Below are 461,373 nucleotides of genomic sequence, written 5' to 3'. Positions count from 1 at the left end.
CTCGTCGTAAGATATTGCGAGGAATTGTCAGCGGCGAAAGGTGTGCTATGTCCATGGAGGGGCAAGAAGAGCCTCGTGTCTCGGATGTCGACCAGGCCGTAACTGTGACGGTGCCGCCGACGAACGGCAACGTGCCTGATCCTGTGGACCTGTTTGCCGACGGACAAGCGGATCGGGCCTTCGGCGCAGGTGCTGCCCATAAGGCTTCTTCGAGAGGTCATCGGGGACGCATCATTCTGGCTCTGCTTCTCCTGATCGTGCTGATTCTGGTGGGTTGCTGGTTTGGCGCCCGGGCCTTCTTCCGTGACCGGGTGGCCCCTGGCGTCACCCTGGGTGGGCAGGCCATGATGGGCCGGACCAAGGATCAAGTCAAGCAGATCGTGGATCGGCAGGTTCGTGACTCCCGGGTGGAACTCAAGGGCGAAGGCACCTCAGTCAAGGCTGGTCTGAAGGATCTGGGCGTAAGCGTGGATTCGGATGCCACGGTCGCCCGGATTATGAATGCCAAGGGCTCTGCAGACATGTCCCGGCTGAACCCCTTTCTTAGGGAGACGGTGCCGCTGGTGGCCAATCGGGATCAGCTCGCCATGAACAAGTACCTGACAGAGCACTTCATCGACCGCCAAGACCGTTCCGTTCCCTCCACTATCGTCTTTGATCCAGGCGCACACGCCTTCCGGGCCCAGGAGGGTCGCGGAGGCAAGGCGCCTGAGCTGGGCCGCGTGCAGGATGCCGTTTCCTCCTTGATCGACAAGCCCGGCAGGCACCTGGCCGTAGAGGTGGTTTATAAGGACGTGAACATGCCGATCAGTCTGGACACTGCCAATCAGGTGGCGTCTCAGGCCAACCAGCGGCTGGCCAAGGACCTGGTCATCAAGGGTGCAGATGATGACCTCATGACTGTGCCGGCCGTCACCGTTGCTACCTGGGTCAAGCCGGTCACCGATCTGAACAAGGGGACCATGGAGTTGGCCTTTGACCGGCAGGCCGTCAAGCAATATCTGAACCAGGAGCTGGCCCGGCAGCTGGACCGGAATATGGTCACCGCTGTCAATGTCAAGAACACCAAGGGTGACGTGGTGGCTGAGATCACCAAGGGTGTGGACGGAGTCCGGGTCACGGATGCGTCCGCTACGGCCGACCTGGTCGTCCAAGCCCTCGAACAGGGCGACACGAATCCGGTCCAGGCGCGCGCCGACATCACTCCCCACAAGGAGCAGACACGGGTGGCCCGCTACGATGTGCCCGACGGCGACACCTGGATTCAGGTCAACCTCAGCGACCAGACCGCCACCGCCTACCACGGCACCACCCAGGTCAAGACCTTCCCCGTATGCTCAGGCGCGCCCAATGACGGGAATTGGTCCGACACTGGCACTTTCTTCATCAATGTGCGCTACGCGGTCCAGACCATGCGCGGCCCCGGCTACGTGTCGCCCAATGTCAGATGGGTCTCCTACTACAACGGCAGCGAGGGTTTCCATACGGCCGACTGGAACTACGGAGGCATTGCCAAGGGCGACCCCACCCACTACGGATCCCACGGCTGCATCAATATGTATGAGCAGGACGCCAAATGGATCTACGACAACGCTCCGGCCGGGACCATGGTCAAGGTGGAGGGACAGGTTCCGCCAGGTCCGGCCCGATAGGTGCACCTGTCGTGGTAGACGGCCGAGTAGGCTGGAACCATGAGCGATGAACACAGTGATGGAACTTCCCGACTGGATGTGCCCGAACACCTGCGGTACTCCCAGGATCATGTCTGGATCGATCCCAGTCAATCCCCGGCCCCCATGGGTGTGACCGAGTATGCGGCGGACCAGCTGGGAGACCTGGTTTTTCTGGACTTGCCCGAGACCGGCACCCACGTCGATGCCGGCGATGAGGTCATCGAGCTGGAGTCCTCCAAGGCTGTTGAGCCGGTGGTCTGCCCAGTTGCTGGCACCATTGCCTACGTCAACAGGGCAGCCTCGGACGATCCTGAGGTCATCAACTCCGATCCTTATGGGGAAGGCTGGATAGCCAAGATCGACCTGGAGGATGACGAGCCCGATCTGATGAGCGCCGAGGAGTATGGTCAGCTGTTGAAGAACCTGAACTGACGGTCAGGTCATGACCAGGCGATCCGGCCGTGATGAAGGCCCCCTGCGAGTCCGATCGGTCAGCACCACCTTCGATTCAGCCGTGCCCGGGGAGGGTATCGAGAGCAGGCCAGCTCCGGTGCGTCTGCTGCGGCGCCTGGTTACTGGCGCCTTCGATCTGTGGGTAGGGCTGTCCATCAATATGACCGGACGCATGGGCTGGTCAGCCGACGTCCAACCCTATGTGGGATACGGTACCGAGTCCTACTCCCGGCTGATATGCCGCACCATTCTGACGGACGGCCGCAGACGCGAGGATCCTGCCATTCGTGGCATTCGCGGCCTGTTAACCGTACCTGCGCCAAGGACCAGGGTCAGGCTGGCCATCGACAGCACGGCCATCGGGAGGGTCCAGGTGGGCGACTCCTCGGTCTACGATGCTGTCGATCCAAGCCGCAGTCTGAGTGCGGATGCGGTCTTCTCCGACCGCTCGGGCTACCTGGATCTGGTGGCGGAGCATCGGCTGACCCCAGGCGTGCACCGGGTTTCCTATCAGGTGCGGGGGCGCCCGTCCGTCGACGCCCCCTTGTACATCGTGCCCAGCCAAACTCCTGTTGGTGTCATATCCGACGTGGACGACACCATCATGATCAGCCAGGTGCCCAATCATTGGAAGGCTGCCTGGAACCTGCTCCTTTCAAATCCACACCGCCGGTCCTCGGTGCCGGGCATGGCCGTGCTCTACAACCGTATCCGCGATCTGGACCCTCGGATGCCCTTCTTCTATCTGTCGGCCTCGCCTTGGAATGTGGAGGGATCCATACGCGGCTTCATCCGTGACCATGGCTTTCCAGCTGGACCCCTGCTGCTGCGGGATCTGGATCCCAGGCCCAAGACCTTCGTGCCCTCCATCGTGCAGCATAAGATGGAGTTCATCCGCCAGCTCATGGCCGACTTTCCCAAGATGCGCTTCTTGCTCATAGGCGACGACGGGCAGAGCGACCCCTCCACCTTCGCCCAGGTGGTGAGGCAATATCCGGGTCGGGTCCTGGCCATCGGCATTCGCCAGCTGAGTCCACAAGAGACGGGTCTGGGATCCCTGTCCAAGCGCACTGCCACACAGCCGATGCCGGTGACGGATGTACCGGTCTTCTACGGGACCACGGGCGCCAATCTGATGCGGACTTTGCTGCCATATCTGCGTCGTCGCGCCCGAATATAATCGCCTCATGAGTTTTTCGGCCGTCAACTCCACTCCTCCTTGCGCACAGCGCCGTCCCGCCGATCGATGCTTCCATGGGGATCACTTTGAAGATCCCTATGAGTGGATGCGCAACCGGGAGGATCCTGCTACCAAGGCCTACGTGTGTGACCAAAACCGCTACTGCCAAGAACGGCTTGCCGGTCAGGAGGGTTTGCGGGCCACCCTTTTCAAAGAGTTCACCGACCGAGTACAGCAGACCGATATGTCGGTGCCCACCAGGATGCACGGCTACTGGTACTTTTCCCGAACACTCAAGGGCCAGGAGTATGGGGTACAGTGCCGTCTGCCGGTGCGCGACCGGGATGACTGGGACCCTCCCGCTGTCCAGGCTGATGCAGCGCCCGGATCCATGCCGGGCGAGGAAGTCATCTTCGATGCCAACGCCGAGGCCAAGGGACATGACTTTTTCTCCTTGGGTTGCCTGGATCTGAGCGCCGACGGCCGCTGGATGCTCTATGGCCTGGACACCAGGGGCAACGAACGCTACGACCTGTGCATCCGGGATCTGTCGGACGGCCGAGACCTGCCTGATCGGATCGACCAGGTCTCCTCTGGGGCGGTACTGACCCCCGACGGCCGCTGGGTCTTCTACACCGGCCTGGACAAGGCTTGGCGTCCGGACACGGTTTGGCGGCATAAGGTGGGCACTTCGGCCGACCAGGATGTCATGGTCTACCAGGAGGACGATGAGCGCTTCTGGGTAGGGCTGGGGCTGAGCTACGACGAATCCGCCATGCTGATTGCCACCTGCTCCAAGACCACCAGCGAGGTGCTCATGCTGGACCTGAAGGAGCCTCAGGGGGAGTTTGTGCCCTTGATCCCCCGCAAGGAGGGGGTGGAGTACGACATCAGCCTGGCCCGGTTTGAAGATGCCGGTCGCTCTGGTGAAGACCTGCCGGTGGCTGTGGTCTACCACAATGTAAACAACCCCAACTTCGAGGTGGATCTGATCGATCTGCGCAGCCACCGTCCCCCCTTCCGTCTGGGCGAGGGGGTGCGGCTGGCCCAGGGCAGTCCCTATGGCTGCGAGCGCTCCGGAGACCTGTCCTCCCTGCCGCCCGAAAAGCCCTATCAGGATCCGAGCAATCCCGCCATCCTGCAAGGCGCTCGCGGGCTGGGCATCGAGGGGCTGGGCATCCACCGCAGCTTTGTGGTTCTGACCTACCGGGCCGACAGTCTGCCCCACATGGCCGTTATAGCCAAGGACCAGGCGCTGGAGGATCTGCGGGCGGGCCGGCCGTGGCGCTTCCGCGAGGTCCTGCCTGATGATCAGGGAAGGGCCGGCCTTGACCGTCTCTACAGCATCGGCCCCACGGACAATCCCTCCTATCAGGCCCCCGGGCTGCGGTATATCAGGGGCAGCTATGGGACTCCGGCTGAGCTGCGGGAGCTGGATCCGGTGCGGGGTGTGGACCGATTGCTCAAGCGGGCCCAGGTGCTGGGTGACTTTGCACCCGAGCGATATGCTGAGCGTCGAATTCTGGTCCGCGTAAGGGATGGGGCTTTAGTGCCGGTCTCCCTAGTCTGGCGGCGGGGGATGCATCCGGAGCTTGATGCCTGCGGTAGGACCGGGCCTGATGACACGGTCATCCAGGCGCCCGACCATCCTGAGCGCCGTCCCTGGCCGGATCGTGATCCAGACAGGTCCGCACCCATGTTCATCACCGGATACGGAGCCTATGAGATCAGCCAGGACCCGGGTTTCGCCACTGGCCGTCTCAGCCTGCTGGACCGGGGCGTGCTCTACGCGGTCCCCCATGTACGCGGCGGCGGGGAGATGGGCCGCGCTTGGTACGAGCAGGGCCGTCGGTTGCACAAGGTCAACACTTTCCTGGACTTCATCGACGTGACCGCCGCTCTGCAGGCTCAGGGCTGGGCGGATCCCCGTCATACAGTGGCCAATGGCGGGTCGGCTGGCGGGCTGCTGATGGGCGCGGTGGCCAATATGGCCCCCCAGCTCTATGCCGGTATCGAGGCGGATGTGCCCTTCGTGGATGCGCTAACCACTATCCTGGACCCTGACCTGCCGCTGACCGTAACCGAATGGGACGAGTGGGGAGACCCCTTGCATGATCAGCAGGTCTACCGGTACATGCGTTCCTACTCGCCTTATGAGAACGTTCCTGACGCTGATCGGCGGCATCGGATCTTCGGCGGAGACCACTTCCCTGCCATCCTGGTGACTACATCCATGAACGACACCCGAGTGCTCTATGTAGAGCCGCTCAAGTGGGTGGCCAGGCTCCAGGAGCCACAGGTGGGAGCCGATGCACTGATCAGGATCGAGGTCCAGGCAGGCCATGGAGGCATCAGCGGACGCTACCGGCAGTGGGAGGAGCTGGCCTTCGAGAACGCCTGGTGCCTGTCCATCATGGTCCCCGAACGCCGCTGAACCGGGCTTGTCCGGGATTCGGTCAGGGTCAGGAAACAGCCTCAGCGGGCTCGTTATGCTCAGGGTATGACAAATAGCAAGCAGAAAACATATCACATTGCGGTCATTGCCGGTGACGGCATCGGCAAGGAGATTGTTCCCCAGGCTCAGGCCGTCCTGGAAAAGGTTACCCGGGGCAAGGCTGATATCCGCTATGAGGACTTCGACCTGGGCGCTGAACGCTACCTGCGTGATGGAGCCGTTCTGCCCGACGAGGATCTGGACCGGCTCAAGCAGCAGGACGCCATCCTCCTAGGGGCCATTGGTGACCCTCGCATCAAGGCCGGCATCCTGGAGCGGGGACTGCTGCTCAAAATGCGTTTCGAGCTGGACCAGTATGTCAATCTGCGCCCCTCCAAGCTCTACAAGGGTGTGGTGTCGCCTCTGGCAGATCCGGGTGACATCGACTTCGTGGTCGTGCGGGAGGGCACTGAGGGGCTCTACGCCGGGGCTGGCGGTTCCATTCGCCGGGGCACCCCCCAGGAGGTGGCCACCGAGGTATCCATCAATACGGCCTACGGAGCGGAACGGGTCATCCGCTACGCCTTCCAGCTGGCTATGAAGCGTCGCCGTCGCCTGACCCTGGTCCATAAGAAGAATGTGCTGACCAACGCGGGAGACATGTGGCAGCGGCTGGTCGATCAGGTGGGCCAGGAGTATCCCGATGTGGAGCGCGAGTATCTGCACATCGATGCCTCCACCATATTCATGGTGACCGATCCCAGCCGTTTCGACGTGATCGTGACCGACAACCTCTTCGGCGATATCCTCACTGATGAAGCGGGAGCTGTGGTGGGAGGCGTGGGCTATTCGGCTTCCGGCTGCATCAACGCCTCGGGCACCTACCCATCCATGTTCGAGCCCATCCACGGGTCTGCTCCTGACATTGCAGGCAAGGGGATCGCCAACCCTACGGCAGCCATTCTCTCGGCGGGAATGCTGCTGGATCATCTGGGCTTCGAGGGCGAAGCGGCCAGTATTGAACGGGCCGTGGAGGACGACATCGAACGCTCCGGTTCCATTCAGCGGAGCACAGAGCAGATCGGCAGGGATATTCTGGCTCGTCTGTGACTGGGCCGGATGGCAGCTAGACTGGAGGGCATGACTATGGATGATGCCCCCCAACCGGACGACCGGCAGTCAAGCGATACGCCGATAGGAAATCCTGGCTTCGGCACACCCCCATCCCCACAGGTGCCGACAGAGCATCGGGAACCTGACGGAGGGGATGCTGTTGCGGGAGCATCCTTGCCGTACCAGTCCGGGCCGGACGCAGCTGACGGGCAGCGACAGGCCCCAGGCCATCCGGCTGGCCATGATTTTGGCAGAGGGGACCGGAATCCGTATCAGACGGGTCAGCGCCCCTCTGGCCAGTACCCTTACGGCGGGTATCCGACTGGTCAGGGCACGAACGCTCAGGGCATAAACGGGCAGGGGGCCGGTGCCGGATATTCCTTGCCCCCTCAGAACGTCGGTCAATACCCGGGGGCGTATCAGTCAGGACCCCATCGGCCCGGTCCGTATTCGACCGCTGGGTATCCTGCCGGTCAGCCGTATCCTGCCGGTCAGCCGTATCCAGCTGGGCAGTATTCTGGCGGACAGTATCCCGGTGGCCAGAATTTGCAAAGGCCCTATCAGCAGGGACCGGGCTATCCCGGCCAGTACCAGGCTGGCTGGTATCCTCAGGGAGGATACCCGGGCAATCAGTACCCGGCTGGCCAGTATCCCGGAGGTCAGTATCCACCTCAATCCTCCATGCCCTGGCGCTACCCGGTCACGCCCCAAGACGGATACCCCGGGGCCATGCCCAACGGCAGAGGCCCCTATCCGATATCGCCCACCCCGCATAGCAAACTGTTAGCCGGGCTTCTCAGCATCTTTCTGGGCTGTTTTGGCGTGGGCAATTTCTACCTGGGCAGGACCGGCCGGGGCGTGGCTCAGCTCATGCTTACCCTGATCGGCTTCCTCTTCTTCTTCCTGGGGCCGACTATCGCCATAATTTGGGGGCTGGTCGAAGGCATCCTGATTCTGACATCCTCACCCGGCTCTTTCTGGCATCGTGACGCTCGCGGATGGGAGCTGACGGATTGAATTCGACCTGGCTGCGTGGCGTTGGCAAGCAGGCGGGCGGCAAACTAGCGGCTGTGACCTTGGCCTTGGGCGAAGGTCCAGCCTCCCGTCCGGCCATCGCCTCCTGCAGGATTGACGGCGACTTTTTCACGGAGCCATCTGCGACAATCTCCCAGGAATCCGAAGAGGGCTATGGGCCAGTATCACGACTGGAATCTGCAATTTGCGATATGCCGCTGCCTCTGGATCCTGGTATGGCTCTGGAGAGGCTGGGCAGGGTCATGGCAGAGGGGGACGGCCAAAGAATTGTCGGCGTTTCCGCATGGACTCTGGTAGCCGCACTGGAGCATGCGCTGCCGGCTGGGCTGGTCATCCGCAGACAAGGGGAGGTTCAGCTGCCGTCATCGTCGGATCAGGCGTCTTCCCGGCAGTCACAGCCGGACGAGTCCGAATGCCGTCGCCGCTGGTCTGGGCTGAAGCTGAACCTGATCAGAGACCGTCCGCGGGAGCCGGTCATGCAGATGGCCATGGATCAGGCCCTCAATGATGCCGTGGCCCTGGGCCAGCTGCCGCCCACCCTTCGCATCTGGAACTGGTCGGCGCCAGCCGTGATCCTGGGACGTTTCCAGTCCTTGAGCCGGGAGGTCCACGTCGAGCGGGCGCGCAGTCTCGGCTTTGCACTGGTACGCCGCTGCACCGGCGGTGGCACCATGGTCATCCAGCCTGACCGGGCCATTACGTATTCCCTCTATCTGCCTCTGGATTTCGTGAAGGGGGCGGACCTGATCGATTCCTACCGGATCTGCGACTATTGGCTGGTTCGAGGTCTGCGTATGCAGGGTGTTCAGGTTGGCTGGCAGGGCATGAATGATATCGCCTCCCCGCAGGGCAAGATGGGGGGCGCCGCCCAACGCAGGCTGCCAGCAGGCTCCCTGGGGCCGGGCGGGCTGCTCCACCACACCACGCTTTCTTATTCGGTGGACGCTGACCTGATGGCCCAGGTGCTCAATGTGGACCCTGAGAAGTTTCATGACAAGGCCGTGACCTCGGTCAGAAGCCGGGTGGATCCCATCGACAGGCAGACCAGTGTATCCCGCCGATCCCTGATAGATGCCCTTCTGGACACCCTGCCCTCCTTGGTGGAGGATCTGCGCATGTCTAGGCCTGCGCCTGAGGTTGAGCAGCGGGCTTGTACCCTGGCCCGGCAGCGCTACAGCCGTGAGGAATGGACCGCTCAGATCGCCTGACCAGGCGAGGGGGTTGATGTGTGTGGGTATAATCGTGCTCAGTCGCGTCGAACCCGGCGTGAGGTCATCAACCATGCGTGAGTCGATGCAGACCCGCCAGACATGGCGAAAAGGAGTGAGAGGTATGGCGGTTCACAAGCCCAATGAGATTCCCGATGATGGGAACGCACTCAGGCAGACCGCCCTATTCAAACAGGTGCCCAGACAGGACGCCGACCAGCTTTTGGACACCATGCGCGAGTTCACCTATGCCAAGGGGTCCACGGTCTTCCGACAGGGGGACACCGACCACCGCATGTATTTGCTGGAGGAGGGCCGGGTCAAGCTGGTCCGTCAGTCGCCTGACCGTCGCATCCAACTGCTCAGCATCCACGGGCGCGGTGAGATTCTGGGCGAGATTCCCGTCTTTGATCCTTCTGGCGGACCGCGTACAGCCTCGGCAGTGGTCATGGTCAACAAGACCAAGGTGGCGGCTCTGGACCACGACACCCTCTTCGACTGGCTCAACCAGCATCCCAAGGTGGCTGTGGACATGCTTCAGGTGCTGGCCCACCGCCTGCGAACCGACAACGAGCGCATCTCCGACCTGGTCTTCCTGGATGTGCCGGCCCGCCTGGCCAAGACCCTGCTGGATTTGGCTACACGCTTCGGCGAACCCTTCGAGCAGGGGCTGATGGTTCCTTATGACCTGACTCAGGAAGAGCTGGCACAACTGGTCGGTGCCTCGCGGGAGACTGTCAACAAGGCCCTGATGGACTTCTCCAACCGGGGATGGATATCTCGCAAGGGCCGCACCATCATCATTTTCCAGCCTGGTCCTTTGATTCGACGCTCTCGAATGTGAACGCTGCCGCTCGGTAGAGCCGACGGCCTAGGATGGAGACCATGCCCGAACAAAAGAAATCCATGTCGGTCAGGCGCTTCTTCACGCTGTTGCTGGCTTACCTCATCTTCTGCGTCGCAGGTGGCGTGGTCGTCTCTGGTTTCCTGTTTCCCGCTGTCTTCGGCATCAACGCCGCCTCCAAGAATCTGATGCCCGCCCTGAAGACGGAGAACATCGACTTCAATGTCAACGATCTGCCTCAGCAGTCCCGCCTCTACGCCTCCGACGGGCATACGGTCATCGCCACCTTCTATGCGCAGAACAGGATCGTGGTGCCCATCAAGGATGTTTCCGACTATATGCAGAAGGCCGTAGTGGCCCGCGAGGACCGTCGTTTCTTCGAGCATGCCGGTGTAGACACCCAGGGCGTGCTCAGGGCTTTCATCCAGACCTACATCAAGCAGGGCGACACCCAGGGTGGTTCCTCCCTGACCCAGCAGTATGTCAAGAACGTGCTCATGAGCCAGGCTGAGGAAAACAACGACCCCATCGCCGAGTACCACGCCCAGGAGGAGACCATAGCCCGCAAGATGCGGGAGATGCTGATTGCGGTGCAGATGGAGAAGAAGTACTCCAAGGCTGAAATCCTTCAAGGATATTTGAATATTGCCCAGTTCGGCACCAACGTCTATGGTGTCGAGTCGGCAGCCAGGCGCTATTTTAGCAAGTCAGCCAAGGACCTGAACCCGGGCGAGGCCGCTACCATCGCCGCCGTGACCAAGAATCCCGCACGCTTCGACCCTACCGTCAATGTCAAGGCCTCCCAGGAGCAACGGGACATTGTTTTGGATCTGATGCGGCAGGAGAACTACATCAACCAGCGTCAGTATGACGAGAACAAGGCCAAGCCGCTGGATCAGATGCTGCACGTGCAGTCTGTGGACGCCGGCTGCCAGGCGGCCGGAGACGCGGCTTTCTTCTGTGATTATGTAACCAAGCAGATCCTCAACTCCAAAGAGTTCGGCAAGAGCCAGGAGGAGCGCAACAAGCTCCTCAAAGAGGGCGGTCTGGATATCTACACCACCATGGACGTCAACGCCAATGCCGCAGCCATGAAAGCGGCCCGGGACACCATTCCCGTGGACGATCCAAGCGGCTTCGAAGTCACTATTGCGTCCATCCGCCCGGGAACCGGCGAAGTCCTGGGCTTTGGCATCAACCGCATCTACGATGCCACCCAGAACTCGGGCGGCGGCACCCGCACAGCCATCAACTATGCCGTTGATCAGGTCGATGGCGGCGGCTGGGGCTTCCCTGTGGGATCCACCTGGAAGCCCATCAATCTGGTCTCTTGGATGAAAGCCGGCAAATCCATCAACCAGCCCTTGCGCACCTCCACCAGCTACCCGCAGGCCTCCTTCGCCTGCAAGATGGCGGACGGCACCCCTTACGGGTTCGGCAACGGCAGCTGGCATGTGGAGAACTCGGGCGGCGGCACGGTCTCGCCTGAGTCCCCCCTGCAGGGCCTGATACGCTCGCACAACACCACCCAGGCTTCCATGGCCCAGCAGATCGGTCTGTGCGCCATAGCCGACACGGCCAAGGATATGGGCTACCACAATTCACCCAAGGACCAGATGGATATCCACTCGTCCAATACCTTCCAGCCGCCCATGACAATCGGCGCGGTTCAGGCATCTCCGCTGACCATGGCCAACGTTTACGCCACCATCGCCGCCAAGGGAGTGGCGTGCAGCCCCATAGCCATGACCAAGGTGGTCGACAAGAACGGGCAGAACATCAAGGTGCCCAAGGCCAACTGCCATCAAGCCATCGAGCCGGGCATTGCCGAGACCGCTGCCTATGCGCTCAATCAGGGTGTTGTCCAGCCTGGAGGCGAGGCAGCAGTGACTCAGCTGGACGGAGGGCGCAAGACTTTCGCCAAGACCGGCACCCACGAGGACAAGTACATGCTGACCGGCGGCTTCGTGCCACAGGTTGCCGCCTACGTCAGCGTAGGCAATGCGGAGGGTCAGGTCTCTTTCAACGGCAGGACCATCAACGGACGATCCATGCAAACCTGGTACGGCATGTATATCGCCACACCTGCCTGGAAGGAGTTCATGAACACCTACCTGGCCGCTGCCAACATCCAGCCGGACAACTCCTACGGCAATCCCGATCCCCGGTTCACCGGCGGGATTCAGCAGCCTCAGCAATCCCAGCAGTTCCAGCAACGGTCCACGGGCGGACAGCAACAGACGAACCGCCGTGGCCAGGAAGAGCAGCCAAGGACCCAGGGGACCGGTCCCAACCAATCGCAAACGGTGGAGTCGCCTGAGGGCTAGGGCCTGGCTGGAGGATCTTCCAAGAGGTCCGGCAAGGTCCAGTGAAGAGCTGTGTCTACAATGAGACCATCAGGGATTCGTCGACGGGCGGACCACGAGGGGTGCGGCCGCCCGCCGGGAGAGGCAGGAACAGATGGTCCAGGAATATTCGGAGCTGGATGACAAGGCCCCTCGGGCTGACGGCCCGATCAATGAGGATCAGGCAATATCAGGGCCTGTGAAGGGCTCTGGCAGGTTGGATGTGTCCAAGCCGAGCTGGTCGTTTAAACCGGGTCCCGATGACGGAACGAACAAGGCCGGCAAGGTTGCCAGGGGGATCAAGTCGTCAAAGACGGGCAAGAAGGCCAAGGGACCCAAAAAGAACAGGAAATCAAGATCCGACAAAAGGGGGGAGCTGTCTCTGCCTGCGCTTTTCCAGCCCATGGACTTGCGCGACCAGCATATCCGCAACAGAATCTGGATGCCGCCCATGGACACCTATTCGGCCCTGCGGCACGATGGGGTTCCTACCAACTTCCACTATCAGCACTATGTGTCCCGGGCTCTGGGCGGTTTCGGCGTCGTCATCGGAGAAGCCACGGCTGTCAACCCTCAGGGGCGGATTTCCCCCTGCGACGTAGGGCTGTGGAACGACGAGCAGGCCAGGGCTTGGCAGGGCATCGTCCGGGATGTCAAGGCAGCTGGAGCCGTACCCATCGTTCAACTCAACCATTCGGGGCGCAAGGGTTCCTCCGGGTGTTCCTCCATGGGCTATATCAATGCCACTGTGCCTGTGGCTGAGGGCGGCTGGCAACCCGTGGGTCCCAGTCCTATTGCCTATGGCAGGATGGCTGTCCCAGTCCAGCTTTCGCGGGCTCAGATAGCCTCCATCGTGGCTGACTTCCGCTCTGCTGCTGTACGAGCCGTTCAGGTTGGCTTCCTGGGGGTGGAGCTGCATGCCGCCCACGGCTACCTGCTCTCTCAATTCCTTGACCCGTTGGTCAACCGCCGCAACGACGAATACGGGGGCGATCTGTCCGGCAGAATGCACCTGCTGATCCAGGTGACCGATGCCGTGCGTGAGGTCATTCCTTCGGGCATGCCCTTGCTGGTGCGCATGTCTGCAACTGACTGGGCCACTGGCGGATGGGGCTTGGACGAGACCATCCGCACTGCCAAGGTGCTCAAGCTGCACGGGGTGGATCTGATTGATGTTTCCACTGGGGGCCTGGTGCCTGGTGTGAAGATTCCGGCTGCCCCCAACTACCAGGTGCCGTTCTCCTACCAGGTACGAAGCCAGGTGCTGATTCCCACTACAGCGGTGGGGCTGATCACCAAGCCTAGGCAGGCCGATCGGATCGTGCGCAAGGGCCTGGCAGATGCGGTCGAGATCGGTCGAGCCAGTCTGCGCGACCCTTATTGGCCGCTCAGGGCTGCCTACAAACTGGGGATGTCCGCTCAGCAGACTCCTTACCCTGAGCCTTACCGGCGCGGGGCCTACGGCACCACACGCTGACAGTGGCCATGGATGCTGTTTGCGGCGGAGCAGGGACCATTGTGGTCATGCCCACTTATCAGGAGGCCGACAATATTGGGGTGACTCTTCCTCAGCTGTTGGCATGTTGTCCCGAGGTCGATGTTCTGGTCGTCGACGACAGCTCGCCGGACGGCACCGGTGCCATGGCCGAGGATATGGCCAGGCACAATCCTCATGTCCATGTCATTCATCGGCATGCCCGCCGTGGGCTGGGCCCAGCCTATGTGCAGGGCTTCCGCTGGTCTCTGGAGCGCGGCTATGACCTGATCTGCGAGATGGACATGGATGGCTCCCATCGGCCCCAGGATCTGGCGAGGATGTTGACGGTGGCCCGGGGCCATGCACATCCGGGGCTGGTCATCGGCTCGCGCCGGGTTCGCGGAGGCCGAACTCAACACTGGCCCTGGTATCGCGACCTGATTTCGCGCGCGGGATCCTGGTATGCCCGCATCGCCCTGGGATCCTCCGTACGAGACATGACCGCCGGTCTGCGGGTCTATCGAGCTGACGTGTTGAGGAGGATCGATCTGGGAGGGGTTCGCTCCAGCGGCTACGTCTTCCAAGTGGATATGCTGCGCCGTGTCCAGGCCATGGGCGTTAGCGTGGCGGAGGTGCCTATAATCTTTGTGGAGCGGGTCCGAGGAAGTTCGAAGATGGATGCCGGAATCGTTCTGGAAGCCATGGTCCAGGTGACCCTGTGGGGACTTGAACGACTGATTCGTCGAAATTGACATTCGATCCTCTTTGTGTTCGCTTTATGAGCGACACAGCAGGGTCTTATTGGAGCCTTGCAGACAGATTAGGCTGATGATGGACAGATTCCTGCAAGAGCTCCGGCAGGCCTCTGGCGAACGGAAGAGCGGGCTGGGTGTTACAGGAATATCGATTTTTTGCAGTTGTTTTGGGACTGCGACCGTAGTCTGATGGCCGGCTTGCCAGTTTGGGCGAATGTGTGCGATAATGTTCGAATGATATCGTCACAACGCCAACACCTGATATTGAACCGGTTGCGTACTCGTGGCGCAGTCCGTATCACCGCCCTCTCCAAGGAGCTGGGCGTCTCCGCCATGACCATCCGCCGGGACATTGCCGACCTGGCGGACAAGGGTCTGCTCAAGAGGGTCCATGGAGGGGCCGTCACCACCAGCTCGCTTCTGGCTGAGCCGCTCTTCTCGGTCAAGTCACAGATGGACATGGGTCTCAAGGACACCATCGCCCGTCGCGCTATAGAGTATGTCTCGCCGGGCGATGTCATCGCCATCGGGGGAGGGACCACGGCCTATGTCTTCGCCCAGCATCTCCTGGAGAGTCGTCAGTGCGCCGGCGTGACCCTTCTTACCAATTCCATCCCTGTGGCCGAGCTGGTCCAGGCCATGGAGAGCAAGGACGTCGAGGTCATCGTCACTGGCGGAGTCATCACCCGATCCAACTCCCTGGTCGGCCCCATCGCGGACAAGGTCATTGCCTCGCTGCGGGTCAACACGGTCTTTCTGGGCACTCACTCGGTCTCCATACCCCGAGGATTCCTGATGCCCAACTCTTTGGAGGCGGCCACGGATATGGCGCTGATGGACATCGCCGACCGGACCATTATTTTGACCGACCACACCAAGTGGAGCTGCACCTCCCTGTCGCTGTTCGCATCCTTCGACCAGGTGGACACTGTCATCACCGATGACCAGCTGGATCAGGAGTCAGCCGAGTCCACAAGGTCTCTGGTCAAGCGGCTGGTACTGGTGCCGGTCAACCCCGAGGAAGGCCAGGCTCATGACGGCGCCTCCACTGGGCCCGAGGCCGAGGCCGGTGCCGAAGAAGCGGCCCATGCCCGATGAGCGAGCAATCACCCGAGGATGCGTGGGTTGCCGTGGCGGGTTGCCATTGATTGTCAATCATCACGGACGATGAAGGAGCAGCATGAAGTCAGAGCAGTATGTCCCCCAACGGTATGTTCCCGGCGACTACGCCAGGGAGCATATCCGCATCACCCCCACCAGGCTGGCCGACGGGCGCCGGTTCTTCTACCTGGATGATGATCCTGAGTACGTCTCGGGTCGCAAAACCAGGCGTCTGGATGACCCTCGTCCCCTGGCCGACCGATTCGCCCCCCATCAGGATCAGGAAGGCAGGACGGTGCCCTTCCAGCCGCCGCAGATGCGCCGGGATCCTTTGACCGGGGACTGGATCCCCATGGCTACAGCAAGGATGAACCGGCCCATCACCGCCGGTCCACAGGCCACCGCCAAGGGCAACCCCTTGGCTGCCAGAAAGCCTGGAGACCCCTACCAGGATGGGGAGATCCCCGATGTGGACTACAACGTCGCCATCTTCGAGAACCGCTTCCCGTCCATGATGCAGGTGCCCGATGCGCAGACGGCCGACAAGCCCTCCCTGGTGGACGGCAATCCCCTCTGGCCGGTGCGTGAGGCCAACGGGCGCTGCGAGGTGGTCTGCTTCGACCCGGACGAGCACGCACTCCCCGCTGATCTGCCGGTCTCCCGTCTGCGGACGGTGGTGGAGGCCTGGGCCTTCCGGACTGCAGAAATCTCGACCATGGAGGGCATCGAACAGATCTTCCCCTTCGAGAACCACGGCCAGGAAATCGGCGTCTCGCTGGCCCATCCCCACGGACAGATCTACTGCTATCCCTTCATCGCCCCCCGGCTGGAGCAGGAGTTGAGGCAGTGCGCCGACTACCGGGAGCGTACCGGCGGCAACCTCTTGGCGGACATCCTCAAGGCTGAGCTGGATTCCGGTCGACGCGTCGTCTTCCGCAACGCTACTTGGGTGGCCTATGTGCCTGCCGCCGCCCGCTGGCCCCTGGAAGTTCACGTGGCCCCCGTCCGCGACGGGATCCTGAGCCTGGATCAGCTCAATGACCAGGAGCGCTGGGATCTGGCCGTCATGTATTCCACCCTGCTCAAGCGAGGCAACGCCTTCTTCGACAAGGGCGACGGCAAGGGGATGGATCTGCCCTACATCGCCGCCTGGCATCAGGCTCCGCTTCACGATCCGCGGCGGGAGGACTACAGGCTCAACCTGCAGTTCTTCTCCTTCCGCCGTGCCGTGGACAAAATCAAGTATCTTGCCGGGTCCGAGTCAGGCATGGCTGCCTGGGTCTCGGACACCACCCCAGAGCGGATCGCTGACCGCTTCCGTCAACTGGGGCCTCTGGACCTGGAGAATGGAGAGAATCGATGACGACGAGAGCGGAATTCATACAGGCCTGGACCCAGGGTGCGGACGGCCAAGGTGCTACCAAGGCCCGAGAGCTCTTCCAAAAGGTTTATGGAGGGGACCCTCAGGGCGTCTGGAGCGCACCCGGGCGGGTTAACCTGATCGGCGAGCATACGGATTACAACGCCGGGCTCAGTCTGCCCATCGCCCTGCCTACTCGTACCTATGTGGCCGTCAGCACCAGGAAGGACAGCCGGGTGCGCCTGGTCTCCACCATGGATCCGGAGAATCCGGTCCAAGCAGATCTGGATGGGCTTCAGGCCCGGGGAGTCAGCGGATGGGCGGCCTATCCGGTCGGTGTGGCCTGGGCCCTGCAGCGGGATGGCTTCCCGCAGGTTCAAGGGTTCGACCTGGCATTGGCCTCCTGCGTTCCCGTGGGGTCCGGGTTGAGTTCCTCGGCGGCCATGACCTGCGCAGTGGCCCTGGCCCTGGATGACCTGTTCGGTCTGGGGCTGGGAGGCAACGAAGCTGGTCGGGTCAGGCTGGTCCAGGCCGCCATCACGGCTGAGAATGATATGGCCGGTGCCTCTACCGGCGGCATGGATCAGAGCGCCTCCATGCGCTGTCGATCCGGCTGCGCCCTGCGGTTGGACTGCAGGCCGGAACTGGATGCCATGAGCAACGTGCGTCAGGTCCCCTTCGACTTGAAGGCTGCAGGCCTGGAGCTGCTGGTTGTCAACACCAGGGCTCAGCACCAGCTCAACGATGGCCAATACGATCAGCGCCGAGCCACCTGCGAGCAGGCTGCGCATCTGCTGGGGGTGGCCAACCTGCGCCAGTCGGCAGACCAGGTCAACGGCGCTGCTGATCCTGCATCCGCCATGGCTGCGCTGCTGGGGCAGCTGTCCGATGAGACCATGCGTCGGCGGGTCCGTCACGTGGTCAGCGAGATAGGACGGGTGGACCGCTTCATCGAGGCCTTCGGCAAGGGCGATTACGCCTTGGCGGGCCGCCTTATGAACGCTTCCCATGACTCCCTGCGGGACGACTACGAGGTCACCTGCCCGGAATTGGATGAGGCCGTGGACGCGGCACGCCAGGGCGGGGCCTACGGAGCACGCATGACCGGCGGCGGGTTCGGCGGGTCCATCATTGCCTTGGCTGATGCCGGCAAGGGCTCCGATCTTGCCCGTGACATCACCGAACGATTCGCATCCAAAGGGTTCAAGGCCCCCGAAGCCCTGATCGCCCTGCCCTCCTCGGCGGCCGCACGCGAATCCTGAGCTGCAGACCTCTACGACCCCGCTTCTCCCGGCGCTCCTCTAAGCTGGGGGAGCGGGGTCCCGGTTTTCAAGGGGCCGGCCAAGGGCGAGGTGGATGAGGAGGACGGTCATGGACAAGGCAATCATCACGGTGGTGGGCAAGGATGCCATTGGCATCATCGGCAAGGTCTGTACGGATCTTTCCCAGCAGAGCATCAATGTGCTGGATATTTCGCAGACCATTCTGGATGGCTTCTTCACCATGATGATGATCGTGGACTGTACTGCCTGCCGGGATGATTTCGATGCGCTGAGCAAGCGGATGGAATCTTTGGGAGAGGACATCGGAGTCTCCATACGTTGCCAGCGCGAGGAGATCTTCACCAGGATGCACCGGGTCTGAGGAGGCGGCCATGATCACACGAGACGAGGTCCTGGAGACCAACAACATGATCGACCGGGAGCGCCTGGACGTGCGCACCATCACCATGGGCATCAGCCTGCTGGACTGCGCCAGCCAGGATGTGGACATGCTCTGCCGGAACATTCATCGCCGGATCGTCTCGCTGGCCGGCGACCTGGTGTCCACAGGGGACTCCATCGCCCGCGAGTACGGCATTCCCATCGTCAACAAGCGCATCACCGTCACCCCCATCTCCCTGGTCGCGGCCGGCGCCTGCCACACCGTGGAAGACTATGTGGCTGTGGCCAAGACCCTGGACCGCTCGGCTCAGGAGGTCGGGGTCAACCTGATCGGCGGCTATTCGGCCCTGGTCGGCAAGGGCATGACTCCGGCGGAGCGGCTGCTGATCAAGTCCCTGCCCAGAGCGCTGAGCCAGACGGAACGTGTCTGCGCCAGCGTCAACGTGGGCTCCACCAGAACGGGCATTGATATGGATGCTGTAGCCCTGATGGGCCGGGTCGTCAAGGCCACTGCCGAGAGCACCGCCGACTCGGACAGCTCTGGTTGTACCAAGCTGGTGGTTTTCTGCAACGCTCCGGACGACAACCCCTTCATGGCCGGCGGCTTCCATGGAGTCAGCCAAGGGTCGGCCGTCGTCAATGTGGGAGTCTCCGGGCCCGGCGTGGTCAAGACTGCCTTGGAGTCGGCCAAGGGAGCGGACTTCGGGCAACTCTGCGAGACCATCAAGCGGACGGCCTTCAAGATCACCCGCGTGGGGCAGCTGGTGGCCCAGGAGGCCAGCCGCCGCCTGGATGTGCCTTTCGGGATCATCGACCTGTCCCTGGCTCCCACCCCAGCGGTCGGAGACTCAGTGGGGGAGGTCCTGCAGACCATGGGTCTGGAGCAGGTGGGCGCTCCGGGAACTACCGCTGCTCTTGCCATCCTCAACGATCAGGTCAAGAAGGGCGGCATCATGGCTTCCAGCTCGGTGGGCGGGCTGTCCGGGGCCTTCATCCCTGTGTCCGAGGATGCCGCCATGATCCAGGCTGCGCAAGAGGGGAGCCTGACTCTGGAGAAGCTTGAGGCCATGACCTGCGTCTGCTCGGTAGGCCTGGATATGATCCCCATCCCTGGGGATACTTCTGCTGAGTCCATCTCCGGCCTCATCGCCGACGAGGCGGCCATCGGCATGATCAATCAGAAGACCACCGCAGTCAGAGTCATCCCCGTCATCGGCAAGCAGGTGGGCGAGTCGGCCGAGTTCGGCGGACTCATGGGCGGTGGCCCGGTCGTGCCCGTCAATACCCGATCCTGTGCTGCATTCGTCAATCGTGGCGGACACATCCCAGCACCCATCCACAGCTTCAAGAACTGAGCGCGCTCGCGGGGTTCAGCGGCCGCCTTGGAACCCCAATTGCCGCCAGGCCTCGTAGATGGCAATGGATGCGCAGTTGGTCAGGTTCAGGCTGCGCAGGCTGGGCCGCATGGGCAGCCTGACCTGTTCGGCCACATGAGGGCCAGCCATGATCTCCATGGGGTCGGGGATGTCGCCCGGCTCGGGGCCGAACAGGAGGATGTCGTCCGGCCGGTAGCTGATATCGGTGTAGAGCTTGTCGGCGTGGGCGGTGAAGGCGATGATCCGGCTGTCGGGCATGGAGCGGACCAGGTCGTCGAAGTCCGGGTGCAGAACCACGTGGGCCATGTCATGATAGTCAAGGCCAGCCCGGCGCAGCTTGGTGTCCTTGAGGTTGAAGCCCAATGGCTCTATCAGATGCAGGATGGTGCCGGTCACGGCGCACAGGCGGATGGCCGAGCCGGTGTTGCCGGGGATTCGCGGCGAGTAGTAGCACAGGTGGGGTGTGGAGGTCTTCACCCGGCTGGCCTGATCGGCCTTCATCATGGCATCCACTACGGAGATGGGGTTGCCATGGGCATCGGTGACCAACTCGTCGGGACCATAGTTCGATTTGCGGTATCCGTACTCGTACATGCTTTCGACGGCCTTCGACGGGTCGCCGGGCTGCTCCTGCTCCTGCCTGTTCATGAGGCCAACCTATCGTCGCCAACCGACAGGAGAGGCAGTGCCGGTCGGCACCGTCGGGCAGAATACGGCGGTTGAATGAGGCAGTTTAGGATGGCGAAGGGCGGTGTGATCATGGAGAGTGCGGAAACGGCCTTGGCACAGATGGAGCCCATCCGCCTGCGGCTGTTCGATTGGTGGAGCCGCTACGCTCGCGACCTGCCTTGGCGCTTTGGACGAACCACGCCCTGGGGGGTTCTGGTTTCCGAGGTCATGAGCCAGCAGACCCAGATGAGCCGGGTGGTGCCCTACTGGACGGCCTGGATGAAGGCATGGCCGGATGCGGCCTCCCTGGCCGCCGCCCCTAAGGCTGAAGTCATTACGGCCTGGGGCAGGCTGGGCTACCCGCGCCGAGCCCTGCGCCTGCAGGAATGTGCAGGACGGGTGGCCGGCCAGTACGCAGACCGTCTGCCCCGGGATTACGACCAGCTGGTGGCCCTGCCTGGCATCGGCGATTACACGGCCAGCGCTGTCATGAGCTTTGCCTACGGCCAGAGGATCGCCGTCATCGACACCAACGTACGCAGGGTGCTCTCCAGAGTCTTTCTGGGGCATGAATCCACCGGTGGCGCTGCCAGCCAAGAGGAGCGCCAGCTGGCCTGGCAGGTCCTGCCCAAGGACGAGGGGCCGGAGGATGTCGGTGCCGAGGACAGCAGTGCCCAGGTGAATAGTGGCCGCCTGGAATCGACTGATCCGCAGGTCCGGTCGGAAGCTTGGCGGGAGCCGCCCTCGGCACGATGGAACCAGGCTGTCATGGAGCTGGGCGCCACAGTCTGCGTCGCCCGCAAACCGGCCTGCGATATCTGCCCGCTGGCTGGCCACTGCCGCTTTCTCAAGGCTGGGCTGCCCGGTCTGGGTGCAAGCAGGACCAGACCCCGGCAGCGCTTCGCGGGAACCGATCGGCAAATCCGCGGATCCATCCTCCAGGCGTTGCGGCAGGCTTCGGGCGCACCCCTGCCAAGGAAGGAACTGAAACCCCTGTGTGCGGACGAAATCCGTCTTGATCGGTGCATCGCCTCCCTGGATGACGACGGTCTTCTGGAAATTGGTAAGGATGGCCTTCTGCGTCTGCCGAAGTGAAGGCCTCCCTGGCGACTAGACTGGATAAGTATGGCCAAGCGACGCATGAGCGAGAAGAAGCGGCGGATGTACCGCCGCCGAAGGATTGCGGCTGCCCTGCTGGCGGTGCTTTTTTTGCTGGTCTGCGTTGGCCTTGTCTGGGGCGTGGGGGCCGGCATCAGAGCCCTTCGTGGAGGCGACGGGCGCCAGGGAGCCTCGACCAGCGTCCAGCAGACCGCAAAGACTAAATCTCAGGACAAAGACAAGGACAGGCAGAGCAAGGATCGGAAGAAGGATGCCGGCAAGAAGCGTTCCTCTGGGGCCCCTGACTGCGGCAAAGAAGATCTGGCTCTGGAACTGTCTGCACCTAATCCCAGCACTGGGGTCGGCGGGTCCATCGACTTTACGGCGACCATCCGCCACAAGGGAACAGGGTCCTGTCTGGTGGACGGCTCCGACGGCGGCCGGGTGCTGGTCATCACCAGCGGCGAGGATACCATCTGGCGCTCTGATGCCTGCCCGGTGGGGGCCCGCACCCTGCTCATGGCCACTGGAGACAAGGACATACAGACCATTACCTGGAATGCTGACAGCAGCCAGGACAGCTGTCAGCCCGACCAGAACCTGCCTCGGGTCAATGCAGGCTCCTACCAGGCCAAGTTGGTGCTCAAGGCTGATTCGCATGTGGTCTCACAGCCAGTGCCGGTCATGGTTCAATAGCAGCTTTTCAGGGGCGACACGCCGATTGCATGCAGGGCTTTTGTCTGCTATCGTTTTGTCTTTGCATGAGGTGTGTCATATAGCGGGCATGCATCATCGAGGAGGTGCCCGCGAATAGGCATATGGCGGCCATTCGGCATCTCCCTGGGGTAACAGGAATGATCGAGTACGGCGAGCGATAAGGAACGTCCATTTTGGCTGCCAATAAAGCTGTAAGAAGTACCACCACCACGCAGGCACGCGCTGACGAACACGACATCAAACTGCACAAGGCCACCGATCGTGTCAATTTCGGATCCATCCGCGAACCCATCGAGGTGCCCTACCTCCTGGGTGTGCAGACCGACAGCTTCGACTGGCTGGTCGGCAACGACCGGTGGAAGAAGCGGGTCGAGGAGGACCAGGTCAACGGGACTCATACCGTGGCCCCCGTCTCCGGCCTGGATGAGGTCTTCCAGGAGATCTCTCCCATTGAAAACTTTGCCCAGACGATGAGCCTGACCTTCTCGGATCCCTATTTCGAGGAGCCCCGGCACACGGTCCAGGAATGCAAGGAGAAGGACTACACCTACTCCGCCCCCCTGTACGTGAACGCCGAGTTCGAGAACGGGGACACCGGCGAGATCAAGTCGCAGACCGTCTTCATGGGCGACTTCCCGCTGCAGACCCCCCACGGCACCTTCATCATCGGCGGCTCGGAGCGCGTCATCGTCTCCCAGCTGGTCCGCTCTCCAGGCGTCTACTTCGACCGCACCCAGGACCGCAACTCCGACAAGGAGATCTTCGGAGCCAAGATCATCCCCAGCCGGGGCGCCTGGCTGGAGTTCGAGATCGACAAGCGCGATGTGCTGGGCGTGCGTGTGGACCGCAAGCGCAAGCAGTCCGCCATCGTCTTCCTCATGGCCATCGGCATGACCAAGCCGCAGATCCGCAAGGCCTTCAAGGGCTATCCGCTGGTTCTGGACGCCCTGGAGAAGGAGACCATCGAGACCCAGGACGAGGCCCTGACCGACCTCTACCGCAAGATCCGGCCTGCGGACACCGCCTCGCCCGAGGCTGGCCGCAACCTGCTGGACTCCTTCTACTTCAACACCAAGCGCTATGACCTAGCCCGGGTCGGCCGTTACAAGATCAACCGCAAGCTGGGACTTGAGGCCGATTTCAACGACCGCAGCCTGCATCCCGAGGACATCATCGCCACACTCAAGTACCTGGTGACCCTGCATGCCGGCGGGCAGACCTTCCCCGGCCGCCGCGACGGCCAGGATATCGAGCTGCGGGTAGACGTGGACGACATCGACCACTTCGGCAACCGCCGCATCCGCCAGGTAGGCGAGCTGATCCAGAACCAGCTGCGCACCGGCCTGAGCCGTATGGAGCGCGTGGTCCGCGAGAGGATGACCACCCAGGACGCGGAAGCCATCACCCCGCAGTCCCTGATCAACATCCGCCCGGTCAACGCCACCATCAAGGAGTTCTTCGGAACCTCCCAGCTGAGCCAGTTCATGGATCAGAACAACCCGCTGGCCGGCGTGACCAACAAGCGTCGTCTTTCGGCCTTGGGCCCCGGCGGCCTGTCCCGCGACCGTGCATCCATGGAGGTGCGCGATGTGCACCCGTCCCACTACGGACGCATGTGCCCCATCGAGTCCCCTGAAGGCCCCAACATCGGTCTGATCGGCTCCCTGGCTACCTTCGCCCGGGTCAACCCCTTCGGCTTCATCGAGACCCCCTACCGCAAGGTCGTGGACGGCCAGGTGACTGACGACGTGGTCTACATGACCGCCGACCAGGAGTCCGAGCACACCATCGCCCAGGCCAACCAGGAGATTGACGAAACCGGACACTTCGTCGAGGACGAAGCCCTGGTGCGTGACGCCGAGGCCGAGGCCAAGGATGTGCCCGTCTCCCAGGTGGACCTGATGGATGTCTCCCCCCGGCAGATGGTTTCGGTGGGCGCCTCCCTTATTCCATTCCTGGAGCACGACGAGGGCCACCGAGCGCTGATGGGCACCAACATGCAGCGTCAGGCCGTCCCCCTGGTCAAGTCCGAGCGTCCCTTGGTGGGCACTGGCTCCGAGTGGCGTTCCGCCATCGACTCGGGCGATGTCATCCTGGCTGAGAAGCCGGGCGTGGTCACCTACGTCTCCGCCGACATCATCCGCGTCATGAATGACGACGGCACCCAGTCCTCCTACAAGCTGGCCAAGTTTCAGCGGTCCAACCAGACCACCTGCTACAACCAGGTCCCCCTGATCAAGGACGGGGAGCGGGTCGAGGCCGGTACGGTCCTGGCTGACGGCCCCGCCACCGAGAAGGGCGAGATGGCCCTGGGCAAGAATGTCCTGGTGGCCTTCATGCCTTGGAACGGATACAACTACGAGGACGCCGTCATCATCTCCCAGCGGCTGGTCCAGGACGACACCCTGAGCTCCATCCACATCGAGGAGTATGAGACCGACGCCCGCGAGACCAAGCTGGGCGCCGAGGAGATCACCCGGGACCTGCCCAACGTGGGCGAGGATGCGGTGGCCAACTTGGACGAGCGCGGCATCATCCGCATCGGCGCCGAGGTCGAGGCTGGAGACATTCTGGTCGGCAAGGTCACCCCCAAGGGCGAGACCGAGCTGACCCCCGAGGAGCGGCTCCTGCGGGCCATCTTCGGCGAGAAGAGCCGTGAGGTTCGCGACACCAGCCTCAGGGTTCCCCACGGCGAGACCGGCACGGTCATCGAGGTCAAGGAGGTCACCCGCGAGGATGCCGAGGAGGACGGCGACGAGCTGCCCAACGGCGTCAACCGGATGATCCGGGTCTACATCGCCCAGCACCGCAAGATCACCCAGGGCGACAAGCTCTCCGGCCGTCACGGCAACAAGGGCGTCATCTCGAGGATCCTGCCCGAGGAGGATATGCCCTTCATGGCCGATGGCACCCCCGTCGACATCATGCTCAATCCACTGGGCGTGCCCTCCCGTATGAATCTGGGCCAGGTCTTGGAACTCCATCTGGGGTGGATCGCCCACTCCGGCTGGGACATCAGCCTGGACCCCGACCTGGAGGCCGAGTGGAAGAAGCACATTCCGGCAGGAGCCGAGAAGGCTGAACCCGGCACCGCCGTGGCCACCCCGGTCTTCGACGGCGTGCGGCAGGATGCCTTGAACGGCCTGCTCAAGACCACCCTGCCCAACCGTGACGGCGAGCGCCTGGTGGGCGACGACGGCAAGGCTGTGCTTTACGACGGCCGAACCGGCGAACCCTTCACCAAGCCGATCTCCGTGGGCTACATGTACATGCTCAAGCTCCACCACCTGGTGGACGACAAGATCCACGCCCGTTCCACCGGCCCCTACTCGATGATCACCCAGCAGCCCCTGGGCGGCAAGGCCCAGTTCGGCGGCCAGCGCTTTGGCGAGATGGAGGTCTGGGCCCTGGAGGCCTACGGTGCCGCCTACACCCTGCACGAGATGATGACCACCAAGTCCGACGACGTGGACGGCCGTGTGCGGGCCTATGGAGCCATCGTGCGCGGGGAGAACCTGCCGGCGGCCGGCATTCCCGAATCCTTCAAGGTGCTGCTCAAGGAGATGCAGTCGCTCTCCTTGAACGTGGAGGTGCTCAACGCCGAAGGCAACGTGATCGAGATGAAGGACGAGGACGACGACCCCAACGCCGCCTCCGACGATCTGGGCTTCAACATCGGCGCCCGCCCGGACGCCGCCGCCAAGGCCGACCAGTCAGCTCCCGAGCCGGAGTACCGCTGAACCACCAGTCACAGGGATGCCCGCACTGCGGGCATCCCGCTAAAAGGCAAACTTCAGAGCAGTTACAAGATCAGAGACAGGACATAGAGTGCTGGACGTCAATGCATTTGACAAACTGAGAATCGGACTGGCCACGGCCGACGACATCCGCGGCTGGAGCTATGGCGAGGTCAAGAAGCCCGAGACCATCAACTACCGTACCTTGAAGCCCGAGAAGGACGGCCTGTTCGGCGAGCAGATCTTCGGACCCACCCGCGACTGGGAGTGCGCCTGCGGCAAGTACAAGCGCGTGCGCTTCAAGGGGATCGTCTGCGAGCGCTGCGGCGTGGAGGTCACCCGCTCCCGCGTCCGCCGCGAGCGTATGGGCCACATCGAGCTGGCCGCCCCCGTCACCCACATCTGGTTCTTCAAGGGCGTGCCCTCCCGGCTGGGCTACCTGCTGGACATCGCGCCCAAGGACCTGGAGAAGGTCATCTACTTCGCGGCCTACATGGTCACCAAGGTGGATGAGGACAAGCGCCACAAGGATCTGCCCGACCTGCAGGACGAGTTCGACAACGAGATCACCCAGCTGGGGAAGAAGCGCGACCTGGAGATCGACAAGCGCGCCAAGAAGCTGGAGGAGGACCTGGCCGAGCTGGAGAAGACCGACGAGGTCAAGGGTTCCATGAAGGCCCGTCTGCGCAACGGGGCTGAGCGGGACATGACCGCCATCCGCAAGCGCTACGACGACCAGATCCAGAGGGTCACCGCCGTCTTCGACCGCTTCAAGACCCTGAAGCCCGGCGACATGGAGGGCGACGTGGATCTGTGGCGGGAGATGCAGGACCGCTACGGTGACTACTTCGAGGGCTGCATGGGCGCCGAGGCCATCAAGAAGCGCCTGCAGGACTTCGACCTGGAGGGTGCCGCCAAGGAGCTCCGCCACGAGATCGACACCGGCTCCGGCCAGCGCAAGGCCCGTGCCCTGAAGCGGCTCAAGGTGGTCTCCGCCTTCCTGAACACCGGCAACAAGCCCGAGGCCATGGTCCTGGACGTCGTCCCGGTCATTCCGCCCGACCTGCGCCCCATGGTGCAGCTGGACGGCGGCCGCTTCGCCACCTCCGACCTCAACGACCTCTACCGGCGCGTCATCAACCGCAACAACAGGCTCAAGCGCCTGATCGAGCTGGGCGCCCCTGAGATCATGCTCAACAACGAGAAGCGCATGCTCCAGGAGGCTGTGGACTCCCTCTTCGACAACGGCCGCCGTGGCCGTCCCGTCACCGGAGCCTCCAACCGTCCCCTGAAGTCCCTGGCAGACATGCTCAAGGGCAAGCAGGGCCGCTTCCGTCAGAACCTGCTGGGCAAGCGTGTGGACTACTCGGGCCGTTCCGTGATCGTGGTCGGGCCCTCCCTGCGCATGCACCAGTGCGGCCTGCCCAAGCCCATGGCCCTGGAGCTCTTCAAGCCCTTCGTCATCAAGCGTCTGGTGGACCTCAACTACGCACAGAACATGAAGAGCGCCAAGCGTCTGGTCGACCGCGGCGATCCCGAGGTCTGGGGCGTGCTGGAGGAGGTCATCTCCGAGCATCCCGTCCTGCTCAACCGTGCGCCTACGCTGCACCGTCTGGGCATCCAGGCCTTTGAGCCCATCCTGGTCGAGGGCAAGGCCATCCACTTGCCCCCGCTGGCCTGCGCGGCCTTCAACGCCGACTTCGACGGCGACCAGATGGCAGTCCACCTGCCCCTGTCGGCAGAGGCCCAGGCTGAGGCCCGTTCGCTCATGCTGGCCTCTGACAACATCCTCAAGCCCGCCGATGGCCACACGGTCACCATGCCCTCCCAGGACATGATTCTGGGTCTGTACTACCTGACCAGCGTGGTGCCCGGCGCCAAGGGCCAGGGCAGGATCTTCTCCAGCCTGGCTGAGGCCCGCATGGCTCTGGACCTGGGCGAGATCGACATGCAGGCCAAGATCCTGCTGCGGGTCCCCGCCGACTTCGTCATGCCCAAGGATTGGGAGCCCGGCGACCTCGAGGTCGTCGACCCCGAGCCAGGCAGCCCTGACGTGGTCAAGGAGGAGGTCTTCAAGGACGGATCCAGGCTCTTCGCCACCAACTACGGGCGGGTCCTGTTCAACCGGACGCTGCCTGTGGACTACCCCTTCATCAACGAGCAGGTGCCCAAGGGCAAGTTGTCCGGCATCGTGGACGACATCGCCACTCGGTACTCGACCGCCCAGGTGGCGGCCACCCTGGATGCCCTGAAGGATCTGGGCTTCACCCGGGCCCAGTGGTCCGGCGTGACCATGGCCTTCTCCGACATCGTGGTGCCGCCCGAGCGCAGCGAGATCGTCAACGAGTACCAGGGGCAGGCCGCCAAGGTCAACTCCCAGTACGACATGGGTCTGCTGACCGACGAGGAGCGCCGTCAGGAGCTGATCAACCTGTGGACCGAGTGCACCGACAAGGTAGCTGATGCCATGCAGGAGCATTTCACTCCGGACAACAACGTGAACATCATGGTCCAGTCCGGGGCGCGAGGCAACTGGATGCAGATTCGCCAGATCGCCGGTATGCGAGGCCTGGTGGCCAATCCCAAGGGCGAGATCATCCCTCGACCGGTCAAGTCCAACTATCACGACGGCCTGTCGGTGCTGGAGTACTTCATCTCCCAGCACGGCGCCCGCAAGGGTCTGGCCGACACCGCACTGCGCACCGCCGAGTCGGGCTACCTGACCCGTCGTCTGGTCGACGTCTCCCAGGATGTGATTGTGCGCGAGGAGGACTGCGGCACCATGCGCGGTCTGACCATGAAGGTGGCCGAACGCGACGAGCAGGGCAACCTGGTCCTGGTCAAGGCCGCCGACGGCGGACCCTACTCCAGGCTCCTGGCCGCGGACGTCATCGACCCCAAGGACGGCAAGACCGTGCTCTACAAGCGCGGTGACGCCCTGTCCATGGACGTGCTTCGCGACATGGTCGCCCACGGCGTGGAGGAGGTCAAGGCCCGTTCGGTCCTGACCTGCGAGTCCACCCGCGGGGTGTGCGCCAAGTGCTACGGCTGGTCCCTGGCCACCAACAAGCTGGTGGATGTCGGCGAGGCCGTGGGCATTGTGGCCGCCCAGTCCATCGGCGAGCCCGGCACCCAGCTGACGCTGCGTTCCTTCCACTCCGGCGGCGTGGCTTCGGCCTCCGACATCACCCAGGGTCTTCCCCGTGTCACCGAGCTCTTCGAGGCCCGTACCCCCAAGGGCGAGGCTCCCATCGCGGAGTTCCCTGGCACCGTCAAGGTGGAGGACACCGACCGCGGTCGCCAGGTGACCCTGACCCCCGACGACACCTCTGTGGAGGCGCTGACCTACCCGGTCACCCGCCGTGCGCCCATGATGGTCAAGGACGGACAGCACGTCGAGGCCGGCACCCAGCTGATCGAGGGCTCCGTGGATCCCAAGAAGATCCTGCGCATCCTCGGCCCGCGCGCCGCCCAGGTGAACATCGTCAACGAGGTGCACACGGTCTACCGCTCCCAGGGCGTGGACATCCACGACAAGCACATCGAGGTCATCGTCCACCAGATGCTCCGCCGCGTCACGGTCATCGACTCGGGCGACACCGACCTGCTGCCCGGCGAGCTGGTCGACCAGGCCAAGTTCAAGGCCGCCAACATGAAGGCCGTCAAGGCCGGTGGCAAGCCGGCCGCGGGACGTCCTGAGCTCATGGGCATCACCAAGGCCTCCCTGGCCACCGACTCCTGGCTGTCGGCCGCCTCCTTCCAGGAGACGACCCGCGTGCTCACCGAGGCCGCCCTGAACCAGAAGGTCGACGACCTGAAGGGCCTCAAGGAGAACGTGATCATCGGCAAGCTGATCCCGGCCGGCACCGGCCTGGCCCGGTACCGCAACGCCACCGTGGAGCCCGACAAGGCCATCCGCGACACCATCTACCCCAACTTCGGCCTGGGTGGCGGCGATGTGGATCTGAGCGACGCCGACCTGAACGATGTGGACTTCTCCAACATCGACTTCGGGGACCTGAAGCTGGGCGACGACTTCAACCCTGACGACTTTCTCAACGACCAGGGCGGCCAAAGCCATCTGGATACCCCCAACGTGCAGGACCCGTCAGCTGATGCCGACAATCAGACGGCTGCCACGGGCGCGGGATCTTCGGATGCCACCGATGGCAGCGACTCAGCCCAGCAGCCGCCGCAGCAGTCCGGCGACGCAACCTTCTCCTCCTCGCAGGACCAGCACTCCAACCAGTGAGCGTCTGAACAACTGATAGCCGCAGATCCGCTTGGGCCGGATGACCCGGCCTTGCGGATTTGGTTGCCGGATATGTGATAAAAGATGAGGGCCTGTACGATCCCAGCAATCGTACAGGCCCTTGTTTTGTTTGTCCCGTGGCCCAGATTGTCAATGGACGGTGGTCAGGTGATCGTGTCTATATTCTTGGTCCATGGCGCCGTCAGTCGGCCATATCGTCGCGTATGGGCCCTGCTGAAGCTGGTTGGCTATATCTTTTGTGTGTGAGCCTTGCCTTAGTCATTTGGTAACCTCTTGATTCTCAGAGCTCGACCGCAGAACACGCTTGCTTCGCTGTGATGCCACTATGCTGTGATGTCACTATCAGCGCGAGAAAGGAAACGCCATGGTGGGTTCATCCATGTAGGTCCAGCCCGTGGGGTAGGTCAGCGCAGGTGTCTGGGGGAGAGCAGGGCACGCCAGCGTCGTGTTCGTGGCAGGGATGCCAGGATGGCGGATCGAAGCTTGTCTACCAGCTGCCAGCAGGCTTCGGCCTCCTGCTCATCTGAAGGGTTTCGGTCGAAAGAGGCCTGATCAGCCATGTCGCGCAGCCGATCCAGTTCCCGGCGCAGTCCGGCCGACGAGGACCCTGGTGGGTCGGTCAGAAGGGTCCGTGCGATCAGAGCCGCCTGCTCGCTTCGGGTGCCCTCCAGGGGCAGGCCGGTCTGTCTGCCTAAGTTGCCGATCTGCCGCCAGCCGGCACGGATGCGTGTCTTTGCGTCGCCGGTCGACCGGGCCTGTCTGCGCAGCCAGGCCTTGACGGCAAGCAGGAGCAGAATCATGAGAGCCGGCAGCCAGAACGGCATGGTCCAGAGCGTCGCTTTGGCTATCACGGGTCCGTACCGTTGCCAGAAAGAGGGTGAAGACTGCCGGGATGCTTCCTGCCCGCCGACGCTAGTCCTGCCCTGGGTGGTCCTGTCGTCGCGTGGAGGATCGACCAGCGGGGGTGGTGGCTGGCGGACCAGGGTGCGTGGATCGGGTGGTGTGGAGTCCAGGGACTTGTCCGGGGTCTTGGTCTCTGGCGGCGTGGGGTAGAAGGGGACCCATCCCATCCCCTTCAGATTGACTTCCACCCAGGCCTGAGCATCACGTCCGGTGAAGTCGATTCGGGTACTCCCATCAGACTCGGTCCTGGTTCGTGACCGACTGATGGAGCCGTCACGGTTCTTGGGCAGGAATCCCAAGACCACTCGGGATGGCAGACCCATCTGCCTGGCCAAGAGGGCCATGGCCGAGGCGTATTGCTCGCTGTCGCCCACCATGGCCTGGCCCTGCATCAGCTGATTGATTCGATAGTCACCATGGCCAGAGGGCGAGGGGTAGTCTCCGGCCAAACCGTGGGAGAACCATCCCTCACGATGCAGCCGTTCTTCGATGGCCAGTGCCCTGGCGCCGCCGCGCACCTGCATGGAGGTCATGGAGGCAGCGGCCTTGGGCAGGCTCTCCGGGGCATCCGCCAAGGGAGGCACCTGGGCTTGCCCCGGATCACTGTTGGCGATGCGGCGGGTTTCGGGTCTGTCTTCGGTCAGACCGTGCACTGTATAGCTGGATCCTGCCTGCAGGATCTGATCGGTTAAGGCAGTGTCCGTAGCTTTGTTGAAGTAGAGATCCTCCCGCTGCAGGCCCTGGACCGGATCGATGCCTTCGACCTGTCCGGCGGAAGGCAGCCAGGCGTGGTTGAATCCCTCTCGAATCTGGAATGTCGCTGTAAAAGGCTTTCCGGCTGATTTGGCGTCTTTGGCCTTTTCCTGCTGTGCTTCTGTGCGGATTTGGGCGCCGATGCGCCGGTAGTCGGCGGCTCCTGCCCCCGAGGAGTCTGACAGATTCCAGACCTTGCCGTCATAACGGTCCATGACGGCCATGCGGACCGGTGTACCGGCGGGAAGGTTATGGACCGTGACCAGGGTATCGTCACGGTGGCGTTTGACATAGGCACGGTAATCACTCAAGGGGCTGGTGAACTGGTAAGGGTCCATGGGCGGTTGATAGTGGTCGCGAATGACCAGCCGCGTTGGGGCTGGCAGGAGTCCAACGGAGCAGATCACCCCGGCTGCCAATGCCAGGGTCAGGAGGGCGGATGCGGCTCCTTGCAGGCGCAGCAGCCCAAGTCCGATAGCAGACCAGATCAGCAGGAGCAGCCAGAGGATGCCGCCCGTCAATGCCGGGTAGATGCCTCTGCTGGTGCCCAGGGCCGCCGACACAGCCATGGTAGCCAGAATGGGCAGGGCGGACGCCACGACGGCAAGGGGATGCGTTGGCCGTCCCAAGTTGCGGCCCAGGCCATAGCGGGCCAGCAGCACGGCCAAATAACAGGTCCAGAGCATCAGTGTCCACAGGGCCATCAGCCCGCCGGCTTCCTGGCCCAGGGGCGGGTCGATGGCTGCCAGGGTCTTGAAAGCGCTGAATGTTGCTGACCACCCTTGTGTCAGGGTTGCCCAGGTTGGCAGGATATGGGCTAGCGTGGTTCCATTCAGGGCAAAGATGGGGCCCAGCAGGAACTGAGCTGCGATTAGCAGCAGAGGCTGAAGAAGGGCTGTGGCAATCCCACGGCGGGGAAGCATGGCTATCAGCAGTCCGGTCAGGCAGGCTGCGGTCCCCACTGTCAGCCAGAAGGGCAAGCTGCCATACACCGGCAGCAGCTGCAGTCCGGCCAGCAGATCGAGCGGTGCCAGTGCAATGACCAGAACGATGGGGGAGCGATGCTTGGTCGGGTCGATGTTGGACTGCAGGCCAGCCCGGTTGATCAGGCGGATAGGTTCCGCCTGAGCTTGGTCCATCCATGATGCGGATGTGCTCATGGCTGGTTCTCCAAGAGGAGGGGAAGGTCTCGCAGGTTGCCCAGAACAGCGCTGACCAGGCCCGGTTGAGTCTGTACGCTTGGATGGGCATCCAGATCGGCTGCCAGCAGCATGACCGGTGATGTGCTCTGGGCTGATCTGCATATTAGTGCCGAGGTTTGACGGTCGCCCTGCGAGCCGCTCACCATGATGGCCAGACTGGTCCGCTTGGAAGCGTCACCCAGGTCGGGCTTGCTATAGCTGTCCTGGCGAGGGCTGATGGCGCTGCAGGCATCCAGGAAGCTTCGGGGATCCTCCGAGGGAAAGGCGGTCCCATATGCATGGGGATCGTCCGGTTCCGGTGCAATTGCTTGCAAACGACGGCCGTCAAGCAGGCATCGGCAGCCCAGGGATGCGAAGATTTCAACTGCCAGCTCGAACTCATCCGCATTTCGGTAGGAGTCGGCCTGCCCGTCCAGGATCAGTTCGGTTCTGGTGCGCAGGGTGGGCTCGTACTGGCGAACCATCAGGGTGCCGGCCCGGGCAGTGGACAGCCAGTGGACCCGCTTTATGTCGTCGCCCGGGGCATAAGGACGCAGGGCGTGAAATTCCAGATCGTCGTCGACGATGCCAGGGCCAGGATCCCCCTCCAGATCGCGTTCCAGTCCAGCCTGAAGGGGCGGCAGGGCCACTGTGCGAGGATGGATATAGAGTTTTCGGGCATCGGTCAGGATCCGGCGACGGCGGATGAGTCCCAGCGGATCCCCAGCCTCCATGGTTACCGGGCCCAGGTCAATCACGCCACGGGACCTTGCTTCAAGTTTGAGGCGGATCTGGTGGCTCTGGCCGGGAGCCAGAGCAGGCAAAGGTGCCACAGCAGTTCCCCGACCGATTGTCAGGCCTATTCGACCGCGACGGGTTGAACGGCTGCCTGGGTTGGTCAGAGCCAGGACCAGCTCGGCTTGACCGCCTACCTCCAGACGGCCTTGGTCGAGATTCGTTTTAGCGCTACAGGACAAGTTGCCCAAGCTCATCAGCAACCCCAGCAGCAGCATACCCAAGCCCAGCAGGGAGCCCGCCAGCAGTTCACGCCAGCCTGTTGGGGCAAAAGCCAGAGCGCACAGGACCGCAGCCAGAGCCATGGACCGGCCTAGAGCAGTGACCGACTGCCATAGATCAGCGGCCATGGCTCGCAAGCTGTGTCTGGAGCCTGCCGAGGCTGCAGGTCCTGCTTCCGGGGCAGGTCGGCGAGAGAAGGCGGTCATGCTCATTGCTCTCCAGAGGGGACGGGGACCTTGGCCAGGGCTTCGGCCAGCGCCTGATGCTCGTCCATGTCTGCCAGCCTGCTCTGGGCGGTCAGAATAAGCCGGTGGGCCAAAATGGGGTCGACCAGATCCTTGACATCGTCGGGAATCACATAGCTGCGACCCTGAGAGCAGGCCCGGATTCTGGCGCAACGGACAAGGGCCAGTCCGCCTCTGATGGAGGAGCCGACTTGGATTGCGGAGCTGTGCCGCGTGGCTTCGATGATGTGAATGACATACTCCATGATGGAGGGATCGCAGAAGACCTTGGACGCGCAGGCGGCCATGGCTTCCACATGGCCGGCATCGACCACCGGGTCGACCAGTCCGGCCCTGTCTCGGATGTCAGCCTCCTCAAGAATGCGCATGCTCGCATCATGGCCTGGTGCCCCCAGCGAGGTGCGGATCAGAAAGCGGTCCATCTGCGCCTCGGGGAGGGCATAGGTGCCCAGTTGCTCGATTGGATTCTGTGTGGCTATAACCATGAATGGCCGCGGGAGGCGGTAGGTGCGGCCATCCACGGTCACCTGGCCTTCCTCCATGACCTCCAGCAGAGCCGACTGGGTCTTGGGAGAGGCCCGGTTGATTTCGTCGGCTAGGACCAAGGAGGCGAAGACTGGACCGGGTCGGAAGGAGAATCGTCCTTGAGACTGGTCGTAGAAGGTCACGCCGAGCAGGTCGGAGGGCAACAGGTCAGGGGTGAATTGGATCCGCTTGCAGTCTACGGCGATGGAGGCTGCCAGAGCGCGTGACAGCTGGGTCTTGCCGGTGCCCGGATTGTCCTCCAGGAGCACATGGCCTCCTGCGATCAGGGCGGTGACGCACAGGGTAATGGTCTCTTCCTTGCCCAGCACCGCCTGGCTCACGTTGTCGACGATAGAGCGGAAAAGGCTGGCGAAAGCCGACACATCCACGGCGGGCTGGCTGCTGCCTCCGGCCTGATCTGATCGTCTCTGCTTTCTGGCCCCTGATGTCTGATCCACTGGTTTGGCGGCAGGCCGTTGATCCTGTCCGGTTTTTTCTGTATCACGACGTTCGTTGGTCCTGACTTCGTGAGCGGGAGCCGGGGTCCGCTCCAACTGGACGTATCGAGTCTGATCGGTGGCATCGACGTTGTCGGGACTTGCAGGAGCTGATGAGGATCGGGCGAATAGGTCACGGGCCGGCTGGCGGCCGGGGATGGTTCCGTCTTCCACCATGGTGCTGTCCGACGGAGCGGATTCCGCCCTAGGCATCTGAGCGGTTTTGTGTCTGGCAGCAGAGGCAATGCGGCCAGGCCGTGTCCGGTCGTCGCTCACAGCCGAAAGAGATTCCTTCTGGCCCAGACCGGCCATGAGGGCCTGGCGCTGTCGCTTGAGTAGATCCAGCCGGTCAGCAGGGATCCTACGGCCTTCACTGTTCGCCTCGCGCGCGGTCATGGGGATATTCCGTCTGGTCGCGTCATCAGGGATGGTGCCGTCCTGCCGGATGGGTTCCTGTGCGTTTGGTTCATCCATGGTCATTCATCCTTGTCTGCGGAGGGGACCCCCCGACGGGGAGAGGGTCTTATTGCTTGGCTTGTCGGTCTCTACGGGCAGGGTCAGCTCCTTGGCAGCAGCGGGCGAATGGCCTTCGGGCCCCACGCCATGGATGCGAGCAACCGCCCGGAAGTTCAGTGTTGCACCCGGCTTGGCTGACCCGGCGGGCAGTGTGATTACTCCACTCACCTCCGGTTGGTTGCAGGGCAGGGTCCAGGAGGCCTTGTCGGGATCAAGACCTTCGATGTCCACCTGGATGTCTGCGCAGGGTCGGCCATGTTCGGCCCCGGGGTTCAGCGTCAGCTTGACCTTGCCGTTGCCCAGATACTCCAGAGTCTGGAATGCAGGTGGATCTGGATGCGACCAGGTGGATCCAGAGGCTGAGGCCACAGGGCCTGATCCCGCCATATTGGCTGGGGCCACGCTCACTGTGCAGGTGCCTCCTGCTTCGTCATGACCCACGTCGAAGACTGCCTTGGTAGCGGTGGCCGCGCGCCATCGTGGCGAACCGCAGCCGGAACCCTCGCCGTGGACCGTATAGCCCTGTATGGGTGATCCATGATTCTCTGGCGGGCGCCAGGTGACGGTCAGGGTTTCCTTGCTGCCGCCGTCCACAGTCAGCGCCTGCACGCCTCCGGGAAGCGCGTCCGGTCTGGCTGCGGCCGGTGAGGAAGCGGGGGACCAGCCCACTTGGTTGTGCGCTTGGACAGTAAAGGAGTAATCCTGGCCGTTGGCCAGCCCGTCAATCCGGCAGGTGACGGCATTGCCGCAGGAGCGTTGTCCTGAGCCTGCAGTTGAGGTGTAGGTGACCCGGTACTCGTCCACTGGACTGCCGTTGACTGCACCCGGCTCCCAGGCCAGGAGGACCGTTCCGTCACCTGCCTGAGCGGAGCCAGCCAGCATTCTGGGGGGCTGCGGGCGGTCGATGATGCCCACGGTGATGGTGGCGGTGACTCGGCGTCCCGGATCCCGGCTGCCATCTTCGACTGTGGCCAGGATGGTGTTGGTTGAGGCGCCGATGTCGCGATCAGCTTTGATGGCGATCCGCCCGTTGCCCAGGTTGGTGGCTGTCAGCCGAGAGGTGTCGTCGCTGACCAGACCGAGCAGGCGAAGCGGAGTGTCGGGGAAGGGATTGAGGGCACCGTCGAACAGGTTCAGTTCCATGCTCTGTCCGGCCTTGAGCCCCACCTGACGCGAGGGCACTGAAGCCAGAGGTCGGGTGGTGGCGACAATGCGGAAGGCCAGGACCGTATGCACATTGCCTGATGAACTGGTGATGGTCACCGGCAGGGTGGCCTTGGTGCCGGATGTTGCGGTCTTGTCGGCGGCCACGTTCAGCTGGCCCCGGGAGCTCAGCCTGGCCTGGATCGGCCCTTGGGGGTCGCCAGCGGAAAAAGTGCTTTCGGCCGGATCGCTTCCTTGTGGCCAGCGGGTCATGGCGGTCAGGGAGATGGTCTGCGCTGGTTCCCCTGCCACCAGATCGATTACCGGTGCCGAGAGGACTGGCGGTGATGCTTTGCCGCCTACCACGGTGATGGGCAGAGTCAGCACCGACTCGTTGACGATGGTCTGGCCGCCCGGATCCCCGTCACGGACGGCAAAGGTCAGTGAGGCTGGACCGGCATAATCCCTTGCAGCGGTGAATCTCAGGGTGTGCTCGTCCACGTAGGGGTCGGATCCGTCGGACTTGGTGGCCGAGACGGACTGGCGGGAGGCGATCCGTGCGGTCTTGCCTGCACCCACCCTGACCTGATCGGCGATGTCAATGGTGATGCTTTGCCCAGCCCGCACTTTGAGGGCCGGAGCACGGGGTCTCAGTACTGGGGGGAATACCCCATAGGCGGGGACTTTCACAAAGGCCATTGAAGTGATCTTGTATCGAGTATTGGTCACGGTGTAGGGCACTGCTCTGGCCTGGTCGGTCAGATCGATGACCAGCTTTGTGGAGCCAGCTTCGCCTGCGGTCCTGGCGTGGGTCTTGGCCCCAGGATGAATTCCAAGGCGCAGATCATCAAGGGTGCCGGAAGGATTGCTTATAGAATCAGCCAGATTGACTTCCACGCTGCGCTTGTCCACCGTATCCTCGGGGGCCACCTGGTAATCCTGCGCTATGGGTGGCTGGATGGGGGCTTGGGGATCCGAGACTACGGTCAGGGTCGCCTGGTCGCTCAGTCCTGCCTGGTTGCGTGCCTTGTAGACCAGATAGGAGGTGCCTGGCTGTGAGGGGGCGGTCAGCCGGATCATGTTCTCCTCTACGCTGGCCTGGTCAAGGCCCTGGCGCTCCAGGTGGGGGTCCAGGCTCAGGGGGTCGTCGTCCCCCGCGATATCGTTGAGCAGCACCGGCACGTCGGCCACGGTTCCAGGCCGCAGCCTGACCTTGTCATCCCGGACGAAGACCCCGGTTACTGATGAGCCAGGGAAGACACCGATGCGGATGCGCGCCTGGGCGCGCTGCCCTACCCAGTCCTCCACGGCGTAGGTGAACTCGTCGGTGCCATGCGAGTCAGGATAAGCCTCATAGATCAGGTAGTCGGCTCCGGCTTTGACGATCCTGCCCAGCTTGGGCACTTGGTTGCCTAAGCCGGACAAGGTGTCGCAGTCTCCGTCCGGGTCGATGCCGGTCAGCGGGACGGGGATGCGCACCTTGGCCCCGGCAGCCACCTGGGCATGCAGATCCTTGGGGGTGGGTGCGGGCTTGTTCGAGGCGTCAGAGGCATGCACCCGGAAGGTGATGATGCCAGAGGCCGCGTTGCCCAGATCGTCCCTGACCGTGTATGTGGCCGGGAAGTCCCCGGTGCTTTCGCTGGCCTGATATCTGACCGTGTCCCCGGATACGAAGGCCAGTCCCGCAAAGGTGCGCTGATCTGTAGTCAGCTGCTGGTCCAGGCTGACGCTGGTCCCGTCAGCGTGTGTGACCTTGTCCATTACCGAAACCGTGACCAGGCCCGACGTGCGGACTCCAACCGTCAGATTCGGGGCCTTGGGCGCCGAGGCCGCCCTGCCCAAGGAGGGAGGCTGCAGGATGATGGTTCCCTGAGCGCTGCCATCGGCGTTGGCGACCGTGTAGGCAATGCTCAGTGGTCTTGCGGGGATTTTTCTGGCAGACAGGTAGACCCGGCGGTGGTCCACGATGCCCACTTTGATGCCGGAATTCGGATCCACGCGCACATCGGTCAGGGCCAGTACTCCGCCCATGGGATCCAAGTCGTTGTCGAGCGGATCGACGATGGCTGTCTGGTCGGCACCCAGCAGGGCCACGTCGTTGACGGGAACCGGCGGGGCGGATCCGCTTCGGCTTCGTTCTGCTTCCAGCCTGACTAGTCCTTGGGCCTCTTGGTCGCCTTGGGCCGCCCGGTAGGGCACATAATAGGTGCCTGGGTTGGCAGCGGTGGCTGTGAAGGAAAGGCTCTCATCGTTGGTCTTCACCTGTATTCCATCGGGCTTGTCGACCTGGACCAGGCGAAGGGGGCGAGCGGCATTGGCATGTACGCTCCTGCTCAGATCCACGGTAACCTCTCTGCCGGGAATGGCTTGGCGAATGACCGGATCGACCAGTGGGGCCAGCGTGTTGACGGGTCTGATGGTGAAATAGATGAGTCCCTGACCGCTCATGAGTCCATCTGAAACAGTGACTTTGACGGTCAGCCGACCGGAGGTGGCCGACCCGGCGCTCATGGTCAGCTGTCCGTCAGCCCTGGTGGACAGGGATATGCGATCGGAGTTCACTGATTCGGCGCCGACCAGTGTCAACGGATCCCCCTCGGGATCCTCGAAGCCGGCCAGGGCGTTGACGGTGGTCGTGGCGCCCTGTTCCACCTCGTATTCGGGAGGGGTATCGTTCTGGGCCGGTGCCTGGTCGCCTCGGTCCATGTCAGCTGGGGCGATGTTGAGGTCGATGCCAGCCGAGGAGACCTGTCCGCGTCCGTCGGTGATGGAGTAGTTGATTCGGGCACGGCCGTCAGGCGCGTCGCTGGCATCCACTTGCAGATAGCGGCCGTTCATAACCGGAGTCAGGCGCAGATTACCCTGCGAGCTGCGCGCGTCCTCGATTCGTAGAACCGAGCAATCGGTCTGGCGATCGTTGCGCAAGGGGTCCAGCAGGGCCCTGGATCCGGCCCGAATGCCAAGGCTGTCGTCCTCGGCCTGGATGGGCTGGGATCCTGATCGACAGGTGGCCGCGAAACGCTGGCGATTGTCGGCTGAATCCTGGCGCTGATCGTTGCTGTCCGCGTGCTTGATCTCCATGGTCTGCCACTGCGGTCGGATCACCTTGGTGGAGGATCGCGGGTTCCAGACGTCGCCAGTCAGCACGTCGTTGAGGATGACCCTCCGGTGGTTGGCCCGGAAGACCAGGTCCGAGGTGGGGCTGATGGCCTCCAGAGTGGTGGGATGCGGCCGCTGTGACCGGACCTGTGGCACAGCTTTCCCTGTTGCGCACAGTCGCATGAAGTTCCGTCCTGATGAGGCCCAAGCCGTCCAGAGGCATCCGCCCGAGGAGACCGGCTGTGCGGGTTGGCCGCTGCCGCCGGTGCGTACGGTCTGAATCGGATTCTTGGGGTGATCCAGTTCAACCAGGTGGACGCTTTCCTGATCGGTCAGGCCCACCCAGGGTCCCTGGTGGTCCATATCCACTGGAGTGGACTGGAGTTGCAGGTCTCCCCGGTGCGGTATCCGAATGGATCCCTGGGGCCAGTAAAGCCGATCGCCTGCCAGGAGGATGGGTCTTCCGTCGATGACGCTGAGCGCAGTAGCCCGGACGGGGGCATGATCCGTCAGGGAGCCCAGCTCACGATGGGCCCGGGAGTCAGGTCCATCGATCCTGAGTACGACCCCGTCCGAGGGTCGGTAGGCATAGACGGCTCCGGAGGCATCCACAGCGACGGCGGCTCCGGCGCCTAAGGTCAGCGCAGGGTCTCGGCGCTGCGTGTCCAGATCTCCTGGCGATGCGGCCTGACCCACCCAGATCCTGCCAGTCCGAGCCTGGAAGAGGGCTAAAGTGGGTCCGTTGACCATCCGTTGGATTCTGGCATCCGACCGGGTGGTGTCCCCCAGGGTAGCAGTGGAGGCCGCTATGGGAGCCATGCCTCCCTCACGGCCCAGGATGACCGCGTATCCGCTCTGGGCCAGGTCGAAGTGGTCGGTGCCCGTCGACAGTGCCACGTCCGCCTCACCGATGTCGGGCTTGAACCGGGCGATCTTGCGTTCGTTCCGGGAGGTGATCCAGATGCTGCCGTCGTCCACCTGAACGGCACGGCGGTCCACTCCATGAATGAACAGGGCGCCCAGAACAAGCAGGACCAGCGCCATCAGCGTGATAGCCAGGATGGCGGCAGGGTTCTTGGCGCGGACGGCCAGCGCATGCCGCAGACGCAGCCCGGCGCGACGCATCCGCAGGAATCGTCCCTGCAAGTTCATAATCCCTTGGGTTCCTTTCCTGATCCTGCCGCGCACGCCAGGAGGCCTGACGTATGCATTTGTCTCTCCACTGGTCCCGAACCGCCGTCAATGCCCTCTCTGACGTCTGATTTTAGCTGGTTTACAAGGTCTTGGCGGTCTGTGAAAGTCGGGGTGGTCGAATGTGGATTACGCCTACCGCGGCTCATTGAACGGCGCAGATGATGGTCGGTTCCTGTGACATGCTCCGGTCGGCCCGCACCAGGGTTACGCTAATGCAGGTCTGGCCACCCTGTGGATCGTCGATGCGAGCAGTCGGCTGTTGGGTCTGAACGCTTTGGCCACGGTCTCCGGTCCCGTCCTGGTCCAGGGGATGCCAAACATAGGTGTCTCCCGGTTTAGGGTCGGGATTGGCCCAGGTGAAAACTGCTGTGGCGCCCTGGTAGCGGCCCTGACCCTGTGTGGGTGAGGGAACAGGGCCCTCCTGCATTTCCTTGGAGTCGCTCGAACCCGTCGGGTCCGGAGAGGACTTAGCCTGTTGGGATTGAGTCTGGGAGGAACCTGAAATCGGCTGTGAGCCTCCTTTGGAAGCGTTCGGCAGGCCGACAGTCAGGACCCAGACCAGGACTAGGACCAGGACTGCGGCAAGAGTCAGAACCGGAAGAATCAGATGGCGGCGACCGATACGAAGCCGTCTGGCCTGACTGTGTTTAGGGTCATCTATCGTTCTCCTGCCTGATCGCAGATGTGATTCGGAACCGGCCTGCGCCCCGGTCCAGGGGTGGCCGGACTTCTTATTTTCCGTCCAGCCTGCAGTAGTTCCGCTCTGGGTATGCGAGCGTGCATCGGCCTTCGGATAGGGGTCGATTCCCTCGCCGATGAAGGGCGTCGCATGACCGTAGAGTCGTTGCTGGACCTCCTGAAGCGCGCGGCCGAACTCCAGCGCTGAATAGTAGCGGTCGTCCCGGTCGTGAGCCATGGCCTTCTCCAGAACTGCGGCCAGCATAGGAGAGGCCTCGCCCATGTGCAGAACTGGAGTTTCCGCTGTCATGATCAGCTGGGCCAGGTGATTCTCATCCCGGGCCCGGTAGGCGTACTCGTAGGGAGAGCGGCCAGCCAGCATGCCGAAGAGCGAGGCGCCTAGGGAGTAGATATCGCTGGCCTCCGAACCTCCCGAGCGGTTTGCCAGGACCTCCGGGGCTGCCCAGGGTATGGATAGCCCGCCGGTCCGTTCGCCTCCATAGATGCTCGAAGAGATGCCGAAGTCAGCAAGGACAGACAGGCCCTGGTCGGTGATCAGAAAGTTGCTGGGTTTGACGTCCCGGTGCAGGATTCCCCGTTCGTGGGCGCAGCAGAGGGCCGAGGCCATGCGCACCCCCAGATCCAGCACTCCTTCCTGGTCCATGCCCCCTCTGAGCATGATGGACTTGCAGCTGCCGCCCGGAGCGTATTCGAGCACCAGGCAATCACGCCCGTCATCACTGACAAGGGCCTGGTGGATGCTCAGGATGCAGGGGTGGGTCGAGAGCCTGGCCAGGGTCTTGGCCTCCCGCAGAAAGAGCTGATGGGTCTGCCGATCCATGTTGCCTTGGATGGCCACCTTGACTGCGACAGGTCGGTTGAGCCCCTCCTGCTCGTACAGATAGACGGCGGCGGTGCCTCCCAGGTCCAGGGGCCGCAGGGGCCGCAGTCCGGGCAGCGCCGGCGCCTGGTCCATGGCTGGAACCGCACTCGGGCGCTGGATCTGGGAACCATTCCGCTGCAAGAGACATCACCTCCCGAGGATTCTGCCTGAGAACTGCTATCCACGATAACAGCACGCCGTTCCCGATCAGACTTCCTTTCAGCCTCCCGCCGACACTGCCGAACCAGTGGTCTTCGGGGCCCGTAGACGGACCATGCCAGACCCTATTCTTGAAGCTATGAGCAAGCAGCCGCCGTTGGATCCGCAAGAGGCCATGGAACAGATAGGCGACCTTATCGGCGATCGGCTCCGGGACGAGAAGGGTCGGTCCACCCGGGCCCTGGTGGTGGCCGGTCCTCCCCGCAGCGGCAAAACCAGTCTGGCCACCCGTGCCCTGCTGATCGGCATGGAACGGTTCGGCGACGGTGCGAGCATGGCTGTATCAGGTCGGACCGCGGCTGATCAGGTCAGCCGCAGGGTCATTCTGGAGCGGGGCAGGTCCGACCGAACCAGACCTGTGGGCACCCTGCAGGCCCTGGCCTTTCGTCTGTTGACACGGTCACGGCTGTCCCAGGGCAGACATGATCCGCTTCTGCCCCGACTGCTCAACGGCGCTGAAGAGGATGCCCTGCTTCGACAGGTCATGGCCGTCCATCTGGAGCATGTGCAGGCTGGTGACGACTGCGCGGTCTGCAGGCTTCTGGAACGATACTTCCGCAACGAGGGAGGCTGGTCGGCCGTCTTGGTCGGCGATAGTCAGGGACGGGTCGTAGGGGTTGCTGACAGATTCATCGCTCAGCTGCGGGATATGTTCGCCCGCATGACGGAATTAGGCCTCGACAGGGGGGATCGGGATCAGCTTCTGGACGCCTTGGCCGTCCAGCCCATCGACCCCGACCGCCGCGACCGGCTGGGTCTGCAGTGGCGGCTGGCTTTCGCCCTGGAGGATGAATACCGCCAGAGCATCGCCAAGAGCTATCCGGACGAATTCCGTCTGGACTCCTCCATGCTTATGATCGAAGCCTCCCGCAACTTGGGTGGCTTGTCTGGCGACGATTTGCCCGACCTGCTGGTCGTGGATGACTGGCAGGACATCACCCTGGCCGGTATGGGCCTGCTGCAGGGCCTGAACCAGGCAGGCTGCAGACTCCTTCTGGTGGGCAACCCCGACCAGTCGGTCCAGTCTTTCCGTGGTTCCTACCCGGAGTTTCTGTCCAACCGCCTGACAGCCCTGTCCAAGCCCATGCCGGGTGCCGCTGCCCCCCTTCTGGCCCCGGACTTCGCCTGTCTGGGCGCTGCCGCCGTGACCCTGAAATCACGGAGGATGGTGGTTCCGGAAGCGGACCAAGACCATGCTGAAAGCGATCAGGGTTCCTATGCCGATCTGGTGGCTGCTAGGGTCAGCCTGGGCATCGCCGGGATTGAGGATAACGACACCCCCTTGCCTGACAGGCCCGGCAAACTGCCTGCCTGGCCCGGCGCCGGGCCGGTAGCGCCTCTGACCGCTGGCGACAGTCTGATTCGGGATGGCAGCGTGCAGACCAGGCTTTTCCACACCCCTGACCAGGAGGATGATGACCTGGTCTGGCAGATCAAGCATGAGTTCCTGGCCAACGAACGCGACTGGAACGACATGGCTGTCATTGCACACGACAACCTGACCCTGCGTACCCTGGGCCGCAAGCTGCGTGTTCAAGGCGTGCCGGTGCGCTTCTCTTCGGTGACCCGTCCGCTCAGCCAGGAGCCTGCCATCCAGGGTCTCTTCGCCTTGGTCGAGCTGGCCCAATCGGTAATTGATCCTGACGTTGCCGGAAGCGATCCTGGCGATCCTGCCCAGGTGGCCGCCTGGATTCGTTCGCGTCTGCGCACGCTGATGGCTGGCCCCCTCTTCCGGGTCCCCGCCGCAGCCGCCCGTGCAGAGCGTCCCGTCAGGATGGAACGCCTGGAGTCCATCATGGAGACCATGGCCGCATTGGCCCCTCTTTCCGGCCAGCGGGGGAGCGAGGCGGACTCATCAGGCTCCTTGGCCGACCTGCCGCTCTTGGGACAGGCCTGGCGGAGCTGGGTGGAGGACCTGGCCCAGCGGCGGGCTCAGCGGGACCGTTCGTCCGGTATCAGCGTCGATGACTCCCTGTTGGCTGGGAACGACTCCTCCGGGCCAGGGGGCGGATCAGCTTCCTTCTTTAATGCCTCAGCCCTCGATCAGCCGGTGGATCTTGGCGACCGGGATGCTCAACGGCCAGCCATTCTCTCCGTTCAGGCTCTGGAGACCCTGCTGGTACTGGATCCGGATGGCCGATCCTCGGGAATTATCTTGGAGGCTATGACGGCTATTGCCGGAGGCCGCCGGGAGGATCCTGATGTCCAGGTCCTGGACAAGGCCTTGCAGGTTCTGCGTCTGACGGCCACACGCATCAGCGCCCTGGAGGACCGTCAGCCCCAATACGTGCTCTGGGAGGCCTGGCGAAGTCTGAACCTGGCCGACGACTGGCAGCGGCGGGCCCTTATGGCCACCCAGGAGGGCGAAGAGGCCAACGATCGTCTGGACGCGCTCATGCGACTCTTTCAGTACGCGGCTGGCTCACGTCGTTTCCCCACAGTCGAGGCTTTCATGGACCAGGTGCGTACCATGCAGATCGAGGCTGACTCTCTGGCGCGGATCGGGCCCATCGAGCATGCCGTCACTCTGACCACGCCTGCCGGCGCTGCTGCCCTGGCCACTGACTGGCCCCTGGTCTGGCTGCCTGCCGTCCAGGACGGGGTATGGCCCAATCTGGTTCCCCGCGACACCATGTTCGGGGCCGAGGAGCTGGCTGACCTGGTCCTGCACGATCGCATCGGCGACCCCCTGGCCGACACGCTCAGCCATGATCCGGCCCTGCGCTCCATTCTCTACGCCGAGAAGAAGGGTTTTCTGGAGGCGCTGACCCGGGCACGGACCCAGGTGCGCATCAGTGCGGTCTGGAACGATGATCTGGTTCCTTCGGATTTTCTCTACGGCTATCTGCCCGAACGCTATCCGCGCACCGCCGACATGAGCCAGGCCGAGTTCAGCATGGTCGGCGCTGGCTTAGGCGACAGTGAGCGCTACGGGGGGCTGGAAGTATCCGCAAGAGGTTTGACAGCGGCCGCCCGGTCCATTCTGGCTGTCCAGGCGCTGCTCCCGGAGGATCAGATCGACCGTGAACGAGTGGACGATGCTGTGCAAACCCTGCGGCTGCTGGCCGACCAGGGCCAGGATTCGGCTGATCCCAGGCATTGGCCCTTCATCTATGACCAGTCGGCAGTGGATCAGGATGTCGCAGACCGACAGTCCACGGTTGGGCCGGCCTCGGACCGGCATGCCTCAGATGAACAGTCCGCAGTCGGGCAAGTCCCGGATGAAGGGGCTTCGGCTGAACAGGCTACCGGGTCAAGGGCCGTAGCCGCCGCCTCAGGTGTCGCATCGGTTGCTGAAAGGGACCATGCCTCCTACTCCGCACCTGCTTGCGTCAATCAAGCCACGCAGGCTGGTCGAACCTACGACCGTGACAACCGCCGTGAGCACCGCCATGAACGACGAACCGACCGCCAGGTGGTCCTACTTTCGCCTTCGGCTGTTGATGCCATCTGGAACTGTCCCCTGGAGTGGGCCCTAGCAGACCAGTTCTCCGGACCCTCTCCCTCCAGGGTGCCCACTGAGTTCGGCTCGCTGATCCACAAGGTGGCCAGCGAGGGCACAGCCCAGGGTCTGGACCGTCCTAGCGAGGGCAACCCAGATGCTCGCCAACAGCAGGTGCGAGATGCGCTCCTGGACATCTACCAGCAGCTGGCTCCCCGGGAACAGCGCCTGCGGGATCCTGACGAACTCTATGACCAGCGCGGCCGCAGCAGCCGGGTGGGATCCATTCTGGACAACCTGGCCTCTTATTTCGTTCGCTCCTCAGAGCCGGAATACGGCCTAGGGGGCAAGAATCCGGTCCCGGTCGGCGACCTGCTGGGCGTGCAGAGCGAACGCTCCTTCGACGTCAGCTTGTCTGTGGAGGATCTGGTCCCTCTTTGGCGGGCCGCTTTCCCGGACAGGCCTCTGGATGCTGATGGGCTCTTTGCCCTGATGTCCGGCCTGGTCGACGGCTTCCCCGCAGCCCTGGATGCCGGGACGACGGTCAGACTGACCGGTCGTATCGACCGTCTGGAGGTCAGGTCCCTGCCCGAGGGCATCCGTCTGCGACTGGTGGACTACAAGACCGGCAGAGTCCCCTATACCCAGGGGCAGCTCTTCAACGATCTGCAGTTGATCTGCTATCAGTTGGGACTGGCCTTCCCGCCCACGCCTGGCAGCAGCCCGGAGGTGGGTGCGGCCTGGAGCCTGCCCCAGGCTCCCGATCTGGACAGGACCGAAGGAATGAAGCTGAGCCAATCCCTGCTCCTGCAGCTGCAGAGCCCGCCCAAGGATGCTCAAACGGGGCTGCGCCGGGAGGAGATGGCCTACCAGCCGCCCCTATTCGAGCGTGACAGGCTGGTCACTATTGCCCAGCCCAGAACCGGCATGCCCTCGCCGCTCAAGTCCAAGGCCGAGCCTGCGGACCTGCCGGATCAGGTTCCGCCCGGGGTGGATGCGGACCTGTGGGCCGTGGTTCGAGCCGACCGGGCCTCCTCTCAGGCTGTATGGGGGCTGACCATGATAGCCAGGGTCTTCTTTGCTGCCGGGGTCAAACTGACGGCTGGCCGGGATGATGCGGTCTTCGACCCTGCCCGTTGCCATCGGGCCGGCAATGGGCAGGAATGCCAGGCATGGCAACTGGTGGCGCCCAATCTACTGGAGGATCAGGAATGAAGCAGACTGCCGAACAGTCCGCCATCGTCGATGCGGATGTCAATGAGGATCTTCTGGTGGTGGCCGGCGCCGGCTCGGGCAAGACCATGACCATGACCAGCCGGATCATCGCCCTGATCCGCCGGGGGGTGCCCTCCGAGCAGATTCTGGGGTTGACCTTCACCCGCAAGGCCGCATCCGAACTCCAATCCAGGGTGGGGGCGGCGGTCATCCGACGCGACCAGGGCAGAGGCGCTTCGGCTGTGGACCCTGAACGTAACTTCCTCAAACCGACCGTGTCCACCTATGACGCCTTCTTCCAGTCCATCGTGCGCCAGTACGGTCTGCTGGTGGGCATGGACCAGGACACCCGTCCACTGAGTTCGGCAGGGGCCTATCAGCTGGCTTCACAGGTGGTCGCCGACCATCTGGATCTGATCTTTCCCGCTGGCTCCTCGGCGCAGGATGGCGAATCCGACGACCTGGGCTCTGCGACCTTCTCGACGACCGTCAACCGGGTCCTGGGGCTGACCGGAGCGGTGACCACCTCCATGATCAGCAGCGACTGCCCTGATTTCGACCAGGCCGTGGAGCGGATCCGTGCCTGGGACCGCGCCTTTGTGGATCGTGCAGACCAGCTCATTGGTGACCAGCCCGTGCCGGACGCAGAGCCCACAGTCAGCTTGTCGCCGCCCAAGCGCAGCAAGAAGGAGACCGACGAGCACTTTCAGGGCAAAATCAAGGCATTTCGAGACAAACGTCAGAGCATCCGCCTCTACCGGGTGGATGCCATGCGACGGGCCGTGCTGACGCGCGAGAAACTGCTGACCCTGGTCCAGGACTACCAGCGGGCCAAGCGCCAGGCCAATATGGCCGAGTTCGGCGACTTCACCCTGGCCGCCTTCCAGCTGGTCGACCGTTTCCCCTCCATCAGTGCCCAGCTGCGACGCCGCTACAGCCACGTCTTTCTGGATGAATACCAGGACACCTCCACCACCCAGGCCCTGCTCCTGGCAGCCATCTTCCATCCGCAGCGCCTTAAGAAGAACCAGGGGAGCGCGGACCAAGCTCCTGGCAGGTCGGCCGTGACCGCCGTAGGCGACCCCTTCCAGTCCATATACGCCTGGCGTGGTGCCAGCCCCGGGGCCTTCCGCACCTTCCAGGCCCAATTCGGCATGCTGGCCGATCGACCCGCATCCGGCAGCGGTCCCCTGTCTGGCGTGACCGCCTTTGGGCGCTCGCAGGACCAGGACCCGCTGACGCTGTCGCGCACCTTCCGCAACTCCAGCTGGGTGCTCAAGGCTGCCAACCAGCTGACCATCCCCTTGCGCCATCGAGGCCAGGAGAGCCGGTCCGAAGCGGAACTGCGCGAGGTGGACGTGGCCAGGCTCCGTCCCCGTGAGGATGCCGACCCGGGCACTGTGGGCCTCTTGGGCTACAGCACCGGCGGCCAGGAGATCGACGGCGTGGTCAGGTTCGCCCTCAGGGCCTGCGAGCTCTATGGCAATCAGGGCGACGCGCCGCACGTAGCCGTCCTCTTCCGTTCCAAGGCCGCCCTTCCCAGGTACCGCGAGGCTCTGGAGGCTGCAGGGCTGAGCTGTCAGGTCGTCGGGTACTCCTCCCTCTTTGACCGGCCCGAGGTCATGGATCTTAGAGCCCTACTCTCCCTGATCTGCGACCATACCGACAGTGATTCCCTGATGCGTCTGCTGGCCTCGGCCCGGTTCGGCATGGACGCGGCCGACCTGAGCGCTCTGGCCTCCCTGGCTGCCAGGGTCAATGAGGACAGCCAGTACCGGGCTCTTGTCCGTGCCGGACTGGTCGAGTCCGACCCTGATCCGCGCCGCCGTCGCGAGAATCTGCACCGTTACCGTGACCAGGTTCCCAATGATGTCTTCCTGGTGGACCTGCTTTTGCGCGACGACCTGCCAGACCTCTTGAAGAGTTCGGGGCTATCTGCCAGGGGACGGGTCCTGGCCGTCGAGGCCGCCAGGGTCATCTGCCAGGTCCAAGCCGAGTCCTCGGCCCCCCTGCGCCAGGTGGTTGTCGCTGCCATCCGTGCTCTGGACCTGGACGTGGACCTGGTGCTGGCCCGGTCCCTGGCTAATCCTGAACGTCCTCTGGAGCCCAGCCAGGCCAAGGCGGGCATCCAGGCCCTGCTGGACCAAGTGGATGTCTACCTGTCTGAGCTGCCCCAAGGCTTGGGGCCCAGCCTGCGCGGGTTCGTCTCCTGGCTGTCATCCCTGGACCAGAGTCCCGAAATGCCTACTGACGGGGACGACCGCCATGCCGATGTGGCCCTGATGACCGTCCACCAGGCCAAGGGACTGGAGTGGGATGCCGTGGCGGTGGTCGGGCTGAAGCGAGGAGCTTTCCCTAGCAGCCAGGGCGATCGGCTCACCGTCAAGCCCGCTGTGGACCAGCCGGTGGTCCAATCCCCGGATGGCCCGGTCTACCAGTACAACTGCACGGCCCGTACCTGGCTGGTCGATCCCCAGTCCGTGCCGGTGCCGGTGCGGGCTGATGCCATGATTCTGCCCCGCTTTCCCCACGACGCCCCCTTGGGCGCTGACCCTGAAGACCTGCTGGGTCGGCTGGACCTGGCGGGCCTGGAGGAGGAGGCCATGGGCCTGTCTCGCGAGAGCGGACTGGACGACCAGGCCCGCCCGGTCCATGCCGATGCCATCGCCCCCTCCCAGCGCGAGCAGTACGGCCGTAGGCTGCTGGACGACGAGCGACGGCTGATCTATGTGGCGGCGACCAGGGCCCGGCATGACCTGCTGCTGACCTTCAGCCAGGATTCCCAGGCGGAGTCTGCGGCCCTGAACACGCCAGCTCCAGACCCGGATAAGGCCTCCAACTTCTGGACCGAGCTGGCGGAGCTTTTCCAGGAAGAGCCCGATGCGGTCAAGCTGGAGCCGGCAGAGGATGCGCAGGAGGGCGAACCAACGCCGCCCTTGGGGCTCTTTGTCGGTGAGCATGCCCAGTCCTATCGCCAGGCCATTGTCGACCGCGTCCTGGAAGAAGTGGATCAGGTCGCCGCCCGTGACGGCGAACGTGACCAGGCGCTTTGGCCTCCAATGCTGAGTGCGCGCACACGCCAGGCCCTGGATCGCTCGGCCGCCTGGGTGCGCGCCGGGGAACCGGGCGACCCCGCAGTTGATGAGGAGGGCGATGACGGGCTCTACGCCAATGCGGTCCGCATCCTGCAGGTCAGCACTGGTCGTCTAGGGGTAGCTGACGACCAGCTGCTCACGGACCTGGATCTGCTGCGGCGCACCGGCCGACGGATCCTGGGGCATGGGGCTAGCAGCGTCACCGCAATCCAGGCTGGTTCGGCAGGTGGCGACCCCAAGATGGAGAGGGATTACTGGCAGGGGCTGGTCAGACCCATACCCCAGGTGGCCTCCCCGCAGGCCGAGGCAGGCACCCGCTTCCACGACTGGGCCAGGCGCTTCATCCTGCCCGAAATTTCCGACCCTCAAGGACTGGTGGACCTGCCCGATCAGGCGGAATCGCCGAATCTGCTCGATGGTCCGCTGGGTCCCGGGGCCATGGCTGAGCGGGCGCGCATGTTGGCCGGGCTTGACCAGGAACGGGAGTCCCTGGATTCCCAGGCCGATCCCGTTCAGGCCCGTCTGCTGACCTGGGAGCAGCGGCTGGCTGATTCTGACTGGGCCCAGCGCACCCCCGTCTGGGTGGAACGGCCCATCGTGGCGGTGCTGGCAGGCCAGATTGTCAAGGGCAAGCTGGATGCCGTCTTCGCAGGCGGACTGGACCCTGATCGCCCGGATCTGCGCTACACCATTGTGGACTGGAAGACCGGATCCCGACCGCACGGAGAGGAGTCGACCAACCGCCGTCTGGTCCAGCTGGACTTCTACCGGCTGCTCCTGTCACGCTTGCAGGGTATCGGCCTGTCGGCCATCGACGCCTGCCTTTATTATGTAAGCGAAGACCGGCCCCAGGATCGACTCATCAGGGCCCGTGCCAGGACCGAAGAAGAAATTCTCGCATCCCTGGCCGAGGGTATACCAGAGCAGTCGGACGAGGACTGAGTCTGCGGCAGACCCCGCCAGACAAGGGCGATGGGTGCCGCCCATCAGCAATCATGAACAGCAGGCGATCGGCGGACGGCCAGTGGGCGTCGTGGGGCCGGGCACGCCCGAATGGAGCAATGAGACAGATGACAACGTCCAGTATTCACAACCAGGCCTCCCGGCGGAGGGGGAGGGTGGAAATACGACCCATGGTCTGGGCGGATATGCCCGACCTGGTGGGGACTTTCGACGCTACTTGGAAGGTGCAGGAGGATCCCGAGGGCACCGTGTCCCGGCTGAGCGCCGCCCACTTCATCCTGCACTACCTGGTGGGTGTCACCAGGGCCCGGATAGCTGTCGATGGGCAGAACTTTCTGGGAGTAACCCTGCTGGCCGATGGACGTGGCGAGCTGTGCTTCCCCCAGGCCCAAGAGGAGCTGGAGCGAGTGGACCAGCAGCTGGATGCCACACCACTGGGCGCACAGACCCTGGACCGGGCCCGCCAGTGGCAGCTGACCGAGGTCAAGCTGGAGAAGCAGTGCGGTCTGGCCGTCCCGCCCCAGGCTGAACTGAGGCTCTTCCTGGTCTCCAGCCGTGCCCGGGGGCGCGGCGTGGGCGGTGCCTTATGGCGTGACAACCTGGAGCATATGGACCAGGTAGGCATTGAGCGCTTCTACCTGCATACGGACTCCTCCTGCGATGTGGGCTTCTACGACCATCAGCGCATGGAGCGGCTGGCCGAGCTCAAAGGGCGGGACCATGCGGCCTTCGCCGGGCGCAATCCTTCCGATGATCCGCAGTTTTTCGAGGGGATCGACGACATCTTCATCTACGGAGGTCGTGTGAGCGACCAGCTGGGCAAGGACGGTGACCGTGGCGGCCGCTAAATCCCCCTTCCTGCGTCTGTTCACCTACCCGGGCGCCGCCGGCTTCTGCCTGTCTGCCGTTCTGGCCCGTCTGCCCCTGGGCATGATGGGTCTGGGCATCGTGCTGGCCTTGAACCACATCTATGACAACTGGACCTCGGCCGGTCTGATGAGTGCCGTCTACACGCTCTGCGCAGCCCTGGTCACCCCCTTCTACGCCCGTCTGTTCGACCGGTTCGGCCAGCGTCGGGTTGGGGTGACTGCCCTGATTGTGCAGGCTCTGGCCATTCTGGGGTTCGCTGTAGGAGCCATGCGCCGGGTTCCTCTGGGAGTGCTTTTCGTCTTGGCGGCCCTGATGGGCCTGACCCAGTTCGCCTTCGGGGCCTTGGTGCGCACCCGCTGGGCCTGGGTGCTGCGCGAGGACAAGACCAATCTGCTCAACACGGCCTACGCCCTGGAGTCAGGTCTGGACGAGTGCGTCTTCATCCTGGGGCCGATTCTTTCCGCCTACTTGGCCACCTCGGTCAGCCCGGTCTCCCAGCTCTACCTGCCCGCCCTGGCCCTGCTGATCGGGGGACTGACCTTCTTTGCCATGCGTTCCACCGAGCCCCCAGCCGTCGTTCGCGTGGAGGCCGTCGACCAGTCTGCGGCGGATCATTCCCCGGTGGATGCCCATGGGGATGTCCTGTCAAGCGATGCTGAAAGCCACCAGGGTTCACGCTCGGCTCTGGTCTATCCGGGCATCCTGCTGCTGGTCGTGATCTTCGTCGTCTTCAACATGAGCTTTTCGGCTGTTGATGTCTCGGTGACCGCTCTGACCAAATCCATGGGCCGTGAGGGTGCTGTGGGCCTGCAGCTGGCTCTGTTCGCCCTAGGGTCCCTGTGCGGGGCGCTGATCTTCGGTTCGGTCAGACTCAAAGGATCCCGTTGGCGCTATCTGACGACCTTCCTGGTGCTGCTGACCCTGGGATATGTGGTCTTCCGCCTGGTCATGGACAACCTGGTCCTGTTGGGTCTGGCCGAGGTGCTGACCGGCCTGTGCGTCTCACCCATCTTCGCTACCGGCAACCTGATTGTGCGCGAAAATGTGGACGCTCGGGCCCTGACCGAGGGGCTCTCCTGGCTGTCCACCGGCGGATCCATCGGCACCTCTCTGGGATCCACTCTGGCCGGGGTCGCCCTGGATCAGTTCGGGCCCCACGGCGGCATGACTATTCCGGCGGTGGTCACCTGCTGCGCTGTCCCTCTGGCCCTGCTGGGCTGGGCCAGGAGTCGCAGGAGGGGTATGGTCGTGAAAAAGACCGAAAATACACAGTGAAATGAACAGTCGAGAAGGAGGCAGCCGATGATCCGCGTATCGGTGCTTGGTGCAGGCGGACGCATGGGAACCGAGGTGGTGCGTGCTCTGAAGGACGCGCAGGATATGCAGACGGCCCTGCTGCTGGGTCCGAATGATGACCCGGCTGCCATCAATCCGAGCAACACGGATGTGGCGGTCGACTTCACCAGCCCCGATGCCGTCCTGGACAATGCCCTGACCCTGATAGAGCAAGGGGTCCACTCCGTCATCGGCACCACCGGGTGGACCAAGGGGCGTCTGGACCAGGTCAGGCAGGCCCTGGACGGGCATCCTGGGCTCAGCGTCTTCATCGCTCCCAACTTCGCCATCTCTGCAGTGCTTGCCGACCGGTTCGCAGCCATGGCGGCCCGCTACTTCGAGTCGGCCGAGGTGGTAGAGATGCACCATCCCGACAAGGTCGACGCGCCTTCCGGCACGGCTCTGGGGACCGCTTCCGCCATCGCCGAAGCCCGTCGTCAGGCTGGCATGGGCCCCATGCCCGACGCGACCCAGCAGCCTGATCCTTCCCGGGGCCGGGTGGTTGACGGTGTCCATGTCCATGCCGTCCGTCTGCGCGGGCTCAACGCCCATGAGGAGATTCTCATGGGCAACCCTGGTGAGCAGCTGACCATCCGAGCGGACAGCTTCGAACGTGTCTCATTCATGCCTGGAGTCCTCCTGGCCGTACGCCGAGCCGGTAGCATTCCCGGGCTGACCGTGGGCCTGGACCACTACCTGTTCTGATATTCGCAAGAGCGTCCCTTTCTGCAAGTAGCGTGAAGATATGACTGAGACTGGTGCCCATCTGCTCCCTCCTGCCCCATTTGGCCGGGTGATCCCCGCCATGGTCACGCCTATGAATAAAGACGGATCCGTGAATTACGGTGCAGCCGCCGACCTGGCCCGCACCTTGGTGGCCGATGGGGCCGACGGCATCCTGGTCAACGGCACAACAGGCGAGTCTCCCGTCACCCACATGGAGGAAAAGGTCAATCTGGTCAGGGCCGTCAAGGATGCTGTCGATGTGCCAGTCATCTCTGGAGCGGGTTCCAACGACACGGCGCACACGGTACGCATGGTGGAGATGATCCAGGAGGCAGGGGCCGATGCCCTGCTGGTGGTCATGCCTTACTATTCGCGGCCCTCCCAGGATGGGGTAGTGGCCCACTTCCGTTCGGTCTGCCGGTCGGCTCAGCGACCGATCATTCTCTACGATGTGCCTGGACGGACCGGTCTGCGCGTGGAGCTGGATACCTACCGGAGGCTGGCCGAGCTGGACGGGGTAACAGCCGTCAAGGATGCCACAGGCGACCTGGCCTCCATGCCTCGCAAACGCCAGGAGACCGGCCTGACCTGGTATTCAGGCGACGACGGTCTCTACCTGCCCTTCCTGGCCCTAGGCGCGGTCGGCATCATTTCGGTTATCGCCCATGTAGCCTCCGGACCTATGAAGCGCCTGGCCGATGAATTCGATGCCGGTGACCTGGATGGCGCAAGGGATTTGGCTGCACGTCTGGACCCGCTGGTCCAGGCTCTGAATGGCCAGGGTCAGCAGGCTGTCATGGCCAAGGCTGCTCTGAAGGCGGCCGGTAGACTGGATCAGACCGCCATGAGGCTGCCCAATCTGGGTCCCGATGAGGATCAGGTGGCTCTTGCCCGAAAGGGCATGAAGGCTGCCAGACTGATCTGAACTACTCAGGCTGAGCAGCGTCTGGTGGGTCCTCCGAAGTATCGCAAGGGTTCCATGCGTATTGTTCCGCTGGGTGGTTTGGGTGAGATCGGCCGTAATATGAATGTGGTCGAGTATGATGGTCATATTCTGCTGATTGACTGCGGGGTGCTGTTTCCGGAGGAGGAGCAGCCGGGGGTGGATTTGATTCTGCCTGGTTTCAGTTATATCAAGGGCAAGCTGGATCAGGTGGATGCTCTGGTGTTGACGCATGGGCATGAGGATCATATCGGGGGTGTGCCTTATTTGCTGAAGCTGCGTCCTGATATTCCTTTGATTGGTTCGAAGCTGACTTTGGGGTTTGTGGATGCCAAGTGCGAGGAGCATCATCTCAGGCCCACCGAGGTGGAGGTCAAGGCTCTTTGTGCTGCATGATGCTGCCTCGATCAGGCAGCACAAAGAGCCCCAGCGCCAGTGCGGCCAAGGCCGCCACCAAGAAGAGCACCACTCCCGCCCAGCAGGGCTGGACACACCCTGCTGTTCACGACGGCCACCGGGCGCAAAGAGCCTCCTGCTCGTACAGGTACGCGGATGATGCGGCCCCTTTGCCCAAAATGCGGGTATAGCGATAGCCCGGCAGATGTGGTGCCGATATCGGCGGGGATCAGGAAGGCTGTCGTGTTATAAAAGCCGATATATTCGCAATTTTTTGGATTCGACAGCTATCTTGAATAGGCGAAATCCGCGGTCCGTGATACGCTTGCTCCTGATTGTTGGTTGAAAAACAGCGATTGTTTTTGGTGGTTTGTATCAACTGATTTATCGTATGGAAGGAAATGTTATGGCAAATGTATCGGTTACTTATGGTGATTTGGACGGCGCTGTCAGCGATCTGAAGAATGGGCACGATACACTCGTTTCCGAATTGAATGCCTTGAAGAACAAGATTGATGCCCTTGTTGCAAGCGGGTTCGTGACGGACCGTGCCTCTGGCGCTTTCCAGCAGTCTTATGAGGAATTCACCAAAGGAGCCACTCAGACTGTCGATGGTCTGGACGGCATGGAGGACTTCCTGAACAAGACCAAGCAGTCACTGAGTGATCTGGATAGCCAGCTGGCCAGTTCTTTGCAATAGGTCTTCTGTCTGCGAGGGAAATATGCGCCTTTGACGCCTGCGAGAGTGTTGACAGGCGGGGCACAGTTGCTCAAGACGTGTATAGGTGCATTTTGGCGATCTTGTCTTTAAGGCACACCATCGCAGGCGATGGAGCTGTTTAGGCTTATTGCGGCTCCTTCTGGCCAGTCACGATCAGGAGGAACCGCAACTGTCTCTCTCCAATGACTCGTAGTTGTGCTACGAGAATCAGCCTGTCGGATGTGTGTTTGCCAGCGGAATAAGCGAGCCTGGATTGCCGGACTGCGATATTCGCGTGCACGCGTCCTCCGCAGAAATCAGAAACCGTGTTGAGGCTTGAGGGGGGCTTGATTCTGCATTGATATCGGGATCGGGACTGTGGCTGATTCTTGAACAATGCGGTTTCTTTTACGAAGTCGATCAATGACTCAAAACACGTGCAATGGCTGGAGAGAGATGTGGTTGCTGAGAATACGGTAATCGGCGGGCGGTATCGTATCTTGACGCAGATAGGCAGGGGCGGAATGTCCACCGTCTATCTTGCACTGGATACATCACTGAACAAGCAATGGGCTGTTAAGGAGATCAGGCAAGTAACCGATCCCGTGAAGCGGGACATGATCATCAAGAGCATCACCGTTGAAGCCAATATGATCAAGCGCTTGGACCATCCATCTATTCCTCGGATTGTTGATCTGATCGATGACCATGGCACGCTGTATGTCGTCATGGACTATGTTGAGGGCCGGACGCTCGCGGATATCCTTAAAAACGAGGGGCCGCAGCCTGAAGACCGTGTAGCTGATTGGGGCATCCAGCTATGCGATGCACTTGACTACCTGCACCGCCGGAACCCCCCGGTCATTTACCGGGACATGAAGCCATCGAACGTGATGGTAACCCCAAGCGGAGCCATCAAACTGATAGATTTTGGCATTGCCATTGAAATGGGAGCGGATGATGACCGGTCCTCACTGATCGGGGACGACAGGCAGCTGGGCACGCAAGGCTACGGTGCTCCCGAGCAATTCAGCGAAACAGGTCGCGTGGATCAGCGCACCGACATTTTTGCTTTGGGCGCGACACTATACAACCTGCTGACAGGCGTACGCCCGCGTTCCGGATCATTCAAACCAATCCGGGACATCGTTCCCTCCTTGTCTGCTGGCCTTGAAGAGATCATATCTGTCGCGACTCAGACAAACCCCGAATCAAGATTCCAGAACTGTGCTCAGATGGCTTATGCATTGAGACATTACAGGGAGGTTGACGAGGTTCATCGTCAAGCGCTCACCAGGAAATGGCATGCGTTCATCGCTGTCATAATCGCTTCAGTGGTCTGTTTTGCGCTTTCGGCATGTTCGCTGGGCATGGCGTATAGAACGCGCAACGGCGACTTCAGTTATTGGATGGACCAAGCCTCCCAGACAACGGTCAGCGCTAGAGCCGAGAACGACTTTGTCCATGCTGCCTCCATCAAACCGGACTCAGTCGACCCGTATATCGGGTTGATCAGTTTGTATAAGGCAGACGGTGCATTCGATCCAAAAGAGGAGCGCACATTCAATGCTGTGATCACAGAGCACAGCAATTCTCTGCGTAAACATTCCGAGGACTGGTCGAGACTGTGTTATGAAACAGGAAAGCTGTATTGGTACTACTTCAAGGTGCCCGAAGAAGCCAAAACAGCCTCAGGCTCATCTATGACGGATCAGGAATCAATGAGGATGGAACGCATCAGGGCGGCCTCTCCCTGGATGCACGAGGCAGCCAAGAGCAAGGACCACAAGAAGGCAGAACTTGCGGATATCTACGCAGGCATAGCGGATTTCAACACGCAAATCGTTCCACTCATCAATGAGGGATCGGATGCCGGCAAATACAAGCCGTATGCAAGGCGCTTGCAACAATTGCTGGATGCTTCCCGCCAGGAAAGCAATGATGTTATTCGATTGGAAACCGCCAATCTGACGATGGACGCCTTGCAGATCTTTCCAAGGAAGTTCAGGGCGGATGGCATCAGCAAGGATCAGATGAACACCTTGGCGGATCGGTCTGTCTCCTTGGCTGCCTCGGTAACCCCTACGACTGCGTTGCTTGATGAGAGAAAAAACGAGGCCAATGAATCCTCAAAACGGGTGCGCGCCGTTATAGACAACGCCTTTGTGGATATCAAGGGGGATAAGCAATGAACACCTGGTCCTGGAGAATGCTGGCACTGGTATTGCTGGCGGTTGCCCTGGTTCTGGCCGTTGCCGCGATTGTGCTCTATAAGGTCCTGCATATACGCCAGGTGCGGGATGCCCTTACTGGCCGTAGCGCGGCTACTGAAATTGAACGGATGCGCACAGCCAGGGCGGGTACATGGGCAATGGCCGGCTCACAACCGCAGGCTGATGATCTGAGTTTCAACCCAGGAATTGGGAATAGTCAGGATTTTGCCTCCCCCAGCCAGCATCCGGTTGAATTCGTGGTGCATTCGACCGATGCCTCATCGGAATCCGGGCAAATGAGCGCTCAATCATCAGGGGTTGAGGATGATGAGCAGCAGACCTCTCTGGTTGGCCATGGGCATGCTGATACCAGCGCTCGCGATGATGAGGCCCAAACCACGCTTGCAGAAAGGTTTTGACACCATGGTGGAGCCTGTAAAAAGCGCTAAGGCGATAAAGGCCTTTTGTTGCATGATGAGTTTTTCGGTTCTGTTCTGTCTCGCCTTGCTCGTATGGCAGCTATTGCTCCCCACCCGTGCCTTTGCGGCGGAGATGACGAGCGCCAAGGACCGCATATCCGTATCGATGACTTATCGGCAGATGAAGCCCGAAGATGACCTTACAGACGGAAAAACATGGATTGCCGCAGGGCCGCGTTCTGTTACGATGACCATCACTCCGCGTTCGGCGGATGGCGTCGATTGGCAATCTTCAAACGATGGCTCGCTGGCAATCGAAGGCATCGGCCTCTCCGGCAGCGGATCATGCCCAGTCCTGCAAAGCGACGATTCCGGACAAGGGCCTTCCCGGACCTATACGCTTAGATACAGCGATGGCGGGGGCAGCTCCCATGATGGTCAGGACTATTCACTGGCCAATTGTCGGCTGAAATTCAGCTATACATTAACCTCGGACAATGAAAACGGGAAGGCCAAAAGCCTCAGCGGAACCTTTTCGGAAACGCTCAGTTCTATAGGTATGGTTGCGGTCGATAGCGAAGGCAAGGATATCGATTTCGCTCAACACCCCAATTCCATAATCGTGGATTCAACATCTGACAGAAGCCTCAGACTATGGGTATCCGGAGCTCCGAAGGCCGACCCGCTTTCTGGCTATTTCAGCAACGTTGACACAGTGTCTCTTTCGTCACGCGACCCCTGGCTGGACCGTATAGTCAACATTGCCCTCAACAATCACAAGAAGGCCAATTCCCAGGCCGATTTTGCCCCAATGACCATAAGTCGGACTCCTCCGCATAACCAGGCCGATGACCCCAATCATCAGCCTCCTGTCAGCTTCTCTTGCGGGCGTCCCGCCTCATATTCGCAAAGAAGTGCTCGAATCGGCCAGGGCCATGGGGATCACTCTGGGGTCTGGAAGGTGCTCAACCAATCATGTAAAGCCGATATGAACAGGCTGCCGTACAATGCCAATGCCCGTTATGAGGCCCGCATACAAGAGGACCTCGCCCGCTACCTGCATTCAGCGGATGCCGGGCAGGATCACAACCACCTTTCATTCATTTATGACACTGAAAAGCCTATGCTGACCTCAGCCAGCTATTTGTCCCACGGTCTTGAAGCACACCCTGGAGATGATGATTTCCCCGTTTCCGACGGAGTCATGGCCTTCAGGGATCGCGTCATCAGGCTGAGGGCCAAGGATGTTCTTCCATCCAGACCAACCCTCGATCCCAGTGGCGGCCAACACTACCCGCCGCGAGTCAGGAATGATGGTCCCAGCGATCCCATTGCCTCCGGCTTGGGAAGGCTTATCTTGAACGGAAGCCGTTATGACGGTGTAGACAGTCGAGGCAATCCCCGAACTCCGGTTCCGTTGAAACAGTGTTCTGCTGATACCGGCGTTCGGGACGATGGCGGCTGTGATTACTCCGTCTCCACAGGTTCTGATGAACAGGGCGAATACTATGACGTGGATTTCCGATCCTCCGGATATTACGATTTCAGCGCCATAAGGGCCAAAGTCGTTGATAAGGCTGGCAATGAAGATGACTTCTTCCTCCTCAAAAGCGGGCAGGCGGATCGCTCCAAGGCTCCCAGCACGGATGCAATGATCGGCAGACTTCTGATTGATGTCAGCTATGAAACGCTCGGGGAGCCCAGGATCGCGGTTTCGAGTCGTTCCCCCGACGCTCCCCGAAAGCCAGGCGCTGTGCCTCCTGCCCCTTCTGGCAGTGGCCTGGACAGGTATTATTTCAATTCAGATGTTCGCTTGGCCGTGCAGACCAAAGACCAGTATTTGGCCTACTACCTCCGTGCGCTGGCCAATGATCCCCGCAGAAATGTCGGCGTATTGAAGTATTGGCGCGATGATCTGCCAAATGGGCCCAACGAGGCCAAGACGGCCTGCAAGGTGGAGGAATCCAACATAACCGAGGATCGCAGCGAAAGCTGGACGTGGAGTCTGACCTGTGCAGACAGTGTCGGACAGGTCAATGGAGCCAGCGGGTCCTATCCGGCCAATGGCAAATACACCTTTATGCTCAATACGGATATTATGCCTGGTTGGTTCACTTCCTCAAGGACTCAGTTCGGTATCGATACCAGTGCTCCTGTGGCAGATGGATTTGAGGGTCCGCGTGGTGACGGATTGAAGATAATCCACAGATTCCCTATCGAGGGTTCCCATAAGACCATTGTGACCAGTCCCGGGGAAAATCAGATCCGGTTCAGGGTTCAGGATCTTCTGCCAAAGGAGCAGAGGGGCGCTGATAAAGTCCCAGGAGCCTCGCAGGAGGGAGCATCAGGTATTGCCGGGGATTGCGCTGCGGGCACTTGCCATGGCACGGTCCGGATTTCCATGCCTGCCCCAACCGATTTGCAGGGCAATGCCATAGGCGATTCTGCCGCAAGGAACATGACTATACCGGTGGATGAATCCGGCTGGTTCACGATTGACCTGAAAGACGAAGGTTTATACGATCTGTCGAAAATCGTGCTGACCGCCACTGATTGGGCAGAGCATCCGGTTAGCAGCGGTGATGGTGACCGGGCGCGGAATGTGCTGAAAGTCAGCCTCGACGAGTTGGTCAACAAGTATCCTGATGCCGCAGGCTTCAATGAAGCCTACGATGCTTTGGTGATCGACAACCCGCAGAACAAGCGGACGGCCGAGATAATACTCAGACAGGCCGAGTCCAATCCCGCTTCTACGGATCCTGCGTACTACTTCAGAGGCGAAGCTCTTGTCGACTTCAAAGTGAAAGACAAGTGGTTCCCTCTGTATCAGGCTGTCGATAACGAGAGCAATCAGAATTTCTTCCATGGCTCCGTCAGCCCGGCCGCTCCGACAGCATTTCCCGCAGTGTCGTTCGAACCTGATGCCTGGGTTTCTGACTCCGCGAGTCCGGACACCTGGGTGCTCCGAGGATATCGGGTTCCCCGCTCTTCCGCCAACCCGAACAGTCCCCATGAGGGGGTTTATGAGTTGGCGGTATCCTATGCTGGCCTGCAGTGCGACAGCAGCCGGTTCGCTGCCGCCCAGCGTAAATTCGTCATTGACTACACAGGCCCCCAGCTGGGCAGTCTTCACTTATCAGCGACCACCCCCCATCATTGGCAATGGATATTCCCTGCATCGCCCCTGCATGTGTCCTTGGACGGTGTCAAAGACCAAGTCTCCGGTGTAGATGCGAAGACCGCGTCCTTCACGGATTACCAGGGGGATGAGGCAACTCCTATGCTTGGGTATGACCCCTGGCTGGCCCGTCAGGATGCGCAGACCCCTGAATCCACCTTGCGATTCGAATCTGATGAGGTCATTGCTTTCGACATGAACGCCGACAGCCAGCGTCTTAGGTTTGATGCCACATCGATAGCCGTCAAGGATTTAGCCGGCAACCCCTCATCGACTCATGCGCTGAATTCATATGGCGACAATCGAAGCGACATAGTCAACGATGCCCAGGGATATGAGGGGGCCGCCCTCGATCTTGCCGGTCCGAAGATCACTGTGTCCTATGACAACAATGATGTCAGAAACGGCAAGTATTACAAGGCCAAGAGGGTGGCCACCATTGTTGTTGATGAGTCGAACTTTGATTTCATAAAGGCGAAGGACGACAGGCGCATCATCGTCGAATCACGTGTTGATGGTCGCAGGGCCCGACTTGCCGCCAAGGATTTTTCCAACCCAAGCGGCGATAAGCACACTTATCTGGCAAAGCTGGCCTGTGAGAGCGATGGAGATTGGACCGTCGATGCCTCGCTGACAGACCCAGGCGAGCACCAAGGGATGGCATTCCATGACGAATTCGTCATCGATACAACCAGGCCGGTGCTCTCGCTGAAATTCGACAACAATGACTCTAGAAACGGCATGTACTATAAGGCCCCCAGGATGGCCACGATCGAGCTGGTGGAGCGTAATTTCAGCAAAGGGGAATCGACGGTAACGACATCGGCCAAGGATGACGCCGGCCATGAGGTTCCGGCACCTGCGGGCGATGGCTGGTCGTATGCAGGAGATTCCAAGAAGCACACCCTGGTCCAGCAGGTATCGTTCAAGGGCGAGTACCATTACACGCTTGAGGCCAACGCCACGGATTTGGCAGGAAACACTGCGGAGGCCGTGAAGGAGCCGGAATTCGTCATCGATATGACCAAGCCCGATCTGCATATCGAAAAGGTGGAGGACAAGACAGCATATGCGGGTACAGTGGCGCCCCGAATACAGGTCAATGACACGAATATGGATCAGAGCCGAACGACCTATGCGCTTGTCGGGGACAGGCGGGGCAAGGTCAAATCCGCGGATATGGACCCGGAAGAGCATGAGGAAGATAACGCCCGAACAGTCGATATCCCTGATTTCAAGCGCAAGGTGGCAACCGACGATGTGTACACGCTGACCGCAACAAGCGAAGACATGGCCGGTAATTCCACATCGGTGAGCAAGACCTTCTCGGTTAACAGGTTCGGCTCGACCTACCTGTTTTCAGCGGGAACGTCCTCGATCAGGGGTGCATATTTGAAGAAGGCTGTGCCTGTCGCAGTCACCGAGCTGAATGTCAGCGGCATTGATTGGGGCAAGTCAGCCATCAGGCTGGCCAAGGACGGAAGCATCCATGCTGTTCCCGGATCCGATTATCGGATTGTCGACGATAGCGACAACGGGTGGAGCAAACGAACCTATGAAATTCCTGCCAGGGTATTTAGGGGCGACGGCTACTACCGCCTGATGCTCACCTCCACTGATCGAGCAGGGAATCTGTCAGAGAATACCATGCAGCACAAGGATGCGAAGCGCAAGGGGGATGCCTCGGTGAACTTCGCAGTGGATTCGCAAGCTCCAACAGCCTCGGCTCTGGGCGTTGCCTCCAACAGAGTGTACTATGGGCAACGGCATAGTGTGGGCATAGATGCCAAGGATAACATGAAAGTGCGCTCCGCTCGGATTGATGTGGATGACAGGACACAGGGACGGTGGTCTGGCGATGAGCTTCTCAGAGGCACGCAGTCCATTGATCTGCCGGCGGATGCTCATGAGCACACGGTGACAGTCAGGACCGAAGATGCGGCGGGCAACATATCCTCGACTACCTATCAGGGTGTGGTCGTCGCTTCAGACTGGTGGCAGTACATACGTGAGAATGGATTGCTTTTTGTGCTGGTCATCTGCCTCGGAATTCTCATGGTGCTGGCGGCTCTCATCCTTGCGGCTCTGATCGTCAGGCACCGTGCGGAAATGGCTTATAGGCGCAATCCATTTGGCAGGCAGGAGCGGTGAGCCTTGAAAGGCCTTGTCAATATTCATGATGCCCGGTCGCAGGCTCGGTTTACGGCCTACTTTGATGTGCCGGGAGACTCGTCATTGGCTGACCTGCTTCCCTCTCTTGCCGGATTCGCAGAGGGGGCCACAGGTGGGACGGTCGATGTCGGTATCGACGGGCGCCGGGTGGATCCGCGTCTGACCATTGACCAGGTGGGTCTGCATGAAGGATCATGGATTTCCTTGCTGTGCGAGGGGGCGACGATTATCGACCCGCGGGTTCGCTCGGCTGATGACCCAGCAGCAGTTCAGCTTCGCTTTCTCAGCGGATTCAATGCAGGTGCCATATATGATGTACTTCCAGGTATCTTGAGGATAAGTTCTCTGATGGATCCTGAAAAAGTGTCGATCAGTGCTGATTTTCTTCTTGACGTTCACCCGGATGGTCGTCTGACGGTGGTGCCTAACATACGCGAGGGCGCTGTGGTGAAAGCCGGCTTCCTGCACAGGCCCAAGCGGCAATTGCACTCCGACGTCTGGCTGGACGGGCATGAGCTGATAGAACCGACCGAGCTGGGCTATGGACAGGAGCTTGTGCTTCCCGAATGCATCATCAGCGTGACCAAGGGGCATCCGGATTCCGTGCCAGTCGACAAAGAAGACAGCCCGGGGCACTGGCTGTATACCCGGCCGCCGAAGATCAGGAATGAAGTACGAACCAGACGATATACGCTTCCCGGCTCCCCGACCCGTCCTGACAAGGCCCCTATACCGATCGTGTCGACCCTGCTGCCATTGGCCATGTCCGTGGGCATGGCGGTCATTCTGAAGAATTATTCATATCTGGCTTTTGGCATCATGTCACCGGTGATGATGGTGGCTTCGTATTTCTCCGGCAATAACGGCATGAGGAAGAGATACAAGGCGCAGGTCAAACGTTACGAGCAGAGCCGGGACCGCATCAAGGAACAGGCCAGGCATGCGCTTGAAGAGGAAATCAGTGATGTTCGGGCCGAATACCCTGATCCCACAGCCTTGCTTGATCTATGTGCCGGCCATACTGCACAGCTATGGAACAGAAGGGCCACTGACGACTCATGGCTTGGATTGCGCATAGGCACGGGGGATGTCAAGTCGCATGTATCCATGGAAATGCCCGATAACCTTGAATTCGAGCGCGTCAAGACATGGCAGCTCCATCATTTCCCGGTCGTTGTGGATTTGCCGAATGCCGGATGCCTGGGGTGCACAGGTGAGCAAGCAGTCATCTTTCCGACAGTGCAGTGGATCGTCGCTCAGATGGCAGCTCTGCACTCAGCCCGGGACTTGTCGATATACCTGCTTTCGCCCAGGTCCAGGAAGCAACCAAAAGGGGGTCGGCCTGCTCCCATACCGGCGCAGATCGATTGGTCCTTCGCCCAATGGCTCCCGCAGCTGGTTCCGCAGCAAGGGCAGAATGCAGTACGCACATTGGCTACCGGCATCGAAGACATAGCGATGAGAATTTCGGAACTCATCGCCATGCTGGACGATCGCAAGGAGCTGATGCATTCCCAGTCCATGCAGAAGTGGGCTGGGCCATCGGTAGTTGTGGTGATGGAGCATGCACATGTGCTCAGATCCATGCCCGGCACTATCAGACTCCTCAAGGAGGGGCCTCTTGTCGGCATGTACATGCTGTGCGTGGAGATCGATGAGAGGCTCCTGCCTGAGGAATGCCAGACTGTGGTGACAGGGGAGGCTGGCGAGCTGAAGGTCCGCAGCAATGTCTCTGACGATGTCAATAACATCATGCCTGACCTGGTCACACAGCAATGGCTGGATGCTCTTTCGCTGTCCCTGGCGCCTCTGGAGGACGGCAGCCCTGATGAGAGCCAGTCCGCCATTCCCTCGCAGAGCAGGCTTCTGGACCTGCTGAAGCTGACGCCGACTCCTGAAGAGATCGAAGCCCGGTGGGCGATGCAACCCCGCTCGACCTTCTGCACGATCGGTGAATCGGTCGACGGCCCCTTCGGCCTTGACATCGCCAAGGACGGGCCACATGGGTTGATAGCCGGTACAACCGGCTCAGGAAAGTCGGAGCTGCTCCAGTCTCTGGTGGCTTCGCTGGCCGTGGCTAACAGGCCGGAATCGCTGAACTTCGTGCTTGTCGATTACAAGGGCGGTGCGGCCTTCAAGGACTGCGTCAAGCTCCCCCATACGGTTGGAATGGTCACGGATCTGGACAACCATTTGGTGACCAGAGCTCTGGTCTCGCTTGGCGCGGAACTGAACTACCGCGAACATCTTCTGGCCCTTGCCGGCGCCAAGGATCTTGACGATTACATGGACTTCCGGGAGCTCCGCCCTGATCTGACGGAGATCCCCCGTCTGCTGATCATTATCGACGAGTTCGCCTCCCTGGCCAGGGAGCTTCCCGACTTTGTCACCGGCCTGGTGAACATTGCACAAAGGGGCAGGTCATTGGGTATCCACCTTCTCCTGGCGACCCAGCGGCCCGGAGGCGTGGTCTCTCCGGAAATCAGGGCGAACACCAACCTTCGTATAGCCCTGCGCATGACGGACGACAGCGAAAGCCAGGATGTGATCGATGCCAAGGATGCATCGCTGATCAGCAAGTCCACGCCGGGCAGGGCCGTGGTGAGGCTCGGGTCGAATTCCTTGGTGCCCTTCCAATCCGCCAGGGTAGGAGGCAGGTATATCGACCCGAACGACAAGGCTGAGACAAAAACAGAGAAGCCCTTTGTCCGCGTGCTCTCCTTCCCCCAGATCGGCCAGCCGGCTCCTGCACGTCCCAAGTCGAAAGAGAACAAGGGGGATGTAAACGTAACCGACCTTATGAAGTTGGTCGGGAGTATCTGCGAGGTGGCCAAGGATGAGGGCATTCCCCAGCAGCGGCAGCCTTGGCTGCCTGCCTTGACCGATGAGATCGGTCTGGATGATCTGCCTGACAGCGAAGATGGCGATGCCCAGGCGAGCCTTCAAGTTCCCTTTGCCATCGGGGATTACCCCAAACTGCAGAAGCAAAGCACGGTTTTCCTCGATATGGCGACCTTCGGTAACCTGTTCATCATCGGCACGTCCCGCAGTGGCAAGACCACGGCCCTTCGGACCATAGCTTTCTCCGCCTGCAAAAGGTATGCACCCACGAAGGTCCAGGTCTACTGCATCGACGGCGGCAATGGCGGCCTCGCTCCTCTCACGGCCTTTCCCAATGTGGGCGTTGTGGCCCTGCGCAGCGAAACGCAGAAGATCGAACGGCTCCTGAACAAGATCGAAAGGGTGCTCAAGGCCAGGTCGGCCACGCTCTCCAAGGGCGGATACAGCAATATTGACGAGTTCAATCGGGGTCTTGACCGGGATCATGAGGAAGGGGCCCTGCCGCATATGCTGGTCATGCTGGATTCATGGGACGGGTACAACTCCACCTTCGAATCCTATGATGGCGGTTCCCTGATCAGCCGCATACAGAATCTGATGCGGGAAGGGCCGTCGGTCGGCGTGCATTTCATCCTCACCGGCGACCGCTCCCTCCTGTCCGGACGGATGACCTTGCTGGCAGACAGCAAGATCATGCTGCGGCTGGTCGACAAGACCGACTATTCGGAAATCGGAATCCCTGCCAAGGAAGTACCCGACAAGATGGCGGATGGGCGAGGTTACCAATCCGTTGACGATGCTGAGATTCAGATAGCGCAGATTCGCCGTGGGGCGGTGGGCCAACAGGAATCCGAGGCCATCCGTGCCGCCGGTGCCGCGCTGGCTGCCGGCAGGGATGCCGGCCTCTCGCGGTCCCGCCTGCCCTTCAACGTCGAACAGCTGCCCGATGAGGTATCCTTCGATCAGGTATACGCCTTGGTTGAGGAATCCAAGTCCCTGGACAAGGGTTTGCTGCCTTTGGGCATCGGCGGCGAGGACAACGATCTTATTGCCTATGATCCGGCGGCGACGCCGATTCTTCCGGTTTTCGGCGGCATGCAGAGCGGCAAGACGACACTGCTGGTCTGGTTGGCCAACATGGCGCTGTCCGCTGGGTACCACCTGGTCATCGCGGCCCCCAAGGACAATGCCCTGAGGCGTTTCGAGGGGATGCCCGGAGTCGTGCGCTTGTTCACGACCCCTGCGGACCTGACACAGGAGAAACTTGAACCATATGCGCGCAATGGCGACGAGAGAGCTCTGGAAAGCAGCACTGAAACGGGGTTCAAAGGCAATCTCCTGGTGTTCGATGACTGTCAGCTGCTCAAGGAGATTCCCGCCAGTGCGTGGATGCAGAGCCTGGTTGGATCATTATCGAAGAGTGACGCCTCATGCATCTTTGCTGGAGATATCATCGACTTCCCCCAGGGCTTCGGGAATTGGGGGTCTTCCATGAAGAAGATCAAGCAGGGAGTCCTGATCCGGCCCGAGGATATGATATATGCGGATCTGATAGGGGCAAGGGTAAAACGGTCTCTTTTCAGATCCGACATGCCTCAGGGACGTGGAATCGCGAAGCTCGGTATGCAAACTGTCTTTGTTCAGTTCCCGAAGTTGGGCGGACAATGGAGTGTCCCCTATAGTTTCAGCAATGCTGGGGGGTTGAACAAATGAACGGGCATAGGAAGAAACCAGGGCTGGTGCAATCCCTGCAGCCGGCAAGGGTCTTTGCGGAGATTCCTGTGCTCCCGCCGATTCTGCAGCCGTCCGTCGTCAACGGTTGGGATTTGCACGATAAGGCCTTGAAACCACGGTCGGTCGGGGATGGTACCGGCCGTCGCGCGGAATCGTATCAGTTGGTTTTTTCCGATGGGCAGCGGGTGCCCTGTCAAGGACGTAGCGTCGTGGGGCGGATGCCGGAACAGCCGGGCGAACACTATGCCGCTTATGTAGTTGTCGAAGATCCTTCGCATCAGACTTCCCGAAGGCACTTTGAATTTGGAGCAACACCCATTGGCCAGGTATGGGTCATGGATCTGGGGTCGGCGAATGGCACTTTCGTCCGTTCCGGGGAGACGTATATGCAATTACAGGCAAAGAAACGGACTGGTTTGTCTGAAAACGATGTGATCAGGTTCGGTAGTCTCAGCGCAAAAGTTGAAAGGAGCAATTGATCATGGCTGACGAGCTCAAAATTTCGTATGATGAACTCAGCAAGGCTTCTAGCGTCCTGAAGAATATTGAAGAGACGATTGGTGATTTTACGGGTGCCGAAGCCGATTCGGATTGCATGGGCCATCCTTCAGTGAGCAAGGCGTATGCTGATTGCATAACCCGTTTGCATACGCTGAGCCGTAAATATTCCAGGAAGGCGGGTGACCTTGGATCGATGCTTGACAATGTGGTCGAGGAGTTCCGCGATGCGGACGACAGGCTAGGGGGCCAGGCTGGTCAGATGCTCAACTCCGGTTCGAATGCTGAGGCGATGCACCGTGGCTGAGCAAGGCATCCACTTCAGCATGGCGATCCCTGATGGCTGGGAGCGGATGGATCTTACCGGAAAGGGGAGGCGGGAATACGCGCGCGTCCAGGCTCAGAGAGCAGTGGAGCAGATACCGGCTTTGGCGGGCAAAAGGAAAGTGATAGAGGACAGGCTCTACCGTGAGCTCACATCCTCTTGGGCGAAAGGCGTGCGGTATGGGGCCGCAATGGCGCAGCCCACTGCCGATGGGATTCTGGATGCTTCGATAACCGTCTCGATTCTTCCCGAGCCTCCTCATCACGACGATGAATCTGTTTTCGAGGCGATATCTGCTACGGTCCACGAGAATGATGAGGATTCGGATGGTGATGACGAGTCGGATGTTTCGATGATCAATCTACCACGGGCGGGAAGGGCGGTGCGGGTTCTGGGGCATCGCACCTTGCATCCGGGCGAGGGCTCCCGGCCTCTCAAGTATTCGGTCCTGCAGACTTTTGTTCCTTTTGGAGGCCGTGTGGTCATGGTGGTGGGGTTCACCTTTTCCTCTGATGTGGAGGATCAGTTATTTGAATTGTTCGATTTGATCACCGGTACATTGTCGGTATGGCTTGAGAGAGGGCGTTGACAGATGAGTTTGAATCTTGACTGGTCCGAGATCGAGCTATACATGGATCCTGTGCCCGGGGATCCGGCCGGGGTCAGGCAGTGTGCCGCCAAGGCAAGGTCGAAGGCTTCAACGGTGGATTCCCTTAGAGACGATGTGAGCCGAATCAGGTCCGGTCACGACAATAGATCGGTGTTCGTTGGCAAGGCGGCGGACAAGTTTATCTCCAAGCTGGACGATTTTCCCAGCAATCTTTCCAGCTTGTCGACTGGATTGAACACGATTTCTCAGACCCTGGATTCGTGGTCCTACTGCATGGAGGATTGCCAGCACAGGGCCGGCAATGCCTATAATCGGGCGGTGGAGGCCAAGAACAGGGCCTCCGATGCGAACTCAAAGCTGGATAGGGCTCTCGGCGACGCGGCCAATGCCGGCATGGCTCTGCAGGTGGTGAAGCGTACGCTGGGTGTGGTTGGCGATGATGCGGATGTGCGACGGGCGCAGCGCCGTGTCGATGCCGCCCAGGGGCAGGTGGATTCCTTCCGCAGTCAGTGGAATGGTGCGCTGGATTCGTATGATAGAGCCCGTCGTGATGTTATCAAGGCTGGCGGCGAGTACAATAACGACGCCGAGATCGCTGCCCGCGGGCTGAATGGGGCCCTGGACGATTTGCCGCCCGTCTCGGTATTCGATCGTGTCTATTACAGCGATACCTGGCGGACGATCGTCAAAGTCGCGGAGATCGCCAACTTGGTTGTTACCGTAGCGATGCTATTTTTGGGGCCTGGTGGCATACTCGGATTGCTTGCTTTTGCGCTGGCCGCCACAGGCTTTCTAAATGATCTTCTCGCTTATAGCCACGGAGATGAAAATCTGTTGCAAGTAGGGCTTGGTCTTCTCTCAATGTTTTTGGCTGGTGCGCCAGGTGTTTTAGGGAAACAGAGCGCTGCTGGTTTGCGGTTTTTCACTGAGTCAAAGGGATTGCCGATGTATCAGCGGGTGATCGGCGGGCTGAATTCGTACGGCCGCAATTCCGGCATGGTCACGGATATTGATGCCGCAATGAGACAGAGCAATTATAAATTGCTTGAGAATAGCGGCTTCGCCAACCAGCCCAAGGAGAAGCTTTTTGAATTCTTTAGGGCCCTTCCTGATGGGCCGGAAAAGGAAGCGACCCGCCTATTCAATGATTATCAGTTATGGGGCTTATTGCCACATGATTGGAAATGGTTGCTGGAGAAAAGCGATCTGTACGGGGTCTTCAATCCGGCGGATGCTGCGACGATAATGCGGTATGGGCTGGATGCAAGCCGTAGGGATTTGCGCGCAGATGCTATGAAGAATGTGGTCAAGGATATGATTGATGCAGAAAGGCGTGTCGAAGACCATAAGGCTGAGGGCAAGACCGGATTCGGGGCCGACCTGACGGAGTGGGCCGGCCTGCTTGCTCCGGTTGCGCCGGTTCTTGGCCTGGTGGGCGAAGCGGCGGATTCGATGCTTTGAGCGGGAGGATGGTGTGTGATGGCTGATGGTGTTTCCGGCTCCTTGCGGCTTCCTGCGGGGAGGTCCTGGCTGCAGAGGGCGTCTTCGATCATGTCGCGGGTGGCGGGGTGCGCGCGTCATGCGCCTGCGGGGGAGCGTGCCTTTTCCCGTGCGGGCGTGGTGCGCAAGCTGGCGGTGTACGGGGCGGCCTTCCTGGCGGGGTTTGTGCCGGGCTGGGCCTTCCTGTACGACCAGGAGGAGCAGTGGGTGCGCGACCGTTGTATACAGTTCGGCCTGGCAGGCCTGTTTTCGGGTTTTGCGATGTGGTGGTTTTTGAGCCGGTTCGAGAGCCGTGGGGGGCGTCCGGGGTTCTGGTGCCTGGCGCTGACGATGCCGCTGATGCCCTGCTGGGGGGTGATGTTCGGCGCGATGACCGGCGCGTATCCGGGGGTGATGCGCTGGGTGCTGGTGTCGGTGGCTGTGCTGGTGGTTGCCGGGGTGACTTGGCTGCGGTTCGTGTCGGATCGGGTGCGCAGCCGTGTGGCGGCGTGGGCGGCTTCGGCTGTGTCGTGCGTGGTGCCGTCGTGGATGCTGTGCCTGCTGTTCGGGGGCTCCCCATGGTCGTGCCTGCCCTGGTGCGTGGCGGTGGGCGCGACGGGCGCCTTGTGGTTTCTGCAGGATTTGTGGGCGATCGATTATTGCGCGGGCGACGACCGTGACGCCTCCTTCGAGTGGCTGGCGGCCTGGGCGCTGATCATCGACCTGATGACCCTGGTGGCCGCCCTGGCACGCGGCAGCACCGCCGGACAGGATCAGCAATGAGCTTGCTCCGGCTGCGCCGGTTCTTGGCTTGGCGGGCGAAGCGGCGGATTCGATGCTTTGAGCGGGAGGGTGGTGTGTGATGGCTGTTGGTGTTTCCGGTTCCTTGCGGCTTCCTGCGGGGAGGTCCTGGCTGCAGAGGGCGTCTTCGGTCATGTCGCGGGTGGCGGGGTGCGCGCGTCATGCGCCTGCGGGTGAGCGTGCCTTTTCGCGTGCGGGCGTGGTGCGCAAGCTGGCGGTGTACGGGGCGGCCTTCCTGGCGGGGTTTGTGCCGGGCTGGGCCTTCCTGTACGACCAGGAGGAGCAGTGGGTGCGCGACCGTTGTGCTCTGTTTCTTCTGGTGGGCCTGTTCTCCATTTTTGCGATGTGGTGGTTTTTGGGCCGGTTCGAGAGCCGTGGGGGGCGTCCGGGGTTCTGGTGCCTGGCGCTGACGATGCCGCTGATGCCCTGCTGGGGGGTGGCGTTCGGCGCGATTACCGGCGAGAGTCCGGGGGTGATGCGCTGGGTGCTGGTGTCGGTGGCTGTGCTGGTGGTTGCCGGGGTGACTTGGCTGCGGTTCGTGTCGGATCGGGTGCGCAGCCGTGTGGCGGCGTGGGCGGCTTCGGCTGTGTCGTGCGTGGTGCCGTCGTGGATGCTGTGCCTGCTGTTCGGGGGCTCCCCATGGTCGTGCCTGCCTTGGTGCGTGGCGGTGGGCGCGACGGGCGCCTTGTGGTTTCTGCAGGATTTGTGGGCGATCGACTATTGCGCGGGCGACGACCGTGATGCCTCCTTCGAGTGGCTGGCGGCCTGGGCGCTGATCTTCGACCTGATGACCCTGGTGGCCGCCCTGGCACGCGGCAGCACCGCCGCACAGGATCAATGAGGGCATTGCTGGTAAGGGAAGGGAAGGTTTTTGGGCTTTTGACGTGCCTGTCGTGCATGTGGTCTGCCTGGCCGCAGTCGGGTTGGATGCCGGCTGTTTCATTTGCTGCTGCGCGGCGGCAAGTGGGGTCCTGTAGTCCTGTAGTATAAGGAATCGTCCGGGCATTTGCTGGGCTTCAGGCCTAACGTGAACGATGTCTACAGCCGTAATGCAATGTACGCTGGTTGTCGACAATGAGGTTGGTTGCGGCGGAATCTGTTCTGGTTGGCCGCTCGAATTGCATGGGAGGAAAGGGACCATGGCTGTTGCCTTGTTTGAAAATAGACCGCCTCGTGTGGCAAAGATGAAGGGTTTCGAACCCATGTATGACGCTACATTTCGAGAATGTCTGCAGCGGCCGTTCTACCTGTTTGCCCGGGGGCGGGGGAGATCGTGCCGCAAGGAGATATGGGTGTTCTTCATCGTTCTATCAATTGCAGAGCAGGGCCTGAGTAAGGTATGCGGCGGGGGGTCCTGGGCTCTCATTCCCCTGGTCTTCGACCTGATCATGGTGGTGCCAGAGTATGCACTGGAGGTGCGGCGTCTGCATGATTTATTGCTGCCGGGATGGCTGACTTTGATTCCGTACGGTCTTATGGTTATAGCTACGATTGGAATGGTGAAATCTCGAATGTTCACCATAGGTGGCGGTCCTTTGCTTTTGGCTGTCATCCCGCTGCTCGTGTCGATGGTGATTCAGCTGGTCATCATGTGCACGCCTTCCCGTTATCGCCGTCCGTCCTTTGACAACGGGGCAATTGACAACGGGGCAATAGTGGCGGGAGTGAACCAGTCGGGTATGCCCCGACCTTGGAATGAGTAGCCTGCACGGGTGGATTTATATAAGGAGATTGGGATGAGTGATACTGCTGCGGATGCGGAAGGACAGGAAACCGCTGGGATGAGTGTGGATGAGCAATTATTGCAAGGCCTTCCAACTCCCGTTGCCCGCATAATACGACTGCTCACTCAGCGGGGGATACCCTCGTACGTCAATGTAAGCGGTGGCCCTGTACTAGTGCCGCTGGTCGATTGCGGCATTATTTTTGTAATGAGCAAAAGTCTGGATTCTATTGGTTTCAGGAGTCTGTGGAGCCGGGGGTTCAGTTCTGCTAGGTATCGGGATGCGGTGAGTGTCTGTGCTGATTGGAACCGATCGGTTGGATATCTCAAGGCTTATGCCACTGAGCCTTCCTTGGAGCAGAACCAGGCCGTCAGGATAGTGGGTGTCGGGCAGATCATGTGCGACGAGCGGGATGAGGTATTGGGACAGCGTCTTGATGATGCCATCTATCTCGTGCAGAATCTTTATGCTTGGGTGAATGAGCAGTGCCCGGATCCGATACGTATACCGAATGCACCGTACGGAAGAGGGGCTTGAGCAAATGGGTCAGCCGATGAGGTCCGTGGTTGATAATGGCCGGATCAAGCGGTGGTTGGATGCCCAGGGTTACCGTGTCGAGTATTATGCGCAGTCCTGGGTGGGTTTGTGGGGGAATGTCCTGCTTGATTTCAGTGTGCGTGGCGAGCATGATGAGTATCTGGTGGTTCGTGGCACTGAGCGGGGCAGTCATCCGGATGGCCAGCATGATTTGCTTGAGGATTGCTGCAATGCCTGGAACCGGGATTATGAGGGGCCGGCTGCCTATTTGCAGAGTTCCGAGGGAGGCCTGGTCTTCTGCACGTTGTTGGTGGTGAACTGCCAGGGCGGCATGGATGATGGCCAGTTCGATCGTCTGATGAAGTATGCTATGGCGGGTTCGGATGGTTTCCTTGGTTTTGCCCAGGGGCAGCTGTCGAGGATAAGGATGGCCTAGGGTGAGGTGCAGGGTCAGGCGTGACCGTGGTTCCGGAGCGTGCACGCTGGCGGTAAGCCCCACCCGGGGCGAGATGCCTGACCTGACGCTGGCGCAGGTTCTGCTCTCAGGAAGATATACGGAGGGCGCCGGTGTCTGAGGGCTTTGGTTATTTGAAGCCTTTCTCGCCGATGGGCGGGTCTTTGGGGTCCGTGCTTGCGCTGGTGTAGGGCGAAGGATGAGTGGTGGTGATGTCTGAGTCGAGCGGCGGGCGTGTTGGTGCCGGCGGGGTGTCGGGTGGCGCTGAGGATCGGGTTGATGCGTCGTATGTCCTGTCGTCGGTCATGTCGCGTGTGGTCGGGAGCGTCCCGCATGCGCGGCCTGGTTCTCGTGAGTTCTCTCTGGGCGGGGTCCTGTGGAAGATGGTGCTGTACGCGTTGACCTATGTGGCCGCGTTCGCCTGCGGATGGTACTTCCTAGCCGACAGCAACCAGGATTGGGTGCGCATGCGCCAAGGGCAAGTGGCGCTACTTTCTATTTTTTCCGCATTTGCGGTGTTTGAGCTGTTGGGGCGGTATGAGGATGGGAAAGGGCGTCCGGGGCTTTGGTTTGTGGTGTTGTCGCTTCCGTTTGCTCCGGGGTTCGGCGTCTTATTCGGGTCCATTGGCCGCAATTCTGGTGGCGTGTTCCGGTGGGTTTTGGTGTCGGTGGCTGTGCTGGTGGTTGTTGGGGTGTCGGTGTTTCCGGTGGTGATGCGGCTGGTGCGCAACGGGTTCGTGTCGTGGGCGGCGATGGTGGTGTTGTGTGTGGTGCCGTCCTGGATGCTGGCCAAGGCGACGGGGTCGGCTGGCGCGTCCTTGTTCTGGTGCTGCGTGGTGGGTATTGTCGGCGCCTTGTGGTTCGTGCTTGACATGTGGGCAATCGGGAAGTGCGCGAGCACGCATCGTGATGCGGCTTTCGAGTGGCTGGCGGCTTGGGCGCTGGTGTTCGATCTGATCATGCTGATCGCCTCCCTCCTGGGGGCCTCCAAAGATGACGACGATGCCAGCCGATGATGCCTGAGTCGAGCGGCGGGGTGTCGGGTGGCGCTGAGGATCGGGTTGATGCGTTTGTCCTGTCGTCGGTCATGTCGCGTGTGGTCGGGAGTGTCCCGCATGCGCGGCCTGGTTCTCGTGAATTCTCCTTGGGCGGGGTCCTGTGGAAGACGGTGCTGTACGCGTTGACCTATGCGGCCGCGTTCGCCTGCGGATGGTTCCTCCTGTTTGACCAGGACCAGGATTGGATCCGCATACGAATAGGTCAAGGGGTGCTGCTTGCTCTGTTATCCATAGCTGCTGTGGCTATCCTGTTGGGGCGGTATGAGGATGGGAAGGGGCGTCCGGGGCCTTGGTTTGTGGTGTTGTCGCTTCCGTTCGCTCCGGGGTTCGGCGTCATACCGGGTTCCGGCGCCCGCTACTCGGGTGGCGTGTTCCGGTGGGTCCTGGTGTCGGTGGCTGTGCTGGTGGTTGTTGGGGGTGTTGGTGTTTCCGGTGGTGATGCGGCTGGTGCGCAACGGGTTCGTGTCGTGGGCGGCGATGGTGGTATTGTGTGTGGTGCCATCCTGGATGCTGGCCAAGGCGACGGGGTCTGCTGGCGCGTCCTTGTTCTGGTGCCGCGTGGTGGGTATTGTCGGCGCCTTGTGGTTTGTGCTGGACATGCGGGCGATCGGGGAATGCGCGAGCACGCATCGTGACGCGGTTTCGAGTGGCTGGCGGCTTGGGCGCTGGTGTTCAATCTGATCATGCTGATCGCCTCCCTCCTGGGAGCCTCCAAAGATGACGATGATGTCGGCCGATGATGTCGCACGGCGGGCTGCACCGTGGGTGTGCTTCCGTTGATGCCGGTATCGGGTATTCCGTCCCGACGGACTGTCGGGACGGGTTTATGAAGAAAGGGAAGGTGAAAATTATGGCTAGTGCCTTGCTCTCGAAGAGGCCGCCTCGTGTGGATGTGATGAAGGGGTACGAGCCCATGTACGATGCGACCATGCAGGAGTGCATGGAACGGCCCTTCTACCTGTATGCGAGGGGGAAGGGGCGTTCCTGCCGCAAGGAGATATGGGTTTTCGCCGCGTTCGTCTGGGTCTTGGATACCTTCCTGACCCACTGGTTCTCTTCGGGTCTCTTGGCCGTCATACCGGGGCTGTTCTCCTTGGCGGTGCTGGTGCCCATGTATGCTCTGACGGTGCGGCGCCTGCATGACCTGGCCCTGTCGGGGTGGCTGGCGCTTGTCCCCTACGCGCTGATGGTGGTGGGCGTGGGTCTGATTGCCGGTTCAATGGTATCGGATACCTTAAAAGGGCTGGATCCGTCTGCCCCTTCGCCCCTGGGGATCATCATCCTCCTTCTGGCCGTGGTCGTCCGGTTGGTCATCATGTGCGCCCCATCGCGTCGCCGCCATCCAGTCGTCGCTAACGGAAGCCTCAGTGCAAGTCAGACTGGCACAGCGCAGTACCCAGGGGACCCGAACGGACAGTGATCCCCTGCTGTAACAGGAAAGAACGAATCCCGACGATGTCAGATGGAAAGAGACCAGCATGGACGGTGCTGGTACAAGACCGGAATCGACGATGCGCGGCTCGCTGACGTTGAATGAGAAACTGCCGGCAGGGTTCCCGTCCCCTCTAGCCCGCCTGGCTAAGATGCTCAGCTAGAAGGGCGTGCCGTTTTCATTGATGTCGGCGGCGAGTCGGTTCTGGCCAACCTGTTTGAGGGCGAGGTGCTGCATACGCTGACGCTGTTCTGGATTCTATTGGTTTCAGGAGTTTGTGGAGCCGGGGGTTCAGTTCTGCTAGGTATCGGGATGCGGTGAGTGTCTGTGCTGATTGGAACCGATCGGTTGGATATCTCAAGGCTTATGCCACTGAGCCTTCCTTGGAGCAGAACCAGGCCGTCAGGATAGTGGGTGTCGGGCAGATCATGTGCGACGAGCGGGATGAGGTATTGGGACAGCGTCTTGATGATTCCGTCTATCTCGTGCAGAATCTTTATGCTTGGGTGAATGAGCAGTGCCCGGATCCGATACGTATACCGAATGCACCATACGGAAGAGGGGCTTGAGCAAATGGGTCAGCCGATGAGGTCCGTGGTTGATAATGGCCGGATCAAGCGGTGGTTGGATGCCCAGGGTTACCGTGTCGAGTATTATGCGCAGTCCTGGGTGGGTTTGTGGGGGAATGTCCTGCTTGATTTCAGTGTGCGTGGCGAGCATGATGAGTATCTGGTGGTTCGTGGCACTGAGCGGGGCAGTCATCCGGATGGCCAGCATGATTTGCTTGAGGATTGCTGCAATGCCTGGAACCGGGATTATGAGGGGCCGGCTGCCTATTTGCAGAGTTCCGAGGGAGGCCTGGTCTTCTGCACGTTGTTGGTGGTGAACTGCCAGGGCGGCATGGATGATGGCCAGTTCGATCGTCTGATGAAATATGCTATGGCGGGTTCGGATGGTTTCCTTGGTTTTGCCCAGGGGCAGCTGTCGAGGATAAGGATGGCCTAGGGTGAGGTGCAGGGTCAGGCGTGACCGTGGTTCCGGAGCGTGCACGCTGGCGGTAAGCCCCACCCGGGGCGAGATGCCTGACCTGACGCTGGCGCAGGTTCTGCTCTCAGGAAGATATACGGATTACCTGCTTCCTTTCGCTTATGAGGGGGAATTGCGAGAAGCCAGGTTCTACTATGATTTGACCGGAGCCACATCCCTGGGCCGTGTTCTGCGGCATGGCATGGCTGCTGACCGGTATGCCGGGGTCTTGCAGGCCATAGAGGATGTGGCGCGGGTGTGCGCAGAGGAGCGCGCGGTCCTGCAGACGGTGCTCTGGCATCAGGATTATCTGTACTTTGCCGGTGATGACACGGTTCCGCGAATGATTCAGGTTCCTATCGTCGATGGGCCCCGCTTCGATGCCAGTCCCCTTTCCTTGCTTTTCAGGCTCAGCAAGGTCGACACTGGCGCTTTTGGGCATCCGGAGTGGTCTCGATCGGTTGAGGCGTTCGTGCAAACTAGCAGGGTGTTCAATGCGGATGCCTACCATGTCATGCTGGCATCGATCCTCCCGACGGGCAGGTCCCGGACCCTGCCAGGGGTTGATGACGCCAGCACCGCCTCCTCGGGCTCTGAATCCCGTAGCAAGGTTGGTGCTGGGGCGGGCCCATCCGTTACGAATCCGACCGGGGATCATGCGGGTGAATCCCATGGAGAGGAGGATGAACGCTACTCGGAAACGATTCTCAAACTACCGGAGGAGGGAGCTGCCGCGGAGGCTTCCTCTGGGGATCGAGTTCTGGAACCTGATGGCAATCCGGGAATTCGACTTTCGTATGAGGGCAATGGTGGGGACACCGTTCTAGGGATATCCCCTCATCCTGACCGGGATATGCGCGGGACGGGTGAGGCCTCCGGTGTTTCCGGCGATGAGGGGCCTACCAGCCTCAACATGAGCGGGAGGCCCCGCTTCCGTGTCACCAGAATCCGGGATGGATGCCGAGTGGATTGCAGCCAGGATACGGCCACCATAGGGAGATCCGCCCAGGCTGACATCCATATGGGCGGCAACATGAACGTCAGCAGGATACATGCCCAAATCAGCCGCCTTCCTGGTGGTGGATTCGAGATAACAGACCGGCATTCCTCCAATGGAACCAGGGTGTCCGGCCGTCTGCTCGCCCCTGGTGAAACTGCGCCTGTCGGCCCCTCGGGCACCTTCTCTCTTGCTGATTCTGACTTCATGATCGAGGAGCTTGACCGCGAAGGGACTACGGGAACGTGGAGCGGTTCCTCTTCCTCTGGTCTGGGAGGTGGTGTGTGATGGCTGGTGGTGTTTCCGGTTCCTTGCGGCTTCCTGCGGGGAGGTCCTGGCTGCAGAGCGCGTCTTCGGTCATGTCGCGGGTGGCGGGGTGTGCGCGTCATGCGCCTGCGGGGGAGCGTGCCTTTTCCCGTGCCGGGGTGGTGCGCAAGCTGGCGGTGTACGGGGCGGCCTTCCTGGCGGGGTTTGTGCCGGGCTGGGCCTTCCTGTACGACCAGGATGAGCAGTGGGTGCGGTACCGTTTTGCTCTGTTTCTTCTGGTGGGCCTGTTCTCCATTTTTGCGATGGCGTGGTTTTTGGGCCGGTTCGAGAGCCGTGGGGGGCGTCCGGGGTTCTGGTGCCTGGCGCTGACGATGCCGCTGATGCCCTGCTGGGGGGTGGCGTTCGGCGCGGTTACCGGCGCGTATCCGGGGGTGATGCGCTGGGTGCTGGTTTCGGTGGCTGTGCTGGTGGCGGCTGCGGTGACCTGGCTGCGGTTCGTGTCGGATCGGGTGCGCGGCCGTGTGGCGGCGTGGGCGGCTTCGGCGGTGTCGTGCGTGGTGCCGTCGTGGATGCTGTGCCTGCTGTTCGGGGGCTCCCCATGGTCGTGCCTGCCTTGGTGCGTGGCGGTGGGCGCGACGGGCGCCTTGTGGTTTCTGCAGGACCTGTGGGCGATCGACTATTGCGCGGGCGACGATCGTGACGCCTCCTTCGAGTGGCTGGCGGCCTGGGCGCTGATCTTCGACCTGATGACCCTGGTGGCCGCCCTGGCGCGCGGCGGCACCGCCGGACAGGATCAGCAATGAGCTTGCCCCGGGATGCTGGTCTCTGCTTGGCTGCGTAGTGCCAGGGGATGGATAGGCACGGATCGAACGCGCAGCGTGGAAGGCGGGCGCTCGTTTTCCAGTTGATTGATTCATAGGCATGCGTATAACGGATGGGGTGGTGACGACTGTCAACCATAGGGACCAGCCTAAAGCTTACCCATGAAGACATGGACGAACACAGACAGGTGGATCCGGATCGGATTCTTGCAGCTGTTCAAGAGTTGACGGCAGCCAGGCTCAAGGGGCCCGATGAAAAGAGCACACCGGTCTTGGTCATCGATGGCTAGCCCGGCATTGCTTTGCCGGTGGCATCCTGGCGGCTGAAGAGCGGCCGGACGGGTTCCGCATTCAAACTGGACTCAGCATACATCAGGGCTGCATTGTGGAACCCCGCTCGGGCAAGAATCAGGGAACCCAGGATTTTTCTGTGCCTGCACCCTTGCCAGGGCCAGCCCATTCAACCATGCCTGGACCGCTCCCATGATGCAGTGCCTTGCGTAGACCACGCTGTCCTCCGGATTCTGGATGCTGGCGGCTGGTTGCCTGCCATTCGGCTTATGCTACTGGGGACCGTCTCTTTCCCCTCTTGTCAATTTGGGCAGGGATCGTGGAGGTCCGGCGCACGTTGCTTGTCCAAGACTGACAGGGGGAAAGGGTGTCGCGAGAGTGATGAGTCCCCGTCTGCAAGTAGCGTTGAAGTATGTCTGAGCTCCAAACCCATCTGTTGGACAAGGCCCCGTTCGGGCGGGTCGTGCCGGCCATGGTCACTCCCATGAACCATGACGGGTCCGTGGATTTTGAGGCCGCTGGCAATCTGGCCCGCAGGCTTGTCGCTGATGGTGCGGATGGGTTGCTGGTCAACGGCACCACCGGCGAATCTCCGGCCACCCACATGGAAGAGAAAGTCGATTTGGTACGAGCCGTAAAGGATTCGGTGGACGTGCCGGTCATCTCGGGTGCGGGCTCCAATGACACAGCCCACACGGTCCGCATGACCGAGATGACCCAGGAAGCCGGGGCGGATGCGCTCCTGGTGGTCATGCCTTACTACTCCAGACCCTCCCAGGATGGGGTTGTAGCGCATTTCAGGTCCGTCTGCCGGTCTGCGGATCGTCCCATCATGCTCTACGATGTGCCTGGCCGCACCGGGTTGCACGTGACTGTGGATACCTACCGTCGTCTTGCTGAATTGCCGCATGTCGAGGCAGTCAAGGATGCCACTGGTGACCTGGCCGCAGTTCCCATCAAGCGCAAGGAGACGGGGCTGATCTGGTACTCCGGCGATGACGGGCTGTACCTGCCCTTCCTGGCCTTGGGTGCCGTCGGTGTCATATCGGTCATGGCCCATGTGGCCAGCGGTCCTATGCAGGACCTGGCGACTCGGTTCGATCAAGGCGACCTGAAAGGGGCGCAAAGGTTGTCGACCACCCTGGCGCCACTAGTGCGGGCGATGAACGGCCAAGGGCAGCAGGCAGTCATGGCCAAGGCCGCTTTGAAAGTGGCCGGCGTCTTGGACAGCACGACGATGAGGCTCCCTAATCTTGGGCCTGGCAAGGACCAGCTGATCCAAGCCGAGAAAGGCATGAAGGCCGCAGGGCTGATGCGCTCCTGACAAGCAACCAAGCGTCGCCCCTGTATCAGACGGGGGTACAGATAATAGAAACACAAGTGACAATGGCAAGAAAACAAGAAGAATCAAACACGACCGGCAAGAGCAGAAATCGGCGGTCCGCCGCCAAGACGAGCTCACGGTCGTCCGCCAGAAATGGCAAGCAGAACACAGGCAGGTCCCGGAGTGAATCCCGAGGACGCCGCAGTGGTGTTATTGCTCGTGGCAAGGGTACTCAGGCTGAGCAGCGTCTGGTGGCTCCTCCGAAGTATCGCAAGGGTTCCATGCGTATTGTTCCGCTGGGTGGTTTGGGTGAGATCGGCCGTAATATGAATGTGGTCGAGTATGATGGTCATATTCTGCTGATTGACTGCGGGGTGCTGTTTCCGGAGGAGGAGCAGCCGGGGGTGGATTTGATTCTGCCTGATTTCAGTTATATCAGGGGCAAGCTGGATCAGGTGGATGCTCTGGTGTTGACGCATGGGCATGAGGATCATATTGGGGGTGTGCCTTATTTGCTGAAGCTGCGTCCTGATATTCCTTTGATTGGTTCGAAGCTGACTTTGGGGTTTGTGGATGCCAAGTGCGAGGAGCATCATCTCAGGCCCACCGAGGTGGAGGTCAAGGGGCGTGACAAGCTTAAGGTGGGCCCCTTCAACCTGGAGTTCGTGGCGGTCACCCACTCCATCCCTGACGCCCTGGCTGTGTCTGTGCGCACCCCGGCGGGTCATATCATCGACACCGGCGACATGAAGATCGATCCGCTGCCTCTGGACCACAGGCTGACTGACCTGCGGGAGTTCGGCAAGCTGGGCGAGTCCGGCGTGGACCTGCTCATGGTCGATTCGACCAACGCCGAGGTCCCTGGCTTCGTCAAGCCCGAGATTTCCATCGCTCCCGCCCTGGACAAGGCCTTTGCCGAGGCCCAGCGCAAGATCATCGTGGCCTCCTTCTCCAGCCACGTCCACCGGGTGCAGCAGGTGGTTGACGCCGCCCACAAGTTCGGCCGCAAGGTGGTCTTCGCCGGCCGGTCCATGGTCCGCAACATGTCGATCGCCTCGGACCTGGGCTACTTGCATCTGCCCGAGGACACCGTGGTCGACCTTAAGGACGCCCATAACATCCCTGACGAGAAGATCGTCTACATGTGCACCGGCTCCCAGGGCGAGCCCATGGCGGCTCTGGGCCGCATAGCCGACGGGACCCACCGTGACATCACCATCAACGAGTTCGATACGGTCATTCTGGCCAGCTCGCTGATCCCCGGCAATGAGCACGAGGTCTACAAGGTCATCAACAAGCTGGTGCGCCTGGGCGCCAAAGTGGTCAACCGCGACAATGCGGCCATCCATGTCTCGGGCCACTCCGATGAGGGCGAACTGCTCCACTTCTACAACATCGTGCAGCCCAAGTGCGCCATGCCCATCCACGGCGAGAACCGGCACCTGGTGGCCAACGGTCTGATTGCCGTCAAGACCGGAGTGGATCCGCAAAACGTGGTCTTGGCCGAGGACGGCGACGTGGTGGACCTCTACCATGGTCAGGCCGCCGTGGTCGGATCCGTGCCCTGCGGATACGTCTATGTGGATGGTGACTCCGTGGGTCAGCTGACCGACGACGAGCTGGAGCAGCGTCGGATCCTGGGCACTGAAGGCTTTGTCTCCGCTTTCGCCGTTGTCGACACCGAAACCAGCAAGGTTGTCTCCGGTCCCAAGGTCTACCTGAACGCTGTGGCCGAGGATGAGAGCGAGTTCAAGTCCATCAGCGCCCAGATAGTCGATCAGCTTGAGGAAGCCATGGCCAAGGGGACCACTGGAACCTATCAGCTTCAGCAGATGATGCGCCGTACCCTGGGCGGCTGGATCTCCCGCAAGCTGCATCGTCGGCCCATGATCGTGCCCGTGGTGGCCGATATCGCCACTGACGTGCAGCCGCAGGGCTGATTGTCGCTGCCTGCATGCAGATACTGAAGGCTCCGGCCGCCCAGACGGACGGCCGGAGCCTTCAGTGTTATCAGTAGACAGTCCCCGTATCGGCAGACAGGAGCGCTTACATGCTCACGATGATCTTGACGTGGTTTTCCGCGTCCTCCCGCAGCTGACGGAAGCCCTTATCCACGATGTCCTCGACCTTGATCCGGTCTGTGATGAAGGTGGACAAGTCGATGTTCCGGTCATGGATGAGCTTGATGGCATCGGCGTGGTCGTTGGCGTATCCCATAGTGCCGCGGATGAACTTCTCTCCGAAGCCCAGCTCCTTGGTCAGGTTCAGCGTGATGGGCTTGCCATGCAGGGCTACGACCATGAGCCCGCCAGTGGCCTTCAAGGCTGCCAAGAGCTGGTGATCGACAGGCTCGGCCCCGGCTGCATCGAAGGCCAGATCAGCCCCGGCTTCGTCGGTCTCGCGACGGACCCTCTCTGCCAGGTCCTCCTTGCTGGGGTCGACCACGATGTCGGCCGAGTGCGACTGCAGGGCCTTCGCCTTGCGAGCCGAGGAGAGCTCGGACATGATCACCCGGACTCCCTTTGCCCGCAGAATGGTGCCGATGAGCAATCCAACAGGCCCGGCGCCGCCGACCACTGCGGTCTGACCTTCGCGGGGATCCATGGCGCGGATGGCGTGGTGGGCCACGGCGAAGGGCTCGATCATGGCAGCCTGGTCCAGCGGGATGTCGCCAACGGGGAAGACGTGCTCTGCTGGAACCACGATATGCTCGCTCAGCCCGCCGCCGCCTCCGTTGATGCCGATGCCGGCCAGCTTGTCGCAGTCATTATAGTTGCCGGCCTTGCAGGCTGGGCATTCGCCGCATGCGATTTCGGCCTCGACGACAACAGCGTCGCCCACCTTCATGTCCGTGTGCACGTCGTCGGCGATGGCCTCTACGGTTCCCGAGATCTCATGGCCGAAGACCACGGGCAGGGTCTCGCCTGTCAGGGGATGAGGATGGTCGGGCGAATTCCCGCCGCCGTTGACTGCTCCGTCGTAGTACAGATGAACGTCGGAACCGCAGATGCCGGTGAAGGCGGGGTGGATCTTGATCGTCCCGGGCTTGAGCTCAGGCTCGGGCACGTCCTCCAGTCGCACGTCTTCCTTGCCGTAGTACATCAATGCTCTCATATCGTATATCCTCTCTGATATGCGTGTAGGCCCTGCATGGACGAAGTCGAATACCTAACATGACTTCCCTGCGGGCGGGTGATGCTCCCTCGTTGGAGACCGCCCGATTTTCATATTACCGCGGATATGATGCCAAGGAAAACGGGTCTTCAGCCAGGACCTCGCCGCCCGGGTCGAAATCGAAATCGCCCAGCCAGTGGCCGAACCTGCTGGGTCCCTTGCCGCACCAGACCACCCGGGCGCTTCGGTCGGCCCGGCCGCTCAGCAGCCGGTTGGCGGTTCCGGTCACCTTGTCGTTGCCCAGACGGTAGTCCAGGAATTTGTCGTCCCCGTAGTGGCGCGCCACCCGCTGACGCTGTTCCTGGTCCAGTACCCGCCAAGGGTCAGCTGCGCAGAAGACTTTGGCAGGCAGGTCATGCTCCGCTGCCTGGATCAGGGCCAGGCCCCCGCCCAGGCTGTGCCCGGTAAAGAGCACCTTGCGGTCGGTTCCTGTCTGGCGCCTGGCCAAGTCAAGCGCCTGCTTTGCCAGGATGTCCGCCTGCTGCGTCTGTCCTGGTTCCCCGTTCAGCGGCGGCAGGAAGCAGGTCAGCGCGGCATGGATGTCGTGGCGTGGGTCGTCGCGCAGGTTGGTGCCTGCATAGACCACGGCCAAATGGGTATAGTCAGGACCGTCCTTAAGGTTCCGGGCGGCGATCATCCCCTCGAAGCCGTTTTCAGGGCAGTAGCGGGAGCGCAGCACCCAGTAGCTGCCGAGGTCTGGATCCTCGAACCAGTGCAGGCCTGGCCTGGTCTTGACATCCCCTCGGCCGATCCCGTAGGAGTACTGGCACAGCATGTTGAGCTGCTGTGTGGTAAATCCGGACCGGACTTGCATGGCGCTCCCTTTCTGCCAGGCTTATGAGGCATGAACTATGACCAACCGCCTGGACGTCTGACTATTCCCGTCCGGACTGCGCCGTGAGAAAAGAGGGGAACCGTCCTTCTGGCCCGTCGGCGGGTGCCCGCATTAGACTTGACATGCCATATCCATACAGGACCTATGCCGATGCCGGTGGGGGCACCGGCATCCATGCGTGAAAGGAAATTCATGCCCGGAGCCAATCTGACTCGTGTGGAAGCCGAAGAGCGAGCCGTCGTCGTATCCAATGTCAGCTACAAGGTCCATCTGGACCTGACCAAGGGGCCTGTCACCTTCCCCTCCACGGCCCTGATTGCCTTTGATGCCCGGCCGGGGGAGTCCACCTTTGTGGATCTGATTGCCGACCAGGTCAGCCTGATCGAGCTCAACGGCCAGCGCCTGGACCCGGCCCTGGCCTTCCGGGACGACCGGATTGAGCTTAACGACCTGGGCGAGCACAACCAGCTGCGGGTGGAGGCCCTCTGCCGTTATTCGCGCACAGGCGAGGGTCTGCATCGCAGCGTGGACCCCTCGGATGGCAACGTTTACCTCTACTCCCAGTTCGAGGTGCCCGACGCTCGCAGGGTTTACGCGGTCTTCGACCAGCCGGACATCAAGGCCGTCTTCGACTTCACCGTGGATGCCCCCGCATCCTGGACGGTCCTGTCCAACATGCCTCCCGCCTCCCATCAGGACCTGGACAGTCGCACTGCCGGGGGAACCCTGGAGGGCGGCCGCACCGAGGGTGTGACCCGCTGGGTCTTCCAGACCACGCCGGTCATGAGCTCCTACCTGACCGCCTTCGCCGCAGGCCCCTATGCCCAATGGACCAGCGAGTACCGGAACGAGGACGGACGGACCATCCCCATGGGCCTGTACTGCCGCCAGGCGCTGAAGGACTCCCTGGACGGGGACGCCGAATACCTCTTCGACGTGACCAAGAAGGGCTTCTCCTTCTACGCCAAGACCTGGGACGTGCCCTTCCCTTGGGCCAAGTATGACCAGATCTTCGTGCCCGAATACAACGCGGGCGCCATGGAGAACATCGGCCTGGTCACCTTCCGCGACTCATACGTCTTCGAGTCCAAGGCCACCGGAGCCCAGATCAACCGCCGCGTGGAGACCGTCCTGCACGAGCTGGCCCACATGTGGTTCGGCGATCTGGTGACCATGAAGTGGTGGAACGACCTGTGGCTGAACGAGTCCTTCGCCGAGTTCATGTCGACCCTGGCCACTGCCGAGGCCACCGAGTGGACCGACGACTGGGCCACCTTCTGCTCCGGCGAGAAGAGCTGGGCCCTGACCGAGGATCAGCTGCCCACCACTCACCCGGTTGTGGCCCCTATCCGCGACCTGCATGACACCGAAGTCAACTTCGACGGCATCACCTACGCCAAGGGCGGTTCCGTCTTGAAGCAGCTGGTCGCCTACGTGGGCCGTGATCGCTTCTTCCAGGGCATCCACAACTATCTGACGGCCCACGCCCATGGCAACGCCACCCTGAAGGATCTGCTGACCGAACTGGAGAAGACCAGCGGCCGCGACCTGGGCAGCTGGTCCCGGCTCTGGCTTGAGGAGGCCGGCATCACCACGCTGACCAGCCAGGTGCAGACCGACGAGCAGGGGATCATCACCGCCATGCGGATCGACCAGACCGCCCCCGAGGAGCATCCTGTCCTGCGTCCTCACCGCTTGGCTGTGGGCTTCTACGACGAGGACCAGTCCGGCAAGGTGGCGCGTACAGACCGATTCGAGCTGGATCTGGACGGCCAGGGAGCCGAGGTGCCCCAGGTCGTTGGCAAGAAGCGTCCGGCCCTGATCCTGATCAACGATGACGACCTGACCTATGCCAAGCTGCGTCTGGACCAGGACTCCCTGGAGTATGCCACGCAGAACCTCTACCGGATCGAGGACCGTCTGGCCCGGGCCGTGGTCTGGCTCAGCCTGTGGGACATGGCCCGGGATGCGCAATTCCCCGCTGAGCGCTTCATCAGCCTGAGCCTGAAGGCACTGGCCACCGAGCACCAGTCCACCACCTTCCGCTACGCCCTGTCTCAGATCTCCACGGCTGCCCACCACTTCACCGCCTCCCGTCGCCGCCAGCCCATGCTGCAGCTGGTGGCCAGCGCGCTCTGGGATCTGGCCATAAAGGCTCAGCCCGGCTCGGATGAGCAGTTCCAGCTGGTCCGCGCCTACCTGGGCTACGGGGACGACGTCGACTTCGAGGATCACGCCCGTGGCCTGCTGAGCGGCGACCTGAAGCTGGAAGGTCTGGCCATCGACAACAACACCCGCTGGCTGATCATCCACGCCCTGTCCGCCCACGACCTGCTGGCTGACGGCGAGATCGACCAGGAGCTGGACGCTCGAGACACCACGGAGAACCGCGAGTTCGCCATGGGCGCCCGGGCCGCCCGTCCGACGGCCGAGGCCAAGGCCTGGGCCTGGGATCAGGCCTTGCATAACGAAGACCTGACCAACTCTCAGATCGAGGCACTCGCAGACGGCTTCTCCGGCTCAGGAGACCAGGAGCTCTTCGAGCCCTACGTGGACCGCTTCTTTGCAGCCGTGGACGAGGTCTGGACTCAGAAGACCTTCCACATCGCGGAGACCCTGCTCAACCCCCTGTCGGCAGGCGGGCTCTACCCGACCAAGGCCGACCCGGCCGCCCTGGTCAAGGCGGGCGACGCCTGGCTGGCCGACCACGCCGAGGCCCCCAAGGCCCTGCGCGGAATGATCATCCAGAACACGGAGTCGTCCCGGCGCATCCTCAAGGTCCGCGAATACAACGAGCGCCTGCGCTGAGCGCCCTACCTGCCCCTAGCCCGAATGGCGACGGGTCAGGGGCGGGTCCATAATGAATCTGTCGCCTGCATGCAGGGATGGTACGTGAGGATCGGCGGGGCCGTCAGCGGCTCGGCAGCCGGGTTCGGAGGAGAGCAATGCCCAGATTATTCGGTACCGATGGTGTACGCGGTTTAGCCAATAGAGACCTGACTGCACAGCTGGCCCTGGATCTGGGCGATGCCGCAGTCCGGGTCCTGGGCCGTGGCGCGGATCGGTCCGCGGGCCGCCGACGTGCCCTGATCGGCCGCGACACCCGGGTCTCCGGTGATTTTCTGGCCTCGGCCCTGGCTGCCGGCATGTCATCGGGCGGCTTCGACGTAATCGATGTGGGCATCATCCCCACTCCGGGCATCGCCTACCTGACCAGCGTGCTGAACGTGGAGATGGGGGCGGTCATCTCCGCCTCCCACAACCCCATGCCCGACAACGGCATCAAGTTCTTCGCCCGGGGCGGGTTCAAGCTCCAGGATTCCAAGGAGGACGACATTGAAGCGGTCCTGGGCCAGGACTGGGAGCGCCCGGTGGGAGAGGGCGTGGGCCGCGTCTCCCATGACACGGTGACTGCCACCAACATGTATATCGACCATCTGGTTGAGGCCGTGGCCCCTGTCGCTCCCGACAAGACCCAGCCCAAGCCCCTGGACGGTCTGCGGATCGTGGCCGACTGCGCCAACGGAGCAACCTCGGTGGTCGCTCCGGAGGCCCTGCGCCGGGCCGGGGCGGACGTGGTGGTCATCAACGCCTCTCCAGACGGGTACAACATCAATAAGCACGCCGGATCCACCCATCCAGAGCAGCTGCAGGCCATGGTCCAGGCTTCGGATGCGGTCATGGGCGTGGCCTTCGACGGGGATGCCGACCGCTGTCTGGCCGTGGATGAAGAAGGGCATATGGTCAACGGCGATCAGATCATGGGCATCCTTGCCCGCGCCAAGCAGCGCGAGGGCAAGCTGGCCAACGACACCCTGGTAGTCACGGTCATGAGCAATCTGGGACTCAAGCTGGCACTGAAGCAGATGGGCATCGTCACCGTTCAGACGGCTGTGGGCGACCGCTACGTCCTTGAGGAGATGCTGCGCGGAGGCTACACTTTGGGCGGCGAGCAGTCCGGACACGTCATCAACCGGGAGTTCGCCACCACCGGTGACGGAACTCTGACGGCCCTGACCCTGGCCAAGGAGGTTGTGCGTTCGGGCAAGAGCCTTAAGGAGCTGGCCGCCGACTTCCCCCAGCTGCCCCAGCAGCTGATCAACGTGTCCGGTGTGGACAAGAACGCTGCCCGCACCAATGCCAAGGTCCAGGATGCGGTCGAGGCGGAGGAGCGGATGCTGGGCGACACTGGCCGGGTCCTGCTGCGGCCCTCGGGCACCGAGCCCCTGGTCAGGGTCATGGTCGAGGCGGCCACCCAGGAGCAGGCTGACCAGGTCTGCCAGCGGCTGGCATCGGTTGTGGCCGATGAGCTGGCCATCTGAACAGACGACCCAGGAAAGGCGGAATCATCCATGTTCGGCAGAAAAGCGGCCTTCGATGCCGATCTCAACCACCGGGTGGAGTCCATGCTGGCCGAGGCTGGCGAAGAAGAGCTCCTGCCTATCGTGCAGATGGGCGAGCCCGTACTTCGCCAGCAGGCCCAGCCCTACAAGGGTCAGCTGGCAGCCAAGACTCTGAGCAGGCTGCTCAAGGCCATGCGGGCCACCATGCTTGAGGCGCCGGGCGTGGGGCTGGCAGCGCCCCAGGTGGGCCTAAGCCTGGCCATCGCCGTCATTGAGGATCATGTTCGCGACGACGAGGATGATCCACGCCAGATCGACGAGCTGCCCTTCAGGGTCATCATCAACCCCTCCTATGAGCCTATCGGGCAGGAGACGGCGGCCTTCTATGAGGGATGCCTGTCATTGGAAGGATTTCAGGCGGTTCGCCGGCGCTGGCTGGACATCACGGCCAGCTGGGAGGACCGTTTTGGCCGCAAGCACCGCCAGCGCATGCACGGCTGGCCTGCCCGCATCTTCCAGCACGAGACCGACCATCTATCGGGCGAGGTCTACATCGACAAGGCCGAGATTCGCAGCCTGTCCTCCGATGACAACCTGAGCGAGTACTGGGCCTACGATCCGGTCCCCACCGAGGCGGCAGAGGAGCTGGGCTTCAGCCTCTGAGCCCTCTTGACCCTCTGATCCAGGGCCATATCTTCAGTCAGCTCCGGTCTGTCCCCCTTCAAGGGCGCCACCGGGTGCATGATCAGTTCTTCAGAAGCATGACGGCCCGGCTCCACAGCCTTGGGCAGGACCACTCGGCCATCCACGCCTGGGTCCAGCCAGGAGTCCAGGTTCTCATCAGGGATCAGCAGGGGCATCCGATCGTGCACTTGGGCAGCCTCCGCCGTGGCTTGGGTCGTCAGGATGGTGGCCGTCAGCAGCCAGGGTTGGCCCGGCTGAGATCGCCACCAGGAGTAGAGGCCGGCGATGTTCAGGGTGTGGCCGTCGGGCGCCTGGAAGTAGTAGGGCTGGTGGTCGGGTGTCCATTCGTAGTAGCCGCTGGCCGGAATGATGGCTCTCCGACTCCGGGCCGAGTCTGCGTAGGTGCGCTTGGTCAGGGCGCTTTCCACTCGGGCGTTGTGGGTGGGGTAGGCCAAGTGATCGCTTTCGGCCCAGGAAGGGACCAGATTCCAGCGTGCCGGATGCAGGTGCCGTTGCCCGTGTCGGTCCTGGGCCACCAAGGCAATGATCGACCCGGGACTGATGTTCCAGGAAGGCTTGGGCAGTCCTGGAGCCTGCCGGGCGCCATAGCCTTGGGCCAGGTTGGCATAGTCCAGGTCAGCCGCGAATCGTCCGCACATGAAGCCCATTCTATGGATGCCTGGAGCCTCCGTCGAGGAAACGCCGTAAGCCTTTTTTCGGGCCAGTCTAAATGCTGATTGACCGCTCTTCCCTGCTAGCATGAAAGCGGTCTGCGGCAGCGGTGCATCCATTGAGGGCCACCGTGGCCACAGCGGAGTGTTCAACATTGTTTTTGCCCTGCCTGGCACGAGGTCGGCGGCGGCATGGTGATTAGGAGATGGCTTATGCCTCAGAAGATCAAGGCGTCGATTGCCTACGGCATCGGCAAGGGATTTGCCCAGCCCGAGGAGATCATTATTGACGACCCCATTGGCGCGGAGGTCCTGGTCGACGTGCAGGCCTCGGGTCTGTGCCATTCGGATCTGCATCTGGTAGAGGATGACGACAAGTTCTTCTCCTTCCCGGCTGTGATCGGCCATGAGATCTCTGGCATCGTCGAGGCCGTGGGCCCCGAGGTGTCCGGCATCAAGGTGGGCGACCACGTGGTGGCCTCCCTGGAGCAGGTCTGCGGGCACTGCGCCAACTGCCTCAAGGGCCAGCCCCAGTCCTGCACCCAGCAGCAGGAGTGCGTGCGCGGGGCGGGCGAGAAGCCTCGCCTGTCCTTCCCTGACGGTCGGCCCATCACTCAGGCCTTCGGCACCGGCGGTTTCGCCGAGAAGGCCCTGATTCACGAGAACCAGCTGGCCGTGGTCAACAACCAGGTCAAGTGGGATGAGGCAGCCTGCATCGGCTGCGCTACCATCACCGGAGCCGGAGCAGCCATCAACACCGCCCATGTGCGTCCCGGGGACACCGTGGCCGTCATCGGCACTGGCGGCATCGGCCTGAACATCATTTCAGGAGCCCGGATCTGCGGTGCCAAGCGGATCATCGCCATTGACCTGCTGGACAACAAGCTGGAGTTCGCCCGCAAGTTCGGCGCCACCGATGTCATCAATTCCAAGAACGAGGACCCTGTGGCCAAGGTGCGCGAGCTGACTGACGGCGGTGTGGACCAGGCCTTCGAGGCCATCGGTCTGCCCGTCACCATGAAGCAGGCCTGGGACATGCTGGGCGTGGGCGGCACAGCCTACCCGATCGGACTGACCAAGCCTGATGCCACGGTCTCGCTGGAGATCAACCCGGCCGACCTGCTGGTCCACCAGCGCGGCTTCAAGGGCGTGTGGATGGGCTCCACCAACATCAAGCACGACATCCCCATGTATGCCGACTTTGCTGTGGATGGAAGGCTGAATATGCATGACATCGTCAGCCAGCACATCAAGCTCAGCCAGATCGACGAGGCCTACAAGCAGCTGGTCAACGGCGAAGTCATTCGTTCCGTCATCACCGAATTCGACTGATCCCCTCCAACTGTTTGGCATGACTGCTGAAGGTCATGCCAAACAGGGGGCTCCGGGTGCGCAAGGCATTCGGGGCCCCTTTGTCGTTCCGGCAATCCCAGAGCCAGGTCAGGACAGGAGCCTGCCCACGTTCTCAGCCACTGCGGCGAGATTGTCAGCGGCCTTGGTCATGGCATCCTCAAGGCTGACGGCCCCAGGGCTGATGCTGAAGATGGCATCGATGCCCACCTTGTAGAGCTCTTCGGTCCCCGCGCCCACGTTGCCTGCCAAGGCGATGACCTTGCAGCCGGGGGAGGACTCCTTGACGGCCTGGGCTGTGCCCATGGGGGTCTTGCCGAAGCCGGTCTGGAAGTCGATGCCGCCCTCGCCGGTGAAGCAGAGGTCGGCGCCGCGGGCCAGCTCCTTAAGGTGGGTGGTCTCTACGACAATATTGACGCCCGAGGCCATGACGGCCGGAGTGAAGGCCAGGAAGCCTGCGCCCAGACCTCCGGCGGCTCCTGCGCCCGGTCTGGTCTCCACCTCTCGATGCAGATCTTTGCGAATGACGGCTGCATAGTGGGCCAGGGCCGCATCCAGGGTGGCCACCATGGATGGGTCCGCCCCCTTTTGCGGTCCGAAGACGCCCGAGGCTCCTTCCGGGCCAGTCAATGGGTTGGTTACGTCCGAGGCCAGACGAATGCGGGTGCTTGCCAGCCTGGAATCCAGACCGGAGGCGTCAATTCGGTCCAGCCGGGCCAGTGCAGCCCCTCCCTGGGTCAGCTCATGTCCGTCAGCGTCCAGGAATCGGGCACCCAGGGCCTGAGCCATGCCGGCGCCGCCGTCGTTGGTGGCCGAGCCTCCAAGGCCGACAATGATCTCCTGTGCGCCCTGGTCCAAGGCCTTGCCGATCAGCTCGCCCGTGCCGTAGGTGGTGGTGACCAGCGGGTCGCGGGTCTGTTCGTTGACGAACTGGATGCCGCTGGCCGCAGCCATTTCGATGGCGGCTGTCCGTCCGTCGCCGAGCATGCCGTAGCTGGCCATGACGCTCTGGCCTAGAGGTCCGGTGACCTGGGCCTGGATCATATGGCCTCCGGTGGCATCGACCAGGGACTGGACCGTGCCCTCGCCGCCGTCGGCCATGGGTACCAGGACCATCTCGGCCTTGAGTGTGCTGCGTCGCAATCCGCGTTCAATGGCTTTTGCGGCCTCCTTGGCGGTCAGGCTGCCTTTGAAGGAGTCGGGTGCGATGATGATTTTCATGGTTGTGACCTTTCCTGACTCGTGGATTCAGAAGACCAGATAGACCAGCATGGCCACCAGGGTCATGGTCAGGCCCACCAGGAACTCAAAAGGGACCACCTTCATCCGCTCGCCCAGGGTCATGTTGATGGACTTGGCGGTGACGTGGAAGTAGTTGCCGTGGGGCAGCTGGTCGATGACCGTGGCGCCTGCCTGCATGGTGACGGCGGCGGCCACCCCCGAGGTGCCAAAGGCCAGGATGGACTTGCCGAAGGAGCTGCTGCCCAGAATAACGCCCGTGGAGGTGGATGCGGTGGCGGCGGCCATGAGGATGCCGGCGATGGGGGCCAGCATGGATCCGGGCACGCCCATGGCGTGGATGAGGTCGACGATCTGCTTGGGCAGGTCGGAGCTGGTGATCAGCCCGCCCAGGGCTCCGGCTCCGATCAGGATGAGGACCACATCCACCATGCGCTGCAGACCGGCGCTGGTGTATGTGAGGATTTTTCCGCCCTGTCCCATGGCCAGCAGCCCCAGGATGGATGCCAGTGGCAGGATGTACATGGCATCCACCTGGAACCGCTCCAGCAGACCGATGTGCAGGATAGAGCCCACGGGGTTGAGCAGGAGCAGGACCACGGCGGTGATCGGGGCCACCAGGGAGCGCCCCAAAGAGGGCAGATCCTTGTCCTTGGAGGCTTTAGCTGCGTCCTCGCCCAGATCTTCCATGGTGACGATCCGCCCGCGATGCTGCATGATGGTGGCCAGCAGAACAGCCATGGCCAGTCCGCATAAGGCTGGAATAAAGCTGCCGATCATGACAGCCGAGGGTTGTATGTGGAATCCCGATGCCACCGCGATGGTGTTGGGGTTGGGCGAGATGATGTTGCCGGCCTTGCCGCCCCCTGACAGGGCGATCAGCAGGGCCAGCTTGGATATCTTGAGTCGGCTGCCGACCTCGATGGCAATGGGCGCCACGATCAGAACGGCCACGGGGATGAAGACTCCAACGGCGCAGATGATCATGGTCGCCAGGGCCAGCGAAAGGATGGCCATGCGCTCGCCCAGGCCGTCCACAATGGTTCGAGCTATCCGGTTGGCGGCTCCGGACTCCATCATGACCCCCGCCAGCACGCCGGCAGCCAGGACCCGAATGACCGTGCCCATGACGCTCTGAGAGCCAGCCACCACGATGTTGACGGTCTGGCCCAGGGAGGCGCCCCCAATCAGGCAGCCTACGATGGCCCCCAGCATGAGCGCATAGGTGGTGTTGAGTTTCCTGAGAATGAGGATGATGGCCAGGGCCAGGCCCAGCAGGGCGGCCCACCATGACAAGGTAATGTCCATGTCAGTTCCTTTGATCCGTATCTTGTGCCAGGGACCATGGTCGGCATCGTCATAGATGCCAGACCAGCAACGATCCTCTAGCTTTGTTCACCATCAGTGTGGCTCTGTTAAGCTCTTTTTACCAGGGCACCCATACTCGAAAAGCAAAGGAGAGTGTGAGCAAAAATGGTTCATGTACCATGTTCATGAGGAGGCGAGCCATGACCATAGACCCTGCGACGGCGCAGACAATCGTCGACAACCTCAAGGATGTAATCGAGTACAATATCAATTTCTTCGACACTGAGGGAACCATGGTGGCCAGCACTGACGCCTCGCGCATAGGCAGCTTCCATGGCGCGGCCCGCCAGGCGGCCGTTGACGGTCAAACCGTTGCCGTGGATCGTCGGCATCCTTATCAGGGAGCCCGGGACGGGGTCAATGTGCCAGTAGTGCTCAATGACGCAGTGGTGGCGGTCATCGGGATCACCGGCCCCGTGAACAGGGTGGGGGCTCTGGGCGGGATCATCGAGCGCATGACCGAGCTCTTGCTCTGCGCCAACATGGAGCAGATCGCTCGGTTCAACCGGCGGATCATGACCAGTAACCTCGTCAACCTGCTGACCCTGAAGCACAAGGACAACGAATTGATGAACGCCCTGGCCCTGGCCCTTGATCTGGACCTGTCAGGTCCACGGCTGGCTCTGGTCGGCAGGGCTCCAGGAGTCCGGTTGGAAAGGCTCAACCAGGATCGTCTCTACGAAAAACTCTGCAAGACGTGCCTGTCTTTCGGGGTTCCCCTCTTCGCCGTAAGCCCCAGGGACTTTCGCATCTATGCACCGCAGATGGGGCAAGCCGAGCTTGATGATTTCGTGGTCGCTTTACGGCAGGCTCTTGCTGGCGCGGTCGGCTCCCAGGTGGTGCTGGGTGCGGGGGCGATCCAGGCGGATCCGGACCAGTACTGGCGCAGCTATCGGCAGGCATGCATCGCAGCACGATGGGCCGGATTCACTGACAATGACCAGCGGTATCGGTACGAACAGATGGGCACGGGGCTGCTGATCACCTCAATGCCCGCCGAGCAGTGCCAGGCCTTTGTGGAGCAGGTCTTTGCAGGCCTGGAGCCGGATCGCATTGAGCAGTTCGACAGGGTCTTCAGCGCTTACACCCGGCACAACGGTAGCATTACGCACGCCGCCCAGGAGCTTTTCATCCACAAGAACACTATGCAGAACCGGCTGGATGCTTTGGCGAGAGAGACGGGCTACAATCCTCGACGCCTGAGCGATTATCCCATCCTGGCTGCAGCCTTTGATCTTCGCAAGTACCTGGCCTACAAGGATATTCCTGACGAAAGCGCGGAGTTGAGCGACTCCCCAGAGACCGCTGACCAGCCTGAAGGAACGAACTAGACCGAACTGGTCCTGGCTGGACTCTGTACCCTAATTCTCTGCCGTCTGACCATCGGCGGAGAGCAGCTTCAGCTCGGCACGGACCTTCTGGAGTTTGGCGAAGGCTGTGTTGCGGTCCTGGGTGGTTCGTGCCCGGCCATGGTCCCCGGTCAGCTTGGTCTCCTGGGCCCTGAGCAGGTCGATGCGCTCGCGGACGGCGAGTCGGTCGTCCAGATCCCTGCCGTCAGTCTGGTCCAGGGTCACCTGGGCGCACAGGCTGTCCCAGACCTGGTCCATATCATCGCCGACCAGGGTCAGATTGGCCTGATCCGCAGGGCGAGGACTGCCTAGGTGGAGCGTATGCCTGGTCTCATGGCCGGCTTTGGTGGGCAGGGCTCGGCGGACGGCCGGAGTGCAGACGAGACCTGCCTCATTCCGGTGAATGGCGATGAAAACCATGCCTGAGGAACGCATAGCGGCGATATGCTCGAGCACGTCCTCCGGCACATCGGGGGTCTTCAAACCGACGGCCATGACCAGTACCTCATGGCAGTGCGCGCCGTCCGCCACAGGGATGGTCCCGGGCCGCAGCAGAGCCAGCATGACGATCTTGTCGACGCTGGTGGAGAAGTGTTGACGCAGCCGTGAGGAGACGGGCGGTCGCGTGGTGAAGGCCCTTATGAGCAGTTCGCCCTTGGCTGCTGGAATGGCGGTGGTGGGCGGCAGGCCCAGGGAGAGCGCGGACACGCCTTCGTAGGTTGCGATTGTCATCCTTGGCCTTTCTGTCGCTGTTTCCGTCATTCTACCGGCAGAAGCGTGTTCTGGGGTATGGGTGTCCGTCTGTCGGCAATGTATATTGGCTGTAAACCCGGAAGGCTGGATGCAAGGAGCTGAACGAACTGTAGGCATGCGCAAGATCCGAGGGTTGAAGTGATGAGGGCTGAATGATGGGCGAAGATTCAGAGATGTCGGAAATGACTGTAGCCGACGAGGAACGCGAGCTTCTAGAGGGATGGACCGAGGTCGACGGGGATCTGGATGGCTGCAGTCCCGATATGGTTCGGGCCATTCTGGGCTCCCGGCTGACCTTTGGGCGCATGGATGCTCCCCGCTCCCGTCACTGGCAGGTGCCCGAAGGAGTGGACTGCATCAACGATATCGCCTATGTGGACGACGGTCTGCGCGCCCACAAGCTGGATCTTTACCTGCCCCATGATGCTCTTCTGCGCAACGGCAGGGTGACCCCGGTATACATCGACATCCACGGCGGCGGGTTCATGTACGGCTACAAGGAGCTCAACCGAAACTTCTGCACCCACCTGGCCGGGCGCGGCTTTGCGGTCTTTTCGGTCAACTACCGGCTGATTCCGAACGCGGACTTTATGGGCCAGCTGGGTGACGTGCTGACGGCTCTGGCTTGGATAAAGAATCACCTGAACGAGTATCCGGTCTCGCCTGATCGGATCTTTCTGACGGGAGACTCGGCCGGGGGCACCCTGGCACTCTATGCGCTGGCAGTGGAGTCCGATGCCCAATTCGCGCGAACGCTGGGGCTGAAGCCCGTCGGGCTGCGGCCTCGGGGCGCTGCATTCGTCTCTGGTCTGTTCGATCTGACTCCTTATTTATCGGTGGATCCGGCTGGTTTTCATCCCACGGGATCGCCCACCGATACCCTGACCATGGTCGCTCCGTCCTTCCTTGGAAGCTTTGTTCGTGCTGGGGGCGACCGTCTGGCCGACTTAACGACCATGGTTGATATGGTCCGCCTGCCGCCGGTCTTCCTGAACACCAGCGCTGACGACTTTCTGCAGGGCGATGCCCTCAAACTGGCCGAAATCCTGTGCAGGAACGGTCGTGACTTCGAGCTGCACGACCTGAGGCCCAACCGTTTGCAGACCCTGGGGCACGTCTATCCGGTGGCCATGACCTGGCTGGAGGAGAGCAGACGGACCCTGGATCAGATCCACGATTTCTCCTACGACCTGATTTGAACCCGTCCGCGTGCCCGGTTCATCCGATCTCTGGCTATGATGGATAGAGCAAGGTGGGCATCGATGGCGCAAGGCCCCCGGTGTCTGCACCGCCGTTTACAGAGGAGTGATTCATGGACGAGAAGACCTTGGTAGAGAAGCTGAGCAACCTGGAGACCATCGACCAGCTGGTAGATCTGGCCAAGCAGATCGGCAAGCCCCTGTCATACAACGACGCGGACCAGCTCTTCGGCAGGATCAACCAGTGCAAGAATGATGTCGCACAGCTGGGCGGCGACACCATCGCCAAGCTGGCCAAGCAGGTCTTCGGCATCTGAGGCGTCATATCTCATCGAGGGCGGACCGATATCCGGTCCCGCCCTCTTTTTATGCCCGGGCCCGAGCCTCCTGCTCGATCTGGGCCAGGCTTTTGCCCCTGGTCTCGGGCACCATGATCCACGCGAAGACCAGGGCGCACACATTGATCAGAGCGAAGAGCAGCCAGGTGACCGGGGCCACCAGACCCTGGACGAAGATTACGCAGATCATCATCATGCCGATCATGATCCAGGCGGCCGTGCGCGACCCGTTGCCCGGAGCGTCGACGAACCGGTAGCAGACCCCGATAGCGGCAAGGAAGACGATAGCGTCTGCAAGTCCCACAGCCAGCACGCCCAGAGCGGTCATCAGCTACAGGCTGTGCCGCCGTCCTTGAATCACGGTCATGGGGTCCCTTCGCCAGCTCATCCGGGCAGAATCAAAGTAATCATACGCACTCAGGGGAGTGGCCCGTCGGTTCGGCTCGCCATTGTGGCCAGGGAATCCGTCAGGAAATCAGCGATTCAATCTGCTATCTGGGCCCTGGCTGCCGACGAGACGAATATTTGATGATATTGTCCATAACTTGCGCCTGTCATGGGCAGCGAAACAGATCGATTTCGCATATGATAAACAAGCATCCACAACAAGGACATCGTGGGTGCTTACGGCCATGGTTCCATACAGCCATGGCGATGAAAGGAAACATTGTATGCGCAAGCTGATTCTCGATCTGGACACTGGTGTCGACGACACTCTGGCTATCTCCTATGCTCTAGGCAGCCCCGAAGTTGAGCTGATCGGTATAACGGGCACCTATGGCAACGTGCTTCTGGAGCAGGGCATCCGCAACGATCTGGCTATCACCGACCTGCTGGGTCATCCCGAGGTCAAAGTCTATCCGGGCCTGTCCCACGCATCCAAAGCGGACTCCTTCGAGGTGCTTCCCGTCTCCGCTTTCATTCACGGAGAGAATGGCATTGGCGACGTGGCTATTCCCGACTCGGACCGCAGGGCTGAGACGCAGTCGGCCGTGGACTTCATCATTGATGCAGTAAACACTTACGGCAAGGATCTGGTATATGTGCCCACTGGTCCCATGACCAACATTGCTGCCGCCCTGGCCAAGGAGCCCGAGATCGCCCAACGCATCGGCTCCATCGTGCTCATGGGCGGAGCCCTGACCGTGCCGGGCAATGTGGACGCCTGGCAGGAGGCCAACATTTCACAGGACCCGGACGCGGCCAACGTGCTCTTCCGCTCCGGCGCGCCCGTGACCATGGTCGGCCTGGACGTGACCCTGCAGACCCTGCTCACCTACAAGGAGACCGCCCGCTGGCGGCAGCTGGGCACTGCGGCAGGCACCTTCCTGGCGGACATGACCGACTTCTACATCAAGGCCTACGAGACCACCTCACCCCACCTGGGCGGTTGCGGCCTGCACGATCCTCTGGCCGTGGGCGTGGCTGTGGATCCGACTCTGGTCACCACCCTGCCCATGAACATGAAGGTGGAGACCGAGGGCGCTACGCGCGGGCGCACCATCGGGGACGAGCAGCGGCTCAACGACCCGCACAAGACCATGCGCGTGGCAGTCGGGGTGGACGTGCCGCGTTTCCTGAACGAGTTCATGACCCGCATCACCATGCTGGCCTCCCAGGCCGGCTGAGGTTTTCCATCCCCGGCAAGTTCACGCAAAAGAAAGAGAATTGAAGACATCATGTCCGAAAAGCAATCCACCGAGGACTCGACAGCTGTACGATCGCTGATCCTGCTGCTGATCACCTTCGTCCTGGGAACCCTGTGCCTGCAGGGCTTCAACCTGGTCTTCCAGCAGGTCGGCAAGGACGCTGGCGCTCCCGACCAGGCCTCGCTCATCACGGCCCTGCCCAGCATCGTCCTGGGCATCGTCTGCTTCATTTACGGGTCCCTGGGAGACTTCGTATCCCTGCGCAAGCTGGTCACCTTCGGCCTGTGCATACTGTTCATCGGGTCCGTGTATGGATACGTGGCCAACACGGTCATGGCTCCCAACATCTGGAATGTGATTGCGGCCCGGCTGCTGCAGACCGCCGGCGAGCAGGTGGCCGGCTCGGCCTACCTGGTCGTGGCCACCAAGTACCTCAAGCCCTCCCTGAAGGTGATCTTCTTCGGCATCTTCACGGCAGGCTACCAAGTGTCTGCAGCCATCGGCATCTTCGCCGCCGGTCTGCTCAGCTCAATAGCCTGGCAGTACCTCTTCCTGATTCCTGCGGTCACCATCGTCTTCCTGCCCATCCTGCTCAAGAGCCTGCCCACAGGCGGCGGCAACGGCGAGAAAGTGGATTGGTTGGGCTTCGTCATCTTCGGACTGGCCACGGCCCTGCTGACCCTCTTCTTCTCTTACACGGCCTGGTGGCTGCTGGCGGCCTCTGCTGTCTGCTACCTGATCTTCGCCCTGTACATCAGCCGGGCCAAGAGCCCCTTCATCACCCCGGACTTCTTCCGCAACAAGCGCTGGCTGATGGGCATCGGGCTGATCCTGATCTTCTACTTCATGAACTACTGCATGTCGCCCATCTTCAACGCCGTCGGGCGTGACGTCTACAAGGTATCGACGTCTACGGTCTCCCTGCATGTGGTCTGGGCCTTCCTGGTGGCTGCTGTGCTGGGCACCACTTCGGGCGCCATCGTGGACAGGATCGGCCGCAAGTCAGCAATCATCATTGCCGCCTGTCTGATGATTCTAGGCTTCGCAGGGTCCGCTCTGGTGGTCAATTCCGGTCTGCTGGCTCTGACGCTGACTGCCTGCGTCTACTATGCCGGGGTCGGACTGATGTATTCGCCCATCGTCTCCACTGTGCTTGACACCTTGCCCCAGGACCAGTCGGGCCGCGGCGTGGGCATGAATGATCTGGTCATGAACGTGACCGGCTCCATCGGCATCGCCGTCATCGGCGGTCTGATGGGCAAGCCCAGTCTGGAAGGCTTCAGCATCATGGGCGCCACCGGCCCGGCTGCCAACTACAGCAACCTGCTCCTGATCGGAGCTGCCGTGTCTCTGCTGGGCCTGGTCGTGTATTTGGTCTGCAAGAGGACCATATACGCCAAGACTGCCGATCAGCAGTAGCCCTGCCGCAGGTTGTGTTTCTCTGGCATAGAACGATAGACCATCCGTTTACGATAAGAGGAGCTGCTTCCTCCGTCGCTGTCGGGTGGTCTATTGATATGTGTGATGGGGCTTAGGGAGGGTATTGGTTCCCTTGCGGAATTGAGCCCTAAGTGATGCTTGCCTATCTGCACGCTGTTCTGCCCGTGGGCAGGGCGGCAGATTGATCCGTGCCTGGCCTGAGCCGTTGTTTCCCAAGGGTAGTCGGTCCGGTCTCTGCACATACCCAATGGGGAATCATTGTTTGCCCCTACATCGGTGATCTGGTTGCATTTGACCGTAGGGGTGGAGCGTTTCCCGGCGTCTCTGCCGGCCGGTTGCAGGGCTGCGCAGATAATGCCGCTATAGTCCTGACGGAAGTATATGGGTGGCCCCATTGCATGGGGGAGTTGGGGCCACCCTGATGGTCCGGGCTTTGTGCCGGGGATAGTGATTGTCCGGACCTGCTTACACGAGGGAAGTCTTTATTCTTGTCGGCTAAGGTTTTCCAGTCGGTGGCGTCTGGCTGCTGCTGCACATGCGAAGGCGAGCAGACCCGCTGCTATCAGGGGTAGCAGGCCGCTTCCGCCAGCCGAGGGCAACCGGCTGATGGATGCGTACCGGTACGTGTTGCTGGCGTCGGGGGTCTGGACTGCTCCGTTCAGCGTCCAGTCGATGGTGACGATTGCCGTGCCGGGCATGTGTGTCGGCGTGGTCGCCTTCCAAGTACCGTCAGGGTTTCTGGTCAGGTCTGAGACTGCCACATTGTCGAACTTGACATCAGTGGGGATGCCGAGGCCTGGGAAAGCTGCCTTTGCTGGGCTGGCATCCTGGGCGTTGCCGGTGTCGCGGCCCAGCTGGCCGTTGGCATTTGATCCCCAGCTATACAAGTAGCCATCCGATCCCAGGGCCAGTCCATGACCTGCTCCTGCACTGGCCCTGGTGAAGGTGATGCCTGCTGGCGTGTTCGCTTTTCCTGGCCTGTCTGCCGGAGTGCCGCTGGTGTCGCGCCCCAGTTCGCCATGGGTGTTGTCTCCCCAGGTGTAGAGATTGCCATCAGAGCTCACGGCGACTGAGTATCCGCCTCCGGCGCTGGCCTGGGCAAAGGTGATGCCTGCAGGAGCGTCGGCCTTGCCTGGCCTGTCTGCCGGAGTGCTGCTGGTGTCCCGGCCCAAGCGCCCGTCGGCAGTATTTCCCCAGGTGTAGAGGTTGCCGTCTGAGTCCACAGCTATGGAGTGGCTTTCGCCGGCGCTGGCCTGGGCAAAGGTGATGCCTGCAGGAGCGTCGGCCTTGCCTGGCCTGTCTGCCGGAGTACCGCTGGTGTCCCGGCCTAGTTCGCCATGGGTGTTGTCTCCCCAGGTGTACGCGTTGCCTTGCCTGTCCAGAGCCACGGTGTGGCCCCTGCCCGTGTTGACCAGAGTGAAAGCTACTCCAGCTGGCGTGTCAGCCTTGCTTGGTTTCCAGTCGGATTCGCCGGTGGTCTCGCGGCCCAGTTGGCCGACGCTGTTATTCCCCCAGGTGTAGAGGCTGCCGTCTGAGCCGACGGCTACAGAATATGAGCCGCCTGCGCTGGCCTGGGTGAACGTGATGCCTGCCGGGGTATCCACCTTGTTGGGTCTATCAGCTGGCTCACTGTTGGTGACTGCGCGGCCCAGCTGGCCGACGCTGTTGTCTCCCCAGCTGTAGAGGCTGCCGTCCGATCCCACAGCTATGGAATGCCCGTATCCTGTGCTGATATGAACGAACTTGACGCCTGCAGGGGCCTCCGCCCTGCCGGGACGGCTGTCCTGTGTGCCCGTGATGTCGCGTCCCAGTTGCCCATGGCTGCTGTTGTCTCCCCAGGTGTAGAGGCTGCCGTCCGATCCCACAGCTCCTGAGTGAAATTCTCCTCCGTCGGCCTGGGTGATCCGGATTCCGCGTGCTGGCGGCGGCGTCAGGGTGACGGTCTGACCGCCGGACTGGGGGCCAGTGTCCTTGTCGAGCTTCCACTTGGTGCCAGCCTGGCTCCAGTGAGCGGTCAGGACCACCTTGTCGGTGACTGGCCTGCTGAAATCGTAGGCTGTATCGCCGGTGAACCAACCGTCGAACAAGTAGCCCCTCCTGATCGGATCCCTGTCGGGGCGTTTCACTTGGTCCCCCTCGGTCACGGACTGAAAGTAGAACCCAATGCCGCCGGCGGTGTCGAAAGTGGGATGGTAAGTTTCCAGGTATCTGTAGGGCAGGTGTGCTTCAGGTCGTTCGCCGTTCATCTTCCAGGTGACGACTGCATCCACTTTGCCATGTTCATGTTTGGGCGTGGTGACGCTCCAAGTGCCGTCCGTGTTGGCGTTCAGGTAAGCGCCGATCGTCCCGCCGAAGCTGACGTTATCGGGCCTGGGATCCTCGGGGAAGGCGACCATGCCGGGATGGCTGTCGTAGTTGCCGCTGGTGGGGCGTCCCAGTTCGCCGTACTTGTTGTATCCCCAGCTGTAGAGGTTGCCGTCCGAGCCGATGGCCATGGAATGGGAATAGCCTGCGCTGACCTGGGTGAATTTTGCAACGCCTGCTGGTGTAGGCACCCTGCCTGGTTTGGTGTCGTATAAAGCCGATCCGGTGTCGCGGCCCAGCTGGCCGTACTTGTTGTATCCCCAGCTATAGAGGTTGCCATCGGATCCCAGGGCCAGGGAATATCTGCGTTCTGTGCTGATCTGGGTGAATCTCGTGACGCCTGCCGGCATGGTCACCTTGCGCGGTCTGCGGTCTTGTGTTGCTGATCCGGTGTCGCGGCCCAGCTGGCCGTATTCGTTGTATCCCCAGCTGTAGAGCTTGCCATCCGATCCCAGGGCCAGGGATGTCCACTCTCCTACCGTGATCCAAGTGAATTTCTTGACGCCTGCGGGGGCGGAGACTTTGCGCGGTGTGCTGTCTTTATAGACAAAGTCGCCGACGTAACGTCCCAGCTCGTCGTAGCTGTTGTCTCCCCAGCTGTAAAGGGCGCCGTCCGAGTCCAGAGCCATGGAGTAGAAGGTCCCTGCGCTGATCTGGGTGATGTTCGCGACTCCTGCAGGCAGGTTCACCTTGCCTGGCTTGGCATCATATGTGGCTGAACCAGTGTCGCGTCCCAGTTCGCCGTAGCTGTTTTCACCCCAGCTGTAGAGATTGCCGTCGGAGCCCAACGCCAAGGAATGCCAGGCTCCTACGCAGGCTTGAGTGAAGCGGACGCCGGCCGGAGGGGTGACCAGCCCCGGCTGATTGTCTATCATGGGATCGCCGTTGGTGTCGCGTCCCAGCTGGCCATATCTGTTGTATCCCCAGCTGTAGAGATTGCCGTCCGATCCAAGGCCCAAGGAATGAGAGGATCCTCCGCTGACTTGGGTGAAGCGGACGCCGGCCGGGGGGGTGACCAGGTTTGGCGTGCGCTTTTCTTCTTCAGGTGTTCCCAATTTGTAATTGTTGTCTCCCCACCTGTAGAGGTTGCCGTCCGAGGCTATGGCCTGGGACCCGTCTTCTTCTGCTGGGATGATGTGGCTGAAGCGTATCTCCGGCGTGGTGGGCGGGGTCAGAGTGATCTTGGCGCCTCCTTTGGCTGGCCCCTGTACGGGGGAGAGGTTCCATGAGCCGGTTCCCTTGGTCCAGTGGGCGGTCAGGGTGAGGTCTTTGGTAACGGGCTTGGTGAAGTCGTAGGCTACCTTGGAGTCGCCATTGGTCTCTTTGGTGAACCAGCCGTCGAACAGGTAGCCGTCCCGGGTCGGGTCCTTGGCGGGGCGGCTGGCTTGGGTGCCTGCGGTAATGGTCTGTGGTCCGACGCTGCTGCCGTCAGCGCTGTCGAAGACGACCGTGTACGAAGTCGACTGTGCCTGCGGATGGCTGTCGATGGCCTTGCCAGGCTCGGATGCCGAGGTCGCAAGCCTCAAGGACGGGGGTGCGTCTGGACGAGTTGGCGTGCTGGCGGAAATGTCTGTTTGCTGGCCTGTTGTGGCCTCTTCCAGACTGACCGGTCGGGGTGGTGCTGCTCTGGCTGTGGTGTCGGCTGCAACGAGGCTACCGATGATCATGCTGGCTGGAAGAATGACGATGGCCTTCAAAAGGCCTACAACAATGGCTGACCGGGAAGACACGTCCGGATGGCACATGATAGGTTCAAACCCCTCTCCCAAAACAAGGCGGTCCGATGATGAAAACCCCAAGTTTTTCATCGGCTGCATGCCGGGCACATTCCCGGCAGCTAGAAAAACGCTAGCATGCAGATTCGGGACAGAATGGGAGCAACACCCGGATAAATCAGGTAAAAAATGTTATGTCAAGTCCGGGATGTGGCAGCTTCCTGCCAAGGGGGGGCAAATAAGAGAGGGTGGCTCCGCTGTGTTGGGGGAGTGCGGAGCCACCCTGTTGGTCCGGATCGTCGTTATTTGGGGTTAGACACAATCCGGACGTACTTACTCGAGTGAAGTCTAACGGTTCAGGCTTCTGGTCTGTCTCAATCGTCGCGCCGCGATGGTTGTCGCGATGACGATCACGCCGATGGCGAGGGGAAGGAATATGCCGGTGCCACCGGCCCGAGGCAGAACGCCGATGGAGGTGTACCGGTAGACGTTGCTGGTGTCAGTGGTTTGTGCAACCCCGTTCACCGTCCAGTCGATGGTGACGGTAACCGGTCCTGGCGAATAAGGCGGCGTGGTCACATTCCAGGTGCCGTCATTGTTGTTCGTCAGATTAATGCCTGCCGCATTGCCAAATTGAACGAGCCTGGGAATGCCTACTCCAGGGAAGTTGACCTTGCCTGGATGCGGATCCAGTTTGTCGCTGGTGGGACGTTCACGTCCCAGCTGGTTGTTTCGGTCGTCTCCCCAACTGTAGGTGTTGCCGTCTGATCCTATGGCTAAGGAGTAGGCGTTTCCTGCCTGAGGCTGGATGAGGGCGATACCGGCTGGAGCGTCCACTTTGGTGGGTAGGTAGTCGGATTTGCCGCTGATGGTGCGTCCAAGTTGTCCATAATCGTTAGATCCCCAGCTGTAGATGTTGCCGTCCGAGCCTGCAGCGAGGCCGAAATACCATCCTGCCGCACACCGGGTGAAGTTAACGCCCGAAGGCATGATGACCTTGGTAGGGGTCTGGGATAGAATTTCCTTGTTCCCCAATTGATCTTTGTTGTTGGATCCCCAGCTGTAGAGATTGTTATCGGAGCCGAGAGCCAGCGAGAAATTGTGGCCCGGGCTGGCTTGCGTAAAAGTGATGCCAGTTGGGGTATAAACTTTGCGTGGCCAAGGGTCACCAAATTTAGTTACCTCACTACGGTCGCGGCCCAGTTGCCACCCATTGTTGTATCCCCAGCTGTAGAGGTTGCTGTCTGAACCCAAGGCGAGAACATGCTTGCTGGACGGCTCAGTGAAAACCTGGGTGAATGTGATGCCTTCGGGTACAGCCACTCTAATAGGGTGGTCACTGGCGGTTCTTAAAGTGCCTTGTCCTAGTGCGCCTCCCGAATCGTCTCCCCAGGCGTAGAGGTTGTCATCAGAGCCTAATGCCAAGGCAAAGCGATCGCCCGCATAAACTCTGGTGAAGCGGATGCCCGTAGCCAGCTCGACTTTGCCAGGGGAATTGTTTGAGATGCTGCTGGTGGAGCGTCCCAGCTGTTTATAAGAGTTATTTCCCCAAGTATACACATACCCGTCTGAGCCCAGGGCCAGGACGAAGTTCTCTCCTGCAGCAGCCTGCATATAGCGGACTCCTGCAGGTGTTTTCACTATGAAAGGTCTATCCACGGGTTCAAGTTCGGAGGGGGTGCGTCCAAGTTGTCCGTAATCGTTAGATCCCCAGCTGTAGAGGTTGCCGTCCGAACCGAAGGCCAAGCTAAAAGTCTGCCCCGATTGAATCCGAGAGAAGCGGATTCCGCGTGTGTCTTGCAGCGGGGTAAGTTTGACGCTTTGGCCGCCAGTTTCCGGCCCCTCCTTCTTGTCGATGCTCCAGTGTGAGACGGGGCTGAAGTGGGCGACTAAGGTGATGTCGCTGGTGACGGGCTGGTTGAAGTCATAGGCTATATTGGAGCCGCCCTTGGAGTCTTTGAGGAACCATCCGTCGAACAGATAGCCGTCCTTGGCTGGATCCTTGTCGGGGCGGACGGCCTGATCGCCATCCATGACCCGCTGGGCATCTGGTGTTGATGTACCGCCTTCGCTGTCGAAGGTGACCGTGTACATGGAACCGTCGTACTTGTAGAGCAGATGTGCATCGGGCTGATGGCCGTTTCTGGTCCAAGCGACCGTCACGTCCACCTGGCCTTTTTTGTGTGCAGGGGTGCGGAAACTCCAGGTGCCGTCCTGGTTCTTGCTCAAGCCGGTAATCTCGGTTCCGTCCAGCTTGGCGCTGCTGAATTTGGATTCTTGGGGGTAGTCTGCCTTACTGGGGGTGGTTACTGGCACACTGCTTGAGGCGCCGGTGCCCAGCTGGCTGCTGCTGTTGTCACCCCAGCCGTAGAGATAGCCGTCTGAGCCTAGAGCAAGGATGTGCCTGTACCCTGCAATGGCTTGGATATAGGTGCCGCCGTCGAGCGTGACCGCTTTGCCTGGCTGGTTTGTGGTTTCACCACCCGTATCTTGTCCCAGCTGGCCGCTGCTGTTGTCTCCCCAGCTATAGATGTTGCCGTCGGATCCGGTTATCAAGGAGTAGTCGTGTCCGGCGCTGACCTGCCTCGTTTTGATGCCGTCAGGCAGGGCTACCTTGCTGGGCTGGGTGGTGCTGCCGTATCCCCAGCTGTATGCATTGCCATCTGAATCAACGGCCAGTATGTGGCGGTATCCTGCACTGATCTTGCTGAAGCTCACGCCGTCCGCCGTATTCATCTTGTATGCCCGATCTGCTGGTTCGCTGGCGCTGGGTGTGCGTCCCAACTGCCCGCTGCTGTTGTCCCCCCAGCTGTACACGCTGCCATCAGCTGCGAGTGCAAGGGAGGTCTTGCCGCCTGCGGTTACCTGTGTGATCGTGACGCCTTTTGGCAGCGACACCACGGTTGGGTCCGCGGTCGAATAATGACTCCCGACTCCGCCGGCAGCACGTCCCAACTGCCCGCTGCTGTTGTCTCCCCAGCTGAACACAAGTCCGTCCGAGGATGTTGCCAGTACATGACTTGGCCCTGCGCTGACTTGAACAAAAGATTTTGCGGCATTCGTATATGGTAGCGCCTGCTGTGGCGGGCGGCTTTCTGTGGAGGAGGTACCTTGCCCTAACTGTCCTTTTTCATTGTTTCCCCAGCTGTATAAATGGTTAGTCATGTCGATTGCCACAGCATAATCGTCTCCTGCGCTAACCTGGAGGAAGCGGACGTCATCTGGCACATTTACTCTTCCCGGCCGATCAGCCGGTTCGCTGGCGCTGGGTGTGCGTCCCAGCTGCCCCTTGCTGTTGTTTCCCCAGCTGTATAGCATTCCGGCCGAGTCGAGGGCTAGCGAAAAGTCTTTTCCTGCGCTGAACTGGCTGAAACGAATACCTCCCACGCTCGGCGGAGTCAGGGTGGCTGTCGTGTTGCCGGCGGTAGGGCCATGGCTAGGGCTAAGGCTCCAGGAATTAAGACCCTGGACCCAGCGGGCCGTCAGTGTGAGGTCTCCGGTGAGGGGCTGGGCAAAGTCATAAGCGACATTCCCGATGAACCAGCCAACAAAGGAATAGCCTTTGCAGTAGGGGTCAGCGGGACGTCTCACCCTATCTCCGGAGAAGAGTAGTTGATTAGGTGTTGTTGAGCCTATCGGGCTTTTGAAGGTTACTGTGTATGCCGTCGATGAGCGTGGCTGGATCGAGTTTTTATCACTATGGTCAGAATCCTTGGGATCGTTTTGAGTCGGGGTGGGCGTAGGAGCAGGATCAGAGGATGGTGCCGGCTGCTCAGAGTTCTGCGGCGTTGGCGTGGTCGACGGAGTCTCTGATGTGCCCGGGGTGGCTGTGGGTGCAGAAGGCGTCGTGGGCTTTGTCGACGGATCCGGCGAGGTTGCATTGCTGGAGGCAATGCCGGAACTTTGCTTGTTTACCCCAGGGTCTGCCGAACCTGTATCCTTGGCGCCTTCTAGCGCGGCCGTAGCGTTCGCGTCGGACCCGCTAGGCTTGCTCGTAGCCGCCTTGGCCGTAGCGACTGTACCGGTAAGGAGGCCGACTGACAAAGTGATAGCGAGCAGTCGGCCAGCAACAGTGGTTGACCGATCCGGCTTGTTCCGACGATGACGCATTATTGGCACATTCCCCTTCCTCATGGCCAGAGGCCCATTATCAAATAATCCCAAGCAAAACGGGCTACCCGCCGGGATCAGTCCCGGTCTGACCTGAAACAACTTTATCACGTATCTAGACGTGTCAGTACTGCCTTGATCACAGGATGACAAATCTCATGAGATCGGTTGTGCGCCGTCCGACCGATGCCTGCTGATGAAGCGGGATGGGCGGCACCAGCTCTGCCGACAATGAGAAGGCGCCTTTGTGGTGCAGCCGAGGCAGACAGGTCCCGGTTGATGCCGCCCAGGAACCAAACCACGATTACGCCAGACTGCCCTGGATTGTAGGCGGGCGTGAAGGACGATGTCGGCCGAACCGGCTTCAGGCGCGAAAGTTTACAGCACAGGCAACCCTGAGGATAAAGCAGATCGCCTGCTTTTGAACGCCATATTTCGTAGCTGCTTATTGCTTAATTGCCGCAGGCATTCGGTGATAGCAATGATGTTCGCACGAGTGGTGCAATGGAAGGGAAGCGTGGGCGTGGGCGAGGCAGAGACGGGATTGCATATCAGCGGGGTGGAACTCAAACAGATGGAAGAGTTCGCGGCGAAGGTCGAGCGGGGGGAGTCTGCGTTTGCCGTCCCTGGCTCAGTGCAGCATATGGATCCCAATCATGAGGTGGATAAGGAGGCGTTCGAGCAGTTGAGCCAGCGCAGGGCCGAGATCGAACAGACATCTCGGAAGACTTGGAAGGGTCAGGGTCCCCATAGTCCCGACAACGAGATGAGGCGGCTGCCTGAGCAGGAGCAAGCCGTATGCGGACGCATACAGGCGTCCTTCAGGTTCCTGAATTGGGCAACGTGCCTCATCTTATTTGCGCCGTCTTCATGAAGTGAATGAGATGTGGTCTGGGCTGCGTCTGAATGTTGAGTGCAGGGTTCGAGGGTAATAGCAGTCATTTGATGTTTCCGCATTCAAGAGGGAAGTGAACAATGAGCCGCAAAGAGGATGAGCGGTATCTGTGGAAGATTCAGAGACCCAAGGCAACTTTAGGGAGCGATGCAGCATCTTTCGCACACAAAAACAGTGGCAGTCCCCACCGAGAGCAGACCAATCCTGGTGACAGGCTGGTTGGCTCCTCTCCCATCAGCTAGGAGATTTCGTACGGCTTAGGGTACGGGAAGCATGCTTGCTGCCACATTCACAGCCGTCTCCGGAACCTCTCACCGCTCTGCGCTTCGGGGCCCCAGCCTTTATAGGTTTCGGATATGCGGGTCCAGCAACGCAATTAATTTGATTCCATTCGGCTGGTTGCATGAGAGCTTGTGCGGGTCGTCTTGCGCGATTTCGATTTGTGCAAAGGGGAAGAAATTCTGGCCGTTGCCTGCCGGGTAATTCATATTAGAAGAGGATCGCTGCATGGCTTTGCCATTTACCTTGCATTGCACGGCTTCTACCCGCTTGAGGTCGGCTCGCCGTGCAAGCACGTACAGGCTTCCCTTTTTGTCGGCAGAAATAGTACTAATGCTGCCGTCGCCAGAAACTTTGTACTTGGTCAAAGAAGAAAAATAACCGGCGGCCTCGTTGACCGAGGGTTCTGACCGGGTCTGCCCTTGGCAACCTGAAAGCAGGCCCACGCCCATCAGCAAGGCCATTGCGGCAACCATTTGTTTTCTCCAAGTGGTTTCAGCTATGCTCGCCTTGTCGCGGAACCATGACTGCAATGCTGTGAGCCGATGCGTGCGCCTGTCGGAACCCGGCTGAGCTATTTGAGAAGAATTAAATTTCATTTGACCGATAGCTTTTGTCTTCTTCATCGGTTCTCCTTAGTGAAGTGCAAGGCTTACGACATTGTTGACCAGATCTGCGTTTGGTGAATCAGAAGAGCAGTTATTGAATTATAAGTGTAACTCTCTGTTTATGGTACATGAATATGTACAGCTTATCTTGTCAGTGGTCGAATACAGACCCCATATATATGGTAAGCCTCTGCTTAGCCTTAGCGCTCGGTGCTCCGCATTATTAACAATGACACTCAGCCCGTCGCTTTCCACACACGGCCACCCTGATTTCCTATTGCGCCTGGTGGAGCAGCTGGCGAAAACGAGATGAGATTTTTTGGGTCTTGACTGACTGCCATTCGGGCATCCGTTTGGTAAATTCTCCCATTCCTCAAGCAAGCTGCGACTTATGAGAGCGACCTAGGGCGGCCAGGATCAGCAGAACTTCTAGGATGCCGACAATCAATAGCAGGATCAGGGCATGCTGTGAGCCATTGATTGTGCCCAGATGCTGGTCTGCGACTGCGGCCTGGCCTGCTGCGACGATGGTGGCCGCCAGGCTGCTGCCGATGGCTGCAGCGAACTGTTGGACGGTGTTGAAGATGGCGTTGCCGTCGGTCTGCTGCTCCTGGCTCAGCCGGTGCAGGCCGTTGGTCATGATGTTGCCGAAGCTCAACCCGATGCCCAGCATGAAAAAAATATAGAGTATCAGGATGGCCATGGATGTCAGCCGACGGGCTGTAAGGGCAAATCCCAGGAGGCCGATCAGGGCAACAAGGCTGCCGCTGATGATGGGGATGCGCGGGCCTAGCTGATCGTAGAGCCTGCCGGAGAGCGGAGCCAGAACGGCTCCGATCGCCGCGCCCGGCAGCACCACTAGTCCGGCCTGCAGCGAGGTGCAGCCATCAACCAGCTGCAGGTGGTTGGGCAGGATGAATGAGAGAGCCAAGGCGCTGATCTCGAAGAGGATGTATGCGCCCGCATGCAGACAGAAGCGCCTATCGGCAAACAAACGCACGTCGATGATCGGTTGGGCCTGATGCCGGGCACGGAGGGCGAACGCTGCCAGTGCGAAAAGTCCCAGGGCCAGCGCTCCGCCGAATCTCCAGGAGAGCCATCCTGCCGAGGCGTTGCTGATGCCGAAGATCAGACCTGCAAAGCCCAGAACCATAAGGAACACGTCAAGCGGGACCAACCCGGCCGCTTCCCTGTCTGCCGAGACCGGAACCGAGGGTATGCAAGCCAGACCGGTCACCAGCGAGACGAGCAGTACGGGAATCAGGATGATGAAGACGAAACGCCACCCGATGGTGGTTGCTACCAGGCCGCCGAAGGTGGGGCCGACAGCTGGTCCGATGGCTGTAATCAGGGTGCCTACGCCCATCATGGTGCCGATGCGCTTTGCCGGGACCTGTTGGAGGATGATGTTGAACATCAATGGCAGAGCGATACTGGTGCCCAGCCCTTGTATGGCCCTGCCCAGCAGCAGGAGCGGGAAGGTCGGAGCCAGCGCGTCGATGACCAGTCCGGCCAGGAAGAGCAGGTTGGCGCACAGAAAGAGGGTCCGGCTGCGGAATCGGCGCTTGAGAGCTGCCGAGAGCGGGGTGATGGAGGCCACGACCAGCAGGTAGAGGGTGGTCATCCATTGCACGCTGGAGGTCCCGATGCCGAAATGGCTCATGAGGGCAGGAAAGGTGATGTTCATGGCTGTTTCCACGATCACGCCGCAGAAGGACATGATGCCAGTGGCTACCACAGCGCCGATTACCTTGCGGGGGATTGCCGTGCTTTGCTCCTGGGCTCGCATGGGCGAGGCTCCTTCCCAGTCTGGGAGGCATCATCGGAATTCAACGCGATGAAATAGGCCAGCACGCGGTCGAAGGCAGCTAGCTCACGCTGATCGAACCGGCGTTCCATGGCCTTTTGCTGGTCTTCTATATAAGCCCGCGCTGCTGTCTGCATGCCCCGGGCCTTGGCCGTGGGGGCGATGATGCGCTGGCGACCGTCCTTGGGATCCCGCCTGGCCGTGAGCAGTCCGCTGGCCTCCATGCGTTGCAGGATTTTCGTCGTTGTAGATGGGCGGATGTCGAATTCGATCTCGATGTCGCGCTGGGTGCGGTTTTGGGATTCGCCCAGGAAGTCGATGATGGACATCTGGGTGCCGGTCAGCCCGTATCGAGCCGCGTAGGCATCCATGGACCGTGACATGAGGTTGGCTGCCCGTTTGATCCGCTTGCCGTAGTCCTCGCTCAAAAGCTCTCCTTGGATAAATAGTTAGCTACCTAAGGAATAATCTCCTGGGTTGGGTATGGACAAGCGTGCGTGCTTGGGCGCTAATGCTGTAATGCTGTCTTTGGATTCTTCTGCATACATGGCTGAAATCTGCCGGATTGTTGCAGAAAACAGCCTGGTGCCAGAGGTTTGACAGCTGCTTGAGCCGAGGCCATGACACCGGTTCTGGCGACGCAGGGGGAGGCCGCCTGTCCGGCTTATTCCTGGCGCTGGCTGATGTCGCTGACCGATCCGCGCTGGACCAGCTTCGCTGGAATAAGCGTCTTGGTATCTGTGGGCACGTATTCTCCCTCGCACTGGAGCTTTACCTTGGCGAAGGCCTCGCGTCCGATGGTTTCGAAATCCATGCGCATGGTGGTCAGGCTCAATCTGGGGACTGTTCCGATCAGAGAATCGTCGACGCCGATTATGCTGACATCCTCAGGTACTCTTTTGCCGGAATCTTTGAGGCCCTCAATGGCCCCATAAGCCATCTGGTCGTTGGCAGCGTAGATGGCTGTGCAATCAGATTCGTGGGCCAAGGCGCGCCCTGCCTCATATCCGCTGTCTGCCTCCCAGTCGCCAATATAGGTCGGCGGTACCGGGATGCCATGAGCGTGAAGCACATCTCTCCAGCCCTTGGCGCGGCTCTCCGCAGCCCGTGAAGTCGAAGGGCCTGAGATGTGGTACACGGTGCGGTGGCCTTTTTTAAGCAGATATTCGACAGCCGAAGTCGAGCATCCGTATTGGTCGGCATCAATGGTAGGACAATGAGCGGAAGGCTTCTCTGTGATGAGCACCACGGGAAGCTCCTTGCTGGGCCTGAAGCGATCGAAATCGATGACCCTTTGTTCTAGCACTACTATGACGCCGTCGACAGGCAATTGCTTCATCTGCTCTACGATGTCCGCCAAGGTGATTTCCGCCGAGTAGTTCACGACATGGACGGTTGCTGCATATCCGCATTCGGACGCGGCTTCTACAGCGCCATCCAGTATGCGTGCATTCCCAAATGTGGTGATATTGAACAGGACAATGCCAATATTGTTGAACCGGCCGTGTTTCAGCGCCCTGGCAGCGTAATTCGGCCGATAGCCCAAGACTTCCATGGCGTTCAGCACTTTTTGCTTGGTCTGGGGGCGCACAGCCGTGCTGTCGTTGACGACTCGCGATACGGTTTGTGGCGATACCTCGGCAAACTGCGCAACGTCCTGTATCGATACCTGTTTCTTCCGTCCCATGCCTACCTGATCCAGCTCATGGGAGCTTGCCGCCATGTGTGCGAACAGCCCCTTGGTGGCAGACAATATGTTTGCGACACCATTTTGATAACCGCTAGTATATCAGAGATTGATCGGATATTTGATTCCCTGATACGTGCTATGATGATAACGAAAACATCTGGTGAACGTCCATTGCAGTTCAGTATGGTCGGAGCTTGATCGTTTATGTTCTTGCAAAGCTTCGAGGGAGAAGGTCAGATATGGCTGCTGTTGCTAGCGGCGATGCTACCAAGTCGAGTGGTGCGCCCCGGGGCCACATGGGTTCTCGTTGGCGTGGTTGGTTGTTTATGGGGCCGTTTGCTGTGGTGTTTGTAGTGGTGTTTGTAGTGCCGGTGTTGTATGCGGTGTGGATTTCCTTGTTCCAGCATCGTATGGTCGGCGGGACGGTGTTTGTTGGGTTGGACAATTATCGTCGTCTGCTGGCTGATGGGCAGTTCTGGTCGTCAGTGCGCCGGGTGGTGGTGTTCACGGTGGTGCAGGTGCCGATCATGCTGTGCTTGTCGGCGTTGATGGCTTTGGCTTTGGATTCGCTGCGTCTGCATGGGATGCGGTTCTTCCGTATTTCGACATTTCTCCCCTATGCGGTGCCGGCGGTGGTGTCGGCGCTGGTGTGGGGATTCATGTACGGGGCGAAGTACGGGCTGGTGGGCTCGCTGAACGCATGGCTGGGCACGCATTTGGACGTGTTGCAGCCGTCGGTGCTTTTGGCGGCGATCGGGAACATCAATACATGGGAGTTCACGGGGTATAACATGCTGATTTTCTATTCGTCGCTGTCGACGGTGCCGCGTTCCTTGTATGAGGCGGCGGCGATCGACGGGGCGAGCGAGTGGCAGGTGGTGCGCCGGGTGAAGCTGCCGGAGCTGCGGGGCTCGCTGGCGATCACCGTGATTTTCAGCATCATCGGCTCTTTCCAGCTGTTCAACGAGCCGAGCGTGATGCAGAACATGGTGCCGGGCAATGCGATCACGACGTATTACACGCCGAACATGTATGCGTATAATCTGAGTTTTTCGGGCAATCAGTCCAATTATGCGGCTGCACTGGCTATTGTGATGGCGGCGTTGACGATGCTGGTGGCGTATGCGGTGCAGCTGCGGAGCATGAGGGAGCAGATGCGATGAGCGTGCTGGATGCTGAGGGCCGCAGGGTGCGTGCGGCCGAGCGTGCGCGGGCTAGGCGCGTGGCGGCGGACGAGCGGGCGGAGCGGCGTCGTGCGGCGGCGAGCGGATTCTCGAACCCGTCGAATCCGCGCCGGTCGGTGTGGCTGACGCTGGCGTGCGGCGTGTTCGCCCTGTACTGCCTGTTCCCCTTCGCCTACCTGCTGGTGAACGCGACGAAGACGCAGGCGGACTTCACGAGTACGTTCGGCCTGGGGCCGGGCCGAACGTTCGCCTTGTGGGACAACATTCGTGAGGTGTTCTCCTACCAGGACGGGATCTTCGCCCGCTGGCTGGCGAACACGCTCCTGTACGTGGTAGTGGGCGCGGGCGGCGCCACGCTGCTGGCGGTGATGGGCGGATATGCGCTGGCCAAGTTCCGGTTCCCCGGCCGCAAGGCGGTGTTCGCTGTGGTGCTGGGCGCGATCAGCGTGCCGGGCATCGCCCTGGCGGTCCCGCAGTTTCTGCTGTTCGCGAAGCTGGGGCTGACGAACACGCCCTGGGCGATGATCATCCCCAGCCTGATCAGCCCCTTCGGCCTGTATCTGATGTGGATCTTCTCGGACCAGGCGGTTCCCGGAGAGCTGCTGGAAGCGGCGCGCGTGGACGGCGCCTCGGAGTGGCGCACCTTCCGCACGATCAGCCTGCCCCTGCTGGCGCCGGGGATTGTGACCTGCGCCCTGTTCACGATCGTGGCGACTTGGAACAACTACTTCCTGCCCCTGATCATGCTCAAGGACGCGGACTGGTACCCGCTGACGATCGGCCTGAACCAGTGGAAGGACCAGGCCAGCACCGCGGGCGGGCAGGCCATCCAGAACCTGGTCATCACCGGCAGCCTGATCACTATCATCCCCTTGGTCATCGCCTTCCTCCTCCTGCAGAAATACTGGCAATCCGGCCTCGCCGCAGGAGCCGTCAAAGAATAGCCAAACAAACCAAAACCGTGCTATAGGCCTTGAGCCGTAGGACAGTGAAAGATATCAGTAGTCATGTGTTGTTGCCAAGGACAACAGAAAAGGAGATAGGGACAATGAGGTTCGAAAAGATGACGAAGGTCATAGCCCTGACAGGTGCTGTGGCCATGGCGTTCGGACTCGCCGGCTGCGGCGGATCCGGCAGCGGTTCCTCTGCGTCGGGCAAGGGCGGGAAGACCGAAATCTTGGTCTGGTCCTGGGATTCGACCCTTCCTCGAACTGTCAAGGGATTCGAAGCCAAGAACCCCGACATCAAGGTGAAGGTCACCAATGTCGGCACCAACAAAAAAGAGTACACGGCCTTGAACAACGCTCTGTCCGCCAACAAGGGCGCCCCTGACCTTGCACAGATCGAGTATTATGCTCTGCCTGAATATGCCACTCAGGACAAGCTGCAGGATCTGTCTGACATGGGCGCCTCCGGATACAAGAGCTTCTATACGCCGGGCACATGGAATTCAGTGAATCTGAATGGGGGCGTCTACGCGCTGCCTATGGATTCGGGCCCTATGGCGCTGTTCTACAACAAGGAGGTGTTCGACAAGGCCGGAGTGACCGAGGTCCCCACTACCTGGGATGAGTATTACGAGGCAGCGAAGAAGATCAAGGCTGTTGGTTCCTACATCACCTCCGACTCAGGCGATGCAGGGTTCTTCGATTCCATGACCTGGCAGGCCGGCGCCAAGCCCTTTGCCACCAGCAAGGACGGCAAGACCGTCACCATCAATCTGACCGGTGACCCCAAGGTCAAAAAGTGGGACGACTACTGGCAGAAAATGATCAATGAGGACTTGATCAACACGAAGATTCCCGGATGGTCGGACGACTGGAACAAGGGCCTCAACGACGGATCAATCGCTTCTTTGCTCACTGGCGCTTGGATGCCCTACAATCTGCTGTCCGGCGCTCCTGATGCCTCTGGCAAGTGGCGTGTGGCCCAGATGCCGACCTGGGAGAAGGGCGGCACAGAGAATTCCGAGAACGGCGGGTCTTCGCTGGCTATGATTAAGACCAAGGACGACTCCAAGAGCAAGGCGGCATATAAGTTCTTGGAATACGCTTGCCACAATGCCGAAGGTATTAAGACCCGTGTCGATGGCGGCGCTTTCCCGGCTGACAACAACACGTTGAAGTCCGACGAGTTCCTCTCTATGACCAGCTTGAAGGATGCCGACGGCAATGACAACGCCTACTTCGGCGGCCAGAAGTTCAATGAGGTGCTGTCGCAGGCCGCCAAGAACGTTCTGCCTGGCTATCAGTTCCTGCCCTTTGAGGTCTATGCTCGCGGAATCTACGGCGACAAGATGACCGCCTTCACTTCCAAGTCGGCCACTCTTGATCAGGGTATAGCGGCTTGGCAGAAGGATCTGCAGAACTACGCCAAGCAGCAGGGCTACACGCTCAAGGAGTAGGGGTGACTCATATCAAACCAGCGCTGTAGCGCGGGTTTCCTTATTGTAGTGCCGGCCAGAGGGGCCCTAGGGTATTTTCCTTTGGTCTTCCTCCGGCCGGTTTTTCATGCACATCGTCGTGTTCTCCCCGTGGCCTTCAGCAAGGCATGAAGCGGGTAAGAGGTTTTGATCACGATCAGTACCGGAATGTTCCATAATTGCAGTGGTCATCTGTTCGATTGTCGTCGCGCAGCGAAGGGGCACCGTCGACAATCCCCTGTCTTCACCGTCTGAAGAAGAATAAAAGGAATACTTATGAAATTCATGCGAACTATGGCGGTTATCGTAGCTGCGGCAGCGACTTCGACAGCCCTGGGCGGTTTTATGCCGGCCTATGCCGAACCTTCCGCACCAGCAACAGTGACGGTGCGGCCAAATCCCTGGTATGCCAATGGCCCATTTCAAGGCTGGGGCACATCATTGGCATGGTTTGCCAATGCCACAGGCCAATACGGTGAACCAGGGTCCATTACCCGCAGCAGCGGAAACCCCGTGACGGATGCCAAAGCACTGGAGTATGGCAAGCAGCTGCGGGAAAAGTTCTACACCAGTATTTTCGGCAAGGAAGGACTGGGGCTGAATAAGGCCCGTTTCAACATTGGCGGAGGCAACGCCTCAGATGTGGCTTATGGATACCCGTTCATGCGTCAGGGAGCGGCTGTTCCCGGCTACTGGGCGGAAGACCAGGATGGAAGCAAGGGGTTGTATGGTGGCGTGACGACCAAACAAGCCGATAAGAATGCCTTGGATCAGGCTTTTGATCCGACATCGGAGGATTCCTACGTGTGGGGTCCCAAGTCTTCCAAGAGCGACGCCGCCAAGTCCGTGCAGGCGCAGGAATGGTGGCTGAAACGCGGAGTCAAAGACGGCGATATCACTCATCTGGAGGCTTTTGCCAACTCAGCCCCCTGGTTCATGACCGAAGACGGATATGCCACCGGCGGTTTTCGATCCGGAGACAACAACCTCAAGGATCCCGAGAAGTTCGCCGGATACATGGCCAAAGTGGTGAGTCATCTGGATCAGTTGAAAGCTGACAACGGCAACAAGGTAAGGATCAATACGGTCGAACCCTTGAATGAGTCGGAGACGGCCTATTGGGGGACGCCGGACGGAAGGGCCTCAGACGATTGGCCCAGTGATCAGCAGGCCCTGATCGCACGCTATTGGAATCGGTACTATGCGGATAAGGACAAGTCCGTCACGCCTTATTCGAAAGCGGTGAAGAAGCCCCAGGAAGGCATGCACGTCGACAACGCCCAGGCTCAGCAAACCATTCTGGCCCTGGACAAGGCGCTCAAATCCGAAGGTTTGAAGGATGTCAAGGTCTCAGCGACAGATGCAACCGACTCCGGACAGTTCGTTGACTCCTACAACCAATATCCGCAGGAGGTTCGTGACGCGATAGGGCAGTACAACACGCATTCATACGGCACCAACCGTCAACGTGTGGCCAGGGACATCGCTCAGGGCGACGGCAAGGTCATGTCCATGAGCGAGGTTGACGGCTCCTGGCAGGGCGGCGGGTTCAACCCCTACGGCTTCAAGAACGGCCTGGGCATGGCAGGGAAGATCAACAACGATGTCTATGCGCTGCAGTCGCAGGATTTCACCTTCTGGCAGGTGGTTGAGGACCTGTATAACATGTCGACCAAAGACCAGGATGTCAACGGGAATCAAGCCAACCCTCAGGGTGAAAACACCAATTGGGGGACTGTCCTGATCGACTTTGACTGCACTGTTGCGGGCAGTGACGGAAAACTGTATTCCGAGCGCGCTGTGGACAACAACGGGGGCAGGACCACGGGCATCAAGCCTTGCTCCGTCGTAGTGAACTCGAAATACAACGCGGTTCGGGCATACACCCAATTCATCCATGAGGGGGATTCGATCCTGGCCAATGATGCCACCAAGGATAATATGACCGCCCGTTCGGCCGATGGCAGGACGCAGACCATCATCCACCGCAACGACAGCGACAGCCAACAGCGCCTGGTCATTGACCTTTCCAAATACGGCAACATCGACAAGAATGCAAGCGGCAAGCTGTTCCTGACCACTGCGCCTGAATCAAAGAGCGATCCCTACGAGGCCACCATGGATTACATGAACGGGTACTCCAATCAGGAGCGTCCCGGAGCGGTCCATATCGATTCAGTCGCCAAGACGGCCACGGTTGAATCGCCTGCTCGTTCGATTGCATCCATTCAGCTGTCGGGCGTGAGCGGCAAGTCCGATCAGGCAGGCGTGCAGGATGGCGAGAGTTACCAGCTTGTAGGGCAACAATCCGGACGAGCACTTCAGGCCCTTGGCGATGGCAGCCTGGCCATTGAAGATTCGGCGCCGGATTCAGGGGCCGGCGCAGCTCAGACCTTCGTCTTCCACCAGGTCAAAGCCCCTCGAGAGCGTCCGGAGCTCAAGCTGTATACCATCACCGATCCCACAGGGAAAAAGATATTGGGGGACCAGGGCACAATGGTCTCTGGCGCCGCTGACAAGGCAAATCCAGATCTGCGGCAGTGCTGGATATTCAACACCGAGGATGGATCCTCGTGGAGTCTGGTCAATGCAGCGAGCAAGAGCGTGCTTGAAGTGAGCGGGCAGGCCACTGCTGCTGGTTCGCCGGTCGGGCTCTACACTTCCAACGGCGGAGACAACCAGGCCTGGACTATGAGATCCACCAAGCCTTCGGGCGTGCAGCAGGTCTATGTCCAGGCTCGAAAAGGCGGACAGCTGAAGATGCCGACGACGGTCACTCCATACTATCCTTGGGGCCTCGGGTCCCCGGTCCCCGTTCAATGGGATACCAGTATGATCGACGTCAGCAAGGAAGGCCGGTATCAGGTCACGGGTCAGACCGTCGATGTGTTTGGCCATGCCGTCGCATGCAAGGCTGAGGTTTATATTGGCGACTTCACCGTCACTGATCCGGTATCCGTCACCCTCATGGTTGGCTCAAGCCGCCAGCAGGTGGAGGATGCAGTCAAAGCAGCCACGGTTTATGCGCACGTCGGAGCCTCCGAGGCTATGGAGGCGGACCGCACGGCTGTGAAGTGGGACTTCTCTCAGCTGGACGGGCAGCTTGCCGGTGCGCGTGCAGGCGACAGACTGACAGTCAAAGGACGCTTGGGATCGGTCGGAGACGCAGGGTTGCCGGTGACGGCCTCTGTCTATCTGATGCAGGCCAAAGAGCAGAACATTGCCGACACCACCAGCAACCTGACGGTCACTGACCAACAGACCGAATACGGCAAGGCTGAACAGTGGAAGAAGCTGACAGACGGGGATACCGCCGCCGAGGCCTGGGTGACATGGAACCCCCAAGGCGATTACTCGCATAGTCCCACCGCCACTCTTGATTTCGGCCAGGAGCGGGAATTGGGCTCGCTGGTCATTACCTATGGTGACCACGCTCCAAGCCGCGCTCAGGCTGAATACAGCTTGGATGGTCTAACCTGGCTCCCTCTGGGATCAGCTGCCAGTCCAAAGCCCGGACAGACCGTGACATTCAAGGGCGATGCCCGGGTCAAGGCCAGGCAGGCTCGAATCGTCAATACGGTGCAGGGCGACTTCATGAACGCCTCCGAAATTCAGGCCTGGGCCATTCCGAAGGCTGATCCAGTGCATAATATCGCCCCCTCCTCCAGCTCTCACTTCAAGGTGAATGTGCAGGAAGGCTCGACGGCTGCGAAGGCCATAGACGGCGACAGCATCCACAAGGGCTGGTCCACCTGGAATCAGGCGGGGATCCCGGTTGCCACCTTCACCTTCGACAATCTTCAATCCATCAGCCAGGTCAAGACCACCTTCTTCCGGGATGGCCGTGCCTCCTGGCCCAAGTCCCAGACCTTGGAGTATCAGGACGACAAGGGCGCCTGGCAGAGGGTCGGCGTGAAGAGCGGCTGGTACGTCCAGCCGGGTTCCGGTGCGGACACCTCTACGGATGCGGACACTCCTGTGGCTGACTTCCGCATGTCTACGCCCATAGTCGCCAAAGCCCTGCGTCTGACCAATACCCTGCAGGATACAGGCGTCTATATCAACGTGGCGGAAATTGAGGTTTTCGGGACGCAGACGCAAGTCAAGGCTGAACCTATGCCGTCCGCAGACAAGGCCCTGGGCGATCTTCGCTTGGATGGCAAGACCATAGACGGGTTCCTTCCTGACAAGACTGATTACACCGTGTCACTCCCTGCCGGTTCGCAAGGCAATCCGAAATTGCAGGCCTTTGCGCGCGACACTGCCGCTACGGTGAAGGTCAGGCATGTGAATGCCGAAGATTCCGTTAAGCGTGACGGGAATATTCTGGGCGGCAAGGATGTGATCACGGTCAATGCGGCTGACGGCAGCGGGAGCTCTGAGTACACCGTCAACTACCTTCCTTCCGTTCTTCAGAAACTGCTGGTCACGCCGCCCAGCAAAACCCGTTATCTGCTCAATGAGCGGCTCGACCTGTCCGGCATGGATGTCAAGGCTGTGTATTCGGTGCCGAATGAGGAACCTGTCAAGGTGGATATCAGCATCAAGGACCCGGAGCTGCTGGTGAGCGGTTTTGATTCAGCACAGCCAGGCAGGAAAAATGTGACCGTGACCTACCGCGGTGTCAGTGCCACCTTCCAGGTGGATGTGGTTGACGGCAATGCAGGAGATGCCGGTTCACAGCCCGGCTCGAGTCATGGTTCAGGAGCCCCCGCTCATGACAAGCAAGAGGGCGGCTCAGACGGTGGCAGCGCCTTGAGCCAGACCGGCGCGAATGTGACGCCAACGATTCTGGCGATCGTGGTCTGCCTGCTATGCGCAGGATCAGCATTGGCTGCGGCTCGTCGTCATCTGAAATGATTCGGAGAAGAGGAAAGCGATGAAGCTCAATCGAAGAAGCATATTGGAATTCGCCGCGGCAGTCGTCGCCTTGGCGCTCCTGTCGCCCGGATCTACGGCTATGGCCGTGCAGGAGAAAGCGGAGCAATCCGGTTCCGCCGGATCCAGTAGGCAGAAAACCGTTCGGGATGATGATCTTAGGGCGATATTGGATACCACGAGGATTGAGGATCTGCGCCCACTGGCCTCAGGTCATCGATCCGATGATCAGAGCACAGCGCCCTATGATCATGCAGAGCCCAACAAGGACGACGTGGATATGTTGAAGCATGCGCGGTCTGCGGCCGAGGGAGTCCTGGCCTCAGGCTCTGCCGATGAAGTCGAGAAGGATCAGGCCGGCAAGAATTTGAAGCAGGCCTTCGCCGCTGTGCGTTTCATCTACCATTACACTGCGGTGACAGGCACCAATGGCGACAGGATTTTTGACAACAAGGGCGATCTGATTCAGGCTCATGGTGCCGGAATCCAACGGGTCAGCGCTGCCCTTCTTCCTGCCGCCGATCGGGGCCTGGACGTGGATGGAGACGGATATGTCTACATCCTGTGCGGCGAGGACAAAACCAGCGGTCTGGTAGCGCATGGCGTGCGGATATACTACTCCGACGATCTGTGCAACTGGGTAGATAAGGGACTGGGCTTTCAGACTTACCAGGGCGACAAGGATCTGGCTGCTAAATTGGCGGGCTCTGACCGCGTCTATCAGCGTTATTACAATGTGGCCAACCTGGAATCCGATCCGGATTACACGAACATCTACGGCCAGGATTTCAAGGCATTCTCCACGGACGCCTCCAATGCCAACATCTCAGGACCTCAGCAGGCCTTGGACTACCTGCTTTGGGATTTGAAGGCGCTGAGAGGCGACGGATCGGATCCGAAGAAGTCCAGCTGTGTCTTCGAGCGTCCCAAGATGGTCTACAACCCGGCGACCAAACGCTGGGTTATCTGGTTCCATGCGGATGGGCCACGATACGGCAACGAGGCCACTGCAACCTATTCCAAGGCTAAGGCCGGGGTCGCCATTTCTGAAGGTTCCGATCCGGCTGGGCCATACAAGTATCTGGGTTCCTTCCGCATGAGTCCCGGCGCCAACCTCGGCAACCCTGGCATGGCGCGTGACATGAACCTGTACGTGGACTCCAGCAAGGATCAGAATCATGACGGCGTTGATGATGCCTATCTGGTGTATTCCAGCAACGAAAACCGCGATCTGACCATCTCGCTTCTGGACAAGACCTACACCAAGCTGGTTGAGCCGAACGCTCGACAGCAGAAGGGCGTCGATGTCTCCGCAGGCGACACCTACAACATCGTGGCCAGCAATAGCAAGGAGTCGCCGGCTCCCTTCAAGTGGAACGGCAGATATTACATCATCTATTCAGGCACTACCGGCTGGGCGCCCAATGAAAACAAGTATGCGGTCAGCCAAGGCGATGATTTTCTGGGGCCTTACTCGGAGGTAGGATCGCCCTTCGTCAAGGGGAATGGCTGGAACCAAAGCCCGGCCAATTCCTTCTCGACCCAATCCAGCTCGGTCATTCCCTATGACCCCGCGCACGGCGTTTTCCTCTATTGGGGCGACCGCTGGTTCAACCCTGACACCGGCAATGACATCAGCCAATCCAGGTATGTGATGACACCGATGCAATTGGTGAACGGGCATGTCCAGGTGCTGCCGGCTGCCGACTGGAAGCTGTCCGGCATGGATAGGTATCAGGCCATCGATGTGGTCAATGCCGATCTGCCGACTGAAAGCAGTTCTGTCAGTCGTATCGTTGCTGCGCTGCCCAAGAGCCTAAGCGTCAGAGTCGGCGGTCAGACAGCCATCCGGCAGGCCACGGTCAACTGGGAGCCCTACTTTGGCGCAGACCGCCCATACGGGCAGGTGACGTTCAAGGGGGAGCTGCCTGATTACCAGAATGCGCCTATCAGCTTCACGGCTTCCATCTATCCGGAAAACTCCCGTCTGTTCATTGACGCAGGTTCGGACCCCTCGAATGAGTCGAGCTACTACCGCAAGCTCAAAACCAAGGCTCCGCAACTGATGAATGCAGACCGCAGCGACCAGGAATACACCGCTCAAGGCAAGTGGGGCCTGGGCAGCCGCAAAGGTGCCGATGTCGAAGCATACGAGACCAGCCAGAACGGCATCTATGAAACAGGCTACTGGGCAAAGTCCGGCAAGGACATACGGTATCAGGCGGATTTGCCAGCCGGTACCTATACAGTTCAGGCGGGCTATCAGGAGTGGTGGAACAACAAGCGCCAAACCGAGTTCTCGGTCGTCTGCCATGACAAGACCATCGGCAAGACGAATATCGTGCCTGTTCAGGCCGGGAATGCCACCGATCCGATCACTTTCACCCTGGAGCATGCCGACAGCGTGACCTTCCTGACAAGATCCACAGGCGGTGGCGATCCTTTGCTGAGCTGGATCGGGGTCTCTGCGCAGGATGACGACCAGGTGGTTTCAGTCCAGCAGGTTCAAGGCATCAGAACATTCAAGCAGGGCAGTCAGCCCGAGCTTCCGGACAAGGTGAGTGTCAGCAAGGCGAATGGAGAAAGCGAGGAGCGGGCCGTGCACTGGCTGACCGATGCGTCGAGCTTGACGCTCTATGCGCCTACCGAGGTGCTGGGCACCGTAGAAGGCACGACACTGCCTGCCAGAGCCAGCGTTCAGGAGGTGGAAGATGGGCTGTCCTACTTCATTGATGTCAATGGAGGGGAGTCCTCGCCCACCTACAATGCGCTGAGTGCCTTGTACGATGGCAAATTGGCCAATGGATCCGCAGACCAGGGCTTTGATGACCTGTGGGGCAATGCCTCTGGCAATTATGGAACGAAGGCTGACGGCAATGCCGACCCCTATGAGTCAGGCGTATTTGCCGGGGCTGATGGCAAGAAGGGGAATCTGTCATACAAGGTTCTGCTGGCACCTGGCGAACATCAGGTCTCCTTCGGTTTCCACGATTGGTGGAGCCAGAGCAGACCGACTGTGATCAGCTATTCCTATGACGGTCTTCCGGCATCCCGTGCAGAGAATCGACTTACGACCGCGACCGTTGACGGCGGACGAACGATTGCCTCAGGAAAGATCAAGATTCCGCAGGGCTGGAACAAGGTAGTCACTTTCACCTTGGATTCCTCTACGGGGACTGGGCCGATACTCAATTGGATCTCCATCAAGGGTCCGCTGCCCCTGGGACCAGTGCCTGTGCAGCAGCAGCCTGTGATCTCGGGGGCCTCCAATGTGAAAATCGATCAGGGTTCCAGCTTCGATCCCAAGGCCGGGGTCACTGCAGCGGATTCCTTGGAAGGTGATCTTACCGGGGCGATTCAAATACAGGGGTCAGTGAACAGCGCCAAGGCCGGGCAATATGCGCTCGACTACACGGTTGCTAATTCAAGGGGCAAACAGGCCTCTGAAAAGCGGATAGTCACGGTCAGCCCCGTTGCAGGCAGCTCTTCCAACAAGCCGAAGGATCCTGGTGACAGCTCCGGCATCAATCCCGGTAAGGGTGCCGGTGTAAAGCACAAGGCCGGAACGCAGAAGCATTCTGAGGGCTCGAGGCTTTCAGAGACGGGATCAAACACGGAATTCTTCCTAGCGATGGCAGCTCTAAGCATGCTGTCGGCCCTGGTTTGCTTCGGGCTGATTCCGCATATCCGTCGGCACAGGATGGAGGACAAACTATAGCGCATCATCCCGGTGCGTTGTGAAATGACGATGCCCCTATCCTCAAGGATAGGGGCATCGGTCAATCTGCTGGACGAGCTGCCTAGCTAAGTCAGACCGTGGTTAAGCCGGACCATGTTCGCACCTGCTCGGTCAGACTTGCTTTCTGGCTACCATCGAGAAGGTCAGGGGGATCTGATGCTGACTGCGAGGCATGACCCATCCCTCAGGGGTGGACTCGAGCATTGGCAGTGACTGCCAGTCGGCCACATCATGCTCGCCAATTGCCTCTATGGTCAGTCCGGCTTCCAGGAGGACGCTGCTTATCTCCTGGAAGTCATGAGCCCAATTGTGATTGGTGGTGTGCGTAATTCGGGGTTTCGTCTCGTCTTCGGCCGAGTCGACTGCCGACGTGTAAGTTTGATCCGTTTCATAGGTCGTTTCTGTTCCGCCGAAATAGTCTTGAACTATCGACAAGCCCTCATTGTCCAGGGCGAAAAGCAGGGGATGGTTGTCGCGGATCATAAATAGTCCACCGTCTGCCAGCAGGGAGGCGATTGAGCGAGCCCAGTCCTCCAGATCAGGAAGCCACGTGATCGTCCCGCTGCTGCTGACGATCACATTGAACGAGCCTTGTTGCTCGGGCATGGCGTTTGCGGCATAACGGGCATCGCCTTGGACATAGGTTATGGATGCGCCGGCCCGTTCAGACAGACTTCTAGCATAATCCAGCGAAGTGGGTGAGAAATCCAGACCATATACGTCTCGAGCTCCCAGACGCCACCATGACAGGGTGTCAACACCTATATGGCATTGCAGATGCAAAAGACGCAACCCTTTGACGCCGTGTTCGGATAGGTGCGGCTTCAAAACCTCCAGATCGCGCAAGGTCACTGCCGACAGGGCCGATGGGTCATCCGCAAAAGCGTCAAGATCTCCATAGCCGCCATTGGCGTGCACAACTGCCCTGTCATTCCAGTTGAGAAGATTATCCTGTACGTCCTCGTTCCGGTGCCTTTCATGAGGCATGGCGCTCCCCTCGAAAAGATGCGTATTGACAGTGGCCGGGCCGGACATTGCTTAAAGCAGGCTGTCAAGTGCAGATTTGCCGATCATGTGCGAACATGCAACTCTGCTATATCCCGAATATCCGCTTCCTTGGCAGATGCAGGGTGCCCCGGATGCGATTCGAACGCACGACACCTTCTTTAGGAGAGAAGTGCTCTATCCCCTGAGCTACCGGGGCAACGGAAACTACTGTACCACGACGTGGGACTTGGGCAGGTCGCCGGTGTGCAGGCTAGCACCGTGCTCTTCCTGGAGAAGTCAGCCTTCTATACCCGCCCGCCATAGGCTTATGGTTTACAATTGCTCAACGGTCGAGCTGACTGCGCATCCCCTGGAAGGGGCCGAGTCGGCGATGATTTACTGGAGGAGACCATGGCGAGATTCAGACAGTCCTTCCTGGTGAGGCATGTCCTTGGGTGGGTGGCTAGGCTGTCGGCGCTGGCAAGCTTGCTGGCTCTGGCGGCGCGAGCCTGTCCGGCATGGCTCTCATCGATGCCTTACCTGCCGGATCTGGCTGCTCTGACGCCTTGGTTCATCTTATTGGGCCTGCTGGCCCTGATCCTGGCTCTGATGGCTTCGCGATGGTTTACGGCTTTGGTGCTTATCGCCGCCTTGGCCCTGAATGTTTACTGGCAGTATCCCTTCTACCAGGAAGGGTCCCAGATCAATGGGCAAGCCGAGCAGTCCATGGCCCTTGAGCATCCTGACCGGTACGACGATGTGGCCCGGGTTATGACGCTGAACGTCTACAAGGGTCAGACCGATGCCGATCAGGTAGTCAAGACCGTCAGCGAAAACCGGGTCGAGGTGATGGCCTTGCAGGAGGTTAGCCAGGATTTTGTGGACCGTCTGCACAAGGCCGGCATCGACCGCTATCTGCCGCACGAGCAGCTTTCCACATCTTCGAAGGAATACGCCAATGGCCTTTGGACGGCCGCGCCGATGCAGTCGCCCTCAAAGGACGACGTGGGTTCTCGTTCCTCCATGATGCCGGCGGCCAGCATCGACTTCGGCAGGGGGAAGACCAGTGTCAGATTCGTTTCGGTCCATACCACCTCGCCGCAACCAGGGAGCTGGAATGCCTGGCGACGCAGCGTGTCCGACCTGGGAAACCTGCGAAAGCATGAGCACACTCGATACGTGCTGATGGGCGACTTCAACGCCACCTATGATCATGCGGTCTTCCGAGACATGCTGGGGGAGCGGTTCAGTGATGGCGCACGTCAGGCCGGGCACGGCATGAGCATGACCTGGCCGGCCAACAGAGCCCCATTGCCCAGGCTGGCGACCATCGATCATGTGGTGGTGGACCGCGGCATCAGGGCCAATCGGCTGCAGACCATACCTATCGTGGGCTCGGATCATGCAGCTTTGCTGGCTACGCTGATGGTGGAGTAGGGGGCTTTTCAGGCATCCAAATTGGACTGGGTGCCAGCCTGGGCTCCGGCGCTGGCCTGCTCCTGCTGGGCGGCATCGAGCTTGGCCCGCACTTGGCCCAGCAGCTCCTGAGCACGTTTGGCCAAGGCTTCGCCGATCTCCCACTGACGCATTGAGGCATCCAGATCCAGGCCACCGGCCTCCAGCGCCTGAACTGCCTGGATCAGCTGATCCCGAGCCTGCTCATAGGGCAGTTTGGCGATGGTCTCGCGTTCCTTCTGGCTCAAGGCCGAGGCCAGTACCGGCTGTTCCTTGCCCTGCTCCTTCTCCTTCTGCTGGGTCTGCTCCTCGTCGGTGTCGCTCATGCCTGCTCCTCTTCTTATACGGTGTGCTAATCAAAAATCCTGATGACGTGGATGATTATATGTGGCTGACCACGTGGGATCGGTCACTGCCCGCTGACGACCTTGGTCTCAATCCGGCCCTCTTTGACAGTCAGGGTCAGATCCTGATCGGTCTGAACCTGCTGTGGGCTGACGACCACCTTCCCGTCCAGGGTCTGCACGACTGCGTATCCGCGGTCCAGCGTGGACTGGGGAGAGAGTGCGGTCAGCGAGGACTGGAGCTTCTCCACGGTCAGGGAGGCATCGTCCACGATCCGTCGAAGGGCGATGTCCAGGCGGACCAGGGACTCGTCGACCAGTCGCTGGGGTTTGTCCAGCATGGTCTGCGGCTTGGTCAGGCTGGGGCGGTTGGCATATCCTTCAATCAGCCGTGTCTCGCCTTCGACCATATTTTCGATCCGTGCATTTATGCGCATTCGGGCTTCCTGGATGATTCCCTCCTGCTCGACCAGGTCGGGCACCACGCGCTTGGCTGCGTCGGTGGGGGTGGAGGCGCGCAGATCCGCTGCTAGGTCGATCAGAGTCCAGTCGTCCTCGTGGCCGATGGCCGAGACGATGGGGGTGACGCAGGCAGCCGTGGCCCGGACCACGGACTCGTCCGAGAAGCCCAGCAGATCCTCGAAGCTGCCGCCGCCCCTGGCCACGATGATCACATCCACAGCAGGATCCGCATCCAGCTTCTGGATGGCCTCGACCACCTCGGGGGGGCACTGAGGGCCCTGAACGTGGGCGTGCACCACGGAGAATTCGATGATAGGCCAGCGCAGGCGAGCGTTGGTGATCACATCCCCCTCGGCTCTGGCCTTGGGTGCGCAGATCAGGCCGATGCGCCGGGGAAACTCGGGCAGGGGAACCTTGTTTTCTGCATCGAAGAGACCCTCGCCCTTGAGCTTGCGCCTGAGCTGGTCGATCTGCTCCTTCAGGTCACCGGTACCAACACGCTTGATCCGGTCGGCCATGAAGCTCAGGCGGGTTTGTTTGATCCACAGGTCGGGCCGCCCGTGCACCACCACTCGGTCGCCCTGGCGGAATTCCCTGGCTTGGGTGGCGAATGCGCGGAAGCCCATGACATTGATGGAGATGTCCTCGAAGTTGTCACGCAAAGTCAAATATGCTGAACCGGTCCGGCGGGTGTTGATCTCCACGATCTGACCCTCCACCCAGGCTCCGGGCCAGCGGGCTACTGCATCATGGTACTTCTGGCTGAGCACGCTGACCGGCCAAGGGTCTTCTTCGGTGGTATCGCGTGCCAGGCGGGGCAGCTGATCCAGGGGTTTGGGTGCCAGTCCTGACGGGGCTGAGCCAGCCGGCGCCCCCATCGACCTTTGCATGTTCGCACCCATGTATGCTCGCACCTGTTGCCTCCTGACCATCTGTTCCGCCAGTCTGACCAACTCATCCGGCATAGCTTGTACAGGATGGCATTCGGGTTGGTCAGCGAAGGAAACGTTCTTTTAGGGTCTCTCAATACGGGGACAATTCCATGTACTCTGGGGGCTCTCTGTCGATTGCTTCTGGGCCGATTTCGCCGAGGGCACAGCGGCATTTCCCCAACTTGCGAGGAGGCTAGGAGTAAGGCGAAAGTGTGGAGGACAAGGGTTGGAACCAATGCCTTGATGTACCTGCCCTAGTCTGTGGCTTGCCTGTACCAGGGGCGGTTTTGCCTGCATCTGTGTCAAAGGCGACGGCCTTGATTCCCTGATATCGCAGAAGTTATTCACGTTCTGGCGGTAGCATGAATACAGTAAGCCGGATATGATGTGGTGTCTGCTTCTTGAACCCATCGTGCGGCGGTCTCACGGATTGAGGTTGTTTCATGTCTGACGGCGTCGACATAGCAGGTCGATATAAGGGCACAGGACCGCGGGATCTCCTGCGTGTGGGATTGGATATCGGTTCCACCACAGTCAAGGCCGTTGTTCTTGGCACGGGTGACGGCCTGGATCAGGCGCTTTTCAGCGACTATCGCCGCCATCACGCCAATGTGCGGCAATGCGTGGCCGAATTGGTTACGGACATCAAGCTATCGTTATCCAGAGTTGGTCTGGCCGGCAATCCCATCAGCCTGGTGATCACCGGCTCGGGCGGGCTGGAACTGGCCAGCCAGCTACAGGCGGAGTTCGCCCAGGAGGTCATCGCCGAGACCGAGGCTATCGACGCCACCTATCCCGAGGGGGATGTGATCATCGAGCTGGGCGGCGAGGATGCCAAGATCACCTATCTGAAGCCCACGCCAGAACAGCGGATGAACGGGTCCTGCGCAGGCGGGACCGGAGCTTTCATCGATCAGATGGCCACCCTGCTCAACACCGATGCTTCAGGCCTGAACGATATGGCCGCCAAGTACAAGACCATTTATCCTATCGCCTCGCGCTGCGGGGTCTTTGCCAAGTCCGACCTCCAGCCCCTGATCAACGACGGAGCCGCCAAGGAGGATCTGGCTGCATCCATATTCAATGCCGTGGCCACACAGACCATTTCTGGACTGGCCTGCGGACGTCCCATTCGTGGCAACGTGATCTTTTTGGGCGGGCCCCTCTTCTTCATGAGCGAGCTCAGGGAAGCCTTCAAGCGGATCCTTCAGGACAGGGTCAGCCGTTACATCATCCCTGAGAACGCGCACCTCTATGTGGCCTACGGCGCTGCCATCATGGCTGGCCGCCACGAGCAGGACGACCAGGACAGCGCTGTGCAGGTCAAGACCGACTATTCGCCAGAGACCGATGTGAACGACCCCTTCGGCCCGGCCTGGGGGCTGGACCAGGCGGAGGTCGACAAAGCACGGTCCGAGAAGGCCTCGAACCTGGACAAGATGGCTCTGCAGGATGCCATGCAGGACGGCCGCACCACCACCTTGGTGGACGGTGAGCATAAGGCTCCCGCGACCGAAACCGCCAAGGATGCCAGCCACACTCAAGACATGAACTTTGACCTGACTTCCTTGGATGGCGTCCTCTCTGCCCTGAAGGGCCTGGAGAACATGCCCTCCACGGCCAGAACGATCCGCCCGCTCTTCCTGAATGAGGAGGAGCGCAGTGAGTTCAACGACCGGCATGGGGCCCAGGTCATCCCCACCGGAGACCTGTCCGGAGCCAAGGGGCCGCACTTCCTGGGCATCGATGCGGGCAGCACCACTATCAAGGCCGTGCTGATCAACGACGACAAGACCATCGTCTGGTCCACTTATGGGGTGCATAAGGACAGCCCGTTGATCGCCGCCGCCAATATCGTCAAGGAAGTCAGGAAGTCCCTGCCGGAGGGGGCCTACATCGCCCGCGCCTGCGCTACCGGCTATGGTGAGGGCCTGGTCAAGGCCGGCCTGCATGTCGACGAGGGCGTGGTCGAGACCATGGCCCACTACCGGGCTGCCGAGGAGATCAGCCCCGGGGTCACCTCGGTCATCGACATCGGCGGACAGGACATGAAGTACATCGCCGTCAACGACGGGGTCATCGATTCGATTTGCGTCAATGAGGCCTGCTCGGCAGGCTGCGGGTCCTTCCTGCAGACCTTCGCGCAGTCCATGGGCATCAGCATCCAAGACTTCACCAAGCAGGCGCTCGCCTCCAAGGCCCCGACCGATCTGGGCTCCCGCTGCACGGTCTTCATGAATTCCTCGGTCAAGCAGGCTCAGAAGGAGGGCGCATCCCCTGAGGACATCGCCGCCGGGCTCTGCTACTCGGTGGTCAGGAACGCCCTCTACAAGGTCATCAAGCTGCGTGATGCCAACGCCCTGGGGCCGGTGGTCGTGGTCCAGGGAGGCACCTTCCTCAACGATGCCGTCCTGCGGGCCTTTGAGCTCCTGACCGGTCGCAAGGTGACCAGGCCCAACATCGCCGGGCTCATGGGAGCCTATGGTGCCGCACTGACGGCCCGCATGCACTGCCCGCAGAATGACGAGGTCGAGGATCTGACCGCTGCCGGCTCTCATATGGCCGACGGGGTGAAGTCCAAGGGCAGCACGCCCACCACCCCCAATAAGGCTCCGACTTCCACCAAGCCAAAGTCGTCACCGGCCGCCGTCAACAAGATTGCCTCCAAGAACGACCAGGGGTTCAAGGCGACCTTGCCTGACCTGAAGGTGCAAGACGGCCATGTGGTCAGCTCCATTCTGGCGGGGGACGATCTGGACAACCTCTCCATGACCACCACCCACGATGTCTGCAAGCTCTGCCAGAACCACTGCAAGCTGACCATCACCGAATTCGAGGACGGCGGCCGCTACGTGACCGGGAATCGCTGCGAGCGTGGCGGCGACAAGAACAGGAAGCGCTCCGACAGGCCCAACCTCTACGACTTCAAGTACAAGCGGGCCTTCGCCTACCGTCGTCTGACCCCGGACAAGGCCACCAGAGGCGACATCGGCATTCCTCGCGTGCTCAACATGTACGAGGACTACCCCTTCTGGTTCACCCTGCTGACCTCCCTGGGCTTCCGGGTCATGATCTCCGGGCGGTCCAACCACGAGCTCTTCGAGAGCGGGATGGAGTCCATCGCCTCCGAGAACATCTGCTACCCGGCCAAGCTGGTCCACGGGCACATCCACTCCCTGGTCGACAAGGGCATCAAGACCATCTTCTATCCCTGCGTCACCTATGAGCAGGAGCTGGTTCCCGATACGGACAACCATTACAACTGCCCCATCGTGGCCAACTACCCGGTGGTGATCGAGGCCAATATGGCCGAGCTCAAGGAGAACGGCGTCCGCTTCATGCGGCCCTACTTCAACCTGTCCAACAAGGAGAAGATGGTTGAGCGGATCGTCAAGGTCTTCGACTGGGCCAAGGTGAGCGAGGAAGAGGCCAGGACGGCCGTCCAGGAGGCCTACCGGGAGGATGCCCGGTTCAAGGAGGATGTCCGGCAGGAGGGACTTCGTGCCCTGGCCTACATGCAGGAGTACGGGGTCAAGGGCGTGGTTCTGTCGGGCCGTCCCTACCATGTGGATCCCGAGGTCAACCACGGCATTCCCGAGACCATCTGCTCCCTGGGCATGGCGGTGCTCTCCGAGGACTCCATCTGCGAGCTGGACGTGCATGACCTGCCCAAGCTGAGCGACTACATCATTCCGGCGGCAGGGGAGCGGGCCCTGGCCTCCAACAACCCCACGGCAGCCAAGTTCCGCAAGACCGTGCCGAGCTTCGGCGATGACCATCAGAAGATGCCCTTGAGGGTGACCGACCAGTGGGCCTACCATTCCAGGCTCTATTCCGCAGCCAAGTTTGTCTCCGAGTATCCCGACCTGCAGCTGGTCCAGCTGGTCAGCTTCGGATGCGGCGTGGATGCCATCACTACTGACCAGGTCCAGGAGATTCTGGCCGACAAGGGCGATGTCTACACACAGCTGAAGATCGATGAGGTTTCCAACCTGGGTGCAGCCAAGATTCGTCTGCGCTCGCTGAAGGCCGCCATGGACGAACGCCATCAGCGGGATCTGGCCCAAAAGGACAGCGAAGACCAGAATGAAGCGTCCGTTATGGAGCAGACGCCTGTGAAAGTTGCAGCCAAGGTTGCTGACGACCCATCGCCTGACCGGGTTCAAGCGGAGGATTCATCCGATTCTCAAGATTCGCAAGACTTTGCCAGCCATATGGAAGCAGTGGATGTGAATGCGTCCGACAAGCCGACATCCGATGGGTTCCGGTCCACTAATGCGCAGAAGATCAGCCTATCCCAGCGCAAGGCCGACATTGTGGCTTTGGCACGGTTCGTGGCTCTGCACGATAAGAGCGACCAGGGTCTGATAGGCCTTCATCCCATGGGCATCAGGCCCATCCGGGAGACCATGGCATCGCGGCAGAAGGAAGCTGGAAGCAAGTCGGCAGAGCGCCCAGCTGAACAGGACAAAGCTGTCCAGCCCAGCGGGGCCGCCGCCAAGCCGACCCTGTCCAAGTACGCCACTGAGCATCGCTTCACCAAGGAAATGGGCCATAAGTATACGGTGGTGGCGCCGCAGATGTCCCCCGTGCACTTCTCCCTCTTGGAGGCGGTCTTCTCCAGCGCCGACTACCACTTCGAGCTCCTGAAGCATGCCACGGCCGAAGACATCAACACCGGGGTCAAGTACGTCAACAACGATGCCTGCTTCCCGGCCATCATCGTGGTGGGGCAGCTGGTCAACGCCTTCCTGTCCGGCAGGTTCGACCCGCACAAGTGCGCGGTCATTGTCACCCAGACCGGCGGCATGTGCAGGGCCACCAACTATTACGGCCTTCTTCGGAAGGCCCTGGCTGATGCAGGCTATGGCTACGTGCCGATCATCACGCTGAGCGTACAGGGGTTCAGGGCGAATCCCGGCCTTCAGGTAACCCCGGCCCTGCTGCACCGCGCCGTCAAAGCCTTCTACCTGGGCGATGCCATGATCGAGTGTCTGCTCAGGGTCCGCCCCTACGAGCAGGAGCCAGGCTCAGCCAACAGGCTTTACAGACTTTGGGACACGATCTGCAAGGAGACCATCGAGCACCACGGGTACTCCAAGACCGCCAAGAAGGTGTATGGCCATGGTTATCTGCCCTATGGCACGCTGATGAAGCGGATGATCCGAGCCTTCGACCAACTGCCGCTGCGCAATATTCCCCGCAAGCCTCGTGTGGGCGTAGTAGGCGAAATCCTGGTCAAGTACCATCCTGATGCCAACAACCATGTAGTCGATCTGATCGAGAGCCAGGGTTGTGAGGCCGTGCTTCCCGGTGTCTGCGACTTCATGGTCAACGGGATCTCCAACGCTGAATGGAACGAGGAGATGCTAGGCACCGGTGGCCAGGTGGGCGTCAAGAAGATCGTCCTCAAGGCGGCGGATGCCTACCGCGCCCCCATGATCGCCGGCTTCAAGGCTTCCAAGGGAAAGTTCGACATTCCGGCCCACATCAGCGATCTGAGGGATAAAGCCGCATCGGTCACCTCCCTGGGTGTTCAGGCCGGAGAGGGTTGGCTCCTGACCGGCGAGATCATCGAACTGATCCAGTCCGGCGCCCCCAACATCGTCTGTGCGCAACCCTTCGCCTGCCTGCCCAACCATGTGACCGGGCGTGGCATGTTCGGCAAGATCCGCAGGACCTACCCTGAGGCTAACATTGTCTCGATCGACTACGACCCTGGCGCTTCAGAGGCCAACCAGCTCAACAGGATCAAGCTGATGATCGCCGCTGCCAAGAAGCCGGGCAACCAGCAAAAGACCAGCCAGAACCACAAGACTGCCGTCGAATCCGAACCTGCGGAATCGACCAGCCCGGTTGCCGGGCAGGTGGAACCTGTTCAGGATGAAGAGAGGGTTCTGGAGAGCCTATAGCCGGGCCGAGCCCGATGTTTGTGGCCAACCCCGCCTGGCCTCAAGTTGTTGAACCACGAAGATCAAGGAGAGAGGGGTTTCTCATGACCAGCCGCGAGGAGATCAAGGCTCTGCTAGACACCGATCAGATATACATTGCCGATACGCCCGAAATGAAGCAGGTCCAGGATGCCCAGCAGGATCTGGTTTTCGCGTTCAATGCCTGTCGCCCCACTCAGGTGGAGAAAAAGCGGGATCTCTGCCAAAAAATGTTCGGCTCATTCGGCCAAGGCAGCTGGATTGAGGGACCGGTGCGGGCCAACTGGGCTTGCAACACCTACTGGGGTAGCAAATGCTATGCCAACTTCAATCTGGTTCTGGTTGATGACGGCCGAATCGACATAGGCGATCACACCATGTTCGGACCCAACGTCACCATCGTCACCACCGGGCATGCGATTCGGCCCGATATACGTGCCTATGGAACGCCCCAGTTCTCGGTCCCGGTCAGCATCGGTAGAAATGTGTGGATCGGAGCAGGTGCCATCGTCATGCCGGGCGTGACCGTCGGAGACAACACGGTCATCGGGGCAGGGTCTCTGGTCACCAAGGACATTCCCTCCGATGTGGTCGCCTACGGCCACCCCTGTAAGGTCGTTCGTCACATCAATGACCACGATTATGAATACTACTGGAGGGATCGCCGGTATCAGGCGCCTTATGATGCCAGGCCCTTCAGGATGGGTCAGGAAGGCTGAGCTGAAATAATAAGTGTTTTTGATCGGCGCTTGCGGATCGGTGACAACTCAGCCAGTAGCCCTGGAAAACTGTGCTTTGATTAGCGGCGCTCTTTGGGTGTGTAGAAGCGGATGTCCGACTTCATGTCGTCAGAAAACGGCCTGAGGAAGTCTATGGGATAATCCGGCCGTGATCGGCCTGGATTGCAATTACTCGCTAACGAGGCCTGTAGCAACTGTTGGCCTAGGAGTCATCAATGAACCTGGATGGATCGGCTCTGCATTCGCTGCATTGCAGGCTTTGAAAAAGTTTGTTGTTCGTTTCGGTTTATCTGCCGTCGGGTCAGGGCATGCGGATGCTGCTTTCTGATGCAGCGGATGCGGCTGGCCTGAACGTTCCTGCACGGGACCTGGCAATCATCGTTCGATAGGCCGGCTTTAGTCTGAGCGGCTGCAAAGAAATCAGTTAATGGGTTATCAGTGAGAAAAGGAAGGTGTCCAGATGGCAGCAAAGAAGTTGACTCAGGATCTGCCCTACCGCAATCCTGACCTAAGTGTGGATGAGCGGGTGGCCGACCTGCTGGGTCGGATGACCCGGGAGGAGAAGGTGGGCCAGATGATGCAGCTGGACGCCCGCCAGGGAGTGGACAAGGAGGTGGTGGACCAGCACGCCGGATCCCTGCTGCATGTCTCTCCGAAGAACATGATCAAGGCTGACAAGGCCGTTCACCGCACTCGTTTGGGCATTCCTCTGCTGATCGGCGACGACTGTATTCACGGCCATTCCTTCTTCCGCGGGGCTACCATCTTTCCCGAACAGCTGGGCATGGCAGCCTCCTTTGACCCTGAACTGGTGCAGCGTATGGGACGGGCCACGGCCCAAGAGGTTGCAGCAACAGGCGTCCACTGGACCTTCTCTCCGGTGCTTTGCATCGCTAGAGATACCCGGTGGGGCCGGGTCGACGAGACCTTCGGCGAGGATCCATTCCTGATTGGTGAAATGGCCTCGGCCATGGTACGCGGCTACCAGGGCGGATCAGCCATGACCGGGACCCTGCCCAAGGATGCTGTTTTGGCCACAGCCAAGCATTTCGCCGGTTATTCCGAGACCCAAGGCGGGCGTGACGCGTCCGAGGCCGACCTCTCGCACCGCAAGCTGCTCTCTTGGTTCCTGCCGCCCTTCGAGCGCCTTGCCAAGGAGGGCGTGGCCACTTTCATGCTGGGCTATGAATCCATTGACGGGGTTCCGGTCACTATCAACAACTGGCTGCTCAACGATGTGTTGCGCGGGGAGTGGGGCTACCAAGGAACCTTGATCACGGACTGGGACAACGTGGGCCGGATGGTCTGGGAGCAGAAAGTCCAGCCTTACTGCACCAGGGCCGCTGCAGCTGCCGTCAAGGCGGGCAACGACCTGATCATGACCACGCCAGGCTTCTACCAGGGAGCCTTGGATGCGCTGGATGCCGGGCTGCTCGACGAAGAGGACCTTGATCGGGCTGTCAGGCACATCCTGGTCCTGAAATTCCGCATGGGACTCTTCGAGGATCCGCGTCTGCCCGACCCTGAGACCCAGAAGGCGGTAATCAACTCGCCGGAGCACCAGGAGCTCAACCTCCAGGTGGCCCAGGAGTCAGCGGTCCTTTTGAAGAATGATGGCATCCTGCCCCTGTTTGGCGGCGTGGATGCCGATGGCCGCTCCGGTGATGGCTCAGCACACAGCATCGCCCTGGTGGGTCCGCTGATCGACGATGCCCAGAACCAGCTAGGGGATTGGGCGGGCGGTTCAGGCCAATGCGACTGGATCAAGGACCAGCCTCGTGAGATGATCTCGACCGTGGCTGACGGCCTGCGCCAGGAGCTTCCTGAAAACTGGCGACTCAACTGCGAGCAGGGCGTCGATGTGGTCCGTCTGGTTGACGACCCGGCGGGTCCGCTCTTCCCTGACGGTCAGCCCAGGCCCAAGGTGGCGGCCCCGGCCAGGATCAATCAGAGCCGCTTCGACAGGGCCATCGAACAGGCTAGACAAAGCGACCTGGTGGTGGCTGTAGTCGGCGATGTGATCCAGCTGGTGGGCGAGGGGCGTTCGACTGCCACCCTGGAACTTTACGGCCCTCAGCGCGATCTTCTGGATGCCTTGGCGCAGACAGGCAAGCCCATGATCATCGTGCTCATGTCTTCCAAGCCGCTGATCCTGCCTGCGTCCGCACAGTCGGCCAAGGCTCTGATCTGGCAGCCCGACCCGGGTATGCAGGGCGGTCGTGCGCTGGCCAGGATTCTCACCGGCAAGGTTGAACCCACAGGCAGACTGCCCATCACCTTCCCCAGGCACGCAGGGCAGTTGCCGGTCTACTACAACCAGATCCGGGGCCAGCACGGTGATCGCTATGCTGATCTGACCCAGGATCCGGCTTTCGCATTCGGCCAGGGGATGGGCTACACCACCTTCGTTTACGGAAAGCCTGAGGTCGATGGACCAGAGACCGTGGGACGCAAGGATACGGTCAGGGTGGCCGTGGACCTGACCAACACCGGCCAGCGGCCAGGCACCGAGGTGGTTCAGGCCTATATCAGCGACCTGGTGACCTCCGTCAGCTGGGCTGACCGCGAGCTCAAAGCCTTCCAAAGGATTCAGCTGGATCCAGGGCAGACTCGGAAGGTGGTTTTCGATTTACCGGTGGCTGAGTGGACCCTGGTTGATGCCGACTGCAACCGCAGGGTCGAGCCCGGTCAGTTCCATGTGTTGGTAGGCCCCTCCTCGCGTAGGGAAGACCTACAGGCTGTAACGGTGACCGTGCGGTGAGCCTGTGATCGACTGAGCTGCAGTTGTTATAGGTTATGGCTGCTTCGGATGGCCGTCGGTTGGTTGACGGCCATCCGATAGCGGAACTCCTCGCGTGTTGGTTGCCCAGAGCCCAAGCCCGCTCCTACGATGACAGCATGAGGCAAAGCGTAGGCGCTGGGTATGCGCACCTGTTGACGGTTCCCAATCCGCGGCATGTGGCCAGCCTGGTCGACTACTTTAAACGCGGGTCAAAGCCGCGGTCCCAGTGGCGGTACGGTATTGAGATCGAGCACCTGCCTGTCCGTAATGATGGGTCTGACGCCCCGGTGCCCTATGAGGGGGAGCGGGGCATCGAGGCTCTGCTGTCGGCCTTGGAGCCCTGCTACGACGGCGATAAGGAATACCGGGAGGATGGCCACCTGGTCGGGCTGAGCAGGCCGGGCTGCGTGGTTTCCCTGGAGCCCGGAAGCCAGGTGGAGTGCTCCCTGGGCGTGGTGCGCGACAGCCGGGAATTCGAGGATCTCTACCGTCGTTTCCGTGCCGAGGCCGACCCCATCGCCGAGCGGCTGGGGTTCCGTCTGGTCGAGTATGGGTACCGTCCGGCTGGGTCCTATGCGGATGTGGGCCTCAATCCCAAGGAACGCTATGCGGTCATGAACACCTACCTGGGCCGCATCGGCCAGTGCGGGCCCATGATGATGCGCAGCACCGCTTCCACCCAGATAAGCATCGATTACCGGGATGAGGACGATGCCATCGCCAAGATACGTCTGGGCACGGCTATCGGGCCCATTTTGGCCTACTTCTTCCGCAATACTCCGATCTTTGAGGGGAAGCCCAACCGCATGCCCCTGCGACGCCAGCGGATCTGGGATTGGCTCGACACCCAGCGCACAGGCCTGATTCCGGGGCTGTTCGAGGACGGCTTCGACTGGGAGGACTACGCCGTGGACATGCTCTCCACCCCGCTCATGGTGGCGGATGTCTCCCACACCCCTGAGGTGGACGGGCCGCAGGGTCGGCAGTTCTTCATTGCCTGGCATGAGAACGCCGGGGAGATCTATCCTGACCGCCGGCTCAACGATGCCGAGATAGCGCATATCCTGACCACGCACTTCAACGACGTCCGTTTGAAGAATTACATCGAGCTCAGGCACTGGGATTCCCTGCCCATGAAACGTGCCAGCCGACTTCTGGAGATCGTCGGCGGTATCTTCTACGACTCGGATCGATTCGCCGGACTTGTCGGGCTTTTGGACGGGGTGAGCGAGGAGGACGTGCTCCAGGCCAAGGCCGACCTGCAGGCCCACGGCGGGCAAGCCAGCCCCTATGGGCACTCTCTGGACTTCTGGCGGCAGGCGCTAGGTGCCGAGAACACTCTGGATGATCTGCCGGGCGATCCGCGCCATCCTGAACGCTTCCAGTCCTGACGACTGTTTCGTTATGCGAACGGGCGGGTTAGGTTTCCTGAGGATGGTATAATCTGTTCACCAATGGGCCTTGATCCGTCATCAGCGGGGAGCCCTCGGAAGAACGGGACTGCTTGCGGCGATCCTCAGTAGAACCGACGGGTGGGCCCGCATAGCCCAGTTCAAGCGGTCCGGCGCGGGTCATTGGCCGGGCAAGCGAGGTGGTACCGCGGTGGGCCCCATGGGCCCCTCGTCCTCGGCATGGCGACATGAACGACCAGCGAGGAGCGTGAACGGTGAATCAGACCACTGATACCTCAGATGCGACAAGTCGGGACGGCGTAGTCTATCCCAAGGCGGTGGTGGACCCGGCTCTGGCCAAGGTGAAGCCCAATCCCTCCTTCCCCCATATGGAGGAGTCCGTTCTGGACTACTGGGACCATGACGATACATTCAACAAGTCAGTGGATCGTCGCCCTTCCGGCGATCATGCCGACAATGAGTTCGTCTTCTTCGATGGCCCGCCCTTCGCCAACGGCCTGCCCCACTATGGACACCTGCTGACCGGTTACGTCAAGGATGTCATTCCCCGCTACCAGACCATGAAAGGACACAAAGTCAAGAGGGTCTTCGGCTGGGACACCCACGGTCTGCCTGCCGAGCTGGAGGCGCAGCGTGAGCTCGGCATCGACAGCGTGGATCAGATCGAGCAGATGGGCATCGAGAAGTTCAATGACGCCTGCCGCGCTTCAGTGCTCAAGTACACCAGCGAGTGGAAGGACTACGTCCACCGTCAGGCCCGCTGGGTGGACTTCGACCACGGATACAAGACTCTGGATGTCTCCTACATGGAGTCGGTCATGTGGGCCTTCAAGACCCTCTACGAGAAGGGCCTAGCCTACGAGGGCTACCGGGTGCTGCCCTACTGCTGGAAGGATCAGACCCCGCTGTCCAACCATGAGCTGCGCATGGATGCTGATGTCTACCAGGACCGGCAGGACACCACTGTCTCCGTGGCCGTCAAGCTCAGGGACGAGGATGCCTATGCGGTCTTCTGGACCACTACTCCCTGGACCGTTCCCACCAACCTGGCCATTGTGGTCGGCGCCGACATCGAGTACTCGGAGGTCAGTCCGGTGTCGGGGCCCTTCGCAGGCAAGCGCTTCTACCTCGCCACGGCCCGTCTGGGCGACTATGCCAAGCAGTTGGGGGAGGACTACCAAGTGGTTCGCACCCTCAAGGGCTCCCAGATGGAAGGCTGGCGGTACTGGCCGGTCTTCCCCTACTTCGCCGGAGAGCAGGCTGAATCCAAGGGCGGCACCCCCGGTCCCAATGCCTATACCATTTACACGGCCGATTACGTCGACACCGTGGAGGGCACCGGCCTGGTCCACCAGGCTCCCTATGGCGAGGACGATATGAACACCCTGAACGCCAAGGGCATCCGCAGCGTGGACGTGCTCGATGCAGGCGCGGTCTTCACCGAGCAGTGCCCCGACTACCAGGGCCTGCAGGCCTTCGAGGCCAACATGCCCATCGTGCGCAACCTGCGCGCAGGCGATGGCCCCCTGGCACAGATCCCAGCCGAGCACCGGGCCCTCCTCTTCCAGGAGAAGAGCTACGTCCACTCCTACCCGCACTGCTGGCGTTGCGGCACCCCGCTGATCTACAAGCCGGTCTCCAGCTGGTTCGTCTCCGTGACCAAGATCAAGGACCGCCTCCTGGAACTCAACCAGCAGATCAACTGGATCCCCGGAAACGTCAAGGACGGCCAGTTCGGCAAGTGGCTGGCCAATGCCCGCGACTGGTCCATCTCCCGCAACAGGTTCTGGGGCTCGCCCATCCCGGTCTGGGTCTCGGACGATCCCAAGTATCCTCGGGTGGACGTCTACGGGTCCTTGGATGAGCTCAAGCAGGACTTCGGACGTTACCCGACTGATGACAAGGGGCAGATCAACATGCATCGGCCCTGGATCGACCAGCTGATCAGGCCCAACCCTGACGACCCCACCGGCAAATCCACCATGCACAGGATCACCGATGTGCTGGACTGCTGGTTCGAGTCGGGCTCCATGCCCTTCGCCCAGTTCCACTACCCCTTCGAAAACAAGCAGTACTTCGAGGACAGGGATCCCTGTGATTTTGTGGTCGAGTACATCGGCCAGACCCGCGGCTGGTTCTACACCATGCACATCATGTCCACAGCCCTCTTCGACCGCCCGGCCTTCAAGAACGTGATCTGCCATGGCATCGTCCTGGGCTCCGACGGCCAGAAGATGAGCAAGCACCTGCGCAACTACCCGGATGTGAACGAGGTCTTCGACAAGTACGGATCCGACGCCATGCGCTGGTTCCTGATGAGCTCTTCCATCCTGCGCGGCGGCAACCTGGTCGTCACCGCCGATGGCATCCGCGACACGGTCCGCCAGGTCATGCTGCCGGTCTGGAGCTCCTACTACTTCTACACGCTCTACGCCAACGCGGCCAACAAGGGCGCCGGGTACCAGGCCCAGGCGCTGACGCCGGACCGTGTGGCCGACCTGCCGGAGATGGATCGCTTCCTGCTGGCACGCACCCGTCGGCTGATCCAGTCGGTGCAGAAGGCCCTGGACGACTTCGCCATCTCGGAGGCCTGCGATGCGGTGACCGACTTCATCGATGTGCTGACCAATTGGTACATCCGCAACAACCGCGACCGCTTCTGGGGCGAGGACCACCAGGCCTTCGACACGCTCTACACGGTCCTGGAGGCTTTCGCCCGAGTTCTGGCCCCGCTGGCACCCATGGAAGCCGAGCAGATCTGGCGGGGGTTGACCGGTGGGGAGTCGGTCCATCTGGCCGACTGGCCCTTCCTGGCCGATGAGGCCAACGGGCAGGAGACCGAACTGGGACAGGTCCTGCGTGACGATCCTGTCCTGGTAGCCGCCATGGAGAAGGTCCGCGAGGTGGTTTCGGCCACCCTGGCCCTGCGCAAGGCCGAGCAGATTCGCGTCCGCCAGCCCCTGTCCCTGCTGACCGTGGTGGTTCGTGACCCCGACGCGGCCCGCTCCTACGTGGACGTGCTCAAGTCCGAGCTCAACATCAAGGACGTGGAGTTCTGCACCCTGGACCAGGCCGGTCAGCATGGTCTGCGGATCATCCACGATCTCAAGGTCAATGCCCGTGCTGCCGGACCCCGGCTGGGCAAGCAGGTCCAGTTCGTCATCAAGGCTTCCAAGGAGGGCGACTGGTCCGAGCAGGACGGCTACGTGGTCGTCACCACCCCCGACGGCCCGGTGGCCCTGGAACCCGGCGAATACGAGCTGGACAACCGGATCGAGCAGGAGGATGGCTCCCAGGCCGACCGGTCGGCCTCCGCGGCCCTGCCCACTGGTGGCTTCGTCATTCTCGACACCCAGCTGGACGACGATCTCCTGGCCGAGGGCTATGCCAGGGATCTGATCCGCCAGGTTCAGGATGCTCGGAAGACCGCTGGCCTGGACATCGCTGACCGGATTCGGCTGACCCTGACCCTCCCCAAGGAGGATGCCTCCAAGGCTCAGCAGTTCAGCGACCTGATCGCCCGCGAGACCCTGGCCACCAGTCTGACCGTCAATGCTGGCGATCTGGACCAGCCGCAGGTCGACCTGGTCAAAGCCTGATCATAGTTGCATGAAAAGGGCTTCCATCTGATAGGAGATGGAAGCCCTTTTTCATACGACCTGCCTGGCTAGGTGCTCGTCTGCGCCACGCTTGGCCGTGCGGCTGGCAATATTGCGATGGAGCGCCGGCTGCTGATCAGCCCTTGACCTTGTCGCTGACCTGGTCCAGGGTCTGCATATCCTGGTCGCTCAGTTCCAGATGGGCAGCGGCCAGAAGGGCCGGCAGCTGCTCGGGGGTGCGTGCAGAGGCGATGGGGGCTGCGATCCCAGGCCTATGGTTGAGCCAGGCCAGGGCTACGGTGGCCAGCTCGACCCCGTGGGCCTTGGCGATGCCGTCCATGGCAGCGACCACGTCCAGTCCCTCCTGGGTGAAGAAGTCCTTGACCATGCCCTCGCGCTGCTTGCCCTTGAGGTCGTCCATGGTCCGGTACTTGCCCGTCAGGAAGCCCGAAGCCAGTGAGAAGTAGGGGAAGACCGCCAGATCCTCGTCCTTGGCAACTGGCATAAGGCCATTCTCATAGTCCTTGCGGCAGACCAGGTTGTACTGGGGCTCCAGGGCCACCGGCAGGGTCAGGCCCTCCTTGCGTGCAATGCTGAACCATTCGCGGATCCGGTCAGGCGTGTAGTTGGACAGGCCGATGGCCCGGACCTTGCCCTCCTTGACCAGCTTGTCGAAGGCTGCAGCAGTCTCCTCCAAGGGGGTGGAGCTGTCGTCGTAGTGGGCGTAGTAGAGATCGATCACATCCAGGCCCAGCCTGAGCAGCGAGGCGTCGGCGGCGGCCTCGATGTTCTTGGCTGACAGGCCTGAGTACTGGGGGTGCTGGCTGACCTTGGTAGCCACCAGGACCTTGTCTCGGTTGCCGTTCTTGGCCAGCCAGCGGCCCAGGACGATCTCGGACTCGCCGCCGGAGTGGCCTGGGGCCCAGGCCGAGTAGACGTCGGCTGTATCGATCAGGTTGCCCCCGGCTTGCGTGTAGGCGTCCAGGACCTGGTCAGACTCGGATTCGTCGCTGGTCCATCCGAAGGTGTTGCCGCCCAGGACCAGGGGGAAGATTTCGGCGTCGATGCCGCGTAGTTTTGCCATATTCATCCTTTCGGGTTGAAGGCTCGTAAAGCCGAGTCTATTACGGCTTATGCGCCCGAACCGATTATTCAGACGAGTCCATCATGTATGGTGATGAGAGGATAGGCCGGAATGGTGCGGTTCTCAGGTCCGGCCCCAAGGGTTTTAAGCTCGAAGGAGAACACTCATGCATCTGGGCATCGCCATTGTGATCGCCGTGCTGGTCCTGGCGCTGATCATCTTCCTTCTGGGGATTTTCGTGGTGCCCCAACAGCAGGCGGACGTCATTGAGCGCTTCGGCAAGTACCACCGGGTGGCGCTGGCGGGCATTCATGCCAAGATCCCCCTGGTGGACCGGATAGCCGCCAAAACCAACCTGCGGGTCAACCAGCTGAACGTCAAGCTGGAGACCAAGACCAAGGACAACGTTTTCGTCACCGTTGAGGTCTCTGCACAGTTCCGCGTGGAGGCGGCCAACGTGGCTACGGCCTATTACGAGCTGGTCGACCCGGCCGGGCAGCTGCGCTCCTACATGGAGGATGCCCTCAGGTCGGCCATTCCGGCCCTGAGCCTGGATGACGCCTTCGCTCGCAAGGACGACATCGCCTCCGATGTGCAGCAGACTGTAGGCCAGGAGATGCAGCGCTTCGGCTTCTCGGTCATCAAGACCCTGGTTACCGCAATCGACCCCTCCACCCAGGTCAAGCAGGCCATGGACTCCATCAATGCGGCCCAGCGTGAGAAGGAGGCCACCAGGGAGCGTGCCGAGGCGCGTCGGATCGAGATAGAGACCCAGGCCAGGGCCGATGCTGAGAAGACCAGGATGCAGGGCGAGGGCCAGGCCAACTACAGGCGGGAGATCGCCAACGGCATTGTGGACCAGATCAACAGTCTGCGAGCTGTGGGCATGGATATCGATGCCGTCAACAATGTGGTGCTCTTCAACCAGTATCTCGATGTGATGCGCTCGCTGGCCGAGTCCGGCAATGCCAAGACCCTGGTTCTGCCTGCGGCGACTCCTGGAGGGTACAACGAGCTCTTCAATCAGATGACCGCTGCGCTGATGACCGCCCAGAGCAGCCAGGAGAGTATGGATCCCCGAGGCGGCCGCAAAGGGGCACAGACAAAGAGCGGGACTGAGGCACCGGTTCTCTAAGGTCTCATAGGGGGAGCTGAAGAGAGGACGCCCTTTACATGGCAGGTCCGGCAGGGCGTGATTCAGCTTTTCAGGAAGTCGGCTATAGCCTCGGCAGCCCGATAGCCCTTGTCATACATGGCGTTGAGTCCTTTGAGTGACTTGCTCAGCGTGGTCAGCCCGCACAGACTGTCCGGGGCCAGGATAAGTACTTGACCCTCTTTCTCTGCCTGTTTTGCTAGGGCCACCTCGTCGTTGTAGGTGCGGTAGCGCTCCATTAGGCGCTCGCCGGCTGCCGGATAGGTCCTCGACAGGATTCGGGCGGGCAGGACATCCTTCTTCTGCTCTCGCAGGATATCCCTCTGGCGTGTCAGGACCAGAACGATGCGTTCATAGCCCTCGTCCATGGCCTTGCGGACCGGGACTGGATCGGCTATGCCACCGTCGAGATAGGGTACGCCATCGATCATATAGGGCTTGTTGGCCACCGGCACTGTGGATGAAGCCTTGAGGACATCGTAGTTGTCCTGGGACAGGTCTGACTTGTCGAAGTAGACGGTGGATCCGTCAGTAGCGTTGCAGGCCACAATGGTGAACAGGGCAGGATTGGCCTTCAATGCAGGGTAATCCAGAGGACACTCCCCGTCATGGGCGGACAGCTTGCCATATACGTAGTCCAGATCGACGAAGGTGTGCTTGGTCAGGAAGTTGCTCACGCTCGCGTACTCCTTGCGGGAGGAGTAGACGGTGTAGAAGCGGTAGCAACGCCTGAGCTGACCGGACAGGAAAGAGGCCAGATTGGCGCTCCCGGCCGAGACCCCATAGCAGTGATCGAAAGTAATGCCCTGCTCCATGCAGCGGTCGAAGACGCCTGCGCCAAAGATGGACCGGTAGCCGCCGCCTACGTCAATGACAGCTGTTCTTTTGCGTGCCATGGGCACCTCGTTTCCTGACAGAAATCTGCGCTTGATGACAGCTTATGCGTGAACGTTGGACAAGCAGTTCAGGGGCGGCAGGAGGCCAGCAGCCGCTTGGACAGATCCAGCATAGCCGGTGATGGATCTGAGTTGGCGATCTGTACCCTGCCGGGACCAGGGTCCTGGTTGAGGGCATCGTCTTGGGCCAGCAGATCCTTGAGGTGGCGGGCCGTTCCAGGGTTGCCGTCGATTAAGGCCAGGCCTGGCGGGCAGATGCGGGCGATGGACTGGCGGAAGAAGACGAAGTGGGTGCAGCCCAAGACCAAGGCATCCAAAGTCTGCAGATCATAGGGATCCAAATAACGGTGCAGGGTGGCATCGACCAGGGTCTGATCATTGAGCTTGTCGGACTCCACAATGGTCACCAGGTCCGGGCAGGGCTGGGTAAAAATGGTGTGTTTGCCGGAGAACCGTGCCATCAGGTGTGAGAACTTGTCCTCCTTCAAGGTCAGCGGGGTGGCCGTGACCAGAACCCGCTGAGGTCGGCCTCCGCCTCGTGTGCAGGCCAGTTTCAGGGCCGGCTCCATGCCGATGACCGGGACCGGGTATCGGCGGCGCATCTCATCCACGCAGACGCTGGTGGCGGTGTTGCAGGCGATGACCATGGCTTTGACGCCCTGATCCATGAATCCGTCGCCGATAATTTGGCAGCGCTGGGCAATCTGGTCCGGCTTCTTGGTGCCATAGGGGGCATAGGCGGAGTCGCCGAAGTAGAGCAGATTTTCCTGGGGCAGAAGGTTCTGGATTGCCGCAGTGACGCTCAGACCGCCGAGCCCGGAGTCGAAGATCCCGATCGGTGCATCTGATGCCATGTGATCCGCTCCTTTCACAGCCGAAGAACCAGCCTAGCCTGTCGCCGAAAGGCCGTACGCTACAAGCATGAGTATTCCCCGGACTGTTTACAAAATGCAAGCCACCGGCAACGATTTCGTGGTCTACGCCGATCCCCGGGGGGATCTGGAACCAACTGCCGATCAAGTGCGTTGGCTGTGCGACCGGCATTTCGGGGTAGGCGCTGACGGGGTCATCCGGCTGACCCACCCGGCCGATGTCAGCGACTTGAACCAGGAGCAGGTGGATGCTTGCGACCGTTTCGGCTGCCAGTGGTTCATGGACTACCGCAACGCGGACGGATCACTGGCCCAGATGTGCGGCAACGGGACGCGTGCAGTCACCCTCTTCGCCCAGAAGCAGGGGCTGACGCCGACCATGGAGGGTTCTTCCTTCCTGCTGGGGACTCGAGCCGGGGTCAAGCGGATCGTCTCGCACAGTCCGATGAAGAGCGAGAGCGAGCATGTGTTCAAGGTCAAGGTCGGCGCCTGGCGGATGGGGCCGGTGGGGGGCCAGCTGGTCGACGGCAGGGCCCTATCAGGCTCGGCTCCTGGAACCATGGTGGATATGGGCAATCCCCACGCCGTCGTTCTGACCTCAGCCGCTGCCGGATTGGAGGCCGGAGGGCTGCCCGGAACCGTGGCCGACCTGCTGGCCAGGACCAATCTGCCGGACCCGGGCGACCTGGACCTGTCGGCTCCGCCACGGGTAAGCCCCGGGCTTGACGAAGGGCAGAATGTGGAGTTCCTGCGTCTGGATGCCCTGGATGCTGAAAATGGCAGCGGTCGGGCCACCATGAGGGTCTATGAGCGTGGTGTCGGGGAGACTCTGTCATGCGGGACTGGTCTGTGCGCCAGCGGCGTACTGCTGCGAGCCTTGACCGGGATCGATCACTGGACCATCCAGGTGAGCGGGGGCCGTCTGAATGTGGACGTGGATTCGCACGATGTGTGGCTGACAGGACCGGCCAGAATGGTGGCCCGTCTGACTCTGGAGAATGTTCCCGGCTGCTGATCAGCCAAAGAGGGCGGTTCCTTCTACAGCCAGGACGATGGTTGCCAGGGCGACCAGCCAGATCAGATCGCCCATAAGATTGAAATGCCGCTGGTAGTAGGTCTGAAGCCATCCTGGCCTCTTGCGCGGCAGACCCTGCTGGATCACTGTGGCGTGGCTGAAGGCCATGAACTGCAGGCTAGTGGCGAAGGTCATGACCAGGCACCAAGGGCAGAGAGCGTGGATGACGAAGAGCGACTGGGTGAATAGCCAGAGTGCATAGGCCAGGGCGGCAAGCGAGGCCAGCCAGGTTCCTGCCGCCAGCAATGCGGGCATCTTGATCCGGCACAGGCCCACTACAGCCAGGGTCAGGAAGACGGATTCGGCTATCAGTCCTAGGAAGGCGTTGGGGACCGGCAGGGTGCCCAGACGAATCAGCTCGGCTTGTGGCGACTGGGCTACGGCTGAGCAGGAGACCACCGAGTTGATGTCGCAGCTGAGCTGACCCTGGGGGTGACGTGCCAGTTGGAGTGTTTCCGCTGACAGAACCAAGCTGGCATAGAGGGCCGCAAGCGAAGCCAAAGCGGCGATCAAATAGCTGGAGAAGGATCTGGCGTCCTGCTGCAGCGGGGCAAAAGAGGTCGGTTTGCTCATGGGGTCCATCACCTCGGTGGTTGGAGGGGTTGCTCTGCGACTGGAACGCGTTCACGAGTTTAGGATGGAGGCATGACGCATGAGGATACTGCCACGGACCCCAGTTCGCATGGAGTCGGCACCGGCTGGGATCTGCACTGCCACACCGTTTTCTCAGACGGCACTGAGACGCCCCGGAGGATGGTCGAGCAGGCTCGGCAGCTCGGACTGGAGGGTCTGGCCATCACCGACCATGACACCAATGCAGGCTGGGATCAGGCTCGTCAGGCTGCTCGGGATTTGGAAATGCCCCTGCTGCCGGGTACCGAGATCACCGCTCAGGATGGCCGTGTCTCGGTCCACATGCTGGCCTATCTCTATGATCCGAAAGATCCGGTCATTGCCGGGCTATTCGCCAAGACCAGGGAAGCCAGACTGACCAGGACCAGAACCATGGTCGAGCGGATATCCCAGGATTATCCCATCACTTGGCAGGATGTGCTGGATCAGGTCAAGGAGGGGTCGAAGACCACAGTGGGCCGTCCGCATATCGCCGATGCCCTGGTCAAGGCCGGTGTCTATGCCGACCGTAGCCAGGCCTTCGCCGGAGTCTGCTCATCCAGAAGCCCTTATTATTTGCCTACACCCTCGCCGACCACTCACCAGGTGCTGGAAGCGGTCAACCATGCAGGCGGCGTCCTGATCATCGCCCACCCTGGTGCCGTCAGCCGCAATGCCGTTCTGCTCTCCGACCGGCAGATCGCGGCCCTGGCCAGGGAGGGGCTTGGCGGCTTGGAGGTCTGGCACCGAGACAATCCGCCAGAGCAGCGTCGACGACTGCTGGCCCTGGCCCAGCGCTGGGGACTGCTGGCGACTGGGGGATCGGATTGGCACGGACAAGGCAAGCCCAACCGCATGGGGGAGAACAGCACCAGTGGCGAGGTGGTGGCCCGGATTGTGGACAGGGCTCAGGGATCTCGTCCTGTGGCTTGGAAGAATTAGCGAATACGGATAGGGTGCGGCCGGACCGCAAGGATCCGGCCGCACCCGTCAGGCGATCACAGTCCTACTCGGCGGAGCCTCCCAGGACGCCGAAACCGACCGGATGAGTGGTGTCTGAACCGACTACTGCGTAGCCCAGGGACTCCTTGGGAACGATGATGTGCCGCCCCTTGTCGTCCACCAGATCGATGGGTCCGCCCTGGCTCAGGGCTTGGTTGATGTGGGCAGCCACCTCGTCCGCTTTGGCGTTGGTGCTGAAGTTGACCGTGCGGGCCACATTCTTGATGCCGAATTCGATATCCATTGCTACCTCCAAGGTTTTTCTCCGTTGCCCAGTCCTGTCGGTCTACGGATCTTCCGGTCTCATTATTCGCTGACCCCGGTGATTACGCTCTAAGCGTCCCGGAGCGGCTTCTCTTGTGAGGAACTGCTTTCCGGCGGCGACGCTGATGCCTGTCTGTCTGTGGTGACCGTAGGGGTCTGCTCGGGCAGGGGCTTTCTGGCAATGACGATGGTCTCGGCCTGATCATCTGCAAGAGCCTTGGCCGGCGAGGCTTCATGCGTTTGCGGAGTGGTTTCTCCCGCCTCAGTGGGATTCGAAAGCCGGTCGTCTCCGGACAGGTTGTTCATTGCAGCCTGGGGCTTTGCTTCGCCATCCTCATCGTCACTGGCGACTGGGTTGCCGATGCCTCGAAAATGGTCGCTCAGACCCGATTCCTTGTTCTGGGGAAGGGGATCAACGGTTGGCGGCTTGGACTGATCGTCGATGCCGACATCGGCGCTCTGGGCCTGCCTCATGGGCGTTTGCCTTGCATCGGAATGACCCATGGCAGTCTGAGTCTGAGCCAGGTCAACCATATCCACCCTGCTGATGGCGATGGTGACTGAGCTTTCATCCGTTGGTTCGGAGGAAGGCTCCTTGGCCGAAGCTGTCGCATCTGCCGAGACGGGGTCTTGTTCTGGCCGCAGATTCTCCTGTATTTTCGCCGCAGAGGGGTCCTCGGCATTGTCACCGTCCAGCAGCGTGCCCACGGTGATGGTAGAGGGTGCGCCCGCTGGCGACGGACTGTGCGCCTGCTGTTCCTGACGGGTGCGCAGGCCCTGCTCGTGATCACCCAGCTGCTGGGCCAGACGCTCCACCTGGGCCTTGAATTGGATGATCCGCTCGTTGTCCGCCCGATCCAAGGCGGTGATGAATTCGCCCACCTGTTCCATCTGCAGCCAGAGATTGGCTCGAAGCATGATCAGGTCATCCAGCTTGGCCCCCATCATCCTGCCGTAGGCCGCTATGACCGCGTTGCGGCGGGACCCGTCCAGCTTGGCGAAGATCCAAGCCAGGTCGCGGGCAGGATCGTTGACCTGTATGTCCTGCCATCCGTAGACCCCGCTCAGTCCGGAGCCTGCATAGAGCAGATCGCCATCGGAGAAGCCTCCATGGACGGTGCAGGTGTCGAAGGACCAGAGTCCGTCGGTCGCCACGATGGAAGACCAGGAATCAGTGATTTCCTTGGGCACATGGCCATCCATGCGCAGCCGCTTGATCCAGCCTCGCAGTTGGGCTGCGATCTGAGCAGTGGAGAAAGCCGGATAACCATGGGTTTTCAAAAAATCAGGGCGAACCCGGTGGATGGCGCCGATGGCGGTGCCTGCTGCGGTGCATTCGTTAAGGGTCAGCAGATGGAGGGGACGGATTCGGCCGGGGCAGTGAGTCATGACGGCAACGGCTGTGGTGCCGGTCGGACTGTCTTCCCTCTCGCCTGGCTGGTAGGCCAGAATATGCTCGACCCGGAAGCCCATGGCCGCTATCTCCTTGGCATCAGCCAAGGCCTGAGCTGCTTTGACCCGAGCACCCAGCCGGCGTTTGCCGACATCCGAGCTGGTCGCCCAGACATCATAGACATTGCCGGTCGCGTCCTGGACTACGGCGCAGTCCACGCCCTGTGCGCGGTCCAGGCTGCTGAGCTGGTCGCAGTCGCGCGCTCCGGTCATGGGAACGTCGGGCATGGCGGCCGATGCCAGGGCGGCCAGGGTCAGCTTCGTTCGTTCACTCACATCCTCAAGGATAATACAAGGACTGTTGTGGATTCGGTTGTCCACTTGACCACATGGGCACGCCGCCGCCGGGTCCGGTACCGGCCTTTGACACAATAGGAGTGTGCATGAGGATGAGGAACGATTGCTGGAGGGGCTTGATCCCGCCCAGCGGCAGGCGGCTACCGTGCTTGACGGACCTGTGCGGATCGTCGCAGGCGCCGGTGCTGGCAAGACCAGGACCATTACCCGGCGTATGGCCTATGCCTGTGCCAGGGGCAGCTGGGAGCCATCCAGAACCTTGGCGGTGACCTTTTCTGTCCGTGCAGCGGCCGAGATGCGTGATCGCCTGAACAAGCTCGGCGTGTCGGCCTCGTTAAAGGCAGCGACCTTTCACTCGGCGGCCCTGCATCAGCTCAGAATGGCCTGGCCTCAGGTCAGTGAGACCTATCCTCCCGATCTGATTGAGGATGTGTCCCCCCTGGTGTCATCCGCCTATCAGCGGGTCTGCGGACAGGAGCCCGATCCAGGCCAGATCAGGGACCTGACTGCCGAGATCAACTGGGCCAAGGTTGGGCTGATCGCTCCTCAGGACTACGTTCGCGTCTGTGCTGCCGGTCACCGTCTGCCTCCGGCCGGTCTGGAAGCTGATCGGATGGCTGACCTGTACACGGTCTTCGAGAGCTCCAAAGCCGCCCACAATCAGATGGACTTCAACGATATTCTCCTGCTGGTCTGCCACATATTGGAAGAGGACGGTCGGGCTGCTGCAGATATTCGAGACCGAATCGGCTGGCTTACCGTGGACGAGTACCAGGATGTCTCGCCCCTGCAACACCGGCTGCTCAAGCTCTGGCTCAACGGGGGGCAGAATCTGTGCGTGGTAGGGGACCCGGCTCAGACCATCTACTCCTTCGCCGGGGCCACCTCCTACTACCTGCTGAACTTTCCCGGGGAATTTCCAAGCATCAAGGCCGATCTGAACCTGTCCACCGATTACAGGTCCACCGGGAAAGTAGTTCATTACGCCAACGGCATTCTGGCGCACTCGCCGGTGCGTGACGACTATCTGAAGCTGACCTCGGCCCGTGAGGAGGGCAGCAGGGTCACGATGACCCGTTACGAGGACGATCGTGAAGAGGCTGGAGCTGTGGCCTCCCGTGTGGCCTCCATGGTCAAAAAGGGGGCTCGGCCCGGTCAGTTTGCAATCCTGACCCGGATCAACGCCCAGCAGATTCTGATATGCCGCGCCCTGCACGAATGTGGAATAGGATACCGAGTTCGTACAGAGTCAGGATGGCAGAACCAGTCGGTCGATCTGAGCAAACAGGAGGTGCTGGAGCAGCTGGAGGGTGGCATGGGCAAGGGTAGGGTCACAGTCTCCACCATTCACGCCGTCAAGGGGTTGGAGTTCGCCCACGTCTTCATTGTGGGATGTGCCGAGGGGCTGGTCCCCTTTGGCTCGCCGCCCGAGGGGGATGCCCTGGAAGAAGAGCGCCGCCTCATGTACGTGGCAGTGACCAGGGCCGAGGACACTCTGCATCTTTCTTACGCAGAGCACAAGGATGGCAGCGCCTTCGTCCGACGCGCCCCTAGTCGGTTCATTCACCGCTGAGGACTGATGTCTCGTCCCTCGGAACGTAGGAGCTGTTCAGGCTTGGTTGCTGTCTGAGTCACCCCTGTCTGAGTCGTCCTTGTCCGGGTGACCGTTACCAGGGTCCTTGGAATCAGTGCCAGCGCTCTTCTGATTGCCGGGAGCCTCGTGGTCTGAATGCTCCTGGTCATTTGAATCGTCGGAGTCCGCAGGAGTGGTCGGATCGTCAGAGGGGGCCTTATCCTCGGCGTTCAGCAGTTTGTCCAACTCGGCATCCCAGTCCACTGAGGTGGAGGAAGTGTGGGCTTTCTGTTCGGATTGCCCCTTTGCAGCGGTCGATGTCCCACTCTGGTCAGCTTCGTCCTTGACGGGCAGGGAAGGCAGCAGATCAGGATGGGACCAGTGGCCGTCCCGGCCTTGGATTCCCTCGTCGGCGGTGATGCGCTCCCAGAGATCGGCGGCCTCACGCAACCGCTTGGGGTGAAGATGCAGACCCAGCAGGGACTCGAAGGTCTGCTCGGCCGGCCCTCCCACGGCGCGCTCGCGTCGAGTCATCTCCCGCAGCTGCTCAAGGTGGGGCAGGTGGGCCATGCCGGCGTTCCAGACCACGCAATCCACCCAGCCGTCCACCAGTGCCAGCAGATCGCCCAGGCTGTGCAGGGCTTCCTTCTGTTCGGGAGTATCCTCAATGCCGACGTTGCTGAGGTTGATGGCGCCAGCGATGGATTCGGGGTTGATCTGTTCAGCATCGCGCAGTTGGTCCTCCACGGCATCCAGGTCGATGGAGACTCCCCGTGCATACTTGCCGATCAGGGCTTCGAAGCGGGGCATCAGCCAGGGGACGGCGGCATAGAGCCGGGCGTGTGCGGCCTCCTTGAGAGCCATGTAACTGGTTACCTCGTCCAGATCCAGTTCCAGGGATTTTGCGTATGACTTGATGTTCTGCGGTATGAGGGCTCCGGCTGGATTCTTCAGCAGCGGAATGCCCTGGTCGAATCCACCGCGGACCTCCTTGGCCAGCTCGCCGGCGGCCTGTCCCAGCTGCATGGCGAAGGATGTGTTTCCCAGTAGCCTCATCAGTGTGGTCGGGTCCTTGAGGTTGTCCGGCAGCGGGATGGGCACGGGCCCGGCGAACATTCCTGAGATCTCGCCCTGATCGAAGCCTTGGAAGCGCTGGCTTATGACGGAGGTCAGGGCCTCGCTGACCGCCTGTGCCACAGGGGAAGCGAACTGGACCCAAGCGTCTATGCTGCCTTCGATCCACCCGGCACGGGTCAGGGCTTCGGTGCGGCCTGGGGCGGGGTCAAAGACGCTGACGGTGTCCAACCAGAGGTTGGCCTCGCTCATGACACGGGCCACCAGATCGCTGTCCTCGGCTGTGACTGTGGTGTCGGACTGGTCGGCTCTGGTGCGCCCTAGGGCGATGTTCTTGGCCAACGCAACGTTGATGGGCCCTTGATCAGCCTGGGCTTTCATGTCGGCAGGCGTGTTCAGCCCTCCGGCCGTGAAAGCCTGGATCAGAGCCTGGACCTCGGCGGGTTTGGGCAGCTGATCGGCTCCCTGGGCCGCCATCTGGGAGCGGATGGACTCAGGCAGCTGTGAGAACTGACTCCAGGCCAGCTCGCCCTGCACCGGGCCGAAGCACTCGATGAGCCATTGGTGGATTGCATTCTCGTCCATTGCTTTGTTTCCAGTCCTCGCCAAGGCAGATTGTCCGTCGTCAAGGCTGACATCTGCCGGGATTATCGTCTTCATCAACCATAATATTGGAGCTATGACACTTCCGCACGGGAAATCGGATCACTGCGCCACAGGCGCACCCGAAAAGCAAGCTGGGACGCTTGGCGGACCCACGCGCAAAATGCTGGTCAGCGGCCTTCTGGTCATTCTGGCCGTCGTGGTGCTTTTCCTTCCTTCGCCTTATACCATCGAGACGCCCGGTCCCACCCAGGATGTGCTGGGAAGTTCAAAAGGCTCACCGGTCATCAAGGTAAAGGGCGGCCAGGTCCACCATGACAAGGGTCGTCTGCTGATGACCACGGTCAATGCCCGCGGAATCCCCGGCTACCCGGCCTCGAACCTGGATGCCTTGGTGGGCTGGGCGGACCCCCATGCCACGGTTCTTCCCCAGGAGGCTGTGGTGCCTCCCGGACAGAGCGTAGAGGAGTACAAGCGTCAGGAGCAAGGCGACATGCATGGCTCCCAGAAGGCTGCCTCGGCCCAGGCTCTGGCCTTCCTGAAGGCCCGAGGATATGACGTGTCAGGCCTGGAGTTCAACATGAAGGTGGCGGACATCGGCGGCCCCTCGGCCGGGCTCATGTACACCCTGGGGGCCATCGACATGATCACGCCGGAGCAGGAGACAGGCGGTCTGACCATCGCCGGAACCGGCACCATGGATCAGAGGGGACGGGTCGGTGCCATCGGCGGCATCCGGCTGAAGATGCTGGGGGCCAGACGGGACGGCGCCACCTGGTTCCTGGCTCCGAAAGACAACTGCTCACAGGTGGTTGGCCATGTACCTCAAGGGCTGCGCGATGTGCGGGTGTCCACTTTGGATGAGGCCTACAAGGCCTTGGTGGCTATCGGCCATGGCCAGGGGGAGGGGCTGCCCCGCTGCACGGCCGCTAAAGGCAGATAAGACAAGGCCGGTCCAATTGGTGAATTCCGGCAGTCTTGTTATGCTGAAGCCGTGGCTGAGACTACAACCTATACAGCGGAAGAGTTCGGTTTTCATCCCGGAGATATTGTTCAGGAATGGATGTGGGACGACGATGTCGATGACGGGATCCGGACCAGGATCGAGGACCTGACCGGCGAAGAGCTGGTGGACGAGGACTATGACGCAGCCGTGGATGGGGTCATCATCTGGTGGCGGGACGGCGATGCCGAGGACGATCTGGCGGACACCATCATGGATGCCTCGGCCATGGTCAATAAGGGTGCGCCTTTCTGGGTGCTGACTCCCAAGCCCGGCAGACCCGGGGCGTCGGCGCCAGGGGTCGTCTCCAATGCGGCCAAGACCGCGGGCATGAACGCGCTGATGCCCACCACCGTCAGCAAGGATTGGAACGCCACCCAGTTGCGGGCTTTCGGCAAGGGCAAGTAAGGCTTTCGGCCGTCCGGGCGTTTCCTGCGCCAAGCATATTGCATAAGCGTCAATGAACGAGGCGGTGGGCATCAGGATCGACCGATGCCCGCCGCCTCGTTTCCATACATAAGGAATTCCCGGAGGAATCCCGCTGGCCAGCGGCTCTTACTGCTTGTCCTCCTCGGCAATGGCAGGAGCCGCCGTCGTGGCCTTGTTCTGATATTCGGCAAGCAGAGTACGCGAGCGGATGTCGCAGAGGTTGGCCACCAGGGCCATGACCAGGATGACCAGGCCCACCAGGAAGATCCAATGCAAGCCGTCGAAGACGATGGCGCGGGCGGGGCCAAGCAGTCGGGAGGGGATGCTCCCTGCCGTGGCCGGGTTGATCATGCTGTTCATCATGTCCTCGGTCAGTCCCTTATACTGAGGCACCTCGCGGGCGATGACCGTGTTCATGACGATGCCGAATATGGAGACCATCAGGGTCTGACCCAGGGAGCGGGCCAGGGTGTTGAAGCTGGTCGAGGCACCCACGTCGCCTGAGGGCACAACGCTCTGGGCGGTGATGGTCGAGGTGGTGATGGTCAGGCCGAAGCCGAAACCGACCACGGCAGAGATGAGCAGGAAGACCCAGTAGGCGGTGGCCTGGGGGACGGCTATGTAGCAGACGCAGGCTGTCAGGATGAAGGCCAGGCCAATGTTGGTGGCCCGGTGCGGCGGGTGGTGCATGGTCAGCGGTCCGGCCAGGTAGGCGCCCAGGAGCCAGAGAATGGAGGAGGGGGTGACCACAAAGCCGCCCAGGGAGGGGTTCATTCCCAGCACAGACTGCATCCAGATGGGCATGTAGGTGTCGAAGCCCATGAGGAATCCGGCCACCAGGAGCATGCAGATGTTCTGGATGACGAAGGTCCTGATGCGGAAGAGCCGCAGGGGCAGGATGGGATCCTCCTGGCGGCCCTCCACATGAAGAAGCAAGGCAAAGGTGGCCAAGGTGGCGGCAGCCAGGACCAAGGTCATTCGCACATCGCCTGCCGATCCCAGGCTCTGCAGGCAGAGCATCAGGCAGATCAGGCAGATGCTGAGCAGCCCGATGCCCATGTAGTCGACGCGGGTTTCACGCGCCTTAATATGCTCGCTCAGGAAGATCTGGATCATGATGATGACCAGTAGGCCGATGGGCACGTTGATGGCGAAGACCCAGTGCCAGCTTATCTGCTGGACGATGAAGCCTCCCAGCAGGGGGGCGATGATGGAGGCGATGCCCCAGGCCGAGCCGTTCAGGCCGATCATTCCCGCCCGCTTGTCCAGGGGATAGATGTCAGCCAGGACTGTGTAGGTCAGCGGCTGGATGGCGCCTGCCCCAAGACCTTGCAGAAAACGGGCGCCGATCAGCTGGGGCATGGACTGGGACAGGGCACATAAGGTGGACCCGATCACGAAGACCAACAGACCGATGGTCAGCAGCGGCTTGCGACCGAAGCGGTCCGAAAGCTTGCCGTAGATGGGCGTTGTGACCGCCGTCATGAGCAGATAGATGGAGTAGACCCAGTTCATGATGGACAGCCCATGCAGGTCCCCGATGATGGTGGGCATGGCGGTGGAGACGATGGTCCCCTCGATGGCCGTCATGAATGTGGCGATGAAGACCGCTACCGTCACCAGGGTGCGGTTGGTCTTCCTGCCACTGCCTGTATCGACTGTCTGTGACAACTGAACCCCCTGTCGTATGGTGTGTTTCTCTGCTTTTGCGGACAACGGCCGCGAATTCCTAGTGGATTATAGCCGCACCGTGCGGCCTTGTCACCGTGTATTCTGCTAAAGTAGTGTGCTGGTCCCGTGGCTCAGTTGGTTAGAGCGCCACCTTTACACGGTGGATGTCCCCGGTTCGAGTCCGGGCGGGACCACAGGGGTTTTGAGGAGGGCGTGCCCGGAGTCGCGTCTTAACGCTCACGTAGAATCGATGCACTACGATCGTTGGCAAGAAAGGTCAGGAGGTCGATGCCTGATGTCAGCTAAGCCTGATGCCCGCGGAACCCAGGCGACCATAGCGCGCTCGGGCAAGCGCAAGTGGGGATATGACACCAAGCAGGTGGATGCCTTCCTGGAGCGTGCACACTCGCTCTATGAGAGCCAGGATCCTGACCTGACCCAGGAGGAGATCGCCAACGCCTCCTTTGACCTGTGCAAGAACGGCTACATCATCACCCAGGTGGATGCTGCCCTCTCCCGATTGGAGAGGGTGATTTCCGACAGGCAGACCAGTCTGGAACTTGCCCGTGTGGGCGTGGATGGATGGACGACCAGGATGGTCAGCCTGCAAGCTGAGCTTGCAGCCCATGCGGGCAGGACTTCGGGCAGCGTCTTTAGACGCGGGGATCCGGGCATGCCTTCCTACGACTGCAAGCAGGTGGAGCGGCTGATCGAACAGATCCTCAACAAGACATCGGACCTGCTCAACCTGCAGGAGGGGCGGAAAGCGGGCTCGGACAAGCCAAAGAACACCGACATCACGGCCGATCGCGTCTCCAATGTCATCTTTACTCAGCGTCGGGGGGGCAAGGGCTATGACGAACGTCAGGTGGATTTCTTCCTGGCCAAGGCCGTCGAGCTCCTGGAACAGCTGGAGTCCTTTGCCAGGGTCGGCGAGAACTCCAAAACCGTTGGTGCCAGTTCGCCGGTACTTGCTGCTTCTGCACAAACGCAATTTTCAGCGCAGAATTCTTCAGCTTCGAACATCCAGCCGCTAATCAGACAGAGTCAGACACCCGCCTGGAACAATGCCAGTGCACCTGTTGCCGGATCAATGGGCACAACTGTTGAAGGCGCCCCGAACAATCCGAATGATTTCGCTCAACTCCATCAGGCTGAACGGGCCATCTTTGAAGCTCCGACAGCCAGCACTCAGCCGATGCCCCCGGTTCAGCCCAACAGCTCTCTGGGCGCTCTGGCCTCGGCGGTGAACAAGCGGCTGGCCCAGGACGATGCTCGGGCATCTACGGATGCCGGTGCAGCAGTCGCCGGTACAGCGCCTGCTGCTGAATCTTCTTCAGCCAGACAGGCCTATTCAGCCGGGGTGAACAGCCGACCTGCCGCCGTCCCCGTCAATTCCGCCGCCATGCCTGTCTCCGTGCCGGCTGCACAATCCGTGCCTTTCAGCCACACGCCTTCTTCTTCGTCCACGACGCAGACGCCTTCGACTTCTGTCGCCTCCACCCCGGCCGCTGCTTCGGAAGGAGATGAGTTCTCCTTCTCTGCAAGCCCTGAATCGTCGAAGCCCATCTCGAATGGTGTTGATGCTGACGTGTCGCCTGCGTCAGGAAGCACTTCGATCATCTCTTCACCCTTCGTCGACGGTCGTCTGGGAGCAGGCGGACCCTTGGGCAGCTATGATGAGCCTGCGCCAGAAAAGTCTGCCCCACAGGAGCGTCCCTCGGATCAGACGGCTGGAAGCGACACAGATTCGCGCCAACCAGTCTCGGATACACCTGACTGGGCCAAGCCGCGGTATTCACCAAACGCGCAGGGCGGTAAGAGCGAGGACCAGGATCCGGATTCCTATCTGGCATCTCTGCTCAACCAGGACCTGCCCAAGATAGAGCTGGACATCCCAGATATTTCTTTCCCCGGTTTTGGCGACGATGCAGGCAAGGACGATAGCACCCAATGAGCCGTTCAGTGGTTGCGGAGTCCGGAAGGCATGGCAGTGATGAGTGAGGGCAGGCAGACTGGTTCGTCGGTAGGGCGTGAGCGCACCTTGGGGGATTGGTCACCCAAGGACGATGTTAATGAGCCTCGCAGTCTGGTTATCCTGGGATCCACAGGATCCATCGGTACTCAGGCCCTGGACTTGATCAGTCGTCATAGGGATCGGTTCCAGGTGACTGGTTTGGCCGCTGGCGGAACTCATGTCGAACTGCTGGCCCGCCAAGCCCGTGACTTTGGCGTGGCTCGTCTGGTTCTGGCCGACAAGGCCCAGGTTCCGGCCCTGCAGCAGGCTCTCAAGGCTCTGGGATTGAATGGCATCCAGGTAGAGGCAGGCATGGAGGCGGTGCAGGCTCTGGCCGGTTCCGGCAGCGATCTGGTCCTCAACGGCATCACCGGATCAGTCGGTCTGCGCCCATCCATTTCGGCTCTGCAGGCCGGATCGCAGCTGGCTTTGGCTAATAAGGAGTCTGTGGTGGCTGGCGGCCATCTGCTCTTCGATGCCCAGGTAAGGCCTGGCCAGATCAATCCGGTCGACTCCGAGCATTCGGCCATCTGGCAGTCCCTGCGTTCTGGGCAGCACGGTGAGGTGGCCCGTCTGGTGGTCACCGCCTCGGGTGGTCCTTTTCGGGGCTGGAGCCGTCAGGCCATGCGCAAGGTTACCCCTGAGCAGGCCTTGAATCATCCGACCTGGTCCATGGGTCCGGTGGTCACTATCAACTCCTCCACCATGGTGAACAAGGGGTTGGAGGTCATCGAGGCCAGTCGGCTCTTCCGCATCGAGCCCGAGCGGATCACTGTGGTTGTCCACCCTCAGTCCGTGGTCCACTCCATGGTCCAGTTCCAGGACGGGGCCACCATAAGCCAGGCCTCGCCTCCTGATATGCGCCTCCCCATTGCCTTGGGCCTTTCAGCCCCCGCTCGTCTTGACAATGTGGCTGCGGCCTGCGACTGGTCCAAGGCCAGTACCTGGACCTTTGAGCCCTTGGATGACCAAGCATTCCCGGCGGTCAACCTGGCCAGGCGGGCTCTGGGAAGCTGCGAGCCCATGACTGCGGTCTTCAATGCCTCCAACGAGCAGGCGGTCCATGCCTTTCTGGATCACCGGCTGCCCTACCTGGACATTGTCGAAACCATCCGTTCAGTCATGGATGCCATGGAAACGCATCTTCCGGGAACATTCACATCCGTGGAGGTAATGGAGCAAGTCGAGCATGAGGCGCGTCAAAGGGCTGATGCTTTGATAGACATGACTGCGTGAGTAGCATTCCCAAGACCGAACAGTCAGTATTTTCCCAGGGGTTCCGCAAGACAGGCGACCAGGCCGTCAGCCAGACTCCTCTGCATCCTCGTCGCCGCTCACGTCGGATCATGGTAGGGCCTGTGCCGGTCGGTGGAGGCGCCCCTATTTCGGTGCAGTCCATGACCAACACGGTCACCGCTGACATCAACGCCACCCTGCAGCAAATCGCCGAGCTGGCTGCCGCCGGCTGCGACATCGTACGGGTGGCTGTGCCCAGCCAGGACGATGCCGACGCGCTTGCCGTCATTGCGAAGAAGTCGCCCATCCCGGTCATCGCCGACATCCACTTCCAGAGCAAGTACGTCTTCCAGGCCATTGATGCGGGCTGCGCAGCTGTGAGAGTCAACCCGGGCAACATCCGCAAGTTCGACCAGGTCGGCCCCGAGATCTGCAAGGCCGCCACCGATGCAGGCATCTCCCTGCGTATCGGGGTAAACGCCGGCAGCCTGGACAAGGACATCTATGCCCGCTATGGCGGTCCCACCCCCGAGGCCTTGGTCGCCTCGGCCTTGAAAGAGGCCCACATGTTCGAGGATGTGGGTTTCCACGACTTCAAGATCTCTGTCAAGCACCACGATCCCGTCACCACGGTCCAGACCTACCGGCTTCTGGCTTCCAAGGGCGACTGGCCCCTGCACCTAGGCGTGACCGAGGCCGGACCTTCCTGGCAGGGGACCATCAAGTCCTGTCTGGCCTTCGGTGCGCTTCTGGCTGAGGGCATTGGTGACACCATTCGTGTTTCCCTGTCCGCGCCGCCTGTGGAAGAGGTCAAGGTGGGCTGCAAGATTCTGGAGTACCTAGGGCTGCGTCAGCGCCACTTCGACATCATCTCCTGCCCCTCCTGCGGCAGGGCCCAGGTGGACGTGATCGAGCTGGCCAAGGAAGTCACCGAGGGACTCAAGGACATCACCGCCCCCATCCGGGTGGCCGTCATGGGCTGCATCGTCAACGGGCCAGGCGAAGCCAGGGAGGCCGACCTGGGGGTGGCTTCGGGCAACGGCAAAGGCCAGATCATCATCAAGGGCAAGGTGGTCCAGACTGTGCCTGAGGACCAGATCGTCCCCACCCTGCTGGAACGGGCCAAGGAAATCGCCGCCCAGATGGATGCCAAAGCTGCGGTCGAGGGCGAAACCTTGCCGGAGGTAGGGCCCATGGTGGTCCCGGTTACCGGTCGTGCCAGCTGACGGCGTAAGCGCCATCCCCGCCACCGGTTACAATGGCCGACGTGTCCCAAGAGGTTGAGCGTTCCCTCCCCGCGAGCGGGTGGAGCAGGGTCAGACGGCTGATGACCAGTCTGCCTGTCTTCGTCATCCTCATAGGACTGCTGGTTTCTGTCTCCCACTTGACCGCCGTCCCCTGGAAGTACGAACCGGTGGACCAGAATTTTCCCACTCTGACTCCCGACACTGCAGTCACCTTCGACTGGCCTGCGGGGGCTGCCAGGGAGACCATGGGGCAGTATCAGGTCGAGTCACGCCACCAGGAGCTGAGCGTGGACAGGCCTGCCACTGGCGAACGCCAGCGTATCCGAATTCTGATCCGCACTCCTCGGGGAGCTTCAGGGCAGCGACCAGCCGTAGTCTTTATGCACGGCGCCGGATATGGCACCTGTGACAACTCCTTCGGGGACGTGGCCCGAACCCTGGCCTCTGCTGGTTTTGTCACCGCCGTACTGGACAAGCCGGTCTGGTCCACAACTGATGCGGACCGAGACTATCCCGCCTCGGCCAGGGCCTATGGCCAGGTGGTGAATCTGCTGCGCGACCGGGCTGATGTGGACGCATCCAAGGTAGGTCTCTACGCCACCAGCGAGAGCACTTGGATCGCCGCCATGCTGCTGACCATGGACCATCGAATCGCCTTCCAGATCCTGCTGAGCCCCATGGTCTATTCCCCACGGCACGCTCTGGGTTTCTTTGTAGCCCAGGACTTCGCCATTGCCGGGGCCAATCAGGGCTATCAGTCGGTGGTCCGTCGAATTTTCAGCACCGATGCCGCCCTCTTCGGCCTTAATAATCTGGACATTGATCCTACTGACCGCTACACCTACGCCATTCCTACCCTCGTGGCCTACGGGGCCAAGGATGTGATGACTGCCCAGGTGGAGGGGGTGCAGCGAGTGCTGTCCCAGGCGCATGCCTCGGGTAACGAGAACGTCACTGTGCGTTCATACCCGGTCTCCAACCATGTGCTGCGACTGGGAGATGAGGCTCGGACCGGCACGCCCTTGGCTGACCATTACCAGCAGGATATGACTGACTGGGCGGTGGGTCAGGTCCATGGCCTGCACCAGACCAGCCCCAGCGTGGGCGGGGCCACCATTCACCAGTCCATAGCCGTGCCTACTGACCTGCGGGGACGACGCTCGCTGACCATCTACATGGTGGTCCTGCATCTGCTGACCCTGATTCTTTTGCTGGCTGCACTGATCATGGCCTTGGCAGCCGGTCTGATGAAACTGTTTAGGCTGCATCGGCGGCGGGATCCGGTCCTGGGATTCAGTCATGGCTTTGGCGGTACGTTGGTCACCATCACTGGCACCACCCTGGCTACCCTGGTCCTCTTCGGAGCCGGCCTGGGGCAGGTGATCATGGCCTTGGTGCGTCTTGGTTGGGGCGGTGTGCCCGACCAGGCTGGAGTCAGTTATTGGAGCTGGCCGGTCATCCAGGTGGTCTGTGCCCTGGTCATCTGGGCCTGGTCGCGCACTTTCGCCCGAATGGTCGAAGTAGCCTCCCTCAAGGGCCTGGACCGATTGCCCGACCAAGTCCGCGCGAGCAAGGCCGGCGGCCCCAGCCTGCGTCAGCAGATGCGCGACATGGATCCCAGGCCCGTTCTGGCCTCGTCTAGTTTTGGCGTTGCACTCTTTGTCGTCACCACTCTGGCCATGCTCGGCGTCCTGCTCATCTTCGCCTTCTGGGGCCTGTTCATCTACCAGTGAAAGGACGGGACCGTCGTGGCCATCTATCGTGACGAGGGTCTGGTCCTCAGAACGGTCAAGCTGGGCGAAGCCGACCGGATCGTGACTATTCTGACCAAGGGGCACGGCAAGGTCAGGGCCGTGGCCAAGGGGGTGCGGCGGACCAAGTCCCGCTTCGGCGCCCGGCTGGAGCCCTTCATGCGCGACGATCTGCTCGTCTCACGTGGCCGCAACCTGGACATCGTCTCCCAAGCGGTCTGCCTGGTTCCATACGCAGATGCCATATGCGCCGACTATGACCTCTACGCCAATGGCGGCGTCATGCTTGAGACTGCCGACAAACTAGTAGTGGGCGAGCACGAACCCGCCCCGGATCAATACCGTCTGCTGGTTTCCGCCCTGGCCAGCCTGGCTGGGCACCGGCATGGACCCCGTGACATCGGCGCCTCCTACCTGTTGCGATCCCTTGCGCTGGCCGGCTGGCGACCTCGGCTGGATTCCTGCGTTGTCTGCGGCCGGACCGATCAGCTGACCCACTTTTCGGTGCCTGGCGGCGGGGTGGTATGCAGTCGGGACAGGACCACCGATGCTGTGGCGGTGGACCCTGCTACTCTGGCCCGCTTCCGGGCTCTGAGCAGCGGGGATTGGTCCGTGCTGGACGGCAAGGCTTCAACCCCCCTGTGCGATGGTCTTGTTGAGAAATGGGGCGAATATTATCTGGAGAGACCCATCAGGTCCTTGCGGCTATTAGATTCTTGAAACATGAGCTTTGACGCGGTCGACTACACCTCCCTGGATGTGCCAGCAGCACCCTTCTCCGATCCCGGACGGATTCCGCAATTTCCCGAGGGGGCGGTCCCGCGGCATCTGGGCGTGATCATGGATGGCAATGGCCGTTGGGCTAAGCAGAGGGGCATGGAGCGCACCCAGGGTCACCGGGCCGCCGAACCGGTGGTCTTCGACACCATAGCCGGGGCCATCGAAGCAGGAGTTCGTTACCTGAGCCTGTACACCTTCTCTACGGAGAATTGGAAGCGCTCGCCGGCCGAAGTGCACTTCTTGATGGGTTTCTCCCGGGATATCATCCACCGCCGGGTGGCCCAGATGGACGACTGGGGGGTGCGCGTGCGCTGGGCGGGCCGTCGACCCCGGCTCTGGAAGTCGGTCATCGATGAGCTGGAGGCGGCCATGGAGCGCACCCGCCACAACACCAGGATCGATGTGATCTTCTGCATCAATTACGGAGGCAGGGCAGAACTTGCCGATGCGGCCACCGACATCGCCCGGGAAGTAGCGGCCGGGCAGATCAAGGGCTCCAAGGTGACCGAGAAGATGATCGCGCAGCACCTTTATAACCCTGACATACCTGATTGTGACCTGGTCCTGCGCACTTCGGGGGAGCAGCGCACCTCCAACTTCCTGCCCTGGGAGGCGGCCTATGCGGAGCTGGCCTTTGTGCCTGAGCTTTTCCCTGACTGCGGACGCGAGGTGCTCTGGCGGGCCATCGACGATTACATCCACCGGGACAGGCGCTTCGGCGGCGTCACCTCCGCATGATGAGGCAGGCACACTGTCCGACGAACTAGGTTTTCGTCAATTTACATGCTTGAATATTCTCGTAACGTCTGTGAAGGGTAGTCTGAACCATACCGCTGCGGAGCAGACCATGCTCGCTATGCAAATCAGCTCAGCACAAGAAAGCGAAGGAGCCGACAGACATGGATGACAAGCAACGCATCATGCAGATCATCGAGGAGAAATCACAGGAGTTCATCCAGGCAGCCGATCATATCTGGGGGACCCCTGAGACCAGATTCGCCGTCAAGGAGTCGGTCCAGCAGCATTACAAGGTGCTGGAGCGGGAGGGCTTCGACATCGAGAAAGGCGTAGGCCATATGGACTACGCCTACGTTGCCACCTGGGGTTCAGGTCGTCCGGTGATCGGCATCACCGGCGAATACGATGCCTTGGGAGGCCTCAGCCAGGTGGCCGATCTGGGTGAGCACAAGCCTTTGGTTGAAGGCGGCAACGGCCAGGGCTGCGGCCACAACATCCTGGGCATGGCCGCTGTAGCGGCAGGCGTGGGCATCAAGGCTTTCATGGAAGAGAAGGGTCTCAAAGGGACCATCAAGGTCTTCGGCTGCCCGGCTGAGGAGTCGGGCTATGGCAAGGCTTTCATGGCCAGGGACGGGGTTTTCGACGGGCTGGATCTGGCTCTGTCTTGGCACCCCATGGACGTGACCCAGGCCTGGGGCTCTTCCAGCCTGGCGGTCCTGCAGGCCTATTTCGATTTCACCGGCGTGCCGGCGCATGCGGCTGCCGCTCCTGAGCTGGGCCGGAGCGCCTTGGATGCGGCAGAGCTGATGAATGTGGGCGTGCAGTTCCTGCGTGAGCACATGATCGATGAGGCCCGAGTGCACTACGCCTTTATCGACGCAGGCGGCGAGTCGGCCAATGTGGTGCAGTCCCATGCCCGGCTCTATTACTTCGTACGTGCCCCCAGGATGGATCAGGCTCAGGAACTGTTCAAGCGGGTGGAGAAGATCGCCCAGGGAGCGGCCTTGATGACCGAAACCCAGGTCAAGGAGGAGTTCGACGCGGCCTGCTACAACTTCATCCCCAACCACCCGCTGACCGAGGCTATAGACAGAAATCTGGACGTCGTCGGCCCCCTGCCCTTGGACCAGCGGGAGCTGGACTACGAGCGCCGCTACACGGATACGGTACCCGAAGCCGGCAAGCAGCGGGTGCTCAGCCGCACCAAGGCCGCCTTCCCTGACCTTGCGGAGGAGGAAGTCAGGAAGATTGCCGAGTCCACCGTGGCTCTGAAGAAGTATCCGCTGGTCTTCACCGATAAGGCATCGGGGTCCACCGATGTCGGCGATGTCAGCTGGCAGACGCCCACCGCCCAGTTCACCGGCGGATTCGAGCCACAGGGAACCTCGCCCCATTCTTGGCAGTGGGCGGCCAACGGCAAGTCCTCGGTGGCCCACAAGGGTCTGCTGGCGGCAGGCAAGACCCTGGCTCTGACTGCCTATGATGCGCTGACCGACCCTGACTTGGTCAAGGCTGCCAAGGATGACTTCGACAAGACTTTCGCTGGCCAGGAGTACAAGGTCGTCATCCCTGACGATGTGATGCCCCACTGACTCAACGTTCGGTCCGTCGCTGGGCCCTGGTCCCTGCCCATACCTTAGCGGATGCGGCTTTGTAAGGATCACGTCGCCCGGCGGCGGTCGGCTTCTACTGAAGGATAACAGACCAATGGCAATCAAGCAATCCTCAAAAACGGCGAGCGGAACGCTGATCTTCTCCCTGATGGCCGGTTACTCGATCGTGTACATGGACAAGAATATGATCTCGACCGCCATCATCCCCATTTCCGAGCAATTCCATCTTGACTCGGGGCAGACAGGCATTATCATGTCTGCCTTCTTCCTGGGCTACTCGCTCATGCAGATACCCAGCGGCTGGCTGGCCGACCGGCTTGGAGCCAAGCGGGTGCTGATGGCCTCCATGATCATCATCGGCCTTTTCAGCTACCTGTTCGGCCTGGCTAATGGCCTGGTCTTCTTCATCATCGTCCGGTTCTTCGCTGGCCTGGGCCACGGCGGCTACCCGCCATCCTGCTCCAAGTCGATCGCGGAGAACTTCCCCCAGGAACGACGCACCTTCGTGCAGTCGCTGATCCTGTCGACCTCGGGCATCGGCGGCATCCTGGCTTTCGTCCTGGGCGCCAACCTGGTTGCCATCAACTGGCACCTGGCCTACGGTGTGCTGGGCACCCTCTATCTGCTGGCCTTTGTCTGCATCCTGATTTTCGTGCCCTCCAAACCCCGCCAGCCTGAGGTGGACCAGAAGCCCGGAGCCAAGGGGGCAGGGTTCCTCGAGGTCCTGCAGAATCGGAATGTGCTGGTCCTCTTCGTAGCCATGCTTCTGCTCAACATCCTCTTGTACGGCAATATCTCTTGGATGCCCACCTTTATAAAAAACACCTTCGGCCTCACGATTGGTCAGGCAGGCATCCTGTTGGCGGTCAATGCAGTATTCACGACCGTCGCCACCATCTATGCCGGCCAATTGCTCTCGAAGCTTTTCCTAGGTAGGGAAAAGGTGGCCATCCTGGGCGCCGGGCTGATCAGTGCAGTCCTGGTCGTCTGTTTTGTCTTCTCGCGCAACATCTGGCTCTCCCTCCTGCTGCTGATCCTGGTATCCTGCGTCTCCGTGGTGGCCTTCACCGGCATCTTCACCTGGCCCCACAAGATCATGGACCCGCACATCATCGGCTCAGCCATCGGCATCATCAATACCGGCGGCACCTTGGGCGGATTCCTTGCCCCTATGATCATCGGCTACTTGGTCAAAGCCGCAGGTGGATCCTTCGTCGGGGCCTTCCTCTTCATGGGCGCGGCGGCCATCGCTTCCGGGCTTATGGCCCTGCTGGTCAAGGTCGGCGAGTGAAGCCGAAGCAGGATCGACCGCATCAATGGCTTCTGATCTCGAAGATCAAACGTCCCAGACGGAGTCGTAAACTCCGGGCCATAGCAAAGATTCACTGTCGAAGGCCTGGTGCTTCTTCTCGGATCTCCGATTCTTCAGCTCTGATCGCGGATGCTTGAATGCGGATGTTTGCAAGAGACAAAAGGCCCGCCCCTGAGTGGATTTCAGGGGCGGGCCTTTTTCCTATGCCGACTGGGGGAGGTAGATCAGCGATCCGGCTGCTCCCAGATGGTGCCTAGTTTGGCGATGGAGAGGGAGTTGATCAGGGCCTTGCCCTCGCCGGACTCGGCGATCAGGCGGATGCCGCGCGGCCCTTCGGCGGGGAAGGAGTAGGAGGACATGATCTCCAGCCCGTCGTTGACGACGACCTCAATCGAGCCCCGGTCTACGATGATTCTCAGCTTGAGCTTGCCTGAGGACTTGTCGACGGGAGCTGTGCGGTAACCCCGGTCTCCGTAGGTGTTGCAATGGCGGTCGAGTACCACGCGGCCCAGCTGGTCGTCATAGCAGACCAAGGTGTGGTCGCCTGATTGCGTACGATGGATTTCCAGACCGATGCGCTCGGCCAGGGACTTGTTCAGGTCGATCTCCATATTGATATCGGCGGTCTGCGCATCGTCCACCAGATCCTGGCTCCCGTTGACCTCCAGCTCGATGGGGCCGAAGTCCTGCTGGTCCTGGTCCAGGTTGGAGAACTCGCGTATGGGCAGACAACGCAGATGATCACCGGCCAGGGTGACTTCGCGGGGCACGGTGAACTGGCCGCACCAGCCATCCTCCTGCATGGGGATGGGCTCAGTGAATGGGCTCATCCAACCGAAGACCAGTCGGCGGCCATCAGGGGCCTGGAAGGTCTGCGGTGCATAGAAGTTATGGCCGTCATCCCAGAGGTGGAATTCAGTCTCCTGATGGAAGTCGTCTCCGGGCTGCCAGCTGCCGATCACATAGCCGGCATTGTTATGGTTGCGGGCTTCGAAGCCGTGAGGCTTCAGACCCATGGCCGAGTAACAGATCACCCACTTGTCCTCCAGGGGGAACATGTCGGGGCATTCCAGCATGAAGACTTCTGGGTCGGGGTGCCGGTAGATCACCCGGTCGAAGGTCCAGTGCTCCATGTCCTTGGAGGTATACATCCAGATCTCGCCCCGATGGGCGGGCGTGCTGACTCCAAAGACCATGTACCACAGTCCGTTCATCTTCCAGACCTTGGGATCTCGGAAGTGCAGGATTCTGTCGTCGGGGCAGGGGACCACCACCCCTTTCTTCTCGAAGTGAATGCCGTCTGAGGAGACGGCCATGCACTGCTCCTGGAGGTTGCCGTCGTCCTCGTTGACACCGTTGCGCCAGCGGTGACCGGTGTAGTAGATGGTCAGGCGGCCGTCGTCCCCCACCACAGCAGATCCGGAGAAGACCCCGTCCTTCTCGACTTCCAGCGTGGGTGCCATGGCTAGGGGCTCGCGCCGCCAGGTGACCAGGTCGGCGCTGGAGACGTGTCCCCAGTGCATGTTTCCCCATTCGCTCCCGTAGGGATTGAGCTGGAAGTAGGCGTGGTAACGGCCTTTGAAATAGCTCAGGCCGTTGGGGTCGTTGATCCACCCAGACTTGGAGGCGATGTGGCACAGGGGATACCAGCGGTCATTGCGGGTGGCGAAGAGCCGATCAATGCTTTTCTGGGCCTTGTCCAGCTGAGCGCCCATATCGGCGTTTTCCTTGGTTGATGGCTGGTTCATCCTTGCATCCTTTCCGGTCCCCGCCGGACCTTGCTGCTCGGGCGGGAGCTGCTGATGGTCGATGTGCATAGACGGATTTGCATGGTGCTCAGCCCTGAGTTACGGCGGTCTTCTGCGAATCCCTGATGAATGGATCGCCATCCACCTGCTGGTCGTCGCGCTTGAGCACGAAGATACCGTAAATCAGGGCGGCCAGCACCACCAATGAGATGGTGTAGAAGGTGATCCGGTCGCCGGCCCGGTCGTGGAGCATGCCCAGCGGTGTGGACAGGGCCACCTGGCCGACCTGGGAGGCGATCTGGAAACCCACCATGTAGAGGGTAGCGGACAGCTTGGGGTTGAAGTGCAGTGTGAAGTAGCGGAAGGCCGGCAGGCTGAAGAGCGGGACCTCGATGGAGTGGAAGAGCTTGACGATGGAGACCATGACCGGGTCGTGGAAGAAGCCGCACAGGCCGATCCTGGCGAACATGACCGTGGCCCCCAGCAAGAGGGAGTTGCGAACGCCGATCTTGCGCATGATGATGGGGACAACGCCCATCATGGCCGACTCCAGGAAGACCTGGAAGGAGTTGAGGACGCCATAAACCTGGTTGCCCAGCTGTGGCGTGGCAAAGAGGTTGGCGTAATAGGTGGGGAACATCTGCTGGTCAAAGACCGTGTAGAAGGTGTTGGTGAAGATCATGAAGATGATCAGCAGCCAGAGGGCTGGCATGCCCAGCACGTGGAGCATGTCGCCCAAGGACGGCTGGGACTTTTCACCTTCAGGGGTCGATTCGCGGCTGATCTCCTCGCGCTGCTCGTCGGGGATCCAGAAGGCGTAGACCAGCAGCATGCACAGGCCGAAGGCTGAGCCCAGCCAGAAGTTGATCATAGGGTTGATGTTGAAGACGAAGCCGGCGATCAGGGCCACAATGGCGTAGCCGAAGGAGCCCCAGGCCCGAGACTGGCCATACTCGAAGCCGAACTTGCGGGAATAGCGCTCGGTGATGGCCTCGATCAGGGAGCAGCCTGACATGAAGCCGGCTGAGAGGACCACAGCGCCCAGCATGGCGCCCACTATCATGTTGGTGCGCATGAGCGGCGCATAGATGAATTGGACGAAGGGTCCCACCAGGGCGGCGATGGCGGCGATGAAGATGGCCAGGCGACGCTTGACGCCCAGCTCGTCCTGGATGACCCCGTAGACAAACATGATGATCAAGGTTGCCACGGAGTTGATGGAGTAGATGTTGCCTACCTGCGTGTTGTTCATCCCCAGGCCCGTCACCAGCCATCGCTGGTAGAAGGACCACCAGATGCCCCATGCGCAGAAGAAGAAGAATATTCCTGTGGAGGATTCCAGATAGGACGGGTTCCTCCACGCCGATGATTTGGCGGCCATGCTGCCCCTCTCTCCTTGTTGTGCACCGCTTCTCCGCAGTGCCTCCAGGCTCGCTGCACTTCCTATGTGCAGAGCGAATCCTGGTAGGTATATTAAGCCGTCAATCGATTTACGTCAAACGATTGACTGATACTATGCTCTCCTTCGTGCACGACTAGCAGTTAACAAGGGGTTCTGACTGATTGGCGATTGGCGCCAAGCCTGGCAGAATTCGATTTTGGTTCACCATTTTGCTAAGGCAGGGGGAGCGCGATCCTGGATTTAGCGGCTGGCTAAGGCTGGGTCCAAGGCGGCATCGATGCGAGTGGAGCCTTTGCGGACCAAAGCGCAATGGATCCGCACCCCGCCAGCTTGATCGAGCGGCGGCAGGACGGCACGGGTTTTGGGCAGCGGCAGGGCAATACGACGGGGATTGATTTGCGCCAGGAGCCGCCGCACTGCCCAGAAGCCCATCTCGTAGTGGGGCAGTTCGACCGTGGTCAAGGGCGGCGCTGTGGTTTCGGCGATGACTTGGTGGTTGTCCACGCCTACCAAATTGAGGTCCTTGGCGATAATCAGATGCCGGGCAGCGGCGGCCTGGTAGAGGTAGAAAGAGCGCGAATCATTGAAGCAGAAAACTCCATCGGGATGCTGGCCGTCCATCAGATCATTCACCTGGTCCATGGCTTCCTGATTGAATCCCACTAAGCGAATCAAGGCTTTACTCGCAGGTAACCCAGCCTCCTTGAGAGCGGCCTGGTATCCTCGCATTCTGTCTTTTTGCGCCGGCAAATCCTGTGTGGTGCCCAGGTAGGCCACTCGGCGGCAGCCTGATTCGATCAGGTGGCGGGTGGCATCGTAGCCGATCAGAAACTCGTCAGGGGCGATGCTGGGGCAGCGGTCGGCCCGCTCCACAGCGTTGACCACCACGGCAGGGCAGGAGCGCAGGGTTTGGGGCAGGTCCACCTCCTGGTCATACATCTTGGCGAAGAGGAAGCCGTCAACCCCATAACGCTTCAGAGCCTGGATCTGCTCGGATTCCCGGATGCCGCCATCAGTGGAAACGGTGAGAAGCATGTAGCCGCGTTCAGCTGCCGCATCCTGGGCGCCCTGAATGATGGCGCCTGCGTAAGGCGTGGTGGCCACTTCCTCGCTGATGAAGCCCAGCATGCCGGTCTTGCTGGTGCGCAGCGACCGGGCCATGGGATTGGGCCGATAGCCCAGGGTCTTGGCTGTGCTGCGCACCTTTCGAGCGGTCTCCGGTTTGACTCTGCCCTTGTCTCGGCCGTTGAGCACCAGAGAGACCGTGGAGACGGATACGCCTGTGCGTTCGGCGATCTGCTTCATCGTGATCATGGGCACACCTTAACTTGCTCAGGCGATTTCAGCTCGGCCGATTGTTGGTGACAGGGAGGCTTCAGCGGTTTTCCCCGTCCAGGATCCGGTCGACCAGCTCCACCTTCTCGTGGATTTGGTCCCGCTTGCCGGGACGGATGTCCAGCCTGAGGCTGACGCCGGTCCGATATCCCTGCTCGGCCAGGACCCGCGTAGCTTCTTCCGTGACCTCCATGATCTGGTGCAGATCCCCCTCGACGACGGTGCTCATGGCGTTGGTCTGATTGGGCAGTCCTGAATCCCTGATGACCTTGATGACCTGCGCCACGTAGGCGGACAGCTCCTCGCCCTGTCCAGAGGGCGCAATCGTGACCTCGGCAACGGTGTTCAGATAGGATGAGTCATTCATATCGGGCATATCGGGAACCTTTCCTCGTCGACTGGGGCTAGCAGGCAGGATGCCCGACGCCCTTTGCGGTCACTTGAGTGGCCTTCGGCATCTGCCTCGATGGTAGGCGTCTACGCTGACAGCTGGTCATCCGCCAAAGGTATGCTGGAGGCCGGTCATCAGGTCGTATGCCCCCCTAGGAGGGGGTTCCCGAGCAGAAGGTGTGATCAGTGGCAGTATCGAAACTGGATGAGGTCATCTCCCTGGCCAAGCGCCGAGGATTCGTCTTTCCCGCAGGGGAGATTTACGGCGGGACGCGCTCGGCCTGGGATTACGGCCCCCTGGGCGTAGCGCTCAAGGACAATATCAAGCGTGAATGGTGGAGGACCATGGTGGTCACCCGCGACGACGTGGTCGGCGTGGACACCTCGGTCATCCTGCCCACGGCTGTCTGGGAGGCCTCGGGACATGTCTCCGTATTCAACGACCCTCTGATCGAATGCCTGAACTGCCACAAGCGGCACCGGGCCGACACCCTGGAGGAGGCCTACGTCGAGAAGCACGGCCATGATCCGGAGAATGGCCTCAAGGACATTCCCTGCCCGGACTGCGGCACCAAGGGCCAGTGGACTGAGCCGCGCGACTTCAACATGATGCTGCAGACGCACCTGGGACCTGTCCAGGACGAGAAGAGCCTGCACTACCTGCGCCCCGAGACCGCTCAAGGCATTTTCGTGGACTTCAAGTCAGTCATGGCATCCTCCCGGTCCAAGCCTCCCTTCGGCATCGCCAACATGGGCAAGAGCTTCCGCAACGAGATCACGCCGGGCAATTTCATCTTCCGCACCCGCGAGTTCGAGCAGATGGAGATGGAGTTCTTCGTCCACCCCGGCACCGACGAGCAGTGGCATCAGTACTGGATCGATGCCAGGACCCGTTGGTACGTGGACCTAGGTGTCAAGCCCGAGAACCTGCGCCACTATGAGCACCCCAAGGAGAAGCTGGCTCACTACTCCAAGCGGACCGTGGATATCGAGTACCGGTTTGGCTTCCAAGGCTCCGAGTGGGGCGAGCTGGAGGGCGTGGCCAACCGCACCGACTACGATCTCAAGGCTCATGCCGAGCACTCGGGCGAGGATCTGAGCTACTTCGACCAGGCCAGCGGGGAACGCTACATCCCCTACGTGATCGAGCCCGCGGCCGGTCTGACGCGCTCGCTGATGGCCTTCCTGGTGGATGCCTATGACGTGGACGAAGCCCCCAACACCAAGGGCGGGGTCGATCGGCGCACCGTGCTGCGTCTGGATCCGAGGCTGGCCCCGGTCAAAGCCGCCGTCCTGCCTCTGTCCAAGAAGCCTGATCTGCAGCGGATCGCCCATGATCTGGCCGCCGACCTGCGCCAGAACGAGTGGATGGTGGACTACGACGAGTCCGGCGCTATCGGTCGTCGCTATCGTCGTCAGGATGAGATCGGCACCCCCCTGTGCATCACCGTGGACTTTGACACCTTGGACGACAAAGCGGTCACCATCCGCAACCGCGATTCCATGCAGCAGGACCGGGTGGCCTTGGACCAGGTGGAGGACTATGTGCGCCGGGTCGTTGGCGAGCAGCGGGTGCGTTACCCTATGGGACCGGCTGACTTGACTGGTGCACGCGCCGCTGACGGTTACACGGACCTGGCCAGCGAGCCGGGCACGGATGAGAGCGAACCTATCAAGGTGGCCGAGGCCGGTGGCCGGTACTGAGACTGATCACACGACTGCCAAGGTCGCTCCGGTTCAGCTCGGCCCTATTACCGTGCCTGTGCCGGTCATGCTTTCACCCATGGCGGGCGTGACCAACTGGCCCTTCCGCCTGATCTGCCGCGAGTATGGACCCGATGGGCTCTATGTGGGGGAGATGGTCACGGCCAGGGCCTTGGTGGCGCGCAATCCCAAAGCTTTCCGGCTTTGCCGCTTCGCCACGCAGGAGAAGGTGCGCTCCCTGCAGTTGTACGGGGTGGACCCTCAGATTATGGAGCAGGCCACCCGGATGGTGGTTGATGCCGGCTGGGCTGATCATATCGACATGAACTTCGGCTGCCCGGTCCCTAAGGTTACCAGGCATGGCGGCGGATCCGCCCTGCCCTGGAAAACTGACCTCTTCTCCGAGCTGGTCCATCGTGTGGTCGCTGTTTGCTCTCCGGCAGGAATCCCCGTCACCGCAAAGATCCGGGTGGGCATCGACCACCAGCACGAGACCTTCCTGGAGGCTGCTCACATCGCCCAGGAGGAAGGGTGCGCCGCCGTGACTCTGCACGCCAGAACAACGGCTGAATACTATGGCGGCCATGCCGACTGGGACCGGATCGCTCAGCTGGTCCAGGCTGTCGACATACCAGTTTTGGGCAACGGGGATATCTGGACCGCTGAAGATGCCTTGGATATGTTCGCCAAGACCGGCTGCGCAGGCGTGGCTATTGGCCGGGGCTGCCAGGGCCGTCCCTGGCTCTTTGCGGACATCGCGGCAGCCCTGGCAGGCTCGTCGGAACGGCAGGAGCCCACCCTGGGCCAGGTGGGGGCCATCATGGCCCGCCATGCCCGGCTTCTGGTTGAGTTCTACGACGGCGACGAACGCATGGCCGTCCACGATATGCGCAAGCACGTGGCCTGGTATCTCAAGGGCTTTGCCGTGGGGGGGCAGGTGCGCCGCGACTTCATGGCCTGCGAGAGCCTGGAGGAGCTGGACCGCTGCATCGCCGATCTGGACCAGGACATGCCCTATCCGCGAGTCGTGGCCAGCAAGCCGCGGGGCCGGGTCCGATATGCCAAGAAGGTCCGTCTGCCCTATGGCTGGCTGGATTCGCGGACCACCACCCATCAGGAGCGCGAGACGCTCTTCGGCAACGACCCTATGGATGCCTCCTACTGAAGATGAAAATATTCTCGTCACCAACCATGCACGCCCAGGTCTAGAATCAGGGTTTAGAATACGGACAGAACGGCGTGGAGGTTCTCTTGAAGATCCGGGTGGTCGGCTCCGGTCTCCCGGGCCCAAGGCCCACGGCCGTCAGGGAGGGTCGGAACGCCTGTGGGCAAATGCGTGTTGGCGTATACGACCTGCGCTAGAGTTGAGCGTAACGTGAGTGACGGGAGCATACTGTGAGCGAGATTGCCCAGAATGACAATTTCAACGACAAGACCAACATCAAGGTCGTTGGTGTTGGTGGAGCCGGTGGCAATGCTGTCAATCGCATGATCGCCGAGGGTCTGCAGAATGTCGAATTCGTGGCCATTAACACCGATGCCAAGGATCTCCTGCGCTCCGATGCTGATGTAAAGATCTCCCTTTCGGATGCCAACAGCCGAGGTCTGGGGGCCGGAGCCGACCCGGAGAAGGGCGCCAAGGCGGCCCAGGATCATCAATCCGACATTGAAGAGGTTCTCAAGGGCGCCGACATGGTCTTCGTCACAGCCGGGGAGGGCGGCGGCACCGGCACCGGCGCCAGCCCGCTTGTTGCACGTGCGGCCCGTCAGCAGGGCGCACTCACCATCGCCGTGGTCACCCGGCCTTTCACCTTTGAGGGACCCAGGCGCTCCGCTTCTGCAGAATCGGGCATCGAGAACCTGCGCAAGGAGGTCGATGCCCTTATCGTTATCCCCAATGACCGACTGCTGGATCTGTCCGATCGCACGGTATCGGTCATGGATGCTTTCAAGACTGCCGACACAGCCCTGCTGGCCGGTGTTCAGGGCATCACTGACCTGATCACTATGAACTCCTACATCCACGTGGACTTCTCCGATGTCACCGCAATCCTCAAGGATGCAGGCACCGCCCTCTTCGGCATCGGCGCAGCCAGGGGCGAGGATCGAGCCACCCAGGCGGCCGAGATTGCCATATCCTCCCCGCTCCTTGAAGAGAGCATTGAAGGTGCGCATGGAGCCCTGATCAACGTGGCTGGCCCAACTGACCTGAGCATGCAAGAGGCATCTGCTGCCGCTCAGCTGGTTCAGGATGCCATTCATCCCGAGGCACAGATTATCTGGGGCCTGGCCTTGGACGACGCTTATGGGGACGAGGTACGGGTCACGGTCATTGCTGCGGGATTCGATCCCACTCCAAAGAAAGAGGAGACCCCGGCTCCGGCAGTGGATTCGACTGCAGCACCTGCAGCGGCCACCCCAGTCCAGGAGCCCCAGCAGCCGGTGGCAGGCCCGTCCGTTCAAGCGGAGTCCGATGAGACTTCCGAACACGATGTGGTGCCCCCCGCCTCCGGGGACGACGGCACTTCCGACCCGGGATATCTGGATATCCCCGATTTTCTGCGGTGATCAGGCGAAGGAGCAGATATGGCAGGATTGATGAAAAACGCGATGTCCTTTTTCGGAATGTCGGATGTCGTGGACGACGATGACGACGACCTGGCCGACGATGACGAGGCCCGCGATGGCTTCGACACTGATCACTCCGTGACTCCCATGGCTGCACAATCCACAGCCAACAGCCATGAGGCCGAGTCCACCCCCTTCCAGAGCCGGATCAACCGCATCACCACCATCCATCCCAAGTCCTATGAGGATGCCCAAATGGTTGGCAGGGCCTTGCGGGACGGGGTGCCGGTGGTCCTCAATCTGACTGGAGTGTCCGAGTCTGTAGCATACAGGATCGTCGATTTTTCCGCCGGTGTGGTCTTCGGAGTGCGCGGATCCATTGAGCGGGTTACTCCCAGAGTCTTTCTGCTCAGTCCTGCACAGGTCAACATCAAGGTGGAGGAGCCCGAGTCAGGTTCATCAGCCAAAGGGCTTTTCGCCCAGTGACCTCCGCCCTTGAAGCCATGTCCGCAGGAGCCTAAAGACGCATGCTTGTTTCCTTCCTTCGTTATCTGGTGGACATCCTTATTGAGACCTACCTGCTGATACTCTTCGTGCGGATGATCCTTGACTGGGTTCTGGTTCTGTCGCAGCGCTGGTATCCCCGTGGCTTCATGGCTTCGATCATTCGTGTCATCTATGCCTTGACTGAACCGCCTCTGCGATGGCTGCGCCGGTACATTCCGCCTTTGCCCATGGGCAGGATCCAGCTTGATGTTTCCTTCATGGTGCTCTATGCAGCACTGATCATCATCCAAGTGTTGTTGGGCTAGAGACAAGACCGCTGACATGGCAGACCCCGTGCTAGCATGCAGTAAGAGAACACAATCGGGCTGGTTGGCCTGAAGCGAGGTGGAGAAACATATGGCTCTATTGACGCCTAATGACATAAGGGAGCATACCTTCCAAACAGTGAGGTTCAAGGAAGGCTACGACGTCGACGAGGTTGACGACTTTCTGGATCAGGTCACCGACACGGTTGAAGCTCTGGGCAAGCAAGCCATGCAGGGCAACACAGCTTCCACCCAGTCCCTGGGTACCGATGTCGCCTCGTTGAACTCCAAAATCTCCGACCTGACGGCTCAGGTGGAATCCCTGCAGGCGGAAAACCGGGACTTGAAGCAGGCCCAGGGCTCTGCAGGCCAACAACCAGCTGCTGATGCCCAAGCCAAGAGGCTTTTGGCCGAGTCCCAAAGCCAGGTCAAGACCCTGACCTCGCAGAATGACCAGTTGAAGCGTCAGGTTGAACAGCTCAACTCTCAGATTGACCAGCTGACCGCCCAAGCCGCTGCAGGCAGCAACAGCCAAGCGCTGACCAACCAGCTGGCAGCCATGCAGAAGGAGCGCGACCAGGCCCGTCAGCAGGTTCAGGCGCTGACCAACCAGCTCAATAGCTCTCAGCAGAGCATGGCCACTGCACGCCAGCAAATCGCCCAGGCACAGAAGACATCTCAGGAACAGCAGCAGCGCACCGAGCAGTTGAACAAGCAGCTGGAGGAATCCCGTCAGCGCGAGGAGCAGCTGCGTCAGCAGGTTTCCAAGACCGAGCCTTCCACCGAAACAGGCAGTCTGCGGCGGATCGCGGGTGCTGGTGCCGAGGCCAGCAGCGAACCTGAGAGGGCTACGGCTATGCTCACCCTGGCTATGCAGTTGCACGACCAATACGTGGACAAGGGCAAGGCCAATGCATCCCAGTTGGTGGCTGAAGGCCATGCTCAGCACGACGAAATCGTCAAGAAGGCTGAGGATTACTCCAAGAGGACCCGTGCCGAGGTGGACGAGTATTCCAAGCGAGTGCACTCCGAAGCTGATGGCTACTCGCAGCGTGTACGCTCCCAGGCCGATGAATACTCGGTCAAGACCCGTTCTGATGCTGATGCGTATTCTAAGCGTCAGCACACTCAGGCCGACGAGTATGAGACCCAGGTGCAGACCCGAGCACAGGAGTACGACAAGAACACTCGCGACGGTGCCGACCGCTACGCTGCCGATGTCAAGAACAAGCTCATGGACCAGTCCAAGGTCTTGGAGGAGAATATCCAGGGGCTCAAGCAGTTTGAGGCTGGCTACCGGAGCAAGCTGACCGAGTTCCTCAACCAGCTGATCAACCAGATCTCGGACACCAGCAATTACCAGTCCATGGAAAAGAAGTCCGATCAGGCCCACTGATTCCATCCGGTAATGACGAAGAAGACACAAAAGGGACGGCTGCGCGGGCGCGTGGCCGTCTTCGTCGCTCTGGCGGCAGTTGCTATAGCCTTGGACCAGGTGACCAAGGCCCTGGCCTTGGCGCGGCTGGGCAATGGTGTCAGGGTGGCTTTACCCGGGCCATTGCGTGGCTTGCGCTTGGTACGCAACCCCGGGGCCTCTCTTGGACTGGGATCCGGGAGCACCTGGGTCATATCCCTGATCGCGTTGGCCGCCTGTGTGCTCATTATTGTTCTGGCCCTGCGCACCACTTCCATGGTCTGGATTCTGGTTCTCTCCCTAGCCTTCTCCGGGGCGGCAGGCAATCTGATCGACCGGGTGACCTATGCTTCCGGCTTTCTTGACGGTGCCGTGGTCGATTTTCTGGACTACGGCTGGTCGGTGGGTAATGTGGCTGACGTCTATCTGACTCTGGCCGGAGTGGCCGTGGTGGTGCTCATTGTCTGCAATGTGCGGTTCAGCGACAGGTGCCAGCCTAAAGAATATGGGGGAGAGGCCAAGTGACTCGGCTTCTCCCCGCGCCGGATGCCCTGGTGGGTCGGCGCCTGGACATGGCCCTGTCCAAGATGCTGGGACTGTCCAGGGCCAAGGCCAGCGATCTGGTGGCCCAGGGCCGTGTGCGGATTATGGGCCGCAGGGTGAGCAAGGCCACCACCTTGATGAGTGGCGATCTGATAGAGCTGGACGAGCCCGAGCCGGTAAAACAGGTGGAGCCGGTGGCCGAGGACATGCCCGTGGTCTACGAGGACGAGGACGTGGTCGTCGTCGACAAGCCGGTGGGAGTGGCGGCACATCCTTCCATAGGCTGGACCGGCCCAACTGTTCTGGGCAGCCTCCTGCAACGGGGCACCCACATCACCTCCATGGGGGCCCAGGACCGTCAGGGCATCGTCTCCCGCCTGGACGCAGGTACCAGCGGCCTCATGCTGGTCTGCAAGTCCGATTTGGCTTACAAGGAGATGCGCCGACAGTTCGCCCGGCACGAGGTGGTCAAAATCTATCATGCCTTGGTCCAGGGCAATCTTTCCGAAGACAAGGCCACCATCGAGGCCCCAATCGGCCGGGCCCGCGTCTCGGACTTCCGCTTCACGGTCACGCCTGCTGGCAAGGAGGCCATCACCCACTGGGATGTGCTGGAGCGTTTCGGCTCGGCCACCCTGGTCAGCGTCAATCTGGAGACCGGGCGCACTCATCAAATACGTGTGCACTTCTCCTCAATAGGACATCCCCTGGTGGGCGACCACATGTATGGAGCCAACCCCGACCTGGCCGAGCGGCTGGGCCTGAAACGGCAGTGGCTTCACGCCATGCGTCTGGAATTTCGCCATCCCCGCACCAAGATCTGGACCAAAGTGGTCTCCTCCTACCCGGCTGATCTACGCCGTTCCCTGCAGATCGAGCGTCAGATCGCCTCCGGCATACGCAGCTAGCGGACCGCGGCGATTCGGCCAGGGGCCTGGGTAAATTAGAGATATGTCCTCAACCCGGTCAGACTTCGTTCACCTTCATACTCACACCCACTATTCCACCTTGGACGGGGCCAGCAGGATCCCCAACCTGGTTGCAGAGGTGGGACGGCTGGGGCAGCCGGCCGTGGCCATCACCGACCATGGCAACATGCATGGAGCCTATGAACTATGGCGGACGGCCGTAGATGCCGACATCAAGCCCATCATCGGCATCGAGGCCTACGTGACCCCAGAGACTGCTCGCCAGGACAAGAGCCGGGTCCACTGGGGAACCGACGAGCAGCGTTCGGACGATGTCTCCGGAGGCGGCTTCATCACGCACATGACCCTCTGGGCCAGCGATGACACGGGCCTGGTCAACCTCATCAAGGCCTCCTCGGTGGCCAATCTGGAGGGCTTGGTCGGCAAGTGGCCCCGTATGGACAAGGACCTGCTGTCCACCTACCACAAGGGGGTCATCGCAACCACCGGCTGCCCATCTGGCATCGTCCAGACCAGGCTGAGGCTGGGCCAGTTCGACGAGGCCCTGCGGGCAGCCGGAGAGTTCCAGGACATCTTCGGCAAGGAGAACTACTACGTGGAGCTGATGGACCACGGGCTGGAGATCGAGCATCGGGTGACCAAGGATCTGCTGGAGATCGCCCGTCGTCTGGATGCTCCCCTGGTGGCCACCAACGACTCGCACTATGTGCGCAAGGAGGATGCCGCGGCCCAGGACGCCCTGCTCTGCATCAACTCGGGATCCCGGCTGACCGACCCTGGCCGCTTCAAGTTCGACGGCAGCGGCTACTACATCCGCTCGGCCCAGGAGATGCGCGAGATCTTCAAGGAGTTCCCCCAGGCCTGCGACAACACTCTGGAGATCGCGGAACGCTGCAACGTCATGTTCGATGATCACGAGGACGGGGCCTTCATGCCCCGGTTCGACTGCCCGGAAGGCTGGGACGAGACCTCCCTCTTCCTGAAGAAGGTGGACGAGGGTCTCAAGAACCGCTACCCGGATGGTGTGCCCGAGGACGTATCCCACCAGGCCGACTACGAGTGCGGGGTCATCTGCCAGATGCAGTTCACTGGATACTTCCTGGTGGTGGCCGATTACATCAACTGGGCCAAGAACCACGGGATCATGGTGGGGCCGGGCCGTGGATCGGCGGCAGGATCCATGGTGGCCTACGCCATGGGCATTACCGAGCTGGACCCGCTCAAGCACGGCCTGATCTTTGAGCGATTCCTCAACCCTGAGCGTGTTTCACTGCCTGATATCGACGTGGACTTCGACCCCGAGGGGCGTATGAAGGTCCTGGACTACGTGGGCCGCAAGTACGGTTCCGACAAGGTGGCTCAGTGCGTGACCTACGGTACCATCAAGACCAAGCAGGCCTTGAAGGACTCGGCCAGGATCATGGATTATGAGTACTCCGTGGGTGACAAGGTCACTAAGGCACTGCCGCCTTCGGTCAATGGCAAGGACATGAGTCTCAAGGATATCTTCGATCCCCAGTCCAAACGCTACCCTGAGGCCAAGGAGTTCCGTGATCTGTACGAGTCCAACCCGGACGTCAAGCGGATCACCGAGGAGGCCAAGGGCATCGAGGGCATCATCCGCCAGACAGGCGTGCATGCCTGCGCCACCATCATGGCCTCCAATCCCATCACCAATACCTCCCCGCTGATGGAGCGCACCGACGGCACTGTGACCACCACCTTCGAGTACCACACCTGCGAGACCCTGGGGCTGGTCAAGATGGACTTCCTGGGGCTGTCCAACCTGACGGTCATCAGGGACACGGTCGCCAACATCAAGCGCAACGGCAAGGAACCCATCAGCATCGAGAAGGTTCCCCTGGATGACAAGGAGACCTACCAGCTGCTGTCCCGGGGCGATACCCTGGGCGTCTTCCAGCTCGATGGCGACGGCATGCGCTCCCTGCTGCGCATGCTTAAACCCGATAACTTCAACGACATCTCCGCCCTGATCGCCCTCTACCGGCCAGGGCCCATGGATATGAACTCGCACATCAACTATGCCAAGCGCAAGAACGGGCTGCAGAAGATAGAGCCCATCCACCCCGAGGTGGCCAAGCCCTTGGCTGGCGTGCTTGATGAAACCTACGGCCTGATCGTCTACCAGGAGCAGGTCCAGTCCGCAGCTCGAATTCTGGCCGGCTACTCTCTGGGCCGAGCCGATGTGCTGCGAAGGGCCATGGGCAAGAAGAAGCCCGAGGTCCTGGCCAAGGAGCAGGTGCCTTTCTTCCAGGGTATGAAGGAGCACGGCTACTCCCAGGAGGCCGCACAGGCGGTCTGGGACGTCCTGGTGCCCTTCTCCGGCTACGCCTTCAACAAGGCGCACTCAGCGGCCTACGCTCTGATCGCATACTGGACCGCCTACCTGAAGACCCACTATCCTGTGGAGTTCATGGCAGCCCTGTTGCAGAACGAACGGACCAACAAGGACAAGACCGCCCTCTACCTGGGCGAGGCAAGAAGGATGGGCATCCGCATCCTGGCGCCAGACATCAACGAGTCCGTGGCCGAATACTCCGCCGTCGGCGACGTGGTTCGCTTCGGCCTGGGCGCCATCCGCAATGTGGGCGACAAGGTGGTGGCGGACATCATCAAGGAGCGCCAGGGGCCCCGGGGCAAGTACGTCAACTTCATGGACTTCATCAAGCGGGTGCCCATGGAGGTGCTTAACAAGAGAACCGTGGAATCCCTGATCAAGGGCGGAGCCTTTGACGGCATCGACCCCAACCGGAGGGCCCTCTTCCAAATCCATGACGAGGCCGTCGACCAGGTCATGCCCATCAAGCGCAAGCAGGCCGAGGGCCAGTTTGACCTCTTCGCCGATGCCGATGATGACGTGCCCCAGCAAGATGCCTTGGGCGATGCCCAGGTGACTGTGCCCGACATCGACGAGTGGGACAAGTCAACCAAGCTCAACTTCGAGCGGCAGATGCTGGGCCTGTACGTGTCCGACCACCCGCTGAGCGGCATGACCTCGGTCCTTGCCGGCATGCGTGACATGTCCATCGCTCAGCTGCTTAACCGATCCAACAGCATGGACGGCAAGGCGGTCACCCTGGCGGGGCTGGTCACTGCAGTGGATCGCCGGGTATCCAAGAAGGGCAATCCCTGGGCCATCGTTACCATCGAGGACCTGGAGAGCTCCATACAATGCATGTTCTTCGGTAAGGTCTACGAAGCCCACGCCGACGATCTGGCCCTGGATTCGGTCATCCGGATAAAGGGCATGGTCGAGCTGCGCGACGAGGCCACCAATATCCGTGCCAACGATATGGAGGTGCCCGTTCTGGAGTCGGCGGACGAGCGGCCTCTGACCATCACTCTGCCCAGGCAGGCCCTGGAGCGGGGGCACATGGAGCGGCTGGCTCGGATACTCAAGTCCCACCCCGGCTACTGCCAGGTCCGTCTGGCCGTCCGCGACGACCGGGGCAACGTGCGTCTGCTGACATTCGGCGATGGATTCCGCACTAGGCATGATACGTCCATGGTGGCCGAGATCAAGTCGGTCTTCGGGCCCTCCTGCCTGCCGTCGGCCTAGGACGTGCCCGGAACCGTCTCACCATTTGGGATGGGGGGAGAGTCGCTGGCAGTGGCGACACAAAAGTTCACTACCATCAAAGTATGTCAAAGCTCATGATGAGAACCATGGATCTGCGCGGGAAAACCATGTCCCGCGCTCAACTCCTCGCCGCCATGCCGCGAGCCGATATGGGTACGCGGGAGGCCAGCAGCCAGGTGCAGCCCATACTGGACCAGGTGCGCGAGCATGGGGCTGCGGCCCTGCGCGATCTGGAGGAGAGGTTCGACCATGTGCGTCCGCATGATCTGAAGGTTCCGGCATCGGCCATGCAGGAAGCTCTGGAGCAGCTGGATCCCAAGGTCAGAGCGGCAATAGAAGAGTCCGTTGCCCGCATTCGCAAGGTCTGCGCCACCCAGGTGCCCAAGCCTATGGCTACCGACTTAGCCCCCGGCGCCCGGGTCAGCGAGCGGTGGATCCCGGTCGAACGTGTCGGTCTGTACGTGCCGGGAGGCAAGGCACTGTATCCCTCCTCGGTCATCATGAATGCGGTGCCCGCTCAGGTGGCCGGCGTCGATTCCTTGGCTGTGGCCACCCCGCCTGCCTCTGACGACCCCCGCGGTCTGCCGGCTGCCATCATCCTGGCCACTTGCGCCATCCTGGGAGTTGACGAGGTCTATGCCGTAGGCGGCGCCCAGGCCGTGGCCATGTTCGCATACGGAGCTAGGGGATCCGAGCCGCAGGATGGGGAGATTCTCTGCGATCCGGTCGATAAGATCACCGGTCCGGGCAACATCTTTGTAGCAACAGCAAAGCAGATGGTCTCTGGCACGGTGGGCATCGACGCTGTAGCCGGACCTACGGAAATCGCCGTTCTTGCCGACGGGCAGGCCAACCCTGACTGGGTGGCGGCAGACCTGATCGGTCAGGCTGAGCATGACGAGCTGGCCGGCTCGGTGCTGATCACCGACAGCCAGGAACTGGCCCAGGGCGTTCAGGAGGCTCTGGAGCGCAGGGTGCCGCGAACCGAGCATGCCGACCGGGTGCGCACCTCTCTGGGCGGCAACCAGTCGGGAATCATCCTGACAGACGGGATCGACCAGTCCATCGACGTGGCCAATGCCTATGCCGCCGAGCATCTGGAGGTTCAGACAACCGATCCTGATGCCGTCATCGACCGGATTCGAAACGCTGGCGCCATCTTCCGCGGCCCTTATTCTCCTGTGCCCCTGGGCGACTACATGTCCGGGTCCAACCACGTCCTGCCCACTGGCGGCACAGCCCGGTTTGACGTGGCCTTGGGCGTCCACACCTTCATGAAGCCTGTGGAAGTCATCGAGTACGACCAAGAGGGACTCAAGCCGATCGCAGCCAAGATCAACGATTTCGCCGTATCCGAGGATCTGCCCGCCCATGGCGAGTGCGTCCTGAGCCGGTTCCTGGACGATCCCTACGACAAGGCCGACCTGGAAGCCAACGAAGAGAAGGCCGGTTTGCGGTGAGTGCCATACCTGCCGATCTTCCCCTCCGTACGGACCTGGTTGGGGAGGAGCCCTACGGCGCTCCCCAGCTGGACGTCCCGGTCTGCCTGAACGTCAATGAAAATCCCTTTCCACTGGACCAGGAGGTAGTCGAGGCCATCTGCCAGCGCGTGCGCCAGGTGGCCCCCGGCCTTAACCGCTACCCAGACCGGGAGCATGAGGATCTTCGTCGGGCCCTGGCTGCCTACCTGAAGAAGGAGTCAGGAGCCTTACTTGAACCCGAGCAGATCTGGGCGGCCAACGGTTCCAATGAGATCATGCTCCAGCTCTTCCAGGCATTCGGTGGTCCGGGCAGGACCGCATTGGGCTGTGACCCGACCTATTCCATGTACCCTGAGTACGCCAGGGACACCTTCACTGGCTGGGAGCTGGTCCACCGGCTGCCTGATTTCAGCTTGGACATGGACAAGACCATCGAGCGCATCAAGGCTTTGGGGCCATCCATGGTTCTGGTGACCAGCCCCAACAATCCTACCGGGACGCCCCTGCCCATGGATCAGCTGACCCGGCTTCTGGAGGTATGCTCTAAGGTCCGGGTATCGGGCGCAGATCCGTCCGCCCGGCCCATCGTGGTTGTGGACGAGGCCTACATCGAGTTCCGCGACCCGGGCACGCCCTCAGCGGTCAGTCTGGTCGAACAGTACGATCACCTGGCGGTCAGCCGGACCATGTCCAAGGCCTTCGCCTTTGCCGGGGCCAGAGTGGGCTACCTGGCTGCGTCCAGGGGGGTAGTCGACGCGGTCCGCATCGTTCGGATGCCCTACCATCTGAGCGCTCTGACCCAGGCTGCGGCCCTGACTGCCCTAGAGCATACGGACCTCCAGCTGGCTCGGGTGGATCAGCTTCGCCAGACCCGTCGGAAGACCGCTGAGTGGCTGACCGAGCAGCAGTTCCACGGGCAGCCGCTGACCGTGGTCCCTTCGGCCTCCAACTTCATCCTGTTCGGCACCTTCCCCGACCGCGATGCCGTCTTTGAGTCCATGAAGGATGAGGGCGTGCTGATCCGGGCCGTGGGGCCTCAGGGCTACCTGAGGGTCTGCATGGGCACAGACGCAGAAATGGATCGATTCCGCCGAACCCTGGTCGATGTCCTCAAGCGGCTCTAAGAGGATACAGACCAGCGGCACGGCTATGCTGGTGGTCTAGACGCCGCGCAGAAGACACAGTGCGGACCGGCACGACGGCCTTTGGCCCGTGGCGCAAGCGGAGTGTGCGGCAGAAAGCGGAGGAGCAGCAATGGCAGGCAGAACAGCCACCATCACCCGCCAGACCAGTGAATCCAAAGTGAGGCTGAATTTGGACCTGGATGGTACGGGAGTGACCGATATCGATACTTCGGTTCCTTTTTATGATCATATGATGACGGCCCTGGGCAGGCATTCCTTGATCGACCTGACCATCAAGGCTAGCGGTGACACCCAGATCGACGTGCATCACACTGTCGAGGACGTGGCCATCGTCTTTGGCGAGGCTTTGGCCCTGGCCTTGGGAGACAAGCGAGGCATCAAGCGCTTTGCCGATGCCACCGTGCCTTTGGACGAGGCCCTGGCGCGAGCCGTGGTCGACGTTTCCGGCAGGCCCTATGCGGTCTGCACCGGCGAACCGGAGGGGTTCGAATACGCCATGATCGGCGGGCACTTCACTGGCTCTCTGGTCAGGCATGTCATGGAGTCTATCGCTCTTCATGCCTGCATCTGCCTGCATCTGACCCTCTTGTCAGGCAGGGATCCGCACCACATCGCCGAGGCTGAGTTCAAGGCCCTGGCCAGGGCTCTGCGTTTCGCTGTTGAGCCTGATCCCAGGGTGAAGGGCATCCCCAGCACCAAGGGGTCGCTATGAGCGCCGATGAACACGAAGACAGGGACAGCAAGGATCAGGGCCTGCCGGATTCCGGTCATCATCTGAGCGAGGAGGAGGTCGAGCGGGCCCTGGCCAGCTTTGAGGCCGAGTTCAATGAGAACCAGGATCAAGTGGATCATCCCGCCGGGAGCTATTCCAGTGCGGATTCCGCCGGACGCTCCGGACCAGTCGTGAATGAAGAGGCTGGGCTCAATTCCGGGTCCGCTGACGAATATTCAGCGAAACCGGATGAGGCCGATGGCGTTGGCGCTGATTTCGATCAGGAGCTTGAAGGTCTGATTGGCAACCGGGCCAAGGCCGCCATCATGGTGACTCGCCTGGCTTCGGCAGAGCTCCTGGCGGCTTTCTGCCAGATATCCGATATTTCCGCCTGGTGCATTCAGGCCCGCGAGGGGGCCGTGGCCGTCCTGAGGAATCTGGACGGTGACGGACCAGAGGCGGCCATCCGCGATCTGACCACTGTCGTATCCGGGCTCAGCGCCATACTGGCGGTCAACCGAGCAGACAAGCTCGAAGTGACCCTCTGGATCAGCGGACAATCAGGACAGACGCTTGCGCCGCCCATTCTCTTTGCCGCCACCGCCGACTTCGTGGAGGACCTGATGATCGGGACCACCACGGTGGATAGGCTGCGTCAGGATGGGGCCGCCATCTTCGACTCGGGAGATTACAACCGTGAGAAGGCCATGGGCATCATAGCCTCGCACACCAGGTTTGGGGCCGGCGGATCGACTCGAAAGGGTCGCGTGGAGTAAATGTTCGGTAAGAGGCTTGGCTAGGAGGAACATGACCAGGATACAGGTGTTTGACTATGGGTTCGGCAATGTCAGATCCATGGTGCACGCCCTCTCCCAGCTTGGGGTTGATGCGCAAATCAGCGCCGACCCTGACCTGGCCATGAAGGCCGACGGCCTGGTCATTCCCGGTGTGGGAGCATACGGGGCCTGTATGGCGGGGCTGCGCGCTGTCGGCGGCGACCGCATCATTCTGGATCGTCTGGCCCAGGGCCTGCCCGTTCTGGGGGTCTGCATAGGCCTTCAGGTCATGTTCCAGTTCGGGGACGAGGATGGCCGGAAGGAGCCCGGTCTGGGCCTGATTTCCGGTCGGGTGACCAAGCTTGGCGCCGATGTGGTGCCCCATATGGGCTGGGACAATGTCCAGGCGCCTCAGAACACACGGCTTTTAGCAGGGGTCCAGGATCAGCGCTTCTACTTCGTTCACTCCTATGCCGCTATGGCTGTGCCAGGGGACGACCATGCCAGCGGGTCGCAGACTGATATGTCCCTGCGAGTGTCAGCAGTGAGTCGAAAGCGCGACAGGCGGCCTGATTCAGTCCAGCTGGAGTCTGACAAGGCCTCACAGGGCGCATCTTTCGGTGAGCCGTTGGTGACCTGGGCCACCTATGGGCGCAGCAGATTCGTCGCTGCCTACGAATGTGGACCCTTGAGCGCCACCCAGTTCCATCCCGAAAAGTCCGGGCAGGCCGGTGCACGGCTGCTGACCAACTGGGTGCGGACCCTTCCCGGGGATTCCAGGCTCCCATCCGAGAAAGGTGAATGAGATGCTGACGCTTCTACCTGCTGTCGATGTCCGTGACGGCAAGGCGGTCCGCCTCAGGCAAGGGGTCTCTGGTTCAGAGAAGGTCTACGGGGAGCCTGCAGATGCAGCCAAGGCTTGGGTTGACCAGGGAGCCGAATGGCTCCACCTTGTTGACCTGGATGCTGCCTTCGGCACCGGAGACAATCGCGACAAGCTGGCCGCCCTGGTCAACGAGCTGGGAGATCGCGTCAAGGTGGAGCTCAGCGGCGGCATCCGCGACGATGCCAGCCTGGAGGCAGCTCTGGATGCCGGTGCATCACGGGTCAACATCGGTACGGCGGCCCTGGAGAACCCGGAGTGGACCAGCCTGGTCCTGGAGCGTTACGGGCAGAGGGTCTGCGTGGGTCTGGACGTGCGCGGACATACCTTGGCCGCCCGTGGCTGGACCAGACAGGGCGGGGACCTCTTCGAGGCCATGAAACGACTGGACAGGGACGGGTGCAGCCGCTACGTGGTCACTGACGTGACCCGTGACGGTATGATGACTGGCCCCAATCTGGACCTGCTGGGCCAGGTGGCTGACCGGACCCCGGCCAAGGTGACCGCTTCGGGGGGCATATCCAGCCTGGATGACCTGAGCAAGATCCTCGACTTGGCCGATCGGGGCGTGGACAGCGCTATTCTGGGCAAGTCCCTTTATGAGGGGGCCTTCACCCTGGGGCAGGCACTCGACCTGGTCTCAGGTCATTGTTAACGCTATAAACAAGTCTGTGAAATATAGGAATGGGAGCATAAGCTCTATGGATAAGCAAGAGGAGTTCGCGCTGCGCACTGTTGAGGAGCGTGATGTCCGGTTCATTCGTCTCTGGTTTACCGACGTCCTGGGTACCTTGAAGTCGGTGGCCATAGCACCCACCGAGCTGGAGGTGGCTTTCGAGGAGGGCTTGGGCTTTGACGGCTCAGCCATTGAGGGCATGACCAGGGTCTCCGAGGACGACATGATCGTCAAGCCTGACCCGTCCACCTTCCAGATACTTCCTTGGAGGGGCGGGCCTCAGGGCACAGCGCGAATCTTCTGCGACGTGCTCACCCCGGACGGCGAGCCCAGCAGCGGGGACCCTCGGCATGTGCTCAAGCGCGCGCTGGCCAAGGCCAAGGAGAAGGGTTTCATCTTCTACACGCATCCGGAGATTGAGTTCTATCTGTTCGAGAACCAGGAGGACTGGTCCAAGACCCCGACCCCCATCGACGAGGGAGGCTACTTCGACCATGTGCCGCGCAGTCCGGGGATGGACTTCCGCCGGGCCTGCGTCAACATGCTGGAGCAGATGGGCATCTCGGTGGAGTACTCCCACCATGAGGCCGGACCGGGGCAGAACGAGATCGATCTGCGCTATGCCGACGCCCTGACCACCTCCGACAACATCATGACCTTCCGAACTGTGGTCAAGGAGATCTCCCTGGAGCGGGGGATCTACGCCAGCTTCATGCCCAAGCCCTTCACTGACCAGCCCGGATCGGGCATGCACACCCATCTGAGCCTGTTCGAGGGAGACACCAATGCCTTCTACGAGGTGGGCCAGGAGTTTAACATGTCCCAGACGGCCAGGCAGTTCGCCGCTGGCATCCTGGCCCATGCGGCCGAGATCTGCGCGGTGACCGACCAGTACGTCAACTCCTACAAGCGCCTATGGGGCGGGGCCGAGGCCCCCAGCTACGTCTGCTGGGGGCACAACAACCGATCCGCCCTCCTGCGCATACCCCAGTACAAGCCAGGCAAGGGCAACTCGGCCAGGATGGAGTTCCGCGGGCTGGATCCGGGGGCCAATCCTTACCTGGCCTACTCGGTGCTGCTGGCTGCAGGCCTGGACGGGATCGAGCAGAAGATGACCCTGGGTGAGCCCACCAGCGACGATGTCTGGGAGCTGACCGATGCCGAGCGGCAGGCCATGGGTATCGAGCCCCTGCCTGACAGCCTGGACGCGGCGCTCAAAGTCATGGAGAAGTCGGACTTCGTGGCCCAGGTGCTGGGCGAGCAGACCTTCGAGTACTTCCTGCGCAACAAGCACCGGGAGTGGGCCGGATACAGCCGGCAGGTCACTCCCTACGAGCTGGCCTACTACCTGCCCAGGCTTTGAACCAGTGACCTATTTGTCCGATCGGCCGAACCAGCTGTTATAGATGATGACGAAGTTGCGGTTGCCGTAGCTGGAGCAGCGGTTGCCTTCGCCGTCTCCTGCCCGCAGCGCTGCCTCGTTGGGCTGGTAGGGCGTATAGATGTAGAGCAGGGCAGTGGCATCGTTCTCGATGTAGACCTCGCCGCTGCCGCAGGAGGCATCGGGGCTGAAGCGTACATCGTTCAGTGCTTTGGTCTTGTATGGGTACTGGTCCCGGTGGGCCTGATAGTAGCGGAACCGGTGGGCGGCCCCGTAGACCTGGTTGAAGAATCCGGCGTAGCGGGCGTCACAGTCTGCATCATCAGGGCAGGAAAGCCCCATGGCCGACTGGAGCTGGGCCTGTGTGGCGGGTTTGTCCGTGGCCACCAGATGCTGCTCCTTTTGCAGCATGGTCAAGAGGACCTTCTGACTGATCCCACAGGAGCGAGCGGCTCCGTCGATGATCTGAGCCGCGCTCTGTCCCTTGCCGCCCTTGTAAGCGTCACATAGACCGTCACCGGGACGGTCAGGGACATCGATCCGCATAATGCGCAGGCAGGTGGATCCATTGCATGAGGCCCCTTTCTGGTCCAAGAAGGCCTGGACGTCGTCGGCGTTCATACCTACGGTGTCATGGAAGCGGTGATCGGTGATGATTTCGCCTGGGTTGAAAACGTATTCTTGGGACAACTGCTCCTGGTGGCTGATGACGCGACCGACCATCAATCGATAGGAAACGAAGCGGATGGCTAGAATGCACAGAGCGACCACCAGGACTATGCTCATCAGGGCGGCCCCCAGAGTCTGCGCCCGGCGGAGGGTCATTCTTCTGTCCTCGGTGCCACCCTTGCGTATTCGTCCTGATGGCTTTGTGCTCATGGCTTCCCTTCCAGCGCCTTTCTGATCCGCTGCAGGCTGACGGGGATGGCCGTTCCCAGTTCCTGAGCCCATATGGAGACGAAGTACTCTTCCATCATCCAACGTCCCTTTCGTGCACGGTCCATGGCATTATCTCGTCCTGGCCCTGCAGGGAGAGCCTGAGCCGCCTTGACTGCATGGTCCACCAGATCCTGAGCGGTCTGCGCCTGCCATGCCCATCGTACGTCACGGTCCTTGTCCCTGCGGGCCTTATCCAGACGCATCAGGTCCGCCTCCAGGTATGTTCGCAGGCGGGGGAGGGCATAGGGGGGATCGACACCGATGAAGCCCTTGGCTATCAGACCTGCCGAATGCTGGCGTATCCACTGCAGGACCGAGAGCAGGGGGAGATCAGCCGGTCCGGATACGGCCTTGTCCACCTTGGCCGAAGTCTCCAGAACGGCAACCACATCCTTGGCCACTTGGTAGACGGTGTCCTCGTATACCTGACTGACACTGGCCACAGCCTCCTGCAGGGTCCGGTCGTCTGTGACGGCCTCGGTGTGCGGAATAAGGCGCTTTACAGCAGCCATCTGCAGATCTTCGGCCAGGGCGGAAGTGTCCGGGTAGGGGGCCGAGGCCAGCATCAGGGCCTCTCTGCTCAGCCAGCGCGAGGATATCCGCTGGGCCGGCAGGCGGAGCTTGTCCAGCGCGGCCTGCCAGATCAGCTCTTCCCGTGGCTTGGTAGTGGCACCGGACTGGTGAAGCAGATCGACGCTTTTGACCACTTGGCCCTGACGGGCGGCCTTGGTGGCCTGGGAGTCCACCCTGGAACGTGCCGACTGCCGGGCCTGTCCGGCCAGGCTGCGTTGCAGGTCAGTCAAGGACTTGGACCGACCTAGAACCTTGGGGTGTCCATGGCCCTTGTGGCTGGAACCGTGGCCGTGGCGCCGATCCTCCTCCACCTGGAAGGTGGGCCGCAGGTAGTCGGGCAGTCTTTCCAGCCTGTCCTGGGTGAAGACCTCCGGGTGCAGCTGGGCTCCAAGAGTATCGATGGCTGCGGCGGTGAAAGCCTGCTCGAAGTCCGGCCAGCCCTCGGCGGGGATGGTTCCTGCACCATTTTCATCTCCGTCCGCAGGCTGATCCGCCGACCCATAGGTGGCCTGCTCTGCCGACGCAGTATCGGCGCCGGGCAGTAGGGGATAGTGGCCGTCGATCCAGGCGCGGATAGTCCGAGCGGCGTCAGGGGCGGGAACGAACTGGACCCGGAGGGCCTTGGGCAGGGACTTGATGGTGGCTGTGATCAGGTCATCCAGGAGGCCGGGCACGGTCCAGCTGAACTGCCCTGGCGTCAATTGGTTCAGGCAGTGCAGGGGGATGTGAACCGTGATGCCGTCGTCGGGCTCTCCTGGCTGGTAGCGATAGGTCAGGGGCAGATCCATGGGCCGGCCGTCGGTGCCCAGGGTGTGCCAGTGGTCGGGGTAATCCCCGGGCCGGTAGGAGGCGGACTGGTCGTTCAGGCGCTCCACCTTGTCAGGGTCGAAGTCCAGCAGGTGGGGATCCGCATCGTGGTGGTGCCGCCACCAAGAGCCCAGCGCAGCCAGGGAGGTGGCCTCCTGGGGAATGCGCTCCTGGTAGAAATCGTAGAGATCCTCCTCGGTGACGGTGCCGGTCACCTGGCGGGTTCTGCTGGTTCGCTCGCCAGCCTCGCTGAGCACCTGCCGGTTGGCCTGGATGAAGCCGTCATGGGGGAAGCGTTCGCGCACGTCACCCTGGACCAGGCCTTGGCGTATAAGCATATCCCGAGCCTGGCCGGGGTTGATCCGTGCCCATTGGACTGTCCTGTCGCGCACGATGGGCAGACCGTAGAGCAGGACCTTGGATGTTGCCACCGCGGCACCGCGTGAAGCTGACCAGTGGGGCTCGGCGTAGGTGGTCCTGGTCAGGGACTTGGCCAGGGGTTCGGCCCAGGCAGGATCGATGGCCGCGCAGCAGCGAGCCCAGAGCCGGGAGGTCTCCACCAGCTCGGCGGCCATGATCCAAGGCGGATTGGCCTTGGAGAGTGCAGAGCCAGGGAAGATGGCGAAATGCGTGCCGCGCGCCCCCTGGTAGTCGTTCTTGGCCTGCCGACGCGCGCGCTTCATGGCCTTGGCCCGGGCCGCGCCATGCAGGCCGGCGAAATCGGAGGCCTTGGGTTCGTGAACCACCTGCATGCCCATGCTGGAGAGCAGGCCGGCCAGCATGGAACGGTGGATGCCCTGGTCGTCCCAGGAGCAGACCAGGGCGTGTGCTGCCTGTTGCCCAATAGGCAGGGCCAGCAGGGCCTGGTCCGGTCCCTTGACAGGGACGGGGGAGCCTACCTTCATGTGCAGGCCTCGGCACATCTGGGCCAGCTGCCGGTAGAGGTCATGCCACTGCCGCATGCGCAGAAAGGCCATGTACTCCTGCTTGCAGGCCTTGCGCAGGGTCCCGTTGGATGGTTCCTTGTCCTGGGGGAAGAATCGGTTCCAAATGTTCAGGGCGGTCAGGAAGTCGCTTGAGGGGTCCTCGTAGCGGGCATGGATCCTATCGGCCTCCTCGCGTTTCTCCTCCGGGCGCTCGCGAGGGTCCTGCAGGGAGAGGAAGGCCACGACCACCACAACGGCGGCCAGGGTGTCCGGGGTGGCGTCCTGGCCGGCCTGCAGGATCATTCTGCCCAGACGGATGTCGATGGGGATTCTGGCCAGCCGTCGTCCCAGATTGGTCAGCCGGATGAGGCCCTGCTGGCGGGAGATGGCCTGCAGCTCGGTCAGTTCCCGCAGACCGTCGCTGACCGCACGGGTGTCGGGCGGGTCGATGAAGCCGAAGTCGCTGACGTCTTCGGCTGTATGGGCCACGCCCACCGAGAGCATGTGCAGGATGACCGACCCCAGGGAGGTGCGCAGGATCTCCGGGTCGGTGAACTTGGGACGGGTGTCATAGTCGTCCTTGGCATACAGACGAATGGCGATGCCGTCGGCCACACGTCCGCAGCGGCCTGCGCGCTGATCGGCCGAGGCCTGGGAGATGGGCTCGATGGGCAGGCGCTGAACCTTGGCTGACTTGGAGTAGCGGCTGATTCTGGCCAGTCCCGGGTCCACCACGTAACGGATACCTGGAACCGTCAGAGAGGTTTCCGCCACGTTGGTGGCGATGACGATGCGCTGATGGCCGTGGCGTTCGAAGACCCGGTGCTGCTCCTTGGCTGACAGGCGGGCGAAGAGCGGGATGATCTCCAGGGCATCCGGGCGGCGCATGTCGGAGGTTCGTGGGCCGAAGTGACGCCGCAGGGCGGTCTCGTACTCGCGGATGTCGCGCTCTCCGGCGGCGAAAACCAGGATGTCCCTAGGGCCGTCCACGTGAGTGGAATGGATGACCAGCTCAGCGCAGGCCCGGGCCACCGCCTTGGGTATGTCCGGCTCTTCCCTGTCCTGGCCCTCCTCTGAGTCGAACCCGGGGACATGCCGCATCAGGGCAGGGGCGGATCCGGCAGGCTCGTAGAGCGTCTGGACCGGATAAGTGCGGCCGGAGACCTCCAGCACGGGAACCTGGGTGTGCAGGGCCCTGGCGAAGTGGTCCCGGAACTTGACCGAGTCGATGGTGGCCGAGGTGATGATCAGCTTCAGATCGGGCCGCTTGGGCAGCAGGGCGGTCAGGTACCCTAGGAGAAAGTCGATGTTCAGGCTGCGCTCGTGGGCCTCGTCGATGATGATGGTGTCGTAGGCCCGCAGCTGGGGATCGCCCTGGATCTGCGCCAGGAGGATGCCGTCGGTGACCACGCGCAGACGGGTGCTTCGGCTGGACTTGTCGGTGAAGCGGACCTGGTAGCCGATCTGGTCGCCCAGCCTGGTGCCTGTCTCCGAGGCGATGCGCTCAGCCACAGTTCTGGCGGCGATCCTCCTGGGCTGGGTGTGCACAATCTGGTGGCCGTGGTCGCCGCGGCCCATCTCCAAAAGGATCTTGGGGATCTGCGTGGTCTTGCCTGAGCCGGTCTGGCCTGAGACGATGACCACCTGGGAGGACTGCACGGCATGGACGATGTCCTCCTTGGCCGCGCTGATGGGCAGCTCGGCGGGATACTCGAACCTCATGCCCGGCCCACCTCGATGACCCGGTAGCCCTTGGCCGAGGCATACTTCTCCACCGTCCAGCCGGAACCCAGGGCCTCAGCCAGCCATGGAATCAGGGAGTCGGCGCCCAGGTTGCGCTGGACCACCAGGTAGGCACGGCCCTGGGGCTTCAGCCTGGGCAGGTAGGTCATCAGCAGGTCGTGCAGGGCCGCCTTGCCCACCCGGATGGGCGGATTGGACCAGATCAGATCGAAGCGCAGATCGTCCGGCACCTGCTCCGGGGTCAGGGTGCGTACCCTGTCAATGCCCAGGGTTTGTGCGTTGCTGGCGGTCAAATTCAGAGCCCGCAGGTTGGTGTCCACAGCGTAGACGCGAGCCTTGGGCGACTGTATGGCCATGCTCAGGGCGATGGGTCCCCAGCCGCAGCCCAGATCCAGAAAGTCGCCTTCGGCCGGAGGCTGGGGGACGCGTTTGAGCAGGACCGAAGTGCCCAGGTCAAGCCTTCCTGATGAGAAGACCCCGTGGGAGACCTCCACCTGGCGGGTGCGACCGGCCAGCTCCACCTGGATGGTCCGGCGCTGGTCGGGGGAGGCTGGACGGGCTACGAAGTACTGTTCGCCTCCGTTCGCCCCGGTCCTGGAGGATTGCCTCCGGCTGCTGCCATGGTCCCTATGCGTCATGTCCATCCTGTCCGTCTTTAAATTCTGCCCGTCCCCCGGGCGCTCGCTGATGTCTGCTAAGAAGATGATAATAAAGACTGTGTCATGATTCCGCCTATACCGGATTCATTCCCCAGTCCATAGAGCAGTCAAGAAATCAGTGCAGAGGTGCCTTTGACCCAAGAAAAACCGACCCAAGAGCATGGCTCAGCCGCCTTTGATACCCACCAGGATCCGCTTTCCCAGAAGTCCGAGGTGCTGACTGGCAGTGAAGGGCAGGCCGGACAGGACCTGGCTCAGGAGTGGCAGGAGCGCAGCCGGCGCAATGCTTTCCGCCATGTCGAGGGGCTGGGCGAGCTCCAGGACGTGACCGAAGTGGAGTACCGCAAGGTTCGTCTGGAGCGAGTGGTCCTGGTCGGCGTCTGGTCTGGTTCGCGGACCACGGTTGGTCAGGCCGAGGAGTCCCTGCGCGAGCTGGCCGCCCTGGCGCGGACCGCCGGAGCCGAGGTGCTTGACGGACTGCTCCAGCAGCGGGTCAAACCCGATCCTGCCACCTACCTGGGTTCGGGCAAGGCGCGGGAGCTTGCAGATATCGTGGCCCGGCTGGGTGCCGACACCATTATCACCGATGACGATCTACATCCCTCCCAGCGACGGGCCCTGGAGGACGTCACCAAGGTCAAGGTGGTCGACAGGACGGCCTTGATTCTGGACATCTTCGCCCAGCATGCGACCAGCCGTGAGGGCAAGGCCCAGGTGGAGCTGGCTCAGCTGGAGTACATGCTTCCCAGGTTGCGCGGCTGGGGCGGATCCCTCTCCCGTCAGGCCGGGGGACAGGCTGCTGGGCAGGCTGGCGGCATAGGCTCCCGCGGCCCAGGGGAGACCAAGATCGAGACCGACCGGCGGGTCATCAGGCGGCGGATCTCTCGGTTGAAGCGTCAGATCGCTCAGATGGCCCCCTCTCGCCAGGTCAAACGCGGATCGCGTCGGCGCTATCAGCTGCCGGCCGTTGCCGTAGTTGGATACACCAATGCAGGCAAGTCCTCGCTGACCAACAGGCTCACGGGGTCCGAGGAGCTGGTGGAAAACGCCCTCTTCGCCACCCTGGACACGGCTGTCAGGCGCACCAAGGCGGCAGACGGCAGACTCTACGTCTACGTGGACACGGTCGGGTTCGTCCGCCGACTGCCCACTCAGCTGGTAGAGGCCTTCAAATCCACCTTGGAAGAGGTAGGGCAGTCCGACCTGATCCTTCATGTGGTGGATGGCTCCCACCCCGATCCCTTCGGACAGATCAGGGCCGTGGATGCCGTGCTGGCAGACATCCCCGGCGCCGAGTCCATCCCCCGTCTGCTGGTCTTCAACAAGGTGGATCTGATTGATCGGGATGCCCGGCAGCGGCTCGCCAACCTTGAACCTGACGCCTTCCTGGTCTCGGCCAGGCAGGGTCAGGGCCTGGAGTCTCTGCGCAGGCGGGTGGAGGAACTTCTGCCTGCACCCGCCGTGCACGTTCAGGCCATCCTGCCATACACCAGTGGCTCCCTGCTGGAGCAGGTGCGGCAGCTGGGACGGGTGGACTCATTGGAATATCGAGCCGACGGGGTTGCGCTTAGCGCTGATGTAGACGATCGGCTGGCGGCTGCCGTGCTTGACCAGGCCGTTGACCAGAAGTCTGTGCAGGCTCCGGGTCGTGACACGCCATCAGCCGGGCTGAGCTCTTGAGGGCAGGTACGCCTCAGGTCATCTATGCTGGGTAGACTACCTATGTTGTCAGCGGCAAACCCGTTTCCCGGGTTCCGATAAGAGAGGTCCATAAAACTATGGCGGAATCATCAATCAAGCCAACCAAGCTAGCGATCGTAGGAGCCGGTGCCGTAGGGTCGACCCTGGCCTTCTCGGCGGCCCAGCGCGGTGTGGCTCGGGAGATCGTCCTTGAGGACATCAACGCCCAGCGTGTTGAGGCCGAGGTCCGCGACATGCAGCACGGATCCAGCTTCTACCCCACGGTTTCCATTGACGGCTCAGACGATCCTCAGATCTGCGCTGATGCCGACATGGTGGTCATCACTGCCGGGGCTAGGCAGAAGCCGGGGCAGACTCGGCTTGACCTTGCCGGTGCCACCATCAACATGATGAAGTCCATCATTCCTCAGATGGTCCAGGTGGCTCCCAACGCCATCTTCCTGCTGATCACCAACCCTGTCGACATCGTTACCAGGGTATCGCTGGAGCTGTCCGGGCTGCCGGTCAACCAGATGTTCGGCTCGGGCACCAACCTGGACTCCGCCCGCCTGCGCTATCTGATCGGCCAGCAGACCGGGGTCAATGTAAAGAACGTCCATGCCTACATCGCCGGCGAGCACGGCGACTCCGAGGTCCCGCTATGGAGCTCGGCAACTATCGGCGGTGTGCCCATGTGCGACTGGATGGAGCTGCCCGGACACGATCCGCTGGACGCAGCCAAGCGCGAAGAGATCCACCAGGAGGTGAAGAATGCCGCCTACCAGATCATCGAGGGCAAGGGGGCGACCAACTTCGCCATTGCCATGTCAGGTGTGGATATCATCGAGTCCATTCTGAACGGCACTGATCGGATCCTGCCGGTCAGCTCCCTGCTGGAGGATTTCCACGGGATCTCTGACGTGTGCATGTCGGTGCCCAGCGTGCTGAACCGCGAAGGGGTCAATACCCACATCAACACCCCTCTGAGCGACGGCGAGCTGGCAGCTCTGAAGCGTTCTGCCGAGACCCTCAAGGAGACTGCCAGCAAGTTCGGTTTCTGAGTATTTCGCAGAAGGCTCTTGCCTTGTGGACCCCTGATGACATACCTTGGTGACTGATGAATCGGGGTATGCATGAGTGGTCATGAAGGTAGTGTCCAGAGCGGCGGATCCGCCCATCGTCGACAGTTGCTGACGACCTTGGCGCTGACGGGGTCGGTCTTCGTGGCCGAAGTCGTCGGTGCTTTGGTCACCCGCAGCTTGGCCTTGCTGGTCGACGCCGGGCACATGATGACCGACATGGCTGTGCTGATTGCCTCCACGGTCACTGCTGTGTTGATGGAGCGGCGTCCCACGGACCGTCGGACCTGGGGTTGGTCTCGTCTGGAGGTGATCACGGCCGCTGGCGGGGCTCTGGTATTGCTGGCTATAGGTATTTACGCCATTGTGGAGGCAGTCTTGCGGCTCTGGTCGCCCGGGCGGGACCAGGTTCATCAGCAGGGGTTGCTGCTCTTCTTTGGCGTCTTGGGTCTGGCCGCTAATGTGGGGTCCATCCTGGTCTTGGCCTCAGGACATAAGGACAATTTGAACATGCGTGCCGCTTTTCTCGAGGTGGTCAACGACGCATTGGGCTCGGTGGCTGTCTTGATATCAGCTGCAGTCATGATGGTCACCGGCTGGTCCGGGTTCGATGCCGTGGCTGGAGGTCTGATCGCTCTTCTGATGATTCCTCGCGCGATCAAATTGCTGTCCAGCAGCGTCTCCGTGCTTCTTGAGGAGACTCCAGCGGAGCTCGATATGGCCAAGGTCAGGAAGCATTTGGAGGGTGTGCCTGGCGTGCTTGAGGTTCATGATCTGCATGCCAGCAGTGTCTCCACCGGCCTGCCGCAGCTGACTGCGCATGTGATTGTGCCCCAGGGCACATCGGCTGTCGAGAACGAGCGTATTCTGACCAGCATGCAGCGTTGCCTGCGTGATCATTTTCCGGTCTCAGTCGAGCATACGACCTTTCAGATAGAACAGCAGGGGCACCGGGACAGCAGCGGCGAACATTTGGACATGTAGCCCTCGCTGCGGTTTCTCAAAAGGTGCCTCGCTAAACTCATCCACCAGGATTTAGTCTACGAAAAAGTGCGAGTATCTGCGGGATGAATACAAGGCTGTCGGCATCAGATCTTTCGCAGGACGGTGACCACCTTGCCCATGATGACGGCGTGGGTGCCGTCAATGGGAGAGTATGACGGGTTGTGGGGAATCAGCCAAACATGTCCGTCCTCGCGGCGGAAGGTCTTTACTGTAGCCCCATCGTCCAGCAAAGCTGCGACGATATCTCCGTTCTCAGCCTCCTGCTGGCGGCGGACCACCACAAAATCTCCGTCGCAGATGGCGGCATCGACCATGGAATCCCCATGAACCTCAAGCATGAAGAGTTCGCCGGAGCCGGTCAGACGTTCGGGCAGACGCATGACATCGTCCACGTGCTGCTCGGCTAAAATCGGCTGGCCTGCTGCGATTCTGCCGACCAGGGGCACATCACGCGATTGCATGATGGCCTCGTCGGTCTGCGTATCAGGAAAGGGCATGATCCTGGCGGTTCCAGCGATTGGCTCAGGCTGATCCTGGACCAGCTCTATGGCACGTCCCTTGTTGGCAGTCAGACGGATGTAACCCAGATCCTGCAACACCTGAAGCTGGTGCTTGACGGAAGAAGTGCTGCGCAGTCCCGCATCTTTGCCTATTTCCCTGTAGGAGGGCAGGAATCCGCGCTCTGACAGGTGTCGTTTGATGGCTTCCAAGACCTTGGCCTGGCGATCGGTCAGCTCGGGTCCAGACCCTTGATTCAGACTCTTGGCGGTTGTCGCTTTTTCGCTCACTCGGCTCTTCGCTGAGGCTTCGGCTGTTTCCTGAGAGGCGGCGCTGCTGGAGGCAGTGGACTGGCTGAAAGAGCTCATAGCCGTGGACCCGACAAAGGGGATGGTGCTCACGATGGGCTCCTTTCCTTGAAAACTGGACTCAGTCTAACCTGCCTGAAGCGAAAAATCAAACAAATGTTCGAATCGGCCTTGCCAAATGACGCTTTCGGTGTCAGAATGAGAACATCTGTTCGATAGAACAAATGTTCGAAAGAGGTGTGCCGTGGTTGTTCGTACCTGTGTCAGTTCCCGCATATCTACGCCGTCGAACCTGTCCTCGGTCTGCCGGGCGTATATCAGTTCCGCATTTTCGTTCGTCATGCTTCGTCTTCGCAAGGCCGTCAAAGCCTGCGCATCCAAGCAGGGTTTTGCGGGTGCCATAGTGCGCAGATTCGCGGTTTTTCTGGCTGTAGGCGCCCTGATCCTGGCTGGGTTCGGATGGATGGCTCGACCGGCCACCTCTGCTCCCGGGCCGCAGGAGGTCGTCACCAGAACAGTTCGTCCAGGCGATAATGTCTGGTCTTATGCGGCCTCGATCACCCCCCGCGGCGAGGACGTCACCAAGAATGTTGACCGCATCATGCAGATAAACAATATGTCCTCACCCAATCTGCGCGTGGGCGATCGGATTATTATTCCCAGCGACAATTGAGGCGGCGACCTTCCGGTTCAGAGCGTCAGCGACGATGTCTCGATAATTTGTAGCCAGGAAAAGCCTACTTGCTGAATTCGAGGAGTTTGTTCAGGTTTATAAGCTTATAGGCCCGGTATATGTGGGTCTTGCGGCCTCTGGCGCTAAAATATTTCTTATGCACTGTCCTTTCTGCCAGAATCCCGATACCAAGGTTGTGGATACGCGAATCAGCGACGACGGCCATGCCATTCGACGCCGCCGTGAGTGTCCGCAATGTTCGCGCCGGTTCACCACGGTGGAGACCTCGATTCTCCTGGTCATGAAACGCTCAGGCAATGCCGAGCCCTTCAACCGAGACAAGGTCATTTCTGGCGTAAGGAAGGCCTGCCAGGGCAGGCCCATCGATGAAAATGACCTGAAGCTTCTGGGCCAGCAGGTCGAAGAGGATCTGCGTTCGCGTGGCCTGGCCCAGGTCGATTCTGAAGAGGTAGGCAGGGCAATTCTGAAGCCCCTCAGAGAACTGGACGAGGTGGCCTATCTGCGCTTCGCTTCGGTCTACCGCAACTTCAGCAACCTGGAGGACTTCCAGCAGGCCATCGACACCTTGCGAGCCGAGGATCAGTCTACTGAAGGGCAGACTGCTGAAGACCAGACTGCTGCGGCACAGTCCTGAAATCAGCAATTGCCGTATCAGTTGCCCAAGCTGCGGCAGTCCCGAAGCTTCAGGTCAGCCTATTACTGGCAATCAACGAGTGGTGGCAAGCATGTCGCAGGCTTGCGCCCCTCAACCGAGATCCAGCAGCCTCTGATCCCCGGAGGTCTGCGCGATTATAAGCTCCTGAGTGGGGCGCGTCATGGCCACATAGAGGTCAGCCGCTGCGCTCAGCCTGGAGGGGGCTTCGTCCTGGATGGCTCCTGGCTCCACAAGAACCACTGCATCGAACTCCAAGCCCTTGGTATGGCCAGTGGTTGTGACCGCGATCTGGTGCTTCTGCTCCTGATTGATATGCAGCCTTGATATGACCTTGGCTTTGAGGGAGCTGGGAACTATGATCGCCAGGCGTCCAGTACCGTCCTTGCCCAGATGGCGTTCTGCCAGTTCATCCACTAGGTCAGGCAACTGGTCCAGTAGACTCTCCCGATCCCCTGCCCGCAAGTGGCTCACCGAGCCTTCCACCTCGCGCACGGCCTTGAGCGTTGAAACCTCAAGACCCTCGGAGGCTGCGAAAGAGGAGGCCAGGTTGGATACCTGACGTGGATTGCGATAGTCGATGGTCAGCTGCCGCAGCTCCCATCCGTCCGGACCGAAAAGCGCATCCATGGTGGAGGCCCAGGACCGGGTGCCGCCCAAAGCTGCCGTCTGAGCCACATCCCCGACAATGGTGAAGGAGCGGGAGGGACAACGCCTGACCAGCATCCTCCAATCCATGGCCGTCAGTTCCTGGGCCTCGTCAACCACGATGTGCCCGTAGACCCATTCGCGGTCGGCGGCCGCCTGAACGGCTGCCTGGTTCTCGTCTTGGCCGTTGATGGAATCCATCAGCATCTGCGAGGTCACGATGCCTGTTCCGATGCCGTTCTGGGCCAAGGTGTCGCTGGCAAACCGGCGTTCCTCTTCCTGGCGGGCTTTTTCGGCCTGGTCACGATCCGCCTGACGGGGGTCGGGGCCCAGCAGCTCCATGGCCTCATCCAGGATCGGGATGTCGGATACGGTCAATTCTGCGCCATCCTGTCGGGTCAGCAGATCAATCTGCTCTGGAGTCAGCCAGGGGGCGAACCTATGCAGACGGTCTGGTCTGGACCAGAGATCGTTGACCAGCCAGCGGGGGTTCATAGGCAGCCAGGCTAGGTTGAGGGTCCGTCGCACCTGCTCGTTCAGCCGCAGCAGTGAGGTGACCCGGGCAAGTTCCTCGGCTCCGGGTTGATAGTCCACTCCCTCGGCATAGCGGGCAGTCATGGCATTCAGGGCCGAGCGGACGAAGGTGTTCCTGGCCTTGTTGTGGGGCTGATGGCTGCGTCGTGCATCGACCAGAGCTTGCTCCAGGTCAACCGCCAGCATGGGTACGGCAACTCCATCCACCTTGACCGTGGGCAGGGAGGCAGGCACCCGCTCCCGGGCGGCGACAGCGTTGGCTACGGCCTCGGCCATGCGGATGTCTCCCTTGAGTCGGGCTACGTGCGGGTCTTCCCGGCGTTCGGTGCTGATGCCGGGAATGAGGTCGCCCATGGTGCGGCTGAGCACTCCAGTCTCGCCCAAGGACGGCAGGACTTGGTCAATGTAATGCAGGAAGGCGTTGGTGGGCCCAACGATCAGCACGCCCGAGCTTTCCAGTCTGCGCCGATGGGTGTAGAGCAAATAGGCCGCCCGGTGCAGGGCCACGGCCGTCTTGCCGGTGCCCGGTCCTCCCTGCACCACTAGTGGGCGGGTCATGGGGGAGCGGATGATCCGGTCCTGTTCGGCCTGGATGGTGGCTACGATGTCGGTCATTTGCCCGGTGCGACGGCTGGACAGGGAGGCCATGAGCGCGCCCTCGCCGGCCAGGGTCCCTCCCTGGGCTGCCCTGTCCACTTCTGGGGCCGACATATCCAGAACCTCATCTTCGATGCCGGTGACCTGGCGGAAGTTGAGGGTGATGTGTCGACGCATGACGATGTCGCCATGGTCCGCTGGGGTGGCCTCGTAGAAGGGTCGCGCGGCCTCGGCCCGCCAGTCGGTCAGGATGGGCTCGTGGTTGCTGTCCAGAAGGCCCAGTCGCCCGATATATCGGCGATTCCCCTGGGCTGTATCCAGTCGGCCGAAGACCAGTCGGTCCTCCACGGCTCGCAGCTGGGTGAGCCGGTCCTCGTACATGTTGGCGAAGGAATCCCGCTCAGTGCGTTGGGTGGGTGATCCGTGGGAGCCGGCGGCCCGAACCGCATCCAGTCTGGTTCTGGCCTGCGTCCGCAGCTCGTCCAGACGGCCATAAGCCCTGTCCACTGCCGTCTGCTCTTCATGCAGCTGTGAGGAATAGCTCGACATGTGCGTCCGTTCTGTGGAATGTTCAAAATCGGATGATCCAATATACCGCTTGTCCTCTACTTTTTAGGCCTGGCAGACCCTTAGTCATCTTCTCCTTCCCGAGTGGCGAAACGCCGATGCGGACCTTTTGGTGAGGCGAATGGCTGGGTTTGAGCCTGAAGTGGGGTTAAAGTGGTGATTGATGGGGGTAAGTGGGGTAAAGTGGGGAGCATTGCGTAGGGGTGCTACACGATGAGGCCTTCCCAAGGTGACCAACAGGCAAGGAGGTGGGCATGACCGATACATATGACGCAGATGCCGCCTCGCCGTCCCTGCCGCCCATGCTCCTGGGCACCTACACTCCCAAGATGGATGCCAAGGGCCGCCTGGCCCTGCCGGCCAAGTTCCGTTCCCGGCTGGGTCAGGGCCTGGTCATGGCCCGTGGCCAGGAACGCTGCGTCAGTCTGTTGCCCACTGAGGAATTTCAGCGGATGGCCGTGCGCATCCAACACACTTCCATGGGCGACAAGTCGGCCAGGGACTATCTGCGCGTATTTCTGTCCGGTGCCGTCGACCAAGTCCCCGACAAGCAGGGCCGCATCCTGATCCCGCCCATGCTCCGTTCCTATGCACGGTTGACCGAGCTTGTCGTGGTCATCGGCGTGGGCACCCGTGCTGAGATCTGGGATCAGGATGCCTGGTCCGCCTACCTGGACAGCAAGGAGCAGGGCTACGCTGATATCGCTGACGATGTTCTTCCGGCGGTGGATTGCTGATGGAGGCCCTCATGGAAAATCGCAATCCTCCCGACCAAGAGGCTGTGGACAGGGGTATGGTCCACCGTCCCGTGCTGCTGGAAAGCTGCCTTGAACTGGTCCGTCCCGCTTTAGGTCATCCGGGGGCCGTGGCCGTGGATTGCACGCTAGGCCTGGCCGGGCATGCCACCGCCTTTCTCAAGTCCTGTCCTGATGCCCGTCTTATTGGCATCGACAGGGACCGTCAAGCCCTGGATCTGGCCACTGGCCGGATGCGCGATGAAGGTCTGGCCGACCGTTTTACACCGGTGCACGCTGCCTTTGACCAGCTGGATGAGCAGCTGGATGCCCTGGGTGTGGGCCAGGTGGATCTGGTCTTTATGGATCTGGGGCTGTCCTCTCTGCAGATCGATCAGCGCGACAGGGGATTCACCTACCGGCAGGATGCTCCGCTGGACATGCGCATGGACACCAGCCAGGAGTTGACGGCCGCGCAGGTCTTAGCTGAATACGACCAGGAACGTTTGGCTGACATCTTCTCCCGATACGGGGAGGAGCGCTATTCAGGGCGCATCGCACGGGCCATCGTCGAGGCCAGGCGGGAGCAGCCGCTGACCACCTCGGCCCAGCTTGACCGTCTGGTCGACAAGGTAGTGCCCCGTGGCCACCGCCCCCCGGGCAATCCAGCTAAGAGGGTCTTCCAGGCCCTGCGCATCGAGGTCAACGGGGAACTGGATCGTTTGAGTCGCACCCTGCCCCAGGCCATTCTGCGGCTGGCTCATGGGGGTCGTCTGGTCGTGGAGTCTTATCACTCCCTAGAGGACCGCATGGTCAAGCGTTTCATGGCGCCAGGGTTGCATGTGGATCTGCCAGCAGGCATGCCGGTGGTGCCGGATCAGGCTCGCCCCTATCTGTCGGATCTGACACATGGTGCCATCAAGGCTGACCCCGCCGAACGGGAACGCAACCCCCGTTCCGCCTCAGTGCGTCTGCGAGCCGTCGAGATGATCGGAGCCATCCCAGAGGAGCGTCGTCGTCGACTTCAGTCTGAGGCCCGTGGGGAGGGCTCAGGTCGGCGTCATCGGCATCTCGACCATGGTTTGGGATCGAGGCGTCGGCCATGACCATGCCAGCACGTTCAGTCCGTTCCAAGGTCTCTCCGGACAAGGGGCATCCACGCATCCAGGAGTTGCCCACCAGGCCTGAGCTCAGTCTGATCAAGGGCACAGGCAAGCCGGGCAAGGACCGCCATCCCGAACGTGGTCCAGTAGCTGAGGGTGCCAGGCGTCTGATCGGCTGGACGCGGACCCGCGGCAACCCTCTGTTGCGCATCATGGCCTCCGTGGTTTTTCTGGCCGCCTGCATGTTCGGATCGCTGATGTTGCGCACCCAGATGGTCCAGGATTCCTTCGAGGCCACCCGGGTTCAGCATGAGATCAGCAATCTCACCCAGGACGTCCAGGACGACCAGAACAAACTCGACCAGCTTCAGGCCTCCCTGCCGGACAAGGCCCAGCAGCTTGGCATGCAGCCCCAGCAAGGCCTGAATTCCATTGATCTGCAGGGCTATAAGCCTCCTCAGGGCAAGGCGGGTCAGCCATGAGCGGCAAGGAAAGCAAGCGCTCCTGGCACCTGTCCTTTTGCAAGCGTTCGCTGTCTGTGGGCCTGATACTAGCTATCGTGGCATCGCTGGCTCTGGGCAAACTGGCCTATATCCAGCTCTTTGACGGAAGGTCCATGGCACAGGCCGCTGCTGCGGGTCGCACCGTGCCGCATACCATCAAGGCCCAGCGTGGCCGCATCCTGGATGTCAACGGCCGTGTACTGGCCCAGAGCCTGGAGCGATACAACATCATCGGCGACCCCGAGGCAGCCGCCTCCTTCATACCTGTCAACTGCACCAAGCGCACTGGCGACAACTGCCATAGCATCAAAGGACATCCAGTTGGCGCTGACGGTGCTGCTGGGGTGGCCCGGCTCCTGGCACCGGTTCTGGGAATGAACGCCATGGAGCTGGGTGGCAAGCTCAGCGTCCCTGGACGGTACGTGGTCCTGGCCAAGCGGGTGACTCCCGAGGTCAAGCGTGCCATAGACAAGCTGGGGCTGCAGGGGATCGTCACGGCTGAGCTGAGCAGCGAGCGTACCTACCCCCATGCGGATCTGATGGGAGCCCTGATCGGCGGCATCGACGACAGCGGCAAGGGTGTGGCCGGAATTGAGCAGATGGAGAATCAGCGGTTGACCGGCACTGACGGCTATACCGTCTATCAGCAGGGGATGCTGGGGCAGGAGATTCCTGGAACCGTGACCCGTCAGCGCAATCCGGTCAACGGCAAGGACGTCACCCTGACCATTGATCAGGACGTGCTCTGGTACGTCCGGCAGGCCCTCAAGTCAGGCTGCGAGCGCTATCATGCGGACTGGGGCCTAGCGGTGGTCCAGGACACCCGCACCAACGAGATCCTGGCCCTGGCTGACACCGACGATTACCAGGCGGGCAGTGACCAGGCCAAAGTCAACTCGTCCCGGGCAGTGGCGGAGACCTTCGAGCCCGGCTCCGTCGGCAAAACCATCTCAGCTGCAGGCATGCTCCAGGAGCAGATGCACTCCATGACGGATCGCTTTACGGTGCCCGACCATATCACTGTGGATAACCAGCAGTACAAGGATTCCTCTGATCATGGAGCCGAGCATTGGACGCTTGCCGGCATCATACAGAATTCCTCCAACGTGGGCATGGTCATGGCCGGTCAGAACTATCCGGACCAGAAGCGCTACGACTATCTGACGCGCTTTGGCATCGGACAGGTTTCAGCCCTGGGTCTGCCGGGGGAGTCCAAAGGATTGCTGACCGCGCCTCAAACCTGGGACCGCCGCACCCGCAACACGATTCTGTTCGGCCAGGGCTATGCCACCAATGCTGTCCAGCTGACCAATGCCGTCGCCACTCTGGCCAACAAGGGGGTCCGTTCCGACCAGACAATAGTCCGCGGCCAAGGCACGGTCAAAGCCAATCCGGTCAGAGTCGTGGACGAGAAGGTGGCCGCCGATGTTATGAACGCGATGGAATCAGTGACTGAGAAATACGAGAAGATAGTCAATGTGGAGGGCTATCGAGTTGCCGCCAAGACAGGCACCGCCGAGGTGGCCGACAGCTCCGGCGGCCTGGGCGGCATCATCAGCGATTGGGTGGGCATACTGCCTGCTGACGATCCGCATTTTGTAGTCACCGTGGTGTTGAAGAACCCTCAAAGCGCCGCCGGGGTTTTCGGCGCTATTACCGCAGGTCCCATCTTCGCTCAGATCGGTGAATTCCTTATGCAGAAATACCAGGTCCCCACGTCCTCCCCCAGAACCGATGCTATCCCAGTAACATGGTGATACCGGCAGGCATCATGGCGTTTCCGAACGAAGGAGAGATTGCAGCATGAGCGCGCTGAGCGAATCAATCTCCCGACGGTTGACCCTGGGCCAGCTCAAGGGGCGCTACGGACTGACCCTGGTGCCTGACTTTGCTGAACCGGTCACAGTGACCTCACTAGTGGACGACCTTCCCTCGGTGCGGCCCGGAAGTCTTTACGTGCCTGCAGACCAGCAGGTGGATCAGGGCATGGTCGAGGAGGCTGAGCGTCGTGGGGCCTATGCCGCTCTGCTGCCGACTTCGGCCCGCCAAGAGGTGGGGCGGGCCCGCATACCTTTGCTCTTCGGCACTATGCACGCCTGGCAGATGGGGCAGTTGCTGGCCAATGCCGCCGGTGATCCTTCGGGAGCTCTGGCCGTGTTCGCCCTGGTCGGTTCCCAGGTTCAGGACCAGGTGGACCTCTTGGCCGACTTTCTGCATGTGCTGGGCAATCCCGTCGGCATTCTCAGCGCCAAAGGTTCGTACTCGCTGGACCGGCGACTTGATCTGGAATATCCCCTGAGCATGTTCGATGTGCAGCGCGCTCTGTCCATCGCTCTGGAGGATGGGGCGGCCGCCATCGTCATTTCCGTGGAAGATCAGACCTTGGCCAGGGATGCCCTGCAGGCGGTGGATCTGGATGTGGTTGCCCTGGGCGCCCAGGAGGGTTCCACCAGGGATGTGCGGCACGTGCGGCTGATCTCCAAGGCCCGCCGCTATGGATTCAACCTGGGCGGGCACACCATTGTGGCCCGACGCAACGAGGAATCAGACGGGTTGGCTCGCCAGTCACTGCCCGCTGATGCCCTGAGCGATGATCTGTCCCTGTGCATCGCCATGACCATGGCCGCCGGAGTCAAACGCAACAACATCAGGAGCGCCCTGCGCGTCTCCCGCGAAATGTCCTGAGAGGTGAGGATGAGTCAGTCTGTAGAGGCCGGGTCCATGCCCATGACCCTGGATGAGGTCGTCGGATATGTGCACGGTCGGCTGGTTGATGTCGGTCACGGTCACCAACCCGACCGGCGGTCCGTGCGCATGCGGGTGGTGAGCGACTCCCGGCAGGCGGGGGCTGATGGACTCTTTGTAGCCATAAAAGGCGAGCACGTGGACGGTCATGACTATGTTCCCGGCCTGGGGGCCAGGGGCTGCCGTGCGGCTCTGGTCGACCACCTCGTTCCGGGCGCTGATCTGCCGCAGATTCTTGTGGACGATACCGTTGCGGCCCTAGGGCTGTTGGCGCGGGCCAACATAGACCGTCGGCGCAAGGACTCAGGCCCCTTCACAGTCATTGGCATCACCGGCTCTGTCGGCAAGACCACGACCAAGGATCTGCTGGCCTCCTTGCTGGCCCTGCTGGGTTCTGTGGTGGCTCCAGTCGGGTCTTTCAACAATGAGATCGGTCTTCCTCTGACTGCCTTGGAAGTCGGGCCGGACACTCGCTACCTGGTGGCAGAGATGGGCGCCAATCACGTGGGCGAGATAGCAAGTCTGACCCGGATGGTTCCCCCGGATATGGCCCTGGTCCTTAAGGTGGGGGTGGCCCATCTGGGCGAATTCGGTTCCGTGGAGCGCATTGCCCAGGCCAAGAGCGAGATCGTGCAAGGCCTGGTGTCAGGAGGGACTGCCGTGCTCAATGCAGACGATTCCCGGGTGGCTGCCATGGCTGATTTGGCAACCGGGCCTGTTCTGCGGTTTGGCACGGCCGCTGAGGACGGCGGACGGGAACGCGACCTGGACGGCTCAGCCCGCTACCTGGACAGTGACGGCCTGGACAGGCCCGCCTTCGAGCTGTGTTTGCGCGGCCAGCAGCCAGTTCAGCTGCGTCTGGGCATCCCGGGACGGCACAACGTCATGAACGCCCTGGCCGCCGCCACGGTAGCCCATTCCCTGGGTCTGGATGCAGAGCGCATCGCCGATGAGCTAAGGCGACAGCGGCGGATCAGCCCGCATCGGATGGCCGTATCTTCGGTCCAGCTGCAGGATGTCTCCTTCACCCTGATCGATGATTCCTTCAACGCCAATCCCGACTCCGTGCGGGCCGGTCTGGATGCTCTGGCCGCCTGGAAGAAATTTGATGGCCCGGTCTATCGGATAGCCGTCCTGGGGGTCATGCTTGAATTGGGCGATCAAGGGGAGCAGCTGCACCGGGAGATCGGCGCTTATTGCCGTCGCGAGGGCATCGATGCATTGGTCGCGGTGGGTTGCCGGGATCAACAGATGGATGGTCTGGTCCAAGCCCTGGTCCGTGGTGCCGGTGGCCCATCTGATCCGAACAAGGATCAGTCTGGAGCCATGCGGGTGCTCTTTGCCCAGGACGCTGATCAGGCCGACCGGATGGTTCGCCAGCTATGTGCCAGGCATTCGGATCGGCAGGATCTTGTTTTGCTCAAGGGCTCGCATATGTCTGGTCTGTCCGATCTGGCCGATCGGTGGCAGGGCTGAGACATGAACCAACAGGCATCCCCGCAGCGGGGTCGAACGTTCAAGGACAGAATCCAAGAGTTGGAGTACACACTGTGATTGCCCTCATCATCGGAATCCTGGTCGCCTTGGTGGTGACGCTGGCGGGGACCCCAATGCTGATAAGGCTGGTCAACCGCCTGCACTACGGCCAGTACATTCGCCAAGACGGCCCTAAGTCCCACTTGGTCAAGCGTGGCACCCCGACCATGGGCGGAGTGGTCATCAACCTGGCCATCCTGCTGGGCTGGGCAGCCTCGGCCCTCTACCGCTACCTGTCGCGGGGGGAATCCGTGTCCCTGTCGGCCATGCTGGTCCTGTTCGCCATGCTCTCCATGGGTTTCCTGGGCTTCATCGACGACTTCGCCAAGGTGCGCAAGAAGCAGAATCTGGGTCTGTCGGTCAGGGCCAAATTCATTGGCCAGTTCATACTGGCCACCATTTACGCGGTGCTGGCTCTGAAGCTGCCCACCAAAAACGGCTATCCCAGCGCTCAGCCGGGCATATCCTTCGTGGAGCAGCCCATCATCGACTTCCGAATGGCGGGCAGCATCCTGTCCGTGGTGCTTTTCATCATCTGGGTCAATCTGCTGATGACGGCCTGGAGCAATGCGGTCAACCTGACTGATGGCCTGGACGGGCTGGCCTCGGGCTCCTCCATGATCGCCTTCGTGGGTTACACGATCATCGCCTTCTGGGAGAGCTACCACTTGAAGGGCGGCGGCCATCCAGGCCACGCCTACGCGGTCTCCGACCCACTGGACCTGGCCATTATCGCCTGTTGCGCGGCCGTGGCCTGCTTCGGATTCCTCTGGTACAACACCAATCCGGCCTCCATTTTCATGGGTGACACCGGATCCTTGGCTCTGGGCGGGCTCTTCGCGGCCCTGTCCATCGCTACCCATACCGAGCTGCTGGCGGTCATTCTAGGAGGGCTCTTTGTAGGAGAGGCCGCATCCGACGTCATCCAGGTGGGATACTTCAAGCTCACCCACAAGAGGGTCTTCAAGATGGCGCCCATCCATCACCATTTTGAGCTGATGGGCTGGCAGGAGTCCAAGGTGGTTGTGCGGTTCTGGATGATCGACCTGATCTTCGTCCTGCTGGCCTTGGTCTGCTTCTATGCAGACTGGGTGGTCCGCTCAGGGCTGACCATCTGATTCCGTCCATTTATGGTGCTGGCCCTCGGCAGCCGGTATCATGCCAAGCAAGATGCCGGAGCTAACGGAGTGAGGTGTTCGTGGATATGGACTTGAGCCGGAAGCGGGTGTTGGTAGCCGGACTGGGCATTTCCGGACGGAGCGTGGCTGCAGCCTTGCGAGGCCGGGCGGCCGGGGTGACCACTGTGGACCAGTCTGCTCCACAGGCTGATCTTCGTGACTTCGATCAAGTGGACTGGGACCAGGTGGACCTGGTCATGGCTTCGCCCGTCTTCAATCCGCGTACTCCGTTCATAGTTGAGGCGCAGCGTCGGGGCATTCCCGTGGTCAGCGAGGTGGAGATGGCTTGGATGCTGCGGGTGCCTTCAGTACGTACCGGCCGGCCAGCGCCCTGGATCGGGATCACCGGCACCAACGGCAAGACCTCAACCACCAGAATGGTTGCTGCCATGATGCAGGCCAGCGGGTTCACAGCTCCTGCGGTGGGCAACATCGGCAAGGCCGTCTCGACAGCCGTCCTGGACCCAGCCAACGACATGCTCTGTGTGGAGCTGAGCTCCTTCCAGCTGCACTTTACCTTCTCTGCGGCTCTGGAGTGCGCGGCCATCACCAATTTGGCCGACGATCATCTGGATTGGCATGGGGGATTCGAGGCCTATGCGGCCGACAAAGCACACATTTACCGGGGCGTGCGCAAGGCACTGGTCTACAACGCAGATGACTTCCGTGTCTCTGATTTGGCCAGACAGGCTCAGCCAGCCCCCGGTTGCCGAAGGGTGGGCTTCACCTTGGGGCGGCCCGAGTCTGGGCAGCTGGGTGTGGAGGACGGCTGGGTCGTGGATCGCAGTGGATTGACGGGTCAGGATCTTGAAGAGGGCGTCAGACTGGTCCAGGTGGCCGAGTTGACGGACCTGAGCGAGCCTGACGGCACTGTCTATCCCCATCTGCTTGCTGATGCCCTATGCGCTCTAGCCTTGGCTCTGGGTGCTGGAGCCCGCGTCGACGCGGCCATCGAGGCCATGCGCGCCTTCACGCCCGGCGACCATAGGATCAGCACCGTGGCCACCCTGGGTCAGGGTTCGCAGGCCATTCGCTTTGTAGACGATTCCAAGGCCACCAATGCCCATGCCGCCGAGGCTTCCTTGGCCAGCTACCATGACGGCCAGGTGGTCTGGCTGGCTGGTGGGCTGGCCAAAGGCGCCCGCTTTGACGATCTGGTTCGGTCCCGCAGGTCCAAGCTGGCTGCAGCCGTGGTCATCGGCCAGGATCAGCAGCCCATGGTCCAGGCCATCAAGGACCAGGCACCCGATCTGCCGGTTACTCTGATTGATCCTGGCGATGGAGATCAGGTCATGGCCCAGGCTGTTCAGGCTGCAGGCTCCTATGCGCAGCCCGGTCAGGTGGTTCTGTTGGCGCCTGCCTGTGCATCCATGGATCAGTTCGCATCTTATGCCGACCGAGGCGACCAGTTTGCCAAGCAGGCCAAACAGTGGGTCCACGAGCATGAAGCGCGACACTGATCCACACACGGCCTCCTCCCGCGGGTCTGACGGCAAGGGGGACTACCGGGGCTGGCGGGCTATTCTCAACCCGCTCTGGTGCTACTACGGCTTTCTGGCTACGGTCGTCGCTACTACAGTCTTCGGTCTGATGATGGTCTTCTCCTCCTCGGCTGTGGATCTGGTGGCCCAGGGCAGCTCACCCTGGAGTCAGGTCATTCGCCAGAGCATATATGCGGTGGCGGGTCTGGTGCTGGCCCTTTTGGCGGTCAGGATCAGCGTCGACCACTACCGGAACTGGAGCACCGGGTTTCTGATCGCCAGCCAGGGCATCCAGCTGCTGACCCGTACGCCGCTGGGGCGTTCCGCCAACGGCAATGAGGGTTGGATCTCGGTGGGCGGCATCTCCATGCAGCCGGCTGAGTTGCTCAAGCTGGCCCTGTGTCTGTGGCTGCCCCAAGCCCTGATCGAAGCCCAGCAGCAGGCTGGCAAGGATCCCGACTTGAAGACCCTGGCGAAGGCCTATGCCAAGCCGGCTGTCGGATTTATAGTCAGTTTTCTGCTGATCATGCTGGGCAAGGATCTGGGAACCGCCATGATCATTGTGATTATCGGTTTTGTGGCCTTCCTGGTCTCAGGATTCCCCCTGCGCTGGCTGCTCAGCCTGGCAGTCCTGGGGATGGCTGCTGTCGTCGGTTTTTCAGTCTATGGCAACAGCAACCGTACCCAGCGGATCATGGCTGCCTATGGCAAGTGCTCGGCGGATGACATTCAGGGAGTCTGCTACCAGTCCATTCACGGGCTTTATGCCATGGCTTCCGGGGGATTGACTGGAGTAGGGCTGGGCAACTCAAGGGAGAAGTGGAACTACCTGCCCGAGGCGCACAATGACTTTATCTTTGCTGTCATCGGTGAAGAGCTGGGCTTCGTAGGGGCAGCCATGCTTATTCTGGTCTTCGTGGTCATGGGCTGGTGCATGCTGAGGATTGCCCTGACCACCAGGAATCGGTATGCGGGCATGGTGCTGATCTGTCTGGATGTGTGGCTGGTGGGCCAGGCCCTGGTCAACATCTGCGTGGTCCTGGGCCTGCTGCCGGTCATCGGGCTGCCCCTGCCATTCGTTTCGGCTGGAGGGACTGCCCTGATCTCCTGTCTGGCATCGGCCGGGGTGGCCCTGCAGATGATTCGGACTCAACCGGATGTGAAGGCGGCCACGGACGGGTCCTGAGATAGGGAATGGATATGGCGGAAAGGAAGCGGATTCGCGGATGACGACAGCGACGAGGACTGAGAACGGGATGCCTGGGGACGGCCAGGAGCATGCCGGAAAAGGTGCTGGTCCCCGTCTGGTGCTGGCTGGTGGGGGGACGGCAGGGCATGTCAACCCTCTGCTCAGTGTGGCTGCGGCCATTCGGGAGCGTTGCCCCCAGGCTGTCGTCAGCGTGATCGGCACTGCTGTCGGACTGGAGCACGACCTGGTGCCGGCCGCTGGACTTCCCCTGGACCTGATTGAGAAGGTGCCCTTCCCTCGTCGTCCCAGTAAGGCCGCTCTGGGCTTTCCTCAACGTTGGCGGCATGAGGTGCAGCGCGTCCGAGGATATCTGCAGGATCGGTCGGCCGACCTGGTGGTCGGCTTTGGCGGCTATGCCTCGGCGCCGGCCTACAGGGCTGCACGGAACCTGGGTCTGCCCATTGTCGTCCATGAGCAGAACGCCCGGGCAGGCATGGCCAACAAGCTGGGCGCTCGCTGGGCTGATTTCGTAGGTACAGCCTACGAGGATACCGGCATCCGAGCCCGGGCCGGAGTGCCTGTGCGCCGCGTGGGTCTTCCCCTGCGGCCGGCCATCGCCCGACTGGCCAAGCAGATGGAGACTGATCCCTCGGGCGCTCGCAGGAAGTCTGCACAGTCCTTGGGTCTGGATCCCGATAGACCCATCCTCCTGGTCACCGGGGGATCCCTGGGTGCGCTCAGTCTGAATAAGGCGGTGGCTGGCGCGGCCCGGCAGCTGCTGGAACGAACCCAGGTGATCCATCTGACTGGTCGTGGCAAGGCCAAACAGGTCAAAGAGCAAGTGGCGGCAGAACTGGGGGATGCGGTCATCAACGATCTGGACCCGACTCGCCAGGGCCAGGGGGACTACCACATGGCCGAATACCTGGAGCGGATCGATCTGGCCTTCGCCTGTGCTGATCTGGTGGTCTGCCGGGCTGGTGCAGGATCTGTAAGCGAGCTGGCCGCCCTGGGCGTGCCCGCCGTCTATGTGCCCCTGCCCATCGGCAACGGGGAGCAGCGGTTCAACGCCCAGCCAGTCGTCCAGGCCGGGGGAGGGCTCATGGTCGATGATGCTGCGCTGGACGCCAAATGGGTGGCCGAGCACGTCCCTGCGCTTATGGCTGATAAGGATAGGCTGGCTGACATGCGCCGCCGGGCCTGGGGGTACGGGATTCGCGATGCCGCTCAGGTGATGGCTGAGCAGATTCTGACCATGGCCGGCCAACACATTGCTCGCAAGGACTCAGGGAGGGCCTAATCGGGCATAATGGAGGCAGGCGAAGGGTGACCGTCCTAAATGGTCCTGAACTGTTGGAGGAGATGCAACTACTGTGCCAAAGCATGAATTGAATACTGCGCCCGGTCGGCAGGGTGACGGCGACCGGTCCCTGCCGGTTTTGGACCCCTGCCTGCCTGCCTTGGCCCAGGCTGGAGTGCGCAACCCCAAGGATCTGGGGCCTACACACTTCATCGGCATCGGCGGGGCGGGAATGAGCGTGCTGGCCGAGATGCTCCACCAGGAGGGGGTGCAGGTTTCGGGCTCCGACCGCGCCGAGGGGGACAAGACCCGCCGCCTGCGTCAGCTGGGTATCCGAGTCGCCATCGGCCAGGACGCCAGCAACGTGGCCGGAGCCCGCACAGTGGTCTGGTCCAGCGCTATCAAGCCCGACAATCCCGAAATTCTCGCGGCTCGTGAGGTGGGTGCCCGGCTGGTCCATCGCAGTGACATTCTGGCCCTGCTCATGGCATCCAGGATTTCAGTCACCGTAGCTGGAGCCCATGGCAAGACTACCACCAGCGCGCTCTTAGCCCACCTGCTGACTAAGGGCGGCCAAGGGGGTCTGGCTGATCCCAGCTACGCCATCGGGGGCAGCCTTCAGAGCGACCAGGGGCCCATGGACGGAGGCCATGTGGGAGCCGGGCGGGTCTTGGTGGCCGAGGCGGACGAGTCCGACGGCAGCTTTGGCAAGTACACCCCTGACATCGCCATCATCACCAACGTGGAGCCCGACCATCTGGACCACTACGGCACGGCTGATGCTTTCCACCAGGCCTTTGTGGAACATGCCCGGCATGCCCGCCGCTTCCTGGTGGTCTGCGGGGACGATCAGGGCGCCCTGGAGGTACTGCGGCGGCTGCACGGGGACTGCCAGGCGAAGGTCATCGTCTATGCATCCGATCCCCAGCTGAGTATTGACTCCCTGCCCGGGGTCCTGGGCCTGGTCCGCATCGAATCCGAGTTCGAAAGCAGTGGCAGCGGTCGTGAGCATTGCCGTCTGGCTCTCCCCGCGCAGGTGCTCCAGGCCGCAGGGTTGGAGGCCGGCAAACCGCTTGATTTGCGGGTGGACTTGGCGATTCCCGGCATCCACAACGCCCGCAATGCCGCCGCGGCAATCATCGCCGCCATCCTGTTGGGAATGGATCCCGATACGGCCGCCGCTTCTGCCGCCGACTTCCGCGGGGCCTCTCGACGCTTTGAGGTCCGCGGAATCCAGCATGGGATCACCGTAGTGGATGATTACGCCCATCATCCTACGGAGATCGCCGCCCTGCTGACCGCCGCCAGACGGCGTTATCCAGGCCGGACCATCAGAGTGCTCTTCCAGCCTCACCTGTATTCGCGCACGGCCATCTTCGCCGACCGGTTCGCAGACGCTTTGTCCCTAGCGGATGATGTGACCGTCACCGACATCTTTCCCGCCCGCGAGATGGCCAGTGATTTTCCTGGCGTGGATGCCGGGACCATCCCCACAGCCGCCCGCAAGGCATCGAACCAGGAGTCCCGGGATTCCGGGAAGAGGTCGACCGAAGCTGTCTTCCGGTCCTGCCCGGACATGCATCAGGCCGCTCTGGATCTGGCCGAGCGGGCGGAGCCTGGGGATGTGATCCTGACCGTAGGCGCGGGCGATGTCACCGCCATGGGACCGGTCATTCTCGACAGGCTGGCTGAACGGGACGAACAGTGAAGACCAGTAAGGGTCGCAGCGCCTCTAGCACAGCCTCTTCCAGGACCAGGGCCGTCCGGGCTGCCAAGGCTGCACGGACAGCCCGGTCTGGGCGCACCAAGCCTGCGAAAGAGGAACCGCGGACCGGGAGAACCGCCAGATCGGGCAGATCGACCGTTTCCGATGCTGCGGGACTGGCAGGTCGCCGGTCCAAGACTGAAAAGACAGGCGGCCGGGGCGGGCGTCTTAAACGGTCCAAGCGTCTCAAGGGTCGTCCGAATCGAGCGAAGGATGCAGGAGGATCCCGGACACGTAGCGCAAGATCGGCTTCTTCATCCTCCCGCTCTCTGGCCAAAGGCAGCAGCGCCTCAGCCTCCAAGTCTGCGACATCCAAGTCTGCAGAATCTCATTCAACCAGTTCTGCCGGCGGATTCGTCGATGCCAGGACCATACCGCCGGACCGACCCGTCTCTGGCAGGATAGGCACCGACCAGGAGGATCAGGGGCTGGGGATTTTCGTTCGGCCCAAGGTTCTGGACTTTCAGGCCCGGGTGCGCGAGAAGAAGAAGGTCAGCCGCAGGCTGGTCCTGATCCGGACAGGTGTCGTCCTCCTGGTCATGGCTCTGATAGCAGGACTGGCATGGTTGCTCTTTCTCTCGCCGGTCTTCCGCCTGCAGACCGACAAGATCAGTGTCAGCGGCGGCAATGCCTGGGTATCCAACGATCGCGTGACTTCAATCGTGGCCCATCAGGGGGATCGCTCGCTGCTGCTGATTTCCACCAATGGCGTCGAGCAGGAGATCAGCGGCATGGCTGGGGTGACCGATGCCAAGGTCCGCAAGAGTTTTCCGCACGGTCTGCAGGTGACCTTCGATGCCCAGGAGCCCACTGCGGTCTTCAAGGATGCGCAGGACAAACTGACGGCCGTCGACAGACAGGGGAGGGTGCTCAATACTGTGTCCAAGCCGGTGAAGGGAGTGCCGGTCATCCAGGTGTCCACTGTCAATCGTGCCCAGCAGGATCAGGCGGTCAGGCAGACCCTGCGGATACTGTCGACCATGCCCGAGGCCATGCGTCATTCGGTGACCAAGGTGACTGCGGAAACCCAGGACTCCATCACCACCGAGCTGGACCAGGGCAAACATGTCATCATCTGGGGCGACGGCTCCGACCTGAAGCTCAAGCAGGCCGTGGTCGACAAGATCATCAACGATCCATCCAAGATCGGCGACAAGCATCAGTTGGATGTATCGGCGCCTCTGCGGCCCATCGTCAAATAGCGGCTGTAGAAGCTGCCGGCTTCATTAGTTTGTCGGTGTCCAGCAGGATGGTCACAGGTCCGTCGTTGACCAGATCCACTCGCATGTGGGTGCCGAATTGTCCGACGGCAACTGACACACCAGCCGCGGCCAGTGCCCGGTTCAGATCCTGCCAGACCTTTTGGGCATGTCGGGGCTCTCCCGCAGCCATGAAACTGGGGCGATTGCCGCGATGCAGATCCGCATAGAGGGTGAACTGGGAGATGGAAAGGATGGAGCCGCCGCAGTCCAGGACCGACCGGTTCATCCGGCCATCCTCGTCGGCAAAGATGCGCATCCGGGTCAGCTTGCGGACGGCATAGTCCACTTGGGCATCGCCGTCGCTGTCCTGGACGGCCACCAGAAGCAAGAGACCCGTGCTGATACTTTGGGGTTTAAAATCAGGATCCGGCTGCCCTTGCTCGTCGACCACATCGACCCGGGCACGGCTGACCCGTTGTATGACGATTCTCATGGTTACAGTCTAAATACTTCAGACGTTGTTGTAGTGCCGCAGGGAAAAGCTGGATCGGTACCTGGTGAAGGTCGGCCTGGAGAACGGTTTGAAGATCGGCATGAAAGATGCCCACTTCAATGTAGTCATGGGCGGGCTGGTTCCTGTCAATGATCCAGTTGATGGCTGTCCCTTCAACTCTTACGATGCCTAGCTTCAGGTCGAAGTCCGCGGTGCCTTTGTTGCCAAGGCAATATGATGTGTTGCCTCTTCGACGCAATCCTGATCGGTGTGCATGGAGAATGTCATGAGGAATTACCTACTTACTTCGTTGACGGGCGGATTCTGGCCAGTCATGGTTTCCCTTGGATTGTCTCAGATTCGTTGGCGCCGCTGGATTATACAGACGTATCCGTCAATTGACTGCTGCGGTCATGATCCAGTCGGTCTGTAGATCCTCGCCCAAGGTGAAGGTGTGCTCCCCGGTCCGTTTGAAGCCCATGGCTTGGTAGAAACGTTGGGCGGGCTCATTGTGCTCCCATACTCCTAGCCAGATTTTGTTCAAATTCTGAGTCCTGGCACGTTTGAAGGCTCGATTGATCAACAGGGTGCCCAATCCATGGCGTTTGAAATCCGATAGGACGTATAGCCGCTCGATCTCCATGGATGTGTCGCCGAACTGCTCTGTTCGGGCCTTCCCGGTGTTGAGCTGCATGTAGGCTGCGGGTGTGCCATCCACGCTGGCCAGCAGAAAAACGGATTCAGGTTCGGACAATTGTGACTTGACCTGTTCGGGGGAGAAGGAGTGTCGGAGGTAGTCTTCCATGTTTTCCCGGCTGTTGTCGGCGGCGAAGGTGTCTCTGAAGGTGGTCATGCCCAAGGAACGTATCAGTCCGGCATCATCTGATGTGCATTGCCGTATAGTTGCGGTCATGATGGCGATTCCTTTCCTCATTGATTCTGCTGCTTGGATATATCTGCTTTGATAGGCACTGTTTTCAGTTGACGACCTTGAGTCCGACAACGCAGGCGACCAAACCGATGATGAGCAGAATGCGGGCGAGTGAAATAGGCTCCGAGCCCGTAGCCATGGCGTATAGGACAGTCAAGGCAGCTCCGATGCCGACCCAGACCGCGTAGGCCGTGCTGGCAGGGATGTTGCGCATGGCAAAGGCTAGACCCATCATGCTGAGAATCAGCCCCACAATAAAAACGATGTCAGGGACGATTTTGGTAAAACCTTGAGACTTGCCTAGGGCTGTGGCCCAGACCGATTCACAGACGCCAGCGAGTATAAGTATGATCCACGAGGGCATGGCTCCCTTTCGGCAAGTCTTGTCGCTGTCCGGGTACTTGACCATCGTCCGGGAACCTGAATCAGATTCTGAACATCAGAATAGCACGTGGGCGACTCTGATGGCGGACTAAGAAGGGGAGGGAGCGGTCGACGGTCCATTGCGAGAAGGAATCAGGGTTGATTCAGGGTCGTTTCAGGGGTTTGCCGGATGTTGTCTTCAGCGTCGATCGACTATTCATGTAAATACAGGAATATAGCCGAGTGTACGCACGAGGACGTGGCAGGTGAATGAAGCATGACTTGGGCCTTACGTGATTTGAAAGCCAATAGTGGCGTCTGGGCTGGCGTCTTCATCGTTCTTGTGGTCACCCAAACCCTGCTCTGTGCCATGAGCGTGAGCATAGGTGTCAACCGCTATTACCAGGGTTTCTCGGTCAAGACCAGGGATCCTGCCAAGAGCCTGGCTTCGGTCCTGAGTCTGGTTTTTCTCATGGTCATTGTGCTCGGCTGCCTGGTGATCAAGCAGACCCTGCAGGCATCGATTCGCCAACGTCGGCAGGGGCTGGCCCTTCTTTCGCTGCTGGGAGCTACGCCTAAGCAGGCCCTGGTGCTTACGCTTTTGCAGGTGATAATTTTGGTTCTGCCGGCCTCCCTTGTCGCCGTGGCTCTTTCACCTGCGCTGGCTGGAAGGATCCTGGATTGGTATTCCACAGGGATGCGAATGCCGGTACATTTCGCTTTTACCTGGCACGGTTTTCCCAGGTCTGCCCTGACTGGTCTTGCAGTGGGATTGGCCACGGCCGTCTTGGCGACCAGCCGGACATTGCGGGATTTGGGGAAGATGACACCCGTCCGGATGGTGCGCCGTGCTGAGGAGAGCGAATCGGTTGAACGACCGAGACATGGACGTGGTCTTGTATCCCTTTTCCTTGGGTTGGCCTTGCTGCTATTGCCATTGCCTGTCTTTGCCTATCTTTCGCGCAGCGGCTCTGGGTCCTTAGAGCCTAAGCAGGTCCAAGCGGTCATAAGTGCCGTTGGAAGTGGACCGCTGTTTGCTATTCTCTTGCTGCTGATTGCCTTGGCACGTTCTGGGGGGCCAGTTATAAGCAGGGTCACTCAATTTTGGACTGCTCTGGTCCCCTCGTCATCTGCTGTCTGGCGGATAGCGCGTTCACAGGCTGTGGCCAGGAGTCGAGATACGACATTCGGCTCAACAGTTATAGCTTTGACTGCCTGTATGTTTCTGGTCGGCGGTCTGTTGGCTGCTGGAGGCACCAGTACCATCGCCATGAACAAGGTACCGGGAATAGAGAACGTCACATCGGGTGGAACCCTGGAGTTGCTCTATGGTTTCTGGGCAGCGCTACTGGTCGCCCTGGTCGGCGTGATTGCAGGGTTCGCCATCGCCGCTCGGGATCGTGACCTCGATTTGGCGCTCCTGTCAATTGCCGGCGCAAACCCGCAGCAGCTGACTGCTATATCCATATTGGACGGCACCATCGTGATGACCACAGGCATTATCATCGCTGCGGGCGGCACCGGACTGGTCGGGCTGAGCACAGCTATGGTCTACTGGCCGCTTGTCCACAGCCTGTCCATGGTTTTTCCTTGGCAGTTCTTCCTTATATGTGGGTTGCCGATCATCGTCGTCGGCTCGCTAACGACCATGCTGACGGCGCGGCCTGCTTTGCGGCGCTCGCCCATAGCCATTCTGCAAGGGGCCGTAGGCGAATGATTGACAATGAACTTTTACTCCTGGACCCGCGATGCGTAATTGAGCGGTCTTGCCGAGCGTTGATCTCGGCCATGGCTGTGTGGCATATTCATCAACCTGCAGTTCCTTGCCGTATTGACCAGCGCTGGTCAATACGGCAAATGCATGTTGGCTGCTTGAAGATGGGTATCGTCATTATGGCACGTTCATCTTGAGGAGATCCTGCTGACGATTAACTTTTAACTGAGAAGTAGATAAACAATTGGCGGTCAAATTTGTGTATTGGGTACAGTGATTCGTGTCAGTCTGAACAAGACTCGATTACTCAGACTTCACTTATGTCACAGTGTTTGGTCATGGCTGCCAGTGGTCATCAAAGTGAGAATCATTCGATTCTTGTCGCGCTTGTATACCAGGAGCCAGTCTGCGTCGACATGTAGCTCTTCGTATTTGGACCAGCGTCCCTTCAACTGGTGATTCCGGTATTTACGTTTAAGCAGTGCTGAATTGTAGTCAGCCAAATCGTCGAGCACTTGATCGAGCCTGCTTAAGTCGAAATGCTTCTTCTTGATTTTCTTCACATCACGCAGGAATTTCTGCGTATATGCAAACTCATACATGATGGATGATGTCTTTCATATCCTCTACATCACCCACGTGAGTGACCGGTGAAGCTTGAGCTTCCTCCATTTCCCTGTCAAAATTGGAAAGTTGGGAGCGAAATGGAAGTCCCCCTTCGCGCAAGGACTGAGAAAGAAACATATTTATTGCTGTGCCGAGATCAAGGCCTAGATCTTCGAAAAGCTGTGAGGCCCGACGCTTCATATCCTCACTGGTGCGAATTTGAATTCTTGCTGTCTCTTTCATTGTTTTCACCCGTTTCGATTGCTTTGTTGGTCGTTCTAGATCCAGAATTATATCATTATTGCTCCGAATGGAGTTATATTGGAGTTATTTTAACTCCGCGAGTGAAGAAACGAGCATGACTTGAGATTCATGAATAAGGTTTTTGACAATGTGACGCACTAAAAAATGCGGGGAGATGGATTCTGAACCTTACAAGCGGTATGAAAAGGGCCAGCCAAGTTGCCTCGGCTGGCCCTTGTTTTGTGGAGCTGCGGGGAATTGAACCCCGGTCCGGTGACCGCACCCTCAGTCTTCTACGTGCGTAGTCTGCTGGCCTTTGTGGCTATCTGTCTGCCCCCACCTGTGTCGCAGACAACCGGTGGCGGGCATAGCCGCAGTAAAAGTCCCCGAACCGCCCTGTGGCGCGGCAGTTCAGGCAAGTCTTCTTAATGACGCTCAGCATCCCCCCGAAGGCGAAGGGGAGTGAACGGAGCAGCTGCTCACTGGTTAATCCTGGCGCGAAGCTCAGGCAGCGAGAGCGAACTCAGTGCGGTTAGATTTAGCACTTGTTGTTTGCGGGAGGACATTAACGAGCGGACCCCCGCGTTCTCGGCACGCTTCCCTGCGACGAACAGGTCACCGTCGAAACCGATCAGCCCCGATCTTGAATTATCAAGCTCTGCTGGTGCCATTGCGGACCAGCGTCGTCAGTATACAACAGATGGACGTTATAGTTATTCCCGCTTCTCCCTGGGCATTGACTCCAATCCTGGTCAAGCCATAGAGCCCAGTCGACTGGTGGCATATTCGCTGAAGGCGTGCACCTCCTCCACGTCCTCGTGGAAAGCCTCCCGCTTGGTGTCGTTGAAGAGGAAGATGTTGAAACGAGGCATGTCATCCCCGGCGAAGGGGATGAAGCGCAGGCCGTCGCCAGGGTGCACGCCAGCCGCAGTGATCAGGCTGCAGACCAGCCCGGATGTGGTCACCATTTTCAGTGTTTCCACGTCGGAGACCTCGATCAGGTGGCTGACTGGTTCAGACAGGTGAATCAGCCGTTCCGCTGCCTGGGCATGGACGAAATCACGGTTGAGGGTGGCGAAGGGGACGTCCCCCGGAAGCATGGCCAGATCCTCGGGGTGCAGACTGGTCATTCCTGCCGTGCCCAATCGTTCGACCATGGACTGAGTGCAGACCATGCCGAAGGGGAAGGATGCCAGCTTGGTCGTTTCGACGCCATCCACGCTCAGCGATTCGTCGACGCTTGCTACAGCCCCGTAGTCCACACGGTGGGCCTCTATTTGGTCCAGCAGTTTTTGAGATCCTATGGTTTCTACGGTCGTGCTCTTGTCTGGGTCACACTGCTCTTGCTTCCCTTGTCCGGAGCTCAGCAGCGATGAGATGATGGGCGGCAGGCCGATGGTGCGCCTTCGAGTGCCGGTCCGCGCAGCCAAGGCCTCAGGCAGAGAGTTAATCAGATCCAGGGCCTGGCCGACATGGTCCACCACTGTTTTTCCGGCCTGGGTGAGCTGTGTACCGTCACCTGCTCCGAATCGCTGACGTAGGACCAGCTTGGTTTTTAGGCGCTTTTCCAGTCTTCTGATGGCCTGCGAGACCGCAGGCTGAGAGATGCCCGCCTCCAACGCGACATCGGTGAAACTGCCGTACCGGGCCAGCATGGTAAGCAGCTCGAGGTCGCGGACATTATCCATATAGGTCATGAGCCGCTTCCCTTGATTGTTGCTCAGATTAGTATTGCTTATCCGTCAACTCTGGCGAAAGACTACTTATTATTAGACTATCATCGTTAGCTGGACTTGAGAAGATTAACCCTTGAGAATATTGACAGGGCCCGACTCATGATTGGGGCCCGGTCGCCACGATCATAGGTTATGAACTGTGACGGCCGGGCCCCAATCTCAACATCGCAAGAGGCGAAGGTGCCGGTTTCGCTCAGGCATCATAGTGCCACTGGGCCTTGGCCACGGCGGCGTCCACATCCTCAATCGGCTCCCGGTTCAGACCCTCCTGGACGGCCTGTTCAGCCACAGCTGTGGCGACCCGGCGCGAGATCTCCTTGAGGTCGGCCACCGGCGGCAGCACGGCGGTTCCGGGCTTGTCCACGTCGATCATGTCGGAAATGGCATAGGCTGCGGCCAACAACATTCCCTTGGTGACCAGCCTTGCCTTGGCGACGATGGCCCCGAAGCAGATGCCGGGATACATGAGTGCGTTGTTGCCCTGTCCGATGGAATAGGTGACGCCCTGGTAGTCAACAGGCTTTGAGGGAGTGCCGGTGATGACGAAACCGCGGCCATGGGTCCAGGCGATCACGTCGGCGGCCTTGGCCTCGGCCAGTTCCGTGGGGTTGGAGATGGGGCAGAGCAGCGGCCGTTCCACGTGCTTGGCCATGGCCTCCACAACGTTCTGGTCAAAGGCTCCGGGCTTGGTCGAGGTGCCGATGAGCACCGTGGGTTGGAAGGCGTCGACGACCTGTGCCAGCGAGGTCTTGTCGGTGACCGAGGCGAACTCGTCCGGCTTGCGCGCATAACGGGTTTGGCCCTCGGTCAGATCATCCTGGCCCTGCTCGATCAGACCCTGACGGTCGAAGAGCAGGACCCTACTGCGCGCGGTCTTGGTATCCATGCCTTGGCGGATGATCAGGTCGTCCACGATCTGGTCGGCGATGCCCACGCCGGCGGTCCCTGCGCCGAAGACCATGATCTTGGTGTCTTTGGGGTCGGTTCCGGCGATTTTTCTGGCGGCGATCAGTGCGGCCAGGACGGTCACGCCAGTGCCCTGGATGTCGTCATTCAGGGTCAGGATCCGGTCCTGATAGCGCTTGAGGACGGGTGCGGCCTCGGGCCTGCCGAAGTCCTCCCAATGGATCAGGGCCTCCGGATAGCGCTGGAGGACCTGTTGGACGAAGTCATCGATGAAGTCGTCGTAGCGCTGGCCTCTGACCCTGGCGAAGTGGTTGCCCACGTAGTCGGGATTGTCCAGCAGGGCCTGGCGGTTGGTGCCCACATCCACCATCACCGGCAGAACGCGCGAAGGGTCAATGCCGGCAGCAGCGGTGTAAACCGCCAGCTTGCCCGTCAGGATCTCAGCGCCCTGAGCGCCCCAGTCGCCGATGCCGAGAATGCCTTCCGCGTCGGTGCAGACCACCAGGTCAATGGGCCGATCACCGGCGTACTGGTCCAGGGCATCGCCGATCCCCTCGGGATGATCAATGGAGATGTAGGCCACGTCGCTGCCCGAATAGAACTCGTCATAACGTTGGATGGACTGGGCCACAGTGGGGGCGTAGACGATGGGCATGTACTCGGTCAGGTGCTTGTCCATGCTCCTGTAGAAAAGTCGACGGTCGGTGCGGCAGATGCTCATCAGATAGAGCCGCTTGTCCAGATCGGTAGGCTGGGCCAGGAAGCGGCGGTAGACGATGCGCTCGCGCTGTTCGTCATCCTGTACGGCAGCAGGCAGCAGTCCGTCCAGCTTCAGTTGACGCCGTTGTTCATAGTCGAATCCCAGTCCCCGGTTGGCATAGGAATCGTTGATGGTATCGAATCCTGTCATGGTCTCACTTGTCCTTCACGATCGGGGCCGGCCGCGTTGCCGGACCTCTGCAATCAGCCTAGAAAAGCCTTGGACACACTGGCAAATAAGCAGAACCTATATGCGCTTAAGCCTCTTTTGCCGCTCTTTGATGGGCCTTGGAGGTCATAGGCGGCCGCCAGTTATGACGCTACCTCATATAGGCAATGCTTATTTGTCGCCCCCGCCGCCTGCCGCATAGCATAAGTCCACATGAGCAAACCGACGAAGAGGTCGGTGGTTTCCAGGCGGTTATACGCCGGATCATGAGCGAAGGAGCAATGATGGGTGAAACAGTACGAGCGGGTGAGGGCAGGGGAGACCCCCAGGCAGGGGCCAGCCAGCCTTTCAACACGAGCCAGTTGGTCAAGGCTCTGATCTGTGTAGCGGTAGGGTTGGTCATCTTCCTGATTCCGCCTCCCAAGGGGCTGACCGCTCAGGGCATGCACATGCTGGGAGTCTTCGTAGGCACCATACTAGGACTGATTCTGCAGCCTCTGCCCACCTCAGCAGTGGCCATCATCGGCATGACCGTGGGGATGTTGACCGGGGCTCTGGATCCCAAGAAGGCGGCTTTCAACGGACTGGGCAGCGCATCCATCTGGCTGATCGTGGCGGCCTTCTTCATCGCCCAGGGCTTTGTCTCTACCGGACTGGGCCGCAGGATTGCCCTGGTCTTTCTGTCTCGATTGGGCAAGTCCAGCCTGGGCACAGCATACGGGCTCTCGGCGGCCGACCTGGTCTTGGCTCCGGCCACACCGTCAAATACGGCTCGTCTGGGCGGCATTCTTTTCCCGATCATCACCTCCATCAGTGACGTGCAGGATTCGAAGCCGGACACTGACGAGTCCCGGCGACGTATCGGTGCTTATCTGGCGATTACTGCCAACAATGTCAACGCCATTACATCGGCCATGTTCCTGACCGCTATGGCGGCAGGCCCGGTCGTAGGACAGCTGGCCCAGAAGTTCCATGTGGACATAGGATGGGGCACCTGGGCCCTGGCTGGTATTGTGCCCGGCCTGATCTGCCTGATCATCATCCCCGCCCTGATCTACCGCATCTTCCCGCCAACCTTGAAGAACGTTCCTCAGGCTCAGGAGGATGCCAAGGACGAGCTCAAGGGAATGGGTCCGCTGAGCATGCACGAGTGGATCATGGCCGTGACCTTCCTGGTCATGCTGGTCCTCTGGGCGACCGGTTCGGTGATCCATATCAACTCCACCACCGTGGCCTTCCTGGGCGTGGCCGTGCTGTTGTGCACCAAGATCATCACCTGGCAGGATATGGTGGCTAACAAGTCCGCCTGGTCCACGTTGATCTTCTTCGGCGTCCTGGTAGGCATGGCGGAACCACTGAACACCTTGGGCGTCACCACCTGGGCGGGGGAGATCATCGCCGGACTGGTCAAGGGCCTGCCCTGGGTGCTGGTCCTGGTCATTCTGACGGTCTTCTACTTCCTCATCCACTACATGTTCGCTTCCGAGCTGGCTCAGGTGGCGGCCATCTACACGCTCTTCGTCAGCGTGGCCGTGGCTGCCGGGGTTCCCGCCATGCCTGCAGCGCTGATGCTGGGATGCGCCAGCGGTCTGATCGGTGCTATGACCCATTATGCCTCCGGACCGGCGGCCTTGATTTACGGTGCCGGATACGTCAAGACCTCTGAGTTCCTGCGGATCGGCCTGATCTGCGGACTGGTGACAGTGGCCATCTTCCTGACCGTTGGTCTGGGCTGGTGGCGGCTCATCGGCATCTGGTAAATTCCGATTCCGTAGATAAATATGTTTGGTCCCGTCCAGTCGGCTATTGACAGCTCGACCAGTCGGGACCAAATCATGTTTAAAAGCGAGTGATCACTGACCCTGCTGGCCCAGATAGTCGGGGATATGCTCGGGATATTCGGGCCAGGCGCCCTGCTGGGTGCAGACGAAGGCTGCGGTGTTGACGGCAGCCCGGTGGGCCTGGGTCAGGGAGGCCCCCAGCAGACGGTTGATGGCGAAGGTGCCGGAGAAGGCATCGCCGGCCCCGACCGTGTCGGCCACAGTGATCTCAGGCGTGGGCAGGTGTGAGGACTGGCCGTCCGCCAGGTAGATTGTGCTGTAGTCGCTGCCGGCGGTCAGCACGATGGTATCCAGGTGCCACTGGTCCATGAACCAGCGGCAGAGCTCGTCGTCGGTGGCTCCGGGAACGCGGAACATGTCGCGCAGGGTGACCAGCTCCTCGTCGTTGAGCTTGAAGACCGTGGCCATGTCCAGCAGCTCCTGGATCAGATCCTTGCTGTAGAAGGTGCCGCGCAGATTGATGTCGAAGAAACGCATGGCTTGGCTCTTGGTGTGTCGCAGCACCTGCAGGCAGGTCTCACGGGACCCGCTGCTGCGCATGCCCAGCGTGCCATAGCAGACGGCATCGGCCTTGCTGGCCAGCCCGGCCAGGTCATCCGTGTATTCCAGATGATCCCAAGCCACATCAGGCTTGAAGACGTACTGGGGGATGCCCTCGGTCAGCTGGACCTCTACGGTGCTGGTGGGGTGGTCGTTGTGCTGCAGGACAGCATCGACCCCGGCCTTGCGAACAGCCTCCTCAAGCTCACGGCCCAGGTCGTCCCGGCCTACAGCGCTGATGGCATAGCCTTCCGCACCGTTCTTTGCGGCGTGATAGCTGAAGTTGACCGGTGCGCCACCGGCCCGCTTGCCTGTTGGCAGGACATCCCAGAGGATCTCGCCGATGCTGAGGACCACAGGTTTACTGGTCATGGTGTTCCTTTCCTGATGACGGTCGATGCGCCCGCCTTGTACTTGTTGATTTCACAGCTGTGCGGCCCATGCTGGCCGGGTGTTCCAAAAATTGGCTGGCCGCCACAGCCGCAGCGCCGGTCAGTGTGGCATCGGCTGGAAGGCGTGAAAGCAGGATCTGGGTGTGCTCACGCAGGCCAGGCAGGGCGCGCTGGGACACTATGGACCGAACCCGTTCCAGCAAGCGGTTTCCGGCGGCGGCCACCATGTCTCCGATGACGATTTGGGCAGGGTTGTAGGCGTTGACGATGGTCACGCAGCCGTAACCCACGTAGTCGGCTATCTGATCCACTAGGGTCCGTGCGGCCCGCTGGTCCGATCGGGCCTGGTCGAACAGGCATGCGCAGGCCTTGGCGTGGGTCATTGCTTTGACTCCGGGGAAGTGAGCCTGCATATCCGGCTGACACATGCGGCGGTGGATGGCTACCGCCGAGCAGTAGCATTCCAGGCAGCCTCGGTTGCCGCACTCGCATGGCAGACCGTTCAGATCTATGCTGACATGGCCGATCTCAGTGGCCGCTCCCCGACTGCCGTCCACCAGGGCGCCCCTGTCGATGACTCCCAGCCCCACGCCTTCGCCTACCAGGAAGTAGGCCATGCTGGATGTGCTGACGCGAGGATCGAACAAGCTATGGGCCAGAGCGCCGGCCCGGGCATCCTGCTCAATAAAAGTAGGTACGCGGAAGGCCTGAGCGAATTCGTGGATAAAGTCCACGCCACGCCAGCCCGGCATACTGGTGACCAGGGCGATGCGGCCACTCTCGCGCAGGTAGGGGCCAGGCACGGCCATGCCCACGGCCACGATGGCCGGATTCGCCTTCAGTCGCCCTTCAACTCGGGCTTTGACCTCTGCCACGGCGGCGGGAATGTCATCGGGGTCGACGGGGGGCAGCTCTTCCGAGTCCAGCAGCCGGCCGCTGATGTCGAACAGACCGATGCTGACCAGACTGCGGGCGAACTTGACTCCGATGACCTGGTAGCGGTCGGCATTCAGGGCCAGGCCGATAGATCGACGGCCACCATCTGAGTCCAGGCTGCCGGTTTCGCTGATCAGACCCAGGCTGATCAGACGGGCCACGAGCTTTCCCACTGCCGCCGGTGTCAGATTGAGGTCCCGGGCCATCTGGGCTCGCGAACTGGTGCCCTGCCGGTGCAGATACTGGACGATGCGTGACTGGTTGAGCTCTGAGAGTGCCTTTGGTGTGCTGGCGTATGGGCTGCCTCGCATATCAACCTCCTCCTTGAGCGGTGCTGTCACGCGGACTTCGCGCACTTTATCAACAACGTTTATACATTAACATCGTTTAGTATCCTTGCGCAACTGGTTCACCAACGCTCAAGAGTCTGATGGAAGATCGCCGTCGGCATTTGCCCATATCCGCAGCTGGGGGAGGGTTGTGGTTTGTGATGGTAGGTTGTGTCCACGAGAAGATCATTGACAGAGTCGAGGCAGGTTGTGCCTCGAGAAGGGCGTTGCCAAGCCCATGGCATCATAGGATTCATCCGCTCGTGTGCAGGGTGGTCGACTGCTGGTCTTCGAATGCGCAGCCCATACAGTCGCGTGGGGTTTTTCACCGGGTGCGCGCACGCCTATTGCGGATAGGCCATAGCAGTGGTGCAGACGAATCGATTGTCCCCTGCAGGCGGGCCTTTGTGGCTTGAGCTCAAAGCTTCAGACGATAGTCATAGGGCTGTCGCGGATATTCGATTCAAGTGGCAGCGTTTGAACCATCTATATAATTTAACGATTTGACAAAATCAATCCGTCCCTCTACCCTTGATGTTCAGGAGGCAGGAACTGATTTCCTCCACTGTGAACGCCGTAAAGGCAAATGCATGAGGCAAAGGAGCATTTCGGATGGGTTTATGGGATGTCGACAAGATTGAATACGTAGGTCGCCAAGGCATCAAGGAAGGCCTGGGCTTCCGTTACTATGACAAGAACAAAGTGGTGGCCGGCAAGCCCATGAAGGACTGGCTGCGTTTCGCCGTAGCCTGGTGGCACACCTTCAACCAGGGTCTGGTGGATCCCTTCGGAGACCCCACAGCACAAAGGCCCTACTACCGCTACACCGATCCCATGGATCAGGCGCTGGCCAAGGTGGACTATGCCTTCGAGCTCTTCACCAAGCTGGGCGTCGAGTTCTTCTGCTTCCACGATCGTGATCTGGCTCCCGAGGGCGATACCCTGCGCGAGACCGACGCCAATCTTGACAAGGTGATCGACCGCATTGAGGCCGCCATGAAGGACACGGGCGTCAAGCTGCTCTGGAACACCTCGTCGCTCTTCACCAATCCTCGTTTCGAGGCCGGCGCGGGCACCTCGCCCTTCGCTGACATCTATGCATATTCTGCAGGCCAGCTCAAGCACAGCCTGGAGATCGGCAAGCGGCTGGGTGCTGAGAACTACGTCTTCTGGGGCGGCCGCGAGGGCTACGAATCCCTCTGGAACACCCGTATGAAGGAGGAGCAGGACCATATGGCCGCTCTCTTCCACATGTGCGTGGACTACGCCAAGGAGATCGGCTTTGACGCGCAGTTCCTGATCGAGCCCAAGCCCAAGGAGCCTACTCTCCACCAGTATGACTACGATGCAGCCACCACCATCAACTTCCTGCGCACCTACGACCTGCAGGATAACTTCAAGCTCAACATCGAGGGCAACCACGCCAACCTGGCCATGCATACCTACCAGCATGAGGTCCGCGTGGCCCGTGAGGCTGGCTTCCTGGGATCCCTGGATGCCAACCAGGGCGACAAGCTGATCGGCTGGGACATGGACGAGTTCCCCTCGGACCTCTACGATGCCACTGCTGTCATGTGGGAGGTGCTGGCCAACGGAAGCATCGGGCCCCGCGGAGGCTTGAACTTCGACGCCAAGCCGCGCCGCTCCTCCTTCCTGCCTGAGGACCTCTTTAGGACCCATATCGTGGGCATGGACACCTATGCTGCTGGTCTGCTGGTCGCTGCCAAGATGCATGAGGACGGCTACATTGAGCAGCTGCAGCAGGAGCGCTACTCCTCCTTCGAATCCGGCATCGGCTCGACGGTAAAGGACGGCACGGCCACGCTGGCCTCCCTGGAGGAGTACAGCCTCGACAAGCCGCAGGCCGAACTGATCGCTGCTGACAAGTCCGACCACCTTGAAGTAGTCAAGGCCACCATCAACAACTACATCGTTGAGGCCCTGGCTCAGGCTTGAGCCTTGGACGGTTGTCGTCGTCTAGCCCCGTGAGCTTTCACCCGCGGGGCTTTTTTGCGCTTTGACCAAGGCAGACAAGTTCGCCAGGGTGGACGCTTCAGTCTTCATAGGGGACAACCGGAGCACTCCGGTTCGATGACACATGCGGCAACCTTTGGAAAGCGTGTGTCATGGCCTCGGTATCATGGTCGCATGTGAACGTAAACAGTCACACCTGTGAAACGTCTGCCGCCAAGGCCACCGAGGAGGATGGAGTCGTCATGTTCATACCACGCTATTACGAGGATCCAGCCACGCTGCATGTGGGGACCGAGCCCAACCGTGCTTACTGCGTCCCAGCCAGCGTCTCCCTGGACACGCGTGGCGATCGGCGCAGGGGCTCTGACCGGTATTTGGACCTGGATGGAGACTGGGATTTTCGTTATTACGCCAGCATCGACCAGCTGGATGCTGAGGTCCAGTCCGCCGCCGAGGCCAGGGATCCTGTCTTCTTCGAAGCCGGCTACCGCCCTTCCAAGGATGCAGGGCTAGGGGCATACAAGCCTATCCATGTGCCAGGAGTCTGGCAGACCCAGGGCTATGACAACCCCCAGTACACCAACGTGCGCTATCCCTTCCCCTTCGATCCGCCCAGAGTGCCTGCCGACAATCCTTGCGGCATCTACCTGCGTGACTTCGATTACGAGCGGGATCCCTCAGCGCCCCGTGCCCTGCTCAATTTCGAGGGGGTGGACTCCTGCTTCTACCTTTGGGTCAACGGGGACCTGATCGGCTATAGCCAGGTCTCGCACTCCACCAGCGAGTTCGACGTAACCGACCATCTGCAGAAGGGTCGTAACCAGTTGGCCGTCCTAGTGCTTAAGTGGTGTGACGGCAGCTATCTGGAGGACCAGGACAAGTTCCGCATGAGCGGCATCTTCCGTGATGTCTACATCCTGCGTCGGCCCAAGGTGCGTCTGCGTGACTGGTTCGTCCACACCGATCTGGACGAGAGAATGGAACATGCCAACGTAACCCTCGATCTGGATCCGACCGGCGTATCGGGCCAGGACGATGCCGCCCTAGATGTACAGGCTCTGCTGTCTGATCCTGATGGGGTTGAGGTGGCACGGGCCGAGCTGGCAGGTTGCAGGGGTCCTGCGCAATTGTTCATGGAGATCGACCATCCCCGCCTCTGGAATGCTGAGGACCCTGAACTTTATAAACTGACGCTGTCCACCAAGGCCAGCGCTCCCGGCTCTGGCGATTCGGGTGAGGTTATCACTGAGTACATCGGTCTGCGCACCATCAGTGTGGACGGCCAAGTGGTCAAGGTCAACGGCAGCCCCATCAAGATCCACGGAGTCAACCGCCACGACGGGGATCCTCTTACAGGATTCGCCATTGACCAGGAGCAGATCATGCGCGACCTGACCCTGATGAAGGAACACAACGTCAACGCTATCCGCACATCCCATTACCCCAACAGCCCCCAGTACTACGCCCTTTACGACCAGCTGGGCTTCTACCTGATCGCCGAGGCCGATCTGGAGGCCCATGGCATCGAAGGTCTCTACCACGGCCCGGACTGGAAGGAGCCCGACTACTGGAACGGTCGCATTGCCGACGAACCGCGCTTTACCGATGCCATCGTCGACCGGGTCCAGCGCAGCCTGGAGCGCGACAAGAACCATCCTTCTATTCTGATCTGGTCCATGGGCAACGAAAGCGGCTATGGCTGTGGCATCGAAGCGGCTTTGGCTTGGACCAAGTCCCGGGACCCCTCCCGTCTGACCCACTACGAGTCGGCCATCCATGGATCTCCCCGACAGGATCTGGACTACAGCAATCTGGATATCACCTCGCGGATGTATCCCACCATCAAGCAAATCGAGGATTACTTCACGCCGAAAGGTCCTCATGGCATCGGCAGCCACGGGGATGACGGGGACGGGGGCCGTCGGCCATACTTCCTATGCGAATACTGCCATGCCATGGGGTTGGGTCCCGGGGATCTGGAGGACTACTTCCGGGTCATTCAGGCCCATCCAGGGCTTCTGGGCGGCTGCATCTGGGAGTGGGCCGATCACGCCATCGACCAGGGCAGGGATCGGAAAGGCCGTCGGATCTATGCCTACGGGGGAGACCACGGCGAGTACCCCCACGATGCCAACTTCTGCATGGACGGCCTGGTCTATCCCGACCGGCGGCCCCACACCGGCCTCAGGGAGTTCAAGAACGTCTTCCGCCCGGCCCGTCTGGCCGCCTACGATCCGCAGACCCGGCTGCTCACCTTGCATAACTACCTGGACTTCACTTTCCTGGATGAGTACCTGAGTCTGAAGTGGATCCTTCTGTGTGATGGGGAGCCTGTGGCCTCGGGGTCGCCGGAACTGGATCGAGGTACCGGCCTGCATATCGCCCCCCATGCCGAGGGCACCGTGGGCCTGCCGACCATGGATCCGCCCGAGCATGGCCGACTGACCCTGCTGGTGGAGTATGCCCTGGCCAAGGCTGATTCGGTGCTTCCCCAAGGGCATCCGCTAGGCTTCGATCAGCTTGAAGCCGCAGACGTGGGAATGCCTGAACGCCCCAACGGAGTGGCCAGGGTCATCAGTGCCGATCCTGGCAACGGAGCCCGGGGCGCCCACCGGCCGGTGGTCAGGCAGACTGATGCCCGCTTCGATGTGGAGGGGTCAGACTGGCGTTACGTCTTCAACCGCCGTACGGGCATGGTGGAATCCATGAGCGTCGACAACCGTTCCCTGCTTACTGCTCCTATGGAGGTCAACCTCTGGCGGGCGCCCACCGATAATGATGCCACTATCAAGGAGGAATGGCGCAAGGCCGAATACGACCGGGCCAGCACCAGGGCCCTCTCCTGCCAGCTGCAGACTGATCAGGAACGGGGGCTGACCACCATCAAGGCTGAGTTGTCCCTGGTGGCACCGTTTATTCAGCCCATGGGCCGCATCCTTGCCACCTGGACCCTGAGCGACCAGGGTGGGCTGGACCTGAACATGGAGCTGCATCGGGATCCCGAGTTCCCCTATTTGCCAAGGTTTGGGCTGCGACTCTTCCTGCCCCGGAGCCTCCAGCAGGTCACCTACTGCGGCTATGGGCCTTACGAGAGCTACCGGGACATGCACCGTGCCAGCCACTATGGTGTTTTCCGCAACACTGCATCAGGCATGGTAGAGCACTATCTGCGTCCCCAGGAGAACGGCTCCCATTATGGCTGCGACTACGTCCTGGTGGAGGATGACCGCTCACTGCTGCAGGCGGCAGGGGATAGTCCCATCAGCTTCAATTGCTCCCCTTATACGCAGGAGGAGCTGACCACTAAGGAGCACGATCACGAGCTGGAGGAATGCGGATCGACCGTGCTCTGTCTGGACTATGCCACAAGCGGCATAGGCTCCAACAGCTGCGGACCTGAGTTGGATCCCGCCTACCGCTTGGATGAAACCGACCTGGTTTTCGGACTGCATCTGCGGGTCCGCTCCAAATGACAGGAGCTGGCTGGGTCTTTCATCCCCGCCAGCGCAGATATTGCTGATAGACTCTCTCGCAAGGTGCTCCTGTCAGTGTGGCCTCGATGTTCACCGGCCAGGTGGGGGGCTCCTCTTCTCCAGCCAGAGCCCAGGCCGCCTGGCGGGCAGCACCGATGGCCACATATTCGTCCGGCCGGGGCAGCTGCACATCCATGCCCAGAATTCCCGGGGCATAGGCTCTGACTGCAGGGGACTTGGCGCCACCGCCGACTAGAAGAATTCTGGAGACCGTGGTGCCCAGCCGTTTCAGCAGCTCCAGGCAGTCACGCTGGGAACAGAGCAGGCCTTCCACGAATGCTCTGGCCAAGTTGGCGCGGGTGGTGTTGGCCAGGGTCAGCCCCACCAGGCTGGCGTGGGCATCAGGGCGGTTCGGGGTGCGCTCGCCGTCGAAGTAGGGGATCAGTGTGATGCCTTCGGCCCCAGGCGAGGACTCCTCCGCTAACGTGGCGAGACCGTCATAATCCGTCCCCAAGGCAGCCAGGCCTGCATCCAGGATGCGTGAAGCGTTGATGGTGCAGGCCAGGGGCAGCCAGTGGCCGGTTGCATCCGCGAATCCTGTTACCGAGGCGCTCATGTCATAGGCGGGAACCGGGCTGACCGCTGCGGCAACCCCCGATGTTCCCAGGGAGATGGAGACGTCGCCCACCTGCATGGCCAGGCCCAGGGCCGTCATGGCGTTGTCTCCTCCGCCAGGTGCGATGATGCAGCCGCCGGGTACATCCCTGCCGGCGATGCGGGCGTCGGCCTTGGCTCCGACCTGGCGGGGGCCAAGAACCTTAGGCAGGATCACCCGCTCGGCCATGCCGTCAGGCATGGCCATGGCCAGCAGGTCTCGCCGGTAGCAGTCGGCAGCGGGATCGTAGTAGCCGGTGCCGGAGGCATCCGAACGATCGGTGAAGAGATCCTCCAGCCCAGGCTCGGTTCCCGGATCTGCGGCTGGGCCATGACCGGCGATGACCCAGCTCAGCCAGTCGTGGGGAAGACATATGGCCGCGATGGCCTGGGCATTATCAGGCTCCATACGGCTGACCCAGGCCACCTTGGTGATGGTCAGCGAGGCTACGGGGGAGGAGCCCACAGCCCGCACCCAGGCTTGTTTGCCGCGCATGGCCAGGTTCTGGTCCGGATTCAGATCCTTGTTTGGCTCGTCGCTTTTTGCCTGAGCGTTTTCAGCCTCATCGGTCTTGGACTTGGCTAGCCGGATGATGAGATCGTCGGCATCAGGAGCCGAGCGCGTGTCGTTCCAGAGCAGGGCATCCCTGATCACTTGCCCTTGGCGGTCCAGCAATACCATGCCGTGCTGCTGGCCGCCAACGCTGATAGCCGAAACGTCGTTCAATCCCCCCGCCTGGGCTGAAGCCTGCTGAAAGGCCCTCCACCAAGCCATGGGATCGACGCTGGTGCCATCCGGATGAGGAGCTTTGCCGAAGCGGACCAGCCGACCGGTCCGGGCTTCGGTGACCCTCACCTTGCAGGACTGGGTCGATGTGTCCACTCCCGCCACCAGGATCTCATTCATGTCAGCCTCCTCGCACTTTGCGCTCCGGTTTTTTGGAGTACTCCATCATAATATCTCAATTATTAAATCGATAAACTAAGTAGTGCTGGTCCGGATGCCTTCCCACTGCTGATCTGCAGTCGGGCTGGAACGTAAGATGTTGAAGAGGGCCCAGGATCCTGCGGGCCTGTGTCCCTTCATGAAAGGTTGTTGAACCGTGGCTGCCCTGCGCTCTATCAATCAGGATGATCTGAGGAACCACAACCTCTCGGTCATCATCGACACCGTTCTGCGGTCGCCTATCTCGCTTAGCAGGGCGGATCTGGCCAAGGCCACAGGCCTGACCAAGGCCACCATGTCCCTCCTGGCGGGGCTCCTGCTAAAGAATCGGGTGGTGCGCGAGGAGGAGCCTGAGACCTCTCAGAGCAGCCATGGTCGGCCCAGCACCCCGCTGTCCATCGCACACGGACGCTGGGCTGGCCTGGGCCTGCAGATCAACACCGATGGCTACGGCTGCCTGGCCATGGATCTGGATGGGACGCTGATTGATTCAGCCTGGATCAAGGACGATATGCACGAGGCGGAGCCAGATCAGGTCTTCGCCAACCTGGAGGAGCTGGCCAAGCCTATTGAGCGCAAGCTGTCCCGTCGGCACTACCGCACAGTGGGTTCGGGCCTGGCCTTGCCTGGCCTGGTCGGTGGCGACACCACTCTGCTTATGGCACGCAATCTTGGTTGGGAACGTTTGGATCTGCAGGACTTCCCATTGGTCCATCGTCTGGCTCCCAGTGTGGGCAACGAGGCGCGTCTGGCAGCCCTTGCACAGATCCCCGGCTACGCCGCCCAGCGCCCTTCAGGTGGACATGAGGGGCCGCTTTCGCCCACCGATTCCTTTATCTACATCTCGACTGACATCGGCATTGGCGGTGCTGTGGTGCGCCGCGGTGCTGTGGAGACCGGGGATCATGGGTTCGCTGGTGAATTGGGACATGCCTCGGTTGATCTAAACGGCCCAACCTGCCGCTGCGGCCGTCGCGGATGTCTGGAGACCTATGCCGGGCGCAGGGCGCTGGTGGAGGCAGCTGACATCGCTACTGGAGCTGATGCGATCACACCCCAGGCCATGGATGAACTCTACCGACGCTGGCAGCAGGGCGATACCAAGGCGGTTGATGCCATCGACCGTGGGCTTGATGCCATGATCTCGGTCATGGCCACCGCCATCAACATTGTCGATGTGGACACGGTCATCCTGGGAGGATTCTGGTCGCACTTCGGGGGGAACCTGGCTCAGCGTCTGCAGGATCGCCTCAATCAGCTGACCCTGGGTCGGGATGCCGTGGACATCCGTGTGCTCATCCCAACCCAGACCGAATATCCGGCCCTCAAGGGGGCAGCTCTGGTGGGTCTGCGTCGCTTCATCGATGATCCGCTGGATTTCTTCGAGGACTGAGCCATCTGAGGAAATGCACGTACCGGTGATATTCATATCAGCGCAGGCGCTAGTCCTCTAATTTATCGAACAGTCAGACACCCAGTCGGATGATTGGATTCGGCGAGGTTCAATGGTCAACCCGAGTCTGGTCAGAATTGGCAGGCAGCTCACTGCCATTGACCCTGAAGAGGGCGTGGGCGTCTCCGCCGTGCAGGCGTTTCAGATAGGTTCGTGCTCGGGCCATGCGTTCCACAGTTGTCTGGGCCAGCGGAGCTGGAAGATGATCGGGGTCGAACCAACTGACTGACAGGCTCTCCTCGTCTCCCACAAAGGGGTCGGCATTGCCGCTGGGATCAGGCTGGCAAATGAACAGATGATCCATGTACATGGTCCGGTCCCCGTTGGCATAGGTGACCACCTCCCGGGAGGATGTGACCGCCGCCAGGTCGGTGACGATCACATCCACCCCGGTCTCCTCCCTGACCTCGCGAATCACGGTGTCGGCGGGGTCCTCGCCTGGTTCGTTGATCCCATAGACCAGGGCCCACTGTCCGGTGTCGGAGCGTCGGCCCAGCAGGATGCGGCCCTCGTCATCGCTGACGAAGGCCGTCACGCCGTTCAGCCAGAGCAGGTCATGACCTATGGACTTGCGCAGTCTGAGGATGAAATCAGGGGTGGGCATAGTCAGTCCTGGTCCGGGTCGGCGAGCGCAGCCCGCTGTGCCATCCAGGCCTCCACATCCTCTACGGTCTTGGGGATGCCTGCCGACAGCCACTGGGGACCCTGCTCAGTCATGAGCACGTCGTCCTCCACACGCACGCCGATGCCACGGAACTCCGGGGGCACCAGCAGATCGTTCTCCTTGAAGTAGAGCCCAGGCTCGATGGTGAAGATCATTCCCGGGGTAATCGGTGCACCCTGGTAGGACTCGTAGCGGGCCTCGGCGCAGTCATGCACGTCCAGACCCAGGTGGTGGGCGCAGCCGCAGGCGTGCCAGCGGCGGTGCTGCTGGCCCTGAGGGGAGAGGGACTCCTCCACGCTGACCTTGAGGATGCCCCACTCGTGCAGGGTTTGCGCCAGCACACGCATGACGGCATGGTGGATGTCCGAGTAGGTGGCCCCAGGCTTGGCCGCCTCGAAGCCGGCCTGCTGGGCCTTGAGCACGGTCTGGTAGATCCGCTTCTGCAGGGGGCTGAAGGTGCCGCCTACGGGGAAGGTGCGGGTGATGTCTGCCGTGTAGAGGCTGTTGACCTCTACGCCGGCGTCGATCAGGAGCAGATCGCCCTTCTGGACGGTTCCGTCATTGCGCATCCAGTGCAGGATGGAAGCGTGCTTGCCTGAGGCGATAATGGAGCCGTAGCCGACGTCGTTGCCCTTCTCGCGGGCGTTGGCGTTGAAGACGCCTTCCAGCATCCGTTCGGAGCGGGGACGGCCCGTCACCTGCGGCAGGTGGGTTAGAATCCTGTCGAATCCGTCCTTGGTGGCGGCGATGGCCTTGCGCATCTCGCCCACCTCGTAATCGTCCTTGATCATGCGGGCCTCGGAGGTGAACTCCTCGAGCTTGTCGTCCGCTTGCTCATTGCGGTCCGGGCCGCCGATGCCGTTGGCCTTGCGGGCGGCCTCCACTTGGTTGAGGACTTCCTGGTCGGCGGTGCGGATCACCCTCAGCTTGACAGCTCCCTGGTCCGGTCCCAGGTCCTTGGCGATGGCATCAGGGAAGGTGGCGATGTCCTTGGTGGGGATGCCGGTCATGATGGCCAGTTCACGCAGCCCGGCCCGGGGGCCAACCCAGTACTCCCCGTACTGGGAGGACCGGTAGTAGTCGCGGGTGGACTGGTCGGCCCGGGGATGGACGAAGAGTTCAGGGGTATGAGTCAAGCCCTTGGCGGCCTCAGGACTGTCGGGGTCCACCGGGTCCAGAACCAGGATGGCTCCGGGCTCATAGTCCTCGCCCAGGCCCGTGTAGTAGGCGAAGGTGGTGTCTGGGCGGAAGGCGTAGTCGTTGTCATTGTTTCGCGTCTTGTAGGAGCCAGCGGGGATGACCAGCCGTTCGCCGGGGAAGCGCCGACCAAGCTCACGCAGGCGGCGCTCGGTGTATTTGCTGGACTCCAGAGGCTCGATCTGAGGCTCTTGGGCCTGCCACCCGGTGGTCATGAACTTCTGGAAGGAGGGGGAATTGGGACGCAGGGTGCGGTTGTTCACCCGGTCTTCCATGTTCTGCTCATCCAGATCCACATTCTTGGGATCGGCGTCTCCTTGTAGATGCTCCTGTGCGGATGCGGTCACGTCCAGCCTCCTTGAAATTCCGGTTCTGACTATGTTGGTTCCATGCTAGTGCGTTCTGCCGATGTGACAGTCAGCTGTTCTGGCCTTCAATCGGGGCTGGTCGCGCTTAGAATGGGCGGGAAGCATCCACCACCAGCAGGAGGCGAAGGCAGAATATGTCATTCGAGCACCCCAACAGCAAGGGTCAGGACATCCGTGATGTCGAGCGTGCCATCATGGCGCGTCCCGCAGAGCATGACAGCGCCAACCTGGACCTGGACAGGATGGGGATGATGCTGGACCTGCTGGGCCACCCCGAGCATAGCTTCCGGGTCATCCACGTCACCGGAACCAACGGCAAGGGGTCCACGGCGCGGATGGCCGAGGCTTTGGTTCGTGCCTACGGTCTGCGCACAGGGCTCTACACTTCGCCCCATCTGGAGCGGATCAACGAGCGCATCGCCATCGACGGTCAGGAGCTTTCCGACGAGGACTTTGTGGATCTCTACCAACAGATTGAGGATTTCATTGCCATGGTGGATGACCGCTTTGCCCAGCAGGGCAGAGCTCCCATGAGCTTCTTCGAGGTTCTGACCGCCATGGCTGTCTGGGCCTTTGCAGATGCCCCGGTGGACGTGGCCATCGTCGAGGTGGGGATGGGCGGCCGTTGGGATGCCACCAACGTCCTCGATGGTGACGCTGCCATCATCGGGCCGGTGGACATGGATCATATGCAGTGGCTGGGGGATACGGTCGAGCAGATAGCAGGGGAGAAGGCCGGGATCATCAAGCCCAAGTCCACGGTCATCGTCGGCGCCCAGCCTCATGAGGAGGCCGTCCTGCCCATTATCGAGCAGGCCGTGCGCGAGCAGGGCTCTCCCACCCTGCTGAGGGACGGCAACGAGCTGGAGGTGGTCTCGCGCATGCCCGCAGTGGGCGGTCAGGTGGCTACGCTGCGCACGCCCCAGGGGCTCTACAAGGATGTTCCCATTGACAAGTTCGGCGAGCACCAGGCCCACAACGCCCTGGCAGCCCTGGCCGCGGCCGAGACGGTCATCCCCGTCAACGGGGCACTGGACCAGGATCTGGTGGCCGAGGCCCTAAGCCAGGTGCGCATCCCCGGACGGATCGAGCAGGTGCGCACCTCGCCCACCATCATCATCGATGGCGGGCATAACCTGAACGCGGCCCAGTCCCTGCGGGCGGCCATCGAGGAGAACTACGACTTCAGGCAGCTGGTGGGCGTGATTTCCATGATGGCAGACAAACAGGTGGAGGACTATCTGGGCCTGCTGGAGCCCGTACTGGACAGCGTTGTAGTCACCGAGAACTCCTGGAAGGGCCGGGTCATGCCGGCTGAGGATCTGGAGCGGGTCGCTGTGCGGGTCTTCGGGCCTGACCGGGTGGTCCGGCGTGACCGGATGCCCGATGCCATCCAGACGGCTGTCGATATGGTCGACAGCGAAGACCAGACCGGGGTGGGCTATGGACGCGGGGTGCTGATCTGCGGCAGCTTCGTTACCGCTGGGGATGCCCGCACACTGCTTGCTGAGCGTCCCAATCCCGACCTGGCCAAGCCTAAGGCGGAGCGCGCCTGATGTACCTTAAGGAGCTGACCCTCAAGGGCTTCAAATCCTTCGCCTCAGCCACCACCTTGCGCTTCGAGCCGGGCATCACCGCTGTGGTGGGCCCGAACGGATCAGGCAAATCCAACATCGTTGACGCTCTGGCCTGGGTCATGGGAGAGCAAGGGGCCAAGAGCCTGCGCGGCGGTTCCATGGAGGACGTCATCTTCGCGGGCACCTCTTCCAGACCTCCATTGGGACGGGCTCAGGTCACCCTGACCATCGACAACACCGACCGGACCTTGGACATCGACTACACCGAAGTGACCATCAGCCGGACCATCTACCGCAACGGCGGGTCCGAATACGCCATCAACGGCTCCGACTGCCGCCTGCTGGACATCCAGGAGCTGCTCAGCGACACCGGCCTTGGACAGCAGATGCACGTAATCGTCGGCCAGGGGCGGCTGGATGCCATCCTGCGGGCTGATCCGGCAGGTCATCGGGCTTTCATCGAGGAGGCGGCCGGCATCCTCAAGCATCGCAAGCGCAAGGAGCGTGCCCTGCACAAGCTGGCCAACACCGAGGCCAACCTGTCCCGCTTGGATGACCTGATCGGCGAAATTCATCGGCAGTTGGGGCCGCTGGGCCGACAAGCCAAGGTCTCCCGCCGGGCTGACATGATCCAGGTCAGCCTGCGGGACGCTCAAGCCCGCATCCATGCCGACGACGCCCTGACCTCGCAGAAGAAGTTGGAGGATCTGCGCTCGAGGATGGTTCAGACCCGGGGGCTGCTGGCCCGGGGGCAGGAGGACCTGACTAGGGTCAAGCTGCGCATCGAACAGCTGGAGGGGCTGGATCGACAGTCCAGTCCGGCCCTGGATGCCGTCAACCAGCAGTGGAACGATCTGACCAAGCTCGGTGAGCGTGCCGGGTCCTTGGCATCTTTGGCCAGGGAGCGTAGCCATTCGTTGGAGGCTGGCATGGCAGCCGATCAGGGGCAGGATCCCGGGGTGCTCAGGCGGCGGGCTGACGAGCTCAAGGGCCAGGCCGACCAGGAAGAGAGTCAGGTTGAAGCCGACCGTATCTCCTTGGATGGCTGTGTCCAAGCCCGCGCAGATCTGGAGCGACGGCTGGCCGCTCACCGGCAGACCATGACCGAGCTGCGGCAGGCGGCCAGAAAGCGGCAGGCTCGACTGGGAGACCTGGCGCAGCTGGTGGCCAAGGAGGAATCGGCCCTGGAGTTGTCCAAGCAGCGTGAGCATGACCTGGCTCGTCAGCAGGATCAGGCCAAGGGAGAACTGGAGAGGGCCCGGAACCGGGTGCACGACCTGGATAGCCGGGAAGAGAGCTCTAACCAGGATGGCAGGCAGGCTCTGGATCAGGCAGGTCAGGTCAGGGATCAGGCCCGCAGCAGGCTGAATGAACTTCAGGGGCATGAGCGCCAAATCCAGTCCGATGCGATCTCGGCTCAGGCCAAGGCTGATGCTCTTGCGGACACGCTGGATCATCGTAGTGGCAGCGAGTCCCTAGCCCAGGACGAGGATTCTTCCCTTTTGGGTGTGCTGACTGATTTTATTCAAGTAGAGGAGGGCTGGGAGGAGCCCTTGGCTCAGGCCCTGCATGACTATGCCTCGGCCCTGGTAGCCAAGGACGACCAGACGGTAGACCAGACCCTGGAGCGGGCCCGCCAGGATCATCTGGGACGAGCGGCGCTGATCTCGGCATCAGGCCCGCTTAAAGACTCAGTCATAAGGCCTGGGGAAGGCCCCTGGCGTTCAGCCGCTGATCTGGTAGCTCTGCGGGAGCTTCCTGCTGATGTCGACCAAGCCCGGGGGGTGCTGGCAGCTGTGCGCTGCCTATTGGCTTCCACCGCCGCCGTCGACGACGCAGATCAGGCCCGCCATGCCCTGGAGGACGGATGGCAGCAGGCGCTGACCCGTTTGGGCGATCTCTACGACCAGGTAGGTGCTGTAGGAGGATCTGCTCCTGCCACCAGCGATCTGGCGCTGACTGCGCGGCGGGATCGGGCCCTGGCACAGGTAAAGGCCCTCCAAGAGGAGTCCCGGACTCTGCAGCCGCAGATAGATGCAGCCCGTACCGCTCTTGAGCAGGCTGAGCAGAAGCTGCAGGAGGCGCGCAACCAGTGCACCGAGGCCAGGGTCAAGGCCGAACAGGCCGCCCGGGAGCTGGCAACCGCCCGCAAGGGATCGGATCGGGCCCAAGCTGCAGTTAAGGATCTGGATGACCGGCTGGCCCAGGTTTGCGACCAGGTGCGCACCCACGAACTCAAGCTGGAGGATCTTAAGGCTGGTCTGGCACATGCCAAGGAGGACGGGGGGTCTGATCCGGATGATCCGGAGGGCATGGAAGACCGACAGCACGAATTGGAGACGGCTCTGGATCAGGCCCGCACTGCCGAGATGGAGGCCAAGCTGACCTGGTCCGAGAGCGATCGAAGGCACGCATCTTTACTGCGTCAGATTGATCTGCTGCGGGACCAGGCCGACCAGGCCGAACGCCGCCATCAGCGAATAGTCGAAGAGAACCGTCGCCGGAAGACCGGCATGGCCTCCCTGGGGCTGATTGCGCTCAGGGCCGACCTGCTGGCCCAGTTGGTCAAGGGGAGGATAGAGCATGCGGCCCGCCGCCGTGATCAGCTCAGGGCCAAGGCTTCGGCCCACGACAAGGAATTGACCGACTTGCGGGCCAGCAGGGACGCTCTGGAGCCCAAGGTGGCCGGTCTGCGACAGGACGAGCACGGTCTGGACCTGGAGCGGGAGCGCCTGGCCGGTGAAGACGGCCGCCTGCGTCAGCGCATCCAGGATGATCTGGGCATGGAGCCGGAGGAGCTGATCCGGGAATACGGCCCTGATTGTCCGGTGCCCGTTCTGGATGACGAGGGCAATCCGGTGTCCCTGGACCAGGATGCGAAAGACGGAGATGAAGATTCGTCAGTCTTCAAAACAGTGCCTTACCAGCGCGGGGAGCAGGAGAAGCGGCTGGCCAAGGCCAAGCGGGACCTGGCCGCCCTAGGCAAGGTCAACCCGCTGGCCACCGAGGAGTACGAGGCTTTGGAGTCCCGCAACCGCTACCTGCACGAGCAGCGTCAGGATGTGATCGGGTCCCGGGACGATCTGAAGGCCCTGGTCAAGGATCTGGACGCGACCATGGTCACGGTCTTCAAAGAGGCATTCGACGATACCGCCCAGGCCTTCGAGCACATCTTCGCCACCCTCTTCCCAGGAGGACGGGGAAGGCTGCGGCTGGAGGATCCGGATGATCTGCTGACCACAGGCGTTCTGGTCGAGGCCAGCCCTGCTGGCAAAAAGGTCCGTCGGCTCTCACTGCTCTCGGGTGGGGAGCGGTCGCTGACGGCCCTGGCTCTGCTTCTGGCCATCTTCACGGCCCGACCCAGCCCTTTCTATGTCATGGACGAGGTCGAGGCCGCCTTGGACGATGTGAACCTGACTAGGCTGCTCAAGGCCTTCGAGCAGCTGCGGGAGCACGCCCAGCTGATCATCATCACCCACCAGCAGCGGACCATGGGCATCGCAGACGCTCTCTACGGGGTCACCATGCGGGGGGACGGGGTGACGGCCGTCATCTCCCAGCGGCTGAGGGAGACGAATCCATCCGGTCGCGAAGAGCCCGAGCCCGATCAAGGGTGACCTGTGCCAGGACTGCCTGGGAGTCCACGATGGGCAGCTGCGGCATGGGGTAGACCTCGTTGAGCACTGAGAGCTCGGTGCAGCCCAGCAGGACCGAGTCGCAGCGGTAGTCATTCAGGAACGCATCGAGGACCCCCAGGTAGCGGTCACGGTCCAGTCGCCCTTCCTTGACGTCGTCGTAGATCAGCGCACTCACACGGTCCTGCAGGGCCTGGTCCGGGTCCACCAGCTGGTAGCCGGCGTTGTCGGCCGGGCCCTGGTAGATGGCGGCATGGCGGGACCCCTCGGTGCCCATGTACCCCATACGCGGATGGGATTTCGCCGGATAGTGCCGATCAGCCCAATCTATGGTGGCCTGGGGCATGTCCAAAATAGGTACTGGGGTCAAAGCCTGGAGCCTGGGCAGAATCTGATGGGCGGTGTTGCATGCCATGACCATGAAGGAGGCGCCCATGGCTGTGGCTTGACGCACGTCCTCGGCCAGATAGGGGAAGGGGTCGTCCTTGCTGCGGCCCAGGATGAATTCGGTGCGGTCGGGCACGGTGGCATGGTTGAATACCACATAGTCCAGAAAATCCTGGTCCTTGTGCGCCCCGGTCATCCGGTCCAGCACCCGCACGAAGCTTTCGGTGGCCAGTGTGCCCATGCCGCCCAGGACGACGAAGAAGTTTCTCATGCCAGTGTCCTCTTGTCACGGAAGTAGCGCCGGTAACGACGCCGATAGATGGAAAACATGTGTCGAATCAGCAGCCAACGTTTGAAACTGCGGTCCTTGCTGTACTCCAGAGTGGTGCCCCAGTCCCCGCGACGAATCATTGACATGGCCTGTCGCTTGTCCTCGGATTCGGCGCAGTATTTGCGGAAAATGTCCTTGGGAACCTCCATCCAGAGGCGGTGCCCCCGGCCGAAGACGGTGCGTCCGTTGAAAGGGGTGTCCAGGACCAGGTCGTCCACGAAGCAGCGGGCCAGATTGAAGCCGTTCAGGGTGACCACGTAGCTGCTGCGGCCTTGGCGCAGATTGATTTCGAAAAGCTTGTAGACGCCGTCGCGCGGATCGTACTTCATGTCGAAGTTGGCCACACCGCTGTAGCTGATGTCCTCAAGGAAAGCCTTGATCCGGTCGAAGATGTCCTGGTTGTAGTCGGGCATGATGGCTGCATAATTGCCCACGGCCTCGGGGGTGGGGTCCTCGAGCAGCGGGTGTCCCAGGAACATCATGCGCACCCGGTGGTGGCGGTCCACATAGGCGTTAAGCACCCTCATGTTGTCATCGCCCCCAGGCACGAAGTCCTGGATGACCATCTTCGAGGTGTATCCGGCCTGGTAGGACCTGCGTATCATGGTGTCCAGCTCTTCCGGGTTGCTGAAGATGAAGGCCTTCTTCCTCCCGGGGAAGTCGATGCCCAGCCACTCGTCGCTGTCGGCTGGCTTCATGGCCACCGGGTAGTCGAAGGGCAGATTCCGGTGGCGGCCGGCTTTCACGTCCTCGGCATCCACCGACACGGTCTTCGGGTGGGGCAGGTCATAGCGATCGCAGAGCTCATAGAAGGAGGATTTGAGCGAAAGGGACCGGTTCAGCTTCTGGTCGATGGCGTTGAAGGCGAATCGCTCGCGCAGCGAATCGCCGAACTTGTCCAGCAGGTTGGCGTAGCTGTCCCCGCAGGGCAACAGAAGCAGGGTGGTCCCCGGATGCTCCTGGTGATAGGCGTCTGCCCATTCATTCAGGGCGGACGCGAAGACCTTGGGATTGGTGAATTCGGGAACCAGGTGCACGTCGAGGATCCGGCTGTACTTGGTGGGGGAGAGCTGGTAGTGGCCGAATGCGGTGGATACCAGTCCGTAGGCCTCATGGAAGGCCCGCGCCATCCCGTAGGCGTTGATGTCGGTGCCCAGTATGACCGGTTGGAACTCTTTCATCTTTCTGAAACCACCTACCATGTACTCGTGCACCCCATTCTGCCGTGGGGCATTCGGCTTTCCATATTAGGGACCAGTCGGGATCGTCAGCTGCGGGCTGCGCCCGTGGCTCCCAGGTCGTAGCTTTCCGTACCCAACAGACGTGCCACAACGTGGTCGTCGCCCTCGTAGGGCACGTGGCTGCCGTTCTTTTTGAACCAGCGCTCCTCACCCTTGCCAATGACCAAGGTGATTCGCAGACGATCCTCCGGCCGGCCCGGATTCCCTAAGGCCTGCTTGATGGCCTGGGCCCTGTCCGGCACAATGCTGGCCTGCAGTCCCGGGTTGGTGACGAAGCCCAGCATCTGCCTGTCCACCTGGTCCGAGCTTTCTCCGTCCTCGTCGTCAGCGGTCAGGATCAGCCGGTCGACGCGGTCCTGGGCCGCACTGACGATGCCCTTCCTGCGGTCGATGGCCTTGCCGCCTGCGGAGCCGGAGACCAGGGTGATCAGGGGTCTGCGCTCGCCGTAGCGCTCGTCCACGAAGTCCAGCAGCGCCGTGACCGAGGCCTTGTTGTGGGCGTAATCGACATAGACCACTCGATTGTCGGCCTTGAAGCCTTCCATCCTGCCGGCTATTCTCACCCTTTCCATGGCCCGGAGGACGTTTTCATCAGGCTCCAGACCCAGACGGATCAGCATGGTTAGGGCGGCGGCCGCGTTCAGAGCGTTGAAATCACCGTCCATGGACAGGCTGACTGGCATCATGGCTCCGCCCGAGGGCCCTATCAGATAGTCGTCGCCTCTTCCAGGAGCCTTGCGGACCAGGACGTCGTCATGCTTGGAACCATCGCCGAAGGTGGTCACTGGAATACCGACGAAGCGGGCATCCTGACGGATCAGGTCGGCTCCGCAGGATTCAGCTCCCAGGACCAGCTGTCGGCTGTTGTAGATTATGCGGCGCTTGCAGTAGAAATAGTCCTCGAAGCTTGGGTGCTCGATGGGGCTGATGTGGTCGGGGGATATGTTCAGGAATGCTCCCAGGTCGAATGTCAGCCCGTAGACGCGATCCACCTTGTAGGCCTGGGAGGAGACCTCCATGACCAGGTAGCGCATGCCGGCGTCTGCCGCCTGGCGCATCATGCGAAAGAGGTCCAGCGACTCGGGTGTGGTCAGCTGGGACTCCTGGTAATGACGGCCGTCCAGACAGTTGTCCACTGAGGAGAGCAGAGCCGCTCGGCCTGCGGAGATTTTGCCCAGCATGGCGTGCAGGAAGTAAGCGGTGGTGGTCTTGCCCTTGGTGCCGGTGATTCCTACCAGGGTCAGCTGCTTCTGCGGATAATCGTAAAAAGCGGCAGCCAGCAGGCTCATGGACTTGCGCACGTCGTTGACGATGATCCCTGTGGCTCTGGTGTGGGCGGACAGGTCCTGCTGGGCCACATAGGCAGCCGGTCCTTGGGGATTGCAGGCATCCAGATATTCGGGCAGGAAACGGCCCTTGCAGAAGAGCAGACTGCCAGGCCCAGCCTGGCGGGTGTCGTAGGTGATGTCGGTGAATGGCTTGGATGACTGGGTGTCTTCTGGAGTATTCAAGGTCCACTGATCGCCCTGGATTACCTCGCGTAGCTGACCATGTTCGCGCAGCAACTCCAGGGTTGAAGTCATCGTCAGCGCCATGCCGTTTTCCCTCTTGTCTGTTGGTCGTTACTTGAGCTGTCCCGTCCCGATTGGTGACCTGTATCGAGACCAGACCCAAGTCTAAACCGCCTTGAGCCCAAGGCAGGAGAATCCGGCGACCCCTTGACTGAATGGACAAAAGCGGGCGGCGGGTCGGTTTCGGATCCGAGCCTCAGAGCCAGGAGTCGGTGACTGGACGGCGGCCTTGAGAGAGCAAGTATTGGTTGAAGCGGTCCCGCCATTTGGCCTGTGCCTGCCGCTGCCAGTCCATAAGGGAGTCCATGGTGATTCGCGCCACCTGGGGGAAAAGGGTGGTCATGGGCTTGATCAGGTCCACGGCCGCCACTGTATCCGCCGTGGCATCGTGAAAGTTTCCATGGGGGATGACCCCGTAATACTCGCTGGTCAACTCCAAGGTACGGCGGCCCGACCGGTGGGAGATCTCCCTGTCCAGGATCAGAGGGTCCACCACCAGCAGATCCCCCTCGCTCAGGGGTTTGACTGACCCTGCGCACCAGTGGGCTATGTCCCCGTCCAGCATGTGCACGTCGAAGGGGGCGTTGTAGGCCAGCAGGGGGATACGCTTGTCCTGGGCTCGGGCAATGAACCCGGCTATCTGAGCGGTGGCCAGATCGGGTTCCATGCCCTCAGCGGCCAGCTGTTGGTCGGTGAATCCGTTGACTCGGCTGGCACCTTTGCTGATATGCCGGTGCGGGTTGACAATCCAGGTGGCCACCGCATCCTCTGAATAGCCCTTGGCCGGGTCGCGCAGAACCAGGCTGGCCGAGATGATGCCGTCCTTGCCTGGTTTGGTGCCCGTGGTCTCGGTGTCGAACCCCAGAAGCCAGGAGTCTCCCAGGCGAGTCGACCCCTCCTGTTGCGGGGCGGATTGAAGTGCCTGTTCCATGTTGGTGCGCGCGGTGTCTTTCATAAGCGTGATTTCCTCTCAGTCATTATGGTCATTATCGTAACCGAGGGCCGACCGACCGGCGACCAGGTCGAAACCGTCACGGGTGAGGGGGGATGGCACAATAGGGAGTGTGGCAGATACCAGCGAGCTCGAAAGCAGAAAACGTCAATTCGAAGCTCTGGCCATGCCTGCGGTGGATGTGCTCTATCGTCAGGCCATGCGCCTGACCAACAACCCCGACGACGCCCAGGATCTGGTCCAGGATACCTTTGAGCGAGGATTCAAGGCTTTCGACCGCTTCCAGCCCGGCAGCAACTTTGAGGCTTGGATGACCACCATTGAGCGCAACGCCTACTTCAACCAGTACCACAAGGCCAAGCGGCGTCCGCAACGGGCCAACGACTCGACGGGCGAGTACAACGACTGGGACATCTATTCGGCCTCGGAGCATGGATCCGAAGGGCTCAAGTCCGCCGAGCAGGAATACATGGAGACCTTTGCTCCCGAGGAGATTATGGCCGCCCTGGACCGACTCAGTCCGGAACGTCGGCGTGTCTTTATAGACGCTGCCATCGACGGTAAGAGCTACCAGCAGGTGGCCGATGAGGAGGGCATCAAGATCGGTACGGTCATGAGCCGGCTGAATCGGGCGCGTTCACAGCTGCGCCAGGAGCTGGAGCGATATGCCAAGGAACGCGGCTACCAGCAGGAGCACGGGGCTGTGGACAAGCCCTCAGCGGAACGCCATAGACCTGCTGAGGCCGGACCTAGTATAAAAAAATAGAGATCAGTAGCAAGGGGCATTGAGGGCCCCTGAGGATCAGGTATCAGGAAGCGGGCAGGAGCATGGACGGACGCGTGGAGATGAGCCACTACGCCTACGATGACGGCGGCTCTGTCAGGGTGACCCACACCAGCCTGCGCATCTATCAGGATGCCTCCTGCGTTGATCCGAGCGACTGCTTCGATCCGGAATCCTGCTGCGACGAGCGCGAGCGCATGGTCATCGAGGAGCTGCGTCGGTATCTGCGGCCCGAATGCGCACCGGACTGTCTGCTGGATCGGCTCAGGCATATGTTCGATCAGATGGATGGACTGGAGCAGGGGACCCCGGATCGCAACACGGACAAGTAGGTCCAGTCGGTTTTCTTGGCAGGACAGCAATCCTGCCAGGCCATCGCAGAGATCATGGTCATGCTTATGCAGCCATGGTTTTTTCTTTAATATATGCAAAACCCCGGCACCATTGGTGCCGGGGTAGACGATCAGGTGTTCGGCCTCTTGCCGTGGTTGGCGGCCTTCTTGCGGCGATCCCTGCGCTTGCGTCCGCGCATGCCCATGATTGGACTCCTTTGCTACTGATGATCCGATAAGCCTTGCCGATTATCGCACACCGGGCTGACCTTTGTCGATCAGCCAGGCTGCTCAGATCTGTTGCGCCCGGTATCCCACCTGGGTGGTGTAGACGGCAGCAGGCTGCAGAATGACCAGGTTCCGGCCTGTCCGGAAGGCATTGGCGTAGGCGGTCATGGGCTCTACAGCAACGCCGGCCGGGCGCATGTCGGCGTCGAAGCCGGTTCCGGTGCAGACCTGCCAGGATGTGATGGTCTCATCGCCCCATAGCTGAATGCGGATTCCGTCCGGCCTGGTGAACCAGGCCGAGCAGGTGCCGTCGTCGTCCCGCTCCACATCGGTCCAGGCATCGTCGAAGGCTGCATCCTCGCCCAGCGCAGGGCCCTGGCGTAAATCGGTCCGCCCCTGGACGGGTTCGGTGCCGGTGGGCAGCAGCCTTTCCGGATCGACCACCACATGGGTGCGGCAGGGGATGGACAGAGTACAGGAGGCGTTGTTCTTCTGGATCTGGTCGCCGATGCCCTGCTTGCCGTTGGACAGCCAGGGGTGGATGCCGAAGGCCCAGGGTGCGGCCTCGTCGCCCAGATTCAGGGCTCGGGTGGTCATGGTCAGCCCCTGGTCGTCCAGGGTGTAGGTAACGGTGACCACGATGTCGAAGGGGTATCCGCCCATGTCGGGCACCCGCCAGGAGAGGCTGACGGAGTCCTCGGCCAGGACCTGCAGATGCCAGTAGGCGCGGTATCCATAGCCGTGAATGGCGGTGCGCCGGTCGTGCTCGTCGATGGGCAGGGTGTAGGTGTGGCCTTGGAAGTCGTAGGTGCCGTCCTCGATGCGGTTGGGGAAGGGGACCAGCACGTTCCCATTGCTGCAGGGTACGGTTCCATCCGGATCGAATGAGGCCAGCAGATCTTTTCCTCGGTATTTCAGGACGCGCAGGATGGCTCCCAGCTCGGTCACTACTGCTTCGTAGTCCCCATGACGGATGCTGTACTGCTGTCCAGTCCGGGGCACGGCCCCGCCCATCATCTTGTTCGTGTGCATTCTCCCACTTCCATAGTGCCGTTGATGCTTGGTACGTCACCATCCTAGCGCCTGGGTGGTCTTGGCTTCTTGGTGAAAGAGTGACGGATGGCCTACCAGGGTCCGCTCTGGCTTTCTACCATAGTCTTGCAACGTCCGGGACCGTCCGGATTGACTTCGATAAGGAGCGGCAGTGTCAGGATTTCGGGCCACCATGTGCGGACAGCCGACCCCGCAGGGGCAGGGGCGCGTCATCCTTGCTGATCCGCGTGGGTTCTGCGCGGGGGTGGACCGGGCCATTCAGACCGTGCAGACCATCCTGGATGCGGACAACCCCCACCAGGGACTGCCGCCGGTCTATGTGCGACGACAAATAGTCCACAACCGGCATGTGGTCGAGGACCTGTCCCAGCGAGGGGCCGTGTTCGTGGATGAACTGGATCAGATTCCTGACCAGGCCGTTCGTGCCGGGGTGCCTGTGGTCTTCTCGGCTCATGGAATCGCTCCCTCGGTCGTCAAGGAGGCCCAGCGGCGGGGGATGCGTGTGGTTGATGCCTCATGCCCCCTGGTCAGCAAGGTCCACCGGGAGGTCCAGCGCTTCGTGCGGGACGGCTACTCGATCATCTATATTGGCCATCGGGGGCATGACGAGGCTGTTGGAGTCATGGGGGAGGCACCGGACCGGGTCCATCTGGTGGAGCATGAGGCCGATATCGACGCTCTGGACTTCGGGCCAGACACGCCGCTGGTCATGCTGACACAGACCACCCTGAGCCTGGATGAGACCGCCGACCTGGCTGCGGCCCTGCGTCGACGCTTCCCCTGGATAGAAGAGCCGCCAGGCTCCGACATCTGCTATGCCACTCAGAACAGGCAACAGGCGGTCAAGCTGGTTGCCAGTCAGGCTGACTGCATGATTGTAGTGGGTTCGGCCAACTCCTCCAATTCGGTGCGTCTGGTCGAGGTGGCCCGTCAGGCCCTGAATGAGCGCTTTCCTGGTCAGGGTGAGCAGAGGGCCCACCGAGTCGACGATGCAGGCGAGCTCGATCCGACCTGGTTGCAGGGCATGGATTCGGTAGGGCTCACCTCGGGTGCTTCGGTTCCCGAGGACCTGGTTCAAGGGGTGCTGGAGGCTCTGGCATCCCGAGGGTTTATCCAGGTGACCCAGGCTCGGGCCGTCGATGAGCATATGCACTTTGTCCTGCCTGCTGCCCTGCGCTCCGCTCGGTCATCCAGGAAGCTTCCGCAGCTGCAGGGCTAAGTCCCAGCGTTAAGATCTCTCAGTCGGTGGCCAGCGGTGCGGTCTTGGCCTTGAGAACACGGATCAGATCCCGCGGGTCCAGGCCCAGGCTGATACCGCGCTTGCCGCCGGAGACCATAATGGTGTCGAATTCCAATGCGCCCTGGTCCAGCACGGTCAAGTGTCGGGTGCGCTGTCCAAAGGGTGAAATGCCGCCCAAGACATATCCGCTCTCCCGCTCGGCCTGGGCCTTGTCGGCCATGCGGGCTTTCTTGGCGCCCACGGCCGCCGCCAGGTGCTTGAGATTCAGATGGCCAGTCACCGGAACAATGCCGATGACCCGTTCCTTGCCCGTGTCGGCCATCAGGGTCTTGTAGACCATGCGAGGGTCCAGGCCCAGCTTTTTGGCGGCCTCGATGCCGTATCCCTGGTCCATGTGGTCGGCGTTGTGTTGATACTCGTGGATGGTGAAGGGAACCCCCAGACGCTCCAGCTGAGCCATGGCCGGGGTCGCTGCATCCGAATCTGCCCGCTTCTTCTTGCTCATGACTCCATGCTAAGGTACTGACCGTTGAGGAAGGCTGAGGGGGTGTCTTTGGCGCCGACGTGCGGAAAGGGTAGTCTATGACCGCTGTCAATGCCTGGCTGCTTGATGCGGTGACGGGCGGCTGGGGGCTGGCCGTGCTTTTCCTGGCCGCATTTTTGGATGCGCTGATCATTCCCATACCCACGGAGCTCATGGTCCTGGCTACTGCTTCGGCCTTTCGGGCCTCGGGACGACCGCTGCCCGTGCTGGTCTTTCTGATATGCTCCTTGGCCTTCGCAGGTGGCGATGCCTGCACCTATGGGCTGGGGCGGCTGGTCCCGCTGAATCGTCTCGCCGTCTTCCGTGGTGCTGCAGGCAAGGCTGTGACCTCATGGGCCCACCGGGCCCTGCTGCAGGGAGGTGGCTTTTTCACGCTGGCCTCGCGCTTCGTGCCCTCAGGCCGGACCGTGGTCAATCTGACGGCTGGGGCGGCGCGGTACCCGCTGAGCCGTTACCTGCCCCTGGCTGCCCTGGCCGGTCTGCTCTGGTCCATCTACATGTGGACTTTGGGGTACCTGGCCGCCTCCTGGCTGGAAAACAACCCTCTGGCCGTCATGGCCATCGGCTTTCTGGCGGGTATGGTCGTCGGCCTGGTCTGTGACTTGGCCATGCGGGCGCTCACCCGGAGGCGCTGATTATAAGCAAGAGGCCCGCCCCTGTAAGGAACGGACCCCGTAATCACTATGGCCGGAAGAACCGGCCGGATGCTCAGTCGCCCAGCTTGGCGAAGTAGAGCAGAGTGCGGATCATGTTGCTGGTGAAGCCGTACTCGTTGTCGTAGAAGGCAACGGTGCGGACCAGCTGATCGTCACCGTGGGTGTTCACGTCGGTCTGGGTGGGATCGAAGACGCCGCCGTGGGTGTCGCCGATCACATCGGAGGAGACGATGCCCTCGTCGTTGTAGCCGAAGTAGTCCTTGCCCTCGAAGGCCTTCTTGGCGGCGTCGTTGATCTCGTCGACGGTGACCTTCTTGTCCAGGACGCAGGTCAGCTCGGTGACAGAGCCGGAGGGAACAGCCACGCGCTGTGCATGGCCCTGCAGCTTGCCGTCAACGGAGGGAACGACCTTGCCGATGGCCTTGGCGGCGCCGGTGGAGTGTTCGATGGTGTTGATGGCGGCAGCGCGGGTATTGCGCGGCTTGTTGCCCTTGGGGCCATCCAGCAGCATCTGGGAGCCGGTGTAGGCATGGATAGTGGTCATGTAGCCGATGCGGATGCCGAAGTTGTCATCCAGCATCTTGACCATGGCCGCCAGGGAGCCGGTGGTGCAGGATCCGGCGGAGATGATCTTGTCGGAGGGCTTCAGGGTCTCCTGGTTGACGCCGTAGACCACGGTGGGCGTGGTGTCATCCTTGGCGGGGGCAGAAATCAGAACCTTCTTGGCTCCGGCGTTCAGGTGGGCCTGGGACTTCTCGGCCGAGGTGTAGAAGCCGGTGCACTCCAGCACGTAGTCCACGCCGTCGTTCTTCACCCACGGGATGTTGTTGGCATCCTTCTCGGCGTAGACCGGGTACTCCTTGCCGTCCACCACGATGGCGGTGTCGGTGGAGGTGACGGAGACAGGGGTGCCGTCGTCGTGACGGAAGGTGCCCTGAGTGCTGTCGTACTTGAGCAGATAGGCCAGAATGGCCGGGGTGGTCAGATCGTTGATGGCGGCAACCTCGATGTTGGAGGCGTCGCCGCCACGGGCCTGGAGCTCAAAGATGCGCCGGAAGGCCAGACGACCGATACGTCCGAATCCGTTGATGCCAATCTTTACTGTCATTCAATTCTCCCTTGGAGATTGGCCGTATACAGCACAAAAATTACCGGACCGTATATGGCCGATTACTGATAACATCTCATAGTTTATAGAACCCTGTGTACTTATAGCAAGCGATTACGCGGGTTGTGCCCAGGAAAAAACGAACAAAAAAATTGGTAGTTTTTGTTGTTCGTTTACGTTATGGAATGATCAAGAATTGTGAGAATTCTCGTTCGTATCGATCAGCCAATCCTCCCACTGCTGCTGGCGGAATCCGACTAGGACATGCCGTCCATCCAGCAGGATGGGACGCTTGACCAGCATGCCATCCGTGGACAGCAGCCGCAGGGCCTGCTCCGTATCCATCTGTGGCAGGCGCTTGCTCAGCCCCTGGCTGCGATAGGCTTGACCCGAGGTGTTGAAGAATCGCCGGACGGGCAGGCCGCTCATGTCCAGCCAGGCGGTCAGTTCCTCCTGGGTGGGGCGGTTCTCCTTGATGTCACGCTCGGTGAAGTCCACATTGTGGTCACGCAGCCAGGCGCGGGCCTTGGCGCAGGTTGAGCAGCGGCTGTAGCAGATGAAGAGCGGGTGTTGGGCTGTCGGGGTCGCTGACTGTGTGGTTGATGATGTGGTCATAGACTTTTCCTTTCCAAGCGGTTTTTCAAGTCAACAGGGGACTCAGGCCAGCAGCCGGGAGGGCCGTGTCTCCAGGGGGCCCAGGTCGGCCTTCGGCTCCAGGCTGGTGTTCCAGGCTGGCTCTGGCGCTGAGTTGGGGTAGGTGACGAACACCGTTCCCTGCTTCAGGGCTATGCGGGCCGGTCTGCCCGACAGGAACTCATTGCTGACGCCGGTGACCTGCTGGTTGGTCATGGTCATGCCGTCTGTTTGGTATTTGAGGCCCAGTTCGACTACACCCAGAGCCTGATCGTCGGCTGCCAGAACGGAGACCATGGACCTGGGCGGGCAGTCCCAGGCGGGGAAGTCCAAGCTTCCCGGGCCAAGGGCCGTAACCAGCATTCCCTGCCCCCAGAGTTCGGCCCGACCCCCGCTAGCGGCGATCAGATGGATCAGGTTCAGGTTGGCCAGTGTATGATCCATGCGCCCGCCCAGGCCGCCGTATATAAGGAATCGTCGGCAGCCGCGCTGCCAGCCAATCTTGACTGCGGCCAGCAGGTCAGTATCGTCCTTTTCGGCAGGCAGGACGCGTCGAGGGATGTCTGCGCGCAGCTTTCGGCTGCCAGCAGGCAGGGAGTCGAAGTCGCCCACGACCAGGTTAGGCTCGTCCCCGTGCTCCAGGGCCGGCTCAAGCCCGCCATCCGCTGCGATGACCAAGGCCTGTCCGCCACGTGCCAGCTCTCCTCCGAAGTACTGCCCAGCGCCCCAGATCCGGCAGAAGAGCGCCTGGTCCGTTTGGCTTGTACGGTCTGACTGGCGGTCATCCTGCATAAGTTCCTCTTTCTGCGCTCGCCCCTTGGGCGCGCCTCCATCATCCCAGACCAGCCAGACGGATCAGGAAAGTCAGCCAACCCTGCACCAGAGCCATGTAGGTCAGGGTGCCGCAGGCGATGCTGACCATCATGTTCCTCCAGCGCAGGTGGACCAGGGTCGTGACCAGCAGAGCCAGAGCCTCATAGAGCCCGTGGTCTCCTCCGAGCAGATTGGTGTGCCTCAATGAATAGACCACCAGCAGACCCATAACGGCTGCTGGCAGCAGACGTCCCAGCCTGGTTACCAGGGCCGGCGGCCGGCGACCCTCGGGCCAGATTATGAAAGGCAGGAATCTGGTGGCCATGGTTCCCAGGACCACAATGCCTATGGTGATCAGCTGCTGCGCGGTGGTCATGAGATCTCCTTGCGGCTGTGGAAGTCCAAGAGGATGAAGACGGCCAGGATGACCGCCATGGATGGGATGATGAACCGGTCAGGTCCGAAGACCAGCAGGCAGGCCAGGGAGGCTAGCAGACCGATCAGAGCAGGCACGCGGGCCTCGGCCTGCCGCCACTGCTCCAGAAAGAGGACCAGGAACATGGCGGTCAGCACGAAATCCAGCCCCCTGGTGTCGAATTTCGCCAGATTGCCCAGCACGGCGCCCAGAGTGGCGCCGCCCACCCAGTAGATCTGATTGAGCAAGGTGACGAAGAAGAGGTACCAGCCTTTGTCCGTTCCAGCAGGGTGAGGATCGGCCGACTCGAGGGCGAAGGTCTCATCGCACATGCCGAAGATCAGATAGGGTTTCTTCCGGCCCGTCCCTCGAAAGACCGGCAGCATGGCCAAGCCGTAAAAGAGGTGCCGTGCATTGACCATCAGGGTCAGCATCAGTGCGCCCCAGGGATTGAAGGCGGACATGAGCAAGTCCACGGTCACAAACTCCATTGACCCGGCATAGATCAGGGCGCTCATGGCCAGCGGGTAGATCACCGGGAATCCGCGGCTGGTCATCAAAAAGCCGTAAGAGATCCCCAGCACCAGGAATCCGGCCATGATAGGCAGAGTCCGGGGAAAGGCCGCGGCCAGAGAGCCCAGGATGGTCCCGGAGGACTTCGCATCTTCGTCTGAGTTTTCCTGAGCTGGCTGCATGACTCGCCTCCTGACTTCATTTTGGAGATGGTCAGCAATCATAATCGCCTCTTGCGGGGCAGGAGCAGGCTGGTCGACAATGTGAGAAGGCTGTTAAGACGCGACAGGGGCGGAATAGGCGCTCCCCGGCTCATGTTGAGCCTAGCGAAAGGCACCGGTATGCGAGGAGGAATCATGGACAAGAGCAAGATTTCGACAAACAACCCGGCCATGGTCGTCCTGGCGGGGGGATGCTTCTGGGGCATTGAGCGGTTCTTCCAGGAAGTGGACGGGATTATTGACACCCAGGTGGGATATGCACAGTCCACAGTGGCAGACCCCAGCTATGAGCAGGTCTGCAGCGGTGCCACCGATGCTGTGGAGAGCGTGCGGCTGACCTATGATCCTCAGACGGTCAGTCTGCGAACCCTGACCCTGCTTCTGCTGGATCTGATCGACCCCTTCTCGGTGGATCGGCAGGGCAACGACCGAGGCAGGCAGTATCGCAGCGGCCTCTACTGGAATCCCGAGCATCGCGAGCAGGAAGAGCCCGTCTTCCGTCGCGCTTTGGAGGAGCTGGAGCGCAGGACCGGCCGTCATCCCGTTGTGCAGGTGGAGGCTCTGATCAACTTCTATCCGGCCGAGCAGTCCCACCAGGACTACCTGCTCAAGCATCCTGATGGGTACTGCCACATCCCTCTGGAAGCCATTGCCAACGCTGCCTCGCGTCAGCGCTACATCGAGCGCATCTGGTCCCTGGACCCTGAAAGTTACGAAGTGACCCAGCATTCGGCTACCGAACGGCCCTTCACCAACGCCTACGACGGGGAGTTCCGTCCGGGCATCTATGTGGATGTGGTCAGCGGGCGGCCGCTCTTTTCCTCGGCGGACAAGTACGACTCAGGCTGCGGATGGCCGGCATTCACCAAGCCCATCGATCCCGACCTGCTGGTCAATCGCAAGGACTACAAGCTGCTGGGCCGGCCCCGGATCGAGGTGCGGACGGCACAGACGGGCATCCATCTGGGACATGTCTTCGATGACGGTCCGTCTGACCGTGGCGGGCAGCGCTACTGCATGAACTCCGCCGCCCTGCGGTTCGTGCCGCGTGATCGTATGGTGGAAGAGGGCTACGGAGACTATCTGCCTCTGGTGGATGAGGCAAAACGCTGACACTTCTGCTTTCAGTGGCACGCCGGAGCCTCCAGCCGTTGGGGGGGTTCCGGCGCAGTCCAGACATAAGGCCCGTTTGTTTCCTGTTGTTTACGGCCCTTTTGGTCTATTGTAGACTTCTGGTGAATTAACAAGGAGTAAGGGCTATGTGCGGGATTGCTGGATTCGTCAACGACACCTCTGTCAAGGAGAAGACAGCCGTGCTCCAGCGGATGACGGACATCATCGCCCACCGCGGCCCCGACAATGAGGGGCATTTCGTCGATGAGCGGGTGGCCCTGGGCTTTCGGCGCCTGAGCATCATTGATCTGCAGGGTGGCGACCAGCCCATCTTCAACGAGGACTCCTCTATGGCCATCACCATGAACGGGGAGATATACAACTACCGTGAACTGCGCCGCCAGCTGATCGACTTGGGGCATACCTTCTCCACCGAGTCGGACACCGAGGTCATCCTGCACGGCTACGAGCAGTGGGGCCATCAGGTGGTCAACCGTCTGCGTGGCATGTTCGCCTTCGTCATCTGGGACCGCGGACGCGGCGAGCTCTTCGGAGCTCGGGACCATTTCGGCATCAAGCCCTTCTATTACGCCCGAATGGGCGGCACTTTCATGTATGCTTCGGAGATCAAGAGCCTCCTGCAGCATCCGGACTTCCACAAGGAGCTCAACACCCAGGCACTGCGTCCCTACATGACCTTTCAGTACCCGGCGCTTCCTGAGACCTTCTTCAAGGGGGTATTCAAGCTTCCCGAGGGCCATTGGTTCACCTTCCGTGACGGGAAGATGGACATCCACCAGTATTACGACCCGGCTTTCGGAGAGAGCAAGCAGGATCTGAAAGACCTGGTCGACTCCATTGACCAGACTGTCCAGGATTCGGTCAAGGCTCACCAGGTGGCTGATGTGGAGGTGGGCTCCTTCCTTTCCTCCGGGGTGGACTCCAGCTATGTCGCAGCCTTGGCGCGCCCTCGGCACACCTATTCAATCGGCTTCGGCCAGGGGACCTACAACGAGTCCGACCAGGCTGGCGAGCTGGCGTCCATACTCAAGCTCAACAACACCACCGAGTCCCTGGACGGGGACCAAGCCTTCACCTACTTCCCGCAGATTCAGTGGTATATGGATGAACCTGATTCCAATCCCTCCTGCGTGCCGCTCTTCTTTCTTTCCGAGCTGGCCAGCCGGGACCTGCGCGTGGTCCTGAGCGGGGAGGGCGCCGACGAGCTCTTCGCCGGCTACATAGACTACGGTGTGCATACGCGCTCGCGCATCATCAAGGATGTCACCCGCCTTCTGGGCCGGCTGCCCCGCAAGGCTCGGTACGCTATTGGACGCTGGGCCAAGGGCAAGCGCTTCCATGGGGCCTGGCACCTGTATGCCAACCTGGCTCCAGCCGAGGAGAACTTCATCGGTCAGGCCAAGGTCTTCGACGAGGACGAGGCTGGCAGACTGCTCAAGCCGGCCTATCGCAAGGCCCCCCGTGTCTCTGAGATCACTGGACGAATCTATGCCCGGCTCAAGGGGCGCAGCCTGTCCGAGCTCAAGAAGAAGCAGTACCTTGACATGCATCAGTGGATGCCCGGGGACATCCTGCTCAAGGCTGACAAGATGACCATGGCCCATTCCCTGGAGCTGCGGGTGCCGCTCCTGGACCGCAAGCTGATGGATGTGGCCGAGAAGGTGCCTACCAAATACCTGATCACCGATCAGAATACCAAGTTCGCCTTCCGCAAGGCCGCTGACCGCCATATTCCCCGGGAGTGGTCTGCTAGGGAGAAGCTGGGCTTCCCCGTGCCCATCCGGGACTGGCTGCATCAGGAGCGTTACTATCGGCTGGTCCGTAGCTTGTTCGAGCAGGAGTGGGTGTCGGAGTTCTTCGACCAAGATGCCTTGCTGCACATGCTGGACGACAACTACGCCAAGCGCAACGACGCCCGCCGCAAAATCTGGACTGTCTACTCCTTCCTGACCTGGTATGACGTCTACTTCATCCACGACGGAACCAAGCCAGAGCTGCTGGATCTCCAATCCTAGGGGGTCTGTCCTGAGGCCTGTGTTATACTGCTACACGGCTTGAGAAATCAAGAAAGCGGATGATCCCACCTGGGAGCCTGCCATGGCTTCGGGTTCGACCTGTGTCGATGGCGGCTGGCCGTCATCATGTACGGTGCAGGCATTGGCGGTTTCGTTGCCATATGGTTGTGACCGTCATGTTCGAAACCTATGGGTTCTTCGCTTGGCAGTGGATGTTGTGGTATTTGAGAAGGAGTCATCATTAGCGACGAACCAAGGATTAACGACGATATACGAGTGTCTCAGGTACGCCTGATCGGGCCCAACGGCGAGCAGGTGGGAATCATTGCGACCTCCGTCGCCCTTAACCTGGCCAAGGAGGCCAACCTTGACCTGGTCGAGGTTGCACCCAAGGCCAAGCCTCCGGTCGCCAAGCTCATTGATTACGGCAAGTTCAAATACAACGAGAAGATCAAGGCTCGTGAGGCGCGCCGCAACCAGAGCATGTCGGAGATCAAGGAGATCCGCTTCAGATTGAAGATCGACGACCACGACTTCGAGGTCAAGGAAGGGCATGTTCGCCGCTTCCTGTCCGCAGGAGACAAAGTCAAGGTCACTATCATGCTGCGTGGGCGTGAGCAGTCGCGGCCCATCGGTGGCGTGGAGCTCCTGCGCAAGCTGGCTGACGATGTCGCGGATCTGGGCTCCATCGAGTTTGCCCCCAAGCAGGAGGGGCGCAACATCATCATGACCCTGTCGCCCAAGGGCAAGAAAGTCCACACCCAGTCCGAACAGCGTCGGCGGGGCGGTCAGGCCCGCGCTGAGCGCAAGGCCCGTCAGGCGGCCCATCTGGCTGCCAAGGCCGACGAAAAGGAGACTGCGGGCTCCAATAATACTTCTCCCAAGCAGATGAAATCCAAGGAGGGCAGCAATGCCGAAGATGAAAAGTAACTCCGCCGCATCCAAGCGCGTCCGGACCACAGGTTCGGGCAAGCTCATGCACGCCGGGACCGGTATGCGCCACAATCTGGAGCACAAGTCGGCCAAGAAGCGTCGTCACCTGTCCACTGACGAGGTGCTCGCTCCGACCCAGTCCAAGAACATGAAGAGGATGCTGGCCCGCTGAGCGGGTGCTGTCGCGTCGAGTGAGATTTTAGAAAGCTGAGGAATATCTATGGCACGAGTCAAGCGGGCAGTCAACGCGCATAAGAAGCGTCGGGTCGTCCTGGAGCGGGCATCAGGCTATCGTGGCCAGCGCTCCCGTCTCTACCGCAAGGCCAAGGAGCAGCTGCTTCATTCATATACATACAACTTCCGGGACCGCAAGGCCCGCAAGGGCGACTTCCGCAAGCTGTGGATCCAGCGCATCAACGCCGGATGCCGCGCCCAGGGAATCACCTACAACCGCTTCATCCAAGGGCTGCGCCTGGCCGGGATCGAGTTGGACCGCCGTGCCCTGGCCGATCTGGTCGTCAACGACATCGACACTTTCAACGCCATCGTGGCTGAGGCCAAGAAGGCCCTGCCTGCCGATGTGAACGCTCCGGTCGCCGCCTGATCAGCGGACCTGGATGCCGTATTGAAAGAACCTCGCCTTTCGCGGGGTTCTTTGCATATTTGACCATTCAGCAGTGGGACGGTAAGTTGATTGACGACAATGATGCCGGGAGCCGCCATGAACAATGATCACAGCGTAGATGCATCGGCTGTATCGGCAGAATCGGCAGGTCAAGCCAGTCCATCTAGGGTCAGCGGTACTTCCGAACCAGCCAGGATCAATCAGTCTCGCCCCATCCTTCGGTCCCGGATCTTTCTCTATGTGACGGAATTCTTCTCGGGGATGGCCGTCATGGCTGCCGAGCTGGGTGCCTCCCGTCTGCTGGCTCCTTATTTCTCGTCCTCCCAGATTGTGTGGACCATCATCATCGGGACCATCATGATAGCCCTGGCCCTGGGTGCTATGGCCGGCGGGAGGTGGGCCGACAGGAACCCTGACCCGGATAGGCTCTACCTGTGCATTATGGCCGCTTCCGTCTGGATCGCTCTGATTCCTCTAGTAGGCAAGTATCTGATCATTCTGATCTCAGGGTTGCTGATCGTGTCAGTTTCCACCAACTTCCTGGTCCTGGCGGCCTTCATCTCCTGCCTGATCATCTTTGTTCCGCCTCTCTTCCTCCTGGGCACAATCACCCCCGGCCTGGTCAAGAGCGCCACCGACTCCCTGGATGACAACGCTTCGGTGGTCGGCCGTCTTAGCGCCTGCAACACCGTGGGATCCATCCTGGGCACCTTCCTGCCCACCTTTGTGACCATCCCGGCCGTGGGGACCTTTGTCACCTTTCTGATTTTCTCCGGGATACTGCTCCTCGTGGCCTTGGTTTACTTTCTTTCATCCCATGTGCACCGCCTGATCTGCGTCATGGCCACGCTGGCTTTTGTGGTCTCGTCCGCCCTGTCGCCGTTGTCGGGGTTCGCCTTCTGGGAGAAGAGTCTGGCCTACGAAGGCGAGTCCATATACAACTACCTGCAGGTCAAGACCCTAGCGGACAGAACCATTCTTTCCACCAACGTCCTCTTCGGCGTCCAGTCGGTGACCATGAAGCACCCCGGGATGACCGGCATGTATTACGACACGGCGCTGGCGGCGCCGCTCATGGCTGATCAGGCCCGCTCGGCCCTGATCCTGGGGATGGGAACCGGGACCTACGCCCGGCAGCTGAAGCGGTACTATCCTCGAATGGCTATCCAGGGGGTGGAGATCGACCAGTCCATCAGCAACCTGGCCCTTAAATATTTCGATCAGCCCGCCGATATTCCTGTTTCCACATACGACGGCCGAGCTTGGCTGGCGGCCAGCCACCAGCGCTACGACCTGATCATGGTTGATGCCTATCAGGACATTACCATACCTTTTCAGATGAGCTCCACTGAGTTCTTCAGTCTAGTCAGGGAGCATCTTAATCCGGGCGGGGTCATGGTGGTCAACATGAACATGATCGACGACGGTCAGGGATCCATCAATGCAGCCCTGACCAATACCATCGTCAAGGTCTTCGGATCCGATGCCATCCTGACGGCCGACGTGCCCCGGACCACCAACCGCGAGCTCTTTGCACGGCATCCCGCTTCCGATGTTTCTTCGGGAACAAAGGGTGTCAAGAAGGACGCGATGAGGGACTACCCGGATTCCGGCCAGCTGGTGGAGGCGGCCACCAGGGCCAGTCCTGATCCGGACCTGTCCGAGATGATGGAGCAGGTCAGCTCCCGTCTGAGCACGGTTCAGGATGCAAAGGGGAGAGTATTGACCGATGACAATGCGCCGGTGGAGCTGCTGGGCATGCATGCCATTGACGGGATCATCGTCAGACAGGCCGGCCCCTACCGACGGATTCTTCAGCAAGAGGGTATTCAGGGGCTGATTCGGGAAGTCTCTTGAGCGGTCGCAATCCCGAGCGCGTTGGAAGCATGGAAACAGGGGATCGGAGCGTTAGAATATGGCCTGAAACCAGCGCTGATGAAGAGAACCGGAGGTTGAGCGGGAGTGGACGGTGACCCTCAGGAGGGGCTGACAGCCCTGCTGGATCAGTTCCTGGCCTACACCGGCCTGGAGCGGGGTCTTGCCCCTGCCACGGTCAAGGCCTATCGTTCCGATCTGAACATGTACATCAGCTGGCTGTCCGGTCGTGGCATCACCAGCCTGGGGCAGATCCAGACTGCCGATGTGGAGGGGTTCCTGGCCTATCTCGCCGATGAGAGTCCAGCCAGCCGCTCCCGCAGAATGGCAGCTGTCCATGAGTGGCACCGGTTTGCTCTCAAACAGGGGGTGACCGACCAGGATGTTTCCCTTACTGTCAAGGCTCCCAAGGGCACCTCGGCCCTGCCTGATGTGCTGGATGTTGATCAAGTGGCCAGACTGCTGGATGTAGCCGCCATGGGAGGGTCCAAGGATCCGGTGGTCCTACGGGACAAAGCCCTGCTGGAGTTCATGTACGCCACTGGTTGTCGGGTTTCGGAGGCTGTCGGCACCGATCTGGAGGATATGGACTTGCACGAGCGGGTGGTACGCCTGACCGGCAAGGGCGACAAACAGCGTTTGGTGCCTATAGGATCCTATGCATGCCAGGCTATGGAGGCCTATTTGCATATGGGACGGTCCAATCTGCGTGATCGGGCTTCCAAAGGAAGAGAGCTGCGGGCAGTCTTTCTCAACAAGCGGGGCAAGCGGCTTACCAGGCAGACGGTTTGGCAGGTGGTCAGGGATGCTGGTCGCCGGGCAGGCCTAAGCAGACCCCTGCATCCTCACACCCTGCGGCACTCTTTTGCCACTCATTTGTTGGAGGGAGGAGCCGATGTCCGCTCTGTTCAAGAGCTGCTGGGCCATGCCTCGGTGACCACCACGCAGATTTACACGCATGTCACCCCCCAGGCCTTGATCGAGACCTACCAGACTGCCCATCCTCGTGCCCGCTGACCCGCCAACCCGCGAAAGCGTCTGGAAACTTGATAGGGTAGAGGCATGCCTACGGATTTGTTAGGGCGCGAGTATGAGACGTTCGCTGCCCCGGAGCCTTTGAAACAGCACGGACCGGCCCGTGTCATAGCCATGTGCAACCAGAAGGGCGGCGTGGGCAAGACTACATCATCCATCAACATCGCTGGGGCCCTATGCCTGTATGGGCGACGGGTCCTGATCGTGGACTTTGATCCCCAGGGCGCGGCTACTGTGGGTCTGGGCATCAACGCCAACAGCGTGGATAACACCATTTACACCGCCATGTTCGACTCCTCCCTGGATGTGCACGAGGTGGTCCGGCACACCCGTTTTGACGGCCTTGACATTATCCCGGCCAACATTGATCTGTCGGCTGCCGAGATTCAGCTGGTCACGGAGGTAGGTAGGGAGCAGGCATTGGCGGCTACCATCCGGCCCTTGCGACAGGAGTATGACGTCATCATCATCGACTGCCAGCCTTCTCTTGGTCTGCTGACCGTCAACGCGCTGACTGCAGCAGACGGGGTCATCATTCCTGTGGCGGCCGAGTTCTTTGCCCTGCGCGGCGTGGCCCTGCTCATGCAATCCATAGAGAAGGTCCGCAGCCGCATCAACCCCGACCTGCAGATCTTTGGGGTGCTGGTCACCATGTACACCAAGACCCTGCATTCTGACGAGGTGCTTCAGCGCATCTATGAGGCTTTCAAGGGCAAGGTCCTGCATTCCATCATCAGCAGGTCCATCAAGCTGCCCGACGCCACTGTGGCAGGCGAGCCCATCACCATGTTCGCCCCCGAGCACAAAACCGCCAAGGAGTATCGGGAGGTCGCCCGGGAGCTGATCGCCCGCGGCATCGTGGCGTGAGCGGATCAACGGACGGCTTCGCCGTCGACCTGGATGTCTACCAAGGCCCATTTGACCTGCTGCTGGGCATGCTGGCCAACCGAAAACTCTCCCTGACGGAGGTCTCGCTGGCCTCCATCACCGGGGAATTTCTGGACTATGTGCGCACTCTGGACTTCAGTCAGGGGCTGGACCAGGCCAGCGCTTTCCTGGACGTGGCCTCGGTCCTGGTGGAGGCCAAGAGCGCTGCTCTCCTGCCTGTGGAGGACGAGTCCATGCGTGATCAGGCCTCGATGGATGCTCTTCGTGAGCGTGATCTGCTCTTTGCCAGACTCCTGCAGTACAAGGCCTTCAAGCAGGCGGGGCAGGACTTTAGAGCCAGGCTGGCCGCCAACTCCGGTCGCTACCCGCATCCCGGCCATCTGGAGCCTCAGCTGGCCCATCTGCTGCCTGACTTGGTCTGGACGCTGAAGCCGGAGGATCTGGCCCTGCTCTGTGCCAACGCTCTGGTCAATGCTCCGGCCTCCCAGGTTCGCCTGGACCAGCTGCACGTGCCCTTGGTTGATCTGAACAAGGAGGCCGATCAGGTTCGCCGGACCCTCCTGGCGCAGCCCGGTCAGCCTGTGGCTTTCGCTGATCTAGTCGCTTCTTCAAAAGGGCGGGCGCAGGTGGTGGCTCGATTTCTGGCCGTCCTGGTCTTCTTCCGGCAGGAGCTGATCCAGTATCGTCAGGATGGTCCCTATCAGCCGCTCTACCTGCGCTGGGTGGGGCCGAACCAGGAGCCGGAAACGGCCTTGATCAGTGAGGGGGACTTCGCATGAGCCAATCATCGGCTCCCGATACCCGTCCCGAATATGTGGACTTCGACGTGCAGGACTTTCCCGGTGGGCTGACCGCCTGCCTGGAGGCCATACTGGTGGCCACGGACCGGCCGCTGACCGCAGAGGATTTTTCCCGGGTGCTGGCTGTGGATCCGGACCCGGTCAATGCTGCCTTGGAATCGCTGGCCGAATCCTATAGCGACCGAGGATTTGAACTGCGTCGGACCGCCCGGGGCTGGCAGCTGACCAGTCGGACCGTCTACCAGCCCGTGGTGGCGGCCTTCGTCAAGGACGGCCAGACGGCCCGGCTCTCCCAGGCAGCTCTGGAAGCCTTGGCCATCGTGGCCTACCGCCAACCCATGACCCGTGCCCAGGTTGGCCAGATACGCGGGGTCAACTCAGACGGTGTCATCCGGGCCCTGTTGGTGCGGGGCCTGATCCGCGAGGAGGGCCTGGACGAGCAGACCCACGCCGCGCTGCTGGTCACCACTGACCTTTTCCTTGAGCGGATGGGCCTGCAATCGCTTGAAGATCTGCCCTCCCTGGCACCCTTCCTGCCTGACGAGGACACAGCTTTGTCTCAGGTTCGGCAAGAGCTGCCCGGACAGTCCCAGTCCCCGGATCCGGCCCAGGGTTCGCCCCAGAGCGAGGAGGAGTGAACGCCTGTCATCCAAGGCGGTTACACTTGTCTCTGTTTGTCCAATTCCGGGACCGTGCCAGCCGGCAGAAAGTCGGCAGCGGGCATGAGGAAGCATTCACGAGAATGAGGTTTTGATGGCGGTACGCGGCGATATACGAAATGTGGCGATTGTGGCACACGTTGATCACGGCAAAACCACTCTGGTCAATGCCATGCTGCAGCAGTCGCACGTCTTCTCGGAGCGGGAGGAGGTGCCCGACCGTGTCATGGACTCCAACGACCTGGAGAAGGAGAAGGGCATCACCATCCTGGCCAAGAACACCGCCGTCAAGTACACAGGTCCCTTGGCCGCCAAGCTGGGCCAGCCCGATGGCATCACCATCAACGTGGTGGACACCCCAGGCCACGCCGACTTCGGCGGCGAGGTGGAGCGCGGCATCTCCATGGTCGACGGGGTGGTCCTGCTGGTGGATGCATCAGAGGGTCCCCTGCCTCAGACGCGGTTTGTCCTGCGCAAGGCCCTTGAGGCCAAGCTGCCGGTCATTCTGGTCATCAACAAGACCGATCGGCCCGATGCCCGCATCTCCGAGGTAGTCTCCGAGTCCACCGATCTGCTTCTTGGCCTGGCCCAGGACGTGAGCGAGGAGGGAGTGGACCTGGACCTGGATTCCCTCCTGGATCTGCCGGTCATATATTGCGCGGCCAAGGCCGGCAAGGCCTCCGTGAACCAGCCAGCCGATGGAGCCGTGCCTGACAATGACGACCTGGAGCCTCTTTTCGAAGCCATCCTGAACAACATTCCCGCCCCGGAATACGAGGAGGGCGCCTCCCTGCAGGCCCATGTGACCAACATTGATGCCTCCGACTATCTGGGCCGTCTGGGACTGGTGCGCATCTACAACGGCACCCTGGCCAAAGGCCGCCAATATGGCCTGTCGCGCGTGGACGGGTCCATAGAGAACTTCAAGCTGACCGAGATTCTGCGCACCAAGGGCCTGCAACGCTTCCCCGTGGATGAGGCGGGCCCTGGCGACATCGTGGCAGTAGCTGGGGTTGAGGACATCATGATCGGCGAGACCATCGTCGACCAGGACGATCCCCGCCCCCTGCCTCTGATCCATGTTGACGATCCGGCTGTCTCCATGACCTTCGGCACCAATGATTCGCCCCTGGCCGGCACCGAGGGCAAGGACCACAAGCTGACCGCTCGCATGCTCAAGGACCGTTTGGACCGCGAGCTGATCGGCAATGTCTCCATCAAGGTGCTGCCCACCGACCGGCCTGACGCTTGGGAGGTGCAGGGTCGCGGCGAGCTTGCCCTGGCCATTCTGGCCGAACAGATGCGCCGTGAGGGTTACGAGCTGACTGTAGGCCGCCCCCAGGTGGTCACCAAGACCGTTGGCGGCAAACTCCAGGAGCCTATGGAGTCCGACACCATCGACGTACCCGAGGAATACATGGGCGCAGTCACCCAGCTTATGGCCGATCGCAAGGGCCGCATGGAGACCATGACCAACCATGGTTCCGGCTGGGTCAGGATGCAGTTCACTGTGCCATCACGCGGTCTGCTGGGCTTCCGCACCGCTCTGTTGACCGCCACCCGCGGCACCGGCATCTCCTCGTCGATCTCTGCTGGCTACGCCCCTTGGGCTGGCGACATCAAGACCCGGCAGAACGGATCCATGGTCTCCGATCGCTCAGGCAAGGCCAGTCCCTATGCCATGCAGAAGCTCCAGGCCCGGGGCGACTTCTTCGTCAAGCCCCAGTCGCCCGTCTACGAGGGACAGATCGTAGGCATCAACAACAAGCCTGGCGATCTGGATATCAACATCACCTTGGAGAAGCACATGACCAACATGCGTTCCTCCACAGCCGACGTGCTGGAGACCCTGACACCGCCTATCGACATGAGTCTGGAGGAGTCCCTGGACTTCGCCAACGATGACGAGTGCGTGGAGGTGACCCCCGAGTCCATCCGTGTGCGCAAGATCATCCTCGACAGGGATGCCTGGTACAAGTGGAACGCCCGTCAGCGCAGGGCCAACAAGAAGTAAGTTTTCTGGCAAGCAATCAATCCGACCCGGCCGCCACACGGTGACCGGGTCGGACTAGTCTTGGACCCATGAAGACAAAGGTTTCGACGTCCAAGGATCAGACCTCCTCTTATTCGACGGGGAAGACCGACAAGGCAGGCCCCTTCCGTTGCCTGTTGGGCCTGCCCATCGGCCTGGCAGTGGGCGTGCTCGGGACCCTGGTCCAGCGTTCCGGGGCCGCCCAAGGTCTGCCCTGGGGCATGATCCTGGCCTATCTGCTGGTGGCTCTGGCCTCCTGGTGGGTTCGTTGCGACAGCGGCACCATGGGGCTGGCCCTGCATCTGGTGGCCTCGACGGTCACCGTCTGGCTGCTTTCCATGCGGGGGCCGGGCGGCGATGTCCTTATGCCTTACGCCAACTTTTCTGCATTCTTTGCCAAGTATGCGGTCTTTTTCTGGATGGGCGGGCTGGTCCTGATCCAGACACTGGCCATCTGCTTGCCGGCCTCCTGGTTTGCTGATGGTCCTCTGCGTCGTCAAGGGCGATCAGCATGATCCAGGATTCATCAGAAACGTCAGGGACTCTGCCTGACAGGATTCCTTTGCACTTCTTGGGCCCCCAGGGAACCTTTACCCATCAGGCCGCCCTTGAAGCCGCCGATCTCATGGACACAAGGCTGAGCTGCAGGGCGGATCTGCGTCCTTGCCCGGATGCAGCCTCCATTGTGGCCGCCGTGGAGGACGGCCGAGGCTGGGGAGTGCTGGCCTGGGAGAACAATGTGGAGGGCCATGTGGTGCCCAACATGGATGCCCTGATTGACGCTCGAGCGGTGGCGGGCTTCGGAATGGTCCGCCTGTCCATCGTCTTCGATGCCTTCGTCCGGGCCGACCATGGCCCCCTGCGCCAGGTTGCCGCCCATCCCCATGGATTGGCCCAGTGCAAGTGCTTCATCAAAGAGACCGGCCTCAATCCGGTGACGGCCAATTCCAACGCTGCCGCCTGCCGTGATCTGGGCCCTGACCAGGTGGCTTTAGGCCCTCGCATCTGCGGTAGTCTCTATGGTCTGGAGACCTACCGACGCGAGGTACAGGACTATCAGGGAGCCCGTACCGACTTCCTGCTGCTGGCTCCCCGGGACCAGGCCGCCTCGCTGGCACGCCGTCTGGCGCCGGGCGTGGATTTCGAATCCATCGTCACCTTCATCCCCCTGAATACCGGGCCGGGTGTGCTGGCCAACCTGTTGGACCGTCTGCGTGACGCGGGTCTGAACATGACCTCATTCATGTCCAGACCTATCAAAGGGCACGACGGGACCTACAGTTTCGTAGCCAGCATCGACGCCGCACCTTGGCAGAAGGGTCTGCATCAGGTGCTGGCCGACCTGCTCGAAAGGGGGGACTGGCTCAAGACACTGGCGGTTCATCCGCGCACCCCGCATCCGGCCCCGCCCATCCGTGAATGGATGCTGCCCAGGGCGGGGGCCTTCCGGGGTGAGGACCCCCATTTCGAGACGATCAGCAAGGAGTTGTTATGGTAGATGAATCCGCGCCTTTCGTGCCCATGGACTTGTCCGGACCCGAGCACATGCACCCGATGGCGGGTATGGCCGCCTCGCCGGTGCTGACTTCGGCCCACAAGATCGCTGTGGCAGGGCTGGGGCTGATCGGCGGATCGCTGGCTCGCCGCCTGGCTGCCCGTGGCCGGTTCGTGATCGCATGGAACCATAACGACCGTCCCTACGAGCAGGCCCGCAGCCAGGGGATCCACTGCGTGGACACCCTTGAGGAGCTGGCCAAAGGCAAACCCGATGTCCTGGTTCTGGCCACACCCCTGCGGGCCATGCCTGACGTGCTTCAGGCCCTGGCCCCAGTGTTGACCCGGGGCACCACCCTGACCGACGTGGGCAGCGTCAAGGGTCCGGTCCGTCGTCAGGTTGAGCAGGCTGGTCTGGCCGATCGTTATGTAGGTGCCCATCCCATGGCGGGCAGCGAAGGATCCGGCTATGCAGATTCGGACCCGGCTCTTTTGGAAGGCGCCCTCTGGGCCCTCTGCGTCGATGAGCACACGGATTACAGCCGTTTTTTGACCGTGGCCGACATGGTCACACAGGGACTGGGCAATCGGCTGATCGCCCTGGACGATGCAACTCATGACCGGGCTGCGGGACTGATCTCGCACATGCCCCATGTGGTGGCCACTGCCTTGGCCAACATGCTGGCAACATCGCCTGACCGCCAGGTGGCCTCGGCTCTGTCAGCAGGATCCTGGCGGGATATGACCCGTGTTGCCTTGACCGATCCGGAGCGGACTCGAGCCATGGTGGAGGAGAACGCCGACCAGGTGGCCGTCCTGCTGGATACCCTGGTCGAGAATCTGCAGGGCATGTCCTCTCTCTTGCGGGACCAGGAGCCGGAGGCTGGTGAAAAGCGCCAGGACTTCTTTCTCCAGGCGGACCCCTTCCGGCGCTATAAGGCCGCCCTAGGCGATCAGGAACAGATCACCTCCACCGACCTTGAACTGGATCCGCAGGGGGGCCATTGGCGGCAGGAGCTGCTTGACTCCGCCCTTCGCGGCGAGCAGGTCTCGGCATTCCTGACCACCAGTCGGGCCCGGGTTTTGCACCCGCCGGTCATCGACTGAGATCCGAAGGATCCGGGCGGGGCGAGCGGCGTTCCGGGACCGGCTTCAGGGCCACCATGTCTTCCGCTTGGAGTCTCACGCGCTCTCCAGGGCGCGAACCATTGGCCGCTGGGTCCCTGTCCAGGATCAGCCGCCGTCCATCCCAGTCGACTACATGCCCCACGTAGTCGCGGAACTTGGGCCTTCCGTCTTCTGGGTCCGACCCAAGTGCAATTCTGACCACCAGCCGCGCTCCGGCCGGTATGGTTGCTGGCAAACGCATGTCCATGCACCTCCCGGGTCAGTATCGCCCGCGGCTCCGACGATGGCTAAAGCGCCTAGACTGTAATGCACATGTTGTACGCGGATGCAGCACAGCCAAGCGAGGGGAGAATCCGGAGTGGATCAGGATCTGCAGGACTTCACCGACTATCTTTCCCTGGTGGCAGGCAAGAGCCCCAATACCGTGCGGTCCTACCGGGCCGATCTCGCGGGCTTTCTGCATCTGATGCATCTGCATGGCATTGATGATCCTTCGCAGATCGACTTGGTCATCATCAGATCCTGGCTGGCCCACGAGGCATCGACCCACGCCCGATCCACCATGGCCCGGAAGACGGCCGCGCTGAGGTCTTTCTTCGGCTGGCTGAGCCGACATGGCCGGATCAAGACCGACCCCACCCTGGCCCTGAGCAGCCCCAAGCAGTCCGAGCACCTTCCTCGGATCCTGACGCATGACCAGGCCAGCACCCTGATGGATACGGTTGACCAGGATCCGGTTGAGCCTCGAAAGGATGAGAAAGTTCAGGGGGCCCTGCAGATGCGTGACGCGGCCATGCTGGAGCTGCTTTATGCTACGGGTATGCGTGTGGCCGAGCTTTGCGGTCTGGATCTAAATGATGTGAACCGGCACAGTCGAACTGTAAAGGTCTTGGGCAAGGGGTCCAAGGAGCGGGTCCTGCCCTATGGCCTCCCGGCCGATCGCGCTCTGGATTGCTGGTTGGGGGAGGGGCGGCAGGTCCTGGCTGGCGCAACGGCCGAATCGGGCCGTAAAGCAGGTCAGGCTCTCTTCCTGGGTCAATTGGGCGGCAGGATTGGCCAGCGGCAGGTCCGCAAGGTGGTTCATCAGGCGGCGGGTCAGGCCGGGGTGCCCGACATCGCTCCACATGCCCTGCGTCACTCGGCCGCCACGCATATGCTTGATGGGGGAGCCGACCTGCGCGAGGTTCAGGAGATGCTGGGCCACTCTTCTCTGCGGACCACGCAACGGTACACCCACGTTTCCATCGAGCAGCTGCGGGCCCGGTACAGGCAGGCTTTCCCGCGAGCCTGAGACCGGCAATTGAGACGAGGCTTGCTTTACGAAACATCTTCGTACCAGAATATGGCGTATTGTGGCTTACACGTCAGCCAGGGATCTTTGAGGTTCGGTCATCCTAGTGTCCCCGGTTGCAGACGTGACGTTGACACTCAATAGATATATGAATTAAGGGAAAGGGAGCAGCGATGAAGAAGGGTTCACAGCTTACGCTCGTGTCCGCAACCATCTGCGCCTTGGCGCTTTTGGCCAGCGGCTGCGGCAGCGGTTCGGACACCAAGGGCGCTCAGCAATCGTCCAGCAGTCAGTCAGGCAATAACACCGTCGTTTCGATTCGTGGATGCGAGCCGGCCAAGCCGCTCATTCCCAGCAATACCGTGGAGAGCTGCGGCGGGCTGGTCGTGGATGCCGTAAATGCCAAACTGGTCTGGTTCGATGACCATGGCAAGGCCCACAATGATCTGGCCTCTGAGATCAAGGCCAATGACGACATGACCCAGTACAAGGTCACCTTGGCCGATGGGCGCAAGTTCTCGGACGGCACTCCCATCACGGCCAAGTCCTTCACGAAGGCCTGGTCCTGGGCAGCCAATGTGAACAACGGCCAGCTAGGCTCCAGCTTCTTCGCCAACATCAAGGGCTATGACGATCTGCAGAAGCAAGGCGTGTCTGCCGATGCCCAGCTGTCCGGGCTGAAAGTCGTGGATGACAAGACCTTCACCGTGGATCTGAGTTCCCCGTCCTCCACCTTCCCTATTCAGGTGGGCTACACCTCCTTCGCGCCGCTGCCCGAGTCCTTCTACAAGGACACCAAGGCTTTCGGCGAGAACCCCGTCAGCTCGGGCCCCTATAAGCTCGATTCCTGGCAGCACAACACCATGGTCAAGCTTCGCAAGAACACCGCCTACAAGGGTGATGTCAAGATTCAGAACGGTGGCATCGACTACAGGATCTACACCGATGTCGGTTCGGCCTACGCCGATGTGCAAGCGGGCAACCTGGACGCGATCGATACCATTCCCACCTCGGCCCAGAAGACCTTCATGAAAGACAGCCTTGTCAAGGGCTACAACGAGCCTGGTTCCGTCCTGCAGATGTTCACTATCCCCACCACCATGGAGCACTTCGGCCAGGACGAGGAAGGCCACCTGCGCCGTCAGGCCATCTCCATGGCTCTGGATCGCAAGATGCTGATTGACAAGGTTCTGGGCGGTCTGGGCGTGCAACCCACTGACTTCACTGCGCCGACCATTCCTGGCTACTCAAAGAATCTCAAGGGTTCCGATAACTTGAAGTACGATGCCAAGAAGGCCAAGGATGCCTGGGCCAAGGCGGACGCCATCAGCAAGTGGCCTGCTGACAAGAGCTTCCAGCTGGTCTATAATGCAGATGGAGGCGCCAAGGACTTCTACGACGGCATGGCTAACTCCATCAAGAACACGCTGGGGATCAATGCCGTGGCCACTCCTGTGCCCACCTTCAGCGAGTTCCGTGGCAACGTCAACAAGCGCGCCTACAAGGATGCGGCCTTCCGGTCGGCCTGGTCGCCTGACTACCCCTCGCCTGAGAGCTACCTGCTGAGCAACTTCGCCAGCTCGGCGGCTGATGGCAACGGGTCCAACGATGGTGATTACAAGAACCCCAAGTTCGACGACCTGCTGAAGCAGGCTGCCAAGGCCAAGAACACCGACGAGGCCAACAAGCTTTTCCAGCAGGCCGAGGAGATCCTTCTGCAGGATATGCCTGCAGTTCCGCTCTACTACTCCAATAACAAGGGTGCGTCAGCCAAGAATGTGCAGGGATTGGCCATTCGCTGGGACGGCCAAGCGAACCTTGCGGAGTTGTCCAAGAAGCAGTGATGATCGTGCCGGAAACGGCATAATCCGTCGTCACCGACCCGGCCGGATCCGCAGCAAAGCGGATTCGTGCCCGGGTTTTATGCACTGGCGGCGGATTTGGGAAATCAACCAAAGGAAAGAGCAGTATATATGAAGAAGCAATCGGCCCTGACCATTGCTGGCGCCGGACTGTGCGTCATGGCGCTCACTCTTGGCGCCTGCGGCGGATCCGGCGGATCCGACTCCTCTGCCAAGGAGACCAACAGCGGCAGCTCGGATGCCGTCATCTCGGTCTTCAACCCGGAGCCGGCCAATCCACTCATCCCCAGCATGACCAACGAGGTGGGCGGTGGCAACCCCATCGACGTCATGTTCTCCAAGCTGGTCCGCTTCGACGACAAGGGCAAGCCAGCCAACGAGATCGCCAAGCAGATCAAGGCCAATGAGGACAACACCCAGTACACCGTGACCATCAACGACGGATGGAAGTTCTCGGATGGCACTCCGGTCACCGCACAGTCCTTCACCAAGGCCTGGTCCTGGGCGTCCAGCATCGCCAACAAGCAGCTGGGCTCCAGCTTCTTCGCCAACATCAAGGGCTATGACGACCTGCAGAAGGAAGGCACCCCTAGCGATGCACAGCTTTCCGGCCTGAAGGTCATCGACGACAAGACCTTCACTGTGGATCTGACTTCGCCCTCCTCCACCTTCCCCATCCAGGTGGGCTACACCGCCTTTGCGCCGCTGCCCGAGTCCTTCTACAAGGACACCAAGGCCTTTGGTGAGAAGCCAGTGACCGTGGGACCTTACAAGTTCCAGTCCTGGGAGCACAACAAGGCCATAAAGGTCGTCAAGGACCCGGCTTACAAGGGCGGCATCAAGGTCAAGAACGGCGGCGTTGAGTTCCGCTCCTACACGGATGCAACCGCAGCCTACCGCGACGTGCAGGCCGGCAACCTGGATGTGCTGGATACCCTGCCTGCCTCGGCCCGCAAGACCTTCCAGACCGACAACACGGTCCAGGCCATCAACGACCCGGGCTCAGTCATCCAGATGTTCACCATCCCCACTTACATGAAGCACTTCGGCCAGGATCAGGAAGGCAAGCTCCGCCGCCAGGCCATCTCCATGTCCATCGATCGGGCAACCATCATCAAGAAGGTGCTGTCTGGAACCGCCAAGGAAGTCCACGACTTCACCGCCCCCGTCATCCCCGGCTATTCAACCGACATCAAGGGATCGGATGTGCTCAAGTACAACCCGACCAAGGCCAAGGAGCTCTGGGCCGAGGCCAACAAGATCTCCCCATGGGGCGAGGGCGACACCTTCAAGATCGCCTACAACGCCGATGGCGCCCACAAGGAGATCTACGATGCGGTCACCAACTCCATCAAGAACGCCTTGGGCATTCAGGCTGCAGGCAACCCTCTGCCCACCTTCAGCGAGTTCCGCTCCAACGTGCAGAACCGCAAGTTCACCGACTCGGCTTTCCGCTCCGGCTGGCAGCCCGACTACCCCTCGCCCGAGAGCTACCTGTCCAGCAACTTCGCCAGCTCGGCAGCCAACGGCAACGGTTCCAACGACGGCGACTACAAGAACCCCGAGTTCGACAACCTGATGGACAAGGCAGCCTCCGCCAAGAGCATCGACGAGGCCAACAAGATCTACCAGCAGTCCGAGGAGCTGCTCTTCCGCGACCTGCCCGCAGTTCCGCTCTACTACCAGAACTCCAATGGCGTGGCGGCCAAGAACATCAAGGGATTCTCCTTCAATTGGAAGGGCGTCCCTGCCTACTACAACATCAGCAAGTGAGGTGACGGGAGTCTGAATCCCGCACCTGAAAACTGACGCCGCCCGGGCCGGCGCGGAAGGATCCACTCCGCGCCGGCCTTGGTGTCCTTGCACCCCTGTTGAGGTGTGCTGGTAGACTCAAACAAGAATTTTTGCGGCGACCCTGATCCCCATGCCGATCCCGGTCGCGGATGACAAAGGAGAATAGCCGATGGGAAAATATCTTCTGCGACGTATTCTGCAGATGATCCCCGTCGTTCTCGGCACGACACTGCTGATATACGCGCTGGTCTTCGCGCTTCCTGGCGACCCTGTGGCCGCCATGTTCGGGGACAAGCCGGTCAACCAGGCCGTTGCCGCACAGATACGTTCGGAATACAATCTCGACAAGCCCTTCATCGTGCAGTACGTGCTCTTCCTGAAGAATGCGCTGACCCTGAACTTCGGCAACACCTTCGCCGGTCAGCCTGTGATCAGCGTGATCGGCAGGGCCTTCCCAGTGACCATCAAGCTGGCGCTGATGGCTTTCGTCTTCGAGGGCATCTTTGGCGTGATCTTCGGCATCATCGGCGGCCTGACCAAGGGCAAGTGGTCGGACAACATCATCCTGGTCCTCTCCCTGCTGCTGATTTCGGTGCCTACTTTCGTCACCGGCTTCATCCTGCAGTACCTGTTCGGCGTCAAATGGCATTTGCTGCCAGCCACAGCCGGGGCCAATCCGGGATTCATTGATCTGCTCATGCCGGCCGTTGTACTGGGGTCGGTATCCATGGCATCCATCATCCGTCTGACCAGAACGGAGATCACCTCCAACATCTCCGAAGATTATGTGCGCACGGCTCGGGCCAAGGGCATGAGCAACCGGTCTGTCATCGTGCGGCATGTGCTGCGCAACTCCCTGATCCCCGTAGTCACTTACCTGGGCGCCGACATCGGCGGACTTATGGGCGGGGCCATGATCACTGAGCGAATCTTCAACATCCAGGGCGTAGGCAACACCCTTTACCAGGCCATCCTAAGGGGCGAAGGCACCCTGGTGGTCTCCATCGTGACCATTCTGGTCCTGATCTTCGTCATCACCAGCCTCCTGGTCGACCTGCTCTACGCAGTGCTCGATCCGCGGATCCGGTATGCGTGAGGGAGAGGGACCGACTATGAGTGAAACGGCAATGAACGAGTCAAGCGAACAGAACGAAAGCCAGGCCCGCGTCTACTTCCCGGACCCCTTGCCGGGGCAGGAGCGGTTTGTGGCCCCCATCGACGAGACGCCCCTGCGCGAGGTGGACTCAGTGGATGAGGACGTGCCGCCTACCAGCATGTGGGCTGATGCCTGGAAGACCCTGAGACGCAACCCGCTCTTCATCATCTCCGCAATCCTGGCGATCGTGGTCATCCTGGTGGCCCTTTTCCCCAATCTCTTCGCCAAGCAGGACCCCATGGCCTGCAGCCTGTCCAACTCCTTGGAACCAGGTCGACCGGGGCACCCCTTCGGTTTCGACCTGCAGGGTTGCGACGTCTACAGCCGCGTCATCCATGGGGCCCGGACCTCGGTGGCCATCGGCATCATGACTACCATTCTTGTCACCGTCTTCGGCGGCCTCATCGGTGCCATCGCCGGATTCTTCGGGGGCTGGGTTGACGCAGTGCTCAGCCGCATCACCGACATCTTCTTCGCCATCCCCATGATTCTGGGCGCCATCGTGCTCCTGCAGATGTTCCGCACCTCCACATCCCTGTGGAAGATCATCCTGACTCTGACACTCTTCGGGTGGGTCAATATGGCCCGCATCACCCGCAGTGCTGTTCTGGAGGCCAAGAATCTGGAGTTCAACACCGCTTCCACGGCCCTGGGCTCCACGCCCTTGCGCAACCTCTTCCGGCACATCATGCCCAACTCCCTGGCCCCGGTCATCGTCATGGCCACCATGTCGCTGGGCACCTACATCGTCTCTGAGGCCACTCTGAGCTTCCTGGGCATCGGCCTGCCCTCCACCGTGGTCTCTTGGGGCGGGGACATTTCGACGGCCCAGAACCTCCTGACCACCAACCCCTCGGTCCTCTTCTATCCCTCCGCAGCCCTGGCCATCACTGTGCTGGCCTTCATCATGATGGGCGACGCGGTCAAGGATGCATTGGATCCCAAGAGCAGAACGGCCTGAGTGGAGGAAGCATGACTGAAGCAGACAAGAATACGACCACCAATCAGGAGAATCAGCCCCTGCTCGATGTGCGGGACCTGCAGGTGGACTTTACCGCCGATGGGCGCACCGTTCACGCAGTTCGTAACGCCTCCTTCAACGTCTACCCCGGCCAGTGGGTGGCCATCGTGGGGGAGTCCGGCTCGGGCAAGTCCACCTCGGCCATGGCCGTGCTGGGCCTTCTGCCTGGCACCGGCAAGGTGACCGGCGGCAGCATCCGGCTCAATGGCCGCGAGCTGGTGGGCCTGGACCGCAAGGACTATGAGGCGCTGCGTGGCTCCCAGGTGGGCCTGGTTCCGCAGGACCCCATGAGCAATCTGAACCCGGTCTGGCGCATCGGCTCCCAGGTCAAGGAGGCGCTGACCGCCAACCATATGGATGTCTCCCGGGAGAAGCGCTCCCGGTTGGCCAAAGCCCTGGCTGGCGACGAAGAGGTGAAGGTCAAGAAATCCGACGACGAGCTCTTCATCTCCTCCAAGGATTTGTCTGGCCTGCTCGAGGCCGCCCGTCAGGCCCTGAGCGATGCCGGGGTGGCCGACGTGGACAAGACCATGGAGGCCATGAAGGCCGAGTGGGATGTTGGCTCCGAGACCCGCTGGGGCGTGGCCAAGTCCCTGATTGATGCCGGTGTGGACGACGACACGGCCTGGACGGTGGCCAAGGAGCATGTGACCGGCTCTGATATGGACGACCGCATTGCCGGTCTGCTGTCGGAGGCTGGGTTGCCCGAGGCTGCCACCAGGGCCCGGCAGTATCCGCATGAGTTCTCCGGCGGCATGCGCCAGCGTGCCCTGATCGCCATCGGCCTGGCCTCCCGGCCCGACCTGCTGATTGCGGACGAGCCCACCAGCGCCCTGGATGTGACCGTCCAGAAGCGGATTCTGGACCACCTGCGCAACCTGACCGAATCCTTGGGCACCGCGGTGCTTTTCATCACCCACGACCTGGGTCTGGCAGCCGAGCGTGCCCAGCACATCGTGGTCATGTACCGTGGTCAGGTGGTGGAGTCCGGACCCAGCCTGGAGGTCCTGCAGCATCCCCAGCACCCCTACACCAAGCGGCTGGTCCAGGCTGCGCCCTCGCTGGCCTCCCAGCGCATCATCTCCGCCAAGCAGCGCGGCCAGGATGCTGAAGGCCTGCTGGAGCACCATGTCAAGGGCGAGAGCACCCTGGAGCGCAGCGAGCACGTCATCACCGTGGAGCACCTGACCCGCGAGTTCAGGCTGCCCAGACGCAAGGAGCTGTTCAAGGCCGTGGACGACGTCTCCTTCTCGGTCAAGAGGGGGACCACCCTGGCCATCGTGGGGGAGTCCGGCTCCGGCAAGTCCACTGTGGCCAACATGGTCCTGCACCTGCTCAAGCCCACCTCGGGCCGGGTGACCTACGAGGGCCAGGACATCTCCGGCTTCGGCAGCCATGAGCTCATGGAGTTCCGCCGGCACGTGCAGCCCGTCTTCCAGAACCCCTACGGCTCCTTGGACCCCATGTACTCCATCTACCGCTCCATCGAGGAGCCCCTGCGCATCCACAAGATCGGCAACGCCAAGTCCCGGCAGAAGCGGGTCAAGGAGCTGCTGGACATGGTGGAGATGCCCGAGTCGGTCATGGGGCGCTACCCCAACGAGCTCTCCGGCGGACAGCGTCAGCGCATCGCCATCGCCCGGGCCATGGCCCTGAATCCGGATGTGATCATCTGCGACGAGGCCGTCTCCGCCCTGGACGTGCTGGTCCAGGACCAGGTGCTTCGGCTGCTCAACGACCTGCAGGCCGAGCAAGGGCTCAGCTACCTGTTCATCACCCACGATCTGGCCGTGGTCAGGCAGATCGCCGACGAGGTGGTGGTCATGCAGCACGGCCGACTGGTGGAGCACGCCACCACCGACGAGGTCTTCGACCACCCGCAGCGCCAGTACACCAAGGATCTGCTGGACGCCATCCCTGGCGGCAAGCTGCGCCTGGGTCTTGACTAGGCATCCTTTGCACCGACCCACAAGGAAATGAGGCATCATGGGATTGTTCGGTTTCGGCAAGAAACGCGCCAAGCAGCAGGCCGAAGAGGCCGTCGAGGATCAGGAGGACCAGTCCAAGGAGCTAAACGAGTCCAAGGACGATGAGGAGTCCACAGAGAAATCTGACCAGACCTCTCAGTCTGACCGCGATGAGACGGCTGCAGAGCAGGACGAAGCCGAACATAGCGGGAAAGGACCTTGGGACAGCATGGATTCTGAGGCTCCCGATACCGATGAGTACTTGGACATCGGCGCCCTGATGCTGCCCTTCCTTAAGGGTAGCGAGCTGAGGCTCAAGGCCAACTCGCAGACCGGCGACGTGCTGGGAGCCACCATCACCTACAAATCCTCCAGTCTGGAGCTGGAGCCCTTCGCGGCCCCCAAGTCCCTGGGCCTGTGGGACGAGGTCCGGGCCGACCTGCTCAAGGCCAACCCCTCCTGCAAGGAGGTGGACGGCGTCTTCGGCAAGGAGCTGACCCTGCCCGTTAAGGTCAAGGGCAAGAACCTGCTGACCCGGGTGGTGGGTATCGACGGACCCCGTTGGATGCTGCGAGGCATCTTCTCCGGCCCTGCAGCCAAGGGCGGCAAGGAGAAGGATGTGCTCGACGACTACCTGGCCGACCTGGTCGTGGTCCGTGGCGATGAGCCCCTGGCCCCTCGTGACCTGGTTCCCATGCATGCGCCCATCACACCCAGCCAACGCCGCGGAGAAGCCGAAGACTCGGAGTCCAAGAACGATGAGAGTGCGCAGATCCCCGGCAGGCCGGAGGGCCCCTTCGACTCGGACCAGCAGACCGAGGTGAAGACCACATTGTCTCGCGGACCCATGTTCTCGGAGGTCCGCTGAGGCTGTGAAGCAGAAGCATTCCGGGCTGGCAGCGCTGGCCGACGACGATTTCTCCGTCATGGAGGCCATCGGCGGATGGCGGGGGATTGTCGAGTCGCTGCTGCCAGGGCTGGTATTTCTGGTTGTCTTCCTGGTGACCGGCCGTCTGGGGCTGACCGTGGCGCTTTCGGCGGCCCTGGCCGTCGTGCAGCTCTTGATTCGTCTGGTCCTGCGGCAGTCCTTTCTGGGGGCGCTGGCTGGTCTGCTTTCGGTGGGCATCTGTCTGGTGGCCGCATGGCTGACCCGGGATGCCCGCAACTACTATCTGCCAGGATTCCTGACCAACGGATTCTGGATCATCGTTTTGGGCGCCTCGCTGCTGGCACGGATGCCTGGCATCGGCCTGCTGGTGGAGTACCTGCGCCGACCCGTCGTTTCCGGGTGGAGACAATGGCTGGCCTCCTGGCGCAGTGAACCAGAGCTGGTACGGGCCTATAATCAGGCCACCCTGGTCTGGATCGCCGTCTTTGCGCTGCGCCTGCTGGTTCAGGTGCCGCTCTACCTGACTGGTTCCGTCGGGTTTCTTGGCGCCGCACGCCTGATTCTGGGCTTGCCCTTGTTTGCACTGGGTATTTGGGTCAGCTGGCTGCTGATCGGCGGCCCCTACCATCGTCGTCAGGCCGACCAGGAGGTTTATGCCGATCATGACTGAGACCAGGGTCCGTCTGCGCATCGAACGCTATGCCGACCAGGGCCGTTGTGTGAGTCACCTGGAGGACGGCCGGGTGGTCTTCGTCCGCTTTGCTCTGCCCGGGGAGCTGGTGGAGGTCCTCCTGGACGAGCCTCACGGCCGGGCCGGCAGATTCGCCACGGGCGAGGTCACCCAGGTGTTGGAGGCCAGCCCCGACCGACGTGAACCCGTCTGGCCTCTGGCCGGACCCTTGGCCTGGGGAGGCGGCCTGGGTGGCGCTGATCTGATTCATGTGAGCCTGCCAGGTCAGTTGACTTGGAAGGCTGATCTGATTGGTCAGCAGATGTCTCGCCTGGGCGGGGTGGACGTCCAGGTGCCGGTGGCTCGTGTTCCGGGCGATGAGGAGCTGGGTGGCCTGCGCTGGAGAACCCGAATCGAGCTGGTGGCCGACGACCAGGGACGCCCCTCCATGCGCCGTCGGGGTTCGCATGATCGTCTGCCGGTTCAGACCATGCCTCTGGCCACCCAAGAGCTGCTGGACCAGGCCGACGAACTGGGCATCTGGGAGGGCGGCCTGCCCGCTGGTGCCCGCATACGCCTGGCTGTGCCCCAGCCGCGCGATGGGGGACCGGTTGGCGACAACTTCGCGCTGCTGGTGGATGGACGCCTGAGTAAGGGGAGCCGCCTGTTGACGGAGCGGCTGGAGGCCGGGGCAGGACCTGTCTACCAGGTTCGGGCCGACGGATTCTGGCAGATCCACCGCCAGGCACCGGTCGTGCTGACCAAGGCGGTCCTGGACCAGGCCAGGCAGGCCCTGAATGGGGTCGCCGAACCGGTCATCTGGGATCTTTACTGCGGATCGGGGCTCTTCACCCTGCCCCTGGCCACTCTGGCCGACGGACGTGCCCGGCTCCTGGCCGTGGAGGGATCCGCTGGGGCCATTGCCAGCGCGAAACACAACGTGAAGCAGGCCGGACTGGACCGGGTGGTCCTGCGGCGAGGGGACGTGGCCAAGGTCCTGGCTGGCGGTCCGCCCAAGGGGCTGGGCCATCCCGACCTGATCCTGCTGGATCCGCCCAGGGCCGGTGCCAAGGCTCAGGTCTGCCGACTGCTAGCCGCCAGCGGGGCGCAGACCATCATCTATGTGGCCTGCGACCCGACCAGCCTGGCCAGGGATACGGCCACCCTGATCTCCCTGGGCTACAGCCCCAAGCATCTTGAGGCCTTTGACATCTACCCGATGACCCACCACGTGGAGACCGTGGCGCTCTTCACACGCACGGCGGGAAGGCAGCGCTGACATGAGCCGCGCCGGGCGGATTGTGGCAGCGGTCAGGCGGCTGGCGGGTCTGTTGCTGGCGGTCGCTCTGCTGGCAGGTCTGCCCATGCTGACCGGCTGCGCCCCTAAGGACAGGGCCGTGGGTGACTCCTGGCATGAGGGCACCGTGCCCCATGACGGCGTGGATCGGTCCGACACACTCGTGGCTTTGATTGGATGCCCCCAGAAGGGCGACAAGGAACCCGATACCGGTCTTGACAGCCGCATTCTGGCATCCTTGAAGGCGGAGCGCATGAAGGGTTATTTCTCCTCGGCGCAGTCCACCAGCGATCAGCAGGATGGGGTGCAAGATGCCGTCAACCGTGGGGTCAGTCTGATTCTGATCCGTCGGCCCGGACCCGGCGACTGGACCCCTGCACTGAAGGCAGCCCGGAAGGCGGGCATCCCTGTGGTAGAGTTCGCTCAAAGCGCCAAGGCTTGGACCCCTGACCCAGGTAGGCTCTACTATGCGGCTACGGTTCACCCGGTGGATCCTGCCGGGAATCGGGACGCGCCCTTGCTGGCTGACGCTCTGCAGACCATCGTGGACGACGGACCGCATGCAAGGATAATGGCCGTGCGCCTGAGCGCCGACTGAGAGGGGGGCCAAGGATGAGCACAGGCAGTGATCAAGAGCCGGCTGCGGGCACAACGGCGGGCACAGGCTTTCCGGACACCGGCCGGCCGGGGCTGAGCTCCCATGAGGTGGAGCAGCTGAAGGCCAGGGGTCTGGTCAACGTCTCCCAGGACCAAACCTCCCGCAGCCTGGGCCAGATCATCCGCGACAACGTCTTCACCCTCTTCAACGGGATCATCCTGACCGCTATGGTGGTGGTCCTGCTGACCGGACAGTGGAAGGACGCGGTCTTCGGCCTGGTCATCATCATCAACACCGGCATCGGCGTGGCCACCGAGCTCAAGGCCAAGCACACCCTGGACGGGCTGTCCATTCTGGTGGCCTCCGACTATACGGTGCGCAGGGATGGGCGCAACCTGACCGTGCCCCACGATGACATCGTCAAGGGGGATCTGCTCTGGATCCGCTCCGGGGACCAGGTGCCCGCCGACGCACAGATCATCGGCACCTATGGTCTGGAGCTGGACGAGTCCATGCTGACCGGCGAGTCGCGTACGGTCAAGCACAAGCCGGGCGACCAGGTCTATTCGGGCTCCACGGCCGTCTCGGGCATGGCTCTGGCGCAGGTGACCGCAGTGGGCGCCGACTCCTATGCCGCCACGCTGACGGCCAAGGCCAAGGTCTACAAGAAGGTCCGCTCCGACCTGAACGAGGGCATCAACACCATCCTCAAGGTTATGACCATAGTGGTCATCCCCCTCTGCCTGCTGCTCATCTTCACCCAGATGCGGACCGTGGGCGGCTTCCAGACGGCGCTGGCCACAGGAGCCTGGCGGCAGGCCGTGGTGTCCGCCGTGGCCGGGGTGGTGGGCATGATCCCCGAGGGTCTGGTCCTGCTGACCTCCCTGAACTTCGCCCTGGCCGCCATCCGCCTGGCACGGCATCAAACTTTGGTTCAGCAGATGGAGTCCGTGGAGACCCTGGCCCGTGTGGATGCCCTGAATCTGGACAAGACCGGCACCATCACCGACGGGGGCATCGTCTATGACGACCTGCATCCGCTGGCCGAGGACCTACCGGCACAGCAGCTGCGGCAGGCCCTGGTGGATGTCTGTGCGGAGGAGAGCCCCAACGCCACCGGCCGGGCCATCCTCAAGGGGATGGACGACCTGCACCCCAGCAGGGCCGTCAGCCGTCTGCCCTTCTCCTCGGCTCGCAAGTGGAGCGCCGTGGCCGACCAGTCCGGCAAAATCTGGTACTTCGGCGCCCCGGAGGTGCTCCTGGCATCCCAGGCTGGCAGCTGGCCCCAGGTGGACCAGCAGGTGACTGACCTGGCCGACCGTGGCTACCGGGTGCTGATGCTGGCCGCCCCCGACGGGTATCCAAGCACCGACCAGCCTGACTACTTCACCAGCAGCCCCGACCTGCCCGGGAACCTGAAGCCTCTGGCCCTGATCACCTGCTCGGAGCACATCCGCGACGACGCCGCCGAGACCCTGGCCTGGTTCCGCCAGCAGGGCGTGCGCTGCCGGGTCATCTCGGGCGACAACCCGGCCACGGTGGCGGCCATCGCCAACAAGGTGGGCCTGACCGGCGACCGGGCGCCCAGGGCCATGGATGCCCGTCAGCTGCCCGAGGACACGGCTGCCCTGGCCGAGGTCCTGGAGGACGTGGACGTGCTGGGCCGGGTCCTGCCCGACCAGAAGAAGGCTATCGTCCAGGCCCTGCACCTGAAGGGCCATACGGTGGCCATGACCGGCGACGGGGTCAACGACTCCCTGGCCCTGAAGGAGGCGGACCTGGGCATCGCCATGGGCAATGCGGCCGCCGCCACCAAGGCCGTGGCCCAGCTGGTCCTGGTGGATTCGCGCTTCTCCCACCTGCCCGACGTGGTCGCCCGGGGTCGGCAGGTCATGGCCAACATGGAGCGTGTGGCCGGCCTCTTCCTGGTCAAGACCGTCTACTCGGCCCTGATCTCCCTGGGCGTGGTCCTGACCGGCATCCCCTTCCCCTACCTGCCCCGGCACATCACCTACATCGGTGCCCTGACCATCGGTACCCCGGCCTTCTTCCTGGCGCTGGCCCCCAACACCAGGCGCTACCGGCCCGGCTTCCTCAATCGGGTGGTCACCTTCGCCCTGCCTTCGGGCATCGCCATTGCTTTGATTGTGCTGGCGGCGGCCTGGAGCCTGCCTGGTCTGCTGGGCCTGGATCTGGCCCGGCCCGGGGACCTGGGGCGCTGGCGGTCGGTCTGCGCCATCGTCCTCTTCTGCATGGGCGTGCTGGTCCTGACCCAGGTGGCCCGGCCCCTGCGCTCCTGGAGGGGTCTGCTGGTCCTCTTCTTTGCCGCAGCCGGGGTGATCGGGGCCCTGATTCCCTTGGTGGCGCAGTTCTTCGCCATCAGCCTGCCCACCGGACCGGCCCTGGTCGCCACCGTGGCCTTCGTCCTGGTGGGAGCCCTGCTCATGGTCCTGGCCGTTCTTGGCTATCCAGCATGCGCACGTTACATCCGTCAGGTAACACATCGGGGCTAAGACTGGAACCTAAAAAGCACAGATAGCGTCACTGACGGCCTGGGGTCCTCCCGCCGCCGGTCCACATGGGCGCAAGGGCAGTGCCTGAGCGTCCAAGGAAGGGGTGGTGCATGTCAGAATCCGCACAAGATGCCGGTCGTTCCAAGCTCAAGGTGGGCTCCGAGGAGTTCGAATACTACCGGATCAGCGACCTGCCGGGGATCGACCACCTGCCCTACAGCCTGCGCATCCTGGCCGAGAATCTGCTGCGGCACCAGAACGGAACCACGGTGACCCGGGACCAGCTGGACCAACTGCTGGACTGGGACCCCAAGGCCCAGCCCGACAGGGAGATCCAGTTCAGCCCCGCCCGGGTGCTCATGCAGGACTTCACCGGCGTGCCCTGCATGGTCGACCTGGCCACCATGCGCGACGCCATCAAGGCCCTGGGCGACGACCCCTCCCTGGTCAACCCGCTCATCCCCGCGCAGATGGTCATCGACCACTCCGTCCAGGTGGACAGCTCGGGCGTGCCCGGCGCCCTGGAACACAACATGGACATGGAATACCAGCGCAACAGTGAGCGCTACCGCTTCCTGCGCTGGAGCCAGCAGGCCTTCCAGAACTTCCGCGTGGTGCCCCCGGGCACCGGCATCATCCACCAGGTCAACCTTGAGTACCTGGCCCAGGTGGTCATGCGCAGGGACAGGACCCAAGGGGAGGGGCCGGCCCTGGTCTACCCGGACTCCTGCGTGGGCACCGACTCCCACACCACCATGGTCAACGGCCTGGGCGTGCTGGGCTGGGGCGTGGGCGGCATCGAGGCCGAGGCGGCCATGCTGGGCCAGCCCATCTCCATGCTGGTGCCCCAGGTCCTGGGCTTCAAGCTGACCGGATCCATCCCCGAGGGGGTCACCGCCACCGACGTGGTGCTGACCGTGACCCAGATGCTGCGCGAGGTGGGCGTGGTCGGCCGGTTCGTGGAGTTCCACGGCAAGGGCCTGGCCCAGGTTCCCCTGGCCAACCGGGCCACCCTGGGCAACATGAGCCCCGAGTTCGGCTCCACCTGCGCCATCTTCCCCATCGACCGAATCACCCTGGACTACCTGCGTCTGACCGGCCGCAGCGACGAGCATGTGCGCCTGGTGGAGGCCTATGCCAAGGCCAACGGCCTGTGGATGGACCCGGAGGATGCCGACTGCCCCGAGCCTGAGTATTCCCAGGTGCTGGAGCTGGACCTGTCCACGGTGCGTCCCTCCATTGCCGGCCCCCGGAGGCCCCAGGACCGCATCCTGCTGGACCAGGCCCAGAAGACCTACCAACGTGACCTCAAGGATTACATCGACCAGGACAAGGACAAGGGCGAGGCTGTGCCGGTCAGGAAGGCCGACGGCAGCGAGTTCAGCCTGCGGGACGGGGATGTGGTCATCGCGGCCATAACCTCCTGCACCAACACCTCCAACCCCTCGGTCATGGTGGCCGCCGGTCTGCTGGCCCGCCAGGCGCGTGCCCGGGGCCTCAAGCCCAAGCCCTGGGTCAAGACCTCGCTGGCTCCCGGCTCCCAGGTGGTGACGGACTACCTGAACCGAACCGGCCTGAGCAAGGACCTGGACGCCCTGGGCTTCGAGCTGGTCGGCTACGGCTGCACCACCTGCATCGGCAACTCCGGCCCCCTGGACCCGGCCATCCACCAGGCCATCGCCGACCACGACCTGACGGTGACGGCCGTGCTCTCGGGCAACAGGAACTTCGAAGGGCGCATCAGCCCTGATGTGAAGATGAACTACCTGGCCTCGCCGCCCCTGGTGGTGGCCTACGCCCTGGCCGGCACCATGGACTTCGACCCCTGGCGCGACCCCCTGGGCCGGGACAGCCAGGGCAGGCCGGTCATGCTGGCGGACATCTGGCCCTCCCAGGAGGCCATCGAGTCCGTGGTGGGCACCGCCCTGGACCGGGACATGTACCTGCGTGACTATGCGGACGTCTTCGGCGGAGACAAGCGCTGGCGGAAGCTGGAGGTGCCGGAGGGAGAGCTCTTCCACTGGGATCAGGATTCCACCTACATCCGTCGCCAGACCTTCTTCGACGGCATGAAGGCCCAGCCCGACCCCCTGGAGGACATCCAAGGGGCCCGGGTGCTGGCCCTGCTGGGGGATTCGGTCACCACCGACCACATCTCGCCCGCAGGGGCCATCAAAGCCGACGCACCGGCCGGCCGCTACCTGCAGGAGCATGGCATAGCCCCCAGGGACTTCAACTCCTATGGCTCCCGGCGCGGCAACCATGAGGTCATGGTCCGGGGCACCTTCGGCAACATCCGCCTGCGCAACCAGCTGCTGGCCTCGGTGGGGCTGGATGTGCGCCCGGGTGGGTTCACCTACGACTTCCTGAACGGCCAGGAGACGACCATCTTCGAGGCGGCGCAGGACTATGCCAAGCAGGGCACGCCCTTGGTGGTGCTGGCCGGCAGCGAGTACGGGACGGGCTCATCAAGGGACTGGGCGGCCAAGGGCACCCGGATGCTGGGCGTGCGGGCCGTCATCGCCAGATCCTTTGAGCGCATCCACCGCAGCAACCTGATCGGCATGGGCGTGCTGCCGCTGGAGTTCCCTGCGGGTCAGTCGGCCCAGAGTCTGGGTCTGGATGGCCAGGAGACCTATGACCTGATCGGCGTCGATGCCCTGAACAGCTCCTTGCCCGAGCAGGTTCAGGTGCGGGCCCAGCGGTCCGACGGCGGCAGGGTGGAGTTTGCGGCCAAGGTGCGCATCGACACCCCTGGCGAGGCTGATTACTACCGCAACGGCGGCATCTTGCAGTACGTGCTGCGCGGTCTGCTGGCCAAGGCCGACCAGGAGGCCTGAAGAGGATACGAAAATCCCCGCCTCAACGCTTTTGGTTAATTTCGAAAGCGCTAGGGGCGGGGGATTTCTTTGTCAGTTGCGATCGCCGACCAGGTCCAGGATGTAGAGGAAGAGGTTGACGAAGTCCAGGTAAAGGTTGAGGGCGCAGAGGATGGAGACCCGCTTGATGGCCTCCGGTCCCTGGCTGCGATAGGCGGCGAAGATGACCCTGGTCTGCTGGGCGTCATACATGGTGAGCCCGGCGAAGAGGATGATGCCGATGGCCGAGACTACGCGCAGGGCCGTGTTGGAGGGGGCCACGAAGAGCATGACCACCTGGACCAGAATCAGCATGAGCAGGCCGGCCATGAAGATGGACCCCATACCCAGCATGTTGCGCCGTGTGGTCAGCCCCAGCATGCTGAGGACGAAGAAGAAGCCTGCGCTGATCACCATGGTCAGCATGATGGACGGCAGTGAGTAGGTCATGAAGATGGTGCTCAGGGTGAAGCCCATCAAGGCCGCATAGAGGTAGAACATAACCCGGGCGGTGGAGGTGCGCATGCGCATGACCCGGACACTCAGAATCATGGCGAAGGCCACTTGGACCACGGCCATGCCGATCCAGCCCAGAGCCCCCGTGGCCTGCATGAAAGCCAGGAGCAGTCCGGTCCGGGCGGTCAGATAGGCCGTCAGGGCGGTGACCAACAGGCCGACGGCCATCTCCGCATAGGCGCGGGACATGGAGACCCGCTCAGCTTTTTCAAAACTGTATGCTGCGTTGGTGTCGATGGGCGAGCCCATGCCGTAGGGCTCACCGCCCTGCATGGTCGGCATTGGCTGCTGCGCGTACTGACCGTATGGGGCCTGCGGCCGGGGATTCCCGTTGAAAGCCATCTGCTCCTCCTTGTCATTGCCGCCTATGGCGGATGGTCATCTTGCTCAAGTATACATGGCGGATTTGGCGGTATACAGGGTGTTTGCTCTGGCTGGAATCAGGCTGGATCGCCGCGATTGCAGGCTGGCGGCATGCCCCCTGCCTGTCAGAGGAAGCCGTCTGTCCTTTCGATGCTTGTCCTGGGCCAAACGCAAGGCCATGGCGGAAACCAGCTGTCTTCCTGAGGCATCCATTTTTCGTCTCGCCACCCAGCCAACGAACAACACGCAAAAAATGTGCGGGCAGATGCCTACGTGACAGCTGCTAATTAAGACATGCCGTGATCAGCTGCCGATCCCATCTTGCCTGGCGCATAGAATGAACACACAATACGTCTCGGCCTGTGATTGGCCAACAAGGAGCATGCCTATATGACCGGAAACGTCACCGACACCGCCATCATCCTCAACAATGGGGTCAGCATTCCCCAGCTGGGCCTTGGGGTCTTCCAAACCCCCGACGGCGAGGCCACCACCCAAGCAGTCACCTGGGCCCTCCAGGCAGGCTATCGCCACATCGACACCGCCATGATCTACGGCAACGAGCAGTCCGTGGGGGAGGGGCTGCGCCGCTCCGGGGTTGACCGGCGGGATGTCTTCCTGACCACCAAGCTATGGAACGACGACATTCGCGCAGGACGGGCCAAGGAGGCTTTCAAGGAGAGCCTGGACCGGCTGGGCGTGGACTATTTGGACCTCTACCTGATCCACTGGCCCGCCGAGGGCTGGCAACAGGCCTGGGAAGACATGGAGGAGCTCTACACTCAGCGGCGGGTGCGGGCCATCGGGGTCTGCAACTTCCAGAAGCATCACCTCGACGAGCTGCACACCATCAGCGGCACCAATCCGGCGGTCGACCAGATCGAGTCCTCGCCCCAGTTCGTCAACGGCGACCTGATCGACTACTGCCACGGCATCCTGCGCGTGGATGTGGAAGCATACAGCCCCCTGGGCGGCACCGGCGGCAATCTGCTGGCCGACCCCAGGCTCAAGACCATGGCCGAGCGCTACAACCGCTCCCCGGCACAGATCGTGCTGCGCTGGCATCTGCAGCGCGGGGTGATCGTCATCCCCAAGTCCACCCACAAGGAGCGGATCGAGCAGAACGCGCAGGTCTTCGACTTCGAGCTGAGCGATGAGGAGATGAAGGCCATCACCGCCATGAACAGGGACGAGCGCACCGGCGCGGACCCTGACAACTTCGACTTTTAAGAGGTTAATGATACGGGGAGGAGACCCGACCTTAAAGGCGGGTCTCCTCCAAAGGCCCGGCGGAAGCCCCAACCTTCCACCTGGCCTGAATCCTATGGTAAAGGATTTGTAAGAATTCAGCTAGTCGGTATTGCCGCTGATGGCATCGTCATCGGAATCTTGCTCCTGGGGCGAGCCTGAAATGTCGCGGTGGATCGACTGCATCTGCACTTCGATGTTCTGCAGGGAGCGGGCACAGTCCAGCAGGGTCTGCGAGTGCTCGGCCAGGCGGGCATCGGGCAGGTCGGACTTGTAACGCAACTGGTGCTCCAGGGAGGCCCAGTAGTCCATGGCGATGGTGCGGAACTGCACCTCGACCGGCGTGTAGTGAGGGCCTGAGGTCAGGAAGACCGGCACGGCGTAGATGACGTGCAGGCTGCGGTAGCCATTCATCTTGGGATTGCGGATGTAGTCCTTGACCCGCAGCACCTGGATGTCCGACTGGTCGGAAAGGTAGCGGGATACCGAGTAGACATCGTCCCGGTAGTTGCAGATGACGCGCACGCCAGCCACGTCGAATATGTGATCGCGAACCGAGGGAATGGTGACGGGCAGGTTCTTACGGTGCAGCTTGCCGATCAGGGAGTCCACGCTCTTGAGCCGGCGCTCCATGTGGTGTATGGGGTTGTGACTGAACCTGACCTGGAATTCGGTGTCCAGCACATCCAGCTTGGTCGAAATCTCGTACATGGCCCCCTCGTAGGTCTGCATGAGATTGACGAATTCCGTTATCTCGTCGATGTTCAGCTTGGGGCGGTCCTCCTCGTCCAGATCGGACAGCCGCTGTTTCATCTCGGATGCGCTCATGGCACTGTTACGGTCGAGTATCACGCGAACCTCCCATGCCGACGTTCGTAACCATGACTCATGGTACGCACAGGTCACGATGGCCGCGGGACCCGACCTGCGCATACAATCGTGGCTTATGGAATCAGGCGAGGGCATGAGCGTGACCGCTCAGCATAAGGACAGCAGAGGCGTCTACTATGTGCGGACCCTGGGCTGTCAGATGAACGAGCACGATTCCGAGCGGATCGCCGGGGTGCTTCGGGCCCAGGGCTACCAGCAGGCCACGCCCGAGCAGGTCCGTGCGCACGAGGTGGACGTGATGGTGCTCAACACCTGCGCTGTACGCGACAACGCTACCAAACGCATGTACGGGACCATTGGGCGCTGGCACAGGTTCAAGCAGCACAAGCCCGACACGCGCATAGCCGTGGGCGGCTGCATGGCCCAGAAGGACCGGGAGCGGATCGTTCGAGCGGCGCCCTGGGTGGATGCAGTCTTTGGCACCAGGGACATCGGCTCGCTGCCTGGCCTGCTGGACAAGGCCCGCAAGGACGGACGGCCCCAGGTAGGGGTTTCGGAGGATCTGCGGGATCTGCCCGGGCGGCTGCCAGCGGTCAGGGCCTCGCGCTCGCAGGCCTGGGTGTCCATCTCGGTCGGCTGCAACAACACGTGTACTTTCTGCATCGTGCCCTCGGTGCGTGGGCGGGAGCGGGACCGGTCCATGGACGACATCCTTCAGGAGGTCAAAGACTGTGTGCGCTCAGGGGCCCGCCAGGTGACCCTGCTGGGACAGAACGTCAACTCCTACGGCTGGTCCACAGGGGACCGCTACGCTTTCGCCCGACTTCTGCGCGCCTGCGGCCGGGTGCCTGGGTTGGAGAGAATCCGCTTCACCTCGCCCCATCCGGCGGCCTTCACCGACGATGTGATTGCGGCCATGGCCGAGACGCCCACGGTCATGCACCAGCTGCACATGCCCCTGCAATCGGGTTCCGACCGGATTCTGCGGGCCATGCGGCGCTCCTACCGGTCTCAGCGCTTTTTGGACATACTGGACAAGGTGCGGGCTGCCATGCCCGATGCCTTGATCACCACTGACATCATCGTGGGCTTCCCAGGGGAGACGGAGGAGGACTTCCGAGCCACCATGGATGTGGTGCGCCGGGCACGCTTCTCATCGGCCTATATCTTTGAGTATTCGCCCCGTCCGGGCACCCCGGCCTCGCGCATGCCGCAGCTGCCCAAGGCTGTGGTCCAGGACAGGTTCGAGCGTCTGCAGGCCCTGCAGGAGTCCATCACTATGGAGCATATGCAGGCCTTCCTGGGCAGACAAGTGGAGGTGCTGATCGGCGATGGGCATGGCCGACATGACGGCAGCACCCATCGGGTGACTGGGCATGAGCGCACCGGAATGCTGGTCCATGTGGGTGTGCCCCGGGGGATGACAGCGCCAGAGCCCGGCGACCTGGTCACCTGTACTGTCACACAGGCAGGACCCCATTACCTGATCGCTGACCCGGATCCTCAGGCAGGGCAGGTCTATGACATCCGTTGAACTGGAGCAGTCTGCCGGGGAGGGACCCCGCATCATCTCCATCGTGGGTCCCACAGCCTCGGGCAAGACCGCCCTGGCAGTGGCCCTGGCACAGGCTCTGCAGGCACGCGGGCAAAGGGCTCATATCGTCAATGCTGATGCCTACCAGATGTACCGGGGGATGGATGTGGGCACGGCCAAGCCTTCGGTCCAGGAGCGGCAGGCGGTGGTTCATCACCTGATCGACATCATCGGGCCGGAGGAGGCCATGAGCGTGGCCCGTTTCCAGGACATGGCCCGGTCCTTGATAGCCGACCTGCGGGCGCAGAAGATTCGGCCCATTCTGGTCGGCGGCTCCGGGCTCTATACACGGGCGGTCATCGATGATCTGTCCTTTCCCGGCACCGATCCGGCGGTCAGGGCCAGGCTGGAGGAGCGGGCCCAGGAGGAGGGCCCTGGGCTGCTCTTCCGCGAGCTGCAGGAGCGCGACCCGGAGGCTGCAGCCAGGATGGACCCTCGGAATGTGAGGCGTACTGTGCGGGCTTTGGAGGTCATGGAGATCACCGGACGACCCTATTCGGCCAGTCTGCCCCGATACCGCTACCTGCTGCCCGCTCTGCAGCTGGGGCTGGATCTGCCCCGGGAGGAACTGGACCGTAGGATCGACCAGCGAACCCAGTCGATGCGCGACCAAGGACTGGTCGATGAGGTGAAAGGGCTGCAGAACCGTCTGGGGACCACGGCCGCCCGCGCCCTGGGGTATCAGCAGATTCTTGACTATCTGGAGGGCTGCACCGATCTGGATTCCGCCTTCGAACTGATAGCGCAGAAGACCAAGCGTCTGGCCCGCAAGCAGATGGGCTGGTTCGGCCGGGATCCGCGCATCCACTGGCTGAATGCCTTGGCTCCTGACCTGGTGCAGCAGGCCCTGGACCTGCTGGACCAGGCCGACCAAGGCTGCTTCGACCAGGCGGATGCCCAGGCCGACCAGTCGGACCAGGGGAGGGTGACCAGACACCATCTGGGCGCGCTTTGACTTCAAGTACTTGAAGTTCCTAGGCTGGACGAGTATGACTACAATCATGCAGCCCCAGGCTGAAACCCAGCGGGTCCGGGAATCCGGACCCTGGTACAGCATCCGCCAGGCCTCGCTCATGTCCGGGATGCCGGAGACCACCCTGCGCTACTACGAGACCATCGGCATCATTCCGCCCATCACCAGGGATCCCTCAAGCGGCCACCGTTGCTATAGCCAGGAGGACCTGGATCTGCTGGAGACCATCTCCTGCCTAAGCGCCACGGGCATGTCCCTGGAGCACATGCGGGAGTACCTGGGCAACCGGGCGGGGGGAGCCGAGGCTGCTGGACGGCAGATCGAGCTCCTGAACGAGCAAGGACGGCGGTTGGACCATCGGATGACCGATCTGCGTGCACGGAAGCGGTATGTAAGGCTCAAGATCGAATACTGGGGGCACATCCGGGACCACGATCAGGCCGGTGCAACCCGCCTGATCAATCAAAGCGCCCCGATTATCGAGGCTGCCAAGCGCAGCGGCAACGAACGGCTCGCAGGCTGAGACTGCCGGAATTGTCGGGTGGCGTTTCGATTCAGTGGGCTGGACCCTGGTCCCATCCGGCGATCAGAAATATTCTGGTTGGGTTGACCGGGCGGACCATACCCGCGATCAGGGCTTGCAGCTCATCGGCATTGCCCAGTAGCGCTCGCTGGATGGCTCGGCGGTGGGCACTCGGATCAGCCCGTCCCCAGTCCAGGTCCCAGCCTGCATCGTGGGACAGGCGCGAGAGGAAAATACGCAGGGTCATGCCGTCGCAGTCGGAGAAGGGGTGCAGGTAGGAGAGCTCATCGTAGAAATGGGCCAGGCTATCCACGATGACCGGACGGTCCAGGCTAGCCAGGTTGCGTTCGGCCGCCAGCTCCTGGCTGATAGCCGCAGCTCCTTGCTCCAGCATCGATGCCGGATACAGACTGGCATCGCTGTCCTGCAGAGCTCGGCGCAACATTCTCTCTTCCGGCAGGCTGGGAAGCAGCCGGCGATGAATGGTCCGCAGTTCGTCAAGATCGCCCTCGGGCGCCCATGGCCGCTCGCAGACCAGGATGGTCCGCAGAAACAGGGCATCTGTATGGGCATTCCCATGACTGGTCTGGGCCTCTAAGCGTTGAGCCTGGTCGGACAGCTCCTCGGCTTCCGCTCTGCCTGCCACGAAGTCGTTCGCCGCTTCAAGAACCGAAGAACCGGGCTGACAGTCATCCAGAAACAGGTTGCGCAGGGCGAAGGCCACGGCGCTCTGACGTTCGGCTGGTGTCATGTCAACGATGCTAGCCCTGGCGGCCCCCGTCTGAAAGTGTTGTGCACACCGACCCTGCGAGCCCGATGCGGACCGGGGTTCTGGGTAGGCTGAAAGGGTTATGACACGTAAGCAGCAAGCAGACGCACATCGTCGCGGCCGGACCGCATCCAAGGGCAGCCAGGACTCGGAACCTTTCTGGCACAAGGCCTTGCTGGCCTTGCCTCGGGGCTTGGGATCCCTGGTGCGCGGTGTGGCCGGCAAGAAGGGCGACGACTCCGCCTACCGCAAGGATGGGCTCTGCTTCGTTCTGGTTATCCTGGCCGTGCTTTTCTGTGCCAGCGAGTGGTTCCGCGTGGACGGTTTTCTGGGACGTGGACTGCATGTCTTGGCTGCGGGAGTTTTGGGACGATGCAGCATCATCCTGCCTGTGGTCCTGCTTTTTGCAGCCTTCCGGCTGGTCTGCTATACCGGGCGCGAGGCGGGCAACCTGCCTGTGGTGGGCGGCCTTTTGGTAGTGCTCTGGTCGGTCTGTTCCATTCTGGACGTGCTTATGGCCTCGGATTATCGCGGCTTCGACATGACGGCCATCACTGACTCAGGTGGCCTTCTGGGGTTCGCCCTGGGTTCGCCCCTGGCCTGGGGGCTGTCCAAGGTCTTTGCAGTCATCATCTTCGTCCTTGTGGCCATTTTCGGCCTTTTCATCACCTTTAGATTCCATATCAGCGACCTCATTGCTTGGGTGCAGGGCAGGAATGCTCATGTCTCCAGCTCGGGGAAGACTGCCCCCAATGAGGTCAGGCTGGGCGATGACACCCTGCCCCTGGCACCGGGCGTGCCCACCCATCAGGAGCCGGACCAGGAGGAAGCCCAGACCGCCGGCCGGGGCGGGGTGGTCGGCTGGTTCAGTCGGCTGCTGCATGGCCGCATTGGCAAGGACACGGATACCCACCTTGAGCGTTATGAGGCTGACGAGCCCTTTTCCCAGGCGGCTTCTCTGGAAGGAACTGGCCAAGGTGATCAGTCGCAAGCGTCCACGCAGGCCTTGCCTGAGGTGGAGGCTCCTGCTGCGGCAGCCCTCCTGGATGCCAGAGAGCAGGGGCATCCCAAGGTTGACCCGGCCGCCTTGTCCGGAGTGGGGGCCTCGGATCCATGGGCCGCTGCCGCAGCTGCAGCCGACACCGTGCAGATGGAGGCCCAGCCCGCTCCTGGAACGGGTGCCGCTGCCAATGGTCAGGCCGCAGATCAGACGACTGGAGCCCAGGGTGCCGGTGCGTCAGGCTCCTCTGATGACCGTCAGGCGGACGAGAGCCGTCCATATGTGCTGCCCAGCACGGACCTGCTGGTCAAGGGCAAGCCCCACGCAGTCAGGACCTCGGCCAATGACGCGGTGATTAAAGCCCTGCAATCAACCTTCCAGCAGTTCGACGTGGATGCCAAGGTGGTGGGCTTCCTGCGCGGCCCCTCGGTCACCCAGTACGAGGTGGAGCTGGGGCCGGGAGTCAAGGTGGAGAAGGTCACCAACCTCCAGCGCAACATCGCCTACGCGGTGGCCAGCTCGGATGTGCGCATCCTTTCGCCCATCCCCGGCAAATCGGCCATCGGCATCGAAATCCCCAACGTGGACCGCGAAATCGTCCACCTGGGCGACGTGCTGCGCTCCGACAAGGCCAAGCAGGACGACAACCCCATGATGACCGCCGTGGGCAAGGACGTGGAAGGCCATTATGTGACCGCTGACCTGACCAAGATGCCCCACCTGCTGGTGGCCGGCGCCACGGGTTCGGGCAAGTCCAGCTTCATCAACTCCATGCTGGTTTCGCTGATCATGCGGGCCACGCCGGAACAGGTTCGTCTGATCATGGTGGATCCCAAGCGCGTGGAGCTGAGCGCCTACGCCGGCATTCCCCACCTGCTCACGCCCATCATCACCGAGCCCAAGAAGGCCGCCCAGGCCCTGGAGTGGGTGGTCAAGGAGATGGACGCCCGCTATGACGATCTGCAGTTCTTCGGATTCCGGCATATCAAGGACTTCAATAAAGCCGTGCTTGAGGGCAAGGTCCATGCTCCGGCCGGCTCCAATCGCAAGGTGGCCCCATACCCCTACCTGGTCGTGGTGGTTGACGAGATGGCTGATCTGATGATGGTGGCCAAGAACGATGTGGAAAGCTCCATCCAGCGGATCACCCAGCTGGCACGTGCCGCCGGCGTCCACCTGGTCCTGGCCACCCAGAGGCCCTCGGTGGATGTGGTCACTGGCTTGATCAAGGCCAACATCCCCTCCAGGCTGGCATTCGCCACATCATCTTCCACGGATTCCAGGGTCATCCTGGATGCCACCGGCGCCGAGACCCTGATCGGCCAAGGCGACGCCCTCTTCCTGCCCATGGGCCAGGCCAAGCCCACCCGTGTCCAGGGGGCATGGGTTTCCGAGTCCGAGATCCGCAAGGCGGTGGATTATGTGCGCACCCAGCGCAAGCCCCACTACCGCGAGGACATCGAGCAGATGGCTGACAAGGCTGACCACAAGAACGAGATCCAGGAGGAGATCGGCGACGACATGGACGAGCTGCTCCAGGCGGCTGAGCTGGTAGTGACCACCCAGTTCGGGTCCACTTCCATGCTCCAGCGCAAGCTGCGTGTGGGTTTCGCCAGGGCAGGGAGGTTGATGGACCTGCTGGAGTCGAGGGGGATCGTAGGGCCATCGGAGGGTTCCAAGGCCCGTGAGGTGCTCATTCAGCCGCCTCAGCTGCAGCAGGCGCTGGCCTTCATCCGCGGCGATGCCTCCTCCATGGACCCTGTCCCGGATCAGGGCACAGCCTCCGCGGATGGGCAAGCGCAGGGCTGAACATCGGTTCAAAAAGCTTGGCTTGGTCTACCGTTATGATGACACTGCCGCCCGGCATGTATCGTTGGACGGCCCGAGCGCACGAGAATCGCGTATAAGGAGTGGCAATGCAGGAGCATGCCGAGTCAAAGACCGGTCGAGAGAGGCGCAAGCTTCTCGAAGGATGGAACTCACCCCCCAATCTGGTCACCTACACCCGTATTCTCCTGGTCCTGGTCTTCATCGCCTTGGATCTCATGGCCGGTCCTTGGGGCGAGCGCAGGCTTGGCATGCGGTGGACCGCCGCCGTGCTCTTCATCCTCGCCGCTTCGACTGACAAGCTGGACGGGTGGATGGCCCGCCGGTACAACCAAGTGACCGAGCTGGGCAAGCTCATGGACCCTATCGCCGACAAGCTGCTGATCTGCTCGGCACTCATTGTGGCATCCGTCTTCGGCGAGCTCTGGTGGTGGGTCACTCTGCTCTTCCTGGTGAGGGAACTGGGCATCACCCTGCTGCGGGTCCTGGTCATCAACAAGCAGGGACGGGTCATCGCGGCCTCCCGGGCTGGCAAGTACAAGACCCTGTTTGAGTGCATCGGCCTGGGCATGCTCATGGTGCCCCTGTCTCCGGTCTGGCCCTGGTACCTGGTGACCGCCCGCGTGGTCATACTGGTGGCCTTGGCCCTCTGCCTATACTCGGGTGCGGAATACCTGATAGGGATGCGGCAATGATCGGCAAAAGCGTGCAGGGCCGTTGCGACGACCTGGCTGGACGGATCATCGACACCTGCCGTGATTCGGGCCTGCTGCTGGCCGCTGCTGAATCGCTGACTGGGGGACTGCTGGCCGATGCCTTTGTCAGAATTCCCGGTGCATCAGACGTCTTCCTCGGGTCGGCCGTCACTTACGACATAGCTGCCAAGGCCGCCATCCTCAAGGTGGATCAGGATTTGCTGGCCACTCAGGGCGCGGTTCATCCGCGGGTCGCCCAGGAGATGGCTGAAGGCACTGCCAGGCTCTACACCAGGCCGGGGCATGAGGATACAGTCATCGGCATGGCTACCACCGGTGTGGCCGGGCCGGGCCCTGATGGGGATGATCCGGCCGGGCTGGTCTACATTGGTCTGGCTCTGCCTGTCCGGGTGACGGGTCGACGTTCAGAGACCGGTCTTCAGGCCCATGCCTATCGGACCTATGCATATGAGCTGCATCTGGATGGAGACCGCGAACAGGTGCGCCGGGGTACGGTCATGCGGATTCTGGATCAGCTGGATCGGGCCCTGCATTCGCGAGGCTGATCGTAGCCAGCAGGCTTAGGCAAAGCGGGGGCTGTATTTGTTCTCGTCTCTTTTCTTTTGCATACGTGACCTTGGTCACAAAGCGGGCCTTTCGGGTTCCTCCCCTGGAATAATCCACCGGCTCGACTGTTGGTCACTGTGTAAGAAGTTGAACAAGATAATGGCGAAAGGGGCTGCTATGGCCAGCACCGAGACCGTGATGACTCGAACCAACGATATGTATGATGTCAAGCCGGCCGCACCCGGAGTGGAGCGCAATGCGCGGGTTCGTGATCTGACTCCCGCCCAGCGGCGCGCCGTCGTCTTCGCCCAGCAGCAGGTAATCCGGGCCAAGGCCGCTAAGAAGGCCAAGGAGGAGCGTCAGGCCAACCTGAGCAAGATGTGGATGGAGGAAGACGGCATGGAAGCCAGCCGTCAGCGTGCAGCCTCCACCAGTGACGGCCGGGCCGTCACTCATACCGTCTCCCTGCGCGAGGCCTTGGGCCATGTGCTGCGTGAGCTGAGGACCAATGATCACAAGACCTTGCGTGAAGTCAGCGAAAAGGCTGGTGTGTCCTTGGGCTACCTGTCCGAGGTGGAACGCGGCCAGAAGGAGGCCAGCTCCGAACTGTTGAGCTCCATCGCCGACGCGCTGGGCCTGGGAGTGCCGCAGACCCTGCGGATGGTGGCGGACTACCTGGAGTCAACTCAGGAGTAAACATCTCAGGTCCAGCTGGTTGGCCCGGCGGACCGTTCTGGAGGGCGTCTGGTTCTAGCAACCAGGCGCCCTCTTCTGCTGACTGTCTATTGTCGACGGGTTCTGTCAGTTGGAAGCTGTCGGTTGGATTCTGTCCATGGTTTGTCGATTGGTAGCAGTCGGCTCGTCTCGTTAGTTGATTGCTTGCGGATGGTTGCTGTTGCAGAAAGGTTGTGACAGGGTGGGTCTTGGACGAAAGGTGATGCCGAGTGCGTGAGCGGGAGTTCTGGCAGTTGCTGGAGGAAGTCTTCGGTCGGGTCTACGGACGCAGTCTGGCCCGTGACCAAAGGCTGACCGCCTTGGATGCCATGACCGTGGTGGAAGCCCTGGATGCGGGCGTGGAGCCGCGTGTGGTCTGGAACGTGCTCTGCGATCAGATGGAGATCCCCGACTCCCGGCGTTGGGGGAAGGATCACAATGCGCCGCCCATGCCGGCAGCCTGATAGGCAGGTTTTATCCTCTGCGAATTTATTTCCCATTTCAGGCGTTTTTCGAACATTTGTTCGCATGGTCGGATATACTGATACCCATGGTCCGGTGACCATCGGCACGTTCGACCACATCGGACGCCGGGACCGCAGACGGGTTTCGACGACGGATAGGCTGTCAATCGTGAGGTCGTCAATCAGGATGTCGTCATCGTGAGGTCGGTTACTAAGAAGGAGAGCCATATGGCACGTCAGAGCAACAGTGGCAAGGCGAAGAAGGAAGAGGAGGGCGGGATCGACCCCCGTCGCCAGGCAGCCTTGAACACGGCCCTCGCGCAGGTTGAGAAGAGCTTCGGCAAAGGTTCAGCCATGCGTCTGGGCGACAAGCCTGCCCAGGACGTGGAGGTTATTCCCACAGGGTCCCTGGCCTTGGATATGGCTTTGGGCATCGGTGGACTCCCTCGCGGACGAATTGTTGAGATCTACGGTCCGGAGTCCTCAGGCAAGACCACCTTGGCCCTGCATGCGGTGGCCAATGCGCAGGCTGACGGGGGCGTTGCCGCTTTCATTGATGCCGAGCACGCCTTGGATCCAGAGTATGCCAAGAAGCTGGGTGTGGACACGGACTCCCTGATCGTCTCCCAGCCGGACAATGGCGAGCAGGCGCTGGAGATCGCCGACATGCTGATCCGGTCGGGCGCCTTGGATGTCATCGTCATTGACTCAGTGGCCGCCCTGGTGCCTAAGGCCGAGATCGAAGGCGACATGGGAGACAGCCACGTGGGTCTCCAGGCCCGTCTGATGAGCCAGGCCCTGCGCAAGATGACCGGCGCCCTGTCCCAGGCCAACACCACAGCCATCTTCATCAACCAGCTCAGGGAGAAGATCGGTGTCTTCTTCGGCAGCCCGGAGACCACCACCGGTGGCAAGGCCCTGAAGTTCTATGCCTCGGTACGCCTGGACATCCGCCGTATCCAGACCCTGAAGAACGGCGACGAGGCAGTAGGCAATCGCACCAAGGTCAAGGTGGTCAAGAACAAGATGGCCCCGCCCTTCAAGGTGGCCGAATTCGACATCCTCTACGGTGAGGGCATCTCCAAGGAGGGTTCGGTTCTGGATATGGCCCTGCAGACCAATATCGTCAAGAAGTCGGGCTCCTGGTTCACCTACGAAGGCGATCAGCTTGGTCAAGGCAGGGAGAACGTCCGCCAGTTCCTTAAGGACAATCCCGGCTTGACCAAGGAGATCGAGGATAAGGTCAAGGTTGCTTTCGGACTCATTCCTGCTCCCACCGAGGATGACAAGGCTGATCAGGCCGACTCTGGCCAAGGCGGCAAGGAAGACGGCTCGGCTCCCGTCGACGTCAACAGCGCTGTGCCCACGGCCCAGGCTGCATGACCCGATGATCTCGGCCGAGGATTTCCTCAAGGACAATCCGGTCCGCTTGGCGCAGACCGAGGGTTCTGCTGAATCTGACAAGGGATCGAAGAATTCCCGATCGGGCTGGCTTCAGGCAGACTCTGCGGGTTTGGCAGGTCCAGAAGGTTCGGTGACAGTCCTTGATCATGCTGCTGATTCACGGTCTACCTCAGACTCCCTGACCGCCTCAGATGCTCGTCCTTGCCCAGCTCAGAAGGATGACAACCGCTCAGCGCAGGCTCATGCCCTGGTCCTGGGGCATGCTGCTCGATTCGGAGGCAGCTTGGAAGATATTGACAGTTCTGCACCTGCTGATACCGGTGTCAACCCCTTAGCGGGTCATCATTGCCGGGGGCGCCGTTCCGCCCAAGGTTCCGATAGAAGCACCCGCCGTCGTGGCCGCCGCCCACGTGCCGGTGGTTTTGGCTGCGGTTCTGCACTTGCTATACCACGAGCGGATGCTGATGACGCGGATGCTTGCCGGGAGGCTGCTCTGACCCTGCTTGATGCGGCGGCCCGTTCTAGCGGGGCTCTGGCCCGTCGTCTGGTCGACAAGGGGTTTGATGCGAAGGTGGTCGATCAGGTGATTGATCGACTGACCAGGCTGGGCCTTGTGAATGACCAGGTCTATGCCCAGGATCTTTTGCGCTCCTGTCTGTGTCGAACCATGGGGGAGCGGGGCGTGCTCTCGGAGATGACCCGCAAGGGCCTGGACCCGGAACTGGCTGCACAAGTTGTGGCCCAGGCATCTCGTAAGGGTCTCTTCGTCGACTCCGCCTATGAGCTTGGTCGCAAGGTGGCCCGTAAGACAGCCGGACTCGACCTCAAAGTGCGCAAAAGGCGATTCTGGAGTGCTGGATCCCGTAAGGGCCACAGTCCTGGCCTCCTCAACCAGGTGGCAGCGGATCTTTTCGTGCCTGACGACACTCTTGATTGAGCTGATTGTTGCCAAGACGCTGCAGACACAGCGCAGTAAAAGAAAAATGAGACCTCTCATATACCCCGGGTTCTGTCGTCGGCCGGATTAGAATCCGGACGACGGATGGCCATCCATCTCGACCTGACGTTGCCGCCAGGCTCTAGCGGCCTACCCGAAGGCGGGACGAGCAGCCCCTGAATGCCTTCTGCTTGGCCTTGCTCCCGATGAGGCTTGCCATGCGGTCGGCGTTACCGTCGACCCGGTGGTCTCTTACACCGCCGTTTCACCCTTGCTCGCCTTTATCGGGCGAGCGGTCTGTTCTCTGTTGCGCTATCTCTCAGGTTGCCCTGGGCGGACGTTATCCGCCATCGTGCTCTGCGGAGCCCGGAAGTTCCTCAGCCCTTCCCAGGAGGAGGGGCCGCGGCCATCCGAGAGGTCTCGGGGTTACAGCATAGCGGAACTGAGCGACTGGACCAGCAGCCATGATTCCGCTGTGGCCTCAAGCTCAATCAGTGAGTCAGCCTCGCTCTTCGGATACAATCGGAAGCACAGTCGATGGTGACCAAGTCTGCCATCGCACCAGCGGTTCATCCGCTCACAAGTGCAAGGAGATTCCCATGGAGATCGTCATTACCGGTCGACATACCCAAATCAAGCAACGGTTCCGCGATGTTGTGGACAGCAAGATGAACAGGGTGACGGCCATCGCGCCCGATGCGCAGCGCATTCAGGTCGTTCTGACGCATGAAGGCAATCCCCGCCAGGCTGACAGCGCCAAAAGGGTGGAGCTGACCGTCCAGGCCGGCAAGACCGTGATCCGCGCAGAGGCCTCCAGCGCTGACGAGTTCAGCGCACTGGACATGGCCTTGGACAAGCTGACCCAGCGCCTTCGTCGAGTCCGCGATCGCCGCAAGAACCACCGTCGTGGACTGGAGCATCCGCCTGTGCCCGTTGATCTGCCTGTGGATGACCGTTCAGACGATCAGGGAGATCAGGGCCGGCAGCCCAACCCGGACAACAGCGCCCAGACTGCTGTGGCATCGGACCTGGAGCCGGGCCAGTCGGTCGAGGTGCAGGTGGGGGACACCCCCATCATCATCCGCCGCAAGCTGCACATCGCCGAGCCCATGAGCATCGACGAGGCACTTTACGAGATGGAACTGATAGGCCATGACTTCTTCCTCTTCGTCAACAAGGAGACCAACCGGCCATCGGTGGTCTACCGCCGGCACGGGTGGAGCTACGGAGTCTTCGAAATCGATACCCCTGAGCATGTAGGGCGAAAGCAGTAACCATAAAACAAATATTCATTGCGGGGCGATTCCCCGGCGGCAGGTTTGTCTGACCTCCGGAGAATCGCCCTTCTTCAATGCCTGGTTCGGCTGGCAAGGTCGCAGTTATGTGAGTCCAGGAAAGGCGGGAAGGCCCCATCTCCAGTGTCGATTGGTGCCTGTCCAAGCGGAGCTTTGATTGGTCGGGTGTTGATCAGCTGGGTTTGTGGAACAATCGGTTTCGAGAAAATCGGTGCATTCGCGTAAGATAATCAAGGTCTGGGCCTACGTCAGCTGAGGGCGTGCGAAGGCCATAAAAAAACGGTAGGGAGCGCAACGTGGTAGCAGTCTTGGACAAGGTCCTCCGTATGGGCGAGGGTCGTCAGATTCGCAAGCTTCAGGGGGTGGCCAAGGCGACCAACGCCTTCGAGGATCAAATCTCGGCCATGAGCGATGAAGAGCTCAAGGCGCAGACGCCTAAGTTCAAGCAACGACTGGAGAACGGCGAATCCCTCGATTCCCTGATGCCCGAAGCCTTTGCCACGGTCCGCGAAGTTTCCAAGCGCACTCTGGGCCAGCGGCATTTCGATGTCCAGTTGATGGGCGGCGCAGCCCTGCACTGGGGCAACATCGCGGAGATGAAGACCGGCGAGGGCAAGACCCTGGTGGCTACCCTGCCGAGCTATCTGAATGCTTTGGAGGGCAAGGGCGTGCACGTGGTCACGGTCAACGACTACCTGGCCTCCTACCAGAGCGAGCTCATGGGCCGCATCTTCCGCTTCCTCGGCATGAGCGTGGGATGCATCATCACCGACCAGCGTCCCGCTGAGCGTCGCAAGCAGTACCAGGCGGATATCACCTACGGCACCAACAACGAATTTGGCTTTGACTATCTGCGCGACAACATGGCCTGGGACAAGGACGAGCTTGTGCAGCGCGGACACCACTTCGCCATCGTGGACGAGGTGGACTCCATCCTGATCGATGAGGCACGAACTCCTCTGATTATTTCCGGCCCGGCCGAGGGCGACGTGACCCGATGGTACCGGCAGTTCGCCAAGCTGGTCCCCAAGCTCACCAGGGATGAGGATTACGAGGTCGACGAGAAGAAGAAAGTCGTCGGCATCCTGGATCCTGGCATCACCAAGGTGGAGGATTACCTGGGTATTGACAACCTCTACGAGCCCGCCAACACCGCCCTGATCGGGTACCTGAACAACGCCATCAAGGCCAAGGAGCTCTTCCTGCGCGACCGCGACTATGTGGTCCAGAACGGCGAAGTCCTGATCGTGGACGAGCACACCGGCCGTCTGCTCAAGGGGCGTCGCTACAACGAGGGTCTCCACCAGGCCATCGAGGCCAAGGAGGGTGTGGAGGTCAAGGCCGAGAACCAGACCTTCGCCACCATCACCTTGCAGAACTACTTCCGCATGTATGACAAGCTGGCAGGCATGACGGGCACGGCCGAGACCGAGGCTGCTGAGTTCATGAACACCTACAAGCTGGGTGTGCTGCCCATCCCCACCAACAAGCCTATGATCCGCAAGGACCAGGACGATCTGATTTACCGATCCAAGAAAGAGAAGCTGGCCGCCATCGTCCGGGATGTGGCTAAGCGGCACGCCCAGGGCCAGCCCATCCTGCTGGGCACTGCTTCCGTGGAGTCCTCCGAGGTGGTCTCCTCCCTGCTGGACGTGGCTGGCATCGACCATCAGGTCCTCAATGCCAAGCAGCATGCGCGCGAGGCTGCGGTCGTGGCTGTGGCTGGGCGCAAGGGCGCAGTGACTGTGGCTACCAATATGGCCGGACGCGGAACCGACATCATGCTGGGCGGGAACGTTGAATTCCTCGCCGATCAGAAGCTCAAGGAGCAGGGCTATTCGCCCGATGACACCCCTGATGAATACGAGAAGCGCTGGCCCAAGATGCTGGATTCCGTCAAGGAACAGGTCAAGGACGAACATGAGGAGGTCGTCAAGCTGGGCGGTCTCTATGTGCTGGGAACCGAGCGACATGAGTCCCGCCGCATCGACAACCAGCTGCGTGGCCGTTCCGGTCGTCAGGGCGATCCTGGCGAGTCCAGGTTCTACCTGAGCCTGGAGGACGACCTCATGCGCCTCTTCAATACCCAGCTGGTGGCTCGGATCATGTCCTCAAAGAGCCTGCCCGAGGGTCAGCCCATCGGCACCAAGAGCGTCTCCAAGGGCGTGCGCAACGCACAGAAGTCCGTCGAATCCCGCAACTATGAGATCCGCAAGAACGTGCTCAAGTACGACGACGTGATGAACAAGCAACGCCAGGTCATCTATGGCGAGCGTCAGGCCGTGCTCAAGGGCGAGGATATTCACCAGGACATCCTTCGCTTCATCCGCGAGACCGTGACCTCATACATCCAGGGTGCGCAGAATGGCTCGGACAAGCCTCAGGATTGGGATGCCGACGGGCTCTGGAAGGCTCTGGCCTCCGTCTATCCGATTAGTCTTGACCAGGATGAGACCATGGACTCCCTGGAGGGTCTGAAGGGCGACAAGGCCGTCAAGGCCCTGTCTGACAAGGTTGTGGAGGATGCTGAGTCCATCTACCAGGATCGGGAGGATGAACTGGGGGAGAAGGGCTCCAGGCAACTGGAGCGTCAGGTGGTCCTTTCCGTCCTGGACAGCAAATGGCGTGAGCACCTGTACGAGATGGACTACCTCAAGGATGGCATTGGTCTGCGCGGCATGGGTCAGCGTGATCCCCTGGTCGAGTACCAGCGCGAAGGCTACCAGATGTACAACTCCATGATTGATGCCATCAAGGAGCAGACTGTACAGCTGCTCTTCAACGTGGATCTCAAGCAGATCGCGGCCAGCCAGGAGAACGAGCGGCGTGCCCGCGAGGAGCGCGAGGCAAATCAGTCCGAGCCGGTCAGCTACCAGGCACCTGAGGAGCCCGATGCTGAGGACGAGACCACAGACATCGACGAAACGGCCCAGGAACGTGATGATGAAGCTCCAGCGGGCAGTGTCCAGGAGGATTCTGACGAGAATGCTGCTGACGATGCTGCTGACGCAGAAGAGGGCTTGAGCGAGTCCTCAGAGGATCGAGAAGCTGTTGACAATGCAGCTGCTCCGGCCCCTGTCGGTCCTGCGCCCATCAGCCATGCCGAGGGGAAGGTTCCGGCCAACAAGAGGCCCAAGGCCGAAGAGGACCATTCCCCCTGGGCCGATGGCCGTACTTTCCCTGGAACTCCACGCAACGCCCCCTGCCCCTGCGGTTCTGGACGCAAGTACAAGATGTGTCACGGGCAGAACGAGAAGAAATAATGAGTTCGCGTAATCGCAAAAAAGCCTAAAGGCTAGCGAGGGGTTCAGCGGCAAGGCTTCGCAAACACGGCTGTCAACCTCATCGACGGTCATCGCTCACAAGAGCGGTGGCCGTTTCCATATTTTGGATTCCTTATTTTCATATGTTGGTAGCTGTGTGACCAGAATATGGGAGAACCATGTCTAGGGGAGAGGTGGGAAAGTAAACCTAGAGCAAACAGCGGGGCATCCGGCTCCGCTTCTTCAAAGGAAAGAGTCATCATGCGGCCACTCAGCTGGAAATCCGTCCTGAACTCCTTGGTGTCCGGTCGACACCTGAGCGCGGATGAGGCCGAGTGGTGCATGAACGACCTGATGGACGGAAATGCCGACCCAGTGCAGGTGGGAGCCGCCTTGTCCATGCAGTCGACCCTTGGGCTGACCAGCCAAGAGGTCGAAGGGGCAGCCAAGGCCATGGTTGGCCACGCGGTCCCGCTGAAGGTCAAAGGTAATGTGACGGATATCGTCGGCACCGGAGGTGACGGGGCTGCAACAGTTAATCTGTCGACCATGGGCGCCATCGTGGCTGCCGCGGCAGGAGTCAGAATCGTCAAGCACGGCAATAGGGCCGCATCCAGCAAGAGCGGTACAGCCGACTGTCTGGAGCAGCTCGGCCTTCCTTTGGATCTGCCGCCTCATGAGGTGGCTGCCATGGCAGAGCGCTACGGCATCACCTTCGTCTTTGCCAAGACATTTCACCCTGCCATGCGTTTTGCTGGGCCTGTCCGCTCGTCTCTGGGGATTCCGACCGTTTTCAACCTTCTAGGACCCCTGACCAACCCGGTCAACCCGCGCTATGTGGCCATCGGATGCGCCCAGCGTCAGCTGAGTCCCATGATGGCCCAGGTCTATGCCTCACGCGGCCAGGAGGGCATGGTCTACACCTCGGTTGAAGGCCTTGACGAGATGGCCCCGACAGGTCCGGTTTCCATTTGGGAGATCCACCAGGGCAAGGTGGAGGAAAACTCCTTCGATCCGACTCGTGAACTGGGCATCGACCCTGTTGATCTGAACGACCTGCGCGGCGGCGACCCCGCTTTCAACGCCAACGTCGTCAGGGATTTCCTTGCTGGAAAGGCTGTCCCCTCCCGTTCCACGGCATTGCTCAATGCAGCATCGGCAATCGTGGCCGACGGCTCGCAGATCGATGCTGGTCCAGAAGATGGTCTGAGCGTCCGATTTGCGCAGGCCTACCAGCTGGCTACGGAGGTAGTGGACCAGGGCAGGGCTGCAGACCTGCTTGCAGCTTGGATCCATGGAGCCCGGGAAGCGCAGTCGCGTTGCCGGAAAGAGGACCGGACACATAGTGCGGTCTTAGTCTAGATTCTTGGTTGCTGGGTCTGTCCGGGTCCCCCCTGGCTGATAGTTCTGCCAGCGGGACCCGCCTGTTCTGGCGGCTCACAGCATCATCGCCGGTACAGCCGCTCGTCATCCTCGAAGAGGCCGCTTGACGCATCCCGGAAGTTCTTCCGGTCGATGATCAGTCCTGCGATGCCTATCAGCAGGAGCAGACCTGCCAGCAGGCCGGTCAAGCCGGACCAGCGCGGCATGAAGATGGTAAGGAAGAAGCATACCAGGCCCAGCACTGTCATGATGATGAAGGCCACCCGCCTTCTTCCCAGATCGCTCAGGTCGGGGTTGGGCGGAATAAAGTTCGACGACTGGTCCATGACCTCGTCGGTATCCAGCCAGCTTCTGCCTTGGAAATCTCGCGGTCCGGCACCGCCGACGAATGAGTCGTGCCTGAGGTCCTCGGCCTTCAGCGCCGCTTTTTTCTCGGACTTCCGAGCCTTCTTTTCGAATTCCTTGGCCGTCCTGGACGATTCCAAGGGATTGAGCTCGTCAGCGTGCGAGTTCAGGAAGTCCTCCCACTCACCGTCCCCCTGTGAGGATCCGGTTCCCGCCTCACTGTTATACTGTTCCCCGGCGTCGTTATCCTTGTGCTCGGTCATAGAACCATCGTAACCTCGGCCGAACCCATTCGCTACCAAGGAGTCTTTGTGCTGTACTGGTTCTTCGTCAAACTGCTCGGTCCATTGGCGCGTATCTGGTTCAAACCGACCGTTGAAGGCACGGGGAACATCCCCAAGCAGGGGGCTGCCATCATCGCCTCCAACCATCTGGCCGTCATCGACGACGCCCTCCTGCCCATCACCTGCCCTCGGATGATCCACTTCATGGGTAAGGCTGAGTATTTCAACGGCAAGGGGATAAAGGGCAAGTTCAAGAAGTGGTGGTTCAGCTCAGTCGGGGTCTTTCCCGTTGACAGGTCAGGCGGTTCCAAGTCGCTGGGAGCCATGGAGACGGCGCGTTCCATCCTTGAGCACGGGCATATCTTCGGCATCCATCCCGAGGGCACGCGCAGTCCTGATGGCAGGCTCTACCGTGGGCACACCGGTGTGGCACGGCTTGCCTTTGAGACAGGAACAACGGTGGTTCCCGCAGCCATCATCGGAACCAGGGAGCTTCAGAAGCCCGGTCATGTGCTTCCGCACCGGGGCAGGACCAAGGTCATCTTCGGCAAGCCCATCACCGTGCCTTACGTTCCGGTCAACAGCCTCACCCATGAGGAAATTCGCAACCTGACCGACAGGATCATGCAGGAGATCCAGGAGATGAGCAGGCAACGCTACGTGGATGTATATGCCCAGGTCATCAAGGCGCATGAGAGCAAGGAAGAGCTGGACTGATTTTTCAAGTGCTCAAACCACGGTCAGGGTCACGACGGCCGGCGAGCCGTCATCATTGACCACCTTTATCCAGGTCTCAGGGTTGGGGTCTTGGAGTCGCACCCTTTGAGTCAGGTTCCCCAACGGGGCGGAGATCTTGACCTTGAGCCCGTATTCCTGCAGGATTCGGGTGGCCTCATCCTGGCTCTTGTGCGTGACGTCGGGCACTTTGATGAATTGCGGCCCCTTGGAGATCACTACGTCGACCGCATCGCCCCAGTGCAGCTGCTCCTGGGCCTGATGCGAGGCGGATATGACCTGGTTGCGTGGCACTGTGTCAGACCAGTCCTCGCTGTAGTTGACCTTGAGCTGGAGGGCTTCCAGGGCCGTCTTGGCATCATCCCTTGCCTTGCCGATGATATCGGGCATGGCCACGGGCATCCGGCCTTTGGAAAGAACCAGGTTGACCTTGGTGTCGTGACGGGTCCTGATACCTGGGCCCGGCTGCACAGAAATCGCCGCACCCTCTGGTATATCCATGGAGTACTGGTCCTTGGAGGAATCGTGGTCGATCTTGTCGAACCCTGCCGCCTTCAAAGCTTGCAGCGGATCCTTGCCATTGGAGGTGTTCGGCTTGAGAATGTCCTTGGGCACCGTGGCCTGTCGCACTCCCTTGGAGACGGTCAGGTTGAGCCTGCCGCCCCGCTTGCTGATATGGGCTCCGACGGTATTGGGTTCCGCGGCCATAATGGCCCCTTTGGGCACTTGGTCGCTGAAGTCGTAGCCGGTATTGACATCGATGCCTGCGACCTTGAGAGTTCGTGCGTATGTGGCGAAGTCAGCGCCGATGACCTTGCACTCCTGGTTCTCGGAGCAGGAGATGTCATCCGGCTTGGGCAGAGCGTAATAGCTGCCCGGACCCAGGAAGTACCACCAAGCGCCGCCGCCTCCGGTCAGGGCCAGCATCAAAAGAGCCGCCAGAAGGATGATCAAGCCCCGATTCCGGTGCTTGGGTCGAGCCGCTTCAGCGTCTTTCTGCATGGTTTGGATAGAAGCCGGAATGATGTTTGTGTCTCCGGGGGATGCTGCCGGTTCCTGAGGCTGCAGGACGGTTGTGGTTTCGGCTCTGGAGGGAGGGTCCACGTCGTTGAGCCGATAGCGTCTGGTCGCTGGATTCGCATCGGTTTCTGGCGGGGCTGGGACAGCCAGGAGCGTGTCTGAATTCTCAGGGTCGGTTGCTGCAGCAACCGTCTCCGAGGCTGCCTGTTCGGCATTGTTGCTTGGTGCTGTAGCCGCTTGCATTGACGATTTGGCTATCCCAGAGCTGTATCCAGGGGTTCCGGCCACGGCGGACTCAGGCTGTCCGCTTGCTGCGTCCGCTGCAGCCGTTGCGGGCAGCACGTAGTCCATGGCCTGTCTGTCCAGTCCCCTGACCACCTTCTTAAGGCTCTCCAAGGCCTTGCCTGCGTCCTCCGGGCGATGCTCAGCGGAGCGGTCGGTCAGCCCGGAGATCAAGGCGGCCACGGATGGGTCGATTCCGGGACAGACTCTGGTCAGGGAGGGGACGTCCTCATGGACATGCTTGAAAACGATAGTCACCGGGTTGTCGCTGGCGAAGGGGACTGTGCCCGTCAGCATCTCGTAGGCGATGATGCCCACGGCGTAGAGGTCGCTTTGGGGGGAGGCATCATTGTTTTCGATGGTTTCGGGAGCCAGGTAGGCGGCTGTGCCCATGAGCATGCCCGTCGAAGAGAGGGTGGCCTGAGCAGCAGCGCGGGCCAGGCCGAAGTCGGTGATCTCCACGTGGCCGCGGTCATTGATGAGGATGTTTTCCGGCTTGATGTCACGGTGGATGACACCGGCTCTATGTGCGGAGGCCAGGCCGTCCAGGATTTCGCCCACGATGCGCAGGGTCTCCTTTAAGGGATAGACGCCCTGACGGGCCATGTCCCGCCGCAGGCTGATGCCGTGCACATACTCCATGACCAGGTAGTCCAGTCCACGGTCGACGCCAGTATCGTAGACCTGAACGATGTGAGGGTTGGCGATGGCGGCCGCAGATCTGGCCTCCCGGCGGAAGCGCTCCTCGAACTGGGCCCTGTGCGGCCCCTGGGCCAGCATGGTGTGCATGATCTTGACCGCCACATGCCTGGACAGCCGCTGGTCCAGGGCTTCGTAGACTGTGGCCATGCCGCCTTGCGCGATCTCGCGCAGAATGCGGTAGCGCCCGTCGATGATTCGGTCGCTGGTCCTCTCGTCTGCTTCACTCATGCTCGTCTTGTCCGGCCCTCTGTACCTCGGAGGCCTGACCGGCCTCGGCATCAATGGAAGATATACGTTCATGATACCCGGCAGTGGTGGCAAGCGGCAGGAAGCGCTGGCAGGCGTTCATGAAGATGATTTGGCCCCTTATGGGCAGATGCAGGTCATCGGCCAGGGCCTGGGCTTGAGCTCGGGCTCGGGAGGATAAATCGGCAATGCGTTGGCGACTGGCCTCTACGGCGCCGCAGGACTGCATCAGGTCACGGACCATATTCACCTGGGCATTCTTACGGCGTTGGGAGGGGTAACTGTACAGTCGGCGGATCTGCCTGGTTTGATCTGGATCAGCCAAGGCCAGAGTGTCGGCTAGGAGGACGGTTCGCTTGCCCTCGCGGATATCGCCGCCCACAGGTTTGCCTGTGTGGCGGTCGTCGCCTGTGACATCCAGCAGATCATCCCCCAGCTGGAAGGCCAGCCCCAGATCCAAACCTAGGGCGCGCACTGACTTCTTGTGTCTTTCCAGATCTGCCCCTGCGACCAGCAGGCCCAGAGCCAGGGGGGCCAGTGTGGTGTATGAGGCGGTCTTCCATGCCATGGTGCGCAGAGCCTGGCAGCGCAGGCGTTCCGGATTGTTCAGCGTGGCTTCTTCCATACCTATGTCCAGGATCTGGCCTGTGACCACGGCCGTCTGCATGGCTTGAAAGACCCTGCCGATGGCCGGCCCATGAGGAAGGTCGGCAGCCGCCTGGAGGGCCATGTCTGTACTCAACGATGCCAGCAGATCGCCCAGGAGGATGCCCAGTCCGGTGCCACGGACATCGGGGCGGGCTGAGACCCGGTCGCTCGGATCGTTTCCATCAACAGGCCGGCTCAGGGCCAGATGGGCGGCAGGGCGACCCCGACGGCGCGGGGAGCCGTCGATGATGTCGTCGTGAACCAGTGCGCTGGTCTGATAGACCTCCAAGGCGCAGGCAAGGTCCACTACCGCTTGTTCACGGTCCGGATTCTGCTCGAAATCCAGAGCCTGCCAGACGTCGCAGAGCAGGAGAGCGCGCAGCCGCTTGCCGCCGCGGCCGGCCTCGATCGCCTGGAGGATGACCTCTTGCAAAGCCTCCTTGGAGGGGTCCTGATTGAGGGGATAGTCCAGTCCGGGCTCTGAAGCAGTCAGGTGGTCGCAATGGTGCTGGAGCAGTTCTTCCATGCGTTGTTCGACCTGTGCTGCAGTCACGCTCTTCATGCCTTAGAGCCTATCCGCATATCTGCCCAGCGGTCAGGCTGCAAGGACCTTGGTGGATTGGGTGATCCACTTGACCACATGACTGGCTGCGGCCTTCCTAACGGTTCCGACTGGATCAGGATGGTGCCAAGGCTCACCGGCTCGGTCCGACTGATCGGGCAGGCCCATAGACCGGGAGCGGATGGAAGGCGATGACGGCATGAACCATGCACACGAAGACGGTATGAAACGACTGGTCGAGAACTACCGTGAAGGTCGACGACGATGGGGCGTTCAAGATGCTGACAGGCGATGGCTGAGCCAGCCCCTGACTGACTGGACTGGTGGTCTGAATGTACAGCAGGCCAATCCGCATTTGGATTCCGGCTCGGCGGACCGTCTGGCCGTGGCCATCAATGAGACCCTGGCTATACGTGACGGGCTTATTCTGTCCATCCTGGCGCCTGAGCCTGGTCTGGACAGCCACCGGCTGCTGGACCTGTGCGTTCGCCCCAACGAGCCGTCCAATGTGACGGCGCTCTGCAGCATTCTGGATGCGGTCTTCAAGGATCCTTCGGCGCAGCCGGATCATACCCGTTGCCGGGCTGGGCTTGCCATGCTTCAAGCCATGGCAGATCAGGTTCCGCTGGGGTTCCGGGCCCAGCCACTGGCCGTCGCGGCCTATGTCGACTGGTGGAGTGGGGGATCCCGCGCATCCGGGCTTGCAGAGGAAGCTCTGGCCGACGACCGCTCATGCAGCCTGGCGGCCATCGTTCTGGCCTTGATCGGTCGCGGCATCGTCCCGGCTTGGAGACAATCAAGCTGAATCGGGAATAATCGTCCCCCTGGGGTGGTTCACTTAGTGAGTCTACGATTTGACCTTGCCATAGCTGTGCCTTAAAAGCAGTGTCGGCGGGTGGGATGATCCAGGAGGAGAATTTGGCCACGAAGGACACCAAGTCAGCCAAGACAGCCGCAGTGGATACCGGAAAGGGCCGGAAAAGTTCAAACGCCGGCAAGACCAAGACCGCAACCAGGTCCAAGACCAGCAGCAAGGCGTCCCGCAAGACCACAGCTCGCAAAACCACACCCCGCAAGACCGCCACTGCCAGCGCTTCGACGGCCAAGACGAACCATCGCCCAGCCGCTAAAACCAAGAAGAAGGTCGAAGAGGAGCCCATCCTCCAGCAGGAGGAGCAAGAGCCTGACGAGGATCTGCTCGAGGATCAGGAGGACGACGACCAGCTGGACAAGAGCGAGGATCAGCTGGAGGACGAGCCCGACGAGGACGATCAGGAGGAGGACGAGGCCTCCCAGGTTCATGACGAGGCCGAGGAGGACCGCAAGGCCGCCCATGCCCTCGCCGCCAAGGTCAAGGGTGCCTTTGTCGTTGACGACTCCGATGACGATGAGAATGTCACCCCTTCAGGCAACCCTAAGCGTCGTGTGGTCACCGCCGGCGCAACTGCTGACCCAGTCAAGGACTACCTCAAGCAGATCGGTCGCGTCAGCCTGCTGAACGCCGAGCAGGAGGTGGATCTCTCCGAGCGCATTGAGGCCGGTCTCTACGCCCAGCATCTGCTGGACACCGAGGGCGAGGGCATGGACTTCAAGCGTCGCCGCGAGCTCAAGTGGGCCGCCAACGATGGGAAGAAGGCCAAGGACCACCTGCTGGAGGCCAACCTGCGACTGGTGGTATCCCTTGCCAAGCGCTACACCGGCAGGGGCATGCTCTTCCTCGATCTGATCCAGGAAGGCAATCTGGGGCTGATCCGCGCCGTGGAGAAGTTCGACTACACCAAGGGCTACAAGTTCTCCACTTATGCCACCTGGTGGATCCGCCAGGCCATCACCCGCGCCATGGCCGACCAGGCCCGCACCATCCGCGTGCCCGTCCATATGGTCGAGGTCATCAACAAGCTTTCCCGCGTCCAGCGCCAGATGTTGCAGGACCTGGGCCGCGAGCCCACGCCTGACGAGCTGGCCCGGGAGCTGGATATGCCTGTTGAGAAGGTCCAGGAGGTCCAGAAGTACGGGCGCGAGCCCATATCCCTGCATACCCCTCTGGGAGAAGACGGCGACTCGGAGTTCGGTGACCTGATCGAAGATACCGATGCCATCGCCCCCTCGGATGCTGTGGCCTTCTCCCTGCTGCAGGAGCAGTTCCAGCAGGTTCTTGAGACCCTGAGCCCCCGCGAGGCCGGCGTCATCAAGATGCGCTACGGCCTGGAGGATGGGCAGCCCAAGACCCTGGACGACATCGGGCGCGTCTACGGAGTCACCCGTGAACGCATCCGGCAGATTGAGTCCAAGACCATGTCCAAGCTGCGGCATCCTTCGCGCTCGCAGACCCTGCGTGACTTCCTCGATCAGTGACTTCTGCACCCGGCGGGGAAGTTCAGATGCTGTCGAGACCTCCTTGCTAGAAATGGTCATCGGTGCGTTAGCGACTGCCCAAGTGGGGGCCATGTTCCCCTGGGCGCCATGAGGTGAACGGCGAGGTAAATGGTGGCGAAAAAGGCTGATACGGGAAAGTCCTATGGTGCCGGAAGTCTGACGGTTCTGGATGGCCTGGACGCAGTGCGCAAGCGTCCAGGCATGTACATCGGAACCACGGACAGCCAGGGGCTCATGCACTGCCTTTGGGAGATCATCGACAACGCAGTGGATGAGGCCCTGGCAGGCCAGTGCGACCACATCAAGGTCATCCTGCACCGGGACGGGTCCATCGAGGTGGACGACAACGGCCGAGGCATTCCCGTCGATATTGAGCCTCGGACGGGGTTGACCGGCGTGGAAGTGGTCCTGACCAAGCTTCATGCCGGCGCCAAGTTCGGCAACTCTTCATATACGGCTGTAGGCGGCCTGCACGGAGTGGGCTCTTCGGTCGTCAACGCTCTGAGCTCCCGACTGGATGTGGAGGTGGATCGGGACGGCAAGACCCACCGTATGCGGTTCCATCAGGGCCACCCCGGTACCTACCAGGACCCTGATCCAGAGCATCCCTCTCCTGATTCGCCCTTCAAACGCACCAGGAAGAACCGGCCTACCCCCCTGGAGGTGGTGGGCAGTGTGCCCAAGTCCCGGACCGGCACCAGGGTGCGCTACTGGGCCGACCCCGAGATCTTCAACCCCACGGCCAGATTCAGCTACAGCCAGCTGATCGACCGGGTTCGTCAGACCAGTTTCCTGGTGCCCGGTCTCAAGATCAGCGTTGTTGACGAACGCATTCCTGCCACGGGAAGCGCTGAACAGGACCTGCGCCTGGAGGTTGACGGCGAACCGGCTGCGAAGCCGGAAGATCGGGACGTTCAGACCGTTCAGGAAAACCTTCGTGAATCGTCTGACAGCGGCGACATCTCTGAAGAAGGCGCCGAAGATGAACGTGTCGAAGACGAACGTGTCGAAGACGCGCAGACGGATGAGGCTCAGGCCCTGGACGGATATTCCGATGGCTCCGATTCCGACAGATCGGATCAGGTGGCTGACGAGGTTGATACTGTCTTTTCGGCCACCGAGCGGGCCGATCGGGCCATGCTGAAGACAGAGGATGAATCCGGCCATCAGCGGGTGGAGGAGTTCCTGCACACTGGCGGTGTGAAGGACTTCGTGGACTTCCTGTCCAAGGGCGAGCCGGTCAGCGACATCTGGCGGATCAGCGGCCAGGATACCTACCAGGAGGAGACCCAGCGGGTGGGCCCCGATGGCGAGCTGCACGCCGAGCAGGTGAAACGTGTCTGCGGGGTGGATATCGCCCTGCGCTGGGTCAATGACTACGATTCGGTCGTCCGCAGCTTCGTCAATGTGGTGGAGACGCCTGGCGGGGGCATGCACGTAGACGGGTTCATGAACGCCATGACCCGCCAGGTGCGCAAGGCCGTGGAGGCCAACGCGCGCCGTCTCAAGGTCAACTTGAAAGATTCCCACACCAAGGTGGAGCGCGACGACGTCCTGGCCGGGCTGGTGGCAGTGGTCACTGTACGCATCGCCGAGCCGCAGTTCCAGGGCCAGACCAAGGACGTGCTGGGTACGGCACAGGTCAAGCCCATCGTGACCCGGATGACTGACGACCAGTTTGGCCAGATGATCAGTGGAACCAAGCGAGGCTTCAAGGAGCAGTCCGGTCAGGTTCTGGAGAAAATCGTCGGCGAGATGCACGCCCGGGTCCAGGCGCGCAAGACCAAGGAGGTCACCAGGCGCAAGAATGCCCTGGAATCGGCCTCTATGCCCTCCAAGCTCTCGGACTCCATGCCCGGCAATGACGATATCGCCGAGCTGTTCATCGTCGAGGGCGACTCCGCTCTTGGCACGGCTAAGGCAGCCCGAAACTCCATGTTCCAGGCCCTGCTGCCCATCCGTGGCAAGATCCTCAATGTGCAGAAGGCCTCCCTGTCCCAGATGCTGACCAATAAGGAGTGCGCCTCCATCATCCAGGTGGTCGGCGCGGGCTCGGGAGCCAGCTTTGACATTGACCAGGCCCGCTACAACAAGGTCATCATGATGACCGATGCCGACGTGGATGGCGCCCATATCCGCATCCTGCTGCTGACCCTCTTCTACCGATATATGCGTCCACTGATTGAGAACGGGCGAGTCTACGCTGCCGTGCCACCCCTGCACCGAATCGCGCTTGCAGGCAAGAACAAAGGGAAGTTCATCTACACCTATTCAGATGATGAGCTGGAGGGCAAGCTGGCCGATCTGCAGGCCAAGCACATCGACTACAATCCCGATGTCCAGCGCTATAAGGGTTTGGGCGAGATGGATGCCGACCAGCTGGCCGACACTACCATGGATCCCAGGACCCGCATGCTGCGCCGCATCCGCATGGAGGATGCAGCACAGGCGGCAGGCATCTTCCCCCTGCTCATGGGCGACGACGTGCCGCCTCGCAAGCAGTTCATCGTGGACAATGCCGACGACTTCGATCGGAGCAAGATCGACACCTGATCAACCTTCAGAAGATCCCAAAATGGCGGGGGAGAGGAGTGTGACGCATATGGGTGATCCCTTGGCTAGTTTCTCCCCGCAGACGGCCGACTGGTTTCGCCAGGCCTTTCCCGACGGGCCCACGCCGACCCAGGTCCAAGCCTGGCCGGCCATCCGCTCAGGGTGCGATGCGTTGATCATTTCGCCTACTGGCTCAGGCAAGACCTTGGCTGCCTTTCTTTGGGCCATTGACGAGCTCATGACTAGACCTCGGAGTCCCCGGAAACCTGGGGTCGCCGTACTCTATATTTCGCCCATGAAGGCCCTGGGGACGGATGTGGCCCGCAACCTGCAGGCTCCGCTGGAAGGCATCGCCGAGCGCTTTGTACGGCAGGGACGCAAAGCGCCCAAGGTCCGGACGGGCATCCGTACTGGGGACACCGATGCCCGCGGCCGCAGGGCCCTGGCCGCCCATCCGCCGGATATTCTAGTCACAACCCCCGAATCGCTCTACCTAATGCTGACTTCCAAGACGGCCAGCACGCTGAAGAACGTGCAGACCGTTATTGTGGACGAAATCCACGTTTTGGCGGGTAACAAGCGCGGGGCTCATCTGGCGCTGAGCCTGGAGCGGCTGGACGACCTGGCCGGACGGCCAGTGCAGCGGATCGGCCTTTCGGCGACGGTCCGCCCGCCCGAACAGGTGGCCCATTTTCTGGGCGGAAGCCGTCCGGTCAGCCTGATCCAGCCCAAGTCGTCCACGGCCATGGACTTGCGGCTGATCGAGCCCCTGGAGGACATGAGCGATCTGGCTGCGCCTCCCGGCGAGTCCGGCCAGGAAGGGCAGGAGGAGGACCAAAGAAGCGGATCCATTTGGTCTGCCGTCGAGCGGGCCATCTTGGACCAGGTCCTGTCCCACCGCACCACCCTGGTCTTCGTCAATTCCCGAGGACTCGCCGAACGCCTGACCGCCCGGCTGAATGACCTGCACCAGTCAGATATGCAGGCGTCCGGCCACGACCGGCCAGGTTTATCCGATGAAACAGATGAGCCCAGGGAACCGGCCCACTACGATTCGGCCACCGGTTCCACTTCCGAGAGGACTTCCGGCCAGAGCGTCGACCAACCCATTGCCATGGCCCACCATGGGTCGGTGTCCAAGGAACGCCGGCGCCAGGTGGAGGATGACCTCAAGGCCGGCAGACTGCGCTGTGTGGTGGCCACCTCCAGCCTGGAGCTGGGCATCGATATGGGCTCGGTCGATCTGGTCATCCAGGTCAACGCCCCGCTGTCGACCGCCTCGGGACTGCAGCGGGTGGGCCGGGCCGATCACCAGGTCGGTCGAGTATCCCAAGCCAGGCTTTTCCCCCTGACCCGCGAGCAGATCCTGGAGTGCACGGCCAGCATGGAGAGCATGGCCCAGGGCGACATCGAGCCCACCATCATGCCCAGCAGCCCCTTGGATGTTCTGGCCCAGCAGACGGTGGCCGCGGCCGCCATGGGACCGCTCAGGGAGCAGGACTGGCTGGCCACGGTCAGACGGGCCGCGCCCTTCGCCCATCTGGACCAGCAGGTCTACCGGGCGGTGCTGGGCATGCTCAGCGGCGCCTACACCTCCCAGGATTTCACCGCCTTCCGTCCCATCCTGGTCTGGGACCGCCAGACCGGAACCCTGACGGCCCGACCCGGCGCACAACGACTGGCGGTGACCTCCGGAGGCACCATTCCCGACCGCGGCTCCTACAGTGTGATCATGCCCTCCGAGGCCGCCGGCGGCAAGCCCCGCCGAGTGGGGGAACTGGACGAAGAGATGGTCTACGAGTCCCGCAAGGGGGACGTGATCACCCTGGGCACCACCTCCTGGAAAATCCAGCAGATCACCCGCGACCGTGTGGTGGTGGTACCCGCTCCGGGACGCTCCGCCAGACTGCCCTTCTGGCACGGGGAGGGCACCGGCCGTGACCCCGCATTCGGCCGTCGTCTGGGCAGGCTGGCCAGGGAACTGTCCCAGGGCCTGATACCGGCGGTCCAGACTGCCTCCGGTCGGCCGGGCTTCACCCAACCCGTCTGTTCTCGTCTGCTGGAGGACGGCCTGGACCGTCCTGCCATCAACAATCTGGCCGCCTTTCTGGCCGAGCAGCAGGCCTCCACCGGCCGGGTGCCCGACGACCGTCACCTGGTGGTCGAGCGCTGCCCCAACGAGGAGGGCGATCTGAGGCTGATCCTCCATTCGCCATACGGCCGCAGGGTCAACGAGCCCTGGGCCCTGGCCATCACTGCCCGGCTCTCCCGCGAGCGCGGATACGACGGATCCGTCTGGGCGGGGGAGGACGGCATCGTCGTGCAGATCCCGGGCACAGATGCCTTCCTGGAAGACCAGCGAATATTCGGATTCACCCCCGATCAGGTGGAGCGCGAGGTCCGACGTCATCTGGTCGGCTCGGCGCTCTTCCAGGCCCGCTTCCGCCAGTGCGCAGCCCGCTCGCTCTACATGCCCAGGATGGAGCCCGGCCGCAGGGTGCCGCTTTGGCAGCAGCGTCTTCGAGCCTCCCGTCTGCTGGACGCGGCCCTGAAAGAGGATGACTTCCCCCTGGTTCTGGAGACCATGCGCGAGTGCCTCCAGGACGTCTACGACATGCCTGCCCTGCGCGAGCTCATGGCCGATCTGGAGCAGGGGAGCGCCCGTCTGGTCCCGGCCTTTACCCGGACCCCCTCGCCCATGGCCTCGGGGCTGCTCTTCGGCTACCTGGGGACCTTCATGTACCAGTACGACATGCCCAAGGCCGAGCGCGACGCCGCCATGCTGGCCATCGACTCCGATCTGCTGGAGCAGATGGTCGGCCAGGTGGACATGGCTGACCTCCTGGACCAGGAGACCGTCGACCAGGTGGCCGCTGATCTGCAGCGGCTTTCGCCCAGGACCCGGGCCAGGGGGGCCGAGGGGCTGGCCGACCTGCTGCGCACCCTGGGCCCTATGGATCTGGCCGGGATTCGCCGGCGCATGCGCGGGCAGGAGGACGAACCGGTGACGCAGGCACAGGTCCGGGCCATGCTGGAGGAGCTGCGGACCCAGTCCAGGGTGGTTCCGGTCAGGTTAGGCGCTCGCGACTGCTGGGTATGGGCCGGTCAGGCAGGGCGGCTGACGGCGGTTCTGGGCCCTGGCATCATCCAGCCATCCGCCCAGCCGACAAAGGAATCAGAATCAGACAGCGAGGACTTCGACCAGCTGGTCAGGCAATACGCCGCAGTCCATGGGCCATTCACCAACCAGGATCTGGCCGGCCACCTGGGCCTGGGCAGCGCTCTCTTGGAAGACAGGTTGCGTTCCCTGGCCGCTCGCGAAATGCTCATGACCGGGGTCTTCCCCCGGCCCGACCTGCGTGCCTACGGCGAGCCTGGATGGGAGGGGGGTCAACCCCGCCGAGGGTGGCTGGATCCCGAGGTCTTCCGCCGGCTGCGCTCGCGGTCCCTGGCCAAGGCCAGCAAGGCCGCCAGTCCCGTCCCCGGCCATGTCTACAGCGATTTTCTTCTTCACCGGCAGGGTCTGGCACCCCTGGGCCAGGAGCCCTTGTTGGGCGCCGAAGGACTGCTGGAGGTAGTCGGGCAGCTGGAGGGGCTGGCTCTGCCGCCTGAACTCTGGGAGTCGGCCATCTTCCCGGCCAGGGTGCGTGATTACGGTCCCGCATTGATGGACGATCTGCTGGCCTCGGGCCAGGTGGTCTGGGTGGGGTCCGACCAGGGGGAGAGCCCGCTGGGCGCCATGACCTTCTACCTGGCCGAGGACCTGGATGAGGAGCTTCCAGCACAGTCCGCCGGTTCTCCGTCAGCCACAAATGGGACCGGCAACCCGAGCCACCCGAGCAACGCGGGCGATCTGGAAAAGGTCCTGCTGGGTGTGCTGGCCGATGGGGGAGCCTACCGCTTCGATCGCCTTCTGCGCGCCTGCGCCAGCCGGGGCGGGGATGGCATGGAGTCCCCTGATTCTAAGGCCCCCGACCAGGAGGCCCTGGCCCGTTCGCTCTGGGACCTGGTCAGGCGTGGGCTGGTCACCAACGCCTCCCTGGCTCCTGTTCGGCGGCTGGTCCGGGGATCAGGGCCGCAGCCCTCGGGGAGGGTCCGCCGTTTGCCCCATGGTCTGCGTGGGCGCGGCAGGTCCTTGGGACGCGCGGCTTTGACGCGGGCGGCCGGCTCATCTGCCTTGTCAGCGGCGACGGAGGGATTCTGGACCCTGGTTGCGGATGAGCGCGGAGCAGCAGCAGTTGCAGCGGGGATGGGCATGCCCGGTCCAATCGACAAATCGAGAGGCAGCCAGGACGGTTACCGCCAGCGGACCGTCAGCCTGGTCCACGAGGAGCAGGCCATCCTGGACCGCTATGGGCTCCTGGCTCCGGTGCTGCCTGAGGTGCGGTCCCTGCCCGGCGGATTCTCGGCCCTCTATCAGGTCTGCAGGCGCATGGAGGAGGCCAGCCGGCTGACGCGAGGGGTCATCGTCGACGGCTTCGGCGGCGCCCAGTTCGCCCCCAGAGAGGTGATCGACCAGCTCAGGGACTTCCAAGAGGATGAGCGCAAAAGCGATGGCGAAGGCGGATCGGGGCAGCGACCTGCCGAACCCGTGGTCATGGACGTGACCGATCCCGCCAACCTCTATGGCACGGCTCTTGCCTGGCCGACCACATCAGGGGATGGCGGCGGACGGCCCATTCGGCGGATAGGGAACCTCCTGGTGCAGAATCATGGCCGCGCCCTGGTCTATGCGGCGCCCAAGGGGCATCATCTGCTGGTCTTCGGTAAGCCCGACCGTGGATTGCTGGAGGCCGCCTTCGCCCAGCTGGCCTCATGGCTGAGACGGGGCGGGCAGGGACGCATTCTCTTCAGTGATGCCAATGGCCGGCCCCTCACCATGCGGGAACCGGTGGGTATGGCCATGGCCGGCGCCGGATTCACAGCCGGGCCAGGCGGCATGGCCCTCTACTGAGCCTTTGATGGGCGTCCTCAGGCTACGAAGGCGATGGGCGCTGCCAACTCCTGGCCAGAGGCATCCCGGCGCATGTCCACATCGGGCAGCTCGACTGGCGATCCGGCGGCCGTGCTGGCGTGCAGGGGCCAGGCACCCACTCGGGCCAGCAGCAGGGTGTCCTGACCCTTGAGGAAGCGTTGGGATCGCACGCCGCCCGTGCCACGGCCCTTGACCGGATACATCTCCAGCGGGGTCAGCTTGGCTGATCCATTCTCGGTGCCGGGCAAGGCCTCGGAGTCGCCGGCCACAGTCAGGACCACGGCCCCGGCCTGGGTGCTCATGCCATCTTCGCCGGCCGCCTGATAGGTCCAGCCGATCTCTCCGGCCGGCACGACCGCGAAGGTGGCGACATGGCAATCCTGGGCCAGACGGATGCCCACCATGCCGGCTGCGTTGCGGCCCTGGGGTCGGACCTTGTCCCCGGTGAAGGTCAGCAGGCTGGCATCCGAGGAGATGAGCACCATGCGGTCCCCGTCCTGGCAGGGGGCTGCGAAGACTACCTGGTCCTCACCCTTCAGGTCGATGACCGACCAGGAGTCCATGGTGGTCGGCGACTCCCGGTTCCAACGCTTGACTGTACCCAGGCGGGTGCCCAGGGCCAAGGGTCGGGTGTCAGCCATGTCTAGGACGGTGACTGCATGTTCGTCGGCCTGAGGCTCGGTGCTGGTGGTCCCGCCCAGGAGCTCGTCGGCCACGATGCCCCCGCTCAGGTTGGGGTTGGCGGTGGCGGGGATCAGCGGCAGGTCGGCCACAGGAGCGGTGATCAGCCGTCCAGCCGTAGTGACCAGGCCGTAGGTGGCCAGGGTGGTGGTGGCGAATATGGCGATGATCTGGTCGTCATGCCCCCGGTCCTGGTTGCGAGGCCGGGACCGCCAGGCATCCAGGGCGCCTGGGGTGCTGCGTGCCAGCAGGCCGGTGGCACTCATCATGACCGTACAGGGTTTATCCTCCATGTGCAGGTCGCCCCCGTCACCGCTGCGGCTGGTTCCTCCGCTGGCCAGCAGTGCGGCCTGGGGGCCAGCAACGGCCTTGCCGGAGGTCTGCTGAGCGGTCTGCTGATCGCTGGCTGCCGACTGCACTGGGGCCAGGTCGCCGGAGGGCTCCTGGTCAAGGATCACCGTGCGCCTAGGTGTGCCCCACTGGGCTACTGCCTGGTCCATCTCCTGGATGACCACCCGGTCCAGCTCGGCTGAGGAACCCAGAATCCGCTCCAGTGCCTCCAGTTGCTTGTTGAGGTCGTCGCGCTCGCCCTCCAGCTCGATCCTGCTCATCTTGGTCAGCCGCCGCAGCCGCAGGTCAAGAATGTACTGGGCCTGGGTCTGATCCAGGTCGAAGACCGCCATCAGCTTGGTCTTGGCCGCATCCGCATCGTCCGAGCTGCGGATGACCTGGATGACCTCGTCGATGTCGACCAGGGCCAACAGGAGCCCCTCGACCAGGTGCAGACGCTCCAGGGCCTTCTTATGCCGGAACTCGCTGCGCCGATGGATGACTGTGCGCCGGTGCTCCACCCAGACTTGCAGCAGTTCCTTGAGCCCCATGGTTCTGGGCCGTCCGTGGACCAGGGCCACGTTGTTGATGGTGAAGGAGTCCTCCAGCGGCGTGTACTTGAAGAGCTTGCCCAGTACCTTGCCTGGGTCGAATCCTGTTTTGATCTCTATGACCAGTCGGGTTCCGTTGTGCCGGTCGGTCAGGTCGATGGCGCTGGAGATGCCCTCCAGCTTGTGGTTGCGCACCCCATCCGAGATGCGTTCCAGAACCCGCTCAGGGCCCACCATGAAGGGCAGCTCGGTGACCACGATGGCCTTCTTGCGGGCGGTCACGTTCTCCAGGTGGGTGACGGACCTGGTCACGAATGCCCCCCGGCCGTGCTCGTAGGCCTTGCGGATGCCCTCCCGTCCTACGATGATCCCGCCCCCGGGCAGATCAGGGCCGGGCACGTAGCGCATGAGCTCGTCCAGCCCTGCGTCCGGGTGGGCCATCAGATACTTGGCAGCGGCCACCACCTCGCCCAGGTTGTGGGTGATCATGTTGGTGGCCATGCCCACGGCGATGCCTGAGGCCCCGTTGACCAGCAGGTTGGGGATGGCCGAGGGCAGGACCTGGGGCTCCTTGAGTTTGTTGTCGTAGTTGGGGGAGAAGTCCACCGTGTCCTGGTCGATGTCGGCATTCATTCCCAGAGCCGCAGGAGCCAGCCTGGCCTCGGTATAGCGGGAGGCCGCCGGTCCGTCGTCCAGGGATCCGAAGTTGCCGTGGCCGTCTACCAGAGGCAAACGCATGGCAAAGGGTTGGGCCAGCCGGACCATGGCTTCATAAATGGATGAGTCGCCATGGGGGTGCAATTTGCCCATGACCTCGCCCACGGCCCTGGCGGACTTCATATAGGGGCGGTCAGGGTTGAGGTTCATCTGCCCCATCTGGTAGATGATCCGCCGCTGAACAGGCTTGAGTCCGTCACGAGCATCGGGCAGGGCCCGGGCGTAGATGACCGAGTAGGCATATTCCAGGAAGGACTTGCTCATCTCCTCGTTCAGAGGGGTTTCGACGATATGCTCCTTGACCTGCCGGGGGTCGTACCCCGCCGCCTTGCTCCTGCGATGAGTTGCCATGCTCAAGCTCCTGCTCCTTCACGTTCCGCCTTATGATAACCGGACGGTCCGCCAAAGCGTACGTGCTTGGCCCTGTGTCGGGCTGGGGTCTGACCGTGCTTGAATGGGAGCATGGGCCTGGATACACCTGATATGAAGGAACTGTTGCAGCCGAGTCTGCCTATCCAATATGGTGACCAGGCGGACCACAACCATGTCGGGGGACCCCGGCATCTATCCGCCGTCTTGCCTGCCCTGAGCGCTTGCCTGGGAACGCCCGTGGCTACCGATGTACACCCGTCCGCCCAGGCCCTCCAGGAGGCCCTGGGACTGCCGGATGCCCGGTCGGTGGTCGTCGTTCTGGTGGATGGCCTGGGATTCTGGAATCTGGTCAGTCGTCAAGGCCATGTGCCCTACCTGCGCTCGCTGCTGTCCGAACCCATCAATCAGCGTCCCATGTACACCAGCCTGCCATCGACAACCGTGGCGGCCATGGGGGTGTTCGGCACCGGAACCAGCCCAGGGCTGACCGGCATGACTGGCTACACCCAGCTGAACCCCGACACTGGACAGCTGGGTCAGATGATCCAGTTCAGGGGCGCTCAGGATCCTGAGCGCCTGCAGCGCCGTCCAACAGTCTTCGAGACCCTCCAAGCGCGAGGGGTCAGAGTGACCTCTTCGGGTCTGCCGCGTTTTCGTGACTCCGCCTTGACCCGTGCAGCTCTGCGCGGCGGGGACTACCTGGCCCACAACCACTCCCGTCAGCGTCTCCTGGCTGCCTGCCAGGCTGCCCGCCAGCCGGGGCTGACCTACCTCTACATCCGCGATGTGGACAAGGTGGGCCACCACAGCGGATGGGAGGGCGAGGAATGGGTGGCTGCTCTCGAAGCGACCGATGCACAGCTGGCTGAGCTTCATCGCCGCCTGCCCGCCGGGACTCTGACGGTGATCGTAGCCGATCATGGCATGGTCGAGACCGATCCGGAACAGCGCATTGACATTGCCCAAGACCCTGGGCTGAACGAGGATGTGCGACTGGTGGGCGGCGAGCCCAGAGCGGTCATGCTCTATCTGGACGAGGGGGCGGATCCCAAGGTCGTGGCTGCACGCTGGCGTGAACGTCTGGGGGAGCTGGCCTGTGTGCTGACCCGGGATCAGGCCATCGAAAGGGGAATCTTCGGTCCTGTGGATGCTCGAATTCGCCCAGTGATCGGCGACCTTCTGGTCCTGGCTGGCGACCGGATTACCCTGGTGAATTCGGCCGACCAGACTGATGCAGCGACCAGGCTGCCTGGCGTCCATGGTTCTTGGACACGTCTTGAGACACAGATTCCCTGCCTGATCGACCTGGTCTGACCACTTCGGACAAAGAACACGGTCCTTCTCGATGTGCTGTTTTCGACCCTACTTGCCGAAAAGTATCTCATCCCAGCTGGGTACGGCCGACCGCCCGGAATGTTTTTTGTCGCTTTTATTGCGGCGACGCTCACTGGAATCCCACTGATTGTCATGTCCGGCGTCTTCGTCTTGATTCTGCTGCTGGAGCCGACCCTGATCAGCCCCGCTAGCGTCCTCCTTGTCCTGACTCTGTCCGTGGTTCAGCACAGGCAGGACCATGGTGGACTCGGTATCTCTAATAGGGTCTTGTTCGCTCGTTTTCGGATCATCGTTCAGCCCGGCACGTGAATGGTCCGGTTCTTGGCCTGCTGTACTGTCCTGTCGCCCCTTGGGATTGCCATAGAGCCAGGCTGTGAGCGCTGCCTGACGTTCTCCGTCCGCCTGGTCGCTGTCGTCATTATTCGATGTCAGCTCTTCACCATCATCTTCAGCGGTTTGCGGAAAGGAATCCTCCTGGCTGCGCGGGCGTATCTCAGTCCGGTCGTCTATCTCGGCGGCAGGGCCCTGTTCCCATGCGGGCAACTCCTGTCGATGCTGGTCTGCGGAATCGTCCAGCAGCATCCTGGCCGCGCCGTTCAAACAGGTCACGGTGTTGTCATGCATGTTCCAGGTCCAACGGGCGTTGAAGATCCGTTTGTCCAGAGTAAACACGCCGTTGATGTTCCAAGGCTCGTAACCACGCCTGGTAGCCTGCCAGGAAATCTGTCCCAGGCTGACTCCTGTACGGGCCAATACCTTGCTGATCAAATCCTGGTTGTTTCGGCCGCCCGAACCCTTCGGTGCCGGCATGGTCAGAAACTGCTCGATGGCGTATTTCTTCTCGATCTCCACTGGGGCCGCGAAACGCCGTACCAGCGCTTCGTTGACAGCGTATTGCTGGGCCACTTGCTCCGGGCGGGCACCGGCGCGTACAGCCGCCTGGATGGCAGAGACAGGCAGGGGCTTGGACTTGCCGGTCTGGGGGTCTGCATCCTCTTCTTCTTTGACCTGCTTAGCCTCAAGAATGGCGCGATCAAGCGCATCGTCGACTCTTACGACGAAGTGCCGGTGGTCACAGACGAAGACCAGATCGCCCCTGTCATCGACATGGTCAAAGCTGGCCATTCTGGTCCCATTCTCAGACATGCACGCCCCTATCCTCTTACGGTTCCTTTACAAGGCCTTAGGTATTTCCATTGTGCCCTACGGTTCGTATTTTACGTGCTTTTGAAATCGTGTATCCTATGCGCAGTACATATCGTGTGGAATGACCGGTGTGCAAGGTGCCTGGTCGAACAAGGAAAGGGTACACGATGGCACAGGATTACGATACCCCGCGAGACAAGGACGAAGACGAGGAATCCCTGCAGGAGCTGGGCAAAAGCGGACAGGATGCCGGGGCCGACCTGGACGACGATGAGAACGCCATCGCCGAGGATTATGAGTTGCCTGGTGCCGACCTGAGCAATGAAGACTCTTCGGTGACCGTCATCCCAATGCAGGGCGATGAATTCATCTGCTCCAACTGCTTCCTGGTCAAGCACCGGAGCCAACTGGCCTACACCACCCCTGATGGCAAGCCCGTTTGCAAGGAGTGCGCCGCCTGATGGCCTATGACGAGTCCTACAACGAGCCTGAAACGGTCGAGGTTCTGTTCAAGTCATTGGATGGGGCCGACATGCCGGAATACGCCATGCCTGGTGATGCCGGGGCCGATCTGCGGGCCAGGGTGGCTGTGGATCTGGCTCCTTTCCAGCGGTCCTTGGTCCCTACTGGCGTTGTCCTGGCTCTGCCCAACGGCTACGTCGGCCTGGTTCATCCTCGCTCGGGGCTGGCTGTCAAAATGGGCGTGACCGTGCTCAACGCCCCAGGAACCATTGATGCTGGGTACCGGGGCGAGATCAAGGTGCCGCTGATCAACTTGGATCCTCATGAGTCGGTCCACTTCGAGCCTGGCGAACGCATCGCCCAGCTGGTCATCCAGCGCTACGTGCAGGCCCGGTTCGTGCCCGCCGAACGCCTGCCTGGCTCGGTGCGTTCGGATGGCGGATTCGGTTCGACAGGCCGCTGAGGCACAGTTGGGACACGTGAGGCCTGAATGGGCCAGGCGCAAGTGTAGGATTGGTGCATTATATCGGGCATTGGAGGCTTGAATGGTCACTCCGGAGGGCAGCGTCTGCAGCAATGATGTCGGCGACCAGGCCCCTTCTGGCCTGTCCTCCAGAGCCTTGGGCTGCGAGGTCAGCGACGATCCGCTCAACCCCCTGATGCCTATCTGGGAGATCTGCGCCGCCCATCATCCCGGCGAGGACCTGTCCATGCTCCAGCGTGCCTACGACCGGGCCGTGTTCCAGCATGCGGATCAGAGGCGCAAGTCCGGTGAGCCCTACATCATTCACCCCCTGGCTGTAGCTCAGATTCTGGCCGATCTGGGCATGGGGCCCACGGTGGTCTCGGCCGGCCTGCTGCACGACACCGTGGAGGACACCGACTACACCCTGGAGCAGTGTCGGGACGAGTTCGGCGACACGGTTGCAGGCCTGGTGGACGGGGTCACCAAGATATCCAAGATGGACTACGGCGATTCGGCCCAGGCCGAGACCATCCGCAAGATGATCGTGGCCATGAGCCGGGATGTGCGCGTCCTGGTGGTCAAACTGGCCGACCGGGTCCACAATGCCCGCACCTGGCGCTATGTCAAGGCTTCATCAGCCCAGCGCAAGGCCCGTGAGACCCTGGACGTCTATGCGCCCCTTGCCAACCGGCTGGGCATGAATGCCATCAAGACCGAGTTGGAGGAGCTCAGCTTCAAGACTCTCTATCCGAAGATCTACAACGAGATCGTGGTTCTGGTATCCCGCAGGGCGGGCCAGCGGGAGGTCTATCTGAAGCAGATCCTGGACGAGATCCACGAGGATCTGGATGCACAGGGCATCAAGGCCCAGGTGACCGGACGGCCCAAGGACTACTTCAGCATCTACCAAAAAATGATCGTGCGAGGACATGATTTCGCCAACATTTATGATCTGGTCGGGGTTCGCATCATTGTGGACACCATCCGTGACTGCTATGCGGCCCTGGGAGCCGTCCATGCCCGCTGGAGCCCGGTGCCTGGACGGTTCAAGGACTACATCGCCATGCCCAAGACCAACCGTTACCAGTCCCTGCATACCACGGTGGTGGGCCCGGGCGGCAAGCCGGTGGAGATCCAGATACGAACCTGGCAGATGCACCGCCGAGCCGAGTTCGGCATCGCTGCCCACTGGAAGTACAAAGAGAACGGTTCCGCAGGCCGTGAGCTCTCCCAGCCGGACAAGTCCGATGTCAGGCGTGAGCGTCAGGAAGGGGAGCTGACCCAGGAGGACAACCTGACCTGGATCCAGCAGCTGGCCGACTGGACCAGTGAGACCCCTGACTCCAACGAGTTCCTGGGCTCCCTCAAGGACGATCTGGGCTCTGCCGAGGTCTACGTGTTTACCCCCAAGGGCAAGATCATCTCCCTGCCGGCCGATTCCACGCCCGTGGACTTCGCCTATGCCGTCCACACCGAGGTGGGCCACAGAACCATGGGCGCCCGGGTCAACGGCCGTCTGGTCCCCCTGGATACCAAGCTGCGCAACGGGGATACGGTAGAGATTCTGACCAGCAAGTCCGACACCGATGGGCCCTCGCGCGACTGGCTGAGCTTCGCCAAGAGCCCCCGCGCCCGCAGCAAGATCCGTCAGTGGTTCAGCAAGGAACGCCGTTCGGAGACCATCGAGGAGGGCAAGGACGAGCTCATCCGCGCCATGCGCAAACGGAACCTGCCCGTGGCCACCCTATTGACCCCCGAAGCCATGGTGGGAGCCGCTGACGAGCTCAACTATCCCAATGAGAAGGCGGTCTACGCCGCCATTGGCGATGGGCAGGTCTCCACCCAGAACGTGATCTCACGGCTGGTTCATGATGCCGGCCGGTCAGCCCTTGAGGACGAAGTGGAGCAGGAGGCCATCCCCCTGCAGAGGGTCACCAAGGCCAGCCGGCCGGAGACCTCCCAGGGGATTTCGGTCAAGGGCGTGGACGATGTCTGGGTCAAGTTAGCCCGTTGCTGTACGCCAGTGCCGGGAGACCCCATCACCGGGTTCATCACCCGTAATCAAGGCGTCTCGGTCCATCGGTCCGATTGTCAAAACCTCTTGGACTTGCGCAAAAAGCAGCCTGAACGGATCATCGAGGTCTCATGGACAGGCAAACAGGGCACTTTCATGGTCCAGATTCAGGTGGAGGCCCTGGACCGGCCCCATCTGCTTTCGGACATCTCTCAAGTGCTGTCCGACCATGGTGTCAATATCCTGTCGGGCAGCCAGTCCACTGGCCGGGATCGGGTGGCGGTCAGCCAGTTCGTCTTTGAGATGGGCGACCCCCAACATCTGAACACGCTCCTGTCGGCCGTCAGAAAGATCGATGGGGTCTTTGATGCCTACCGGCTGACCGGAGCCAAGGGTTCGACCAGTCCCCATATGCGGTCCATTTGATCTTCCCCGATACGTTTACTTTTCCGGGCATTCTTTCGACTTGGTCGCTCGTTTTCTGCCTTGAAAACCTGTGACCAAAGTCCGATGGATGGTTATAGGTTATAGAAACCCCCGGTGGTCATTTGACCAAGCCGGGGGTCCAGACGAAAACAGGCGCGATTAGCGCACAGCGTTCATCCACTGCTCCTTGGTGGCTTTCTCTGCCTCCAGCTCCTGCTTCTTGACCGGATCCTGCTCGGCGGCGATCTGTCGGTCCAGATCCTGAAGCTGGGCGGCGAGCTGCTGCTCAAAGCTAGAGACACGGGCATCGGCTTCGGGGTCGGACTGGTTCCAAGCGGCATCCTCCACGGCCTTGATCTGCCGGTCCACGGCATCCATCCTGCCCTCGATCCGGCGCACGTCGTCACGAGGGACAAAGCCGATGCTGTCCCATTCCTCCTGGATCTTGGCCAGTTCCTGCCGGGCCTGCTTGGCGGCCTTGGCATCCTTGACGGGCAGCAAGGCTTCGGCCTTGGCAACCAGAGCCTCCTTCCTGGTCAGGTTTTCGCGCTCGTTGATCGAGGTCTTGTCCCGGTCGGCCTGGCGGGCGTTGAAGAAGACATCCGCGGCCTGACGGAACCGAGCCCAGAGGGCGTCGTCATCCTGGCGTCCTGCCCGCCCGGCCTGCTTCCAGCGGTCCATGAGCTCATTGAACTGATGGGAGGTTGGTCCCCAGTCGGTGGAGTCCTTGATCTGGTCGGCCTCGGCGATGATCTCTTCCTTGATCCGCTTGGTTTCGGACCGTTGGGCATCACGCTGCTGTGCCCACCTGCGGCGGGCCTGGTTGAAGGTGGTGCGGGCGGAGGAGAAGCGCTTCCACAGTGCGTCCGCATCGGCCTTGTCGATGCGGATGGTGGTGCGCTGGTGTTGCTGCCACTGCTCAAAGAGGGAACGGAACTTGTCCGCTGTAGAACGCCAGTTGGTGGAGTCGCCCAGAGATGCGGCCAGCTCTTCGGCCTTCTCCACGATGGCGGTCCGCTCCTTGATGGCCTTGGCCATGGCATCCTTGCGCGCCTGCGCCAGCTCGTCCTTGCGCGCCTGCCCCTGCTCGGCCAGCTGATCCAGCTGTGTACGCAGGGCGGCGAGGTCGCCGACGGCCTCGGGCTGGCTGGTCTCATCTTTGAGCGAGGCTATGGATTCGTCGATCTCTCGGGCCTTGATCTTGGGGCTGTGAAGCCTGGACGCGAAGATGTTCAGCTTCTCCTTGAGGTCAAGGTATCGGCGGGCGTAGAGATTCAAAGCCTCCTTAGAGTCAGCGTTGGGGAACTGACCCACCTGACGCTCCTGGTCGCCCTCGCGTACAAAGACGTTGCCCTGCTCATCCACCCGACCGAAGGATTCAGCTTTGTCGATCTCCTCCTGGCTGTAGGCGGGAGCTGCAGGAGCGGCCTTGACATGAGGGGCCTTATGCGCCAGAGCCGCAGGCGAGGGGACAGCCATAGGTTTTGACGGCTTGGGTGCAGCTGGTGCGGGCGCTTCAGCTGTCGCGGGCTGGGGCTCAGCTGGTTCCTGTGCGCCCTGGGTTGATGCGTCTTCGGTGGGAGCGGTCTGTTCGGGGGCTGCCTGTTCCTGTCCGGCTTCGGGTGCCGTCGCAGCGGCGACCTGGCCCGCCGCGTCCGCGGTATGCTCCTCCTGCGGTGACGAGGTGTTCTCGGGTGTGATGGCGGTGTTGTCGGCCATGGCCAGCTCCTTAGGCTTGTGTGTTGGAGAGATCGCGAAATATGGCGGTACCATTTTCCTTAACCTCCTATAGTATAGGTTCTTATGGCAAAAGGCACATCTCTATCCGGTTTCCCTGAATGGCTTCCTTCGCAAAGAGTAGTGGAGCAGCGCATCATTGACACGCTCCGCAAGGTCTTTGAATTGAACGGCTACATCGGCATTGAGACTAGGGCCGTGGAAGAGGGTTCCAGCCTGCTCAAGAAGGGGGAGACCAGCAAGGAGATCTATCTGCTCTCCCGACTTCAGGACCTGGGTCAGGAAAAGAATGTGCCAGTGGAGCGTAGGCTGGGTCTGCATTTTGACCTGACTGTGCCTCTGAGCCGCTATGTGGTGGAGCACAGCAACGATTTGACCTTCCCTTTCAAACGCTGGCAGATCCAGAAGGTCTGGCGGGGGGAGCGCCCCCAGGAGGGACGGTTCAGGGAGTTCGTCCAGGCTGATATTGATGTCATCGGCAACGGGGAACTGCCCGACCACTACGAGGTCGAGGTGCCCCTGGTCATGTTGAGTGCCTTGGAGGAGCTGAGGGCCTTCGGCCTGCCCAAGCCCACCGTTCATGCCAATAACCGCAAGCTTTCCGAAGGATTCTATCGGGGTTTGGGTCTGGAAGACGTCGAGGGTGTCCTGCGTGAAATCGACAAGCTCGACAAGATCGGTCCCGATGAGGTGGCCAGCCTGCTGGTCAGTGAGTGCGGCGCCAATCAGGACCAGGCCAGGGCCTGTCTGGATCTGGCTGAGCTGACCGCCGACGATGGCAGGCAGCTGCGTCAGCGGTTCGACGCCCTGGTCGACAAGGTTGGCATCGACAAGCAGTCTTCTTCATATTCCTTGGCAATTGAGGGGCTGGAGACGCTGGCCATGATCATCGACGAGGCTGCCCGCATTCGGCCGGGCTCGGTCATCGCCGATCTGAAGATCGCCCGCGGGCTTGACTACTACACCGGCTCTGTCTATGAGACCTTCCTGGAAGGGGCGCAGTCCCTGGGATCCATCTGCTCCGGCGGTCGTTACGACAACCTGGCCAGCCAGGGCAACCGTACCTATCCGGGTGTGGGGCTGTCCATCGGACTTTCTCGTCTGCTCTCCTACCTGCTGGCGCATGGTGTCCAGGCTTCGCGGGTCTCCCCGGCGGCGGTCATGGTCGCCGTCTGGGACGAGGAGGACCGCACCATCAGCAACCACATTGCACAGGATCTGCGGGCCAGGGGGATTGCCGCTGACGTAGCGCCCACCGCAGCCAAGATCGGCAAGCAGATCCGCTATGCCGACCACTTGGGCATCCCCTATGTCTGGTTCCCTGCCAAGGAAGGCCAGCAGGAGGGCGATCAGGTCAAGAACATCATCACCGGCGATCAGACCCCGGCTGACTTGGTGTCGTGGACGCCGGATAGCCTGTATGCCCGGCAGAGTGTGGAATACCAGGCCTGACGCAGGGGCAGGCCGAGCATTATGGAGGTACAGGAAAGCATGGGCCAGTCGGCTTACAGAACGAGCTACGTCACGGATGTCACTGAAGATATGGTCGGTCGCCAGGTGACGGTGGCCGGATGGGTGGATCGTCGCCGTGATCATGGAGGAGTGGCCTTCATCGACCTGCGTGACCGCTCCGGTCTGGTGCAGATCGTCATCTATGACGAGGAAGAGGCTCGCCCCCTGCGCAGCGAGTACGTGATCCAGGTCACCGGCAAGGTCCGCGAACGTCCCGAGGGCAATGACAACGAGCATCTGTCCACCGGGCATATCGAGATTGTGGCCGACAAGATCGAAGTCCTGGCCAAATCAGCCGCCCTGCCTTTCCAGGTGTCCACAGCCCTGGAGAACGAGGCTGAGAACAAGCTGCCCGGCGAGGATGTGCGGCTGCGTTACCGTTATCTGGACCTGCGCCGCCCCTCCATGCAGCACAACATCCGTCTGAGGGCCGCCATGAACCGTGCCGCCCGTTCCGCCCTGAACAAGATGGACTTCTGCGAAATCGACACGCCGACTTTGATCAAGTCCACCCCCGAGGGGGCCCGCGACTTCCTGGTGCCGGCACGTCTGGTGCCTGGGTCCTGGTACGCCCTGCCCCAGTCCCCCCAGCTGCTCAAGCAGCTGCTGATGGTGGGCGGCTTCGAGCGCTACTATCAGATCGCCCGCTGCTACCGCGACGAGGACTTCCGCGCCGACAGGCAGCCCGAGTTCACCCAGCTGGACATCGAGATGAGCTTTGCATCGCAGGAGGACGTCATGGCTATGGCCGAGCAGGTCATCGCTGAAGTCTGGAAGGCTGCCGGATTCGAGGTGACCCTGCCCATTCCCAGGATCAGCTGGCAGGAGGCCATGGACAAGTATGGCTCCGACAAGCCTGACCTGCGCTTTGGCAACCCCATCGTCGAGCTGACCGAGTACTTCAAGGACACCCCCTTCCGGGTCTTCCAGGCTCCCTACGTGGGTGCCGTGGTCTACCAGGGTGCGGCCAACCTGCCCCGCAGACAGTTCGATGCCTGGCAGGAGTGGGCTCGCCAGCGGGGTGCCAAGGGTCTGGCCTATGTCCAGTTCACCGGCGACGGCACTCTCAAGGGCCCGGTGGCCAAGAACCTGTCTGATGCCGAGCGACAGGGGCTCAAGGAAGCCGTGGGTGCCTCGGATGGCGATGCCGTCTTCTTCGCAGCCGGACCGCGCGAGGCCTCGCAGACCCTGCTGGGTGCGGCTCGTGTGGAGATCGCACGCCGCCAGGGGCTGCTCAAGCCTGACGAATTCGCCCTGACCTGGGTGGTGGACTTCCCGCTTTTCAAGCCCACCGACGACCCGGATGACGACGATGTGGCAGTTGGCCATTCCAAGTGGACCTCCATGCATCATCCCTTCACCATGCCCTCAGCCGACTGGATCGATCGTTTCGACAAGGATCCCGAACACGCCATGAGCGACTCCTACGACATCGTCTGCAATGGCGAGGAGATGGGCGGCGGCTCAGTGCGTATCCATCGCGACGACATCCAGGACCGGGTCTTCAAGGTGCTGGGCATCGGTCCCGAGGAGGCCCAGGAGAAGTTCGGCTTTCTGCTGGAGGCCTTCAAGTATGGCGCTCCGCCCCACGCGGGCATTGCCTTTGGCTGGGACAGAACCGCGCAGATCCTGACGGGTGCGGACTCCATTCGCGATGTCATCGCCTTCCCCAAGTCCGGTGGCGGGCAGGATCCCATGACCGGGGCTCCTGCCCCCATTTCCGATCAGCAACGCGCCGAGACCGGTGTGGACTGGGAACCGGATCAGGAGAGTGTCGACTGAGCGCATTTCGCCACTGATCGACGAGAGTCTGCCAGGGCTGGAATCCTGTGGGGTTCCGGCCCTTAGTTTTATGACCTTTTATACCCTGACGAGTCAATCGGGAGGACTCGGTCAAGGGCACCGCTTTTCAGTAAGGCTGTTTCTATGGCCGTTCCGCAACAAAGGGTGAGTAAACTGCCCAATATGAGCGAAACAACCAAACAGCCGTCGGAGCGGATTCTGCCGGAGAAACCGGTCCCGGACCGCCCCGCCACGGACAAGTCCGGGCCGCTGGTCGAGCTGGCCCACGTCGAGAAGCATTTTGGCAGCCTGCATGTCCTCAAGGACATCAATCTGCAGGTCGATACCGGCGAGGTGCTGGTGGTGGTCGGACCCTCAGGCTCCGGCAAGTCCACCATGTGCCGGACCATCAATCGCCTGGAGTCCATCGACTCCGGTGTCATCAGAATCGAGGGGGAGCCCTTGCCTCAGGAGGGGCGCGACCTGGCTCGGCTCAGGGCCGAGGTGGGCATGGTCTTCCAGTCCTTCAACCTGTTCGCCAACAAGACCATCCTGGAGAACATGACCCTGGCGCCCATCAAGGTGCGTCATATGCCCAAGAAGGATGCCGAGGACCTGGCCATGGACCTCTTGGCACGGGTAGGGGTGGAATCCCAGGCCTCCAAGATGCCCTCGCAGCTTTCCGGAGGCCAGCAGCAGCGTGTGGCCATAGCCCGCGCTCTGGCCATGCAGCCCAAGATCATGCTCTTCGATGAGCCCACCTCGGCGTTGGACCCGGAGATGGTCAACGAGGTGTTGGATGTCATGATCCAGCTGGCCCAGGAGGGCATGACCATGATCTGCGTGACCCATGAGATGGGTTTTGCCCGTCAGGCCGCCGACCACATCGTCTTCATGGCCGATGGGCGGATTCTGGAGAAGGACGATCCTGACGACTTCTTCGACCACCCCAAGACCCAGCGGGCCGCCGACTTCCTGTCCAAGATCCTGACCCACTGAAGCAGGAGGGAAGAATATCCGCATGAATGCAAGCATGCATGGCATGGGCCTGCCCCTGAAACGGCTGGCCCGGAATCTGACCGCGATCCTGTGCGCTCTGGGTTGCCTGGTCTCACTGGCGGCCTGTGGTTCCGACAAGGAGGCAGGCAAGATCCGGGTGGGCATCAAGTTCGACCAACCTGGTCTGGGCTTCAAGAAGGCCGGCACCTATGTGGGTTTCGATGTGGATGTGGCCACCTACATCGCCGACAAGCTGGGTTACAGTCCCGACGACATCGTCTGGAAGGAGGCCCCCTCCAAACAGCGGGAGGCCATGCTCCAGAACGGCGACGTAGACATGATTCTAGCCTCCTACTCCATCACTGACGAGCGTAAGCGGGCAGTCTCATTCGCCGGACCCTACATCGTGGCAGGCCAGGACCTGCTGGTGCGCAAGGAGGATCATCAGATCCGTGGTCCCGAGGATCTCAACGGCAAGCGGCTGTGCTCGGTGACCGGATCAACATCTGCTGTCACCGTCAAGAAGCGGTTCGCCAAGGAGGTCCAGCTCATGGAGCAGCCGGGCTACGCAGAATGCGCCACCGCCCTCTTCTCCGGCATTGTCGATGCGGTCACCACCGACGACATCATCCTGGCAGGACTGGCCTCCGCCTCACGTGGAAGACTGCGACTGGTCGGCAAGCCCTTCACCCAGGAGTACTACGGCGTAGGCATCAAGAAAGGCAATACCAAGCTGGCCCATAAGATCAATGCGGCCCTGGCCGACATGGAGACCAACGGCTCCTGGCAGCGGGCGCTGGAGAACAACACCCGGGGCACCCATTACAAACCCGACCCTCGATTCAATCCGCCCAAGCCCACGGAAGGAGAGTGAGATGTCAACCATCATAGAACTGTTCACCGAATACGACATCCCAGCGGCCTTCTGGGTCAATATCCAGCTGACCCTCTGGTCGGCTCTCTTCTCGCTGATCCTGGGCATCATCCTGGTGATCATGCGCATCTCGCCCATCTCCTCCCTGCGCGCCGTCGCCCGAGGCTATGTGGAGTTCTTCCAGAACATGCCACTGACCATCATCATGGTTTTCATGGTCCTGGGTGCCTTTGCACAGCTCAAGATCAGCTTCTCGCCGGAATTCTCCGTCAACTTCTTCTGGCTGGCTGTTACCGGCCTGTCCCTGTACACGGCAGCCTTCGTCTGCGAATCCCTGCGCTCCGGCATCAACACGGTGCCTCTGGGCCAGGCCGAGGCGGCACGTGCTCTGGGGTTGAGCTTCTTCCAGTCGGCCTCGCAGATCATTCTGCCTCAGGCCTTTCGCGGGTCGGTGGCGCCCCTTGGCAACACCCTCATCGCTCTGCTGAAGAACTCCACCGTGGCTGCTGCCGCATCTGTGGCTTCCGAGAGCTCCTCTCTGATGAGCGAGATGATCGAGTTCCATGCCAATGCAATTGTGGCCATCTTCCTGATCTTCGCCTTGGGCTATGTGATTCTGGTGCTGCCCATCGGCGCTTTGACCACGTACCTGTCCAACAAGCTGGCAGTGAGGAGGTGAGCGGCCATGGCACAGGACAATGAGAGCTCGCTGCTCTTCGATCAGCCTGGTCCCAAGGGCCGGCGCACCATACGAATCGTCAACTGGATAGCCGCTGTCATCTTCGCCATCGTGATCATCCTGGTGCTGATGAGGCTGCACAATCCTCCGGATGGGGAGAACCAGCTGAGCTGGGAGCTCTGGCGTCCGGCCTTGGACTATGAAGCCTGGTCGGACTTCTACCTGCCTGGGCTCTGGCTGACCATCAAGGCCTCTGTGGTTGCAGTGATAGGTTCGGTCATCTTTGGGTTCATCTTCGGCATCGGCCGTCTGCTGCCCAATGGGCTGGCAAGGGTGGTCTCAGGAATCATAGTGGAGTTCTGCCGGGCCGTCCCGGTGCTGATGATGATGATCTTCTTCTGGCGCTGGTTCGCATTTGCCGGAGTCAGCCAAGCCTCATACTGGGCCGTCGTGCTGGGTCTGATCCTCTACAACGGCTCCGTGGTGGCGGAGCTGATCCGCTCTGGCGTGGGCAACCTGCCCAGCGGCCAGCGCGAGGCCTCCCTGGCTTTGGGGCTGACCAGGACCCAGTCGCTGATGCAGATCGAGGTTCCGCAGGCCGTATACGCCATGCTTCCGGCGGCCGTGACCCAGCTGGTCGTAGTTCTCAAGGACACGGCTTTGGGCTCCATCATCATGTACACGGATCTGCTGCAGGAATCCCGCCGTCTGGGTTCCATGTACTTCAACATCCTGCAGACCCTGGTGGTGGCTTCGGTGGTCTACTTCTTCGTCTGCTTCCTGCTGTCTTACTTCGCCCGCTGGCTGCCTAAGAAGATGCAGGAGCGCACTGCCGCCCCCGCCGATTTCGTGGAGCCGGCCGCGCCTGTGGCCATCATGGATCCCTCCAATCTCAACCAGATAGCCGTGGCCAAGGAGGTGGACGAGGACCGGTACGGCGGCGCGCCGTTGCAGTACCACGCACACCACCGTGGATCCAATGCATCCATCCAGCACTGGAGGAAGACCCGCTACATCCAGGGTTATGACAGGACCCAGCCCGACACGCTGGTCGATCCGCACAAGGCGAGCCTGGAGATTCCGGACTTTCTCAAGCCTGGACGTGGCGGCCGCTCCGGCGGCGATCAGAAATCCGAAGACAAGACCAGGAAGCAAGGAAAAGGCGGCAGCGACAAAGATGGCAAGAACAGGAGCTGACGAAGAGCTCCTGGCTGCTTTGTTGTCTGGCAGCTTTCCTGGTCTCTAGGCTTAGGAGACGAAGCCAGTGTCCGGCCGGACTTGTGTGCCTGGCCGGATAGACTGGTGGACATGGTCCAAGAACATGCTGATTCCTCAACCGCCTCAACTGACCAGCCTCCCTCCCTAGGCGACCTGGTTCCCGAGGCGGGAGGTCCTCGCAACCTGACTGAGGATCAGATTTATGACCGCTTTTTCTCATGGGTGGCTTCCCGGGGCATCACCCCCTGGCCGCACCAGGAGGAGGCTGTCCTCTCCCTGGTTTCAGGCGACCATGTGATTCTGTCGACCCCGACCGGCTCCGGTAAGTCCATGGTGGCCCTGGCCATGCACTTCATCGCTCTGTGCACTGGGCGGCGCTCCTACTACACGGCTCCCATCAAGGCCCTGGTCTCCGAGAAGTTCTTCGACATGGTTTCGATTCTGGGCCGCGACCGGGTGGGCATGATCACCGGCGATACCCACATCAATACGGATGCTCCGGTCATTTGCTGCACGGCCGAGATCCTGGCAAACCAGGCTTTAAGGGAGGGTCGCCGTGCTGATATCGGCTGCGTGGCCATGGATGAGTTCCACTATTACGGGGATCCTGACCGTGGCTGGGCATGGCAGGTGCCCCTGCTGACCCTGCCCGATGTACAGTTTTTGCTCATGTCGGCCACCTTGGGCGACGTGGATCAGATCGCTCAGGACCTGGAGCGCAAAACCGGGGTGGGTGTTGACGTCGTCGCCGATGCCCCCCGACCGGTGCCTCTGGATTACCGATACGTGGACACCCCTCTGCCTGCGACTGTGGAGACCCTGCTGGCCGATGGGGATTCGCCGGTCTACATCGTTCATTTCTCCCAGGATGCCGCCTTGGAGACGGCTCAGGCCTTGTCCAGCACGGGGGTCTCCGACCGGGGCCAGCGCGACCGGATCAAGGAGGCCATGGCCGGCACCCGCTTCACCACGGCCTTTGGCAGGATTCTGCAGCGGCTGTTGCGTACCGGGGTCGGGGTCCACCATGCAGGCATGCTGCCCAGGTATCGGCGCTTGGTGGAACAGCTGGCCCAGGATGGCCTCCTGCCGGTCATTTGCGGCACAGACACTCTGGGGGTCGGTATCAACGTGCCCATCCACACCGTCCTGCTGACCGGGCTGACCAAGTTCGACGGTTACAAAATGCGCCGTCTGCGAGCCAGGGAATTCCATCAGATCGCAGGCAGGGCCGGACGCATGGGTTTCGATACCAGCGGACTGGTCGTGGCCGAGGCACCTGAATACGAGATAGAGAACGCCAGGGCTGTGGCCAAGGCGGGCAACGACCCCAAGAAGCTCAAGCGGATCAAACGCAAGAAGCCCCAGGAGGGGTTCGTCACCTGGGGCAAGGGGACCTTCGACAAGCTGATCGAGGCCCGTCCCGAGACCCTGACGCCGCACCTGAAGATCACCCACGCCATGGTCCTCAACGAGGTCGATCAGGGCGGGGATGCCAGGAGGCGGGTGGAGGACCTGATCGAGGACTCCCGCCAGACCCCGCAGCAGAAGGAGCATCTGCAGGACCGGGCCGGCGAGATTTTCCAAACCCTGACCGACACCGGGGTCATCGAGACCGAACGGAACCCGGAGGGCGGCCTGGACTACTTCACGACCGTGGATCTGCCCGAGGATTTCGCCCTGGACCAGCCCCTTTCGCCCTTCCTGCTGGCCGCCCTGGAACTGCTGGATCCCGAGGACCCCGATTACGACATGAATCTGCTCTCCATGGTTGAGGCCACTCTGGAGGATCCCCGGCAGATACTCAAGGCCCAGCAGCGGCAGGCCCGCGATGCTGCCATCCAGCAGATGAAGGAGGATGGCCTGGAGTATGAGGAACGGATGGAGCGTCTGCAGGAGGTGACCTGGCCCAAGCCCCTGGAGGAGCTTCTGGGGGAGGCCTTCGACCGCTACCGTAGGGATGTTCCCTGGGCCAACGACTATGAGATCCACCCCAAGTCCGTTCTGCGCGACATGATCGAGACGGCCTCGGACTTCAACGGCTACATCGCCCGCTATGGGATATCCCGGTCGGAGGGGACCTTGCTGCGATACCTGTCCGATGCCTATCGGGCGCTCGGCAGGACGGTTCCCGAAGAGTTCATGGATGAGCAGCTGGAGGACATCCTGGCCTGGCTGGGACTGATCGTGCGCTCGGTGGACTCCAGCCTTGTGGATGAATGGGAGGCTGCAGGCAGGATTGAAAACGGAGATGTCACAAGCGGCTTGGACGCCGCCCCGCCCAAGGTGGAAAATCAGGTGGTGGCAGACCGGCGGGGGCTGACCCTGCTGGTGCGCAATGCCATGTTCCAACGGGTGGAGCTAGTGGCCGCTGACCGGCCGGAGGCCTTGGCCGATCTGGATGCGGACTGGGGCTACGGCCTGCGAGCCTGGAGCGACGCACTGGATGACCTCTACGAGGACCATGAGCAGATCCTGACCGATGCCCAGGCCCGGTCCTCGGACTTCTTCAGCCTGGATGACCGGGACGAGCGTCAGGGGCACACCTGGCGGGCCCAGCAGATCTTCGACGACGTTGAGGACGAGCACGACTGGGGCATCGCCGGCATCGTGGACCTGGACGCCACCCAGGAGAGCGGTCAGGTGTTCTTCAAGGAATACCGGGCGGGTCCCATCGAGGAGCTGATGGACCTATAGACCCGGATCCTTTACAGGACCTTGGAGAGGAAGGACTGCAGCCGAGGGCTCTGCGGGTGGCCGAAGATCTGTTCGGGCGTGCCCTCCTCCTCGATGATTCCAGCGTCGGTGAAGATCACCCTGGAGGAGACCTCACGGGCGAAGGCCATCTCGTGGGTGACCAGGATCATGGTCATGCCGCCCTCAGCCAGAGAACGGATGACTTGGAGCACGTCGCCCACCATCTCCGGATCCAGGGCCGAGGTGGCCTCGTCGAAGAGCATGATATCCGGGTGCATGGCCAGTGCGCGGGCGATAGCCACACGCTGCTGCTGCCCGCCTGACAGGTCCGTGGGCCGCGCATCCGCCTTCTCCTCCAGCCCGACAATCTCCAGCAGGTCCAGGGCCTGCTGCCGGGCATCCTCCTTGGGGGTCTTGTGAAGCATATGGGGGGCCAGCATGATGTTGTCGGCAACGCTCATGTTGGGGAAGAGGTTGAAGTGCTGGAAGACCATGCCCACGTGCTCGCGCAGCTTGTCGATGTTGGTCTTTGGATCGGAAATGTCGATCCCGTAGACGCTGATGGTGCCCGAGGTCGGCATCTCCAGGGCGTTGATGCAGCGCAGCAGGGTGGACTTGCCCGCGCCAGAGGGGCCGATGATTGAGATGACCTCGCCCGGCTTGACCTCCATGTCGATCCCCTTGAGGACCTCGGTGTCGCCGTAGCGCTTGTGCAGGTCGCGGATGGATACGGCCGTCTGGGATTCTCCCTGGTTGCGGCGATTCTGATTTTGACGGATGCGACGGGTCAGTCGTCCGGTGTCCATATCCGGGTCCTCGAAGTTCATCGATGCAGCCTCCTATCGAGCATGTTGGCCATCCAGGTCAGGGCGCTGATGGCGACGAAGTAGATGACGCCCACCATGAACAGGGTTTCGGTCACGCGGAAGTTGGCCGCGTAGATCTGCTGGGCCTGATAGAGCAGTTCGCCGAAGCCGATGGCCAGCAGCAGGGAGGAGTCCTTGAGCATGATGACCAGCTGGTTGATGATGGATGGCGTGGCGATTCTGACGGCCTGGGGCAGGATGACCCTGCGCAGGGCCATGCGACGTGTCAGGCCCAGGCTGCGGGCTCCCTCCATCTGCCCGACATCCACCGATTCGATGGCTCCACGCACGATCTCCACCAGGTAGGCTCCAGAGTTCAGGGACAGGGTCAGCGCACCCGCCAGCCAGATGCTGATGCGGTGACCGATCAGCTGGGGGACGCCCAGGTAGAAGAAGAAGGCCCAGACCAGGACGGGTGTGCCCCTGAAGACCGCCACGTAGATCCGGGCGATCCAGGACAGGATCCGGTTGGGGCTTATCCGCCACAATCCTAGGATGATGCCGATGGCCAGGGCGATGACGAAGGATATGGCCGTGATGGCCAGGGTGTTGCGCAGGCCCAGCATCAGGGAGGGGAAGGCCTGGCGGACCAGCTCGAAGAATCCTGGCCGGGAGGCGGGGGCGCTCTTGCTGGACTGGCCGCTGCCCACATAGGAATCGACCAGCTGTTTATAGCTGCCGTCGGCCTTCATCTTGGCTAGACCTTCGTTGAAAGCGGCCACGAACTCCTTATTCTCGCCCTTGCGGACGGCCGCCCCGTAGGAGGCACCAGGCTCCTTCTTGGTCACGGTCTTCAGCCCGTTGCCCTGGGCGATCCCGTAAGCCAGGACCGGGTAGTCGTCAATGACCGCTTGCGCGTTGCCGGACTTGACCATCTCATACATGGTGGAGGACTGGTCCACCGCCTTGACGCTAAATCCGTACTGGTCTGCCCGTTGCTTGGCGAAAGCCTCGCCCTCGCTGCCGGTCTTGACAGCCACCACGCTGCCTCGCAGATCTTTGTAGCTGTGGATTTGGTCGTTGTCCTGGGCGATGGCCATCTGCACACCGGAGTCGAAATATGGATCGGTGAAGTCGTAGACCTGCTTGCGCTGGTCGGTGATGGTCATGCCGGCTATGACCACATCGGCCTGCTGGGAGTTCAAGGCCTGGAGGGCGGCGTTGAAGCCCAGGGACTGGATCTGCACCGAAAAGCCCTCGATGTCGGCGATCTTGCGGATCAGATCCATGTCGATGCCGACCAGATTTCCGGAGGAGTCTCTGAATTCGAAGGGGGCAAAGGTGGTGTCGGTGGCGACGCGGAAGGTACGTCCGTGGACCGCCTGCGCGGCGGGGGAGTCCTGGGCTGCCTGCGCCGGCGTGGCCAGGGGGGCGACGATCAGGGCTGACAGCCCTAGGACCAAGGCCAGCAGGCCGACGGCCCACCTGCCTGGACCCGATGTCCATCCCTGGCGAACATGCTTGGCGATCACTGGCGATTCTCCTTATTGTTCCGACCTGTGCCGGTCCCGGTTTTTCCAGACGGCAGGCTTTGCTGCTGCCTATGGCCTTCCTGAAGATATCCAGGCTGATGACCAGTAAACTGTACACATACCGTGTTTCCGGAACCCAACTACGCGCTGGGCGATACGGCCATACGAGTTTCCAGTCTAGCGCGTTCGTCCTTCTGATTGCGGCAGATGCTGGCTTATGCTGGTGAGGCGGGGAGCCATAGGGGCCCCGGGGAATGAGGTATTGCAGATGGTTGATGATCTCTTCCAGACGGCGGATCCCCCCGAGGAGCATACCCTGCCTCTGGCGGTCAGGATGCGGCCCAGGAGTCTGGACGAAGTGGTCGGCCAGGATAAGGTCACAGCTCCCGGAACACCGCTGGAGCGGCTGGCCCGGTCGGATCCAAAGAACACATTGACCGCTCCCAGTTCGGTCATTCTTTTTGGCCCTCCCGGAGTGGGCAAGACCACCTTGGCCTATATCGTGGCTCGACAGTCCGGGCGGCATTTTGAGGAGCTTTCGGCCGTCACCTCGGGGGTCAAGGAGGTTCGGCAGGTCCTCGCCCAGGCTCGGGAGCGGCTGGTCAGCCAGGGGCAGGAGACGGTCCTCTTTATCGATGAGGTCCACCGCTTTTCCAAGTCCCAGCAGGATGCCCTGTTGCCCAGCGTGGAGAACCGTGATGTGACTTTTATCGCAGCCACCACGGAGAATCCCAGTTTTTCGGTCATTTCGCCACTGCTATCGCGCTCGGTGGTGGTCAAACTGGAGGCCCTGGACGACCAGGACCTGGCCAAGCTGGTTCGCAGGGCCGTCAAGGACCAGCGTGGACTCAAGGACCAGGTACGGCTGGATCCCCAGGCCTTGGAACAGATTGTGAGTTTTTCCGGTGGGGACGCCCGTCGGGCCTTGACCATTTTGGAGGCTGCGGCTGGGGCCGTTACCGAGGACGGGGCTCGTGCCAAGGGGGCGCGTCGGCCGCTGATCAATGCCAAGGTGGTCTCCTCGGTCTTGGATGTGGCCGCTGTCCGCTATGACAAGAAAGGCGACGATCACTATGATGTAGCCTCGGCCTTCATCAAATCCATGCGGGGATCCGACGTGGATGCGGCCCTGCACTACCTGGCCCGGATGATCCGGGCAGGCGAGGATCCCCGCTTCATCGCCCGACGGATTATGATCGCCTCCGCCGAGGAGGTGGGCATGGCCTCTCCGGAGGTACTGGAGATCACGGTAGCGGCAGCTCAGGCCGTGGCCATGGTGGGTATGCCAGAGGCCCGGCTGATCCTGGCCGAGGCGGTCATCGCCGTGGCCACTGCGCCCAAGTCGAACGCATCCTATCTGGCCATCAATCAGGCCTTGGAGGACGTGGATGCCGGGCATATCGGCCAGGTTCCTCTGCATCTGCGCAACGCTCCTACCAAGCTGATGAAGGCTTGGGGCAACCACGAGGGCTATCAGTATGCCCACGATGCGCCGGATGCAGTGGCGCCCCAGCAGTACATGCCGGACGAACTGGTCGGACGACGCTACTACCACCCCAATGATCGGGGATACGAGCGTAAGCTGGGTCCACGTCTGGAGGCCATCAGGGCCATCCTGGACAGGGCTGCCGGGCTGGAGGGAAACGCCGGGTCTGGGCAATGACTGTCCAGACTCCTATACTGAAACACCCAATAGACGTTGAGCAGCCACACAATGACCGAGACGCCGCAGGGTCCAGGCTTTCCATATTGACAGTCGCCATGCTCCCACAAGGAGCCCGCCGCCGTCGGCAGGTCTGGCATGGACGTATGGGGCATGCCTGCCTCATGCACGGGCGCGAGGGTGACGATGTCGACAGCGGTCATTGACAATGCAGACATATCCGAACAATCGAAGGGCCTCGGCATGGCCGAGGACGACCTGGCGGTCCGCGAGATTACCCGGCGAGTAGACAATGCTCGTGAATCGGCTACTTTTTACAAGATCGTGGCCCTGGTGGCCGCGGGAATGCTCATGGACAGCATCGATGTCTATGTGGGCAGCGCAGTAGCCAGTTCGGCATTGAGCACCGGGTGGTCCACGGTCGCCCAGAATTCCCTCTTCCTGTCGGCTGGTTTTCTGGGGCTCCTGATGGGCTCGCTTCTGGCCGGGTTCATCGGAGACCTGCGGGGACGCAAGACCGCCTATCAGATCAATCTGCTGCTCTTCGGGGGCTTTACCCTGCTGGGCGCTCTGGCTCCAAATATGGCCGTCCTCTCTGTCTGCCGTCTGGGGGCTGGCCTGGGGTTGGGCGCCGAGATCGTCACAGGCTTCTCCATGGTCAACGAATTTGCTCCCATTAAGCATCGTGGCCGTTGGAGCGCCATCGTCTCGCTGGTGGCCAACACCGGAGTGCCCTTGGCCATGCTCCTGTGCGCCTGGATCATTCCACGTTGGTCCTGGCGGCCGCTGTTCGTGGGTATTGGTCTTGCAGCTGCACTGATCTGGTACCTGCGGCGTGACATCCCCGAGTCTCCTCGCTGGCTTGCCCTGCACGGGCGGATGGACGAGGCCGTCCAAGTGGTCGAGCTTCTGGAAGCCGATAATGGTCAGGCGGAGTCAGGCTCTGGCTCTGTCAGCGGCTCCGCATCTGTCGCGAAAAATGCGGACGTTGAGGCACCTGCCAAGGCATCAGGTAGCGTGGTTCGCGGCCTGATTGTGGCTACTGTGGCGGTTTCAGCCACCAATGTCTGCTCCTATGCCTTCACCTCCTGGGTGCCTACCATCCTGCTCAAGCGAGGCATAGATCTGAGCGGATCCCTGTGGATCAGCACTCTGATGATGCTGGGAGCGCCTCTGGGCTGCCTGATCGGATCCTTGCTTCTGGACCGGATAGGACGCAAGCGGATCATCGTCACGGCCTTCCTGCTGACGGCGGTCTTCGGTCTGCTCTACGCTGCGCAGACCAGCCAGGTAACGGCCATCCTGGTGGGCATCCTGCTGATGGCCAGCCTCTACGTCCTCATGTCTTCGGTGGTGGCCGTCTATGCGCCTGAGCTCTTCCCGACCACGGTCCGCTTCCGCTGCGTGGGCATTGCCAATGCCGTTGCCAAGCTCTGCAATGTGCTTATGCCTGTGCTTATCGGCGCCATGCTCAATGCATGGGGGAGTACCTCAATATTCGTCACCATCAGTTTGGTGGCGCTGGCCTCCATGCTGGTTGTTGGACTGATGGGCTGGGAGACGTCTGGCCGCTCGGTAGGATGATAGCGGCCGATTCAAGGGCGTAAAGAGTCTAAAAAACAAAAGGCCTGGCATGAGCCTGGTACCGTCGAGTGGCGGCCAAGGGATCGGCCAGGCCCTTTCTCAGTAATAGAGATCAGAGCTGATTGGCCAGGAGCCGGTTGTAAACGCAACGCAGCTCGGTTTGGAAGGTCTCGGGGTCGATATCGGGATTCTGCTTGAACAGGTCCGTCCACCAGTTATTGACCGACCTGATCCGTCTGCGAGCTATGTCCGCGCCTGACCTGGTCAGAGCAATGATATTGACCCGGTGATCGGCTGGGTTCTGTTCACGGCTGACTAGTCCCCGGGCTTTCAAGGCTTTCAGATCCCGGGCAAGCAGACTGGGGTCCACACACAGGTCCCGGGCTATCTGGCGCTGGCTGAGGCCAGGATGATCATAGAGATATACGATCAGATCACCCTGCGTGCCCCGTAAGGTGGATTCGCCCGCGTATTGGCTGGCATCGTTGCGTGCATGCCGGTAAATTCCGGCTATACAGGTGCTCAGGTTGTGGTAGTGGCTCTTTTTCAACATTGTTGCTGCCCCCTAGCTGGTAAGGAAGATCAAAGAGTTCGGCGGGCACGACTGACCGTATAACCGCATAGACCCCTTCGGCGCCGTTCCCCTTCCAGGCCTATTCCTGCATGTCCCTAGCCACGGCCCAGCATGGACGGCACTTTTTCATCATATCAATACCGTCGACACCATGGGGATGGTCCACGATAGGGATATGAGCCAGGAAGGCTATGATTTTTCGGTGTCGCACCTGCTCCATCCCTGCCACAGCCGGCCATGGAGGCTTCCCTGTCTTCTTCAGTCTCTTGGGCCAAGAGTGATTGTCTCTCTCCATGGCCAGTCAGAGTCAGGGACTATCACCGTCATTGCTCCACGGTATGCTGAGATATTCCATTTTGCGGCGGGATCTGGAAAGGACTGGCATGCGGGTACTGGACTTCGACGGCACCATCTACGATGGCGAGAGTCTGCTTGACTTCTACCTGTTTACTGCCCGCAAGGATCCGCGGGTGCTGCCCTACCTGCCGGTCGCCCTCTTCTACGCCGTACGCTATCGTCTGGGCCGGGTCACTCTGGAGCAGCTGAACTCGGCCATGCGTCGGGTGGGTTCACGTTACCTGCGTCGGTTGACCTCGCGTCCCGGCTTTGACATGGACCGGCTGGTCAGCCAGTTCTGGGATGCCAACATGCACAAGATCATGGATTGGTATACCCCTAGGACTGACGACGTGGTGGTCACTGCCTCCTTCGACCTGGTGGCGGGAGAGGCCTGTCGCCGACTGGGCATTACCCGCTGCATAGGCTCCACCCTGGATTTGGAATCCCTGACCGTAGGCTACCTCAACTTCGGACCTGACAAGCCCCTGCATTTTCAGCGTCTCCTAGGCCAGGAGACGGCCGTTGACGCCTTCTATACCGATTCGGCTTTCGACCTGCCCATGATTGATCTTGCGCGGCGGGCCTATCTGGTTGAACATGGCCGGGTTCGGCGCATCAAATAGACCAAACCTGTTCATTCCCGCCATGACCTGTCGGCGGGTTCGTTCCAGACCAACCCTGCTATCGTTCTGCTTAGAAGCAAGAGTGCATAATGGTATGCCAAGAACGAGGAGGGCTTCTTGTGAAAGAGCCGGCCACGATACTGATTGTCGATGATGACAGGGATCTGGGCGAGATGCTGTCGATAGTGCTGCAGACGAAGTCCTATAGGCCGGTGATCTGTACGGATGGATCCAGGGCAGTGGAGATATTCCCTACGGTGGAACCTGACCTGGTGCTTTTGGACATCATGCTTCCCGGCATGGATGGGATCGGCATCGCCCGCTGGATAAGGTCCAGATCCAATGTTCCCATCATCATGCTGACGGCCAAATCCGATACCAAGAACATCGTCGAGGGTCTGGAGGCTGGAGCCGACGACTATGTGGTCAAGCCCTTCAGCACGGACGAGCTCCTGGCCAGGATCCATGCCCGTCTGCGCCCGGTCTCAGCTCGCGCTGATCAGGATGGACAGGGATTGCCGACCCTTGTCCACGGCCTGATAGAGATCAATCGGCAGGAGCACACTGCAGTCAAGAGGGGCAGTCAGCTTTCCCTGACTCCTACTGAGTTCGAGCTGCTCTATGTGTTGGCATCACACCCAGGTGAAGTGCTCAGCCGGGCAGAGCTGCTGCGAAAGGTCTGGGACTATCAGGACATGGGCGATACCCGACTGGTCAACGTTCATGTACAACGTCTCAGACAGAAGATCGAAGACGATCCGGAAAACCCCAGAATCATCGAGACGGTTCGGGGGATCGGCTACAAGTATGCTGCTGAGCAGCCGGGATCATGAGCAGTCGCACGAAGCCTAGGAGCCCGTCCATAGTCAAGGTTTCCTTGGGCAGGCTCTACAAAACGGTCAGGGGCTCCCTGCAGATACGCATGGTCCTTTTGGCGACGATTTCTGCACTGCTGATTGGCATCGTCTTCATGACAGCCTCCCTGTATTCAGTCCGGGCCTCCCTTTTGAACCAGGTTCTGCGGCAAGCGCAGGCCGACTTTGCTGCAGAACTGAACAGGGCTCAGGGGGGTCTTGACTCGGCAGACATCTCCGGCGACGAGGGAAGCTACCAGAAATTGGTGGTCAATATGGCGGCCAACGTCCAGAACGAAGGGGCGCCCAACATGGTCGGGGTCTTCATCTGGCCGGACGATTCCACGGCGCGCAGGTTCGTCCCCGTATCAACGGCCCCAGGGGATAGCGACCTGATCAGTCCGGAAATCAGGAATGCTGTCGCTTCCAATGGCAGTCACTCATACTCGCAGATGATCAATACGGCAGACAAGGGTCAATATCCAGTACCAGGCATCGTCATGGGGTCCATGCTGAAGCCGACCACCACCGGGGGAATTGAGTTCTATGCCATCTACTCCTTTGCAGACCAGCAGCGATCCGTCCTCTCCGTGCAGATGGCGCTTCTTGCGGTGAGCGTGGTAACCAGCGTCATGATGGGTATCATCGTATTCCTGGCCCTTCACTCCGTTATCCGACCGGTGACCAAGGTAGCTGGAGCCGCCAAGGGACTGGCTCAGGGGGAGTCGGATATCCGTGTCACCGAGGACCGGACCGATGAGCTGGGCACCCTGCAGCGTTCCTTCAATGTCATGGCCGATTCCATCAATGAAAAGATCGGCCAGTTGGAAGAAGCTGAGGCTTATCAGCGCAGGTTCGTATCAGATGTCAGTCATGAGCTCCGAACGCCGGTCACCACTATTCGCATGGCCACGGACCTGCTCTTCAAGAGCCGGGACGATCTGGATCCCAGCAAACGCAGGACCGTGGAGTTGCTGGACAAGCAGGTGTCGCGTTTCGCCAGCATGCTTGAGGATCTTCTCGAGATATCCAGGTACGAGGCTGGCCAGACATCGCTGAATCCGGACCTGTGCGACGCATGCGATCTGGTACGCAACGTGGTCCAGCAGGTTGCCCAGATAGCCCGGACGAAAGGTGTCAGCGTGAATGCGATCCTTCCCGACTGCAGGGTGATGATCAGCGTAGACGTCAGTCGCTGCACTTCGATTCTGCGCAATCTGGTCAACAATGCCATCGATTTTGCCGAGGACGGCCCTGTGCAGCTGCGCTTGGCCGCCTCGGACCGTAGTGTGGTGTTCAGCGTGCGCGACTGGGGAACCGGCATTGCTACCGAGGATTTGACTCATATATTCGAACGGTTCTGGCGGGCCGATCCGTCACGGTCTCGGTTGACGGGCGGTACAGGTCTGGGGCTGTCTATAGCAATGGACAATGCCAATCTCATGCACGGCCTGCTGGAGGTGCGCTCGCAGGTTGGTCGGGGCACCTGGTTTCTGCTGACCTTGCCCAGGGACGTCTCCGGGCGATTGGATCCGGAGAGCGTTCCGGTACGCTTCCGACCTGGACGAGGCCTGGATGCGGAAGGCTCTTTTGCGAAGGATCGATCATGAGTATTTTCAGACGGTTCCGCTGGCCTGGTTGCTTTCATCCGCTACGGAATCTGGGGCTGTGTGCCGCCCTGGTAGTTGTCCTGGTCGCAGGAGGATGCTCCAACCCACTCGGGCTGCCTACCTCCGGGTCGGTCCGTCAGCTCAGTCCCATCGAGAATCAGCAGCACCGCGTCTTTTCCTCTCCGGAAGGTCCTGTGGACGGGGCCGGGCCAGAGAGCATTGTCAGGGGCTTCCTTGCGGCTCTGCCTACCGGCATTCAAAGCGATGGCTTCGCTGTTGCCAAATCCTACATGACCAAGAAGGCCTTTGAGGGTTGGGACTTCAATGCTTCCGTATCGATATACAAGGGTTCCCCGGTCTATGACCGCTTGGATGACGAGAACGGCGGGAAGGCAACTGCTCTTGACCTGACTACTGACTGCATCGGGTCCCTGGACGCCCATGGGATATTCTCTGCTACTGACCAGGGTGGCGGTTCGGTGGACATGACCAACAGGTTTGAGCTTGCTAAAGTTCGTGGCCAATGGCGGATCAACAAGGCCCCGTCCGGGATAGTGATCTCTTCGGATGACTTCATGCAGGTCTACCGTCAGGTCGTCATCTATCAATTTTCCTTTGCCAAGGGCGTGCCGGTGCCTGACAACCGCTGGTTCGGCTGGAGGAACTGGAGGACGTTGGCTCTCAAGGAGCTGCTCAAGGGGCCCCCGGACTGGATGGGGGATTCAGTGACGAACTTCAATACTGCCAAGGTTTCCCTGGCGGTCGACGCAGTGCAGCAGGTCAAAGGGCGCATGGAGGTAAGCCTCAGCAACTCCTTTGCCTCCCTGAGCAACGAGAACAGGGCTATCCTGGTCCATCAAATGAGGATGCTGCTGGGCGACGGCAATGGTGAGGTTGATCTGCGCGTGGTAGACGCATCAGGGATTGATTACTCCCACGCGGATGATGACTTGACCATGGCTTCAGGGCAGACGTCCAATCGCATCTACAGTCTGGGCAGCAGCGGGGTGGTCGGCTTCAACTCCTCGAACCTGATTAGGATCGGACAGCCTCCTGTCTTTCACGAGCCCAAGGGGCTGGTCTTTTCCTCCAATGGCGGCGCGCTTCTTTCTGATCAGGGTCAGGTCACCTGTCTAAAGCCCGATGCGTCATCCTGCGGGAAACTGTTTGCCGGTACGCCTATTGCTGCCATAGCGGGCAGCCTCACCGATGAGGTCTGGGCCGTCAGGCAGAGTGATTCTGCCATTTTGGTCGAAACAGGCAAGTCGGGCGTTCTGGAATTCGCTCTGCCCTGGCTTCATGGCCGGCGTGTGGTTGCCCTGGCTTTGGCTCCTGAGGGACAGCGTCTATGCCTGGTGCTTGACGACGATTCGCAGGGCATGAACACCCTGGTCATGCTGGGTATCGTCCGAGGCGAAAATCAGCGACCAAAAGGCTTGAGCGACCATATCCAGGTCATCGCCCGGCACACGGGCATCAGGACCTTGACTTTCTACAACGACAACACCCTGGTCTATAAGGACGGTGAAATGGATGCAGGAGGCCATTCCCAGATCGCCCCTGGTCCGGAGACGATCCAGCATCTGCCGGCTGGAACCACGGGCCTGGCCGCAGGACAGGTCAATCAGATGCAGAGCCTGATCGCATTAGACCATACAGGCATTGTTCATTGCTTGTCGGGAGCCCTGGAGGGCATGTGGTACATCATTGATTCTCAGGTGGATACGGTCACCAGCGGCAGGTGAAGGACGAGGGAGGGCCAGGATCGCCTGAGGCCTGGTCCCAGTGGAGCTGAACTGTTATCGATTTGTTATCACTGCGCCTTGAGGTCGGCAAGAGGAAAAACGATACTGAAAATCGTGGACGTCATCATCGATGATCATAATGCTGTGGCCTCGATGCTGACTACTCAAGGAGGAGAACAATGAACAAAGTACTGAAGAAGGCGCTGACCATCGCCACGGCCTCGGCTGCGGTCCTGGCCATGGGAGCTTGCGGTTCTTCCGGATCCAGCTCCAGCAAGGGCGGCGACAAGCAGAAGACCATCGGTTTTGTTGCCGTAGGTCCAGAGGGCGGTTTCCGAACGGCCAACGAGAACGACCTGAAGAAGGCTTTCAAGAATGCCGGATTCAACATGATCTATTCACCGACCCAGAACAACGATCAGCAGAAGCAGATCCAGGCCTTCAACAAGTTCGTCAATGACGAGGTTGATGCCATCGTCCTGTCCTCCACCGAGGACAGCGGATGGGATGAGTCTCTGAAGAAGGCCAAGGAGGCCGAGATCCCGGTCTTCCTGGTCGACCGTAACGTGCAGACCAAGGACGAGAGCCTGGTCGCATCCCACATCGGGCCTTCCAACGAGTGGGCAGGGCAGCAGGCGGCAGAGTTCGTCAACAAGAACTTCGCTAATGGAGCCAATGGCCTGATTCTGGAGGGGCCTGCCGGTCTGTCGGTGGTCAAGGACCGTCAAAAGGGCTGGGATTCCAAGATCGGTGGCAACATCAAGGTTCTGGAGAGCCAGTCGGCCAACTGGTCCACTGACGAGGCCAAGACCGTCACAGCAGGTCTGCTTGACAAGTACAAGAGCCAGAATGTCCAGTTCATCTTCTCCCAGAACGATGAGATGGGCCTGGGCGCTGCACAGGCTGTCGATGCCGCAGGTCTTAAGGGCAAGGTCAAGATCATCACCATCGATGGCACCAAGCCAGCTCTGAAGGCTCTGATTGACGGCGATCTGTCGCTGGTAATCGAGTACAACCCGCTCTTCGGCGAAACGACCGCCAAGACCGTTAAGGATTATTTGGACGGCAAGAAAGTCAAGAAGAACATCGTCATTGATTCGAAGGTCTTCACCGCCGACGAGGCCAAGAAGGTCATCGATTCCAGAGCGTACTGATCTATCGCTGATCGCATAGGACACAGGACGGCGCACCCGGGAAGGTTGCGGTACGCCGTTTTTCATGGGCGGGAAAGGGCCTTGAAGCCGCGGTACCGCCCCTTGATCAGCATTCAGTTTGATGAGGCAAGACAATGACAAAAGAAGAACCCTTGGTCTCCATGAAGGGAATCAGCATTGAATTCCCAGGTGTCAAGGCGCTCGATAATGTCGATCTGCGTTTGTTCCCCGGTGAGGTTCATGCACTCATGGGGGAGAATGGCGCAGGCAAATCGACCATGATCAAAGCGCTCACCGGGGTATACAAAATCAACGCGGGAACCATCACCGTCAACGGCCAAAACAGGATTTTCAACGGCACAGCCGACGCGCAGAACGCCGGCATCGCCACGGTCTACCAGGAAGTCAACCTGTGCACCAACCTGAGCGTGGGCGAAAACGTCATGCTCGGGCACGAGGTAAGGGGGCACCTGGGCATCAACTGGCGCAAGACCCATGAGGCAGCTAAAACCTATCTGGCTCAGATGGGCCTGACGGATCTGGATCCTCACACCCCGCTCAATGAGATATCCATAGCCATGCAGCAACTGGTAGCCATCGCCAGGGCCATGGTCATCGATGCCAAGGTCCTGATCCTGGATGAGCCGACATCTTCGCTGGACGCCAATGAGGTTCAGGATCTTTTCCGGATCATGCGCAAGGTAAGGGACAGGGGGATCGCCATACTGTTCGTTTCCCACTTCCTGGACCAGGTCTACGAGATCGCCGACAGAATGACCATTCTGCGTAATGGCAAATTCGTCGAGGAAACCATGGTCAAGGACATGCCGCGCGATGTCCTTATCACCAAGATGATTGGGAAGAATGCCGATGAGCTCTCGCTGATCGGGACCAAGTCAAGGAAAGCGGCATCCCAATCTGCAACGGATCGGCCACTGGCCAGTGTCCGCGGCTTCGGAAGAAAAGGTACCATTTACCCCTTCGATATGGATCTTTATAAGGGAAAGATCATGGGACTGGCGGGCCTGCTGGGTTCAGGCAGAACCGAAATCGGCCGTCTGCTCTTTGGCGCGGACAAACCTGACAAGGGGACCTACACCTTTGAGGGGAAGAAGATCTCCATAGACAGCCCGGCCAACGCTTTGAAGAATAGGATCGCTTACTCCACAGAGAACAGAAGAGATGAAGGAATCATTGGCGATCTGACGGTCAGGGAGAACATCATTCTGGCCCTTCAAGCCACTCGGGGCATGTTCAGGCCGATCCCCAGGAAGGAAGCCGACCGGATAGTCGACAAGTACATCAAGGAGCTCAACGTTCGACCGGCTGATCCTGACCGGCTGATCAAGAACCTGTCAGGAGGGAACCAGCAGAAGGTCCTTCTGGCCAGGTGGCTGGCTACGAATCCAGAGCTGCTGATCCTGGACGAGCCGACTAGAGGAATCGACATCGGCGCCAAGGCGGAGATCCAGCAGACGGTGCTTGATCTGGCCGCTCAGGGTATGAGCGTGGTCTTCATCTCTTCCGAGCTGGATGAGGTCGTCCGTCTCTCCGATCAGATAACCGTCCTCAAGGACCGTCACAAGATCGACCTGATGGATAACGACGAAACGGTTTCCCAGCAGACCATCGTGGAAGACATTGCCAACACCTCGGTCTCTGGACAATCTCAAGGAAAGGAGGAAAGATGAGCAAGCCCGCCAAGAAGCAATCGGAGGATGAAGGTCCATCCTTCCTGCGCCACATATTCGGCAATCAGCTGATTTGGAGCGTGGTCGCCTTCCTCGCTCTGATTCTGGTCTGCACCATGGTCGATCATTCCTTCCTCAGCCTGTCCTATAATCCGCGTACTGGCGGTTTGGCTGGACCTCTGATCACCATGATCCAGGAGTCTGCACGATACCTGATGATTGCCACCGGCATGACCCTGGTCATTTCGACCTCAGGCATTGACCTCTCGGTCGGCTCAGTCATGGCTGTGGCGGGAGCTGCAGCTATGCAGTTGCTGCTCAGCGGGGTAAACGTCTGGCTGGCCATTTTGATCTCCTTGGCCGTGGGCCTGGTTTTGGGCTGCATCAACGGCGCCCTGGTCTCCATACTGGGGCTCCAGCCTTTCATCACTACGCTGATTATGATGCTGGCTGGCAGAGGACTGGCCAAGGTCATCACCAACGGACAGAATGCCGACGCTTCAGGCGTGGCTGGTAGCGGTCCATTGCGCTGGATGGCCAATGGCTTCATTTTGGGAATCCCAGCCAATTTCGTCATAGCAGTGATCATCGTCTGCTTGGTTGGTCTTCTGATGAGGAAAACGGCCGCCGGCATGATGATCGAGTCGGTGGGCATCAACCAGGAGGCCAGCCGAATGACCGGCATCAAGCCTCGGCGAATCCTCTTCCTGGTCTACGCCATCTCCGGCTTGCTGGCGGCTGCAGCAGGACTCTTCGCTACCGCATCAGTGATGAGGGTCGACGTGGTCAAGACCGGTCAGGACCTTGAGATGTACGCCATTCTGGCTGTGGTCATTGGAGGCACCTCCCTGCTGGGCGGCAAGTTCTCGCTGCTGGGAAGCGCTTTTGGTGCCGTAATCATCGCGATGATCCGCAAGACCATCATTACCTTGGGCATTGATTCAGCCGCTACGCCAGCCTTCTTCGCTGTGGTGGTCATCATCATCTGCGTCATGCAGGCGCCCAAGGTGCACAATGCAGTCGCTGAGTTCAAACGCAGGCGAGCTATGAGGCAGTCTGCAGAGGTGGTGGCATGATGAAGAAGAGTGCAAGCAGACAAGCAAGTTTCCGTCTGAGCCCTAGGGCCATTCCGACAGTCGCTGCCGTGGTCATCTTCCTGCTCATGCTGATCATGGGCCAGGCGCTCTTCGGCACCTATATTCGGCTGGGGTTCATGTCCTCCCTGTTCATGGATCATGCCTACCTGGTGATCCTGGCAGTAGCCATGACCTTCCCCATCCTTACGGGCGGCATTGATCTGAGCGTGGGGGCCATAGTGGCCATCACTGGCGTGGTCGGTGTCAAGCTCATGATTGCCGGCGTACCAGCGCCACTGGTCATCGTCATCATGATCGCCATCGGTGCGGTCTTCGGACTTCTGGCTGGCGTGCTTATTGAAGAGTTCAATATGCAGCCCTTCATCGCTACGCTGTCCACCATGTTCCTGGCCAGGGGAATAGCCTCCATTATCTCGACCGATTCGCTCAATATGCCGGAGAACAACAACTTCAGCTGGATAGGCGGTGAGGGTCTGAAGATCATCGACAACCCGAAGATTTCCAATGACCTTTCGCTGAACTTCGGCGTGGTCATTGCCCTGGTGGTTGTGGCAGTCAGCTATGTCATCCTCCACAAGACGCGGACAGGCCGTACCATCTATGCCATCGGCGGTTCCCGGTCCTCGGCGGAGCTGATGGGCCTTCCGGTCAAGCGTACCCAGTATGTCATCTACCTGACTTCGGCTGTCCTGGCCTCCATTGCCTCCATCGTCTATGTGGCTGGCATCGGTTCAGCCAAGAACACCATGGGCGTTGGCTGGGAACTGGACGCTGTGGCGGCGGTCGTCATCGGCGGCACCTTGATCACCGGAGGTTACGGCTACGTGCTGGGCTCCGTCATAGGTGCGTTGGTCCGCTCGATCATTGATCCTCTGACCTCGGACTTCGGCGTCCCTGCCGAGGCAGTCACCATCGTGGTTGGTCTGATGATTCTGGTCTTCGTCATCCTTCAGCGTTTGGTGACCTTCGTAAGAAAGGAATGAAGCAGAGTTTTTCCGGATGATCTGAATAAGGGCTGATGCCGTGATGATTGCGACATCAGCCCTTATTCGCATGCAGGGACCCAGAAACGGCTTATTTGTCAGTTCATGATTCGAAGGGATAGACCAGCCCCCACTGGCGGCGGAGGGAGTCCATGAGCTCCATGATGCGCAGGGTGTCCTTATGGGGCATCTGGGCGCACTCGGTCTTGCCGTCCAGGATGGCCTGTGCCGTGCTGGCCACCTCGTACTCATAACCGGTCAACTGGTCGGGGATGGGGTAGCGCTTCCTCAGTTTGTGATCCCCGTCGTAAAGGTCGATGGACTCCACGTTGTTGATATTGACGCATTGCAGGTAACCTTGGTCACCCCAGATGCTGCCGGTCCGATCGCTGTCCGAGACCATGGAACTGGTTGCTGCCCCCATGGATCCATCCTGGAAGAAAATGGTCGTGGAGTTTTGGCTGTCGACGCCTTCCGGGCTGCGTACCCAATCTGTGCAGACCCGTTCAATGGGTTTGGGTCCCATGACCATGTCGATGAAGTTGAGCGGGTAGACGCCCACGTCGAGCAGCGCCCCGCCAGCCAGGGCCGGGTCGGTCATTCTGGGTTTGCTGGTGGTCATATATCCCAGGTTGGCAGTGACCGTTCTGACGGTGCCGATCTCTCCTGAGGAGACTATGCCGTCGATGATGGAGCGCGAGGGCATGTACCTGGTCCAGATGGCCTCGGTGCAGAGCAGGCCGGTGCTCTCGGATGTCTTGATAACCTGCCTGGCCTGATCGGCGTTGGCTGTGAAGGACTTCTCGACCAGAACGTTCTTTCCGGCCTTCATGCAGGCGATGGCCTGCTCGGCATGGAGGCTGTGAGGCGTGGCGATGTAGACCAGATCCACTGCGGGATCATCCAGAAGCTCCTGGTAGGACCCATAGGAGTGCGCGAATCCGTATCTTTTGGCGAAGGCGGCTGCGCGTTCCCCATCCCTGGAGGTTACGGCGTAGGGGGCGATCAGATGGCTGTACCGCTGGTCTGCGGTCATCATGACTACGGTCTTGGCCAGTGCGTTGGCTATCCGTCCGGCGCCAAGAATAGCGAAGTTGACCTGCATGCCTTTCTGCTCAGCCTCTTGTCGTTTGCCGTTCAATCTGCTCATCCTTGACTCCTTCGTTTGAATCACCATCTGCTGTGATGGCCTCATACAGTGTCTGCAGGGTTTCCTGGGCATGGCGGGCATCCAGCTGGCACTCCCAGACTGTGAAGACCCGCCAGCCCATGGCTTTCAGCCTTTTACCCTGCTCCTGGTCCCGCAGACGGTTCCTTGTCAGCTTGGTGGTCCAATATTCCACATTGGATTTGGGAATTGAGAATTTGGCACAGCCCTGATGCATGTGCCAGAAGCAGCCATTGACGAATACCATGGCTTTCCACTTGGGCAGAACCACATCAGGATGGCCCGGATACCTCCTGTCGTTCTTGCGGAACCGCAGACCGCGCGAGAAGAGGTAGGACCGGACCTGGCGTTCTATTGATGTCTCCGTGCCCCTGATTCGGGACATGGTGTAGCTGCGTGTGCCGGGCTGGAATCTGCTGGGTGTCTTTCTGGAAACCATCCCCGGCCTGGCTCAGATGATTTCGACGCTGTTGATGAAGACGGGCTCAAGGGGACGGTCGCCCGAGTCGGTGGCCACGGCGTCCAGCTTGTCAACCACCTTACGGGAATCATCATCGGCCACTTGGCCGAAGATGGTGTGGTGCCCGTTCAGCCAAGGGGTGGGCACGGTGGTGATGAAGAACTGTGATCCGTTGGTGCCGTGGGTCTTTCCTGTGGCAGGATCCCGGCGCAGCCCTGCATTGGCCATGGCCAGCTTGTAGGGTTCCTCAAAGGTCAGAGAGGGATCGATTTCGTCATCGAACTCGTAACCTGGGCCGCCCGTGCCCGTGCCCAGGGGGCAGCCGCCCTGGATCATGAAGTCCTTGATGATCCGGTGGAAGGTCAGGCCGTCATAGAAGGGATCCTGACGCTTCTGGCCCGTCTCGGGGTCGGTCCAGTTTTTGCGGCCTGCGGCCAGGTCCAGGAAGTTGGCTACGGTTTCAGGGGCCTTATCGTCAAAGAGATCCAGGCGAATATCGCCCTCCGAGGTATGCATGATAACTGTGCTCATGTCGCCAATCCTTTCATAAGATGGCGACTCACACTGAGGATCCGAAGGGCATCAGGGCCAGGCGGGCCATCTTGAAGGCCTGCAGGCCGAAGGGGATGCCCACCACAGTCAGCATGGTGACCAGTCCGGCCACCAGATAGGCCAGGGCCAGCCACCAGCCGCCCAGAATGATCCAGAGCAGATTGGCCAGCCAAGATCCCAGCCCGCCTCCATAGATGACCTGTCGGCCAAAGGGGGTCAAAGTCAGTCTGGCCATCTTGAAGGCCTGCAGACCGAAGGGGATGCCCACCACGGTCAGGCAGAGCAGGATGCCTATCAGGGCCCATGCCAGGGCAATGGCCAGTCCTCCCAGCAGCAGCCAGCAGATGTTGCCGATCAGGCGCATGTGGATCCTTCCGTCAGGGTGGCGGTGACGGCCTTGGCGCAGGCGGTCACCTTCTCGATGATGATAGTCAGTCGTTTAGGCCGCTGCTCGGTGGCAAGCTCCTGGTCCAGGGCATCGATCAGGCGCATGCCTGATTGAACAATGCCTCGCGTCACCTCCACGCCCATAGCCGGATCTGTTGGCCGCAGGGCTGTCCATGCCTGGATCAGCGGCTGGTTGACCTGTCGGTGGAAGTCCATCAGGGCTTGGATCTGCCGGTCTGTGGACCGATCGCTTCTTGGGGCGGGCTCATGGGGTTTCGAGGGGCTGCCGTAGATCAGGGCCTGGCGTAACTGTTCGTCGTGTTGTTCGGCGTAAAGGTTCATCAGCCAGCCGTGTCCGTGCAGTCCGGCTTGCTCCAGATTGGTTCGGGTCCAGACCTCGATCGTCCGGCGCGGGTCGTCCGTCTGGCCCAGGGCCTGGTCCAGGGTACGACCCCAGTCAGGCAGGTGCCGTTCCATGACCATGTCGCAGAGCTGGTCGGCATCTCTCGCGTAACGGTAGAGGGAGTTCCGGGCCAGATTGGCGCGTCGGGCCACTTCGGCTATGGTCAGTTGGCCTCGTCCGCGGGTGCGCAGGATGGCTTCGGCGGCGGCGATGATCTGGTCCAGGGTTTTGGCGCGGTGTTCCTGGAGTGTGGATTCGCGAATCCTGGGCATGGTCCTCCTTGGTCCGGCCTGCTGGGTGCAGCGATTGTGAATCGAGCTCGGCCGGTCATGGGGCACATGATATGGCCTCTTTGGAGCTGTGCCAAACTGCAAAGGCCTTTTTAGCGTGAGGCTTGTCCGCGCTGAGTGAATTTGCCAGCGGGCTTTTCGCGACGTATAGTCGCAAAAAATCGCAGACTATGTTAAGGGGAGATCTGATGACCGGATCGGCAAGTATGGACGTGAAGAAAGGCAGTCAGGAGTCTCAGGAGGCAGCGCCGCCCTGGCGTGCCCTCTGGGTGTTGGCCCTGGGTCTGGCCATGATCGTGCTGGATTCGTCCATCGTCAACGTCTCCATTCCTTCCATTATCGCTGCCATCCACATCAACCTGTCTCAAGCCCAATGGGTGACCGCTCTGTACAGCATCGTCCTGGCGGCCTTGCTCCTGCCTTCCGGTCGGCTGGGGGACATGATCGGACGCAAGCGGATCCTGCAGGTGGGTACGGTCATCTTTGTGCTGGGTTCCGTCTTCGCTGCATTGGCCTCCTCTGGTGCACTGCTGCTTTTGGCCCGGCTTGTTCAGGGTATTGGTGGCTCCCTGGTCATGCCATCCACTCTCTCTACCGTGTCTGCCACCTTCCGGGGTCGTCACCGGGCCACTGCATTCGGGATCTGGGGGGCCGTCATGTCTTCTGCTGCGGCGGTCGGTCCATTCCTAGGCGGGGTCTTCACCAGCACCATCGGATGGCGGTGGATCTTCCTGGTCAATCTGCCACTGGGGCTGATCGTCCTCCTGGCCAGCGCGATCTATGTGCCCGAAACCAAGTCATCGCCCCGGCAGACCCGGGACCGGTTGGGGATGCTTGCTGACTGGAAGGGCATACTCTTTTCGGCCTTGGGGTCGGCCTTGGTGGTCTTTGCGCTGATCGAGGGGCAGACCTATGGCTGGTGGCGCCCCCGTGCTGCACTCGATTTGGGTTCTCTGCGCTGGTCGGCATCGGCACCCCTGTCGCCGGTCCCGGTCAGCCTGCTCCTGGGGCTAGCCCTGCTGGTCGTCTTTGCGCTGACCGAGTTGGCCAGGGCGCGCAGGGGCAAGATGGTCATCCTAGACATATCCATGTTCGCCATCGGCACCTTTGGCTGGGGCAACCTCACGGCCGCAATTGTCAACGCCGGTCAGTTCGCGGTCATGTTTATCCTGCCCCTTTATCTGATTAATGCCAGAGGCCTGAGTCCCCTGGGTGCCGGATCCATTCTGGGCGTCATGGCCCTCGGGTCAGTGGTCTCCGGCGGTCTGGCCCGGGTGGTCTCAGCCCGTCTGGGAGCCGGCGGCACTGTACAGACAGGCCTCTTGATGGAGATCGTCGGTGTAGCTTTGTCCATTTTCCTCATGCGCGGGTCTGTGCCGGTCTGGCCTATGACCCTTACTCTGATCGTCTACGGTGCCGGTCTGGGCTTTGCCTCAGCACAGCTGACCAGCCTGGTGCTTTCAGGTGTCCCGGTGGCCCAGTCCGGTCAGGCTTCGGCCACCCAGTCCACCATTCGTCAATGGGGGACGGCCCTAGGTGCCGCTGTCTCCGGTTCCGCTCTCTCCCTGGCTCTGAGCTTGGTGTTGCCAAGACATCTGACGGCACTCAAGGGGATCTCAACGCAGATGGCCGATGGCCTGGCCAGATCGGTTCAGTCCTCTGCTGGAAACGCCATTGTCGGCATGCGGGCTCAGGGCACCCGGGGCCGACTGGGAGTACTGGGTCCTCAAGTGACCAATGCATTGACTGAGGGATTTATCCAAGGCGCCCAGTGGGCCATGGGCTTTGCGGTCCTGCTGCTTCTTTTGGGACTGGTCGCCTCGGTGCTGGTGCGTCGGGCCGCCCGCAAGGCTGGCGCCGATAAGGTCTGAGGCCTGCGCGATCTGCCTTTTCCGCATCGGTCCCTGCTCGGGACTGTCTGCCTGTCAGGCGGACCTGGCACGGTTTAGAATCATGGATATGGGCATACAAGAGGAACAGCCGCAGCGGGATGGCGATCTGCTGGTGGCTCTGGCTCAGATCGACACCTGTGTGGGCGATCTTGACGGCAACGCCGACATTATTATGGACTACTCCCATAAGGCAGCTAAGCAGGGGGCGACCCTGGTGGTCTTTCCTGAGATGAGCCTGACTGGTTACCCAATCGAGGACTTGGCCTTTCGGGCCAGTTTCCGCCGGGCCGCCTGGTCTCGGGCCGACCGTCTGGCCAGGGAGCTGGACGTGCAGGGTCTGGGCCATTTGTATGTGATTGTGGGGACCGTGGGCACTGATACGGATCAGGACAGGCCCCGCAACCGGCTGGTGGTCCTGCACCAGGGTCGGGTCGAGGCCGGCTACGACAAGCACTTCCTGCCCAATTACGGGGTCTTTGACGAGTACAGGATCTTTACCCCGGGGGATAGGACTGTGGTCCTGGAGGTGCAGGGGCACCGGATAGGGTTGGCCATTTGCGAGGACATCTGGCAGGAGGGCGATCCCATCAGCGACCTGGCTGGCAGGAACATCGACCTCTTGGTGACCATCAACGGCTCCCCTTTTGAAGAGGGCAAAGGACATGTCCGCTACGAGCTGGCGGCTCGCCGGGCCAAGCAGGTCAACGCACCTTTGCTCTACCTGAACCAGGTGGGCGGGCAGGACGATCTGGTCTTTGACGGCGGCAGTTTTGTGGTGGACCAGGATGGCACCCTGCTGGAGCGCTCGCCCAGATTCGTTCAGGATCTGTCCACCTGGACCCTGCCTGCACCAGGGGAGCGCCCACTGCCCAGCGAGTCATGCATGGCTGAAGAGGTGCCTGGGGACGAGGAGGTCTATCTGGCCTGCGTGATGGGGCTGAAAGACTATATGGCCAAGAATCACTTCACTGGCGTCTGCCTGGGGCTGTCTGGCGGGATCGACTCGGCCCTGGTGGCTACCATGGCTGCCGATGCCTGCGGAGGGGAGCATGTGCGCGGCATCTCCATGCCCAGCCGCTACTCCTCGGAAGGCTCCCGTGATGATGCCGCCGATCTGGCTCAGCGTCTGGGCGTACGCTATGTGGTCCAATCCATAGGCCCGGAATTTGATGCTTTCCAAGGCCAGTTGCATCTGAACGGAGTCGCCGAAGAGAACCTCCAGGCCCGGATACGCGGTGTCATCGTCATGGCCTATGCCAATGCTGAAGGGCTTCTGGCACTGGCCACAGGCAATAAATCCGAACTGGCTTGTGGCTACTCAACTATCTATGGCGATGCCGTCGGCGGTTATGCGCCCATCAAGGATCTTCTCAAGACACGGGTCTGGCAGCTGGCCCGTTGGCGTAACGCTCAGGCCAAGGCACGGGGTGAACGCGAGCCCATACCGGTCAATTCCATCGTCAAGCCGCCTTCGGCCGAGTTGCGCCAAGGGCAGAAGGACTCTGATTCCCTGCCAGACTACAACCTGCTTGATCAGGTCCTGGAGGCGTACATCGAGCATGCACATGGTCGTGCCGACCTTCTGGCCGACGGCTTCGATCCCGATACGGTCGACACGGTCATGCGGCTGGTGGATCGGGCCGAGTGGAAGCGGCGCCAGTACCCGCTTGGGCCAAAGGTCACCTCCCTGGCTTTTGGCCGGGACCGTCGGCTGCCTGTGACTAACGCCTTCAAGGAGTGACCGCCATGAGTTCAGAGCACGAGCGGAAAGCGTGGTACTTCAACACCGTCACCGGCAGACCCGAGCAGGGCAAACTGTCTCCACAGGACAGGCGGATGGGCCCCTACAACAGCAGGCAGGAGGCTCTCGATGCCTGGAAGATCGCCAAGCGGCGAAACAAAGACTGGGATGAAGAGGACCGTCGTTGGCGGCAGGCTTGGGACGGTGATCCTGAGCAAAGGCAGTCATCAGCTGACAGATGAAGCTCATGCTGGAGTATGCCCTTATGCCTGTGACCGTCGGCTATGCGACCTGAATAGATCGGGACACAGACGGTGTGCTGGACGAGCCTGCCAGATCCGGGTGTGGCGCCCATTGCGAATTGCTTCGGAGTGTGATATAGCTCACGTCGCTTTCTGGTTTCTCCTGGTATGGAGCACCCTATACTTGAAAGTGACAGTGGTGTGAGGAAGCGCCATTGACCATATCAACAAGGAGTTGACTATGACAGCAGTTGAGACCAACACCGTCTCTCCCGCAGAGCTGCAAGCGAAGGCTTGGAAGGGCTTCAAGGGCGAGGACTGGAAGAAGGATATCGACGTCCGCGACTTCATCCAAAAGAATTACACGCCGTACACCGGTGACGAATCTTTCCTGGCGCCGGCCACAGACAAGACCAAGTTCCTGTGGAATTACCTGGACGACAATTTCCTTGCCGTAGAGCGCAAGCAACGCGTCTACGACGTGGATACCCACACCCCGGCAGGCATTGACGCCTTCCCTGCCGGATATATCGACGGCAAGCCTGCCGGCGAAACACAAGACGACGTGATTGTCGGCATGCAGACCGACGTTCCCTGCAAGCGTGCGATGATGCCTTACGGCGGCTGGCGCATGGTTGAGCAGGCCCTCAAGGAGGCCGGCAAGGAGCCCGATCCTGAGGTCAAGAAGATCTTCACCCGGTATCGCAAGACCCACAACGATGGCGTCTTCGACGTTTATACCAAGAGGATCAAGCTGGCTCGCCACAACAAGATTCTGACCGGTCTGCCCGATGCTTACGGCCGTGGCCGCATCATTGGCGACTATCGTCGTGTTGCCCTCTACGGCATCGACGAGCTGATCGCCCGCAAGAAGGCCGACAAGGATTCGATTCCTTACCGCAACGACTTCACCGAGGAGGAGATCGAGCACTGGATTCGCTTCCGTGAGGAGCACGCCGAGCAGATCAAGGCTCTGAAGCAGCTGCTGAACCTGGGCAAGGAGTACGGCCTGGATCTGAGCCGTCCTGCCATGAACGCCAAGGAAGCTGTCCAGTGGACCTACATGGCCTACTTGGCCTCCGTCAAGAGCCAGGACGGCGCCGCCATGTCCATCGGCCGGCTGTCCGCCTTCTTCGACGTCTACTTCGAGCGCGATCTGGCCGCTGGCCTGATCGACGAGACTGACGCCCAGGAGATCATCGACAACATCGTGATGAAGCTGCGTATTGTGCGCTTCCTGCGAACCAAGGACTACGACAACATCTTCTCGGGCGATCCCTACTGGGCCACCTGGTCTGACGCTGGTTTCGGCGACGACGGCAGGCCCATGGTCACCAAGACCTCCTTCCGTCTGCTGGCCACTCTGACCCTGGAGCACCTTGGACCCGGCCCCGAGCCCAACATCACCATCTTCTGGGATCCGAAGCTGCCTGAGGGCTACAAGCGCTTCTGCGCCCGTATCTCCATCGACACCTCCGCCATCCAGTACGAGTCCGACAAGGACATTCGCGCCCACTGGGGCGATGATGCTGCCATCGCCTGCTGCGTGTCCCCCATGAGAGTCGGCAAGCAGATGCAGTTCTTCGGCGCTCGCGTCAACTCCGCCAAGGCCCTGCTCTACGCCATGAACGGCGGCCGTGACGAGATGACCGGCATGCAGGTCATCGACAAGGACGTAATCAAGCCTGTCACCCCCAAGGAAGACGGTTCTCTGGACTTCCAGGAGGTCAAGGACAATTACGAGAAGGCCCTGGAGTGGCTGAGCGAGACCTACGTCGAGGCTCTGAACATCATCCACTACATGCACGATAAGTACGACTACGAGTCCATTGAGATGGCCCTGCACGACAAGGAGGTCTACCGCACCCTGGGTTGCGGCATGTCCGGCCTGTCCATCGCCGCTGACTCCCTGTCGGCTATCAAGTACGCCAAGGTCTACCCGATCTACAACAAGGATGCCAAGGGCACCCCTGAGTATGTCGAGGGCGCTGACGACGACCTGATCGTCAACTACAAGACCGTCGGCGAGTTCCCGATCTACGGCAACGACGACGATCGCGCCGACGACCTGGCCAAGTGGACTGTCTCCACCGTTATGGGCCAGATCAAGCGTCTGCCTGTCTACCGTGGCGCTGTGCCGACCCAGTCCATCCTGACCATCACTTCCAACGTGGAGTATGGCAAGAACACCGGGTCCTTCCCCTCCGGCCACAAGAAGGGCACCCCGTACGCTCCCGGCGCCAACCCCGAGAACGGCATGGATTCGCACGGCATGCTGCCCTCCATGTTCTCCGTGGGCAAGATCGACTACGACGATGCCTTGGACGGCATCTCGCTGACCAACACGATCACCCCTGACGGCCTGGGCCGCGACGAGGATGAGCGCATCAACAACCTGGTGGGCATCCTGGACGCCGGCAACGGCCACGGGCTCTACCACGCCAACATCAACGTCCTGCGCAAGGAGCAGCTGGAGGATGCCGTCGAGCACCCCGAGAAGTACCCGCACCTGACCGTGCGAGTCTCGGGCTACGCCGTCAACTTCGTCAAGCTGACCCGCGAGCAGCAGCTCGACGTGATCTCCCGCACCTTCCACCAGGGCGCGGTGACTGACTGATCGCCCTTGTGCGATAGTCAGCCGTTGATGCGACGGTGAATCATGGGGCGGGGCGCACCAAGGCCCCGCCCCCTTTTCGTCTTTTTCAGGAGGATCCGATGACGGAGACCACCACCTTCCATACCACACAGCCGCACATGCTCAAGGAATCCAAGGTCTATCAGAGCCAAACTCTAATGGGCGGCCTTTCGGGGTTTGAATCGCCGATTGGACTGGATCGACACGATCGAATGAATGCCCTTCGCACGGGCGACATCGGTTTTGTTCATTCCTGGGACATCAACACCTCGGTGGACGGGCCAGGCACAAGGATGACTGTTTTCATGAGCGGATGTCCCCTGCGGTGCCAGTACTGTCAGAATCCTGACACCTGGAAGATGCGCGACGGCCAGCCTGTATATTTGCAGGCCATGATCGACAAGGTGGCCCGCTACCAGGATCTATTCAAGAGCACGGGAGGGGGAATCACCTTCAGCGGCGGCGAGTCCATGATGCAGGCTGCTTTCGTTTCACGGGTCTTTCGAGCTGCCAAGGAAATGGGCGTCCACACCTGCTTGGACACATCGGGCTTCCTCAATCGTAACTACACCGATGCCATGATTGACGATATCGATCTGTGCCTGTTGGATGTCAAATCCGGCGACGAAGCCACTTATAAGAAGGTGACCGGCGGCACGCTGGCCCCCACGATCGAATTCGGCAAGCGTCTGGCTGCCCGAGGCAGCAAGATTTGGGTTCGCTTCGTGCTGGTGCCAGGGCTGACCGACTCCGAGGAGAACGTCGAGAACGTCGCGCGGGTGTGCGAACAGTTCAAGGATGCCATCGAGCACATTGATGTGCTTCCCTTCCATCAGCTTGGACGGCCCAAGTGGCATGAGCTGCGCATTCCCTATCCGCTGGAGGATGCCAAAGGTCCCTCGGCGGCCCTGAAGGATCGGGTCAAGAAGCAGCTGGAGGCCCACGGATTCGTGGTCTACTGAGCCGCAGATAGAAGCAAACCAGGATATATTTTTCGTGACTCCCCACGGCGAATGCCGCGGGGAGTTTTGCATGCTCAGTTGAAAATCCGCCTCTAGTCAGGGATGGCTGGCTTAATGAATGAACGACGAGGATTGCTCAGAAAAGGGCTGACATCGGGTTGAGACCATGGACTATGCTGTCAGACGTGTGTTTTCCGGGCCTGATCGGCCTGGTGGCGTGATGTACGACAAGAAAAAAGAGGTTAAGCGCAGGTGACCACGGATCCTCAGACGCAGCTGCTCTCAGAGCCCGCCCAGGGTGTACCGCAGGTCATTGATGACATGGTCGGATACCACAGGGCCTGTCGGCTGCTTTCTCAGGGGAGCGGAGCACTGGCAGCGGACGCTGAACGTGCATCGGGATTCCGATATGGCCACGCTGATTATCTGGTCCAATTCAAGCGCCAGGGAGCGGGGATATTCCTGCTGGATCCGCCGGCTCTTGTGCAGGCTGGCTGCGACTGGTCGGAATTCAATAGGGCGGTCCAGGACGCTCAATGGATCATTCATGACTCTCCCCAGGATCTGCCCGGCTTCTATGCACTGGGCATGAGACCTTCATCGCTCTTCGACTCCGAACTGGCGGCCAGGATGCTTAATCTTGGTCATTACGGCTTGTCTGCAGTGACCGCACACTATTTGGGACTGACCTTGGCCAAGGAACACTCTGCTGCAGACTGGTCCTACCGCCCTCTGCCGCGTGATTGGCGCAATTACGCCGCCCTGGACGTTGAGCTGCTGGATCAGGTGCGGTCACGCGAGCTGGAGGACCTGCGCCGTCATGACAAGGATGAGTGGGCCAGGCAAGAATTCGCCTGGCTGTTGGAGCAGGGCAAAATACCCAAGCCGGAGCCTGAGCAGCCCTGGCGGCATATCTCGCACATCAATGCCCTGCACAACGACCGTCGAGGCCTGGCAGTGGCACGTTCGCTGTGGACCACCAGGGATCGGCTGGCCCGGCGCAACGACATAGCTCCGACGCTTCTTCTATCTGACAAGGCCATAATCGAAGCTGGAAGGCTCAAGCCACGCAACAACGCTCAATTCCGAGCCATTCGGTCCTTGAATGAACGAGTCAGGATCCACACTGGTGGCGAGCAGGACCGCATGTTCGAGCGCTATGCGCCCATCCAGCGACGGGTCAAGCCTTCAGTCTGGAAACAGTCCATTCTTGAAGCGTTGCGTCTGCCTACCGAAGAACTGCCGGTGCCCCCCAAGCCTCGTGTTGAAGAGACCAACGCCCCCAAGTCCATGCAAGTCTGGCGGCATCGTCACCCCGACCGACTGGTCAGGCTGGAGGCAGCCCGCAAGGCGGTGGCTGAAGTAGGCCGTCGGACCAACACCCCTGACGAGATTTTGATCAAGCCCCGCTATTTGCGCAACCTTTGCTGGACTGACGAGCCGGATAAGCGGGACGTGGCCGACTTTCTGCGCGAGGAAGGCGCCCGACCTTGGCAGGTTTCACTTCTGTCAGAGTCCCTGACCCGAGCTATTATGTAACGGTTGCCTTACTGGCAGATCAAACGGTTTGGATGAATTGGAGCGCAGCGTGAAAATCAGCGTCAGAAACCTCGAGCCCACCAAGGTCAGGCTCACCATCACCGTCGATCCCGATGAGCTGAACCCCTACCTGGATCAGGCCCGTAAGGAGATCGGCAAGCAGGTGACCATCCCCGGGTTCCGCAAGGGCCATGTGCCTGGGCCAATCATCGATCAGCGTGTCGGCTTTGCCAGCGTGGCGGGTGAGGCCGTCAACGCCGGCGTGCCCGAGCTTTACTCCAAGGCCCTGGAGGAGAAGCAGCTGCACGCCATGGCACAGCCGCAGATCGATGTCAAGGACATGCCTTCCTCAGCCAAGGACGATACCAAGCTCAAGTTCACCGCCGAGGTTGAAATTCGTCCCAAGTTCGAGCTGCCCGAGATCGAGGGCATGGAGATCGAGGTCCCCAAGCCAGCCGTCACCGATGAGGACGTGGACAAGCGTCTGGACAATCTGCGTCAGCGCTTCGGCACCTTGGTCAGCGTGGATCGTCCCGCTTCCAAGGGCGACTATGCCAACATCGACCTGGATGCCGTTATCGACGGCAAGTCTGTGGATTCCCAGCAGGGAGTCAGCTACGAGCTGGGCTCCAACACCATGCTGGACGGCTTGGATGAGGCCCTGGACGGGCTGTCCGCCGGGGAAGAGACCACTTTCGAGGGCACCCTGGAAGCTGGCGAGCACCAGGGCGAAAAGGCCCAGATCAAAGTCAAGGTCAACTCGGTCAAGGCCGAGGAGCTTCCCGATCTGGACGATGAGTTCGCCAAGGAGGCCTCGGAGTTCGAGACCCTGAAGGAGCTGCGCGAGGACGTGCGCAAGCAGTGCCAGGTGGATGCTGAGGGTCGGCAGGCCACTGACGCACGCGACGCCTTCATCGCCAAGCTCCAGGACGGCCTGGACATCCCGGTGCCCAAGGGCATCAAGCAGTCCATGGTGACCGATCAGCTCAAGAACACCGGCAAGGATCCCGACAAGGCCAGCAAGGATGAGAAGGCCGAGGCTGAGAAGAGTGTCGAGAAGGAGCTGCGTGACCAGATGACCCTGGACGCCCTGGCTGAGAAGCTGGGCATCACGGTCAGCCAGGCCGACGTGACCAACTTCCTGGCTTCCATCGCCCAGCAGTACGGCATGGATCCCAGCGCCTTCATCAACGGCATCGTCCGCAACGGCCAGCTGGGTTCGGCCGTGCAGGAGGTCGGCCGTTCCAAGGGCATGCTGGCCGGCATGCGGGCTGTTACCTTCAAGGATCCCGATGGCCAGGAGGTGGACCTGAGCCGCTTCCTGGGCGAGGATGAGCCCGAGGCCCAGGAGGAGCAGGACGAGAGCGTCCAGGCTGCCTCGGCTGCGGCTGAAGTGGCTGACCAGCTCTCCCAGGATCAGGAGTAGCTTTCAAAGCAGTGAACAGGGCCGCACCCAGTGGCAGAACAGCCTGGGTGCGGCCCTGTCGTAGCGGTTGCGCAAAGAGCGGAAAGACTGCAGTTGCGTCGATTGCGGGAGCTAGGCTCAATACAGATACGTTTATCGAAGGAGACAGGGTGAACAACTCATTGGCAACCAGTCCCGTGATGGAAGATGGGGAGGCCCCTACGCCGACCGATCCCATCTTCAACCGACTGCTCAAGGACAGGATCATCTGGCTGGGGGACGAGGTCAAGGACGCCAACGCCAACGTCATCTGCGCACAGATGCTGATGCTGGCGGCTGAGGATCCCAAGAAGGATATCTGGCTCTACATCAATTCGCCAGGCGGCTCCATTACGGCGGGCATGGCCATTTACGACACCATGCAACTGATCGAGCCCGACGTGGCCACGGTCGCGGTCGGCATGGCGGCTTCCATGGGCCAGTTCCTGCTCTCCAGCGGAGCTAAGGGCAAGCGTTTCGTCACCTCCCACGCACGGGTGCTCATGCATCAGCCCTCAGGTGGTGTCGGAGGCACGGCCACTGATGTCAGGATCAATGCCGAATTGATCATGGACATGAAGCGCACGCTCTCCCAGCTGACGGCCGAGCAGACCGGCCACACCCTGGAGGAGATCTACCGGGACAACGAATACGATCACTGGTTCACGGCCCAGCAGGCCTTGGAGTACGGCTTCGTCGACCGGATCGTGACCACCCACGGCACTATGACCGCAGATCAAGGGAAGTGAGCACTCCACATGGCATCTGAAGAAGCGCAATTCGTAGCACGGGCCCGTCGACTGGCCGGCCCTCGCGGTCTGGGCGCCATGCCCACCGACCGCTATGTGCTGCCGCAGTTCGAGGAGCGGACCCCCTACGGCTACAAGCGTCAGGACCCCTACACCAGGCTCTTCGACGACAGGATCATCTTCATGGGCGTCCAAGTGGATGACACCTCCTCGGACGATATCATGGCCCAGCTGCTGGTTCTGGAGAGCCAGGATCCCAACCGCGACGTGATCATCTACATCAACTCGCCGGGAGGATCCATGACGGCCATGACCGCCATCTATGACACCATGCAGTACATCAAGCCCGATGTGCAGACTGTCTGCTTGGGTCAGGCTGCCTCGGCTGCTGCGGTTCTTCTGGCGGCCGGAACCAAGGGCAAGCGGCTGATCCTGCCCAACGCCCGTGTGCTGATTCACCAGCCGGCCATGGAGCAGGACTTCGGCAAGGCCACCGAGATCGAGATCCAGGCCAAGGAGATGCTGCGCATGCGCACCTGGCTGGAGGAGACCCTGGCCAAGCACACCGGCCAGGATGTCGACAAGATCCGCAAGGACATCGAGGTGGACACCATTCTGACCGCCCAGCAGGCCAAGGATTATGGGATGGTGGACGAAGTCCTGGAGCACCGCAATTAGCTCCAGTGACTGCGCGCAAGATTGATCGTCCGGATGGCGGCGGATCCTCGGGATCCACGGCCTCCGGACGTTTTTGGCATCATGGACGATGTCAGTCAGAATGTGATTTCGGCGATCCTCGCGGATTCTCCGGGAAGGGAGAGCCATGGGCCGTGTGGTCAGCTACAATGACGGACTGAATCGCTGCGAGTTCTGCGGCAAGGACGAGCACCAGGTGCGCCGCCTGGTCAAAGGGCCTTCCTGCGCTATCTGCGACGAATGCATACGCCTATGCGCCCAGATCATCCAGGAGGACATGGCCAAGGATGCCGCCGACCAGCGGGTGACCCTGCCTGCGCCCTCAAAGATATTCGCCTATCTGAACCGGTATGTCATAGGCCAGGAGGCTGCCAAACGCACCCTGTCGGTGGCTGTCTACAACCACTACAAGCGCGTCAATATGGACCTGGGAGACCGAGGCCGTATTGCCGACGCTGCGTTTGGAGGCAAGGATGCGGCCCCGCGCGTCCAGGTGGACAAGTCCAACATCCTGCTCATGGGTCCCACCGGCGTGGGCAAGACCTACCTGGCACGAACCCTGGCCACCATCATGAATGTCCCCTTTGTCATTGTGGACGCCACCAGCCTTACCGAGGCCGGATATGTGGGCGAGGACGTGGAGTCCGTCCTGCAGGGGCTGCTTCAGGCTGCCGACGGCAACATGGATCTTGCCCAGCGCGGCATCATCTACATCGATGAGATTGACAAGATCGCCAGAAAGTCTGGCGAGAACACCTCCATCACCAGAGATGTGTCCGGCGAGGGGGTTCAGCAGGCCCTGCTCAAGATCATCGAGGGCACCCAGGCCCGTGTGCCGGTACAGGGTTCGCGGCGGCACGGCGATGTCCGCACGGTCGTCATGGACACGGCCAACATCCTCTTCATCTGCGGCGGCGCCTTCGTCGGTCTTGAAGAGATAGTCCGCCGGCGGCTGGGTCTGCGGGAGAGCGGATTCTCGGCAACTCAGGGGAGCGATAGGGTACCCGACGATCGGGTCATGAGCCAGGTCAGGGCCGAGGATCTGGAACAGTTTGGCCTGCTTCCCGAGTTCGTGGGGCGGTTGCCGGTCATCTCCACCCTGGAGCCGCTGGGCGCCCATGAGCTGCGGCGGGTGCTGACCGAACCGGACAATGCCCTGGTCGACCAGTACCGGCGCATGTTCCTGGATGACGGGGCCGATCTGGTCTTCACCGATGCCGCCCTGGACCGTGTTGCTGCCATCGCCCTGGAGCGCAAGGTGGGCGCCCGGGGGTTGCGCGGAATCATTGAACACACCCTGGAGGCGACCATGTTCGAGCTGCCCGACAGGACGGATGTCTCCCGTGTTGTGGTGGATGCCGATGCCGTGGACGGGACGGGATCGCCCCGCTACGAGACCGGGCAAGGCATGGCCGCAGCTACTGGTCGTCGTTTGGCCTGACCCCGCTGTGATGAGCACCGCTGTTGGCCGGGCCCGATAGGATGATCATTGATGCCGGAAGGGAGGACCCATGGGTGCTCGTAGCGCTGTTGTGGTCACGCACAGCCGGGTCCGGGCAAGCGGCCACCTGGTGGACGAGGTCGAGGAGCAGCTGCGCCGGGATGGATTCCGCGTCTCGGTTGTCGACAACATCGCCGCCCCGGAGTTCGGCAGCCCCAGCCAGCAGGTGGCCGACGACACCGAGATCGTCATCGTTCTGGGCGGCGATGGGACCATTCTGCGTGCTGCGGAGCTGGTCAAGGGCACCCAGGTGCCCATCCTGGGGGTCAATATGGGTCACGTGGGGTTCTTGGCGGAATTCGAAAGCTTCCAGATAGGCGAGGCCATTCGTCGAGTGGCCGATCATGACTACTCCATCGACGAGCGCATGGTGGCCCATGTGGACCTGTGGATACCCGGAGCCGATCGACCACTGAGCGACTGGGCCCTTAATGACATGACCCTGGAACGATATGATCGGGGCAAGATGATCGAGGTATCGGTCCGAGTGGACGATGTGGAGATGAGCTCCTTCGGCTGCGACGGCATGATTGTGGCCACCCCGACCGGATCGACGGCCTATGCCTTTTCGGTGGGCGGGCCCATCGTCTGGCCGGATGCGCAGTCGCTGCAGATGGTGCCCATAGCTGCCCACGCCCTCTTTGCCCGATCCCTGATCATCGGCCCGAAGTCGCAGTTCACCCTGGACATTCTGGGTGATTCCCAGTCGGCCGGCTGGATCTGCAATGACGGGCGCCGTCAACGGCCTGTGCCCAAGCGGTCCCGCATCGTGGTGCGGCAGTCCCATGACATCCTGAGGCTTGCCAGGCTGTCCGGGGTGCCCTTTACCAGACGGCTGGTCTCCAAGTTCGACCTGCCGGTGGTCGGCTGGAGGGAACAGCATCGCCCCTCGGCGGCTGCGAATGGACAGGACCAGGGGGAGTCGCAGGAGTCGAATAAGGAGCACTGATGCTGGAAGAGCTGGAAGTACGAGACCTGGGTCCCATCCATCATGCCCTGCTACGGCCTGCCGCTGGCATGACGGCCATCACCGGGGAGACCGGGGCTGGCAAGTCCATGCTGCTCAACGCCATCAGGCTGATCTCAGGGTCCACTGCCCGCCCCCAACTGGTGTCGCCTGGAGCCCATGAGTCCTGGGTGCAGGGGATTTTTGATGCCGGAACAGCGGGAGCTGAGAATCCAGTGACCGCTGCCATCACCGAGGCTGGCCTGCCCTTGGAGGATGAGGGGCAGATCTTCCTGGCGAGGACCATGCCTGTCAAGGGGCGTTCCCGTGCCGCCCTGAACGGCAGGACAGCACCTCGTGGTCTGCTGGAGGAGGTGGCTGGCATGCTGGTCACCGTCCATGGCCAGGCGGATCAGATGCGTATGGCCAGTCCGGCCCGGCAGCGCGAATTTCTGGATGCCTATGCCGGTGACGGTCTGCAGCTGGAGGCTTTTTCCAAGGCCTGGAGGCAGTACCGACAGGCCCAGGACCATCTGGAGGAGCTGCGCAACCAGCAGTCTGGCGCTATGGCCCAGGCTGATTATCTTCGCGAGTCCATCGCCCGGATCGACCGTGTCGACCCCCATCCCGGCGAGGATCGTGAACTCAAGGCCCAGAGAGACCGGATCGAGCATGCTGCCCAGATCAGTCAGGGAGTCATGTCCGCACTATCCGTCTTGGACTCCGGCCAGATTGACCCGGATGCAGACTCACCATCGGCTACGGCCCTGGTAGAACGTGCTATCGCCGCCTTGGAGGGCATCGGTGTAGAGGGGGTCTTTCAGGAGTCGGCCCAGCGGTTGCGCTCGCTGAATGCCGACCTGTCCGACCTGGTCTTCACCCTGAGCAGCCAGCTGGACGACGAAGGCCAGGAGGGCGATCTGGACAAGATCAACGCCCGCATCCACGATCTGGATGAGCTGACCCGGCGCTGGGGACCAGACATCGACGACGTTCTGGCCTGGCGCAAGAAGGCTGCGTTTGAGCTTGAGGACATGGATGCCTCACCTGAGAAGCTGGAGGAGCTTCAAGGTCAGGTTGAGCAGCTTCGCGGAAGCGCCCTGAAGGCCGCACGGAATCTGTCTGCGTCACGGGGCAAGGCTGCACGAAGGCTGAGCGAACTCGTCGACGGCGAATTGCGCTCCCTGGCCATGTCGGGTGCCGGGTTGGAGATCCGTGTCAGGCCACGCCAGGACCAGGACATGGACGGGCATGGTCTGGATCAGATCGACTTTCTCTTCAGGCCGTATCCGGGTTCGGACCTTCTGCCCATGGGCAAGAGCGCCTCGGGTGGCGAACTCAGCCGGCTCATGCTGGCCCTGGAGCTGGTGGCCGCCGAAGGCCGGACCTCATCGGGATCTGACGGCGCTGGAGATGGGCATAATGGTCTGGATTCCCAGGTTGGCGACCCGACGATGACCTTCATCTTCGACGAGGTGGATGCTGGAGTCGGCGGTCGGGCTGCCGTCGAGCTGGGTCGCCGTCTGTCCCGGTTGGCGGTCACTGCCCAGGTGATCGTGGTCACCCACCTGCCGCAGGTGGCTTCCTGGGCCGATCGGCAGTTCGTCGTAGCCAGGGGCCGGGAGGGCGGCGATGCCGTAGAGACCCTGGTCCGCCAGGTGGAGGGCGAGGACAGGGAGCGGGAGATCGCCCGGATGCTGGCGGGCAGCGAGTCCACTACCTCCCTGAAGCACGCCCAAGAGCTTCTGGCCTCCAGCAGGCTCCAGGCCCGATAGGTCTGATTGTCGGCTCAACTTTGCCATGCCGAAGTCCCTCGATTCAGCGACTTTGACTAGTTGCGACGACTTTGTTGCTGACGACTTTGTCGTTTTTTGCGGCCGTGCTGCTGCATGCTCGACATCTGTCCTTCTGATGCTTTTCATTCTGACGCTTTGACGGTAGGCAATCGGCTGTTGGCGGCCGTGCGTCAACGAATATGCTGGATTTTCGTTGATGGCACCGTATCCGCCCTCGACATGAACAATGCGGCGGCGACCTGGCCCAAATGGATTTTGTCTGAAATTGTGATCGGCCGGGGATTGCGGCACTAGAGACGTATCTATCAATCCATGAACCACCCCTTGGAAGATCAAGGTCGGAGTTTGTCTCCATGATTGAACTGTTATAATGTATATATGAACACCGGTACAGCTCAGCCAGGGTCGTGCCGTCCATCAATGAAAGGGGCTTGGATGAAGCTGATCATCTCATCCCTGTCCGGACAGCCGATTTATCGGCAGATCGAGGACCAGATACGTTCGGCCATCCTGACCGGAGACCTGAAAGCGGGGGAGGGACTGCCTTCCCTGCGACATCTCTCACAGGAGCTCAGGGTGTCCGTGCTGACCGTGACCCGCGCCTATACCGAACTCGCTCAAGAGGGTTTGGTGGAGAACATCCAAGGCAAGGGGACCTTCGTGGCCGACAGCGGCGACCAGGTCATGCGGCAGCATCTGGAGAACCGCGTGCAGTCCCTGCTAGGCGAGGCAGTCGATACGGCTCGTCGGGCCGGCATGGAGCCGGATCGGATTCGCGGCCTGCTCGACGGCCTGATTGGCAACAGGGGTTCTGCGCCCGCGTCCGAAGAAGGAAAGGAATAGCAGCATGTGCGCATCACCGGTGATGACAACCTCTGGCGAAGATGTCGACTATGCCCTGCGCGTCAGTGACCTGGGGAAAAGCTACGCCAAGGCCGACGGCACGGGTTTCCGCCTGCACCAGGTCACCATGGACCTGCCCATGGGCTACATCATGGGATTGATAGGCCCCAACGGCGCAGGCAAATCCACCCTGATCCGGCTCTTGCTGAACATGACCCGCCGAGACAGCGGAGCAATCAGCATTCTGGGCCGTGATCCCTTGAGCCAGGAGGAGGAGGTCAAAGCAGACCTGGGCGTGGTCTTCGATTCCATTTATTTCCTGGAGACATGGAAGGTCAAGGCCGTCGAGCCAGTTATGGCACCCATGTATCCTTCTTGGAACAGTGATCGCTATCAGGACTATCTGCGTCGGTTCGGTCTGCAAGAAAACCGCAAAATCGGCAAGCTCTCGCGTGGCATGCAGATGAAACTGATGTTGGCTGTCGCCCTCAGCCACGATGCAAGGCTCTTGATTCTGGATGAGCCCACTAGTGGTCTGGATGTCCTGGCCAGGGACGAGCTCATGGATATTCTGCTGGACTACATCGGCGACGGTCGTCACTCGGTGCTTTTCTCCACGCACATCACTGCGGATCTTGAACGGGTGGCTGACTTCGTTACCTACATCAATCGGGGGTCTGTCTTCTACACCGGCCCCAAGGACGAGTTGATGGAGGCTGTTCAGATAGTGAGAGGGGGGCCGGACGATCTGGCTGGAGCGCAAATGCCGCATCTGATGGGCTTGCAGCGCTCCGCCACAGGCTTCGAGGCTCTGGTGCCCACTGAACGCTTGAAGGATTTTCTGGCATCGGCTTCCCCAACCGCCGTAGAGCCTTCAGAGGACCGCTACCTGGTGGAGCGGGCCGACTTTGACAACATCATCAGACTGACCGCAGGCTCACCTGCCGCAACCGACAGGAATAAGGAGATGGAGTCATGAAGGCGATAGCCGAGCAGATCAGGCTGGACATGCAACGTTTCTCGGGAGCAGGGAGAACTTGGGTTGGTGTGCTGATTTTCCTGTCTGCGCCCGTCATCGGAATCCTGCTGAACCTGGTCATGGCCCTGACAGGCAATGATGGGGATGATGCACGGACTGCGTTGACGGGATTAGTGGCCGGCACGGGAATCGGACTGATTGTAGGCCTGGTATCTGGTTTGTTTGTCGATTTCAGCAATGCGGCGATTCGGTTGAACGGTCTGCTGCCCATAACACGCGATCACCAGGTATTCGGACGCTATGCTGCTGTAAGTCTGCTGGTCCTGGTTCAGTCTTGCGGCTATGCAATATTCTATTTCTGCGTTGCTGATTCGTTTTTGCAGGGTCAGTACCATTGGCGTGCTACCGTCCTGTTTGCTCTGGGATTGTTCATGTCGGAGTCTTTGCTCTTTGCAGTAGCTGCGCCCCTGTTTTATTGGCTGGAAATGGCCAAAGCCGTGATAGCTTTTCTGGCGCTTCTTGGTTTGGCACCAATAACGGCCCTTGTCGGTAGTTGGCTGCCCTTTGACTGGGGGGCCGTCTGGAATTCAATCATGCGTTTTTTGACATCCGACTTGTGGCGGCCGGTGCTCCTCGGGCTGGCGGTGATTCTGGCGGCTGATATGGTTTCGATAGCCATATCTCGCAAGGTCTATGCCAGGAAGGAGATCTGAGCCGATTCGCTCAGGCTTCAGGACTGCATGACCACGTGGCGGACGTAGTCGGACATGTCCCCTGGATTGATGCAGTCCTGGAAGCGCACAGGTGCGTTTTCCAGGGTGCGCAGAGCCTTGGGGGGCCTGGTGTTGGTAGCCTCGGCCAGGATGTCCATGCAGTCGAAGTCGCTGTCCGGGGTCTCCAGGCCCAGGGATTGGCAGACCACCCGGGGGAACTTGTAAGGACTGGCCGTGGACAGCAGTACCCGGGGCACGGCAGAATCCAGGTCGGTCTGCCCGGTCATGACCTGGTAACCGCAGGCCGTGTGCGGATCGATCAGGTATCCCCGGTCCTCCCAGCAGTTGCCGATGGCTGAGGCCACCTGGTCCTCGTCGGCCCAGCCGCAGGAGAAGAGCCCGCGGATTCTGGTCATCAGGGCATCAGGCACCTGGTAGCGTCCTGTGGATTCCAGATCGGCCATAAGCGAGGCAATCAGTTCGGTGTCGCCGTCGGCCATGTAGTAGAGCATCCGTTCCAGGTTGGAGGAGATCAGGATGTCCATGCTGGGGGAGGTGGTGGTGTAGAAAGGGCGGTTGCGGTCATAGACGCCTGTGGTCAGGAAGTCGTTGAGGACCCGGTTGCGGTCCGAGGCCACGGTCAGGCGGGCCACTGGAAGGCCCATCATCTTGGCGTAGTATCCGGCCAGCACATCGCCGAAGTTGCCGGTGGGCACGCAGAATTCGACCGGATCCCCAGGTCTGATCACTCCCCGTTCCATAAGGGACCCGTAGGCCCGGAAGTAGTAGACGACCTGCGGGGCCAGGCGGCCAACATTGATGGAGTTGGCCGACGAGAGAACGGTTGAGGCCTTCTTGCCCAGCTCATGAGCCAGATCAGCGTCGGCGAAGATGGACTTGACTGCGGACTGGGCATCGTCGAAATTGCCCCGAACCGCGCATACCTGCAGGTTGCCGCCCTCCTGGGTGACCATCTGCAGGCGTTGGATCTGACTGACCTTGCCCTGAGGATAGAAAACAGTGATGCCCGTGCCCGGCGCGTCTGCGAAACCGGCCAGCGCCGCCTTGCCCGTGTCTCCGGAGGTGGCCGTAAGCACCATGATCCGCTCGCCATCGTCCCCGGACAGGGCCATAAGCCTTGGCAGAAGCTGCAGGGCCACGTCCTTGAAGGCCGATGTGGGTCCGCGGAAGAGCTCCAGTACGAAGTCGTTGCCGCCCAGATCCACCAGAGGGGTGATTGCCGGATCGGACCACTGTTCTCCGTAGGCTGCGTCCAGGCAGGAGTCCAGCTCTGAAGAAGAGTAATCACTCAGCAGTCTCGAAAGGACCAGTTTGGCGGTGCCCTTGTAGTCCAGGCCGGCTACCGAGGCAGGGTCGATGGTTAGAGCGTCCAGTTCATCGCTGACATAGAGTCCGCCGTCAGGAGCCAAGCCTCGTCTGATGGCCTGCTTGGACTGTAGTTGCTCCTTGCCGCCTCGGGTGCTGTGGTATGTGCTCATGGTTGCCTGCCCCTCCGCCATGTCGCCGAACTGATCATTACCAAGGCATTCTACCCCGTACAGGGGTCCGAACCATGGCCTTGCTCGGCTCGCGGAGGAAACTGTCTATGGACGCGAAGGCCTGCCGGGGGCGGCATGGCGTACAGTATTGCCCACCAGCCCCTGTATCCGAGGCTGTAAGCCAAACACAAAGGAGCGACCCATGGTCGAAGAGAACCCGGTACAGCAATCCTACGATGTCCTGAACTCTTCGATCTCGCAGGTGGATCCGGAGATCGCTGCACTGCTGGATGGAGAGTTGGAGCGTCAGCGTGGCGGTCTGGAGATGATCGCCTCTGAGAACTTCGTGCCCAAGGCCGTCTTGCAGGCCCAGGGATCCGTGCTGACCAACAAGTATGCCGAGGGCTATCCGGGAAGACGCTACTACGGCGGATGCGAGTGGGTAGATCGGGTCGAGAACCTGGCCCGGGACCGCGCCAAGGCCCTGTTCGGAGCCGAGTATGCCAACGTCCAGCCCCATTCGGGCGCCCAGGCCAACGCCGCCGTCTATCAGGCCCTAATCAAGCCCGGCGACACCGTGCTGGGCCTGGCCCTGGACCACGGCGGACACCTGACCCACGGCATGAAGATCAACTTCTCCGGACGCTTTTACCATGCCGAATCCTACGGGGTTGATCCGGACACCTTCCGCATCGAACCCGAGATCATTCGTCAGCGGGCCTTGGAGACCCATCCTGCGCTGATCATCGGCGGGTGGAGTGCCTATCCGCGCATTGAGGATTTTGCAGCCATGAAGGAAATCGCCGACGAGGTGGGAGCCAAGTTCTGGGTGGATATGGCCCACTTCGCGGGTATGGTAGCAGCCGGTCTGCATCCCAGCCCGGTGCCCTATGCCGATGTGGTCTCCTCCACGGCTCACAAGACCTTGGGCGGACCCAGGTCCGGATTCATCCTGGCTCGTCAGGAGTACGCCAAGAAGCTCAACTCCTCGGTCTTCCCCGGCAACCAGGGCGGCCCGCTCATGCATGTGATCGCCGCCAAGGCTGTGGCTTTCAAGCTGGCCGGCACGCCTGAATTCAAGGAACGTATGGAGCGCACTCTGGAGGGCGCAAAGATTTTGGCTGAGCGCCTGATGGCCAAGGACGTGGCCGACAACGGCATCACTGTGCTCACTGGAGGTACGGACGTCCACCTGGTCATGGTGGATCTGCGTAACAGCGAGATGGACGGCCGCCAGGGGGAGGATTTGCTGGCCAAGATCGGCATCACTGTCAACCGCAATACGGTGCCCTTCGACCCGCGCCCGGCATCTGTGGCCTCCGGTCTGCGCATCGGGACCTCCGCCCTGGCTACTCGCGGATTCGGCCCGGCCCAGTACGAGGAGGTTGCCGATGTGATCGGCACCGCGCTGGCCCAGGGTCCCCAGGCGGACTTGGATGCCCTCAAGGCCCGGGTGGACCGGCTGGTCGAGGCCTTCCCGCTCTATCCTGAGCTGGATCAGACCCACTGATCGGCCCTTGGAGGAGGGAGGTGCAGCAATGCCCTCCCTCCTCCTGTCGTCATTGCCCTCGCCGAGGGTTACAATCGGTACAGAAATATGGGTCTGGCAGACCCGTGAGGGCGAAAGGATCTGACGAACATGAGTGAAAACGACAACTCCGATCGTCAGGATGTGTTCGATTGGGTCTGCGCCATGGCCGATGCGGCGGCTGCTGCACAAGCTAGCCTCGCGGGCATGACCGGCCAGGCCAGAAACGCCCTCTTGCTGGCCCTGGCCGATGCCTTGATCGATCAGGCCGATCAGATTGCCGCAGTCAATGAGCAGGACTGCACTCAAGCTTTTGAAGAAGGAATGAGCGCCGGTCTGATCGATCGTCTGCGCTTGGACAAGGTTCGTATCGCGGACGCCGCCCGTGGCGTGCGCATGGTGGCGGGGCTGACCGACCCCCTGGGCGAGGTGGTTCGTGGCCATGACATGCCCAACGGCATGCGGCTCAATCAGGTGCGGGTCCCTCTGGGCGTGGTCGCCATGATCTACGAGGCTCGGCCCAACGTCACCATTGATGTGGTGGCCCTCTGCCTCAAGTCCGGCAATGCAGCCCTCCTGCGAGGGGGCCACGCGGCCGAACGCACCAATCGCGCGCTGGTGGAGCTGATAGGCGGGGTGCTTCGTGAGCAAGGGTTGGATCCGGCTCTGGTGGCTTCCGTCGACCGATACGGTCGCGAGGGGGCCCAGGCTCTGATGAAGGCACGCGGCCATATCGATCTGCTGGTGCCCAGGGGTGGCCGAGGGCTGATCCGCAGCGTAATTGAGCAGGCCACCGTGCCTACCATCGAGACCGGGGCAGGCAATGTCCATATTTACGTGGACCGCTCGGTGGATATGGATCAGGCCATCCCCATCATCGTCAACGCCAAGACCCAGCGGGTGGGCGTCTGCAACGCCGCTGAAAAGCTGATTGTCCACAGGGATGCGGCCGTTGAATTCCTGCCACGTGTGGCTCAAGCGCTGACTCGGTCTCAGGTCGAGCTGCACCTGGACGCAATTTCCATGGACATCCTCGCCGGGCATGGTCTGCCTGAAGAACTGTTGGTCCGCGCAGAAGAGGCTGACTGGGACCGCGAGTATCTGGATCTGAAGATGGGGGTCCGCGTGGTGGACACCTTGGACCAGGCCATCGAGCACATCAACCGTCACTCCACTGGCCATACTGAGGCAATCCTGGCCCGGGACTATGAGGCAGTGGAGGAGTTCTCACGTAGAGTGGATTCGGCTGTGATCATGGTCAACGCCTCAACGCGATTCACCGATGGCGGCATGTTCGGCATGGGTGCTGAGCTGGGCATCTCCACCCAGAAGCTGCATGCTCGTGGGCCGATGGGTCTGCAGGAGCTGACTACTACCAAGTGGATCGGCTACGGCCGGGGGCAGGTACGGCCGTGAACGAGAAAATCGAAGAGCTCTTCCAGCGCGAGCATGACAACCCGCGCATCTGGCTCAGGGTGGCTTCTGAGCGGCTGAGCCTGCTGCGTTATGTCTTTCTGGTGCAAATCGAGGATGGCATCCCTGATGCAGGGCAGCGTTCTTGTCTTGAGTACGCCGATTCTGTTCTGATCGGATGGCCTGACGAGAATGCCGATGATGTGCGTGATCTGGATCAGGAACAACTCAATCAGGTCAGGCATGACATCACTGTGATGGAGGAGCGAGTGCCTGTTTTTCGCCAGCAGGAGCAGGAGGGGCGCATCGCTGATCTGTCTGACTCCTTGGTGGCTATCACCGGATGCGTGGCCCAGGTTCGCAGGGCCTATCAGCCGGGCTTTCCCCTGCCCACCTATTCTGAGATCCGTCGCGTGGTCCAGGAGGAGTGGAATGCGGATATGGAGCGGATTGATCCTGACCGGGTCAACCCCAGCGCCGAGCAGATGCGCCAGGAGGTCAAGTCCGAAAACGAGGAGAACGCCTCAGAAGCCAGACGGGAGGGCGAGCAGGGGTGAATCGGATGATGTCCGAGCTGTCCAGGGAGGAGGAATCTGGACAGGAGCCTTCAGATATTGATTGTGCCTCTGGGTCGGCCCATTCCAATCGTCGACCCCGGGTGGGGATCATGGGAGGCACTTTCGACCCCATTCATAACGGACACTTGGTGGCTGCCTCGGAGGTGGCATGGGTCTACGGCTTGGATGAGGTCATCTTTGTTCCCACCGGTCGCCCGGCATTCAAGCTGAACAAGACGGTTACCAATGCTGAGGATCGCTATCTGATGACCGTGATCGCCACGGCATCCAACCCTAAGTTCACGGTTTCTCGGGTGGATATCGAGCGTCCTGGCATCACCTACACGGTGGACACTCTGCGTGACATTAAGCGGATGCGTCCCGACAGTGACCTCTTCTTCATCACTGGGGCGGATGCCGTGGCAGAGATCATGCGCTGGAAGGATGCCAACACGATGTGGGATCTGGCCAAGTTTGTGGCCGTTTCCCGTCCCGGCTACTCATCCAGTCTGCGCGATCTGCAGGTGCCCGCCCAACGGGTTGATACTCTGGAGATTCCGGCCCTGTCCATCTCGTCCACGGATGTGCGCCGTCGTTCGGCTCGAGGCATGCCTGTCTGGTATCTGGTCCCGGACGGGGTGGTTCAATACATCAACAAACACGGACTCTACCGCTCGGCTTCCTGAGCTCTGTGTACCGCAGACTCGCCAACACGGACTGCGTTGCTGTGTCAGCGCGCGCCATTATTATGGAGTCTGTCCGCTTCAGCGAAAACAACGTTTGGAGATATGGTGAGCGCGATACTCAAAGGCAGACCAGGAAAAAATCTCATACTTGTCACAGGCCGGACCCATCCCAGACTCGCGGCGGACGTGGCCGATCAACTCGGCATTGACGTCCTGGAGACGACAGCATACGACTTTGCCAACGGCGAGATGTATGTGCGCTATACGGAGTCGGTGCGTGGAGCAGATGTCTTCGTCCTGCAGACCCACGCCGACCCGGTCAACAAGTCCATCATGGAGCAGCTGATCATGATTGATGCCCTCAAGAGGGCCTCGGCGCGATCCATCACCGCAGTCTGCCCACTCTTGGGCTATTCCCGTCAGGACAAGAAGCACCTCGGTCGCGAGCCAATCTCCTGCCGGCTCATGTTCGACCTGCTCAAGGCGGCTGGTGCGGATCGAATCATGTCGGTCGATTTGCATGCCGCCCAGTCACAGGGCTTCTTCGATGGGCCTGTGGACCACTTGATCGCCATGCCTGTGCTGGTCGACTATGTGCGCGACAGGATGGACCTGTCCAAGGTTGCTGTGGTCTCTCCCGATGCCGGCCGCATCCGAGTGGCCGAGCAGTGGGCCCAGCGCCTGGGAGGCGTACCCTTGGCCTTCATCCACAAAACCCGCGACATCACCCAGCCCAACAAGGCTGTGGCCCATCGGGTAGTGGGCGACGTGCGCGGCCTGGACTGTGTGCTGGTGGATGACCTGATCGACACAGGTGGCACTATTGCCGAAGCCTGCAACGTGCTGGATGAGGCCGGCGCAAACTCCATCACCATCGTGGCCACCCATGGAGTCATGTCCGGGCCTGCCGTGGAACGACTCAAGTCCTGCCAGGCCAAGGAGGTCATTCTGACCGACACGGTCCCTATTCCCCAGGAGAAGCGCTGGGACGGCCTGACTGTCCTGTCCATCGCGCCTCTGCTCGCCTCGGCCATCAAGGCGGTCTTCGAGGATGGCTCGGTGGCCCGGCTCTTCGATACTTATCCAGCGCATCACGGTCAGGGCTTCCTTTTCGCTTAACGCTCTGCCTGCCCGGCATGGCGTGGCGTAATCGTCCGGCTGTGGCATAATAAACCTGGCGGTGCCTGAAGGTTCCGCTTTTCCCCCATGGTGTAAAGGCAGCACACGGGTCTTTGGAACCCTTAGTCTTGGTTCGAATCCAGGTGGGGGAGCTTACGCTCGCCGATTCCGGTCGGAGACGGCCTCCTTGGGGTCGGTGACCAACCGAAAGGAACTGTCTTGGCAGTCAAGAAGATCGAAACCTGGCTCACCGATATGGACGGCGTGCTGGTGCACGAGAACACGGCCCTGCCCGGAGCTGCCGAATTCATCGACACCCTCAAGCGCAACAACCGCCAGTACCTGGTGCTGACCAACAATCCCATCTACACCCCACGTGACCTTTCGGCCCGCCTTGGTCGTTCGGGCATCGACGTGCCCGAGGATCGGATCTGGACTTCTGCGCTGGCCACCGCGGACTTCGTGTCCCGGACCATGCCACGGGGATCGGCCTATGTGATCGGCGAGGCCGGGCTGACCACGGCCTTGCATGAGGCCGGGTTCATTCTTTCCGACATCAATCCTGATTATGTGATCCTGGGCGAAACTCGGACATACTCCTTTGAGTCCATCACCACAGCCATCCGCCTGATTCTGGGCGGCGCCCGCTTCATCTGCACCAACCCGGACGCCACCGGCCCCAGCGAGAACGGCGTCCTGCCGGCAGCCGGCGCGGTGGCGGCCCTGGTGACCAAGGCCACCAACCGGGAGCCTTACTTCGTTGGTAAGCCCAATCCCATCATGTTCCGTACGGCTCTGAACAGGGTGGGCGGCCACTCTGAGACCACGGCCATGATCGGTGACCGTATGGATACTGATGTGGTGGCTGGAGTCGAGGCTGGTCTGAACACTTTCCTGGTACTGACCGGCATCACCACACGTCCGGAGGTGGAGACCTTCCCCTTCCGGCCTGACCAGGTGGTGGATTCCATTCAGGATCTGATCGGCATCGCCGAGAGCGGGGTGGTGGAGTTTTGAGCGGCGGGCAGACGCTGACCGCTGGCATTATTCTGGCCGCAGGCGAGGGCACTCGTATGCGCTCGGCCCATCCCAAGGTTCTGCACACCCTGGCCGGCAAGACCTTCCTGCAGAGGGTCATGACCTCAGTGACCGCTTTGAATCCCGAGCTGACGGCAGTGGTGGTTCATCATCAGGCCGACCTGGTGGCGCAGGCTGCATGCTCATACGATTCTGAGGTGCGCATTGTTCGCCAGGACAGCAGACCGGGCACGGGACGTGCGGTCCAGTGCGCTGTAGACCAGTTGGATGGGGAGCTCAGGCACGACGGCCAGGTGCTGATTGTGGCCTCGGACATGCCCCTGCTGGACACGGATACGCTGCATAGTCTGCTTGACTACCACGTGAGTTCGGGTGACGGGGCCACGGTGCTGACGGTCAATTTGGAAGACCCAACCGGATACGGCCGCATCATTCGCGACCAGGATGGACGGGTTCTTCGCATTGTTGAACAGCGGGATGCCACCGGCACTGAGCTGGCTGTCAAGGAGGTCAACACCTCCGTCTATGTCTTCGAGGCGGATCTGCTACGACAGGCGGTCCGTGGTTTGGACGACAGCAATGCCCAGGGGGAGTTCTATCTGACCGATGCCCTGGAAACGGCCCGTCGCCTAGGCAGGGTCGGGGCTTTCGCCGCCCCTGATCCGCTCAAGGTCGAAGGCGTCAACGACAGGATCCAGTTGGCCGAACTGGCCAAGGCCCATAATCTGCGGGTATGCCAGGAGTTCATGCGCCAGGGGGTGACCATTCTGGACCCGTCCACCACCTGGATCGAGGACGATGTGGTCATCCAGCAAGATGCCGTCATTCTGCCCGGATGCTTCCTGCAGGGTCATACCGAGATCGCCGCGGACGCAGTCATCGGACCATATACCACCTTGATAGATGCCATCGTCGAGCCGCAGGCCAAGGTGGAGCGTTCCCGTGTACAGGAGACCAGGATCGGAGCACGGGCCAACATCGGTCCTTGGACCTATTTGAGGGCTGGCAACGTACTTGCCGAGGACACCAAGGCCGGGGCCTTCGTGGAAATGAAGAAGGCCACCATCGATCACGGGACCAAGGTGCCCCATCTTTCCTATGTCGGGGATGCTCACATAGGCCACGACAGCAACGTGGGAGGCGGGTCGATCACGGCCAACTACGATGGCGTGCACAAAAACCGTACCGAGATCGGGTCGGAGGTGCACGTGGGCGCTGGGAACCTCTTCGTGGCTCCCGTTCAGGTGGGCGATGGGGTCACCACCGGGGCAGGATCGGTCATCCGTCATCCGGTCGAGGATGGGGCCATGGTCTACTCCACCAATGACCAGCATCAGGTTCCGGACTGGAAGCCTGCCTGGGAGCGGTAACCATGACACCATCTTCTTCACAACAAGGAAAGGCGTGACAAGTGCCAGCATTGCAGGAATCCATCGACGCGGTCCGGGTGGCCGCTCGGGCCGCTAACGATGTCAAGGCTATGGACATCGTGGCTTTCGACGTCTCACAGCCGATCGCCATCACCGACATCTTCATGGTGGCCACCGGCAGCAACGAACGTCAGGTCCTGGCCATCGCCGAGGAGGTGGAGAAGCAGCTCCATTTGCAGAAGAATCTGGACCCCCGTTCGCGGGAGGGCGTACAGGAGGCCCAGTGGGTTCTGCTGGACTACGGTGATTTCGTCATCCACATCATGCACAAGCAGGCCCGGGCCTACTACGATCTGGAACGGCTTTGGAAGGACTGCCCCCAGGTGGACCTGCAGCTGGAGCACCCCTTCACCCTCGCCGATGATGACCCGGATAGCCAGCTGGCCTCCAAGGCGGACGATCTGAATGGGGATGATCTGCGCAGCCGTTTCGCCGACCCTCAGGAAAGCCATGACTGACTCGGTTGCCACCGTCGAGGACGGACGGCATGTGCGCTCCATGACCGTGGTCCGCCACGGACAGACCTCATACAATGCGAAGCACCGGATGCAGGGCCAGATCGACATCCCCCTCAACAGCGTGGGCCGCTGGCAGGTGGAGAGGGCTGCCGAGGAGCTCCGGGCTGAGTACGTGGATGGCGCTCCTCAAGACCGCCGCCTGCTGGTGGTCTCCTCTGACCTGGGCAGGGCTGCCGCCACCGCCCATGCCTTTGCCGACCCCCTGGGCCAGCCGGTCCATCTTGATCCTGGGCTGCGCGAACGCAGCTTCGGCGAGTGGGAGGGAGCCAGCGCCGAAGAAGTTCGTCAACGCTGGCCAGAGGACTACGAATCCTGGTCTCGAGGTGCCGGGGGAGAGCTGCTCCACGGTGCCGAGACCAAGGCTCAGGTGGGCAGACGCGGTTTGGAAACCCTGAACCGCTGGATCCGTCGTGCCGGTTCGGACACGGATCTCATGGTCTTCTCCCATGGGTCCTTCATAGCTCAGGCTCTTCAAGCTCTGCTAGGCATGACCAGTGAATATCCGGAATATTTGGGTCTGGTCACCATGCGGAACGCCCACTGGGCCCGATTGATGCCGCGAGACCTGCCAGACGGCGGTCTGCGCTGGTCAATGATCGACTACAATCGTGGTCCGGCCATCGCCATGCGTGGAGACTGGGACAATCCCCGGGGGCTGGTCCAGACTGACTGAGGTCATTGGGTGGTCGATCGACCATTACAGGATCGCCATGACGACCGGCTACCATAAGAACGCAGCCACCAGCCGTTGGATCAAAAGGGGTCGGAGTGAAGCAGTTCTTTCATGACATTTCCTGGGCGCAGATCATCGCCGGCGCTCTTGCAGCCATGACCTCCTTCTGGTTGGCGGCCAAGATCGGCGTGGCGGGATCCATCATCGGCGTAGCCATCGGTTCCATTGTTTCTGCCGTGGCTTCGCAGATCTACAAGAATGTTTTGGAAGCTTCTGGCCAGAAGCTTCAGGAGTCTGTGGTTGGCAGTGCCGACCAGGATGATGACGATTCCAAGACGGATCCGAATGCCGATTCAGCCGCGGATGGACAGACCACTACGCTGCCTGCCCAGAGGAATGGTCATTCGAATAATTCCTGCGATGCTGCTGACGGATCAACCCATGCCATGGCACCGGTAGATGGATCCACACAGGTCATGCCTCCTGTTGATGACCCGACCAAGGTCATGCATGGCACTGACAAAGAGTCCGTTGCCAAAACAGGCAGGACTATTTCGTCCAGCAATGGTCCTCGTACTCACGTGGCTCCCATTGCGGCCAACAGCAAGAAGAAACTGGATCAGAGACGCCGCAACGTCATCATCGTCTCAGTGGTCAGCGCTCTGGTGGCCGTACTGCTGTCTGCCCTGGCCATCAATGCCCTGACCAAAGGCGAAGGCACCGACAAGGTGGTTCGCAACGTGGTCAGTCCCTCGACTAGCCAGGTAACTCCTAGCCAGGATGAAGAGACCCCATCCAAGCCCTCGGGACGCACCGAGGAGCCAGAAGGCCGGACGACCCCGGGTGCTCCCCAAAATCAGCCTTCAGGGACGAATCAGAATCAGGGCAACGAACAGGGAGCCGGGCAGGGTCAGCAGCAGGGTGGAAACTCCACGAGCTCGCCTTCGCCGTCTGCCGACGCGACAGGCTCCACGCCCAGCCCCTCAAGCACGGCTTCCACACCACAGTCGTCGCCGACGAGCACAACCAACCCCTCGCCTCATAACTGATCTGCCGCTCGGCGCGGCACACCTATCCCACCATGTAATGTGACTAGGGTCACTTTTAGATGGGCCAAGAGGCTCGTCACTAAGGGCCTGGTCCTGAAGGCGGGATCAGCAATGAGAAAGGTGTGTTTATGCGCAAGGTTCTGTGCTCTCCCGGCTCCTATGTTCAGCAGGAGGGTGCCATGGGAAAGCTGGCCGGAGAATACGCAGCTCTGGGCGCCAAGGGCGCCCATCTGATCGTCGATCCGGTCATCGACGGGCTCTACCACGACGACATTGTCGCTTCCTTTGAGCGCGATGGGATCCCCTACGAACTGATGAAATTCGACGGCGAGTGCTCCATGGAGGAGATCGACCGCCATCGGGCCCACTTGGGCGACAGCGACGCTGTGATCGGCATCGGCGGCGGCAAGACCTTGGATACCGCCAAGGCCGTGGCCCATTTCGCCCACCTTCCAGTCATGATTGTGCCTACAGCGGCATCCTCAGATGCGCCCTGCTCAAGGCTCTCAGTGCTCTACACTCCCGAAGGTGTCTTTGACCGTTATCTGCCTCTGCCTGCAAATCCCAACGTGGTCCTTATGGATACCGATGTCATTGCTAAGGCTCCGGCGCGCTTTCTAGTATCAGGACTTGGCGATGCTTTCGCCACCTACTATGAGGCAGCCGCTTGTGTGCAGTCGAACGCTGTGACCATGACCGGAGGCCACGCCACCATGGCTGCCTTCGCTCTGGCCCGTCTCTGCCGCGACACCCTGCTGGAGGATGGGGTCAAGGCCGTGGCTGCTGTTAAGGCCGGTGTGCGCACAGCCGCCCTGGAGAAGATCATCGAGGCCAACACCCTGCTGAGCGGTCTGGGCTTCGAGAGCTCCGGACTGGCTGCGGCCCATGCCATTCATGACGGTATGACTGCCCTGGATGGCACCCACTCCATGCTGCATGGCGAAAAAGTGGCCTTCGGCACCCTGGCCCAGCTGGTCCTTGAGGATCGTCCTCTGGAGGAGACACGTAGGGTCTACGATTTCTTCCGCAGCGTGGGTCTGCCCACCTCTCTGGAGCAGATTGGCATCGGCCAGGCCAGCGATGAGGATCTGCTCAAGGTTGGCGAGCATGCCTGCGGTCCTGACGAGACCATGGGCAATATGCCCTTCGAGGTGACTCCCACCGATGTGGCTCACGCCCTGCGTGCGGCCGATCAGCTGGGCAAGCAGCTCTGATGCACCATTCTCCGGTCCCTTTTTGAAGGGCCAGGCGGCCGCCGGCATGAAGTCGACGGCCGCCTTCGTTTCGTCTGGTTTTTGCACTGGTCACCCTTGCAGGGAGCTGGCGACCTTTCGTATGGCTTCTTCACTTGGGCATGTGGCTGGACCCCCGCTGTGCAGTGGAAAGAGCACCTGCACAGTTGACCAGCACCAGGGCCTTCTCAATGGGCAGACCTTGGAAGATGCCTGCGCAGAGGACGCCCGAGTGTGCATCCTGCACCGTTGGTGTCTATGGCATGGACCTGAGGGGTGGGAATGTGCTGGCTCTGCATTGCATCCTTTGGCTGGCAGTACCAGTCGCCACTTGCTCCGGCCCTGAGAACCACCAGGCTGTTCAGTCTCAGCGAAAGCCAACGGCAGAGGGATTCCGACTTATTACGTCGCCAGTTTCGGGTTGGCGCCCTGGACGTTTCGCCAGGATTGGTCCCTCAAGTTCATTCAGCGACCAGATTGAATGCACTCCGTTGACCACATTCAGCACATTCAGTTCATTATCAGCCACCATAGGTCCCACATCAAAGAGCACAGGGACCCCTCCGCCCTGGCGTATGCATGCAAATCCGACCAGGCCGCGGGTGTTGTCCTTGTGACAGAAGGAATACCCGCTTCATATAGATACATCACCTGAAACCATGTTCATGCCTTCGTGCGTGCCCTCCGGTACGCGGGTCTCCGCGCCTCTTGCCGGTACGAAAGTGCGTTCGCCCGAGGGCTCGATCAAGGCTGCCGCGTATCCGGTATCACAGTCATCCAGTGCGGGCCCTCAGCGGGAACATGCAAGGCAGTAAGGGCTCCACGGGCCATGTCCGCCATCGGACCTGTGCCAATCACTCCCATTTGTCTGACTGCGTGGATCATGTTGTGTCCACCGCCGACTTGTATGGCACTACGTCTTGCGAAAATGTCCCTTCCGCACTCAGGGAGGTGGTCGATGTCCATACTCAGGTCAACCATCACCTGACCGAGATGGAGGATCCTTGGCTCAGTCATCGCCGCTGCTCCTCACAGCCACGGAATCCTTGGAGAAAAGGCGCAAATGGCATAGAGGATTCCTTTTAGGAGAAGGGATATACCAGCCATGCCAGGCCATTCAGGCCCAGGAAGCTGCCACCGAGCGGTCCTGAGAACCAGACCTCGTCCTTGGAGACCTGGGCTGTCACGAAAAGGAAGCTGACGACTATCCCCGCCAGCCAGCTGATGATGGCCGGGAGGTTGACTCCGTGCCAGTACCAGTAAGGGGAATCGGCTTGAAGGTTCAGAAAGCCGTCCGACTCGTAACGCTTGTGGAAGATCATATCTGACAGGAAGATGCCTGCCCAGGTGCTCAGCGGTACGGCCAGCAGGGAGATGAAGGCGTGACCGGCAACCGAGACCAGAACGGTCAAAGCCACGAAGACGACAATGCAGACGAAGGTCAGGACAGGGGAGCGATTGGCATCAGCTGAAGTGCCGAAGATGATGGCGATGAAGGAAAGCAGCGCAAAAGGCCGGTCATTGATCCAATTATTGCAGCGATGGTGTCTGTATCGCCGCCAAGGTTGACTGCAGTGATCAGAGCTGATTGAGGATCGTCGGCGAACCTCCAGACCAGGGCAAAGGAGGCCGACACAGACCCGTTGGATTCGACAGATGTGCCGCAGTCTTCAATGAGGTGGCGCTCGAAGTCGTCCTCATCGCTGAATTCTTCGGACAACCGTATTGCCCGGCGTGCCCGAGCAGGGACCGATGCTTTGGGAGTCCAAGCCCTAGGCGCTTTCCATGGCGCGCACGAGGCGCAGTGACTCATTCAGAGCTTGGCGAACGGTCATTCCCTCAAGTCCAAGACTGACTGTCGTAGCGATCGGCGCAGCGCTTCGGAATCCTGCGACCGTGTCGTGGGCAACCTGGCATGACTCGTAGATGCGATTGGCCAGGCGGATGATGTCCTCGGGACTGTTGGCTATCCCTACGGGGATGACTCGTATGGCGGCACTATTGGTGGTGCTGGTCCTTCCAGTAGTCGCGATGTCTGCGCCGCAGCGAACTTGTTCCAAAGCCAGCTTGGTGGAGGGCCCCAACAAATCGAGCGATCCACGCGACTTCATATCGTCCTCCCAGGCGAGAAGGCGCTTAGCGAACTGTTCTGGATCGATGCGTCTTCTGCCCTTGATAATCAGATCCGCTACTATCAGCGCCTGCTCGGTATCATTGGTCACAGACCCCGCAGACATGCCAGGTGCGATGGGTTGATCTGCAATATCTGCCGTAGGCCTCATGCATGGCTATTGGACTCGTGCTCTGCGTGGGCATGCCCAGCGCATCCCCCAAGGAAAGTCCAGTAAGTGCGCCAAGGGCGCCTTCCTCAAGCGTGCTCATTGTCGCGCGAGCACCCTCTAAAAATCTTCGCAATGCTTCGGACCGGGATTATCCTGCCTTAACTGAATATTATCGATGCAATCTGTCCAATCAGCACGATAAGCACGATTTGCCATGAAGCATGAGGCCCATATCGGCCTTTTGCCGTGTAGCGCATCAGCAGTGATCGCGGAAGCGCTGAGCAGATACCCTGAATTGGGTAAAAGGAACCCAGGTAGTTGCGTATGCATGCGTTGCCTCCGAATACTATGGGTTTGCATTTGTCGGAACTCTTTGATCGCTATGATCACTGTTTTACTGCGCTCAGCCAGGGGCCATGGGCCTAAGCTTGCAATGGCCGATTAAGCATCCATTAGAGGTGTTGTCGGCAGTGACCTGGAGCCTTTCTTATGCAATCATGAACTGCAAACTATTTGTTTGGACGTATGCGAAACAGTGTAAATCTGGATTTGACAAGGAAAACTACGCGCGTAGAATACCGTGTTGTAAGCAATGGAATGCGAGCGATGCCGCTTTCCTATCTACGCGGGTAGAACTACGATATTCGCAATTAAATCGTAGCGATCCCTTGCAAGGAGGCATAAATGGGAGCGAATCGGACCAAGAGGGAAGAATCTGAAACTGTGAATCTGCGGTCCAGGTCAAATTCCGAAGTGTCTGATCAACGGGAGCAGGCAGCTGATGTCAACTTCCGCACCAAGGAGGGCAGAAAGAGCTTCTGGACCAATATCGTGGCTGTATGGTTGGGCACAACCATGGAGTATGTTGACTTTGCCCTGTACGGCCTGGCTTCGGGACTGGTCTTTGGCGACATCTTCTTTCCCGGGCAAACGCCGGTCATCGCTCTGCTTTCCTCATTCGCGACCTATGCGGTCGGCTTCCTAGCCAGGCCTGTCGGAGCCTTTGTCCTGGGCAAGATAGGCGATAAGCGCGGACGCAAGTTCATCATGGTCTTCACAGTCATGCTGATGGGTCTGTCGACTACAGCCCTGGGGCTTTTGCCGACGTACCAAATGGTAGGCATTCTTTCGCCCGTTCTCTTGATACTTTGCCGCGTATGCCAGGGGTTCGGCGCTGGGGCCGAGCTTTCGGGAGGAGCAGTGATGCTCGCCGAGTATTCCCCTGTCAACCATCGTGGCCTGGTTTCCTCATTGATTGGCATCGGGTCCAATTCGGGCACCCTGCTGGCTTCTGCCGTCTGGCTCTTGGTCCTGCTTTTGCCCCACGACAGCCTGATCACCTGGGGGTGGAGGATTCCCTTCCTGGTCTCGATCCTGATTGCGCTTTTCGCCGTCTATCTGCGTCGCTCCATGCAGGAGACACCGGCATTTCGTTCCTATCAGGCCAATAGGAAGAAGGAAGAGGCTATTCTGGCTGCCGCAGGCAAGCAGGAGAAGAAGTCCCAGGGTGGCTGGAAGGCCTTCTTCGTCATGCTTGGTCTGCGTATAGGAGAGAACGGCCCCTCGTATCTTTCGCAGAGCTTCCTTATCGGATACGTAGTCACACTGGGCGTGAACAAATCTGTGCCGACCACAGCAGTGCTGATCGCCTCGTTGTTGGGCTTCCTGATCATCCCATTCTCCGGATGGCTTTCCGACCGGTTCGGCCGCAGGATTGTCTACCGCGTCTTTTGCCTGCTTCTGGTCCTCTACGCCTTCCCGGCCTTTGCCCTGCTGCAGTCAAAGAACACCATTGTTGTCAGCCTGGTGATAATCGTGGGTATGGGTGTGGCTTCGTTGGGCATCTTCGGAGTCCAAGCGGCCTACGGTGTTGAGCTCTTCGGCATTCAGCACAGGTATTCCCGGATGGCAGTCGCCAAGGAGCTTGGTTCCATCCTTTCCGGCGGCACGGCTCCGATGGTCGCCTCGGCACTGCTGGCAGCCTTCAGCTCCTGGGTGCCTTTGGCTGTCTACTACTGTCTGATGGCGGCGATCGGTCTGATAACGACATTCTTCGCTCCTGAGACCCGTGGCCGGGACCTGACCCTGGTTGATGATGCGATCTGATGAATCTCCATTGAATCGGTAATCTGTAAGAAGACCAGTTGCAAGGAGGGGAATGGTGACGAGGCGTCCGACAAGGGATGACGTGGCCAGGGAGGCGGGTACCTCATCCGCTGTGGTGAGCTATGTGATCAATCATGGTCCACGTCCAGTCTCCGAGCAGACCAGGCGCAAGGTCTTAGAGGCCATCAGGCGAACCGGCTATGTGCCTAATAATATCGCCAAGTCGCTGGCCAACGGGACCAGCGATACCTACGCCCTGCTGGTGACAGACCTCGCCAATCCCTTCCTGGCTCAGATGACCAAGGCTTTGGAACACAAGCTTTTCTCCTTGGGCAAGACCCTCCTGGTCGGCGATTCCAGCGATGACCCCAGTCGCCAGATGGAGCTCTTGGAATCCTTCCAGCGTCAGCAGGTCTCTGGTCTGGTTTGGTATGGCGTGGACCAGCCTCTTCCCATGGATGCCCTCGAAACCTACCCGGGAACCGTGGTTATGCTCAACCAACCGGAAGGACAGGAATTGAGTCCCTCTGCAGGGCGCCGGGTTCGATTGGGCCTTGACGAAAGCGAAGAGGCTAGGATGGCCACAGCCCATCTGATAGGGCATGGCTATCAAAAGCTGGCCATCATTGCCGGCCCTCGGGAGCGTCTCAATTCGCGGGAAAGAATCCGTGGGTGGAAGAGGGCCATACGTGAATCCGGCCTTGAGCCAGGGCAGGAGATCTTCGTTCCCTACACCTGCCAGGGGGGATACGAGGCGGCGGAGCTGGTCGACGATCAGGTTGAGGCTGTCTTTGCTTCGAATGAACTTCAGGCCATGGGTTTCCTGGCAGGCATGGCCCAGCGCGACAAAAAAGTGCCTGATGATGTTGCTTTGGCGGCGATGAATGGGACTGACCAATCCGCATATTTGATTCCGTCACTGACAGCCGTCCAGCTGTCCGAGGATGAGATAGCGGACAAGATTGCCAAGGTGTTGCTGAAACCGGACGGCGCCTATCAGGACAATGGCGATGATGGAGACGACAAATCAGGGGGTTACGAGACTTCCGTCGCTCCAACAGATCGTTCGGATGCTCCTGTCCGTACTGGTTTAGGCACAATTCCGGCAGCTCCACAGCTGGTCGTAGGCCGTAGCTGTGGATGCAGCCAAAATGAGGTATGAAAATAGAAATGAAAGATGCAGTCAACATTATCGTCGACTGTGACCCGGGCAACGGTGTGCCCGGAGCCAACGTCGATGATGCCCTGGCCATTGCCTATGCCTTGCGTTCCGAAAAGCTCAAAACCAGAGCAATATGGACCGTGTTCGGCAACACTACCTCTGATCTCGGTTATTCGAGTGCAGAGGCCTTGCTGAGATCCATGGGACGCATGGATGTTCTTGTCCGTCGAGGGGCGGACGGCCCGCTGCAGGGATCACGCCAGCCTTGGCTGACCAAGAGGCTCAATGCGGCCAGCAGCCCCGAGGCGCCAGAAGTATGGAGAAATGCCGTGGGATCGCAGGCAGGGTTCCATGCATCAAGCGCCGATAAGGCATCAGCCATACCAGAGGTTTCCGGGCCTGATCAGCTTGCGCAGGATGTGCTTGCTTGCAGCGGTCCGGTGTCCGTTGCCGCCATAGGACCTCTCACCAACATAGCCAGACTGATCAGTGATGAGCCACAGGTCGTTGACCATATCGAAAGGATCAGCATCATGGGCGGTGCCATTGGATTCGGCGATGAGGTGGACACCAACTTCGCCGTCGATCCGGTGGCAGCTAGGCGGGTGCTGGAATCCGGCATTCCCATCACCTTGGTTCCGCTTGATGTGACCAGGAGCACGCATCTGAGCCAGCGATGCTGGGATCGCATGATCGCCGAGGCCGATGCAAGCAAGGCGCCGTGGAAGGACTCGATGGACGACTGGTTGAGACCGTGGCTGACATACAGCAGACGAACTCGACCGGTCGATGGCATGTGGCTTCATGACCTGGTATCCGTCTTGGCGCTGGCTGAAAGGGACCTGGTTGCTCTTCGTCCTGCACGAGTGAATCTTGCCGACAGCGGCAAGCTGCTATTGGCTGACAGGAATGGTGACCAGCCTGGCAGTGGTGTCAGATCGTATGAGGTGGAACTTTGCACAGATGTCGATAATTCACGCATGATTCAGGTCTGGCAGCAGGCTGTTCTGCCTCGCTGAAGCTACGAGGATCTGATTTAAATCCGGGCCGAGCCCTTTTCACTATCTCATGAGTTAGTCATGGGGGCTGCAGCACATGTACGCGTCTAATTATTCCGCAAGTGGTTGGACTTTGCGGTGGCGGTCATGTGCTGTTTGGCAGCCTCCTGGACCTTCGAAAACCCAGGAATATTGTCAACCTGCTTATAGCAACGACCTAAAACGCTGTCTGCATCACTATCGCCGGTCACGATGCCCGATTGCCCGTAGTGATGGCTCTGCGTTGCTTAGGGGCAGCTTTGCCAAAACACAATTGTAAGAGCCGAAAACCATAGCGTTTTCACAGGTCGACCACAGTCAATGATGGCAGTTTGACTGTGCCGTAACACAGTCATTGGCAATGGTCCAGACATGTATCGGCTGTTGCTGAGCATGAGAAAAAAAGAGAGCGATCTGGAGTTTGCAAGCCCAACGAATATAAAAAGATCCCGAGGTGACCTCGGGATCCTATCTGTGGAGCTAGGGGGGTTCGAACCCTAAAATAGGCAAAACCGGAGAATCAAGCGGGAGTAAGTATGGGACGGTGAGACCTACTCCTGATTGACTTTCGTTAGCTTTTTTCGTATGCCATCTTGGACAGTTGGAATAGTTAAATTAGGCGGGTTGCGCTCAAAGTGCGCTCAAAATTGCCGGTGTTTCGTGCTGTCGTACTTGCGTCGCATCCGCTCGTAGTCCTCTGTGCTCCCCCATACCCTGATCGCCGAGATGTCCTGCTTGACTTCATTCTTGGCCGCCTCGATTCGCGAGCGTTCCTCTGGTGTGAGAGTGGGGTCTTGGAGCTTGTCGAGTAGCGCGTCCTTATGGCGTTCCATGGTGGCCTTGATCTGCAGGTGGCGTGCGATGACTTTGCTCTGGTCTGAAGGGTTGTAGCCGCGGGGGCGCATGCTTACGTCCTGGGTGTCATCGTAGTGGGTCATGGGTGTGGGGCACATCTTCGTTGCCCTATGCCGGGACGCGGACGTGTTCGACTGTGACATCATGGCCTCCGGGGCCTGGACCAGATCCTGCATATTCGTATACTACGATTTTGCCTCATGCGTGTGCTTCCTCTACCATGTGTGCCCCGCCTATGAGGGGATGATTCTACAGGGTTTCTTGGCCCGATGATATTCACCACCGTGGAAAGCAGAAAAGCGCCCCCGTTCTCCGTTCTATCGGAGGCGGGGGCGCTTGTTTGTGGGGGGGGGGGGGTTACTTGCCGGCAATCCGCCGGACGCTGGCCCCGGAGTCGACCTCGGGGACTCCGGCGATGGAAGTGAGTAGGCTGATGACGGAGGCGAGGGCCGCGGTGCCGGCCACCATGGGCCAGTCCACTGCGCCGATTGTGGCTGCGCTGACGGGGATGGCGGCCATGGCGGCCTGTGCTCCGGTCTTGACGGCGCGCACCAGGGCCGCTTTCACCCAATCCTTCAGAGACGAGCCTGCTGGCGGCTCGGGCGGGTTGGCGGCCGCGTGCTGTGGTAGCGTATTTCGATCTGTCATTGTTGTCTCCTAGTAATTGATGGTCTGTCCTGGGTAAATCAGGTCGGGGTTGGCGATGCCGTTGGCCGATGCCAATGCTTGGACGGAAGTGCCCAGGGATTGGGCGATGCCCGAAAGGGTGTCGCCGGATTGCACGGTGTACGAGTGTCCGCTGTCCTGGGCTGCGCCACCTCCGAGCGACAGCACCTGGCCGGGGTAGATGAGGTCGGGGTTGGCGATGCCGTTGGCCGATGCGATGGCCTGGACCGAAGTGCCGTAGCGGAACGCGATGGAGCTCAGGTTGTCACCAGGCTGCACCGTGTAGGAGCCTGCTGGTGCGGCGGCCGCCGGGGCCGCGGAATCGATGCGCAGCACCTGGCCCGGGTAAATTCTGTTGGCGTCGGCGATTCTGTTGATTTCTGCCAAATGCTGCCAGGAGGTGCCGTACGCCGAGGCGATGCCCGAAAGGGTATCGCCGGATTGCACGGTGTAGGTGTCGCCACCAGAAACATTGGTGTCAGGCGCTACTGGAACGGTGATGTTGGGCGCTGGCTGCTGGGAGCCATCGAAGGCCGCGTATGCCAGCCAGTCCTCGCGGGAGCCATAGAACTTGTTGAGATCCAGCGGTCCGTTGTACCCGCTTAGCCGGCCGTTGGAGGAGTACTGGCGGATGGTGCATCCGTATGCGTTCTCGTTCCACGGAGCGTCCTGGTAGCCGGTGCCATCTATTGATGCGTACTGGGCGACCCACAGGCCGCAATCGTGGCTCTGGCCGACCTGGGCGATTTGGCCGTACACGGACGCTGACGCGTAGATGAGCGGCTTGATGCCGGTCAGACGGATGATTTCCGCCACGACTGCGTCCAGATAGCCCACATTGCCCCAAGCGTTATTGGAGCCCGACTCCCAGTCGACCGCCAGGACGGCCTTGTGCAGCCATCCACGGACCTGGTCGACGAAGAACTTGGCCTCGGCCTGAGCGCCGGAGCCGCGGACGTACATGTATACGCCAGCGAGCTTGCCGCAGTCCAAAGCCTGGTCGACGGCGCGGGCGCAGTCCGGGTTGACGTACCCAGTGCCCTCGGTCGCTTTGGCGATGATGAATTCAGCTGGCACCGAGCTCACATCGATGCCGGATTGCCAGCTGGAAATATCTATGCCATTAAGAGCCATGACCGGCCCCTCTCCGCCCGTTTCCGGGCATGAAAAAAGCCGCCCCACGATGGGACGGCCATGGTTGTGGTTCGCGCCTGGCTAGCTGGCCAGGACGAGAATGAACAGCATGATGGGCAGCAGGTCGCGCAGGAGCGAGGCCAGCAGAAGGCTGAGGCCTAGGGTGGCGAGTCCTGCCGCCGCGATGCAGGCGAGGATGGCGAGGAATGCGGATGGTTTCATGGCTGTCTCTTCTGGTGGTGTTGGGCGAGGTACGATTCGGCTTCCTGCATGACCCAGCAGGAGGCGTGGAGGGCTTCGAGCTTGCTGAGCTCGTAGCGCACTTTCGTGCTTTGGTCCCCGGGTTGTTCCATCAGGCCGATCAGCGTGTTCTTGATGGTGTCCTTGCGTATCTCGATGAGTTGTTCGTTGGTTTCGCGGATTCGCTCGCTCATTTCTTGGGTCTGCTGCCAGTGTCGGTTCATCGTGGACCCGTAGGGCAGTTGGCCGGGGTCGACGTGGCTGTACAGCCAGGTGGAGAGCCTGGCGATGCTGCCTGGCCAGAGTTTGATGACCAGGCCGAGGACGGCGACGACCACGGCATCGGAGATCAGGCCGCCGGTCAATGAGTCGAGCATGTGCGATACTGCCTTTCATGGGAGAGGAGACCCGCACTGTCAAGCCTCCGGATGGTGAGCATGCGCAAGGATTTACCCCGCCCGGCCCCGCTCACTGCCCCACCCTCCAGGTTGTCGGCGGGATAATGACTTGCCTGCTACTGACCCCCTGCGGCCAGGAGGCCAGTTGGACGACACCGTTGGGATTGATCTTGCCGAGGAGGAAGCTGTTGCCGCCGTTTGTGGCGAAGACCACGTACAGTTCCTTGCTGGGCGCAGCCCTGCGGTCAATCGTGCACACCGTGTCGTTGTACGTGGCGCTCGACCCGTCCTTCGTGTCCAGCCAGCCGGAGAAGCTGACGATGCTGTCTGCGACGCTGAGATGCAGCAGGTTGTCCTTGTACTTAGCGGCCACCGTCGTGGGCAGGCGGGCGTAGCTGACGTCCGTGCTCGCGCCCAGCAGACCCTGGACCATGTATCGTGATATGACCGCATACCCAGCGTCGTTGGGGTGCATACCGCCTTGATCGTCGGTTAGACTGGTATCCCCGTACAGCCACTGGTATCCGTGGCCGATGACTTGCACGCCGCTCTCAAGCGCAGCTCGGGCGGCATCGTAATCCCGGTCCAGCAGATAGTTCGGGACGGGTTTCGCGCACCACAGGCTCGGGATGCACACGACCCGCGCGTCCGGCCAGGCGGACTGGCAGAAGGCGAAACACTTGATGGCAGCCACGTACGTAGGGGCATCGTAATCGTTCTGGCAGCCCGCCACGATGATGATATCCGGCGTCACTCCGTTGTCTCTCGCGAGCGTCGCCTGCTGTTGATAGTTGCGGCCCAGCTCTCCTCCGGCCAGGTAGCCCGACCCGCCCACCGCGTAGTTGACCTCCTGCCAGCCCATCGCGTCGCTCACCAGCTTGCTGTAGCGCTTGAAGGGGTTTGACGCCATATACCCCTGCGTGAAGCTATCACCTATCCACAGGCACACACCGCCATGCAGCGCATGCCATGTAAGCGATTCCTCGGAGCGGATCAGACGGGCCACCGTCCCGTCCTGCACCCCCTTCTCTGCGGCATTCAGCGCATCATCCCTTGCCTTCTGCGCCTCATCCCTGGCGGCCCTCGCCTCATCCCGCGCCTGCCGGGCCTCAGGGGTCACATCCCCGATAGGCCCCGGGATAGCCACCGTACGTCTGTCAACAATCTGATCCACCATGAAAACCTCCATATGATAGGAAACTGGACAATAACGCCACAAGATAAGGAAAACGAATGACTGAGGAAGAAAAAAATGCCGCAACAGGGAAATAAAGCCGCCGCCACAGATCAAGCGGCTATCTCGCAGCCAGACAAACAAGAGAAGCAAGAAGGCGAGACGGCGCTTCAACAAGCCGAAGGTAATGGTGAACAAACTCCAGCCTGGTTTTACAAGGGATTCAAGGCATTACCATATGTCATCCTTGTTTTCGCAATACTGCTAGTAGCGATCAACCGTTCCGCAAACAAGATCGGTCCGCAGAATCGGCTCAATTTTTGGGCTTCTTCGCTATCATTGTGTGCATCTTTCTTCTCGTCCGTGTCAATGTTTTTATCGCTATGGAATGAGAGCAAGAAAGTCACTGTGGCAGTGACACTAGCCTATGTCGGTGTGATTATCTCCCTGTTTGGTTCAGGTTTGTCGCTTATACTGGTTATCTTTGCCGGGCACTAATCCGCCAGCGTCCAGTAGCCCCAGCCCAGAATTTCCGTGACCCCGGTTCGACTGGCGATAATCTTCCACGATCCTGACCTGCGGTCAGTCCAGGCTGGTGCGCAGAAAGCGTTAGGCGGCACATACACGGCTGCCAAGCCATCTGCACCATGCGCATCACATCCTCGCTCATACCAGAGCTGCCCGTCTAGGGAGAGCATCTGATAGGAGCACTGCCAGTCTGATAGGTCTACCGATTCGAAGGGCCCGTTAAGCTTGGACTGTCGCTGCCAGCGAGCGCCGATACGGTTTGTTGCGCCGCGTAGGAGTAGGATGTCTTGTCTGCCTATGTTTTCAGCTAGTACTCCGTTACCCATAATGCTCCTCTCAGGTTCGCATGAATTGCGTGTAGGTGTTGAGTCGGGCGGTGTTGCTGGCGAAAGCTGGGTAGCTGCCGTTGAGGCCTTGCATCTGCAGTACTACGGAGATGCTGCTGGGTAGGGCAGTATATTCCTTGTTGGCTGTCAGGCTGCAGGTAATCATGATGAGTTTGTCTGCGACTGTGGTTGGTACGCGTTCTGAGAGCATGACATCAGTGTTTACGAGTAGTCTTGCCAAGCCTATTGGCGCGCCTTGTGGGTTTTCGCCTGATACATTTGCGTTTACTGAGACTTGTAGCACGCACCTGCTTGTGCCTTGTGGTACTGGGATTTCCAGGATTACTGCGGTGGACCAGGTAGTGCTTAAGCCGAAGTTTGACGTGTTCTTTTCCTGGATGTCAATCACTGGCTGTGATTCAAGCAGCTTCTTGATCTGTTTCTGCTGCTCATCCAGACGCTTCGTGACCTGACCGAGCTCCGTGCCTGTGGGCCTGTTCGCTTCATCTTTTTCGCGCTCTTGCTGACGCTGGCGGCGGTCACGGGCGAGGAAGCCGTCAAGGTTGCCTGGCTGGTATTTGCCCATGATGTTTATCCTTCCGTCCTGGTTCGTGCCTGCAGGTCGAGCCAGTCGCTGTCGGATGATCCTTTCACATCGGTGATCTTTAGGTGCAAGACCTTGTCTCCTAGGAAGTCGTCCTCAACTCGTACGTCGGCCCAGTCGCCGACGTGCACGGGGTATTCTTCGCCCACGGATAGGCCTATGGTTTCGTTCATGCCGGTCCCGTACCAGGCTTGCGCTGTGGCGTAGTGCTTCAGGGTCGCCAGCTCGGAGACAGTGGTGTGCTCGCTGTTCTTTGTCTGCAGGACGGGCCAGCTGTGACTGGGTAGGTCATTACGGGTAGCGCGAGCCATGACGGTTTTGTCGGAGCTTTTACCGCCCATAGCCCACACGTCGGAGCACATGCCCGACCCGTCTTCCTGATAACCGGTCAGGCGCACCCGCTGACCGGGAACGGATGCAGTCCACTGCCAATGCCTGTCAGCCAGGTCGGGAGTGGCCTCGAGAGCGAAGCTTAAGCGCCCGGCCATGTCCACTGTCGGGCGGAAGCGGATCTCGTCACCGTCCTGCAGGTCAGCTAAATCGGATAGACGGTCAGCCACTGTGGCCAGGTCCCACCCGTAGTAGGTGCGGGTATGGTCGCCGCCCTGCTTGCCGGGCAGGGTGATAGGCAGGGAACCCCATTTCAGCGCCTCGCTCACCAGGCCGGCGGCGATGTCGCGGTAGGAGCCGGTGAAGGTCATCGCCCAATGCCCGGCGGGATGCTCCTCGTCCACGAGCACGTCGCCGTCGTGGAAGGCATCGTCCAGCGCGTGATCGAGGACGAGCCTTTTACCTAGGAGCGTCCAGCCGCCGCCGACGCTGAGGGAGAGCTTGCGGCTGGCTGGATCCCACTGCCTTGATGTGATGACCCCAGCATGCTTGACATCAGATGGTGTGCGCTGCACAGCCAGCAGGGTCTTCCACGGCCGCAGCATCTCATAGAGCGACGCCCCTTGTGAGCTCACTGCCATGGTAGAGCCCATAGTCACATCCACTTGCATCTGGCCAGGCTCCGATATCGAGTCCGACCAGCTGCATGCCACATACGGTAGCCGGCCTAAATGGTTACCAGTGTGCGCAGAGTAGGCGTGCACCGTCAAAGGCGCATTCACTTTCTGTCACCTCCAAGCAGGTCGTAAGGATACAGTGAGCTGACCAGCACCTTGAGTTTGCACGCTGATATTGCTGATACCTGGGGGCAAGGGGAAGGCATCGTCATAGGTGACCAGGCCTTGAGAGGGATTCATGCTCGCGAAAGCTAGATCCATAGGAGCCGTGCTGCCACTCCAGCTCACCTTGCGGCCAGCTAGGCTGAGCGTCCACCCGGTAATCCCTTTTGCGGACACTGTCGGCCAGGTAGGAGCAGACCCCACGTTCTCCACCTGCGCGACACCATGCGAAGCTTCGACCTGGACGCGAGGCCCGTATTTGAGAGGGTCAGGACAGTATACGACTAGACTGAATGTCATCGATTGCAGGCTGACCAGCAGCGTAGATCCTGGGTCGTCAGCCAGCCAGCCAGTCAGTTCTCGCCAGCCCATAGCATCCTCAACCCTTACCGTCAGCGGCTGGCAGGCGAGCGCGTTGATACGGTCCACGAGTCTGGCGAGGCTGAGTGAGGACCGTTGTGCTGCTGCACAGCGGATAGTGAGGGTGCGTGACTCTGAGGTTAGGCGCGCTGGCCAGTAGGAGCCGTCTTGCTGGGGTATGGCCTGGGCGGTCTCCCGGGGTTTCGGAGTGCCGGTCAGACCATCTATACCATCCTGCCTAATCCATGCGTCAGACCGCTGGTCGAGTCGATTATCGGTTAGGGTCAGGGTGTCCTGTCCGGTGATGAGTTGGATTCTCATATATCATCCCCATCTGCTTACAGCTGCCGCAGCTCGGGTATCGAACATGGCGAACAGCACGTCCGGGTTGGTGCCTCGGGCGTCGATATCCACGGTGACCTGAGCGCCAGAATTTGATGCTTGGTTAGGCCCATTGGGGTGCATGAGGTTGGTGGATGCGGCATCCATTGAGAGAGTCTGATTGCTCAGGGTGAGGCCAGCGGCTAGCTTGTCAAAACTATGGTTGACGGTGGCTTGGCTGTCATCTATGCCCAGGGCCATGCCGCGGCCGATCATCACGCCCACCTGGTCGCGGAAGACCCGTGATGGCGAGTGGATGCCCAGCTTCTCCTTGACCCAGTTCAAGGCGTTTCCGGCCGCGTCGGCCGCGGCCTGGGCTAGTTGTTTGGCGGCCCCGGATAGTCCGTTGACTATGCCTTTGATGATGTTTATTCCTATTTCGCCCCAGTTGACCTGCGCGAAGCCGTTCTTGATGCCGCTGATGATTTGCGGCAGGGCCGCGAGCAGCTTCGGTATGGCTTGGACCAGGCCGCTGGCCAGGGTGATGATGATCTGGATGCCGGCCGAGATGATCTGCGGCAGGTTCTGCGCCAGCGTGTTGACGATGCTGGCTATGATCACTGGTATCTGGGACACGAGTTGGGGAAGGGCGTTGACCAGTCCGTTGATCAGGGACAGGAGCACTTGGACCCCTATTTGGATGATCTCCGGCAGGTTCTGGGACAGCGTCGTGATGATCGCGTTGATGATCGTGGGTATTTGCGCCACTAGCTGCGGGAGAGCATCCACCAGGCCTTGGATGAGGCCGAGCAGGATGTTCATTCCGCCTGTCAGCAGCAGAGGCAGCAAGGTTGTCAACGATGTCAGGATTGTGCTGATGAGCGTGGGTATTTGCTCAGCGAGCTGAGGCAATGCGGCCACCAGGCCTTGGATGATGCCGTTGAGCAGCTGCATGCCCGCCGACATGATCAGAGGCAGCTGCTGCACCAAGGATGTAATGAGCGTCATGATCATGGTCAAGGCCGCGGGGATGATCTGCGGCAGGTTCTGCGCCAAACCTCGCACGAGCGCGGCTATGATCTGCGCAGCCCCGGCGATAAGCGAGGGCGCGGCCGTGGTTATGCCGTTCAGCAAGCTGACCATCACCTCGGACCCGGATGCCATGATCTCGGGAAGGGCGTCTAGGATTGTCGCCGTGAAGTGTCCGATCATCGCGGGTGCTTGCTTGGCGATGGAGTCGATTGCAGTGGACAGGCCTCCGTTCATGCTCTGATCAAGCAGGCCCAGGCCGGCGACCAGGCCGGCGATGATGGCCCCGATGCCGAAGAATTTCAGGAAGTTCCCCGGGGCGAAGAAGTTGCTGACCATGCTGCCGACTTTGCCTAGGCTTGATTGCAAGGGGCCTGCGATGATGTCCCCCAGGCCGCCGAAGAGGTTGCCCACGCCTGACGCCAACGGAGCGAAGGCCCCCTTGATGCCCTCTCCCACTCGGCCGAAAGCGGCTCCGATTTTGCTGTCGCCCAATTTGTCGAACGCGGAAGAGAATCCTTGCCCCAAGCGTGTGGAGAACACTTTGAGATGCAGGTCGGCTGTACTGGTCAGTTTGCCGAATCCGGTGCCGATGGATGACCCCAGGCCGGCTATCGTACCGCCGATTCTCGTGTCCGCCAGCTTGGAGCCCAAACTGCGGAAGGGGGCGGTCAACCCGTCCACGCCTTTGCCTATGCGGTTCAAGGCATTGGCGAACGGGTCGCCGTCGACGGCCATCGCCTCACGCAGATCCTTGTTGAAGTAGCCCTTGAACTGCTGCAGGCCGCCCATGGCACCCTGTAGATTGTCCGGCAGGCCCTTCACTTTGTACAGCAGGTCGCTGATGCCTTTGTCTCCGGCATGACCGATTCTGTCGAAGGCTTCGCTGACGGTCTTGACGTTGCCGCCAACCCCGGCCAGCACGCCGAACCCGGCCGCCAGCGATGCAATTTTGCCGGCCAGGTCGCCGATGGATTCCTTACCGTTGTTGAGGTTGTCGGTGAACGCAGACAGCCAGTCGCCGGCCTGTTTGACAGCCGGCGCGAGCTTGTCCCCGAACATGTCGGCGAATGGTTTGAGCTGTTTGGCGACAGCGTCGATGGCCGGGTTGAGCTTGTTGAGCAGGTCGCGGGCCGCGTTCAGGACCGGAGTGCCGAACTCTTCACCGAGCCGGCCCATGGCCGCACGCATGTTGTCGAACGCTCCCTGGAAGGTGCTTCCGGCGGCGAGCGCTGCGCCTCCAAGGCCTTCCTCCATGGCGTCGGCGAAGGTCTGGAAGTCGATCTTGCCGGAGGAGACCATGTCGGAGATCTGTGCGCTGGTCTTTCCCAGGTGCTTGCCGAGGAGTTGGAGGACGGGGATGCCGGAGGACATGAGCTGGAGCATGTCGTCGCCTTGGAGTTTGCCGCGGGCGGCGACGGAGCCGAAGATGGTGCCGATGTCGGTGAGGCTGCGACCGGAGATCTGGGCGGTGTCGGCCACGGTCTTGAGCACGCGGGTCATCTGGCTGCCGGATTTGATGCCGGAGGCGCTCAGGCTTGCGGCCACCGTGGCGGCGTCGCCCAGGCCGAAGGCGGTGCCTTTGACGGAGTTGAGCGCGTCGGTCATGATTTCGGTCACGTCGCCGGCGGAGTGGCCTAGGCCTTTGAGTTTGGCTTGCGCGTTTTCGATGGCCAGCGCCCGGCCGAAGCCTCCCTTAGCTGCAAGGCCGGCTATGCCGCCGGTGATGGTGCCGATGACCCCGAGCCCGGTCTTGCCGATCTTGTTGAAGGCATCCCCCATCTTGCCGACAAGGCTTGTTGAACCACGGGTGGATGCTTTGTCGATGCTATTGCCGAGGTCGCCTTCGATTTTTCGTCCGAAGCCGCGTCCGGAGGGCTCGACCTGGACGTATACGGTTCCCACGTCCTGTGCCATCGGTTGCTCCTACTTTGTTCTTAGGTCGGTCCCGATGGCGGTCGGGTCAGTCGGATATGTGGAAGGTGTCCTGAAGACGCTTGCGTCGGGCGAGCCTTTCCGCGTGTTGCTGGCTGGTTTCCTGGCGGGACGGCGCGAAGAGGTTGTTCCTGGCGTCGGTCCAAGGGCGATAGCCTTTGTGTTTGAGTCTGCCTTCAAGCTCCATCTGGTCCCATAAGGCAATCTCGGCACCCGTGGGGATGTAGGACCATCCTGCGAGTGCGGCATAGCTGCTGCTGGTGTGGTTCCGCAGTATTTCTCGTGTAAATCTCCAGGCAGTGCCGAAGCCGATATTGGGGCTGGGTTTGCTCATTGCCGGGGCTTTCAGCCAGGCGCGCAGGCTTACCGGTCGCCAGGTCGTGCGGTAGCGCTGCTGCCAGTCCGCGTCTAATGCTCCTCGGTGCTGTCCGTGGAGGATGAGGAGGTAAGCGCTTTTGGGTCGATGCCGGATTCCGTTGCCCAGGCTTTTACAATTCCGGTCAGCCACCCCATGGCGTTGTCGGACCTGCGTAGCTTGTTCCAGAGGGTGGGGTGGATCTGTTCGAAGTAAGCGAGGAAAACCGCCATGGCTTGGTACTGCTCTTCCTCCGAGAGGACGACTTTGCTTTTGATAATGAAGATCATCTGGATGATTTCCAAGGGCAGCCCGGCCTTGCTGTTCAGGTTGGGCAGGTCGAACTTCAGTCCCAAGGCCTCCAGATGGACCTGGGGGTATTCCTGCTCGTCCTCATCGATTTGGGGTTCAACTACGGCGTAGGTGGTCTTATCGCTCATGGCGGTCTCCTGGATGTTGATTGTTGTTGTGGTGGGGCGGTCTGTTCTGGGTTAGGGTTCCCGCCCCCGCGAGACCGCCATCCAGCGGGGGAGGGAAGTGTGCGTGTCCTGGGATGTCAGGCCTTTTTCGCGGCCGCCTTCGGCGTGGTGGCGGGCGATGCTTCGTCGGAGAGCAGTCCGTAAGCGTGGAACTGGTAGCCGTCGGAGGCTTTCGCCATCTGCAGGGTGACCGTGAACTTGATGGTGTCGGTGTTGGTCAGGGTCAGGTCGTCGCGGTCGCTGACCTTGGCCTTGCCGCCACACACGATGATGGGGTTGGCGTACTGGTCGAGGGCCGCCAGCACGAAGCCGTAGCGCTGGTTGGTGGTGGCGTCCCTGATATGGAAAGCGCCGTGCTCGTCGGCGGCCACGCCGAAGTAGGCCTCGGCCATGTCGCGTTTGCATTCGATGCCGGGGATCTGCAGGGTCCAGTATCCGGGCTCGGTCTCGGAGACCACGATGTCGCCGTTGTGGGCTTTGATGTCGGTGGTGTCGCCCGGCTCGGGGTGCAGGGTCGCGCCGTCTTCGGAGTTGTATCCGACGGGCTTTTTGCCCTCGGGCGGCTGCCATGCTGTGTCTGCAGGCATGGCGAACTCCTCGCCGTCCTTGAACAGGAAGAGCGCGTAGTCCTTGATGAGCTTGACGAGGTCGGCGTTGTTGCCGCTGGTGATGTAGGAGGTGTCTGGCTTGGTCATTGCCGTATGTGCCTTTCGGGTTGGACTGTTGTAGAGGTGAAGGCATGTGGCGGCATGCGGTTTGTCGGGTTATGTGGTCGATACCTGCAGAAGCAGAATCGCGTAGGCGAAGATGAGCGGCCCGTCCGCCTGCCGCATGGGGCCCGAGGAGGGTGCTGCGGACACGATGGGGAAGGACAGGCCGCCGGCTGTGATGGCGTGGATGATGTCAGCGGCAAGGTCCTGTGCCTTGGCGAAGTCGCCGGTGCCGTCCTCCCCGCGGGCGATGACGCTCAGGCGCAGGCGCACGTACTGGCTGACGGGTGTGGCCATGCCCTGCGGCTCCCCGGCTAGAACGCACTCCAGAAGCGGATTGCCCTTGTCGCGCAGGCTGCCGAAGTGTACGCCGGGGAAGCAGGCTCGCAGAAAGGGTAGGAGCGTGGCCTCAATCCTGGGGGTACGGGCTGGCGGCGTCATACGCGCACCCGCCCGAGCGCCTGCGTCAAGGCACCGTTCTTGGTCTCGTTGGGCCCGTCGGTGATTAGGGTGACGCCGTTGCGGGTCCTGCCCTCGCTCTGGTCCCTGACCTTGATACGTCCATGAGGATCGTGGCCAACGGCCCGCTCGCAGGCTTCGTGCACCACCTGCTGGATCCGTTGGCTTTTCAAGACCTCGTTGCTGAACGCCTGCCGGTTGAATACGAACTTGCACCGCTTTGCCATGTTCAGCCTTCCTTAAGCGACACGTTGATGACCTCGCCGACATGGCGGCCGGCGGTGTCATGCCAGATGGCCACAGTGCCCTCAATCCGGGCCATGCGCCCCCTGACCCTGACCACATCGCTCTCCCGGATGCCGGTGGGCTCGGGGGAGCGGATGTAGAGCGTGCAGTTGTATTCGACCGCCAGCGAGTCGGTGTCGGCGGCGGCGTCCTTCTGGAAGGGTGCCACCAGCGCCGGCATGCTTTTCCAAAGGTGCAGGCCGGACTGGAAGGTGTTTCCGTCTGCGTCGGTGTCTGCAAGCCCCCGGTAAACCTCAATCGTCTCCAACCGGATCTCCCATCTGAATGACGAAGGCCCTGCGCGCGGCACCTACGCCGAGCGACCTTTTCTCATTGTCGAGCAGGTAGAGGTCGCCCAGCGGGTTGCTAAACGTGTAACCGCTGGTGAACGGGCCGGTGGTCTCGTTCGCCTGGCTGGTGCCTGCTGGCAGACCGGTTTCGTCGGCCGCCAGCGCCCGTTGGACCATGGCGCAGCAGATGTCGGCGCAGATGCCTGGCTCCTGCAGCTCGTAGTCGGCCCACCGGGGGCAGGTGGCCCGGATCTTGCGCGAGGCCCGGGCTAGCAGGACGCCGGCCTTGCTGCGCTGGTCCCCGGTCAGCTTGTGCCAGCCGGATTCCAACTCCTCAACGGATGCGAAGGCGTTGTCCTGCGGGGTTTCGTCTCGTCCGCCCATGGTTCCTCCTAGAGTTCGTCCACCCGTTGCTCGCCGGTGTCTAGGTTGCGCGTGATGCGCACCAGGACCTTGTCGGGGCGGGTGGCTTCGAAGGTCTCGTAACGGCCGGCGGGCTCGTCCTTCGCGGAAGAGGCGGGGGCCGCTGCCGGCTCCTTCTCTTTGTCGGGTTCCTCGACGGGGGTTTCCTGCACGGGCTCGGTCTGCGCATCTTCGGGCTCGGTCTGCGCATCTTCGGGCTCGTTCGCGGTGACGGCCTGGGTCGGCTCCGATTCAGTCTGCTTCTTGGCCGCTGCGCCGGCGGTCTTCCTGCTAGCCATTGATGACACCCTTCAGTCGTGCAGCTGCTTTGCCGCCGAAAACGGCAAGCCCGACGAAGAACTCGATGCGGGTGCGGTAGGCGGGCTTGTCCTGCAGCTGGCCCAGATCCTGCACGTTGACGCCCCCGTTGGTCAAGCCGGTGACCGCCTGGTCGCCTTCCGAGGAGCCGTACCGCACCGCGTAGATGCTGGAGGTGGCTGTCGCTGTGCCCTGGGTCTCAGACTGTGCGAGGATCTGGGTGCCGTCCGGGTTGGTGCCGGCCTCCAGGATGGGGATGCCGTTCCACTGGATGGCCCGCTTGCCGGCGATGTCCTCTTCGAGGACCGCGTCCAGGCTCACGTGCCGTAGTGCGGATCCGATCTTGCGCACGACCGCGGAGTTGGCGTAGATTGCGCCGTTCTGGGCGTTGATGCCTGGCACGGCTGCCAGAAGGTCATCCAGATGGTCCAGGAAGGCGTGGATCTCTGCTGTGGTGGAGCCCACGATGGGAGCGCCGTTGACGCCGGCTTCCAGGACTTGGCTGCCGACCAGGCGTTTGCGTAGCCCGTCGAAGGCCTTGGGGTCCACGTCGGTGTCGCCGTTGAAGAAGGTGTCTTGGAATTTGTAGGACAGGGCCTTGGTTTTCAGAACGGTCTGCTCGGCCCGCTGGTCGTTGAGGTTGCTGCGGGTCTTCTGGATGAAGGTGTCCACGTCCGCGTCGCCGCCCAGGATGTGCAGGGACTCGGTCTTCTGGTTGACGGTGCCGGTGGATTCGGTGTATCCCTCGTTTACGTTGCGGAACTCGACTCCCGGCAGGCTTGCTTCCGCATCGTAGGAGAAGGCGTTGCCCTCGATCGGCATGAAGGGGATTCGGTCCAGGATGGGGCTGGACTGCACAAAGGTCTCCAGCACGCCCTTGACGAGCATGTCCTGCGAGAGCTTCGCGGATTCGGCTAGTGTGACGGCCATGGTTGATGGCTCCTTTCAGATGGTGTTCATTGGTCCGCATAGGCGGCGGCCAGCAGCTGGGCGGGGCTCATACGGCCCCAGTCGCCGCCTGCGGTCGGCGGGTTGGCAGGCGGCAGCTTGGGCTTGGTGCCCTGCTGCTTCTCGGTGATCTCTCCGATGGCCTCCTGGAGCTTCTGCGCGTTCGCCTTGAGCGCGTCCCCCTCGCCGGCCAGCAGGGCCACGACCTCCCGGCTCAGCCCGGTGTCATCGGCGATTGAGCCGAGCAGCAGCTCGCGTTCATGGGCCGCCTTGAGCTCGTCGCGTTCCTTGGCCGCCTGCTCGGCCTGCTCACGCAACTTATCAATCTCGCTCTTTTTCGCCTCTTCGATCTCGTCAAGCTTGGCCGCTTTCGACTTGATTTCGTCGTAGTCGGCGTACCTGGCCTCGATCTCGGCGGCGCGCTTGGCGAGCGCTCGGCTGAATTCCTTGGACTCGTCTGACCGGCCGGCCTTGGGGTCGGCGGGTTTTGGATCCGAGGGTTTCGGCTCGGTCGCGGGTGTGCCTCCGGATGCTGGATTGGGGTCGGGGTTGGTGACGCAGCGGATACGGCGGGGCACGGGATGGTTGTGCATGGGGTTTCTCCTTGGATTGGTCGGACGCACGGTTAGCGACGCGGCGTGCGGGGTCCGCGAAAGATGGTGCTGTGAGAGGATCTGGTGGCGGGTGCAGGATTCGAACCTGCGTAGCCTGAGGCGGCCGAGTTACAGTCGGCTCCCGTTGTCCTCTTGGGTAACCCGCCGGGGTGTGGTAGCTTGGATAGTGCCAGGAGGCCCTCCGGGGTAGTGAAATAACCTACGGAAACCAGGGGATTGTCTCCTGGCTCTACTTTTTCAGCCTGACCTCCTTCAGGCCGCTTTTGCTGAGAATCCATAGTCTCTTGATGGGTGTCTGCGAGCGCTGGTTATAGAGCGCAAGCTGGTTGATGAGCTTGTCTGGCACTTCGGTGTCGCCTAGGTCGATGATGAAGGAGTCCTTGGTGACGCCTTTTCTGGCCGCCTTGCTGGCGGCTTCCGAGATGCGTTTGGCGATGTGCGAGTATTTGGCGGTTTGCATGGACTTCAGCTCGTAGTCGCCGTCCTGCTCGTTCCAGTGGAAGTCGTTGGTGGGCAAGAACTTTCGTCTGTCCTTGGGGATCCATCGGTAGTGGTTGCCGAGTTTGGCGAAGCGTTCGAGGAATACGATTTCGTGCATCTCCAGCACGTCCTTTGATGTGGGGATGCCGAGTTTTCGCTGGCGGGCGTCCCAGACGCTTTGGGGATGCGGTTTTTCGTTTTGCAGGGAGAGGATGCGCCGTTCGTCCTTCCAGGCGGTACGTGTCCTATCCGTGGCGACCCCATCCTTGAGCTGGTCGGGGTACATGGTGCGCATGCGTGCCAGGCGTTCGCGGTAGTCGCCGCTGCCTGTGGAGTCCCACATGCGGCGGTACCGGTCCGGGTTGAAGCCGGCGAGGTGCTGCTTGCCCCAGCTGGGCACTATGCGGCAGTCGCAGTGAGGGTGGTAGGAGTTTCCTAGACCGGCTGACTCCTCGCTGAGGTAGGCGAAGCCGCGGGAGGCGAGCATGAGGCAGAAGGCGCAGGTGGTGGGGCCGGCCGGCACTCTAGCCCATCTGGGTTTGGTTGGGTCCAGTCTCATGTTGCGCTGCAGTGTCAGGCGTTCCGATGCTGCGATCATTTCGGCGATGAACTGCTGTGCGTCATCCAGGTTCGACAGGTCGGGCCACAGGTCCTCGATGTGTTTGCGGGCCCGTGACCGGCGTTCGGCGACCTCCTGGTAGGTAAGCCCGGCGAAGTCCGAATCGTTGAATCCGCCCTGGACCTGCCATAGGGTGCGGTCGGGGTCGATGAGGGCAGTGTGGTCGAACGTGGGGAAGTCAGCATCTCCGTATTCGGCCCATAGGGTGCGCAGGGTGTCATAGTAGTCGTTGGCCATCTGGCTGGCGTCTCTGGCGTACTGGGCTATCAGGTCTTTCGCGTCCATGGGGTCGCGTGAGAGGACCACCTCCAGTTCGTCGGCCGCAGTCTCGCGGAGGGCATCGAGATTCCTGCGGTGGTCCTTGTGGGCCTGGTCAAGCAGCCGTTGGAGCTCCCGCATGCGGTCCGGGCTTGGATGCAGGGCGTTGAGACTCATCACCCACCTCCGGTCCATGTAGCATGGTCGCTTTCAGCTGGTCGATGCGTTCCTGAGCTCTTGCGCGCTGCTGCTCGCTGCGCAGGGTGCGGCGCTGGCGGTCGGACAGGTCGAGCATGTCGTAGGTCACGTCGCTGTCGGCCGGAAGGATGCCGGCCTGCACGAGTTTCACGGCTGCGTCTGCTGCCGCGGCCCGGCTCGGTGTGGCGGGGTTGCGCCATTGGCAGGAGATCGCCTGGGCGGTTCCGTCGGGGCCGGCCAGGTTCTGGGCCCTTGCGATGATGCGCTGCCAGGCGGGGCCGAACCAGGACTGGCATTGCTCGGCAGTCAGGCACAGCTCCTTCTGGGCCTTATCGATTGCCTCGGCGGAGGAGGGGTTGTCGGTGAGCACGCCCATCGCGTCTGGCGGCAGGCTGGTGGCGGAGGCGAACATTGTGGCTGTCTGACGCAGCTGCGCGCTGTGAGGCTCGAAGCTGTACTGCGGGAACTGACCGACGGTGGGCTGCTCCCCGTCGACATCGCTGGGGATGGCCAGCACCTGGTCCAGCATGATCTTCCAGTTGGGAATCCTGCCCCCATCCTCATCGGTGAACATGTCCTCGCTGACTCCGATAAAGTAACGGGGCGGGACGGAATACAGCTCGGCCTGCATCTCGGAACGCAGAAAGGTGCGCACGGCGCTGTCGGTCAGGCTCATGACGGTGCGGCTGATGCGGCTGCGGCCGAAGGGGCGTTTGGCGTCGGGCTTGTAGGCCAGCAGTTCGCAGGGCAGGCACTGGCCGGCGTGGTCTGTGCGCGAGTACACCTGCCAGACAGGGCCGGATTGCACGATGCCGACGGTGTGCTCGGTGTCCATCAGGTACATGCCTTGCAGGAGTTTGCCGTCGTCGGACACATCGAGCAGGAGGGCCGCGGCCAGGCCGTGTAGGCGCTTGTCCCACACGCCGGTGGCCACGTCCGCTGTGAACTCCTGGATGATGGCTTCGGGCTCGCCGATGGAGGTGTCGCCCTGTAGGGCAGCCAGGAAGCTGCATGAGTGCACGAGCGCGTCGGTATGCGCGGACTGGGCGGTCTGCAGCAGGCCGTTGGCGTCCATCAGGTCGGACACCTGCCTTGACAGCTCGGAGCCGTCCTGGGTGGTGACCCCATCCAGGACCACACGGTTGGCGAGCGCTTCGACGGCTTTCTCGGGCCAGCCCACGACGATGTCGATGTCCTTGGCGATGGGCGGCAGGCTGTAGCCTATGTCCTTGAGTTCGTTGCGCCCGTCGTAGTATTTGGTGCGGATCAGGTTGCGGGCGCGTTTTTCAAGCAGGCGGCGCAGGAGCCTGCGGTAGAGGGTCTGCTCAGCGTTGGTCAGGCCGCTGATGGTCTGAGGCGGGATGATCATCGTATGAGCCTCTGCTTTCGGTTGGGGTCGCGTTTGGTGACCGCTGTTCCATAGAGGGCGAGTGTCACCGCGATCAGGGGGCTGATGTCGATGTCGGAGCCGAGTTTGTTCCAGCCGACTGCTCCTGAGCCGCCGATGTTGCGGGTGGTGGCGTTGGCCACGGCGATGTCGAGGGCGGGCTGTTTGCCGTCGGCCAGGTGGGTGAGCTTGCCGTCCCTGAGCATGTCCAGCATCCTTCCGCAGGCGCGTCCCATGTCTGGGGCGCTGGTGGTGATGACCTTGACGTGCCGGGCTTTCAGGTCGGGCAGGAGGGCCATGGCGGGCGACTGGCCGTCGATGACGACGGCAGCGGTGCGCGGCCACCGGTCGGCAATCCAGTCGACGGCCCAGGCGCTGCCCTTGGACCGGGTGGATTCGAAGGCCTTGAGCTCGATGTGGGCGCTGCCATCTGCGTGCTTGACGCAGCCGCCGATGGCCAGGCTCGAGCGGTCTGGGGGCATGTCGATGGCGTAGCCGACCAAGCCAGCGGTGTCCGGCTCGTCGGTGGCCGCCATCCGCCATTGCGCCGGGTCGATGGCGCTGCTGGCGGCGACGGTGTCCCAGATGCCGAGTCCCTCGCGCCGGAAGCTGTCAGGGCTGAGCTGTTTCTGCAGGCGCAGGATCGAGCTGGCCGGCGTGCGCCTGGGGTAGGAGGGGTTGGCCATGGCCCATTGCTTGCGGTCGTCGGGGTCTGCGCCGGGGTCGGCGCTGAATTCTAGGTAGAGCATGTCATCGGTGCCGGCTAGTGCCTCCTGGCGGCGGATGGTGAATGCCTCGCTGGGGTCGCCGGGCTTGGGTGGGGTGCCCATCATGATCAGCAGGCCGTTGTCGGCGGTGTTCATGGCGGGGACCATGTCGCTCATAGCGGTCTCGGTCAGAATCTGTGCCTCGTCCAGGATGACGATGCCCACGCCCTTGAACCCGCGGCCGAACCCGCGTTCCCTGGCCCCGAACAGGATGCGAGAGCCGTTGACGAAAGCGACTTCCTGCTGCCCATTGGCGCTGCGGATGCGGGCGATGCGCCGGCGTGCGCCTTTGCGTCGGGCCATGGAGCGCATGTCGCCGAACGTCTCGTCCGAGGTGCGCGAGCGGTGGGCGGTCCACAGGACCAGGAGTCCGGGGTGCAGGATGCACAGCATGAACACCATGGATCCGATCAGGAATGTCTTGCCCACCTGCCGGCACAGGCTCATGACCACACCGCCAATGCCTGCTGCATACCTTCCGTCGGCTCGCTTGGCCAGGATGAGCATGCCCAGCGCGTCCTGCCAGTAGTCGAACTCGATGCCCAGGAGGGCCTGCGCTAATTGCCTGACCCTGGGCCATTCCGAGGAGACGATGCCAGAGGGGATGAGCAGGTGGCGGGCGGCCTCAGATAGCTTCGGCGCTGAACGGGACATCCTGCGCCTCGCTTTCCTGGTCGTCCAGAGCGGCGACCGGGTCGTCGTCCTCCCGGTAGTCCTGCAGCTCCTTGGAAGCCGCGAGCAGCTGCCTGGAGATGGCGGGCAAGTCACGGCTGGAAGTCTCGTCGGATTCAATAGCTTTCCTCAGCCGGCGCACGGTCAGGCGCAGCATGTCCTCGTAGGAGGGCAGCGGGTCGACCATCTCCTCGAAGTCCTCCTGGGTAAGCGGCTCGGGATCCTTGCGCCGGCGGCGCATGATCTTGGCCTGGCCGGCGGGCTGACGGGGAGAGGAGGCCAGGCGGGTGCGCTCGCGGCTGGCCTTTTTGCGGCAGGCCGGAGAGCAGTACTTCTGGTCCTTGCGGGAGGGGATGAAAGCCTTGCCACATTGCGGGCATTTGCGGATCTCGGCGGACAGGGCCTCGTGCGACGTTTTACCGCGGCTCATGCCCCTTGCCTCCTCGCCAGTCGGCAGTAAGGCTCCCGGTATGCGACGCTTCGGTGCCCTGCGACGTTTTTCATTTTCCTTGGTATTGCCCGGGGAGAGATCAGCACTGCACCCGAGGCGGCTGTCGACCGGCCCTGGGGGGCACCCCCCCAGGTCACCACTCGCCGCTGGTTTCCATCGGCAGCGAAGTCGGTTGAATATCCTGCGCATGGCCTCTTTCGCGCAATGACGCGATGCGCCGGCGCGCCCACTCGACGGTGTGGTTGCTTCGGGTGCGGTTGCACCAGCGGTGGGCCAGGAAGCAGTTGGAGAACTCGGTGGGCGAGCCGCCCTTGGACACCGGTATCATCTCGTCGACTTCGGGGCTGCCGGGAAGCCCGGCCGGCAGGCTCTTGTCCACCGGCTCGCCGCACAGCCAGCACGTGTCATACGCTGCTTTGACCCTGGCCGCCACCTGGTCCCGCCTCCACCCGTTGGCCCGACGGTTGTTACGCCTGCCCATGCGCAGCCCCTATCATTGCGCGGTGTTCACTGCTGCGAAAGACGGTGCGCCCCACTCGTCAAAGGAGAAGGCGGGTGGGGCGCGCTGTTGATCGGAAAGAGATCATCGGAATCAGCCATACTGGTCGTCCCCGGCTTCCGCTGGGAAGGACCAACACTACCAACATGCACGATTACAGCAGCGGATGCAAGAAACGATTACACCTCTCGGGTGCAGGCCCGCCAGATATCCCACAGCAGGTAGACCGGCTTGCCGTCCTGCCTGGCCACCGGCTCAACGATGCCGCGCAGCTTCCACTGTGCGATGGTCTGCCGCCGAACTGGCATGCCGCAGGACCTGAGCAGGCGCGCGAGGCTGGCGGCAGTGCCTTGTGCACCGCTGGCGGCCAAGCGCAGGATACGGGCCTGCTGGACTTCGCGCACCTTGAGGGTGGTGTGGCATGAGGGGCACACGGTCCAGCCGGATTCCAGGTCGTCCTGGGCGCACCACAGCTCGGATCCGCACTGCTGGCAGTAGCCTATCAGCGTATGGTCCTCGAGCGGCTCGAACTGTCGGTCCATGCGCTGGACGAGCGTCGCGGCCATCCGCTTGATGATGGGCGCGTCAGGCCGGGTGAGCAGGCGGTCCACTCGATTGGTGGCGGCGGTCAGCAGGCCCTCGGTCGGCACGTGCCGCTGGCGCACGCCCACGGCCCGCCCTAGGCTCCACGCGAAGTGTTCGATGTCCTCCAAGAGGTTCCATGCGCCTTCGTTCAAGGGAATGGGTGCAGTGGTGCGCATGCCCGCATGGGAGCTGTGGGCTGTCACGGACGCCTTCTTCGCCGCCAATTGCCGCAGATCGGGTAGATGGACGCGCAAGGCGCGCAGGTCCTGGTCGAGCTGCCGGTGGTCGTGGTCCTGGTCGTCCGTCTGGTTCATGCGCGCTCCTTCTCTGTCGTCGACCAGAGACCGACGACAGTCCGCCCCTCCGCCGTCGGTTTGCTTAGCGGCTTGGTGGTCTGCTCGGACGTGTACCTTGCCTGGGCCCAGGTGAGGATTCTCTCGCGCAGCACGCTGCTGGTCATGCTTCCTCCATGGGGTCGTAGGGGTTGCCGCTCTGCCGTCTGGTGAACCAATCCAGGCATCCGTCCTGGTGTCCCTGACGCCATGCCTCAGCCTGGAGGGCCGACATGCGTTCGTGTTGCTCCGGCGGCTCTTCGGGGGAGGGGGTGTGGTCGAGGATCCATTGGGCCAGCCTGCGGGCCGTGGGCACGTCGACCATGGCATACATGTCGAATTGGTCGCCGGACAGGCTCAGGCGCAAACCGCCCGCAGCCAGGGTGACATCCACATCCGGTTGTCCGCTCTGCTCGGACCAGGACTCGTGCGAGACACAGGCGTAATCGCCCTCGCTGCCTCTGCCGCTGCTCCAGGTGACGCCCGTCTTCCGGTCAGTCCTGTTGTCCTCCGGTGTCATCGTGCTCACGCTGCCTCCTCCGGCTTGCACTTGTTTGGGTACTTCGCGTCTATCAGACGGGCATAGAGTCTGAAACCGAACCCGCCGTCCTCACTCACCACCGGTTTGCCGAGGAATCCCAAACCATCGTCCTCATACAGCGGCACATCGGTGAGGCCGTGGCCGTCCGCCAGCCACTCGTGCTCCAGCGCCGTCATCCGCGCGTAGAGGTCGGTGTTCATATCACTCTCAAACTCATCCAGGGACAGCACTAGCCGGTTCCTCACATCCGTGAGCCCCATGCATGGCTTGCCGGCACCGATCGCCCTGGCCTGGTCGGTACTGGTGTTACGGACAACAATCGCCCCCAGATTACCGTCCCGCTCCTGAACCAGATAGACCCTCAATCCTCCGCTCATGACTCCTCCCTGAACAGATCCTCCACGGATTCCAGGTGCTTGCCGATGTGAGCGACATAAAGCGTTTTTACGCCATTGCAGGTGATGCAGAACTTGGTTTCCGTCCTGGGGAACAGACCGTCGAACATCTCGAGACTCACTCCTGCGAGCGCTTGGAGAAGGTTGTCGTGTGTGCGGTCGAGTGCATCTTCAGGCCCGAGGCGGTAGATGCCGAGCAGCTTGCTGTCGTCTGCTCTGATGTAGCGGATTGCTTCGGCTCCTTGGAAGCTTTCGTCGCGGACCTCGTATTGCTTGTTGCCTTGTTTGATCAGCTGGTAGATGTCTGGCCTGATTTTGGCAGTGATGATGGTGGTGGCTTTCAATGCTGCTCCTGGTCTGTCTCTTGTCGAAGTTGGTCAGTGCCTGGCGCGCTTGCTTCAGAAGGTGCTTCAAGAGCCAGTATGCGGTGGTGGCGTGTGTAGTTTGAGTAGGCCTCCTGTATGCGGTTGTGTCGGGTTTTGGGCAGCACGATCGTGGGTGAGAGGCACGGGCTGGTCATGCAAGAGAGGAAGGGTACACGCTGTCGGCTTGCCTGGCGTTTGTCGGGGGCGTACAAGCTTGGGCACAGGTCGCATGTGGCCGTGCCCTTGGTGGTGAACGCGTGCTCGGATTCGACGTGCAGGTCGTCGGCCGCGGCCGGCAGCACGTCGGGCAGCTTGCGGACGTGGGTCCGGTCGAACGCCAGCTTTGTCCTAGCAGGCGTGGCAAGACCGGCTGTGCATTCCTGGCGTTCGGCCAGCAGGCCGTCGTCCAGTGAGATTCTCGTCGCTTTTCCTTCTTGACGTGTTCGAGGATGAATTGGGCGAGGGGCAGGGCTGGCCTGTTTCAGTTCATTGTTCATTGCTGGTCGATTCCTTCCAGGCTGCTACGCAGGTCGGCGAGCATGACCACTTCGCGTGATTTGAGGGGTTTGGAGAGCATGGTCTCGATCGCCAGGCCCGCGTCCAGGGTCCGTTGGGCCAGACTGGCGGTGTCGTAGACCACTTCAGTGATCGGATCGATGTCGCCCCAGCGTTGCAGGTGTTCCTGCTTGGTCTTGGAGTCCATGGCCCTGCGCACCAGGGCCAGGTAGGAGGCAGAGGCCTTGAGGATGCCCTGCGCCTTGGGCAGCAGTTCCACCAGCATCTCCGGGGTGGCCTCGTCCGGGACCAGCGCGTCCACGCCCTTGTTCCTTCTCGTCTCACTCATGATTGATTCCTTCCGTGTCCGTCGGTATCTGTACCGGTGTCCATCCGCCTTGGTCGTCCAGGAAAACCCAGCCATGCTGGCGGGTCAGGACAGGCACCATCTCGGGATGGTCCTGCCAGGCGTGCACCAGCCAGCCCTTCTCGTATGCCTCGGCCGTAGCACTCCCGTGCACGTCGCCATGGCAGCCGCTGTCCCCGGACCCGCACAAAAGAATCAGGTTGGACGCCTCATGCAGGCCGGGCCACCGGTGCGAACGCATCCTGCGATGGTGCCGGTTCATCCAGGTGGAGCCCAAGGGCTTGCCGCAGCGCACGCACCGCCAGTTGTCGCGCCGGTCCACCAGGCGTTTGACCTGTTCGCTGGGCTGGTTGCTCATGCCTGCTCCTCCCACATCGTCCACATCCACACATGGAAACAGCGCCGGCTCATAACCGGCCCCCATTCCACAGGTCATCCGGCGGATAGTGGCCTCCCTGCGGCATCTCCGCCTCGGAATCACGGCTGGACTTGTCAAACGGGTGCTCAGCCTTAAAACCATGGGCCCCGCTTCCACTCAAAGCCTCCGTCAGCGGCGAGCGCCCACCGCTGGCGGTTCTCAGTCCGTCCAGCATCATCTGGTACTCTGCGATGTCCCGGTCCAGGCAATGAGATGTGCGGTGATCGGTGGCGGGTATGCGCTCGCGGATGCGGTGTGCGAGCGCCGGGCGGATGGTATTGAGGAGGATGCGCAGGCTGGATACGTCCATGTGCTGGTGGCTTGTGTTTTCGAGCAGGCCTGGCATGGTTTGGTCCAGCCATTTGGTGTCGAAGTGGACACTTGACCCTGCCGGATGCAGGATGGCTTGTTTGGTTTGGCGGCGGAGCCAGGCTGCGAACATGCGTTGGGCTGAGGCTTGTTTGAGTCCGGTTCGGCTTTCTTCCAGCAGCCTGTTGTTCCTGTGCGTGCGCTGTGCCCATGCCGACGGCCCGTCTGTGTGGGTGCGTCGGGGGGCGATGACTGTGTGCAGGCTTGTCTTCACTTGCTTGGCCTGCAGGTCCGTCACCCGCATCTCCATCTCCAGGAGCAGATCGGAGACCGGGTTCAGGCCGGTGGTTTCCACGTCGATCCATAGCAGTCGGTGCGGCAGGTTGCTTCGATGGTTGCCGCTCATGCGATCTCCTTGAGTTCGTCCGGCCGGTTGGGCAGTCCCAGCTGTTCCAGGGCTTGGTCCGGGGTGGTTCCTGTGTTCAGCAAGTCGGCCAGGTGGCAGCCCAGGTCGACGTCCGGGCTTTCGCCGTCTTCGCAGCGCAGCAGGTCCCGCACGTGGGTGCACTTCCAGGTGTGCTTGTGTGGCTTGGCGGGGATTGCGTCGGCTGTGGCCGGCAGGCCCGGGGTGGCTGCCTGTCGTTCGTCGCGCAGGCTCTTGGCGCGCTTTGTGATCCATGAGGCGAACGCGGCGTCCAGGTCCCGGTAGCCGTAATGCCGGATGCCTTTGGCTTTGATGGCGTCGCGGAACTCGGCCTCCAGGTCCGGCACGTCCACGAAAGGCAGGCCGCGCTCCCGGAGTTCCACCGCCCGCTGGTAGCAGGACGGCGACGGGTGCCACGCATCCACGTCGGGCCAGTGACCATCATCATCGGAGGGGGAGGGGTTCTCTTTTTCTCTCTCTTTTTGGTTTTTGGTTTTAGGTTTTTGGTTTGTATCCGTTATTTGCGTGTTATCGGTGCTGTTACGTAACGCGTTATCGTCGGCGTTATCCTTGCGTTGTTTTGCCCGGTGTTTGGCTTGTCGCTTGGCGTTTGACGTTTTCATCTGTTCGATTTCCTCTCGTGAGTTCTGCGATTCCAGGTAGTCATGCACGCACGCTCCGTCTTCGGTTTCGTCCCACAGGCCGAGCTCGAACATGCGGTCTTTCTGTCGTTTTTTCACTCCCAGCAGCTCAGAGATTGCGTAATCGGAGATCTGGCCGTCGGTGAGCTTGTCGCTGCAGAAACTGATGGAGATGACCCACAGGGCGAACTCCTTGGGATGCTCCTGCGCGATGCGCCGCATCTTTTCGTTCGTCCACAGGTCGTTGCGCAACTGCGCGAAGCCGCCCTTCATGACCGGGCATCCTTGAAACGCACAGGCGTGGACCGGGCGGGGGTTATCATGTCGCGCTGGAGCGCCTGCCTGACGGCGTCGGCAGCCCACTGTTCATCCGCCACCGTGCACATGCAGGCCTCGCCCCGCACGTGCCTGCCATTCATATCCTCGGCCGTAAGGCTTTCGCACCGTTTGCTCATGATTGCTCCTCTGTAGGCTCCTCCCCGTCCCGCGGGCGCGGTCCGGGTTCCTGTTCGTCGTGGTCCCTGCCGGCGGCCCAGGCGATGCCTATGGCTGCCGCCAGCAGGAAGATGGCTGCTATCGTCTGCCTCATGAGCTCTCCTTGTGTGGGTTGGGGTGAGACCTGGAGGTTTCCGCAGAGAGCCTCCCTTCCTCCCAGGCCTTGGCTTTGACCTGGCCGAGCCAGCGGTCGAAGGCATGCCAGGCGCTCATGCCGCCGTCGCGGTCGTAGTATTCGTGGACCGCCCAGCGGATCTGGTGCTTCTCCAACGGCAGCACGCGGGGCTCAGAACTCGGGTTGGCCATCGTCGCTCCCGAACCCGCATCCGTTGCCGGCTCCCTGGAATCCCGGATCGCTGTGGGCCCGTGTCACCTGGACGGTGGACCTGAGCAGGCTGGGGCCCAGGTCGTCCACGGTCATCTCGATCACGGTGCGCTCCGTTCCGTCCTTAGTGGTGTAGGAGCGTTGGGAGAGCCTGCCGGTGGCGAGCACCGCGCTGCCCTTGTCAAGGCTGGCGGCGATATGCTCGGCCAGCCCCTCCCAGGCGGTGCAGCGCAGGAACACGGTCTGTCCGTCCTCCCACTGTTTCGACTGCCTGTTGTAGGCCCGGGGCGTGGAAGCGATGGTGAACCCCGCCACCCGTTTGCCTGTTCCCGTCGTACGCAGTTCGGGGGCCGCGGTCAGGTTGCCGTGCACGGTCACGGCTGCTTCGTTAATCATTCGATTCTTCTTTCCATTCGATGCCCTGGCGCATCAGGTCCAATCGACGCCACATCACCAGGTCGCTCTTTGACAAGGCCGCCCGGAAGGACGGGTACCGGCAGAAATGCACCAGCAGGCGCTCAACCGCGCTCACGCCAGCACCTCTCCAACGCCGTCGACAGGCCCGTGCCCCTGCGGGAGCGTCGGGCCCTGGACAGCCAGGCCGCTTTGGCCCGTGACTGCTGCATCAGGTAGCGCGACTCGGCGGCCATCCGTCTGCTGCGCTCGCTGGCCCACGCGCAGCCGGCCACGGCGATGGTGTCCGCCACCTCGTCCAGGAAGGCATCGACCTGATCCGTGTCGTAGCCCTCACGCAGGCGATGGGTATCGAACTCCTTGTCATGCACATCCTTGGGTGTCAGCATTCGCCGCCTCCCTCCGCGGTGCCCTGGCGCAGGGCACCGGCCTTGTACGCCCGCACCACAGCCGGGTCGTACCTGACGGCTCGGCCCAGCTTGTAGTACTCGTGCAACTCCCGGCCTTCGAACCGCCACAGGGCGAGGGTCTTGACCGGGATCCCCAGATATGCGGAAACCCGTCGGGGAGACCATGGCGTCTCGGCCCCGGAGCGTTCAATCGTCCTGGCTTCCATTGCGCACCTCCTTCGCCTCTGCCATGCCGGCGCGTGTCAGCCGGTAGCGCGAGCACCTGCCGCCAGCCTCGCTGCGGCCTCCCTGGTCCGCGACCTCCACCAGGCCCAGCCGGCACAGCTCGGACAGGCGCGTGCGGATCGTGGACTCGCCCAGCGGGCGGGCCTGCGGGTGCCGCCGTTCATGGATCCTCTGGGCCTTGCGATGCACCCGCCATGCCTCGACAGGTGCGGCGTTGTGCCGACGCAGTTCCAGCAACGCTTCCAGGGTCAGCCGCTGCTTCTCCTTGGTCTTCACCCGGCCGGCCGCCTCGAAGCTGGTGGACGGGTCGCCCTCACGGGTGGGTGCCTCCAGCAGATCCTCTATCGTGGGTTGACTCAGTCGCACAGATCCCACCTCCTCAGTCCGTACGAAGCCAGGGCCAGGCCGGCAACGGCTGCCGCCAGGTGCGCCAATGAGAGCACACCTCTGGTGAGCGCGTACGCCAGCCACGTCGACCCCCAGCCTGCGAGCAGCAGGCCAGCAGACCCCGCCAACAGGAACAGGAACGCTTTCATCGCTGTCCCTCCTTGATGAGCTCTGTCGCTTTCGCCGCTATCTATACAGTGATGGGCGGTTTGCTCATTCGCCGGCCATTGGCAGCTCATTTCGGTCTTCTCGTTTCCATCGGTTGATAGCTGGGTTTTCAGCAGGGTCTGTTCGCCCGCGTCGCCGCGCTGGTACAAGAGCGGCAAGGCTGGCGGTTCCTTTCTGTGGGAGAACAGCAGCATCTTTAGCGTGGCCTGTTTGGGCTTTTCCATGCCCTGCTTTGGTTTGGCGGGTATACTGTTTCCAGACATTGGAATAACCAACTTTCTTGTCTATGAAGCCGCTGCGTCACCAGCGGTTTCTTCTTTTCTTCTGTGAAAGTGAGGCCGGGGCGGCGGGGAAAACCGCCCCGACGATCCCCTAAGATGGATAGCGAAGCCGTATATCCGGTACGGCTCCCATCGAAGGGGAAGAATCAATGGTCAATGGTCTGTTCCTGGGGAATAAGAGAGAAGCCTGGCTGCTCGCCGACAGTGAGAATCCGAAAGATCTCATGGAGAACCTTGCCCGAGCAGCCAAAGAAGGCACGACTGTTTTTGTGAAGGCCAGAAAGGCATCTACCGGGCCGGAACTTCAGGTTGCAATAAACCCAAGTGTCATTCCTTTTTGGTTCGTGGATTCGGTGACCAGGCAGAAAGGCACAATCTATTGAGACGTGGTCGGCGCTGACGGAAGTCATCGGACGCCCCCGACCTTGTCTATGACATTCAGGAGACGGTCGGTGGAGTTGAATTCTGCGGTGGCGCGGAGCGTGGCAGCGATGGCAATGCCGACACCGATGGCGGCCACGCCTGATCCAAGCAGCACCGCCGTAGATTTAAACATGATTTTCACGGTTTTGGTCTTCATTGCTTCCCCTTTTCTGCGAGCCCTGATGATTGAGACAAGGGGTCGTCGATGCCGCAGTTGTGGTTGTTGGTCTTATGTGGTGTTGTTTGTGGTTGGGTAGAGGATCGGGGGTTTTGTTTTATGGGTGTGGTCTGGGATTGGGTCGGCGGTAATGCTGCCACGGTAGGCGGTTGGGTTGTGACCTTGGTCGTGGCCGTTGCCGGGTGGGTTATAAATGGTTTGCGCATCCGGAAGCAGGATGCCGAGAGCATGGAAGCCAAGCAGAAAGAGCTTGACAACGCGAAAGAGCGTGAGCACACGCTGAAGGCGCAGTTGGAAGAGCAGCGCAAGGCAGCGGAAGCGTTGCAGGGGCAGTTGGACCAGCTCGAGGAAGCGAACCGGCTTTTCGAGCAAGCCAACCCGACTGATTCCGATCCCTGGGGTCCTGCGGTCAAGGTTCGAGGTAAGCAGTACCGTGTGACCAACGAGGGGCCGAGAGACGTTGTGGTCGAAAAGGTCGGACCAGACGATGACCAGCTCCCGTTCAGTTTCGACGGCCATGTGCCTTTCGACTGCGGTGCCGGAGACGGAATCGACTGCTTCGTACCAGATACCGGCATGGGTACTGCAGCCATCAAAATCAGCTGGCGCTTCGTCGGCAGTACGGACTTAAGGACCACACGTCGGCCGGTGTGACACGTGGCGACGTTCATAACAGTCCTCCCATAAATTGTCGAACGTCCTCGGTGCTGACAATCTTGTATTTCTCGTACGTCACCAGACACTTGCCGGCACCGAAGGACTCAAAGGAGATGGGGGCGTCAGTCAATCCGGAAGTGGGCGAGATTGCCGGCTCGTGCAACAGGTCGTTGACGATTGCCGCATTCTCCTTGTCTGGCGTTACCCTCACGGAAGTCATCGCGCCTTCTCTACTGCCGACGTCGGGTGTTTAACGTGATGTCTGAATGAGACAATGAGGGCACTTACGCAAAGGAGGGAGGTGAGGGAATGCAGCGAGACCCTATTGACTCGGCGAAGGATGCCCGGGAGGCCGCGCAATTTGGAAACACCCAGCGGGCGCTGGTCGCGTTGGCTGATGCCGTGCAGGGCATAGCCGAGTACCAGAGGTATATACGTAACGACCAGTTGAAGATCAAGAAGGCGTTGAACATCCCCTGATATGTGTCTCTTGTCGTTCATTGAGGAGAGCTCCATCTCCCGGTGGACGACGTTCTGCACTGCGCCCAGCATGGCGGGGTGCTGCCTCTCGAACTCTTCTGCCGACATGGGGGCGTCCACAGTCCGGCTGTTTCCCGGTTCGTCACCGATGACATCTCGTACACCAGCAAACGGGCCAGTTGATTCATTAGCGAGTGGCCTTCCCGCCGTCTTCTGGTAAACCTGCGACATTACTCCTCCTCTTCTGCGAGCGCCGAAGGTGTTGCATCGATTTTCGTTGTTGAGCGCTCCTCTGCGCGCCGGAGGATTTCGGAGGGTAGCACTCCAGCAGCCTTTGCCGTCCCGATGAACTCGTCCAGAGACATGTTGTGCTGTTTGTTGAATCTGGCACCGACAGACTGACGGTTGAGACCTAGGACTTGTCCCAGTTGCACATTGCTGATACCGCTGGCCCTTTTAGTTCGAAGAAGTTCGTCCATCGTCAACGAAGTCAATGTGTCTAAATTTTTAGTCATAGGAAAACTGTACAAATATTTGGTCATTGTGACAAGTCCAACACGCCGTTTGTCGAATTATTTGGACAATTGGTTATTGTTGAGACATGGCATTAAAAGGTCGGACATGGTCGGATGTAGACAAGAGGTTTGTTGTCTATATCAATCGCCGTATCAAAGAAGATCCACGTAAGTTATCCCTAAGAACTATTGAGAGACTAACGGGGATTAAGCATGGTCGGCTCGGTGGCCTGCTCAATATGACAGCCGGCGTCCCAACCATAGATGAATTTATCGGCCTTTGTCGCTTGGTTGGTCTTGAAGCATCTTCTGTCATGCGGATGTTGGAGGCAACAGCCGAAGAGCCTAACACAAGAGCTGACGGGCTGGATAAATTGCTGGATCAGGTTGCGGCTCACCCGGAAGATTTCGATATCGCCGCTCTGCACGATCCGAATGCGGCAATGGAAAGGGAGACTCCACGAGATTGAGATTCAGAGGGAGAAAGCGGGCATGAAACATCCTGATATAGCTGAATTATTGCGCGAAGCAATGATGCTTCAAGTCAGGGTTGAAGAGCGTGCACTTATCCCGGATTTATGCGGGTTCTACTGGGATGAGAACCGCACGATTATGCTGAACGACTGCCTGTCCGAATGGCAATACCGCTGCACCCTCTGCCACGAGCTCGTGCACGCCAAACACCACGACTCGGGTTGCGGACTGGCCGGCGCAAAAGGCGAACGCCGGGCCCGTAAGGAGACAGCCTTGCGCCTCGTGGATCCGGTGGAGTATGCGAGCGCCGAGTCCGTATATGACGGTGACATGTTTTTGATAGCCTCGGAGCTGGGCGTTACCGTCCAAGTCATCAATGATTACAGAATGTGGCTCGACAACAACGTCAGGGCCTGACGAGAGGGAGAACAGATGAAGACTGGAATATGCGCTCGCGGTATCGTGGCCGTGATTGGTGCTTTGACGTTGGTGCTGAGCCTGTCCGCCTGCGACACTCAGAAGGAGGTGCCTGACGTGACGGGGAAAAGCTTCTCGGATGCAACCGCGACTTTGTCGAAGGCAGGGTTCACGTACGATGCCAAGGATGGGACCGACCGCATCGCATTCGATGGCACGGTCACGGGTCAGGACCCCAAGGGGGGCACCAAGACCGATGATACGAAAGTGAAGCTCACGGTGAAGAGCTCCATGGATGAGTTCCGTGAGAAAAACGAGCAGCAGCAGAAGGAAAAGGCTGAGAAAAAGGCGCAGCAGCAGAAGGAAAAGGCTGAGGAAAAGGCGCAGCAGCAGAACACGCCCGCTCCCAGCGCAGAGAAGTCCACATCGGGTGGTCTTACCCAGACATACGCCCTGTCGGCTTGCAGGCAAAGAGGTAAGCAGGAGTTCCCTTACGGGTTCAAACCGCATTTCATAACTGATGCGGCCGAGCCGATATGGTCGCCAGACAGCGTGCTGCTCCAGTTCGGGGCCACGGTGAAGAACGAGTACAACGCGAAGCGTGATGTGACCGTGAACTGCAATGTGCGCGGATCCAACGACAAACCGGAAGTGTTCGGCTGGACGGCCCAGTAGGGCGACCCAAAAATGCCCCGTCTGCACTGCCATGCGACGGGGCGGTGAGAACAAATCAGTCAGAAATGCCTCACGCTTCATTCTAGCGTCGGGGCGGAATGGAGCGAACCATGGCGAGTGTGAGCGCGTACGAGACGGCCAAGGGCCGGCGGTACATGGTCCGGTATCGGACCCCGGACCACAGGCCTACCATCAAGCGGGGGTTCACGCGCAAGAAGGATGCGGAGCTGTTCGCAGCCAAACTGGAGACGGACCTCAACGACGGCACTTTCGTGGATGTTTCCAAGGGGCGCAGGACGGTGGGGGAGCTGGCACCCGCGTGGCTGGCGAAGAAGAGGATAGCGGTCAAGGCCAGCTACTACTACACGCTTGAGACGGCGTGGAAAGTGCATGTGGAGCCCAGGTGGGCGAAACGCTCCATCCGCTCCATCAAACGCAGCGAGATACAGCGGTGGGTGGCCGGCCTTTCCTCGGGCGACGAAGGCAGGCCGAAGAGCGCCAGCGTCGTCATCCGGGCATACGGCATCCTCGCCGGCATACTGGACGACGCGAAGGCTGACAGGCTGCTCGCCGAGAATCCGGCCCGCGGGGTGACCCTGCCGAAGCGCCGGCGCAAACCCCACATTTACCTCACCGAGCGGCAGCTGTACGCCCTTTCGGACGCCTGCCTGATACCTGGCAGGAACAGGAACGCCGACCATGAGCGTTTCCAGCGTTCCGTGCTGGTGCTGGTGCTCGGGACCACCGGCATGAGGTGGGGCGAGTGCATCGGCATGCGCATAGGCCTGGTGGACTTCCGCCGGCATCGCATGCAGGTCAGGGTGTCCGCAACGGAAGTCGATGGCAGGATGGAGGTGGACGTGCCCAAGACCGGCAGCGAGCGCAGCGTGGTGTTTCCTGCCGTCCTCGACGACAGGCTGCACCGGTTGATCGGCGGGCGTGGCCCTGACGAGCTGTTGTTCACGGGGAGCTTCCATGGCTACGTGAAGTCGGTGTCGCCGAAGGATGGCGGCAAGTGGTTCGCCCGTGCGTGCGATGCGGCCGGGTTGGAGCGGATGACCATCCATGACCTGCGGCACACGGCGGCCAGCCTGATGGTCAAGAGCGGGGCGAATGTGAAGGCCATCCAGCGGCAGCTGGGGCACACGTCGGCCGCGATGACCCTGGATGTGTATGCGGATCTGTTCGACGAGGATCTGGATTCGGTGGGGGAGTCGATGAACGAGCTGCTGCTGCAAAGTGCGCTCAAAGTGCGCTCAAAATCGGTTTCGCCGGTTGCGTGATGTGTCCTGAACGTTGAAATCCCGGCCCTTTCGGACCGGGATTAATCGTGGAGCTAGGGGGATTCGAACCCCCGACCTTCTCCATGCCATGGAGACGCGCTACCAGCTGCGCCATAGCCCCGTGCTTGCCTTGCTTGGTGAAGCCTTGCTTATAGTACACCGGGATTGGCGAATGGAGCAACTCAGTGTGTTGCCCCGGAATTGCGGGGATTGTGAGCTAATTGATGGATTTTATCCTCGAATGGTCTTGAGTCATTCCTGAGCTTGCAAGTGCGCTAGCATGATGGACAAGGGGCGACCAAGGGGGTCGGCAGCAACGGAAAGGCGACGGACCATGATCGGCAAAAACGATGCCGAAGTGCGGGCTGAAAAGCGGAACGAGAACCATCCTGGGGACCAGCTCATCATCAACTGCCTGCCCTTGGACCAGAGTGAACGACGGGAATTCCTCCAGGCGGCTCCAGGCGTTCATCAGGAGTTCATTGTCGACACGGACATGCGGCAGAGCATGCATTGGCTCATCGATGTCCCTCAATCCCTCCGATCGGAGGCCACGATCATTTTGGGTAATCCGCCGGCCGAGCAGGTGGTTGTCTGCCGTAACCTGGTCTGGCTGCAGACCAGCAGCGCAGGTGTGGATGCCTACCTGAAACCGGGGGTTCTGCCTCCGGACGCCATGTTGACCAGTGCCTCAGGCGCTTACGGGCAGTCGGTCTCCGAGCACATGTTCGCCATGATGTGGGCTCTGATGAAGGACCTGCCGGCCTACCGGGACAATCAGCGTTTGGGCCGTTGGGAACCTCGCGGGGCCGTCCTTTCGCCGCATGGCTGCCAGGTCCTGGTTTTAGGCACAGGGGATATCGGAGCCTCCTTCGCTCGTCTGGCAAAGGCCGTAGGCGCTCGGACCATCGGTATCAGGCGCCATCCCGACCAGCCGGTGGAGGGGTTCGACCGTCTGGCTGGTTTTGATGATCTGGATGCCCTGCTGCCTGAGATGGATGTAGCGGCTCTGGCCCTGCCTTCAACGCCGCTGACCCGGCACATCATCGATGACCATCGTCTTGCATTGATGAAGTCCACCGCCGTGCTGATCAACGCGGGCAGGGGAGATGCCGTGGACTGCATGGCTCTGGCCCAAGCCCTGGGTAAGGATGGCATTTTCGGCGCAGGGCTGGATGTGACCGAACCGGAGCCCCTGCCTGAAGGTCACCCACTGTGGAGGCAACCACGCTGCCTGCTCACCCCGCATGTGGCCGGGGGAGCCCACCTACCCTCCAACATGGACAAGGTTCGGGAAATCTGCCTGGATAACCTTCATCGATTCATGGATGGCAGGCCCCTGCGCAACCGGATGAGGTGACCGCTGTGTCTACAGAGCGAAACCGCAGCGACCGCAGCCATCGGCGGACAATGGTTCTGCGGTGGGCGGCTGTCCTACTGGCGCTCGCATTGATTGTGGCGGGCTCCTTGGCCCTGGCTGGCAGGCTGGTGGGCGTCGGGCCTGCTCGCCATTCAGACAATCAAAACTCCTCCGCAAACGGCCCCAGGACCGCTTCTCACGGCCCGCCCGGGTATTCTCCAGAGCAGACCGCGGCCCATTCGCCTCTGACCTCGCCTGTGGACTACAACCATGACGGCGTGGATGACTACACGGCCATGGTGCGTGGAGCCCATCAGGAAGCCCGACGCCATCCTCATTATGACAGTGGCTACTACCAGGGCGGCTATCCTCCCGATGACCGAGGCGCCTGCACCGATGAGATCTGGCGGGCCTTCCGGCAGGCCGGCTACGATCTGAAGATCATGGTCGACGCCGACATCGCCTCGTCTCCTGGGGCCTATGCCGGAGTGATCAACAGCCCGGATCGGAATATCGACTTCAGGCGGACCAACGTCCTCGGCATATTCCTGTCCCGGCATGCCCAGCGTCTGACCAATGACACTGCGGCCACCGACCAGTGGCAGCAGGGCGACATTGTCATCTTCGACACCTCCTGGCACATCGGCATGGCCTCCGATAGAAGGGACAGCCGGGGGATTCCCCTGCTTCTGCACAATATGGGTCAGCGCGACAGGGAGAACGACTACCTGGGCTCGCCAAGCCACCGTCCCATCACCGGGCATTTTCGCTTCGACGCTTCCAAAATCCAACCCGCCGTCCTGCGGCCATGGCGGGGATGACCAGGGACTACCCTGCGAAATTGAGCACGGCGGCAACTGGTTTTCTGCTACTATCGGTTCGGCCAGACACGTCGGCCAGGTTCGAGCACGAGAGGCGGTGATGGCGATGATGAGAGTATTCAGCACCATGAACGGGCAGATCGAGCAGATCGGCAAGGCTTCAAAGGGCTCATGGATATGCTTATCGGCGCCCACCGATGTCGAGCTGGCCAACGTCTCCCAGACCACCGGCATAGACCTGGCTGACCTGCGTGCCCCCTTGGACGATGAGGAGCGTTCGCGCGTGGACGTTGAGGACGAGTACACCATGGTCATCGTTGACATTCCTCGCGCCGAGGAACGGGACGGACGGGACTACTACGAGACCATTCCTCTTTCTATTATTGTCACCGAGGATCTGATCGTCACCGTCTGCATGCAGGACACCGTCCTGCTCCATCCTTTTATGGAAGGCACCATCCGGGGTTTCAACACTTTCATGAAGTCCCGCTTTATCCTGCAGATTCTCTACCGCAACGCCACTCTCTACCTGCGCTACCTGCGCATCATCGACCGCGAGTCGGACCGGCTGGAGCTCAAGCTGCGCCACTCCATGCAGAACCGCGAGATCCTCATGCTGCTCGAGCTCAATAAAACCTTGGTCTACTTCGCCACCAGCCTCAAGTCCAACGAGATCGTCCTGGAGAAGCTGACCGGGCTGGAGCGGATCAAACGGTACCCGGACGACGAGGACCTTCTGGGCGACGTGATCACGGAGAACAAGCAGGCCATCGAGATGGCCAACATCTACTCAAGCGTGCTTTCAAACATGACGGATGCTTTCGCCTCCATCGTCTCCAACAACGTCAACAATGTGATGAGGATCTTCACCATCATCTCCATCAGCCTGTCGGTGCCCACGCTGATCTTCTCCATGTATGGCATGAACTTCAACCAAGGCATGTTCGGCATGCCGTTCACCGACAAACCCTGGGGGTTCGCGGTCGTGGTGATTCTTTCGGGTCTGGTGACCGCCTTGGTAACCTGGTTCCTGACGCGCTCGAGAATGTTCAAGTAGGGGCCGATCATGTTTGCACGCAGGATTGCGGCGGCTCTGCTGGCACTGGTTTTGGCGGTGCCCCTGAGTGGGTGCGGCCGCCAGGAGGATCGATACCGGGCGGGCTCCATCGGACCCAAGATCAGCGTGGGCATATCCTTCGACCAGCCTGGTCTTGGATTTGCTCAGTCCGGCCAGTATCGCGGACTGGATGTGGATGTAGCCCAGTATGTGGTTCATGAGCTGGGGTACGCTGAGTCGCAGATCGTTTTCATACAGGTGAAGCCTTCGGACCGCGAGCGCATGCTCGAACAAGGTCAGGTGGACATGGTCGTAGCTGGCTACTCCATTACCGAAGAACGGCAGAAGCTGGTGGATTTCGCCGGGCCCTATTTTGCCGCGGGGCAGGACCTGCTGGTTCGCCGCACCCAGAACGACATCGCTGGTGTGGAGGATCTGGCTCAAAAGCGGGTCTGCGTGGCTGCAGGGTCCACCTCTGCGGCTCTAGTGCGCTCGCTGGCCCCCCAAGCCCAGGTCCAGGAGCGTGAAGAGTTTCCGGAATGCATCACGGCCCTGCTCAGCGGGGACACGGATGCCGCCAGTGCTGACGATTTTGCCCTGGCCGGCCTGGCTCATGTTCGCGGCGGCGGCCAGTTGCGCTTGGTCGGCAAGCCTTTCTCGCATGAACGATACGGCATCGGCGTGCCTCATGGGGATCCGGAGCTTGTGGACGTCATCAACCAGGCTCTCAAGAGGATGATGCAGGATGGATCCTTCAAGAACGCCCTGAACCAGGCCTCCAAGACCATTAGTTTTTCCGTGGATGCCGCCGCCCGCACCTTGCAACCTGGTGATCGCTGAGTGCGGCTCCAGCCAGGTGACGGATGTTGGACATCAACCCGGCCGTGTCCATGTGAATGGCGATAATTCACCATATGAACGCGAATGAAGACAGGGATCATCAGCAGACCCAGGAATCCGATCAGCCTCAATTCCGCTACGATGCCGCCATGGCGCAGACTATCGAGGAGCGTTGGCAGCAGCGCTGGGACAAGGAGGGCACTTTCTGGGCCGCCAACACCAAGGGCGACTTGACCGATGCCCAGGGGGAGCATGCTGGAGGACGCAGTCCCTACTTCGTCATCGATATGTTTCCCTATCCTTCGGGCAAGGGCCTGCACGTGGGCCATCCATTGGGCTATATCGCCACCGACGTGGTCAGCCGCTACCACCGGATGAAGGGTGAGAACGTCCTGCATGCCATGGGCTACGATGCCTTCGGCCTGCCCGCCGAGCAGTATGCGGTCCAGACCGGCCAGCACCCCCGGGTCACCACCGAGCAGAACATCGCCAACATGCGCTGGCAGCTGCACCGGCTGGGGCTCAGTTTTGACGATCGCCGCTCCTTCGCCACCATCGACACCGACTACGTGCGTTGGACCCAGTGGATCTTCTCGCGCATCTACGAATCCTGGTACGACCCCGACTACCGTCGAGCCGACGGGGGGACGGGCTCGGCCAGGCCTGTCAGCGAACTGGTCGAGGCCTTCAAGTCCGGCAGCAAGGCCATCCCTGGCCATCCGGACGCCTCCTGGGATGACTTGGACAAGGCCGAGCGCTCTGAGGTGCTCAACGACTTCCGCCTGGCCTACATCTCGCGCTCGCCGGTCAACTGGTGCCCCGGACTGGGCACGGTCCTGGCCAACGAGGAGGTGACCGCCGAAGGACGCTCCGAGCGCGGCAACTACCCGGTCTACCAGCGTGAGCTCAAGCAGTGGTCCATGCGCATCACGGCCTACGGTCACCGGCTTCTGGAGGATCTGGACATTCTGGACTGGCCCGAAAAGGTCAAGCTCATGCAGCGCAACTGGATCGGGGAGTCGCACGGGGCCTCGGTGGACTTCACCGTCCCCAGTTCTGACGGCGATCAGACCATGGAGGTCTACACCACTCGTCCTGACACGCTTTTCGGCGCTACTTTCGCCGTGGTTTCCCCCGAGCATGACCTGCTGCAGCATCTGCCACAGGAGTGGCCTGACGGCGTGCCTGAGCAGTGGAAGGGCGGCTATGCCAATCCAGCGGAGGGTGTGCAGGCCTATCGTAGGGCTGCCGAGGCCAAGACCGCCAAGGATCGCGTGGATGAGGGAGGGGCCAAGACCGGCCTGTTTACCGGTCTGTACGCGGTCAACCCCATCACCGGGGCCAAGCTGCCGATCTTCACTGCCGATTACGTGCTGATGGACTACGGCACTGGAGCCATCATGGCTGTGCCAGGCGGCGATCAGCGCGATTACGACTTCGCTGTCAAGTATGGGCTGCCCGTCGTCTACACTGTCAGCCCGTTGGCTGAATCCGGCCAGACACTGGACGACTACCGGGGCAAGGCGCCTTTCGTTTCCCACGACGGCATTGTGGTCAACTCTTCGGTCAAAGCCACCCAGGCCGCTGGCGATCCGCTCAGCCTGGACGGTCTGCGGGTTGACCAGGCCATCGAAAAGGTTACCGAATGGTTGGAGTCAGCTGGCGTAGGCCATGGAACGGTCTCCTACCGGCTGCGCGACTGGCTCTTCTCCAGGCAGCGCTACTGGGGTGAGCCCTTCCCGGTAGTCTATGACGACCAGGGCCTGCCTCATCTGCTGCCCGATGACCAGCTGCCGGTGGCCCTGCCGGACGTGCCCGACTACTCGCCCAAGACTTTCGATCCCGAGGATGCCCAGTCCAGCCCTGAGGCCCCGCTGAGCCGTAATCAGGACTGGGTGAACGTGACCCTGGACCTGGGCGACGGTCCCAAGGTCTACCACAGGGACACCAACACCATGCCCAATTGGGCCGGCTCCTGTTGGTACTACATGCGCTACATCGATCCCAAGGATGACCAGCACATGGTCGATCCGACAGAATATGACTACTGGCTAGGGCCCAGGCACAACGCGACGGCCGGAGAGTCAGGGGGCGTTGACCTCTATGTGGGCGGTGTGGAGCACGCGGTCCTGCACCTGCTCTATGCCCGCTTCTGGCACAAGGTCCTTTACGATCTGGGGTACGTCTCGTCCAAGGAGCCCTTCCACAAGCTCTTCAACCAGGGGATGATCCAGGCCTACGCTTACACGGACCAGCGCGGCCAGTACGTGCCCGCCGCCGAGGTGGAGGAGCATGAGGAGGGCGGCAAGGTCAGCTACACCTGGCAGGGACAGCCGGTCAACCGTGAGTTTGGCAAGATGGGCAAGAGCCTCAAGAACATCATCACCCCGGACGACATGTACCGCACCTATGGGGCCGACACCTTCCGCCTCTACGAGATGAGCATGGGACCCTTGGACGAGTCCCGGCCCTGGAACACGCGCAACGTGGTGGGCGGCATGCGCTTCCTGCAACGGCTATGGCGCAACGTGGTGGACGAGCAGACCGGCAAGGTTGTCCTGGACGAGGGCGAGCCCGACCAGAAGACCCTGAAGCTGCTCAATACCACCATCCACGACGTGACTGTTGAGATGGAGGCCATGAGGCCCAACACGGCCATCGCCAGGATGATCGTGCTCAACAACCATCTGACCGGGCTGAATCCGACGCCCAGGGCAGCCATTGAGCCGTTGGTGCTCATGCTCTCGCCTATCGCCCCCCATATATGCGAGGAGCTGTGGAGCCGTCTGGGTCACAAGGAATCCCTGGCGCATGCCCAGTGGCCGACCTGGGATGATCGCTATCTTGGCGAGGACACGGTCACTGCCGTGGTCCAGATCAAGGGCAAGGTCCGCGGCAAGCTGCAGGTCAGCCCCGACATCGCGCCCGACCAGCTCGAGGCCATGGCCCTGGCACTGCCCGCCGTTCAGGAATGGCTGGGCGGCAAGGAGCCTCGCAAGGTCATCGTCAAGGCGCCCAAGATCGTTTCGGTCGTGCCAGCCTGACCCTGCACTGCCCGCAGCCAGGCTGTGGACGGGTGACGACCTTTGACCACATAACCCCCCGACCTCATATCGGGGGCTTTTTCATGCCAGGCTGGCTCCATGAGCATCAACATCACCCAGCCTCCGGCGCCACCCCTGCAGGCCCTGGCTCTGAATCAATCTGTCCGATCAGAGAGGTCAGCTGAAGTCACGGCTGAGTCCCCGGTCCGGCGGGATCGGCCCGTCTGGTCGTTTACACCTCTGCAGGCCCTGACGGCCATTCTTATTCTGGTGGTGGCCTTGGCAGTCAGTTTGACCCTGCTGGCTCAGCAGGGGCGGGCGCTGGCCGGAGAAGTAGCCGTTGATGCACCCGTGGCCAGGTCATCGGCTTCTGGGAACCGTGATGTGAACAGTGCTGCACGCCGCGGCAAGGGTGCCTCTGAAAATGATCACGGTCGTAACGCTCAGAGAGCAACGGGCAACGAGCAGGCAGACTCCCAAGTTTCAGGCCCAACCCAGCATGCAGAAAAAACCGACGATGTCCCTGCTGCACCAGACTCGGGTCCCTCTTCGGGGACGGTCGATCAGGCGGGACGCGTGAATCTCAACAGCGCCAACCAGCAGGATCTGGAGAACGTCAAGGGGATCGGTCCTGTTACGGCTGCAAAAATACTGGAGCATCGGCAAGCCGTCGGCGGCCGCTACACCTCGGTAGACCAGCTCCTGGATGTCCCCGGCATCGGCGCCAAGACCCTGGCTCGATTACGACCATATCTGGTGGCGCAATGATGACCGGTCATGCACGGGTTCATGATGGAGCTGATCAGGAGAACGGCAGCCGCAATCTTCGTATGCTCCCCGCTGCTTGTCTGGCCTGGGCGGTTGCATTGCTGGTCCCATGGCTTCTGGATCGGAGCATGGGAGGATTCATGGCGGGAGCAGGCAAGGGCGGCGACTGGGCTAAGACGGTGGGGGAGTCCAGAAACGGCGTGACCGTTGGGAGTACGGCCGGTGGAGGCATGGGCATGGCGGTCTGGATGACACCACTCGTCCTGGCGCTTCCATTGCTTGTTGCAATGGTTTTGCTCATCATCAAACTCGTCTGCTTGGTTGCCGCAGAGGACTCCGATTGCAAAGGTCAGGTATTTCGCAGTCTCCATCGCCCACGTGCACGAAACCAACCACCCCGAGTTTGTACGCGTCCTAGGCGCAAGAATCATTGGGGCAAAAATCGGTGGAGCAAAAACCATGACAAAGCCCCTTGTGAGAATGCCAAGGACGCCAGCCATTTGAGGACGACTCATTGGAATGCTCGGTTTTATTGGCTGCACCGGTGCTCAGGCCAGCGCTCACACGCTGGGCTCAGTCACTATTTCGCTCGTGGTTCTTTCTCGTTCCGATCTTCGCTTGTTTCCGCCTTGTCGGCCTTGGTGTCCACATGGCTTGGCCCTCGGAAGCTCGCAACGCTGGCCGTCCTTACTACGGTGGCTTTGACTACAGCATTGGCCGCCGCAGTCGGTCAGGAGTCAGCGCGTGGTGGGCCAGCAGCCCGTCAGATCCGTCAGGGGAAGACGCTGGCTGAGGTTCGTGGTAAAGCTCTGAGCCCTATGAGTGCATCTTCTCGTCGAGGCTGGGACTGTCAAGCGGAGCTAAGGCTTCAATGGGTTACTCTGGCCGGGGTGCGCATGCCTTCCGGTGAACGGATCATGCTGTTTGCCCGGAGCCGGTCTTGCATGCTGCAACAGGGCGGAAACTATCGTATGCGAGGACTGTTGGAACCTTCAGCGTATGGTCGTCCTATGCCCTGGCTGGCCGTGGAAGACGGCATGAAACAGATCAGGTCGCCAGGACCCAGCAGACGATTGATCGCTCGCATGCAAAAGGCCTTTCTCGAACAGACCAGCAGGCTGGACGATCAGGGACGGATCCTGGTGCCGGGGTTGACCATGGGGATCTTGGGCAACCAAGCTTTATTTAGGTCTGGTGGTTCCCTGAGCAGTCAGGAGGTGGAGCCCGCTTATGCGGTCCGTCTGACACAGGACTTCCGAACATCGGGCATTCTTCATCTGATGGCTGTCTCCGGCGGGCACTTCATGATCCTGGCTTCATTGCTAGTTAGGATCATGCGTAGCCTGCGCTCGCCTCCCTGGCTGATGGCCCTTGTTTTGTCTGCCGCCTATCTGGGTCTGGGTATGCTGATGGTTCCAGGAGACTCGGTGTTGCGAGCGCAAGCCATGGGGCTTCTTTCGGCATTGGCCCTGGCAGCGTGCCGACCTGCCCAGTCATTGAACACGCTTTCCTGGTGCGTCCTGCTGGTCATGATCCTGCAGCCTTCCATGGCCGCAAGCTTCGGTTTTGCGCTCTCCTGTGGTGCCGTACTGGGTATCGGTCTGGGCAACCGGCGTTTGACTGCTTTTCTTGAAAACCACCTTCCGGGATTTTTGGCGCGTCCATTGGCCACGACCTTGTGCGCGCAGGCCGGGACTCTGCCTGTGCAGGTGTTGATGAGTCCTGGCTTGCCTCTGCTGGCGCCACTGGCTAACCTGCTGGTCACTCCTGTAGTCGACGCTGCCACGGTGACTGGCCTGCTGGCCCTGCTCACCTCCTGGCTCTGGCCTCCAGTGGGTATGCTGCTGGCCCGACTGACTTCCCTGGGTACCGGGGTCATGGCTTTTGCCGCCACGTGGCTGGGAGAGGCGGCTGCTCCGGCGGCCTGGCCATCGGGGCCAATCGGCAGCACCTGTCTGGTGGGTCTGGGCCTTATGGCTGTGATAGATCACCGACTGATTCGATTCATCCTTGCCGGGGGGCCGGAACGTTCATGGTCGGCTGTGGCTGAAGAGGATTCGGGGGTCCCATTTAGGCCCTCGGCCTGGGCGGCGATCAAGAGTTGGCTTCTGCAGACTTATGGCCTTCTGTCCCAGCTGATCTTCAAAACTGGCGAACGTCAATGTCCAGTGATGAAGGGAGATTTGAATCATGACCAAAGCTCAGCAGGAGAACCCTTCCGTCCATCTGGTGGTCGGCGGCGATCCCTTCCTGAACGGGCAGCGCGTCAAGGAGCTGTGCGTACAGGCTTGTGCTGCTCATCCGGACAGCGAATACTTAGAGATGGATGCAGCAGACTGCGACGCTTACGCTTTTCAGGAGGCGTTAGGACCCTCCCTGCTCAGTCAGACGGCCGTGGTCCTTCTGGATGATTTGCAGGCGGCTGATGAGGCGTTGACTCAGGCCTTGGTCGGATTCTGCCGCGAGCCGGCAGAATCCGAATCCAGCGTCGTCATCGCACGTCATGACGGGGGCAATCGGGGCCGCAGGCTTCTGGACCAGATGGCACGGGCTGGAGCGCTCATAGAGCGAATGCCAGATTTGAAGAAATTCGATGACAAGGTTGGTTTCGTCTATGGGCAGTTCAAGGCCCATCAGCGTCGAATCCAGCCTCGGGCGGCTCAGCGCTTGGTGGATGTCCTGGGTGAGCGTACTTCGGAGCTGGCCGCCATGTGCTCCCAGCTTTGTTTTGATTTTGACCAGGATCCCATGACCCTTGAGATCGTCAATCGTTATCTGACCGACAGCCCGGCTGTATCTGGATTCGCTGTGGCGGACATGGCGCTTGCTGGCAGGTCGGCCGAAGCCGTTGTCGCCCTGCGCTCAGCTCTTGAACAGGGGAACGAACCGGTCTCCCTGATCGGAGTGCTGGCCCTGAAATTGCGCACCTTGGGCAAGGAGGCGGCCATAGAGTCGGGATCAATCACTACGGCCGAGGCCAAGGCCGCCTACTGGCAGTTGCGGGAGGCCAAGAGGCAGCTGCATGGATGGACTTCCGCCGGTCTGGCGGTCTGCATCGAGGCCTTGGCCCAGGCCGATGAGGTCAGCAAAACCAGCAAGGGCGATGCCCGTTATGCTCTGGAGCGGACAGTTGAGCTGATTGCCGCCAAGGGAAGGACAGTGGCATGAGCCTGCAGGACAACGCTGAAGGTCAAGATGGCTTTGATCTGGTCGTGCCCACGGGCGAGGACATGCAACGTCTGGGCAGAAACCTTGCTGCATGTCTGCAAGGCGGGGACGTGATCCTTCTGTCCGGGCCTCTGGGGGCAGGCAAGACCACGTTGGCCCAGGGGTTGGGCAGTGGACTTGGGGTCGACGGCCCCGTGGTCTCGCCCACGTTCACCATTGCAAGAGAGCTGCATGGCCGTCTGTCCGACGATTCGCCGGTTACGCTGATTCACGTGGATGCCTACCGGCTGGGCGGGCAGGACTATTTGCCTGGAGAGGATGCCGTGGATCGTCTCCTCGACGAGCTGGAGTCTCTTGGTCTGGACGAGGAGCTGGAGGATCCAGGTCAAAGCACCATCATACTGATGGAATGGGGCGAGCAGATGGCCTCTGCACTGGCCGATCAACGTCTGGAAGTAACCATCGACCGGCCCGTGGATGCTTGTGAGGACCCGGATGCCCCACCCAGCTCACAGGGTAAGCGTATGGTACGTCTGCGTGGAGTGGGTCCTTCATGGGCCAGCAGACTGGAACGACTGAGAAAGGCGATGACGGCATGAACGGGACCGATACGCCCCTTTTGGTGATCGACACCTCTTTTGGTTCGACCGTGGGGCTGCCCGGGCGGGAGCCGTGCATAGAGACCGACTCGCGCTCGCATGTGGAACGTCTCCAAGTCAATATCGCCAAGGTCATGGACCAGGCTGGGCTATCTGCAGACGACCTGCGGACCATTGTGGTGGGTCTGGGCCCTGCGCCCTTCACTGGTCTGCGGGCAGGCATCGTTACCGCCAAGGCCCTGGCTTTTGCCACGGGTGCCCGTCTGCTGGGGCAGGACATCCTGGAGCCACAGGCCCGCTATGCCTACAGCCGGTTCAAGCAGCAGGTCCAAGACCATACCCGACTCCTGGTCCTGGCTGTCAACGATGCTCGACGTCGGCAGCTCTACTACCGTCTCTATGACGATTTCGGAGGCGTTGAGTCCCAGGCCCGGCCGCTGACTGAAATGAGCATCGACTATCCAGCTGCTATCTGTGAGAAGATCGTGGCCAATGTGGAAGAACAGAAGTCTCTGGACCATAATCCTGTGATTTTGGTCGTCAGCGGCCATGGAACCGGTCGCTACGCCGACCAGTGGGGGCATCTGGCCAAACATCTGGATACACAGGTGATGTTGGACGAAGGATCATTCTTGGAGGATCGGACGCGGGGGACGGATCTGATGGCTGCTTGCGCCTGCAGACGCGCCCAGCATGGGCTGATTGACCCGGTGGAACCGCTTTACCTTCGTCGTCCTGACGTCTCAGTGCCCAATCCGCTTAAGCACGTAGCTGTCCAACCATGATTCGTGCAGCGGCCTTGGAGGACTTGGACCGTCTGGTCGATCTGGAGACGCGCATCTTCCGCGAGCAGGCCTGGCATCGGCAGGAGCTGCGATTTGAGCTGTCTGCGCCTTCGCGCACTTACCTGGTCTGGGACGGCCAGGGTGCCATCCTAGGCTATGGCGGCTATTGGTCAGGCGAGAGGGATGCAGAGCTGATGACCATTGGGGTGCTTCCGGAAGCCAGGCATCGCGGCATTGCAGGATCTCTGCTCGCCAGGCTGATCGCCGAAGCCGATCGAGAGGGTCTTCAACGTATGAGCCTGAAGGTGCGTGTAGACAACACCGCGGCCATTGACCTCTATCAGGGCTTTGGCTTCTCGCAGTCGGGTTTATGCAAGGGTTATTATCAGCCAGAAGACGTGGATGCATGGACTATGACTAGGCCTTTGAGTTCGGTCGGACCGGGCCCGGTGGGCTCTGTCAGCAACAATCTGTCGAACGGACAGGAAAGGATCATTGACCATGAGTGAGCCTGTGGTGCTTGGCATCGAATCCACCTGCGACGAAACCGCCGCTGCTCTGGTTCAGGGAGACCGGTTGCTGTCCAACGTGGTGGCATCCTCCATGAACGAGCACGCCCGTTATGGAGGCGTCATCCCCGAGATCGCCTCACGCGCACACGCTGAGTCCTTTGTGCCGGTCGTCTCCAAGGCCCTGAAGGATGCCGATATGGATCTGTCTGAGGTCGATGCGATAGCGGTCTCAGCCGGACCGGGACTGGCTGGATGCTTGGCCGTAGGCGTGTCCGGTGCCAAGGCGTTGGCCTGGGCGGCAGGCAAACCTCTGTATGGCATCAATCACGTCATCGGCCACATAGCGGTTACCCAGCTTCAATTCGGTCCCTTCCCTCAGAATGCTCTGGCTCTGATAGTCTCCGGCGGCCACACTTCACTTCTGCATGTGGACGACCTTGCACGATCGGTCCAGGTGGTGGGCACCACCTTGGACGATGCGGCTGGGGAGTGCTTCGACAAGATCGCACGACTGCTTGGCTTCCCCTATCCGGGTGGCCCCCACATCGACCGCCATGCCCGTCTGGGTAATCCTCATGCCATCGCTGTGCCCCAGGGGCTGACCAAGGGCCGGGCCGTAGCCGAGCATCCTTATGATTTCAGCTTCTCTGGAGTCAAGACCGCCGTGGCTCGATGGGTAGAGCGCAGACAGCAGGCCGGGCTCGACATTCCCGTGGATGATGTCTGCGCTTCTTTGGCGGGTTCTGTAGCTACCGTCCTATCTCGCAAGGCCATGGCCGCCTGTCATAGTTTTGACACGGATACCCTGATTGTCGGCGGTGGGTTCTCAGCCAACTCGCAGCTGCGCGGCAAGCTTCAGGAGCTCAGCGACCAGGAGGGCGTCAAGGTTCGCATTCCGAAGATCAATCTATGCACAGACAACGGCGCCATGGTGGCCATGCTCGGCGTCAATCTGGTCCAGGCCGGCCTGCCACCCTCAGCTCCTGACTTCTCCATCGATTCGGCCATGCCCATGGACAGGATCCTCATGTAATCGACACGCCAAGTTGTCACATAAGAAAACCCAGACTATAGTATGGTAATTGTGTTCAGCGAGAGTTGAACGGGATATTCCCGCATAGCTCAGTTGGCAGAGCGTTCGACTGTTAATCGAAATGTCGCTGGTTCAAGCCCAGCTGCGGGAGCTCTTGGCCGCCGGTTCTCCGGCGGTTTTCTTTTTATTGTGCTTCTTCCAGGGATTGCAAACTTCTTGCCGCAAATAGTCCTGGGTTTTGTAATACGAATATCAGAATATTCAAGCGAATAAATTGCTGTTGAATTCTCATGATGCAAGGACTGCTGCTGACGGCCTGTATTGGAAATTCGCACCTCTCTTGTGAAATAAATGATTAGGCAGGTGTTCGTTCGTTATCTGGACAAGCGTTTTCGCCATTGGCTGGTGTGGCAGTCGAGCGGTTTGTCGAATTTCACAACGTTGTACTATTCAGATGGCGCTTGGTTCAGCGCGGAGGGAACCATGGGCGGCAGAGTCAAAACAAGGGAGTCAGGCAATGATGCGAGATCAGGAAGCGCACAGGTGTAGGGCACAGTTCAAGGTGGATGAGGACCAGGAGTCTACGCCTATTGACGATCGCCTTTTCGGATCCTTTGTGGAGCATCTGGGCAGGGGCATCTATTCGGGCATCTACGAGCCTGGTCATCCGACAGCAGATGAACAGGGTTTTCGACGCGACGTCATGGACCTTGTTCAAGAATTGGGCGTGACAACCATCCGATACCCAGGAGGCAACTTTGTCTCAGGCTATCGTTGGGAGGATGGTGTGGGACCACGCGAAAACCGTCCCCGTCGTCTCGATTTGGCTTGGCATTCCAGCGAAAGCAATGAGTTCGGACTGCACGAGATGAGTGACTGGCTGGACAAGCTGGGCGGCAACGAGCTCATGGAGGCCGTCAACCTGGGCACCAGGGGCATGCAGGAAGCCCTGGATCTGCTCGAATACTGCAATGTGCCATCAGGAACTGAGCTGTCGGAACGGCGTCGGGCTAATGGCCATGATCGTCCCTTTGACATCAGGATGTGGTGTTTGGGCAACGAGATGGACGGCGACTGGCAGATTGGCCACAAGAGCGCACAGGAATACGCCGATCTGGCGAATCGAACTGCTGTCGCCATGCGGATGATCGACCCAGGACTGGATTTGGTTGTCTGCGGATCCTCCTCGCACAGCATGCCCACCTTCGGCCTCTGGGAGCGTACTGTGCTGGAGCGCTGCTTCGAAAATGTGAACTTCCTCTCATGCCATGCCTATTACGCGCCCAAGGATGGAGACATGGCCAGCTTTTTGGCTTCAGGCGTGGATATGGACGGTTTCATCACCGATGTGGCGGCCATCATTGCCGCCTCGCGTGCCCGGCTGGGCAGCGATCATCAGATTTTCATCTCCTTCGACGAATGGAATGTCTGGTACCAGGATGCCCAGGCCAGCAGATCGCCCGAAGGCATTGGCAATTGGCCTCAGGGCGCGCCGCTCCTGGAGGATGTCTATTCGGCGGCAGATGCTGTGGTGGTGGGCGACTTGCTGATCACCCTGCTCAGGCATGCCGATGTCGTTCACGCGGCCAGCCTGGCCCAGCTGGTCAATGTCATTGCCCCCATCATGACTGAGCCCGGCGGCCCGTCCTGGAGGCAGACCATTTTCTACCCCTTCGCCCTGACTGCCCGTTATGCGAGAGGCGGCAGCGTGCTCAGGAGCCTGCAAAACGGCGACACCTATGAGACCTCGCGCTATGGTCAGGTGCCCATGATCGATTCGGTGGCCGTCAGAGGCGCCGACGGATCCCTAAGCGTTTTTGCAGTCAACCGCAGCC

At 61.2% G+C, this 461,373-nt stretch carries 374 protein-coding genes, 6 tRNA genes, 2 other RNA genes, 4 pseudogenes and 1 riboswitch (1 of these 387 only partly in view); of the genes and pseudogenes, 249 read left to right on the top strand and 137 right to left on the bottom strand.

Annotated features, from left to right (window positions below; all coding sequences use genetic code 11):
• Positions 1-53 precede the first annotated feature (53 nt).
• From ACGG9J_RS03160 to ACGG9J_RS03085, 16 genes are all read left to right on the top strand, one after another.
• Positions 54-1,652: a L,D-transpeptidase family protein gene (locus ACGG9J_RS03160; RefSeq protein ID WP_390133545.1), complete on the top strand. Its 1,599-nt coding sequence runs from the start codon at positions 54-56 to the stop codon at positions 1,650-1,652.
• 39 nt (positions 1,653-1,691) lie between these two features.
• Positions 1,692-2,105: a glycine cleavage system protein GcvH gene (gene gcvH, locus ACGG9J_RS03155; protein WP_390133543.1), complete on the top strand. Its 414-nt coding sequence runs from the start codon at positions 1,692-1,694 to the stop codon at positions 2,103-2,105.
• A 10-nt stretch (positions 2,106-2,115) separates the two neighbouring features.
• Positions 2,116-3,306, top strand: a complete 1,191-nt coding sequence (locus ACGG9J_RS03150) for an App1 family protein (protein WP_390133541.1) — start codon at positions 2,116-2,118, stop codon at positions 3,304-3,306.
• Positions 3,307-3,313: 7 nt separating this feature from the next.
• Entirely contained in the window at positions 3,314-5,740 is a 2,427-nt protein-coding gene (locus tag ACGG9J_RS03145) for a S9 family peptidase (protein ID WP_390133539.1), read from the top strand.
• Positions 5,741-5,806: 66 nt separating this feature from the next.
• A complete protein-coding gene (locus ACGG9J_RS03140; protein ID WP_390133537.1) occupies positions 5,807-6,850 on the top strand; it encodes a 3-isopropylmalate dehydrogenase in 1,044 nt (347 codons plus the stop codon).
• Between the two features lie 549 nt (positions 6,851-7,399).
• Complete coding sequence (locus ACGG9J_RS03135; protein WP_390133535.1) at positions 7,400-7,870, top strand: TM2 domain-containing protein; 471 nt, start codon at positions 7,400-7,402, stop codon at positions 7,868-7,870.
• Complete coding sequence (locus ACGG9J_RS03130; protein ID WP_390133533.1) at positions 7,867-9,096, top strand: lipoate--protein ligase family protein; 1,230 nt, start codon at positions 7,867-7,869, stop codon at positions 9,094-9,096. The genes ACGG9J_RS03135 and ACGG9J_RS03130 overlap by 4 nt, the downstream gene beginning before the upstream one ends.
• A gap of 124 nt (positions 9,097-9,220) precedes the next feature.
• Entirely contained in the window at positions 9,221-9,940 is a 720-nt protein-coding gene (locus ACGG9J_RS03125; RefSeq protein ID WP_390133531.1) for a Crp/Fnr family transcriptional regulator, read from the top strand.
• A gap of 41 nt (positions 9,941-9,981) precedes the next feature.
• Positions 9,982-12,267 carry a transglycosylase domain-containing protein gene (locus ACGG9J_RS03120; RefSeq protein ID WP_390133529.1) on the top strand — a complete coding sequence of 762 codons (2,286 nt, stop codon included), beginning with the start codon at positions 9,982-9,984 and terminating at the stop codon, positions 12,265-12,267.
• A gap of 133 nt (positions 12,268-12,400) precedes the next feature.
• A complete protein-coding gene (locus ACGG9J_RS03115; protein WP_390133527.1) occupies positions 12,401-13,762 on the top strand; it encodes an NADH:flavin oxidoreductase/NADH oxidase in 1,362 nt (453 codons plus the stop codon).
• A gap of 8 nt (positions 13,763-13,770) precedes the next feature.
• The gene (locus ACGG9J_RS03110) at positions 13,771-14,514 is read left to right on the top strand and encodes a polyprenol monophosphomannose synthase (RefSeq protein WP_390133525.1); all 744 of its coding nucleotides are present in this window, start codon (positions 13,771-13,773) and stop codon (positions 14,512-14,514) included.
• A gap of 219 nt (positions 14,515-14,733) precedes the next feature.
• Positions 14,734-15,615 carry a DeoR/GlpR family DNA-binding transcription regulator gene (locus tag ACGG9J_RS03105; RefSeq protein ID WP_390133523.1) on the top strand — a complete coding sequence of 294 codons (882 nt, stop codon included), beginning with the start codon at positions 14,734-14,736 and terminating at the stop codon, positions 15,613-15,615.
• Positions 15,616-15,697: 82 nt separating this feature from the next.
• The gene (gene galT / locus ACGG9J_RS03100) at positions 15,698-16,981 is read left to right on the top strand and encodes a galactose-1-phosphate uridylyltransferase (protein WP_390133521.1); all 1,284 of its coding nucleotides are present in this window, start codon (positions 15,698-15,700) and stop codon (positions 16,979-16,981) included.
• A complete protein-coding gene (gene galK, locus ACGG9J_RS03095) occupies positions 16,978-18,240 on the top strand; it encodes a galactokinase (RefSeq protein ID WP_390133519.1) in 1,263 nt (420 codons plus the stop codon). Before galT ends, galK begins: the two co-directional genes overlap by 4 nt.
• Positions 18,241-18,349: 109 nt before the next feature.
• The gene (locus ACGG9J_RS03090) at positions 18,350-18,622 is read left to right on the top strand and encodes an ACT domain-containing protein (protein WP_390133517.1); all 273 of its coding nucleotides are present in this window, start codon (positions 18,350-18,352) and stop codon (positions 18,620-18,622) included.
• A 10-nt stretch (positions 18,623-18,632) separates the two neighbouring features.
• A complete protein-coding gene (locus ACGG9J_RS03085) occupies positions 18,633-19,997 on the top strand; it encodes a PFL family protein (protein ID WP_390133515.1) in 1,365 nt (454 codons plus the stop codon).
• A gap of 15 nt (positions 19,998-20,012) precedes the next feature.
• Here the strand turns inward: ACGG9J_RS03085 and ACGG9J_RS03080 are convergent, their stop codons facing one another.
• Entirely contained in the window at positions 20,013-20,666 is a 654-nt protein-coding gene (locus ACGG9J_RS03080; RefSeq protein ID WP_390133513.1) for a tRNA (cytidine(34)-2'-O)-methyltransferase, read from the bottom strand.
• Positions 20,667-20,807: 141 nt separating this feature from the next.
• Here ACGG9J_RS03080 and ACGG9J_RS03075 point away from each other — a divergent pair, with 141 nt between their 5' ends.
• From ACGG9J_RS03075 to ACGG9J_RS03060, 4 genes are all read left to right on the top strand, one after another.
• Positions 20,808-21,782, top strand: a complete 975-nt coding sequence (locus tag ACGG9J_RS03075) for an HhH-GPD family protein (RefSeq protein ID WP_390135297.1) — start codon at positions 20,808-20,810, stop codon at positions 21,780-21,782.
• Positions 21,783-21,812: 30 nt separating this feature from the next.
• Positions 21,813-22,481 (top strand): hypothetical protein, encoded by a 669-nt coding sequence (locus ACGG9J_RS03070; RefSeq protein ID WP_390133511.1) that lies wholly within the window; start codon positions 21,813-21,815, stop codon positions 22,479-22,481.
• Positions 22,482-22,675: 194 nt separating this feature from the next.
• Positions 22,676-26,242: a DNA-directed RNA polymerase subunit beta gene (gene rpoB, locus ACGG9J_RS03065; RefSeq protein WP_390133509.1), complete on the top strand. Its 3,567-nt coding sequence runs from the start codon at positions 22,676-22,678 to the stop codon at positions 26,240-26,242.
• 88 nt (positions 26,243-26,330) lie between these two features.
• The gene (locus ACGG9J_RS03060) at positions 26,331-30,491 is read left to right on the top strand and encodes a DNA-directed RNA polymerase subunit beta' (protein WP_390133507.1); all 4,161 of its coding nucleotides are present in this window, start codon (positions 26,331-26,333) and stop codon (positions 30,489-30,491) included.
• A 425-nt stretch (positions 30,492-30,916) separates the two neighbouring features.
• Here the strand turns inward: ACGG9J_RS03060 and ACGG9J_RS03055 are convergent, their stop codons facing one another.
• The 5 genes from ACGG9J_RS03055 to ACGG9J_RS03035 all read right to left on the bottom strand — a co-directional run bounded on the left by ACGG9J_RS03055 (position 30,917) and on the right by ACGG9J_RS03035 (position 43,287).
• The gene (locus tag ACGG9J_RS03055) at positions 30,917-33,328 is read right to left on the bottom strand and encodes a transglutaminase-like domain-containing protein (RefSeq protein WP_390133505.1); all 2,412 of its coding nucleotides are present in this window, start codon (positions 33,326-33,328) and stop codon (positions 30,917-30,919) included.
• The gene (locus ACGG9J_RS03050) at positions 33,325-34,578 is read right to left on the bottom strand and encodes a DUF58 domain-containing protein (protein ID WP_390133503.1); all 1,254 of its coding nucleotides are present in this window, start codon (positions 34,576-34,578) and stop codon (positions 33,325-33,327) included. The genes ACGG9J_RS03055 and ACGG9J_RS03050 overlap by 4 nt, the downstream gene beginning before the upstream one ends.
• Positions 34,575-36,107, bottom strand: coding sequence for an AAA family ATPase (locus ACGG9J_RS03045; protein WP_390133502.1), 1,533 nt, complete (start codon positions 36,105-36,107; stop codon positions 34,575-34,577). Before ACGG9J_RS03045 ends, ACGG9J_RS03050 begins: the two co-directional genes overlap by 4 nt.
• 6 nt (positions 36,108-36,113) lie before the next feature.
• On the bottom strand, positions 36,114-41,543 hold the full coding sequence (locus ACGG9J_RS03040; protein ID WP_390133500.1) for an Ig-like domain-containing protein: 5,430 nt from the start codon (positions 41,541-41,543) through the stop codon (positions 36,114-36,116).
• A gap of 184 nt (positions 41,544-41,727) precedes the next feature.
• Positions 41,728-43,287, bottom strand: coding sequence for a serine/threonine-protein kinase (locus ACGG9J_RS03035; protein ID WP_390133498.1), 1,560 nt, complete (start codon positions 43,285-43,287; stop codon positions 41,728-41,730).
• A 157-nt stretch (positions 43,288-43,444) separates the two neighbouring features.
• Here ACGG9J_RS03035 and ACGG9J_RS03030 point away from each other — a divergent pair, with 157 nt between their 5' ends.
• From ACGG9J_RS03030 to ACGG9J_RS02890, 29 genes and pseudogenes are all read left to right on the top strand, one after another.
• Positions 43,445-48,022: a PD-(D/E)XK nuclease family protein gene (locus ACGG9J_RS03030; protein ID WP_390133496.1), complete on the top strand. Its 4,578-nt coding sequence runs from the start codon at positions 43,445-43,447 to the stop codon at positions 48,020-48,022.
• On the top strand, positions 48,019-52,059 hold the full coding sequence (locus ACGG9J_RS03025; RefSeq protein ID WP_390133494.1) for an ATP-dependent DNA helicase: 4,041 nt from the start codon (positions 48,019-48,021) through the stop codon (positions 52,057-52,059). Before ACGG9J_RS03030 ends, ACGG9J_RS03025 begins: the two co-directional genes overlap by 4 nt.
• A gap of 119 nt (positions 52,060-52,178) precedes the next feature.
• A complete protein-coding gene (locus tag ACGG9J_RS03020; RefSeq protein ID WP_390133491.1) occupies positions 52,179-52,928 on the top strand; it encodes a GNAT family N-acetyltransferase in 750 nt (249 codons plus the stop codon).
• The gene (locus ACGG9J_RS03015; protein WP_390133489.1) at positions 52,915-54,225 is read left to right on the top strand and encodes an MFS transporter; all 1,311 of its coding nucleotides are present in this window, start codon (positions 52,915-52,917) and stop codon (positions 54,223-54,225) included. The genes ACGG9J_RS03020 and ACGG9J_RS03015 overlap by 14 nt, the downstream gene beginning before the upstream one ends.
• 27 nt (positions 54,226-54,252) lie before the next feature.
• Positions 54,253-54,990 (top strand): 4-hydroxy-tetrahydrodipicolinate reductase, encoded by a 738-nt coding sequence (gene dapB, locus ACGG9J_RS03010; RefSeq protein ID WP_390133487.1) that lies wholly within the window; start codon positions 54,253-54,255, stop codon positions 54,988-54,990.
• Between the two features lie 40 nt (positions 54,991-55,030).
• A complete protein-coding gene (dapA, locus tag ACGG9J_RS03005) occupies positions 55,031-55,936 on the top strand; it encodes a 4-hydroxy-tetrahydrodipicolinate synthase (RefSeq protein ID WP_390133485.1) in 906 nt (301 codons plus the stop codon).
• Between the two features lie 54 nt (positions 55,937-55,990).
• Positions 55,991-56,329: pseudogene (locus ACGG9J_RS03000) on the top strand (MBL fold metallo-hydrolase); the annotation flags it as partial.
• Between the two features lie 427 nt (positions 56,330-56,756).
• Positions 56,757-57,050, top strand: a complete 294-nt coding sequence (locus tag ACGG9J_RS02995) for a WXG100 family type VII secretion target (RefSeq protein ID WP_390133483.1) — start codon at positions 56,757-56,759, stop codon at positions 57,048-57,050.
• Between the two features lie 389 nt (positions 57,051-57,439).
• On the top strand, positions 57,440-59,242 hold the full coding sequence (locus tag ACGG9J_RS02990) for a serine/threonine protein kinase (RefSeq protein WP_390133482.1): 1,803 nt from the start codon (positions 57,440-57,442) through the stop codon (positions 59,240-59,242).
• A complete protein-coding gene (locus ACGG9J_RS02985) occupies positions 59,239-59,682 on the top strand; it encodes a hypothetical protein (protein WP_390133480.1) in 444 nt (147 codons plus the stop codon). The genes ACGG9J_RS02990 and ACGG9J_RS02985 overlap by 4 nt, the downstream gene beginning before the upstream one ends.
• Positions 59,683-60,397: 715 nt before the next feature.
• Positions 60,398-65,011, top strand: coding sequence for an Ig-like domain-containing protein (locus tag ACGG9J_RS02980; protein WP_390133478.1), 4,614 nt, complete (start codon positions 60,398-60,400; stop codon positions 65,009-65,011).
• A 369-nt stretch (positions 65,012-65,380) separates the two neighbouring features.
• Positions 65,381-69,586, top strand: a complete 4,206-nt coding sequence (locus ACGG9J_RS02975) for an FtsK/SpoIIIE domain-containing protein (protein ID WP_390133476.1) — start codon at positions 65,381-65,383, stop codon at positions 69,584-69,586.
• Positions 69,583-70,086, top strand: coding sequence for an FHA domain-containing protein (locus ACGG9J_RS02970; RefSeq protein ID WP_390133474.1), 504 nt, complete (start codon positions 69,583-69,585; stop codon positions 70,084-70,086). The genes ACGG9J_RS02975 and ACGG9J_RS02970 overlap by 4 nt, the downstream gene beginning before the upstream one ends.
• 2 nt (positions 70,087-70,088) lie before the next feature.
• Positions 70,089-70,412: a hypothetical protein gene (locus tag ACGG9J_RS02965; protein ID WP_390133472.1), complete on the top strand. Its 324-nt coding sequence runs from the start codon at positions 70,089-70,091 to the stop codon at positions 70,410-70,412.
• Positions 70,405-71,019: a hypothetical protein gene (locus ACGG9J_RS02960; protein WP_390133471.1), complete on the top strand. Its 615-nt coding sequence runs from the start codon at positions 70,405-70,407 to the stop codon at positions 71,017-71,019. Before ACGG9J_RS02965 ends, ACGG9J_RS02960 begins: the two co-directional genes overlap by 8 nt.
• Positions 71,020-71,022: 3 nt before the next feature.
• The gene (locus ACGG9J_RS02955) at positions 71,023-72,501 is read left to right on the top strand and encodes a WXG100 family type VII secretion target (RefSeq protein ID WP_390133469.1); all 1,479 of its coding nucleotides are present in this window, start codon (positions 71,023-71,025) and stop codon (positions 72,499-72,501) included.
• Between the two features lie 90 nt (positions 72,502-72,591).
• Entirely contained in the window at positions 72,592-73,302 is a 711-nt protein-coding gene (locus tag ACGG9J_RS02950; protein WP_390133467.1) for a hypothetical protein, read from the top strand.
• 151 nt (positions 73,303-73,453) lie between these two features.
• Positions 73,454-74,161, top strand: a complete 708-nt coding sequence (locus ACGG9J_RS02945; protein ID WP_390133465.1) for a hypothetical protein — start codon at positions 73,454-73,456, stop codon at positions 74,159-74,161.
• A 298-nt stretch (positions 74,162-74,459) separates the two neighbouring features.
• Positions 74,460-75,023, top strand: a complete 564-nt coding sequence (locus ACGG9J_RS02940; protein ID WP_390133464.1) for a DUF805 domain-containing protein — start codon at positions 74,460-74,462, stop codon at positions 75,021-75,023.
• Positions 75,024-75,056: 33 nt separating this feature from the next.
• The gene (locus tag ACGG9J_RS02935) at positions 75,057-75,581 is read left to right on the top strand and encodes a hypothetical protein (RefSeq protein ID WP_390133462.1); all 525 of its coding nucleotides are present in this window, start codon (positions 75,057-75,059) and stop codon (positions 75,579-75,581) included.
• 16 nt (positions 75,582-75,597) lie between these two features.
• Positions 75,598-76,017, top strand: a complete 420-nt coding sequence (locus tag ACGG9J_RS02930; protein WP_390133455.1) for a type III secretion system chaperone family protein — start codon at positions 75,598-75,600, stop codon at positions 76,015-76,017.
• A 230-nt stretch (positions 76,018-76,247) separates the two neighbouring features.
• On the top strand, positions 76,248-77,051 hold the full coding sequence (locus tag ACGG9J_RS02925; RefSeq protein ID WP_390133460.1) for a hypothetical protein: 804 nt from the start codon (positions 76,248-76,250) through the stop codon (positions 77,049-77,051).
• Positions 77,048-77,728: a hypothetical protein gene (locus ACGG9J_RS02920; protein ID WP_390133458.1), complete on the top strand. Its 681-nt coding sequence runs from the start codon at positions 77,048-77,050 to the stop codon at positions 77,726-77,728. Before ACGG9J_RS02925 ends, ACGG9J_RS02920 begins: the two co-directional genes overlap by 4 nt.
• 215 nt (positions 77,729-77,943) lie before the next feature.
• Positions 77,944-78,513, top strand: a complete 570-nt coding sequence (locus tag ACGG9J_RS02915) for a DUF805 domain-containing protein (protein WP_390133456.1) — start codon at positions 77,944-77,946, stop codon at positions 78,511-78,513.
• A gap of 597 nt (positions 78,514-79,110) precedes the next feature.
• Complete coding sequence (locus ACGG9J_RS02910; RefSeq protein WP_390133455.1) at positions 79,111-79,530, top strand: type III secretion system chaperone family protein; 420 nt, start codon at positions 79,111-79,113, stop codon at positions 79,528-79,530.
• A 1-nt stretch (position 79,531) separates the two neighbouring features.
• The gene (locus ACGG9J_RS02905; RefSeq protein WP_390133453.1) at positions 79,532-80,836 is read left to right on the top strand and encodes an FHA domain-containing protein; all 1,305 of its coding nucleotides are present in this window, start codon (positions 79,532-79,534) and stop codon (positions 80,834-80,836) included.
• A complete protein-coding gene (locus tag ACGG9J_RS02900) occupies positions 80,836-81,618 on the top strand; it encodes a hypothetical protein (RefSeq protein ID WP_390133451.1) in 783 nt (260 codons plus the stop codon). The genes ACGG9J_RS02905 and ACGG9J_RS02900 overlap by 1 nt, the downstream gene beginning before the upstream one ends.
• A 721-nt stretch (positions 81,619-82,339) precedes the next feature.
• Positions 82,340-83,251 (top strand): 4-hydroxy-tetrahydrodipicolinate synthase, encoded by a 912-nt coding sequence (gene dapA / locus ACGG9J_RS02895; RefSeq protein WP_390133449.1) that lies wholly within the window; start codon positions 82,340-82,342, stop codon positions 83,249-83,251.
• A 41-nt stretch (positions 83,252-83,292) separates the two neighbouring features.
• Positions 83,293-85,191: a ribonuclease J gene (locus tag ACGG9J_RS02890; protein WP_390135296.1), complete on the top strand. Its 1,899-nt coding sequence runs from the start codon at positions 83,293-83,295 to the stop codon at positions 85,189-85,191.
• A gap of 106 nt (positions 85,192-85,297) precedes the next feature.
• Here ACGG9J_RS02890 and ACGG9J_RS02885 read toward each other — a convergent pair whose 3' ends face one another.
• Positions 85,298-86,365, bottom strand: coding sequence for a 2,3-butanediol dehydrogenase (locus tag ACGG9J_RS02885; RefSeq protein ID WP_390133447.1), 1,068 nt, complete (start codon positions 86,363-86,365; stop codon positions 85,298-85,300).
• A 115-nt stretch (positions 86,366-86,480) separates the two neighbouring features.
• Complete coding sequence (locus ACGG9J_RS02880) at positions 86,481-87,239, bottom strand: lipase family protein (RefSeq protein ID WP_390133445.1); 759 nt, start codon at positions 87,237-87,239, stop codon at positions 86,481-86,483.
• 213 nt (positions 87,240-87,452) lie between these two features.
• Between ACGG9J_RS02880 and pepN the strand changes: the two genes are divergently transcribed.
• The 3 genes from pepN (at position 87,453) to ACGG9J_RS02865 (ending at position 92,266) form a co-directional block, all read left to right on the top strand.
• Positions 87,453-90,068, top strand: a complete 2,616-nt coding sequence (gene pepN, locus ACGG9J_RS02875) for an aminopeptidase N (protein ID WP_390133443.1) — start codon at positions 87,453-87,455, stop codon at positions 90,066-90,068.
• Between the two features lie 137 nt (positions 90,069-90,205).
• Complete coding sequence (glmM, locus tag ACGG9J_RS02870) at positions 90,206-91,582, top strand: phosphoglucosamine mutase (protein WP_390133441.1); 1,377 nt, start codon at positions 90,206-90,208, stop codon at positions 91,580-91,582.
• Positions 91,583-91,612: 30 nt separating this feature from the next.
• Positions 91,613-92,266, top strand: a complete 654-nt coding sequence (locus tag ACGG9J_RS02865; RefSeq protein WP_390133439.1) for a peptide deformylase — start codon at positions 91,613-91,615, stop codon at positions 92,264-92,266.
• On the opposite strand, the gene ACGG9J_RS02860 is transcribed toward ACGG9J_RS02865, so the two are convergent.
• Entirely contained in the window at positions 92,215-92,946 is a 732-nt protein-coding gene (locus tag ACGG9J_RS02860; RefSeq protein ID WP_390133438.1) for an SOS response-associated peptidase, read from the bottom strand. The genes ACGG9J_RS02865 and ACGG9J_RS02860 overlap by 52 nt on opposite strands.
• A 225-nt stretch (positions 92,947-93,171) precedes the next feature.
• Between ACGG9J_RS02860 and ACGG9J_RS02855 the strand changes: the two genes are divergently transcribed.
• Complete coding sequence (locus tag ACGG9J_RS02855) at positions 93,172-94,290, top strand: zinc-binding dehydrogenase (protein ID WP_390133436.1); 1,119 nt, start codon at positions 93,172-93,174, stop codon at positions 94,288-94,290.
• Positions 94,291-94,398: 108 nt separating this feature from the next.
• On the opposite strand, the gene ACGG9J_RS02850 is transcribed toward ACGG9J_RS02855, so the two are convergent.
• Entirely contained in the window at positions 94,399-95,529 is a 1,131-nt protein-coding gene (locus ACGG9J_RS02850; RefSeq protein WP_390133434.1) for a glycerate kinase, read from the bottom strand.
• A 27-nt stretch (positions 95,530-95,556) separates the two neighbouring features.
• On the bottom strand, positions 95,557-96,855 hold the full coding sequence (locus tag ACGG9J_RS02845; protein WP_390133432.1) for a GntP family permease: 1,299 nt from the start codon (positions 96,853-96,855) through the stop codon (positions 95,557-95,559).
• Positions 96,856-97,055: 200 nt separating this feature from the next.
• On the opposite strand from ACGG9J_RS02845, the gene ACGG9J_RS02840 reads away from it, so the two are divergent.
• Complete coding sequence (locus ACGG9J_RS02840) at positions 97,056-98,246, top strand: CdaR family transcriptional regulator (RefSeq protein WP_390133430.1); 1,191 nt, start codon at positions 97,056-97,058, stop codon at positions 98,244-98,246.
• A 30-nt stretch (positions 98,247-98,276) separates the two neighbouring features.
• Here the strand turns inward: ACGG9J_RS02840 and ACGG9J_RS02835 are convergent, their stop codons facing one another.
• On the bottom strand, positions 98,277-98,996 hold the full coding sequence (locus tag ACGG9J_RS02835; protein ID WP_390133428.1) for a DUF4391 domain-containing protein: 720 nt from the start codon (positions 98,994-98,996) through the stop codon (positions 98,277-98,279).
• A 194-nt stretch (positions 98,997-99,190) separates the two neighbouring features.
• Here ACGG9J_RS02835 and ACGG9J_RS02830 point away from each other — a divergent pair, with 194 nt between their 5' ends.
• A complete protein-coding gene (locus tag ACGG9J_RS02830; RefSeq protein WP_390133426.1) occupies positions 99,191-100,216 on the top strand; it encodes an alpha/beta hydrolase in 1,026 nt (341 codons plus the stop codon).
• 113 nt (positions 100,217-100,329) lie between these two features.
• Positions 100,330-100,533: a hypothetical protein gene (locus ACGG9J_RS02825; RefSeq protein ID WP_390133424.1), complete on the top strand. Its 204-nt coding sequence runs from the start codon at positions 100,330-100,332 to the stop codon at positions 100,531-100,533.
• A gap of 49 nt (positions 100,534-100,582) precedes the next feature.
• Here ACGG9J_RS02825 and ACGG9J_RS02820 read toward each other — a convergent pair whose 3' ends face one another.
• Positions 100,583-100,882: a hypothetical protein gene (locus tag ACGG9J_RS02820; protein ID WP_390133422.1), complete on the bottom strand. Its 300-nt coding sequence runs from the start codon at positions 100,880-100,882 to the stop codon at positions 100,583-100,585.
• A 343-nt stretch (positions 100,883-101,225) separates the two neighbouring features.
• On the opposite strand from ACGG9J_RS02820, the gene ACGG9J_RS02815 reads away from it, so the two are divergent.
• The gene (locus tag ACGG9J_RS02815) at positions 101,226-102,182 is read left to right on the top strand and encodes a nucleoside hydrolase (RefSeq protein ID WP_390133420.1); all 957 of its coding nucleotides are present in this window, start codon (positions 101,226-101,228) and stop codon (positions 102,180-102,182) included.
• 51 nt (positions 102,183-102,233) lie between these two features.
• Positions 102,234-103,622, top strand: a complete 1,389-nt coding sequence (locus tag ACGG9J_RS02810) for an MFS transporter (RefSeq protein WP_390133418.1) — start codon at positions 102,234-102,236, stop codon at positions 103,620-103,622.
• A gap of 503 nt (positions 103,623-104,125) precedes the next feature.
• Here the strand turns inward: ACGG9J_RS02810 and ACGG9J_RS02805 are convergent.
• Both ACGG9J_RS02805 and ACGG9J_RS02800 read right to left on the bottom strand, forming a co-directional pair.
• The gene (locus ACGG9J_RS02805; protein WP_390133416.1) at positions 104,126-107,674 is read right to left on the bottom strand and encodes an RCC1 domain-containing protein; all 3,549 of its coding nucleotides are present in this window, start codon (positions 107,672-107,674) and stop codon (positions 104,126-104,128) included.
• 396 nt (positions 107,675-108,070) lie between these two features.
• Entirely contained in the window at positions 108,071-111,832 is a 3,762-nt protein-coding gene (locus ACGG9J_RS02800) for an RCC1 domain-containing protein (protein WP_390133414.1), read from the bottom strand.
• Between the two features lie 481 nt (positions 111,833-112,313).
• Here ACGG9J_RS02800 and ACGG9J_RS02795 point away from each other — a divergent pair, with 481 nt between their 5' ends.
• Positions 112,314-112,706, top strand: a complete 393-nt coding sequence (locus ACGG9J_RS02795) for a hypothetical protein (protein WP_390133412.1) — start codon at positions 112,314-112,316, stop codon at positions 112,704-112,706.
• A gap of 362 nt (positions 112,707-113,068) precedes the next feature.
• On the opposite strand, the gene ACGG9J_RS02790 is transcribed toward ACGG9J_RS02795, so the two are convergent.
• The 4 genes from ACGG9J_RS02790 to ACGG9J_RS02775 all read right to left on the bottom strand — a co-directional run bounded on the left by ACGG9J_RS02790 (position 113,069) and on the right by ACGG9J_RS02775 (position 117,108).
• A complete protein-coding gene (locus ACGG9J_RS02790; RefSeq protein WP_390133410.1) occupies positions 113,069-113,632 on the bottom strand; it encodes a hypothetical protein in 564 nt (187 codons plus the stop codon).
• Between the two features lie 355 nt (positions 113,633-113,987).
• Positions 113,988-115,403, bottom strand: coding sequence for an MFS transporter (locus ACGG9J_RS02785; protein ID WP_390133409.1), 1,416 nt, complete (start codon positions 115,401-115,403; stop codon positions 113,988-113,990).
• Complete coding sequence (locus ACGG9J_RS02780) at positions 115,361-115,849, bottom strand: MarR family winged helix-turn-helix transcriptional regulator (protein ID WP_390133407.1); 489 nt, start codon at positions 115,847-115,849, stop codon at positions 115,361-115,363. The genes ACGG9J_RS02785 and ACGG9J_RS02780 overlap by 43 nt, the downstream gene beginning before the upstream one ends.
• 236 nt (positions 115,850-116,085) lie before the next feature.
• Positions 116,086-117,108 carry a LacI family DNA-binding transcriptional regulator gene (locus tag ACGG9J_RS02775; protein WP_390135295.1) on the bottom strand — a complete coding sequence of 341 codons (1,023 nt, stop codon included), beginning with the start codon at positions 117,106-117,108 and terminating at the stop codon, positions 116,086-116,088.
• Between the two features lie 299 nt (positions 117,109-117,407).
• On the opposite strand from ACGG9J_RS02775, the gene ACGG9J_RS02770 reads away from it, so the two are divergent.
• The 5 genes from ACGG9J_RS02770 to ACGG9J_RS02750 all read left to right on the top strand — a co-directional run bounded on the left by ACGG9J_RS02770 (position 117,408) and on the right by ACGG9J_RS02750 (position 129,313).
• Positions 117,408-118,274, top strand: a complete 867-nt coding sequence (locus ACGG9J_RS02770) for a carbohydrate ABC transporter permease (protein ID WP_390135294.1) — start codon at positions 117,408-117,410, stop codon at positions 118,272-118,274.
• The gene (locus ACGG9J_RS02765) at positions 118,271-119,239 is read left to right on the top strand and encodes a carbohydrate ABC transporter permease (protein ID WP_390133405.1); all 969 of its coding nucleotides are present in this window, start codon (positions 118,271-118,273) and stop codon (positions 119,237-119,239) included. The genes ACGG9J_RS02770 and ACGG9J_RS02765 overlap by 4 nt, the downstream gene beginning before the upstream one ends.
• A gap of 104 nt (positions 119,240-119,343) precedes the next feature.
• Positions 119,344-120,699 carry an ABC transporter substrate-binding protein gene (locus tag ACGG9J_RS02760; protein ID WP_390133403.1) on the top strand — a complete coding sequence of 452 codons (1,356 nt, stop codon included), beginning with the start codon at positions 119,344-119,346 and terminating at the stop codon, positions 120,697-120,699.
• A 531-nt stretch (positions 120,700-121,230) separates the two neighbouring features.
• Complete coding sequence (locus ACGG9J_RS02755) at positions 121,231-125,577, top strand: discoidin domain-containing protein (RefSeq protein ID WP_390133401.1); 4,347 nt, start codon at positions 121,231-121,233, stop codon at positions 125,575-125,577.
• A gap of 19 nt (positions 125,578-125,596) precedes the next feature.
• Positions 125,597-129,313 carry an immunoglobulin-like domain-containing protein gene (locus ACGG9J_RS02750; protein WP_390133399.1) on the top strand — a complete coding sequence of 1,239 codons (3,717 nt, stop codon included), beginning with the start codon at positions 125,597-125,599 and terminating at the stop codon, positions 129,311-129,313.
• 132 nt (positions 129,314-129,445) lie between these two features.
• Here the strand turns inward: ACGG9J_RS02750 and ACGG9J_RS02745 are convergent, their stop codons facing one another.
• Both ACGG9J_RS02745 and ACGG9J_RS02740 read right to left on the bottom strand, forming a co-directional pair.
• Positions 129,446-130,186, bottom strand: a complete 741-nt coding sequence (locus ACGG9J_RS02745) for a class I SAM-dependent methyltransferase (protein WP_390133397.1) — start codon at positions 130,184-130,186, stop codon at positions 129,446-129,448.
• 279 nt (positions 130,187-130,465) lie between these two features.
• A tRNA-Arg gene (locus ACGG9J_RS02740) sits at positions 130,466-130,538 on the bottom strand.
• Between the two features lie 194 nt (positions 130,539-130,732).
• On the opposite strand from ACGG9J_RS02740, the gene ACGG9J_RS02735 reads away from it, so the two are divergent.
• Complete coding sequence (locus tag ACGG9J_RS02735) at positions 130,733-131,758, top strand: endonuclease/exonuclease/phosphatase family protein (protein ID WP_390133395.1); 1,026 nt, start codon at positions 130,733-130,735, stop codon at positions 131,756-131,758.
• 8 nt (positions 131,759-131,766) lie between these two features.
• On the opposite strand, the gene ACGG9J_RS02730 is transcribed toward ACGG9J_RS02735, so the two are convergent.
• Entirely contained in the window at positions 131,767-132,102 is a 336-nt protein-coding gene (locus ACGG9J_RS02730) for an exodeoxyribonuclease VII small subunit (RefSeq protein WP_232349618.1), read from the bottom strand.
• Positions 132,103-132,185: 83 nt separating this feature from the next.
• Positions 132,186-133,460: an exodeoxyribonuclease VII large subunit gene (xseA, locus tag ACGG9J_RS02725; RefSeq protein WP_390135293.1), complete on the bottom strand. Its 1,275-nt coding sequence runs from the start codon at positions 133,458-133,460 to the stop codon at positions 132,186-132,188.
• A gap of 497 nt (positions 133,461-133,957) precedes the next feature.
• Here xseA and ACGG9J_RS02720 point away from each other — a divergent pair, with 497 nt between their 5' ends.
• The 5 genes from ACGG9J_RS02720 (at position 133,958) to ileS (ending at position 147,977) form a co-directional block, all read left to right on the top strand.
• Complete coding sequence (locus ACGG9J_RS02720; RefSeq protein WP_390133393.1) at positions 133,958-139,426, top strand: acyl-CoA dehydratase activase-related protein; 5,469 nt, start codon at positions 133,958-133,960, stop codon at positions 139,424-139,426.
• Positions 139,427-139,509: 83 nt separating this feature from the next.
• Positions 139,510-140,163 (top strand): sugar O-acetyltransferase, encoded by a 654-nt coding sequence (locus ACGG9J_RS02715; protein WP_390133390.1) that lies wholly within the window; start codon positions 139,510-139,512, stop codon positions 140,161-140,163.
• A gap of 481 nt (positions 140,164-140,644) precedes the next feature.
• Complete coding sequence (locus ACGG9J_RS02710; RefSeq protein WP_390133388.1) at positions 140,645-142,945, top strand: glycoside hydrolase family 3 N-terminal domain-containing protein; 2,301 nt, start codon at positions 140,645-140,647, stop codon at positions 142,943-142,945.
• 137 nt (positions 142,946-143,082) lie between these two features.
• Positions 143,083-144,357 carry a glutamate-cysteine ligase family protein gene (locus ACGG9J_RS02705; protein ID WP_390133385.1) on the top strand — a complete coding sequence of 425 codons (1,275 nt, stop codon included), beginning with the start codon at positions 143,083-143,085 and terminating at the stop codon, positions 144,355-144,357.
• Between the two features lie 275 nt (positions 144,358-144,632).
• Complete coding sequence (gene ileS / locus ACGG9J_RS02700) at positions 144,633-147,977, top strand: mupirocin-resistant isoleucine--tRNA ligase (RefSeq protein WP_390133383.1); 3,345 nt, start codon at positions 144,633-144,635, stop codon at positions 147,975-147,977.
• A gap of 136 nt (positions 147,978-148,113) precedes the next feature.
• Here the strand turns inward: ileS and ACGG9J_RS02695 are convergent, their stop codons facing one another.
• On the bottom strand, positions 148,114-149,061 hold the full coding sequence (locus ACGG9J_RS02695) for an aldo/keto reductase (protein ID WP_390133381.1): 948 nt from the start codon (positions 149,059-149,061) through the stop codon (positions 148,114-148,116).
• 166 nt (positions 149,062-149,227) lie between these two features.
• Here ACGG9J_RS02695 and ACGG9J_RS02690 point away from each other — a divergent pair, with 166 nt between their 5' ends.
• Positions 149,228-150,196 (top strand): SPFH domain-containing protein, encoded by a 969-nt coding sequence (locus ACGG9J_RS02690; protein ID WP_390133379.1) that lies wholly within the window; start codon positions 149,228-149,230, stop codon positions 150,194-150,196.
• 62 nt (positions 150,197-150,258) lie between these two features.
• On the opposite strand, the gene ACGG9J_RS02685 is transcribed toward ACGG9J_RS02690, so the two are convergent.
• Together ACGG9J_RS02685 and murI are read right to left on the bottom strand one after the other, a co-directional pair.
• The gene (locus tag ACGG9J_RS02685; RefSeq protein ID WP_390133377.1) at positions 150,259-151,110 is read right to left on the bottom strand and encodes a patatin-like phospholipase family protein; all 852 of its coding nucleotides are present in this window, start codon (positions 151,108-151,110) and stop codon (positions 150,259-150,261) included.
• Between the two features lie 68 nt (positions 151,111-151,178).
• Positions 151,179-151,964, bottom strand: coding sequence for a glutamate racemase (murI, locus tag ACGG9J_RS02680; RefSeq protein ID WP_390133375.1), 786 nt, complete (start codon positions 151,962-151,964; stop codon positions 151,179-151,181).
• 67 nt (positions 151,965-152,031) lie between these two features.
• On the opposite strand from murI, the gene dapF reads away from it, so the two are divergent.
• Positions 152,032-152,997: a diaminopimelate epimerase gene (dapF, locus tag ACGG9J_RS02675; RefSeq protein ID WP_390133373.1), complete on the top strand. Its 966-nt coding sequence runs from the start codon at positions 152,032-152,034 to the stop codon at positions 152,995-152,997.
• Here dapF and ACGG9J_RS02670 read toward each other — a convergent pair whose 3' ends face one another.
• Positions 152,998-153,630 (bottom strand): vitamin K epoxide reductase family protein, encoded by a 633-nt coding sequence (locus tag ACGG9J_RS02670; RefSeq protein ID WP_390133371.1) that lies wholly within the window; start codon positions 153,628-153,630, stop codon positions 152,998-153,000.
• Between the two features lie 72 nt (positions 153,631-153,702).
• On the opposite strand from ACGG9J_RS02670, the gene ACGG9J_RS02665 reads away from it, so the two are divergent.
• A complete protein-coding gene (locus ACGG9J_RS02665; RefSeq protein WP_390133369.1) occupies positions 153,703-154,611 on the top strand; it encodes a PHP domain-containing protein in 909 nt (302 codons plus the stop codon).
• 64 nt (positions 154,612-154,675) lie between these two features.
• Here ACGG9J_RS02665 and ACGG9J_RS02660 read toward each other — a convergent pair whose 3' ends face one another.
• Positions 154,676-154,915 (bottom strand): DUF3107 domain-containing protein, encoded by a 240-nt coding sequence (locus ACGG9J_RS02660; protein ID WP_390133367.1) that lies wholly within the window; start codon positions 154,913-154,915, stop codon positions 154,676-154,678.
• An 89-nt stretch (positions 154,916-155,004) separates the two neighbouring features.
• A complete protein-coding gene (locus tag ACGG9J_RS02655) occupies positions 155,005-156,663 on the bottom strand; it encodes a phosphotransferase (RefSeq protein WP_390133365.1) in 1,659 nt (552 codons plus the stop codon).
• Between the two features lie 103 nt (positions 156,664-156,766).
• On the opposite strand from ACGG9J_RS02655, the gene ACGG9J_RS02650 reads away from it, so the two are divergent.
• Positions 156,767-158,257, top strand: coding sequence for an ATP-dependent helicase (locus ACGG9J_RS02650; protein WP_390133363.1), 1,491 nt, complete (start codon positions 156,767-156,769; stop codon positions 158,255-158,257).
• A 36-nt stretch (positions 158,258-158,293) separates the two neighbouring features.
• Here the strand turns inward: ACGG9J_RS02650 and ACGG9J_RS02645 are convergent, their stop codons facing one another.
• Positions 158,294-159,916, bottom strand: a complete 1,623-nt coding sequence (locus ACGG9J_RS02645) for a zinc-dependent metalloprotease (protein WP_390133361.1) — start codon at positions 159,914-159,916, stop codon at positions 158,294-158,296.
• Between the two features lie 94 nt (positions 159,917-160,010).
• On the opposite strand from ACGG9J_RS02645, the gene ACGG9J_RS02640 reads away from it, so the two are divergent.
• Together ACGG9J_RS02640 and ACGG9J_RS02635 are read left to right on the top strand one after the other, a co-directional pair.
• Positions 160,011-160,877 (top strand): S16 family serine protease, encoded by an 867-nt coding sequence (locus tag ACGG9J_RS02640; protein WP_390133359.1) that lies wholly within the window; start codon positions 160,011-160,013, stop codon positions 160,875-160,877.
• Between the two features lie 51 nt (positions 160,878-160,928).
• Positions 160,929-161,345 (top strand): DUF3052 domain-containing protein, encoded by a 417-nt coding sequence (locus ACGG9J_RS02635; protein WP_024627263.1) that lies wholly within the window; start codon positions 160,929-160,931, stop codon positions 161,343-161,345.
• A 147-nt stretch (positions 161,346-161,492) separates the two neighbouring features.
• On the opposite strand, the gene ACGG9J_RS02630 is transcribed toward ACGG9J_RS02635, so the two are convergent.
• Entirely contained in the window at positions 161,493-163,037 is a 1,545-nt protein-coding gene (locus ACGG9J_RS02630; protein ID WP_390133356.1) for an MDR family MFS transporter, read from the bottom strand.
• 120 nt (positions 163,038-163,157) lie between these two features.
• On the opposite strand from ACGG9J_RS02630, the gene ACGG9J_RS02625 reads away from it, so the two are divergent.
• From ACGG9J_RS02625 to ACGG9J_RS02585, 9 genes are all read left to right on the top strand, one after another.
• A tRNA-Val gene (locus ACGG9J_RS02625) sits at positions 163,158-163,231 on the top strand.
• A 101-nt stretch (positions 163,232-163,332) separates the two neighbouring features.
• Positions 163,333-164,994 (top strand): DivIVA domain-containing protein, encoded by a 1,662-nt coding sequence (locus ACGG9J_RS02620; RefSeq protein WP_390133354.1) that lies wholly within the window; start codon positions 163,333-163,335, stop codon positions 164,992-164,994.
• 30 nt (positions 164,995-165,024) lie between these two features.
• A complete protein-coding gene (dxr, locus tag ACGG9J_RS02615) occupies positions 165,025-166,290 on the top strand; it encodes a 1-deoxy-D-xylulose-5-phosphate reductoisomerase (RefSeq protein ID WP_390133353.1) in 1,266 nt (421 codons plus the stop codon).
• Positions 166,287-167,516 carry a flavodoxin-dependent (E)-4-hydroxy-3-methylbut-2-enyl-diphosphate synthase gene (ispG, locus tag ACGG9J_RS02610; protein WP_390133351.1) on the top strand — a complete coding sequence of 410 codons (1,230 nt, stop codon included), beginning with the start codon at positions 166,287-166,289 and terminating at the stop codon, positions 167,514-167,516. Before dxr ends, ispG begins: the two co-directional genes overlap by 4 nt.
• Before the next feature lie 101 nt (positions 167,517-167,617).
• Positions 167,618-169,270 (top strand): alpha/beta hydrolase family protein, encoded by a 1,653-nt coding sequence (locus tag ACGG9J_RS02605; RefSeq protein ID WP_390135292.1) that lies wholly within the window; start codon positions 167,618-167,620, stop codon positions 169,268-169,270.
• Positions 169,271-169,285: 15 nt separating this feature from the next.
• Positions 169,286-170,008 carry a DNA repair protein RecO gene (gene recO, locus ACGG9J_RS02600; RefSeq protein WP_390133349.1) on the top strand — a complete coding sequence of 241 codons (723 nt, stop codon included), beginning with the start codon at positions 169,286-169,288 and terminating at the stop codon, positions 170,006-170,008.
• A gap of 3 nt (positions 170,009-170,011) precedes the next feature.
• Positions 170,012-170,806, top strand: coding sequence for an isoprenyl transferase (locus ACGG9J_RS02595; protein WP_390133347.1), 795 nt, complete (start codon positions 170,012-170,014; stop codon positions 170,804-170,806).
• A gap of 161 nt (positions 170,807-170,967) precedes the next feature.
• Positions 170,968-172,398, top strand: a complete 1,431-nt coding sequence (locus tag ACGG9J_RS02590; protein WP_390133345.1) for an amidohydrolase — start codon at positions 170,968-170,970, stop codon at positions 172,396-172,398.
• Between the two features lie 115 nt (positions 172,399-172,513).
• Positions 172,514-173,710 carry an MFS transporter gene (locus ACGG9J_RS02585; protein ID WP_390133343.1) on the top strand — a complete coding sequence of 399 codons (1,197 nt, stop codon included), beginning with the start codon at positions 172,514-172,516 and terminating at the stop codon, positions 173,708-173,710.
• Between the two features lie 245 nt (positions 173,711-173,955).
• On the opposite strand, the gene ACGG9J_RS02580 is transcribed toward ACGG9J_RS02585, so the two are convergent.
• The 4 genes from ACGG9J_RS02580 to ACGG9J_RS02565 form a co-directional block, all read right to left on the bottom strand.
• A complete protein-coding gene (locus ACGG9J_RS02580; protein ID WP_390133341.1) occupies positions 173,956-175,479 on the bottom strand; it encodes a glycoside hydrolase family 32 protein in 1,524 nt (507 codons plus the stop codon).
• An 88-nt stretch (positions 175,480-175,567) separates the two neighbouring features.
• Positions 175,568-176,860, bottom strand: a complete 1,293-nt coding sequence (locus ACGG9J_RS02575) for an MFS transporter (RefSeq protein ID WP_390133339.1) — start codon at positions 176,858-176,860, stop codon at positions 175,568-175,570.
• A gap of 261 nt (positions 176,861-177,121) precedes the next feature.
• On the bottom strand, positions 177,122-178,195 hold the full coding sequence (locus ACGG9J_RS02570) for a LacI family DNA-binding transcriptional regulator (protein WP_390133337.1): 1,074 nt from the start codon (positions 178,193-178,195) through the stop codon (positions 177,122-177,124).
• A gap of 61 nt (positions 178,196-178,256) precedes the next feature.
• Positions 178,257-178,592, bottom strand: a complete 336-nt coding sequence (locus ACGG9J_RS02565) for an MTH1187 family thiamine-binding protein (protein ID WP_390133335.1) — start codon at positions 178,590-178,592, stop codon at positions 178,257-178,259.
• A 200-nt stretch (positions 178,593-178,792) separates the two neighbouring features.
• Here ACGG9J_RS02565 and ACGG9J_RS02560 point away from each other — a divergent pair, with 200 nt between their 5' ends.
• The 16 genes from ACGG9J_RS02560 to glnA all read left to right on the top strand — a co-directional run bounded on the left by ACGG9J_RS02560 (position 178,793) and on the right by glnA (position 197,213).
• A complete protein-coding gene (locus tag ACGG9J_RS02560; RefSeq protein ID WP_390133333.1) occupies positions 178,793-180,310 on the top strand; it encodes a glycine--tRNA ligase in 1,518 nt (505 codons plus the stop codon).
• The gene (gene dusB, locus ACGG9J_RS02555) at positions 180,297-181,475 is read left to right on the top strand and encodes a tRNA dihydrouridine synthase DusB (protein ID WP_390133331.1); all 1,179 of its coding nucleotides are present in this window, start codon (positions 180,297-180,299) and stop codon (positions 181,473-181,475) included. Before ACGG9J_RS02560 ends, dusB begins: the two co-directional genes overlap by 14 nt.
• Before the next feature lie 230 nt (positions 181,476-181,705).
• Positions 181,706-182,878, top strand: coding sequence for a cell division protein FtsZ (ftsZ, locus tag ACGG9J_RS02550; protein ID WP_390133329.1), 1,173 nt, complete (start codon positions 181,706-181,708; stop codon positions 182,876-182,878).
• Between the two features lie 18 nt (positions 182,879-182,896).
• Complete coding sequence (locus tag ACGG9J_RS02545) at positions 182,897-183,364, top strand: cell division protein SepF (RefSeq protein WP_390133327.1); 468 nt, start codon at positions 182,897-182,899, stop codon at positions 183,362-183,364.
• Between the two features lie 41 nt (positions 183,365-183,405).
• On the top strand, positions 183,406-183,690 hold the full coding sequence (locus ACGG9J_RS02540) for a YggT family protein (RefSeq protein ID WP_390133325.1): 285 nt from the start codon (positions 183,406-183,408) through the stop codon (positions 183,688-183,690).
• A 91-nt stretch (positions 183,691-183,781) separates the two neighbouring features.
• Positions 183,782-185,086 carry a DivIVA domain-containing protein gene (locus tag ACGG9J_RS02535; RefSeq protein ID WP_390133323.1) on the top strand — a complete coding sequence of 435 codons (1,305 nt, stop codon included), beginning with the start codon at positions 183,782-183,784 and terminating at the stop codon, positions 185,084-185,086.
• 12 nt (positions 185,087-185,098) lie between these two features.
• Positions 185,099-185,629, top strand: a complete 531-nt coding sequence (locus ACGG9J_RS02530; RefSeq protein ID WP_390133321.1) for a signal peptidase II — start codon at positions 185,099-185,101, stop codon at positions 185,627-185,629.
• Complete coding sequence (locus ACGG9J_RS02525) at positions 185,626-186,555, top strand: RluA family pseudouridine synthase (protein WP_390133319.1); 930 nt, start codon at positions 185,626-185,628, stop codon at positions 186,553-186,555. Before ACGG9J_RS02530 ends, ACGG9J_RS02525 begins: the two co-directional genes overlap by 4 nt.
• Before the next feature lie 43 nt (positions 186,556-186,598).
• On the top strand, positions 186,599-190,156 hold the full coding sequence (gene dnaE, locus ACGG9J_RS02520) for a DNA polymerase III subunit alpha (protein WP_390133317.1): 3,558 nt from the start codon (positions 186,599-186,601) through the stop codon (positions 190,154-190,156).
• A gap of 83 nt (positions 190,157-190,239) precedes the next feature.
• Positions 190,240-191,637, top strand: coding sequence for a histidinol dehydrogenase (gene hisD / locus ACGG9J_RS02515; protein WP_390133315.1), 1,398 nt, complete (start codon positions 190,240-190,242; stop codon positions 191,635-191,637).
• Positions 191,634-192,782, top strand: a complete 1,149-nt coding sequence (locus ACGG9J_RS02510; protein WP_390133312.1) for a histidinol-phosphate transaminase — start codon at positions 191,634-191,636, stop codon at positions 192,780-192,782. The genes hisD and ACGG9J_RS02510 overlap by 4 nt, the downstream gene beginning before the upstream one ends.
• Positions 192,783-192,912: 130 nt before the next feature.
• Positions 192,913-193,515 (top strand): imidazoleglycerol-phosphate dehydratase HisB, encoded by a 603-nt coding sequence (hisB, locus tag ACGG9J_RS02505; RefSeq protein WP_390133310.1) that lies wholly within the window; start codon positions 192,913-192,915, stop codon positions 193,513-193,515.
• Positions 193,512-194,291, top strand: coding sequence for a hypothetical protein (locus tag ACGG9J_RS02500; protein WP_390133308.1), 780 nt, complete (start codon positions 193,512-193,514; stop codon positions 194,289-194,291). Before hisB ends, ACGG9J_RS02500 begins: the two co-directional genes overlap by 4 nt.
• A 31-nt stretch (positions 194,292-194,322) precedes the next feature.
• Positions 194,323-195,096: an imidazole glycerol phosphate synthase subunit HisH gene (gene hisH, locus ACGG9J_RS02495; RefSeq protein ID WP_390133306.1), complete on the top strand. Its 774-nt coding sequence runs from the start codon at positions 194,323-194,325 to the stop codon at positions 195,094-195,096.
• 1 nt (position 195,097) lies between these two features.
• Positions 195,098-195,829: a bifunctional 1-(5-phosphoribosyl)-5-((5-phosphoribosylamino)methylideneamino)imidazole-4-carboxamide isomerase/phosphoribosylanthranilate isomerase PriA gene (priA, locus tag ACGG9J_RS02490; RefSeq protein WP_390133304.1), complete on the top strand. Its 732-nt coding sequence runs from the start codon at positions 195,098-195,100 to the stop codon at positions 195,827-195,829.
• A gap of 46 nt (positions 195,830-195,875) precedes the next feature.
• Positions 195,876-197,213, top strand: a complete 1,338-nt coding sequence (glnA, locus tag ACGG9J_RS02485) for a type I glutamate--ammonia ligase (protein WP_390133302.1) — start codon at positions 195,876-195,878, stop codon at positions 197,211-197,213.
• A 9-nt stretch (positions 197,214-197,222) separates the two neighbouring features.
• Here glnA and ACGG9J_RS02480 read toward each other — a convergent pair whose 3' ends face one another.
• Genes ACGG9J_RS02480 through ACGG9J_RS02470 form a run of 3 tightly spaced genes read right to left on the bottom strand, consistent with a single transcriptional unit; the run spans position 197,223 to position 202,863 of the window.
• A complete protein-coding gene (locus tag ACGG9J_RS02480) occupies positions 197,223-198,110 on the bottom strand; it encodes a hemagglutinin (protein ID WP_390133300.1) in 888 nt (295 codons plus the stop codon).
• Entirely contained in the window at positions 198,107-202,198 is a 4,092-nt protein-coding gene (hrpA, locus tag ACGG9J_RS02475; RefSeq protein WP_390133298.1) for an ATP-dependent RNA helicase HrpA, read from the bottom strand. Before hrpA ends, ACGG9J_RS02480 begins: the two co-directional genes overlap by 4 nt.
• Positions 202,195-202,863, bottom strand: a complete 669-nt coding sequence (locus ACGG9J_RS02470) for a class I SAM-dependent methyltransferase (RefSeq protein ID WP_390133296.1) — start codon at positions 202,861-202,863, stop codon at positions 202,195-202,197. Before ACGG9J_RS02470 ends, hrpA begins: the two co-directional genes overlap by 4 nt.
• Positions 202,864-203,091: 228 nt before the next feature.
• Here ACGG9J_RS02470 and hflX point away from each other — a divergent pair, with 228 nt between their 5' ends.
• From hflX to ACGG9J_RS02455, 3 genes are all read left to right on the top strand, one after another.
• The gene (gene hflX, locus ACGG9J_RS02465) at positions 203,092-204,558 is read left to right on the top strand and encodes a GTPase HflX (RefSeq protein WP_390135291.1); all 1,467 of its coding nucleotides are present in this window, start codon (positions 203,092-203,094) and stop codon (positions 204,556-204,558) included.
• A gap of 98 nt (positions 204,559-204,656) precedes the next feature.
• The gene (locus ACGG9J_RS02460) at positions 204,657-205,619 is read left to right on the top strand and encodes an L-lactate dehydrogenase (RefSeq protein WP_390133294.1); all 963 of its coding nucleotides are present in this window, start codon (positions 204,657-204,659) and stop codon (positions 205,617-205,619) included.
• Between the two features lie 72 nt (positions 205,620-205,691).
• Entirely contained in the window at positions 205,692-206,621 is a 930-nt protein-coding gene (locus tag ACGG9J_RS02455; protein ID WP_390133292.1) for a cation diffusion facilitator family transporter, read from the top strand.
• 104 nt (positions 206,622-206,725) lie between these two features.
• Here ACGG9J_RS02455 and lexA read toward each other — a convergent pair whose 3' ends face one another.
• Positions 206,726-207,430 (bottom strand): transcriptional repressor LexA, encoded by a 705-nt coding sequence (gene lexA, locus ACGG9J_RS02450; protein WP_390135290.1) that lies wholly within the window; start codon positions 207,428-207,430, stop codon positions 206,726-206,728.
• 262 nt (positions 207,431-207,692) lie between these two features.
• Between lexA and ACGG9J_RS02445 the strand changes: the two genes are divergently transcribed.
• Both ACGG9J_RS02445 and nrdR read left to right on the top strand, forming a co-directional pair.
• Entirely contained in the window at positions 207,693-208,121 is a 429-nt protein-coding gene (locus tag ACGG9J_RS02445; protein WP_390133290.1) for a LysM peptidoglycan-binding domain-containing protein, read from the top strand.
• A 157-nt stretch (positions 208,122-208,278) separates the two neighbouring features.
• Positions 208,279-208,776, top strand: coding sequence for a transcriptional regulator NrdR (nrdR, locus tag ACGG9J_RS02440; protein WP_390133288.1), 498 nt, complete (start codon positions 208,279-208,281; stop codon positions 208,774-208,776).
• A gap of 111 nt (positions 208,777-208,887) precedes the next feature.
• On the opposite strand, the gene ACGG9J_RS02435 is transcribed toward nrdR, so the two are convergent.
• Complete coding sequence (locus tag ACGG9J_RS02435; protein WP_390133286.1) at positions 208,888-211,122, bottom strand: HelD family protein; 2,235 nt, start codon at positions 211,120-211,122, stop codon at positions 208,888-208,890.
• A 272-nt stretch (positions 211,123-211,394) separates the two neighbouring features.
• Here ACGG9J_RS02435 and mraZ point away from each other — a divergent pair, with 272 nt between their 5' ends.
• The 12 genes from mraZ (at position 211,395) to ACGG9J_RS02375 (ending at position 225,876) form a co-directional block, all read left to right on the top strand.
• Entirely contained in the window at positions 211,395-211,877 is a 483-nt protein-coding gene (gene mraZ / locus ACGG9J_RS02430; protein ID WP_390133284.1) for a division/cell wall cluster transcriptional repressor MraZ, read from the top strand.
• An 11-nt stretch (positions 211,878-211,888) separates the two neighbouring features.
• Positions 211,889-212,980, top strand: coding sequence for a 16S rRNA (cytosine(1402)-N(4))-methyltransferase RsmH (gene rsmH, locus ACGG9J_RS02425; RefSeq protein WP_390133282.1), 1,092 nt, complete (start codon positions 211,889-211,891; stop codon positions 212,978-212,980).
• Positions 212,977-213,459: a hypothetical protein gene (locus ACGG9J_RS02420; protein WP_390133280.1), complete on the top strand. Its 483-nt coding sequence runs from the start codon at positions 212,977-212,979 to the stop codon at positions 213,457-213,459. The genes rsmH and ACGG9J_RS02420 overlap by 4 nt, the downstream gene beginning before the upstream one ends.
• Positions 213,456-215,237 carry a peptidoglycan D,D-transpeptidase FtsI family protein gene (locus tag ACGG9J_RS02415; protein ID WP_390133278.1) on the top strand — a complete coding sequence of 594 codons (1,782 nt, stop codon included), beginning with the start codon at positions 213,456-213,458 and terminating at the stop codon, positions 215,235-215,237. The genes ACGG9J_RS02420 and ACGG9J_RS02415 overlap by 4 nt, the downstream gene beginning before the upstream one ends.
• A gap of 46 nt (positions 215,238-215,283) precedes the next feature.
• Entirely contained in the window at positions 215,284-216,165 is an 882-nt protein-coding gene (locus tag ACGG9J_RS02410; protein WP_390133276.1) for a UDP-N-acetylmuramyl peptide synthase, read from the top strand.
• A 9-nt stretch (positions 216,166-216,174) separates the two neighbouring features.
• Positions 216,175-217,701 (top strand): UDP-N-acetylmuramoyl-tripeptide--D-alanyl-D-alanine ligase, encoded by a 1,527-nt coding sequence (locus ACGG9J_RS02405; RefSeq protein WP_390133273.1) that lies wholly within the window; start codon positions 216,175-216,177, stop codon positions 217,699-217,701.
• Positions 217,702-217,775: 74 nt separating this feature from the next.
• Positions 217,776-218,879 carry a phospho-N-acetylmuramoyl-pentapeptide-transferase gene (gene mraY / locus ACGG9J_RS02400; RefSeq protein WP_390133271.1) on the top strand — a complete coding sequence of 368 codons (1,104 nt, stop codon included), beginning with the start codon at positions 217,776-217,778 and terminating at the stop codon, positions 218,877-218,879.
• Positions 218,880-218,959: 80 nt separating this feature from the next.
• Positions 218,960-220,399 (top strand): UDP-N-acetylmuramoyl-L-alanine--D-glutamate ligase, encoded by a 1,440-nt coding sequence (gene murD, locus ACGG9J_RS02395; protein WP_390133269.1) that lies wholly within the window; start codon positions 218,960-218,962, stop codon positions 220,397-220,399.
• Complete coding sequence (locus ACGG9J_RS02390; protein ID WP_390133267.1) at positions 220,383-221,606, top strand: peptidoglycan glycosyltransferase FtsW; 1,224 nt, start codon at positions 220,383-220,385, stop codon at positions 221,604-221,606. Before murD ends, ACGG9J_RS02390 begins: the two co-directional genes overlap by 17 nt.
• A 70-nt stretch (positions 221,607-221,676) precedes the next feature.
• Entirely contained in the window at positions 221,677-222,909 is a 1,233-nt protein-coding gene (locus ACGG9J_RS02385) for a UDP-N-acetylglucosamine--N-acetylmuramyl-(pentapeptide) pyrophosphoryl-undecaprenol N-acetylglucosamine transferase (protein ID WP_390135289.1), read from the top strand.
• A 130-nt stretch (positions 222,910-223,039) separates the two neighbouring features.
• Positions 223,040-224,617 carry a UDP-N-acetylmuramate--L-alanine ligase gene (gene murC, locus ACGG9J_RS02380; protein WP_390135288.1) on the top strand — a complete coding sequence of 526 codons (1,578 nt, stop codon included), beginning with the start codon at positions 223,040-223,042 and terminating at the stop codon, positions 224,615-224,617.
• Entirely contained in the window at positions 224,614-225,876 is a 1,263-nt protein-coding gene (locus ACGG9J_RS02375; protein ID WP_390133265.1) for a cell division protein FtsQ/DivIB, read from the top strand. The genes murC and ACGG9J_RS02375 overlap by 4 nt, the downstream gene beginning before the upstream one ends.
• Here ACGG9J_RS02375 and dtd read toward each other — a convergent pair.
• Complete coding sequence (gene dtd, locus ACGG9J_RS02370) at positions 225,869-226,369, bottom strand: D-aminoacyl-tRNA deacylase (RefSeq protein WP_390133263.1); 501 nt, start codon at positions 226,367-226,369, stop codon at positions 225,869-225,871. The two genes, ACGG9J_RS02375 and dtd, sit on opposite strands and share 8 nt — an antisense overlap.
• Before the next feature lie 64 nt (positions 226,370-226,433).
• Between dtd and ACGG9J_RS02365 the strand changes: the two genes are divergently transcribed.
• Positions 226,434-226,562 carry a hypothetical protein gene (locus ACGG9J_RS02365; protein ID WP_390133261.1) on the top strand — a complete coding sequence of 43 codons (129 nt, stop codon included), beginning with the start codon at positions 226,434-226,436 and terminating at the stop codon, positions 226,560-226,562.
• Between the two features lie 201 nt (positions 226,563-226,763).
• On the opposite strand, the gene ACGG9J_RS02360 is transcribed toward ACGG9J_RS02365, so the two are convergent.
• Both ACGG9J_RS02360 and ACGG9J_RS02355 read right to left on the bottom strand, forming a co-directional pair.
• Entirely contained in the window at positions 226,764-227,282 is a 519-nt protein-coding gene (locus tag ACGG9J_RS02360) for a GNAT family N-acetyltransferase (RefSeq protein ID WP_390133259.1), read from the bottom strand.
• Positions 227,283-227,346: 64 nt separating this feature from the next.
• Complete coding sequence (locus ACGG9J_RS02355) at positions 227,347-227,664, bottom strand: DMT family transporter (protein WP_390133257.1); 318 nt, start codon at positions 227,662-227,664, stop codon at positions 227,347-227,349.
• Positions 227,665-227,672: 8 nt separating this feature from the next.
• A riboswitch (guanidine-III (ykkC-III) riboswitch) is annotated at positions 227,673-227,736 on the bottom strand.
• A 204-nt stretch (positions 227,737-227,940) separates the two neighbouring features.
• On the opposite strand from ACGG9J_RS02355, the gene ACGG9J_RS02350 reads away from it, so the two are divergent.
• Entirely contained in the window at positions 227,941-229,380 is a 1,440-nt protein-coding gene (locus tag ACGG9J_RS02350; RefSeq protein WP_390133255.1) for an FtsX-like permease family protein, read from the top strand.
• A gap of 320 nt (positions 229,381-229,700) precedes the next feature.
• Here the strand turns inward: ACGG9J_RS02350 and ACGG9J_RS02345 are convergent, their stop codons facing one another.
• The 5 genes from ACGG9J_RS02345 to ACGG9J_RS02325 form a co-directional block, all read right to left on the bottom strand.
• Positions 229,701-229,979, bottom strand: coding sequence for a type II toxin-antitoxin system RelE/ParE family toxin (locus ACGG9J_RS02345; protein WP_045924101.1), 279 nt, complete (start codon positions 229,977-229,979; stop codon positions 229,701-229,703).
• On the bottom strand, positions 229,972-230,226 hold the full coding sequence (locus ACGG9J_RS02340; RefSeq protein WP_101432134.1) for a type II toxin-antitoxin system RelB/DinJ family antitoxin: 255 nt from the start codon (positions 230,224-230,226) through the stop codon (positions 229,972-229,974). The genes ACGG9J_RS02345 and ACGG9J_RS02340 overlap by 8 nt, the downstream gene beginning before the upstream one ends.
• A gap of 240 nt (positions 230,227-230,466) precedes the next feature.
• Positions 230,467-230,865, bottom strand: a transfer-messenger RNA (tmRNA) gene (gene ssrA, locus ACGG9J_RS02335).
• 113 nt (positions 230,866-230,978) lie between these two features.
• The gene (locus ACGG9J_RS02330; protein ID WP_390133252.1) at positions 230,979-231,923 is read right to left on the bottom strand and encodes a LysR family transcriptional regulator; all 945 of its coding nucleotides are present in this window, start codon (positions 231,921-231,923) and stop codon (positions 230,979-230,981) included.
• A 232-nt stretch (positions 231,924-232,155) separates the two neighbouring features.
• Positions 232,156-233,778, bottom strand: coding sequence for an NAD-dependent malic enzyme (locus tag ACGG9J_RS02325; protein ID WP_390133250.1), 1,623 nt, complete (start codon positions 233,776-233,778; stop codon positions 232,156-232,158).
• Between the two features lie 299 nt (positions 233,779-234,077).
• On the opposite strand from ACGG9J_RS02325, the gene ACGG9J_RS02320 reads away from it, so the two are divergent.
• Positions 234,078-235,556 (top strand): DASS family sodium-coupled anion symporter, encoded by a 1,479-nt coding sequence (locus tag ACGG9J_RS02320; RefSeq protein ID WP_390133248.1) that lies wholly within the window; start codon positions 234,078-234,080, stop codon positions 235,554-235,556.
• A gap of 93 nt (positions 235,557-235,649) precedes the next feature.
• Here ACGG9J_RS02320 and ACGG9J_RS02315 read toward each other — a convergent pair whose 3' ends face one another.
• A complete protein-coding gene (locus ACGG9J_RS02315) occupies positions 235,650-236,549 on the bottom strand; it encodes a carbohydrate kinase family protein (protein ID WP_390133246.1) in 900 nt (299 codons plus the stop codon).
• On the bottom strand, positions 236,539-237,816 hold the full coding sequence (locus ACGG9J_RS02310) for an ROK family transcriptional regulator (RefSeq protein WP_390133244.1): 1,278 nt from the start codon (positions 237,814-237,816) through the stop codon (positions 236,539-236,541). The genes ACGG9J_RS02315 and ACGG9J_RS02310 overlap by 11 nt, the downstream gene beginning before the upstream one ends.
• 630 nt (positions 237,817-238,446) lie before the next feature.
• Here ACGG9J_RS02310 and xylA point away from each other — a divergent pair.
• Entirely contained in the window at positions 238,447-239,790 is a 1,344-nt protein-coding gene (gene xylA, locus ACGG9J_RS02305) for a xylose isomerase (RefSeq protein WP_390133242.1), read from the top strand.
• Between the two features lie 194 nt (positions 239,791-239,984).
• Positions 239,985-243,281 carry a glycoside hydrolase family 2 TIM barrel-domain containing protein gene (locus ACGG9J_RS02300; RefSeq protein ID WP_390133240.1) on the top strand — a complete coding sequence of 1,099 codons (3,297 nt, stop codon included), beginning with the start codon at positions 239,985-239,987 and terminating at the stop codon, positions 243,279-243,281.
• 19 nt (positions 243,282-243,300) lie between these two features.
• Here ACGG9J_RS02300 and ACGG9J_RS02295 read toward each other — a convergent pair whose 3' ends face one another.
• Positions 243,301-244,842 (bottom strand): xylulokinase, encoded by a 1,542-nt coding sequence (locus ACGG9J_RS02295; RefSeq protein WP_390133238.1) that lies wholly within the window; start codon positions 244,840-244,842, stop codon positions 243,301-243,303.
• A 196-nt stretch (positions 244,843-245,038) separates the two neighbouring features.
• Between ACGG9J_RS02295 and ACGG9J_RS02290 the strand changes: the two genes are divergently transcribed.
• Complete coding sequence (locus tag ACGG9J_RS02290) at positions 245,039-246,274, top strand: ROK family protein (RefSeq protein ID WP_390133236.1); 1,236 nt, start codon at positions 245,039-245,041, stop codon at positions 246,272-246,274.
• Between the two features lie 109 nt (positions 246,275-246,383).
• Here the strand turns inward: ACGG9J_RS02290 and ACGG9J_RS02285 are convergent, their stop codons facing one another.
• A complete protein-coding gene (locus tag ACGG9J_RS02285) occupies positions 246,384-246,938 on the bottom strand; it encodes an NUDIX hydrolase (protein WP_390133233.1) in 555 nt (184 codons plus the stop codon).
• Positions 246,939-246,940: 2 nt separating this feature from the next.
• Entirely contained in the window at positions 246,941-248,491 is a 1,551-nt protein-coding gene (locus tag ACGG9J_RS02280; RefSeq protein WP_390135287.1) for an aminopeptidase P family protein, read from the bottom strand.
• A gap of 206 nt (positions 248,492-248,697) precedes the next feature.
• Here ACGG9J_RS02280 and ACGG9J_RS02275 point away from each other — a divergent pair, with 206 nt between their 5' ends.
• Positions 248,698-250,119 (top strand): bifunctional folylpolyglutamate synthase/dihydrofolate synthase, encoded by a 1,422-nt coding sequence (locus tag ACGG9J_RS02275; RefSeq protein ID WP_110451894.1) that lies wholly within the window; start codon positions 248,698-248,700, stop codon positions 250,117-250,119.
• Complete coding sequence (gene smc / locus ACGG9J_RS02270; RefSeq protein ID WP_390133230.1) at positions 250,119-253,757, top strand: chromosome segregation protein SMC; 3,639 nt, start codon at positions 250,119-250,121, stop codon at positions 253,755-253,757. Before ACGG9J_RS02275 ends, smc begins: the two co-directional genes overlap by 1 nt.
• Here smc and ACGG9J_RS02265 read toward each other — a convergent pair.
• From ACGG9J_RS02265 to ACGG9J_RS02250, 4 genes are all read right to left on the bottom strand, one after another.
• Positions 253,690-254,433 carry an aspartate/glutamate racemase family protein gene (locus ACGG9J_RS02265; protein WP_390133228.1) on the bottom strand — a complete coding sequence of 248 codons (744 nt, stop codon included), beginning with the start codon at positions 254,431-254,433 and terminating at the stop codon, positions 253,690-253,692. The two genes, smc and ACGG9J_RS02265, sit on opposite strands and share 68 nt — an antisense overlap.
• A complete protein-coding gene (locus ACGG9J_RS02260; RefSeq protein WP_390133226.1) occupies positions 254,430-255,674 on the bottom strand; it encodes a carboxylate--amine ligase in 1,245 nt (414 codons plus the stop codon). The genes ACGG9J_RS02265 and ACGG9J_RS02260 overlap by 4 nt, the downstream gene beginning before the upstream one ends.
• Before the next feature lie 86 nt (positions 255,675-255,760).
• Complete coding sequence (locus ACGG9J_RS02255; protein ID WP_390133224.1) at positions 255,761-257,329, bottom strand: Mur ligase family protein; 1,569 nt, start codon at positions 257,327-257,329, stop codon at positions 255,761-255,763.
• A gap of 172 nt (positions 257,330-257,501) precedes the next feature.
• On the bottom strand, positions 257,502-258,260 hold the full coding sequence (locus ACGG9J_RS02250) for an exonuclease domain-containing protein (protein ID WP_390133222.1): 759 nt from the start codon (positions 258,258-258,260) through the stop codon (positions 257,502-257,504).
• Between the two features lie 163 nt (positions 258,261-258,423).
• Between ACGG9J_RS02250 and ACGG9J_RS02245 the strand changes: the two genes are divergently transcribed.
• Both ACGG9J_RS02245 and ACGG9J_RS02240 read left to right on the top strand, forming a co-directional pair.
• Positions 258,424-259,023 (top strand): sigma-70 family RNA polymerase sigma factor, encoded by a 600-nt coding sequence (locus tag ACGG9J_RS02245; RefSeq protein WP_390135286.1) that lies wholly within the window; start codon positions 258,424-258,426, stop codon positions 259,021-259,023.
• A 62-nt stretch (positions 259,024-259,085) separates the two neighbouring features.
• Positions 259,086-259,373, top strand: coding sequence for a hypothetical protein (locus tag ACGG9J_RS02240; protein WP_390133220.1), 288 nt, complete (start codon positions 259,086-259,088; stop codon positions 259,371-259,373).
• Between the two features lie 131 nt (positions 259,374-259,504).
• On the opposite strand, the gene ACGG9J_RS02235 is transcribed toward ACGG9J_RS02240, so the two are convergent.
• Both ACGG9J_RS02235 and ACGG9J_RS02230 read right to left on the bottom strand, forming a co-directional pair.
• Positions 259,505-259,579, bottom strand: a complete 75-nt coding sequence (locus ACGG9J_RS02235; protein WP_099327425.1) for a 50S ribosomal protein bL37 — start codon at positions 259,577-259,579, stop codon at positions 259,505-259,507.
• Between the two features lie 85 nt (positions 259,580-259,664).
• Positions 259,665-260,633 (bottom strand): aldose 1-epimerase family protein, encoded by a 969-nt coding sequence (locus ACGG9J_RS02230; RefSeq protein WP_390133218.1) that lies wholly within the window; start codon positions 260,631-260,633, stop codon positions 259,665-259,667.
• Positions 260,634-260,826: 193 nt separating this feature from the next.
• On the opposite strand from ACGG9J_RS02230, the gene ACGG9J_RS02225 reads away from it, so the two are divergent.
• Complete coding sequence (locus ACGG9J_RS02225) at positions 260,827-261,873, top strand: 4-hydroxy-3-methylbut-2-enyl diphosphate reductase (RefSeq protein ID WP_390135285.1); 1,047 nt, start codon at positions 260,827-260,829, stop codon at positions 261,871-261,873.
• 19 nt (positions 261,874-261,892) lie between these two features.
• On the opposite strand, the gene ybaK is transcribed toward ACGG9J_RS02225, so the two are convergent.
• The gene (ybaK, locus tag ACGG9J_RS02220) at positions 261,893-262,399 is read right to left on the bottom strand and encodes a Cys-tRNA(Pro) deacylase (RefSeq protein ID WP_390133216.1); all 507 of its coding nucleotides are present in this window, start codon (positions 262,397-262,399) and stop codon (positions 261,893-261,895) included.
• Positions 262,400-262,476: 77 nt separating this feature from the next.
• On the opposite strand from ybaK, the gene ACGG9J_RS02215 reads away from it, so the two are divergent.
• Positions 262,477-263,073 (top strand): DedA family protein, encoded by a 597-nt coding sequence (locus ACGG9J_RS02215; RefSeq protein WP_390133214.1) that lies wholly within the window; start codon positions 262,477-262,479, stop codon positions 263,071-263,073.
• 73 nt (positions 263,074-263,146) lie between these two features.
• Here ACGG9J_RS02215 and gap read toward each other — a convergent pair whose 3' ends face one another.
• From gap to ACGG9J_RS02190, 5 genes are all read right to left on the bottom strand, one after another.
• Positions 263,147-264,202 carry a type I glyceraldehyde-3-phosphate dehydrogenase gene (gene gap, locus ACGG9J_RS02210; RefSeq protein WP_390133211.1) on the bottom strand — a complete coding sequence of 352 codons (1,056 nt, stop codon included), beginning with the start codon at positions 264,200-264,202 and terminating at the stop codon, positions 263,147-263,149.
• Positions 264,203-264,391: 189 nt separating this feature from the next.
• On the bottom strand, positions 264,392-264,817 hold the full coding sequence (locus ACGG9J_RS02205; RefSeq protein ID WP_390133209.1) for an arsenate reductase family protein: 426 nt from the start codon (positions 264,815-264,817) through the stop codon (positions 264,392-264,394).
• Positions 264,818-264,859: 42 nt separating this feature from the next.
• Positions 264,860-265,627: a thiamine diphosphokinase gene (locus ACGG9J_RS02200; protein WP_390133208.1), complete on the bottom strand. Its 768-nt coding sequence runs from the start codon at positions 265,625-265,627 to the stop codon at positions 264,860-264,862.
• Between the two features lie 40 nt (positions 265,628-265,667).
• Positions 265,668-266,024: a branched-chain amino acid transporter permease gene (locus tag ACGG9J_RS02195; protein WP_390133206.1), complete on the bottom strand. Its 357-nt coding sequence runs from the start codon at positions 266,022-266,024 to the stop codon at positions 265,668-265,670.
• Positions 266,021-266,758, bottom strand: coding sequence for an AzlC family ABC transporter permease (locus ACGG9J_RS02190; protein WP_390133204.1), 738 nt, complete (start codon positions 266,756-266,758; stop codon positions 266,021-266,023). Before ACGG9J_RS02190 ends, ACGG9J_RS02195 begins: the two co-directional genes overlap by 4 nt.
• A gap of 174 nt (positions 266,759-266,932) precedes the next feature.
• On the opposite strand from ACGG9J_RS02190, the gene msrB reads away from it, so the two are divergent.
• The 14 genes from msrB (at position 266,933) to ACGG9J_RS02120 (ending at position 281,394) form a co-directional block, all read left to right on the top strand.
• Entirely contained in the window at positions 266,933-267,910 is a 978-nt protein-coding gene (msrB, locus tag ACGG9J_RS02185; RefSeq protein WP_390133202.1) for a peptide-methionine (R)-S-oxide reductase MsrB, read from the top strand.
• Positions 267,911-268,056: 146 nt separating this feature from the next.
• Positions 268,057-269,946: an asparagine synthase (glutamine-hydrolyzing) gene (gene asnB, locus ACGG9J_RS02180; RefSeq protein WP_390133200.1), complete on the top strand. Its 1,890-nt coding sequence runs from the start codon at positions 268,057-268,059 to the stop codon at positions 269,944-269,946.
• A gap of 237 nt (positions 269,947-270,183) precedes the next feature.
• A complete protein-coding gene (gene infC / locus ACGG9J_RS02175; RefSeq protein ID WP_110417009.1) occupies positions 270,184-270,876 on the top strand; it encodes a translation initiation factor IF-3 in 693 nt (230 codons plus the stop codon).
• Entirely contained in the window at positions 270,857-271,051 is a 195-nt protein-coding gene (gene rpmI, locus ACGG9J_RS02170) for a 50S ribosomal protein L35 (protein ID WP_015021617.1), read from the top strand. The genes infC and rpmI overlap by 20 nt, the downstream gene beginning before the upstream one ends.
• A gap of 48 nt (positions 271,052-271,099) precedes the next feature.
• Positions 271,100-271,483, top strand: coding sequence for a 50S ribosomal protein L20 (gene rplT / locus ACGG9J_RS02165; protein ID WP_015021618.1), 384 nt, complete (start codon positions 271,100-271,102; stop codon positions 271,481-271,483).
• Between the two features lie 117 nt (positions 271,484-271,600).
• The gene (locus ACGG9J_RS02160; RefSeq protein ID WP_390133198.1) at positions 271,601-273,361 is read left to right on the top strand and encodes a spermidine synthase; all 1,761 of its coding nucleotides are present in this window, start codon (positions 271,601-271,603) and stop codon (positions 273,359-273,361) included.
• A 105-nt stretch (positions 273,362-273,466) separates the two neighbouring features.
• Complete coding sequence (xerD, locus tag ACGG9J_RS02155) at positions 273,467-274,396, top strand: site-specific tyrosine recombinase XerD (protein WP_390133196.1); 930 nt, start codon at positions 273,467-273,469, stop codon at positions 274,394-274,396.
• Between the two features lie 45 nt (positions 274,397-274,441).
• The gene (locus ACGG9J_RS02150) at positions 274,442-275,281 is read left to right on the top strand and encodes a ParA family protein (RefSeq protein ID WP_390133194.1); all 840 of its coding nucleotides are present in this window, start codon (positions 274,442-274,444) and stop codon (positions 275,279-275,281) included.
• Positions 275,278-276,081 (top strand): segregation and condensation protein A, encoded by an 804-nt coding sequence (locus ACGG9J_RS02145; RefSeq protein WP_390133192.1) that lies wholly within the window; start codon positions 275,278-275,280, stop codon positions 276,079-276,081. Before ACGG9J_RS02150 ends, ACGG9J_RS02145 begins: the two co-directional genes overlap by 4 nt.
• Positions 276,078-276,740: an SMC-Scp complex subunit ScpB gene (scpB, locus tag ACGG9J_RS02140; RefSeq protein ID WP_390133191.1), complete on the top strand. Its 663-nt coding sequence runs from the start codon at positions 276,078-276,080 to the stop codon at positions 276,738-276,740. Before ACGG9J_RS02145 ends, scpB begins: the two co-directional genes overlap by 4 nt.
• A 115-nt stretch (positions 276,741-276,855) precedes the next feature.
• Entirely contained in the window at positions 276,856-278,775 is a 1,920-nt protein-coding gene (gene typA, locus ACGG9J_RS02135) for a translational GTPase TypA (RefSeq protein WP_390133189.1), read from the top strand.
• Positions 278,776-278,843: 68 nt separating this feature from the next.
• On the top strand, positions 278,844-279,308 hold the full coding sequence (locus ACGG9J_RS02130; RefSeq protein ID WP_390133187.1) for an alcohol dehydrogenase: 465 nt from the start codon (positions 278,844-278,846) through the stop codon (positions 279,306-279,308).
• Positions 279,305-280,291, top strand: coding sequence for a prephenate dehydratase domain-containing protein (locus ACGG9J_RS02125; protein WP_390133185.1), 987 nt, complete (start codon positions 279,305-279,307; stop codon positions 280,289-280,291). The genes ACGG9J_RS02130 and ACGG9J_RS02125 overlap by 4 nt, the downstream gene beginning before the upstream one ends.
• Before the next feature lie 65 nt (positions 280,292-280,356).
• Positions 280,357-281,394 (top strand): prephenate dehydrogenase, encoded by a 1,038-nt coding sequence (locus ACGG9J_RS02120; protein ID WP_390135284.1) that lies wholly within the window; start codon positions 280,357-280,359, stop codon positions 281,392-281,394.
• Here ACGG9J_RS02120 and ACGG9J_RS02115 read toward each other — a convergent pair.
• Positions 281,384-281,656, bottom strand: coding sequence for a DUF6725 family protein (locus ACGG9J_RS02115; protein ID WP_390133183.1), 273 nt, complete (start codon positions 281,654-281,656; stop codon positions 281,384-281,386). The two genes, ACGG9J_RS02120 and ACGG9J_RS02115, sit on opposite strands and share 11 nt — an antisense overlap.
• An 84-nt stretch (positions 281,657-281,740) precedes the next feature.
• Here ACGG9J_RS02115 and ACGG9J_RS02110 point away from each other — a divergent pair, with 84 nt between their 5' ends.
• The 12 genes from ACGG9J_RS02110 to acnA all read left to right on the top strand — a co-directional run bounded on the left by ACGG9J_RS02110 (position 281,741) and on the right by acnA (position 299,313).
• Positions 281,741-282,706, top strand: a complete 966-nt coding sequence (locus ACGG9J_RS02110) for a tyrosine recombinase XerC (protein ID WP_408069104.1) — start codon at positions 281,741-281,743, stop codon at positions 282,704-282,706.
• Between the two features lie 173 nt (positions 282,707-282,879).
• Positions 282,880-284,550: a peptide ABC transporter substrate-binding protein gene (locus tag ACGG9J_RS02105; RefSeq protein ID WP_390133180.1), complete on the top strand. Its 1,671-nt coding sequence runs from the start codon at positions 282,880-282,882 to the stop codon at positions 284,548-284,550.
• A gap of 129 nt (positions 284,551-284,679) precedes the next feature.
• Positions 284,680-286,341, top strand: coding sequence for a peptide ABC transporter substrate-binding protein (locus ACGG9J_RS02100; protein WP_390133178.1), 1,662 nt, complete (start codon positions 284,680-284,682; stop codon positions 286,339-286,341).
• A gap of 190 nt (positions 286,342-286,531) precedes the next feature.
• On the top strand, positions 286,532-287,458 hold the full coding sequence (locus ACGG9J_RS02095; protein ID WP_015021632.1) for an ABC transporter permease: 927 nt from the start codon (positions 286,532-286,534) through the stop codon (positions 287,456-287,458).
• A 31-nt stretch (positions 287,459-287,489) separates the two neighbouring features.
• A complete protein-coding gene (locus ACGG9J_RS02090) occupies positions 287,490-288,479 on the top strand; it encodes an ABC transporter permease (protein WP_390135283.1) in 990 nt (329 codons plus the stop codon).
• Between the two features lie 11 nt (positions 288,480-288,490).
• On the top strand, positions 288,491-290,488 hold the full coding sequence (locus tag ACGG9J_RS02085) for a dipeptide ABC transporter ATP-binding protein (RefSeq protein ID WP_390133176.1): 1,998 nt from the start codon (positions 288,491-288,493) through the stop codon (positions 290,486-290,488).
• A gap of 37 nt (positions 290,489-290,525) precedes the next feature.
• Positions 290,526-291,374: a DUF3710 domain-containing protein gene (locus tag ACGG9J_RS02080; RefSeq protein WP_390133174.1), complete on the top strand. Its 849-nt coding sequence runs from the start codon at positions 290,526-290,528 to the stop codon at positions 291,372-291,374.
• A gap of 4 nt (positions 291,375-291,378) precedes the next feature.
• Entirely contained in the window at positions 291,379-292,065 is a 687-nt protein-coding gene (locus tag ACGG9J_RS02075) for a DUF3159 domain-containing protein (protein WP_390133172.1), read from the top strand.
• On the top strand, positions 292,058-293,344 hold the full coding sequence (locus tag ACGG9J_RS02070) for a class I SAM-dependent RNA methyltransferase (RefSeq protein WP_390133169.1): 1,287 nt from the start codon (positions 292,058-292,060) through the stop codon (positions 293,342-293,344). Before ACGG9J_RS02075 ends, ACGG9J_RS02070 begins: the two co-directional genes overlap by 8 nt.
• Before the next feature lies 1 nt (position 293,345).
• Positions 293,346-293,960 carry a substrate-binding domain-containing protein gene (locus ACGG9J_RS02065; RefSeq protein WP_390133167.1) on the top strand — a complete coding sequence of 205 codons (615 nt, stop codon included), beginning with the start codon at positions 293,346-293,348 and terminating at the stop codon, positions 293,958-293,960.
• Between the two features lie 14 nt (positions 293,961-293,974).
• Entirely contained in the window at positions 293,975-296,473 is a 2,499-nt protein-coding gene (locus tag ACGG9J_RS02060) for an HAD-IC family P-type ATPase (protein ID WP_390133165.1), read from the top strand.
• 110 nt (positions 296,474-296,583) lie between these two features.
• Positions 296,584-299,313, top strand: coding sequence for an aconitate hydratase AcnA (gene acnA, locus ACGG9J_RS02055; RefSeq protein ID WP_390133163.1), 2,730 nt, complete (start codon positions 296,584-296,586; stop codon positions 299,311-299,313).
• A 72-nt stretch (positions 299,314-299,385) separates the two neighbouring features.
• Here the strand turns inward: acnA and ACGG9J_RS02050 are convergent, their stop codons facing one another.
• On the bottom strand, positions 299,386-300,189 hold the full coding sequence (locus tag ACGG9J_RS02050; protein WP_390133161.1) for a Bax inhibitor-1/YccA family protein: 804 nt from the start codon (positions 300,187-300,189) through the stop codon (positions 299,386-299,388).
• A 411-nt stretch (positions 300,190-300,600) separates the two neighbouring features.
• Here ACGG9J_RS02050 and ACGG9J_RS02045 point away from each other — a divergent pair, with 411 nt between their 5' ends.
• Entirely contained in the window at positions 300,601-301,440 is an 840-nt protein-coding gene (locus ACGG9J_RS02045; RefSeq protein ID WP_390133159.1) for an aldo/keto reductase, read from the top strand.
• 120 nt (positions 301,441-301,560) lie between these two features.
• Here the strand turns inward: ACGG9J_RS02045 and ACGG9J_RS02040 are convergent, their stop codons facing one another.
• The gene (locus ACGG9J_RS02040; protein WP_390135282.1) at positions 301,561-302,271 is read right to left on the bottom strand and encodes a GTP pyrophosphokinase; all 711 of its coding nucleotides are present in this window, start codon (positions 302,269-302,271) and stop codon (positions 301,561-301,563) included.
• 151 nt (positions 302,272-302,422) lie between these two features.
• On the opposite strand from ACGG9J_RS02040, the gene miaB reads away from it, so the two are divergent.
• The 3 genes from miaB to ACGG9J_RS02025 are packed head-to-tail and all read left to right on the top strand — an operon-like array spanning position 302,423 to position 305,379.
• On the top strand, positions 302,423-303,823 hold the full coding sequence (miaB, locus tag ACGG9J_RS02035) for a tRNA (N6-isopentenyl adenosine(37)-C2)-methylthiotransferase MiaB (protein ID WP_390133157.1): 1,401 nt from the start codon (positions 302,423-302,425) through the stop codon (positions 303,821-303,823).
• Complete coding sequence (gene miaA, locus ACGG9J_RS02030) at positions 303,810-304,838, top strand: tRNA (adenosine(37)-N6)-dimethylallyltransferase MiaA (protein WP_390133155.1); 1,029 nt, start codon at positions 303,810-303,812, stop codon at positions 304,836-304,838. Before miaB ends, miaA begins: the two co-directional genes overlap by 14 nt.
• Positions 304,839-304,872: 34 nt before the next feature.
• On the top strand, positions 304,873-305,379 hold the full coding sequence (locus ACGG9J_RS02025) for a MerR family transcriptional regulator (protein WP_390133153.1): 507 nt from the start codon (positions 304,873-304,875) through the stop codon (positions 305,377-305,379).
• 31 nt (positions 305,380-305,410) lie between these two features.
• Here the strand turns inward: ACGG9J_RS02025 and ACGG9J_RS02020 are convergent, their stop codons facing one another.
• Positions 305,411-306,130, bottom strand: a complete 720-nt coding sequence (locus ACGG9J_RS02020; protein ID WP_390133151.1) for a Fic family protein — start codon at positions 306,128-306,130, stop codon at positions 305,411-305,413.
• A gap of 100 nt (positions 306,131-306,230) precedes the next feature.
• Here ACGG9J_RS02020 and ACGG9J_RS02015 point away from each other — a divergent pair, with 100 nt between their 5' ends.
• The 7 genes from ACGG9J_RS02015 to ACGG9J_RS01985 all read left to right on the top strand — a co-directional run bounded on the left by ACGG9J_RS02015 (position 306,231) and on the right by ACGG9J_RS01985 (position 313,756).
• Entirely contained in the window at positions 306,231-308,957 is a 2,727-nt protein-coding gene (locus ACGG9J_RS02015) for an FtsK/SpoIIIE family DNA translocase (RefSeq protein WP_390133149.1), read from the top strand.
• A 107-nt stretch (positions 308,958-309,064) separates the two neighbouring features.
• Positions 309,065-309,670, top strand: coding sequence for a CDP-diacylglycerol--glycerol-3-phosphate 3-phosphatidyltransferase (gene pgsA / locus ACGG9J_RS02010; protein WP_390133148.1), 606 nt, complete (start codon positions 309,065-309,067; stop codon positions 309,668-309,670).
• Positions 309,667-310,236: a CinA family protein gene (locus tag ACGG9J_RS02005; RefSeq protein WP_390133146.1), complete on the top strand. Its 570-nt coding sequence runs from the start codon at positions 309,667-309,669 to the stop codon at positions 310,234-310,236. Before pgsA ends, ACGG9J_RS02005 begins: the two co-directional genes overlap by 4 nt.
• Before the next feature lie 178 nt (positions 310,237-310,414).
• The gene (locus ACGG9J_RS02000) at positions 310,415-310,933 is read left to right on the top strand and encodes a helix-turn-helix domain-containing protein (RefSeq protein ID WP_390133144.1); all 519 of its coding nucleotides are present in this window, start codon (positions 310,415-310,417) and stop codon (positions 310,931-310,933) included.
• Between the two features lie 248 nt (positions 310,934-311,181).
• Positions 311,182-311,415 carry a DUF3046 domain-containing protein gene (locus ACGG9J_RS01995; RefSeq protein WP_390133142.1) on the top strand — a complete coding sequence of 78 codons (234 nt, stop codon included), beginning with the start codon at positions 311,182-311,184 and terminating at the stop codon, positions 311,413-311,415.
• Positions 311,416-311,643: 228 nt separating this feature from the next.
• A complete protein-coding gene (gene recA / locus ACGG9J_RS01990) occupies positions 311,644-312,798 on the top strand; it encodes a recombinase RecA (protein ID WP_390133140.1) in 1,155 nt (384 codons plus the stop codon).
• A gap of 4 nt (positions 312,799-312,802) precedes the next feature.
• Positions 312,803-313,756 (top strand): regulatory protein RecX, encoded by a 954-nt coding sequence (locus ACGG9J_RS01985; protein ID WP_390133138.1) that lies wholly within the window; start codon positions 312,803-312,805, stop codon positions 313,754-313,756.
• A gap of 44 nt (positions 313,757-313,800) precedes the next feature.
• On the opposite strand, the gene rnpB is transcribed toward ACGG9J_RS01985, so the two are convergent.
• Positions 313,801-314,178, bottom strand: an RNA gene (gene rnpB / locus ACGG9J_RS01980) — RNase P RNA component class A.
• Positions 314,179-314,355: 177 nt separating this feature from the next.
• On the opposite strand from rnpB, the gene hpf reads away from it, so the two are divergent.
• The 4 genes and pseudogenes from hpf to trpD all read left to right on the top strand — a co-directional run bounded on the left by hpf (position 314,356) and on the right by trpD (position 319,676).
• Positions 314,356-315,030 (top strand): ribosome hibernation-promoting factor, HPF/YfiA family, encoded by a 675-nt coding sequence (gene hpf / locus ACGG9J_RS01975; RefSeq protein ID WP_390133137.1) that lies wholly within the window; start codon positions 314,356-314,358, stop codon positions 315,028-315,030.
• Positions 315,031-315,347: 317 nt separating this feature from the next.
• Positions 315,348-317,856: pseudogene (gene secA / locus ACGG9J_RS01970) on the top strand (preprotein translocase subunit SecA); the annotation flags it as partial.
• 275 nt (positions 317,857-318,131) lie between these two features.
• Positions 318,132-318,314, top strand: a pseudogene (locus ACGG9J_RS08340) (SEC-C metal-binding domain-containing protein); the annotation flags it as partial.
• Positions 318,315-318,575: 261 nt separating this feature from the next.
• Positions 318,576-319,676: an anthranilate phosphoribosyltransferase gene (gene trpD, locus ACGG9J_RS01965; RefSeq protein ID WP_390133133.1), complete on the top strand. Its 1,101-nt coding sequence runs from the start codon at positions 318,576-318,578 to the stop codon at positions 319,674-319,676.
• 83 nt (positions 319,677-319,759) lie between these two features.
• Here the strand turns inward: trpD and ACGG9J_RS01960 are convergent, their stop codons facing one another.
• Complete coding sequence (locus ACGG9J_RS01960; protein ID WP_390133131.1) at positions 319,760-320,305, bottom strand: hypothetical protein; 546 nt, start codon at positions 320,303-320,305, stop codon at positions 319,760-319,762.
• 48 nt (positions 320,306-320,353) lie between these two features.
• On the opposite strand from ACGG9J_RS01960, the gene ACGG9J_RS01955 reads away from it, so the two are divergent.
• Positions 320,354-321,043, top strand: a complete 690-nt coding sequence (locus ACGG9J_RS01955; RefSeq protein WP_390133129.1) for a lysophospholipid acyltransferase family protein — start codon at positions 320,354-320,356, stop codon at positions 321,041-321,043.
• A gap of 12 nt (positions 321,044-321,055) precedes the next feature.
• Here ACGG9J_RS01955 and ACGG9J_RS01950 read toward each other — a convergent pair whose 3' ends face one another.
• Together ACGG9J_RS01950 and ACGG9J_RS01945 are read right to left on the bottom strand one after the other, a co-directional pair.
• On the bottom strand, positions 321,056-323,293 hold the full coding sequence (locus ACGG9J_RS01950; RefSeq protein ID WP_390133127.1) for a protein kinase domain-containing protein: 2,238 nt from the start codon (positions 323,291-323,293) through the stop codon (positions 321,056-321,058).
• Positions 323,286-324,512, bottom strand: coding sequence for a polyprenyl synthetase family protein (locus ACGG9J_RS01945; protein WP_390133124.1), 1,227 nt, complete (start codon positions 324,510-324,512; stop codon positions 323,286-323,288). Before ACGG9J_RS01945 ends, ACGG9J_RS01950 begins: the two co-directional genes overlap by 8 nt.
• A gap of 208 nt (positions 324,513-324,720) precedes the next feature.
• Here ACGG9J_RS01945 and ACGG9J_RS01940 point away from each other — a divergent pair, with 208 nt between their 5' ends.
• The 4 genes from ACGG9J_RS01940 to ACGG9J_RS01925 all read left to right on the top strand — a co-directional run bounded on the left by ACGG9J_RS01940 (position 324,721) and on the right by ACGG9J_RS01925 (position 334,404).
• The gene (locus tag ACGG9J_RS01940) at positions 324,721-325,326 is read left to right on the top strand and encodes a DUF4192 domain-containing protein (protein ID WP_390133122.1); all 606 of its coding nucleotides are present in this window, start codon (positions 324,721-324,723) and stop codon (positions 325,324-325,326) included.
• Positions 325,327-325,421: 95 nt separating this feature from the next.
• A complete protein-coding gene (locus ACGG9J_RS01935) occupies positions 325,422-326,876 on the top strand; it encodes an RNA polymerase sigma factor (RefSeq protein WP_390133120.1) in 1,455 nt (484 codons plus the stop codon).
• A gap of 129 nt (positions 326,877-327,005) precedes the next feature.
• Positions 327,006-329,450, top strand: a complete 2,445-nt coding sequence (locus ACGG9J_RS01930) for a DNA gyrase/topoisomerase IV subunit B (protein ID WP_390133118.1) — start codon at positions 327,006-327,008, stop codon at positions 329,448-329,450.
• 49 nt (positions 329,451-329,499) lie between these two features.
• Complete coding sequence (locus tag ACGG9J_RS01925; protein ID WP_390133116.1) at positions 329,500-334,404, top strand: ATP-dependent helicase; 4,905 nt, start codon at positions 329,500-329,502, stop codon at positions 334,402-334,404.
• Positions 334,405-334,421: 17 nt separating this feature from the next.
• On the opposite strand, the gene ACGG9J_RS01920 is transcribed toward ACGG9J_RS01925, so the two are convergent.
• Positions 334,422-337,055 carry a DNA gyrase/topoisomerase IV subunit A gene (locus tag ACGG9J_RS01920; protein ID WP_390135281.1) on the bottom strand — a complete coding sequence of 878 codons (2,634 nt, stop codon included), beginning with the start codon at positions 337,053-337,055 and terminating at the stop codon, positions 334,422-334,424.
• Positions 337,056-337,166: 111 nt separating this feature from the next.
• Between ACGG9J_RS01920 and ACGG9J_RS01915 the strand changes: the two genes are divergently transcribed.
• The gene (locus ACGG9J_RS01915; protein WP_390133114.1) at positions 337,167-338,390 is read left to right on the top strand and encodes an alkaline phosphatase family protein; all 1,224 of its coding nucleotides are present in this window, start codon (positions 337,167-337,169) and stop codon (positions 338,388-338,390) included.
• 48 nt (positions 338,391-338,438) lie between these two features.
• Here ACGG9J_RS01915 and sepH read toward each other — a convergent pair whose 3' ends face one another.
• Positions 338,439-339,557: a septation protein SepH gene (sepH, locus tag ACGG9J_RS01910; RefSeq protein ID WP_390133112.1), complete on the bottom strand. Its 1,119-nt coding sequence runs from the start codon at positions 339,555-339,557 to the stop codon at positions 338,439-338,441.
• A gap of 167 nt (positions 339,558-339,724) precedes the next feature.
• Between sepH and ACGG9J_RS01905 the strand changes: the two genes are divergently transcribed.
• The 3 genes from ACGG9J_RS01905 (at position 339,725) to ACGG9J_RS01895 (ending at position 342,925) form a co-directional block, all read left to right on the top strand.
• A complete protein-coding gene (locus tag ACGG9J_RS01905; RefSeq protein WP_024627827.1) occupies positions 339,725-340,018 on the top strand; it encodes a DUF4193 domain-containing protein in 294 nt (97 codons plus the stop codon).
• A complete protein-coding gene (gene dut, locus ACGG9J_RS01900; protein ID WP_390133109.1) occupies positions 340,018-340,482 on the top strand; it encodes a dUTP diphosphatase in 465 nt (154 codons plus the stop codon). Before ACGG9J_RS01905 ends, dut begins: the two co-directional genes overlap by 1 nt.
• 82 nt (positions 340,483-340,564) lie before the next feature.
• Positions 340,565-342,925, top strand: a complete 2,361-nt coding sequence (locus ACGG9J_RS01895) for a RelA/SpoT family protein (RefSeq protein ID WP_390133107.1) — start codon at positions 340,565-340,567, stop codon at positions 342,923-342,925.
• Positions 342,926-343,084: 159 nt separating this feature from the next.
• On the opposite strand, the gene ACGG9J_RS01890 is transcribed toward ACGG9J_RS01895, so the two are convergent.
• On the bottom strand, positions 343,085-344,644 hold the full coding sequence (locus tag ACGG9J_RS01890; protein WP_390133105.1) for a DUF349 domain-containing protein: 1,560 nt from the start codon (positions 344,642-344,644) through the stop codon (positions 343,085-343,087).
• A gap of 84 nt (positions 344,645-344,728) precedes the next feature.
• On the opposite strand from ACGG9J_RS01890, the gene hisS reads away from it, so the two are divergent.
• From hisS to ACGG9J_RS01855, 7 genes are all read left to right on the top strand, one after another.
• The gene (hisS, locus tag ACGG9J_RS01885; RefSeq protein WP_390133103.1) at positions 344,729-346,114 is read left to right on the top strand and encodes a histidine--tRNA ligase; all 1,386 of its coding nucleotides are present in this window, start codon (positions 344,729-344,731) and stop codon (positions 346,112-346,114) included.
• A 39-nt stretch (positions 346,115-346,153) separates the two neighbouring features.
• Positions 346,154-347,956, top strand: a complete 1,803-nt coding sequence (gene aspS / locus ACGG9J_RS01880) for an aspartate--tRNA ligase (protein ID WP_390135280.1) — start codon at positions 346,154-346,156, stop codon at positions 347,954-347,956.
• A gap of 183 nt (positions 347,957-348,139) precedes the next feature.
• Positions 348,140-348,955 (top strand): amino acid ABC transporter ATP-binding protein, encoded by an 816-nt coding sequence (locus ACGG9J_RS01875; RefSeq protein WP_390133101.1) that lies wholly within the window; start codon positions 348,140-348,142, stop codon positions 348,953-348,955.
• A 43-nt stretch (positions 348,956-348,998) separates the two neighbouring features.
• A complete protein-coding gene (locus ACGG9J_RS01870) occupies positions 348,999-349,829 on the top strand; it encodes a glutamate ABC transporter substrate-binding protein (protein ID WP_390135279.1) in 831 nt (276 codons plus the stop codon).
• 1 nt (position 349,830) lies between these two features.
• Positions 349,831-350,508: an amino acid ABC transporter permease gene (locus ACGG9J_RS01865; RefSeq protein ID WP_390133099.1), complete on the top strand. Its 678-nt coding sequence runs from the start codon at positions 349,831-349,833 to the stop codon at positions 350,506-350,508.
• A gap of 6 nt (positions 350,509-350,514) precedes the next feature.
• Positions 350,515-351,705: an amino acid ABC transporter permease gene (locus tag ACGG9J_RS01860; RefSeq protein WP_390133097.1), complete on the top strand. Its 1,191-nt coding sequence runs from the start codon at positions 350,515-350,517 to the stop codon at positions 351,703-351,705.
• A 111-nt stretch (positions 351,706-351,816) separates the two neighbouring features.
• On the top strand, positions 351,817-354,420 hold the full coding sequence (locus tag ACGG9J_RS01855; RefSeq protein WP_390133095.1) for a DEAD/DEAH box helicase: 2,604 nt from the start codon (positions 351,817-351,819) through the stop codon (positions 354,418-354,420).
• 11 nt (positions 354,421-354,431) lie between these two features.
• On the opposite strand, the gene ACGG9J_RS01850 is transcribed toward ACGG9J_RS01855, so the two are convergent.
• Entirely contained in the window at positions 354,432-355,247 is an 816-nt protein-coding gene (locus ACGG9J_RS01850; protein WP_390133093.1) for an amino acid ABC transporter ATP-binding protein, read from the bottom strand.
• Positions 355,244-356,758, bottom strand: coding sequence for an amino acid ABC transporter substrate-binding protein/permease (locus ACGG9J_RS01845; protein ID WP_390133091.1), 1,515 nt, complete (start codon positions 356,756-356,758; stop codon positions 355,244-355,246). Before ACGG9J_RS01845 ends, ACGG9J_RS01850 begins: the two co-directional genes overlap by 4 nt.
• Positions 356,759-357,026: 268 nt before the next feature.
• On the opposite strand from ACGG9J_RS01845, the gene ACGG9J_RS01840 reads away from it, so the two are divergent.
• Both ACGG9J_RS01840 and ACGG9J_RS01835 read left to right on the top strand, forming a co-directional pair.
• Positions 357,027-358,421 (top strand): replication-associated recombination protein A, encoded by a 1,395-nt coding sequence (locus ACGG9J_RS01840; protein ID WP_390133089.1) that lies wholly within the window; start codon positions 357,027-357,029, stop codon positions 358,419-358,421.
• A 243-nt stretch (positions 358,422-358,664) separates the two neighbouring features.
• Positions 358,665-360,005: an MFS transporter gene (locus ACGG9J_RS01835; protein ID WP_390133088.1), complete on the top strand. Its 1,341-nt coding sequence runs from the start codon at positions 358,665-358,667 to the stop codon at positions 360,003-360,005.
• A gap of 112 nt (positions 360,006-360,117) precedes the next feature.
• Here the strand turns inward: ACGG9J_RS01835 and ACGG9J_RS01830 are convergent, their stop codons facing one another.
• On the bottom strand, positions 360,118-360,558 hold the full coding sequence (locus ACGG9J_RS01830; protein ID WP_390133086.1) for a MarR family winged helix-turn-helix transcriptional regulator: 441 nt from the start codon (positions 360,556-360,558) through the stop codon (positions 360,118-360,120).
• A 404-nt stretch (positions 360,559-360,962) separates the two neighbouring features.
• Between ACGG9J_RS01830 and ACGG9J_RS01825 the strand changes: the two genes are divergently transcribed.
• From ACGG9J_RS01825 to ACGG9J_RS01790, 8 genes are all read left to right on the top strand, one after another.
• Complete coding sequence (locus ACGG9J_RS01825; RefSeq protein WP_390133084.1) at positions 360,963-361,541, top strand: haloacid dehalogenase-like hydrolase; 579 nt, start codon at positions 360,963-360,965, stop codon at positions 361,539-361,541.
• A 119-nt stretch (positions 361,542-361,660) separates the two neighbouring features.
• Complete coding sequence (gene mtrA / locus ACGG9J_RS01820) at positions 361,661-362,374, top strand: MtrAB system response regulator MtrA (protein WP_390133082.1); 714 nt, start codon at positions 361,661-361,663, stop codon at positions 362,372-362,374.
• Positions 362,371-364,005: an MtrAB system histidine kinase MtrB gene (gene mtrB / locus ACGG9J_RS01815; protein ID WP_390133080.1), complete on the top strand. Its 1,635-nt coding sequence runs from the start codon at positions 362,371-362,373 to the stop codon at positions 364,003-364,005. The genes mtrA and mtrB overlap by 4 nt, the downstream gene beginning before the upstream one ends.
• Positions 364,002-365,750, top strand: a complete 1,749-nt coding sequence (locus ACGG9J_RS01810) for a hypothetical protein (RefSeq protein WP_390133078.1) — start codon at positions 364,002-364,004, stop codon at positions 365,748-365,750. Before mtrB ends, ACGG9J_RS01810 begins: the two co-directional genes overlap by 4 nt.
• A 179-nt stretch (positions 365,751-365,929) precedes the next feature.
• Positions 365,930-366,904 carry an ABC transporter substrate-binding protein gene (locus ACGG9J_RS01805; RefSeq protein WP_390133076.1) on the top strand — a complete coding sequence of 325 codons (975 nt, stop codon included), beginning with the start codon at positions 365,930-365,932 and terminating at the stop codon, positions 366,902-366,904.
• A gap of 134 nt (positions 366,905-367,038) precedes the next feature.
• Positions 367,039-368,595, top strand: a complete 1,557-nt coding sequence (locus tag ACGG9J_RS01800) for a sugar ABC transporter ATP-binding protein (protein WP_390133074.1) — start codon at positions 367,039-367,041, stop codon at positions 368,593-368,595.
• Positions 368,592-369,671, top strand: coding sequence for an ABC transporter permease (locus ACGG9J_RS01795; RefSeq protein ID WP_390133072.1), 1,080 nt, complete (start codon positions 368,592-368,594; stop codon positions 369,669-369,671). Before ACGG9J_RS01800 ends, ACGG9J_RS01795 begins: the two co-directional genes overlap by 4 nt.
• The gene (locus ACGG9J_RS01790; protein ID WP_390133070.1) at positions 369,668-370,675 is read left to right on the top strand and encodes an ABC transporter permease; all 1,008 of its coding nucleotides are present in this window, start codon (positions 369,668-369,670) and stop codon (positions 370,673-370,675) included. The genes ACGG9J_RS01795 and ACGG9J_RS01790 overlap by 4 nt, the downstream gene beginning before the upstream one ends.
• Before the next feature lie 103 nt (positions 370,676-370,778).
• Here ACGG9J_RS01790 and ACGG9J_RS01785 read toward each other — a convergent pair whose 3' ends face one another.
• From ACGG9J_RS01785 to ACGG9J_RS01765, 5 genes are read right to left on the bottom strand one after another with little or no spacing between them, the layout of a single operon-like run.
• Positions 370,779-371,825 carry a Gfo/Idh/MocA family protein gene (locus ACGG9J_RS01785; RefSeq protein ID WP_390133068.1) on the bottom strand — a complete coding sequence of 349 codons (1,047 nt, stop codon included), beginning with the start codon at positions 371,823-371,825 and terminating at the stop codon, positions 370,779-370,781.
• A complete protein-coding gene (locus ACGG9J_RS01780; RefSeq protein ID WP_390133066.1) occupies positions 371,791-372,282 on the bottom strand; it encodes a very short patch repair endonuclease in 492 nt (163 codons plus the stop codon). The genes ACGG9J_RS01785 and ACGG9J_RS01780 overlap by 35 nt, the downstream gene beginning before the upstream one ends.
• Before the next feature lie 12 nt (positions 372,283-372,294).
• Positions 372,295-372,834 (bottom strand): peptidylprolyl isomerase, encoded by a 540-nt coding sequence (locus tag ACGG9J_RS01775; protein ID WP_390133064.1) that lies wholly within the window; start codon positions 372,832-372,834, stop codon positions 372,295-372,297.
• Positions 372,835-372,862: 28 nt separating this feature from the next.
• Complete coding sequence (locus tag ACGG9J_RS01770) at positions 372,863-373,219, bottom strand: YccF domain-containing protein (protein ID WP_045924197.1); 357 nt, start codon at positions 373,217-373,219, stop codon at positions 372,863-372,865.
• Complete coding sequence (locus tag ACGG9J_RS01765; RefSeq protein ID WP_390133062.1) at positions 373,210-373,917, bottom strand: TetR/AcrR family transcriptional regulator; 708 nt, start codon at positions 373,915-373,917, stop codon at positions 373,210-373,212. Before ACGG9J_RS01765 ends, ACGG9J_RS01770 begins: the two co-directional genes overlap by 10 nt.
• Positions 373,918-374,123: 206 nt before the next feature.
• Between ACGG9J_RS01765 and ACGG9J_RS01760 the strand changes: the two genes are divergently transcribed.
• The 15 genes from ACGG9J_RS01760 (at position 374,124) to ACGG9J_RS01690 (ending at position 392,613) form a co-directional block, all read left to right on the top strand.
• Positions 374,124-375,806: an MFS transporter gene (locus tag ACGG9J_RS01760; RefSeq protein ID WP_390133060.1), complete on the top strand. Its 1,683-nt coding sequence runs from the start codon at positions 374,124-374,126 to the stop codon at positions 375,804-375,806.
• Between the two features lie 82 nt (positions 375,807-375,888).
• On the top strand, positions 375,889-377,568 hold the full coding sequence (locus tag ACGG9J_RS01755; protein ID WP_390133058.1) for an NAD+ synthase: 1,680 nt from the start codon (positions 375,889-375,891) through the stop codon (positions 377,566-377,568).
• A gap of 5 nt (positions 377,569-377,573) precedes the next feature.
• Positions 377,574-377,810, top strand: a complete 237-nt coding sequence (locus tag ACGG9J_RS01750) for a hypothetical protein (protein WP_390133056.1) — start codon at positions 377,574-377,576, stop codon at positions 377,808-377,810.
• 241 nt (positions 377,811-378,051) lie between these two features.
• A complete protein-coding gene (pflB, locus tag ACGG9J_RS01745) occupies positions 378,052-380,427 on the top strand; it encodes a formate C-acetyltransferase (RefSeq protein WP_390133054.1) in 2,376 nt (791 codons plus the stop codon).
• A 98-nt stretch (positions 380,428-380,525) separates the two neighbouring features.
• The gene (gene pflA, locus ACGG9J_RS01740) at positions 380,526-381,407 is read left to right on the top strand and encodes a pyruvate formate-lyase-activating protein (RefSeq protein ID WP_015021700.1); all 882 of its coding nucleotides are present in this window, start codon (positions 380,526-380,528) and stop codon (positions 381,405-381,407) included.
• A gap of 252 nt (positions 381,408-381,659) precedes the next feature.
• The gene (locus ACGG9J_RS01735; protein WP_390133052.1) at positions 381,660-382,946 is read left to right on the top strand and encodes an HRDC domain-containing protein; all 1,287 of its coding nucleotides are present in this window, start codon (positions 381,660-381,662) and stop codon (positions 382,944-382,946) included.
• Between the two features lie 49 nt (positions 382,947-382,995).
• Complete coding sequence (gene tig, locus ACGG9J_RS01730) at positions 382,996-384,372, top strand: trigger factor (RefSeq protein WP_390133050.1); 1,377 nt, start codon at positions 382,996-382,998, stop codon at positions 384,370-384,372.
• A gap of 179 nt (positions 384,373-384,551) precedes the next feature.
• The gene (locus ACGG9J_RS01725) at positions 384,552-385,139 is read left to right on the top strand and encodes an ATP-dependent Clp protease proteolytic subunit (RefSeq protein ID WP_181414463.1); all 588 of its coding nucleotides are present in this window, start codon (positions 384,552-384,554) and stop codon (positions 385,137-385,139) included.
• A 9-nt stretch (positions 385,140-385,148) separates the two neighbouring features.
• The gene (locus ACGG9J_RS01720) at positions 385,149-385,817 is read left to right on the top strand and encodes an ATP-dependent Clp protease proteolytic subunit (RefSeq protein ID WP_144086028.1); all 669 of its coding nucleotides are present in this window, start codon (positions 385,149-385,151) and stop codon (positions 385,815-385,817) included.
• Positions 385,818-385,962: 145 nt separating this feature from the next.
• On the top strand, positions 385,963-387,276 hold the full coding sequence (gene clpX, locus ACGG9J_RS01715) for an ATP-dependent Clp protease ATP-binding subunit ClpX (protein ID WP_313837373.1): 1,314 nt from the start codon (positions 385,963-385,965) through the stop codon (positions 387,274-387,276).
• Between the two features lie 70 nt (positions 387,277-387,346).
• Positions 387,347-388,285: an NAD kinase gene (locus ACGG9J_RS01710; protein ID WP_390133047.1), complete on the top strand. Its 939-nt coding sequence runs from the start codon at positions 387,347-387,349 to the stop codon at positions 388,283-388,285.
• Entirely contained in the window at positions 388,285-390,057 is a 1,773-nt protein-coding gene (locus ACGG9J_RS01705) for a DNA repair protein RecN (RefSeq protein ID WP_390133045.1), read from the top strand. The genes ACGG9J_RS01710 and ACGG9J_RS01705 overlap by 1 nt, the downstream gene beginning before the upstream one ends.
• A gap of 456 nt (positions 390,058-390,513) precedes the next feature.
• Positions 390,514-390,921, top strand: a complete 408-nt coding sequence (locus ACGG9J_RS01700) for a GntR family transcriptional regulator (RefSeq protein ID WP_390133043.1) — start codon at positions 390,514-390,516, stop codon at positions 390,919-390,921.
• Between the two features lie 22 nt (positions 390,922-390,943).
• Positions 390,944-391,900 carry an ABC transporter ATP-binding protein gene (locus ACGG9J_RS01695; protein WP_390135278.1) on the top strand — a complete coding sequence of 319 codons (957 nt, stop codon included), beginning with the start codon at positions 390,944-390,946 and terminating at the stop codon, positions 391,898-391,900.
• Complete coding sequence (locus ACGG9J_RS01690) at positions 391,897-392,613, top strand: ABC-2 transporter permease (protein WP_390133041.1); 717 nt, start codon at positions 391,897-391,899, stop codon at positions 392,611-392,613. Before ACGG9J_RS01695 ends, ACGG9J_RS01690 begins: the two co-directional genes overlap by 4 nt.
• A 17-nt stretch (positions 392,614-392,630) precedes the next feature.
• Here ACGG9J_RS01690 and thrC read toward each other — a convergent pair whose 3' ends face one another.
• Positions 392,631-394,112, bottom strand: a complete 1,482-nt coding sequence (gene thrC, locus ACGG9J_RS01685) for a threonine synthase (RefSeq protein ID WP_390133038.1) — start codon at positions 394,110-394,112, stop codon at positions 392,631-392,633.
• Between the two features lie 202 nt (positions 394,113-394,314).
• Between thrC and glyA the strand changes: the two genes are divergently transcribed.
• The 12 genes from glyA (at position 394,315) to ACGG9J_RS01625 (ending at position 405,337) form a co-directional block, all read left to right on the top strand.
• Complete coding sequence (gene glyA / locus ACGG9J_RS01680) at positions 394,315-395,622, top strand: serine hydroxymethyltransferase (RefSeq protein WP_101432241.1); 1,308 nt, start codon at positions 394,315-394,317, stop codon at positions 395,620-395,622.
• 120 nt (positions 395,623-395,742) lie between these two features.
• Complete coding sequence (locus ACGG9J_RS01675) at positions 395,743-397,056, top strand: glutamate-5-semialdehyde dehydrogenase (protein WP_390135277.1); 1,314 nt, start codon at positions 395,743-395,745, stop codon at positions 397,054-397,056.
• Positions 397,053-397,610: a phosphoribosylglycinamide synthetase gene (locus ACGG9J_RS01670; protein ID WP_390133036.1), complete on the top strand. Its 558-nt coding sequence runs from the start codon at positions 397,053-397,055 to the stop codon at positions 397,608-397,610. Before ACGG9J_RS01675 ends, ACGG9J_RS01670 begins: the two co-directional genes overlap by 4 nt.
• A gap of 5 nt (positions 397,611-397,615) precedes the next feature.
• Positions 397,616-398,296, top strand: a complete 681-nt coding sequence (gene nadD / locus ACGG9J_RS01665) for a nicotinate-nucleotide adenylyltransferase (RefSeq protein WP_390133034.1) — start codon at positions 397,616-397,618, stop codon at positions 398,294-398,296.
• Positions 398,297-398,398: 102 nt separating this feature from the next.
• On the top strand, positions 398,399-399,415 hold the full coding sequence (locus ACGG9J_RS01660; protein WP_390133032.1) for a ribose-phosphate diphosphokinase: 1,017 nt from the start codon (positions 398,399-398,401) through the stop codon (positions 399,413-399,415).
• 81 nt (positions 399,416-399,496) lie between these two features.
• A tRNA-Gln gene (locus ACGG9J_RS01655) sits at positions 399,497-399,567 on the top strand.
• A 67-nt stretch (positions 399,568-399,634) separates the two neighbouring features.
• Entirely contained in the window at positions 399,635-400,432 is a 798-nt protein-coding gene (locus ACGG9J_RS01650; RefSeq protein ID WP_390133030.1) for an HAD-IIA family hydrolase, read from the top strand.
• 14 nt (positions 400,433-400,446) lie between these two features.
• Complete coding sequence (gene glmU / locus ACGG9J_RS01645; protein WP_390135276.1) at positions 400,447-401,823, top strand: bifunctional UDP-N-acetylglucosamine diphosphorylase/glucosamine-1-phosphate N-acetyltransferase GlmU; 1,377 nt, start codon at positions 400,447-400,449, stop codon at positions 401,821-401,823.
• A gap of 41 nt (positions 401,824-401,864) precedes the next feature.
• Positions 401,865-402,341, top strand: coding sequence for a ribosome silencing factor (gene rsfS, locus ACGG9J_RS01640; RefSeq protein WP_390133028.1), 477 nt, complete (start codon positions 401,865-401,867; stop codon positions 402,339-402,341).
• A complete protein-coding gene (locus tag ACGG9J_RS01635) occupies positions 402,334-403,074 on the top strand; it encodes a histidine phosphatase family protein (protein ID WP_390133026.1) in 741 nt (246 codons plus the stop codon). The genes rsfS and ACGG9J_RS01635 overlap by 8 nt, the downstream gene beginning before the upstream one ends.
• Before the next feature lie 95 nt (positions 403,075-403,169).
• Complete coding sequence (locus tag ACGG9J_RS01630) at positions 403,170-404,123, top strand: hypothetical protein (RefSeq protein ID WP_390133023.1); 954 nt, start codon at positions 403,170-403,172, stop codon at positions 404,121-404,123.
• Between the two features lie 128 nt (positions 404,124-404,251).
• On the top strand, positions 404,252-405,337 hold the full coding sequence (locus tag ACGG9J_RS01625; protein ID WP_390133021.1) for a glycerol dehydrogenase: 1,086 nt from the start codon (positions 404,252-404,254) through the stop codon (positions 405,335-405,337).
• A gap of 130 nt (positions 405,338-405,467) precedes the next feature.
• Here ACGG9J_RS01625 and ACGG9J_RS01620 read toward each other — a convergent pair whose 3' ends face one another.
• From ACGG9J_RS01620 to ACGG9J_RS01605, 4 genes are all read right to left on the bottom strand, one after another.
• Positions 405,468-405,602 carry a hypothetical protein gene (locus ACGG9J_RS01620; RefSeq protein WP_390133019.1) on the bottom strand — a complete coding sequence of 45 codons (135 nt, stop codon included), beginning with the start codon at positions 405,600-405,602 and terminating at the stop codon, positions 405,468-405,470.
• 835 nt (positions 405,603-406,437) lie between these two features.
• The gene (locus ACGG9J_RS01615; RefSeq protein ID WP_390133017.1) at positions 406,438-406,773 is read right to left on the bottom strand and encodes a cytosine permease; all 336 of its coding nucleotides are present in this window, start codon (positions 406,771-406,773) and stop codon (positions 406,438-406,440) included.
• Positions 406,774-406,796: 23 nt separating this feature from the next.
• Positions 406,797-407,075 carry an ADP-ribosylglycohydrolase family protein gene (locus tag ACGG9J_RS01610; RefSeq protein ID WP_390133015.1) on the bottom strand — a complete coding sequence of 93 codons (279 nt, stop codon included), beginning with the start codon at positions 407,073-407,075 and terminating at the stop codon, positions 406,797-406,799.
• Between the two features lie 52 nt (positions 407,076-407,127).
• Positions 407,128-407,577, bottom strand: coding sequence for an ADP-ribosylglycohydrolase family protein (locus ACGG9J_RS01605; protein ID WP_390133014.1), 450 nt, complete (start codon positions 407,575-407,577; stop codon positions 407,128-407,130).
• A 744-nt stretch (positions 407,578-408,321) separates the two neighbouring features.
• On the opposite strand from ACGG9J_RS01605, the gene ACGG9J_RS01600 reads away from it, so the two are divergent.
• From ACGG9J_RS01600 to ACGG9J_RS01590, 3 genes are read left to right on the top strand one after another with little or no spacing between them, the layout of a single operon-like run.
• Positions 408,322-409,743, top strand: coding sequence for an MFS transporter (locus tag ACGG9J_RS01600; protein ID WP_390133011.1), 1,422 nt, complete (start codon positions 408,322-408,324; stop codon positions 409,741-409,743).
• 52 nt (positions 409,744-409,795) lie between these two features.
• On the top strand, positions 409,796-410,905 hold the full coding sequence (locus tag ACGG9J_RS01595) for a LacI family DNA-binding transcriptional regulator (protein WP_390133009.1): 1,110 nt from the start codon (positions 409,796-409,798) through the stop codon (positions 410,903-410,905).
• Positions 410,902-411,924, top strand: coding sequence for a nucleoside hydrolase (locus tag ACGG9J_RS01590; protein ID WP_390133006.1), 1,023 nt, complete (start codon positions 410,902-410,904; stop codon positions 411,922-411,924). Before ACGG9J_RS01595 ends, ACGG9J_RS01590 begins: the two co-directional genes overlap by 4 nt.
• 659 nt (positions 411,925-412,583) lie before the next feature.
• Here the strand turns inward: ACGG9J_RS01590 and ACGG9J_RS01585 are convergent.
• From ACGG9J_RS01585 to ACGG9J_RS01560, 6 genes are all read right to left on the bottom strand, one after another.
• The gene (locus tag ACGG9J_RS01585; protein WP_390133004.1) at positions 412,584-412,880 is read right to left on the bottom strand and encodes a holo-ACP synthase; all 297 of its coding nucleotides are present in this window, start codon (positions 412,878-412,880) and stop codon (positions 412,584-412,586) included.
• A gap of 274 nt (positions 412,881-413,154) precedes the next feature.
• The gene (locus ACGG9J_RS01580; protein WP_390133002.1) at positions 413,155-413,445 is read right to left on the bottom strand and encodes a holin; all 291 of its coding nucleotides are present in this window, start codon (positions 413,443-413,445) and stop codon (positions 413,155-413,157) included.
• A 9-nt stretch (positions 413,446-413,454) separates the two neighbouring features.
• Positions 413,455-414,597: a LysM peptidoglycan-binding domain-containing protein gene (locus ACGG9J_RS01575; RefSeq protein ID WP_390133000.1), complete on the bottom strand. Its 1,143-nt coding sequence runs from the start codon at positions 414,595-414,597 to the stop codon at positions 413,455-413,457.
• An 81-nt stretch (positions 414,598-414,678) separates the two neighbouring features.
• Complete coding sequence (locus tag ACGG9J_RS01570) at positions 414,679-414,819, bottom strand: hypothetical protein (RefSeq protein WP_220237200.1); 141 nt, start codon at positions 414,817-414,819, stop codon at positions 414,679-414,681.
• Complete coding sequence (locus ACGG9J_RS01565; protein ID WP_390132997.1) at positions 414,816-415,214, bottom strand: hypothetical protein; 399 nt, start codon at positions 415,212-415,214, stop codon at positions 414,816-414,818. The genes ACGG9J_RS01570 and ACGG9J_RS01565 overlap by 4 nt, the downstream gene beginning before the upstream one ends.
• Before the next feature lie 91 nt (positions 415,215-415,305).
• Entirely contained in the window at positions 415,306-416,412 is a 1,107-nt protein-coding gene (locus tag ACGG9J_RS01560; RefSeq protein WP_390132996.1) for an SGNH/GDSL hydrolase family protein, read from the bottom strand.
• A 75-nt stretch (positions 416,413-416,487) separates the two neighbouring features.
• Here ACGG9J_RS01560 and ACGG9J_RS01555 point away from each other — a divergent pair, with 75 nt between their 5' ends.
• Positions 416,488-416,907, top strand: coding sequence for a hypothetical protein (locus ACGG9J_RS01555; RefSeq protein WP_390132994.1), 420 nt, complete (start codon positions 416,488-416,490; stop codon positions 416,905-416,907).
• A 366-nt stretch (positions 416,908-417,273) separates the two neighbouring features.
• Here ACGG9J_RS01555 and ACGG9J_RS01550 read toward each other — a convergent pair whose 3' ends face one another.
• The 38 genes from ACGG9J_RS01550 to ACGG9J_RS01365 all read right to left on the bottom strand — a co-directional run bounded on the left by ACGG9J_RS01550 (position 417,274) and on the right by ACGG9J_RS01365 (position 440,392).
• Positions 417,274-417,849, bottom strand: coding sequence for a hypothetical protein (locus tag ACGG9J_RS01550; protein WP_390132992.1), 576 nt, complete (start codon positions 417,847-417,849; stop codon positions 417,274-417,276).
• Between the two features lie 5 nt (positions 417,850-417,854).
• Positions 417,855-418,868, bottom strand: coding sequence for a hypothetical protein (locus ACGG9J_RS01545; RefSeq protein WP_390132990.1), 1,014 nt, complete (start codon positions 418,866-418,868; stop codon positions 417,855-417,857).
• Between the two features lie 852 nt (positions 418,869-419,720).
• Complete coding sequence (locus tag ACGG9J_RS01540) at positions 419,721-422,663, bottom strand: tape measure protein (RefSeq protein WP_390132988.1); 2,943 nt, start codon at positions 422,661-422,663, stop codon at positions 419,721-419,723.
• Between the two features lie 46 nt (positions 422,664-422,709).
• Complete coding sequence (locus tag ACGG9J_RS01535) at positions 422,710-423,015, bottom strand: hypothetical protein (RefSeq protein ID WP_198190714.1); 306 nt, start codon at positions 423,013-423,015, stop codon at positions 422,710-422,712.
• 74 nt (positions 423,016-423,089) lie between these two features.
• Positions 423,090-423,476, bottom strand: a complete 387-nt coding sequence (locus ACGG9J_RS01530; protein ID WP_198190715.1) for a hypothetical protein — start codon at positions 423,474-423,476, stop codon at positions 423,090-423,092.
• Between the two features lie 116 nt (positions 423,477-423,592).
• Positions 423,593-424,210, bottom strand: coding sequence for a phage tail tube protein (locus ACGG9J_RS01525; protein ID WP_390132986.1), 618 nt, complete (start codon positions 424,208-424,210; stop codon positions 423,593-423,595).
• A gap of 69 nt (positions 424,211-424,279) precedes the next feature.
• A complete protein-coding gene (locus ACGG9J_RS01520; protein WP_390132984.1) occupies positions 424,280-424,666 on the bottom strand; it encodes a hypothetical protein in 387 nt (128 codons plus the stop codon).
• On the bottom strand, positions 424,663-424,911 hold the full coding sequence (locus tag ACGG9J_RS01515; protein ID WP_390132982.1) for a hypothetical protein: 249 nt from the start codon (positions 424,909-424,911) through the stop codon (positions 424,663-424,665). Before ACGG9J_RS01515 ends, ACGG9J_RS01520 begins: the two co-directional genes overlap by 4 nt.
• A gap of 2 nt (positions 424,912-424,913) precedes the next feature.
• Positions 424,914-425,237: a hypothetical protein gene (locus tag ACGG9J_RS01510; protein ID WP_390132980.1), complete on the bottom strand. Its 324-nt coding sequence runs from the start codon at positions 425,235-425,237 to the stop codon at positions 424,914-424,916.
• Positions 425,224-425,643 (bottom strand): Gp19/Gp15/Gp42 family protein, encoded by a 420-nt coding sequence (locus ACGG9J_RS01505; RefSeq protein WP_390132978.1) that lies wholly within the window; start codon positions 425,641-425,643, stop codon positions 425,224-425,226. Before ACGG9J_RS01505 ends, ACGG9J_RS01510 begins: the two co-directional genes overlap by 14 nt.
• A gap of 8 nt (positions 425,644-425,651) precedes the next feature.
• Positions 425,652-425,960 (bottom strand): hypothetical protein, encoded by a 309-nt coding sequence (locus ACGG9J_RS01500; RefSeq protein ID WP_390132976.1) that lies wholly within the window; start codon positions 425,958-425,960, stop codon positions 425,652-425,654.
• Positions 425,953-426,909 carry a major capsid protein gene (locus ACGG9J_RS01495; RefSeq protein ID WP_390132973.1) on the bottom strand — a complete coding sequence of 319 codons (957 nt, stop codon included), beginning with the start codon at positions 426,907-426,909 and terminating at the stop codon, positions 425,953-425,955. Before ACGG9J_RS01495 ends, ACGG9J_RS01500 begins: the two co-directional genes overlap by 8 nt.
• Before the next feature lie 26 nt (positions 426,910-426,935).
• The gene (locus ACGG9J_RS01490) at positions 426,936-427,520 is read right to left on the bottom strand and encodes a hypothetical protein (RefSeq protein ID WP_390132971.1); all 585 of its coding nucleotides are present in this window, start codon (positions 427,518-427,520) and stop codon (positions 426,936-426,938) included.
• Positions 427,521-427,602: 82 nt separating this feature from the next.
• Positions 427,603-427,687, bottom strand: a tRNA-Tyr gene (locus ACGG9J_RS01485).
• 83 nt (positions 427,688-427,770) lie between these two features.
• Complete coding sequence (locus ACGG9J_RS01480) at positions 427,771-429,075, bottom strand: VG15 protein (protein WP_390132969.1); 1,305 nt, start codon at positions 429,073-429,075, stop codon at positions 427,771-427,773.
• On the bottom strand, positions 429,014-430,465 hold the full coding sequence (locus tag ACGG9J_RS01475; RefSeq protein ID WP_390132967.1) for a portal protein: 1,452 nt from the start codon (positions 430,463-430,465) through the stop codon (positions 429,014-429,016). The genes ACGG9J_RS01480 and ACGG9J_RS01475 overlap by 62 nt, the downstream gene beginning before the upstream one ends.
• Positions 430,462-431,904, bottom strand: a complete 1,443-nt coding sequence (locus tag ACGG9J_RS01470) for a terminase (protein WP_390132965.1) — start codon at positions 431,902-431,904, stop codon at positions 430,462-430,464. The genes ACGG9J_RS01475 and ACGG9J_RS01470 overlap by 4 nt, the downstream gene beginning before the upstream one ends.
• Positions 431,876-432,352 (bottom strand): recombination protein NinG, encoded by a 477-nt coding sequence (locus ACGG9J_RS01465; RefSeq protein WP_390132963.1) that lies wholly within the window; start codon positions 432,350-432,352, stop codon positions 431,876-431,878. Before ACGG9J_RS01465 ends, ACGG9J_RS01470 begins: the two co-directional genes overlap by 29 nt.
• A 154-nt stretch (positions 432,353-432,506) precedes the next feature.
• Complete coding sequence (locus ACGG9J_RS01460) at positions 432,507-432,806, bottom strand: HNH endonuclease (RefSeq protein ID WP_390132961.1); 300 nt, start codon at positions 432,804-432,806, stop codon at positions 432,507-432,509.
• Between the two features lie 245 nt (positions 432,807-433,051).
• On the bottom strand, positions 433,052-433,660 hold the full coding sequence (locus tag ACGG9J_RS01455; RefSeq protein ID WP_390132959.1) for a TraR/DksA C4-type zinc finger protein: 609 nt from the start codon (positions 433,658-433,660) through the stop codon (positions 433,052-433,054).
• A gap of 107 nt (positions 433,661-433,767) precedes the next feature.
• Positions 433,768-433,917 carry a hypothetical protein gene (locus ACGG9J_RS01450; protein WP_390132957.1) on the bottom strand — a complete coding sequence of 50 codons (150 nt, stop codon included), beginning with the start codon at positions 433,915-433,917 and terminating at the stop codon, positions 433,768-433,770.
• The gene (locus ACGG9J_RS01445) at positions 433,914-434,318 is read right to left on the bottom strand and encodes a hypothetical protein (RefSeq protein WP_390132955.1); all 405 of its coding nucleotides are present in this window, start codon (positions 434,316-434,318) and stop codon (positions 433,914-433,916) included. The genes ACGG9J_RS01450 and ACGG9J_RS01445 overlap by 4 nt, the downstream gene beginning before the upstream one ends.
• On the bottom strand, positions 434,315-434,707 hold the full coding sequence (locus ACGG9J_RS01440; RefSeq protein ID WP_390132953.1) for a hypothetical protein: 393 nt from the start codon (positions 434,705-434,707) through the stop codon (positions 434,315-434,317). The genes ACGG9J_RS01445 and ACGG9J_RS01440 overlap by 4 nt, the downstream gene beginning before the upstream one ends.
• Positions 434,704-435,069: a hypothetical protein gene (locus ACGG9J_RS01435; protein ID WP_390132951.1), complete on the bottom strand. Its 366-nt coding sequence runs from the start codon at positions 435,067-435,069 to the stop codon at positions 434,704-434,706. Before ACGG9J_RS01435 ends, ACGG9J_RS01440 begins: the two co-directional genes overlap by 4 nt.
• Positions 435,066-435,587 (bottom strand): hypothetical protein, encoded by a 522-nt coding sequence (locus tag ACGG9J_RS01430; protein ID WP_390132949.1) that lies wholly within the window; start codon positions 435,585-435,587, stop codon positions 435,066-435,068. The genes ACGG9J_RS01435 and ACGG9J_RS01430 overlap by 4 nt, the downstream gene beginning before the upstream one ends.
• Entirely contained in the window at positions 435,584-435,934 is a 351-nt protein-coding gene (locus tag ACGG9J_RS01425) for a hypothetical protein (RefSeq protein ID WP_390132947.1), read from the bottom strand. The genes ACGG9J_RS01430 and ACGG9J_RS01425 overlap by 4 nt, the downstream gene beginning before the upstream one ends.
• Positions 435,927-436,310 carry a hypothetical protein gene (locus ACGG9J_RS01420; protein WP_390132945.1) on the bottom strand — a complete coding sequence of 128 codons (384 nt, stop codon included), beginning with the start codon at positions 436,308-436,310 and terminating at the stop codon, positions 435,927-435,929. Before ACGG9J_RS01420 ends, ACGG9J_RS01425 begins: the two co-directional genes overlap by 8 nt.
• A 49-nt stretch (positions 436,311-436,359) precedes the next feature.
• Positions 436,360-437,085 carry a 3'-5' exonuclease family protein gene (locus ACGG9J_RS01415; protein ID WP_390132943.1) on the bottom strand — a complete coding sequence of 242 codons (726 nt, stop codon included), beginning with the start codon at positions 437,083-437,085 and terminating at the stop codon, positions 436,360-436,362.
• A complete protein-coding gene (locus ACGG9J_RS01410; RefSeq protein ID WP_390132941.1) occupies positions 437,082-438,017 on the bottom strand; it encodes a hypothetical protein in 936 nt (311 codons plus the stop codon). The genes ACGG9J_RS01415 and ACGG9J_RS01410 overlap by 4 nt, the downstream gene beginning before the upstream one ends.
• A complete protein-coding gene (locus ACGG9J_RS01405; protein ID WP_390132939.1) occupies positions 438,014-438,199 on the bottom strand; it encodes a hypothetical protein in 186 nt (61 codons plus the stop codon). Before ACGG9J_RS01405 ends, ACGG9J_RS01410 begins: the two co-directional genes overlap by 4 nt.
• Complete coding sequence (locus ACGG9J_RS01400) at positions 438,196-438,333, bottom strand: hypothetical protein (protein WP_390132937.1); 138 nt, start codon at positions 438,331-438,333, stop codon at positions 438,196-438,198. The genes ACGG9J_RS01405 and ACGG9J_RS01400 overlap by 4 nt, the downstream gene beginning before the upstream one ends.
• Positions 438,330-438,545, bottom strand: coding sequence for a hypothetical protein (locus ACGG9J_RS01395; RefSeq protein ID WP_390132935.1), 216 nt, complete (start codon positions 438,543-438,545; stop codon positions 438,330-438,332). The genes ACGG9J_RS01400 and ACGG9J_RS01395 overlap by 4 nt, the downstream gene beginning before the upstream one ends.
• Complete coding sequence (gene ssb / locus ACGG9J_RS01390) at positions 438,526-438,960, bottom strand: single-stranded DNA-binding protein (RefSeq protein WP_390132933.1); 435 nt, start codon at positions 438,958-438,960, stop codon at positions 438,526-438,528. The genes ACGG9J_RS01395 and ssb overlap by 20 nt, the downstream gene beginning before the upstream one ends.
• Positions 438,953-439,096: a hypothetical protein gene (locus tag ACGG9J_RS01385; RefSeq protein WP_220237233.1), complete on the bottom strand. Its 144-nt coding sequence runs from the start codon at positions 439,094-439,096 to the stop codon at positions 438,953-438,955. The genes ssb and ACGG9J_RS01385 overlap by 8 nt, the downstream gene beginning before the upstream one ends.
• Positions 439,083-439,367 (bottom strand): DivIVA domain-containing protein, encoded by a 285-nt coding sequence (locus tag ACGG9J_RS01380; RefSeq protein ID WP_390132931.1) that lies wholly within the window; start codon positions 439,365-439,367, stop codon positions 439,083-439,085. Before ACGG9J_RS01380 ends, ACGG9J_RS01385 begins: the two co-directional genes overlap by 14 nt.
• Positions 439,361-439,594: a hypothetical protein gene (locus ACGG9J_RS01375; protein WP_220237235.1), complete on the bottom strand. Its 234-nt coding sequence runs from the start codon at positions 439,592-439,594 to the stop codon at positions 439,361-439,363. Before ACGG9J_RS01375 ends, ACGG9J_RS01380 begins: the two co-directional genes overlap by 7 nt.
• Positions 439,575-439,979 (bottom strand): hypothetical protein, encoded by a 405-nt coding sequence (locus ACGG9J_RS01370; protein WP_390132929.1) that lies wholly within the window; start codon positions 439,977-439,979, stop codon positions 439,575-439,577. Before ACGG9J_RS01370 ends, ACGG9J_RS01375 begins: the two co-directional genes overlap by 20 nt.
• Positions 439,970-440,392 carry a hypothetical protein gene (locus ACGG9J_RS01365; protein ID WP_390132927.1) on the bottom strand — a complete coding sequence of 141 codons (423 nt, stop codon included), beginning with the start codon at positions 440,390-440,392 and terminating at the stop codon, positions 439,970-439,972. The genes ACGG9J_RS01370 and ACGG9J_RS01365 overlap by 10 nt, the downstream gene beginning before the upstream one ends.
• Positions 440,393-440,598: 206 nt before the next feature.
• Between ACGG9J_RS01365 and ACGG9J_RS01360 the strand changes: the two genes are divergently transcribed.
• Positions 440,599-440,832, top strand: coding sequence for a hypothetical protein (locus ACGG9J_RS01360; protein WP_220237238.1), 234 nt, complete (start codon positions 440,599-440,601; stop codon positions 440,830-440,832).
• A 23-nt stretch (positions 440,833-440,855) separates the two neighbouring features.
• Here ACGG9J_RS01360 and ACGG9J_RS01355 read toward each other — a convergent pair whose 3' ends face one another.
• Positions 440,856-441,029, bottom strand: coding sequence for a hypothetical protein (locus ACGG9J_RS01355; RefSeq protein WP_220237239.1), 174 nt, complete (start codon positions 441,027-441,029; stop codon positions 440,856-440,858).
• A 249-nt stretch (positions 441,030-441,278) separates the two neighbouring features.
• On the opposite strand from ACGG9J_RS01355, the gene ACGG9J_RS01350 reads away from it, so the two are divergent.
• Positions 441,279-441,704, top strand: a complete 426-nt coding sequence (locus ACGG9J_RS01350; RefSeq protein ID WP_390132924.1) for a hypothetical protein — start codon at positions 441,279-441,281, stop codon at positions 441,702-441,704.
• 13 nt (positions 441,705-441,717) lie between these two features.
• Here the strand turns inward: ACGG9J_RS01350 and ACGG9J_RS01345 are convergent, their stop codons facing one another.
• The gene (locus ACGG9J_RS01345) at positions 441,718-441,927 is read right to left on the bottom strand and encodes a hypothetical protein (RefSeq protein WP_220237241.1); all 210 of its coding nucleotides are present in this window, start codon (positions 441,925-441,927) and stop codon (positions 441,718-441,720) included.
• A gap of 89 nt (positions 441,928-442,016) precedes the next feature.
• Here ACGG9J_RS01345 and ACGG9J_RS01340 point away from each other — a divergent pair, with 89 nt between their 5' ends.
• Positions 442,017-442,187, top strand: a complete 171-nt coding sequence (locus tag ACGG9J_RS01340) for a hypothetical protein (protein ID WP_390132922.1) — start codon at positions 442,017-442,019, stop codon at positions 442,185-442,187.
• Between the two features lie 230 nt (positions 442,188-442,417).
• Here the strand turns inward: ACGG9J_RS01340 and ACGG9J_RS01335 are convergent, their stop codons facing one another.
• Entirely contained in the window at positions 442,418-442,552 is a 135-nt protein-coding gene (locus tag ACGG9J_RS01335) for a hypothetical protein (RefSeq protein ID WP_390132920.1), read from the bottom strand.
• A 236-nt stretch (positions 442,553-442,788) separates the two neighbouring features.
• On the opposite strand from ACGG9J_RS01335, the gene ACGG9J_RS01330 reads away from it, so the two are divergent.
• The 4 genes from ACGG9J_RS01330 (at position 442,789) to ACGG9J_RS01315 (ending at position 445,551) form a co-directional block, all read left to right on the top strand.
• Positions 442,789-443,172: a hypothetical protein gene (locus ACGG9J_RS01330; protein ID WP_390132918.1), complete on the top strand. Its 384-nt coding sequence runs from the start codon at positions 442,789-442,791 to the stop codon at positions 443,170-443,172.
• Positions 443,173-443,194: 22 nt separating this feature from the next.
• Positions 443,195-443,593 (top strand): ImmA/IrrE family metallo-endopeptidase, encoded by a 399-nt coding sequence (locus ACGG9J_RS01325; protein WP_390132916.1) that lies wholly within the window; start codon positions 443,195-443,197, stop codon positions 443,591-443,593.
• Between the two features lie 15 nt (positions 443,594-443,608).
• Positions 443,609-444,268 (top strand): PASTA domain-containing protein, encoded by a 660-nt coding sequence (locus ACGG9J_RS01320; RefSeq protein ID WP_390132914.1) that lies wholly within the window; start codon positions 443,609-443,611, stop codon positions 444,266-444,268.
• Positions 444,269-444,378: 110 nt separating this feature from the next.
• Positions 444,379-445,551, top strand: a complete 1,173-nt coding sequence (locus tag ACGG9J_RS01315; protein WP_390132912.1) for a tyrosine-type recombinase/integrase — start codon at positions 444,379-444,381, stop codon at positions 445,549-445,551.
• 48 nt (positions 445,552-445,599) lie between these two features.
• On the opposite strand, the gene ACGG9J_RS01310 is transcribed toward ACGG9J_RS01315, so the two are convergent.
• Positions 445,600-445,672 (bottom strand) — tRNA-Ala (locus tag ACGG9J_RS01310).
• Between the two features lie 213 nt (positions 445,673-445,885).
• Between ACGG9J_RS01310 and ACGG9J_RS01305 the strand changes: the two genes are divergently transcribed.
• The 14 genes and pseudogenes from ACGG9J_RS01305 to arfA all read left to right on the top strand — a co-directional run.
• The gene (locus ACGG9J_RS01305; RefSeq protein ID WP_390132910.1) at positions 445,886-446,911 is read left to right on the top strand and encodes a D-2-hydroxyacid dehydrogenase; all 1,026 of its coding nucleotides are present in this window, start codon (positions 445,886-445,888) and stop codon (positions 446,909-446,911) included.
• A 5-nt stretch (positions 446,912-446,916) separates the two neighbouring features.
• On the top strand, positions 446,917-447,732 hold the full coding sequence (locus tag ACGG9J_RS01300; RefSeq protein WP_390132908.1) for a DUF1287 domain-containing protein: 816 nt from the start codon (positions 446,917-446,919) through the stop codon (positions 447,730-447,732).
• Between the two features lie 106 nt (positions 447,733-447,838).
• The gene (locus ACGG9J_RS01295; RefSeq protein WP_024627661.1) at positions 447,839-448,789 is read left to right on the top strand and encodes a magnesium transporter CorA family protein; all 951 of its coding nucleotides are present in this window, start codon (positions 447,839-447,841) and stop codon (positions 448,787-448,789) included.
• Positions 448,790-448,798: 9 nt separating this feature from the next.
• The gene (locus ACGG9J_RS01290) at positions 448,799-449,629 is read left to right on the top strand and encodes a glutamate ABC transporter substrate-binding protein (RefSeq protein WP_390132906.1); all 831 of its coding nucleotides are present in this window, start codon (positions 448,799-448,801) and stop codon (positions 449,627-449,629) included.
• A gap of 74 nt (positions 449,630-449,703) precedes the next feature.
• A complete protein-coding gene (gene leuS / locus ACGG9J_RS01285) occupies positions 449,704-452,673 on the top strand; it encodes a leucine--tRNA ligase (RefSeq protein ID WP_390132904.1) in 2,970 nt (989 codons plus the stop codon).
• A 99-nt stretch (positions 452,674-452,772) separates the two neighbouring features.
• The gene (locus ACGG9J_RS01280; protein ID WP_390132903.1) at positions 452,773-453,441 is read left to right on the top strand and encodes a ComEA family DNA-binding protein; all 669 of its coding nucleotides are present in this window, start codon (positions 452,773-452,775) and stop codon (positions 453,439-453,441) included.
• A pseudogene (locus ACGG9J_RS01275) lies at positions 453,438-455,408 on the top strand (ComEC/Rec2 family competence protein); the annotation flags it as partial. The gene ACGG9J_RS01280 and the pseudogene ACGG9J_RS01275, both read left to right, overlap by 4 nt.
• A gap of 223 nt (positions 455,409-455,631) precedes the next feature.
• Positions 455,632-456,609, top strand: coding sequence for a DNA polymerase III subunit delta (gene holA / locus ACGG9J_RS01270; RefSeq protein WP_390132901.1), 978 nt, complete (start codon positions 455,632-455,634; stop codon positions 456,607-456,609).
• A complete protein-coding gene (gene tsaE / locus ACGG9J_RS01265) occupies positions 456,606-457,208 on the top strand; it encodes a tRNA (adenosine(37)-N6)-threonylcarbamoyltransferase complex ATPase subunit type 1 TsaE (protein ID WP_390132898.1) in 603 nt (200 codons plus the stop codon). Before holA ends, tsaE begins: the two co-directional genes overlap by 4 nt.
• Positions 457,205-457,993, top strand: a complete 789-nt coding sequence (tsaB, locus tag ACGG9J_RS01260; RefSeq protein ID WP_390135275.1) for a tRNA (adenosine(37)-N6)-threonylcarbamoyltransferase complex dimerization subunit type 1 TsaB — start codon at positions 457,205-457,207, stop codon at positions 457,991-457,993. The genes tsaE and tsaB overlap by 4 nt, the downstream gene beginning before the upstream one ends.
• Positions 457,990-458,502 carry a ribosomal protein S18-alanine N-acetyltransferase gene (gene rimI, locus ACGG9J_RS01255; RefSeq protein ID WP_390132896.1) on the top strand — a complete coding sequence of 171 codons (513 nt, stop codon included), beginning with the start codon at positions 457,990-457,992 and terminating at the stop codon, positions 458,500-458,502. Before tsaB ends, rimI begins: the two co-directional genes overlap by 4 nt.
• Entirely contained in the window at positions 458,495-459,538 is a 1,044-nt protein-coding gene (gene tsaD / locus ACGG9J_RS01250; RefSeq protein WP_390132894.1) for a tRNA (adenosine(37)-N6)-threonylcarbamoyltransferase complex transferase subunit TsaD, read from the top strand. Before rimI ends, tsaD begins: the two co-directional genes overlap by 8 nt.
• Positions 459,539-459,616: 78 nt before the next feature.
• A tRNA-Asn gene (locus ACGG9J_RS01245) sits at positions 459,617-459,689 on the top strand.
• Positions 459,690-460,055: 366 nt separating this feature from the next.
• Positions 460,056-461,373, top strand: the 5' portion of a protein-coding gene (gene arfA / locus ACGG9J_RS01240) for an arabinosylfuranosidase ArfA (RefSeq protein WP_390132892.1). Its footprint extends 218 nt past the window's final position; the window shows 1,318 of its 1,536 coding nt (coding positions 1-1,318); it begins with the start codon at positions 460,056-460,058; its stop codon lies beyond the right edge, outside the window.

The organism is Bifidobacterium apicola, assembly GCF_042846865.1.
Lineage (GTDB): Bacteria > Actinomycetota > Actinomycetes > Actinomycetales > Bifidobacteriaceae > Bombiscardovia > Bombiscardovia apicola.
This window is presented reverse-complemented; position numbering and strand designations above follow the sequence as displayed.

Coding starts and splice junctions, on each gene's coding strand:
- ACGG9J_RS02385 (WP_390135289.1), top strand. CDS start 221,677: ATGCCTGGGGACGGCCAGGAGCATGCCGGAAAAGGTGCTGGTCCCCGT.
- ACGG9J_RS01930 (WP_390133118.1), top strand. CDS start 327,006: ATGGTGGCGAAAAAGGCTGATACGGGAAAGTCCTATGGTGCCGGAAGT.
- nrdR (WP_390133288.1), top strand. CDS start 208,279: ATGCACTGTCCTTTCTGCCAGAATCCCGATACCAAGGTTGTGGATACG.
- leuS (WP_390132904.1), top strand. CDS start 449,704: ATGAACGCGAATGAAGACAGGGATCATCAGCAGACCCAGGAATCCGAT.
- ACGG9J_RS02230 (WP_390133218.1), bottom strand. CDS start 260,633: ATGCACACGAACAAGATGATGGGCGGGGCCGTGCCCCGGACTGGACAG.
- miaB (WP_390133157.1), top strand. CDS start 302,423: ATGAGCGTGACCGCTCAGCATAAGGACAGCAGAGGCGTCTACTATGTG.
- ACGG9J_RS02920 (WP_390133458.1), top strand. CDS start 77,048: ATGATGCCTGAGTCGAGCGGCGGGGTGTCGGGTGGCGCTGAGGATCGG.
- ACGG9J_RS02355 (WP_390133257.1), bottom strand. CDS start 227,664: ATGCCCTCGTGGATCATACTTATACTCGCTGGCGTCTGTGAATCGGTC.
- ACGG9J_RS01760 (WP_390133060.1), top strand. CDS start 374,124: ATGACCGGATCGGCAAGTATGGACGTGAAGAAAGGCAGTCAGGAGTCT.
- ACGG9J_RS02060 (WP_390133165.1), top strand. CDS start 293,975: ATGAGCACAGGCAGTGATCAAGAGCCGGCTGCGGGCACAACGGCGGGC.
- ACGG9J_RS03055 (WP_390133505.1), bottom strand. CDS start 33,328: ATGAGCACATCCGCATCATGGATGGACCAAGCTCAGGCGGAACCTATC.
- ACGG9J_RS02095 (WP_015021632.1), top strand. CDS start 286,532: ATGGGAAAATATCTTCTGCGACGTATTCTGCAGATGATCCCCGTCGTT.
- ybaK (WP_390133216.1), bottom strand. CDS start 262,399: ATGAGCAAGAAGAAGCGGGCAGATTCGGATGCAGCGACCCCGGCCATG.
- ACGG9J_RS01320 (WP_390132914.1), top strand. CDS start 443,609: ATGAAGACTGGAATATGCGCTCGCGGTATCGTGGCCGTGATTGGTGCT.
- ACGG9J_RS02935 (WP_390133462.1), top strand. CDS start 75,057: ATGAGTGATACTGCTGCGGATGCGGAAGGACAGGAAACCGCTGGGATG.
- dtd (WP_390133263.1), bottom strand. CDS start 226,369: ATGAGAATCGTCATACAACGGGTCAGCCGTGCCCGGGTCGATGTGGTC.
- ACGG9J_RS02110 (WP_408069104.1), top strand. CDS start 281,741: ATGCAGCACAGCCAAGCGAGGGGAGAATCCGGAGTGGATCAGGATCTG.
- smc (WP_390133230.1), top strand. CDS start 250,119: ATGTACCTTAAGGAGCTGACCCTCAAGGGCTTCAAATCCTTCGCCTCA.
- ACGG9J_RS03090 (WP_390133517.1), top strand. CDS start 18,350: ATGGACAAGGCAATCATCACGGTGGTGGGCAAGGATGCCATTGGCATC.
- ACGG9J_RS01425 (WP_390132947.1), bottom strand. CDS start 435,934: ATGAGTGAGACGAGAAGGAACAAGGGCGTGGACGCGCTGGTCCCGGAC.
- ACGG9J_RS01795 (WP_390133072.1), top strand. CDS start 368,592: ATGAGCAAGCCCGCCAAGAAGCAATCGGAGGATGAAGGTCCATCCTTC.
- holA (WP_390132901.1), top strand. CDS start 455,632: ATGACCAAAGCTCAGCAGGAGAACCCTTCCGTCCATCTGGTGGTCGGC.
- ACGG9J_RS02720 (WP_390133393.1), top strand. CDS start 133,958: ATGTCTGACGGCGTCGACATAGCAGGTCGATATAAGGGCACAGGACCG.
- ACGG9J_RS02085 (WP_390133176.1), top strand. CDS start 288,491: ATGACTGAAGCAGACAAGAATACGACCACCAATCAGGAGAATCAGCCC.
- ACGG9J_RS02480 (WP_390133300.1), bottom strand. CDS start 198,110: ATGAGCACAAAGCCATCAGGACGAATACGCAAGGGTGGCACCGAGGAC.
- hisH (WP_390133306.1), top strand. CDS start 194,323: ATGACCAGGATACAGGTGTTTGACTATGGGTTCGGCAATGTCAGATCC.
- ACGG9J_RS01290 (WP_390132906.1), top strand. CDS start 448,799: ATGTTTGCACGCAGGATTGCGGCGGCTCTGCTGGCACTGGTTTTGGCG.
- aspS (WP_390135280.1), top strand. CDS start 346,154: ATGGGCCAGTCGGCTTACAGAACGAGCTACGTCACGGATGTCACTGAA.
- ACGG9J_RS01345 (WP_220237241.1), bottom strand. CDS start 441,927: ATGACTTCCGTGAGGGTAACGCCAGACAAGGAGAATGCGGCAATCGTC.
- ACGG9J_RS02025 (WP_390133153.1), top strand. CDS start 304,873: ATGACTACAATCATGCAGCCCCAGGCTGAAACCCAGCGGGTCCGGGAA.
- ACGG9J_RS01870 (WP_390135279.1), top strand. CDS start 348,999: ATGGGCCTGCCCCTGAAACGGCTGGCCCGGAATCTGACCGCGATCCTG.
- glnA (WP_390133302.1), top strand. CDS start 195,876: ATGGATAAGCAAGAGGAGTTCGCGCTGCGCACTGTTGAGGAGCGTGAT.
- ACGG9J_RS02205 (WP_390133209.1), bottom strand. CDS start 264,817: ATGACCACATCATCAACCACACAGTCAGCGACCCCGACAGCCCAACAC.
- ACGG9J_RS02850 (WP_390133434.1), bottom strand. CDS start 95,529: ATGAAAATCATCATCGCACCCGACTCCTTCAAAGGCAGCCTGACCGCC.
- ACGG9J_RS03020 (WP_390133491.1), top strand. CDS start 52,179: ATGAGACAGATGACAACGTCCAGTATTCACAACCAGGCCTCCCGGCGG.
- ACGG9J_RS01540 (WP_390132988.1), bottom strand. CDS start 422,663: ATGGCACAGGACGTGGGAACCGTATACGTCCAGGTCGAGCCCTCCGGA.
- ACGG9J_RS02345 (WP_045924101.1), bottom strand. CDS start 229,979: ATGTATGAGTTTGCATATACGCAGAAATTCCTGCGTGATGTGAAGAAA.
- pflB (WP_390133054.1), top strand. CDS start 378,052: ATGACAGCAGTTGAGACCAACACCGTCTCTCCCGCAGAGCTGCAAGCG.
- ACGG9J_RS02360 (WP_390133259.1), bottom strand. CDS start 227,282: ATGACCGCAACTATACGGCAATGCACATCAGATGATGCCGGACTGATA.
- ACGG9J_RS02420 (WP_390133280.1), top strand. CDS start 212,977: ATGACCATGCCAGCACGTTCAGTCCGTTCCAAGGTCTCTCCGGACAAG.
- ACGG9J_RS02070 (WP_390133169.1), top strand. CDS start 292,058: ATGACTGAGACCAGGGTCCGTCTGCGCATCGAACGCTATGCCGACCAG.
- ACGG9J_RS01305 (WP_390132910.1), top strand. CDS start 445,886: ATGATCGGCAAAAACGATGCCGAAGTGCGGGCTGAAAAGCGGAACGAG.
- ACGG9J_RS02715 (WP_390133390.1), top strand. CDS start 139,510: ATGACCAGCCGCGAGGAGATCAAGGCTCTGCTAGACACCGATCAGATA.
- ACGG9J_RS02995 (WP_390133483.1), top strand. CDS start 56,757: ATGGCAAATGTATCGGTTACTTATGGTGATTTGGACGGCGCTGTCAGC.
- ACGG9J_RS01775 (WP_390133064.1), bottom strand. CDS start 372,834: ATGAGCACAGTTATCATGCATACCTCGGAGGGCGATATTCGCCTGGAT.
- ACGG9J_RS01330 (WP_390132918.1), top strand. CDS start 442,789: ATGGCATTAAAAGGTCGGACATGGTCGGATGTAGACAAGAGGTTTGTT.
- ACGG9J_RS01705 (WP_390133045.1), top strand. CDS start 388,285: ATGCTGGAAGAGCTGGAAGTACGAGACCTGGGTCCCATCCATCATGCC.
- ACGG9J_RS01560 (WP_390132996.1), bottom strand. CDS start 416,412: ATGGTGGATCAGATTGTTGACAGACGTACGGTGGCTATCCCGGGGCCT.
- ACGG9J_RS02195 (WP_390133206.1), bottom strand. CDS start 266,024: ATGACCACCGCGCAGCAGCTGATCACCATAGGCATTGTGGTCCTGGGA.
- ACGG9J_RS02545 (WP_390133327.1), top strand. CDS start 182,897: ATGGCAGGATTGATGAAAAACGCGATGTCCTTTTTCGGAATGTCGGAT.
- ACGG9J_RS02845 (WP_390133432.1), bottom strand. CDS start 96,855: ATGGACATTACCTTGTCATGGTGGGCCGCCCTGCTGGGCCTGGCCCTG.
- glmM (WP_390133441.1), top strand. CDS start 90,206: ATGCCCAGATTATTCGGTACCGATGGTGTACGCGGTTTAGCCAATAGA.
- ACGG9J_RS02090 (WP_390135283.1), top strand. CDS start 287,490: ATGAACGAGTCAAGCGAACAGAACGAAAGCCAGGCCCGCGTCTACTTC.
- ACGG9J_RS02665 (WP_390133369.1), top strand. CDS start 153,703: ATGACGCATGAGGATACTGCCACGGACCCCAGTTCGCATGGAGTCGGC.
- ACGG9J_RS02585 (WP_390133343.1), top strand. CDS start 172,514: ATGGCAATCAAGCAATCCTCAAAAACGGCGAGCGGAACGCTGATCTTC.
- ACGG9J_RS01335 (WP_390132920.1), bottom strand. CDS start 442,552: ATGTCTCTGGACGAGTTCATCGGGACGGCAAAGGCTGCTGGAGTGCTA.
- ACGG9J_RS01280 (WP_390132903.1), top strand. CDS start 452,773: ATGAGCATCAACATCACCCAGCCTCCGGCGCCACCCCTGCAGGCCCTG.
- ACGG9J_RS01340 (WP_390132922.1), top strand. CDS start 442,017: ATGCAGCGAGACCCTATTGACTCGGCGAAGGATGCCCGGGAGGCCGCG.
- ACGG9J_RS03040 (WP_390133500.1), bottom strand. CDS start 41,543: ATGAACTTGCAGGGACGATTCCTGCGGATGCGTCGCGCCGGGCTGCGT.
- ACGG9J_RS02540 (WP_390133325.1), top strand. CDS start 183,406: ATGCTTGTTTCCTTCCTTCGTTATCTGGTGGACATCCTTATTGAGACC.
- ACGG9J_RS01690 (WP_390133041.1), top strand. CDS start 391,897: ATGAAGGCGATAGCCGAGCAGATCAGGCTGGACATGCAACGTTTCTCG.
- acnA (WP_390133163.1), top strand. CDS start 296,584: ATGTCAGAATCCGCACAAGATGCCGGTCGTTCCAAGCTCAAGGTGGGC.
- ACGG9J_RS02530 (WP_390133321.1), top strand. CDS start 185,099: ATGACGAAGAAGACACAAAAGGGACGGCTGCGCGGGCGCGTGGCCGTC.
- ACGG9J_RS03120 (WP_390133529.1), top strand. CDS start 9,982: ATGCCCGAACAAAAGAAATCCATGTCGGTCAGGCGCTTCTTCACGCTG.
- ACGG9J_RS01405 (WP_390132939.1), bottom strand. CDS start 438,199: ATGAGCAAACGGTGCGAAAGCCTTACGGCCGAGGATATGAATGGCAGG.
- sepH (WP_390133112.1), bottom strand. CDS start 339,557: ATGTCTGAGAATGGGACCAGAATGGCCAGCTTTGACCATGTCGATGAC.
- ACGG9J_RS02245 (WP_390135286.1), top strand. CDS start 258,424: ATGCCTGCGGTGGATGTGCTCTATCGTCAGGCCATGCGCCTGACCAAC.
- ACGG9J_RS02940 (WP_390133464.1), top strand. CDS start 74,460: ATGGCTGTTGCCTTGTTTGAAAATAGACCGCCTCGTGTGGCAAAGATG.
- ACGG9J_RS01295 (WP_024627661.1), top strand. CDS start 447,839: ATGATGAGAGTATTCAGCACCATGAACGGGCAGATCGAGCAGATCGGC.
- ACGG9J_RS01500 (WP_390132976.1), bottom strand. CDS start 425,960: ATGGCTAGCAGGAAGACCGCCGGCGCAGCGGCCAAGAAGCAGACTGAA.
- ACGG9J_RS01625 (WP_390133021.1), top strand. CDS start 404,252: ATGCGCAAGGTTCTGTGCTCTCCCGGCTCCTATGTTCAGCAGGAGGGT.
- rpmI (WP_015021617.1), top strand. CDS start 270,857: ATGCCGAAGATGAAAAGTAACTCCGCCGCATCCAAGCGCGTCCGGACC.
- ACGG9J_RS03125 (WP_390133531.1), top strand. CDS start 9,221: ATGGCGGTTCACAAGCCCAATGAGATTCCCGATGATGGGAACGCACTC.
- ACGG9J_RS01420 (WP_390132945.1), bottom strand. CDS start 436,310: ATGAGCAACCAGCCCAGCGAACAGGTCAAACGCCTGGTGGACCGGCGC.
- ACGG9J_RS01600 (WP_390133011.1), top strand. CDS start 408,322: ATGGGAGCGAATCGGACCAAGAGGGAAGAATCTGAAACTGTGAATCTG.
- ACGG9J_RS01720 (WP_144086028.1), top strand. CDS start 385,149: ATGGCATCTGAAGAAGCGCAATTCGTAGCACGGGCCCGTCGACTGGCC.
- ACGG9J_RS01525 (WP_390132986.1), bottom strand. CDS start 424,210: ATGACCAAGCCAGACACCTCCTACATCACCAGCGGCAACAACGCCGAC.
- ACGG9J_RS02575 (WP_390133339.1), bottom strand. CDS start 176,860: ATGGCCGCCAAATCATCGGCGTGGAGGAACCCGTCCTATCTGGAATCC.
- ACGG9J_RS02860 (WP_390133438.1), bottom strand. CDS start 92,946: ATGTGCGGACGATTCGCGGCTGACCTGGACTATGCCAACCTGGCCCAA.
- ACGG9J_RS01875 (WP_390133101.1), top strand. CDS start 348,140: ATGAGCGAAACAACCAAACAGCCGTCGGAGCGGATTCTGCCGGAGAAA.
- ACGG9J_RS03025 (WP_390133494.1), top strand. CDS start 48,019: ATGAAGCAGACTGCCGAACAGTCCGCCATCGTCGATGCGGATGTCAAT.
- ACGG9J_RS02125 (WP_390133185.1), top strand. CDS start 279,305: ATGATCCAGGATTCATCAGAAACGTCAGGGACTCTGCCTGACAGGATT.
- ACGG9J_RS01750 (WP_390133056.1), top strand. CDS start 377,574: ATGAGTTCAGAGCACGAGCGGAAAGCGTGGTACTTCAACACCGTCACC.
- ACGG9J_RS02160 (WP_390133198.1), top strand. CDS start 271,601: ATGAACAATGATCACAGCGTAGATGCATCGGCTGTATCGGCAGAATCG.
- hisB (WP_390133310.1), top strand. CDS start 192,913: ATGGCAGGCAGAACAGCCACCATCACCCGCCAGACCAGTGAATCCAAA.
- ACGG9J_RS02815 (WP_390133420.1), top strand. CDS start 101,226: ATGCGCAAGCTGATTCTCGATCTGGACACTGGTGTCGACGACACTCTG.
- ACGG9J_RS02660 (WP_390133367.1), bottom strand. CDS start 154,915: ATGGATATCGAATTCGGCATCAAGAATGTGGCCCGCACGGTCAACTTC.
- pepN (WP_390133443.1), top strand. CDS start 87,453: ATGCCCGGAGCCAATCTGACTCGTGTGGAAGCCGAAGAGCGAGCCGTC.
- ACGG9J_RS03050 (WP_390133503.1), bottom strand. CDS start 34,578: ATGAGCATGACCGCCTTCTCTCGCCGACCTGCCCCGGAAGCAGGACCT.
- ACGG9J_RS02710 (WP_390133388.1), top strand. CDS start 140,645: ATGGCAGCAAAGAAGTTGACTCAGGATCTGCCCTACCGCAATCCTGAC.
- ACGG9J_RS02130 (WP_390133187.1), top strand. CDS start 278,844: ATGAAGACAAAGGTTTCGACGTCCAAGGATCAGACCTCCTCTTATTCG.
- ACGG9J_RS02340 (WP_101432134.1), bottom strand. CDS start 230,226: ATGAAAGAGACAGCAAGAATTCAAATTCGCACCAGTGAGGATATGAAG.
- thrC (WP_390133038.1), bottom strand. CDS start 394,112: ATGAGCACATACCACAGCACCCGAGGCGGCAAGGAGCAACTACAGTCC.
- ACGG9J_RS02470 (WP_390133296.1), bottom strand. CDS start 202,863: ATGGACATGACGCATAGGGACCATGGCAGCAGCCGGAGGCAATCCTCC.
- ACGG9J_RS02810 (WP_390133418.1), top strand. CDS start 102,234: ATGTCCGAAAAGCAATCCACCGAGGACTCGACAGCTGTACGATCGCTG.
- ACGG9J_RS01950 (WP_390133127.1), bottom strand. CDS start 323,293: ATGAGTGAAGCAGACGAGAGGACCAGCGACCGAATCATCGACGGGCGC.
- ACGG9J_RS01985 (WP_390133138.1), top strand. CDS start 312,803: ATGATCTCGGCCGAGGATTTCCTCAAGGACAATCCGGTCCGCTTGGCG.
- ACGG9J_RS02830 (WP_390133426.1), top strand. CDS start 99,191: ATGTCGGAAATGACTGTAGCCGACGAGGAACGCGAGCTTCTAGAGGGA.
- ACGG9J_RS01895 (WP_390133107.1), top strand. CDS start 340,565: ATGGTCACTCCGGAGGGCAGCGTCTGCAGCAATGATGTCGGCGACCAG.
- dapB (WP_390133487.1), top strand. CDS start 54,253: ATGATCCGCGTATCGGTGCTTGGTGCAGGCGGACGCATGGGAACCGAG.
- ACGG9J_RS02795 (WP_390133412.1), top strand. CDS start 112,314: ATGATGTTCGCACGAGTGGTGCAATGGAAGGGAAGCGTGGGCGTGGGC.
- ACGG9J_RS02080 (WP_390133174.1), top strand. CDS start 290,526: ATGGGATTGTTCGGTTTCGGCAAGAAACGCGCCAAGCAGCAGGCCGAA.
- ACGG9J_RS01800 (WP_390133074.1), top strand. CDS start 367,039: ATGACAAAAGAAGAACCCTTGGTCTCCATGAAGGGAATCAGCATTGAA.
- ACGG9J_RS01415 (WP_390132943.1), bottom strand. CDS start 437,085: ATGAGCGGCAACCATCGAAGCAACCTGCCGCACCGACTGCTATGGATC.
- galK (WP_390133519.1), top strand. CDS start 16,978: ATGACGACGAGAGCGGAATTCATACAGGCCTGGACCCAGGGTGCGGAC.
- ACGG9J_RS02570 (WP_390133337.1), bottom strand. CDS start 178,195: ATGATCACGATGAAGCAGATCGCCGAACGCACAGGCGTATCCGTCTCC.
- ACGG9J_RS01840 (WP_390133089.1), top strand. CDS start 357,027: ATGGTTGATGATCTCTTCCAGACGGCGGATCCCCCCGAGGAGCATACC.
- ACGG9J_RS02885 (WP_390133447.1), bottom strand. CDS start 86,365: ATGAGAGCATTGATGTACTACGGCAAGGAAGACGTGCGACTGGAGGAC.
- ACGG9J_RS02050 (WP_390133161.1), bottom strand. CDS start 300,189: ATGGCTTTCAACGGGAATCCCCGGCCGCAGGCCCCATACGGTCAGTAC.
- ACGG9J_RS02045 (WP_390133159.1), top strand. CDS start 300,601: ATGACCGGAAACGTCACCGACACCGCCATCATCCTCAACAATGGGGTC.
- pgsA (WP_390133148.1), top strand. CDS start 309,065: ATGCAGGAGCATGCCGAGTCAAAGACCGGTCGAGAGAGGCGCAAGCTT.
- priA (WP_390133304.1), top strand. CDS start 195,098: ATGCTGACGCTTCTACCTGCTGTCGATGTCCGTGACGGCAAGGCGGTC.
- typA (WP_390133189.1), top strand. CDS start 276,856: ATGGCGGTACGCGGCGATATACGAAATGTGGCGATTGTGGCACACGTT.
- ACGG9J_RS02670 (WP_390133371.1), bottom strand. CDS start 153,630: ATGAGCAAACCGACCTCTTTTGCCCCGCTGCAGCAGGACGCCAGATCC.
- ACGG9J_RS01790 (WP_390133070.1), top strand. CDS start 369,668: ATGATGAAGAAGAGTGCAAGCAGACAAGCAAGTTTCCGTCTGAGCCCT.
- ACGG9J_RS01505 (WP_390132978.1), bottom strand. CDS start 425,643: ATGGGCGGACGAGACGAAACCCCGCAGGACAACGCCTTCGCATCCGTT.
- ACGG9J_RS02330 (WP_390133252.1), bottom strand. CDS start 231,923: ATGACCTATATGGATAATGTCCGCGACCTCGAGCTGCTTACCATGCTG.
- ACGG9J_RS02015 (WP_390133149.1), top strand. CDS start 306,231: ATGACACGTAAGCAGCAAGCAGACGCACATCGTCGCGGCCGGACCGCA.
- ACGG9J_RS03085 (WP_390133515.1), top strand. CDS start 18,633: ATGATCACACGAGACGAGGTCCTGGAGACCAACAACATGATCGACCGG.
- ACGG9J_RS01755 (WP_390133058.1), top strand. CDS start 375,889: ATGGATATGGGCATACAAGAGGAACAGCCGCAGCGGGATGGCGATCTG.
- ACGG9J_RS03030 (WP_390133496.1), top strand. CDS start 43,445: ATGAGCAAGCAGCCGCCGTTGGATCCGCAAGAGGCCATGGAACAGATA.
- ACGG9J_RS02500 (WP_390133308.1), top strand. CDS start 193,512: ATGAGCGCCGATGAACACGAAGACAGGGACAGCAAGGATCAGGGCCTG.
- hrpA (WP_390133298.1), bottom strand. CDS start 202,198: ATGAGGTTCGAGTATCCCGCCGAGCTGCCCATCAGCGCGGCCAAGGAG.
- ACGG9J_RS02750 (WP_390133399.1), top strand. CDS start 125,597: ATGAAGCTCAATCGAAGAAGCATATTGGAATTCGCCGCGGCAGTCGTC.
- tsaE (WP_390132898.1), top strand. CDS start 456,606: ATGAGCCTGCAGGACAACGCTGAAGGTCAAGATGGCTTTGATCTGGTC.
- ACGG9J_RS02790 (WP_390133410.1), bottom strand. CDS start 113,632: ATGAAGAAGACAAAAGCTATCGGTCAAATGAAATTTAATTCTTCTCAA.
- ACGG9J_RS01855 (WP_390133095.1), top strand. CDS start 351,817: ATGGTCCAAGAACATGCTGATTCCTCAACCGCCTCAACTGACCAGCCT.
- ACGG9J_RS02765 (WP_390133405.1), top strand. CDS start 118,271: ATGAGCGTGCTGGATGCTGAGGGCCGCAGGGTGCGTGCGGCCGAGCGT.
- ACGG9J_RS01515 (WP_390132982.1), bottom strand. CDS start 424,911: ATGGCAAAGCGGTGCAAGTTCGTATTCAACCGGCAGGCGTTCAGCAAC.
- ACGG9J_RS02595 (WP_390133347.1), top strand. CDS start 170,012: ATGAGCTTTGACGCGGTCGACTACACCTCCCTGGATGTGCCAGCAGCA.
- rsmH (WP_390133282.1), top strand. CDS start 211,889: ATGGAAAATCGCAATCCTCCCGACCAAGAGGCTGTGGACAGGGGTATG.
- ACGG9J_RS02460 (WP_390133294.1), top strand. CDS start 204,657: ATGGCGGAATCATCAATCAAGCCAACCAAGCTAGCGATCGTAGGAGCC.
- ACGG9J_RS01725 (WP_181414463.1), top strand. CDS start 384,552: ATGGAAGATGGGGAGGCCCCTACGCCGACCGATCCCATCTTCAACCGA.
- ACGG9J_RS01430 (WP_390132949.1), bottom strand. CDS start 435,587: ATGAACAATGAACTGAAACAGGCCAGCCCTGCCCCTCGCCCAATTCAT.
- ACGG9J_RS03115 (WP_390133527.1), top strand. CDS start 12,401: ATGGTCCAGGAATATTCGGAGCTGGATGACAAGGCCCCTCGGGCTGAC.
- ACGG9J_RS02950 (WP_390133467.1), top strand. CDS start 72,592: ATGTCGCGGGTGGCGGGGTGCGCGCGTCATGCGCCTGCGGGGGAGCGT.
- ACGG9J_RS01315 (WP_390132912.1), top strand. CDS start 444,379: ATGGCGAGTGTGAGCGCGTACGAGACGGCCAAGGGCCGGCGGTACATG.
- ACGG9J_RS01635 (WP_390133026.1), top strand. CDS start 402,334: ATGACTGACTCGGTTGCCACCGTCGAGGACGGACGGCATGTGCGCTCC.
- ACGG9J_RS01915 (WP_390133114.1), top strand. CDS start 337,167: ATGGGCCTGGATACACCTGATATGAAGGAACTGTTGCAGCCGAGTCTG.
- ACGG9J_RS02410 (WP_390133276.1), top strand. CDS start 215,284: ATGAGCGCGCTGAGCGAATCAATCTCCCGACGGTTGACCCTGGGCCAG.
- msrB (WP_390133202.1), top strand. CDS start 266,933: ATGGACAAGAGCAAGATTTCGACAAACAACCCGGCCATGGTCGTCCTG.
- ACGG9J_RS01410 (WP_390132941.1), bottom strand. CDS start 438,017: ATGAAGGGCGGCTTCGCGCAGTTGCGCAACGACCTGTGGACGAACGAA.
- dapA (WP_390133485.1), top strand. CDS start 55,031: ATGACTGAGACTGGTGCCCATCTGCTCCCTCCTGCCCCATTTGGCCGG.
- ACGG9J_RS01580 (WP_390133002.1), bottom strand. CDS start 413,445: ATGACAGATCGAAATACGCTACCACAGCACGCGGCCGCCAACCCGCCC.
- ACGG9J_RS01490 (WP_390132971.1), bottom strand. CDS start 427,520: ATGCACAACCATCCCGTGCCCCGCCGTATCCGCTGCGTCACCAACCCC.
- ACGG9J_RS02435 (WP_390133286.1), bottom strand. CDS start 211,122: ATGTCGAGCTATTCCTCACAGCTGCATGAAGAGCAGACGGCAGTGGAC.
- ACGG9J_RS02695 (WP_390133381.1), bottom strand. CDS start 149,061: ATGGCAAAACTACGCGGCATCGACGCCGAAATCTTCCCCCTGGTCCTG.
- ACGG9J_RS02605 (WP_390135292.1), top strand. CDS start 167,618: ATGACCAGTCTGCCTGTCTTCGTCATCCTCATAGGACTGCTGGTTTCT.
- tsaB (WP_390135275.1), top strand. CDS start 457,205: ATGAACGGGACCGATACGCCCCTTTTGGTGATCGACACCTCTTTTGGT.
- ACGG9J_RS01360 (WP_220237238.1), top strand. CDS start 440,599: ATGGTCAATGGTCTGTTCCTGGGGAATAAGAGAGAAGCCTGGCTGCTC.
- ACGG9J_RS02535 (WP_390133323.1), top strand. CDS start 183,782: ATGGCTCTATTGACGCCTAATGACATAAGGGAGCATACCTTCCAAACA.
- ACGG9J_RS01450 (WP_390132957.1), bottom strand. CDS start 433,917: ATGACCAGCAGCGTGCTGCGCGAGAGAATCCTCACCTGGGCCCAGGCA.
- ACGG9J_RS01810 (WP_390133078.1), top strand. CDS start 364,002: ATGAGTATTTTCAGACGGTTCCGCTGGCCTGGTTGCTTTCATCCGCTA.
- ACGG9J_RS02735 (WP_390133395.1), top strand. CDS start 130,733: ATGGCGAGATTCAGACAGTCCTTCCTGGTGAGGCATGTCCTTGGGTGG.
- ACGG9J_RS01400 (WP_390132937.1), bottom strand. CDS start 438,333: ATGAGGCAGACGATAGCAGCCATCTTCCTGCTGGCGGCAGCCATAGGC.
- ACGG9J_RS02705 (WP_390133385.1), top strand. CDS start 143,083: ATGAGGCAAAGCGTAGGCGCTGGGTATGCGCACCTGTTGACGGTTCCC.
- ACGG9J_RS02945 (WP_390133465.1), top strand. CDS start 73,454: ATGTCGCGGGTGGCGGGGTGCGCGCGTCATGCGCCTGCGGGTGAGCGT.
- ACGG9J_RS01595 (WP_390133009.1), top strand. CDS start 409,796: ATGGTGACGAGGCGTCCGACAAGGGATGACGTGGCCAGGGAGGCGGGT.
- ACGG9J_RS01570 (WP_220237200.1), bottom strand. CDS start 414,819: ATGAAACCATCCGCATTCCTCGCCATCCTCGCCTGCATCGCGGCGGCA.
- ACGG9J_RS02255 (WP_390133224.1), bottom strand. CDS start 257,329: ATGGCGCTGACGATGACTTCAACCCTGGAGTTGCTGCGCGAACATGGT.
- ACGG9J_RS01700 (WP_390133043.1), top strand. CDS start 390,514: ATGAAGCTGATCATCTCATCCCTGTCCGGACAGCCGATTTATCGGCAG.
- ACGG9J_RS01920 (WP_390135281.1), bottom strand. CDS start 337,055: ATGGCAACTCATCGCAGGAGCAAGGCGGCGGGGTACGACCCCCGGCAG.
- ACGG9J_RS02350 (WP_390133255.1), top strand. CDS start 227,941: ATGACTTGGGCCTTACGTGATTTGAAAGCCAATAGTGGCGTCTGGGCT.
- ACGG9J_RS02825 (WP_390133424.1), top strand. CDS start 100,330: ATGGACGAGAAGACCTTGGTAGAGAAGCTGAGCAACCTGGAGACCATC.
- ACGG9J_RS02965 (WP_390133472.1), top strand. CDS start 70,089: ATGGCTGACGAGCTCAAAATTTCGTATGATGAACTCAGCAAGGCTTCT.
- ACGG9J_RS02250 (WP_390133222.1), bottom strand. CDS start 258,260: ATGAAAGACACCGCGCGCACCAACATGGAACAGGCACTTCAATCCGCC.
- ACGG9J_RS01325 (WP_390132916.1), top strand. CDS start 443,195: ATGAAACATCCTGATATAGCTGAATTATTGCGCGAAGCAATGATGCTT.
- ACGG9J_RS02320 (WP_390133248.1), top strand. CDS start 234,078: ATGATGGGTGAAACAGTACGAGCGGGTGAGGGCAGGGGAGACCCCCAG.
- ACGG9J_RS01960 (WP_390133131.1), bottom strand. CDS start 320,305: ATGACCGAGCACAAGGATAACGACGCCGGGGAACAGTATAACAGTGAG.
- ACGG9J_RS01440 (WP_390132953.1), bottom strand. CDS start 434,707: ATGAGCGGAGGATTGAGGGTCTATCTGGTTCAGGAGCGGGACGGTAAT.
- ACGG9J_RS02620 (WP_390133354.1), top strand. CDS start 163,333: ATGTCAGCTAAGCCTGATGCCCGCGGAACCCAGGCGACCATAGCGCGC.
- ACGG9J_RS02690 (WP_390133379.1), top strand. CDS start 149,228: ATGCATCTGGGCATCGCCATTGTGATCGCCGTGCTGGTCCTGGCGCTG.
- ACGG9J_RS02265 (WP_390133228.1), bottom strand. CDS start 254,433: ATGAGAAACTTCTTCGTCGTCCTGGGCGGCATGGGCACACTGGCCACC.
- ACGG9J_RS02685 (WP_390133377.1), bottom strand. CDS start 151,110: ATGGCACGCAAAAGAACAGCTGTCATTGACGTAGGCGGCGGCTACCGG.
- ACGG9J_RS02285 (WP_390133233.1), bottom strand. CDS start 246,938: ATGCCCACCCCTGATTTCATCCTCAGACTGCGCAAGTCCATAGGTCAT.
- ACGG9J_RS01890 (WP_390133105.1), bottom strand. CDS start 344,644: ATGGCCGACAACACCGCCATCACACCCGAGAACACCTCGTCACCGCAG.
- ACGG9J_RS02645 (WP_390133361.1), bottom strand. CDS start 159,916: ATGGACGAGAATGCAATCCACCAATGGCTCATCGAGTGCTTCGGCCCG.
- ACGG9J_RS02805 (WP_390133416.1), bottom strand. CDS start 107,674: ATGATCATCGGTAGCCTCGTTGCAGCCGACACCACAGCCAGAGCAGCA.
- ACGG9J_RS01830 (WP_390133086.1), bottom strand. CDS start 360,558: ATGTTGAAAAAGAGCCACTACCACAACCTGAGCACCTGTATAGCCGGA.
- ACGG9J_RS01905 (WP_024627827.1), top strand. CDS start 339,725: ATGGCACAGGATTACGATACCCCGCGAGACAAGGACGAAGACGAGGAA.
- ACGG9J_RS01850 (WP_390133093.1), bottom strand. CDS start 355,247: ATGAACTTCGAGGACCCGGATATGGACACCGGACGACTGACCCGTCGC.
- ACGG9J_RS02405 (WP_390133273.1), top strand. CDS start 216,175: ATGAGTCAGTCTGTAGAGGCCGGGTCCATGCCCATGACCCTGGATGAG.
- ACGG9J_RS02215 (WP_390133214.1), top strand. CDS start 262,477: ATGACCGCTGTCAATGCCTGGCTGCTTGATGCGGTGACGGGCGGCTGG.
- gcvH (WP_390133543.1), top strand. CDS start 1,692: ATGAGCGATGAACACAGTGATGGAACTTCCCGACTGGATGTGCCCGAA.
- pflA (WP_015021700.1), top strand. CDS start 380,526: ATGACGGAGACCACCACCTTCCATACCACACAGCCGCACATGCTCAAG.
- rplT (WP_015021618.1), top strand. CDS start 271,100: ATGGCACGAGTCAAGCGGGCAGTCAACGCGCATAAGAAGCGTCGGGTC.
- ACGG9J_RS02315 (WP_390133246.1), bottom strand. CDS start 236,549: ATGACCAGTAAACCTGTGGTCCTCAGCATCGGCGAGATCCTCTGGGAT.
- ACGG9J_RS01825 (WP_390133084.1), top strand. CDS start 360,963: ATGCGGGTACTGGACTTCGACGGCACCATCTACGATGGCGAGAGTCTG.
- xseA (WP_390135293.1), bottom strand. CDS start 133,460: ATGGGGGCGCCGGCTGGCTCAGCCCCGTCAGGACTGGCACCCAAACCC.
- ACGG9J_RS01365 (WP_390132927.1), bottom strand. CDS start 440,392: ATGGAAAAGCCCAAACAGGCCACGCTAAAGATGCTGCTGTTCTCCCAC.
- ACGG9J_RS03140 (WP_390133537.1), top strand. CDS start 5,807: ATGACAAATAGCAAGCAGAAAACATATCACATTGCGGTCATTGCCGGT.
- ACGG9J_RS02105 (WP_390133180.1), top strand. CDS start 282,880: ATGAAGAAGGGTTCACAGCTTACGCTCGTGTCCGCAACCATCTGCGCC.
- recA (WP_390133140.1), top strand. CDS start 311,644: ATGGCACGTCAGAGCAACAGTGGCAAGGCGAAGAAGGAAGAGGAGGGC.
- ACGG9J_RS02390 (WP_390133267.1), top strand. CDS start 220,383: ATGAAGCGCGACACTGATCCACACACGGCCTCCTCCCGCGGGTCTGAC.
- murI (WP_390133375.1), bottom strand. CDS start 151,964: ATGGCATCAGATGCACCGATCGGGATCTTCGACTCCGGGCTCGGCGGT.
- ACGG9J_RS02415 (WP_390133278.1), top strand. CDS start 213,456: ATGAGCGGCAAGGAAAGCAAGCGCTCCTGGCACCTGTCCTTTTGCAAG.
- ACGG9J_RS02295 (WP_390133238.1), bottom strand. CDS start 244,842: ATGAATGAGATCCTGGTGGCGGGAGTGGACACATCGACCCAGTCCTGC.
- ACGG9J_RS02200 (WP_390133208.1), bottom strand. CDS start 265,627: ATGCAGGATGACCGCCAGTCAGACCGTACAAGCCAAACGGACCAGGCG.
- ACGG9J_RS01695 (WP_390135278.1), top strand. CDS start 390,944: ATGACAACCTCTGGCGAAGATGTCGACTATGCCCTGCGCGTCAGTGAC.
- ACGG9J_RS02910 (WP_390133455.1), top strand. CDS start 79,111: ATGAGGTCCGTGGTTGATAATGGCCGGATCAAGCGGTGGTTGGATGCC.
- xylA (WP_390133242.1), top strand. CDS start 238,447: ATGGGTTTATGGGATGTCGACAAGATTGAATACGTAGGTCGCCAAGGC.
- ACGG9J_RS01590 (WP_390133006.1), top strand. CDS start 410,902: ATGAAAATAGAAATGAAAGATGCAGTCAACATTATCGTCGACTGTGAC.
- ACGG9J_RS02775 (WP_390135295.1), bottom strand. CDS start 117,108: ATGGGACGGAAGAAACAGGTATCGATACAGGACGTTGCGCAGTTTGCC.
- trpD (WP_390133133.1), top strand. CDS start 318,576: ATGCGGCCACTCAGCTGGAAATCCGTCCTGAACTCCTTGGTGTCCGGT.
- ACGG9J_RS01935 (WP_390133120.1), top strand. CDS start 325,422: ATGATCCAGGAGGAGAATTTGGCCACGAAGGACACCAAGTCAGCCAAG.
- ACGG9J_RS01785 (WP_390133068.1), bottom strand. CDS start 371,825: ATGAGCAGATTGAACGGCAAACGACAAGAGGCTGAGCAGAAAGGCATG.
- ACGG9J_RS02800 (WP_390133414.1), bottom strand. CDS start 111,832: ATGCGTCATCGTCGGAACAAGCCGGATCGGTCAACCACTGTTGCTGGC.
- gap (WP_390133211.1), bottom strand. CDS start 264,202: ATGACAGTAAAGATTGGCATCAACGGATTCGGACGTATCGGTCGTCTG.
- ACGG9J_RS02100 (WP_390133178.1), top strand. CDS start 284,680: ATGAAGAAGCAATCGGCCCTGACCATTGCTGGCGCCGGACTGTGCGTC.
- ACGG9J_RS01350 (WP_390132924.1), top strand. CDS start 441,279: ATGGAAGCCAAGCAGAAAGAGCTTGACAACGCGAAAGAGCGTGAGCAC.
- ACGG9J_RS02865 (WP_390133439.1), top strand. CDS start 91,613: ATGTTCGGCAGAAAAGCGGCCTTCGATGCCGATCTCAACCACCGGGTG.
- ACGG9J_RS02975 (WP_390133476.1), top strand. CDS start 65,381: ATGGATCCTGAAAAAGTGTCGATCAGTGCTGATTTTCTTCTTGACGTT.
- dapF (WP_390133373.1), top strand. CDS start 152,032: ATGAGTATTCCCCGGACTGTTTACAAAATGCAAGCCACCGGCAACGAT.
- ACGG9J_RS02590 (WP_390133345.1), top strand. CDS start 170,968: ATGGATGACAAGCAACGCATCATGCAGATCATCGAGGAGAAATCACAG.
- ACGG9J_RS03145 (WP_390133539.1), top strand. CDS start 3,314: ATGAGTTTTTCGGCCGTCAACTCCACTCCTCCTTGCGCACAGCGCCGT.
- ACGG9J_RS01480 (WP_390132969.1), bottom strand. CDS start 429,075: ATGAGTCTCAACGCCCTGCATCCAAGCCCGGACCGCATGCGGGAGCTC.
- ACGG9J_RS02760 (WP_390133403.1), top strand. CDS start 119,344: ATGAGGTTCGAAAAGATGACGAAGGTCATAGCCCTGACAGGTGCTGTG.
- ACGG9J_RS02150 (WP_390133194.1), top strand. CDS start 274,442: ATGCCTACGGATTTGTTAGGGCGCGAGTATGAGACGTTCGCTGCCCCG.
- ssb (WP_390132933.1), bottom strand. CDS start 438,960: ATGATTAACGAAGCAGCCGTGACCGTGCACGGCAACCTGACCGCGGCC.
- mtrB (WP_390133080.1), top strand. CDS start 362,371: ATGAGCAGTCGCACGAAGCCTAGGAGCCCGTCCATAGTCAAGGTTTCC.
- ACGG9J_RS03070 (WP_390133511.1), top strand. CDS start 21,813: ATGGCCAAGCGACGCATGAGCGAGAAGAAGCGGCGGATGTACCGCCGC.
- ACGG9J_RS02275 (WP_110451894.1), top strand. CDS start 248,698: ATGTCATTCGAGCACCCCAACAGCAAGGGTCAGGACATCCGTGATGTC.
- scpB (WP_390133191.1), top strand. CDS start 276,078: ATGAGCCAATCATCGGCTCCCGATACCCGTCCCGAATATGTGGACTTC.
- ACGG9J_RS02785 (WP_390133409.1), bottom strand. CDS start 115,403: ATGCGAGCCCAGGAGCAAAGCACGGCAATCCCCCGCAAGGTAATCGGC.
- asnB (WP_390133200.1), top strand. CDS start 268,057: ATGTGCGGGATTGCTGGATTCGTCAACGACACCTCTGTCAAGGAGAAG.
- ACGG9J_RS01535 (WP_198190714.1), bottom strand. CDS start 423,015: ATGAGCAAACCCAGCCCCAATATCGGCTTCGGCACTGCCTGGAGATTT.
- dxr (WP_390133353.1), top strand. CDS start 165,025: ATGGCAGTGATGAGTGAGGGCAGGCAGACTGGTTCGTCGGTAGGGCGT.
- ACGG9J_RS01660 (WP_390133032.1), top strand. CDS start 398,399: ATGGTGAGCGCGATACTCAAAGGCAGACCAGGAAAAAATCTCATACTT.
- ACGG9J_RS02930 (WP_390133455.1), top strand. CDS start 75,598: ATGAGGTCCGTGGTTGATAATGGCCGGATCAAGCGGTGGTTGGATGCC.
- rimI (WP_390132896.1), top strand. CDS start 457,990: ATGATTCGTGCAGCGGCCTTGGAGGACTTGGACCGTCTGGTCGATCTG.
- miaA (WP_390133155.1), top strand. CDS start 303,810: ATGACATCCGTTGAACTGGAGCAGTCTGCCGGGGAGGGACCCCGCATC.
- ACGG9J_RS01860 (WP_390133097.1), top strand. CDS start 350,515: ATGGCACAGGACAATGAGAGCTCGCTGCTCTTCGATCAGCCTGGTCCC.
- ACGG9J_RS01495 (WP_390132973.1), bottom strand. CDS start 426,909: ATGGCCGTCACACTAGCCGAATCCGCGAAGCTCTCGCAGGACATGCTC.
- ACGG9J_RS02240 (WP_390133220.1), top strand. CDS start 259,086: ATGGACGGACGCGTGGAGATGAGCCACTACGCCTACGATGACGGCGGC.
- ACGG9J_RS02565 (WP_390133335.1), bottom strand. CDS start 178,592: ATGCCCGATATGAATGACTCATCCTATCTGAACACCGTTGCCGAGGTC.
- ACGG9J_RS02835 (WP_390133428.1), bottom strand. CDS start 98,996: ATGACAATCGCAACCTACGAAGGCGTGTCCGCGCTCTCCCTGGGCCTG.
- ACGG9J_RS01475 (WP_390132967.1), bottom strand. CDS start 430,465: ATGATCATCCCGCCTCAGACCATCAGCGGCCTGACCAACGCTGAGCAG.
- ACGG9J_RS02900 (WP_390133451.1), top strand. CDS start 80,836: ATGGCTGGTGGTGTTTCCGGTTCCTTGCGGCTTCCTGCGGGGAGGTCC.
- ACGG9J_RS03045 (WP_390133502.1), bottom strand. CDS start 36,107: ATGGATGAACCAAACGCACAGGAACCCATCCGGCAGGACGGCACCATC.
- ACGG9J_RS02640 (WP_390133359.1), top strand. CDS start 160,011: ATGACACTTCCGCACGGGAAATCGGATCACTGCGCCACAGGCGCACCC.
- hpf (WP_390133137.1), top strand. CDS start 314,356: ATGGAGATCGTCATTACCGGTCGACATACCCAAATCAAGCAACGGTTC.
- ACGG9J_RS01770 (WP_045924197.1), bottom strand. CDS start 373,219: ATGCGCCTGATCGGCAACATCTGCTGGCTGCTGCTGGGAGGACTGGCC.
- ACGG9J_RS01375 (WP_220237235.1), bottom strand. CDS start 439,594: ATGGAAGCCAGGACGATTGAACGCTCCGGGGCCGAGACGCCATGGTCT.
- ACGG9J_RS03150 (WP_390133541.1), top strand. CDS start 2,116: ATGACCAGGCGATCCGGCCGTGATGAAGGCCCCCTGCGAGTCCGATCG.
- ACGG9J_RS02000 (WP_390133144.1), top strand. CDS start 310,415: ATGGCCAGCACCGAGACCGTGATGACTCGAACCAACGATATGTATGAT.
- ACGG9J_RS01355 (WP_220237239.1), bottom strand. CDS start 441,029: ATGAAGACCAAAACCGTGAAAATCATGTTTAAATCTACGGCGGTGCTG.
- galT (WP_390133521.1), top strand. CDS start 15,698: ATGAAGTCAGAGCAGTATGTCCCCCAACGGTATGTTCCCGGCGACTAC.
- ACGG9J_RS02455 (WP_390133292.1), top strand. CDS start 205,692: ATGAGTGGTCATGAAGGTAGTGTCCAGAGCGGCGGATCCGCCCATCGT.
- ACGG9J_RS02985 (WP_390133480.1), top strand. CDS start 59,239: ATGAACACCTGGTCCTGGAGAATGCTGGCACTGGTATTGCTGGCGGTT.
- ACGG9J_RS03075 (WP_390135297.1), top strand. CDS start 20,808: ATGGAGCCCATCCGCCTGCGGCTGTTCGATTGGTGGAGCCGCTACGCT.
- ACGG9J_RS01380 (WP_390132931.1), bottom strand. CDS start 439,367: ATGCTGACACCCAAGGATGTGCATGACAAGGAGTTCGATACCCATCGC.
- ACGG9J_RS02820 (WP_390133422.1), bottom strand. CDS start 100,882: ATGACCGCTCTGGGCGTGCTGGCTGTGGGACTTGCAGACGCTATCGTC.
- ACGG9J_RS01545 (WP_390132990.1), bottom strand. CDS start 418,868: ATGCAAGTGGATGTGACTATGGGCTCTACCATGGCAGTGAGCTCACAA.
- ACGG9J_RS02005 (WP_390133146.1), top strand. CDS start 309,667: ATGATCGGCAAAAGCGTGCAGGGCCGTTGCGACGACCTGGCTGGACGG.
- ACGG9J_RS02225 (WP_390135285.1), top strand. CDS start 260,827: ATGTGCGGACAGCCGACCCCGCAGGGGCAGGGGCGCGTCATCCTTGCT.
- nadD (WP_390133034.1), top strand. CDS start 397,616: ATGATGTCCGAGCTGTCCAGGGAGGAGGAATCTGGACAGGAGCCTTCA.
- ACGG9J_RS02310 (WP_390133244.1), bottom strand. CDS start 237,816: ATGCGAGGCAGCCCATACGCCAGCACACCAAAGGCACTCTCAGAGCTC.
- ACGG9J_RS02970 (WP_390133474.1), top strand. CDS start 69,583: ATGAACGGGCATAGGAAGAAACCAGGGCTGGTGCAATCCCTGCAGCCG.
- ACGG9J_RS01925 (WP_390133116.1), top strand. CDS start 329,500: ATGGGTGATCCCTTGGCTAGTTTCTCCCCGCAGACGGCCGACTGGTTT.
- ACGG9J_RS01865 (WP_390133099.1), top strand. CDS start 349,831: ATGTCAACCATCATAGAACTGTTCACCGAATACGACATCCCAGCGGCC.
- ACGG9J_RS01765 (WP_390133062.1), bottom strand. CDS start 373,917: ATGCCCAGGATTCGCGAATCCACACTCCAGGAACACCGCGCCAAAACC.
- ACGG9J_RS02580 (WP_390133341.1), bottom strand. CDS start 175,479: ATGAACCAGCCATCAACCAAGGAAAACGCCGATATGGGCGCTCAGCTG.
- ACGG9J_RS01395 (WP_390132935.1), bottom strand. CDS start 438,545: ATGGCCAACCCGAGTTCTGAGCCCCGCGTGCTGCCGTTGGAGAAGCAC.
- ACGG9J_RS01805 (WP_390133076.1), top strand. CDS start 365,930: ATGAACAAAGTACTGAAGAAGGCGCTGACCATCGCCACGGCCTCGGCT.
- ACGG9J_RS03080 (WP_390133513.1), bottom strand. CDS start 20,666: ATGAACAGGCAGGAGCAGGAGCAGCCCGGCGACCCGTCGAAGGCCGTC.
- ACGG9J_RS01780 (WP_390133066.1), bottom strand. CDS start 372,282: ATGGTTTCCAGAAAGACACCCAGCAGATTCCAGCCCGGCACACGCAGC.
- ACGG9J_RS01710 (WP_390133047.1), top strand. CDS start 387,347: ATGGGTGCTCGTAGCGCTGTTGTGGTCACGCACAGCCGGGTCCGGGCA.
- ACGG9J_RS01835 (WP_390133088.1), top strand. CDS start 358,665: ATGGCCGAGGACGACCTGGCGGTCCGCGAGATTACCCGGCGAGTAGAC.
- ACGG9J_RS01565 (WP_390132997.1), bottom strand. CDS start 415,214: ATGCTCGACTCATTGACCGGCGGCCTGATCTCCGATGCCGTGGTCGTC.
- ACGG9J_RS02730 (WP_232349618.1), bottom strand. CDS start 132,102: ATGAGCGACACCGACGAGGAGCAGACCCAGCAGAAGGAGAAGGAGCAG.
- ACGG9J_RS01550 (WP_390132992.1), bottom strand. CDS start 417,849: ATGGGCAAATACCAGCCAGGCAACCTTGACGGCTTCCTCGCCCGTGAC.
- ACGG9J_RS02020 (WP_390133151.1), bottom strand. CDS start 306,130: ATGACACCAGCCGAACGTCAGAGCGCCGTGGCCTTCGCCCTGCGCAAC.
- ACGG9J_RS01940 (WP_390133122.1), top strand. CDS start 324,721: ATGAACCATGCACACGAAGACGGTATGAAACGACTGGTCGAGAACTAC.
- ACGG9J_RS02925 (WP_390133460.1), top strand. CDS start 76,248: ATGTCTGAGTCGAGCGGCGGGCGTGTTGGTGCCGGCGGGGTGTCGGGT.
- ACGG9J_RS02855 (WP_390133436.1), top strand. CDS start 93,172: ATGCCTCAGAAGATCAAGGCGTCGATTGCCTACGGCATCGGCAAGGGA.
- ACGG9J_RS01555 (WP_390132994.1), top strand. CDS start 416,488: ATGCCGCAACAGGGAAATAAAGCCGCCGCCACAGATCAAGCGGCTATC.
- ACGG9J_RS01465 (WP_390132963.1), bottom strand. CDS start 432,352: ATGAGCCGCGGTAAAACGTCGCACGAGGCCCTGTCCGCCGAGATCCGC.
- clpX (WP_313837373.1), top strand. CDS start 385,963: ATGGGCCGTGTGGTCAGCTACAATGACGGACTGAATCGCTGCGAGTTC.
- ACGG9J_RS01530 (WP_198190715.1), bottom strand. CDS start 423,476: ATGAGCGATAAGACCACCTACGCCGTAGTTGAACCCCAAATCGATGAG.
- ACGG9J_RS03160 (WP_390133545.1), top strand. CDS start 54: ATGGAGGGGCAAGAAGAGCCTCGTGTCTCGGATGTCGACCAGGCCGTA.
- mraZ (WP_390133284.1), top strand. CDS start 211,395: ATGACCGATACATATGACGCAGATGCCGCCTCGCCGTCCCTGCCGCCC.
- ACGG9J_RS01585 (WP_390133004.1), bottom strand. CDS start 412,880: ATGACCCACTACGATGACACCCAGGACGTAAGCATGCGCCCCCGCGGC.
- ACGG9J_RS02065 (WP_390133167.1), top strand. CDS start 293,346: ATGAGCCGCGCCGGGCGGATTGTGGCAGCGGTCAGGCGGCTGGCGGGT.
- ACGG9J_RS02880 (WP_390133445.1), bottom strand. CDS start 87,239: ATGCAAGTCCGGTCCGGATTTACCACACAGCAGCTCAACATGCTGTGC.
- ACGG9J_RS01470 (WP_390132965.1), bottom strand. CDS start 431,904: ATGTCCCGTTCAGCGCCGAAGCTATCTGAGGCCGCCCGCCACCTGCTC.
- ACGG9J_RS02190 (WP_390133204.1), bottom strand. CDS start 266,758: ATGCAGCCAGCTCAGGAAAACTCAGACGAAGATGCGAAGTCCTCCGGG.
- ACGG9J_RS02915 (WP_390133456.1), top strand. CDS start 77,944: ATGGCTAGTGCCTTGCTCTCGAAGAGGCCGCCTCGTGTGGATGTGATG.
- ACGG9J_RS02955 (WP_390133469.1), top strand. CDS start 71,023: ATGAGTTTGAATCTTGACTGGTCCGAGATCGAGCTATACATGGATCCT.
- ACGG9J_RS02770 (WP_390135294.1), top strand. CDS start 117,408: ATGGGTTCTCGTTGGCGTGGTTGGTTGTTTATGGGGCCGTTTGCTGTG.
- ACGG9J_RS02325 (WP_390133250.1), bottom strand. CDS start 233,778: ATGACAGGATTCGATACCATCAACGATTCCTATGCCAACCGGGGACTG.
- hisD (WP_390133315.1), top strand. CDS start 190,240: ATGTCAAAGCTCATGATGAGAACCATGGATCTGCGCGGGAAAACCATG.
- ACGG9J_RS02040 (WP_390135282.1), bottom strand. CDS start 302,271: ATGAAACAGCGGCTGTCCGATCTGGACGAGGAGGACCGCCCCAAGCTG.
- glyA (WP_101432241.1), top strand. CDS start 394,315: ATGGTCGAAGAGAACCCGGTACAGCAATCCTACGATGTCCTGAACTCT.
- ACGG9J_RS01520 (WP_390132984.1), bottom strand. CDS start 424,666: ATGACGCCGCCAGCCCGTACCCCCAGGATTGAGGCCACGCTCCTACCC.
- ACGG9J_RS02260 (WP_390133226.1), bottom strand. CDS start 255,674: ATGAAAGAGTTCCAACCGGTCATACTGGGCACCGACATCAACGCCTAC.
- dnaE (WP_390133317.1), top strand. CDS start 186,599: ATGTCCTCAACCCGGTCAGACTTCGTTCACCTTCATACTCACACCCAC.
- tsaD (WP_390132894.1), top strand. CDS start 458,495: ATGAGTGAGCCTGTGGTGCTTGGCATCGAATCCACCTGCGACGAAACC.
- ACGG9J_RS02840 (WP_390133430.1), top strand. CDS start 97,056: ATGACCATAGACCCTGCGACGGCGCAGACAATCGTCGACAACCTCAAG.
- ACGG9J_RS01575 (WP_390133000.1), bottom strand. CDS start 414,597: ATGGCTCTTAATGGCATAGATATTTCCAGCTGGCAATCCGGCATCGAT.
- dapA (WP_390133449.1), top strand. CDS start 82,340: ATGTCTGAGCTCCAAACCCATCTGTTGGACAAGGCCCCGTTCGGGCGG.
- hisS (WP_390133103.1), top strand. CDS start 344,729: ATGGCAAAAGGCACATCTCTATCCGGTTTCCCTGAATGGCTTCCTTCG.
- ACGG9J_RS02120 (WP_390135284.1), top strand. CDS start 280,357: ATGGCCGCCTCGCCGGTGCTGACTTCGGCCCACAAGATCGCTGTGGCA.
- dut (WP_390133109.1), top strand. CDS start 340,018: ATGGCCTATGACGAGTCCTACAACGAGCCTGAAACGGTCGAGGTTCTG.
- ACGG9J_RS03110 (WP_390133525.1), top strand. CDS start 13,771: ATGGATGCTGTTTGCGGCGGAGCAGGGACCATTGTGGTCATGCCCACT.
- ACGG9J_RS02115 (WP_390133183.1), bottom strand. CDS start 281,656: ATGCGTTTGCCAGCAACCATACCGGCCGGAGCGCGGCTGGTGGTCAGA.